Here is a 456,955-nt window from a genome sequence, read left to right on the forward strand (position 1 = left end):
TCATCGCGAGTCGGCGTCCATGGGTCCCGAGATGTTCCGTCGCCTCCACGAGGCTCGGGAGAGCTTCTACGGCGTATTGCTGCATTGGGACCATTGATTTCGATCATTGATGTCAAGTTGATCTGAAAATCGGATAGGGAACGTCATGGCTATCAAGATTGGCCAAATCGGAACGCAACATGTTCATGCGAACGGCAAAGCGAAGGCGCTGATCCGCGATGATGCGGTGGATTTCGTAGGGGTTTTCGAACCCAACCAGGAGCTGTTGGCCAAGGCGAAGGCGGATGCAGCCTGGGCGGGGGTCACGTGGCTCGAGTCGGCGGACGATCTGCTCAAGGATCCGAACATTCGAGCCGTTTTCGTCGAAACCCATCCTCTGCAGAATCAGTTCTGGGTCCGCCAAGCGCTCACCGCCGGCAAGCACATCCATTGCGATAAGGCGCCGGGAACGTCCCTGGCCGAGTTTCGAAACTTGGTGGCCCTTGCGAAGGAACGGGGCCTCGTGCTCCAGCAGGGCTACCAATTTCGCTACAACAAGGGCCTGAGGTTCGCGGTCCAGGCGGCAAAAGACGGCCTCCTGGGCCGTCCCTTCCACATGCGCGCCAGAATATCCGTCGACCTTGTTGATTATGAGCGGCTGCGGAGCGAGATCGAACCGTGTCCGGGCGGCATGTTCTACTATCTCGGCTCGCATATGGTAGACCTGATGACGTCCGTTTTCGGTCGGCCCATTCGGGTAACTCCGACTCTGCGGGCAGATGGCGATGCGCACCTTCCCTATGTCGACAATACGATTGTGGTCTTCGAGTTTCCGCGTGCAACCGCGGTCATCGAATCCGCAACGATCGAGGTGAAAGCCTTTGAGCATCGCCGGTTCGAGATCTATGGAACCAAGGGATCGGTGATTGTCGAGCCGTTCGAGAATCCGGCCCCGAAGGTGCTCATGGCGCTCGACGAAGAACGGGATGGCTATAAGGCAGGCTGGCAGCCGGTAGAGGTCGGTAACGAGGCTCGATACGTCGAAGACATCGCCGAGTTGCTGGCACTGATTGCGGGCACGCGAACCCCGATTGTCTCTTCGGAGCACGATATCATCACGCACGAGACCTTGTTGCGGGCGTGCGGCGTGTTGGGCGGCTGAGGCGCGCAACAAAAAAAGCTGGCAAGCCCATTGGTCATTCAAAAAGTGGAGAGAGAGCGTGTCGACAATGCAGTCGGTGAATCCTGCCACTGAAGAGATTCTGAGCACGTTCCAGAAGATGGACCGCCAGGAGGTGGATAGCATCCTGGCGGAATCCGTGAACGCGTTCAGGTCGTGGCGGAGCGGGCCGCTCGCGCAACGCGTCGCCTGTGCACGGGAGCTCGCAAATGTTCTGCGGCAGAATGCGGATCGTTTCGCAAGCACGATCAGCAGCGAGATGGGGAAAACACTGAACGAAGCAAAAGGCGAGGTAAATAAATGCGCCGGCCATTGTGAGTATTTCGCCGAAAAGGCGGGTGCATTTTTGGCACCGGAGTCCATATCCGATGCGCTTCGCCCGACCTATGTGTCGTATGAGCCGCTTGGCGTGATCCTGGCGATCATGCCGTGGAATTTCCCGTTCTGGCAGGTTCTTCGTTTTGCTGTTCCCGCGATGCTTGCGGGAAATACCGTGATTTTGAAGCACGCCAGCAACGTGACGGGATCGGCGCTCGCCATCGAATCTGCCTTCCGCGATGCCGGCTTTCCTTCCGGGACCTTTCGCACGCTTGTTATTCCAAGCGCGGATGTCGGGAGCCTGATCGCGGATGACCGCATCGCGGCCGTTACGCTTACGGGAAGCGAGGTTGCGGGAAGGGAAGTGGCCGCCGCCGCGGGGCGGGCGCTCAAGAAGGTCGTGCTTGAACTTGGTGGGTCCGATCCCTTCATTGTCCTGGAAGATGCAGATATTTCCGGCGCCGCCGAATATGCTGCGCGCTCCCGTTTTCAGAATGCGGGTCAGAGCTGCATCGCGGCGAAAAGATTCATCGTCCTCGAAAGCATTGCCGATCAGTTTGAGCAGGCATTCGTGGAGCGCGCGAATGCAATCGTAGTCGGCGACCCGGACTCGGCAGGAACGCAAATGGGCCCGCTGGCCCGTGCCGATCTGCGCACCATTCTGGAGCGACAGCTTGCGGAATCGGTGAAAGAGGGGGCGAAGATCCTGACCGGTGGACGCGCTCTGGCGCGGAAAGGGTACTTCTTCGAGCCGACCGTTGTCGGCGATGTGTCGCGAAAGATGTCGATCTTCCGTGAAGAGACGTTCGGGCCGGTGGCTGCGGTCGTTCGGGTGAAGACCATCGACGAAGCGATCGATACCGCGAACGACTGCATCTATGGGCTGAGTTCCAATATTTGGACCCGCGATATTTCAGCGGCAAAGGCATTGGCCAAGCGCATTGAGGCGGGCGGTGTCTTCATCAACGGCATGACGGCATCCGCGCCCCAGGTTCCGTTCGGTGGAATCAAGAAAAGCGGGTTCGGTCGCGAGCTGTCGGTTCAGGGCATTCGGGAGTTCACCAATCTCCAGACCGTTTGGATCGAGCGGGAATAGCGCTCCTTGAAACCTGAGCGTGACCGCAAACAAGAGAGGCTGCGACGAGGCCGCAGGTTTGTTCGTCACGCGCTGCAATGTTCTTGCCGGTTGAAGGGGCGAAAAATGTCCGCTGAAGCGATTACCAAGAAAGCCGTTGCACCCCAGGAGCGCTCCATGTGCAGCGGGGAGAGCCGCGACCCGCTCCTGGAAGTCAGGAATCTCAAGACCCAATTCTTCACCCAGGCTGGCGTGGTGAAGGCGGTCGAAGACGTGTCCTTCCACGTGATGCCGGGGGAAACGCTGGGGGTGGTGGGAGAATCGGGCTCCGGCAAGAGCATCACGGGCCTCTCGATCATGCGGCTGATACCAGATCCGCCCGGCAAGGTCGTGAATGGAGAAGTGATTTTCGAGGGGCAAGACCTTCTGAAGCTCAATGATGACCAGATTCGCCGGATCCGCGGTCACCAGATTGCGATGATCTTCCAAGATCCGATGACGTCTCTCAACCCCGTGCTTTCGATCAATCAGCAGATCAGCGAAGCGCTGCAATTGCATATGGGCATGTCCAAAGCCCAGGCGAAGACGCGGGCGATCGAGTTGCTGCGGATGGTCGGTATTCCAAATGCGGAAAAACGGATCGACCAGTATCCGCACCAATTCTCGGGCGGCATGCGCCAGCGCGTGATGATCGCGATGGCGCTCTCCTGTAACCCCAAGCTCATCATCGCCGACGAGCCGACCACCGCGCTGGACGTCACCATTCAGGCGCAGATCCTCGACCTCATGCGCTCGCTCCAGGCCGAGCGCGGCACCGGGGTGATCATGATCACCCACTCGATGGGGGTTGTGGCCGGGATGGCTGATCGCGTGCAGGTGATGTACGCCGGCTCGATCGTGGAAACGGCGAGTACCGAGAAGATTTTCGCCAATCCGCGGCATCCCTATACGGTGGGGCTCATGAAATCGATTCCGCGGCTCGATGCGCGCCAGCGCGAGCGGCTGGAACCGATTCGTGGTCTGCCGCCCCACCTGGTCGATTTGCCGGATATCTGCCCGTTTGCGCCGCGCTGCGACTATGCACGGGAGAAATGCGAGCAGAAGCGGCCCCCGCTGATCGAGATTAGCCCCGGCCACAAGAGCGCCTGTTGGTTCTGGGAGGAAGTCACGAAGGACGGCGTTTCGAGCAAGGGAGGCGTCTGATGTCTGTCACAACCGCAACGGCGAGCGCCGTCTCCGGCGCGGAGCAACCGCCTCTGCTCGAAGTCCGCGACCTCGTCATGCACTTCGGTCCGGTTCAAGCCGTGGGGGGCGTCTCCTTGTCGGTGAAGAGCGGCGAGACGCTGGGCCTGGTCGGGGAGTCGGGATGTGGGAAGTCGACCACCGGCCGTGCAATTCTTCAACTCTGCAAACCCACCGCGGGCGAGGTGCTGTTCGACGGGTGTGATCTGACCCAACTCGGCGGGTCCGAGATGCGCAAGAAGCGGCGCCATCTCCAGATGATCTTTCAGGATCCCTACGCTTCCCTCAATCCGCGAATGACGGTCGAAAGCATCGTCTCCGAGCCGATGCAGATTCATGATCTGGTCCCCAAGAATCAGAGAACCCAGCGTGTCCAGGAACTCTTGCGGACGGTGGGGCTGAATCCGCATTTCGCCAATCGGTATCCGCATGAGTTTTCCGGCGGCCAACGCCAGCGCATCGGCATTGCGCGCGCGCTCGCAGCAAATCCCGACTTCATCGTTTGCGACGAGCCGGTGTCGGCGCTCGACGTCTCGATTCAGGCGCAGATCGTGAACCTGCTCGAAGACCTCCAGGACGAGTTCGGCCTGACATATTTGTTCATCGCGCACGATCTCTCGGTCGTTCGGCACATTTCCGACCGCATCGCGGTCATGTATCTCGGCAAGATCGTCGAGCTGGCGGATCGCAACGCTCTGTACGACGATCCCTTGCATCCCTATACGAAGGCGCTTCTCTCGGCCGTGCCGATTCCGGATCCGGTCATCGAGAGGAAGCGGGAGCGGATCATCCTCACCGGGGACGTGCCGAGCCCCATCAGTCCGCCGAGCGGATGTCATTTCCATACCCGGTGTCCGTATGCGATGGACGTCTGCAAGCAGATTGTCCCGACCTTGGCCGACCAGGGCGATCATCATTTCGTCGCGTGCCATCTCTACCCGGGCTCCGGCGCATAGCGGACCTTCCGCTCGTTTCGCGCCGCGCGCCTTGGCGCCAACGCGGCGTTGTCCCGTGCGCGTTCTGATCAGCATTCGATGATCTCGCGAGAACATCGTGCAGATCGCGTGTCGAGCGCGCCAGGCGATCAAGCCGAACGACCAGACGCGCGTTTCCGGCTTGCGAGGCGGCGAGGTATTCTCGCAACTGCCGCCGTTTTGTTCGCACCTGCGGTGTTTGTTGATTGATAAAGCTTCCCACACCCTGTGGATTGAGGTGTTCGATCTGCCGATCTAAGGCCTGCCCATCAAGTTATGCGCATGCGAAGCCAATAAATATTTATCAGAAATGAGACTATATTACACTCAATACCACGTATTGATTGCTGGTCGGCGCTTTTCCCGCCTCATATATCATGGATTATGAGGCGCATGGTTAAATTTCAGCCAAGCGATGCCGATAGGATAATTGGTTGCTATCGCGCGCTTTCAGTTGGAGGAGGACCCTCCATATTGATGCGTCGCGGCATAGCCTGAAGTGGCAGAGCATCCGATCTGGGACGACTGACAGCTGGCCGGCTCGAACCGCGGGCTCAATTTCCGACCAGTGACTCGACCAAAGCCATGACGGGCGAACAGGGAGACGAATATGCTGTGGGGTGTTCTCGGGCCGGGCAGTCTGCATGTGGAGCGGCGGACGCGCGGACTCGGTCTGGGCGGGGCGGTTCGCTATTTCAACGAGGTTGCGGTTCCCGGGATGGGAGGGGTGTGGTTTGCCAAACCGCTTTTCCTGTCTTTGCTGGGCATTCGGATTGCGGAAGACAAAGACAGCGGCGTGCCCAAGATCACGGCGGCCAATGCCGTGGAGGCGCTCGCATGCTGTCTCGCGTTTGAACGCAATGGGTGGAAACGGGATGACCATCTTGTTGGCCGCCGCAAACTCGCGGGTGTCGACGCGTTAACCTTCAAGGTACTGGGGAGGGTTGGCACCTATGTGCCGCAGCCGATGCGCATGGCGACAACGTCTGCACTTCCGGCGCTCGGCTTGGTCGAACCGGGGGCAAGTCGCTTCAATACGATGTGCCTGAGCGATGTGGGTCACCTCTTCCTCCAGGCGGCATCAAAAAACCATCGGCCATACAACACGGAACTCATCAATTACTTGTGTGACTGGCAGAAAGGGAGGAGCAAGCCCCCGGAAAACAGTGACAAGCTCGCGGATGTCCTGTCCCCTCTGCTGCCTCTTCCGCGTGAAGCCCTGGACATTCTCAGCCATCAAGTGTTCGGATTTGATACGGATGTTTCACGCAGAAATGTGTCTCGTAGATGTGCCGTGCGCGACTGGCTCTCCGCCGGCGCCGGTGAAGAATGGACTTCTCGTCCCGCCTGCATCAGTCCTGAACACTGGCTGGAGCTTGAAGCGGGAGCGCGCTTTTTTGCCTTGCGTGAAACGTGTCTCGCTTTGCTTGATGGGATAGAGGATCAGATCGGATCGCGAAACGGGCATTTCGATCCGGCGGCCGCGCTGCCGGAGCCCATTGAAACGCAGATCCACGAAGTGAAGCGGCGCGCCAAAGCCTTTTTGGACATCCAGCTGCCGGGCGCCGATTCCGGTGTCAGTTCAGCCCGTGAGCTTGCCGATGTCCTCAACGGCGACCCAGAGACGAGCCTCGTGGCGCTCGTGGAACGTGACGGACGCACCCTCACGACGGATGGCCGGCTGATCCGGCCGGGACCGGTGTTCCGCGGGAACGCAACTGGCCGTGATGAAATGCCCCAAAGCGAAGAACCAGGAGAAATGGTTGAAGAGGAAGGCGATAGCGTGCCGCATAACGCGGCGGAACTGCCGCCGCTCCCCGCGCACATCTCTCCGCGTATTGGTAACTTCTTCAATATGATCAACGACCTCAAGTCCCAGGGGAAAAATGCGCATGGATAGGCCGCATCTGCCCTCATTGGTGGATCACTTCAATCCGCCGAGGGACCATACGGGGTGCTTCGGCTGGATTGTCGGCTATTCCGCCGATGCGCATTTCCTCAATGCCGCAGCCGAACGCTTCGTCGGCGAGACGAAGGGCCAGCGGCGATCCATGGGGCAAATCCGCCTTGCCGTGATGCTCGATCCCGGCATGCCCCAGATCACGCCCGTTGAGACGCCGGGGGTCCTGCATCTGCTCTACACCAAGCCTCCTCACGGCCGCGAGCTCGCTGATCATGCGCGGCGTGACCGCGCCGAGCAGGGGAGCACCCTCCTTGTCGAAGGCGCCGCGCGCGAGACTCGCGATGAGCTTGGCGTCCTTCGCCGGGTTCAGTGTCACGCAGCGATGGCCGAGGCCCTCGGCAACAGCGCGCGCCTTTTCAGCGGCCTCGCCTTCGAACTTTGCGGCCTGGGACGGCGTCGAATTGAAGAGCACGAGAATGTCGTGCGAGGCGGACTGAGATTTGACAGTCATGATGCGATCTTTCGTGAGGCTGGCGGCAGTCTCCGCCTCTCTATTGTATCATAATACCGTCATTTAGTCAAGCAACTCGTGCTGCGGCGGCATTTTTTGCTTCAAGCCGAACCTCAAATCGCGCTTGAGTATTTGCCCCTCAGCGGTTCAAGGCGGCGATGTATCTGATCTGCCCGCGAGAGCGGCTTTGGGCAGGCATGACGCCCGATAAAGTCGAGATTGCTGCTCAACGCGGAGGCGCAGACCGTGTTCATCGACTCGAGATGATCGCCTCGCGCGCACGCGAGAGCAGCACGCTCAAAATGTGGGGCACAATGTGGGGAGAGGCATCGATCGAGAGAGATAAATCTTTATTTTCAACGACTTATCGCAATGAGTGGCGGAGAGAGAGGGATTCGAACCCTCGATACGGTTGCCCGTATACACGCGTTCCAGGCGTGCGCCTTCAACCACTCGGCCACCTCTCCACGGCGCGGCCCGAGGGCGCGCGCGGAACTCTTATGCAGGCAACGATGCGGGGTCGAAGGCCTCGGGGCATGTCGCGCCCGCTGCGTCCTCAGATCCTGCCGTCCTTTGTGCACCGTCCGGTCGTGCCCGTTGTCACGGACAGTGCAGGCGCGGTGCACTGCATACCCGCCGAAGCTGTCGTGAAACATGTGGCGCCGGTTGAAGCGCCACGCTCTGGCAAGGCGGCGGAATATAGCGGCTCGCGCGCGCGAGACAAGCCGGTCGGCGAAACTTTCTGCCCGGCTCAACACAAGTCTTGGCACACCCCCCGGCAATCGCCTGTGGGCGGCCCGCGCAGGCCAGAGCACGAACGAATGCGGGGCCGGAGCCCGCGCGATTGCGAGCAAAGGGGAGCGTCTGTGGCCTTGAAATTCCGAACCGCAGATGCCCTCGCAAGGTCCGCGAAACGGCACGCGCGGAATTCTCCCGCCGGCCGCCCGCCACCCGGAGGGGCGGGCGGCGGCGCGGCGAGTTGCCGGATCGGGCAGAGCCCGATCAGTCGCGCAGCAGGTCGTTGATGGAGGTCTTGGCGCGGGTCTTCTCGTCCACGCGCTTCACGATCACCGCGCAATAGAGCGAGGGACCGGGCCGGCCATCGGGCAGCGGCTTGCCGGGCAGAGACCCGGGCACCACCACGGAATAGGGCGGAACCTCGCCCACGAAGACTTCGCCGGTGTCGCGGTCGATGATCTTGGTGGAGGCGGAGATGAACACGCCCATCGAGAGCACGGAGCCGCGCCGCACCACCACGCCCTCCACCACTTCCGAGCGGGCACCGATGAAGCAGTCGTCCTCGATGATCACCGGGCCGGCCTGGAGCGGCTCCAGCACGCCGCCGATGCCGACGCCGCCGGAAAGATGCACATGCTTGCCGATCTGCGCGCAGGACCCCACCGTCACCCAGGTATCCACCATGGAGCCTTCGCCCACATGGGCGCCCAGGTTCACGAACGAGGGCATCAGCACCACGTTCGGCGCGATGAAGGCCGAGCGGCGCACGATGGCGCCGGGCACGGCCCGGAATCCGGCGGCGCGGAACTCGTCCTCGTCCCAGTCCTCGAACTTGGAGGGCACCTTGTCCCACCAATGGGCGCCGCCGGGGCCGCCGGGAATGGTTTCCATGTCGTTCAGGCGGAACGAGAGCAGGACCGCCTTCTTCAGCCATTGGTTGACGTGCCAGCTGCCGTCGGCGAGCGGCTCGGCGACGCGGACCTTGCCGGCATCGAGCAGGGCGAGCGCCTCGTTCACGGCCTCGCGCACGGCGCCGGTGGTGGCGAAGCCGATGTCGGCCCGGGCCTCGAAGGCCGCGTCGATGATCAGCTCAAGGTCGGGATTGGCGACGGCAACGTTCGGCATGGTTTCCTCTTGAGGCTGCGGCGCCTTTCTGGCGTGCCGCGTATTGGATGGGGCAGGCGGCGAGCGGCTCAGCCGCGCTCTTTCACCGAGACGAATTTCAGCTTGGGCCATTCCTCGATGGCGCGGTCCAGCACCCATTGGCTGCGGGCGAGATAGACCGGCGCCTCGTCGCGGTCGCGGGCGATGGAGGAGCGGCTGGTTTCGATGAAGCGGTCGATCTCGGCCCGGTCGCCGATGATCCAGCGGGCGGTTACGAAGGAGACGCTCTCATAGCGGATGGGAACGCCATATTCCTTTTCCAGCCGCGAGGAGAGCACGTCCAATTGCAGCGTGCCCACGACGCCGACGATGGGGGCGGGGTCGGAGATGGGCCGCAGCACCTGCACCACGCCTTCCTCCGCCATGTCCTGGAGCGCCTTGGACAACTGCTTGGCTTTCATGGGATCGGCCAGCAGCACCCGGCGCAGGATTTCGGGGGCGAAGTCGGGAATACCCTCGAAGCGGATCACCTCGCCCTCGGACAAGGTATCGCCGACCCGCAGCATGCCGTGGTTGGGAATGCCGATGATGTCGCCGGCCACCGCCTCGTCCACGGTCTCACGCTCCTGGGCGAAGAAGAAGATGGGGTTGGCGATCGCCATGTGGCGCTTCTCGCGGGCGTTATAGAGCTTCATGCCGCGCTTGAAGGTGCCCGAGCACAGGCGCACGAAGGCGACGCGGTCGCGGTGGTTCGGGTCCATATTGGCCTGAACCTTGAAGACGAAGCCGGAAACATTGTCTTCTTCCGGCTGCACGATGCGCCCGTTGGCGCTGCGGGGCAGGGGGCTCGGGCCGAAGGTGCCGAGCCCGGCGAGCAACTCGCCCACGCCCGCCTCCTTGATGGCGCTGCCGAAATACACCGGCGAGAGATGGCCCTCGCGGAAGCTCTCCAGATCGAACGCAGGCAGCACGCCGAGCGCGAGGGTGAGCCCCTCCACCGACTCGGCAATGATGCGCGGGTCGATGCCCTCGACCTCCAGCAGGTCCTCGGGTTGTTCGAAAGGCACCAGCCGCGTCAGCAGGCCGCCGCGCTCCTCGGCGAAGCGGGCGCATTTGTTGGGCACGTCGATGAGGCCGCGGAAATCCGTGCCCATGCCCACCGGCCAGGTGAAGGGCGTGAGATCCAGCGCCAGGGTGGCGGCGACGTCGTCCATCAGGCCGAGCGGCTCGAGGCCCTCGCGATCCACCTTGTTGATGAAGGTGAAGATGGGGATATCGCGCAGGCGGCACACTTCGAACAGCTTGCGGGTCTGGCTCTCGATGCCCTTGGCGGCGTCGATCACCATCACCGCCGCGTCCACGGCGGAGAGGGTACGGTAGGTGTCTTCCGAAAAGTCCGAGTGGCCCGGCGTGTCGAGCAGATTGTAGACGATGCCGTCGCGCTCGAAGGTCATCACCGAGGAGGTGACGGAAATGCCGCGCTGCTGCTCGATTTCCATCCAGTCGGACCGGGTGCGGCGGCGGTCGCCGCGCGCGCGCACCTGGCCCGCCATGCGGATGGCGCCGGAGGCAAGCAGCAGCTTTTCCGTCAGCGTGGTCTTGCCCGCGTCGGGATGGGAGATGATGGCGAAGGTGCGCCGGTGCGCAAAATCGGGGGCTTCGGCGGAAGGCGCCGTGACATGGGCGGTGGGATCGAGCATGGGCGCCTTATAATCCGAAAAGCCGGCGCGAGAAACGGTCTCGCACGTCCCGCGTTTCCAAAGCGGGCCGGTGCAGCCGGAGGGGGTCGGCGCCGGGCGTGGGCTGTCCCTCCTCCCGTTTGCGGGGAGGCCGGAGAGGGGAATATGTCAGAGGCAATCGGCAATCCGAGCGCCGTTTTATGCGGCCCCTTATCCTGCACCGGCTATCATGCGTCATGCGGTGGTCGCTCGGGGCGGCCAGGATGAGGGCAGCGCCAGGAGCGGGCCGCGCAAACGGGGAAACGGAGCATGGCGGGCGAGGCAGGCAAGCGGCTCGGGCGCATGCGCTTTTCCGCGGCGGGTACCGCCACCGGGCTCGCGGCGGCCATTCTGCTGGGCTTCACTTTTGCCGCCCAGGCGCTGCTGGCGCCGCAATATTATGAGCAGGCGCGGCGCGAGGCGGCGAGCGTCATCGTGATCGCCGTCAGCGCGGTGCAGCCGCCCGAGGCGGGGTTCGGCATCTGCCGGGTCACGGGCCAGGTGCGGGCGGTGGAGCGAGGGGCGGCCTATGCGGCGGGGCAGGTCGTCACTCTCGCTGTTCCCTGCCGCAAGGCCGGCGCGCAGCCGCCCTTGGGCGGCACGATCTATCAGGAAGTGGACGTGCTGAGCGCGATGCCGTTCGGCCGCGCCTATCTCGATGCGCAGGGCGCGCTCGCCCTGTCGCAATACGAAATGCTGAAAGCCTGGCCCTGAGCCGCGCCGGGACGCTTCACGAAGCTGCGTTCGCGCGAAAACCGCTCAGTCGCCCTGGCCGGGCTCGGGGGAGAACAGTTCTTCCTTGCCGGGCTTGCCGTCCCATTCCTTCGCGTCCGGCGGAGCGTCGCGCTTCAGGGTGATGTTGGGCCAGCTCTTGGCGTAATCGGCATTCAGCGACAGCCATTTCTCAAGGCCCGGCTCGGTATCGGGCTTGATCGCCTCGGCCGGGCATTCCGGCTCGCACACCCCGCAATCGATGCATTCATCGGGGTGGATCACGAGCATGTTCTCGCCCTCGTAGAAACAGTCCACCGGGCACACGGAGACGCAATCCATGTACTTACAGCGGATGCAGTTCTCGGTGACGACATAGGTCATGGCTAATCCCTTTCGCGCGCCGGACTACTCCAGGCCGGCGCAGCGTGCAAGCGAGGCGAACGCCGCACACACGCTTTTTACTGTGTCAGGATGTTATTTCGTCAAATAGCTCGCTCGCGGATGTAGCATCCCCGCGCCGTTCGATAAAGGCGCGGACGCGCAGCACGCGCACGCCGTGGTCGAGGGCGACCGTCACCACCTGTCCCTCGCGGACCGAATAGCCCGCGCTCAGCACGCGGGCGCTGTCCACGCGGACATGGCCGGAGCGGATGAGGCCGGCCGCGTCGCTGCGCGCGCGCACCACCCTTGCGTTCCACAGCCAGCGGTCCAGACGCTGGCGCTGGGGCGCGCCGGCGTCGGGAAATTCCCCGCGCGGCGCGACCTCGTCGTGATCGTCGTCCTTGGCCACTCAGCCGCCTTTCTTGTCCGCCTCCATGCGCGCCTTCAAGGCGGCAAGCGCGGCGAATGGGCTGTCGGGATCGGCGGGCTTTTCGCGGCGGCGGTCCGAATGAACCTCCACGCGCTCGGGCCGCGGGCCGCGCGGCGTCTCGCCCTGGCGCGGCGGGCCGCGGAACGGACGGTCATTGCGCGGCGGGCGCTGGCCCTGACGCTCGCCCTGACGCTCGCCCTGGCGTTCGCTATGGGGCTCGCCGGCGGTGCCCTCGGTGCCGGGCGCGGTGGCGGTCACATCGGGGCCGCCCTCGCGCGGACGATCGAAGCGGCGATTCGGCGGGCGGCCTTCGCGACGCTCGCCTTCACGACGCTCGCCTTCGCGGCGTTCGCCGCCGGACCGCTGTCCTTCGCGCTGGCCCGACCCCTCACGCTGGCCGTGGCCTTCGCGCTGGCCGTGCGCGGGGCGCTCGCGGCGCGGCGCACCCGGCGGACGGCCGGGCCGCCACACTTCGATCAGCGCCGGTTCGCCGGTGACCTCGGCAACTGCCGCTTCCACGGCTTCTCCGGTGATCTCGGCAGTGGCCTCGGCGCCGGTCGCCGCATCCTCGGCAACCGGCAGTTCGCTGGTGGCGAGCGCGTCGACGAGCGGCGTCGCGGTTTCGGCGCTCGCCTCGATCTCGGTGGCCTCTTCGGAAGGCGCGTCGACGGCCTCGGCCTCGGCTTCGCCCGTCTCGGCCTCGCCGGTCTCGGCGGGTGCCTCGAGCGGAGCCTCGGCCGGCGTTTCGGCCTCGGGGGCGGCGGCGCCGTCGTCGGGGCCGAACAGAAGGTCGGCCTCGATGGCGCCTTCGGGCGGCGGCGCCAGCTCAAGGGCGGGAGCGGGAGCGGCGGGCGCCTCGGCCTCGGCCGGCGGGGCTTCGCGCTTCTCCATGCGATAGCCGAGCGAACGCAGGATGGAGGCGAAATCCTCCCCCGAGCAGCCGGCCAGCGAGGTCATGCCGACGGTGACGGTGAAACCGCGCCCGTCGACGGCGCCGGGCGGCTTGGGCCCGGGCGAATTCGGCCGCCAGGCGAGCGCGGGGCGAATCAGGTCGGCGAGGCGCTCGAGAATGTCCACGCGCACGGCGCGCTCGCCGCACACGCGGAAGCCGACGGCGCGATACAGGCTCTTGTGGATCTCGTGGTCCACGGGAATGGAGGTGCGGCCGCTGGCGGCGAGATGGGGCAGCTCGTCGAGCCCCTTCTGGGCAAGGCCGCCGTGCTTAAGGGCGAACAATTCCGCCGCGAGCGCGCGCGGCGCCGGCTTCAGCAGGCCGGGCAGATAGATGTGATGGGCGCCGAACCGCACGCCATAGCCGCGCAGCGTGGCGCGGGCGGCCTGGTCGAGGGTCTTCATCTCCTCGGCGACGCGGCTGCGCTCCAGCACGCCGAGCGCCTCGACGATCTGGAAGGCGATGCCGCGCGCGATGCCGGTGATGTCCTCGGCTTCGCCCATCTTCAGCAGCGGCCCGAGCAGCTTTTCCACATGGGCCTTCAGCCACAGGGTGAGGCGGGCTTCCACCTGCTCGCGGGCGGGGCCGGTGAGATGCTCGTCGGCGATGATCTTGAAGCGCGGCTTGAGCACCTCGTCGCCGGGGATCAGCTTGGCGATCGGTTCGCCGGTCCAGCGGATGGTGCCGTCGGCGGTCAGCACGAAGGCTTCGTCCACCGCCTGACCGACCCGCGTGGCGCGCGCTTCGATTTCACCCGCGAGCGCTTTCTGGGCGGCGGCGCGCAAGGCCTTCGCTTCCTCTCCCCCGGCGGCGGGGTCGGGCGCGAACTGGAATCCCTGGAGGTGGCCGATCACATGGCCCTCCACCTTAACATCGCCGGTCTTGCTGATCTCAGTCTCGAGCATCGTATTCTCTCGCAGGCGTCGCATGAGCACGCTGGTCCGCCGATCCACGAACCGCTGAGCCAGCCGTTCGTGCAGTGCGTCGGAAAGCTTGTCTTCGACCCCTCTTGTGACGCCTTGCCAGTGCTCCGGATCCGTGAGCCAGTCGGGGCGGTTGGCGACGAAGGTGAGTGTCCGCACCTGGGCGATCCGTCTCGACAGCGTGTCGATGTCTCCTTCCGCGCGATCGGTCAAGGCGATTTGACGCGCGAACCACTCATCAGGGAGTCGTCCCCCGTTTCCGACATGGCCGAAAATGGTCGAAACCAGCTCCGCATGGGCGCCCGGGGAGATCTTGCGATAGTCCGGCACCTGGCATGCGTCCCAGAGCCGCGCGATGGCGGCAGCATTGGTTGCGCGTGCCGCTACGTCCGCGTCGCGGCTCATGATTTCGAGCACCTGCACATCGTCCGCCGTCGGCGCGCGGGTCAATCCCTCCTCGCGTGGCGGTACCGAAAGGCTCTCCATCAAGGATTTGAGAGAGGTGAAATCCGGCACCGCGTTGCGCCATTGCAACACTTTTGCCGTGTCAAAAACATGACTTTCCAGCCGTTCCACCAATTCCGGCTCGAAAGGTTCGCACCGCCCCGTGGTGCCGAAGGTGCCGTCGCGGGTGGCGCGGCCGGCGCGACCGGCGATCTGCGCCATCTCCGCCGGGTTGAGGCGGCGGAACTGCCAGCCGTCGAACTTGCGGTCGGAGGCGAAGGCGACGTGGTCCACGTCGAGATTGAGGCCCATGCCGATGGCGTCGGTCGCCACCAGATAATCCACGTCGGCGCTCTGGTAGAGCTCCACCTGGGCGTTGCGGGTGCGCGGAGAGAGCGCACCCATCACCACCGCCGCACCGCCGCGCTGGCGGCGGATCAGTTCGGCGATGGCATAGACCTCCTCGGCCGAGAAGGCGACGATGGCCGAGCGCGGCGGCAGGCGGGTGATCTTCTTTTCGCCGGCAAAGGAGAGCGTCGAGAGCCGCGGGCGCACGGACACCGTGACGCCCGGCAGCAGCTTTTCCACCAGCGGCCGCATGGTGGCCGAGCCGAGCAGCAGGGTTTCGAACCGTCCGCGCCGGTTGAGAATGCGGTTGGTGAAAACATGCCCGCGATCGAGGTCGCAGGCGATCTGGATTTCGTCGATGGCGACGAACGCCACGTCGAGATCGCGCGGCATGGCCTCGATGGTGGCCACCCAATAGCGCGGATGGGGCGGCTTGATCTTTTCCTCGCCGGTGACGAGGGCGACCTGTTCCGGCCCGACCCGTTCGACGATGCGCTGGTAGACCTCGCGCGCCAGCAGGCGCAGCGGCAGGCCGATGAGCCCGCTTTCATGGCCGAGCATGCGCTCGATGGCCAGATGGGTCTTTCCGGTATTGGTCGGCCCGAGCACCGCGGTCACGCCCCGGGCCCGGATCGAGCGCGGCAAGACGGCCAGCTTTGTCACATCGTCCATCAGCGCGTGGCGTCCGCAAATCTTGGGAAGGCAATCTTGGAAAGGCCGTCCCGACGACGGCTCTGTATCATATCGGGGCAGGAAGGCCAGGATGCTAGACCGCAGGGGAACATGGGCGGAACAAAGGCCGAGCGAATCGCTGACCGCTCCGCGCGGTCCCGATGTTCTCCTTTCAGCCCCTGTCCCACGCCGGGACAGCGACGCGCGCGGGGGCGGAACGGATGCGGGTGAAACCCGGTCCGAATCGGCAAAAGCCACGCAAGCGCCTTTTGTTCACGGGTAAGTAGGAACCGCCCCGCGACCGCCTGTGTTATGGCTCTGGAGATGCGGCGCGGTCCCCCGTGCCGGGCGTGGGAGGGAAACATGGGTAGGGCTCAATCGAGATTCGCCGTCGTCCTTGCCTTCGGCCTGGCGCTGGCGGGGGGCATCGCCCCGGCCGCCGCGCAGACGACCAATGCCCCGTTCGACGTGCGCCCGGCGCCGCAGGCGACGACACCGGGCGAAACCTCCCCGGGCGCCGCTTATGATTCCACCGGCAGCGTGCGGCCCGCGCCCGCCACCGGCGCCATCGTGCCGCGCGGCGCACCTCCCGGCGTCAGCACCGTGCCGCCCGAGCCAAATCCCTCGCTGAATCCCGGTCGCAATGCGCTCGGCTGCCCGGATATGGATCCGCTCTGCCAGAACGGCCGCTGAGCCGGCGGAACCTTTCTCCGCGCAAGCCTCGGGGTCAGCGGGCCTTCACGCCTGCGTGCGCGCGCTTGACACGGGCATGGGGCCGTCGCTTCTAGGCGAAATGGAAAATCTGGCCGAACCAACGGCTCCGACCACGGAAGCGGAAGACGCCCTCGCCCGGCGCGAAGCCGACCAGCCCCATTCCCCGCTGGTGCGGTTCGGGCCTGACCGCCCGCTGCGCCTGGATGCCGGCGTTGCGCTCGATCATCTGCAGATCGCCTATCAGACCTATGGCGAGCCCAATGCCGCGCGCTCCAATGCCGTGCTGGTGTGCCATGCCCTGACCGGCGACCAGCATGCCGCCAACGCCAATCCCGTCACCGGCAAGCCCGGCTGGTGGGAGACGCTGGTGGGGCCGGGCAAGCCCATCGATACCGAGCGCTTCTATGTCATCTGCGCCAATGTGCTCGGCGGCTGCATGGGCACCACCGGGCCGGCCTCGCTGAATCCGGCGACCGGCCAGCCCTATGGCCTCGACCTGCCGGTGGTGACGATCCGCGACATGGTGAATGCCCAGGCCATGCTGCTCGACCATCTCGGCATCGAGCGCCTGTTCTGCGTGGCCGGCGGCTCCATGGGCGGCATGCAGGTGCTGCAATGGGCGGCGAGCTATCCCGAGCGGGTGTTCGCGGCGCTGCCCATCGCCACCGCCGCGCGCCATTCGGCACAGAACATCGCCTTCCACGAAGTCGGCCGCCAGGCGGTGATGGCCGATCCGGAATGGGCCGGCGGCCATTATCTCAAGCAGGGCCACACGCCCCATCGCGGGCTCGCGGTCGCGCGCATGGCGGCGCACATCACCTATATGTCGGACCAGGCGCTGCATCGTAAATTCGGCCGCCGGCTCCAGAACCGGGCGCTGCCCACCTTCGGCTTCGACGCCGATTTCCAGGTGGAAAGCTATCTGCGCCACCAGGGGGAATCGTTCGTCCAGCGGTTCGATCCCAATTCCTATCTCTATGTCACGCGGGCCATGGATTATTTCGATCTCGCGGCGGACTATGACGGGGTGCTCGCCAATGCGTTCCGGGGCTCAAAGACCCGGTTCTGCGTCGCCTCGTTCACGTCCGACTGGCTGTTTCCCACGGAGGACAGCCGGGCGATCGTGCACGCGCTGAACGCCTCGGGCGCGAGCGTGTCCTTCACCGAGATCGACAGCGACAAGGGCCACGACGCCTTCCTGCTGCACGAGCCGGAATTGTTCGCGATCGCTCACGGCTTTCTCGACAGCGCCGCGAAGGCCGCCGGCCTGCCGGCCGCGCGCAGCCGGTGAGGGCGCCATGGCAGTGAGGGAAACGGCCCCGGACGACGCGATCGTGCGCTTCTCCTCGGTGCGCGTCGATCTGATGGTGATTGCCGACATGGTGGCGCCCCACTCGCGGGTGCTGGATGTCGGTTCCGGCGACGGGGCGCTGCTGGATCTGCTGGCCACCACGCGCGGCTGCGATGCGCGCGGCATCGAGCTGTCCCGCGAGGGGGTGAATGCCGGGGTGGCGCGCGGCCTCTCGGTGGTGCAGGGCGACGCGGATGTGGACCTTGCCCATTATCCCGACGACGCGTTCGACTACGTCATCCTCTCCCAGACGCTCCAGGCCACCCGCCGCCCGCGCTGGGTGATGGAGCAGATGCTGCGCATCGGCCGGCGCGCCATCGTCTCGTTCCCGAATTTCGGCCATTGGCGCTCGCGCTTCGACCTGCTGCTCTACGGGCGCATGCCGATCACCGACAACATGCCCTATTCCTGGTACGACACGCCCAACATCCATTTCTGCACCATCCGCGATTTCGTGGCGCTGGTGGAGGTGCTGGACGCGCGCATGGAAAAGGCGGTGGCGCTGGATTCCTCCGGCCACCCGGTGCGATTCAACATGCCGTGGTGGGTGTGGAACCTGCTGGGCGAGCAGGCGGTGTTCCTGCTGAGCCGGAACGATTGAGGATCGCCCGGCCCGCCGGCACCCCCTGGCCGAACACCGGCTCCAGCACCGGCACCAGCGCGGAACGCTTCACCGGCGTCGGGCGATAGAGCTGCTTCGTCGCCTCGACCACGTGCACGCCCGCGAACGGCAGGGAGAGGCGCCCGCCGGCCCGCTCCCAGGCCACCGCCGTGCGCAGCAGCCAATTGTTCGACACGGGGGGAAAGTACAGCGCCTCGTCCCAGCCCGAGGGGGTGAACAGGGCTTCCCGCAGCAGCCGCACCACCTGTCCGCGGGAGAACGGGCGGCCGTTGCCGAACGGGGTGGTGTCGAGCCGTGCCCACACGCCGCGCCGGTTGGGCACCACCGCCAGCAGCCGTCCGCCCGGCGCCAGCACGCGCCAGACCTCGCGCAGCATTTCGGCGGCGTCGGGCGTCATCTCCAGCAGATGAACCGCGACCACCCGGTCCACCGAGGCATTGGGCAGGGGCAGGGCGGTCTCATCCGCGAGCGCGGCGAGGGTGGGGGCGGCTGAGGGCCAGCGCACCACGCCCTGGGCCGCGGGCATGATGGCGATGCACCGCTCCGCCTCGCCCCGGAAGACCCCGAGATAAGGCGTCGCATAGCCGATGCCGAGTACCGAGAGGCCCTGCACGTTATTGAAGCGGGCGCGCACCGCCCGGCTGACCAGCCGGCGCGTCACGACGCCCAGGGGCTGGGCGTAGAAACTGCGCAGATCCACGACGTCGAGATACATGGCGCCCCTTTCGCGATGCCTCCTTATAGCATGGCCCCGCCGCGCGGAGGTGCTGCGACCATCCGGCCGGCTTGCCCTCGCCGACGGGCGTGATACTCAAAAGCGGACAGGCGTGCGCGGTATCGGCGCGCGCAGGACATTCCCCGCAGGGAGGGCACCACCCGTGTCGGTCGAAATCCGGATCATCCCCTGCCTCAGCGACAATTACGCCGTGCTGCTGCACGATCCCGCCACCGAGGCCACGGCGGTGATCGACGCGCCCGAGGCGACACCGATCCTGGAGGCGCTGGACCGGGAGGGCTGGCACCTCACCCACATCCTCGTCACGCATCACCATGCGGACCATGTGGACGGCGTGCTGGCGCTGAAGGGTCAGTATGGCGCCACCGTCGTCGGCCCCAAGCGCGAGGCCGCCGGCATTCCCGGCATCGACGTGGAAGTGGTGGACGGCGACCCGGTTGCGGTCGGCTCGCTCATCAGCCGGGTGATGGAAACGCCGGGCCATACCGCCGGCCACATCGTCTATCTGTTCGAGGGCGAGCGGCTGCTGTTCGCCGGCGACACGCTGTTCGTGATGGGCTGCGGGCGGCCCATCGAATGCGATCCGCCGGTGCTGTGGCATTCGCTGGTGCGCCTGCGCACCCTGCCGGACGACCTCGCGGTCTATTGCGGGCACGAATACACCGTCGCCAACGGCAAGTTCGCGCTCTCGGTGGACCCTGAGAATGGCGCGCTGCTCGGCCGTGTCGCGGAGGCGGAAGCCGCCCGCAAGCTCGGCCAGCCCACCATTCCCGCGCTGCTGGGCGACGAGAAACTGACCAATCCGTTCCTGCGGGCGGACGATCCCGCCATGGCGGAGCGTCTCGGCCTCGGCGAATCCGATCCCGCCGCGGTGTTCACCGAACTGCGGGCGCGCAAGAACGTCTTCCGGGGATGAGCGCCGGCATGGCCGCGCTTGCGGCGCACGAGGTGATCGCGCTCCTCGGGCTTCAGCCCCATCCCGAGGGCGGACATTTCCGCGAGACGTTCCGGGAGGTCGCCGCCGACGGCGGCCGGGGCGCCTCCACCGCCATCTATTTCCTGCTGGCGCAGGGGGAGCGCTCCCACTGGCATCGGGTGGATGCGAGCGAGGTCTGGCATTGGCACGCCGGTGCGCCGTTGGTGCTCAGCATCGCCCCGCCGGGCGCAGCGGTGCGGCATCTGCGGCTCGGGGCGGACCTTGCCGCCGGCGAGCGGCCGCAGGGCGTGGTGCCGCCCGGCCATTGGCAGGCGGCCGAAAGCCTTGGCGCCTGGACCCTGGTCGGCTGCACGGTGGCGCCGGCGTTCGAGTTCGCGGGCTTCGAACTGGCGCCGCCGGATTTCGCGCCCTGATGGGTCCAACCCGACGCTTCGAGCCTGGGACGGCTGGCGCGGGGCTCAGTCGCGCTCGAAATGGCCGGGCGTGAACACCCAGACCACCAGGCCCTTGATTTCCCATTTTGGCGGCACCCAGCGCGGGTTCAGAGGCGCCGACGCCTCCGCTTGTGCGCCCTGTTGCGCCTGGGCGACCTTCTGCACCTTTGCCTTGGGCGGCGTGGCATCGCTCGTCTGACCGGCCAGGGCCGGGCCTGCGGCGAGGGCGAGCAGCACCGGCGCAACCGCCGGCAGGGTGGTCCAGATCCTGGTCTTCATGATCTCGTCTCCGAGCTTCAGGGTCTCGCGAAGTTCCCTAGCGTAATAGGCGCGCGAACGGCGCGGGCGCGATGCGCCGCAGTCTTCCCTTCGCATCCGGCTTAAGCTGCACCACAAGAAAGTTTTGTAATTTGGAGGCTAGACCCCTCCCATACCTCCCAGACTTTACGCTAGGATGGTGCGCCATTCATCAACTCCGGCCGCAGAACACGGGGAAGTGTGGATGACAACCTTTCCTGTCGCCCGAAGGACGTTTCCGCCGGGCGTGTGCAGCCTACGGGGGACGCACGATGGGTGCTGGCATTGCGCAGAAGATGGAGCGGGCGTTGGCCGTCCTGCGATGGCGCTATCTTCAGTCCAGCGCCTTCCCTTATCACGAGCGCAGTTTTCTCGGCCGGATCGGGAATTGGGACGACAAGGGCATGCGCCCGCTCATCCTGGTCCAGTCGCACCGCCGCTCCGGCACCCATTTCCTGATCGACGAGATCCGCGCGCGATTTCCAGTGGCGCGCGAATGGATGCATCTCGACGGCGATTTCTTCGCTCGCCTCATGCACATGCCGGTGGTCATCAAGAGCCACGACGCCTATTTCGGCGAGAAGCTGAAGGAGCGGCGCCCCTGGCATTCCTACATGCACTGGGTGGCGGCGTCCTCGCTCTACAGCAACGCCAAGCACGTCTATATCGTGCGCAATCCGCGCGACGTGCTGCGGTCGCAATTCTATTTCGATCTGAAGGGGCACGAGCCGGCCTATCGCATCGACCCCGACACCAGTTTCGCCGATTATGTGAAGGCGCCGTCCGCGCGCGATCCGGCGGGCAAGCTCAACCAGATCGGCTATTGGTGCGCCCATGTGAAGGCATGGCACAGCCGGCCGGAAGCCCATTTCCTGCGCTATGAGGACCTGTTGTCCCAGCCCGAGCGGGAGATGGAGCGCCTCGCCGCCTATCTTGGCCTGGATTTGCAGAAGCCGCGCCGGGTGAAAAGCTCGGCCATCGGCCGCAAGACCACGGAGCGCCGCTCCAAGGAAAAGCTGGCGAATTGGGGCGCGGACGAAGAGCGCCTGCTGGAAGTGGAACTGGCGCGCCACGGCCTGCCGGATTTCGGCTATGGCATCGCCGCCCCCGCGCCGTCCGCCCGCGCCGCACCGGCGACGACCGGGCGTCCGGCGCGCGCCTATTCCCCCGAGCTCACGCGCCGCGCCCATTCCTGAACCGCCGGCCAGCCCGGCCGAAGGCCGGCGGGCGAGGGTGCGCAGGCGAAGGCGCAAGGAAGACGGCGGCCCCGGGCCGCCGCCGGCCGTCTCATGTGGCCGCGCACCTCAGGCGCGGACCAGATCCCCCAGCAGGTTGGCCGCCAGCGTGACCTTGGAGAGGCTGAGGCCGGACGCGACGATGTCCTGCACCGTGGCGCGGGTGCGGTCGATCTCCTTGCGGCGGCGCTGGACGAAGGCCTCCACCGCGGCTTCGCCCTCGCCCTCGCCCGCCAGGATGCTCGCGCTCACCTGCCGCACGAAGGCTTCGATCTGGCCGAGCGCCCGGTCGAGGGCGAGGCGATCATAATAATCGGCCGCCGCGATGTTCCGCGCCGCCCCGCCGATCTCGTCCACCGCGAAATAGCGACCCGCGGCGAAGAAGGTGGCGGCGACATCGTCGATCGACCGGCCGGTGGTCTGCGACAGGAGCGCAATGTCGGAGGCGGCGGCCAGCGCGCGCAGCAGGGTGATGCGGCGGGCGAGGTCTTCCGGCACGCGCTTTTCCACCAGAGCCGCCGTCTGGCGTTCGCCGCGCAGGCGCCAGACCTCCGGCAGGCTGGTGTCGAGGGCGGCGGCGACATCGGCGATGGCGCCCCGATAGCGTTCCACCACCGCACCGAGACCGGTGCCGAGGTCCACATTGCGCAGGAACCACACGGTGCGGCCCACGGCGAGGTCCTGCACCTCGGCATAGAGCTGGAGCTGGACCGCGCCGTCGATCTTCGTGTCGAGGGCGTCGATGGCCGCGTTCATCTCGCCGAGGCCGAAGCTGTCGCGCACCGCCGCATAGGCGCGCACGACGCTCGCAGCATCCATGCCAGTATGGTCGCTGATGCGCGCGATGCAGGCCGGCCCGCCCTGGTTGATGATGGCATTGGCGAGGCCGGTGGCGATGATTTCCCGCCGCAGGCGATGGGCGGTGATGGCATTGGGGAAACGATGCTCGATGGCGTCCGGGAAATAGCGCTCCAGTTCGGCCGCGAGATAGGCATCGTCCGGCACGTCGGAGGCGAGCAGCTCGGAATAGAGCGAGATCTTGGCATAGGCGAGGAGCACCGCCAGTTCGGGCCGGGTGAGGGCCTCCCCGCGCGCGCGGCGCTCCTGGATCTCGGCGTCGGAGGGCAGATATTCCACGGAACGATCGAGTTCGCCGCGCAGCTCCAGCATCTGCATCAGGCGCTGCTGGAAGGCGAGATCCTCCACTCCGCGCCGCTCGGCGAGCGAGATGGCGAGGGTCTGGAGATAATTGTTGCGCAGCACCAGCAGGCCGACGTCGCTGGTCATCTCGCCGAGCAGGGCCGCGCGGTCGGGCGGCGAGAGCAGTCCGTCGGCCACCGGGATCGACAGGGCGATTTTGATGTTCACCTCCACGTCGGAGGTGTTCACGCCGGCGGAATTGTCGATGGCGTCGGTGTTGAGCCGCACGCCGTGGCGGCCGGCCTCGATGCGGCCGCGCTGGGTCATGCCGAGATTGGCGCCTTCGCCCACCACCTTCACCCGCAGGTCGCGCGCGGCGATGCGGATCGGGTCGTTGGCGCGGTCGCCCGCCTGGGCGTCGGTTTCGCTGGAGGCGCGCACATAAGTGCCGATGCCGCCGAACCAGAGCAGGTCGGCCTTGGCTTTCAGGATCGCGCTCATCACCTCGGTGGGGGTCGCCTCCAGCTTTTCGAGCCCGAGCACGGCGCGCGCCTGCTCCGACAAGGCGATGCTCTTGGCGGTGCGGGGATAGATGCCGCCGCCCGGGGAGATCAGGGCCGGATCGTAATCCGCCCAGCTGGAGCGCGCGAGATTGAACAGGCGCTGGCGCTCGGCGTGGGAGGTCGCCGGATCGGGATCGGGATCGAGGAAGATGTGGCGATGGTCGAACGCCGCCACCAGCTTCAGCGCGGTGGAGAGCAGCATGCCGTTGCCGAACACGTCGCCCGACATGTCGCCCACGCCCACCACGGTGATCGGGGTGGTCTGGATGTCCACGTTGATCTCGCGGAAGTGGCGCTTCACCGCTTCCCAGGCGCCGCGCGCGGTGATGCCCATGGCCTTGTGATCATAGCCCACCGAGCCGCCGGACGCGAACGCATCGTCCAGCCAGAAGCCGTGGTCCTGCGAAAGGCCGTTGGCGATGTCGGAGAAGGTGGCGGTGCCCTTGTCGGCCGCGACCACGAGATAGGGGTCGTCGCCGTCCACCCGCACGGTCAGCGGCGGATGCACGACCTCGCCGCCCTTGAGATTGTCGGTGATCTCCAGCAGCGCGGTGACGAAGATCTTGTAGGCGGCGATGCCCTCCGCCTGGATCGCATCGCGCGAGCCGCCGGCGGGCAGGTGCTTGGGCACGAAGCCGCCCTTGGCGCCCACCGGCACGATCACCGCATTCTTCACCTGCTGCGCCTTCACGAGGCCAAGCACCTCGGTGCGGAAATCCTGCGGCCGGTCGGACCAGCGCAGGCCACCGCGCGCCACGTGGCCGAACCGCAGGTGCACGCCTTCCACGCGCGGAGAATAGACGAACACCTCGTACATGGGCCGGGGCAGGGGCAACCCTTCCACCTTGGCGCTGTCGTACTTGATGGCGATCGCCCCCTTGGGCCGTCCGTCCGCCGTGAGCTGGTAGAAGGTGGTGCGGATCGCGGCGTCCACGAGATTGACGAAGCGGCGCAGGATGCGGTCCTCGTCGAGCGAGGACACGTCCGCGAGCGCGGTCTCGATTTCCTCGCGCAGCGGCGCGGCACGGGCGGCCCGGGCCTCGGGGCTGGCGTCGAGGCGCGGGTCGAAGGAGGTGTGGAACAGCTGGACGATGCGGGCGGCGACATCCGCGTGATTGACCAGCGTGGTCCACAGATAGTCCTGGGAATAGGGAATGCCGGCCTGCCGCAGATAGCGGGCGAGCGCGCGGGCGAGCGCCACGTCGCGCCAGGCAAGGCCGGTGTCGAGCACGAGGGCGTTGAAGCCGTCGTTCTCCGCTTCCCCGCGCAGCACGGCGGTGAGCAGGTCTTCCAGCCGCGCGGCGGAGCCGGACACCTCGATGGTGCCGCCGTCAACCCGCTCCAGGGTCATTTCATGCAGCCAGGAGCGGCGGGTCTCGGTGTCGGCGCTGCACACCGGCTCGATGTGATAGGTGCGCTCGTTGATCGCCTTCAGGCCCATGTTCTCGAGCATCGGCACGCGCTCGGAGAGCGGCAGCGGGCGGCCGAAGGACAGCAGGCGCAGCGAGATGCGGTTCGCCGGATCGCCGGGGCGGCGGTAGAAATCGAGGGCGATGGGCCGCTCGGGGGAGAGGCGTTCCAGCCGCTCGATATCGGCCACCGCCGTGTCGACGCCATAGGCGGCGATATAGCCGGGATCGAAGGCCTTGCCGTAGCGCTCGAACAGGAGGCCGGCGTCGCCGGCGCTCGGGGTTTCACGCAGGGCCTGGCGCAGGCGGTCGCTCCAGGACAGCACGTCCTCGGCCACCGCGGCTTCCAGCGCCGCGCGGTCCACCTCGGGGGTGCGGCCTTCGCGCCGGCCGATGATGTAATGCACGCGCGTCAGCGGCACGTCGGAGAGGAAGGACGGGAAGGCTGCCGAGACATGGCCGCCGAACGCGGTCGCGAGGCGGGCGCCGATCTTGTCGCGCAGCGCGGCGTCGAAGCGCTCGCGCGGCAGATAGACCAGCACCGACACGAAGCGGTCGAAGGCGTCCACGCGCGGCAGCACCCGCACGCGCGGGCGGTCGTAGAGCGAGAGAATATCGCGGGCGAACACCAGCAGCGTCGCCGGGTCGATCTGGAACAGGTCGTCGCGGGGATAGGTTTCCAGCACCGTGCCGAGCGCCTTGCCGGAATGGCTCTCCCGGTCGAGGCCGGCATCTTCCACGACCATTTCCACCTTGCGGCACAGATAGGGGATCTGGCGCACCGAGTCGGTATAGGCCGTGGAGGTGAACAGGCCGATGATGCGCAATTCGCCGAGCAGGCGGCCGTCGTCGGCATGCAGCTTCACCCCGACATAATCGAGGAAGGCGCGGCGGTGGACGCGCGAGCGCAGCGACGCCTTGGTCACGATGAGCGGCAGGGGCCCCGCCAGGAACTGGCGGATTTCCGGCGTCGTGACCACGGCTTCCTCGCCGAGGCGCAGCTCGTGCACGTCGCGGTCGCGCAGGATGCCGAGGCCCTCCTCGGCGACTTCCAGACCGCCGTCGGCGGCGAGCGCATAGCGCCGCACACCGATGAAGATGAAGTCGTCATTGGCCAGCCAGTCGATGAAATCGGCGGCTTCCTTGCGCTCGTCCTTGGAATAGGGCTGGGACTTGCGGCGGAAGCCCTCGGCCGCCTGCCGCACCTCGGCGCGCATGGCGAGGAAATCGGCATTGGCGGCGCGCACGTCCGCGAGCGTCTTGTCGAGCGCGACCTTCAGCGCGTCTCGCGCCTCGGCGGTTTCCAGCGCCTGGATGTGAATGTGGATCAGGCTCTCGCGGATGGAGCGCTTGCGGCCCTGGGACAGGTCGGTCTCGATGCCGGTCACCTGCCCCGCGCCGTCGCGCTCGACCGCGAAGATGGGATGGGTGACGAACTTGGCCTCATAGCCCTGGTCCGCCAGCTCGCCGGCGATGGAATCGAACAGGAAGGCCATGTCGTCATTGACCGTCTCGACCACCGTGATGGCGGGAGCGCCGGCCCATTGCGGGTTGAACACCCGCACGTCGTGCTGGCCCGGCACCCGGCCGGCGAGATGGGCATGGGCCTCGCGGCACAATTGGGCGAGGGCCTCCGGCAGCAGGGCGGCCACGTCCTCCGGAGCGGCACCGGCGAGCAGGGCGCGGGCGAAGAAGGCGGGCACGGGACCGTCCGCGAGCAGGATCACCGCATCCTCGATGCGAGCCTGGGCGCCAAATCCGAGTTCCGAACCTTGAAATCCTTGGACGTTCATGGCCTCTCCCCCTTGGCGCCCGCGCGCAGCGCGGGGCCCCGCCGTCCTCGATCGGACGTTCTGCACTGTGGGTTTCGCTCAGAGCCGCGACGGAACGATGACGGGGACCTATTCGAAGGGGGATCAAGATGAACGCGCCGAAGAGCCCAGGCAAGCCCAAGAAACTTCAGTCGAAATCTGCTGAAAATACAGGCGGGCCTAAGAAAGGGGCGGTTCAGGCCGCTGTTGAGGCCGTGGCGCGCGTGGCAACGCAGGCCACCGCCAAGGCGACCGGGTCGGTAGGGAAGTCGGCCCCCAAGTCCGCCCCCAAGTCGACGGGGAAGTCGGCGGCGAAGGTCGGCACCGGGACTCCTGCCGCTCCGCCGCCCCGGCCCGCGGACGACACGCCCCGGATCGCCCTCGACCTGCCGCCCGCCCCGCTCGATGAGGCGAACCAGGCCTATTTCGACAAATGCATGGAAAAGCTGGGCTTCGTGCCGAACGTTCTGGCCGCGTACAGCTTCGATCTCGCCAAGTTGAATGCCTTCGCCGGCATGTACAACAATCTCATGCTGGCGCCCTCCGGCTTGTCGAAGCTTGAGCGCGAGATGATCGCGGTCGCGGTGTCCAGCGTGAACCGCTGCTATTATTGCCTCACCGCCCACGGCGCCGCGGTCCGCGCGCTCTCGGGCGATCCCATCCTCGGCGAGCAATTGGTGATGAATTACCGGGCCGCCCGGCTGGAGCCGCGCCAGCGCGCCATGCTGGATTTCGCGGTGAAGCTCACCGAGCGTCCCCACGAGGTGGAAGAGGCGGATCGCGCGGCATTGCGCAAGGTCGGCTTCTCCGAGCAGGACATCTGGGACGTGGCGGCCGTGACCGGTTTCTTCAACCTCTCCAACCGCATCGCCAGCGCCACCGACATGCGGCCGAACCCGGAATATCACCGGCAGGCGCGCTGAAGGCGGAGACCGGGCACGGACCATCGCGCCGAAGTCACGGTCTCACGCTGAAGTCATCGCATCGTGCCGGCCTTCGCGTTATATTTTCACGAATATAATTAGGAAGGCCGGCATGCTGAATTTCCTCCCGCCTGTTTCCCTCCCGGCCCCGGGCGCCGATGCGCGCCGCCGTGCGGCGGTCGGCAGCGTGATGCTTCTCGCATTTCTGCTTGGTGCGCCGGCGGTTCGCGCGGCGGAGGGGCAGGGGTGCTCCGGCGGTGCCTGGCCCCTGGACGCGGCCCGGGCGGCCCTCGATGCGGCGCACACCGAGGTGCCGAGCGGCGCCGGGCTGCCGGCGGCGGAAGGGAGCTTCGTGGTTCAGCTCGTGCCGCTGCCGGATGCCAAGCTGCCCTATCCGCCGGCGCGCCTTCCGGCGGAGACGGCGAATTTTGCCGGCTTTCTTCTTCTGCCGGCACCCGCAACGGCCGGGCGCATCGAGGTGAGCCTGTCGGACGCGGGGTGGATCGATCTCGTGCAGGACGGGAAGAGCCTGCCCGCCGCGGCCTTCACCGGCGTGAAGGGGTGTCCGGGATTGCGCAAGAGCGTTCGCTTCGAGGTGACGCAGCGCCCGCTTGTGCTTCAGGTCACCGGCGTTTCCGTGGACCGCCTGAAGGTGGCCGTCGCGCCGGCGCCGTGACATGTCAGTACCCGCCCAGAGGCCGCCTCTTGCTGCTCAGACTTTAGGCGCAGGCTGACCCTATTGACGGCAGCCAAGTTTACCGTGCTAGGTTGCGGCGCAAGATCAAAAGCATCATCGAAGATGCGGTCTCAGGGGGAGCCGGGCGGGCGCATTGCGTCCCTGGCCGAAACAAGCGAGGGCACAGACCACGATGACGGACACTGTCTCAGACGTGCCCTACATCGTTGAAGCGGAAGGTCTCACGAAAGAGTTCAAGGGTTTCGCGGCGGTCAAGAACGTCAACCTGCGGATTCGACGGCACACGATTCACGCCCTCATCGGGCCGAATGGTGCCGGTAAGACCACGTGCTTCAACCTGATCACGAAATTCCTGGAACCGACCCGTGGCGTCATCCGCCTGAACGGGAAGGAGATCACCCGGACCAAGCCCGCCGACGTGGCGCGGCTGGGCATGGTGCGCTCGTTCCAGATCTCGGCGACCTTCGGGCATCTGACGGTGCTGGAGAACGTGCGCGTCGCCTTGCAGCGCGCGCTCGGCACTTCGTTCCATTTCTGGCGCTCCGAGCATTCGCTCGACGCGCTGAACGACCGCGCCATGCAATTGCTGGAGGAGGTGGACCTCACCTCCTACGCCAAGCATGAGGCGGTGGAACTGCCCTACGGCCGCAAGCGGGCGCTGGAAATCGCCACCACGCTCGCGCTCGAGCCGGAAATGCTGCTGCTCGACGAGCCGACCTCCGGCATGGGCCGCGAAGATATCGCCCGCACGGCGGACCTCATCAAGCGCGTGTCGGTCAACCGCACCGTGCTGATGGTGGAGCACAATCTCTCGGTCGTGGCCGATCTGTCGGACGCCATCACCGTGCTGGCGCGCGGCGAGATCCTCACCGAAGGGCCGTATTCGGAAGTCTCCAAGAACCCGCAAGTGATCGAGGCATACATGGGAACGGGGCATGGCCATGGGTGAGGCGGCCTCCGCCGCGCCGCTGCTCGCGGTGCGCGACCTGCATGGGCATTATGGCGAGAGCCATGTTCTCCATGGCATGAGCTTCGACATCCACAAGGGCGAGGTGGTGACGCTGCTGGGCCGCAACGGCGCCGGCAAGACCACCACCATGCGCGCCATCATGGGCCTGCTGCGCAAGCGCGCCGGCTCGATCCGCTACGACGGCAACGAAACCGTCAAGCTCGCGCCCAACCATATCGCGCGCCTCGGCATCGGCTATTGTCCCGAGGAACGGGGCATCTTCGCGAGCCTGAACGTGCGCGAAAACCTGCTGCTTCCCCCGGTGGTGCTGCCTGGCGGCCTCTCCGTGGACGAGATCCACGACCTGTTCCCCCGCTTGGAGGAACGGCGCAACAGCCAGGGCACCAAGCTGTCCGGCGGTGAGCAGCAGATGCTGGCGATCGCCCGCATCCTGCGCACGGGGGCGAAGCTGCTGCTGCTCGACGAGCCGACCGAAGGGTTGGCGCCGGTGATCGTGCAGCATATCGGCGACATCATCCGTGCGCTGAAGACCAGGGGCTTCACCGTGCTGCTCGTGGAGCAGAACTTCCATTTCGCCTCGACCGTCGCGGACCGCCATTATGTGGTGGAGCACGGCAAGGTGGTGGACATGGTCCCCAACGACAAGATCGCGGAAAACGCGGCGCGTCTCGAAGCCTTTCTCGGCGTCTGAAGCCGGGTTTTCGGAACAACGCAACCGGCAGCACCGCCGGAGGAGGAAACAAGATGCGTCTTGCAACCATGTTCATGGCGGCCGTCAGCGTGTTCGCTGTCGGCGCCGCCCACGCCCAGACCCCGGTCAAGGTCAAGATCGGCGTCCTGACCGACATGTCCAGCCTCTATTCCGACCTCGCGGGCCCCGGCTCCGTGTGGGCGGCGAAGAAGGCGGTGGAAGATTTCAACGCCACGTCCAAGACCCTCCAGGTGGAAGTCATCGCGGCCGACCACCAGAACAAGGCCGACGTGGGCACCTCCATCGCGCGCCAGTGGTATGACGTGGACGGTGTCGACATGATCGTCGATACGCCGAATTCCGGCGTCGCCCTCGCGGTCAACTCGGTCACGCGCGAGAAGAACAAGGTCTTCATCAATTCCGGCGCGGCCTCCTCCGACCTCACCGGCAAGCAGTGCTCGCCCAATACGGTGCACTGGACCTACGACACCTGGGCGCTGGCCAACGGCACCGGCAAGGCCATCACCAAGAACGGCGGCGACACCTGGTTCTTCCTCACCGCCGACTATGCGTTCGGCCATGCGCTGGAGCGTGACACCTCCGAAGTCGTGAAGGCGAACGGCGGCAAGGTGCTCGGCGGCGTGCGCGTGCCGATCAACAATTCCGACTTCTCGTCCTTCCTGTTGCAGGCCCAGGGCTCCAAGGCCAAGGTCATCGGCCTCGCCAATGCCGGCGGCGACACCATCAACTCCATCAAGCAGGCGGCCGAATACGGCATCGTCTCCGGCGGCCAGAAGCTCGCCGGCCTGCTGGTGTTCCTGTCCGACGTGCATTCGCTGGGCCTGAAGACCGCCCAGGGCCTGACCATGACCGAGGCCTGGTACTGGGACATGACGGACGCCAATCGCGCGTTCGCCAAGGAGTTCGCGGCCGGAAACGGCGGCAAGTATCCCACCATGGTGCATGCGGGCGTCTATTCCGGCGTCACGCATTACCTGAAGGCCGTGGCCGCCGCGAAGGAAGCCAAGGACGGCGCCGCGGTCGTGGCCGAGATGAAGAAGATGCCCACCGACGACAAGCTCTTCGGCAAGGGCGAGGTGCGCGCGGACGGACGTCAGATCCATCCCATGTACCTGTTCGAGGTGAAGGCGCCGGCGGATTCCAAGGGTCCGTACGATTATTACATCCTCCGCGCCACGATCCCCGCCAACGAGGCGTTCCGTCCGCTCGACCAGGGCGATTGCCCGCTGGTCAAGAAGACCTGATGGCGTCCGCGGGCCGGCGTCACGCCGGCCCGCTCTCTCCTGTTGCAGAGACCGATCCATGTTCGAGCTAATCGGCATCGCCCCTCAGGCCTTGTTCGGCCAATTGCTGCTGGGCCTGATCAACGGCGCCTTCTATGCCATGCTGAGCCTCGGGCTCGCGGTGATCTTCGGCCTGTTGAACGTCATCAACTTCACCCATGGCGCCCAATATATGATGGGGGCCTTCGGGGCCTGGATGCTGCTGAATTACGCGGGCATCCCGTTCTGGGGCGCGCTGGTGCTCTCCCCCATCGTGGTGGCGGCGATCGGCATGATCATCGAGCGGCTGCTGCTGCGCCGGCTCTATCATCTGGATCACCTTTACGGCCTGCTGCTGACCTTCGGCCTGGCGTTGATCCTCGAAGGGCTGTTCCGTCGCCAATATGGCGCGTCCGGCCTGCCGTATAACAATCCGCTGCCCGGCGGCACCAATCTCGGCTTCATGTTCCTGCCCAATTACCGCGCCTTCGTGGTGGTGGCCTCCCTGGTGGTGTGCCTCGCCACCTGGTTCGTGATCGAGCGCACCAAGCTCGGCTCCTACCTGCGGGCGGCGACCGAGCGGCCGGACCTCGTGCAGGCGTTCGGCATCGACGTGCCGCGCATGATCACGCTGACCTACGGCTTCGGCGTCGGCCTCGCCGCGCTCGCCGGCGTGCTCGCGGCCCCCGCCTATCAGGTCAGCCCCACCATGGGCTCCAACCTCATCATCGTGGTGTTCGCGGTGGTGGTGATCGGCGGCATGGGATCGATCATGGGCGCCATCGTCACCGGCTTTGGGCTCGGCATCGTGGAGGGCCTCACCAAGGTCTTCTATCCCGAGGCCTCGTCCACGGTGATCTTCGTCATCATGGCCCTCGTGCTTCTCGTGAAGCCCGCCGGCCTGTTCGGCACGGTGAAGTGAGGCCATCATGACTTCCGCGTCCTCCCCCGCCGTTTCGCCCGTGCCCGCCGGCGCCAATGCCTTCACCCCCACCCGCATCGTCACCGCGATCGTGGTGCTGGGGCTGCTGCTGGCGGCGCCGTTCGCGGTCTATCCCGTGTTCCTCATGAAGGTGCTGTGCTTCTCGCTGTTCGCCTGCGCCTTCAACCTGATGCTGGGCTACACCGGGCTGCTCTCGTTCGGCCATGCCATGTTCTTCGGTGGCGCCGCCTACATCACCGCCTATCTGGTGAAGGTGAAGGGCTTCCCGCCCGAGTTCGGCATCCTGGTGGGCACGCTGTTCGCGGCGCTGCTGGGCCTGCTCACCGGCCTGCTGGCGATCCGCCGGGTCGGCATCTATTTCGCGATGGTGACGCTGGCGCTGTCGCAGATGTTCTTCTTCTTCTGCCTTCAGGCGCCGTTCACCGGCGGCGAGGACGGTTTGCAGGCGGTGCCCCGCTCGACCATGTTCGGCGTGCTGGACATCTCCAAGGACCTCAACCTCTATTATGTGGTGCTGGGCATCTTCCTGATCGGCTTCGCCATCATCTATCGCACCATCCATTCGCCCTTCGGGCAGGTGCTGAAGGCGATCCGCGAGAATGAGCCGCGCGCCATCTCGCTGGGCTACCGGGTGAACCAGTACAAGACCCTGGCCTTCGTGCTGTCGGCGGCGCTGGCCGGGCTCGCGGGCTCCACCAAGGCGATCGTGTTCCAGCTCGCCTCGCTCACGGACGTCGCCTGGCCCATGTCCGGCGAGGTCATCCTGATGACCCTGGTGGGCGGCATGGGCACCGTGCTCGGCCCGGTGGTGGGGGCGACCATCATCGTCACCATGCAGAATTATCTGGCCAGCTTCGGCGAATGGGTGCTGGTGATCCAGGGCGTGATCTTCGTGATCGTGGTGTCGCTGTTCCGCCGCGGCATCGTCGGCGAAGCGCTGGCGCTGATCCAGGTCATGCGGGATCGGGCCTCGAAATAGCCGACGCGCCGTTCCGCCGCTCGAAAGGGGTCCCGGTCGGGGCCCCTTTTTCGTTGGCGCAGACGAGCCGCGTCGCGTCGGCGCGGGGCTGCTCCGGCGGCGGGCAAACCGGCGGAGCCATGCGTGTTTCCACATTGAAGCGAAAACATCTTTCCTTCATAGAAACATCACGCAAGGCGGGACGCCGCAGGAAAGGGCATCTGGATGAACGTGGCCAGCGAACGCAGTTTCCGCACGGCGCCGACCGAGGCGACGACCTTCTATTCGCGCATCTTCGGGCGCCGCGGCGTGGTCGCCTCGCACCATTATTTCTCCTCCGCCGCCGGCATCGACGCGCTGAAGGCGGGCGGCAATGCCATCGACGCGGCGGTGGCGGCGACCCTGGTGGAGGGCCTGCTGAACCCGAACATGCACACCATCGGCGGCGAATGCCCGATCCTCATCGCGCCGGCGGGATCGGGAGAGGTGATCTGCATCAACGGCAACATGGTGGCGCCGGGCAAGGCGACGCCGCAGGCGTTCCGTGACCGCGGCCATGAGGTGGTGCCGGCCGAGGGGATTCTCGCCGCCGGCGTGCCGGGCGCATTCGGCGCGCTCATCGTCGCGGCCCAGCGCTACGGCCGCATGAGCTTCGCCGATCTCTCCGCGCGCGCGCTGGATCTCGCCCGCACCGGCTTTCCGGTCCATGCCGGGCTGATCCGCCAGCACAAGTTCGGCATCGCCGACAATCGCGAAAAGTTTCTCGCCCAATGGCCCGGCAGCGCTGCGCTCTATCTGCGCGACGGCGCGTTGCCCGCCGAGGGCTCGGCCATGACCAACCCCGCCTTTGCGGGCATGATCGACTATCTGGTGTCCGCCGAAAAGGCGGCCGGCGGCACGCGCGAACGGGGCCTCCAGGCGGTGTTCGACGCCTTCTACAAGGGCGACGTTGCCGCGCAGATGGTGGCGTTCTCGGATGAAAAGGACGGCCTGCTCACGCGTGAGGATTTCGCCGCCTTCGAGGTGCCGGTGGAAGCGCCGGTCTTCCTCGATTATGCCGGCGCGCGCATCCACAAGACCTCGGCCTGGACCCAGGGGCCGGCGCTGCTGCAGACCCTCTCGATCCTGAAATCCTTCGATCTTCCCGCGCTCGGCCACAACAGCGCGGATTATGTGCATCTGGTGGTGGAGGCGATGAAGCTCGCCTTTGCCGACCGCGAGCAATATTACGCCGACACCCGACAGGTCTCCGTGCCGGTGGAGGCGCTCCTGTCGGACGCCTATGGCGCGCTGCGGGCAAGGCTGGTGGACATGGCGAAGGCCAGCGCCGAGATGCGCCCCGGCGATCCGCTGGAACACGGCGCGGTGCTCGCGGCGTCCGAGCGGCGGCCGCTGACGAACTGGGGCGCGGGCACGGTGCATGTGGACACCATGGACGAAGAGGGCAATGCCTGCGCCTTCACGCCGTCCGGTGCCTGGATCAAATCGGCCGAGGTGATGCCGGCGCTGGGCTTCCCGCTCGGCAACCGCCTGTCGAACTTCCACATGGGCCCCTCGAACCACCCCAATGTGGTGGCGCCGGGCAAAAGGCCGCGCACCACCATCAGCCCCACGCTGGTCACGGTGGACGGCCGCCCCACCATCGCCTGCGGCTCCATGGGCGGCGACCAGCAGGACCAGTGGCAGGTGCAATTCCTGCTCAACCGGCTGGTGTTCGGCATGCCGGTGCAGGCGGCCATCGAGGCGCCGAAATTCTCCAGCGAGCATTTCCCCGGCTTCTTCGCCCCGCACGATTTCTTCCCGAGCCGCCTGCGCATCGAGGCCCGCTTCGGGGACGCGGTGTTCGAGAGCCTCGCCGCGCGCGGGCACGAACTCTCCGTGGGGCCGGACTGGACCGAAGGCTTCCTGCTGGCGGCCGAGCGCCATGCCGACGGGATGCTGGAGGCGGGCTGCGACCCGCGCGGCAGCAAGTCCGAGGTATTCCCGGCCTCCGCCGCGGCGTGGTGACGGCGGGCCGTTCCAGGCCCGGCCCCGCCTGCGCGGGTTCGTTCATCAACCTCGCCTGCCCCTTCTTGCGCCTCGTCCGGCCTTCCCCCTCCCTAACCCTCCCCCGTTCCCCCTCCCTAACCCTCCCCCGCAAGCGGGGGAGGGAATTCGGGCGGTTTGGGGTGGGAGTTCATGCGCCTCCGCCCTTCCCTCGCCCCCTCCCTAACCCTCCCCCGCAAGCGGGAGAGGGAATTCGGGCGGTTTGGGGGTGGGAGCAGAGGCGTCCCTCACGCGACGGCGCGCCCCCTCCCCCGCAAGCAGGAGAGGGAATTCGGGTGGTTCGGGGTGGGAGCAGAGGCTCCCTTACGCTACGGCACGCCCCCTCTCCCGTGTGCGGGGGAGGGCTGGGGAGGGGGCCGCCGAAGGCGGAAATGGCGCCGTCCATGAAAAAGGGGCGCCCGCAAGCGGGAGAGGGAATTCGGGTGGTTTGGGGGTGGGAGTTCATGCGCCTCCGCCCTTCCCTTGCCCCCTCCCTAACCCTCCCCCGCAAGCGGGAGAGGGAATTCGGGCGGTTCGGGGTGGGAGCAGAGGCTCCCTTACGCTACGGCACGCCCCCTCTCCCGCGTGCGGGGGAGGGCTGGGGAGGGGGCCGCCGAAGGCGGAAATGGCGCCGTCCATGAAAAAGGGCGCCCGCAAGCGGGAGAGGGAATTCGGGTGGTTTGGGGGTGGGAGTTCATGCGCCTCCGCCCTTCCCCCGCCCCCTCCCTAACCCTCCCCCGCAGGCGGGAGAGGGAATTCGGGCGGTTTGGGGTGGGAGTTCATGCGCCCTCCCTTCCCCCGCCCCCTCCCTAACCCTCCCCCGCAGGCGGGAGAGGGAATTCGGGCGGTTCGGGGTGGGAGTTCATGCGCCCTCCCTTCCCCCGCCCCCTCCCTTCCCCCGCCCCCGCCCCCTCCCTTCCCCCGCCCCCTCCCTAACCCTCCCCCGCAAGCGGGAGAGGGAATTCGGGTGGTTTGGGGTGGGAGTTCATGCGCCCCAGACCGGCGCGCCCCCTCTCCCGCTTGCGGGGGAGGGCTGGGGAGGGGGCCGCCGAAGGCGGAAATGGCGCCGCCCATGAAAAAGGGCGCCCGCAGGCGCCCCTTCGCATTTTTGCGAACCGCCCCGCTCAGGAGAGCGTGGTCAGGTCCTGGAACCAGTGCTGCGCCTGGGTGTAGCTCTTCACCTTGGGCGACAAGGCGTGCGGGTACACGTCGTGGACCACCCACACCTGCACCGCGTCGTCCACCACCTTCTCGTGCACCTTGGCCAGCAGCTTGTCCTGCTCGGAGGGCTCGAAGGTGGCGCTGATCTGGTCGCAGAGCGCGTCCACCTCGGCGTTCTTATAGTGGCTCCAGTTCACGCCCACGGGCGCGATCTGCTTGGAGCTGTAGAAGCGCACGATGGCGTAGAACGGGTCGCTGGTGACATAAGCCACGTTGGAGCCAGTGATGCCGGCAAGGCTCGGGTCGGCCGCGCCCTTGCGCCATGCGGTGTAGGCGACTTCCTGCTCCACCGGCTGGAGTTCCAGCGCGATGCCCGCTTCCGCCCAGCTCTGCTGCACGAATTCGTTCATCGGCATGGAGAGCATCTGCCCGGTGCCGCCGGTGGGCACGATGAACTTCACCTTCAGCGGCTTGTCCTTGGAATAGCCGGCGTCCTTGATGAGCTTGCGGGCTTCGTCCATGTCGTAGCGGATCTTGAAGCTCGGATTGCCGAACCAGGGGCTCGACTGCGCCACCTGACCGACCGCCGGCACGGCGAGGCCGTTCATCAGTTCCACCACCGCGTCGCGGTCGATGGCGAGGTTCGCCGCGCGGCGCAGGCGCACGTCACGCCAGGGCGAGCCTTCCACCATGGAGAGATGATAGTTCCACACGTGCGGCACCACGTTGGTGGAGATGCGCATGCCGGCCTGCTTGAGGCGCGCGACGGAATCCGGCGCGGGGGATTCGATCAGGTCCACCTGGTTGGACAGCAAGGCGCTGGCGCGCGAGAGGTCCTCGGGGATGCAGGTGAGGGTGAGCTTGTCCACCTTGGCGAGGCGCTTCTTGTCCCAGTAATCGGGGTTCTTCAGCAGCTCGACGCGCACGCGCGGCACCAGTTCGCCCATCTTGAACGGGCCGGTGCCCGAGGGCGCCATGGCGAACTTCGCCCAATCGCCGCCCAGCTTCTCGAACTGCGCCGGCGAGGAGATGAGGAACCACATCATCTGATAGGGGAACAGCGCGTCCACGCTCTTGGCGGTGATCTGCACCGTCATGTCGTCGAGCTTCTTGTAGGATGCGAGCGAGGGCAGGCGCGGCTTCACCTGCGCCGCCTGACGCGCGTCGAACTGCGGCGCCTGGGTGTTCATCACCTTTTCCAGGTTCCAGATCACCGCATCGGCGTTGAACGGCGAGCCGTCGTGGAATTTTACGCCCTCGCGCAGCTTGAAGATCCAGTTCTTGCGGTCGGCGGGGTCGGCCTCCCACGAGGTGGCAAGGCCCGGGATCATCTTGCCGGGACGATCGGCGACGTCGAGTTCCCACGCCACCAGCGGGTCGTAGAGGGTGAGGCCGGTGAACTGGTAGGCGCCGGCGCCGCGATCCGGCTGGCCGGTGGTGAGCGGCACGTCCGTCATGGAGATGCCGTAGTTCAGGCTGGAGGCTGCCTGGGCGAACACCGGGCGCGGCAGGCCGCCGAGGGTGGCGGCCGCCGCCGTGACGGCGGTGCCGGTGAGCAGGGTGCGGCGGGTCAAATCGAACGGTGGCATCGAGGACTCCTGGAAGGTTCGTGTGTTCTTGGTTCGTGTGTTCTTGAAATCTTCGGTCGCCGGTGCGTCCTGCCCTGGTTCGCCGGTCTGCGCCGGCTGCTGCATCCCGGAACGGCCCGCCACCGCGCCGCGACAGGCGGGCCCGTGCGGGGCTAGTTCTTCACCTCCATGGCGCCGCGCAGGCCGTCGCTGACCATGTTGAAGCAGATGGAGGTCACGAAGATGCAGATGCCCGGCAGCATGGCGAGCAGCGGCTTGTTGTAGAGCGAGGTGCGCAGCGTATTGAGCATCAGCCCCCATTCCGCTTCCGGCGGCCGGGTGCCGAGCCCGAGGAAGGAGAGGCCGGCGCCGAGGATCATGGCGACGCTGATCAGGCCGGTGGCATAGACGAAGATCGGCCCCATCACGTTCGGCAGAACGTGCACGCGGATGATGGTGAGGGGCGAGGCCCCGGTGGCGCGCGCCGCCTCCACATAATCGAGCGCCCGCACGCCCGCCGTGGTGCTTTCCGAAATGCGGATCAGCGGCGGGATGAACACCAGGGTCAGCGCCAGGATGGCATTGAAGATGCCCGGCCCGAGCGCGCCGCTCACCGCCACCGCCAGCAGCACCGAGGGGAAGGCATAGAACACGTCGGTGGCGCGCATGATCAGCATGTTCAGCCAGCCGCCGGCGAAGCCCGCGACGATGCCGAGCGAGGCGCCGATGCCGAAGGCGATCGCCACCGGCATGATGCCGATGAACCAGGAGAGGCGCCCGCCGTAGAGCAGGCGGGTGAGCATGTCGCGGCCGAGTTCGTCGGTGCCGAGCAGATAGCCCGGCGTGCCCACCGGTTTGAGCCGCCGCGCCATGCTGCCCACATAGGGATCATAGGGCGCGATCAGCGGCGCGAACACGATGGCGAGGAACATGACCAGCAGCACCAGCAGGCACAGCATGGTGGCCTTGTCGCGCAGCACGCGCTTGGCGACGCCCTGCCAATAGCCTTGCGGCCGCTCGATTTTCTCGGGTGCGAGGGTGTCCGTCGCGGGGGTGTCCTTGGCGGCAATCAGGGTCATCACCGTTTGATCCGGGGGTCAAGGAGCGCCTGGCCGAGATCGACCGCAAGATTGAGCGCGACGAACAGCAGCGCCAGCACCAGGATGGTGCCTTGCAGCAGCGGGATGTCGCGCTGGAAGATGGCGCTGTTCAGCAGAAAGCCAGTGCCCGGCCAGGAGAATACGGTCTCCACCAGGATCGAGCCGCCCATGAGATAGCCCAGTTGCAGCCCCATGACCGCGAGCACGCTCGGCGCGGCATTCTTGGCCACGTGCAGCAGGATGCCGCCGCTGCGCAGGCCCTTGCCGCGCAAGGTGGTGATGAACTCCTGGTGCAGGATCTCGATCACCGTGCCGCGCACCGTGCGGGCGACGAGGCCGAGGGGAATGGCGCTCAGCGTCACCATGGGCAGGATGAGGAAGGGCAGGTGCGCGAAATCCCACACGAAGGTGCCGCCCGGCCCGGCGCCCATGGAGGGGGCGAGGGGATAGGTGACGGCGAACACCGCCACCAGCAGCATGCCGAGCCAATAATGCGGCACCGAGACGCCGGCCACCGCGATGGTCATCACCAGACGATCCACCCAGGTGTCGCGGAACGCCGCCGCGAGCCCGCCGAGCAGCAGGCCGAGCGCGAACGCCAGGGTGCAGGCGGCGACCGCCAGCGAAACCGTGTTCTGAAGCGCGACCGAGACCTCGCCCCACACTGAACGGCCGGTGGCGAGGGAATGGCCGAGATCGCCCTGCACCACGCGCCCGAGCCAGATCAGGAACTGCTCGGGCAAGGGCTTGTCGAGCCCGTAGTCGCGGCGCAGCTGGGCGATCATCTCCGCCGGCGCGTCGGGCGGGGCGATGGCGCTGATGGGATCGCCGGGCGAGATATAGACCAGCAGGAAGCACACCAGCCCCACCGACAGGGCGATGGGAATGGAATAAAGCACGCGGCGGACGATGTAGAAGATCATGGGGCGCGCTCCTCGGCCGCGAACGCCAGGGCGGGCGGCGGCGCGGGCCGCATGCCGGCGGGATGGATGCAGCGCACGGTGCGGTCGGGCGCGATGGCGCGCAGGTCCGGTACGGCGGCCCGGCATGCGGGCTCGGCATAGATGCAGCGCGGGGCGAAGGCGCAGCCCGCCGGCAGGGTGCGCAGGTTGGGCGGCGATCCGGGAATGGCGGTGAGCCGCCGCCCGCGCGAGGCGGGGGTGACGGTGGCGCCCAGCAGCCCTTCCACATAGGGATGCTCGGGCGCCTCCAGCAGCGCCTCGGCGGGCGCCTCCTCGATGAAGCGGCCGGCATACATGACGGCGATGCGGTCGGCGATCTCGCCCGCCACCCCGAGATCGTGGGTGACGAAGATGACGCCCATGCCCAGTTCCGCCTGGATGCGCTTCAGCAGCAGCAGCACCTGGATCTGCACCGTGGCGTCGAGCGCGGTGGTGGGCTCGTCCGCCAAAAGAAGCTTGGGCCGCACGGAGAGCGCGACCGCGATCATCGCCCGCTGGCGCAGGCCGCCGGAGAGTTCGTGCGGATAGGCATCGAGCCGCTGGCGCGCGGAGGGGATCTGCACCAGCTCCAGCAGGTCGAGCGCGCGGCGTTGCGCTTCCTGCTGGCTCACGCCTTCGTGCCGGCGGATGGTCTCGGTGATCTGCTTGCCGATGGTGAACACCGGGTCCAGCGCCGTCATGGGCTCCTGGAAGATCATGGAGACGAGGCGCCCGCGGATGGAGGACAGCTCGCGCTCGGAGGCGGCGACGATGTCGGTGCCGTCCACCGCGATGGTGCCGGTGATGCGGGTGCGCTTGGGCGGATGCAGGCGCATGAGCGAGCGCAGCGTGACCGACTTGCCGGAGCCGCTCTCGCCGAGGATGCACAGCGTCTCCTTCGGGGCGAGGTCGAAATCCACCCCGTTCACCGCATGCAGCGTCGCTTCCTTCGAGACGAAGGCGACCTTCAGGTCGCGCACCTTCACCAGAGGCGGGGATTGGGGCTGGGTCTGGAGGGCGCTCATCAGGCGGCCCTCGGCGCACGGCTGTGGCCGCTGCCCGGCTGATTGATGAGGCAGGCGGCCAGATGTTCGGCCTTGCGATCCGCGACGGCGACCGGCAGCAGCGCCGGCCGTGTGGCGGCGCACACCGCTTCGGAAGCCGCGCAGCGCGGATGGAAGGCGCAGCCGGAGGGCGGGTTCACCGGGCTCGGCGGGTCGCCCACCAAGGGCGGCGCCGCGCGGCTGCGGCCGGCCACCGAAGGCCGGCTCGCCAGCAGAGCAGACGTGTAGGGATGGGCGGCGCCGGCGAAGATGGCCTCGGCGTCGCCGAGTTCGACCACGCGGCCGAGATACATGACCAGCACACGGTCCGAAATATATTGGACCACGTTGAGATCGTGGCTGATGAAGATGTAGGTCAGCCCGAATTCGGCTTTCAGGTCCATCAGCAGGTTCAGCACCTGCGCTTCCACGGATTTGTCGAGGGCGGAGACCGGCTCGTCCAGCACCACGAGGCGGGGGCGCAGGGCAAGCGCGCGGGCGATGTTCACCCGCTGGCGCTGGCCGCCGGACAGCTCATGGGGGAAGCGCGTGGCATATTGCGCCGGCTGGAGGCCCACGGCGGCGAGCATGTCGCGGGCGATGCCGATGGCCGCCTTGCGCGCCATGCCATGCACCATGGGGGGAAAGGCGATGGATTCCTCGATGGTCAGCCGCGGGTTGAGGGACGAAAAACTGTCCTGGAACACCATCTGGACCTGGCGGCGATAGCGCCGCAGCCCCGCCGCATCGCGCCCCAGCGCCTCCCCGTCGAACACGATGTCCCCGGCCGTGGGCTCCAGCAGACCCATGATGAGCTTGGATAAGGTGGATTTCCCGCAGCCGGATTCCCCCACGATGCCGAGCGTCTCGCCCTTGCGCACATCGAACGAGACGGCATTCACCGCCTGCACCGCGCCCGCCCGCCCGCCGAACAGCTTGCCGCGCCCGGCAAAGGTCTTGGTGAGGCCGGACACGCTCAGCAGCGCCTGGGCCGGTCCGCCCACATCGGGCAGCGGCTGCAACGGGCTCTCGGCCAGCGGTGCCGGGAAGGGGTCGGTCATCAGGGTCCCAAGCGCATGCTGCCCCGCAGCAATGCGCCGGGGGCTGTTGTGCGGACGCTAACAACCTGACTCCGTGGGAGGAAGAATGTTTTCTAGGCAGTAAATGCGCAAAATATCGGCGTTTCTGAATGCAAAATTAAATATGCACGGAAATGGCGGTCACGCCGTCGCACCCCGCTGCGGGGGAATGCCGCTTTCATGCCGGTTTCCCGCCTCTCCGCCGTGGCGGGCGTCGCCTTATCCGCGCGCGTTATCCATGCACATCACAGGCGCGTGACGTTGCGTCCGCCGGGCAGACGGCGGGGCTTCCCCCCGCAGAAGCCCCGCCTCCACCAGACGTCCCCCGGGCGCGACCGCGAACGGACGGATCCCGTCCGTCGGCGATGCGCCGTCAGCTTGCGGGGACGTCGGCGCCGTGGTCTGGCACGGGGGAGGGAGCGGGGTGTTCCGCGTCCGCCCGCTTGGCGGCGGCGCGGGCGCGCCGCCCCTTCCCCAGCCAGAGTTGAAGCCGGTTCATGTAGAGATAGACCACCGGCGTCGTGTAGAGGGTGAGGATCTGGCTCACCAGAAGCCCGCCGACGATGGCGAAGCCCAGGGGGCGCCGCAGTTCGGAACCGGTGCCGGTGCCGAGCATCAGCGGCAGGCCGCCCAAAAGCGCGGCCATGGTGGTCATCATGATCGGGCGGAACCGGGTGAGGCAGGCCTGATAGATGGACTGCTCGGGCGCCATGCCCTCCTCGCGCTCCTTGGCGAGCGCGAAGTCGATCATCATGATGGCGTTCTTCTTCACGATGCCGATCAGCAGCAGGATGCCGATGAGCGCGATCACGCTCAGGTCGAAGCCCGAGAAATACAGGATCAGCAAGGCCCCGAGCCCGGCGGAGGGCAAGGTGGAGAGGATCGTCAGCGGGTGGATGTAGCTCTCATAGAGCACGCCCAGGATGATGTAGACCGCGATCACGGCGGCGAGGATCAGGTAGGGCTGGGTGCGCAGGGAATCCTGGAACGCCTGCGCCGTGCCCTGGAATGTGCCGATCAGCGTCAGCGGCTTGTTGATCTTCAGCTCCGCCGCCCGGATCGCGTCCACCGCCTGGCCGAGCGCCGTGCCCGGGCTGAGATTGAAGCTCAGCGTCACGGCCGGGAACTGGCCCTGGTGGGAGATCGAGAGCGACGCGCTCTTGGAGGTGTCCACCTTCACGAAGGCCGAGAGCGGGATCTCCTCGCCGGTGCGCGGCGACTTCACATAGAGCTTGTCGAGCGCGCTGGTATCCATCTGGAGCTTGGGGTCGATCTCCAGGATGACGTGATATTGCGAGAGCTGGGTGAAATATTGCGCCACCTGCCGCTGGCCGAACGCGTCATAGAGCGTGTCGTCGATCACCTGCGGCTGGATGCCGAAGCGGGCGGCGGTGTCGCGGTCGATCTTCAGCGAGACGGTGGGGGCGTTGGTCTGCTGGTCGGTGGCGACGTCCTGGAGTTCGGGCAGGCCGCGCAGCATCGCCAGCATTTTCGGCGCCCATTCGTTGAGCTCCGCGAGATTGGCGTCCTGCAAGGTGTATTGATATTGCGTGCGCGAGGGGCGCCCGCCCACATTGATGTCCTGCGAGGCCTGGAGGAACAGGGCGATGCCCTCCACCTTGGCCAGCTGCGGACGCAGCCGCGCGATCACCTGGTCGGCGCTGACGTCGCGCTGGTCGCGCGGCTTCAGGGTGATCCAGACGCGGCCGGTGTTCACGGTCTGCGATCCGCCCGTGGCGCCCACCGATCCGGCGACGGTTTCGACGGCGGGATCGCGGCCGACCACGTCCAGCAGCGCCATCTGCTTCTGCGACATGGCGGAGAAGGAAATGTCCTGCGCGGCCTCCGAGAAGCCCTGGATGAAGCCCGTATCCTGCTGCGGGAAGAAGCCCTTGGGGATCACCACATACAGATAGCCGGTGGCGGCCATGGTGCAGAACAGGGTCATGAGCGTCAGGAACTGATGGCGCAGCACCCATTTCAGGCCGTGGTCATAGGCCGCGAGCAGGCCGTCGAAGAAGGTTTCGAAGGCCATGTACAGGCGGCTGTGCTTCACGCCGTGATCGTTCTTCAGGAACAGCGAGCACATCATGGGGGTGAGCGTGAGCGAGACCACCACCGACACCAGGATGGTGATGGTGACCGTCACCGCGAATTCGCGCAGCAGTCGGCCGACGATGCCGCCCATCAGCAGCACCGGGATGAACACCGCCACCAGCGACAGGCTGATCGAGATGATGGTGAAGCCGATTTCCGCCGAGCCCTTCAGCGCCGCCTCGAACGGCGCCATGCCCTCCTCGATGTGGCGATAGATGTTCTCCAGCATCACGATGGCGTCGTCGACGACGAAGCCGACCGCGATCGTGAGGCCCATCAGCGAGAGATTGTCGATGGAATAGCCGAGCGCATACATCACCGCGAAGGTGCCGATCAGCGCCATGGGCACGGTCACGCTCGGGATGATGGTGGCCCACACGTTGCGCAGAAAGGCGAAGATCACCGCCACCACCAGGCCGATGGTGAGCATCATGGTGAACTGCACGTCGTCCACCGAGGCGCGGATGGTCTGGGTGCGATCGGAGATCACCAGCACGTCGATGCCGGGGGGCAGCGCGGCTTCGAGGCGCGGGATCATGGCGTGCACGCGGTCCACCGTCTCGATGACGTTGGCGCCGGGCTGCTTGAACACGATCAGCTGGATGCCGCGCTTGCCGTTCTGCCAGGAGGCGAGGCGGGCATTCTCCGGCCCGTCCACGGCGCGGCCGATGTCGCGGATGCGCACCGGGGCGCCGTTCTTGTAGGCGAGCACGACATCGTTCCACGGCGAGGACACCAGGAGCTGGTCGTCGGCATAGATGGTGAAGCTCTGGGCCGTGCCGTCGAACGAGCCCTTGGGGGAATCCACCGTGGCGGCAGCGAGGATGGCGCGCACGTCCTCCAGGCTCATGCCGAGCGAGGCGATCTTCGCCGGGTCCACCTGCACCCGCACGGCCGGCTTCTGCTCGCCGGTGATGGCCACCTGGGCGATGCCGGGAATCTGGCTGATCTGCTGGGCGAGGATGGTGTCGGCGTAATCGTCGAGCTTGGTGAGCGGATACAGGTCCGACTGGACCGCGAGGATCAGGATCGGCGCATCCGCCGGGTTCACCTTGCGATAGGTGGGCGGGGTGGGCAGGTTTTTCGGCAATTGGCCGCTGGCGGCGGTGATGGCGGCCTGCACGTCCTGCGCGGCGGCGTCGATGGCGCGGTTGAGGTCGAACTGAATGGTGATGGAGGCGACGCCGAGCGCGCTGGTCGAGGTCATCTGGGTGACGCCGGCGATCTGCGCGAACTGGCGTTCCAGCGGGGTGGAGACCGAGGAGGCCATGGTCTCCGGGCTGGCGCCGGGCAGGCTGGCCGAGACCTGGATGGTGGGAAAGTCCACCTGCGGCAGCGGCGCCACCGGCAGCAGCGGGTAGGCGACGCCACCGATCAGCACCAGCGCCAGCATCAGCAGCGATGTGGCGATGGGGCGCCGGATGAAGGGAGCCGAAATGCTCATGCCCGCTTCTCGGCGCTGGCGGTGGAGAGCGGGGCGGCCTGCGGCTTGGCGCCGGGGGTGACGGTGACCGTGACGTGGGCGCCCGGGGTCAGCTTGTACTGGCCGTCCACCACCACGCGCTCGCCGGCGGTGAGCCCGGTTTCCACCACCATCTGCCCGGCGCGGCTCGGGCCGACGGTGACGGCGCGCTTCTCCACCGTATCGTCGTCGCGGACCACATAGACATAGAAGCCGTCCGGTCCGCGCTGCACCACCTGCGCCGGCACCAGGATGGCGTCCTTGCGGGTATCCACCAGCACCTGCACGTTCACGAACGCGCCCGGCCAGAGCTTGAGATCCTCGTTCGGGAATGTCGCCTTGATGCGGATGGTGCCGGTGCTCTGGTCGATCTGGTTGTCGATCAGCGTCACGGTGCCGGCGCCGAGCTGGGTCACGCCGTCGCGCCGGAAGGCGAGGGCGGGCACCGGGCCGCGCCCCATGGCGGCCACCACGTCGTCGAACCGGTCCTGCGGCAGGGAGATGATCACCGAGATCGGCTTCAGCTGGGTGATCACCACCAGCCCGGTGGTGTCGGACGCGTGGACGATGTTGCCCTCGTCGAGCAGCCGCACGCCGGTGCGGCCGGAAATCGGCGCGCGCACGGTGGTATAGCCGAGCTGCACATTGGCGCTGTCGATGGCCGCGTCGTCGCCCTGGATCGCCGCTTCATATTGGGCGACGAGGGCGTTCTGGGTGTCGAGCTGCTGCTGGGAGACCGCGTTCTTGGTCACCAGCTGCTTGAAGCGGTCCTGGTCCAGCTTGGCATTGGCGAGCTGGGCCTGGTCCTTGGCCTTGGCCGCCTGGGCCTGGGCGAGGGTGGCCTGGAACGGGCGCGGATCGATCTGCGCCAGCACGTCGCCGGCCTTCACGTCCTGCCCCTCGCTGAAGGTGACCTTGTCCAGCTCGCCGTCGACGCGCACCTTCACGGTCACCGAATTGAACGCCTGAACGGTGCCGAGGCCGGTGGCATAGACCGGAAAGCTCTCCTCGCGCACGGTGGTCGCGATCACGGGAATGGCGGGCGGAGCCTTCTTGGCATTGGCCGGGGAGGAGGAGGGCGCGGCAAACCCATAGTGCCAAGCAAGCGCGCCGGCGACCAGAACGGCCGGCGTTACGACCCACACGAGACGCGGCATCAGCCCAATTCCCTTCGTCCGTTACGGCCTTTGAACACGGCATCCGCGCGAACCCTGCGGTGCGGGAGGCCATCTCGCGAAACCGTGAACGGACCGCGCGCGGCGGTGCAGCGCAGGGTTTCAGGCCGCCATGTGTTGAACCTAACGGACCTGCCCGCCCGAAGCGGGGCGCAAGGCCGCAGGGGCCGCCGCTTTTTGGCCGCCGGATTGAGGAGACATGCATCATGGTGGCATGCTGCGGCGAACGGGGGCAGGTTCGAGTACCCGGATGGGCGAAGCGAGCGACGAAGACCTCATGGCGCGCGTCGCCCAAGGGGATGCGGCAGCGTTCCGCACGCTCACCGAGCGCTATGCGGTGCGCGCGGTCGCCCTCGCGCGCCGGTTTCTCGGCAATTCCGCCGATGCCGAGGACATCGTCCAGGATGCCTTTCTGCGGGTCTGGCGGGCGGCGCCGCGCTGGCAGCCGACCGCCGCGTTCGGCACCTGGTTCTACCGGATCGTCGTCAATCTGTGTCTCAATCACCGCCGCCGCCGGGATTTCGCGCCGCTGGAGGATGCGGCGGAGATCGCCGATCCGGCGCCCGACGCCCTCGCCCGCCTCGCCCGCGGGCACGAGGACCGCACGCTCGCCCGCGCCATCGCCGATCTGCCGGAGCGGCAAAGGGCGGCCGTGCTGCTTACCTATTGGGAAGGGCTGTCCAATGCCCGCACCGCGGAAATCCTCGATGCCTCGGTTTCCGGCGTCGAGACCCTGCTGGTCCGTGCCCGGCGCGCGCTGCGCGCCCGTCTCGGGCCGCAGCTTGGGGAGGAATGAAAAATGACCCATGACGAGTTCGAGCATCTGCGCGTCGCGCACGGAGCCGACGTTTCGCTCTGGCCCGAGCCGGCGCGCCGGCGGGCCCTGGACCTGATGGCGCGCGACGCCTCGGTGGCGGACCTGCTGGCGGGACACGCGGCGCTCGACGCGCGCCTCGCGCGGGCGGTGGCGGCCGGCCCGGCGGCGCAGGATCTCGCGGCCGGCCACAGGATCGCCGCGCGCCTCGCGACGCTGCCGCTGCCGCCGCAGGGCGCGCGGGCGCCGGTGCGGTGGCTGCCGTCCTGGCTGCTGGCGCTGGACCTGCGCCCGGCATGGCCGAGCATCGCTGCGCTGGCGGGCATGGCGGCCCTGGGCTTTCTCGCCGGCCTCAACGTGGTCCATCCCAGCCTGTTCGACCCGGCGCTGGCGCCCGGCGCCCATCCGCAGGTTGCGGCCGACCTCAGCACGATCGTGTTCGAGCCCGGCCCGGTCGAGGAAAGCGCATTGTGACCGGCGGCGTCATTCGCATGGGGATGCTCCAGCCGAGGCGGCTGCTCCTGGTGGCGTCGCTCGCCCTGAACCTGTTCTTCGTCGGCCTCGCGGTCGCCGTGGCGTTTCAGGAAACCCGCGAACGCGCGGCGGCGCCCGCGCCCGTGGCGCTGGACCGCAGCCCGGCCGCGCGCATCGACCGGCTCGCGGCGGCGCTGCCGCCGGCGGACGCGCAGGCGCTCCGCGCGCGGTTCCAAGGCACCCTCGGCGCCATCGATGCCGCGCAGGACGCCTCGCGGGTGGCGCAGGACAAGGTGCGCGCGGCGCTGGTGGCGGAGCCGTTCGACGCCGCGGCCGCCGATGCCGCCCTGGCGCAGCTGCGCGAGGCGCGGCGCGGCCTGTGGCGCGCGCTGCACGCCGTGATCATCGGCGCCGCCGGCGAGATGTCGGCGGAGGGCCGCGCGCGGCTCGCGAGCTGGGTTCCGCCCGAGGAGGGCGAGCGCGGCGCCTCGCCCCAACCACAATCACGGTGATGATGCCGGGCGCGAGCGCGCGGCCGTCCCAAGCTATCTGGTGTTCCGATGAATGACCCACGCCCGTTGCGCGATCTGCGCGGCGAACCCATCAGTCTCGCGGCCGAGGCGGCGCCGAAGCGTCGGCGCTGGTTTCCCTGGTCGTTCCTGATCTTCCTGGCCTTGCTGGGGCTGGTGGGGGCGGGCTTCCTGATCCGGCCGCAGGAGACCCCGCAGCCGGGCGGGCGCGGCGGCTTCGCGGGCCTTCCCGTGCCGGTCGCGACCGCGCTGGCGCAGACCGGCAGCATGCCGGTGACGCTCACCGCGCTCGGCACGGTCACGCCGCTCACCACCGTCACCGTGAAGACGCAGATCAGCGGCCGGCTGGTCAATCTGTTCTTCACCGAGGGACAGGAGATCCAGGCCGGCGCGCCCCTCGCCGAGGTGGATCCGCGCCCCTATGAGGCCGCGCTGAAACAGGCCAAGGGCCAGCTCGCCCGCGACCAGGCGCAGTTGAAGAACGCCCAGCTGGACCTCAACCGCTACAGCCAGCTTGTGGCCAAGAATGCCGCCTCGCAGCAGCAGGTCGATACCCAGCAGGCGCTGGTGCAGCAATATCAGGGCACGGTGGAGATGGACGAGGCGCAGGTGCGCACCGCCGAGCTGAACCTCGAATATTGCCACATCACCGCGCCGGTCACCGGCCGGGTCGGCCTGCGGCTGGTGGATCGCGGGAACTACGTCCAGGCGGGCGATTCCACCGGCATCGCCGTGATCGCGCAGATCAAGCCGATCACGGTGCTGTTCTCTTTGCCCGAGGACAAGGTGCCCCAGGTGCTCAAGCGGCTGACGGCCGGCGCCGACCTGCCGGTGGTGGTCTATGACCGCAACCGCCGCGCCGCCCTCGCCACGGGCAAGCTCGTGACCATCGACAACCAGGTGGACGTGACCACCGGCACGGTGAAGCTGAAGGCGCAGTTCGACAATGCGGACGAGGCGCTGTTTCCGAGCCAGTTCGTGAACGTGGACCTGCTGGTGGATACGCTTACCGGCGTGGTGGTCATTCCCTCGGCGGCGGTGCAGCGCGGCGCGCCGGGGACTTATGTCTATCTGGTCCAGCCCGACAATACGGTGAGCGTGCGCAAGATCACGCTCGGTCCGTCCGACGCCAGCCGGATCGTCGTCACCCAGGGGCTGGCCGCGGGCGACAAGGTGGTGGTGGACGGCGCGGACAAATTGCGCGAGGGCGCCAAGATCAGCGAGCCCGACGCGGCGGCCGGCGGCAAGCCGGGACCGGCCGCGGGCGAGGGATCGGAGCGCCGCCAGCGCCGCAACCCGGAAGGACGCGCCCAGGAGGGCCGCGACCAGGGCAGCCGCGACCACGGCACGGGCGATGTGGCGATCCCCGCCACGCCGGGGCCGGACGCCCCTGTCCCGTCCGCACCCGCCGCCCAGCCCCCCGCCGCCCAGACCCCCGCCGCCACGGCCACACCCGCGCCGCCCGCCACCCCGCCCGCCGGCACCGTGCCGGCGGTGGGGCCGAGCATCGTGCCCGATGCCGGGCCGGGTGCGGGAGCGGCGGCCCAGGGCGGCGGCGCGCCGCCGACCCAAGGCGGTGCGAAATGAGGCCGGCGCAGCCCGCGCGTCCGGCGACGGCGGCGGAGAGAGCGGCGTGAATCCCTCCCAGCCTTTCATCGTGCGGCCGGTCGCCACCTTCCTGCTGATGGCGGCGCTGCTGCTGGTCGGCATCGTGGCGTTCCGCTTCCTGCCGCTCTCCGCCCTGCCGGAGGTGGATTATCCCACCATCGCCGTGCGCACCTTCTATCCCGGCGCCAGCCCGGAGGTGATGACCTCCTCGATCACGGCGCCGCTGGAGCGCCAGCTCGGGCAGATGCCGAATCTCAAGCAGATGTCGTCCTCCTCCTCGGCGGGCGCCTCGGTCATCACGCTGCAATTCGGCCTGGAACTCTCCCTCGACGTGGCGGAACAGGAGGTTCAGGCGGCGATCAATGCCGCCGGCAACCTGCTGCCCGCCGATCTTCCGGCGCCGCCGATCTATGCCAAGGTGAACCCCGCCGACGCGCCCATCCTCACCCTGGCGGTGACCTCGAAGACGCTCGCGCCCACCGAGCTTCAGGATCTCGCCGACACGCGGGTGGCACAGAAACTCTCGCAGGTGGCCGGCGTCGGCCTCGTGAGCCTGTCCGGCGGCCAGCGGCCGGCGGTGCGCATCCGCGCCAATCTCTCCGCGCTCGCCGCCTACGGGCTCAATATCGACGACCTGCGCACCAGCATCGCCAATGCCAATGTGAACACGCCCAAGGGCAGTTTCGACGGCCCCATGCGGGCCTATTCGGTGAACGCCAACGACCAGATCCGCGACCCGGCCATCTATAGCGATCTCGTCATCGCCTATCGCAAGGGCGCGCCGGTGCGCCTCTCCCAGGTGGCGGAGGTGATCGCCGGGGCCGAGAACGACAAGCTCGCCGCCTGGATGAACACCACGCCGGCCATCATCCTCAACATCCAGCGCCAGCCGGGCGCGAACGTGATCGCCGTGGTGGACGAGATCAAGGCGCTGCTGCCGGAACTCACCGCCACCCTGCCGTCGAGCGTGGATGTCGCCGTGCTCACCGACCGCACCACCACCATCCGCGCCTCGGTGCGCGACGTGGAGCTGGAACTGGTGCTCGCCTTGGTGCTGGTGGTGCTGGTGATCTTCGTGTTCCTGCGCGATATCCCCGCCACCGTCATTCCCAGCCTCTCGGTGCCGCTCTCCATCGTCGGCACCTTCGCGGTGATGTATCTGGCGGGCTTCTCGCTCAACAATCTCTCGCTCATGGCGCTGACCATCGCCACCGGCTTCGTGGTGGACGATGCCATCGTCATGATCGAGAACATCGCCCGTCATATCGAAATGGGGCTGAAGCCGTTCGACGCGGCGCTGAAGGGCTCGGCGCAGATCGGCTTCACCATCGTCTCGCTGACGGTGTCGCTGATCGCGGTGCTGATCCCCCTGCTGTTCATGGCCGACGTGGTGGGCCGCCTGTTCCGCGAATTCGCCATCACGCTGGCGGTGACGATCCTGATCTCGGCCGTGGTCTCGCTGACCCTCGTGCCGATGCTGTGCGCGCGGCTGCTGAAAGCGCGGCCGGAGGGCGCGGGCGCCCGCAAGCGCACCTGGTTCGACGGCGTGATCTCCACTTATGGCGCCATGCTGCGCGTGGTGCTGCGCCACCAGGGTGCGACCCTGCTGGTGGCTTTGGCGACCCTCGGCCTGACCGTTGCGCTTTACGTGGCGATCCCGAAAGGCTTCTTCCCGGTGCAGGACACGGGGCTGATCTCGGGCGTCTCGGAAGGCCCGCAATCCATCTCCTATGCCGCCATGGCAGAGCGCCAGCAGGCGCTGGCCGCCGCCATCTTGAAGGATCCGGACGTCTCCGCGCTCTCCTCCTTCATCGGCGCGGACGGCACGAACGCCACGCTCAACACCGGCCGCTTCCTCATCGAGCTGAAGCCGAAGGGCGAGCGCACGGCGAGCGTCTCCCAGGTGATCCGCCGCATCACGGCGGACGTGGCGCAGCTGTCCGGCGTCGCGCTCTATCTCCAGCCGGTGCAGGACCTGACGATCGACGCCACCTCGGGCCGCGGGCAATATACCTTCGTGCTCCAGGATACCGATCCGGCGGAGCTGTCGCTGTGGGTGCCGCGCCTGCTGGACCGCCTGTCCCGCAGCCCGGAACTCGCGGACGTCACCAGCAATCTGCAGGACCGGGGGCTTGCCGTGGACATCACGGTGGATCGCGACACCGCCGCCCGGTTCGGCATCACCATGGCGACGGTGGACAATGCGCTCTACGATTCCTTCGGTCAGCGCATCATCTCCACCATCTTCACCCAGACCAGCCAGTATCGCGTGATCCTGGAGGCCGATCCCAAGCTGCAGGCCACGCTGAAATCCCTCGATACGGTCTATCTGCCCGGGGCGAACGGAACGCAGGTGCCGCTGTCGGCCATCGCCACCATCACCGAGCGGCCGGCGCCGTTGCAGATCAGCCATCTCAGCCAGTTCCCGGCGGTGACGGTCTCCTTCAACCTCGCCCCCGGTGCGTCCCTGGACGCGGCGGTGGCGGCGGTGCAGCAGGCGGAGCGCGACATCGCCCTGCCGGCGAGCGTCGTCACCTCGTTCCAGGGCGCCGCGCTGGCGTTTCAGGCGGCGCTCGGCAACGAGCTGCTGCTGATCCTCGCCGCCATCGTCACGGTCTATATCGTGCTGGGCGTGCTCTATGAGAGCTACATCCACCCCATCACCATTCTCTCCACCTTGCCCTCGGCCAGCGTCGGCGCGCTGCTGGGTCTGATGGCCATGGGCGGGGAACTCGACATCATCGGCATCATCGGCATCATCCTGCTGATCGGCATCGTGAAGAAGAATGCGATCATGATGATCGACTTCGCCCTCGATGCGGAACGCAACCAGGGCCTGACTCCCGCGGAGGCGATCTATCAGGCCTGCCTGCTGCGCTTCCGGCCGATCCTGATGACCACGCTCGCGGCGATCCTCGGCGCGCTGCCGCTGATGCTCGGCTCGGGCGACGGGTCGGAGCTGCGCCAGCCGCTCGGCGTCGCCATCGTCGGCGGGCTGGTGGTGAGCCAGGTGCTGACCTTGTTCACCACGCCGGTGATCTACCTCGCGTTCGAGAACCTGGCGCGGCGCCTCTCCGGTCGGCCCCGCATGGCGGTGGAACCGGCGGAATGAACATTTCCGCCCCCTTCATCCGGCGGTCCATCGCGACCACGCTGCTGACGGCGGGGTTCGCGGCGGCGGGGGCGCTCGCCTTCTTCTTCCTGCCGGTCTCCCCGCTGCCGCAGGTGGATCTGCCGACCATCCAGGTCACGGCCTCCATGCCGGGCGCCAGCCCCGAGACCATGGCCTCCACGGTCGCGACGCCGCTGGAGCGCCATCTCGGCCAGATCGCCGACGTGTCGGAGATCACCTCCAACAGCACGCTCGGTTCCACCCGCATCACCCTGCAATTCGGCCTCGACCGCGACATCGACGGCGCGGCGCGCGACGTGCAGGCGGCCATCAATGCGGCGCGGGCGGACCTGCCGGCGGCGCTGCGCAGCAATCCCACCTATCGCAAGGTCAATCCCGCCGACGCGCCGATCATGATCCTGGCGCTGACCTCCAAGACGCTGAGCCGCGGCCAGCTCTATGATTCCGCCGCCACCGTGCTGTCGCAAAAGCTGTCGCAGGTGAAGGGCGTGGGGCTCGTGACCATCGGCGGCTCCTCGCTGCCGGCGGTGCGGGTGGAGATCAATCCCCACGCTTTGTTCCAGTACGGCATCGGGCTGGAGGACATCCGCGCCGCGCTCGCCTCCGCCAATGCCAATGCGCCGAAGGGGGCGATCGAGGAGGGCGACAAGCGCTATCAGATCTACACCAACGACCAGGCGCACGAGGCCGCCGCCTATCGCAACCTCGTCGTCGCCTATCGCAACGGCGCGCCGGTGCACCTCTCCGAGGTGGCGGAGGTGGTGGATTCGGTCGAGAACGTGCGCAACGAGGGCCTGACCAACGGCAGCCCCTCGGTGGTGCTCGTCATCTCGCGCGAGCCGGGCGCCAACATCATCGAGGCGGTGGAGCGCGTGAAGGCGGTGCTGCCGGAACTGCGCGCCTCGATCCCCGCCGATATCGATCTTTCCATCGCCATGGACCGCACCGGATCGATTCGCGCCTCGCTGCACGATGTCGAGCGCAGCCTGGTGCTGGCGGTGATCCTGGTGGTGGCGGTGGTGCTGCTGTTCCTGCACGATCTGCGCACCGCGCTCATTCCGAGCATCGCCGTGCCGGTGTCGCTCATCGGCACGTTCGGCTTCATGTACCTGCTGGGCTACAGCCTCGACAATTTCTCCCTGATGGCGCTGACCATCGCCACCGGTTTCGTGGTGGACGATGCCATCGTGGTGCTGGAGAACGTGACGCGCCATGTGGAAGCGGGCATGACGCGCATGGAAGCGGCGCTGCTCGGGGCGAAGGAAGTGGGCTTCACCGTCCTCTCCATGAGCCTGTCGCTGATCGCGGTGTTCATCCCCATCCTTCTGATGGGCGGGATTGTCGGGCGCTTCTTCCGCGAATTCGCGGTCACGCTCTCCATCACCATCCTGGTGTCGCTGGTGGTGTCGCTGACGCTCACGCCGATGATGTGCGCGCGGCTCATCTCCCCGCCCACGCACACGCCGCCCGGCCGGCTCGGCCGGTTCGGCGCCCGGGCGTTCGGCGCGGTGCTGTCGGGCTATGATGTGACGCTCGGCTGGGCGCTCCGCCACCGCCTGTTCGTGCTGACGATCCTCGCCGCCACCGTGGCGCTCAACGTGCACCTGTTCACCGTGGTGCCGAAGGGCTTCTTTCCCCAGCAGGACATCGGCCAGCTCATCGGCGTCATCCAGGCCGACCAGAGCATTTCGTTCCAGCTCATGCGCGAGAAGCTCGGCCGCTTCGTCGACATCGTGAAATCCGACCCGGCGGTGGACACCGTGGTGGGCTACACCGGCGGGGCGCAGACCAATTCGGGCTATCTGTTCGTCGCGCTGAAGCCGCTGGAGGCGCGCGACGTCAACGCCGACCAGGTGATCGCGCGCCTGCGCCCCAAGCTCGGCAAGGTGCCCGGGGCGACCTTGTTCCTCCAGGCCATGCAGGACGTGCGCGCCGGCGGGCGGCAGAGCAACGCGCAATATCAATACACGCTGCAAAGCGACGATCTGGATCTCCTGCGGCAATGGACGCCGAAGATCCTGGAAGCCCTGCGCGGCGTGCCGGAAATCGCCGACGTGAATACCGACACCCAGGAGAAGGGGCTGGAGGTCGATCTCACCATCGACCGCGACACCGCCGCCCGGCTCGGCCTCTCCATGAGCCAGATCTCGAACACGCTCTATGACGCGTTCGGCCAGCGGCAGGTCTCCACCATCTATGCCCCGCTGAACCAGTATCATGTGGTGATGGAGGTGGCTCCGGCCTATTGGCAGGACCCGCGCACCCTCGACGATATCCGCGTCTCCACCTCGGGCGGGGCGCTGGCGGGCAGCGCGTCGACGGCGGCGCTGGCGGCGGTGTCCACCCAGCTGACCGGCTCGGCCGATGCGCTTTCGGCGGACGCGGTGCGCAACGCCAATACCAACCGCATCGCCAACACCACCAAGTCGGGCGCCTCCACCGGCGCCGCGGTGAGCACCAGGTTCAATCTCTCGGTGCCGCTGTCCGCCTTCGCCACCTTCGGCCCCGGCACCACGCCGCTGGCGGTGAACCACCAGGGCCTGTTCGCGGCGAGCACGCTGTCGTTCAATCTCAAGCCGGGCGTGACGCTCGGCGAGGGGCTGGCGGCGATCAACCGCAAGATGACGCAGCTCGGCGTTCCCGCGAGCATTCACGGCACCTCGCAGGGCACCGCCAAGCTGTTCCAGCAATCGCTCGGCACCCAGCCGCTGCTGATCGTGGTGGCGCTGCTGAGCGTCTATGTGGTGCTCGGCATCCTGTACGAGAGCTTCGTCCACCCCTTGACGATCCTGTCCACCTTGCCGTCGGCGGGGGTGGGGGCGGTGCTGGCGCTCATCGTGTGCAAGAGCGAGTTCAGCCTGATCGCGCTGATCGGCGTGATCCTGCTGATCGGCATCGTGAAGAAGAACGCCATCATGATGGTGGATTTCGCGCTGGACGCTGAACGCACGCGCGGCTTCTCGCCGGAGGCGGCGATCCGCGAAGCCTGCCTCCAGCGCTTCCGGCCGATCCTCATGACCACGCTCGCGGCGATCTTCGGCGCCGTGCCGCTGGCGCTTGCCTCGGGCACGGGGGCGGAACTGCGCCAGCCGCTGGGCATCACCATCATCGGCGGGCTGATGGTGAGCCAGATCCTGACGCTCTACACCACCCCGGTGGTCTATCTGCTGCTGGACCGCCTGCGGCGTCGCCCGGCCGCGGTGCGCCGTGACGCACCCGGACCCGCCGCCCCGCCTCTGGCGCCGGCGGAATAGCATCGCGCGAGGGCGGCCCGCGACCTGCGCGCCATGGCGCCGGGCGTGTTGAGGGGGGCACGTTGAGGGGGCGCGTTGCAGGCGCGCGGGAAAAAGAGGCACGGGAAAAAAGGGGCGGCGCAAGGCCGCGCGCATTTCGGGCTTGACCTTGGCCGGACTTGACCTTCCGTTGCGCGCGGGCCGGCAGGACCGGTTCGCCGTCTTTGAAGGAAAGCCCATGAGAGGATTAGTCCGTCCGCTCGCTTGCGCCCTGTTCCTCGCGGCCGCGCTGCCGGGCGCCGCAGCGGCCGATGCGCTGGGCGATTATGTCGCCGCCCGCGACAAGGCCATCGCCGCATCAGTTGCCGCCGCCAAGGCGGGCAAGAGCGGGGATGCGGGCGTGGTCAAGCGCGAGGAGGCCGCCCTCAAGGATCTCGGCAAGCGCCTGGCCACCGCCCTCGGCCCGCTGAAGTTCAAGGGCCTCGGCGCGCCGCAATACACGCTCTTCACGTTCATCTACGACGAGAGCAGCCCGACCCGGCAGCTCGACGGGCTGGCCTTCGCGACCAAGGACTTCAACACCCGCCTCGTGGTGACCCCGGACAGCGTGTTCCAGCCCTGGCTGGCCGCGCGCGCCAAGGACGACGGGGCGCCCGCGGCGCTCGCCGGCGGCGTGAAATCGGCCATGGCGACGGCTGAATTCTTCCAGAATGCGCTCGCCTTCGACGGCGGCTATTACCAGCCCTATGTGGACCTGCCGGTGACCGCCGCGCCCGGGGAAACCGCCCTCGCGGTGCTCGGCCTCCAGGCCGACGAGCCGCCCGGCAACATCGCCCCCAACCAGATCGCCATCGTCCGGATCGCCGACGGCAAGGCCATGATCGGCCTGACCATGGCGAAGCTGGACATCAAGCCCATCAAAGCCTGCGAGGCGATCTGGTCTCCCTACAAGACCAAGGCCGAGGCGCTGCAGAAGGCGATCGAAAAGGACAATAAGAGCGAGGATCCGCGCTGGGACGAGCTGACCCGCATCAATGACTCGGGTTCGCAGGCCTACCGCGCCTGCTTCGCCAGGGAAGCACCGGCGCAGCCGTTCTTCCCCATGGCGGTGAAGCGCGCCGAAGCCCTGCTGGACATCGCCCGCGGCAAGTGAGCCGCCGGCCCGTGCCGCACGGCGGGAAGGCGGCTCGCGCGCGCCGCCTTCCCGCTTATCCCTTTCCCGCCCCTCGCCGTGGCCAGGCTGCGGTCAGCGGCCGGGCTTCTTCTGGCTGGCGATGGCGCATTGGTTGACGCGCGCCCAGGCCTCGCCGGCGCGCTTGCCCAGGTTGACCTTGCCGGTATCCTCGGTGTCGCCGAGGCTGAACTCGAAGCCGCCGGCCGCGGCGAGGGTTCCGATGGCGCCGAGGTCCAGCGGAAACCACATGCGCGGCCCTGCGGCTTCGGCGGTCACGGTCCATTCCAGGCGCCCCCGGGGCTGGCCGATGACATTGACGAGGGTGCCCTTGAACTTGCCGGTGCGCCCTTCCGACTTCACGCTGAGATAGCCGTCCATGTTCGTGCGCAGGGCCATGATGTCTTCGCGGCCGCCGAGCTTGCGGGTAGCGCGGCAATTGAACAGGTCCGGCTTCTCCTGGGTCACCGTGAAGACCCAGCCGTCGAAGCCCTGGCCGTAGGGTTTCACCGCCTGCGCGGATGCCGCCGCCGTCAGCGCCGCCGTGAACGCTGCCGCAAGAACCCACTGTTTGATCATGCCTTGCCCCCTTCTCCGGTGCGCGCGACATGCGCGCTCACCTGCCTTCCCCGAGGGGGGATAGCGTGTCTGGCTTTTGGCGCCAAGGTCCCGTTTCCAGAGCCGGGTGGGGGATGCCCTAGAGGAATGGATTTTCGGGGCATGTAGACAACAAAAAAGCCCCGCTCACGCGGGGCTTCCTGTCTCAAGCTATGCTCCGGGGCCGGAGTACATCCGTCCGTTCCCCAAGTCGCCGTTTCCGGCGCCACCGCTGAGGACTGGAGGTGTAGAGGCTTATTGCGGCGAGAGGAAGGCGTCGTTGGCGACAGATGCATCCAATATGGAGGAATGGGCGGGAAACTCTTGAGCTGGCTCGAGTCGCGCGCCGTTCCTCGCTGCGGCAGCGCATCGTCCTGCACGGGCGTCCCGGGTATCCACGCTGCGCCGTCGGCCCCGCCCTTCACGGCACGCGCCGGCGGGCCGGGGTGGATGGCGGGGACATGCCGGGCCATCACGAGCCCCCAAGGCGAGGCAATCTCGCGCACCGGCAGCCCCTCGACGATGCGCCACGGCGGCGAATGTCGATCCGCCTTGGGGTCTTGTGCGCGCGACGCCCCGGCCCTGCGTGCGTCCAGCCCCGCGCAAGGTCGCGGGGGCAGGGTCCCGGGCGGAGCGTCCCGCGACGGGCCGGCGCGCGTGCGGCCGGCGGAAGCGGGCACGAACAGGGGCTTCGCATCCATGGGCAGGCAGCAGAGGGCACGGGCGGCGCAGGGCCGTCCGCAGGCGCGGGTGGGCGCGATCGCCGCCGCGCTCGGGCTGATGGTCCGGGCCCGCGCGGCGCGCCAAGCCGGCGATGGCGCGGGCGCGGAAGCCCTGTATCGCCAGGCGCTCGCGCTCGATCCCAAGCAGGCCGACGCCTGGCTCGGCCTTGCCGCCGCCCTGGTGGCAAAGGGGGACCCGCGCGCCGCGCGGGAAACCCTGCTCGCCGCCCTGGCGCGGGGCGTGCTGGTGGCCGAACATCTCGGCCAGCAGGCCATCGCCGCCTATCACGAGGGGCGCGATGGGGACGCCCTCGCCTTGCTGGATGCCGCCTGCGCCGCGAAGCCGGGGCTTGCCGCGCTCCATGCCGACCGGGGCCTCGTTCTGTTCGAGATGCGCCGGCTTGCGGAGGCGGTGGCCGCCTTCAATGCCGCGCTCGCCGCCGATCCCGCCCATGTGGAGGCCTATATCAATCTCGGCAGCATCTGCGCCGAGGGCCGGCAGGTGCAGCAGGCGATCCAGTTCTTCCGCCAGGCGCTGCGGCTGCGGCCGGACGACCCGGTGGCGCTCTACGGCCTTTCGATCCAGCGCCGCCATGCCTGCGAGTGGCGCGGCGGCGCAGCGGAGGAGGCGCAGCTGACGCGCGTGCTGGAACGGACCGGCGCGCGCACCGGCCCCTTCATGCGCCTCGCCGCCCGTGTGCCGGCCGCCGAGCATCTGCGCGCCGCGCGGGTTTGGGCCCAGGGGGTGCGGGTGAAGGCGCAAGACATCCTGCCCCCCGTGCACGAAGTGCGCGCGCCCGGCCGGCGCATCCGCGTCGGCTATCTCTCGCGCGATCTGTTCGCCCATGCCACGGCGTTCCTGGCGGTGGAGGCGTTCGAGCGGCACGACCGCGCCCGGTTCGAGACCTTCGCCTATTCCTACGGCCCGGACGACGGCTCGCCCATGCGGCGCCGGCTGGTGGACGCATTCGACCATTTCGTCGAGGTGGGCGATCTGAGCAACGCAGAAGCGGCGCGCCGCATCCGCGCCGACGGCATCGACATATTGGTGGACCTGAAGGGCTACACCTTCGGCTGCCGCACCGAGATCCTGGCCCTGCGCCCGGCGCCGGTTCAGGTGAATTTTCTCGGCTATCCCGGCACCATGGGCGCGCCGTTCATGGACTATATCGTCGGGGATTCGTTCGTGACGCCGCTTGAGGCGGCGCCGCTCTACGACGAGAAGATCGTCCAATTGCCGGGCACCTATCAGCCCAATGACAGCCGCCGCGCCATCGCCGCGCAGGTGCCCGCGCGCGCCGCCTGCGGCCTGCCGGAGCGCGGCTTCGTCTTCTGCTGCTTCAACAATACTTACAAAATTACGCCCGATATCTTCGCGGTGTGGATGCGCCTGCTCGCGGCGGTGCCCGGATCGGTGCTGTGGCTGTTCGAGGCCAATGATGTGGCGCGGGACAATCTCCACTATGAGGCAGGCGCTCTCGGCGTCGATCCCGGCCGCATCGTGTTCGCGCCGCGCGCCGAACCGGCGGAGCATCTGGCGCGCCACCGCCATGCGGACCTGGTCCTCGATACCTTGCCCTATAATGCCCACACCACGGCCAGCGATGCCCTGTGGGCCGGCGTGCCGCTGGTGACCTGCGCCGGGGAGAGCTTCGCGAGCCGAGTCGCCGGCAGCCTGCTGCATGCGGTGGGCCTGCCGGAGCTCGTCACCCACACGCTGGCGGAGTATGAGACCCTGGCGCTTGCTCTGGCCCGCGATCCCCAGCGCCTGGCCGACCTGCGCGCCCGCCTCGCGGCCAACCGCGCCGACGCGGACCTGTTCGACGCGACCCGCTATGTCCGGGGCCTGGAAGCAGCCTATGAGCGGATGCATGCCCTGCGCTGCGCCGGCAAAGCGCCGCAGGCCATAAGCATCATGCCGCAGGCCATGGACATTGGGCCGGGGGCCATGGACATCGGGCCGGGGGCCGTCAGCATCGTCCCGCAGGCGGGGGCGAGCGCGTCGCGGGCCTGAGGCCCTCGGGCCGAACGGCGAAATTACCGCGTGCCGAAATTCGGCGCGAACATCCACCCGAATAGGGGTTTGTTCCGCCGAGAGGCCGCGGAGATGTGCCACGAAACCCCTGTTCGTCCGCGCTAAGTCATTGTTTCACGTGAAACATTTTGAGCCGGAATCGTGCATCCGCCGGGCCCGGAGGCGCCGCGGGAGGCCGTTCGGCGCGGCACGGATGCGCGTTTTGGCGCGAGAAATTTCGGATCCCAATTCCCCCGGCCCGCCGGCGGCGAGGGGGTCAGCGCTTGGTGGCGTGAATATCCCACCAGCGGGTGCGCGGGGCGAGGCGGGTGCCGGAGCGGTCCCGCACGGTGCGGGCATAGACGGTGTGGATGTCCCGCCGGTTCAGCCATTGGCCGGGCAGCGCGCGGCCGAACGGGCCGGACGAGCCGGGCGGGAACTTGTATCCGATCGCCTCGTCTTCCAGCTCGTGGACCGTGGACTGATCGACGAGCTTGAACCCGTCATATCCCGCGCTCGCCAGCATCTCGATATATTCGAAGCCGAAGCGGCAATCCTCGATGCTGACATAGAGCGGCTTGATGAGCTGGCGCCCCAGCTGGGACAGGATGTCCCGGTCCGCGCCCTCGACGTCGATCTTCAGATAATAGGGAATGCCGAACATGTCGAAGATCTGGCCGAGGGTCAGCGCCTCCACCTCGATGGCATGGCAGGCGCTGTCCTCGCGGCCCGCCCAGCCCTTGTCCATGCTGCTCCAATGATCGTTGTCTTCATTGATGAAGAAGCTGACCCGGCCGGCCTTGCCCGCCACCGCATTGGGCAGGATGGTGACGCGCGTGGCGGCGATCTCGGCGGCCAAACGCACCCGCGCGGCGGCGACCAGGGCCGGGTTGGCTTCCACCGCCACCACGTTGAAACCCTTGGCGAGATAATAGGCGGTGTCGTCGCCATTGTTCATGCCGAGGTCCATGATGAACCGGCTGTCGCTCACGAAGATGCTCATTTGTGCAGGCGTTCCTTGGGCAGGGCATAGATCACGGCGCCGGTGCCGCACCAGGCGTGGGTCCGCATGACCAGCTGATAGTTTTCAAGGTTCTGGGCGAGCCAGCCGGGCGTGCGGGCGAGGCCGTCGGCATTGTGATAGACGGTGAGCGCGAGCGCCGGCCGGTGCTGGCGCAGGGTCTCGCGGGCGCCTTCGAGCGCGGCCAGCTCGCCGCCCTCCAGATGCAGCTTCACATAGGTCGGGTCGAGGCCGAGCGCGTCGATGGGCAGGCTCTCGCGCTGGGATTGGCCGGTGGGGGAGATCTGCGAGGCATAGCCGAGCCCGTCGTGGAAGCGCACGCTCTCGCGCCGCGCGCCGACCACATGGCCGAGCACCTCGACGCGGGCGCGCACCCGCCAGTCGAGGCCGGCCACGAAATCGCGCAGCACGGCGGCATTGGCCGGGTCCGGCTCGATCGCCCATACGGCGGAAATCTGTCCGCGCACCTCCTCCAGCAGGCGCGCCGTGACGCTGCCGTGATGGGCGCCGCCGTCCAGGAAGCGCGTTCCCGCCCGCAGGGTCGCGGCGAGCTCGGGAATGAAGAAGCGCGCGGCGGGAACCACCGGCGCGGCGGGGAAGTCCCACTCCTCCCGCGCCATGTGCCAGGCGGCAAAGCGCAGGTAATGGGCGCGCGAGGCATCGTCGGCGAAGCGCTCCAGGGCCGTGGCCGCGGCGGCGAATCCGGCAAGGTCGAGGGCGCCGCTGAACCAGCCGTTGCTCAGCGGGTGGCTGGCGCGGAAGCCTTCGGCAAGATCGTAGAACGGCACGCAGGCCGTCCAGCCCTGGCGTGCCAGCTCCGCCTGGATCGGCCCGAACGGGTTGTTCGCGATGGAAATCGCCAGCAACGCCTCGCGCCGCACATGGGGCGCAACGTCCTCCGGCGCGAGGATGCTGAGGCCGTGCCAGTCGGGATCGGCGCGGTGGCGCGCGGCGTCCGCATCGACCACGAAGGCGATCGGCCGACCGATGGCATCGAGATGCTGGCGCGCCAGCTTGCCGAGGTTGCCGGCGCCATAGAGCGCCAGCGGCCGGTCGCCGATCTCGACCGGGCGCGGCGCGATGGCGCGCGCGTTGAGGTGCTGCAACAGGGCGATGGCGGCGCGCCGGTCCGGCAGCGCCTCGAAGCTGCGGGTCCGCACGGGGCAGGGCGCCCGCACGCCGCTGCGGCCCATATGGGGAAAGGCGGTCATGCCGAGGCCGCCGGCCGCGCACTCGTCGCGCCGCGCCAAGAATCGCGCGAATGCATCGAAATTCTCATGCTCGCTCCTCCTGCCGGGTGTCTGGCCGGGTGTCTGGCCGTGCGCCTGCGCCTCGGATGTTTGCGCCGGTCCGCGCCATGGAGGAGCCTGCTCCACGATGCTTTCGCCGGGCTTGTGGCTTGGGGCGGCCAATCAGGACAGCTTGGCGCAATGGACCGCTGCTTGAGTGCCTGCGTCCTTCGGCATGGCCGGAACAACAGGCGAAGGCGCGCGCGCCGCGCGGCGCGGAATGTCCGCGCCGGCGGGCAGCCGGGCGCTTCAGGCTCGGGTGGGTGGAGAGATCATGAAGGCACAGGTCAAGCCGCGCATTAATCTGGAGGGCCGCACGGCCCTGGAAACGGTGATTCCCCTGGCCACTCCGTTCGTGGTGTTCGTGGATCCCGCCAGCGCGTGCAATTTCCAATGCACCTTCTGCCCCACCGGCCATCGCGGCCTGATCCGCGAGACCGGCCGCTACCAGGGCGCCATGAAGTTCGAGGTCTTCACCAAGGTGATCGACGATCTCGGCGCCTTCGACGACAAGATCAAGGTGCTGCGCCTGTACAAGGACGGCGAGCCGTTCCTGAACCGGCGCCTCGCCGACATGATCGCCTATGCCAAGGCGAGCGGGCATGTGGACTATATCGACACCACCACCAACGGCACCTTCCTCAGCCCCGAGCGGCTCGCGCCGGTGATCGCGGCGGGCCTCGACAAGATCAACATCTCGGTGGACGGCATGACGGGCGAGCAATATCGGCGCTTCACCGGCTTCGATTTCGATTTCGAGGCCTTCGTCGCCAATGTGAAATGGCTCTATGCCAACAAGGGCCAGTGCGAGGTCGTCATCAAGATCCCCGGCGAGCTGATCACCGAGGCGCAGCGGGCGGAATTCTACGAGACCTTCGGCGATCATTGCGACCGCATCTTCATCGAGAATTTCGCCCCCTGCTGGCCGGATTTCGACGTGGAGGCCCGCAGCGGGGTCAAGATCACCGGCGGCATCTACCAGCAGCCGGTGGGGGAGACTGATACCTGCCCCTATATCTTCTACGGCTATTCCGTGAATGCGGACGGGCAGGTCAGCTCCTGCTTCCTCGACTGGGGCCGCAAGCTGGTCATCGGCGACGTGCGCCACGCCTCCATGAAGGAGATCTGGACCTCGGATACGATGAACGCGCTGCGCCTCCAGCATCTGGAAGGCAAGCGTCGGGAGAATGGCGTGTGCCACGGCTGCGGCCAGCTCAGCCATTGCCTGCCGGACACGATCGATGCCCATCGCCCGCAGATCCTGGCGACCTTCAAGGCGAAGATGAAATTGAACCCCGCCGTCGCCGCGCCCGGTGGTCGTCCCGCGCGCCTGCCGGCGGCGGCGGAGTGAACATCCTCCACATCGCCCCCCACCTGGGCGGCGGCGTGGGGAAGGCGCATGCCGCGCTGGCCGAAGCGGCCCTGGCTCTCGGGCCTCCCGCTTCCCTCCGCCACCGGTTCGCCCTGCTCGAGCCGCCGCGCGATACGCATTTCGTCGAGCGCGTGCGCGCCGCCGGCTGTCCCGTCGCCATCGCGCCCGAGCCGCGGGAACTCGCCCGCCTGGTGGCGGATGCGGACATCGTGCAGGTGGAATGGTGGAACCATCCGCGCCTCTATGCCCTGCTCGCGGCAAATGCCCTGCCGGCCATGCGCCTCGCCTTGTGGGTGCATATTTCCGGCCTCGCCCCGCCTTTGATCCCGGCCTCGCTCGCGGAACTCGCGGACAAGGTGCTGTTCAGCTCGCCCTGTTCGCTGAAGGCGGAAAATCTCGCGGCCGCGCTTGCGGCGCGCCCGCAGGCGTTCGGCGTGGTGAACAGCGGGTTCGGCGTCGATGCTGCGCCGCGCCCGCCCCGTGCCGCGCCCAAGGTCCGGATCGGCTATCTCGGCACGCTGGATTTCATCAAGCTGCATCCCGGCTTCTTCGACATGGTGGATGCCGCGGCGGGCGACGTCCGGGTTTCGCTCTGGGGCACGCTCGATCCCGCCGGCGAGGTGGCGGCGCGGGCGGCGGCGATGCGGCATCCCGAGCGCGTGCGGTTCGAGGGCTATGCCTGCGATCCGCGGGCGGTCCTCGGGGCGCTCGACCTGTTCCTGTATCCGCTCAACCCGCAGCATTACGGCACCGGCGAGAACGCGCTGGTGGAGGCCATGTCGGCCGGCGCGGTGCCGCTGGTGTGGGACAATCCGGCGGAAACGGCCATCGTCTCCCATGATCGCAACGGTTTCGTCGCGAAGAGCATCGAGGACGGGGCGGCGCTGATCGAGCGGGCCGCCTGCAATCCCCAGCGGTTGCTGCGGATGGGCGCGGTGGGCGCGCGCGACATGGCGCGTACGCACGCTCCCGCGGCATCCCTCAGGCGGTTGGCGCGCCATTATGCCGAACTGATGGGAGAGCCCCGCCGCCAGCGGGATTTCGCCAGCGCGCTGGGCGCTGACGGGCGGGCGTGGTTCCTGTCCACCCTGCGCCCGCGTGCGGGTGAGGCGGAGGGCGGCAGCGCCTCCGCGTCGCGCTTCTTCTGCGCCCGTGCCGCCAAGGGCAGCCTCGGGCATTTCCGCGGCTGCCTGCCCGAAGATCCGAGCCTGAATGCCCTCGGGGCCGGCTGAGGCGGCGCCGGCCTCATGGGCCGGAGCCGCCTCAGCCGAGCAGGATGCCGTCCTGCAATTCGCGTTCGCTGACGATGAGCCCTGGCTGATAGCCCTCGTCGAGGAAGCGCTGGCGTGCGTCCTCGGTGCGAATGAAGACGAGGCTGGAGCGCCTGGCCGCCGCATCGAGACCGGGCATGGCGGGGGTCACGAGAATGCGCCGCTCCAGTCCCATCTCCCGCAACAGGCCGGCGACCGACTGGCCGTCCTCGACCCCGTCGAGCTGGATGCGGTCCAGCCCCGCGATGCCGTTGGCGAGCCGCGCCAGGGTCTGGGCGAGGATCAGCAGCGGCAGCTTCTCGATCTGGTCGATCGCGCGGACCCCCTGGGGGTCGAGATAATGGATGCGGCAGATCAGTTCATAGGCCCGCAGGAAATCGCCGCGCCCCAGCCAGAGCCGCAGGGCCACCCGCATGCGGGTTTCGATGAAGATGTCGATCATGTCGCGGAAGGCGCGCTTGTTCTCCAGGCTCAGCGTGGTGCCGGAGCGGCGCAGCAGGGCATAGACGAAATATTCGAGCCCGCCGCGATAGCTGTCCCAATCGCTCATGGCCTGTTCGTGGCCCGCCTGGGTGCGGGCCGCCACCGGGCTCGCCGTGACGGAGCGATAATAATGCTTGCGGCGGAACGCCACCGGGCCCTGCTGCACCACATGGGTCAGATAGCTGAACGCCCAATAGCAAAAGCGCGCCTCGCTGGAGATGTCGCGCACCGCATCCGCCCGGTAAATCACGGTTTCCGGAAAGATGTGGGTATTGATGATGTGCCCGAGCAGATCCAGTTCCTGGCCGGGATGAATGACGAAGTCCTCCGGCAGGTCGAAGAACATCCGTCCCGGCTGCTGGGCGACGTCGTCATAAAGCTCCCACGGCGTATAGCAGGCGCGGATCTCGGGATTGGCGCGCAGATAATCGATCGTTTCCGCGAGCGCCGGCGCGTCGATCAGGTCGTCGTCGGCGAGATACATCACATAGCGCCCGCGCGCCCGCCGGAAGACGGTCATCAGGTTCGGCAGGCCGCCCTTGTTTTCCTCCTGCCGGAAGTAGGACAGAACGAGCCCGCCGTCCCGGTGCCGGGCGACGACCTCCGCGGTGTCGTCGGTGGAGGCATTGTCCGAGACCACCACTTCGAAGGGGAACGCGAAGCTGCATTCGCGGGCCAGGCGGGTCAGCAGATAATCCAGGAACGGCGCGCGGTTATAGGTGGGGATGCACAGGCTGAGGACCGGCTGCTCGCCGGTGTCGGCGCCGTCCTCCGCAGGGCGGGTCGCGGGTGCCGGGGTGATCGGGTGTCCGGTAAAGTTCATAGGCAAAGCTCGCACGCCGTGGCGTCCTTGGAGGAGATGATGCGGGGGGCGGCGGGCCAGGCGATGGCAAAGGCCGGATCGTCCCAGCGGAACGTGCGGGCAAGGCCGGCGTCATAGCTCTGCGATATCTGATAAAAGACCTCGCAGCCCGCCTCCAAGGTCAGGAAGCCGTGCGCGCAGCCTTCGGGAATATAGATCGCATTGCGGCGCGCGGCGTCGAGCTCGATCCCGGTCCAGGCGAGATAGGTGGGCGAGGCCGGGCGCAGGTCCACGGCGACGTCGAACACCCGCCCGCGTGTGACGCGCACCAGCTTGGCTTCCCCCTTGGGTTCCACTTGCAGGTGCAATCCGCGCAAGGTGCCGCAATGCGGATTCCAGGACGTGCTCGCCTGGGGAAAGGAGGTCGCGAGACCGTGGGCGGCGAACGCTTCGGCACAGAAGGTGCGTGCGAACAGGCCGCGCGCATCGGTGTTCGGGCTCACGTGCACATGCATGACGCCGGCCACGGAGGTGGGCGTGATCCTCATGGCAGCACCGCGAGATCCGGCACCGCGACCACGAAGCGGCCGCCCCAGTCGCGCACCAGGGCGTTTGCGGCCATCACCTCGTTCTTGATGTTCCAGGGCAGGATCAGCACGAAATCGGGCTTCGTCTGCGCCAGCTTCTCCGGTGCATGGATGGGCAGGTGGCTGCCCGGCAGCAGATGGCCCTGCTTGTGGGGATTGCGGTCCACCACATAGTCGATCTGGTCCGGCCCGACGCCGCAGAAGTTCAGCAGCGTGTTGCCCTTGGCGGCGGCCCCATAGGCCACGACATGCTTTCCTTCATTGTGGGCTTGATGAAGGAACGCATGGAGCCCGGCGCGGATCGGCGCGATGCGGTCCTGGAAGCTGTCGTAGACCGCGTCCTTGTCGAAGCCGGCGGCGGCTTCGTCCGCGCGCACCTTGGCGACGCCGGGCGTTTCTCCATGGGCGAGGGAGGCGGCCGGAGAGGCGAGCACCCGCAGGCTGCCGCCATGGGTCGGCCATTCCTGGACGTCGAAGACCTTCAGCTTGTGGGCGGCGAAGATCTTCTCCACCGCCAGCAGCGAGAGATAGTAAAAATGCTCGTGATAGATGGTGTCGAACTGCACGCTTTCGATGAGGCGCAGCAAATGGGGAAACTCGACGCTCACCACCCCATCCGCCTTCACCAGGCGGGCCAGGCCGGCGACGAAGTCGTTGATGTCCGGCACATGGGCAAGCACGTTGTTGGCGACGAGCAGGTCGGCGCGATGGCCGCGCGCGGCAAGGCCCACGGCCACGTCCGCGCCGAAGAAGCGGGTCTCCGTGGGCACGCCCGCCGTGCGGGCGGCCTGCGCCACGTTCGCGGCCGGCTCGATGCCGAGGGAGGGGATGCCGGCGGCGATGAAATGGCGCAGCAGGTAGCCGTCATTGCTCGCCACCTCCACCACCTGGGAGGAATGGGTGAGGCCGAAGCGCGTCGTGGCGAACGCGGCGAAGCGCTTGGCATGGGCGACCCAGGTGTCGCTGTAGGAGGAGAAATAGGCGTAGTCGCTGAAGATGTCCTTCGGCTCGACGAACGCGTCCGCCTGGACCAGCCGGCAGGAGGGGCACACGCTGGCGCGCAGCGGATAGCACGCCTCCTTCGCGCCGCGCCGGCTTTCCGGCACGTAGGAATTGGCCAGCGGCATCTCGCCGAGATCGACGAAGCGCTGGCGCAGCGGCGTGTCGCAGAAGCGGCAATGTCCGGGCTTCATGGACGGATGTCCTCATAACAGGCGATCTGCACGGGGCGAGCGGTGGCCTGTTCCACACGGGGGAAGGCGCGGAGGCGTGAGGTGCCGGCAGTGGCGGCGCCGAAACCTGCGGGCGGGGCGGGCGTGGGGGCGCGGAGTCGGCCGGGCTGGCGCTGGTGGGCGATCGCGGCCGCGAGATCCGCGTTGCCGATGCCGGCGCGAGCCGTCAGGGAACAGGGCGCGCCGGCATCGAGAGGCGCGCGCGTCGGCCGGCCGCCGGTCATGCCCGGCCTCGCGCCGCACAAGGTGCGCGCGTGCGGCCTTCGCCCCGGGTCCGGGGATGTGTGGAGATCTCTTGCATATGGGCCTCCGCCAACCGTTCAATCGGATGACGGATGCCAGCTAAGGCCCGATGGCTTGTGCGAGGCTGAAGCAGCGGCTCCGGCGGCTCCCCGCCGTCCCGCCGCGTCCTATGTGATCAGCGCAAGGCGTCAGCGGATCACGCCCTTGGCGGCCAGCGCTTCCAGCTCCGGCGTGCTGTAGCCGAGCCGCTCGGCGAGCAGGGCGGCGCTCGAGGATCCGAGCGCGGGCGGCATGCGGCGCACCGGCACGCGCGCCCCGTCGAGCCGATACGGCGGGGCGAGCACCTGGGCGCTGGTTTCCCCTTCCTCCTCGGTGTGCGGGACCTCCTGCGCCTGGACCACGAGGCCGGCCGCGCGGGCCCGCTCGGACGTCAGCGCCGTATGCAGGCCCAGCACCTCGCCGCAGGGAATGCCGGCCGCTTCCAGCCGCGCCAGCAATTCCGGGCGGTGCCAGCGGGAGAGTTCCTCCTCCACCAGGGGGATGAGGATCGCCCGGTTGCGGGCCCGGTCGAGATTGGTGGCGAAGCGCGGATCCTCGAACAGGTCCATGCGCTGGATCACGCTCTCGCAGAACCGCCGGTATTGGGCATTGTTGCCGACCGTCATCACGATCGGCCCGTCCAGGGTGGGGAACACGCCATAGGGCACGATGGAGGGATGGGCATTGCCCACCGGCGGCAGGTCCGCCTGCCGCGCCAGGGCTTCCAGGCCGTAATAGGAGGTCAGCGCGATGCCGCAATCATAGAGCGCGAGTTCCACCTCGCGGCCCTGCCCGGTGCGCTCGCGGGCATAGAGGGCGGCGAGCACCGCCTGGGCGGCATATTGGCCGGTGAACAGATCCACCGCCGCGACGCCGAACTTCAGCGGCGGGCGGCCGGGTTCGCCATTGAGCGCCATCAGACCGGTTTCGCCTTGTACCACCAGATCATAGCCCGGGCGGGACGCTTCCGGCCCGCGGGAATCATAGCCCGCGATGGAGCAATAGATCAGGCGCGGGTTTTCCGCGCGCAGCTGTTCGTAGCCGAGGCCGAGCTTGGCGGCGCCGCCGGTCTTGAAATTCTGCACCACCACGTCGCTTTCGCGCGCCAGCGCCTTGACGATGGCGAGACCTTCCGGGGTCGAGAGATCGACGCCGATGGACCGCTTGTTGCGGTTCACGCTGTCGAAATAGGAGGTATTGGACCCGGCGGTGCGCACGCCCCAGTCGCGCGTGTCGTCGCCGCGGCCGGGATGCTCTACCTTGATCACGTCGGCGCCGAGATCGCCCAGCACCATGGCGCACCACGGCCCGGCAAGGATGCGCGACAGGTCGAGAACCTTGATGCCCTCAAGCGGCAATGCGCCGTGATCCCCCGCGCTCATCTCGTCCCCTTCCCATCCCGATCGACGCGCCTGAGGCGCCCTGCTTCTTCCACCAGCTTCGGGGGGCGGAGTTCAAGCAGGAATTTTGCCGGTGCGACATCGCGCGACGCCGGCCGCCGTGCCGTGCCGCGCCCAACGGGTGGCGCGGCACGCCGAGGATGGGGTGCGCCTTACGTCTTGTACTTGATCCAGATGGTCTTCAGCCCGGTGTATTTGTCGAGTGCGTGCAAGGAGAGGTCGCGCCCGAAGCCGGACTGGCGGAAGCCGCCGAACGGCGTCATCGGCGTGGTGGCATCCATGGTGTTTACCGAGACCGTGCCCGCCCGCAGCTTGTCGGCGACGCGGTGGGCGCGGGAGAGATTGTCGGTCCACACCGAGGCGGCGAGGCCGTAGATGGTGTCGTTGGCAATGGCGACCGCCTCGGCCTCGCTGTCGAACGGCGTGATGGCGAGCACCGGGCCGAAGATTTCCTCCTGGGCCAGCGGGTCGGTGGGCTTCACGCCGGTGAAGATGGTGGGCGTCACATAGCAGCCGCTGCCGTTGATGGTGACCTGCTCGCCGCCGCGCACCAATTGGGCCGTCGTCTTGCCCGCCTCGATGAAGGAGAGCACGCGGGCGGTCTGCTTGGCATCCACCATCGCGCCCATGGTGGAGGCGGGGTCGAGCGGATCGCCGGGCGCGACGTTCGCGGCGCGCGCGATCATCTTCTCCACGAACGTATCATGGATGGAGCGCTCCACCAGCAGCCGCGAATTGGCCGAGCACACTTCGCCCTGGTTGAAGAAGATGCCGGCGGCGGCCATGTCGGCGGCGGCATCGAGATCCTCGCAATCGGCGAAGATCAGGTTGGGGCTCTTGCCGCCGCATTCCAGCCAGACCTGCTTCATGTTGGACTGGCCGGAATATTCCAGGAAATACTTGCCCACTTCCGTGGAGCCGGTGAACGCCAGCACGTCCACGTCCATGTGCAGGCCGAGGGCGCGGCCGGCGGTCTCGCCATAGCCCGGCACCACGTTCAGCACGCCTTCGGGAAGGCCGGCCTCGATGGCGAGTTCCGCGAGCCGCAGCGCCGAGAAGGCGGATTGCTCGGCCGGCTTGAGCACCACGCTATTGCCCGCCGCCAGCGCGGGGGCGCATTTCCAGGACGCCATGTCGAGGGGGAAATTCCAGGGCACCACCGCGCCCACCACGCCGAGCGGGGCGCGCCGCACCAGGGCGAGGTCGCCGGGGGCGGTGGGGGCCACCTCGTCATAGACCTTGTCGATGGCCTCGCCGTACCATTGGAACACGCCGGAGGCGTTGGTCACGTCGATATTAGCGGCCTCGATCACGAGCTTGCCCATGTCCAGGCTGTCGAGCAGGGCGAGTTCCACCCGGTTGGCGCGCATCAGATCCGCGAGCTTGAGCAGCACCGCCTTGCGTTCGGCCGGGGCGATGCGCGACCACACGCCGGATTCGAACGATTTGCGCGCCGAGGCCACCGCGCGGTCGATATCCGCCGCGCCGCCGCTTGCCACCTGGGCCAGAACCTCGCCGGTCGCCGGATTGACCGCCGCGAAGGTCTCGCCGGAGGCCGCCGGCTGGGTCTTGCCGTCGATGAAGACCTGGGTGCGGAAGCTCAGGGAGGCCGCAGCCGCCTTCCACTGCTCGAAGCTCATATCGCTCATATGCAATCCCCGTTTTTATATTGCGTTGCACTATGCTTTCACATCATGCGTCGCGCGGCACGCCGAAACTTGGGGCAACCGAGGGATTGCGGCCCCTGTCCACATGGGCCTGGAACGGGGGTTCGCAGCGCCGCCGGAGGCCCGCCGACGCGCCGGGAAGTCCGGGATCAGTGGATAATGTTTCACGTGAAACATGGACTTAGCGCAGACGAACAGCGGTTTCGTGGAGCGTCTCGGCGGCTCTTCGGGCGTATAAACCGCGTTTTCGGGCGAACGTTCGCCGCACATGAATCCGGACCGGCGCGATCCATCGCCGGGCCCGCCGACCCGACGATAAACTGGCCGATGATCGTCGACCGGCCCTACCGCGGCGCCGGGGCGCGGCGGGTGAAGATGTCGGCGAGGCGGGCGCCGTCCGCCGCGCGGGTGAGCGTGCACCAGTGCAGCAGGTGGTCGCCTTCCGCCCGCCGGGCCTTGACCGCCACCTGCACCGCGTCGCCGATCTCCACATTGGCGTGGAACACCATGTCCCGCGCCACCGTGAAGAGGCCGGCGGGCGCCGCCATGGCCTCCCATTCCGCCCGGTCCACGAAGGCCTGGAAGGAGGCGAAATAGAGAAAGTCGGCGCCGTTGAAATCCTGCGAGGGGCAGGGGCGCACGGTGAGCGCCGTGCCGCTCTCGCCCTCCGTGTTCGGAAAGCCGAAATGGTGCGCGAACCGCCCGGCGCGGAGGGTCGCGGCGAGCTGCGCCGTCCGCGCGAGGGCGGGCGCGGCGGCCGGCGGGGCGAAGCCGGGAAGGGCGACCCGCGCCAGGGCCCGGTTTCGCCCCGTCTCCTTGCGCTTCACGAACACGGAGGTCATCTCCACGCTGCCCATGGGAACGCCGTCGCGCAGCAGGTCGTGGCGGCTCGCGAACTGGGTGCGCGAGATGCGTTCCAAGCGCGAACGCAGCACGAGGCTGTCATGCTCGCGGAAGGCGCCGAGCGCCGCATCGCTCACCGAAACCGCGATGAAGGCGGCATAGACGGTGGCGCCGTCGACGTCCCGGAAGTCCGGCACCTCGCGCCCGGCGCCCCGGGCCAGCAGCAGCCAGTGGCGATGGCCGAGTTCCTTCAGCAGCCAGGTTTCCGAAAGCCCGCCATAGGCGAGCTGCGGCATGCCGAGGCGGATCGGCTCGCCCAAGGGATCGCCGGGACGAAACCCCGGCAAGGCGAAGCCGGCCGGCAGAAGGCCGCTCGGCAGGGGCAGGCGGAAGGCGAGGCTCATGAGGGTTCTCCGCGCCGTGTCGATCACACCGCAAGGTCGAGTTTCACCGGCCCGCGCCGCCGCACGCCGAGATGCTCGCCGATGCGCGCGGCGAGATAGGCGGCATCGCGCCCGACCCCCACGAACCGGCCGGAGCCCCAGGAATGCAGCCAGGGCAGGCCGAGCACATAGAGCCCGTCCATGCTGGTGACGCCGCGCGTGTGGGTGGGATAGCCCGCACCGTCGAACACCGGCAGGTCCACCCAGGACCAGTCGGAATGAAAGCCGGTGGCCCAGATCACGCTGGTGATGCCGGCGGCGACGGGATCGAGGTCGCGCACCGGCGCATCCGGCTGCCAGAGCGGGCTGTAATGGGTGCCCGCCGGCGCCTCGATCTTGTTCTCGGCGATGTGCTTGTCGATCAGGCCGCAGATGCCGTTATAGACCGCGTCGGCGGAATCGAGATTCTGCTTGAGGTCGTCGCGGAAGTGCAGGCGCCCGCCGCTGATCGCCTCCAGCCGGCCGTAGAGCTGCATGCCTTCCAAAGCGAAGCGGCGCAGATCGATGTCGCGCCCGCCGTCGCGGCCGGTGAGATAATGGTTCGCCTTCTTGCGCACCTTCTCCTTCAGCGGGTGGTTCTCCACTGGCAGGTCGTATTGGCCGAGGTCGGCCAGCCAGTCCACGCTGTCGCGGCCGCGATAGACGCGCGGGCAGCGGGGCGCGCTGCCGGTGATGAGATGCACCTTTCGCCCGGCGAGGTGCAGATCCTCGGCGATCTGGCAGCCCGACTGGCCCGAGCCCACCACCAGCACCTCGCCTTCGGGCAATTGGCCGGGGTGGCGATATTTGGAGGAATGCACCTGCACGATGCTTTCCGGCAGGCGCTCGCCCATGCGCGGCACGTTCGGCACGTGATAGCCGCCGACCGCCAGCACCACCGCCTCGGCGGTCACCGTATCCGCGGCGGTCTCCACCAGGAAGCGCCCGTCCTCCTGCCGGGACAGGCGGTTGACGCCGACGCCCTCGCGCACCGGGGCGGCGATGCGCCGGGCGTAATCCTCCACATAGGCGACGATCTCGTCGCGCTTCATGAAGCCGTCCGGCTCGCTGCCGGGATAATCGTAGCCCGGCAATTTGCACTGCCAGTTGGGCGTGACGAGGCAGAAGCTGTCCCACCTCTGGTCGCGCCAGGCGTGGGCGACGCGGTTCTTCTCGTAGATCACATGGTCGATGCCGCTCTCGCTCAGATAGGCGCTGGCGGAGAGGCCCGCCTGTCCGCCGCCGATGATGACGACGCTGTGGTGGGGAAGGGTCTCGTTTGTCATGGCTAGGCTCCGATCAGTCTTCGAATGCGTCGATGCTGACGCGGGCGTCGGGGTGGTTTGAAAAGGTGCGGCCCGTGGCCTCGATGCGCGCGAGCTGGCCCAGCGCGAGGGAGCAGGGCCTGCCGTATTTCGCCCGCACCCGCTCGCTGGCGGTGGTGAGGGCCGCGCGGCTCTTCGCGAGGAAATCGGCGAGGGCATAGCTCTCGCCGGGGGCGAAATGGTCCTTGATGACGAGGGAGGGCGAATAGCAGGCCTCCTTCGTTCCGTCCGGCCAGCGGATGTGGAAGCGCATTTCAGGCATGGGTCGCCTCCAAGGCGGTGGGCTCCGAAGTGGTGGGCTCCAAAGTGGTGGGCCCCGAGGCGGTGGGCCCCGAGGCTGCCGGCGCCGCTTCGGCGCCCTCCAGAAGCTGGGCGTAGGTGGACAGGTGCGCCTGCGCCGTGCTCGCCCAGTCGTGACGGGCGGCGATGCGCGCCCCGTTGGCGATCAGGCGGGCGCGGGTCGCGGCGTCGAGCGTCGCTTCCAGCGCGGCGGCGATGGAGGCGACGTCCAGCGGGTCGCACCAGGCGACATCCTCGGTGCCGAGATATTCGGTGAAGGGCGCGATATGCGCGGTCGCCACCGGCACGCCGCTCGCCATGGCTTCCAGCACCACGAGGCCGAACCCCTCCTTCAGCGAGGGGAAGGCGAGCGTATCGGCGATGCGGTAGAGCGCGGGCATGTCCTCCTGCGCCAGTGGGCCGGTGCGGATCACCGCGCCGTCCGGCAGGGCGAGGAGCGCCAGGGCGAGGTCGAACGCCTGCTGCACCGTGTGGTGGTCCAGCAGGGAGGCCCCGCCCGCGATCAGCAATTGCGCCGCCGGGTGGCGGGCGTGTACCCGGGCGAAGGCTTCCAGCAGGCGCACGCTGTTCTTGCGCCCCTCGATCCCGCCGACCGCGAGGAAGACGGGTCCCGCGCCAAGGCGGATGCGGGCCCGCAGGGCCTCTTCCCGCCCGTCCGGCAGCGGGGAGAAGCGCGTGGTATCGACGCCGTTGCCGACGATGGCGGCGCGCCGCCCGAGCTTGCCGTGCAGATTGTCCTGCCAGGTGCGGCTCACCACCAGCAGGCGGTCGGCATGCACCATGGCGCGGGTCTGAAGCGCCATCAGCGCGCGATCGGCGAAGGTGTCCACATGGTGCACGGTGCGGGCGAAGGCGCGGATGAGGCCGCGTTCCTTCAGGCTCGCCAGGGCATTGCCGGAAATCCCGTCCTGGGCGTGGAAGACGTCGAAGGCCCGATGCGCCGGCTCCTCGAAATGGCGCACGTAGTCGGCGACGCGGATGCGCACCATGTCCGTCATGTCGGCGCCCACGGGGGAGGCCGGAACGCTCAAGGTGCCGCACAGGGCCGGGCGGAAGAAGCCGGCGCCCTTCGCGTCGGGCGCATGCACCACCACCTGATGGCCGAGGCGCGCCAGCGCATCGCCCAGTTCCAGCGCGTGCACCACGCCGCCGCGCGGATTGGTGGAATGGGCGAGGATCGCGATGCGCAGCGGGCGATTGGGCGGGAGAAGATGCGCGGTCATGGGGCGGTCTCCAGCGGCGCGCAGCCGATGAGGGGGCTGCGCGCGAAATCCCAGATCACTTCGCGCGCGCTGCCATGGGTCAGCGTCACCGCGCCGCCCGGCACCGCCGTGCCGATGGCGGCGGCGGAAATGCCGCGCGCGGCGAAGCGGGAAATCACCTCCGCCACGTCGGTCGGGGCGACGGACAGCAGATAGCCGAAGCTCGGAAAGCTCAGCAGCCAGCGCGTCAGGTCCACGCCCTGCGGGCGGGGGATGGCGGCAAGCTCGATCTCCAGGCCGATGCGCGAGCATTCCGCCAGCATGGCCGCGGTGCCGATCATGCCGGCCTGGCTGATGTCCTTGGCCGCGCGCGACAGCCCGGCCTCGGCGATCTGCGGCAAAAGCTCGATGTCGCCGCGCAGGCGGGCGGGCGGCGCGTCGGTGGCCGCCTCCCAATTGGCGAAGGGTTCGCGATAGCGCCCGCGCAGGTCCACGGCGGCAATCAGCGTGTCGCCCGGCCGCGCGTCGAAGGAGGTGAGCAGCTTTTTCGCCCGCCCGAGGATGGCGACGGAGAGCTGGCCCTGTTCGCTCTTCAGATTGGAATGGCCGCCCACCAGCGGCACGCCGAACGCCTGCGCGGCCGCGCGCAGGCCGTCCAGCACGGGGGCAGCGCCGTCTTCTCCGTTCGCCCACACGGCATCCACGATGGCGAGCGGGCGTCCGCCCATGGCGGCGACATCGGAGATGTTCACCATCGCCCCGCACCAGCCGGCGAACCAGGGATCGCCGGCCACGAACGCATTCATGAAGCCTTCGATGGCGAGCAGCAGGAAGTCCTCGCCGTCCGGGATCGCCGCGCAATCATCGCCCACCGGCACGGCGGAGGCGGACAGGCCAAGCCGCGCCGCCACCGCGCCGATGTCGCGCTTGGCGGCAAGCCCGGCGCCCGCGCGCAGGCGCTCCGCGAGTTCAGCGAAGGCGCGGGTCTCGATCATGACGCGGCCCGCCGGGGCAAGGCGACGAAGCCCGTCGCGCCGCTTGAGATCGGCGGGTAATAGGCAAGGTCCGCCTCCATGCGGTGATGGGCCCGCCCGTGGAGGTCGAATTCCGCCACGCTGCGCCAGCGCATGCGGCGGAACAGCAGCAGGTTCTGCGCCTGGACGTTGGCGAGGAATTTCACGCATCCCTGGGCATGGGCGGTTGAGACCGCGAGGCGGATCAGGGAGGCGCCGAGCGCGCCGACCTTGCGATAGTCCTCCGCCACCGCGAGCCGCGAGCCCCACCACACGCCGGGGGTCTCCTCATGGATGCGCACCGTGCCCACCACCTCGTGCGCCGCGACGCCCAGGAAGGAGACCGCGACGATGGGGGTCGCCACCTCGTCGATGGCGTCGCGGTCGTCGCTGCCGAACAGGCCCTGCTCGGCGCAGAACACAGCGCGGCGCAGGCGGGCGGCGCCCGCGCGCTCCCAGGCTTCGGTCGCGTGCTTCACCTGGAATTCGGATGCGAGGAACGGCTTGAAGGGCTCGAACATCACGCGCAGCCTCCCCGCTCATAGGTGGAGAGGGCCGAGCAGGCGCCGCACTTGCCACAGCCGGCCTTGATGTCCACGGCCTTCAGCCCGCTCTCCACCAGCATGCGGGCGAGCGGCTTCAGGATCGCGTGCATGAAGGCGGGCGGCGGGGTCGGGTGGCTCTCCAGCGGCGTGCCGGAAATCGGCACGAACGGCACCACGAAGGGATAGACCCCCATGCCGACCAGCCTCGCGCACATGGCGAGGATCTCGTCCGCCGTGTCGCCGAGCCCGGCGAGGATATAGGTGGAGACCTGCCCGCGCCCGAACACCGGAACGGCGGCCTCGAAGGCGGAGAAATAGCGCTCCAGCGAAACCTGGGCCTTGCCGGGCATGATGCGTTCGCGCACGCCCTGCGTCACCGCCTCCAGATGCATGCCGAGCGCATCGACGCCGGCCTCCCGCATGCGGGCGAACCAGGCATCGTCGTCCGGCGGCTCGCACTGGGCCTGGATCGGCAGGTCCACCGCCGCCTTCACCGCCGCCGCGCTCTGCGTGAGGATCGCGGCGCCGCGATCCTTGCCCGGCGGGGTGCCGGTGGTCATCACCATGTGTTTGACGCCGTCCAGCTCCACGGCCGCCTTGGCGACCTCCGCGAGCTGGGCGGGCGTCTTGCGCTCGATGGTCCGCCCCGCCGCCAGCGACTGGCCGATGGCGCAGAACTGGCAGGTCTTGGTGCGGCTCGCGAAACGGATGCAGCTTTGCAGCACCGTGGTGGCGAGCACGTCGCGGCCGTGCAGCACGGCGATCTTGGAATAGGGCACGCCGTCCGCCGTCACCCGGTCGTAGAAGCGCGGGCGCACCGGGAAGCTCACTTCGGCGATGGGCACGCCGTCGCGGCTGATGCGGCTGTTGCCGAACGCGTCCGGCTTTTCCACCAGATAGGGGCTTTCGAAGGCGGGCGCGGTGTGCACCGGCACCATCACGGTCATGCCGTCGAGGGTGAGCGCCTTATGGTCGGAGGGACCGGCCCCGCCGCGCCGGCTGTCCGCGCCGGCCTTGGGATCAACGAGCCGCACCCCCAACGATTGCAATTCGTTGATCAGCTGCGCCGTCGGCAGGGGTGCCATGGCGGCGGCGTTGGGCATCGTCTGTTTCATCGCTGGCGCTCCCGAAGGCGGGGAAGGACGAGAAATCGGCGACCGGGTGCATCGGCACGGCGGGCCGGTTGTCGAGGTTGAGGCTGAGCAGTTCGGGGCGGGCGTAATGGCCCACGCTATCCATCATCCGCTTGCGCTTGGTGATCAGCGCGAGGTCGATGTCGGCGATGAGGATGCCCTCGCCCGAGGTGAGCGGGGGCACCACATGGGCGCCCTCCGGCGAGATGATCGCCGTCATGCACCCGCCCGTGAGGCCCTTGCGGAGCTTCTCCTCCGGCGAGATGCGGGCGATCTGCTCCTCGGTGAGCCAGCCCGTGGCGTTCACCACGAAGCAGCCGCTCTCCAGGGCGTGGTGGCGGATGGTGACTTCGATCTGGTCGGCAAAGATCGGCCCCACGAGCGAGCCGGGGAATTGCGCGACATGGATCTCCTCGTGCTGCGCCATCAAGGCGTAGCGGGCGAGGGGGTTGTAATGCTCCCAGCAGGCCAGCGCCCCGACCCGGCCGACAGCGGTGTCGACCACCTTGAGGCCGGCACCGTCGCCCTGGCCCCAGATCATGCGCTCGTGGAAAGTCGGGGTCAGCTTGCGCCGCTTGAGCAGCAGCGCGCCGTCGGCATCGAAGATGAGCTGGGCATTGTAGAGCGAGCCATGGTCGCGCTCGTTGACGCCCAGCACCACGACGATGGCATTCCGCTTCGCTGCGGCGGCCACCGCGTGGGTCACCGGGCCGGGAACGACCACGGCGTTGTCATAGAGGCGAAGATGCTCGGCCCCCGTGAGCACCGGCGGGTGCACGAAGGAGAAATAGGGGTACCAGGGCAGGAAGGTCTCGGGGAAGACCACCAGCCCGGCGCCCTTTTCCGCCGCCTCGGCGATGGCGGCGAGGACGCGGGCGAGCGTTCCCTCCAGGGTGTCGAGGTCGGGCGCGATCTGCACCGCGGCCACGCGAACCTTGGTCTCTTTCGGCATCTTCGCCTCCATCATGCGTGGGTCCAGCCCTCAGAGGGTCCAGCCCTCAGAGCGTCCAGGTGTCGAGGATGAAGGCGTTGTCCCGGCGGTGGAGCAGCACCAGGTCGAGCACGTCCAGCGGGCTGATGGGGGTGATGCCGGGGATCAGCGAGGGCTCGCCATGGCCGTAGAGGGCCTGGAGCGCGAAGCGGCAGGCATAGACCTTGCCGCCCTCTTCCATGAATTTGGTGATCTGGTTGTTGAAGTTCTGGTGGCCGGGGAAGGCCTCGTCGCCGAGCTTGGGGAAGCCGCGCTGCACGCCGAGCGTCACGCCGGGACCGTAGAGCAGGATCGAGGTCTCGAAGCCCTTGCGCTTGAGGCGGGTGGCCTGGAGCAGGTTGACGAAGCCGATGGAGCCTTCGAACGCCACGGTGTGGAAGGTCACGAGCGCCTTCTCGCCGGGGAGGGCTTTGACGTCCTCGAACTTCTTGTCCTCGTAATCGACGAAGAAATCACCCTTCTGGTGGGCGGGGGCGGTCACGACGGGCATGGGAAACTCCTCGTTGGGTGGGCCCCTTGGCGTGCGGGGCTGACGAGGATGTTTGCAATCAATGTGCCAATTTGGCTGTCTTTTTAAACAGTCAATAATATCAGCGATGAACAGTCAATTATGCAGTCAATCACGGGATCGGCGGCCTGCGCCAGATGCTTAAGCGATGGGCGGCCTGCGCAGTTTGCGGGCGCGCCATGCTCAAAAGGCCAGCAACCGCAAGGCCTCGTCGGCGCGTTAAAATCCGCGCTCCCGGAATATCCCGGAGGTGACAAGACCCGGATGCAACACTATACAGTCAATTTCGCCGGACGCAAAATCACCGCGTCGCGACACGAGGGACTGAAGACGCATCGCCATGGTTGACTGGACGCCGGACCTGACGCGCAGCGACAAGCCGCGCTATCTCGCCATCGCCGACATCATCGCCGAGGACATCCGCGCGGGTCGTCTCTCCGCGGGCGATCGCCTGCCGCCCCAACGCAAGCTGGCCGACCGGCTGGCGGTGGATTTCACCACGGTGGCGCGCGGCTATGTGGAGGCGCAGAAGCGCGGCCTCGTGGAATCCCGCGTCGGCCAGGGCACGTTCGTGCGCGCCCCGAGCCGCCCGGCGCCCGCCCCGGCGCGCCACAACCGCCCCGAGCCGGCCGATCTTTCCATGAACCTGCCGCCCGAGCCGGACGATCCGGACCTGATCGCCCGCATGCAGGACGGGGTGGCGCAGGTGAGCCGCGATCTCGTCTCGCTGCTGCGCTATCAGGGCTTCGGCGGCGCGCCCGCCGACAAGGATGCCGCATCCGCCTGGCTCAGCCGCCGCGGGCTGGTGCCGGCGCAGGACCGCATCTTCGTGACGCCGGGCGCCCATTCCGCCCTCATGGGCATTTTCGGCCTGCTGGCGAAGCCGGGCGACACGGTGCTGTGCGAGAGCCTCACCTATCCCGGCACGCGCTCCATTGCGGCCCAGCTTGGCTTGCGCCTCGCCGGCCTGCCGATGGATGGCGAGGGCATCGATCCCGATGCGTTCGCGGACGCCTGCACCAGGCTCGCGCCGAAGGCGCTCTATCTCAATCCCACGCTCCAGAACCCCACCACGCTGACCATTCCCGAGACCCGGCGCGCGGCCATCGCGGCGGTGGCGCGGCGCTTCAGCGTGCCGATCGTCGAGGACGACGCCTACGGCTTCATCCCGGTGCAGCGCATCGCCCCGTTCGCCGCGCTCGCGCCGGACATCACCTGGCATATCGCGGGCCTTGCCAAATGCATCGGCGCGGGCCTGCGGGCGGCCTATGTGCTGGTTCCGGACGTACGCTCCGGTTGGCCGTTCGCCGCCGCCATCCGCGCCGCCAATGTCATGGCCTCGCCGCTCACCGTCGCACTGGCCACCCGCTGGATCGAGGACGGCACGGCCGATTCCATCCTGCGCTTCATCCGCGCCGAGACGGCCGCCCGCCAGACGCTCGCGACCCAGATCCTGCCCGCCGGAACCTTCCGCGCCGATCCGCTGAGCTTCAATCTGTGGGTGGAACTGCCGGAGCCGTGGACCCGCTCGTCCTTCGTCGGCCACATGCGTTCCACCGGCATCGGCATCGTGGCGAGCGACGCCTTCGCCGCCGACGGCAATCCCCCCGAAGCCGCGCGCGTGTGCCTCGGCGGGCCGGTCAGCCGGGAGAAGGTGCGCGGCGCGCTCGAATACATGGCCCATGCGCTGAGCCATTCGCCGGAACACGCCTCCACCGTGCTGTGAGCGCGCTCACCCGCGCCGCTCACCCGCGCCGCTCACCCGCGCCGCTTGCACCCCGCGCCGAGCCGGTAGAGCCGCGCGTCCGGCCGGCGCGCCACCGTGGCCACCTGCGGGCTGCTCAGCGCCCCGGTGATGGCGAACGGATAGCCGAGGTCGTTTTCCTTGCCGTCGAGCGGGCGCGGTTCGGCATAGATGTTGATGGTGTTGCGCGGCAGGTCGATGGTGCCGCGCCCGACCACGCGCACATGGTCGGTCTCGATCACCAGCGCCGGCGTGGTGCGCGCCACCCCGGCGGAGAAGGACAGGGGCACGCTGACGCAGCGCAGCGCCGTGCTGTCGTTGCGCACCGCCTCGTTGAACAGGCCGGCGATGATGCCGAGGCCGGCGAGATCGAGCTTGCCGGTGGCGAGCCGCCCGCCCGTCAGGCCCACCGACACCGTGCCGTCCAGCGTGCGCAGCAGAGCGGCGTCGGAGGAGGGGTCCACGGACATGTCGAACGCCACCTTCAGCCGGCCCTCGGTGGCGAAGCCCACGTTGGAGGCGTTGAGGAAGGTGGAGAGCGGCCAGCCGTCCACCGTGCCCTTGCCCCGCACCAGGGGCGGGCTGGCGGTCAAATCGCTCTGCATCGCCGCCTTGATGCGCCCGCCCATATAGGTGGCGCTGAACGGATCGAGGCGCGCCATGCCCTTGTCCAGGGTCAGCCGGGCCTTGAGGCCGCTCGCGGTGTCGCCGGCGCTGTTCAGCCGCGTGGCGGAAATGTCGAGATCGAGGTCCACGAGGCGGGCCAGGTCGATCTCGGGCGCGGCCCGCGGGTCGCGCTGCGGGTCGGGATGGTCCTGCGTGGCGGCGGTGCTGCGGCGGGCGCGATCCGCCTCCACCGCATCGCGCGAGGCTTCCGCGAGTCCGGCGAGTTCGTCCACATGGACCAGCGGGGAGGCAAGCTTGCCCTCGAACAGGGTGCGGCCCGGGCCGAGCGCGCTGGACAGGACGCCGGTGATGTCGGTGCGGCCGAGGCTGGCCTTTCCCTCCGCCTTCAGGCTCTCCGCGCTCGCCGAGAGCATGCCGGAGAATGTGACGCGGGCATTGGAGGCGGACGAGGCCCCCATCTGCGCCGCGAAGGCGCCGAAATCCGGGATTTCGAAGGTGCTGGCGAGGCGGATCTCGTGGGGCGCGCGCGGGCCGGCGGCATCGTCGCGCACCAGCGAGAGCGTGCCGCTCATCACGCTGCTGTCGGCGATCCGCCCCTCCAGCGCATCGACGCCGATGGTGCCGTCGGTGTCCGACACGTCGAGCGTGCCCACGATCCGTCCGAGCCCGGTGCCCGGCGCCAGCAGCAGATCGGCCACCGGCAGGTCCACCGCGCCGGACAGAACCAGCCCGTCCAGCTCCAGCACGTCGTCCACCGTGCCCTTGAGGCGGAACACCGGGCGATCGCGCGGCCCGGCCTGGAGGGAAATGTCGCGCAGGCGCACCTGGCCCTTGGCCGTGCGCTCCACCGCTCCCACGGAAATCGGCCCCACCTCGCGGATCGACTGCTCGAAGGCATTGGTCTGGATCAGCATGTCGCGCAGCACCAGCTTGTCGAGGTCGCCTTCCAGGAAGCCCGAAAGGCCGGTGACCACGATGTCCCGCAGGCCGTTCGCCACCGGCGGCGCGGTGCCGGGCGCCAGCAGGTCGGAGCGGAAGGAGAGCGACAGGCCGGTGCCCGCCTCCAGGTCCGCCAGGCCGCCCACGAGGGTGAGCGTCTCGCCCGCGGCAAGGGTGGCGGCGAACGACAGGTCCCTGACCGCCAGCGCGCCGGGATCGCCCGCCAGGGTGAAATCGAGCCGCGCCGCGCCGTCCTCCGCGCGCGCCAGCGATATCAGTTGCAGCAGGTCGCCGATGCTGGCGGAGCGCGCCGCCACCTGGAGCGCGATGTTACGGTCGAACGCCGCCGAGGCGGACGATCCGGCAAGGTCGATGCTGAGGCCGTGGGTCACCAGGGCGATCTGCGTGCCGAAGCGACCGTCCGCCGGCTTGGGCTCGCGATCCAGCGTGCCGTTGAGCGTCACCTTCTCCCCATTATAGCTGCCGCTCGCCGAGAGGCGCTGGGCGCCGGCCACCGAATCATAGGTGCTGGAAAGGCGGTCCACCCGCAGGGCGAAATTCCAGCCCTGGGGGTCGTTCGCCTCTTCCAGCAGCAGGTCGCGGATCTCCACCGTGGGCACTGCCGTCAGGACGCCGACGATGCGGGCGCTGACCGGGCGGGACGTGGGATCGTCGCTGTCCAGCGGGGCGTCGGCGGGGGGCAGGGCCGCGCCGGGCCCGGAGACGGTTCCCGCGCCGATGCGCGCGGCCGGCGGCGAGGCCATGGGCAGGAGGACGCGCACCCCCTCCACCTCCACCGCATCCACCGCGAGCCCGCCCAGCCAGCCGGAATAATCCGCGAGGGTGAGCGCGACCGTCTCCAGATGCAGCTCGACACCGGCGCCGGCAAGGTCGAGCACGGTGACATCGCCGAGCCGGACGGTGAAGCGGGGAAGCAGATCCACGCTCACCGCGCCGCGCACCTCCACGTCCGGCCCGACGCTGGCGCGCAGGAAGCGTTCCGCCAGATCCTGCCGCCGCGCCGAGAAGGCCTCCATCTGGGTGAGCGCCACCACGCCGGCCACCGCCAGAAGCAGGGCCGCCGCCGCGACGGCCGCGAGCCTCACCAGCCACCGCATCCCACGCTCCCTGTTCGATGCCGCACCGCGACATCCGCCTGGGCTCCTTTGTGTCACGCTTTTGGGATCGGCGTCACCTTGGCCGCCGCGTGGCGGCAGGTGCGCTTTGCGCGCGCCCGTGGCACCATGGACGACAGCGAAAACGCGCACGGGAGCCGACCATGAGCTGGATGCCCTCCTCCGACCCGGTGCTTGGCGATGCGCCATCCTGCGACGCGCTCGATCTTGTGATCGTGCCGCGCGTGCGCGATCTCGGCGACGGCTTCTCCGTGCGCCGCGCGTTGCCCCACGGCAAGCGGCAGATGGTCGGTCCGTTCATCTTCTTCGACCAGATGGGACCGGTGCAGTTCGTGGCCGGGCAGGGGCTCGACGTGCGGCCCCATCCCCATATCGGCCTTGCCACCGTGACCTATCTGTTCGACGGCAAGATCGTGCATCGCGACAGCGAGGGCAATGCGCTGGAGATTACGCCCGGCGCCATGAACCTCATGACCGCCGGGCGCGGCATCGCCCATTCCGAGCGCTCGCCCCTGGAGGCGCGGGCGGGCAATGCGGCCGGCACTATGTACGGCATCCAGAGCTGGATCGCGCTGCCCGCCGCCCATGAGGAAACCGACCCCTCGTTCCAGCATTTCGCCTCCAGCGACCTGCCGGTGATCGAGGACACCGGCGTATGGGCACGGGTGATCGCCGGCACGGCGTTCGGCCAGCGCTCTCCGGTGGGCATGCTTTCGGACTGGCTCTATGCGGAAGTGGCCCTGCAGCCGGGCGCGAGCGCGCCGCTCGACGCCGACACCGAGGAGCGGGCGATCTATGTGGTGTCCGGCGAGGTGGAGATCGCCGGCGACGTGTTCGAGGGCCCACGCCTTCTCATCTTCCGCCCCGGCGATCGCATCACGGTGCGCGCGCGCACGCCGGCCCGCATGATGTTCCTCGGCGGCACGGCGCTGGAGGGGCCGCGCTATCTGTGGTGGAATTTCGTCTCTTCCCGCAAGGAGCGCATCGAGCAGGCGAAAGAGGACTGGAAAACCGGCCGCTTCGCCGCCGTGCCGGGCGAACACGAGTTCATCCCCCTGCCGGAGTGAGGGGCGCGATCTTGCGGAGGATCTTTTGAAATAAGGCCGCCTGCGGCGGGGTTTTGCGCTCGGTCCCGGCCCTCCTTCCACTGCGCTGCGCTTCGTTTCAGTCGGCTGGCACACGGGTCGGCTCTCGCGTCCCGGACGCATGGAGCGTCAGCGCCATGCGAGCCGGGACCCAGCACAAGGACTCCCGCGCAGCGGCTTCCCCTGATACCTTTGCCGCATGGAAGGCTTTGCCGTCTATATCCTGGCAAGTGCGAGAAACGGCACGCTGTATGTCGGCGTGACGAGCGATCTGCACCGCCGCATGGGCGAGCATCGTTCCGGTGCGGTTCCAGGTTTCACGCGCACCTATGGCGTCTATCGACTGGTGCACGTCCAATTCTTCCAGAGCTTGGACGATGCGCGGACGCAGGAGCGGCGGTTGAAGAGAGGGAATCGCGCCTGGAAACTCGCCCTCATCGAGCGCGACAACCCCGGTTGGCGCGATCTTGCGGAGGATCTTTTGAGATAAGGCCGCCTGCGGCGGGGTTTTGCGCTGGGTCCCGGCTCTCCTTCCACTGCGCTGCGCTTCGTTTCAGTCGGCTGGGACACAAGACGGCTCTCGCGTCCCGGACGCATGGAGCGCAGCGCAATGCGAGCCGGGACCCAGCACAAGGACTCCCGCGCAGCGGTCCGTCGCTTCCTACACTCCCAACCCCTAAAGCCGGTCCCGCAGCGCGTAATAGCTGAGCCCGGCCACCAGCAGGGGATAGCGCAGCAGGGTGCCGCCGATGAAGGGCGGCACGGGCAGGCGTTCCAGCAGATCGAGCCGGCCCACCTGGCCGCGCACCGCCTCCGCCAGGATCTTGCCGAACAAGGGCGCCAGCACCACGCCCTGGCCGGAATAGCCGGCGGAAGCCAGCACATGGGGCGAGAGGCGGCGCACGAAGGGGTTGCGCGTCATGGTAATGCCGAGCGTGCCGCCCCAGCCGTAATCGAGCTTCACGTCGGCGAGCTGGGGGAAGATGCGGGTCATGAAGGGCCGCACGAAGTCCATCACCTGCGGCCGCAGCGAGCGGCGATAGCTTTCCCCGCCGCCGAACAGCAGCCGCCGGTCCGGCGTCATGCGGAAATAATTCACCACGAACCGGCTGTCCGCCACCGCCGCCGGCCCGCGGATGATGCCCTCCGCCCGCTCGCCCAGGGGTTCGGTGACGGCGATGTAATTGTTGATGGGCATGACGTGGTGGTCCACCCGGCGGTCCAGCCCGTCCATCAGCCCGTTGCCGCACAGCAGGAGCAGATCCGCCGTCACCGTTCCGCCGTCGGTTTCCACCGCGACGCCGCCGCCGGCCGCCGCTCCCTCGGCGATGCGCAGGGCGCGGCTGTGCTCGAAGATGCGGGCGCCCGCCGCGCGCGCCGCGCCGGCGAGGCCGAGGGCGAAATTCAGCGGGTGGAGATGGCCGGCCCCATGGTCCAGCAGGCCGCCATAATAGCCGGGGGCGCCGACCAGGGCGTGCAACTGCTCGCGGTCCAGCGGCTCGGTCTTGTCGTAGCCATAGGTGTCGGCGAGATGGCGCCCGTAGGCGTGGCTTTCGGCGACATAATTGGGCTTGTGGTCGGCGAGGATCAGGCCCGGCGTGAGGTCGCAGGCGATGGCGTGGCGCGCGATGAGGTCGGCCGCGAGCGCCTTCGCCTCCTCCGCGAGGTCCCAGAGCTTGCGGGCGTCGGCAAGGCCGAGCGCCTGTTCGAGATAATCCTGGTGGCGCCGCTGGCCGCTGTGGATCTGACCGCCATTGCGGCCCGAGGCGCCCGAGCCCACGCGGCCGCCTTCCAGAACCACCACGTCCACACCGGCTTCCGCAAGATGAAGCGCGGCGGAGAGCCCGGTATAGCCGCCGCCGACGATCGCCACGTCCGCGCGCACGGCACCGGAGAGGCGCGGCAAGTCGGGGAACGGGGTCGCGGTCGCCGCATACCAGGATTGGGGATGGCCGCCGAACGTCATGGGTGTCCCTGTGTGGTGGGCGGGAGGCGTTGCGCCTCCAGCTCTTCCCCCTCCCTAGCCCTCCCCCGCAAGCGGGAGAGGGGACGCGCCGTTTATGCGGATGGGCTTGAGTACGAGCCTGCTCGAACTCCCTCTCCCGCTTGCGGGGGAGGGTTGGGGAGGGGGAATGCGGCTTCCTCGTCGGCACGTTCTCGCCGCGCGCCCCTAAACGTTCAGCAGCAGATATTCCCGCTCCCAGGGCGAGATCACCCGCATGAAGGTCTCGAACTCCGCCTGCTTCACCGCCGCATAGGTCGTGATGAAGCTCTTGCCGAGCACCTCGGCGAGGTCCTCGTTCTCCTCGAAGGCGGCGACCGCCTCCAGCAGGCCGCGCGGCAGGTCGAAGTCCAGGTCCTTGGCGTCGCCCTCCAGCGGCTCGGTGGGGCGCAGGCCCTTCTGGATGCCGATATAGCCGCAGGCCAGCGACGCCGCGATGACCAGATAGGGGTTGGCGTCGGAGGAGGGGACGCGGTTCTCCACCCGGCGCGCGGCCGGCGGGGCCGGAGGCACGCGCAGGCCGGCGGTGCGGTTGTCATAGCCCCATTGCACATTGATGGGGGCCATGGAGTCGCGCGTCAGCCGGCGGTAGGAATTCACATAAGGCGCCAGGATGCACATGACCGAGGGCAGGTATTTCTGATGCCCGGCGAGGAAGGAGAAGAATTCCGGCGTCGGATCGCCGTCATCGTCGGAGAAGATGTTCTTCCCCGTCTCGGCGGAGACCACCGACTGGTGGATGTGCATGGCGCTGCCCGGCTCGTTGGCGATGGGCTTGGCCATGAAGGTGGCGTAGATCTTGTGGGCGAGCGCGGCCTCGCGGATGGTGCGCTTGAACAGGAACACCTGGTCGGCGAGTTCCAGCGGGTCGCCGTGGCGCAAATTGATTTCCATCTGCGCCGCGCCGTCCTCGTGGATCAGCGTGTCGATCTCCAGGCCCTGGGCCTCGGAATAATCGTAGATGTCCTCGAACAGGGCGTCGAACTCGTTCACCGCCTGGATCGAATAGGACTGGCGGCCGATCTCCGGCCGACCCGAGCGGCCGACGGGCGGCTTCAGGGGATAGTCGGGGTCCACATTGGGCTCGACCAGGTAGAATTCGATCTCGGGCGCCACCACCGGCTTCCAGCCGCGCTTGGCATAGAGCGCCAGCACGTTCTTCAGCACCTGACGCGGAGCGAGTTCCACCGGGCGTCCGTCGCGATGATAGGCGTTGTGGATGATCTGGGCGGTCGGGTCCTGCGCCCAGGGCACGGAGCACAGGGTGGAGAAATCGGGCTCCAGCACCAGGTCGGAATCCGCGATCACGGAATCCACCAGCCCCTCATAGGAGGGATATTCGCCGGAAATGGTCTGGAAGAAGACCGAGAGCGGCAGGTTCATCACCGGCGAGGAGAGGAACTTGGAGGCCGGCATGATCTTGCCCCGGGCGACGCCCGCAAGGTCCGGGACGGTGCATTCGATCTCGGTGATGCCGCGAGACACCATCCAGGCTTTCGCCTCCGCCAGGGATTTGACGCCGCGCGGCAGCGCCAGATGTTCCGATTCGCCCGCTTTGCTCCGTTTAGCCATGATGTCCTCTCGCGTGACCGAACGCACGCACGGCCAGGGAACACCTGCCCATGGGGCGAAGTCAACGCGGGCTGCGCTGCAACACGGCAAAAGCGCAAAAGAACGGGAGTGGAACGAATCGCGGTCGAATCGAGAGTCGGGAAAGGTTCGCGTTTTGCCCCGTACTAGGGTTAGTGGGACTCGCCCCGCGGTAACCGATTCCGGTGGCAAACGGTGGCTGCGCTATTGCGGCTTCGGTGCGTTAACCGGAACCGTATTTTCCTTCACCACGGTGTCGAAGGCAGTGGCTTCCAGGATCGCGGTGCCGATCATGGTGGCGATGGAGACCTTGAACGGGGCCAGCAGGCGGGTGCCGGCGACGGGCACCAGCCACACGAACATCTCTTTGTTTTCCTGCATGTATTTGACGGTGTAGCGGGTCGGCCGGTGGCCCGCCACGGGGGTGTAGGCGGCGCGGCACACCACGGCGGGGCCGCTGTAGCCCTTGGCGAGCTTCACCTGTTCCACCCGCAGATAGCTCAGCGAGATGTCGTAGCGCTGGCGCCCGTCGAACACCGGAATGGAGCGGTCGCAGGCGGCGGCGGAGAGCATGTCCACGGTGCCGGGCACATAGACGAAGGCGCCGCTCATGGGATCGATGATGTTGGTCAGATGGGCGTTGGTGATTTCCACGCGATCCGGCAGGGGCTTGATCGGCGGCTCCACCACCAGTTCCTTCACCGTGTTGTTCGCCACCGCGAAGCGCACGCCCTCGGCCTTGCCGTCCGCCTCGGCGGCCACGGCGAACACCTGCGGCACCACCTTGCCGACACCGATGGCGCCGCGCGCCGCGACGCTGCCCTTGCCGGAGGAGACCGCGCGCAGCACGCCGGTGATGCGGCCGGTGGCGGCGATCTCGTAGCTCGTGCCGGTGGCCTCGGCCACCAGGGTGGCGCGGCCGATCTCGACGCCGCCCACGGTGAGGGAATATTTCGCGTCCAGCCGCCCGTCCGCCCGCGCGGCGCCGGTCGCCGCGGGCAGGATGGCGCCCAGGCACAGCGCGGCGGCCGCGCACGGCCCCAGGCGGCGGAGGAGGCGACCCACGGGGGAAGCAACTTTGGTCATCATCGGGTCCTGGAAAGGCGGCGGGTCGGCACCCGGCGGAGCGTCCGGCCCTGCTGCTGTCTCCGGCATGCCGGGGGAAGGCGGCTGAACTGTGGCTCTCGGGCGTGGCAGAACGCGGCGCTTCGGATCGAAAAATGACCCGGACGACCGCTCGAGAGGTGTTGGTTATTGACTTCCCACCTCAGAGTCACGATCTTCTGTGTCCGCTCTTGGTCGGGGGCTTCTGGCTGCGCGCTTTCCTGTGAAGTTGTGCGCCGATTCCCTAAGCCGCGCGCGATCCAATATAATGGCAGAGGAGATTTTCGCCATTCGTCGCCCCATGAGACCCGTCGCGCCGGAGAAGGATGGTCCGCGCGTCAATGAGGAAATCCGCATCCGCGAAGTGCAGCTGATCGATCAGGATGGGCAGAACCGCGGTGTGGTGGCAATCCGCGATGCCCTCCAGCTCGCGCAGGAAGCCGGCCTCGATCTCGTGGAGATCGCGCCCAATTCCGCCCCGCCCGTCTGCAAGATCCTCGATTTCGGCCGGTTCAAGTATCAGAACCAGAAGAAGGCCAGCGAGGCGCGCAAGAAGCAGAAGGTGGTCGAGGTCAAGGAAATCAAGCTGCGCCCCGGCATCGACACGCACGACTACGAAGTGAAGATGCGCTCCATGCAGCGGTTCTTCGAAGAAGGCGACAAGGTGAAGGTCACCCTGCGCTTCCGTGGCCGTGAGATGGCGCACCAGGACATCGGCTACAAGCTGTTGCAGAAGCTGCGCGACGACGTCGCCACCATTGCCAAGGTGGAGGCCGAGCCCATGCTGGAAGGCCGGCAGATGATCATGATCCTGGCGCCGCGCTGAAGGGCGACGGACGACTGGCCAAAACAGAGCCCGGATCTTTCGATCCGGGCTTTTTCTTTGGGCTCATGCATCTCGTGCGGCAGTTGCCGCATCAGGTGCAGGGGTGGCGCAGGCCGTCATAGCCGAGATAGGTGCCGCTCGCGGGGTCGAACGAGCGATAGCGGGAGGCGCAATAGGCCGCCCAATTGCCCGGAGGCGGAGCGGAATTGGCGGCATTGGCCGCGCTCGCCGCCGCCGCGCCCAGCATCATGCCGCCGACCACGCCGGCCGCGACCGCCGCGCCGTTATTGTTGTTGCACCCGCCCCAGCCGCAATTGCGATAGCCGTAGCCGTAGCGCGGGCCGCCCCAGCCCGGCCCATAGCCGGGACCGCCCCAGCCGGGGCCGCGCCATTGCACGTTGGTGACCGGGGCTGCGACCGGGGCTGCGTCCTGGGCGACGCCGATCGGCGCGGGGCGCAGCGGCTGCGCCTGCGCTCCGGAAAAAGCGAGGGCCGCAGTGAGGCCGGCGGCCGCGAACAGGGAAAGAGTCTTACGCATCGGATGCTTCTCCTTTGGGAAGGAAACGCCCCGGAGGCGGAAAAGATCGCCGCCCTCACGCGTGTGTGAAGGCGGCGTGTCGGACCGGGGGAGATGCGCCCGGCACGGGGCCGCTCAGGGGCAGGGATGCCGCCGCCCGTCGTAGCCGAGGAAGGTGCCGCTGCGCGGATCGTAGGAGCGATAGCGCTGGGAGCAATAGGCGACCCAATTGGTGCCCGGAGGCGGCGCCTGGTTGGCGGCGAGGGCCGCCGCGGAGCCGATCACAACGCCGGTGGCGACCGCGCCGCCATAGCCCCAGCCGGGACCCCAGCCCGGACCCCATCCACCGCCCCAGCCCCAGCCGGGCCCGTAGACCGGCGCATAGCCCCAGCCCGGACCCCAGCCGGGACGATTCCATCCCCAGGCGGGACGGCCGGCCCATCCCGGTCCGCCGCCCCATCCGGGCCGACCCCATCCGGGACGTCCCGCCCAGCCGGGCCGCCCGCCCCAGCCGGGACCGCCCCATCCGGGGCGTCCGCCCCATCCGGGCCGACCACCCCAGCCGGGCCGGCCACCCCAGCCGCGCCGATATTGAACCTGTTCGATGGGGAAGGCCGCGGTGCTCGCCGCTTTCGCGCTCAGGGGCTGGGAGGCCCCGAGCCGCAGGACTTGCGCGCCGGCCGGCGCCATACTGAACCCAAGGCCCGCCACCGCGAGGGCGGCGGTGAAGACTGAAACACGCAAAGGCGTCCGCATCGTCATCTCCTGCCCGGATTCCCGCCGGGCGCAAGGCACGAGGCCCCCAGCCTCAATGCGGTAACAAAGCAGAGCGAACGGGCGCAAAAATGGCGGCTTGAGCCTTGGAGGACGCCGACTTGTGTTGCAGCGCACGGTTTTGCAAGGCGAGCCGGCTTGCGTTTCGCGTGACAGTCCTGTAACGAGTGCGGCCTTCGAACCGGCCGGCGACAAGGGCTGCCGTGTTGGTTCTTATCGCTCATATCAACAAAAGGCTGAATGCCCCGTGCGGCAACGTGCGGCGGATGGCGGTCACGGAGAGCAAAATGCCCAAGATGAAGACCAAGTCGGGAGCGAAGAAACGCTTCCGTCTGACGGGTACCGGGAAAGTTATCGCCTCCCAGGCCGGCAAGCGGCACGGGATGATCAAGCGGACCAATGCCCAGATCCGCAACCAGCGCGGCACCACCATCCTTTGCGAGAGCGATGGACGGGTGATCCGCAAGTCGTTCCTGCCGAACGGCTGACGCACTGCGATCTGAAGGAGATCATCCATGGCCCGCGTGAAACGTGGCGTAACTTCCCACGCCAAGCATAAGAAGGTCTTTGAAGCCGCCAAGGGCTTCTATGGCCGTCGTAAGAATACCATCCGCGCTGCGAAGTCGGCCGTCGAACGGTCGATGCAGTATGCCTACCGCGACCGCAAGGTGAAGAAGCGCACGTTCCGCGCGCTCTGGATCCAGCGCATCAACGCCGGCGTGCGCGAACTCGACCTCGGCCTGACCTATGGCGGCTTTATCAACGGTCTCGCGAAGGCGGGGATCGAAGTGGACCGCAAGGTGCTCTCGGATATCGCCATCCACGAGCCCGAGGCGTTCAAGGCCCTGGTGGAGAAGGCCAAGGCCGCCTTGGCCTGAGGCTCATCCCGGCGCGACCCGCCCGACCGAGACTGACAAGCCCCGCGCGGAGATCCGTTCGGGGCTTTTCGCTTTGCGCGCGACGCGTCTATAACCGGCGCCGAATTCATCCCGTCATGGCCGGGCGCGCCCCGTCCATCCAGGCCGCTCCCGCAAGCCCTGCTGTCACGGAGCGATGTGGACCCCCGGGACAAGCCGGGGGATGACGATGCAACGAATGGCTGAATCATGTCCGAGCTCGTTTTGACCGATCATCCCGGCCTTGATGCCCTGGAGCGTGAGGTCTCCGCCGGGATTCTCGCGGCCGGCGACGAAGCCGCGCTGGAAGCGGTGCGCATCGCCGCCCTCGGCAAGAAGGGCAGCGTCTCCGAGCTGCTGAAATCGCTCGGCGCCATGAGCCCGGACGAGCGCAAGACCATGGGGCCGGCCATCAACGGCCTGCGCGACCGTGTGCAGGGCCTGCTCGCCGTCCGCAAGGAGGCGCTGAAATCCGCCGCCCTGGAAGCGCGCCTCGCCACCGAGCGCGTGGATGTGAGCCTGCCGGTGCGCGAGCCGCGCGCCGAGATCGGCCGCGTGCATCCCATCACCCAGGTCACCGAGGAACTCACCGCGATCTTCGCCGACATGGGGTTCTCGGTGGCGGAAGGGCCGGACATCGAGACCGATTTCTATAATTTCACCGCGCTGAACTTCCCCGCCGGCCATCCGGCGCGCGAGATGCACGACACCTTCTTCCTGCCGCCCAATGCCGAGGGCGAGCGCAAGGTGCTGCGCACCCACACCTCCCCGGTGCAGGTGCGCACCATGATGAGCAAGACCCCGCCGATCCGCGTCATCTGCCCCGGCCGCACCTATCGCTGCGACAGCGACCAGACCCATACCCCCATGTTCCACCAGGTGGAGGGGCTGGTGATCGACAAGGGCTCCCACATGGGCCACCTCAAATGGATCCTGCAGGAATTCTGCAAGGCCTTCTTCGAGGTGGAAAATGTGACGATGCGCTTCCGCCCGTCCTTCTTCCCCTTCACCGAGCCGAGCATGGAAGTGGACATCCAGTGCGACCGCTCGCGCCCCGGCGAGATCCGCTTCGGCGAGGGCAATGACTGGCTGGAGATCCTGGGCTGCGGCATGGTGCATCCCAATGTGCTGCGCAATTGCGGCATCGACCCGGACGTCTACCAGGGCTTCGCCTGGGGCATGGGCATCGACCGCATCGCCATGCTGAAATACGGCATGAGCGATTTGCGCGCCTTCTTCGAGGCGGACGTGCGCTGGCTCTCCCACTACGGCTTCCGCCCGCTGGACTTCCCGACCCTGGCCGGCGGGTTGAGCGCGTGAACCCCCTTGAATTCCCCTCCCCCCGTGCGGGGGAGGGCCAGGGTGGGTGGTATGGCGCCCTTCGCCCTGATGCTGGGAGTTACGGCACGGCTGGACCCCCCTCCCCAACCCTCCCCCGCAAGGGGGGAGGGAGCTTAGCCGTCCATGCGGTCGAAAAGCCCTCTCCCGCGTGCGGGGGAGGGTTGGGAGGGGGAATGCAGCGCTTCCGGCAGGAGCCTGGCATGGGAGATGACGAACACAAGCCGCGCTGGCGCACCGGCCGCCTTCTGCGCAGCCGCGCCCGCGATCTGCGCGTAAATTCCACCGACGCCGAGCAGATGCTCTGGTTCGAACTGCGGGCCCACCGCTTGAACGGCCTGCGGTTTCGCCGGCAGCATCCCTTCGCCGGCTATGTCGCCGATTTCGCCTGCCTGTCCGCCCGGCTGATCGTGGAAGTGGACGGCGGCCAGCATTATCAGGATGCCGGGCGAACCCGCGATGCGCGGCGCGATGGCGTCTTTATCGCGAGCGGCTATCGGGTGCTGCGGTTCAGCAATCTGGACGTGCTGCAGAATCTGCCCGGCGTGCTTGAAACCATTGTCGCTGCGGCCTGCGCCACTATGCCCCCTCCCAACCCTCCCCCGCACGCGGGAGAGGGCTTTGCCGACCCTTCGAAAATCATTGATCCACCTTCATCGCAGGCTTCTCCACCCCCTCTCCCGCTTGCGGGGGAGGGTCGGGGAGGGGGAAGCGGAGCATCAGAATGAAATTCACCTTCTCCTGGCTCCAAGAGCATCTCGAACCCACGGCCTCCTTCGAGGAGATCGTCGACCGCCTGTCGCTGATCGGCCTTGAGGTCGAGGGCGTGGAGGACAAGGCGAAGGCGCTGGCGCCGTTCGTGGTGGGCGAGGTGCTGACCGCGCAGAAGCATCCCAATGCCGACAAGCTGAAGGTCTGCACCGTTTCCATCGGCAAGGGCGAGCCGATCCAGGTGGTGTGTGGCGCGCCCAACGCCCGCGCCGGCCTGAAGACCGTGTTCGCGGCGCCGGGCACGATCATTCCCGCCACCGGCACCGAGTTGAAGATCGGCAAGATCCGCGACGTGGAAAGCCGCGGCATGCTGTGCTCGGCCCGCGAGATGGGCCTTTCGGAAGAGCATGACGGCATCATGGAATTGCCGCAGGACGCGCCGGTCGGCGCCCCGTTCGCCCAGGTGCTGGGGCTGAACGATCCGGTGGTGGAAATCGCCGTCACCCCCAATCGCGCCGATTGCCTCGGCGTATCCGGCGTCGCGCGCGATCTTGCCGCCGCCGGGCTCGGCGAGCTGCTCGCCCCCCGCATCGCGCCGGTGGAAGGAAAATTCCCCGCGCCGCTCAATGTGGCGCTCGATTTCGGCGCCACCCCGGCGCTCTGCCCGGCGTTCGCCATCCGTGTGATCCGCGGCGTGAAGAACGGCCCCTCGCCCGAGTGGATGCAGGAGAAGCTGCGCGCCATCGGGCTTCGGCCCATCAACGCGCTGGTGGACGTGACGAATTTCCTCACCTTCGACCGCAACCGGCCGCTGCACGTGTTCGACCTGAACAAGGTGAAGGGCGATCTCGTGGTGCGCCGCGCCAAGGCCGGCGAGACCCTGCTGGCGCTGGACGGGAAAACCTACGCGCTCGACGAGAGCATGTGCGTAATCGCCGACGACAAGGGCGTCGAGAGCCTCGCCGGCGTGATGGGCGGGGAAGAGAGCGGCTGCGACGAGACCACCACAGACGTGGTCATCGAGAGCGCGCTCTGGGACCCCATCAACATCGCCCAGACCGGCCGCAAGCTGGGGCTGAATTCGGATGCGCGTTTCCGCTTCGAGCGCGGCATCGACCCCGCCTTCACCGTGCCCGGGCTGGACCTCGCGACCCATATCATTCTCGACATCTGCGGCGGCGAGCCCTCCGAGATGGTGCTGGCCGGAGCGATCCCGGACACCGCGCGCACCATTGATTTTCCCCTCGCGGAAGTGAAGCGCCTCTCGGGCCTTGAGGCGAGCGAGGACGAAATCCGCGAGGTGCTCACGCGCCTCGGCTTCGCGGTCTCCGGCACGGCGCCGATGGTGCAGGTGGTGCCGCCTTCCTGGCGCGCCGATATCGAGGGCAAGGCGGACCTGGTGGAAGAGGTGGTGCGCATCCTCGGCCTTGCCCGCGTTCCCGCCACCGAATTCCCGCGCGCCGACGACGCCCGTCGCCCGGTTCTGACGCCGCTTCAGCTCCGCGTGCGCAAGGCGCGCCGGGCGCTCGCCGCGCGCGGCATGGTGGAAGCGGTCACCTGGTCGTTCGTCTCCAAGGCGCAGGCCGAGCTGTTCGGCGGCGGCGCGGCGGAACTGGCGCTCTCCAATCCCATCGCCTCGGAACTGTCCGACATGCGGCCGAGCCTGCTGCCGGGCCTCATCCGCTCGGCCCAGGCCAATGCGGACCGGGGCTATGGCGACGTGGCCCTGTTCGAGGTGGGGCAGGTGTTCGCCGGCGACCAGCCGAAGGACCAGCGCATGTCCGCCACCGGCATTCGCCGGGCCACCGCCAAGCCCGAGGGCGCCGGGCGCCATTGGGCGGGGGCGGCGAAGAGCGTGGACGCGTTCGACGCCAAGGCCGACGCCCTGGCGGCGCTCGCCGCCGTGGGCGCGCCGGTTGCGAACCTCCAGGTCACCACAGATGCGCCGGCCTGGTATCATCCCGGCCGTTCGGCGAGCCTGCGCCTCGGCTCCAACGTGCTCGCCACCTTCGGCGAACTGCACCCGCGGGTGCTGGAAGCGCAGGATGTGAGCGGGCCGCTGGTGGCGTTCGAAATCATTCTCGATCGCGTGCCCGAGGCCAAGGCCAAGCCCACCAAGGTGAAGCCGCCGCTCGATCTGTCCGCGTTCCAGCCGGTCAAGCGCGACTTCGCCTTCCTGGTGGATCGGCAGGTGGCGGCCGGCGACATCCTGCGCGCCGCCCAGGGCGTGGACAAGAAGCTGATCACCGACGCCTCGGTGTTCGACGTCTATGAGGGCGTCGGCATCGAGGAGGGGAAGAAGTCGGTCGCCATCGAGATCACGCTTCAGCCGCGCGAGCGCACGCTGACCGATGCGGAGATCGAGGCCGTGGCGGGCAAGATTGTCGCCGACGTGGCGAAGAAGACCGGCGCCAGCCTGCGCGGGTAGGGGCGGAATGGGGCCGCCCTTTTCGCACGCGCTTGCGCGCGCCCCCTCCCCAACCCTCCCCCGCACGCGGGAGAGGGGCGCGAAGGGCGAAGGGGCGCTTTTCGAAGTCGAGAGCAACGGTGCCACATTGCTCCCTCTCCCTCTCCCTCTCCCTCTCCCGCCTGCGGGGGAGGGTTGGGGAGGGGGAAAGGGGAGGATGGGAAGATACCCCTCCTCCATGCCAACCCCCCACCCCTCGGCCGCTCCGAAGAGGAAAATAATCCTACAAGGAATAAATTCCTTGACATTTCGTGCCGCCCGGCTATCCTGACCCCGCCTTGCACCAGGAGGGGCGCGTCCGGAGCGGCCTGATGTGCGGTGCAGGGGCGGTTGTCCGGCGGGTCGGGGCTTAACGCACTCCGCCCGTCAAAGAGGAGGCCCAAAGCGTGCGTCCCGGACCGGAGTTCGTTTGGCCGGTCGTGTTGGGAGAGCGAGAACAACCCACGCAGCGCACGAAGCGAGCCATAAATCACCGTGCGGGAGCGGACGGAGCAACGGCTCCGACGTCACCTGTTGCTTGCCCAAGGCGCGCCTTAGCCGGCGCGCCGTCCGCTCCCGCCGCCCTCCCCCTCGCGCCAGACCGGCGCGGGGATGAAGGCGCTGGAGGGCCTTGCCGTGCCGGCCCGGTGCGCCTTACCCTTGTAGGGATTCTGAGAGAGGGCGGAAAATGCGTACGACCGGAGGCTGTTTGTGCGGCGGCGTGCGCTATGAGATCCACGGCGCGTTGGCTGATCCAACCGCCTGCCATTGTTCCCAATGCGCCCGCACCAGCGGCCATTTCGCCGCCATGGCCTGCTGCAAGAGCGAGGACCTGACTCTCGTCGCATCCGAGACCCTCACTTGGTTTCGCTCCTCCGACGCCGTCGCGCGGGGCTTCTGCGGGCGCTGCGGGGGAAACCTGTTCTGGCGGGCGGACCCCGGCGTCGAGACCTATGTGACCGCGGGAACGCTCGATCGGCCGACCGGCCGGAAGCTGGCCGGGCATATCTTTGTCGGGTCGAAATCGGATTATTACGAACTGGCCGATGGTCTGCCGCGCAAGGACGAATGGTAGCCGGCAGGGCTGAACCCGGCGCCGTCGCCTATGCCGCCGCCTATTGGGACATGCTCGCGGCGCCCATGACGCCCAGCACCCGCAGCGCTTGCGTCGCCGCGCGCTCACCGGACAGCCAGGCGCCGTTGACCGTGCCCCAGAGCGTCTCGTGGGCATGTTCGCCCGCGAACATCAGCCGGCCGTTGACCACCTCCGTGAAGGCGCGGCGCAGGTTGCCGCTGCCCGGCAAAGCGCAGGAGAAGGCGCCGAGCGCCAGCGGCTCCTTGGTCCAGCGGGTCTGGTGCACCTTGCCGACGCGCGCGGCGATATCGGCGCCGAACTCGCGCGTCAGCGCCTCCTTCAGGAAGGCGGCGCCGGAATTGGCCGGCCCGTCGGCCAATTCCTGGGCGAACTTGCCGCCCACGTCCAGCATGTGCAGGCCGCTGCCGCCCATGCGGGCGATGAGCGCGAAAGTGCGCGTGTTGTCCGCTTTCACATGCACCGTCTCGTCGGGCGAGAGGCGCAGCGGATTGCCGGGCAGCTCGAAGGCGATATGGTCGTAGGCGCCGAGCGTGATGCGCTCCACCGCGCTGCGATAGCGCAGCGGCAGGCCCGGATTGACGCGGATCTTCCCCGCCAGCAGCAGGCTGGGCGGCACGGCGAGGATCACCGCCCGGCCGGAGAGCGTGCCCTTGTTGGTGGAAACCTGCACCAGCCGCCCGCCCATGTCGACGCTGGCGGCGGCGGTCTCGAACCGCACCGAGAGGCCCTCGGCCATCTTGGCCACCAGCGCGCCATAGCCCTGGCGGCAGAACAGGTCCTCGCCCCGCTCCTCGGAGCGGGAGAAATCCACGCTCGACACCTGGTCGAGATCCTTGGCGCAGCTGAACGGGCCGGCGACAAAGGCGGCGCTCGGTCCCCATATGCCGAGGTCGGGCAGCACCCGCGAGGCCGCAAGGTCGCGCCCGGCGTCCCCGGCGGCGCCGATGGCGCGCTCGCCCCGCCGCACGGCCGAGACGAAATCCTCGTAATCGTTCTGCGAGGCTTCGCGGCCCTTGATGTAGAGCCGGGCGCCTTCCGGCGCGGCATAAAGATCGAAGCCCGCCTGCGCGCCGAGATCGGCAAGCGGATTGTTGTCGGGGGCGTGCAGCCAGTGGGCGCCGCGGTCGAACGGCACGCCGAACAGGCTGGTGTCGGTGAACGCCCGCCCGCCGACCCGCTTGCTCGCCTCGATCAGCGCATAGCTGCGCCCAGCGGCGGCGATCTTGCGGGCGGCGGAAATGCCGGCCGCCCCGGCGCCGATGATGACCACATCCACCTGCCCGGAGGCCGGCACCTGCCCGAGCGCGCGGGCGGCGCCGAACGGCGCGGCGGCCAAGGCGGAGGCTCCGGCGATGAAAGCCCGGCGGGTCATGGGGGAAGGGGGCGGTCTGCGTGTCACGATGCGGCGGACGCTAGCATGGCCGGGCGTCGCGCGCGACCGGGCCGGGCGGATGCGCCGCCGTCCCGGCGATCACATCTTGCACGCGGGGCGCGCCTGGGCGCGCGTTCCCGGCCGCTCAATTCTTGCGCTCGGCGACAAAGCGCGCCGCCTCCGAAAGGGTCGCGCCGCGCGCGCCGAAGGGGGCGAGGGCGCCTTGCGCCTCGGCCACCAGCTCGGCCAGAAGCGCGCGCGCCGCCTCCACCCCGAGGCTTGCGACCAGGGTCGCCTTGCCGGCGGTCACATCCTTGCCGGCGGTCTTGCCGAGGTCGGCGGTGCTGCCCTCGATGTCGAGAATGTCGTCGGCGATCTGGAATGCCGCCCCGAGCGCCCGGCCATAGGCGGCGAGCGCGCCGCGCTCCGCCTCGCTCGCGCCGCCGAGCAGCGCGCCCGCCTCCACCGAGACCGCGAGCAGCGCGCCGGTCTTCATGGCCTGGAGATCGCGAATCTCTTCCATGGACAGGGCGAGCGGCGTGCCGTCGGCGAACCGGCCCTCGGCGGCGAGGTCGAGCATCTGCCCGCCCACCATTCCGCCCATGCCCGCCGCCCGCGCCAGGGCGGACACAAGCGCGATGCGCACGCCGGCGTCGGGGTGGGCGTCCGCGCCCGCCAGCAGGTCGAAGGCGAGGGTGAGCAGCGCATCGCCGGCGAGGATCGCGGTCGCCTCGTCATAAGCGATGTGGACGGTCGGCCGCCCGCGCCGCAACACGTCATTGTCCATGGCCGGAAGATCGTCATGGACCAGGGAATAGCAGTGCACGCATTCCACCGCCGCCGCCGCCGTCACCGCGGCTTCCGGGGCAAGGCCGAACAGGGCGGCGGTCTCCAGCACCAGGAACGGGCGCAGGCGCTTGCCGCCGTCCAGGCTGCCGTGGCGGATCGCCTGCATCAGGCGCTGCGGGCGCAGCCGCTCCCCCGGCAGCGGAGAATCGGCGAGGGCGCGGTCCAGCCGCGCCTCGGTGAGGGCGGCCGCGGCTTCGAGGCGGGCGGGGAGGGACAGGGACACCGGGCGGGCCTTCGGGCTGGAGCGCGTCGGGGAAGCGCGGTTGACGCGCTCCTCCCGGTGCCCCAACCAGAGCGGGCGGTCAAGCCGCCTGCGGAACCGAAGCTCGACCTTCGCACTTCCCTTACGATCTTCTCTCGCCCGCGGAGCGGCCATGTCCCTGTTCAGGCGGTTCGTGATCCTCGTCCTGGTGCTGGCCCTCGTCCCGCTCGTCCTGTCGGTGCTCTACAATGTGATCAACCCCGTTTCCACGCTGATGCTGGGCCGCTGGCTGACCGGGCAGAGGGTCGAACGCCTCTGGACCCCGATCGCGGACATGGCGCCGATCCTGCCGCGCACCGTGATCGCCTCGGAGGATGCGCGCTTCTGCCGGCACTGGGGCGTGGACATCACGGAGATCCAGGCCGCCATCGCCCGCGCCGACGACGAGATCGAGGAGGCGCGCGGCGCTTCCACCATTCCCATGCAGGTGGCGAAGAACCTGTTCCTGTGGCCCGGCCGCTCGTTCGTGCGCAAGGCGATGGAACTGCCGCTCGCGCTGTGGCTCGACCTTGTGCTGAGCAAAAGGCGGCTGATGGAAATCTATCTCAACATCGCCGAATGGGGGCCGGACGGGGAATTCGGGGTCGAGGCCGGGGCGCGCCGCGCGTTCGGCAAGGGCACCGCCAGTCTGACGTCGGAGCAGGCGGCCTTGCTGGCGGTGATGCTCCCCAATCCCCATCGGCGCGATGCGGGCAAGCCCTCCACCGGCGTGCGGCGGCTCGCGGCGCGCCTGGAGGGGCGGGTCGTCTCGGAAGGTCCGGAAATCGTCTCCTGCCTCGGCCTGCGGGGCTGAGCTAGATGCGAAATCCGCCACCGGCCTTGATTGCGCCGCGCGGGCTCGGCAAAAGGGGGCCGAAAAGAGGATCAGATGACCGAAAGCGCCGCAGCCGAAACCGCCGTTCACCCCAAGATGAAGCCGGGCCTCAAGCTCGCCCTGGAACTCGGTCCGCTGGTGCTGTTCTTCATCGGCAATGCCTATGGCGGCATCTATGTGGCCACCGGCGTGTTCATGGTGGCGACGCTTGCCGCCCTCGCCGCCATGTGGGTGCTGGCGCGCCGCATCGCGGTGATGCCCCTGGTGTCGGCCGTGGTGGTGATGGTGTTCGGCACCCTGACCCTGGTGTTGCAGGATGACCATTTCATCAAGATGAAGCCGACCATGGTGAACGCGCTGTTCGGCGTTCTCCTGCTGGGCGGCCTCCTGCTGCGCAAGCCGCTGCTGCCTTATGTGCTGGACGGCATGGTGCGCCTCACCGACCAGGGCTGGCGCATCCTGACCTTGCGCTGGGGCCTGTTCTTCCTGGTGATGGCGGTGCTGAACGAGGTGGTGTGGCGCAATTTTTCCACCGACACCTGGGTGAATTTCAAAACCTTCGGCTATCTGCCGCTGACCTTCCTGTTCGCCTTCGCCCAGGCGCCGCTGATGGCGCGCTGCGAGGACAAGAGCGAACCGAAGGACTGACCGCCCGGCTCAGTTCGACGTGCCGGAGAGCTTCGCCACCAGCGGCAGCAGGGTGGAGCGCACCGTCTCCTCGCTGAGCGGGCCGACGAATTTGTGGGCGATGGCCCCGTCCGGCCCCACCAGGAAGGTTTCGGGGACGCCGTACACCCCCCATTCGATGGCCACACGCCCGTTGGGATCGACCCCGACCGCCGCGAACGGCAGGCCATACTGGCCGAGAAAGCGCCGGGCGTTGTCGGGCGCATCCTTGTAATTGATGCCGATCACGCGCAGGCGCGCGTCCTTGGCGAGGCCCATCAGGAGCGGATGCTCCTCCCGGCAGGGCGCGCACCAGGATGCCCACACATTCACCAGCGTGACCTTCCCCTTGAACTGGGTGCCATCGATCCCCGGGACCGGGACGCCATCGGCCACCAGGCCCGGCAGCGGCGGCAAAGCGAGGGTGGGGGCCGGTCGGCCCACCAGGGCGGAGGGGATCTGCGAGGGATCGCCGGCGAACAGGCGCACCAGGAACAAGGCGGCGAGCAGGCCGAATGCCACCACCGGCAGCAGCACCAGCAGCGGCCGCCGGCGCTTCGCGGCCGGGGCGGCTTCCGGCGTCGGGACAGGCGTTTCGCTCATGGCCGGTTCCGTTCCGAACGGCGCCGCACGCCGCGCGCCTCGAGGTCCGCCAGGGCCCTGGCCTGGGCGCGATAATCGAGCACCAGCCACAGCGTCAGCACGCCGAGGCCGAGCCCGGCGGCGCCATAAGAGGCATAGATGAATAAGGCGTGCTGCATCAGGCGGTGGCCTCCGCCGCCGCGCGGGCTTCCAGCACCTGGACGCGCCGGCGCAGGATCTCGGTGCGCATGGCGATCATGTGCAGGGTCAGGAACAGCAGGGTGAAGCCGAGGGCACAGGTGAGCAGCGGCCAGAGCAGGCTGCCGTCGATGGTGGAGCCGCCCATGCGGAACACCGAGGCCGGTTGGTGCAGCGTGTTCCACCAATCCACGGAGAATTTGACGATCGGCACGTTGATGAAGCCGACCAGGGTGAGCACCGCCGCCGCCCGTCCGGCGCGGTTGGGCTCGTCGATGGCGGCGCGCAGGGCCATCAGGCCGAGATAGAGCAGGAACAGCACCAGCACCGAGGTGAGGCGGGCGTCCCACACCCAATAGGTGCCCCACATGGGCCGCCCCCACAGGGCGCCGGTGAGCAGGCAGAGGAAGGTGAAGGTGGCGCCGATGGGCGCCGCGGCCTTGTGCGCCACGTCCGCCAGCGGATGGCGCCAGACCAATATGCCGAGGGAGGAGGCCGCCAGCATGGAATAGCCGAACATGGAGAGCCATGCGAACGGCACGTGGATATACATGATCCGCACCGTCTCGCCCTGCTGGTAGTCCGGCGGGGCGAGGAAGGCGAGGGTGAAGCCGAGCGCCAGGGCGAGCGCCGCCGCCCCCGCCGTCCAGGGAATGAGCCGGGCGGAGAGGGAGAGGAAGCGGGTCGGATTGGCGAAGTCGAGAAGCGCCATGGCTGGCGTTCTAGACCATCTCGCGACGGCAGGGGAGCGCCCCCGATGCGCGATTGTGTGAAACGGGGTGCGGCGGAATGAGCACGCCCGGCCGTCCCGGCTTTCCGATGCGGCGCGTCAGGCGCCGTCCGGCACCGGCACGTCGAAGCCGTTGAGAATGACCGAGACCAGGCAATAGAGCCCGACCAGATAGATCAGTTCGGCGGCGGCATAGTCGCCGAACGTGTCCACCGCCTGGCGGTACACTAGCTCCGGCAGGGTGCTCCCGCGCACCAGGGCGGAGGCGACGTCATAGGTCACGGCCTCCTCGCGGGTGAGGTCCACCGGGCGCTGGCCGGCGACGATGGTGGCGATCTTCTCGTCCGGCAGGCCGCGCGCCTCGGCCACCAGGATATGGGCGTAAAGCTCGTACGCCGAATGGAAATGCGCGCCCGTGACCAGGATCGCCACCTCGCGCACCGGCTTCGGCAAGGTGGGGCTGGAGGACATGGCCTTGGTCAGCTCCCACACCGGGCCGCCGAACTTGGGATAGCGCAGCCATGGGTTCCACGGGCCGATCAGCGCGCCATCGTCGGCGATCGCCTTGAAGCCCTTGAAGCTGGTCTCGATGCCGGCGCGCATGTCGTCATAGAGCGGGCGCTGCTCTTGGGAGAGGTCTGCCGGGGCGGTGAGGGGCACGCGCATGATTGAGGTCCCTTCGATGCTGGGGTTGCCGGAGTAACGCAACCGGCCGTCGCTGCGCCGCATCACGATCCCTTCAGCGCATGACGCTGTCGTGTCGCCCGGCGGCCGGTTCACCCGCGCGCGGTGCGCAGGGCCGCCGCCGCCGCGACCGGGCCGAGCACCAGCGCGAACAAGGCGAGCCCGAGCAGGATGCGGAACGGCGTGCCGAACGGCACCGGCCCGGTCACAGCGGCCCCGGTCGCCGAGACCGCGAAGATCAGCACCGGGATCGCCAGAGGCAGCACCAGGACCGCGATCAAGAGCCCGCCCCGGCGGAACGCGCCCGCGAACGCCGCGCCGATCAGGCCGAGAGAGGTCACGGCCGGCGTTCCCACCAGCAGGGTCAGGGCCACCGCGCCGATGGCGGTCGGCTCCAGATTGAGCATGAGCGCCAGCACCGGCGCCGCCACCACCAGCGGCAGGCCGGTGGCGATCCAATGGGCGAGGCCCTTGGCGGCCGCGACCAGTTCCAGCGGCAAGGCGGAATGGGTGAGGGCGTCCAGCGAGCCATCCTCCACGTCCGCCGCGAACAGGCGCTCCAGGCCGATGAGGCTGGCCAGCAGCGCGCCGATCCACAGGATCGCCGGGCCGATCCGCGCCAGCAGCACCATGTCCGGCCCGACCGCGAACGGCACGATGGTCACGACGGAGAGGAAGAACACGACGCCAAGCCCGGCCCCGCCGCCGGAGCGCAGGGCTAGCGTCATGTCGCGGCGCACCAGCGCGAAGAAGGCCGCCATCATGTCGCGGCGCCCAATCGCAGCGTGCCGACGCGCGGCCCGAGGTCCAGCGGCGCATGGGTGGCGGCGAGAATCAGGCCGCCCGAATCGAGATGATCGCGGCCGAGGGCGGCGAAGCGCGCCTGCGCGGCCGCGTCGAGCGCCGTGGTCGGCTCGTCGAGAATCCACAGGCGGCGGCGCGAGACCAGCAGGCGCGCGATGGCGAGGCGGCGCTTCTGCCCGGCGGAGAGGACGGCGGCGGGCAGGCGGCCGAGCCCCCCGAGCCCCACTTCCTCAAGCGCATCCGCCACCGGCAGGCCGGTCGCGCCGAGCATGGTGCGCCAGAAGGAAAGATTGTCGGCAACGCTCAAGGCGGCCTTCAGCGCATCGTCATGGCCCAGATAGTGCATCTCTTCCGTGTAAGGCCGCTCCGCTGCGCCCTCGGTCAAGGTGACGCGGCCGGATGTCGCGGCCAGGAGGCCGGCGACGATGCGCAGAAGGGAGGATTTGCCGGCGCCATTGCGCCCCACTACCACCAGGGCATGCCCCGCCCTTAGCTCAAAGTCGAGCTTGTCGAACAGCAGCCGCACGCCTCTTTGGCAGGCGAGGCCCCGGGCCTTCAGGACCGCGGCGGGGGTTTCCCCAGCGTGCGGGGCGGGACCCTGCGGGTGAATTTCAGATGCATCGCACATTGAACGTTCTTATCGCATGACCGCCGTTTGAAATCGCTCTATAAAGCGGCTGAACCGCACCCCTAGGTGGCCCGGCACCTCCTTAGCCCGGTCATCCGGGCGTGTCGCGTCGGTCGATCATCGAACCGGAGAAAACGCGCCGTGACTTCTTCTTCCCTCGACAGCTTCCAGTGCCGCACCACCTTGACGGTGGATGACAAGGAATACACCTACTACAGCCTTGAAGCGGCCGAGAAGAACGGGCTCCCCGGCATCTCCCGCCTGCCTTTCTCCATGAAGGTGCTGCTGGAAAACCTGCTGCGCTACGAAGACGGCCGCTCGGTCACGAAGGAAGACGTGATCTCGATCGCCGACTGGCTGACCTCGCGCGGCAAGGCCGAGAAGGAAATCGCCTATCGCCCCGCGCGCGTGCTGATGCAGGATTTCACCGGCGTGCCCGCCGTGGTGGATCTCGCCGCCATGCGCGACGCCATGGTGACGCTGGGCGGCGACCCGGCCAAGATCAACCCGCTGGTTCCCGTGGACCTCGTCATCGACCATTCGGTGATCGTCAATTTCTTCGGCACCGACAATGCGCTGAAGAAGAACGTGGATGAGGAATACAAGCAGAACCAGGAGCGCTACCGCTTCCTGAAATGGGGCCAGAGCGCGTTCGACAATTTCCGCGTCGTTCCCCCCGGCACCGGCATCTGCCACCAGGTGAACCTGGAATATCTCGCCCAGACCGTGTGGACCCGCAAGGAAGAGCTGAACGGCAAGACCGTCACGGTCGCCTATCCCGACACGCTGGTGGGCACCGACAGCCATACCACCATGGTCAACGGCCTCGGCGTGCTGGGCTGGGGCGTGGGCGGCATCGAGGCGGAAGCCGCCATGCTCGGCCAGCCCATCTCCATGCTGATCCCCGAAGTGATCGGCTTCAAGCTGGACGGCAAGCTGAAGGAAGGCATCACCGCCACCGACCTCGTGCTGACCGTCACCCAGATGCTCCGCAAGAAGGGCGTCGTGGGCAAGTTCGTGGAATTCTTCGGCCCCGGCCTGGAGCATCTCTCCCTCGCCGACCGCGCCACCATCGCCAACATGGCGCCGGAATATGGCGCCACCTGCGGCTTCTTCCCGGTGGACCGCGAGACCATCGATTATCTGGAAGAGACCGGCCGCAAGGAAAGCCGCGTGGAACTGGTGGAAGCCTATTCCAAGGCCCAGGGCATGTGGCGCAACAAGAACACGCTGGATCCCGTGTTCACCGACACGCTGGAACTCGATCTCGACACCGTGCTGCCCTCCATCGCCGGCCCCAAGCGCCCGCAGGACCGCGTGCTGCTGAGCGATGCCAAGGCCGGCTTCCTCACCGCCCTTGAGGGCGAGTTCAAGAAGCCCGGCGAAGCCGCCAAGCGCGTGGACGTGGAAGGCGCCAACTTCACCGTCGGCCATGGCGACGTGGTGATCGCCGCCATCACCTCCTGCACCAATACCTCCAACCCGAGCGTGCTGATCGGCGCCGGCCTGCTGGCCCGCAACGCGGTGAAGAAGGGCCTGAAGTCGAAGCCCTGGGTGAAGACCTCGCTGGCGCCGGGCTCGCAGGTGGTCGCCGAGTATCTCGACAAGAGCGGCCTCCAGGAAGACCTGGACAAGCTCGGCTTCAATCTGGTCGGCTTCGGCTGCACCACCTGCATCGGCAATTCCGGTCCGCTGCCGGAGGCGATTTCCGCCGCCATCAACAGCGCCGATCTGGTCGCCGCCGCCGTGCTCTCGGGCAATCGTAACTTTGAAGGCCGCGTGAACCCGGACGTGAAGGCGAACTATCTCGCCTCGCCCCCGCTGGTGGTGGCCTATGCCCTCGCGGGCTCGCTCCAGGTGGATCTCGACACCGAGCCGCTGGGCGAGGACAAGGACGGCAAGCCGGTCTATCTCAAGGACATCTGGCCCTCCAACAAGGAGATCGCCCAGTACATCCGCGAGAACGTGACCAAGAAGATGTTCAAGGAAAAATATTCCGACGTCTTCAAGGGCGACGCCCACTGGCAGAAGATCGCCATTCCCACCGGCCAGACCTATGCCTGGGAAGACGGTTCCACCTATGTGCAGAACCCGCCCTATTTCGTCGGCATCACCCCGACCCCCGAGCCGGTGAAGGACATCGTGGATGCCCGCATCCTCGGCCTGTTCCTGGACAGCATCACCACCGACCACATCTCCCCGGCCGGCTCCATCAAGGTGTCCAGCCCGGCGGGCGTGTATCTGGTGGAACACCAGGTGCGCCCGGTGGACTTCAACCAGTACGGCACCCGCCGCGGCAACCACGAAGTGATGATGCGCGGCACCTTCGCCAACATCCGCATCAAGAACCAGATGGTGCCCGGCGTGGAAGGCGGCGTGACCCTGCACCAGCCGGACGGCGCCCAGCTGCCAATCTATGACGCGGCCATGCTCTACAAGGCCGAGGGCGTTCCGCTGGTGGTGTTCGCCGGCAAGGAATACGGCACCGGCTCTTCGCGCGACTGGGCGGCCAAGGGCACCAAGCTGCTCGGCATCCGCGCCGTGATCGCCCAGTCCTTCGAGCGCATCCACCGCTCGAACCTGGTGGGCATGGGCATCGTGCCGCTGGTGTTCGAAGAGGGCACCTCCTGGCAGACGCTGGGCCTGAAGGGCGACGAGCTGATCACCCTGCGCGGCCTGGAAGGGGATCTGAAGCCCCGCCAGAAGATGACCCTCACCATCGCCTATGCCGACGGCCGCGTCGCCGATGTGGAACTGATCTGCCGCATCGATACGCTGGACGAGCTGGATTATTTCCGCTCCGGCGGCATCCTGCCCTACGTGCTGCGCCACCTCGCGGCCTGAGGGCGCGCGGTCGCGGACGCTGGAGCCCAGGCTTCGGCGAGCCGCGGCGCCCGGCAGGATCGGGACGGAGGATCGGGACAGCGAAGACAGCCGCCCGCGCACCCGCGCGGGCGGCTTTCGTTTGCCGGGCCGGGCTTACGCACGGAGCTTGTGGTCGGGCCTTGTCTTGCGGCCTTGTGGTCCGGCCCTGTCCTGGGGGCTTGCGACGGGGGGCGCGGGCGGACGGCCGGCCCCGCCGCTCTCACCGCGAATTGACTGGCATCAAGGACGGGGCGCGCCTAAGCGTGTGCCATCAAGACTTCGCCATTAGCAGGTGCCGGTGCATTGACGAGCCGCTTTTCGCTCCGCCTCTCCCTCTTCGGCATGATCGCGCTGGCCTGCGCGCTCACGGCGGGAGACGCGGGTGCGCAGCAGACCCCGGCCGCCGCCGCCGCGCCCAAGGCGGTGCTCGAATTGTTCACCAGCCAGGGCTGCGCCTCCTGCCCGCCGGCCGATGCGCTGCTCTCGGAGCTCGCCGCCGATCCCCAGGTGATCGCCCTGACGCTCGCGGTGGATTATTGGGATTATGTCGGCTGGAAGGACACCCTCGCCAAGCACGGCCATTCGGTGCGCCAGCGGGCCTATGCCGAACAGCGCGGCGACCGGATGATCTATACCCCGCAGATGGTGGTGGACGGGGTCGCCCCCGCCAAGGGCAGCGACAAGGCGGCGGTCGAGAAGGCGGTTCTGCGCGCCCATGATGCGGGCTCCACCCTGTTGGTGCCGGTGGCCCTGCGGCGTTCCGGCGAGAATCTGGTGGTGGACGTGGCCGAGGGGACGGACCCGGCCAATCCCGGCCATGTGCCGAATGCCGCCGAAGTCTGGCTCTGCCCCATCCTCAGCTCCCATACGGTCGCCATCGGCCGGGGCGAGAACCAGGGCAAGAACGTCACTTATACGAACGTGGTGCGCGCCTGGGTGAAGCTGGGCAATTGGACCGGCGGGCCGACGCACTTTTCGGTGCCGCTCAGCGAATTCTGGAACGAGGGCGTGGATGGCGCGGCCGTGCTGGTGCAGCGCGGCACGTTCCAGGCCCCGGGCCCGATCCTCGGCGCCGCGAAGATCGACCTTAAATAACCTGAGCTTACGCAACTGACGCTGCGCGTGCGAACGTCGCGGCTCAATCTGCGTTGCCCGGCGTCCTGCGTGCGGGCAATAAAAAAGGCCGCTTGCGCGGCCCTTGAAAGTTAGAAACTTGAAGGATGCGTAGCAGTGGCCGGTTCGCCTGTCACCCCGGGGGGCTGGGGGGCTGGGATAGACCGGAGCAACTGCGAACCGGCCCTGCTACGTTTGTGAATTTGCTCCCCCCGCTTGTCGAGGGCAGGGCCGAATTCCGGCGAGACTGTGATGGACGTTGACGACCCCGTGATCGTGTTTCCGCCCCTCCAGCCGGCTATTCAATCCCCTTGAACCGAGCGGCGATGACGGCGATCATGGGCCGTTCGCACCTTGGAGGTCCGATGGGAATCGTTGAACCCATACGCCCCGCCCGCGCGCCTGCGCCGACGCCCCTCGTCCCTCCCGCCCGCGTCACCTTCGACCGGCGGGAACTGGACCGCATCCTCGATCTCTACGGCCGCATGGTCGCCGCCGGCGAATGGCGCGACTATGCAATCGACTTTCTGAAGGACAAGGCGGTGTTCTCGGTCTTCCGCCGCTCGCTCGACGTGCCGCTGTACCGCATCGAGAAGGACCCCAAGCTCGCGCGCAAGCAGGGCGCCTATTGCGTGGTGTCGCAGACCGGGCTGATCCTGAAGCGCGGGCACGAATTGCCGCGCGTGCTCGCCGTGCTGGAAAAGCCGCTCGCGGCGATCTGACTCCGCTGGCCGATGCGGCCGCCGGAGGGGCCGGGAGGGTTGTCGAGGGAGAGGCGCTCGGGCATCGTGCGCGCCTTGCCATTGGATGCCCGGATGTCACACGCTCCCAGCCCGCTCAAACCCGGCGATCACGTCTTCCTGGTGGATGGATCGTCCTTCGTCTTCCGGGCCTATTTCCAGTCGATCAACCAGGACCGGAAGTATAATTTCCGCTCCGACCGGCTGCCGACGGGGGCGGTGCGTCTGTTCTGCACCAAGCTGTTCCAATTCATCCGCGAGGGCGCCATGGGCATCAAGCCCACGCACCTCGCCATCATCTTCGACAAGAGCGAAGACTCGTTCCGGCGCGAGATCTATCCCGCCTACAAGGCCAACCGCTCCGAGCCGCCACCGGAACTGATTCCCCAGTTCCCGCTGATGCGCGAGGCGGTGCGCGCGTTCGGCCTGATTCCGGTGGAGATGGCGCGCTTCGAGGCGGACGATCTGATCGCCACCTATGCCAGGCAGGCCGCCGCCGCCGGCGCCGATGTGCTGATCGTCTCCGCCGACAAGGACCTGATGCAGGTGGTGGGCGATCGGATCGGCATGTACGACCCGGCCTCGGGCGAAGCGGGCGGGCGCGGCGCCCGGCCAGAGCGGCGCATCGGCCTCGGCGAGGTGATCGAATATTTCGGCGTGCCGCCGGAGAAGGTGACCGACGTCCAGGCGCTGGCGGGCGATTCCACCGATAATGTCCCCGGCGTGCCCGGCATCGGCATCAAGACCGCCGCGACCCTGATCCAGGAATATGGCGACCTCGAAAGCCTGCTGGCGCGGGCCGGCGAGATCAAGCAGGTGAAGCGCCGGGAATCGCTGCTGAACCCGGAGAATGTGGAGAAGGCCCGCATCTCCAAGCAATTGGTGACGCTGGATTGCGCCGTGCCGGTGGAGGTGCCGCTGTCCGACCTGGTGCTGGAGCAGCCGGACGGCAAGCGCCTCATCGCCTTCCTGAAGGCCATGGAATTCACCACCATCACGCGCCGCGCCGCCGAGGCGTTCGGCGTCGACGCGGGCGCGATCGAGGCCGATCCGGCCTTGGCGCCGAGCACCACGGGCGGGCTGTTCGGCGCGGAGGAGGACGGCGCCGCGACCCCCGTCCTCGCGCCCGCGCCGGCCTCCGCGGCCTCCGCCGCCGCGAACGGCGCCACCAACGGCCGGCCGAGCGTGCTCAACCCGGCCGACCTGGTGGCGGCGCGGGTGCAGGAGGCGCGCTCCACCAAGGTGGATCGCAGCCGCTATCGCATGCTCACGGATCTGGCCGAACTCCAGGCGTGGTGTGCCCGCGCCATCGATCTGGGCTTCGTCGCCTTCGATACCGAGACCACCTCGGTGGACCCGCAGGCGGCCGACCTCGTGGGCGTGTCGCTGGCGCTGTCGCCCAACGAGGCCTGCTATATTCCGCTGGCCCATCGCGGGGCGGGCGACGGCCTGTTCGAGGAAGGATTGCTGCCGGGCCAGATCCCGTTCCAGGAGGCGCTCGCCGCCCTGAAGGGGATGCTGGAAGACCGCGGCACGCTGAAGATCGCGCACAATGCCAAATATGACGTCGCCGTGCTGGCCCGCCATGGCATCGCCGTCGCGCCGTTCGACTGCACCATGTGCATGTCCTATGCGCTGGATGCCGGCAAGGGCAACCACGGCATGGACGATCTCTCGGTGCGCCACCTCGGCCACACCCCCATCGCGTTCGCCGAGGTCGCCGGCAAGGGCAAGGGGCAGGTGACGTTCGACCGGGTCGCGCTGGAGCCGGCCACCTTCTATGCGGCGGAAGACGCCGACGTGACCCTGCGCCTGTGGCGCGTGTTCAAGCCGCGCCTCGTGGCCGATGGTATGAGCACGGTCTACGAGACACTGGAGCGGCCACTGATCCCCGTGCTGGTGCGCATGGAAGGGCGCGGCATCGCCATCGACCGGCCGATCCTTGGCCGCCTGTCCAGCGAGTTCGCCCAGGGCGCGGCGCGGATCGAGGACGAGATCGCGGAGATTCTCGGCGGCGAGCGGCTGAACATCGGCTCGCCCAAGCAGATCGGCGACGTCTTGTTCGGCCGCCTCGGCCTGCCCGGCGCCACCAAGACGCCGACCGGGGCGTGGTCCACCAAGGCCAATGTGCTGGAGGAACTGGCGGAGGCCGGCCACACCCTGCCGCAGAAGATCCTGGACTGGCGCCAGCTTGCCAAGCTGCGCTCCACCTATACCGACGCCTTGCCCAATTATGTGAATGCGCGCACGAAGCGCGTCCACACCTCCTATGCGCTCGCGGCCACCACCACCGGGCGGCTCTCCTCCTCCGAGCCGAACCTGCAGAACATCCCGATCCGCACCGAGGAAGGCCGCCGCATCCGCCGCGCCTTCGTGGCCGAGCCGGGCCGGCTGCTGGTTTCCGCCGATTATTCGCAGATCGAACTGCGGCTGCTGGCCGAGATCGCGGATATCCCGCGCCTGCGCGAGGCGTTCCAGGAGGGGCTGGACATCCATGCCATGACGGCGTCGGAAATGTTCGGCGTGCCGGTGGAGGGCATGCCCGCCGAGGTGCGGCGTCGCGCCAAGGCGATCAATTTCGGCATCATCTACGGCATCTCGGCGTTCGGCCTCGCCAACCAGCTCGGCATCGGGCGCGAGGAAGCGGGGCTCTATATCCGCCGCTATTTCGAGCGCTTTCCCGGCATCCGCGCCTATATGGACGAGACGAAAGCCTTCTGCCGCGAGCACGGCTATGTGGAGACTTTGTTCGGCCGGCGCTGCCATTATCCCGATATCGCGGCGTCCAACCCCTCGATCCGCGCCTTCAACGAGCGCGCCGCCATCAATGCCCGCCTCCAGGGGACGGCGGCGGACATCATCCGCCGCGCCATGGTGCGCATGGAGCCGGCGCTGAAGCAGGCGGGCCTTTCCGCGCAGATGCTGCTTCAGGTGCACGACGAACTGGTGTTCGAGGTGCCGGAAGCGGAGGCGCAGGCGACGCTGCCCGTGGTCAAGCACGTGATGGAGCAGGCGTCGCTGCCGGCGGTCGCGCTTGCCGTGCCGCTGAAGGTGGAGGCCCATGCCGCCGCCAATTGGGAAGAGGCGCACTGATTTTCAACGCTATTTGAATGTTGAAATGATAAAACCACATTCTTTGCGTTGAATGCGGTCCGGGCTTGGTTCATAACGCACCCAGGCGCCGCGCTTGGCAAAACCGGGCGATGGGCACAGACTGGCAGACCGAACGGCCGCAGCCCGCAGGTTCAGCGCCGCAGGTTTCCAACCCGACGGAGTTCCAAACCCATGGCCTCTGGGCCTGCCGACAAGCCATCCCTCTCCGGCCGCGCGCCCCGCGAGCGCGGCGGTGCCCGCATGGACAAGCTGGCGCGGCTGCCGGTGTTCTTCGCCCTCGCCGGCAAGCGCGTCGTGGTGGCGGGCGGCACCGAGCCCGCGGTGTGGAAGGCCGAGCTGCTCTCCGCCGCCGGGGCCCATGTGGAAGTGATCGCCGCGGCGCCTTCCGAGGAGATGCGCGCGCTCGCCCAATCCGCGCCCGATGGCCCGATCATCCTGGTGGAGCGCCCCTGGACCGAGGCGGATCTTGCCGGCGCGGCCCTCGCCATTGCCGACGCCGAGGATGAGGCGGAGGCGGAACGCTTCGCCGCCGCTGCGCGTGCCGCCGGCGTGCCGGTGAACGTCGTGGACAAGCCGGCCTTCTGCGATTTCGCCTTCGGCGCCATCGTCAATCGCTCGCCCCTGGTTGTGGGAATCTCCACCGACGGCGCCGCGCCCGTGTTCGGGCAGGCGGTGCGGGCCAAGATCGAGGCGCTCTTGCCGCCGGGTTTCAAGGCCTGGGCGCAGGCGGCGCAATCCTGGCGCGGGACGGTTTCCGCCCTCGGCCTCAGCTTTCACGGCCGTCGCCGGTTCTGGGAGCAGTTTTCCGCCCGCGCTTTGTTCGCGCCCGACCAGCCGCCGGGCGAGCAGGATCGTGCGGCCCTGCTGGCCGACGCCGAAAGCGCGCGCGCCGCGCCCGACACGGGATCGGTGGTGCTTGTGGGCGCGGGGCCGGGCGATCCCGAACTGCTGACCTTGAAGGCGGTGCGGGTGCTGCAATCCGCGGAAGTGGTGCTCTATGACGACCTGGTCTCGCCGCAGGTGCTGGATTTCGCGCGGCGCGAGGCCAAGAAGATGCTGGTGGGCAAGACCGGCTATCGCCCCTCCTGCAAGCAGGACGACATCAATGCGCTGATGGTGTCGCTGGCGAAGGAAGGCCGCCGCGTGGTGCGCCTGAAGGGCGGCGACCCCATGATCTTCGGCCGCGCGGGCGAGGAAATCACCGCCTGCCGCCTCGCCGGCATTCCGGTGGAAGTGGTGCCCGGCATCTCCTCCGCGCAGGGCGTTGCGAGCCGGCTGACCACTTCGCTCACCCATCGCGACCATGCGCGGCGCCTGCAATTCGTCACCGCCCATGCGCGCGACGGCAAGCTGCCGAAGGATCTCGATTTCAAGGCTCTCTCCGACGCCGCCGCGACCACCGTGGTCTACATGCCGCGCCGGACCTTGCCGGAACTGGTGGAAAAGCTTGCCGGCGCCGGCACGGATCTCGCCGTTCCCGCCCTCGCGGTGTTTTCCGCGACCCGGCCAGACGAACGGGTGGTGCACGCGTCGCTCGGCGGGCTTTCGGCGGCCGTGGATGCCGCCATCGAGGCCGGCGCCCAGGGACCGTGCCTCGTGCTCTATGGCTATGCGCTCAGCGAAGGCCTCGCGGCCGCCGAAACGCCGCGGGCGGCCTCGGCGCGCTGAACGGGGCCGGCCCGCACTGGGCATGCGCGCCCGATCTCCTATCTATGGATGAGGCCGGCGGGACGAGGGACAGGTGAATGGCGTTTTCCACGGACGAGATCGAGCGCTACGCCCGCCACATCGTGCTGCACGACGTGGGCGGGCCGGGCCAGCAGAAGCTGAAGGCCGCGCGGGTTCTGGTGGTGGGCGCGGGCGGGCTCGGCGCGCCGGTGCTGCTGTATCTGGCGGCGGCGGGCGTGGGCACGCTGGTGCTGGTGGACGACGACGAGGTCTCGCTCTCCAACCTTCAGCGACAGGTGATCCACCGCACGCAGGATATCGGCCGCCCCAAGGTGGAGAGCGCGCGCGATGCGGTGGCCGCTCTCAACCCCCATGTGGAAATGGTGCTGCATCAGGGGCGGCTCGACGCCGGCAACGCGCTCGATCTGATTCGCGACGTGGACGTGGTGGTGGACGGCTCGGACAATTTCGCCACCCGCTATCTGGTCTCGGACGCCTGCGTCTTGGCGGGCAAGCCGCTGGTGACGGCGGCGCTCGGCACTTTCGATGCGACGCTCACGACCCTCCGCGCCCATGAGACCGGGCCGGACGGCACGCCGAACCCGACCTATCGCTGCCTGTTCCCCGAGCCGCCGCCGCCCGGCACGGTCGCGCCCTGCGCGGAAGCCGGCGTGCTCGGCGCCCTGGCCGGGCTGGCCGGTTCGCTCGCGGCCCTGGAGGTGATCCGCGCCATCGTCGGCTTCGGCGAGGGGCTGGTGGGCAAGCTGCTGATGATCGACGCCCGCTCCATGCGCTTCGAGACTCTGAGCTATGCCTATGACCCGGAAAACCCGCTCACCGGCACGGGAACGCGCATCACCGATCTGTCGGAGCACGTGAAGGCGGCGTGAGGGGGCGGTTATTCCGGAATCCGGTCCGTCTTGATCTTGCCGCCACGAAATCCCTCTCCTCAACCTCCCCCGCAAGCGGGAGAGAGAGATCGCGGCTCTGACCGGATCGGGCAGGGGATAAGCGGCGCCATCATCAAGGACCCGCCAGGCGTCAACTCAACGCGTGGCCATGCCATCTGCTCCCTCTCCCGCTTGCGGGGGAGGGCTGGGGAGGGGGAAGTCCAAGCGATAACGAGCGGGCCAAAAGCGCCGCGCGCAGCCACTCCTCACAGCATGGAGGGCAGCACGCGGTCCGGCGGGCGGTGGCCGTCCATGAAGGTCTTGATGTTGACGATGACCTTCTCGCCCATGTCGATGCGGCCTTCCAGGGTCGCCGAACCCATGTGCGGCAGCAGCACCACCTTGCCCTGGCGGGCGAGCTTGACGAGCTTGGGGTTCACCGCCGGCTCATGCTCGAACACGTCGAGGCCCGCGCCGGCGATTTCGCCGGCTTCCAGCATGCGGGTCAAGGCGTTTTCGTCGATCACCTCGCCGCGCGCCGTGTTCACCACATAGGCGTCGGGCTTCAGCAGCTTGAGGCGGCGGGCCGAGAGCAGGTGATAGGTGGCCGGCGTGTGCGGGCAATTGACCGAGACGATGTCCATGCGGGCCAGCATCTGGTCCAGGCTGTCCCAATAGGTCGCTTCCAGCGCCTCTTCCGTGGCGGCGGGCAGGTGGCGGCGGTTGTGATAATGAATCTGCAAGCCGAACGCCTTGGCGCGGCGCGCCACAGCCTGGCCAATGCGGCCCATGCCGACGATGCCGAGGCGCTTGCCCCAGATCCGCCGGCCGAGCATCCAGGTGGGCGCCCAGCCGTTCCATTCCTCGGGGTCCGAGGTGATGATCTGCGCGCCCTCGGCCAGCCGGCGCGGCACGGCGAGAATGAGCGCCATGGTCATGTCGGCGGTGTCCTCGGTGAGGACGCCGGGGGTGTTGGTGACGGTGATGCCCCGCGCCAGGGCGCTTGCCACATCGATGTGATCGACGCCGTTGGAGAAGCTGGCGATGAGGCGGAGATTCTCGCCCGCCTGCGACATCACGGCCGAATCGATCTTGTCGGTCACGGTGGGCACGAGCACGTCCGCGGTGCGCACGGCCTCCACCAGAGCGGCATGATCCATGGGCACGTCATCGACGTTCAGACGCGCGTCAAACAGTTCGCGCATCCGCGTCTCGACCGTGTCAGGCAGCTTCCGCGTGACGACAACGAGGGGTTTGCGACGCGCCATAATCTTCCCCGTTCCCGGTTTTTTAACCCTTCTCGTCCCGTCTAGCAGACAGACGAGGAAACACAAAGGGTATGCGCGCGGCGACCCTTGACGATGTGCGGGTGCAGGCGCACTTCAGGCACGCGATTTCACTGAGCGGAGAGGATCAGCGGATCATGCAGGCGAGCAAACGTCAGTCTCTTCCGGCACGCGCGATGGCTCTCCTGCTGGTGTTGGCGGCCACCTCCTTCCTCGGCGGTGCGGCCCATGCGGCGGACGATGCCGGAAGCGGCCTGCCGGTGCCGCGTTTTGTCTCGCTGAAGGCCGACAAGGTGAATGTGCGCACCGGGCCGAACAAGGATCAGGACGTGTCCTGGATCTTCTCGCGCGCCGGCCTGCCGGTGGAAATCACCGCCGAATTCGAGACCTGGCGCCGCATCCGCGACGTGGATGGCTCGGAGGGCTGGGTCTATCACTCCATGCTCTCGGGTCGCCGCACGGCCCTGGTGTCGCCCTGGCTGAAGAGCGGCACGGCGGTGCTGCGCGCGAGCGCGGACGCCAATGCGCGGGCGACCGCGCAGCTGGAGCCGCGAGTCCTCGCCACCGTGAAATCCTGCGACGGGAAATGGTGCCGCATCACGGGCCCCGGCTTCGACGGCTTCATCGAGCAGGGCAATCTGTGGGGCGTCTATCCGGACGAAAAGGTGGAGTGAGCCCGCCTGCGGCCGGCTCCCGTCCGCCGAGGCGCCCGTCTCGCACGAAAAAGCCCCCGCGCGGGCGGGGGCTATGATTTCAAGCCGGGTTTCATCAGGCGGGATACCGGAACGCTCGGCCCGGGGCACGCGACCCCTCGGGTTCACCCCTTGGGCTCACATCACCCTTGGCGCTTGGGCCGGAGCGCTCAGCTCTTGCCGAGGGCCTTGCGGCGCAGGCGCACGACCACGTCCACGCGGGCAACCTCGAAGCCTTCCGGCGGCTCGGGCAGGCGGTCGACGCCCACATGGGCCGTGGGAATATCCACCAGCTCGTTATGGCCTTCCACATAGAAGTGGTAATGGTCCGAGGCATTGGTGTCGAAATAGGTCTTGGAGCCGTCCACCGCCACCTCGCGCAGCAGGTCCACTTCGGTGAACTGGTGCAAGGTGTTGTAGACGGTGGCGAGGGAAACCGGGAAGCGGGCGCGGATGGCTTCTTCGTGCAGCATTTCCGCCGTCACGTGGCGGTCGCCCTTGGCGAACAGCAGCCAGCCGAGGGCGAGGCGCTGCCGGGTCGGCCGCAGGCCCACCTCGCGCAGCATCTCGCGCACGTCATGGAACGGGCATCCGGTGCGACGCGTGGATGAGATATCCCGCAACTGGGCCACCGGCAGCACCGCGTCACCGTCCTCCACCGCGCCGCGAGGGGCGACGGCAGGGCTCATGAGGCTGGCTCTGAAGCGGGACATGTCGGACATCTGCGGTTCTGCACTCTTCAATGAAACATGTGGCCTTAACGACAGCGGTACAAGGCTCCGGAAGGCGCTGATCAATCTCAATAGCGGATCGCGCCGCGAATTGCCACCATTATAGATTGTAGCTGTACTAATGTAAGTCAACGACACCAATGCCTTGCTTGTGACTTGCGCCGCCGGCGCGCGCCGTTGCAAGGCTTCGCGCCGGCGGTCTTCGCGACCGCCCGCAGACATGAGGACCACGCATTTGATCGATCTGCGCGCGCCGATCACGGCCTGCCTGGTGGTATCCGCCGGCGCGGCGGCGGCCCTGGCCGCGGCCTGGTATTTCCAGCTGGTGGTGGGACTTGCCCCGTGTCCCCTGTGCCTCGACCAGCGCCTGCCCTATTACGCAGCGATACCCATCGGCCTGCTGTCGGCCTATGCCGCGCATCGCGGATGCGCCGGGCTCGCGCGGGCCGGGCTTGCGGTGCTGGCGCTGCTGATGCTGGTGGACGCGGGAATCGCCATCTTTCACGCCGGGGTGGAATGGCGCTTCTGGCAGGGGCCGACCGCCTGCACCTCGGGCACCCCCCTGGTGGTCAGCGACATTATGTCCGCCCTCAAGACCGCCCATGTGCCCCGCTGCGACGAGGCGGCCTGGCGCCTGATGGGCATCTCCATGGCCGGATGGAACGCGCTGATCGCCCTCGGGCTTGCCGGCGTCGCGCTGATCGGCCTGCGCGGCAGGGGCCCGGCGCGGCGCGCCATCGCGGCCTGAGGCCGGAGCCTACGGCTCCAGTTCGGTGTCCCAATAGAGATAGTCGAGCCAGCTCTCGTGCAGATAATTGGGCGGGAAGTGGCGGCCGTTCTGGTGCAGGTCGTGCACCGTGGGTTGGAACGGCACCTGATGGGGCCACATGCCCGAATGCGCCGGCATGTCGCTGCCCTTGCGCAGATTACACGGCGAGCACGCCGTCACCACATTGTCCCAGGTCGTCTGGCCGCCACGGGAGCGCGGAATGAGGTGATCGAAGGTGAGATCGTCGCGCGAGCCGCAATATTGGCAGGTGAAGCGGTCGCGCAGGAAAACGTTGAAGCGGGTGAAAGCCGGGTGCCGGGCGGGCTTTACGAAGGTGCGTAACGACAGCACGCTCGGAAGCCGGATCTCTATGCCCGGACTTCGCACCGCCTTGTCGTAATATTCGACGATGTTCACGCGGTCGAGGAACACCGCCTTGATGGCATCCTGCCAGCACCAGACAGACAGGGGATAGTAGCTCAGCGGACGGTAGTCCGCATTGAGCACCAGTGCCGGCCAAGCCCCAGATGGTAACGCAGCGGTCAAGGATCGAACTCCTCGCCCTCCATGGCACCGAATCAAACCAAGCCTGCCCGGTGCGCCGCGATACTCTATATTCTCCGTGTCATTCTTGTGAAGCCGTCCGGTGCATCGTCTCAGCCGGCGGCGAGCCGCTGGGCGAGGAACAGTCCGCCCTGGGCAAGGCCGCTGTCGTCGATCCCATGGCCAAGGCCATGGCTGAGATGCCACTCGACCGGAATGCCCGCGCCCGCGAGCCCGTAGGCCGATTGGAACAGGGCCTGGGCGGGAATCAATGTGTCGTCGGTGCCGTGCAGCAGCAGGATCGGCGGCGCGATGCCGCCGGCGGCTGCATCGGGCGCGCCAACCCACAGGCCGGAATAGCCCACCACGGCGGCGGGCGGCTGCGGCATGGCGAGGGCCACCGAGAGCGCCATCATGCAGCCCTGGCTGAAGCCCACCAGCGCGAGCCGGCTCGCGGGCAGGCGGGCGCGCTGCAATTCGCTTTGGATCAGGCGATGCAGGCCCGGGGCGGCATGCGCCACGCCGCGCACCATGTCGTGCGGGTCCATGTCGCCGAGCGGAAACCATTGCCGGCCCATGGGCGCGCCCTCGCAGGGGTCGGGCGCGTGGGGCGAGACGAAGGCGGTGTCCGGCAGCAGCTCCGCCCAGGCGCTGCCGAGGTCGATCAGGTCCCGCCCGTCGGCGCCGTAGCCGTGCAGCAGGATGACCAGCGAATCGGGCGCGCCGCCCGAACGGGGCGGCAGGCGGGGGCTGTCCAGGACGGGCATGGGCGGGGAGCCTCGGGTGGGACGTCCCGGGTGGGAAGCCTAGGGTGGAAAGTCTCAGGTGGGCACGCCGGCGCGGGCGCGCTTGGCGCCATAATAGGCCCAGAGCACCTGCGCCGCCACGCCGCGATAGGGCCGCCAATCCTCGGCGATCGCCCATAGACCCAGGGCCGAGGCGCGGCCGGGCAAGTCGAAGGCTTCGCCCGCGGCCACCTGCAGGGCGAGGTCGCCGTGCGGGAACGCATCGGCGCGCCCGAGGCAGAACAGGAGATAGATGTCCGCGCTCCACAGGCCGATGCCGGGCAGCTTGGTGAGATAGGCGGCTGCCGCGTCCGCCTCCATATGCGCCACCGCATGGAGATCCACCGCGCCGGACACGAGGTCGCGGGCGATGCCGGTGAGGGTGCGGATCTTCGGCGCGGAAAGCCCGGCGGCCCGCAGCTGCTCGGGCGTTGCCGCGAGCAGCGCGTCGGGGGTTGCCGGCCCGCCGAACAGGAGATCGAGGCGTGCCGAGATGGAGCGGGCGGCGGCGACCGACAATTGCTGCGCCACCACGATCGCCATCATCCCCGCGAACCCCGGGGCGCGCCGGCGCAGGGCCGGGCGGCCGGCGAAATCCACCAATGGGGCAAGGCGCGGGTCCAGGGCCAGAAGCCGGTCGAGGGCCTGGTCGAAATCCGCCTGCCGCTCAAGGCGCGGCTCCAGGGGCGATGCCGCGAGGGGGGCGGGGGAGCGGTCTGTCATGGCGCCTTGGTCCTCAAGCCATCCGCCTGCCGCGGGGCGGGCGGGATGAAATCATCGCCCTGCCCGTTTGGCCAGCGCGGGCGCCGGGCATCGCCGGCCCGTGTTCATGGGACGCGACAGGACCGCAGTCCTGCGGCATATATCCTTTCCTGGATGTCCTGCCGCTCCCCTGCGCTTCGCCTCTTCCCTGCGGTTCGCTTCTTCCATGCGGTTTACCTGCCGTTTCGCCCCCAGTCCCAATGGCCGCCTGCATCTCGGCCATGCCCTGTCCGCCTTCCTCAATGCCGAGGCGGCGGCGGAAGCGGGCGGCGATTTCCTGTTGCGCATCGAGGACATCGACGCCACCCGATCCCGCCCGGCCTTCGAGCGGGCGATCCGCGCGGATCTGGACTGGCTCGGCATTCTCCCGGCCGCCCCGCCCCGCCGGCAATCGGAGCATCTCGCCTTCTATGCCGAGGCGCTCGACCGGCTGGAGCGCGACGGGCTGCTCTATCCCACGTTCGAAAGCCGGGCCCAGATCGCCCAGGCGGTGGCGCAGAAGGAAGCCGAAGGCCCCTGGCCGCGCGATCCGGATGGGGCGCCGCTCTATCCCTTCGCGCGCGATTCCATGACTGCCGCCGCGCGTGCGCGCCTGCGCGCCGAGGGGGCCCCGTTCGTGCTGCGGCTGGACATGGCCGCCGCCCTGGCGCGGATCGGCGCGCCGCTGGCCTGGAGCGAGGCCCGCGAAACGCCGCGCGACCCGCCGGTTCTTCAGGCGGCGGACCCGGCCGCCTGGGGCGATGTGGTGGTGGCGCGCAAGGATGTGCCGGCGAGCTATCACCTCGCCGTGGTGCTGGACGATGCGGCGCAGGCCATCACCCATGTGATCCGCGGGCGCGACCTGTTCGCGGCGACCGCGGTGCACCGGGTGTTGCAGGAATTATTGGGGCTGCCGGCGCCGGTCTATCATCACCATCGCCTGGTGCTGGGGGCGGACGGCCGCAAGCTCTCGAAAAGCGAGGGGGCGGCGAGCCTGGATCATCTGCGGCAGGCGGGCGAGGGGCCGGTCGACATCCGGCGGCGGCTCGGCCTTTCTGCCTAGCCGAAACGTGCAGGAAAAACCGCGCCCATGCCCGCGTTTCCTAAAAATGTTTCACGTGAAACAATGGCTTGGCGTAGACGAACTGCGGTTTGGTGGCCCGCCTCCGCGCCTGTTTCGTGGACCAAGCCGCGATTTCGGGCGAAGCTCCTCGCATGAATTTCGGCGAGGCGGCCGGGCGGCCGATACCGCCCCCGAAACCCAAGCCTGAACCCCAAGCCCGCGCTCGCGCCGGCGCCGCTCTCGCTACACCGCGCCGCCTTCAGCCGACGCCGAGCACATAGAGCCACAGGGCGATGGTGAACAGGCCGAGCACGGTGGACAGCGAGACCGCGCTCGCGCTGGTATGCACCCCGATCCCATAGCGCTGGGCCAGCAGATAGGCGTTGATGCCGCACGGCATCGCCGCGAACAGCACCGCCACCCCCGCCCAGACCGGCGGCATGGGCAGCACCAGGGTGAGCAGATAGACCAGCAGGGGATGGATGATCAGCTTCATGAAGGAGATGAAGGTGCTCGGCCCGAGATCCCCGGAGATGCCGTAGCGGTTCAGCGCCAGCCCGAGCGAGATCAAGGCGCAGGGCGAGGCGGAGGCGGCCACGAGATCGAGGATCTGCTTGATGACGCCGGTGGTCTGGATGCCCAGCACCCGGCCGAGCCCGCCGGCATAGATGCCGATCAGGATGGGATTGAAGGCGAGCGTGCGCACGAGCCGCTTGCCCGTCGCCCAGGAGAGGCCGGAGCCGCCTTCCACCAGCACGGTCGCCGCCACCAGCATGATCGGCAGGTGGATCGCGATCAGCAGGAACAGCGGCACCGCGCCTTCCTCGCCATAGGCCTTGAGGATCAGCGGCACGCCGAGAAAGACCGTATTGGCCTGGCCGGCGGAAAATCCGTGGATCACCGCCTCCGTATGGCTGCGGTGGAACACGTAGCGCGCCACCAGCATGGCGATGCCGAACGCGACGAAGGCGCCGGTGAAATAGGCGATCCAATAGCCCCACGGCTGAGCATCCGGCATCTTGGATTCGCTCAGCGTCTTGAAGATCAGGATCGGCACCGACAGGCCGAACACATATTCGGCCAGGCCGTCGGAGGCCTTGTCCGATATCAGCCGGGTCTTCGCGGCGGCAAATCCCATCGCCACGATGCCGAACACCGGCAGGATGACGACGGCGATATCGGCGATGATGCTGCCCATGCCCGGTCCGTCAGGCCGCGACGCCGGCGGCGCGCCGCTGGGCGAGGGGCACGGCGCGTTCGCACAGGGCGTCGCGCACGCCGACCATGGCCTGCATGCGGGCCTCCAGCCGTTCGGCCACGGCCTCCGGCGCGCGGAACAGCAGTTCCACGCTGATGCCGTCCTCCAGCCGCGCCACGTCGAGATGATCGGGCAGCACGTTGTGGATCACGAAGGGTTCGAGGAGGCGCAGGAGCACGTTGGACTCGGGTTCGGCCTCGAGCACGAGGCGATAGGTCGCGTCGCCGGCCGGCGCGCAGCAGGGGGAGGTCATGGAAGTCGGTTCCGAAGAAGGAAGAAGAAGCAGGATGCGCGTTATCGTGCCCGGCCGATGAGATCGACCGGGCGGAGAATTCGCAGCATCGCCGCACCGGCACGCCGGTTCTTGCTCTCCGAAAAAGACATGCCGCCAAACTAGGCGGGCCGGTCCGGTGCGTCAACGGTGCGACCGGGCGGGGCCGCGCCGGCGGGCGCACACACAAACCTTTGACATTGCTCGCCTTGGCGCGGGGCCGTCTGCGCTGTAGGCTTATCTGGCTCCGGCAGCCATGCCGGGACAGGGACGGTTTTGCCATGACGGGGATGCGCGAGGGAGCAAGCGGCACCGACTGGGCGGCAGCAGCGCCGGGATACGCGCCTGCGCCGGCCGCTTCGGCATTCGCCGGGCAATCGCTGGCGCTCGCGGCCATGGCGATGGTCGCGGCGGCCCTGCTCGCCGGGGCGGGCCTGCTCTGGGTCGTGCACGGGCCGGCGGTTTTCCTCGATATGCTCACCAACGGCTTCGGCACCTGCCTGTGAGGGCGCCCCGGCCGCGCACCGGCGCGCAGGGCGGTGTTCGGCGCGCAAAGCGGGTTCCGTGCCCAGCGCCATCGGGCCCGTATCCGCCGCGCGGGGCGGTCCTGCGCCCATCGGTCCGATGGACCGTGTTTGCGGGCGCGTCTAATCACGGCGGGCGCCATCTCGCCGCGCCTTATCCTTTCCGCCCGTGCGCACCGGCCTTGCCCGCGCGCGCCCGCCGGGCCTGAAACGAGGTCGTCATGTCCCCCCGCACCAAGATCTTCGTCCTGTTCGCGAGCTTCCTCGCGGGCGCAGCGATCCTGGTGGCCGTGACCACCGCCCTGCTGCCGGCGCAGCAGCAAAATCCGGTGGCGGCCGTCGCCACCATCGGCGGGCCGTTCCAGCTCGTGGACCAGACCGGCGCGGCGGTGACGCAGGACGCGCTGAAGGGCAAGCCCTCGCTGATCTTCTTCGGCTTCACCCATTGCCCGGACGTGTGCCCGACCGCCTTGTTCGAGATGTCCGAGGTGTTCGCCGCGCTGGGGCCGGATGGGGACAAGCTCCAGGCCTATTTCATCACGGTGGACCCGGAACGGGATTCGCCGGAGGTGATGAAATCCTATCTGTCCAGCTTCTCCCCCCAGCTCAAGGGCCTCACCGGCACGCCCGAGCAGGTGGATGCGGTGAAGCGCGGCTATCGCGTCTATTCCAAGAAGGTGCCGCTCGAGGGCGGCGACTACACCATGGACCATACCGCCGTGGTCTATCTGATGGACAAGACCGGGGCGTTCGTCGCCCCGTTCAATCTCAAGCGGTCGCCGGCCGAGGCGGCGGCCGATCTGCGGCGCTTCCTTTGATCTGAGGCGCGCGGGGGCCGGCCGGCGCGGGCCGCGCGGGCGGGCGGGTGGAAAGGCCGTGCTCGGTCTTGTTCCATTGGTGCGGCGCGCGGATCAGCTCCGCCAGCGCCAGCAGAGTGGCGAGGGACAGCATCAGCCAATAGAGCGGCAGCAGGGGCAGAACCCAGAGGCTGCGCAACAGGCCGCGCCGCCGCGCCCCGCAGAGCGCCAGCACCGCCGCCCCGCCATAGCCGAACGCGAGATTGGTGTAGCTGAGGGCGGAGATCAGCAGGTCCGACAGGCCGGACACCGTGCCGCCGAGGGCACCGCGCGCGAGATCCCAGCCCAGCACCGCCACGCACAAGGGGTGCAGCAGCGCCGCGACGAAGGGAAAGGCGAGCAGAAGGCTCGCCCCCGCCGTCTGGCCCGCACCCAGCTCGCGCAGCAGGCGGCGCGGATCGCGCCCGTGCACCAGCAGCGTCTGCGCCCACCCTTTCATCCAGCGCGTGCGCTGCCGCAGCCAGGTGCGCACATGCGCCGGCGCCTCCTCAAGGGTGGTGGAGGCGATCACCTCGGTGCGCCAGCCCTTGCGCGCGAGGCGCAGGCCGAGATCGGCATCTTCCGTCACGTTGAACGGGTCCCACGCCCCGACCCCTTCGAGCACGCTGCGGCGAAAATGGTTCGAGGTGCCGCCGAGCGGCAGGGGCAGGCCGAACGCCGCGACGGCGGGCAGGATGACATCGAACTGCGCGGCATATTCCAGCGCGAACTGCCGGCTGATCCAGCTGTCCCCGCCATTGTCGATGGCGAGGCGCGCCTGGACGCAGGCGAGGCGCGGCCCGCCCTTCTGGAACGCGGCCAACGCGGCGCGCAATTGCCCCGGCTCGGGAATGTCCTCGGCATCATAGACCACCAGGAATTGCCCGCGCGCGAACGGCAGGGCGGCGTTCAGCGCCTTGGGCTTGGTGCGCGGGCCGATGGCGGGCACCGGGATGATTTCGAACCGCGCCGGCAGCGCCAGGCGGTGCAGCGCTTCGCGCGTCTGCCGGTCGTCCTCCTCCACCACCAGCTTGATGTCCAGCTTCTCGGGCGGATACTCCAGCGCCGTCAGGGCGGCAACGAGCCGCGGCAGCACCGCCGCTTCGCGATAGAGCGGCACCATCACGGTATAGATCGGCAGATGGTGGTCGCCGAGCCGGCACGGGCCGTCCGGCTCGGGCGTGATGAAGCAGGCGGCGAGGCGCAGGGCGATCGCGCCGAGGAACAGCAGGGAAAGCACCGCCTGCACGACCAGCAGCGTCGCCTGCGGCGTGGCGAGAAGGCCGGTTCCGAACAGCGCGGCCAGGAGCAGCAGCGGCCCCGCGAGGATGCGCATCGGTGAGATCAGGGCAGCGGAAAAGCGCGGCATGCGCCGGCGCAGGTCGAAGGCGGCCTGCCGGGTCAGCGCCGGCCCCGCGTGCCGGGCGAGATAGGCGCGCAGGCGCTCGGGCGCGAGAACCGATGTGCGTGCGGCAAGGCCGGGGTCCTGCGCCACCGCGCGCGCCAGCCGACGGGCGCCATGCCCGCGCGGGCACAAGGTGAAGAGGGTGCCCCGCAGGGGGTCCTGCTGCGCCAGCATGCCGGTGCGCAGCGCCCCGCGTGCGCCGTCCGCATCGAGCGGCAGGCGGCGCGGCAGCACCGCGCGCGGCAGGCCGAGATGGGCGGCAAGGGCCGCGCTGGCAGCCTCGGGATCGATCAGGCCGGCGGCGATCAGCACCTCGTCCCCGCCGACGCCGAGATGGCGGGCGCGCGCCAGCGCGGCGGCGAGCGTCGCCTCGGGCAGCAGGCCGCGCAATGCGGCGAGTTCGGCTGGCAGGCGGGCCTCGCCGGGGGCCTCGACCCTGCGCCCGTGGGGGGCGGGAGGTGCCGCGCGGGGAGGCGCGGGCGCGTCCGGCGCTTGCTCCGCCGGCTCCGGACCTGCCGCCCGATCCATCGGGCGGTGATGCGCCCCCTCTTGCGTCCGCGGCCATCCCGGCGCAAATCCGTCACGCGCATGCGTATCATGCGCACGGGCCATGTGGCGTCGCGCGTCCTTGCCCACCCAGAGTTCCCCCCGCAGCCCCCTGCAACTGGCAGAACGGTACGATGAAACAGAAGCAAGGGCCAGCCGCTGCAACCTGTGATATTTTGGGCGTCGTGTTCCTGCTGGCAGCGCTGCTGTGGCCCGCCGCGCCGGTGCGCGCGCAGACCGCGCCCCCTCCTGCGGCCCCCTCGGCGCCCCCTTCGGCGTCCCCTTCCGTGGTCCCCTCGGCGCGGGCGGGCGCGCTGGTGCCCAGCTTCTGGAATCCCGAGCGGCGGGTGGAGCGCCCCGATGCCTCGCGCCTGCCGGGCAACCTGCGCTTCCTGACCACGGACGATTATCCGCCCTTCAATTTCCTGTCCTCCGACGGGGCCTTGATGGGATTCCACGTGGATCTCGCGCGCGCCATCTGCGCGGAACTCGCCATTTCCTGCACCATCCAGGCGGTGCCGTTCGACACGCTGCTGGATGGCCTCGACCAGAATAAAGCGGATGCCGCCATCGCCGGGCTCGCCGCGACCGCCGCGAGCCGCCAGCGCGCGGATTTCACCGAGCGCTATCTCGGCACGCCGGCCCGCTTCGTCGCGCGCAAGGGGCAGGGCCTCGCCGAGGCGACGCCGGAGCAGGTGGCCAACAAGAGCGTGGCCGTCGTCGCCGGCACGGCGCACGAAGCCTATCTGCGGGCGTTCTTCAACGAGGCGGCGATCCGCCCCTATCCCGATGCCCAGGCGGCCCGCGAGGCGTTGCGCACCGGCAAGGTGGACCTGCTGTTCGGCGACGCCATCAGCCTCGCGCTGTGGCTGAACGGCTCCTCCTCGCAGGGCTGCTGCGCCTTCACCGGCGGGCCGTTCACCGAGAGCCGCTATTTCGGCGACGGGCTGGCGGTGGCGGTGAAGCCCGGCAACGACCAGGTGCGCCGCGCCATCGACTATGCGCTCCAGCGGCTCTGGGAGAAGGGTATCTATACCGATCTCTATCTGCGCTGGTTCCCGGTGGGACTTTACTAGCCGCTGCGGCGAGGGTCGGCCGATCCTAGGCCGAGAGGCGCCGGAGCAGGGGCGGCACGCCCGGCAGGCGGCGCACGACGGCATCGAGCGAGAGCGGGCCGCCGCCGGTGAGCACGAAGCTGGCGCAGACGAACGCCCAGAAGGCCGCGAACTCCCACCCGCCGCCGGCATTCACCCACAGGAAGCCGTTCTGGAAATGGCCGCCCAGGGCGAGCGCGATGATCAGATAGAGCGCGGTGCCGAGCCCGGCGAGGCGGGTCCAGAAGCCGAAGGTCAGGCCGAAGAAGGCGGCGAGCTCGCACAGGCCGGCCAGGAGCACCATGACCGCCGGCGCCGGCACGCCCATGTGCTGGAAGGCGGCGATGTCCTCGCCGCGCGGGCCGGGACCCTCGAACAGCTTCTCGGAAAAATGCGGGATGAAATCGAGGCCCACATAGACCCGGATCAGGAACAATTGGATCTCGCTCCAGCTCAGCCCGAACATGAGTTTTCCTCCCCCGTCACGCTCTGAAAGCGGACGGTCCTGCGCGCCGCCGCGCGCGTCAAGCCCGCGCCTTCGGCAAACCGGCCTGCGCCTTCCCCAAGGGGCGTTGACGCGAGCGTGTAATGCATCCGGCGCGGAACGGGCTTCACATGCGCCGCATGTTTCATGGGTCATGGAGATCTTCATGTTCCGACGCCTTCAGGGTCGCATGCCCGGCCTTCCCATCCTGCCCGCCGTCTCCCTCGTGCTCGCGCTGCTCGCCGTTCCGGCGGCGGCCCAGCAGCCGCCGCTGTCGATCGTACGCGGCTCGATCCTCGCCGTGGAGGGCCGCGACCTGACGCTCGACACCAAGGACGGCGCGACCAAGCTGACCCTCGCCGAGGCCACCGTATTCACCGGGGTCAACAAGATCACGCTCGCGGACATCAAGCCCGACGCCTATGTGGGGGTGGTCTCGGTGCCCGCGCCCGACGGCGTGGATCGCGCGGTCTCGATCCATGTCTTCCCGCCGGAACAGCGCGGCGTGGGGGAGGGCTCGCGCCCCTGGGACCGGCCCGGCACCACCATGACCAATGCCGCCGTGACCCAGCAGGTGACCTCCAAGGACGGCGACACGCTGACCCTTAAATACGGCTCCGCGGAAAAGAAGGTGCTGGTGACGCCGGAGACCTCGCTGGTCCGCTTCGAGCCCGGCGCCACCGCATCCGAGCTGAAGCCGGGCGTGAAGGTGATGGCCTTCACCACGCCGCCGGGCGAGGGGGAGCGGATGGTGCGCCGCCTGCTCATCGTGCGGGGGGATTTCATTCCGGCCCTGTGATCCCGGGCGGTCCTCGGGCAACATCCGTGCTTCCCTCCGGCGGCGTCGCGCACTAGTGTCCGCGCCTTCCCGCACTGCGCGCCCACCGGAGACACGTCATGAGCCTGGCGCCCGCCCCGACCGATACCCTTGCCGCCGAACTGCATGCGTTCGCCGAGACCGCGACCGCCTGGCCGTTCGAGGAAGCGCGCAAGATCGTCGCGCGGCTGAAACGCCGGCCCAAGGACGAGGTGCTGTTCGAGACCGGCTACGGCCCCTCGGGGCTGCCGCACATCGGCACCTTCGGCGAAGTGGCGCGCACCACCATGGTGCGCCACGCCTTCCGCGTGCTCACCGAGGACAAGATCAAGACCCGCCTCTTGTGCTTCTCCGACGACATGGACGGCATGCGCAAGATTCCGGAAAACGTGCCGGACCGCGCCGCGCTGGAGCCCTATCTCCAGATGCCGCTGACCTCCGTGCCCAATCCGTTCGGCGGGGATTATGCGAGCTTCGGCGACCACAACAACACCATGCTGCGGCGCTTCCTCGACACGTTCGGCTTCGATTACGAATTCGCCAGCGCCACCGACTATTACAAGTCCGGCAAGCTGGACGCGGTGCTGCTGCGCGCGGCGGAGAAGTACGACGCCATCATGGCGGTGATGCTGCCGACGCTCGGCGAGGAGCGGCAGGCCACCTACAGCCCGTTCCTGCCGATTTCGCCCACCAGCGGGCGGGTGCTCTATGTGCCGCTCAAGGCCGTGGACGCCAAGGCCGGCACCATCACCTTCACCGACGAGGACGGGGTGGACAAGACCGTTCCGGTCACCGGCGGCCATGTGAAATTGCAGTGGAAGCCGGATTTCGGCGCGCGCTGGGCCGCGCTTGGCGTCGATTTCGAGATGTTCGGCAAGGACCACCAGACCAATGCGCCGGTCTATGACAAGATCTGCGAAATCCTCGGCGGCACGGCGCCCGAGCATTATGTCTACGAGCTGTTCCTCGACGAGAACGGCCAGAAGATCTCCAAGTCCAAGGGCAACGGCCTCACCATCGACGAATGGCTGACCTATGCCAGCCCGGAGAGCCTCGCGCTCTACATGTTCCAGTCGCCGCGCTCGGCGAAGAAGCTGCATTTCGACGTGATCCCGAAGGCGGTGGACGAATATTTCAGCTTCCTCGGCCGTTATCCCACCCAGGATTGGAAGAACCGGCTGGGCAATCCGGTGTGGCATATCCATTCGGGCGAGCCGCCGCTTCTGGACATGCCGGTGTCCTTCACCATGCTGCTGAACCTCGCCTCGGCCTCCAATACCGAGGATGCGGCGGTGTTGTGGGGCTTCCTGAACCGCCACGTTCCCGGCGTCTCGGCACAGACCCACCCCAAGCTCGACGAGCTGGTGGGCTATGCGGTGAAGTATTTCCACAGCTTCGTGAAGCCGAACAAGGTCTATCGCGCGCCGGACGCGGTGGAGCGCGAAGCGCTCGGCACCCTGGACGCCGCGCTCGCCGCGCTGCCCGCGGGCGCCACCGCCGACGACATCCAGACCGCGCTCTACGATGTCGCGCGCCCCATTGCGCGCTATCAGGACCTGAAAGCCAAGGGCGCGACGCCCGAGCGGCCGGGGGTCTCGGTGCAATGGTTCAACACGCTCTATCAGGTGCTGCTGGGGCTGGAGAAGGGGCCGCGCTTCGGTTCGTTCGTGGAGATCTACGGCATTCCCGAGACCCGCGCGCTGATCCGCAAGGCCCTGGCGGGGGACATGGCGGCGGCCGAATAGGCCGCTCGGGCGACACGGAGCGTTCATCCGGGAGGCCCGCCGCGTTGGAGAGGAACATGGCCGGCGTCGAACTGGTTTCGGTTCATGTCCCGAAATGCGCGGGCACGTCGCTGCGGCTCGCCCTTCAACGCACCTATGGCGAGGCGGCGGTGTTCGCGGATTATGCCGACGGCGTCGCAAACCCCGCCTCCGCCATGAATATCGACCCGGATCGCTTTTTCGCCCGCTGGGCGGCGGCGGATTGGACGCGCTTTCCCTACCGGATCGTCCACGGCCATTTCCACCCCAACAAATACCGCACCTTGCCGGCGCGCATGCGGGCGACGTTCCTGCGCGACCCGCTGACCCGCCTCATCTCCCATTATCATTTCTGGCGGCGCGATGGCGGGCAGGGGCAGAATCCGGTGCGCGACTACGTGTACGAACAAGATCTCTCCCTGGAAGATTTCGCGCATTTGCCGAGCATTCGCTCTTTCTACACCGGCCTTTTCTTCCGCGACGTGGACATGGCGTCTTTTGATTTCATCGGCTTTTACGAAACGGCCGCGCAGGACATGGCCCGCCTCGAAAAAGCGCTCGGCGTGACCTTGCACCTGGGCCGTGAAAACACCAATACGACCCCGGACTATGCGCGCGCCGTGGAAGACCTGCGGTGCGACCCGGCGCTGACCGGGCGCCTGCGCGCGCTGCTGAGCGACGACATCGCCTTCTACGAAACGCTGCGCGAACGCGCCGCAGGCTGAAAGGCTCGGGCGTCTTCACATCTCTCCTAATGTAAGCGTACAATAAATATAATAACGTTGTTTATTTGTAAATTAGGAGAGCCGTGATGTCGCTTCGCTTGGGGGACGTGGTTCCCGATTTCACCGCCCAGACCACGGAAGGCCCGGTGCGCTTCCATGAATGGCTTGGGGATTCGTGGGGCATCCTGTTTTCCCATCCCAAGAATTTCACGCCGGTCTGCACCACCGAGCTCGGGCAGGTGGCGCACCTCAAGGGCGAATTCGACAGGCGCAACGTGAAGGTCATCGGCCTGTCCGTCGACACGCTGGAAAATCACCCGCAATGGGTGAGCGACATCGCCGACGCCACCGGCGCGCAGCTCAATTTTCCGCTGATCGCCGACAGCGACAAGACCGTCTCCGGCCTCTACGACCTGATCCACCCCAATGCCAGCGACACCGCCACCGTGCGCGCGGTGTTCATCATCGGGCCGGACAAGAAGCTGAAGCTGACCCTCACCTATCCCGCCTCCACCGGCCGCAATTTCCAGGAAATCCTGCGGGTGCTGGATTCGCTCCAGCTCACCGCGAAGCATTCCGTCGCCACCCCGGTGGATTGGAAGCAGGGCGAGGACGTCATCATCGTCCCCTCGGTCTCGGATGCGGCGGCGAAGGAGAAATTCCCCGAGGGCTGGACCACCGTGAAGCCCTATCTGCGGGTCGTGCGCCAGCCCGGCGCCTGAACGCGCCCGTGTCGCGGCCCGGGGCGGGAACAGGTTCCCGCCCCTCGGCACAGCGCGGGAACAGGTTCCCGCGGTTCGGCGGCGCGTGCTAAATGGGCGCCTGTGCCGACCCGGGAGCGCGCCATGGCCGAGGGAAACAACCAGCTGACCCGCTTCTTCGGCGGCTCGCCCGCTTTGGTGCTGGTGCGGCTGATCGTGCTGTCGGTGGTGGTGGGGGTGATTCTCGCAGCCCTCGGGCTCGATCCGCGCAACCTGCTCTCCAGCCTGCGGCATCTGGTGGAGAATCTCTTCACCTTCGGCTTCGATGCCTTCGAGCGCCTGTGGCGCTATTTCTTGCTGGGCGCGGTGATCGTTTTCCCGCTGTGGCTGATCCTGCGCCTCGTGCGCGGCAGCCGGTGAGCCCGGCGCGGGGAAAGCGCGATCATGACATCCGTTGAAATCCAGGCACCGCCGCGCGCCGCCGCGCCCCGGTCCGAGGAGGCGCCGCGCCCGGTGGACGTCTCGCACCGCCGCGTGCTGGCGATCGCCTTGCCCATGACCATCGCCCATCTCACCACGCCGCTGCTGGGCGTGGTGGACACGGCGGTGGTGGGCCGGCTCGGCGATGCCGCGCTCATGGGCGGGGTGGCGCTGGGCGCGGTGATCTTCGATTTCCTGTTCTGGGGCTTCGGGTTTTTGCGCATGGGCACGGTGGGCCTCGCCGCCCAGGCGCTGGGGCAGGGCGATGCCGTGGAGACCCGCGCGGTCGCCGCGCGGGCGCTGGGGCTGGCGCTGGCCTGCGGGCTCGCCCTCATCCTGCTGCAATGGCCCATCGGCTTCGGCGCACGGGCGCTGGCGGGGGCGAGCCCGGCGGTGGATGCGGCGGTGGCGGCCTATTTCCATATCCGCATCTGGGCGGCGCCGTTCTCGCTCGCCAATTATGCGCTCGTCGGCTGGCTCACCGGCATCGGCCGCACCGGGCACGCGCTGGCGATCCAGGTGGGCATCAGCCTGGTGAACATGGCGGCGACGGTGATCCTGGTGCTCGGGCTCGGCTGGGGCGTCGCGGGCTCGGCGGCGGGAACGCTTCTCGCGGAAACCCTTGGTGCGCTCGCGGGACTCTTGCTCTGTGCCCGCCTGCTGAAGTTCCGCCTCGCGGTGCCGCAGGCGATCCTGTTCGACCGCGCGCGGCTGACGGCGACCTTCGTGCTGAACCGCGACATCATGATCCGCACCGCCGCGCTGCTGGCCGGCTTCAGCTTCTTCGCGGCCCAGGGCGCGCGGGCGGGCGACGTGGTGCTTGCCGCCAATGCCCTGCTGAACAACATGATTCTGCTGGCGGCCTATTTTCTCGATGGGTTCGCCACCGCCGCCGAGCAGATTTGCGGGCAGGCGGTGGGCGCGCGCAACCGGCCCGCCTTCGGGCGCGCGGTGCGCCTCGTGCTGATGTGGGGCTTCGGCTTTGCCCTGGTGGCCTGCGCGCTCTATCTCGTGGCCGGGCCGGCGATCGTCGATCTCATGACCACCAATCCGCAAGTGCGGGGGATGGCGCGGGAATTCCTGATCTTCGCCGCCATTCTGCCGGTCGTGGGGGTGGCGGCCTATGCGTTCGACGGCATCTATATCGGCGCGCTCTGGTCGCGCGACATGCGCAATCTGATGCTGCTGTCGCTGGCGCTGTATCTCGGGTCGTTCTTTGTGCTGCGGCCACTCGGAAACGAAGGGCTGTGGCTCGCCTTCCTGGTGTTCCTCGGGGCGCGCGGGGGCCTCCAGGCCCTGCGCCTGCCGGCTTTGCTGAACCGCACGTTTTCCGCTTAAGGCGCGGACATCTCAACGGGGAATATATGCGCCCCGTCGGCGCCGAGCGGCAGGGGGCGGATCCAGGCGACGGCGGCGAGGGGGAGCGCGGCATAAAGGTGGGGAAACAGCGCGCCGCCGCGCGAGACCTCCCACTTCAGCGCCTCCCCGAGCGCCGCGGCCTCGACCGCGACCAGGAGCAAATTTTCCTGTCCCGCGAAGTGCTTGGCGGCGGTTTCGCGGGCCTGGGCGGCGGTGGAGAAATGGATGTAGCCGTCGGCATGGTCCACCGGGGCGCCGTCAAAACGGCCGGCGGCTTCCGCAACTGTCCACAAGGGGGTTGAACAGATCTTGAAGATCAGGCGGTCACGTTGGATCATGCTGCCATGTAGCGCGCGGACCGCCGGCGCGCCAGCCAAGATCTCACCCGGTTCCGTTGATGAATCGGACTTAATTCCTGGACTTTCGGGCTTTCTGAACTTATTTTCCTAGGATTCGGGCGTTTTCGGTCACAGTTTGGTTTCGAAAGTGTTCCGGCAGGTCGGGTCAGGATGACGCGGAAGGAAATACCTCCGGCCGCGTCGGATACGGATCGTTTTGCGTCCACGGGATGCGCATGCTCACTCATGGTCAAGTCTGGGGCGCCCTCGACCGCCTCGCCGCGCAGCATGGCCTTTCCGCTTCGGCGCTCGCCAAGCGGGCGGGCCTGGATTCGACCGCTTTCAACCGGTCGAAACGCATTACGCCGGACGGGCGGCCGCGCTGGCCTTCCACCGAGAGCCTCGCCAAGGTGCTCGCCGCCACCGGCTCCAGCATCGATGATTTCACCGCCTTGCTCGACGGCAATGGCGAGGGCATCCACCGCCACGTCGGTCTGGCCGAGGACCCGGTGCCGCCGCCGCGCCTCGCCCGCACCATTCCGCGCATCGGCTTCGCCCAAGCTGGGAAGGGCGGCTTCTTCGACGATGCCGGCTTCCCGGTGGGCGGGGGATGGGACGAGCTGCTGTTTCCCGAGGTGGGCGACGAGCATGCCTATGCCCTGGAGATTTCCGGCGATTCCATGCAGCCGCTCTATCGCGAGGGCGACATCGTCATCGTGTCCCCCGCCGCCACGCCGCGCCGGGGCGACCGGGTGGTGGTGAAGACCCGCGACGGCGAGGTGCTCGCCAAGGAGCTGGTGCGCATGACCCCGCGCACGGTGGACCTGCGCTCGCTCAATCGCGAATATGAGGATCGCCAGATCCCCGCCGCCGACGTGCTGTGGGTCGCCCGCATCATCTGGGCGACGCAATAGGGCGTTGGCGCCGGCTCACCCCTCCGCCCCCAGCAGCTTCTCCAGCGTCTCCAGCCGGTCGGCCTCGCGCGGCGGCTTGTCCCAGCGCAGGCGGGCGATGCGGGGAAAGCGCATGGCGATGCCCGAGCGGTGGCGGGTGGAGCGGGCGAGCCCCTCGAAGGCGATCTCCAGCACCAGCCCGGCGTCCGGCTCGTGCAGCACCTCGCGCACCGGGCCGAAGCGGTTGACGGTCGCTTCCCGCACGAATTTGTCGATCGCCAGCAATTCCTCGTCGGTGAAGCCGAAATAGGCCTTGCCCACGGGCACCAGGGTTTCGCCGCCCTCGCCCTGCGTCCACACGCCGAACGTGTAGTCGGAATAATAGGACGAGCGCTTGCCGTGGCCGCGCTGGGCATACATGAGCACCGCATCCACCGTGTGGGGGTCGCGCTTCCACTTCCACCAGGGGCCCTTCGGCCGGCCGGGCAGATAGAGGCTGTCGGCGCGCTTCAGCATCACCCCTTCCACCGCCTCCGCATCCACCCCCGCGCCGGCGGAGGCGGGATCGGCGCGGGCGGCGGCGAGCTGCTCCCAGCTCGCGAACGGCACCAGGGGAGAGAGGTCGAGCCGGGACGCGGCGGTGCGCGCGATCAGGGCGGAGAGCCGCGCCCGCCGCTCGGCGAACGGGCGCTCGCGCAGGTCCTCGCCCGCTTCCACCAGCAGGTCGTAGGCGCGCAGATGGGCGGGATAGTCGCGCAGCATCTTCGCGGTGACGGTTTTGCGGTTCAGCCGCTGCTGGAGCACGTTGAAGGATTGCACCCGCCCGTCCCGCACCACCAGCAGCTCGCCATCTATCGCCCCCACGAAATCGAGCGCCTCCACGAGGTCGGGGAAGGCGGGCGAGATGTCCTCGCCGGTGCGGGAATAGAGGCGCACGATCCTTTCGCCCTCGGGCGAGCGGCCGGCCACCGCCTGGATGCGGATGCCGTCCCATTTCCATTCGGCGGTGAAGGCGGCGGGATCGAGGGTGAGGAAATCGCCCTCTTCGATGGCGTGGGAGAGCATCACCGGGCGGAACGGCGCGGGATCGAGGTTTTCCGGGCGCGGCGCGCGGCCTTCCACCCAGGCGAACAGGTCGAGATAGGGCGGGGCGAGGCCCGGCCACACCAGTTCCACCTCGTCCGGCGCGATGCCGCCGAGCGAGGCCACGGCGGTCTTGGCGAGGCGCGCCGAGGCGCCCACCCGCAGCGCGCCGGTGATCAGCTTCAGCAGCGCCCAGCGGCCGGTGTCGTCGAGCCCGTCCAGCCAGTCGGCGAGCTGGCCCGGCAAAGCGCGCTTCGGCAGTGTTTCCAGGCCATGGACGATCTCGGACAGAAGCGGCGCATGGTCCGGCGGCGCCGCGCCTTCCGGCAGCGGCCACATGAGGGCGACGGTTTCCGAGAGGTCGCCCACATAATCATAGGACATGGCGAACAGAACCGGGTCCGCCCGCTCCTGGATCAGCGCGCGCACGAGGCCCGGCTTGGCATTGGCGAAGGACAGCGCGCCGGTGAGCGCGGCGAGCGCGATGCCGCGCTCCGGGTCCGGGGTGGTGGCGAAATAATCCGCCATCAGGCGGATCTTGGCGTTGCGCCCGCTTTCGTAGGACAGGCGATCGAGCAAGGCGGCGAAGCGGTTCATTCTCCCGCCTCCGGCGCGGGCGCCGCTGGGGCAGCCTCGTTCTCCTCCTCGCCATAGCCCACCATGTGGAGCGGGCGGGCGCGCAATTGCCGGGTCATGGCCCAATGCACCAGCGCGTCCTCGGCGCCGTGGGTCACCCACACTTCCTCGCAGCCGGTGGCGGAGATGGCGGCGGTCAGCCCGTCCCAGTCCGCATGGTCGGAAATCACCAGCGGCAATTCGATGCCGCGCTGGCGGGCGCGGGCGCGGACCCGCATCCAGCCGGAGGCAAAGGCGGTGACCGGATCGGGAAAATTGCGCGACCAGATGTCGGTGATGGCGGTGGGCGGGGCGATCACCACCGCGCCGGCGAAATCGGCCTTCCTGGTCCCCTTCGCCAGCCGGATGTCGCCGAGCGGAATGCCGCGCGCCTGGTAATAGGCGGTGATCTTCTCCAGCGCGCCGTGGATGTAGATCGGGGCCGAATGCCCCGCCGCGCGCAGCAGCGCCATGACGCGCTGCGCCTTGCCCAGCGAATAGGCGCCGACGATGTGCGCCCGCTCGGGAAACACATGCAGCGAATTCATCAGCTTGGCGGTCTCGGCTTCGGCATCGGGATGGCGAAACACCGGAAGGCCGAAGGTCGCCTCCGAAATGAACACATGGCAGCGCACGGGCTCGAAGGTCGCGCAGGTGGGGTCGCGCGCATCCTTGTAATCGCCCGAGGCGACGATGGTGCAGCCGCGCCAGGAGAGCGCGAACTGGGCCGAGCCCAGCACATGACCCGCGGGGTGGGCGGTGACGGTGACGCCGCCGATCTCCACGCTCTCCCCATAGGCGATGGCCTGGGTCGCGCCGGCGAAATTCGCGCCGTAGCGGATCGCCATCAGGTCCAGCGTCTCGCGGGTGGCGAGCACATGGCCGTGGCCCGCGCGGGCGTGATCGCTATGCCCGTGGGTGATGAGCGCGCGCGGCACGGCGCGCGTCGGATCGATGAAGAAATCCCCCTTGGGACAATAAAGTCCACCCGGGGCGGGGTGCAGAAGTTCGTCCGGACGCATGGTTGTGCGTTATATGGGGCCGAACGGCGCAGGCGCGAGGGTTTGGCGCTGGGTTTCCGGCACATCGCTTTCAGGGGAGCGGGTTTCAAGGTGTCCATCGTTCCGATTCCCACCTCCGGCGATCCCGTGCTGCACCGCCGGCTCGATTGGGCGCGCGCCTATCTCGACGACGGGGAGGCGCAGGTGGCGGGCGACATGCTGGCGGATCTCGTCGCCGAGGCGCCGCACTTTCTCGCCGCCTGGTTCCTGCTGGGCGAGGCGCGCGCGGCGGGCGGGGATGTGGCGGGCGCCATCGTCGCCTATGAGGCGGCGCTGGCGCGCGACGGGGCGGACGTGCTCGGCGCCGGCCTGCGGCTGGCGCGGCTCGGCGCGCGCGGGGCGCAGGGCGCCATGTCGCCGGCCTTCGTGCGCACCCTGTTCGACCAATATGCCGCGCGTTTCGATACCGCCCTGCGCGAGGGCCTCGCCTATCGCGGGCCGGAGGTGCTGGATGCCGCGTTGCGCAGCGCCTGCGCGGCCGCCGGCGTGCCGCCAAGGTTTGGCCGGGCGCTGGATCTCGGCTGCGGCACCGGGCTCGCCGCGCCGCTGTTCGCCCCCATGGCCGAGGCGCTGCTGGGCGTGGATCTCTCCCCCGCCATGATCGAGAAGGCGCGCACTCTCGGCCTGTATGCGGCCCTTGAGGCGGGCGAGATGGTGACTTTCCTCCAGGACCAGCCGCCGGGCGCGGCGGACCTCGTGCTGGCGGCGGACGCGCTGTGCTATCTCGCCGATCTCGATGGCGTGTTCCGTGCGGCGGCACGCGCGCTCGCCCCCTCCGGCTGGCTCGCCTTTACCCTCGAGACCCACGACGGGGCGGGGATGCTGCTGCGCGAGACCCTGCGCTATGCCCATGCGCCGGCCTATGTGGCCGAGCGGCTCGCGGCGGCGGGCTTTACGACGCACCTGCTGGAACCGGTTTCCACCCGTACCGAGAAGGGCGCTCCGGTGCCCGGGCTGGTGGGCGTGGCGCGGCTGGGCTGAGCCGCGTCCCCCTCACCGCGCGCGCGTCCCCTCACTGTGCGCGTCCCCCTCACCCTAACCCTCTCCCCCGTGGGGAGAGGGGATTCTGTGGGGCGGATTGGCGGAAGTTTGCTCTTCCCAACCACACCGGTTCCACCCGTGCCGGGCATGCCCCCTCTCCCCGGTGGGGAGAGGGTTGGGGTGAGGGGGATGGCAGGGAGGGTGTTCGGATAAGGGGCCGCCGGGCCGGGAAACCAACCTCAGTCCAGCGCCAGCTCGAACGGCTCGCCGGCCATGCAGTCGCGGCCCCGCCCGATGGCGGAAACCGCCCGGATCATGCGGCCGTTGCGGTTGAGCGCGGCATCCCCCAGCGACACGATCTTGGCATTGGGCGTGGCGGTGGGGGAGGCGGCGCGCAGGCGCACCGCCAGTTCGAATTCGTCGCGATGGGGCAGCAGCGCGCACAGCGTCACATAGGCCGCGGCGGTGGAGCGCGAGACCCCCGCATAGCAATGGATCACCAGCGGCGTGGTGCGCGGCCAGGCGCGCACGAAATCCAGCAGGTCGCGCATATGCGCCTCGCCCGGCGTCACCATGCCTTCCACTTCGCTGACGATGTCGTTGATGGAGAGGAACAGATGGTTCGCGGCGTCCACATTGTTCGGGCGCGTCAAAAGGGTCTCGCGGCCCACCAGCGTGATGACGTGGCGCGCGCCGGTCGCCTCCACCGTCTCGTGCAGCTTTGCGAGAGAGCAGACATGGATCATGGCGTTAGCTCCGCGAACCGGGCGAGGAACCGCTCTTTGGCGGTTTCAGCCGGCCAAGGGGTCAGATAATCCTTCTCCGCCTCCACGTCGAGGCGGATCGGGCGGCCGAAGAAGGCGCGCGCCTCCTGCGGCGCGAAGCCGGCAAGATGGGTCGCCTCCAGAAAAGCGGAGGCACGGTCGGCGGTCTTGACGATCCGCGTCAGGGCCTGCGGCCAGTCAACGGGCAGGCCGAAGCGCAGGCTGATGGCCGCCAGCAGGCGCGCTTCCACCGCCTTGTAATCCCCGCCGATCATGGCCTTGAAGGGCGAGATCATGTCGCCGATCACATATTCCGGCGCATCGTGCAGCAGCACCGCGCGCCGCCAGCGCACATCGATGTCGCCGACCGCGCGGCGGGCGAGCTTCTCGGTGAGCAGGGAATGCTGGGCGACGGAAAAGATGTTCGCGCCGCGCGTCTGCCCGTTCCAGCGCGCCACGCGGGCGAGGCCGTGGGCGATGTCCTCGATCTCGATGTCGAGGGGCGAGGGGTTCAGCAGGTCCAGCCGCCGGCCGGACAGCATGCGCTGCCACGCGCGCGGCGTGGGTTTCGCCTTGGGTGGGGGGCCGGCTGCGGGTCCGGTGGAAATCGCCGCCATGACGAATCGCGTGCTCCTTTGAATCCAAGAAGGTAAGCTTCCGCCATCGTGGAACAACCCGTTGGTTTCCCTCATGGCCGATGCCGTCCGCCCGACCCTCGCCGCCAGCGCCGCCGTGTTTCGCGGTCCCCTGGTCCTGCTCGCCCAGCGCGGCTATGCCCCCGGCAAGGGCCTGTGGAGCCTGCCCGGAGGCCGCGTCGAGCCGGGCGAGACCCTGGCGCAGGCGGCGGCGCGCGAGGTGATGGAGGAAGTGGCGGTGGAGGCCGAGATCGTCGGCCTCGCGGCGGCGCTCGATTTCATCTCGCGCGCCGAGGACGGCACGCTGAAGAGCCATTTCGTGGTGGCCGCCCATGCCGCGCTCTGGCGCGCCGGGGAGCCGGTGCTGAGCGACGAGGCGGTGGCCGTGGGCTGGTTCCATCCCGACGAGGTGGCGGGCCTTGCCACCACCCACGGCCTTGCCGACGTGGTGCGGCGCGCGGCGCGGCTGCTGGCTGCCGAACCCGCGCCCGACAACGGGTCGCAGGCCCTGGCGGACGCGGCCTCGTGAGCGCGGCCATCTTGACCGCGCGGGCGCCGCGCGGCACGAGTGGCGCCATGCGGCCCTTTTCCCTCTCGCCTTTTTCCTTGCCCCGCTTCCTCATCGCCCTGCCGCTGGCCGTCGTGCTCGCACTTTCGGGCGGACCCGCGCGGGCGGCGGACGGCTCGACCCCGCCTTATGAGAGCGACATGCTCAAGCTCGCGGAGCTTCTGGGCGGGCTGCATTATCTGCGCCCCCTGTGCGGCATGACGGCGGAAAGCCAGAGCTGGCGCATGCAGATGCAGGATCTGCTGGAGGCCGAGCAGCCCTCGGACGAGCGCAAGGCCAAGCTGATCGCGGCCTTCAACCAGGGCTATTCCAGCTATGCCCAGGTCTATCGCGCCTGCACCCCGGCGGCTGCGACGGCGGTGCAGCGCCAATTGGCCGAAGGGGCCAAGCTCGCCCACGAGATCGCGGTTCGCTTCGGCGGAAATTGACCGGGGGACAGGCTCCCCGCGGCGGTGCGGCGGTTAACCTTTCGTTTAGAAGTTCCGCGACGGCGCCCCGGAACGTGGTAGGTATTTGTGCCGCCCCGGCCATGGGGCGCGGCGCGGAGGCCTCTCTTGTCCAGCACGACCCTTCCTCATCAGGACATCGCCGAACTGGGCTCGGACGAGCGCCACGTCGCCTTCAGCTATCTGGACGATGCCTGGACCGAGGCCCTGCGCGACGGGCTGGATGAGGATTGCCTGGTGCAGGCGGCCCTGTTCACCGCCCTGCGCACGCTGGTGGCGGTCTATGGCGAGGAAGCCTGCGCCACCTATGTGGAGGGACTTGCCGGCCGCATCCGCCAGGGCGAATACACCATCATCGGCCAGCGCCAGTAGGCGGGCAGCGGGGCGCGCGCCAAGTCCGCAGCGCTTGTCCGGCTAGCCTCCCCATCGCTCTCCCGCCCCCGCCCCAACCCTCCCCCGCAAGCGGGAGAGGGGGCGATCTGGCGGGGCAGGGAGGCGCACTCCATCCGCAAGCGCGGGGCGAATGGGCGCGGGGACGGGCGCGCGCCCAAGTCCGCAGCGCTTTCCCGGCTAACCTCCCAACCCTCCCCCGCCCCCTCCCCAACCCTCCCCCGCAAGCGGGAGAGGGAGTGATCTGGCGGGGCATGGAGGCGCGCTCCATTCGCACGCGCGGCGCGAATAGGCGCGGGGACGGGCGCGCGCCCAAGTCCGCAGCGCTTGCCCGGCTAGCGTCCCCAACCCTCCCCCGCCCCCTCCCCAACCCTCCCCCGCAAGCGGGAGAGGGAGTGATCTGGCGGCGCAGGGAGGCGCGCTCCATCCGAAAACGGGGCGAATAGGCGCGGGGATGGGCGCGCGCCCAAGTCCGCAGCGCTTTGCCCGGCTAGCGTCCCCATCGCTCTCCCGCCCCCTCCCCAACCCTCCCCCGCAAGCGGGAGAGGGAGCGATCTGGCGGCGGCAGGGAGGCGCGCTTCATCCGCACGCGCGGGGCGAACCCTCTCCCGCTTGCGGGGGAGGGCAGGGAGGGGGCCGCGGCGCAGGGCGCGCGGCGTGGCGCGATCTCACCCGCCGGGCTGAAGGGTCTCCAGAAAGCGCACCGGCGCGCCCGCCGAGGGGGCGATCAATTCGCCTTCCCACATCACCTTGTTGCCGCGCACGAAGGTGCCGACCGGCCAGCCGGTGACCTCCTTGCCGTCATACGGCGTCCATTGGGCGCGCGAGGCGATCCAGCCATTGGTGATGGTGGCGCGGCGCTTGAGGTCCACCACCGTGAAGTCGGCGTCATAGCCCACTACGATGCGGCCCTTGCAGGCGATGTTGAACAGCCGCGCCGGGCCGGCGCTGGAGAGGTCGACGAAGCGCTGCAACGAGAGCTTGCCGTTCGCCACATGGTCCAGCATCAGCGGCACCAGGGTCTGCACGCCGGTCATGCCCGAGGGGCTTTCGGGATAGGTCTTGGCCTTTTCCTCCAGCGTGTGGGGCGCATGGTCGGAGCCGAGCACGTCCACCACGCCGTCGGCGATCGCCGCCCAGAGGGCATCGCGATGGCGCGCGCCGCGCACCGGCGGGTTCATCTGCGCCAGCGTGCCGAGCCGCTCGTAGCACTCGGGCGCGGCCAGGGTGAGGTGATGGGGCGTGACCTCCACCGAGGCGACGTCGCGCGCGCCGGCGAGATAGTCCATCTCCTGCGCGGTCGTGACATGCAGCACATGCACCCGCGCACCCACCTCCCGCGCCAGGGTCACGAGGCGCTGGGTGGCGATGAGGGCGGCGACGTCGTCGCGCCAGATCGGGTGCGAGGCCGGATTGCCCACCATGCGCATGGAGCGGCGCTCCGTGAGGCGCGGCTCGTCCTCGCAATGGAAGGCGGCGCGGCGGCGGATCACTTTCAGGATCTCGCGCACGCCCGGATCGTCCGCCACCAGCAGCGAGCCGGTGGAAGAGCCGATGAACACCTTCACCCCGGCCGCGCCCGGCAGGCGCTCCAGCTCCGGCAGGTCGCGCACATTCTCGTGGGTGCCGCCCACGTAGAAGGCGAAATCGCAGTGCATGCGGTTGCGCGCGCGGGCGATCTTGTCCTCCAGCGCGGCTGCGTCCGTGGTCTGGGGATTGGTGTTCGGCATCTCGAACACGGCGGTCACGCCGCCCATCACCGCCGCGCGCGAGCCGGTCTCCAGGTCTTCCTTCTGCTCCAGGCCCGGCTCGCGGAAATGCACCTGCGTGTCGATGACGCCGGGCAGAATGTGCAGGCCGGTGCAGTCGATGGTTTCGCCCGCCGCGCGCGGCGAGAGGCGGCCGAGGGCGGCGATGCGGCCGGCGCTGACGCCGACGTCCAGCATCGCTTCGCCCGCCGGGGTCACGACGCTGCCGCCCTTGAGGATGAAGTCGAAGGTGTCCGTCATGTGGGGGCTCGCTCTAATCTGGAGGGGCCGGCTCTAATGTACCGGGCCGACCCTTGAGGGGGCTGCTGCGCGGCTTTAAGTATGTCTGTAACATCTGACAAGGACATGGCCATGCCGATTGCCCCTCTCGCCGACCGGTCGGTGATCCACGTCGGCGGTCCGGACGCCCGGAAGTTCCTCCACAATCTCATCACCTGCAACGTGGCGGGGCTGGAGGCCGGCGGCGCGCGCTTCGGCGCATTGCTGATGCCGCAAGGCAAGATCATCGCCGATTTCTTCCTCTATGCGCCGGCCGGGGAGCCGGAAGCCTTCCTGCTGGACGTCCCCCGCGCGCTGAAGGACGACCTGCTGAAGCGCCTGAAACTGTATCTGCTGCGGGCGAAGGTGGAGTTCACGCTGGACGAGGATCTCGCGGTGGCCGCGCGCTTCGGCGCCGATGCGCCCGCCGCGCCCGCGTCCGCGCAGGCGTTCGCCGATCCCCGCCTTCCGGCCATGGGCGAGCGCCTGGTGCTGCCGCGCGCCGAGGCCGAGGCGCTGGCGGGCGATTCCAGCGCCTATCACGCCCACCGCATCGCCCTCGGCATTCCACAGGGCGGCCTCGACTTCGCCTATGGCGATGCCTTCCCCCACGAGGCGGACATGGACCAGCTCGGCGGGGTGGATTTCAAGAAGGGCTGCTATGTGGGCCAGGAAGTGGTGAGCCGCATGCAGCATCGCGGCACCGCCCGCACCCGCTCCGTTCAGGCCCTGTTCGAGTTCGCGCCGGAGGAGGGCTCGGAAATCCGCGCCGGGGAGAAGACCGTGGGCCACATCGGCTCCTCCGCGCGCGGCCACGGCATCGCCTTGGTGCGGCTCGACCGGGCGGCCGATGCCAGCGCCGCCGGCCTGCCTCTGGTGGCGGGCGGGGTCGAGATCACCTTGCGCCGGCCGGATTGGGCGACCTTCCCGATGGGGGACGCGTGAGCCTCCTGACCCCGCACGCCGACGGCAGGTGCCGCTGCCCCTGGTGCGGCACCGACCCGCTCTATGTGGCCTATCACGACACCGAATGGGGCGTGCCCGAGCGCGACGACCGGGCCCTGTTCGAAAAGCTGCTGCTGGACGGCTTCCAGGCCGGGCTCGCCTGGATCACCATCCTGCGCAAGCGCGACAATTTCCGCCGCGCCTTCGACGGCTTCGAACCGGAAAAGATCGCGCGCTACGATCCCGCCAAGGTCGAAGCGCTGATGAATGACGCCGGCATCGTGCGCAACCGGGCCAAGATCGAGGGCGCGGTTCTTTCCGCCCGCGCCTATCTCGACTGGCAGGCGCGCGGGCGCTCCTTTTCCGACCTCATGTGGAGCGCGGTGGACGGCAAGGTGCAGCTGAACCGGCCGCAGACGCTCGCCGACATTCCGGCGCAGACCCCGGCCTCCGTGAAGCTCTCCAAGGAATTGAAGGCGCTCGGCTTCAAGTTCGTCGGCCCCACCATCGTCTATGCCGCCATGCAGGCGTGCGGGCTGGTGAACGACCATCTGGCGGAATGCCATAGGGCGGCTCCGCGCGCATAGGCGGGCGCGGGCCGTCTCGGGGCGGATCTTCGGGGCCGCGCCTTCATCCGGGCGACGTGGGCGCTCGGGTATACTCACCGGTGAGTTCATCCCATCGGGAGGTCCCGTGTCCGCCACCGAAAGTCCGACGCGCAGCCGCATCCTGGACGCCGCCTATGCGCAATTCTACACCTACGGCTTCAAGCGCACGGGCATGGAAGCGATCGCCGCCGCGGCGGGGCTGACCAAGCGCACGCTCTATCAGAATTTCGACAGCAAGGACGCGCTGCTGACGGCGGTGGTGGAACATGCCGCCGCCCTGTCCATGCCGCGCATCTCGCGCTGGATCGCGGCACTGGAGGCCGACCCGCTGGGCGGCATCGACACGGTGTTCGCCGATCTCGCCGCCTGGACCGGCGCGCCGGGCTGGATGGGGTCCGGCTTCACCCGCATCCTCATCGAGATGGCCGATCTGCCGGACCACCCGGCCCACCGCATCGCCCGCGCCCATAAGGAAGCGATCGAAGGGCGGCTGGCGCAGGCGCTCGGCTCGGCGGCGCTGGCCTCGGAGATCATGATCGTGCTCGAAGGCACGCTGATCCTGTTTCTGATCCAGCGCGACCCGGCCCTGATCGCCGCCGGCGCGCGCGCCGCGCGCACCTTGGTCAAGGCCGCCCGGCGCTCCGGCACGCCCTTGTCCTTACCGCTGCTCCGGCCCCGGCAGCACCCATTTGCCGTTTCGTAGCGGCAGGAAGCTGCCGTCGTCCGTGCCTACTTCCTCGGCGATCCGGGCGTTCAGCTTGGCGTTCATCGCCAGGACGAGGTCGCGGTTCGCGCCCTGGTGGGCGAGGTTGCGCTTCTCCTCCGGGTCCTCGTGCAGGTCGTAGAGTTCGAGGTCGTTGAGGGCGAGCAGGTCCTCGTAGGTGGCCGGGGTATTGAAGGAGAGCGGGGAGAAATAGCGCGAGAAGCGGTAGCGCCCGTCGAACAGGCTGCGGATGGCGCAGCGCTGGGCGAAGTCCGGCTCGTATTGCTCCAGCCACGCGCGCTTCTGCGCCACCGTGGCATTGGGCGAACGGGTGATCGCCTCCATCCGCGTGATCCACTTCGCATCCTGGAACAGCAGCATGTCGTAGCAGAACAGGGCGCCCGGCCGCAGCGCCGCGGCGTCGGCCTTCGCGGGGGCCTTCAGGAGAGGCGAGAAATCCCGCCCCGCCAGTCCCTCGCCCGCCGCCTTCAACTGGTCCGTCGGAAGGCCGGTGAGCGCGAGCAGGGTCGGCGTGAGGTCCACCTGGGAGGTCACAGCCCGGCAGGTGGCGCCGCCGGGATAGGCGGGATGCACCACGATGAGGGGAAGGTGGTTCTGCTCGCGATAGGTGGAATTGCCCTTGCCGCGCATCTGGTGCGCGCCGCCCAGTTCGCCATGGTCGGCGGTGAAGACGATGATGGTGTTCTCGTCCATGCCGGTCTGGCGCAAGGCGGCGAGCACCGCGTCCACCTGCCGGTCGCAGTCGCGGATGCAGTTGAAATAATAATCCCGCAGCACCCGCCAGCGCCGGTCCTCGTCCGGCCACGCGCCCACCAGCGTGTCCTGCACGTCCTGATAGATCAGATGCGCCGGCGGGCGGCCCGGCGCGTCGAAGGGCTGGCTGCGGGTGGACGGCAGCGGTGCATCCCATCTGGCGGCATAGAGGTCGTCGGCGGGCGGCCGGGCGATGGCCATGGCGGATTTCTTGCCCTGCACGGTTTCCCCCGGCAGGTCGGAATTCACGTACATGACGTCGTGCGGATTGACGAAATTCACCGCCAGGTACCAGGGGGTCCCGGCTTCCTTCAGCTTGAGCCCCTTGGTGCGCATCCAGCGCTCCACGAAGGCGGCGGTGGTGGCGTCGTAATCATAGCCGCCGAGCGTGGTGTCGGTGACGTCGCCGAACCCGAAGAAATCCTGGAAGCCGTAGCTTTCCATGGTCTTGCGATATTCGGCCATGGGCGCCTCGTCGGCGTGCTTGGCCTTGTCGAGATTATAGGAGAGGTGCCACTTGCCCTGGTAGGCGGCGTGATAGCCGAGCTGGGCGAGGCGATGGCCGATGGTCTTGACGCTGGTCGCCATGTCCGCCTGCCAGGGGGAATTGGCATTGTCGAACACGCCGGTATGGGGAATGTGCAGGCCGGTATAGATGGTCGAGCGCGCCGGCGAGCACACGCAGGAGGCCGCCTGATGGTTCGCGAACGAAATGCCGTTCGCCTTCAGCCATTCGCGCGCCGGTACCGGGAACGGCCATTTCTCGAAATAATGCTCCTGGTCCACCAGGATGAAGAGAATGTTGTAGCCCGCCGGCGGGCGATCAGGCGCCACCGTCACCGCTGGGCGGGACGCCGCCTTGGCCGGCTGGGCGGCCGCGAGATCGGGCAGGAGATGGGCGCCGAGCAAGGCCGCGCCGCTGCCCACCAGCAGGCGGCGGGCGGGATTGCGCGGGCGGCTCTCGTCGCCCGAAGCCTGCGATGGGGATGAAGCCTGCGATGGGGATGTCGGATCCGACGTCTTATCCTCGGCCACGTGCGCCTCCCGGCTTGCGCCTCGGTTGTGCCGGGCGGAGCATGCCGCACCTTGAGCCGGGCGGGAAGGGACGGCGGCCGCCTATTTCCCGTCGAGCCGCTTGGTGAAGATGATGCGCGGCTCCTCGATAAACCCGCTGGCGGCGTAGAAGGCGCGCACCTGCTCGTTTTCCGGCCGCACCAGCAGCATCAGCTTGGGCACGCCGCGCGCCTTCAGCCAGTCCTCCGCGGTGTGCGCGAGCGCCCGGCCGAGGCCCTGCCGGGTCAAGGCCGGGTCGACCGCGAGATAATAGATCCAGCCGCGGTGGCCGTCGTGGCCCACCATCACGGAACCCACCACCTTTTCGCCGTCGCGCGCCACGAGAATGGTGGAATGGGGGCCGCGCCGGGCAAGCGCGATGTCGGCGCGCGGATCGTTCCAGGGACGGGTGAGGCCGGCGCGCTCCCACAGCGAGACCAGGGCGTCCACCTCCTCCTCGCGCATATGGCCGATGGGCAGAGCGTGGGGCGGCACGGGGCGCCTCTCGGCGGTCGCGGCCATGTCGGCGGTATCGGCCATGTCAGTCGTCCTCGAAGGAGAGCGGGCGCGGGGCGGCGGCGCGGCCGAGCCGGTCGGCGATGGCTTCCCCGAGACCCTCGCGCGGCAGGGGTACCACGGCGATGCCTTCGGCGCGAAGGCTGTCGAGCTGGCGCAGCGCGCCGTAAAGCCGCGCGGCGGCCTCCACCAGGTCGCCTGCGGGGCTGAGATCGAAAATCGCGACGGCCGCGTGCGAACCCGGCGGGCGGGCGCCGGCGAAGGTAAGCAGCGCCTCGCCCGGCTTCACCTCCCGCGCGTCGAGCCGCACCGCGGCGTGCGGCGCGTAATGGGAGGCGAGGCGGCCCGGCGCCGAGGGGCGTTCGGCATCATCGCCCGCCGCGTCCGGCAAAGCGACGCCGAGCACCGCCGCGATGGCGCCGCGCGAGAGGCCGCCGGGCCGCAGCAAAGCGGGATGGGCGCCGGTGCAATCGACGATGGTGGATTCGACGCCGACACGGGTCGGTCCGGCATCCAGGATCGCATCGATGCGCCCGTCGAGATCGGCCTGCACATGGGCGGCGTCGGTGGGCGAGACATGGCCGGAGAGATTGGCGCTCGGCCCCACCACCGGCACGCCCGCCGCGCGCAGCATGGCCAGGCTCGCCGGATGGGCCGGCACCCGCAGCGCGATGGTGGGCAGGCCTGCGCGCGCGAGATCGCACACCGCGCCCGCGTCGCGATAGGGCACCACCAGCGTCAGCGGCCCCGGCCAGAAGGCGGCGGCGAGCGCCTGCGCGGCCGGGGAGAACACGCCCAGCCGCTCCGCCGCCGCGCTGTCAGGCACGTGGGAGATGAGGGGATTGAAGGCGGGGCGGCCCTTGGCGGCATAGACCTGCGCCACCGCCTGGGCATTGCCGGCATCGGCGCCGAGGCCGTAGACGGTCTCGGTGGGGAAGGCGACCACGCCGCCCGCTCGCAGCAGACGCGCTGCCTCCGCCGCCGCCTCGCCCGGTCCCTTAGCCTTGCCCGGTCCCCTGGCGTCGAGCAAACGGGTGGATTTCGGGGCGGGGCCGGGGACGGTCATGACAGCTGCTCCACGGCCGCCTACGACGAAAGCGGGTGCGGCCGGGTCTTGACGAAGGATCGTCCAGGCGCCGAATTGGTGCCCAACGTTCGCCGCACGGCTTAAGGCCGCATTGCGCGGATGGTCAAGGCGCATGTCGCGCCGCAACAGGTTTCGGAGGTGATGATGCCCTATCGTGCGCCCGTGGAGGATATCTCCTTCTTCCTCAAGCACTGCACCTCGCTTCCGCATCTCATCGCGCAGGGCGAGGTGGACCTGTCCTTCGACCTCATCGACAGCGTGCTGGAGGAAGCCGGCAAGTTCGCCGCGGCGGTCATCGAGCCGCTGGACCGGGTGGGCGACACCAAGGGCAATGTGCTGAAGGACGGCGTGGTCACCACCGCCCCCGGCTGGCGCGAGGCTTATGCCGCCTGGACGCAGGCCGGCTGGAATGCGGTGGCGGCCGAAGAAAAATTCGGCGGCCAGCACCTGCCGAGCGTCGTCACCTCGGCGCTCAACGAATTCTGGAACAGCGCCTCGCCCGCCTTCGGCATCGGCCCGGTGCTCACCATGGGCGCCATCGAGGCGCTCACCGCCCACGGTTCGGCGGCCTTGCAGGGGCTCTTTCTGGAGAAGCTGGTCTCCGGCGCCTGGACCGGCACCATGAACCTTACCGAGCCGCAGGCGGGTTCCGACCTTGCGGCGCTGCGCGCGCGGGCCGAGCGGGCCGGCGACGGCAGCTATCGCCTCTTCGGCACCAAGATCTTCATCTCTTACGGCGAGCACGACATCGCCGAGAACATCGTCCATCTGGTGCTGGCGCGCCTGCCCGACGCGCCCGCCGGCACGCGCGGCATTTCCCTGTTCGTGGTGCCGAAAGTCCTGGTGAATGCGGACGGCACGCTCGGCGCGCGCAACGATGTGAAATGCGTCGGCCTGGAACACAAGCTGGGCCTCCACGGCTCGCCCACCTGCACCATGGTGTTCGGCGACACCGGCGAAGGCGCGGTCGGCTATCTCGTGGGCGAGGAAAATCGCGGCCTCGCCTGCATGTTCACGATGATGAACAATGCCCGCCTCGCGGTGGGCATCCAGGGCGTGGCGGTGGCCGAGCGCGCCACCCAGCGCGCCATTGCGTTTGCCCAGGAGCGCCGGCAGGGCAAGGCGCAGGGCTGGTCCGGCGAGGGCATGGCGCCGATCATCGCCCATCCGGACGTGAAGCGCATGCTGCTCACCATGCGGGCGGAGACCGACGCGGCGCGCGCCATCTGCCTGATGACGGCGGACGCGCTCGACCGGGCGCGGCGCACCGACGACCCCACCGCCAAGGCGGCGGCGACGGCGGAAGCGAGCCTGCTCACCCCGGTGGCCAAGGCCTTTTCCACCGACATGGGCATCGAGGTCGCCTCCACCGGCGTGCAGGTGCACGGCGGCATGGGCTATATTGAGGAGACGGGCGCGGCCCAGCATCTGCGCGATGCCCGCATCTTCGCCATCTATGAGGGCACCAACGGCATCCAGGCCATCGACCTCGTCACCCGCAAGCTGCCCCAGGAGGGCGGCGACGTGGTGGCGAAGCTGATCGGCGATTATCGCACCGTGGCGGAAGCGGTGGCGGCGCTGAACGCGCCGGAATTCGGTCGCGCCGGGGAACAGCTCGCCGCCGCCGTGGATGCCCTCGGCCGCGCCACGCGGGTGATGCTGGATTGGCTCTCCGACGAGCAATCCGCCAATGTGCTGGCGGGGGCGACGCCTTATCTGCGCCTGTTCGCCCGCGCCGCCGGCGGGGCCTATCTGGCGCGCACCGCGCTCGCCGCCCATGCGGCCATCGCCGCCGGCGAGAGCGACCCGCGCCACGCCCGCCGCGTGCTGGTGGCCCGCTTCTTCGCCGAGGATTTGTGCCCGCAGGCGCAGGGCCTGGAGGCGGCGGTGGTCTCCGGCGGCGCGGCGGTGCTCCAGAGCGAGGCCGCGCTGGTGCTGTGAGCCCCGCGGCTTCTGCGCTCAGCGCCCCGGCAGCACGAGCACGGTGGGCTTGGCCGGCAAGGTCTCGCGCGACAGGGTCACGCTCGGCGAGGCCTGGCGGGTGATCACATAGTCGCTGCCGAGGCGGGAGAGGAAATTGTCCAGTCCCCGTGCGCTGAAATAGTGCATGGGGATCACCAGCGGCGCGTTGATGGCCTTCAGCGTTTCCTTCATGCCCTCGATATCGAGCGTGTAGGAGCCGTCCACCGGCGCCAGCACCACGTCGATGCGCCCGAGCGCCTCGATATGGTCTTGCGTCAGCACGTGGTGCAGATGGCCGAGATGGGCGATGCACAGGCCCGCCACCTCGAACACGAACATGGAATTGGCGTCGTAATCGGTGCCGGCGCCGTGGCGGATATTGGTCGGCACGTTGCGGATCCAAACGTCCTCGACGGTGAGGTCGTAATGCGCCGGCTGGCCGTTCTCGCCCCAGCCGCGCAACACATAGGCAATGCCCGGGTCGGGATGGTTCGTGTAATGGGTGTCGTGCGCCCGGTTCATGGTGGCGATCATCGGCACGACGGCGGGGCGGACATAATCATTATAGTCGGTGGCGATGGTGACGCCCGCCGGGCTCTCGATCAGGAAGGTGGAATGGCCGACGAAGGTGAGCTGCACCTCGCGGCTCGCCTCGGCCCGCCGTTCGTCCGCAATCTGCCGGAAGGCGGCGGACCATACCCGCGGCATGGCCCGCAAGGGCTGATCCTGCGCCACCATGCGGGGGCATTTTTCCGGCGGCTCGGCGGCGCGCGCCGGGCTGACCATGGGGAATATTCCCAAAGGGAAGACGAAGAGCAGCATCGCCCCGACCAGCGCCGCCATCTGCCGCATGGATCCGCCTCCCCCGTGCCGGTTGACCCCTGATGACGGCACACAAGGGCACGCTCCGCAATCCGCACGCCTTCACACCGGCGTGACGCGATGCCGGCTGGTTGCTGCGATGCGAAAGCAGGGGTGGAACAAGGCGCGCCGTTCTGGTCTTTCTAGCGCGAGCGCAGCCGATGCGGCGGCGCCTGAACAAGGTGGCGAAAATGACCCTGAGTATCGTTGCTCTCCAGCCGATCGTCGCCCTGGTGGCCGGCATCCTGATTCTGCTGTTTCCCCGCCTGCTCAACATGGTCGTGGCGATCTATCTGATCGCAATCGGAATTCTCGGATTGATGCCGCACTGAAAGGCAAAATGATCGGCTGCGCCTAAGGGTGCAGTTGATGGCGGGAGCTGAGCGGGCTAAAGCATCCGCGCTCTTTGAAATGCGCGTCACCCTAAGGGATCTCCAGATGACGAAATGGGTCTACTCCTTCGGCGATGGTAAGGCCGAGGGGAAAGCCGAGATGCGGAACCTCCTTGGCGGCAAGGGTGCGAACCTTGCCGAAATGGCCAATCTGGGCCTGCCCGTTCCTCCCGGCTTCACCATTCCGACCGAGGTCTGCACTTATTATTACGCGCATGGCGAGACCTATCCCCCGGAGCTGAAGGCCGACGTGGATGCCGCCCTGGACCAGGTGGGCGCGCTCACCGGCCGCAAGTTCGGCGATCCCGAGAACCCGCTGCTGGTCTCCGTGCGCTCCGGCGCCCGCGCCTCCATGCCCGGCATGATGGACACGGTGCTGAACCTCGGCCTCAATGACGAGACCGTGGAAGCCGTCGCCAAGTCGTCCGGCGACCGGCGCTTCGCCTATGACAGCTACCGCCGCTTCATCACCATGTATTCCGACGTGGTGCTGGGCGTGGACCACCACCATTTCGAAGACCTGCTGGAATCCTACAAGCTCAAGCACGGCCATACGCTCGACACCGACCTGTCGGCGGACGACTGGGCGGCGCTGGTGGTGCAGTACAAGGCCAAGGTCCAGGAAGAGCTGGGCTCGCCGTTCCCGCAGGATCCCCATGCCCAGCTGTGGGGCGCCATCGGCGCGGTGTTCGGCTCCTGGATGAACCAGCGCGCCATCACCTACCGCCGCCTGCACTCCATTCCCGAAGCCTGGGGCACGGCCGTGAACGTGCAGGCCATGGTGTTCGGCAATATGGGCGAGACCTCGGCCACCGGCGTCGCCTTCACGCGCAATCCCTCCACCGGCGAACATGCGCTCTATGGCGAGTTCCTGGTGAATGCGCAGGGCGAGGACGTGGTGGCGGGCATCCGCACCCCGCAGGACCTGACCGAGAAGGCGCGCAAGGAAGCCGGCTCCGACAAGCCCTCCATGGAACTGGCGCTGCCCGAGGCGTTCAAGGAATTCGAGCGCATCTCCAAGGTGCTGGAAACCCATTACCGGGACATGCAGGACCTGGAATTCACCGTCGAGAAGGGCAAGCTCTGGATGCTCCAGACGCGCTCCGGCAAGCGCACCGCCAAGGCGGCGCTGCGCATCGCGGTGGAACTCGCCGCCGAAGGGCTGATCACCCAGGAAGAGGCGGTCGCCCGCGTCGATCCCGCCTCCCTCGACCAGCTCCTGCACCCGGCCATCGACCCGAAGGCCGACCGCAAGGTGGTGGCGAGCGGCCTGCCGGCCTCGCCCGGCGCGGCCTCCGGCGCCATCGTGTTCTCCGCCGACGAGGCGGAAGCCATGAAGGAGCAGGGCCGCAAGGTCATCCTGGTGCGCGTGGAAACCTCGCCGGAAGACATCCACGGCATGCACGCCGCCCAGGGCATCCTCACCTCGCGGGGCGGCATGACCTCGCACGCGGCGGTGGTCGCGCGCGGCATGGGCAAGCCCTGCGTCTCCGGCGCGGGCGCGCTGCGCATCGATTATGCCGCGCAGACCCTCACCGTCTCCGGCCAGACCTTCAAGAAGGGCGACATCCTCACCATCGACGGCTCCACCGGCCAGGTGCTGGCGGGCGAGGTGGCGATGCTCCAGCCCGAACTGTCGGGCGAGTTCGCGACCCTCATGGGCTGGGCCGACAAGGTGCGCCGCCTGAAGATCCGCGCCAATGCGGAAACCCCGGCCGACGCCCGCATGGCCCGCTCGTTCGGCGCCGAGGGCATCGGCCTCTCGCGCACCGAGCACATGTTCTTCGACGCCGGCCGCATTCTCGCCGTGCGCGAGATGATCCTCGCGGACGACGAGGCCGGCCGCCGCTCGGCGCTGGCCAAGCTGCTGCCCATGCAGCGGGCGGATTTCGTCGAGCTGTTCGAGATCATGAAGGGCCTGCCCGTCACGATCCGCCTGCTCGACCCGCCGCTGCACGAGTTCCTGCCCCACACCGACGCGGAAGTGGCGGAAGTCGCGAAAAGCCTCAATGTGGACGTGGAGCGCATCCAGCGTCGCCAGAAGGAGCTGCACGAGGTCAATCCCATGCTCGGCTTCCGCGGCTGCCGCATCGCCATCGCCTTCCCCGAGATCGCGGAAATGCAGGCGCGCGCCATCTTCGAGGCGGCGGTGATCGCCGCCAAGACCACGGGCGAAGCCGTGGTGCCGGAGGTCATGGTGCCGCTGATCGCCACCAAGGCCGAGTTCGACATCGTCAATGCCGTGATCCAGAAGACCGCCAAGGCGGTGGAGGAAGAGACCGGCGCGACCCTCACCTTCCAGGTAGGCACCATGATCGAATTGCCGCGCGCCGCCCTGCGCGCCGAGGAGATCGCCGAGACGGCGGAATTCTTCTCCTTCGGCACCAACGACCTCACCCAGACCTGCTACGGCGTTTCGCGCGACGACGCGGGCACCTTCCTTGGGCCCTATGTGCAGAAGGGCATCATCGAGGTGGACCCCTTCGTCTCGATCGACGTGGAAGGCGTGGGCGAACTGGTGAAGATCGGCGTCGAGCGCGGCCGCAAGTCGCGTCCGAACATCAAGCTCGGCATCTGCGGCGAGCATGGCGGCGATCCGGCTTCGGTCGCCTTCTGCGACGAGGTGGGGCTGGACTATGTGTCCTGCTCGCCGTTCCGCGTCCCCATCGCCCGCCTCGCGGCGGCGCAGGCGGCGCTGGGCAAGAAGGCCGCCAGCCAGGCGTGAGGCTGAAGTCCCCCGCTCACCGCAGAATCCCTCTCCCGCTTGCGGGGGAGGGCCAGGGAGGGGGAAAGCGGCGATGACGCCGGACCTGCAACGCCGCCCTGCTTGAGGTGCCCCCACCCCAACCCTCCCCCGCAAGCGGGAGAGGGAGCCGGGTGGGAGAGGGGGCTTCGCCCGGCGTCCTCAGGCCAGCATCTCGCGCACCATCGGCATCACCTTGGTGCCGTACAGCTCGATGCAGCGCATGAGGCGGCCGTGGGGGATGGGGCCGGCGGAATATTTCAGATCGAACCGGTCGAGGCCGAGCGCCTTCGCGGTCGCGGCGATCTTGCGGGCGACGGTCTCGGGCGCGCCGACATAAAGCGAGCCGTGCGCGATCTCGTGCTCGAATTCGTCCCGCCCCATGGGCGACCAGCCGCGCTCCGCCCCGATGCGGTCGCGCATTTCCTTGTAATCGGAGAATAATTCCTCGCGCGCCTGCTCGTCCGTGTCGGCGACATAGCCGGGCGAATGGGCGCCGATGGGCAGCGTCGGCTTGCCGAGCTGGCCGAGCGCGCGGTGATAGAGATCCACATAGGGCCGGAACCGCTTGGGATCGCCGCCGATGATGGCGAGCATGAGCGGCAGGCCGTAGCGCGCCGCCCGCACCACGGATTCCGGCGTGCCGCCGACCCCGATCCAGGTCTTCAGCGTGCCGCGCTCGATCGGCGGGACCACGCTCTGGTCCTTGAGCGGTGGGCGGTGCGTGCCCTCCCAGGTCACCGGCGCGTTCGCCAGCAGGGCGGCGAACAGGTCCAGCTTTTCCGAGAACAGGGTCTCGTATTGCGCCATGGGAAAGCCGAACAGCGGGAAGCTCTCGGTGAAGGAGCCGCGCCCCAGGATCACCTCGGCGCGCCCGTTGGAGACGGCATCGAGGGTCGAGAAGCGCTGGAACACACGGATCGGGTCGTCGGAGGAAAGCACGGTGACCGCCGAGCCGAGGCGGATGCGGGCGGTCTGGCCGGCGATCGCGGCCAGCACCACGTCCGGGGCGGAAATGGCGAAGTCCGCCCGGTGATGTTCGCCGAGGCCGATGAAATCCACGCCGACCTGATCGGCCAGCACGGCCTGGGCGACCACTTCGCGGAGCACGTGGGCATGGGGCGTCAGGGTGCCGTCGGGCGCACGGGTCACATCGCCGAACGTGTCGAGGCCGAGTTCAAGATGGGGCACGGGAGAAGGCTCCGATAAGACTTTGCAGCTTCATATCAGAGTTCGCGGGCGGCCTGCGTTGCCCCGGTGCAAGGTGCATTTGCACCCCTGCACCGCTCCACCTGCGAGGCGGGGCCGGGCATATCCGCCGCGATGATGGGCAGGCCGGCGCTCAGGCGCTCAGTTCGCTTCGCATCTGGGCGAACGCCTCGCGCAGATGGTCCACCATGGGCCGCTGCCCGCCGCTCGCGCTCCACGCCTCGGCCGCGAGACGCAGCGCGCCGATGCTCACCATGGCCACCATGCGCAAGGCGCCGGCACGCGCGGGATCCGGCCAGCGGGCCATGAGCGCCGCATGGAGCGCGCGTTCCTGGCGCTCATATTTCCCCTGCTTGCGCGCGCGCAGCGCCTCGGTGGAGCGCAGCAGCCTGTCGATGGCGATGGCCTGGTCGCTCTCATAGCGGGAGATCACTGCCTCCAGCGCGAGGCGAACGGTTTCAAGCGGGGTCTCCGCCTCCGGCTGGGCGGCGAAGGCGACGAGGAACAGGTCGTCGATGCCCGCCTCCCACGCCAGGAGGAGGGCTTCCTTGCTGTCGAAATAATGAAAGAAGGTGCGGCGCGAGATGCCGGCGGCGTCGGCGATGGCGTCGAGCGTGGTGGCCTCGAAGCCCTGCGCCAGGAACAGGCGAAGCCCCGCCTCCGCGATGCGGGCGAGGGTTTCGCGGCGTTTGCGCGCGCGCAGGCCCCCGGCGGGCGCGCTTTCGGCGGATTCGCCCTCGGGAAAAGTCTCAGGCGCCGAAACAGGCGGCACGGTGGGAAGCGGATCGCTCATCCTTTGCTCATCGCATATTGGGCGGCGCGCCTCATTCAATAAATTTACCCCCTTTGCAAATTTGCACTCAGTGCATATTATTCGGATATCGAACCAACAGCGAGCGTTTCATCGTGTCGAACTGGTCAATCAAGAATATCCCACCCCAGGCCGGCCGCCTTGCGATCGTCACCGGGACCGGCGGGCTCGGTTACGAGACCGCGCTGGCGCTGGCGGGCAAGGGAGGCGAGGTGATCCTCGCGGGACGCAACGCGCAGAAGGGGGCCGCGTCGGTGGGGCAGATCCGGGCGGCCGCTCCCGGGGCCGCGATCCGCTTCGAGATGCTGGATCTGGCCGATCTCGCCTCGATCGCCGCCTTCGGCGCCCGGATGCTCGCCGCCGGCCGGCCGCTCGACATTCTGGTGAACAATGCCGCCGTCATGTCCCCGCCCGACCGGCGGGAAACCGCGGACGGGTTCGAGCTGCAGTTCGGCACCAATTATCTCGGCCATTTCGCCTTGACCGCGCATCTGCTGCCGCTGCTGCGGCAGGCGCCGGCGCCGCGCGTGGTCAATCTTTCCAGCCTCGCCCATCGCGGCGGGCAGATCGATTTCGCCGATCTGCAAGGCGCGCACCCCTACAAGCCGTGGAAGGCCTATTCCCAGTCCAAGCTCGCCATGCTCATGTTCGCGCTGGAATTGCAGCGCCGCAGCGATGCCGCCGGTTGGGGCCTGATGAGCAATGCCGCGCATCCGGGCTACGCCCGCACCGATCTCATTCCCAATGGCCCCGGAACGGATCGTTTCCTGTGGCAGATCAACAAGATCCTCCAGCCCTATGTGAGTCATTCCGCCGCCGCCGGCGCCCTGCCCACCCTGTTCGCCGCCACCGCCCCGGAGGCCGTGGGCGGCGGCTATTACGGGCCCGACTGGTTCTACGAGCTGAAGGGGCCGCCGAAGGCGGCGCGCATCATGCCCCAGGCGCAGGATCGCGCCGTCGCGGCCCGCCTGTGGGACGTGTCGCAGGAGCTGACCGGCATTTCCTTCCCCGCGTGAGGACGAGGCCGCCGCCTCACTGCGCCTTGTCGTGCTCGCCCATCCCCACCGCCTTGTAGTCGTAGGTGGGGTAGAATTCCGTGCGGTAGGCGCCCCAGGCGGTGTCTTCCAGCACGCGGTTCACTTCGCGGATGCGCGAGGCCGGCAGGCGCAGGGTGATGACCTGGCCGATGCCCATGGCCACATACCAGCTCACGACCTCCATCCCCGCCGGCGGAAAGGCCTTGTAGAAGCCCTGCCGCGCGAGCTGGGCGTTGAGTTCGCTCAAGGGGCGGGACTGGTCGTGCTTCAGGAACACGGTCAGCAGGATGGCATTGTCCGCCGTCGCTGTGGCCGAGCCCGCCTGCGGGGCGGCGGTGGTGGCCGGCGCGGCGGGGGATTGGGCGTGCGCCCCGGCGGCGAAGGAGAGCGCGCCCGTCGCCGCCAGGACGGCGGCGAGCAGGCGGGGCAGGGGAGAGGAGGGGGCGATGAGTCGGGCAATGGACATTGGGCGCCTCTGGCCTTGAAAGCACGCGGAGTATGGGTCCCCGCGCGCCGTGGTCAAAGCCTCCCACCGCCGTCCCGAGGTGACGAATCCGCGAGCTTGCCGGCTCAGGATCAATCGGCATCAGCGCGGCGGGAGCATCCGAAAGCCGGTGCGCGCCGTTCTTCCTGCGTCTTTCGTTCATCGCCCGTCATGCGTCATGGCCGGGACGAGCCGGTGCATGACGATGTCTTCCACTGGAGCCCGCCGCCCTCACGCGATGCCGGGCGCCCGGGCCTTCCGCCGTCGCTTGCGATCCGCCCGGGCATCGCCGCCCGCGCGGCTCAGTGCGCCCCGGCCGCCGCCCCGCCGCCCGAGCCCTTGCCGGTGAGGATCACCGCCCCCGCCGCCACCAGCAGCACCACGCCGATGATGGCGAAGGTGTCGCTGTAGCTCATCACCAGCGCCTGCCGCTTGACGATGTTGCCGAGATAGATGATCGCCTGGTGGTGCGCCGCGTCCATGTCCGGGATGCCGTGCTGCATGAAATAGGTCTGCATCACCGCCAGCCGGTCGCGCACCGCGCCGCCGAATTCCGTCACCGACTGGCCGATGAGGTTGGAGTGGAACTGCTCGCGCTTGGTCACGATGGTGGCGAGCACCGCAGTGCCCACCGCCCCGCCGAGGTTGCGCAGCATGTTGAAGATGCCCGAGGCCGCCGCGCTGTCCGCCCGCGCGATATTGCGCATGGCGATGCCGCTCAGCGGCGCCAGGATCACCGCCTGGCCGACGGCGCGCACGATATTGGGCCAGAACAATTGGTCGCCGGCATAATCGACGCTCATATGGGTGTTCATGAAGCAGCTGATGGCGAAGATCACCAGCCCCGCGAACACCACGAAGCGCGCATCCACCCGCTTCAGCAGCATGGGCACGAGCGGGATCAGGACCAGCTGCGGCAGGCCGACCCAGGCCATCACCGAGCCGATCTGCTCGGAATTATAGCCCTGCACCTGCCCGAGATATTGCGGCAGGACGAACACCGAGCCGTAGAGGGCAAATCCCACCATCACGTTGGCGACCGTTCCGAGGGCGAAATTGCGGTCCGCGAGCACGCGCAGGTTCACCGCGGGCTTCTTCACGCGGAACTCGATGATCAGGAACAAGGTGAGGAACACCGCCGCCACCAGGGCCATGCGGGTGATGAAGGGCGAGCCGAACCAGTCGTTCTTATTGCCTTCCTCCAGCACGGTTTGCAGCGCCGCGAGCCCGATTGCCATGGTGCCGATGCCGAACCAGTCGCCCTCCTTCAACAGGGGGAGATTCATGGGCTCGCGGTCGAGCGTGAAGAACAGCGCGGTGAGCATGGCGGCGCCGGGCACGAGATTGATGAAGAAGATGTACTGCCAGCCGTAATTCTCGGTCAGATAGCCGCCGATGGTCGGGCCGATGGCGGGGGCGAAGGTCGCGGTGAGCGCGAACATGGCCATGCCCACCGGCTGCTGCGGCTTCGGCAGCTTGGTGAGGGTATAGGTGAAGGCCATGGGAATCATGACGCCGCCGCAGAAGCCCTGGAAGCCGCGCAGCACGATCATCTGGCTGAGGTTCTGCGCGAAGGCGCAGGCCGCCGAGAAGGTGAGGAACAGCGCCGCGTTCACCATCAGGAACAGGCGGAAGGAAAACACCCGGCTGAGATAATCGGTGAGGGGGATGACGATGATCTCGCCGATGAGATAGGCGGTGGAGATCCAGGCGCCATTGTCCGCGCCCGTGCCGATGCCGCCCTCGATATTGGCGAGGGAGGAATTGGTGATCTGGATGTTCAGCACCGCCATGAAGGCGCCGAGCATGGTGCCCATCACCGCGATCCAGACGCGGGCGGGGGCCTTTGCCGGCATCGGCGCGGGGGCGGAGGTTGCGGTCTGGGACATGATCGAAAGTCCGGTGGCGCGGCGGGCGCGCCTTCATTCAAATGCACGCGATCCCGCGCGCGGGTCGTCATCGACGCGGCGCGCCGGAACGGGCGCCGAACCGTCGGCCGGCGCCTCAAGAGGCGTCGGCGGTCGCCTGCGGCACCGGCTTCACTGTCACGGTGGGCACCACCGACATGCCGGGCCGCAGCCGGCCGGCCAGCGGGCTCTGCGGGTCGATGGTGATCTTCACCGGGATGCGTTGCACGATCTTGGTGAAATTGCCGGTGGCATTGTCCGGCGGCAGCAGGGCGAACACCTGCCCGCTGGCGGGCGCGACGCTATCCACATGGCCGGTGACTTCCGCCCCCGGGAAGGTGTCCACCTCTATCGCCACCGTCTGGCCCTTGCGCACGTCGGTGAGCTGGGTTTCCTTGAAATTGGCGATGATATAGGCCCCCTGCAGGGGCACGAGCGCCATCAGCTGGGTGCCGGCCTGGACGAACTGGCCGACGCGCAGGCTGCGGTTGCCCACCACCCCGTCCTCGGGGGCGACGATCTGCGTATAGCTGAGGTTCAGCTGCGCCTGCTGAAGCACCGCCTCGGTGTGGGCGAGGGTGGCCTTGGCCTTGTCGAGCTGGGCATTGAGCGTGTTCACCTGCTTCTGGGCGGCCACCAGCGCGGCCTCGTCCTTCTGCACGGTGGCTTTCGCGGCGGCGATCTTGGCGGTCGCCTGCTGGGCGTTCTGCAAGCTGCCGAAGCCGCTCTTGGCCAGGGTGTTGTAGCGGGTGCTGTCCTGCTCGGCGAAGGTCTCGTTGGCCTTGTCGGTGTCGAGCGTGGCGCGCGCGCCGTCGATCACGGCCTTCTGCTGGTCGAGCAGGGCCTCGATATTGGCGACGTCGGCCTTGGCGCCGGCGAGGTCTGCGTTCGCCTGGGCGAGGGCGACCTGATAGTCGCGGTCGTCGATGCGGGCGAGCACCTGGCCCTGGTGCACCGCTTCGTTGTCGCTCACCAGGACGGCGCCGATATAGCCGCCCACCTTGGGCGCCACGGTCACGACATCCGCCTGCACATAGGCATCGTCGGTGGATTCCTGGAAGCGGCCCACGGTCCAGTAATGCCAGCCGAAATAGCCGCCGCCCGCCAGCAAGGCGAGGAGGGCGGCCCCGGCGAGCAGGCGCTTGCGGGAGCTGCGCGGCGGGGTGGTGCCGGTGTCGGGATCGTCCTGCGCGGCGGGCTGCGCCGGGGCCGGAGCCGGGGCCGCCGGCTGCGGGACGGCTTCGTCTTGCGGAACCGGGCGCTCGGCCTTCAGCTCCGCGGGATTGGTCGGGCGGGTCATTGGGGTTTGCTCCTCACCATGCCGCGGTGATCCGGCGGCTCGGCGGTGTAACGCTTTACGAAACGAATTCGTTTCCTATATATGCCCAAAGTAATCTGGGCTTCAAGCCGCGAGGAGATGAATCTTTGTCCAAACCCACTGCCGCGCGGGCCGGGGGCGCCGAGCAGCCGCGCGCCACGCCGCCGGTCGCCTGTCCCGGCGAGGCCGCGGCGTGCCGTCCGCGCGGCCGGCCCCAGGTGCGGCCCGACGCGGAAACCGCCCGCCTGGTGCTTCTGGCGGCGGAGCAAGCCTTCGCCGAGCGCGGCTATGCCGACACCACCATCGATGAGGTGGCCAAGGCCGCCGGGGTGGCGAAGAAGACCGTGTATCGCCTGTTCGGCGGCAAGGCCGACCTGCTGGGCGGCATCATTCGCGCCCGCGCCGACACCTTCACCATGAGCATCAAGGCCGAGACCGACGACGTGCCGATCGCGCAGGCCCTGTTCGAGATTCTGGAGGAATTCACCCGCCTGGTGCTCTCGCCCGAGGCGATCGCGCAGAATCGGCTGAGCGTGGCGGAGGCCCAGCGCTTTCCCGAGGTCGCCGCCGCCTTCTACGAACATGGCCGCCTGCACACCACGAAGGCCCTGGCGGAATGGCTGGCGCACCAATGCGCGCGCGGGCTGATCACCCTCGACGATCCCTTCACCGCCGCCAGCATTCTCCTGAGCATGGCGGCCGACGAGCCGCTGCGGCGCACCACCCTCGGGATCTCGGTGCCGGTCTTCGATGCCAAGAGCCGCAAGCGCATCGCCACCTGCGTGTCCCTGTTCCTCGACGGCTGCCGCACGGCGGGCTGAAGCGGCGGCGCGCATTGCGCTGGACGCCGGCGCCGGCTTGGCGGAACATTCGCTCCGCCTGCCGGCCGCGTGCCGGCGCGCGCGGAGCCTGGGGGCGGGCGACATGGATTTCTCGGTTCTGCGAGCCTTCGCCATGGTGCTGCGCACCTGGCCGTTCCTGCTGCTGCGGCTCGCCCTCTCGGCGATGGTCATGGTGTCCTACGCCTTCGGCATCGGCGCCGGCGCGGGTCTCGGCTGGGGCATCGGCGCCCTGTGGCCGCCGGACGGGGAGGCCATGGGCGCGCTGATCGGCGCGTTAGCCGGCTTCTGCTCCATCGCGGTCGTGTGGGTGTGGCTGCGGGCCTATCTGGTCTATCTGCTGAAGGGCGGGCATGTGGCGGCGCTGGTTGCGGCGCTGGACGGTGCGCCGCTGCCGCACGGCTTCGGGCAGATCGGCTTCGCGCTGGAGGTGGTGCGGGCGCGGTTCCTGGAGATCAATGCCCTGTTCGTGCTGGACCAGCTGATCAAGGGGGCGGTGGGGGCGGTCACCGCCCTGGTGAGCGTCGTCACGGGCGTCTCGGGCCTGCCGGGCCTTGGCCCCCTCGCGAACTTCCTCAATGCGGTGATCCGCATGTCCACCCTGTTCGTGGACGAATTGATCCTCGCCTATAATCTGCGCACCGCCTCCACGGATCCCTGGTCAACCGCCCAGGACGCGGTGGTGCTCTATGCGCAGAATGCCTGGACGGTGCTGCGCAATGCGCTCGTGCTGACGCTGCTGATGGGGCTGTTCGCGCTCGGCCTTTTCGTGCTGCTGCTGGCGCCGGCCGGCGCGCTGGTGCTGATGGTGCCGGGCGCGGTCTCGACCGGCAGCGCGGTGGTGGCGCTCGTGGGCGCGCTCGCCTTCACCCATGCGGTGTGGGAACCGTTCTGCATCGCCTGCCTGATGCAGGTCTATTTCGGCGCCATCGCCGGCCAGCGGCCGGACCCGGAGTGGCGCGCCCGGCTCGACGGCGCCTCCGCAAAATTCGCCGCGCTCGGGCGCCGGGCCGTCGGCGCGGCTGCATGAAGCGCAATTACAACCTTTGAGCCGTCTCAAAATGATTCCGTGGTTCGTTGGATATGGTATGGCAGGGAAGAAACAATCCTGGACCTGACGCCAAATGTCCACGCTGCTCATCACGCATCCCGCCGGCCTCGACCATGTGACGCCCCCCGGCCATCCCGAACGCGTGGACCGCCTGAAGGTTCTGGACCGCATTTTTGAGCAGGAGAAATTCGCCACTCTGCTGCGCGAGCTTGCGCCGCGCGGGGAACGCGAGGACATCATCCGCGTCCACCCCGAGGATTTCGTGGACGGTCTCGCCGCCGCTTCGCCCGAGAGCGGGCTGGTGCGCCTCGATTCCGATACCGTCATGGCGCCGGGCAGCTGGGAAGCGGTGCTGCGCGCCGTCGGCGGCGCCTGCTATGCGGTGGACGAGGTGATGGATCGCAAGGTGGACAACGCCTTCGTCGCCATGCGCCCGCCCGGCCACCATTGCGAGACCCGCCGGCCCATGGGGTTCTGCCTGCTGAACCAGGTGGCCATCGCCGCACGTCATGCCCAGGCCAAATACGACCTGAAGCGGGTCGCGATCGTCGATTTCGACGTCCACCACGGCAATGGCTCGCAGGAGATCTTCTGGGCCGACGACAGCGTGATGTATTGCTCCACCCACGAGATGCCGCTCTATCCCGGCTCCGGCGCGGTGGGCGAGACCGGGGCGGCCAACACCATCGTCAACGCGCCGCTGCGCTCGGGCGACGACGGCGCGAAGTTCAAGGAAGCGATGGAGACGCGCATCCTGCCGCGGCTCAACAATTTCGCCCCCGAGCTGATCTTGATCTCCGCCGGCTTCGACGCCCATGTGCGCGACCCTTTGGCCTCGCTGCGCCTCGTGGATACGGATTTCGCCTGGATCACCAAGCGCCTCATGGAGATCGCCGACAAGCGCTCGGGCGGCCGGCTGGTCTCGGTGCTGGAGGGCGGCTACGACCTGGAAGGCCTCGCCACCTCCGCCGCCGCCCATGTCACGGCGCTGATGCACGGTTGAGGGGAGCGGCGCAATACGGCGCGCCGCCGGGATTCACCGCCGCTCGCCGCTCGGCAGGTATGGCTGGAGCACGTGCGCGAGCTTGGAGGGGGTGAGCGATTGCAGCCACACCTTTCCCGGCCCCGTCAGCTCGGCCAGGAACAGGCCGTCGCCGCCGAACAGCATGTTGCGCACCCCCCGGATCGTGGTGATCTCGAAGCCCACGCCTTCCTCGAACATGCCCACATGGCCGGGATGCACCAGCAATTGCTGGCCCGCCTCCAGCGTGTAGGCGACGATCTCCCCGCCCAGTTCCACGAACGCCGTGCCTTGGCCGGTAAGCCGTTGCAGGATGAAGCCGTCGCCGCCGAAGATGCCGGCGCCGAGCGATTGCTGGAACCCCATGGCGAGTTCCAGCCCCTGCGCGCCCGCCAGGAAGCCGTGGCGATGGATGAGATAGCCGCGCCCCGGCGCGACCGGGATCTCGACGATGCTTCCCGGCACGGTGGCGGCGAAGGCCACCAGCGCGTCGCCGCCCTGGGCGGTGAATTCGGTCATGAACAGGCCGCCGCCGGAGATCGCCCGCCCGATGGCGCCGAACAGGCCCGACGCGCCGCCGGTGGCGGTGGTGGTGTGCAGGGCGACGTTGGACGTCATCCAGGACAGGCGGTCGGTTTCGGCGATCAGGGTTTCGCCCGCGGAAAGGGTGACCTGGAGAACGGGAAGGGTCGAGCCGGTGATTTCCGTCCGCATCAGTCTGCTCCGAAGCCGGTGCTTGATCGTGCCCGCAGGAAGGGGCAAGTCTGCGTCCGAGGCAAGCGCCCGCGTCTGGAAAATTGTCTTCTTTCAGCCGCCTGGACGTCGCCGCGCGGGCGGTCCGGCCGGTACGGCGGGCCAGAGGAATGCCAGGGAGCTTCGCCGATGGGGTGCCGGTCTTCTGTTTCGTTCCCGTGCCCGCCGCGTGCGCGGGGGAGGCGTCGCCTCGGGGTGCTGGCGCTGATCGCCGCGCTGGGCGCGCCGGCCGGGGCGCGCGCCGCCGAAGCGCCCGACCTTGCCGCCTATACGCGCGGGACCTTCCTGCCCTATCTCGACGCGCCGCTTTCCGGGGCGCCGATGACGCGTCCGCCCTCCCTCGGCCTCTCGTTCGGCGGGCGGACGGTGCGGGCGGTCATGGACACCGGGTCCACCGGCATCGTGGTGGCGGCCGCCGCGATTCCCGATCTCGCCAGCCTGCCCAGCCTCGGACCGGGGCAGCTGACCTATACCAGCTCGGGCCGCATCATGAGCGGCATATGGGTGGTCACGCCGGTGCGGATCTCCGGCACAACGGGGGCGCAGGTGACGACCCGCCCCATGCCCGTGCTCGCGGTGACGCGCGTGGAATGCCTGAAGAACGCGCGCAATTGCCGTCCGCGTCAGGATCCGCGCGGCATCGCCATGCTCGGCGTGGGCTTCGCCCGGCAGGGCGACCATCAGGCGCAGAGCACGCCGGATCGAAACCCGTTTCTCGCCGTCGAGGGCATGGGCGATGCGGAAAAGCCCGGCGCGGTGCGGCGCGGCTATGTGGTGACCAAGCGCGGCGTGCAGGTGGGCCTGACGGGGGAGGCGGCCGCCGGCTTCGCCTTCACCAAGCTTGCCCGCAGCACCGAGTTCGCCGATTGGGCGGCGGCGCCGGCCTGCCTGTCGCTGAACGGGCGCCTGCCGCAGGCGTGCGGCACGGCGCTGGTGGATACCGGCGTTTCCACCATGTACGTCACCTTGCCGCCGGCCCAGCAGCAGGGGCAGGTGACGCGTGACGCGCGCGGCAGGCCCGGCCTGCCGGCGGGCGCCACGCTTTCGGTGAAGCTTGGCGCCGATGGCACGGGGGCGGCCTATAGCTTCGCGGTGGGTGATGTGGCGAACCCCCTCGCGCCGCTGGGCGTGGTGCTGGTGCAGCGGGGCGAGCGCACGTTCGTCAATACCAGCCTGCGCTTCCTCAACGGCTTCGATTATCTCTACGACGCCGACGGCGGCTTCGTCGGCTATCGGGCGCGCCAGGGCCGGTGAGGGGTGCCGTTCAGGCGGCCGCGCCGGGCTCCGTGCCGCGCCGGTCGAACGCGGCCTGGGCGCTGGCGATCTCGTCCATGTGGGCGGTGGCCCAGCGGGCGAGCGGCGCGAGGGTTTCCGCCAGCGACGCGCCGAGCGGGGTGATGGCATATTCCACGGTCACCGGCACGGTGGCGAAGGCGCGGCGGGTGACGAGGCCGTCGCGCTCCAGGCCCTTCAGGGTCTGCGACAGCACCTTCTGCGAAAGCCCTTCCACCTGTCGGCGCAAGGCGTTGAAGCGGGTCGGCCGCGCCGCCACGATGCTGAGGATGAGCACCGTCCATTTGTCGGCGATGCGGTCGAGAATGCGGCGCGTGGGGCAGTCGGCCTGGAACGGATTTCCCTCGACATGGTCGTGCAGCATGGATGCCTCGCGCGGGGTTTCATCGGGGAAACCAGATGACCGGAAAGTGCCTTCTTTCGCCTTTGATGCATTTATAGCATCTAGTTTCCATTGGATACCTGGTTTAGCCGGGCAATGGAGACTTGAAGATGAAAATCGCTCTGGTGGGCGCCTCGGGCGCCGTGGGTTCACGCATCCTCCACGAACTGGCCGCGCGCGGCCATCAGGTCACGGCCATCGCGCGGGACCCCTCCCGCATTCCCGCCGCGCCGGGCGTCACCGCCGTGGCGGGCGATGCCGGCCGGGTCGAAACGCTGGCGCCGCTGCTCAAGGGGCACGATGCGGTGGTCAGTTCGATCCATTTCACCGATGTGGACGCGGGCGCCCTGATCGCGGCGGTGAAGGCCGCCGGGGTGCGGCGCTATCTGGTGGTGGGTGGCGCCGGCAGCCTGGAGGTCGCGCCGGGCGTCGCGCTCTACGATATCCCGGAGTTTCCCGCGATCTATCTCGCCGAGGCCAAGGCCGGCGGCGCGTTCCTGGATTTGCTGAAGGGCGAGGATGCGCTGGAATGGACCTTCCTCTCCCCGTCTGCGGAATTCGTGCCGGGTGAGCGCACCGGTGTCTTCCGCCTGGGGACGGACACGCTTTTGACCTCGGCCTCCGGCCGCAGCTTCATCAGCTACGAGGATTTCGCCGTGGCGCTGGTGGACGAGATTGAGCATCCGCGCCATGTGCGGGCGCGCTTTACGGTGGGCTATTGAGCGGGCGTTCCGGCGTTCGCTCTCAGCCCGGCTTTAAGCTTCCCCCTCCCCAGCCCTCCCCCGCAAGCGGGAGAGGGGGTGCACCGCGCTTTGTGGCTCGGCTTTTCGCATGAACCACCAATCCCTCTCCCGCTCGCGGGTCAGGTGAGAGCCTCTCATCCCCTCTCCCGCTTTGCGGTCAGGCAGAGCGTCCAATCCCCTCTCCCGCTTTGCGGGCGGGCAGAGCGTCCATTCCCCTCTCCCGCTTGCGGGGGAGGGTTAGGTGTCGAAGCTATGAAGGTTGTTCATCCGGAGCTTGGCTGAGAAGCTGGGGTTGCGAGCCAACCAACCCTGAGCCGGAGCTTCCCGGATGAACGTTCATAAGAATGCCCGGCTGACACCGTCGGGTCGAGCCCTGCTTGTGGATCGGATAGAGACGGGCTGGCGCGTACGGTCGGCGGCGGCCGCTGCTGGTGTATCGGTGCGAACGGCCTACAAGTGGCTGGGCCGGCATCGGCGAGGGGGCGCGGGCCGGCATTGTGACCGCAGCTCGGCGCCCCGCCGATGTCCCCGTGCCACGCCGGCAGGGCGGGTGGCCGAGATCGAGCGGCTCCGGCGCCAGCGCATGAGCGGCCCCCAGATCGCAGCCTTGCTCGGCATGGCGCGCTCCACGGTTGGGGCGGTCCTGCGGCGCTTGGGACTGGGCCGGCTCTCGGCGCTGGACCCCAAACCTGTGGTCGTCCGCTACGAGAAGGCGGCGCCCGGCGAACTTATCCACATGGACATCAAGAGCCTGGGCCGGATCGATGGGATCGGCCACCGCATCACCGGCCAGCATGCGGGCCATCACCGGGCCCGGGGGATCGGTTACGAACACCTGCACGTCGCCGTCGATGACGCCTCGCGCCTGGCCTATGTCGAGCTGCTGCCGAGCCTGGGGCGCGAGGATGCCACCGGCTTCCTGCGGCGGGCCCTGGCCTGGTATGCCCGCCACGGCATCACCGTCCAGCGGGTGATGACCGACAACGGCTCGGCCTATCGCTCCAGGCTATTCGCCGATGCCTTGCGGGACGCCGGCGCCCGTCACGTCCGCACCCGCCCCTACACCCCGCGCACTAACGGCAAGGCCGAGCGCTTCATCCAGACATCCCTGCGCGAGTGGGCCTACGCCAGGCCCTATTGCTCCTCAAGGGAACGGGCGGCCGCCGCCCACACCTGGGCAGACACCTACAATCTCTCCAGACCCCACACCGCTCTCGGCGGACTGCCACCTTGGAAAAGGCTGAACAACCTTCTTGGAAACGACAGTTAGGGAGGGGGAAGGTTCGGAGAGGTCAGGAGGAGCTGACGGGGCGTGCGGGCACGCTTTACGGTGGGCTATTGAGCGGCGCGGGGCGCTTGCGTCGCTCTCCTCAACCCCTCCGGCTATTCCCCCTCCCCAGCCCTCCCCCGCAAGCGGGAGAGGGGGTGCGCCGCGCTTTCACGCTGAGGCCGTTCCCCTAAACCCCGGATCCGCCCCCCGCGCCTCTGCCTGCTCCCCAGTTCCCTCTCCCGCTTGCGGGGGAGGGTTAGGGAGGGGGAAGGTTCGGAGAGGTCAGGGAGGGGGCAGCTGGCATCAGCGCCAAGCGCCCGACGCGCTCTCCAAAGAAAAAGGGCGCGGCTTGCGCCACGCCCTTTCCCCTTAAACCCTTGGTCGGCTGGACTTCCTCAGAAGTCCATGCCGCCCGGAAGCCGGCGTTGCCGGCTTCCCACCTCAACGTTTTGGTCGGCTGGACGTCCTCAGAAGTCCATGCCGCCCATGCCACCCATGCCGCCGCCGGGCATGGCGGGCATGCCGCTGTCCTTCTTGGGCAGCTCGGCGATGAGGGCTTCGGTGGTGACGATCAGGGCGGCGATGGAGGCCGCATCCTGGAGCGCGGTGCGCACGACCTTGGCCGGATCGACGATACCGGCCTGGATCATGTCCACATATTCTTCGCTCTGGGCGTTGAAGCCGAAGTTGGCGTCGTTGGATTCCAGCACCTTGCCGACCACGATCGAGCCTTCCACGCCGGAATTCTCGGCGATCTGGCGGATCGGGGCTTCAAGCGCGCGCAGCACGATCTTGATGCCGGCGGTGATGTCGGAATTGTCGGAGGTCAGCGCCTCGACGGCCTTCTTGGCGCGCAGGAGGGCGATGCCGCCGCCGGGCACGATGCCTTCTTCCACCGCGGCGCGGGTGGCGTTCAGGGCGTCGTCGACGCGGTCCTTCTTTTCCTTCACTTCCACTTCGGTCGAACCGCCGACGCGGATCACGGCAACGCCGCCCGCGAGCTTGGCCAGACGCTCCTGGAGCTTCTCACGGTCGTAGTCCGAGGTGGTTTCCTCGATCTGCGCCTTGATCTGGTTCACGCGGGCTTCGATCTCGGCCTTCTCGCCGACGCCGTCCACGATCGTGGTCTTTTCCTTTTCCAGGATGACCTTCTTGGCGCGGCCGAGCTGGGCCAGCGTCACGTTCTCAAGCTTGATGCCGAGGTCTTCCGAGATCACCTGGCCGCCGGTGAGGATGGCGATATCCTCCAGCATGGCCTTGCGGCGATCGCCGAAGCCGGGGGCCTTCACGGCCGCGACCTTGAGGCCGCCGCGCAGCTTGTTCACCACCAGGGTGGCGAGCGCCTCGCCTTCCACGTCCTCGGCCACGATCACCAGCGGCTTGCCGGACTGAACGACGGCTTCGAGCACGGGCAGGATCGGCTGCAGGCCGGAGAGCTTCTTCTCGAAGATCAGGATGTAGGGATCTTCGAGGTCGGCGATCATCTTCTCCGCATTGGTGACGAAATAGGGAGAGAGATAGCCGCGGTCGAACTGCATGCCTTCGACGACTTCGAGCTCGGTCTCGGCGGTCTTGGCTTCCTCGACCGTGATGACGCCTTCATTGCCCACGCGCTGCATGGCGCCGGCGATCATCTCGCCGATGGACGAATCGCCGTTGGCGGAAATCGTGCCGACCTGCGCCACTTCGGCGGAGGACGACACCTTCTTGGCGCGGCCCTTGATGTCGGCGATGGCGGCGGCGACGGCGAGGTCGATGCCGCGCTTGAGATCCATCGGGTTCATGCCGGCGGCGACCGACTTGGCGCCTTCCTTCACGATCGCCTGGGCGAGCACCGTGGCGGTGGTGGTGCCGTCGCCGGCGAGGTCATTGGTCTTGGAGGCGACTTCGCGCACCAGCTGGGCGCCGAGGTTCTCGAACTTGTCTTCCAGCTCGATTTCCTTGGCGACGGTCACGCCGTCCTTGGTGATGCGGGGGGCGCCGAAGCTCTTCTCGATCACGACGTTGCGGCCCTTGGGGCCGAGCGTCACCTTCACCGCATTGGCGAGGATATCAACGCCGCGCAGCATCTTCTCGCGGGCATCGCCGGAAAATTTTACGTCCTTGGCAGCCATGTGCCGTCTCCTGAATAATTAATGCGAGGGAAGCGAAAGGGCGAACCTTCAGGCGATGACGCCGAGGATGTCGCTTTCCTTCATGATGAGCAGGTCCTGGCCGTCCACCTTCACTTCGGTGCCGGACCATTTGCCGAACAGAACGCGGTCACCCGCCTTCACGTCGAGCGCGACCACCTTGCCGCTTTCATCGCGGGCGCCGGGGCCCACGGCCACGACCTCGCCCTCCTGGGGCTTTTCCTTGGCGGTGTCGGGGATGATGATTCCGCCGGCGGTCTTCTGCTCGGCTTCGATGCGCTTCACGACCACGCGGTCATGCAAAGGGCGGAAGGACATGGGCATGATCCTCTTGGTATTGGAGCGGGCCGGAGGCCCGCGGTCTTTGGCACTCGCGCGATGGGAGTGCCAATCCCGGCCGGAGATAAGGAGCCGCCGCCCGCGCGTCAAGGCAGGTGGACTTACCAATGTGTAAGAGATGGCCGCATAAAGTGACATCCAGAGCATGCCGGGGCGGCGGCGACGCGAATTTGTGTGCAGGGCCAAGCATCGACGCCGCGACGAACAGGCTTTATGGTTGCGCCTCGCCCTGTTTCCCCGACGGGCGCGGTGCCGCATGCGGGTTGCCGTATTCGAGTAAGCTCTCGCCTCGGAGTTTGTGAATGTCTCAGTCCGCAGTTCGGTCCGTCGCCGGGGATGCCTGCGACACCGGCCCTGTTCGCCGTTCCGCCATCTCCTTCTATCGCCTCGGCATGGTCGCCGCCGTCATCGGCGGCCTCGGGCTCGGCGCCTGCGCCACCGGCCCGAGCGAGCCGCCCCCGCCGGCGGCGCCGCAATATACCAGCCCGATTCCCGCCGCCAGCCTGGTCGGCCGCTACGGCCTCGCCGCGTTCCACCGCCCCGAGGACGCCGCCCGCACCGAGACCCAGGCGCGCGCGCAATGCAGCAATCCCTATGTCATCACCGCCGGTCCCAATGGCGGCGTGATGATGTATCTCGCCGACGACAACAAGCTCACCGAGCTGGTCTCCAAGGCGGCCGGCGGCCCCACCTTCATCGGGCCGCCCGAGGATCCCGCCGGCGGCGAGCGCGACCGCCAGGTGCTGCGCTGGGATGGCCAGGTGCTGGTGCTCAAATGGGTGGACCCGGAAGTCTCCAAGCGCTACGGCACCATGGTCTACGTGCGGTGCAGCTGACCCGGCGCCCTCAGGCGGCGGCGATGGTCCGCCGCCCCACGGGCGACGTTTGAACTGTCGCGGCGCACGGCGGGGACCGGTGCGCGCGCGGCGTCCTTGAGGGCCGGATGGATCGTTCAGAAAAGCTGCTTTACGGCATCGACAAGAGCATGCGCGTGCTCGAGATCGGGCCGCTGTTTCGTCCCGTATGCAGCCGGGAAGAGGGATGGAACGTCTATTCCATCGATCACGCCAGCGAACAGGAATTGCGGGAGAAATACCGCAACCATGTGGACGTGGACGTCTCGCGCATCGAGCGCGTGGACTTCGTGTGGCGCGGCGGCCCGATGGTGGACGCCATCCCCAAGGTCTATCACGGCGCGTTCGATGCCTGCATCGCCAGCCATGTGCTCGAACATATCCCGGACCCCATCGCGTTCCTGCGCTCGCTGGCGATCCTGCTGAAGCCGGGCGCGGTGATCGCGCTCGCTGTGCCCGACAAGCGCTGGTGCTTCGATTTCTTCCGCCCGCTCAGCACCACGGCGGGCTGGCTCGAAGCCAATCGCCTGGGCCTCACCAAGCACAGCCGCGCCACCCGGTTCGAATACGAGACCTCGGTGGTCAATAGCGACGGCCGCGTGGCCTGGGCGCCCGGTCCACTCGGGACGCCGAGCTTCTCGGGATGCCCGATCTGGCAATCCTACGGGGTGTTCCGGGAGCAGAGCGACCCGGAGAACGAAGACTATGTGGACTGCCACGCCTGGTGCTTCACGCCCAGCAGCTTCGTGCTGATCATCGAGGAACTGCACGCCCTCGGCGCCGTGGACTTCCGCATCAAGCACACGTTCCCGACCGTCGAGCACGAGTTTTTCGTCATTCTCGAACAGAGCCGGGCGCGCGAAACCGACGTCGCGCGCATGCAGAAGCGGCGCATGCGGCTGATGATGGCGACCGCGCGGGAAGTGCGGGAGCAATTGGAGATGCTGCCGGTTCACCTGGACCTGGATTAGGCCCCATCGACATTCGGCGGCGGGGGGCGGCGGGGCGCATCGTCGAGGCGCCTCACGGCACGCGCGCGCGCTTTTCTTTCTTCTGAAGGCCGGCTTCTGAAGGCCGGCGTCTTTGCGCGTCATGGCCGGGACGAGCCCGTGGATGACGATGCTCTTCCGCACGGGCGCCAGCCATGAAAGGCGACGGCCTTGGAGCCGGACCTGGAACCGGACCTGGAACCGGACCAGAGGTCGTCCATGCCCGAGGCTGCGAAATCCCGCAATACGGCGGATGCCCGCTTCCCTCGATGGGAAACGCGCTTTAGATGGAGCGGACTCCGCAAAGCCTCAGGTGCCGCGGTCCAATCCTCCGCGCCGGCCTTCGAACGGGCCGGCTGCGCCAGCGCCGTTGAGTGACCCGATGGAATCCGCCGCGACCACCTATGATCCCTTGACGCCCGTGCCCGCCCATCGGCGGGTCTTCTCCGGCTCGGATGCCTTCGCCCTCTGGTTCAGCCTCGGCATCGGCCTGCTGGTGCTCCAGGCCGGCGCGCTGCTGGTTCCCGCGCTGAGCCTCGGCACGGCGTTTCTCGCAATCATCGCCGGCACCGTGCTCGGGGTGATCCTGCTCGCCGCCGTCGGGGTGATCGGCTCCGATTCCGGGCTCTCCGCCATGGCGAGCCTGCGCCCCGCGCTCGGGTTGCGCGGCGCGATCCTGCCGACGCTCATCAACATGGTGCAATTGGTGGGCTGGGGCGCGTTCGAGATCATCATCATGGGCGAGGCGGCGGAAGCCTTGTCCAAGCAGGCGTTCGGCTTCTCGCTGCCGGGCGTGTGGACCTTGCTGTTCGGCGTGCTCGCCACCGCCATCGCGGTGATGGGGCCGGTGTCGTTCGTGCGGCGGTTTTTGCGTGCCTGGGGCCTCTATCTGCTGCTCGGCGCGGCGGTGTGGCTGACCTGGCGGCTGATGGCGAATTACGATCTCGCCGCGCTGTTCGCCAAGGCCGGCACCGGCGAGATGAGCTTCGGCGGCGCCATCGACCTGGTGGTGGCCATGCCGCTGTCCTGGCTGCCGCTGATTTCCGATTATACCCGCTTCGGCAAGTCCTCCGGCAGCATGTTCCGGGGCGGCGCGCTCGGCTATCTGGTGGCCAACATCTGGTTCTACGGGCTCGGCGCCGCCTATGCCCTGGCCTCGGGTGGGGAGGGCACCATCGTGGTGGCGCTGGCGAGCGCCGGCGGCGGCTTCGCGCTGCTGCTGATCCTGCTGGACGAAACCGACAACGCCTTCGCCGACATCCATTCGGCGGCCGTCTCCACCGGCACCTTGGTGCCGCTGGCGGTGCCGCATCTCGCGCTCGGCTTCGGCGCCCTGTGCACGCTGATCGCCTTGCTGGTGCCGCTGGCCCAGTATGAAGGCTTCCTGCTGCTGATCGGCTCGGTGTTCGCGCCGCTGTTCGGCGTGGTGCTGGCGGACCATTTCATCGTGCGCAAGCGCCGCGTCGCGGTGGACGAGATCACCCGCGTGCGCGGCGCCTATTGGTTTTCCGGCGGGTGGAACATCGCCGGCATCCTGTCCTGGGGCATCGGCATCGTCACCTTCCATGCGGTGACGGCCTTTCTCCCCGACCTCGGCGCGACCTTGCCCTCGCTGGTGACGGCGGGCGTGCTGTTCGTGCTGGCGCGCCGCCTGATGCCGTGAGGGACGGCGGGCCGATGCGCCCGCCGCTCTCGTTTCAGACCTGTCGGCTTTAGACCTGTCGGCTTTAGACCGATCCGCGTCAGACCACGGTGCCGAAGAGCGCGCCGATGCCGGCGGTGGCGGCCATGGCGATCGCGCCCCAGAAGGTGACGCGCGCGGTGGCGCGCACCACTTCGGCGCCGCCGGCCTTGGCGGCGACGGCGCCCAGCACGGCAAGGAACACCAGCGAGGCGCCCGCCACCACCGGCACCTGGAGCCCGGCGGGGGTCACCACGGCCATCAGCAACGGCAGGATGGCGCCGACCGCGAACGAGGCGGCGGAGGTGAGCGCGGCCTGGATCGGCCGGGCGGTGGTGAATTCGGAAATGCCCAGCTCGTCGCGCGCATGGGCTTCGAGCGGGTCGCGCGCCATCAATTGCTCGGCCACCTGGTGGGCCAAAGCCGGCTCCAGCCCGCGATTGATATAGATGGCGGCGAGTTCGCGCCGCTCGGCGATGGGATCGGCCTTGAGTTCGGCGGTCTCGCGCGCGAGGTCGGCCTTCTCCGTGTCGGACTGGGAGCTGACCGACACATATTCGCCCGCCGCCATGGACATGGCGCCCGCGACGAGGCCCGCGACGCCGGCCACCAGGATGTCGGAATGGGTGGCGGAGGCGGAGGCGACGCCGACGATCAGGCTGGCGGTGGAGACGATGCCGTCATTGGCGCCGAGCACGGCGGCGCGCAGCCAGCCGATCCGTTCGATCAGGTGTCCTTCGGTGTGCGGACCGGCCATGGAAAACCTCGAACGTGAGGGAGCGCCGACGACGGCGGGCCGGCGGACGCTCCAGGCTGTGACTTGGGTGTTGCCCGCCGGGCGGACGCGGGGACGCACAGGACCTGCCCCCGTGCGCACAGGCACGGGCGCCCCCCTCCCGAGCATCCCCGACGGCCGGCCCCCCCGGGCGACCTGCCGCACGTAGCATCCCGGCATGACAAACGTGCGTCCGGCGCAACATATTGTTTCCGGGCGCGTTTTCCCGTTCAGGTGGCGCGGGTGCGCAGGGCCGACCGGGCCGTGTGGCTCAGGAGGCGACGGTCGTGTCGTCCACCTTCGCGCCCGGCACATTCTTCTTGATGGAATCGATGGCGGCCAGCGCCGAGGCCTTCGCCTTATAGCCCTCGGACGCGAACATGACCTCGCCGTTGGAGGCCTTGTAGCGGAAGCGGAATTCGCCCGCTTTGTCCTTGTAGACTTCGAACGTCGCCATGGCATCCTCCTGTCGCCGGGCTGATCCCGGCGCGGAACGGTGCCTTATTTCCGCACCTCAGGCAAAGCCGCCGTCGGCGGGTGCCTCAATCGTCCATCTTGAGCGCGGCGATGAAGGCTTCCTGGGGAATCTCGACGCGCCCGAACTGGCGCATCTTCTTCTTGCCTTCCTTCTGCTTGTCCAACAGCTTGCGCTTTCTGGAAATGTCGCCGCCATAGCATTTGGCGGTCACGTCCTTGCGCAGGGCCTTGATGGTCTCGCGGGCGATCACCTTGGCGCCGATGGCGGCCTGGATCGGAATGTTGAACAGATGCTGGGGAATCAGATCCTTCAGCTTCTCGCACATGGCGCGGCCGCGATGGTCGGCGCGGGTGCGGTGCACCAGCATGGAGAGCGCGTCCACCGGCTCGCCATTGACCAGGATCGACATCTTCACAAGGTCGCCCTCGCGATAGTCGGTGATGTTGTAGTCGAACGAGGCATAGCCCTTGGAGATCGACTTCAGCCGGTCGTAGAAATCGAACACCACTTCGTTCAGCGGCAGATCATAGGTGACCATGGCGCGCGCGCCCACATAGGTCAGCTCGATCTGATTGCCGCGCCGGTCCTGGCAGAGCTTGAGCACGCTGCCGAGATAATCGTCCGGGGTGAGGATGGTGGCGCGGATCCAGGGCTCGCGGATTTCCTTGATCTTCACCACGTCCGGCATGTCGGCGGGATTGTGCAGGTCGATGGTGGTGCCGTCGCTCATCTCCATCTCGTAGATGACGGAGGGCGCGGTCGCGATCAGGTCGAGGTTGAATTCGCGCTCCAGCCGCTCCTGGATGATCTCCAGGTGCAGCAGGCCGAGAAACCCGCAGCGGAAGCCGAAGCCCAGCGCCGCCGAGGTCTCCATCTCGAAGGAGAAGCTGGCGTCGTTGAGGCGCAGCTTGCCCATGGCGGCGCGCAGATCCTCGAAATCCGCCGCATCCACCGGAAACAGGCCGCAGAACACCACCGGCTGGGCCGGCTTGAAGCCCGGCAGGGGTTCCGCGCACGGCCGCTTCTCTTCCGTGATGGTGTCGCCGACGCGGGTTTCCGCCACTTCCTTGATGGAGCCGGTGAGAAAGCCGATCTCGCCGGGGCCGAGGCTCTCCATGGCCACCATCTTCGGGGTGAACACGCCGACGCGGTCCATGTCATAGGCGGCGCCGGTGCGCATCATCTTGATGCGCTGGCCCTTCTTCACCACGCCGTCGACCACGCGCACCAGCACCACGACGCCGAGATAGGTGTCGTACCAGGAGTCCACCAGCAGCGCCTTCAGCGGCGCGTCGCGGTCGCCCACCGGGGGCGGCAGGCGGGTGACGATGGCTTCCAGCACCTGGTCGATGTTGAGGCCGGTCTTCGCCGAGATGCCGATGGCGCCGGAGGCGTCGATGCCGATCACGTCCTCGATCTGCGCCTTCACCTTTTCCGGTTCGGCGGCGGGCAGATCGATCTTGTTGAGCACCGGGACGATGTCGTGATTGTTGTCGATGGCCTGATAGACATTGGCCAGCGTCTGCGCCTCGACGCCCTGGGAGGCGTCTACCACCAGGAGCGAACCCTCGACGGCGGCGAGCGAGCGGTTCACCTCATAGGCGAAGTCCACATGGCCGGGGGTGTCGATGAGGTTGAGGATATAGGTCTCCCCATCCTTGGCCTTGTAGGACAGGCGCACGGTCTGCGCCTTGATGGTGATGCCGCGCTCGCGCTCGATATCCATATTGTCGAGCACCTGCTCGGTCATCTCGCGTTCGCTCAAGCCGCCGGTGAGCTGGATCAGCCGGTCGGCGAGCGTGGACTTGCCATGGTCGATATGGGCGACGATGGAAAAATTGCGGATATGGGTCTGCGGCGTTGCGGTCATCCGCGCCGCATAGCACCGGCATTCGGCAGCCACAAGGCGCGCGCGGCTTTTGTCCCTGCCGCGACGGGGATCGTGCGTGGCCGGCGGGGCGGCTCCGGGGGTCGGTGGGCTTCCCTTGGGCGCGCCGGCGCGAGCGCGGCGGGTCCGTTCTCGGCCCCCCTCACCCCGACCCTCTCCCCCACGGGGAGAGGGGGCTTATGGTTTTTTCGGCGCGTGAGGTGCCCATCCGTCGCATCGCCGCCCCCTCTCCCCCACGGGGAGAGGGGCCTTATGGCGTTTTCGGCGCGTGGGGCCCCCACCCGTCGCTGTGTCACCCCCTCTCCCCCACGGGGAGAGGGTTGGGGTGAGGGGGGAGAATGCACAAAATCAAAACCCTCAGACCGCGCGCGGCGGCTCGCGTTCGAAACCATCGAACAGCGCCAGCAGAGCCTCCAGCCCGTCGGTCAGCGCCGCCGGGCCGGGTTGCAGGATGAGGCTCGACTTGATCTCGTGCAGCCGCCCCGCGCGCACGGCGGGCAGCGCGTCGAAGCCCGGACGGTCGGCGAAGCGGGCGGGATTGAACTTCTTGCCGCACCAGGAGCCGATGACCATGTCGGGCACCCGCGCGATCACCTCCGCCTCGCTGACGAAGCGATCGCGGGCCGCGCGGCCATGGGCGCGGTCGGCGAAGATGTCGATGCCGCCGGCGATTTCCACCAATTGCGACACCCAGCCGATGCCGCAGATCATCGGCGCGTCCCATTCCTCGAAATAGACGCGGGGGCGCACGGCGCGTGCGGCGGCGCGGACCTTGGCCGCCTCCAGCCGCGCGTCCAGATCGGCGATGAGCGCGGCCCCTTTTTCGGCCGCGCCCACAAGGGCGGCGAGGGTCGCGATCATGGCGAAGATGCCGTCGATGGAGCGCTGGTTGAAGACATGCACCTCCAGCCCCGCGCGGGCGAGATCGGCGACGATATCCGCCTGGAGATCGGAAAAGGCCAGCACCAGGTCCGGTTCAAGCGCCAGGATCTTCGGCAGGTCCGCCGAGACGAAGGCGGAGACGCGGGGCTTTTCCTTGCGCACGCGGGGCGGGCGCACCGCATAGCCGGATACGCCGGCGATGCGGTGGTCCTCGCCAAGCAGATAAAGCGTCTCCACCGTCTCCTCGGTGAGGCAGACGATGCGGCGGGGATAAGGATCGCGTCCCACCCCCGCCTGCTCACACGCCGGCGGGGCGGGAGCGGGGGGCGAGCGCCTCGTCGTCGTCAAGCTCCGGGCCGGGATCGTCCGGCAGCGGCGGCAGGGCGGTGAGAGGCGGCGCCTTGGACGGCTCCGTCTTCGCCCCTTCGCTCCGGGCTGGCTCGGCCGCACGGGCGGGCGCGTGGGTGCCGTTGGGCGCGGCCTCGCTCCCCGCGCCATTGCTTTCGGGCGGCGGTCCCTCGCTCACGGGCGCGGCCACGGGCTTTGCCGGAATGGCGGCGATGGCGGCGCGCACGCGCTCGGCCTCATGTTCCAGGATCGGGGTCGCGGCAACGCCCGGCGGCACGGCCCAGACATAGGCGTCGAGCTTGCCGGTGACCGGCGAGAGCGGCGCCCATTGCTCGGAGACCACGCCATCGGCGATCCAGGCGGGATCGCGCGGCGCGCGCACGGCGCGGGCGGCCCACTCGCGCGCCTTGCCGATATCGCCGTGTTCGCTCGCTTCCAGCTCCGCCATCAGCAGGCAGATGCGCTGGGTCGGCTCCGCCGCCAGCGGCTGGAGCACGGCGCGCGCCTCGCCGAATTCCAGCGCGTCGATGCAGGCATGGGCGAGCGCGATCGCGCTCTCCGGATGGGCCGGCGCCTTGGCGGCGAGCAGGCGGATGCGCTTCAGCCGGTCGAGCGCGGCATCGCCCGGCCGCAGATGGGCGGCGACTTCCGCCAGTTCGGGATGGGGCGTCGTGGCATAGGCGGCCTCGACGATCTTGAGCGCCTTCTTCAATTCCCCGGCCGCGCCGAGCAGGCGCCCGGCGACGGCGGCGGCGGGCACCAAAGTCGGGGCGAGGCGCACGGCTTCGAGCGCGCGTTCCTTGGCCACCGGCGGGTCGGAGATTTCCACCGCCATGGCCTGGGCGGCCAGCAGGATGGCGCGGCGGCGGCGGTGCTGCACCTTGTCGATGCCCTTCGCCGCCATCTGCTTTTCCAGCACCGCGCGGGCGCCGGGATAATCGCCCTCGGCGCAGCGCGCCTCGATCACCGCATCGGCCGCCCAGGCCAGCGACGGAGCCTGCTCGGCCGCCTGTTCCGCCAGCAGGCGCGCGGCGGAAAGATCGCCGGCGCGGCGCGCTTCCATATGCAGGCCGCGCAGGGCCAGCAGGCGCGTGTCGGGGGATTCCAGCATCAGGCGGAAGCTCGCCCGCGCCAGTTCGGGATCGCCCTCGAACTGGGCGGTCTGGGCCGCGAGCAGATGGGTCAGCGGCTCGTGCGGCAGCAGGCGGGCGGCGTCCTGGCTGGCTTTCTTGGCTTCCGTGCCATTGCCCGCGCCGATGGCGAGCAGGCCGCGCGAGACGGCGGCCCAGCCCTTTTCCCGGCGCCGGCGGCGCGATAAGCGGGCGATGAGGCGCGGCGAGGAGAGCAGCAGCGAGAGCAGCCGCCACACCAGCAGTAGCACGCCGCTGAACAGGGCCAGGGCGGCGAGCGCCACCGGCACGCTGGTTTCCAGGCGCCAGCCCTGCCAGACCAGGGTGATCTCGCCCGGCCGGTCGGCGAGCCAGGAGGCACCGAACGCGACGGCGGCGAGCAGTACGAGGAGGATGACGAGACGGATCACGGCACTTTCCCGGAAATGGCGGCGAGGGCCTGGAGATAGAGCACGCCGACCGCATTGGCTGCGTTGCGGCGTTGCTGGATCTCGGCGATCAGGGACGTGAGCTTGTCCTTCATGCCCTGGGGCAGCATGTCGAGCCGCGCAAGCGTGGCCTCGAAATCTCCGGCGCGCAAAGCGGTGAGGGCCTGGTCGAGCGTCGCCTGCACCTCGGGCGTGGGCGCGGTGTCGGCGGGGCGCACCTTGACCAGGCTCTCGGCGCTGGAGAGCAGGCGATTGACCACGCTGCCGGCCGGGGAGGTCGCCTCCGCCGGGCTCGCGCCCGATCCGATGTCCGCCGCTGCCTGCTGCAAGCGGCTCGCGAGCTTCGCGGGCGGAGAAAAGCCGACCCCCGCCACCGCCGCGAAGGGATCGAGCGTGCCCGCCGTGGTGCCGAGCACGACGCGCGCGGCGTCCAGCTCCGCCGCGAACGGACGGCCGGACACGATGGCATCGTTCAGCACCGCCAGCACCGCGATGGCGGCAGCCGCGCGGCTCGCGGAGGTGGATGCGGCCACCGACTGGTCGACCCGGGCGCTGAGAGCGGTCATTTGCTGGCTGGCGCCGGCGGCGGCGGTCGCCGCGTCCTTGACCGCGCCCTGAAGGCTCTGCTGGCCCTGGCGCAGCGTGGCGATATCCGCCTGGGCCTGGGCGAAAAGGGCGCGCTCCTGCTCCGGCGAGGGCTGCTGCGCGGCGGCGGCCTCGATCTTGTCCACCCGCTGGGTCAAAGCCGCCACGGCGCGTGGATCCGCCGCGCCCCGTGCTTCCAGCGCCGCGACACGGGCCGCCACGGGTTGAAGCTCGTCGCTCACGCTGACCGCTCCGAGGCGCGAGGACAGCCCATAGACCACCAGCGCCGATACCACCGCGCCGCCCAGCGTGCCGAGCAGCAGCGCGAGCCAGGGCGAGGCGCCGTGCGCCGCCGGGGCGGGCGGAGCGATGAGCATGGGCTGGGCGGTGTCGAATGCCGCCTCGTCGGCCGCCTTTGCCGCATCGGGCGGGGTTTCGCCGCTCGGCGCGGGCGGCGGCGCGGGGGGCAGGGGATCGTCCATGGTGCCGTCGGGCGCGGCCCGGTGCGCGGCCGCATCGGCGGGCGCGAGGTCCGCGGAGGGCGCGGGCGCACCGACCTGCGCGGCGTCCGGGGGCTCGTGCGTGGCGGCGGAGGGGCCCACGTGCCCCGCCTCGCTCGGCGCGGCGGCCCCTTCGGCCGGGCCTGTCGCGGGAGAGCCGGTGGCCGGGTCCGCCTTCGGACGGGCCGTATCCTCGCGGGTCGGATCGTCGTGCGCCATGGGCCTCCTCGTATTCTTGGTTCCCGGCGGGCCGGTGACAAATGTTCGGGCCGCGATCGGCCGGCCGCTCGCCTCTGCCTTACAGCAAAGTCAGCAGCGCGTCCTCTTCGGCCGCCTTGGCGATCTCCACCGTGCAGCCGGCGGCGGCCAGCGGCGCGGCGATGGCCGGCGACAAGCACAAGTGCCGCAAAGCCCGTAACAGTTCCTTAACGCCGTTCGCAGCGACGCAATGAAGCAGGGTTTGCGCGCTGCGGGTGGAATAATGCAAGGCGGTGTCGATCTGGCCCTGGACCAGCGCCTCGCGCGTTTCAGGCGCAAGGCTTTGCGCGGGAACCATGGCATAGAGCACGCACAGCGCGACCGGCAGATGGTGGCGTCCGAGCAGCGCCGCAAGGTCGCCCGCGCGATCGGCGCCGGCGGCGTGCAGGATGCGGGCGCCCGGCGCGAGGCGGGCGGCCAGGAGGGCGGCGAGCGCCTCGACGTTCCCGTCCGCCTCGATCACATGGGAAAAGCCCGCGCGCCGCGCCTGGGCGCCGGTGCGCGCGCCCACGACGAACACCGGCAGGCCGCGCAGCGCGCTCGCCTGCGGCCGGGCGGCGAGCGCCCGCACGCCATGGGCGCTGGTGAAGGCGAGGGCGGAAAACGGACCGCGCGGCAGCGGCGCCCCGGTTTCGCTGAAGCGCAGCATGGGATCGCTCACCACCCTATGCCCGAGCGCCTCCAGCCGCGCCCGCGTGCGCGCCGCGCCGGGTTCCGGGCGGGTCAGCAGGATGCGCTGGGGGCGGACGGCGAGGGGCATGGCGAGACCTGGGTTTCGTGCCCACGATAGCGGGATCGGGGGTAAAGGGTCCATGCGGGATGTCGCGTCCCCCGGCGGGCGCCTTTCCCGCCCCGCCCCGCCCCGCCCCGGGCCGCCCTGGCGGTGCCGCGCACGCGCCGCCGCGGAGCCTAAAGCCCGAGCGCCCGCGCCGGCGCGCTGGTGCGCAAGCCGGCACCCATGTCGGCACCGAGCCGCGCAGCATCGGCTGCGGGGGCGCTGGAATCGGCCTCGGCGGCGTCGCGCCCGTCCGGAGAGAGCACCAGGCCGCGCAGGCGCACGCGCTCCCCATCCAGGGTCGCGAGCGCGGCGATGGGGGTGCGGCAGGAGCCGTCCAGCGCCGCGAGGAAGGCGCGCTCGGCGGCGAGCGCGATGCCGGTGGCGCGGCAGGTGACGGCGGCGATGGCCGCGTTGGTGGCTTCATCGGCGATCCGGCACTCGATGGCGACCGCGCCCTGGCCCACGGCGGGCAGGAAATCGGCGGTGTCGAGGATCGCGCTCGCCTCGTGGGCCAGCCCGAGCCGGGTGAGGCCGGCGAGCGCCAGCAAGGTGCCGTCGAACGTGCCGGAGCGCACCTTGGCGAGGCGGGTCTGCACATTGCCGCGCAGCAATTGCACCTGGAGGTCCGGCCGCTTGCGCCGCAACTGCGCCTCGCGCCGCAGCGAGGCGGTGCCGATGAGGGCGCCGGGCTTGAGGTCGGAGAGGCTCGCCCCCCCGCGCAGGATCAGCGCGTCGCGCACGTCGGCGCGGGGGAGATAGCCGGCCAGATGCAGGCCGTCGGGCAGAAAGGTCGCCACATCCTTGGCCGAATGGACGGCGAGATCGATGCGCCCGTCGAGCAGGGCTTCCTCGATCTCCTTGGTGAACAGCCCCTTGCCGCCGGCTTCGGAGAGCGCGCGATCCTGGATCGCATCGCCCGAGGTGCGGATGATCTCGATGGCGATGCTCTCCGCCGGGCGGGCGAGGGCCGCGGCCAAGGCGTCGCGCACGGCATGGGCCTGCCACAGGGCGAGCGCGCTGCCGCGGGTGCCGATCGCAAGGCGGGGCGAACGGACGGGGGAGGAAGACGCATCGGAAGAGGACATGGGGGAGGGGTTCGTCTCTTGTGTCATTGGCGCGTACAATGATAGCCGGAATCGCAATGGCATAGAGCGGCGTGGCGGCGCAGGCCGCAGGGCCCCCGGCGCAAGGGCCGGTCTGGAGGATAAAGTGGCGGATCTGCTAGTGCTCGGCATCGAGACCACATGCGACGAAACCTCGGCGGCGGTGGTCGCGCGCGCGCCCTCCGGGGCCGGGCATGTGCTCGCGAACGTGATCCGCACCCAGGTGGAGGAGCATTCCCCCTATGGCGGCGTGGTGCCCGAAATCGCCGCCCGCGCCCATGTGGAAGTGCTCGACATCGTCATCGCCGAGGCCATGCGGGCGGCCGGCCTGAACTTCGCCAATCTCGCCGCCGTGGCCGCCGCCGCCGGGCCGGGGCTGATCGGCGGGGTGATCGTCGGCCTCACCACCGCCAAGGCCATCGCCCTGTCCACGCGCCGCCCCCTGGTGGCGGTGAACCATCTGGAGGCGCATGCGCTCACCGCACGGCTCACGGATGGCGTCGCCTTTCCCTATCTGCTGCTGCTGGTCTCCGGCGGGCATACCCAATTGCTGGCGGTGGAGGATATCGGCCGCTATCGCCGCCTCGGCACCACGCTCGACGATGCCGTGGGCGAGGCCTTCGACAAGGTGGCGAAGATGCTGAGCCTGCCCTATCCCGGCGGGCCGCAGGTGGAGCAGATGGCGCGGCGCGGCGATGCCCATCGCTTTGCCTTCCCCCGTCCCATGCTGGGGCGGCGCGAGCCGGACTTCTCGCTCTCCGGCCTCAAGACCGCCGTGCGGCTGGAGGCGGATCGCCTCGCCCCGCTGTCGGACCAGGACGTGTACGATCTGTGCGCCTCGTTCCAGGCGGCGGTGGTGGATCTGATCGCCGACCGGGTGCGCGCCGGGGCGCGGGCGTTCCGCGATCTCGTCGGATGCGGGCCGACCGCGCTGGTGGTGGCCGGTGGGGTCGGCGCGAATGCCGCGATCCGCGAGGCGCTTCAGCGCACGGCGGTGGATCTCGGCACGCGCATGGCCGTGCCGCCGCCGGAATTGTGCACCGACAACGGCGCCATGATCGCCTGGGCGGGGGCCGAGCGGCTCTCGCGCGGGCTCACCGATCCCCTGAGCATCAGCCCGCGCGCCCGCTGGCCGCTCGATCCCGCGTCCACCGGCGCCAAGGCCTGAGAGAAAGGCCTGAGAGACATGGCGCAGGCCGCATCTGATTTTTCCCGCATCGGCGTGGTGGGCGCCGGGGCCTGGGGCACGGCGCTCGCCAATGTGGCGGCCCGCGCCGGGCGGAGCGTGACGCTCCATGCGCGCAATGCGGAACAGGCGGCGGACATGGAGGCGCGGCGCGAGAATGTGCGCGGCCTGCCGGGCATTGCGCTCGAACCCGGCGTGCGCGTGACCGCGCGGCGCGACGATCTCATCCCCTGCGATGCGCTGCTGCTGGTGGTGCCGGCGCAGGCCCTGCGGGAGGTGCTGGCGGACCTCGGCCCGGGCGTCGCCCCTGGAACCCCGCTGGTCTCCTGCGCCAAGGGCATCGAGCGGAGCACCGGCGCCTTCATGAGCGAGGTGATCGCCACAGCCCTGCCGCACGGCCGCGCGGCGGTGCTCTCCGGCCCGAGCTTCGCCCATGATGTCGCCGCCGGCCTGCCCACCGCCGTGACGCTCGCCGCCGCCGATTCGGGGCTCGCGCAGGCGCTGGCGGATGCGCTGGGCGGGCCGACCTTCCGCCTCTATCATTCCACCGATGTGCGGGGTGTCGAGATCGGCGGGGCGGCGAAAAACGTGCTCGCCATCGCCGCCGGCATCGTCGCGGGGCGCAGGCTCGGCGCGAGCGCGGGCGCGGCACTCACGGCGCGGGGCTTTGCCGAGCTGCTGCGCTTCGGCCGGGCGTTCGGCGCGCAGGCGGAAACGCTCACGGGGCTCGCGGGCTTGGGCGATCTCATTCTCACCGCCTCGGGCCCGCAATCGCGCAATTTCGCCCTCGGCCTGGCGCTGGGCGAGGGCCGGGCCGGCGAAGGCAAGCTCGCGGAAGGCGCCCATACCGCCGCCGTGCTGGTGGACATGGCGCGCGCGCGCGGCGTGGACATGCCCATCTGCGCGGCGGTCGATGCGGTGCTGGCGGGCCGGCTCACCATCGCCGGGGCGATCGATGCGCTGATGGCCCGCCCGCAACGCTCCGAGACCGGCGGGGGGTAGGCTGGATCAAACGTCTTCAGGGGACAGTCTTCAGGTGACCGATGGTCGTGCGCGGGCTTGACCCGCGCATCCACGCGGACCCGCTGGCGCCGGATTTTCAAGGATCGCGCAATCGGCGCGCCGTGGATGGCCGGGACCCGCCCGGCCATGACGCATTCTTCACGCGAACCGGTGGCGACTTCGCTCGAAACGGATCAGAAGCCCTTCACCACCGTGTGGCGATGCTCCATCTGCGGGGCGGCCGCGAAATACGGGCTCACCAGCGCGCGCCATTCCTTGAAGGCGGGCGATTCGCGGAAATGGATCATGTGGTCGTCCACGCTGTCCCATTCCACCACCAGCGTATAATGGGTCGGCGTCTCCACCGAGCGGTCGAGGCGCATGGCGCGGCAGCCGCGGGCGTTCTGGAACAAGGCGACGGCCTTGGTCGCGCCGGCTTCGAAATCGGCTTCCTGGCCGGGCGTCACCTGGATGAGAACGGATTCGTAGACCATTTATTCCTCCCAAAAGGGAGGCGACGGTATCAGGCGACAAGCCGGGCACAACCGTCCCGCGCGGAAAAAATGCCGCCCGCCACACGCAGCGCGGGCGCGGCCTTCGGCCGGCTTGCCAATCGCCCCGCCCGCTCGCTAGAGCAGACGCTTGCGCATTCAGGCGTCTGGAGTTTCGCGATGGCCCACTGGCTCTACAAATCCGAGCCGTTCAAATGGTCGTGGGAGATGCAGGTGAAAGCCGGCGCCAAGGGCACCCATTGGGACGGCGTGCGCAATCATTCCGCCAAGCTGAACCTGCTCGCCATGACGCCGGGCGACCAGGGCTTCTTCTATCATTCCAACGAGGGCAAGGAGATCGTCGGCATCGTCGAGGTGATCCGCGCGGCCTATCCCGACCCTTCCGACCCTACGGGCAAGTTCGTGATGGTGGACCTGAAGGCGGTGAAGCCGCTGAAGAACCCGGTCTCGCTCGCCACCATCAAGGCCGATCCCCGCCTCCAGGACATGGCGCTGATCAAATTCTCCCGCCTGTCCGTGCAGCCGGTGACGGACGAGGAATGGGACATGGTGCTGGCGCTCGCCGAGGGGTGAGGCGCGGCGCTCACTCCGCCGCTTCCAGCCGCGAGGTGGCGACGATCTGCGCCAGCACCTCGGCGCGCCGGGCGGGTGAACGGCAGCCCTTCAGGGTGGCGGAAAAGCGCTCCAGGACGCCGTCCTCGAAGGCGGTGACGATGGTGCCGTGAACATAGCTCTTGCGGCAGACGGTCGGCGTGTTCGCGAGCGCCTCGGCGGCGTCGCGCACCGCTTCCAGAACCTGGGAACGGCGCGCGCGGGCGCTGCCGGCGGGCGCGGCGCGCGCGAGTGTCTCAAGCACGCTGGCGGATGCGATCAGCGTGCGGAAATCCTTCAGCGAAATGGGCGCCCCCGACATCGCCTTCAGCGCCTGGTTCACGTCGGGCGCGCGCACCGGGCGAACCGTGCCCTCGGCGTCGCGATACTGGAACAGGCGGCGGCCCGGCAGGCGCTGCAGGCGGCCGACGGCGGCCGCGAAGCGTTCCACGCACACCTCCTTTTCCACCTTCTGCCCGCCCTTGGCCTTGAAGCGGATGACGACCTTGTCGCCGTCCCGCGCGACATTCGACTTCAGCAAGGTCGTGGCGCCGCGCGTGCCGCGTGCGCGGGCATAGGCTTCCCCGCCGGCGCGGATGGCGGTGAGGGCGACCAGCTCGATCACCGCGGCGAGGGCGAAGTCCTTGGTGGGGTCCTGGTCGGCGTCCGCCTCCGCGAGCGCCCGGCCGAGCGCGCGCCGCAGCGTCGGCAGGGCATCCGCGAGCTTCGCCAGCCGCCGGGCCTTGAGCACTTCGCGCACCTTCTCCCAATCCGGATGGTAGCGATATTGCAGCCGTCCCGCCGCGTCGCGGCCGATGGCCTGGAGATGGGCGCGCGGATCGGGCGCATAGCGCACGTCCCGATAGGCGGGCGGCACCGCCTGGGCGGCGAGGCGGGCCACGATCCCGGCATCGCGGATCGGCGCGCCGGTTTCGTCGCGATAGGAGAAGCCGGTCCCGGCCTTGCGGCGCGACCAGACGAGAGCATCGGGGCTGACAAGCACGAGGCCGGCCTTGTGGGCAAGGCGGGTCATCTGGGAAGAACGACGGGGCATGGCGGGGTCCAGCATCCGGCGGCGCCGGTTTCCCATTGAAAATGCAGGGGATGGGGCGAAGTTCCCTGAGGCGGGACATCGGTTTTCCTTGTGGCGTGCCCCGCGGGCGGCCAAGGTCGCGGCGTGAGCGCACCGACATCCCCACCCCGCCCCCATCCGACCGCCGGCGATGCCACGGCCTTCGTGCGCGCCGAGACGCGCCTGCGCCCCGTGCCGCTGGTGCCGGAACTCTCCCTCCATGTGGCCGACGAGGCGGTGCCGCTCTGGCAGCGCACCGAGGAAGAGCTTGGCGCCATGGGCCTGCCGCCGCCGTTCTGGGCCTTTGCCTGGGCGGGCGGGCAGGCGCTGGCGCGCCATGTGCTCGACCATCCCGAACTGGTCGCGGGACGGCGGGTGCTGGATTTCGCCTCCGGCTCCGGGCTCGTGGGCCTCGCCGCCGCGCGGGCGGGCGCGGCGCACGTGGTCTGCGCCGACATCGATGCCTATGCGCTCGCCGCCATCGCGCTGAACGCGCAGGCCAACGGCGTCGCGGTGGCGGTCCACGGCACCGACCTGGTCGGAACGGACGAGGGGTGGGACACGGTGCTCGCCGGCGACATCTGCTATGAGCGCGACCTGGCGGAGCGCGTGTTCGCCTGGCTGGTCACGCTCTCCCGGCGCGGCGCGCTGGTGCTGATCGGCGATCCCGGCCGATCCTATCTTCCCAAGGCGGAGCTGGAGCAACTGGCGGACTATTCCGTGCCCGTCACGCGCGACCTGGAGGATATGGAGATCAAGCGCACCTGCGTCTGGCGGCCGCGCTGAGGACGCCGCGACGCATCTGCCGGGGGAACCCCCGGCCGCCCCTATTCGTTGGCCCTGGAGCCCTCAAGAGGAGATGCACCATGGACAGCCACGAGCTTTGGGAAGAAATGGCCGATCGCCATTCCTGCATGCTGATCGACCGCGACGGTTCCCGCCTGCGCGCCCGCCCCATGGCGCCTGTGGCGCGGGAGGAGGACCATGCCATCTGGTTCGTCACCGATGGCCGCGCCGCGAAGGACGAGGAGATCCGCGCCGATCCGCAGGTCTGCGTCGCGTTCGCCGACCCGGGCGATCATTTCTACCTGTCCGTTTCCGGGACGGCCGAAATCGTCCGCGATCCGGCCAAGCTGAAGCAGATCTGGAACAATGCCATGGAGGCGTATTTTCCCGGAGGGCCGCAGGATCCCAATGCCGTGCTGCTGCGCGTGCGGCCGGAACAGGCGGAATATTGGCAGGGCGATTCCACCCTCATGACCGGGGTCAAGATGGCCGCCGCCATCATCGGCGAGAAACGCGCCGATCTCGGCGAGAATGCCAAGCTGCGGCTCTGAGCTTCCGCGCGTCGCCCCCAAAGCTGAGGCGCGCGCCTCAGCGCTTGGTCCAGGAGGCCCGCGCCCCGCCGATGGCGAACACCAGCCAGCCGGCGATCATCAGCGTGCCGCCGGTGGGCGCGGTGCCCCAGAGCAATTTGACATCCATCAAGGCTCTGAGCGCGAGATCGCCAGAAAATAATAATGTGCCGAGGCCGATGGCCGAAGCGCCAACGAGAATGGACGTGCGTCCGCGCTCAAGGTTCGCGCAGAGCGCCGAAGCGCACGCAAGCGTGAGGGCGCCCAGCAGCAGGAACTGAGCGGCGGTGGCCAGCGAGGTTCCGCCCGCCAGATGGGCCGCCACCGCCGAGGCCCCGACACCGGCGGCGCCATAAAGGCCGGCGACACAAAGCAGGGAGCGAAGCCACAGGTTCATCGTTGCCATCCGCGTATCATGGGACCGGTTTATAGCGAGCCGTCGCGCGCCCGGCACTGCGCGCGGCGCCGCAGGGACATGCCCTGATGCCTGATGCGCGCGGTGATATCCTCGTCTAGAACCAAAGTATTCTTGGTCCAAAGTCTGCCCCGGCCCCGCCTTGTGAAGGGCCAAGCCGCTCACCATAATCGCTTCAAGCAATCACAAATCCGGCGCAGCGCGGCTCTGATGTGGCGCGCAAGACGCCAACGCACGAAGGGGAGGTCAGCACCATGTCCGACAGCATTTATCAGGTCCCGGCCGAATGGCAGGGCCGCGCCTTCGTGGACGCCGCCGAATATGCGGCCATGTACAAGGCCTCCGTTTCCGATCCCGATACCTTCTGGGCCGAGCACGGCAAGCGCATCCATTGGTTCGAGCCCTTCACCACGGTGAAGAACACCTCGTTCGAACCCGGCGCGGTCTCCATCAAATGGTTCGAGGACGGCATCACCAATGTCGCCTACAATTGCGTGGACCGGCACCTCGCCGAGCGCGGCGATCAGGTGGCGATCATCTGGGAGGGCGACGACCCCTCGGAATCCCGCAACATCACCTATCGCGAACTCTCCGAGCAGGTGAACCGCTTCGCCAACGTCCTGCGCAACCGCGACGTGAAGAAGGGCGACCGCGTCACCATCTACATGCCCATGATCCCCGAGGCCGCCTATGCCATGCTGGCGTGCGCGCGGCTCGGCGCGATCCATTCGGTGGTGTTCGGCGGCTTTTCGCCCGACAGCCTCGCGGGCCGCATCTCGGACTGTGAATCGCGCTGCGTCATCACCGCCGACGAGGGCCTGCGCGGCGGCCGCAAGGTGCCGCTGAAGGCCAATGTGGATGCCGCCATCGCCCGCGTCGAGGGCGGGGTGGATCACGTCATCGTCGTCAAGCGCACCGGCGGCAAGGTGGACATGGAGCCGGGCCGCGACGTCTGGTATCACGAGGCCGCCGACATGGTGACCGACGAATGCCCGATTGAGCATGTGAACGCGGAAGACCCGCTGTTCATCCTCTATACCTCGGGCTCCACGGGCAAGCCCAAGGGCGTGCTGCATACCACCGGCGGCTATCTCGTCTATGCCTCCATGACGCACCAATATGTCTTCGATTATCACGAGGGCGACATCTATTGGTGCACCGCCGACGTCGGCTGGGTGACCGGCCATTCCTATATCGTCTATGGCCCGCTGGCGAACGGCGCGACCACCCTGATGTTCGAGGGCGTGCCCAATTATCCCAGCAACTCCCGCTTCTGGGAGGTGATCGACAAGCACAAGGTCAATATCTTCTACACCGCCCCCACCGCCATCCGCGCCTTGATGCAGAGCGGCGAGGAGCCGGTGAAGAAGACCTCGCGCGCCTCCCTGCGCCTGCTCGGCTCGGTGGGCGAGCCGATCAATCCGGAAGCCTGGGAATGGTATCACCGCGTGGTGGGCGAGAACCGCTGCCCGATCGTCGACACCTGGTGGCAGACCGAGACCGGCGGCATCCTCATCACCCCGCTGCCGGGCGCGACCGCGCTGAAGCCGGGCTCGGCCACCAACCCCTTCTTCGGCGTCCAGCCCCAGGTGGTGGATGCGGAAGGCAAGGTGCTGGAGGGCGCCTGCGAGGGCAATCTCGTGATCGCCGACAGCTGGCCGGGCCAGATGCGCACCGTCTATGGCGACCATGAGCGCTTCGAGCAGACCTATTTCTCCACCTATCCCGGCAAGTATTTCACCGGCGACGGCTGCCGCCGCGATGCCGACGGCTATTATTGGATCACCGGCCGCGTGGACGACGTGATCAACGTGTCCGGCCACCGCATGGGCACGGCGGAAGTGGAAAGCGCGCTGGTCGCCCATCCCAAGGTGTCCGAGGCGGCGGTGGTGGGCTTCCCGCACGACATCAAGGGCCAGGGCATCTATGCCTATGTGACCTTGATGGACGGCGAGGTGCCGAGCGAGGAGTTGCGCAAGGAGCTGGTGAACTGGGTGCGCCGGGAGATCGGCCCCATCGCCTCCCCCGACCTGATCCAGTTCGCCCCGGGCCTGCCGAAGACCCGCTCGGGCAAGATCATGCGCCGCATCCTGCGCAAGATCGCGGAAGACCAGTTCGAGAGCCTCGGCGACACCTCGACCCTCGCCGATCCCACGGTGGTGGACGATCTGGTGCACAATCGCCAGAACAAGCGCAGCGCGGCGTAATCCGCGCACGCGAGGCCGCTTTGACAGGGCCCGCGATGGCCCTGTCAAAAAGCTGCATCCCGTAACGTCAGGGGCAATAAGGCATTTGTCGGCTCGGGCCGTTTGTGCTGAACACTTCTCCACCGGCGAGATGCACATTGTGCCGGCGGAGGACCGCGATGATTACCCGAAGAGCGCTCGTTACGGGCATGGCCGGCGTCGCGGCCTCCCCCGCGCTGCCCGCCGTTCGGTCGGCACAGGCTGCCGAAAGCCCGCCGCCGGGCAGCGGAGCATCGCAGCTTGCCGCGGCGGTCTCGGAACGGCTGTTCGGCGACGACGGCCTGGCCCGTCCGGTTCCGGACACGCCCGTGGCTTGCGATCTCGCGCGCGATCTGGACCGCACCCTGGTGCTCGGCGGGGGCGGGGAATATTACGTGGCCTGGTACTGCGGTTTCTTCCACGGGCTGCTCGAGCGCGGCCTCGATCCGAGCGTTGCGGAAATGGTGGTGGGAACGTCGGCCGGGTCCTATCTGGGCTCGTCCCTGCTGTCCGGCCGCTTCCAGCAAATGCGGACGGAGTTCGAGTTCTTCAGCCATTTTCCCGGGCTGTTTGCCAAGCTTGCGCCGGTGACGGCGCCGAACGCGAGCCAGAAGCGGGCGCAGGAGATCAATTTCGGCGTGAAGGACGGCAGCCCGGACTCGATCCGGGCGATCGGGCACGCCGCGCTCGCTTCGGACAATCATCTCAACGGGAATGGCGTCGATCGCCTGGCCTGGCTTCTCACGGGAGACAGCCGGACCGGCTGGCCGGCGGCGAAGATGTTCACCACCGCCAACGATTGCTATAGCGGCGAGCGGATTGTCGTGCACCAGGACGTGGCGCGAAAGAACGGCATTCCGCTCGCCCACGCGGCCGCGGCCAGTTCCTCCCTGCCCGGTGTGATCGGTCCGACCTTGCTCGGCCAGCGCTTCTGCATGGATGGGGGAATCTCCAGGACATGGGCGCACACCGATCTGGTGGCCGGTTCCAAGCGGGCGCTCGTCGTCACGCTGACCAATGGCTACGAGGGCAGCCTGCTCAGCGGGATTCCGCACAACATTCATACCGAGATCAGTGCGCTGGAGGCGACCGGCACGAAGACGATGCTGATCATTGCTGGAACGCCCCCCGGCGTGAACCTGCTCGACCCCAGGCAGATCGAGCCGGCCCTGCGGGCCGGATACGAGCGCGCCAAGATCGAGGCCCCCAAGATCCAGGCATTCTGGCATTAGGGGAGGCTCCGTTTGAATCCCGGCCTGACGCGTGGTAAGACGGCTCCGTGAAATAACACAAATTACGTCATTAAAACGTAATTAGGAGAGCCCGATGCTGACCCGCCGCGCCTTCACGACCCTGAGCCTTGCCGCCCTGCTGGCGCCGGGCGTCGCCTCCGCCCAGCAGGCGCAGCCGGGGCCGAATTCCATCCTCAACGTCTCCTACGACATCAGCCGTGAGCTCTTCACTGCGGAGAATGTCGAGTTCGTGCCGTTCTGGAAGCAGAAGACCGGGCAGGAGCTGACCGTCAACCAGAGCCACGCCGGCTCCTCGCGCCAGGCCCGCGCCATCCTGGAGGGCCTGGAAGCGGACGTGGTGACCTTCAACCAGGTGCTGGACGTGGACGTGCTCGCCAAGGCGGGCTACGTGGCCAAGGACTGGCAGAAGAAATTCCCCAACAACGCCTCGCCCTATTATTCCTTCCCCGCCTTCCTGGTGCGCGACGGCAACCCCAAGAACATCAAGGATTGGAACGACCTCGTCCGCGACGACGTGAAGGTCATCTTCCCCAATCCCAAGACCTCGGGCAATGCGCGCTACACCTATCTCGCGGCCTATGCCTATGCGCTGGAGCAGAACAAGGGCGACACCGCCAAGGCCGACGCCTTCGTGAAGAAGCTGCTCGCCAACGTTCCGGTGTTCGACACCGGCGGACGCGGCGCCACCACCACCTTCGTGGAGCGCGAGACCGGCGACGTGCTGGTGAGCTTCGAGGCGGAAACCCGCGCCATCGAGGGGCTCTACAAGGACAAGAAGCTCAAGACCATCGTGCCCTCCGTGAGCCTGCTGGCGGAATTCCCGGTGGCCGTGGTGGACAAGGTGGTGGACAAGCGCGGCTCGCGCCCCGCCGCCACCGCCTATCTCGAATTCCTCTATTCGCCCGCCGGCCAGACCGTGGCGGCGAAGGCCTTCCATCGCGTCGTGGATCCCAAGGTGGAAGCCGAGTTCAAGGACCAGTTCCCGCCGGTGCGCCTCGTGAAGGTGGAAGACGTGTTCGGCGGCTGGGACAAGGTCAACGCCGAGCAGTTCGCTTCCGGCGGCAAGCTGGACCAGGTGTTCGGCGCCCGCTGATCCGCTTGAGCCTCATGAACGCGAAGGGCCGTCCCGACCGGGGCGGCCCTTTTGCGTGGTGCTTGGGTTTGGAGACGCGACACGCCCTGTCGGATTCGCGCCGCAGGTGGCGCGCGCGTGTCGCACTCCTGCGGTCACGTGCCGGCCTGCAGCACCGGATCGCCCGCAAGCCGTTGCGCATGAACGCATTTCAAAGTTGGTGCCGGCGGCACGCTCCTTGAAAGGAGCACGGGACATCCGCACAGGGGTCCCAGCAGCGCCATGACCGACACCACGATTGCGCCCACCGAAACGCTTTCCGCGAGCGACGTGCCGCAGGTCTATCGCCACCATGTCTTCGCCTGTTTCCAGCAGCGCCCGCCGGGACATCCGCGCGGCAGCTGCGCCAATTCCGGCGCCAAGCCGTTGTGGGATCGCCTGGGCCAGAAGATCGAGGCGACGGGCCAGCGCGATATCGCCATGACCGCGTCCGGCTGCCTGAGCTTCTGCGCGGCGGGGCCGCTGATGGTGGTCTATCCCGAAGGCATCTGGTACGCGCCCAAGAGCGTCGAGGATGTGGACGAGATCGTCGAGACCCATCTCGTGGGCGGCACGCTGGTGGAGCGGCTCATCATCGTGCCGCGCGTCTGAACCTGCGCGCGCGCATGAAAAAGCCGGGCCACTTGGCCCGGCTTGAAAATGGCGGGGAGCCGCAGGCGCCCCGTCGCGGAACCGCTCAGGCGGTCGCCTTGTCCAGCTCGGCGAGGACCGCGTCGCCCATCTCCTCGGTGCCGATGATGGCGGCGCCGGGGGTGCGGATGTCGCTGGTGCGCTTGCCGGAGGCCAGGACCCCCGCGATCGCCGCCTCGATGCGGTCGGCCACCGGGCCGAGGCCGAACGAATAGCGCAGCGCCATGGCGAGCGAGCCGATCATGGCGATGGGATTGGCGATGCCGCGCCCGGCGATGTCCGGGGCCGAGCCGTGCACGGGCTCATAGAGCGCGGCGCGCTTGCCGGTCACCGGGTCCGCCGCGCCGAGCGAGGCAGACGGCAGCATGCCGAGCGAACCGGTGAGCATGGCGGCGATATCGGAAAGCACGTCGCCGAACAAATTGTCGGTCACGATCACGTCGAATTGCTTGGGCCAGCGCACCAGCTGCATGGCGAGCGAATCCGCCAGCTGGTGTTCCAGCTCCACGTCCGCGTAATCCTTGGCGTGCAAAGCGGTGATGGTCTCCTTCCAGAGCACGCCGGAGCGCATCACATTGTGCTTCTCGCAGGAGGTCACCTTGTTGCGGCGGGTGCGCGCCAGCTCGAACGCCACGCGGCCGATGCGGTCGATCTCATAGGTGTCGTACACCTGGGTATCGATGGCGCGGCGCTGGCCGTTGCCAAGGTCGAGAATGGTCTTCGGCTCGCCGAAATAGACGCCGCCGGTCAATTCCCGCACGATCAGGATGTCGAGCCCTTCCACCACTTCGCGCTTCAGCGAGGAGGCGTCCGCCAGCGCGGGATAGCACAGGGCGGGACGCAGGTTCGCGAACAGGGCGAGATCCTTGCGCAGGCGCAGCAGGCCGGCTTCCGGGCGCGCCTCATAGGGCACGTTGGCCCATTTCGGGCCGCCGACCGCGCCGAGCAGGATGGCGTCCGCCGCCTTGGCCTTCTCCATGGCTCCGTCGGAAATGGCGACGCCGTGCGCGTCATAGGCGCTGCCGCCCACCAGATCCTCTTCCACCGCGAAGGACACGAGGCCCTGGGCGTCGAGCCAGGAGATCAGGCGCTTCACCTGCGCCATGACTTCAGGGCCGATGCCGTCGCCGGGGAGAAGAAGAAGCTTGTGCGTGGCCATGAGACGTTCCTGTTGACGTTCCTGTTATTGAAGAACCCCGGCTCCTTGAGCATGGGTGAGGCGGGTCTGGCTGGCGCGGAGTGCTAAAGCCTTCCGCGGTTCAAGACAAGCGTGGCGTCAGTCCGTGGCATATTGTCGACCGGCCCGCGTGGCAATCCACGCCCCGCCCACGATCAGCAGGCAGGCCAGCGCCAGGGGCCAGCGCGCGGGCGCAAAGCCAGTCGCCACCAGCAACAGCGTGGAGAGCACCGGCGCGGCATAGGAGGCGACGCCGAGGAAGCCCACGTCGCCGCGCTTCATGCCGATGTCCCAGGCATAGAAGGCGAGACCCACCGGGCCGATGCCGAGGGCGATCACCGCCGCCCATTGGGTGACCCCCGCCGGCCAGAGCGTCTCTTCCCAGGCGAGGTGGCAGAGGCCCGCCAGCACGGCGGTGGCGAGGCAGAAGCCGGAGACGGCCTGCGTCGGCACGTCGGCGAACCGCACCGCCGTCACCGAATAGATCGCCCAGATGAAGGCGCAGGCAAGTGCCGCCAGATAGCCCGGCACGAAGCGCGCCTCGAAGCCGGAAAAGCCGCCCTTTCCCGCCAGCAGCACGAGGGTGCCGGCAAGGCCGAGCAGGGCGCCGAGCACATGCGCCCGTTTCAGGCCGGCGCCCGGCAGCATGGCGGAGAGCAGGACGATCAGCAGCGGCCAGAGATAGGCGATCAGCCCGGCTTCGGCGGGCGGCGCGAGCTTGAGGGCGGAGAAATAGGCGAAATGATAGCCGAACAGTCCGCCCACCCCATGCAGCCACGCCGCCGGACGCTGGCGCAGGACCGTCAGGCCCGGTCCGCGCAGGGCGGCGATCAGGCCCACCAGCCCGCCGATGGCGAAGGTGAGCGCGGTGAGCAGGAACGGCGGCACTTTGCCCGTGGCGGCGGTGGAGAGCGCCAGCGTCGACCAGAGCGCGATGGCGAGGAGGCCGATGCGGGTGGCACGGCGGGACGGCGGGGGAGAGGAAAGGGGCGATGCGGGGCGCGATAGCGGCGGCGCGGAATTCATCGCGCCGAACTTCGCCCGAAATTTCGGCGTCATCCGCGCTCAAGCCGCGGAGAAGCGGCCTTAAACCGATGTTCGTCTACGCTAAACCATTGTTTCACGTGAAACATTTTCGGAAGAACGCGGCTTGGGGAAGCTTCTGCGGGCCACCAGGAGCGGCCCGCAAAAGGAGGATTGAGCGGCGAAAAGCCGAAGGCGGCACGTGAAGTCCGCACCTCAGCAGATATATTGCGCGCCGTTGGCGGTCAGTGTCGAGCCGGTGATGAAGCCGGCCTCGTCGGCGGCCAGGAACACCACGCAGCGGGCGATATCCTCCGGCTCGCCCAGGCGGCCGACCGGGATGGTGGCGACGATCTTCTCCAGCGCGTCAGCCGGCACCGCCCGCACCATTTCGGTGGCGATATAGCCGGGCGCGATGGCGTTGACCGTGACGCCGACCTTCGCGCCTTCCTGCGCCAGCGCCTTCACGAAGCCGATCTCGCCGGCCTTGGCGGCGGAATAATTGGTCTGGCCGAACTGACCCTTCTGCCCGTTGATGGACGAGATGCAGACGACGCGGCCGAACTTGCGCGCGCGCATGCCCTCGATCACCTGCCGGGTCATGTTGAAGAGGCTGTTGAGATTGGTATTGATGACCGCCTGCCATTGCTCCAGCGACATGCGGTGCAACTGCCCGTCGCGGGTGATGCCGGCATTGTTCACCAGCACGTCCACCGGCCCGAGGGCCGCCTCGACCTTGGCGACGCCGGCCTTGCAGGCTTCGAAATCGGAGACGTCCCATTTGAAGGCGGGGATGCCGGTCTTGGCGGTGAACGCCTCGGCGGCGGCATCGTTGCCGGCATAATTGGCGGCCACCTGATAGCCCGCCGCCTTGAGGGCGATGGAGATCGCTTCGCCGATCCCGCGGGTTCCCCCAGTCACCAGTGCGACACGCGCCATGTTCGTCTCCCTCTTCGTTCGTCTTCTGCCGAGGCCGCGTTGGTGCGGCCTTTCTATAGCTGGCCGCGCCCCGGCTAAGCCGCGCGCCGACCGTTCGCACACTGCCCCGCTTCGTTCGAGCCTTTCCGGCGCGTCTTGCTGCCGCGCCCGGACGGGGGATCGAATCGGTGCAACCTTTCCTTACGCCGACAACCGTGACGGATGAAAGCAAGAGGAGCCATACCCTTAGCGGGGATCGTTTCCGCTGGGTTTGATTCATCCCAAGGGAATTCGCTTCAGCGGGAAAAAAGCGGGCCTGCAACGGGGCTGGCGGGATCATGGTAACGAGAACGCCCGGACGTGGGTCCGGGCGTCTTCATAAGTCTCGGGTGGGGCCGGGGGGTGTCGCCGGCCGCGCCATGCCGGTACTCAGTCGCGGGCGATGCACATGGCGATGCCCATGCCGCCGCCGATGCACAGGGTGGCGAGGCCCTTCTTGGCGTCGCGCTTTTCCATCTCGTGCAGCAGGGTCACGAGGATGCGGGTGCCCGAGGCGCCGATGGGGTGGCCGATGGCGATGGCGCCGCCGTTCACGTTCACCTTGCTGGTATCCCAGCCGAGTTCCTTGTTCACCGCAATGGCCTGGGCGGCGAACGCCTCGTTGGCCTCGATCAGGTCGAGGTCGTCGACGGTCCAGCCGGCCTTTTCGAGCGCGGCCTTGGAGGCGGGGATGGGACCCGTGCCCATCACCTTGGGATCGACGCCGGCCTGGGCCCAGGAGACGATGCGGGCGAGCGGCTTCTTGCCCTCGGCGGCCGCCCGGGCGGCGCTCATGAGCACCACGGCGGCGGCGCCGTCATTGATGCCCGAGGCATTGCCGGCGGTGACCGTGCCGTCCTTCTCAAACGCCGGCTTCAGCTTCGTCATGGCGTCGAGGGTGGCGCCGTGGCGGGGATATTCGTCGGTATCCACCACGATGTCGCCCTTGCGGGTGGAGATGGTGACCGGGACGATCTCCTCCTTGAAGCGGCCGGCCTTCTGGGCGGCTTCCGCCTTGTTCTGGGAGGCGACGGCGAAGGTGTCCTGGTCGGCGCGGGTGATCTGGTACTGGCGCGCCACGTTCTCGGCGGTATTGCCCATGTGGTAGCCGTTGAAGGCATCCCACAGGCCGTCCTTGATCATGGTGTCGATGAAGCCGAGGTCGCCCATGCGGGTGCCGTTGCGCACATGCGCGGCATGGGTGGACAGGCTCATGGATTCCTGGCCGCCCGCGACCACGACGTCGCTGTCGCCGGTCTGGATCGCCTGGAAGCCGAGGGCCACCGAGCGCAGGCCCGAGCCGCAGACCTGGTTGATTTCCCAGGCCGGGCTTTCGATCGGGACGCCGGCCGCGATGGAGGCCTGGCGCGCCGGGTTCTGCCCCTGCGCCGCGGTCAGCACCTGGCCGAGAATCACTTCGCTGACCTGGGCGGAGGGCACGCCCGCGCGTTCCAGCGCCGCCTTGATGGCGATCGCGCCCAATTGATGGGCGGGCAGGGTGCTGAGCGCACCGTTGAACGAGCCGACCGGGGTGCGGGCGGCTCCGACGATGACGACGTCGTCTGGCATGATGGTCTCCTGCGGGCGGGCGGCTTTTGCGCCGCACTCGGATGCCGCGCATCGTGGTTTCGCGCGCCCGCCCGTGTCAATGACCCATGTCGTCGTACGGCACTGCGCAAAGACGAAACAGGCCCAAATGTTGCGCACTATTTGCGCAGCAAATTCGGCGCCCGCGCTGCACAAAAGGGTGGCACAACCCTCGGAAACGACTTAACCTCATAGCAGTTGAGGAAACGGATGACCGGACAATGGCCAAGACGCAAGAGCCAGTCACCATCAAGAAATACGCCAATCGCCGTTTGTATAATACGGGCACCAGCACGTATGTGACGCTCGAAGACCTCGCCACCATGGTGAAGGAAGGCGAGGATTTCGTCGTATACGACGCGAAGAATGGGGACGACATTACCCATTCGGTGCTGACGCAGATCATCTTCGAGCAGGAAAACAAGGGGCAGAATCTTTTGCCCATCGCGTTCCTGCGCCAGATCATCCGCTTCTACGGCGACAGTATGCAGATGATGGTGCCTCGTTACCTGGAGATGTCGATCGACAGCTTCACGAAGGAACAGGGCAAGTTTCGCGATCAGTACGCGAAGACGCTGACCAATTCGCCGCTCACCGGCTCGCCGCTTCCGGGCACGCCGTTCGGCGGGTTTGATGAGCATGTGCGGCGGAACATGGAAATGTTCGAGCGCGCCTTCAACATCTTCCTGCCCTTCCCGAAGGGGGAGGCCGGCGAGCCCCCGGCGCCCGCCGCACCGGCCGCGCCAGAGCACGCCGCCGACGATCTGGAAGCCTTGAAGCGGCAGATGCTGGACATGCAGCAGAAGCTGGAAAAGCTGGTTTCAAAGCCGGATACGTCCGGCAATTCCTGAACCAAGAGACGGCATGGCCGCGGGCCGTGCCGTCCAGGCCGTCGGGGGGATCGCGCCTGGAACGGGGCGATCCCCGCTTGAGCGCTTGCTCCACAGGCCACGCGGGCGCGTCATCGGCAGGCGCGTTGCCGCTTCTTTCATTCTGACGTTTCGTCTGACTTTCCGGCGACGCACGGGAGCTTCCGGCGGGATGCGGTGGGCAGGCGACGCCCGTTCGCCTGCGAACGAGCCCGCGCTTGCCTGGCGCTGATTTCTCCACGCCGCACCGTCTCGCCAGACGCCGCCTCGCCGCAGGGACGATCACCAGAAGGCGGAACCGCTCATCGGTTTTGCGAGGCCCGTCAGCGCGCCCTGGATGAGATCGCAGCCGGCAGCGGTGAGCATTTCCGCCGTATCCTCGTCCTGAACCCATTCCGCGACCGTGGTGATGCCGAGCTGGCGTGCGAGCTGGATGAGGGCCTCTACGAACGCCCGGTCGTCCGCGGATTGCGCCATGTGCATGATGAAGCTGCCGTCGATCTTCACCATGTCGACGCCGAGGCTGCGCAGGTTGCGGAACGAGGTGGAGCCGGCGCCGAAATCGTCGATGGCGACCTTTGCCCCGGTCGAGCGGGCGAGCTCCACGAAGGTACGGGCCGCGTTGAGATCGTGCACCGCGACGGATTCGGTCAGCTCCAGCACCAGCCGGGCGCCGATGGCAGGCGTCACCTCGGCTGCGAACAGGCGCATCCATTCCCGATCGGCGATGGAGGAGGGCGAGACATTCACCGACAGGTGGAGATCCGGGTCTTCCCGCATCGCGGCGGCGACCAGCCGAAGCACGCGCCGGTCCAGCACGCCCATCAGGCCCAGCGCCTCGGCGGTGGCGATGATGCTGCCGGTTTCGTGCGGATTGTCGTCCGGGCCGGGCGAGATGCGCGCCAGGGCCTCATAGAAGACCACCGCGCGCGAATGGGCGTCGGCCACCGGCTGGAGGGCGATGGTCACGCGCTTCTCGTTCAGCGCCTTGACGATGTCCTCGGCGATCTTGAGATTGGTGCGGCGGCGGCCGTCGCGGACGGCGTCGCGCTCATAGATGTGGACGGAGCCGCGCTCGCGCTTCTTGGCGCGCTCGTGCGCCTCCTGGGCCCGCGCCACCATATGCGCGCCGGTTATGGCGCGCAGCGGCGCCACGGCGGCGCCGATGGTGACGCTGACCGGGATCGGCCCCGCGCTGGTGTCGATGGGCGTATCGCGCACATGGGCGATCAAGGCTTCGCAAAGATCCATGAGCGTCTGCGGATCGATGCCGCGCGCGAGCAGGGCGAACTTGTTGCCGGAGAAGCGCGAGAGCACGTCCGATCCGCGCACCCGGGTGCGCAGCCGCGCGGCCACCTGGCCGATGGTCTGGTCGGCGATCTCGAAGCCGAAGCTGTCGTTCATGCGGCCGAGATAATCGATGCCGATCAGGATCAGCGCCCAATTGGTGTGGGTGGTCTCCACCGCCTTGATATGATCCGACAGGATGTCCATCAGGCGGCTGCGGGTCACGAGCCCCGTCAGCGGGTCGATATGTCCGCCGTGCAGGGCATGCGTGCTCTTGGGCACCTCGCCGATGACATGGAGCGTGCCCAGCGCGTGGCTCGGTCGTCCGTCCGGCCCGCCGAACCAGCGGCCGTTGTCGACCACCCAGATCAGGCGCCCCTCCGGACCGGAGCCGAGCTGGAGCTGATAGGAGGAATCATAGGGCGCGCCGTCCCCGACCTCGCGGAAGGGCGCGTGCAGCAGGGACTTCCGGCCGGTCGCGGCGCCCGCGGCGGCGCGGCAGTATTCGTCGAACGCACGGCCGGTGGAGAACAGTCGAACCGCCTCGCTTCCAAGCACCTTGGTTGCGTTTTTGCTCCAGAGTATCTCGTCAGTTGTAATGTCCCAACGATAGCCAACGCATTCGAGGGCGCTCATGAAATTGATGATATCGGTGGGAGCAGGTCCTAAGCCGGTGGAACCATTCTCCCCGTTGCAGGACATCCCGGCGTCGTCGTTTTGCCCTGCCACGGTTGCCCACCTCTGCCTGGCCGCACCCTCAGGGGTTGCTCTGCTCAGGTCAACCCCGCGATCACCTAGCCGTGTCCGGTGACTATCACACGACATTTTTTAGTTTGCGCGCGGCTCGACGCTGAAATCGCGCTGCGCGACGCGCACCGAAACGGAAAATCCAGCCGCAACATCCAGCAGCATGATGCACAGCAGGAGCGCGAAAACCGAAGTTCCTGCCTGCGGCACCAGGAGAAATTCCACCACGCCGCCGATAAACACCAGCATCGAGAGCATGTGGTCCACCAGGGAGCGCGACGAGACTCGGGTGGACTTGAGGATCTCGAAAAACAGGATGAACAGGCTGAAGGCGATGAAGGCGTCCGAAATGTCGATCTGCCAGACCGCGCCCGACATCATGGCGAACGAACCCAGGGTGGCGTGCCAGTCGAGGCCGGGGGTCAGGAAGCAGAAGATGTTGTAGATGGCGAGGGGGACAATCAGCAGCGGAATCGGCGTCAGCATTGCTTGTTCCTCCACCCGGCTTCACCGGGCGTGAAAAATGCGCTGGCCCGGCTGTCGTGGGATGGGTCGCATATTCCCACGCAAATGTCACCGTCCTCGCCCTGAGGCGAAAGCGACTTATGTGCCCGATCAAAGACTTGGCTAAGAATAACTTGAGATCGTCTCGCCACGGGCGCGCCTGCCGGCGGGCGGATCGCCGCGGCCGGGTCCCGGGAGGGCCGCGCGGGGGCTCGCGCCACCAAATGCCGCATCGCGGGCCTGGGGCTGTCCAGATGGGGGCGCGCGAATAGTTCAGGCTGCCCAAGTCCGGCGGCCCGCTGGCTGCGGCGCCATGCGGACAGGGTGCCATGCGGAGGGGCGCTATTCAGGGACGGCGCCGTACGGAGCGGACACCATCCGAGCCGTTGACCCGGCCCTGGACGCCGGGCGTACCTTGAATCCCGTGGGGCGGCGCCCGCGCGGTTCGCGCGCGCCAGCCCGCTGAACGCTCAGGCTTCGGCCTTGGGCTTCAGGATCTGCCGGCCGCGATACATGCCGGTCTTCGGGTCGAGGTGGTGCGGGCGGCGCAGCTCGCCGGAATCCTTGTCCTCGACATAGGTCGGCTGCTTCAGGGCATCGGCCGAGCGGCGCATGCCGCGACGGGACGGCGAGGTTTTTCTCTTAGGGACGGCCATGTCCAAACTCCGGGAAAACGACCAAACTCATTGCGCCTGCGGCGAAGGTCCGCGCAGGCTAGCGAAACCAAAATCTCGATTGGAGGCGCGCCTTATACAGGTTTGCGCGACGGAGCGAAAGGCCCCCGCCGCCAAATTCTGGTGCGCGAAAATTCCGCGCGATCGGCACGCGCGTGCCGCACGAATGCCCACTTGCCACGCGAAGGGACCTGGGCGAGGGTGCGCGCCGCTTCGGCCACCCGCAAGATTTTAAGGACTTCGGACATGATGCGTTCCGCTCCTACCGCCGCAATGGCGCTCGCGCTGTCGGCCTTCGCCTTCGGCGGTGCGGCTTCGGCCCAGACGCCGGCTCCCGCCCCGGCGCCTGCCGCCGCTGCGGCCCCCGCCGCGGCGACGCCCGCCGGCGACGCGATCGTGGCGACCGTCAACGGCACGCCCATCCGCGCCAGCGAAGTGGCCATCGCCGAGGAAGACATCGGCCCCGGCCTGCCCCAGGTGCAGGGCGAGGCGCGGCGCGAATATGTGCTGTCCTTCCTGACCGACATGACCCTGCTCGCCAAGGCCGCCGAGGCGCAGAAGCTGGACCAGACCGCCGATTTCAAGATGCGCATGGATTATTCGCGCACCAAGGCCCTGATGGAAGCGCTGATGAGCGCCGAGGCCAAGAAGGCGGTGACGGAAGAGGCCAAGAAGGCGACCTACGAGGAGTTCGTGAAGGCCACCAAGCCGGAAACCGAGGTGCGCGCGCGCCATATCCTGGTGGATACCGAGGCCAAGGCCAAGGAAATCGCCGCCAAGGCCAAGGCCGGCGAGGACTTCGCCAAGCTCGCCAAGGAAAACTCCAAGGACAGCGCCGAGGACGGTGGGGACCTCGGCTATTTCACCAAGGAACAGATGGTGCCGGAATTCGCCGAGGCCGCGTTCAAGCTCGAAAAGGGCCAGATCTCCGACCCCGTGAAGAGCCAGTTCGGCTGGCACGTCATCAAGCTGGAAGACAAGCGCACCAAGCCCGTGCCGACCTATGAGCAGGTCTCCGACCAGATCGACCAGTATCTGATCCGCAAGGCCCAGGGCGATCTCGTCACCAAGCTGCGGGCCGAGGCGAAGATCGAGCGTACGACGCCGCCCGCAGGCGCCGCGCCGGCCGCGCCCGCGACGCCCGCTCCCGCGGCCCCCGCCGCCAAGTGAGGGATGGCCGGGCTCGCCCGGCCAGGCTGCTGAACGCGAATGGCACGCCGCCCGGACGGACCGGACGGCGTTTTCTGTCTTGGCGCCGGTTTGAAGGGGCCGCCCGCCTCAGGCCGGCAGGCCGAGCGCCTTGCGCAGGGCGAGGCTGCGCGCCGCGCGCTCGGCCGCGGCGAGGGGCGTGCGGGTGCCCTGGCCGAACACCGGGCCGGGCCAGGCGGCATCCCCCGGGTTGCGGCCCACCACATGCACATGCAGCTGCGGCACCACATTGCCCAGCGCCGCCACATTCAGCTTCGCGCAGCCGCTGATGGCCTTGAGCGCTGCGCTGGCGGCGGAAATCTCGTCCATCAGGGCGCGCCGATCCTCCGGCGGCAGGTCGATGATCTCGCTCGCGCCCGCGCGGCGGGGCACCAGAACGATCCAGGGAAAGCGGGAATCATCGACCAGCCGGACATGGCACAGCGGGAGATCCCCAAGGGCGGGGCCGTCGGAAACGAGCCGGGGATCGACATGGAAATTGGATCTGGACATGACCACACTTGAACTTGCGTCCTTGCGAAGGGCAAGCGATCAGGAGATGTGCACGAAAAGGTGAACGGGCCCCGCCACCGGCCGGGCGCGCGGGCGTTGCCGGCGGTCATCCGCAAGAAAGAGAGCCGGCACGCTTGCCAAGCGGCGCGCGGCCGACGATATAGGGGCCGGGAGGTTGGCGGTGGACGAGCCACTCGCCAACCGGGTCAGGTCCGGAAGGAAGCAGCCCCAACGAGCCCGTCTCGGGTTGCCGGTCAGCCTCCCACCTTTTCTTTGCATTCTTCTTCTTTGCATGCGTCGCATCGCCCGACGGCCTACAGTGCCCGCAACCGCCTCGCTCGGGGCCGCTGGACGGACCCGTCGGTGCGTGGCGAAAACGCCCGGAGGCGAACATGTGGGCCATCACGGTCATCCTGCTGAGCGCCTTGTCCGGCCCCGAGGCCCATGTGGTCACCAAGGCCGGCCTGTTCACGACCGAGGAGAGCTGCAAGGCGGGGCTGGCCGCCGGCGTGCCGGCGCGGCTGGAGGGCGAGGCGGTCCAGCAATTCAAGGACGGCTATCGCCGGTTCGTCTGCGTCCGGGTGGGCGGGGCGGACCTGTTTCAGCGGGCGAAATGATTTTTGGCCGCCCCCGGGCGGTCGAAACGCCTGTCCGGAGGGTGGAAAACCCTGCATTTTCCGCAAAATGTTTCACGTGAAACAATGGCTTAGCGTAGACGAACAGGGGATTCGTGGGTGTGTTCCGCGGGTCCTCGCCCGATCAAACCGCCCTTTCGGACGAGGTTTCGCCCACCAATGTTCGCCGACGCCCCGGCTGGGGGCGAACCGCCCGCGCGCGCCAAAAATCGCTGCGCCGGCCGCCCGGAATGCTATGAAGAGGCATGAGCGCGGATCTTCCTGACGACACCCCCGGCTTCGACCTCGGCGCCCCTTCTGTGGCGGCCGCCGCGACGCCCTATCGCGTGCTGGCGCGCAAATACCGGCCGCAGAATTTCTCGGACCTGATCGGCCAGGAGGCCATGGTCCGCACGCTCTCCAACGCCTTCGCCTCGGGCCGCATCGCCCAGGCCTATATCCTCACCGGCGTGCGGGGCGTGGGCAAGACCACCACCGCCCGCATTCTCGCCCGCGCGCTCAATTACGAGCCCATGGAGGGCGGCGGCGGGCCGAGCCTCGACCTCTCGGTGATGGGCAAGCATTGCCGCGACATCATCGAATCGCGCCATGTGGACGTGATGGAGATGGACGCGGCCTCCAACACCTCCATCAACGACATTCGCGAGATCATCGAGGGCTCGCGCTACCGCCCGGCCATGGCGCGGTACAAGGTCTATATCATCGACGAAGTGCACATGCTCTCCACGGCGGCCTTCAACGGCCTGCTGAAGACGCTGGAGGAGCCGCCGGAGCATGTGAAGTTCATCTTCGCCACCACGGAAATCCGCAAGGTGCCGGTGACCGTGCTGTCGCGCTGCCAGCGCTTCGACCTGCGGCGGGTGGAAGCGGGCGTGCTCGCGGCCCATATCGCCGGCATCTGCGCGAAGGAAAACGTGACGGTGGAGGCGGAGGCGCTTTCCACCATCGCCCGCGCTGCCGAAGGCTCGGTGCGCGATGCGCTGTCCCTGCTGGACCAGGCGATCGCCCATGGCGGCGGCAGCGTGGGCGCGGACGAGGTGCGCCGCCTGCTGGGCCTCGCCGACCGGGCGCGGGTGATCGACCTGTTCGAGGCGCTGATGAAGGGCGATGTGGCCCGTGCCCTCGCCGAGTTCCGCGATCAGTACGACGGCGGCGCGGACGCGGCCGTCATCCTCACCGATCTGGCCGAGTTCACCCATCTCGTCACGCGCCTGAAGATCGTGCCCGAGAGCGCGGAGGACGCCGCGCTGGTGGAAGCCGAGCGCGTGCGCGGCATCGAGATGGGCAAGGCCCTCTCCATGCGGGTTCTGTCGCGCACCTGGCAGATGCTCTCGAAGGGCATCGCCGAGGTGCAGCAGGCGGCCAAGCCCGCCCAGGCGGCCGAAATGGTGCTCGTGCGCCTCGGCTATGCCGCCGATCTGCCGACGCCGGACGAGGCGCTGCGCCGGCTGAAGGACATGCCGGCTGCGGACGGCGCCGCGCCGGCGCTTTCGGGCGGCGGCAATGGCGGCGGCGGGGGCGGTGGTTCGCGCCTCGCGCTCGCCCCGCGCGCCGATTCCATGGCCGAGCCGGCGCCCGCCCGCGCCGCGTCCCAGCCCCAGTCCCAGCCCCAGCCCCAGCCCCAGCGCCAGGAGGGGCCGGTCCTGGCGTCGCTCCAGGATGTGGTGGCCCTGGCGAGCGCGCGGCGCGACCTGCTGCTGAAGCATGCGGTGGAAACCCAGGTGCGCCTGGTGCATCTCGAAGAGGGGCGCATCGAATTCGCCTTGGTGCCGGACGGCAATCCGAACCTGGTGCAGGACCTCTCGCGCAAGCTCACCGAATGGACCGGCCGGCGCTGGCTGGTGTCGCTCACCTCCCGCGCGCCCGGCGCGCCGACCCTGGCGGAGGCCGCCCATGCGGTGCGCCAGGAGCGCGAGGAGGGCATCCGGGCCGATCCGCTGGTCTCGGCCGTACTGTCGCGCTTTCCCGGCGCGCAGATCGTCGACGTGCGCACCCGCGAGGACATCGCCGAGATCGGCCTCGCGCCGGCGGACGAGGATGCTTATATGGGCGCCGGGTTCGACGACGAGAACGAGCCCTGATCCCCGACCCCGGCACGGAGAGACCTGATGCGCGACCTCATGGGCATGATGAAGCAGGCGAAAGAGCTTCAGGAGCGCATGCAGCAGATGCAGCAGGAGATGGAGAGCACCGAGGTGGAGGGTGCCTCCGGCGGCGGCCTCGTCACGGTGCGCATGACCGTGAAGGGCGACACCAAGGCGGTGCGGATCGATCCCAGCCTGCTGAAGGCCGACGAAGGCGAGATCCTGGAGGATCTCCTGGTCGCCGCGCTCGCCGATGCCCGCCACAAGGCGGAACGAATCATGCAGGAGAAGATGAAGTCCATGACCGGCGGGCTCGCCTTGCCGCCCGGCCTCAACCTGTTCTGAACGCAGCCGCCTTCTGAATGCAGCGCCCTGTGGGCGCGGCGTCTCCCGGTGCGGGCCTTCCGCCGGGGGCGGCGAGGGACGGGGGGAAGGCGTGACGGCCGCGGTTCAGGCGCCAGGGCCGCTCATTGCCGGCCGGCGGGTGGCGCGCTCCAGAATGCGGCGGCCTCCGGCGGAAGCCTGTCCAGTACGGCCGTGAAGGCGGCGGGGTCCGTGGCGCGGCGCAGCGCGGCGGCGACATCGGCGATGCAGGTGTCCGGCGCGAAATTATGATGCTGGCGCAGGCCCTGAACCTCGCAGGCCCTGGACTTCGCGGGACAGGCGCGCGCGGTCGCAGAACGGCACGGGCGCAAGCTCCAGGTCCCCGTCGGGCACGAAGATCGCCCGCGGCACCGGCGGCAGCACCTGGGCGAAGCGGATCGCCTGGGACGGGGAGAGGCGCGCACGGAAGGTCCGCAGCCCCCCTTCCATCCTGGTCTAGGTCTGGTTTCGGGTGGTGAGGCCGGACGTGTTCCCGCGCATCGGCGAGAAACCGCTCGAAATCCGCGCTGGCGTGCTGGATGGCCATCGGGATGGGCAGGCGGGCCCGCCCGTCAGCGCCGCCGCACCGGGGGGCGGAACGGTGGCTCCAGCTTCTCCCGGCGCAAGGTGTCGAGCGCGCCCAGCGTCGCCTCCAGCCGGCCGGCGAACACCGCGCGCAGATGCACGGCAGCTTCCGGGAAGCCCTCCAGCACCCGCAGGAAGGTGGCGCGGGGAATGCGCAGCAGCGTGGAAGCTTCCAGCGCCCGCGCCGTGGCCGGGCGCGGCAGGGCGATGACCAGGGCGCTCTCGCCCACCAGGGCGCCCACCAGCACCTCGCACAGCACGCGGGGGCGCGCCGCCTTCTCCTCCACCATCTCCAGCCGCCCGGAGGTCAGCACATAGCCGGCGTCCGCCAGATCCCCCTGGCGGAACAGGATGTCGCCGGCGGCGAGGCGCAGCTGGTCGGCGCTGATGGCGAGCGTGCGCAGGGCGTCCGGCGTGAGCATGTCGAAGGTGGGGACGTCCTGAAGCAGGGCGACGTCCTGTTCGAGGCTCACGGGCGGTCCCCTGCGTCGATCATGCTCAGGGCACCAGCTTGTAGCCGCCGGCCTGCGTCGCCAGCAGCGTGGGGGCGGAGGGATCGGGCTCGATCTTCTGCCGCAGGCGATAGATGTGGGTTTCCAGCGTGTGGGTGGTGACGCCGGAATTATAGCCCCACACTTCCTGCAACAGGGTCTCGCGCGCGACCGGCGCTTTTCCCGCGCGGTAGAGATAGCGCAGGATCGCGGTTTCCTTCTCCGTCAGGCGGATCTTGGAGCCGCGGTCGGTCACCAGCATCTTCGCGCCGGGGCGGAAGCTGTAGGGGCCGATGGCGAACACCGCGTCCTCGCTCGCCTCGTGGCTGCGCATCTGGGCGCGCAGGCGGGCCAGCAGCACCGCGAAGCGGAACGGCTTGGCGATATAGTCGTTGGCGCCGGCTTCCAGCCCGAGAATGGTGTCGCTGTCCGTATCGTGCCCGGTGAGCATGATGACGGGCGCCTTGAACCCATTCTTGCGCATCTGCCGCACGGCGTCGCGCCCGTCCATGTCGGGCAGGCCCACGTCCATGATGACGAGATCGACCGCGCCGTTCCGGGCCGCCTCGATGGCGCCCTGGGCGGTTTCCGCCGGCACGGGTTCGAACTCGTCCTGAAGCGCGAGCTGCTCGATCAGGGCTTCGCGCAGCTCCGGGTCGTCCTCGACCACCAGGATTTTCCACGCATTGGCCATTCAAAACCTCCGTTACCCTTGCGGGAACGCGAATCGCGCAAGTACATCATGCTGCGGCGATCCTGCAAATTTGCCCGCGAAAGAATGTTGAAAACTGGTATCCGAGTGAGGTGTATCCGTGCAAGTTCCTGTGGGGATCGGGAAAATCACCGTGCGTCACCTGCCCGGCGCCCCGCATCGGGGCATCCTGCATGCGGCCGGGCGGGCGATTCCCGTGGCCCTGGGACGCGGGGGAATCGGCTTTAACAAGCGCGAGGGCGACGGGCGGACCCCGGCGGGCCGCTGGCGCATCGAACGCGTGCTGTACCGCCCGGACCGCGGCCCGCGCCCGCTCACCCGCCTGCCCGCCAAGCCCATCGCCGCAACCGACGGCTGGTGTGACGATCCGCAGGACCGCCGCTACAATCGCCCCGTGCACCTCCCGATTCCCGTCTCGCACGAACGCATGGCGCGCGCGGATGCGCTCTATGACCTTGTGCTGGTGCTGGACCACAATACACGTCCGCGTGTGAAGGGGCGGGGATCGGCGGTTTTCATCCATGCGGCGCGCCCCGGCTTCACGCCGACCGAGGGCTGCGTCGCGCTTGCGCCGGGCGATCTGCGCCGGCTGGTCGCGCGGCTGAGGCCGGGGGCGCGGCTGATCGTGCGCTGAGGAACAGGCGGGAGAGACGCTCGCATGCTTGAGGAAATCCCGGCGCCCGAGGGCGCCGCCGACCGCGCGGCGATCGAGGCGGTGTTGCGCGCCCATGGCGCGCCGGTGCGCTTCGCCGGCTGGATCCTCGCCGGCGCGGACCTGCGCGGGCTCGACCTTGGCGGGTGCGAATTCGTCCGCTGCCGGGGCGGGCGCGCCGATTTCTCCGCCGCCGACCTTACCGAGGCGCGCTTTGCCGGCTGCGATCTCAACAATGCCGTGTGCCGGGGCACCACCTTGTCGGCCACGCTGTTCGCCGATTGCAAGATGACCGGGGTGCAGATCCACGGCGCGCGCACGCTGGGCCTCGCGTTCGAGCGCTGCCTTCTGGTGAGCGCGGCGCTGCACGGCCTCTCGTTCCGCCGCTCGCGGCTCGACCAGCTGGATTTCGCGGGCGCGGACCTCGCCGAGGCGGATTTTCGCGAGGCCATCTTCCAGGGCTGCAGTCTGCGCGACGCAAACCTGACCGACGCCCGCTTCGAGGGGGCGGACCTGCGCGGCGCCGATCTCGGCGCCCTGCGTCTCGGCGACGCGACGCGCTTCAAGGGCGCGATCATCTCCCGCCAGCAGGCGGCGGCGCTGCTGAGCGGGCTCGGGCTGAAGGTCGCCTGACGCGCCCGCGCTCCGCCCGCCGGTGCGGCCGGGCCCGGGCGAAACGCGCGGCGCTCGCGCCGGCCGCGGCGCAGGGTGTGGAGGCGCCGTTTGCCGCGCCCCGGTTGTGCTGCTTTCGTTTGAAGACATTCCAGTGTTATGACAAAGCGGCGCGAGCGGTTTCGCCGCGGCGGTCGAAGCAAGTATCGGTCCCCATCCTTGGTCCCTCATGCGTGACGTCCGTGCCCGCCGTTCGCGGATGCGGGGCACGCCACCTGGAATGATCTCAGGGCAAATGACTGCATCTTCTCAGAAGCGCCCCGTCTCGGTCGGGCTGTTCGCCACCTGCCTCGTGGATACGATCCGCCCGTCCGTGGGGTTTGCCGCCGCGCATCTGATCGAACAGGCCGGCTGCGAGGTCAGCGTGCCGCGCCAGACCTGCTGCGGCCAGCCGGCGTTCAATTCCGGCGACCGCGCCACCACCCGCGCCCTGGCCGAGCAGATGATCGCCGCGTTCGAGACCTTCGATTATGTGGTCGTGCCCTCCGGCTCGTGCGCCGGCATGATCAAGACCCATTATCCCGAGCTGTTCGTCGGCGAGCCGGACTGGATGCCGCGCATCGCGCGCTTCTGCGACAAGGTCTACGAGCTGGTCTCGTTCCTGGTGGACGTGCGCGGCATGACCCGCGTCGCCGCCGCCTATGACGGCACCGTCACCTATCACGACAGCTGCTCGGGCCTGCGGGAGCTGGGCGTCCAGGCCCAGCCGCGCACGCTTCTCGCCTCCGTGGAGGGGCTGGAACTGGCCGAAATGGCCGACAGCGATGTGTGCTGCGGCTTTGGCGGCACTTTCTGCGTGAAATATCCTGACGTTTCCAATGCGATCGTGGAGAAGAAGGCCGCCAACATCATCGCCAGCCATGCCGACACCCTGCTGGCGGGGGATCTCGGGTGCCTCATGAACATGGCCGGCAAGCTCCAGCGCATGGGCCGCGACATCAAGGTGCGCCACGTGGCGGAAGTGCTGGCGGGGCAGGGCGGCGATCCCGCCATCGGCGAGCCCGCCACAGCCAAGCAAGGGGCGGGAGCATGAGCGTCCAGATCACCTCGCCCCAGTTCAAGGCCAATGCCCGCGCGGCGCTCGCCGACGCGCCCTTGCAGCAGGCGCTGGCCAAGGTGGGGCCGAGCTTCATCGGCCGGCGGTCCGCCGCCGCCGCCAAGCTGCCGGAGTTCGAGGCGCTGCGCGACAGCGCGCGCGACATCAAGAACCACACGCTGGCCCATCTCGATCTCTATCTGGAGCGCTACGAGCAGCAGGTGATCGCCGCCGGCGGGCAGGTGCATTTCGCGGTGGATGCCGCCGAGGCGCGGGACATCGTGACCCGCATCTGCCGCGATGCCGGCGCGCGGACGGTCACCAAGGGCAAGAGCATGATCTCCGAGGAGATCGGCCTCAACGACCATCTGGAGGCCGCCGGCATCCTGCCGGTGGAAACGGATCTCGGCGAATATCTGATCCAGATCCGCGGCGAGGCGCCCTCCCACATCATCGCCCCGGCGATTCACCTCAACAAGGATCAGATCGAGGCCGACTTCCGCCGGGTCCACACCGAGCTGCCGCCCGAGCGCAACCTCTCCGAGCCCACCTCGCTGCTGGCCGAGGCGCGCACCGCGCTGCGGGCGAAGTTCCTGGCGGCGGACGTGGGCATCACCGGCGCCAATTTCCTGGTGGCGGAGACCGGCACCTCGATCATCGTCACCAACGAGGGCAATGGCGATCTCACCCAGACCCTGCCGAAGACCCACATCGTGCTCGCCTCGCTGGAAAAGCTGGTGCCGACCCTGGAGGACGTGAGCCAGCTGCTGCGGGTGCTCGCGCGCTCGGCAACCGGGCAGGAGATGAGCGTCTACACCACCTTCTCCACCGGCCCGCGCCGCCCCGGCGACCTGGACGGGCCGCAGGCCTATCACGTGGTGATTCTCGACAACGGCCGCTCGGGCATGCTGGCGGGGCAGTTTCGCGAGATGCTGCGCTGCATCCGCTGCGGCGCCTGCATGAATCATTGCCCGGTCTACCAGACCGTCGGCGGCCATGCCTACGGCTGGGTCTATCCCGGCCCCATGGGCGCGGTGCTCACCCCCTCGCTGGTGGGCATCGAGAAGGGCGCCAATCTGCCCAATGCCTCCACCTTCTGCGGGCGCTGCGAGCAGGTGTGCCCGGTGCGCATTCCCCTGCCGAAGCTGATGCGCAACTGGCGCGAGAAGGAGTTCGAGCGCCACCTGACGCCGGCGCCGCAGCGCTATGGGCTGGCGTTCTGGGCCTTCTTCGCCCGGCGCGGCTGGCTGTATCGGCCCGCGACGCGGCTCGCCATGTGGGGGCTCTCGCTGCTCGGCAAGGCCAAGGGGCGGTTTGCCGCGCTGCCGCTCGCCGGCGGCTGGACCAAATATCGCGATTTCCCCACCCCCCAGGGGGATACGTTCCAGGCGCAATGGCAGGCGCGCCGGGAGGCCCAAACCCAGGCCCAGGCGCAGGCCCAGCGCGGAGGCGGCCGCTGATGACATCCTCGCGCGACACCGTCTTCGCCTCCGTGCGGCGCGCCCTCGGCGCCACCGGCCAGGAAGCGCCCCGCCGGCTGGAAGTGGCCGATCGCATCGCCGGCCATCCGCGCGGCGTGATCCCCGCCCGCGCCGACCTGCCCCCGGCGCAGATGATCGAGCTGTTCAAGCAGATGGTCCGGGCCGCCGACGGGACGCTCGACCATCTGGCGAGCGCCGCCGACGTTCCGGTGGCGGTGGCAAGCTATCTGCGCGACCGCAACCTGCCGCCGACCATCCTGCGCGGCGGCGATCCGCGGCTCGCGAACCTGCCCTGGGGCACCGCGCCCAATCTCGACGTCTGGATCGGCCCCTCCGACGGGCGCCAGCTCGCCGGCCTCTCCCACGCCTTCGCCGGGATCGCCGAATCGGGCACGGTGGTGATGCTGTCCGGGCCGGACAATCCAAGCACGCTGAACCTGCTGCCGGACCATCACCTGGTGGTGGTCGATGCCGGCGACGTGGCGGGCGATTACGAGAGCGTGTGGACGCGCATCCGCGCCGCCTACGGAGCCGGCGTCATGCCGCGCACGGTCAATTGGATCACCGGCCCCTCGCGCTCGGCGGACATCGAGCAGACCTTGCTGCTGGGCGCCCACGGGCCGCGCAGCCTGCACGTGCTGCTGGTGGGCGCGGCGCTTTGACATTGCCATCCGCGCGGGTGCAAATCTGGCGCGTCGGGATGATGGCGAAGGCACGACGCGGGAAGAGTGCGACCAATGCAAGGGCTTGACGCAACGGACGATTACCCCGAAGGCCCGCGCTGGTGGCTGGCGCTGGCCGCCTGCGTGCTCGTCATCATGGGCGCCAAGCTGACGCTGATCCTGTTCCAGGGGTCGGCGGTGCCGTTCTGGGACCAGTGGGACGCGGAAGGCGGGCGGCTCTACCGGCCCTATCTCCAGGGCTTCGTGCCCCTGTCCACCTTCATCGAACCCCATAACGAGCACCGCATCCTGATCTCGCGGCTGCTGGTGCTGGGCGAGCTGGAATTCGCCGGGCGCTGGGACCCGATTCTGCAAATGTGCATCAACGCGATGCTGCACACCGCCTGCGTGGTGACGCTGATGGTGCTGCTGCGCCGCATGGTCAGCGCCACCGCCGCCATCGCGCTGGCGGCCTTCGTGACGATGCTGGTCGCAATCCCGTTCGGCTGGGAGAACGTGCTGGCGGGCTTTCAATCCCAATTCTCGACCGTCCTCCTGTTCTCGATCGTGAGCCTCGCGCTGCTGGCCGTCGCCCCCGCCTTCGATGCCCGCTGGGGGATCGGATTCGTGCTGGCGGTGCTGGGATATTTCTCGCTCAGCGCGGGCGGCGGCACGCTGCTGATCGCCGGCGTCATCGCGGCGGCCCAGGTTGTGATCGGCCGGCGCCGGGGCCGGCGCGAGTGGGCCGGCATCGCGGCCCTCGTGGCCTCGGGCGCGCTGCTGCTCGCCCTGGTGCCGCAGCCGCCCTATCACGCATCGCTCAAGGCACAATCGATCGGGCAGTATTTCCAGGCGCTTAAGAGCATCGCCAGCTGGCCTCTGCCGCCGATGTCGCTGGCGCCCTTCCTGATTTACGCGCCCCTGGCCTGGCTGACGGTGCGCGTGCTGCGGGAGCGCCGCCCGCTGAGCGATCCGGCGTGGCTGTGCATCGGCATCGGCGGCTGGGTGGGCCTGCAGGAAATCCTGCTGGCCTACGGCCGCGCACCGGACACGCGCGCCTCGCGCTATCTCGACATGATCGTGGTCCTGATCGTGGTCAATTTCATCGCCATGGCCGCCTTGCTGAAAGACGCTGCGATCACCCGCGGGCAGCGGTCTGCCGGCTTCGTCCTGGCCGCCGTCTGGCTGGTGATCATCACCTCGGGCGTCGGTTACAGCGCCATGAACGGAGTGGCACGGGACGTGATCTATCGCGGCCAGACCGGCAAGATGCAGGTGGAGAACGTGCGCCAGTATCTCGCCACGGGCGACATGGCCTATCTCAAGGACAAGCCGCTGCTCCAGGTGCCTTATCCCAACGCCGAGCGGCTCGCGGGCTTCCTCAACATGCCGGAGATCCGCGGCATCCTCCCGCCGGAACTGCTGGACGACCCGGCGGCGCGCGCGGCCATGCAGGCGCGGCTGGCATCCGGCGGCCTGTTCGCGCCGCTGGCCTGGAAGCTGCGCACCTGGCTGCCCGCCGCCGGGCCCTATATCGGATTTGCCGGCGTCGCCCTCTTTTTCCTCGCCGGCCTGGTCAGCGGTTTTCTCGCAACGAGGTCGCAACGGGCCGCGAGGGCCGCCGCGGACACGGACGAAACGGCGCCCGCCGCCGCGCCGAACCCAGCGTAAGGTGGTGCCCGCCGCCCGCCACACTGATGCAATCGCGCAACGCCACCGGGGAAACCGCTTCGATCGTGACGAAATTGTGCAACCCGGCGGCGTCTGCTCCGTTGCTCGAGTCGGGAATGTTGGGCAGAACACGAGAGAAAATTGACGGTGACCCCATGACGTCTCGCCCGCGGTTTGTCCTGTCTCTCCTCGCCGCGTTCTGCGTGCTGATTTCCACCGCCCTCGTGCCGGCCCATGCCCAGAGCGAAAACGTGCGCGTCTATCTGATGCGCGGGCTCGCCAACGTCTTCTCCTACGGCATGGACGATCTGGCCGGAAAGCTCCAGGCCAAGGGCATTTCGGCGGGGGTGTACGAATATGGCCAGTGGCCCCAGCTCGCCGAGGATGCGGTGGCCTGGTCGAAAGCCCATCACAGGGGGCCGGTGGTGGTGATCGGCCATTCGCTCGGCGCCGATGCCGCGATCGAGATGGCGGAGCGCATGACCGCGCTCGGCGTGCCGCCGCGCCTCGTGGTCACCTTCGATCCGGTGGGCGTGACGGCGGTGGCCAACACCGGCGGGCGGTTCGTGAATTATTTCCAGACCAACAACGGCTTCGGCAAGAGCCTGGCGATCGGCGCCGGCTTCAAGGGCTCGCTCGCCAACCGCAACCTGGACAATGCCGCGACGCTGGACCATTTCAACATCGAGAAGTCGCCGACCCTGCATGCCGAGGTGATCAAGATGATCCAGGCGCTGGCGGTGCGGCCCAAGCCCAAGCCCGTCGCGCCGCCGAACCAGCCGGCGCCGAGCGTCGCGCCTTCGCCCTCGCTGGCCGCTCCGGCGACCTCGGACCGGGCCGAATCGGCCGTGGCGACCGCGCCCCAGCAGACGCACTGACGCCCGGCGCGTCGCGGCCGGGCCTGAATTTGCGCCGCGCGGCGTGGCACTCCCGTCGCGGCCGGCGCATTCACCGCGCCCTTGCCCGGGAATTTCGCCACGCCGGCAGTTTGGGGCGCGGCTAGACGCCGAAATGGCGCAGAGCCGCTCCGACCAGTACGGCGGCGAGCACCGCGAAGAAATCGCTGCGGGTCAGCCTGGTGACCACGAAGGCGACGGCGAGGCCGGCCACCATGGCCGCGTCGCCATGCACCGCCGCCGGGGCGACGATGGCCACCAGCACCGCGCCCGGCAGCGAATCGAGGACCTTGCGCACGCGCGGCGTCACCGGCACCAGCCGCATCAGGAAGAAGCCGGCGGTGCGGTTGAACATGGTGGCTCCCGCCATCACGCAGATGGCGAGCACGGTGCCGGGGTCGAGCGCGCTACTCATCGGCAAAGCCGCCCGCGACCGCGCCGGCCACCGCGCCGATGACGATGAACCACCAGCCGGGCACCAGATAGGAGGCGGCCACCGAGACGAGGGCCGCCACCCCCCAGCTCACCGCCTCGCGCCGCCCCTTCCAGTTCGGCACCAGCATGGCGATGAAGAAGGCGGGGACCACGAGGTCGATGGCGAATGCCTTGGGATCGGGAATGCCGCCGCCGATCACCTGGCCCGCCACCGTCGAGAGCAGCCACACCACCCAGGTGATCAGCCCCGAACCGACGAAATAGCCCGCGTCATTGCCGCCGTGGGCGTGATAGCGCATGGCGGCGGCCCAATTGTTGTCCGCCAGGAACAGCAGCGAGCCATAGGCCTGCCAGCCGGGCAGCTGGCCCAGCCACGGGCGCATGGAAGCCGCCATGAGGAAATGGCGCATGTTCACCGTGAAGGTGAGCATCGCCAGCGCCAGCAGGCTCGCCGGGGTCCAGCTGTGGGTCCAGCCCTCCAGCGCCACCATCTGGGCAAGGCCGGCGAAGACGAGGCCGCTGGAAAGCGCGGTCTCGGCGGCGGAAAATCCCTTCTGCGCCGCCGCCGCGCCGAACGCGGCGCCGAACACCGCGATGCCCGGCATGAGCGGCCACATGGCATGGATGCCCATGCGCACGCCGGCTGAAGTGATGCGGACCGGGGAGGGGCGGGGCTCAGTCATGAATCGCGGCGGCGTGGGGCATGAAACTCTTATGCCGAACGCCAGGGAACGCACCAACCCGATTTCGGCATGCACGCTGCGGCAGCTATGCGTGGACTTTGCGGGCCGCCGGCGGCCCGCGCCGGGGGCGACCGGCAGGTCTTAGGCCGACAAGTCTTGGGCCGGCAGCGGCGCGCCGTGCTTCACCCGCACCGGAATGGTGAGATAATGCACGCCATTGGCCGAGGCGGGCGGGAAGCGGCCGGCGCGCATGTTCACCTGGATCGAGGGCAGCAGCAGCACCGGGGCGGCAAGCGTTGCGTCGCGCGCGGTGCGCAGGGCCACGAAGGCGTCCTCGCTCACCCCGCCGCCGACATGCACATTGTGCGCGCGCTGGTCGGCGACGGTGGTTTCCCACGCATAGGCCGCGCGGCCGGGCGCCTTGTAATCGTGGCACATGAAGAGGCGGGTTTGCGGCGGCAGCGCCAGCAGGCGATGGATCGAGCGATAGAGCTGGCGCGCATCGCCGCCGGGGAAATCGGCCCGCGCGGTGCCGTAGTCGGGCATGAACAGCGTGTCGCCCACGAACACCGCATCGTCGATCCTGTAGGACACATCCGCCGGCGTGTGGCCGGGCGTGTAAAGCACCTCGACGTCGAGCGTGCCGATGGCGAAATGCTCGCCCTCCGCGAACAGATGATCGAAATCGCTGCCGTCGGCGGCAAGATCAGTGGCATTGAACACCGGGCGGAAGATGCGCTGCACCTGGACGATCTGCGCCCCGATGCCGATGCGCGCGCCGGTGCGCGCCTTGATGAAGGGCGAGCCGGAGAGATGGTCCGCATGGACATGGGTTTCCAGCGTCCAGACGATCCGGTAGCCCTGCCGCGCCGCCGCTTCCAGAACCGCCTCCACCGAGCGCGTGTCCACGGTTCCGGACCTGTGGTCATAGTCGAGGACGGGATCGATGACCGCAGCCTCGCCCGTGGCGGGATCGGCGAGGAGATAGGTCACGGTGTGGGTCGGCTCGTCGAAAAACGCCTGGATGAGGGGTGGGTTCGGCATTGCGTCCGTCCTTTCGCGGCGGCGGCCGCCGGTTCTTTAACGATTTCAGGTGTGGACTCATCGCGGGCGCGGCGCGGCGCCCCGGGTCGGCGGAATCTTTGGCGGGTCGCGCCCTCGCCAAATTGCCGGCATAAGGGTAATTCTGAAATTCGCGCCAACACCCGGCGCCCGCAGGAGAAACGAGTGACGCACCGCGCGCCTTCCCCGCCCCCTGTGCCCTCCGCCGTTCCCGAGGCGACGCGCCGGGAGGCTCTGATCCGGGGGCTGCGTCTCGGCGGCGGGCTCGCGTCCGCGGCGGCGCTGGCGGCGTGCGCGGGCGACATGGGCGGCAAGGCGGTGGATCTCGGCCCGCAGCCGGGCCCCGCCAATGTGCCGCCGCCGGTCGCGAACGGCCCGGCGGTGGCGCTCATCCTGCCGCTCGGCGCGCAGGGCAATGCCGGCCTCGTCGGCCAGTCCATGCGCAATGCGGCCGAACTTGCCATCGCCGAGGGCGGGGCGCCGGTGTTCCAATTGATCGTGAAGGACGACGCCGGCAACAGCCAGGGGGCGCGCGCGGCGGCGGAAGCGGCGGTCAATGAAGGCGCGCGCATCATCCTCGGCCCCCTGTTCGCCCATTCGGTGGGCGCGGTCTCCCAGGTGGCGCGGGCGCGCGGCGTCCCGGTGATCGCCTTTTCCACCGATACCAATGTCGCCGCCCCCGGCGTCTATCTGCTGAGCTTCCTGCCGCAGAGCGATGTGGACCGGATCGTGCGCTATTCCGTGTCCCAGGGCCGGCGCTCGTTCCTGGCCATGATTCCCGAGAATGCCTATGGCTCGGTGACCGAAGGGGCGCTCCAGCAGGCGGCGGCCGACACCGGCGGGCGCGTCATGAGCATCGAGCGCTACACGCCGGCCAAGCTCGCGGATGCGGCGCGCCGCATCGCCGCCGTGGCGCCCCAGGCGGACGCGGTATTCATTCCCGACGCCGCCGACCAGGTGGCGAACGTGGTGCAGCAGCTTGCCGCCGCCGGGGTCGATTTGAAGAAGGTGCGCCCGCTCGGCACTGGCCTGTGGGACAATGCCGCCCTGATTGCCGATCCGCGCATGGACGGCGGCCAGTTCGCGGCGCCGGACAGTTCCGGCTGGCGCAATTTTTCCCAGCGCTACCGCCAGAGGTTCGGCAACGACCCGGTGCGCACGGCCACCCTGTCCTATGATGCGGTCTCGCTGGTGTCGGCGATCCTGCGCACCCAGGGGCCGGAAGGCCTCAGCGCGGCGACGCTCACCAATCCCTCGGGCTTCAACGGCGTGGACGGGCCGTTCCGCTTCCGCGCCGACGGCACCAACGAGCGCAGCCTCGCGGTGATGGAGATCCGGGGCGGCGCGGCCCAGGTGGTGAGCCCGCCGCCCCGCACCTTCGGAAGCTGAGGCGGGCCATCGCGCGCCGACGTCTCCCCACGGCACGGTTTTCTCGCCGCCATTTTGCGCTATAGCTGCGCGCGCGTCCGCTGGGCGCGGCCAACGGGCACTAGGAAGGACGAACGGGCCATGAAAGTGATTGCACCTTTGGCGGGCCTTATTCTCGCCGTTTCGGGTTTCGCGGCTCTGGCCCAGACGCCGGCGCCCGCACCGGCGGCGCCCGCAGCCACCGCCCCCGCGCCCGCAGCGGCCGGCGACAAGGGACCCGGCACGACCCAGGCCGGCACGCCGCGCCGGCCGGAGGTGCAGATCTCCCGTCCCATCGAGATGGTGCTGACCCAGCAGGCGGTGGGCATGACCTACGACGGCAAGTCGCTGGTGCTCACCGGCGTCGCGCCGCTCACCACCTTCGCGGTGGACCGTCCCGAGCGCATCGGCGGCACCATGAGCACCGAGCAGTTCGCAAAGCTGTGGAACGTCACCGCCGACATCTTCAAGAACGACCCGCCCAACGCCGCGCTGACCATCTATGGCGCGACCCCGACGCAGGTGGTGGTGGAACTCTCCCATGTGACGCAGTCCGGCTCCACGCTCACCTTCGAGGTCGGCCTGCTGGACGGCGATCTGCCCGCCACCGGCGGCCCGGTGACCCTGGTGATGGCGCCGACGGTCTATCGTCCGCTCGATCATGCCGGCCCGTTCCTGAAGTGCTGGTGGAGCCCCTACTGGGTGCAGCGCGTGTGCCGCGCCGCCTGGTGAGCCGGCGCGATCCGGAGTGAAACGGCGCCTTCGGGCGCCGTTTTCGTCAGGCGGCGAGGCGCGCGCGCAGGGCGCCGTCGTGCCATTGCTCCATTTCCAGATGCGCGCCGTCGTCGCTGATCACCCGCCACGCGCCGTTGGGATGCGGCAGGCCGTGGAGGGCCACCGGCAAGGCGCGGCTTTTCAGCCGGATCACCGGGGCGGCATGGGCATAGCCCGCATGGGGCAGGCCCAGGAGATCGTGCGCGATCGCCTCGGCCTGTTTGGCGATCGGCTCGATGAAGCGGCAGGGGGCGCCGGCGATGCTGATGCAATCCCCAAGCGCCGAAATGCCCTCGACGCTGGTGCGCAGGCTGACCGGATCCACGGCGATGCCGTGCTGGAACGCGAGCCCGGCCGAGCGCGCGAGCCGGCTCGCCGTGGCAAGCCCGGTGGCGGCCACCAGAATGTCGGCGCCGAGCACCACGCGTTCGCCGGCGGCGTTCTTCGTAAAGAGGATGGCGCTGCCGTGATTGCCCCGCTCGGCGCGCTCCACCGTAATGCCGCCGAGAAACCGCACGCCGAGGCTCTCCAGCCGCAGGCGCAGCCGTTCCGCCGCCAGCTGAGGCAGCAGCCCGGCGAGCGGCGCGTCCTCCTTGTCCAGCAGCGTCACCTTGTGCCCGGCGCGGGAGAAATCCTCCGCGAGTTCGCAGCCCACAAGGCCCGCGCCGACGATGAGGATCGCGCGCGGCGCGCCGTCGAGATGGGCCGCAAGGCCGCGCCAGGCATCGAGATCGTTCACCCGCCAGCACAGGTCCGCCGGCAGGGCGGGCGGCAGCGCGGGCCGCGCGCCCTGGGCGAGCACGAGATGGTCATAGGGCAGGGGCCCGGCCGTGGTGCGCAGCCGCCTGCGGACCGGGTCGATGCCGATGGCGAAGGCCCCGGCGCGCAGATGCACGCCAAGCCGGGCCGCCATATGGGCGCCGCTCTCCTTGCGCAGCTTCTCAACGGTCAGTCCGCGCTGGAGCGCGATGGAGAGTTCGGGCTTGTGGTAGACATCGCCGGCGCAGGACGTGACCAGGGTGATGGGTACGTGGGAATCCAGGCCGCGCAAGGCTTCCGCTACCGCGCGGCCGGCAATGCCGGCGCCGACGATGACCACGCCGGGCGTGCGGGATCGATGCACCACGGGGGCCGCAGGCGCCGTGGCGGGCGCGGCATGCACATAGGGCTCGAAATCGGATTTGCGCACGCCGCAGATCGGGCATTCCCATTCCTCGGGAATGTCTTCGAACCGGGTGCCGGGGGCGATGCCGCTGTCGGGGTCGCCGTCCTTCTCGTCATAGATCATGCCGCAAGCGCGGCAGATATATTGGCGCCAGACGATCTCGGAAGTGTCGGTCGCGCTCATGCGGGCATCTCCTCGCGGGAGAGGCGGGCCATTTCCCAGCGCAGATGCTTGATGGCGGGCGTCACGATGGCGATGAAATGCGCCTCCCGGATGCGCCGCTGGGGCGCCGAGGACATCAGATAGCCGCGCGCGCCCTGGTGCAGCAGCGCCGATTGCGTGGCGCGCAGGGCGAGTTCCGCGCCCTGGGCGCGCGTGTCCAGCACATCGAGGAAATAGTCCGGGTCCTGCTCGAAGGGGGTTTGCGCCAGCAGCAGGGCACGGGCGGTGAGTTCGTCCAGCTCGGCCTGGATCTCGTCCGGCCGGTCGGTGAGGTGGCGGTTCACATGGCCGAGCGCCGGCTCCACCTCGCGCATGGAATCGACGGCGCCCTGAATCACGCCCACCGCCATGCCGGCCTGCAACAGGATGAACGCCCCGCGAATGCGCTTGATGAAGGGCCGCGCGGGATCGGCCACCAGATCCTGCTCGGCGACGAAATAATCGTCGAGCCGGATGCCGAAGGTGGAGGTGCCCTCCATGCCGGAGAATTGCGGGCATGGGCGCAGCTCCACCGGCGGGTCGCAGCGCAGGATGAACATGATCTCATGGGAGGCCGTGCCGTCGTCCCGCTGCACCCGCGCGATGGCGCCGCAATACTGGCCGGGCGCGATATGGCTGACCCACGGCAAGGTGCCGCTGACCAGATAGCCGCCCGCGGTCTTGCGGGCCCGCAGCAGCATGGGCTCGATTTCGGCGAGCGCCTTCATGGGGTTGGACAGGGCCGTGCCGCCGAAGGTGCGCCCCGCCGCATGGTCCTCCAGCCTCCGCCCCGTGAGCGCGGGATTGCCGGACTGTTCCATATAGAGCCCGCACACATCGTGCGCCCACATGAGGAAGCCGGTGGCCCCGCACGCCCGGCTGGCCGTGCCCATGGCGGCGATCGCCGTGCCGAACCCGCCGCCGTTGCGCGCCAGATGCGCGCCGAGGGCGCCCGCCGCGCCGAACTCGGCCAGGATCTCCAGCGGATAATGGCCGTGGTCGATGCGGTTCGCCGCCGCCCGCAGCGGACCGTCGGCGATCGAGGTGGCGCGGGACAGGATGTCATCCCCATCGCCCGCTGTTGGCCCGGCAGGGGCAATCGACTGGGCAAGCGTCATCGTGGCCTCCGGCGCAGGGGCGGTTTCGGTCGGATTGTGGGGGAGGGGGAGGAGGGTCGGACGAAGAAGAAAGGTCGGCGCGAGGCGGGCCAGGGCAGGAGCCTCGCGCCGACCCCCCCTTCAGTCAGCGAGGCCGATGCTGAAGGGGATCGGATTGCGCATGGTGTTGGCGACGGGCGAGAAATAATTCGCGCGCTTGACGATTTCGTCCAGTTCTTCGCGGCTTGCGTCGCCCTCGATGGTGACGGTCACGCGGATTTCCTGGAACCCCATCTGGGAGGGGTCGCGATCCGCGCCGCCGGCACCCCAGGCGGCGGTGTTGCCGATGTCGCCTTCCACCCGCAGCTCCAGCTTGGAGAGCCTGACCTGCTTCCAGGTGGCGACGGCGGTGATGCCGACCGCGAGGCAGCCGCCGAGGGCGGACAGGACGATTTCGCCGGGGGCCGGGGCGGTGTTCTCGCCGAACAGGTGCAGCGGCTCGTCCACCACCACCGGCTTGTGGTCGCCCACATAGTTCAGGGTGCGATACTGCCCCTCGACCACGGTGTGCACCACATTGGTGCCGCGCCGGTCGGGGTTCTCGCGGCCCTTCGCGGCGAAGCCCAGCAGGCCCTCGCGATCGATGGGACGCAGATAGGTCGTCACGGTCTTCACGGCATTGGTCGTGTCGGTCACTGAGAGCTTCCTTTTGAAGTGGGGTCTTGAGGCCCGTGCCGCGAACGGCTTTCGCTAAAGGATAACAGCAAGCCCTGTGCCACTTTCCTGCGCACAGGAAAAATGGGTCAGAACACCACGTGCCGCAACAGATTTTATGGGAAAATGGTGCTCTATAACCACTTATTTCAAAGGGTTTAGCGATTTACATTGTCGACAATGTTGACATTGTAAATGTTACTTTGCGTCGTACACGCCCTCTTCGCGCTCCCCTTCCGCCTTCTCCCAGCGATAGGCGAACTGGCGCGCCGTGAGGCCGAGGCTCTGGGCGGCACGCGATTTGTTGCCGCCGCTCTGCGCCAGCGCCCGGCGCAGGTCCTCGGCGGAATGCGATCCGGCCCGCAGATAGGGCCGGTAGGCCGGCGCGGCGCGTCCCGGGGCGGGACCGCGCAGGGCCGCTTCCTCCTGGGCCGTCTGGCTGGAGACATGCGCCATCGCCGAGAGGAACGGCGCGAGGTCTCCGGCATCGAGGGCGGGCTTGTCGGCCAGCAGCACCAGGCGCTCGATGAAATTGGACAATTGCCGGATATTGCCCGGCCAGGGGTGCTCGCGCAGCCGCGCCATGGCTGCGGCGGTCAGATTGACGTTGCGCTGGTTCGCCTCGTTGAAGCGGCTGACGAAATGCATCGCCAGGGCGGGGATGTCGTCGCGCCGCTCGGCCAGCGTCGGCAGGCGGATCGGAATCACGTTGATGCGGTAATAGAGATCCTCGCGGAACCGGCCGGCGGCCACCTCGCGCTCCAGGTTGCGATTGGTGGCCGCCACGAGGCGGACGTCCACCTTGATCTCCTTCTTGCCGCCGAGCCGCGTGACGGTGCCTTCCTGCAAGGTGCGCAGCAATTTGGTCTGCATGGCGAGCGGCAATTCGCCGATCTCGTCCAGCAGGATGGTGCCGCTGCCCGCCTGCTCGAACCAGCCGGCGCGCGCCTCGCTCGCCCCGGTGAAGGCGCCGCGCTCGTAGCCGAACAGCTCGGATTCGAACAGGCTTTCGGGAATGGCGGCGCAATTCACCTTGATGAACGGCCGGTCGCGGCGCGGGCTCGCCAGGTGCAATGCGCGGGCGAACACCTCCTTGCCGGTTCCGGATTCTCCGAGCAGCAGCACGTTGGCATTGGCGGAGGCGACCAGCTCCAGCTCCGCCAGCGCCTTCAGCAGGGCCGGCGCGGTGCCGATGATGCCATAGCGCGCGCTGTGGGTTTCGAGCGCGCGGGCGAGCATCTGGTTGTGCTCCTCCAGCGCCCGGGTCTTGCGGTCGAGGATCTCGTTCAGCTCCAGCACCTGGCCGGCGAGCGTGGAGCAGATGCGCAGGATCGTGATGTCGTCGGAAAACGGCCGGCTGCGATTGCGGATGCGGTGGCAGCCGAGCACGCCCACCGTGCGCCGCTCCATGCGGATGGGGATCACCAGGAACGCCACCGGCTCCTGGGGCAAGGTGGCGCGATCCACCGCGCGGAACAGGAAGTCCGGCTCCTGGTCGATGTCCTGCACGATGATCAATTGCTCATGCGCGAGCGCCCGCCCGGTGATGCCCTCGCCGGGCTGGTAGAGGCCGCGCGCCTTCTCCCGCGCGGTGAGGCCATAGGAATATTGGATCTTGTAAAGCCCGGTCTCTGCGTCGCGCAGCACGATCCGGCCGCGATTGAGCCCGAGCATCTCGGACAGCAGATGGAGCATCTCGTGCAGGATGTTCTCCACCTGGAGCCCCTTGCCGATCAGCCCGATGATCTGCTGGATCAGCAGCATTTCCTGCGCCCGCCAATAGGCGGGGGGCTCGTCCTCGTGCACCGCTGCGGGTGCGGGGGCGCCCGCCTGGGCGGGGCCGCTGGCCATGCCCGGCAGCGCGCGCGCCCTCGGCTTTCCGCCCGTGTTCCTGCCGTCGTTCATAGCCCTTCGCCTCGCGCGCAAGCCCTCATCCTATCAGGGCGCAGGCGGGGATTTCCACGGAAACGGGCGCCACCCCTCGCAATCGAGGGCTTGCAATGCCATTTTGTTCTCATGAGAGAATCAGAAGGCGCCGCACGGGCGGTGCCGCGAGAGCGAGCGCGTGTCCATTCCAGTCGAGCATAAGGGCCTGCGTCCCGCAGGCGAAGGCGTCGAGGCGCCGGCGTTGCGACCCGGCGGCATCGCCGCGCGCGCCCGGGCCGGCGGCGGCGCGCCGGCACCGGCGCCCAATTATCTCAACGGCCTCAATCCCGAGCAGCGCGCCGCGGTGGAAACCCTCGACGGGCCGCTGCTGGTGCTGGCCGGCGCGGGCACCGGCAAGACCCGCGTGCTCACCACCCGCATCGCCCATATCCTCAATCTCGGCCGCGCCTTCCCCTCCCAGATCCTCGCCGTGACCTTCACCAACAAGGCCGCCCGCGAGATGAAGGAGCGCATCCACACCATGGTGGGGGATGCGGTGGAAGGCATGCCGTGGCTCGGCACCTTCCATTCCATTGGCGTGCGCATCCTGCGCCGCCATGCCGAGCTGGTGGGGCTGAAGAACGGCTTCACCATCCTCGACACCGACGACCAGATCCGCCTGTTGAAGCAATTGCTGGCGGCGGAGAATATCGACGACAAGCGCTGGCCGGCGCGGCTTCTGGCCTCGACCATCGACGGATGGAAGAATCGCGGCCTCTCGCCGGCGAACGTGCCGCCGGGCGAAGGCTCGGCGTTCGCCAACGGCAAGGGTCAGATGCTCTATGCCGCCTATCAGGCGCGGCTGAAGGCGCTGAACGCGGTGGATTTCGGCGATCTGCTGCTGGAAGGCATCCGCCTGTTCCGCGAGCATCCCGACGTGCTGGCGGATTATCACCGCCGCTTCAAATATATCCTGGTGGACGAATATCAGGACACCAACGTCGCCCAGTATCTGTGGCTGCGCCTGCTGGCGCAGGGCTCCAGGAACGTGTGCTGCGTCGGCGACGACGACCAGTCCATCTATGGCTGGCGCGGCGCGGAGGTGGACAACATCCTGCGCTTCGAGAGCGATTTTCCCGGCGCAACCGTGATCCGCCTGGAACGCAATTACCGCTCCACCGGCCATATCCTGGCGGCGGCCTCCCATGTCATCGCCTTCAACCAGGGGCGCCTCGGCAAGACCTTGTTCTCAGAAGGCGAGATGGGGGAGAAGGTCTCCGTCACCGGCTCGTGGGACAGCGGCGAGGAAGCCCGCGCCATCGGCGACGAGATCGAGACCCTGCACCGCGCCGGCCATCCGCTCTCGCAGATCGCCATATTGGTGCGCGCCTCGTTCCAGATGCGCGAGTTCGAGGACCGGTTCGTCACCTTGGGCACCCCTTATCGTGTCATTGGGGGCCCGCGCTTCTATGAGCGCGCGGAGATCCGCGACGCGCTGGCCTATCTGCGCTGTGTGCTCTCCCCCGCCGACGACCTCGCCTTCGAGCGCATCGTGAACGTGCCCAAGCGCGGCATCGGCGATGCCACCTTGAAGCAGATCCACGATGTCGCCCGCGCCGCCGGCGTGCCGCTGCAGGAAGCGACGCGCGCGCTCACCGAAAGCGAAGAATTGAAGCCCAAGGTGCGCGCCACCTTGCGCGGCCTGCTGGAGGCGTTCGAGCGCTGGCGCCGGCAATCCGGCGAGATGCCGCATACGGAACTCGCCGAAATCGTCCTCGACGAGAGCGGCTATACCGAGATGTGGCAGAAGGACCGCTCCGCCGAGGCGGCCGGGCGGCTGGAAAACCTCAAGGAGCTGGTGCGCTCCATGGAGGGGTTCGAGAATCTGTCCGGCTTCCTGGAGCACATCTCTTTGGTCATGGACGCCGACAAGGGCGCCGGCGAGGATGCGGTTCAGATCATGACCCTGCATTCGGCCAAGGGGCTGGAGTTCGATACGGTCTATCTGCCCGGCTGGGAAGAAGGATTGTTCCCCCACCAGCGCGCCCTCGACGAGCAGGGCAAGGCGGGCCTGGAGGAGGAGCGGCGCCTCGCTTACGTGGGCATCACCCGCGCACGGCTTTCGGCGCGGATCTATTTCGCCTCCAACCGGCGCATCCACGGCATGTGGAATTCCACCGTGCCGAGCCGCTTCCTGGACGAACTGCCCGACGCCCATGTGGAGGTGCAGGAATCCAAGGGCGGCTTCGGCTGGGGCGGCTCCAGCTATGGCGGCGGCTCCTATGGGGAAAGCCGGTTCGACCGCGCGGCCAAGGTGGAGCCCTTCTCCTCCACCTATTCCACGCCCGGCTGGCAGCGGGCGCAGAACGCCCGCGCGGCGGGGAATTCCGGGTCCGGCGGCGGCTTTTCCGAGCGCGGCAGCGGCGCGTTCGGCGCGGGGCGGGGCGGGCGCGGGGCGGTGATCGAGGGCACCTTGCTGGCGTCGTCCACCGGGGCGCCCTCCAGCTTCAAGCGCGGCGAGCGGGTGTTCCACATCAAGTTCGGCTACGGCGAGATTTCCGGTATCGACGGCAACAAGCTCACCGTCCAGTTCGACAAGGCGGGCGAGAAGCGGGTGCTGGAGAGCTTCGTCGAGAAGGTGTGAGCGCGGCACTTCGGGTGCGCGGGACGATGAATGCGCGGAAAAAGCGCGCAAGCGGCTTCACAGCCTCCCCTGCGGCGGTATGGTGAGGCTCGATCGCGTCTTGATGCCGGCGCCCCCACCGGCCCGCCCTCACCAGCCGAGCCATGCCGATTACCAATATTGTCCTGCTGCTGGTGGAAATGGCTGTCTATGGCAGCCTGATGCTGGGCCTGTTCCGCGCCCGCTTCCTGATCGGCATCGGCCCGTTTTTCTGTGCCCTCGGGGCGATTCACGTGTTCGCCGTCTATCTGGCGATGTGCGTGTTCCTCGTGCTGCCGTTCGGCCTCTCGGCCTCTCCGGGATCGGTGGTGTTCTACGCCGGCACGCTGAGCCTGCTGCTGATGACGCATATGGTCGAGGGGCAGGACGTGGCGCGCCAGCCCGTGCTCGGGCTGCTGCTCGGCACCGTGGCGGTGGTGATCGCGGTCGCCTTTCTCGCGCTGGAGCAGGGGCGCGCCGGCCCCGCGCGCGCGACCGACCTCGCCGTGCTCAACCAGATGGGCATGCTCATGCTGTGGAGCACGCTGCTGCTGTTCCTGGAAAGCCTGGTCATGTTCCGCTTGTACGACCGGCTGCTGGAGGCGCTGGGGCGGCGCAGCTTCGCCGCGTCCTGGCTGACCCTGGCGCTGGTCAACACCTTCGACCAGGTCTTCTTCTTCGGCGCGATCTATCTGGTGCAGGATGTTCCGCTCTCCGCCGGCGTCGGCGGCTGGATCGGCAAGCTTGTCGCCTCGGGCTTCTATTCGGCGCTGATCTGGCATTATCGCCGCCGCCTGGACGGGCCGGGGCAGGTGCCGGCGCTTCGGCGCACCGGCGCGGCCCAGGCGCGGCTTCGGCACGATCTCGCCACAGGGGCCTTCCATCGCGGCCGGCTGGAGACGCTGCTGGCCGACCTGCTGAGCATCACCCGCGCCACCGGCCGGCCGGTGAGCGTGATGCTGGTGGCGGTGGAGGGCCTGGCGGCGCGGCGCGAGCGGCAGGCCGGGCAAGGGGTCGACCGCGACCTGCGCCGCGTCGCCGATACGCTTGCCGAGGGCCTGCGCAGCGGGGATTATGTGGTGCGGCACGACGGCGACGCCTTCGTCGTCCTCGCCCCCGGCCTGCCGCACATGGCGGCGGCCCAGGTTGCGGCGGCGCTGCGCCAGCGCGTGGCCGCCCTCCAGATGCCGCCGGGCCTGGAGATTTCGCTGACGATCGGCTTCGCCACGGCGCCCATGGACGGGGAAAGTGTTGCCAAGCTCTTGTCGGTGGTCGATGAGCGGGTCTATGCCGCACGGCAACTGGGTCGCGATCGCGTCATTGGCGCGTACGGGGCCTGAACCCAAAGCGCCTCCCCCGGAAAGTTCGCGATGTTCGAAGGTCTCCTCCCCAGCGACGCCACCCATTTCATGCGGGTCTCCGCCCCCGAGATGCAGGCGCGCCGCATCGCGGACCTGCTGGCGGAAAGTTTTGATCCCGCCGAGGTGGCGGTCGCCAATTTCGAGCAGCCCGACGGCAGCTGGGCGGTGGAGGTCTATGCCGGCGAGGCGTTCGATCCCGAGCGCCTGCGGGAACTGGTGAGCGTGGCGGCCGGCGCCGACCTCGCGGCGCAGGTCACGTTCGGGGAATTGCAGGAGAAGGATTGGGTGGCCGCGAGCCTGGAAGGGCTGGCGCCGGTGCGGGTGGGGCCGTTCCATGTGCACGGGTCGCACGACCGCGCGCGGGTGCCGCCCAATGGCATCGGCATCGAGATCGAGGCGGCCCTCGCCTTCGGCACCGGCCACCACGGCACCACGCAAGGGTGCCTCGCGGCGATCGTGGATGCGGCGCGGATCGGCCGTCCGGGCAAGGTTCTGGATGTGGGCACCGGCACGGGCGTGCTGGCCATCGGCGCGGCGCGGCTGTTCCGCGTGCCGGTCGTGGCGAGCGACCTCGACGAGGTGGCGGTGCGCACCGCCCGCGAAAACGCCCGCGCGAATCTCGCCGGGCCCCATATCCGCATGGTGCTGGCCGCCGGCGCGGGGGCGGCGGCGGTGCGCCGGCCCGGTCCCTATGACCTGATCCTGGCGAATATCCTGCTGCCGCCGCTGAAGCGCCTCGCGCGGCCGCTGCGTCCGCTGCTCGCGGCTGGCGGAACGCTGGTTCTGTCGGGCTTGCTGCCCTCGCACGCCCATGCGGCGCTGGCGGCCTATCGGGCCCAGGGCCTGCAATTGGTGCGCCGGCGCGATATCGACGGCTGGACCACGCTGACGCTCTCGGCATCCGGCGCGAAGCCGAAGCGCGTATGGGCGGCATAGAGAGGCGAGAGAAGAAGGCGGACGAAGGGGGCAGATGATCGCGCCGGCGGCCTTGGCGGCCTGCACGACGTGTCGCAGCGCGCTGGTCGCGCGGCCGCTCCGGCCCGACTGGGGATGCGTCAAAACTCGGGTACGGGAGGATTTCCCCGCTTTCGCGAACGGAGAAAGGCTCCACTTGGCCGTCATCGGGGGGAGATGACCGGCCTTGTCGTGCGTCCCGCGGCTTCTGGCGAGCCGCGTTCCCGCGCCCGGTGCGACATCAGCCGAGCGCGAGACCGATCCTGTTCAGATCACTTGCGCGGGTCAGATCACCTGCGCAGTTCAGATCACTTGCGCGGGTCGAAACCGGTGCGCTGCATGTAGGCGAGGAAGTCGCGCTCGGCCTGGGCGGCGCGGGCCGCGACGATGGCATCGAAAATGCGCGCGAAAACGCCCTTGCGGGCCTCGGCCGGCTTGGCGGCAGCAGCTTCCGTCGCCTTGGGGGTCGAGAAGGAATCGGTCGAGAAAGTAACGGCGCCCATGACAGGCCTCCAACGCTTGGCCGCAACCGCGCGGCCCTTGATGCGATGCAATATGGGCTTTGTTGCATCGCACTAGAAGCGTTGTGTCAGCATGGCTGACCTGCATCGCATGCAGCGTCGGAAATAAGCTTCCTGCAAGGAAATCGTGCAATCGGCGCCCCGCCGGCCGCCAGAAGCCGCCGGCCGGATGCGCCCGCGGGGCGCTCAGCAGCGGGCGTCGAGGCCGATGCTGCGGCCGATGCCGTCGGGCTGGGGCAGGGCGGAATGAACCGACCGCATGCCCGCGACCCGCTCCAGCACATCGTCCGCGAACGGGGCGGCGCGATGGGAGGCGCGATCGATCTGCAAGGTCATCTGCTCGCACGTGGCCGCGACCCAGCCCTCGGTGCCATGGTGGAGCGAAAGGAAGAGGTGCAGGCGCTTCGCATCATAATCGATCAGGCGCATGGTCACCCGCACGTCGCTCTCGGCCGGCACGGTGCGCAGATAGCGCATGTGAGCTTCGGCGGTGAAAAAAGAGAAGCCGCGGGCGCGAGCATAGTTCGGCCCGAGTCCAAGAAGCGCGAGGGCCTCGGCAAAGGCGCGGTCGAACAGGACATTGTAATAAGACATGGACAGATGACCCTCGTCATCGATCCATTCCGGTTCGATCTTCATCGCGGAAGATACAAACGGAGCAAAGAATACCGGTTCGAAGTCGATCCTGTCCCACATGGCGCTCTCCCTGATCGAGAGGGGCACGGAATTCAAAGAATTGCCTGCTTGCTGCGCAGTGTGCCGCGAGTTTTGACATTGGTCACTGTCGAAATGGCATAAAATTGGCGCCCATGCGGAGACATCGTGCAGCCATGCCGCACGGCGCTACCGGCCGGCCCCCCTTGCCGAATACGCGCAGGCCGCTAATCTGCTTGCCCCGCCCCGGCCATGCGGCTTGATATTAAAGGATTCTTAAATGTTTGGTGCCCACGCCACGGTCGCGCGCGAATCGATGCCGGGCCTGCCGGCGGCACTCGACGCATTGCAAGCCGCACTCGGTAACAAAGTCGTTACTTCCCATGCTGTTCGCGAGCAGCACGCAAATATCACGACTTATCTGCCTAACGAGCCGGCAGATGCGGTGGTTTTCGCCCAGAGCACACAAGATGTGCAGACCGTTGTCGGCATCTGCGCGGCCCATCGAATACCGATCATCCCCTGGGGAACCGGCACCTCGCTGGAAGGCCACGTCAACGCCCCGCAAGGTGGAATCTGTATCGACTTGTCGGGGATGAATCGAATTCTGGCCATTCACGCCGAGGATCTCGATTGCGTCATCGAGCCCGGCGTGACGCGCAAGCGGCTGAACGAGGATCTGCGTGACCAGGGCCTGTTCTTCCCCATCGATCCGGGCGCGGATGCCTCGCTCGGCGGCATGGCCTCCACCCGCGCCTCCGGCACCAATGCGGTGCGCTACGGCACCATGAAGGACAATGTCCTCGCCCTCAAAGCCGTGCTGCCCAACGGCGAAATCATCACCACCGCCCGCCGGGCCAAGAAATCCTCCGCCGGATACGATCTCACCCGCCTGTTCGTGGGCGCGGAAGGCACGCTCGGCATCATCACCGAGCTGACGCTGCGCCTCCAGGGCATTCCCGAGACCATCACCGCGGGGGTCTGCCCGTTCGCCAGCATCGAGGAGGCCTGCAACGCCGTCATCGCCACCATCCAATCGGGCATTCCGGTGGCGCGCATCGAATTGCTGGACGAGGAGCAGGTGAAGGCCTCCAACGCCTATGCCAAGCTCGACCTGCCGGAAACGCCGCATCTGTTCGTGGAATTCCACGGCACCGAGGCCGGCGCCCATGAGCAGGCGGACCGCTTCGGCGAGATCGCGGCGGAGTTCAACGGCGGCCCGTTCGTGTTCGCCGCCAAGGCCGAGGACCGCAGCCGCCTGTGGCAGGCAAGGCACGATGCCTATTGGTCGGTGCTGCCCATGCGTCCCGGCGCGAAAGCGGTGGCGACCGATGTGTGCGTGCCGCTCTCGCGCCTCGCCGAATGCGTCATGGAAACCAAGCGCGACATCGTCGAGATGGGGCTGGTCGCGCCCATCGTCGGCCATGTGGGCGACGGCAATTTCCACACCACCCTGATGGTGGACGTGGAGGACCCCGCCGACCTCGCCAAGGCGAAGACCTTCATGTCGCGCCTGGTGGACCGGGCGCTCGCCATGGAGGGCACCTGCACCGGCGAGCACGGGGTGGGGCAGGGGAAGATGAAATATCTCTCCGCCGAGCATGGCGAAGCGACCCTCGACGCCATGCGCGCGATCAAGCGGGCGTTCGATCCGCAGAACATCATGAACCCGGGCAAGATCCTCAAGCTCTGAGCGCGCACGGCCGCAACGTCACCATCGGATCGCCACCATCCCAACGTTACCATTCCGCGCTACACTTCCCCAACGCGTCGCGTGCGGCGCGCCCCCTTGAAGCGAGGACCGGCTGGTGCAGGGCGTCCTGATCACGATTGCCTCGGCGGTGATCCTTGCCATCGTGGCGGCCTTCGCGGCGCCGTTCGTGGTGGACTGGACGGCCTGGCGCGGCGCGTTTGAAAGCCAGGCCAGCCGCACCCTCGGCGTGCCGGTGGTGATCCGCGGCAATATCTACGCCGATATCCTGCCCACGCCCCGCGTCATCCTGCGCAACGTCTCCATCGGCGCGGACGCCGTCTCCACCGGCGCGGTGGCGGACGAGGTGCGCGCCGATCTCTCCCTCGGCGCCCTGGTGCGCGGCGGCGTGGAAGCGAAATCCCTCACCCTGGTGCATCCGCGCATGCGCCTGGTGCTGGACAGCGCGGGCCGGGTGGCGCTGCCCACGGGCGCCGCCGCGCCGGGCGGCCTCTCCATTTCCACCCTCGCGATCGAAGGCGGCACGCTGGACATTCTCGATCGCGGCGCCGACCGGACCCTGGCGTTCACCGGGCTCGACCTGAAGGGCGAGGCACGCACGCTGACCGGCCCGTTCCGCCTGGAGGGCGAGGTCGCGATCGCCGGCCGGCGCTACGGGACGCGCCTCAGCCTCGGTGCGTTCGGCGCCGATGGCAGCCGCATGCGCCTGATCGCCGAGGAGCGGGCGCGGCCGCTGACCCTGGATCTCGACGGCACCCTGCGGCTGGACGGCGGGGCGCCGCGCTTCGAGGGGCGCGGCAGCCTGGCCCGCCGCCCGGACGGCGCGGCGGGCGGCTCGGCTCCCGCCGTCGCCGGCGCCTCGCCGGGCGCGGGACAGCCGGCGGCAGGGCAGGAGTCCTGGCGCCTGTCCGGCGCGCTGCGCGCCAGCCCGCAGGCGGTGGTGGCGGAAACGCTGGACCTGTCGCTCGCCGATACCGCGCGCCCGGTGCAGCTCGCCGGCTCCGCGCGCCTCGCCCTCGGCCGGGCGCCCGGTCTCGATGTGGTGCTGAACGCCCGCGCCCTCGATGCCGACGGGCTGCGCACGCCGGGCGGCGCGGCCCCGCAGAGCGCGGCGGAATCCCTTGTGGCCATGATGGCGGCCTTCGATGCCCTGCCGGCGCCCGAGGTGCCCGCACGCATCGGCGTGGCGGTGGAGCAGCTCACCTATGGCGGGACGCTGCTGCGGGATGCGCGGCTGGACCTTTCGGGCACGGAAGGCGGCTGGCGGATCGATGCGGCCGAGGCGAAGCTTCCCGGCCAGTCGGCATTGCGCCTTTCGGGCGCGCCGGGCGGCGCGGCGGGGGCGGGTTTTACCGGCACCCTCGCCTTTTCCAGCGACGATCCGGCCGCGTTCCTGCGCTGGGCCGCGCCGCGCGCCGCTGCCGACGTGGCGGCGGCGGTCTCCGGACCGGTGAAGCTCGTCGGGCGCATCACGGCCGGGGCGGGGCGCTATGGCGTGCAGAATCTCGATGCCAGCTTCGGCACCGCCACGGTTTCGGGATCGGGGCAATTCACCGACGGCGACCGGGCGCGCCTCGATCTGTCGCTGGCGGTGGACGGGCTCGACCTCGATCCCCTGCTGGAGGCGGCGCGCCAGGGGCTGGCGCTGGCCGGCGGCGCGGTGGATGGCGGCATCGCGCTGGAGGGGCGGCATCTGAAGGCCGGGGGCCTCCCGCTCGGCGCCCTGTCGCTCGCCGCCGAGGGGGCGGGGGGCGCCTGGACGCTCTCGCGCCTGACGCTGGACGATCTCGCGGGCCTGCACCTGGAGGGCAAGGGCAGCCTCACCCGCCTCGCGGCGCCGCTCCAGGGGCGGTTGGATTTCTCGGTCGCCGGCGCCAAGGCGGACGGCCTCGTGCCGCTGGCGCGGCTGCTTTCGGGCGAACGGGCGGGCGAGATCATGACCCGCCTCGGGCCGGTCGCGGCCCCGGTGAACCTCACCGGCTCCGCCAGCTGGGGCGATGGCGGCGCGGGCGCGGTGCGCCTGGACGGCACCCTCGGCCTGCTCGCCGGCCGTGCCGCCTTCGCGCCCGATGCCACGGGCGGCGTGCCGCGCGTCGATCTCACGCTGTCCGCCACCGACGGGGCCCGCGCGCTCGAGGCGGCCGGCCTCTCGGGCCTGCGGCCCGGCCTCGGCGCGGGACAATTGAACCTGACCCTCGCGCCATCCGGCACGGACGGCGCCGATCTCGACGGCCGTCTCGCCCTGGCCGATACGGTGGCGAGCGCCAAGGGACCGGTGAAGATCGCGGCCGACGGGACGCTTCAGCCGCGCCTCGCCCTGCGGCTCGACGGCGCGGACGTGGCGAAGCTGTTCCTCGCCGCGGCGCCCGCGGCCGAGGGCGGACCGGTGCCGGCCGCGCTGAGCTTCACGCTGTCGCGCGGCGGCGGCGCCTGGCAATTGGAGGATCTGAAGGGCCAGCTCGGCGGCGCGCCGCTTTCCGGCGCCCTGGCGATCGAGGGCGGGGACGTGCCCCGCATCACCGGCCGGCTCGATCTCGACACGCTCTCGCTGCCCCGCCTGATCGGCCTGTGGGGCGCGCGCAGCATCGGCCCCGAGGTCGGCAACGGCCCCTGGTCCGCCGCCCGCTTTGCCCCCGCGCCGCCCTCGCCGGTGGCGCTGACGCTCGATTTTTCCACCCGGCGCCTCGATCTCAACGGCACTTATGGCTTGCAGGAGGCCAAGGGGCGCCTGCAGGCGCGCGACGCGACGCTGGAACTGCGCGATCTGGCCGGCGGTATCGGGGGCGGCGCGCTCAACGGCAATCTCACCTTGCGCCGCCGGCCCGACATGGTGGCGGCCGAGGGTCATCTCGGTCTTGATGGCGTGGATCTCGCGGCCCTGGTGCAGCCGCTCGCGCCGCGCGCCCCGCCCACGGGCCGCCTGTCGCTCTCGGTCGACATGGGCGGCATCGGCCGGGCGCCGCTGGCGCTGGTGCAGAGCCTGTCGGGGCAAGGCACGCTGGGCATCCAGGGCCTCGATCTCCCCGCCGCCGATCCCCACGCCATCGAAAGCGTATTGGCGGAGACCGCCGTCGGCGCCCCGCCCGACGAGCGGCGGGTGGTGCAGATGTTCGACCGCGCCCTGGCGCGCGGCCCGCTGAAGCTCGCCGCCCTGGACAGCACGGTGAGCCTCGTGAACGGCGTGGCGCGCCTTTCCACCGCCCGCGCCCAGGCGGACGGCGCGCGCGCCACCTTCTCCGGCACGCTGGACCTGACGCGCTTGTATCTGGACGGGACGCTGGATCTCGAAGCCGCCGAGGCGGGCGGGGCCGTGCCCGGCGGCACCATTTCCTGGCGCGGACCCATCGCCGCTCCGGAACGGCGCGTCAGCGCGCCCGCGCTGGTGGCCGCCATCTCCATGCGCGCCATCGAGCGGGAAACCCGGCGCCTGGAGGAGCGGCAGGGCCTCGTGCCCGCCCCCTCGGCCGGCAGCGGCACGTCAATGCCGGCATCGGCCCCCGCCGCGCCCCCGGCGGCACCCATCTCCGCGCCCCCGTCGGCGCCTGTCCCGGTCGCGCCCCCGGCTCCGCCGCAAGCGCCGGCCCCATCCGCGCAGCAGCCGGCCCCACCCACCCCGGCCCAATCCACTCCAGCCCAGTCGCCGGCCGCGCCACCTGCCGCCGCCGCGCGCGAAACCTCCGAGCCGGCCAGCGGCGAGGAAACGCGCACCCGCGCCCCGGCGCGTGCCAGCGCGCCCCGGCAGGCGAGCGAGCGCCGCACGGCCGCCCCGCCTTTGGCGCCGCCCATCGAGATCGGGCCCGCGGGCCGCACCCACCCGGCGCGTCCCTCGCTGCCGCCGGAGGGCGGGAGCTTCGCGGCGCCGACGCCGGGCTTCGGCAATCTGACGCGCCCGCCGGCCCTGGTGCCCGGCGAGTGAGGTCCGCACCGCCCCGCAGCGGCCGGGTCAGGCCCGTGCGAGGGTGATGTAGGAGAAGGGGAAATCGTCCTTCGGCCCCTGCATCGGGCCGTCGCGCTCCACCTCGCGCCACTCCGCCGGATCATAAGGCGGCAGCAGCACGTCGCCGGCGGGAGACGCGTGCACGCGGGTGAGGTGGATGGTGCTCGCCAGCGGCAGGGTCTCGGCGAACACGCGGCGTCCACCGATCACCATGATGTCCTCGGCCCCAAGCTCCATCGCCGCCGCTTCCGCGAGGGTCAGCGCCTCTCCGAGATCGCGTCCGACCCGCACGCCCGCCTCGGCGGAGAAGGTCGGATCGCCGGTGAGCACGATCGAGATCCGCCCCGGCAGCGGCCGGCCGATGGACAGAAAGGTGTGGCGCCCCATCAGCAGCGGCCGCCCCCAGGTGAGGGCGCGGAAGCGCTTGAGATCGGACGACAGATGCCAGGGCAGGGTCTGGTTTCTGCCGATCACCCCGTTCTCGGCCACGGCCACGATCTGGGCGAGGGGAAGCATCAGGCGGCGCCTTTCAACAGGGCGATCGCGGACCGCGCCGCGGCCTGGCCGGAGAGATGGGCGCCGTGGCAGGTGGAAAAGGCATGCGCCGACACGGCTTCCCCGGCAAACAGGATGCGCTCCGCCAGCGGCGCGAACAGGCGCCCGCGCACGTGCGCCTTGCCGGGCAGCGCGCAGGAATAGCCGCCGCCGATATGGGGATCGCGCGCCCAGGAGGTGGCGCGCCACGCGGTGACGCGGGCGCGGATATCGGCGCCGAACACGTCCGTCAGTCCCGCCAGGGCGAAATCGGCCATCGCCTGCGGGCCGGCGCCCACCAGCGCCCGCCCGTTCGCGCCGCCGAGATGGGCGATGGCGAGCGGCCGTGCGCCGGGGATGATCTGGAAATTCACCGGGGCCCGGTCGGGCCGCGCGAGATCGATGGTGTTGATGCCCGCCCGGTCGGAAAAGCCGAACACATCGCTGTCGAAGCCGAAGGCGACCTTTTCCGAGACCCCGAGGGGCAGGGCCTCCATGGCTTCGGCGAGATCCGGCGGCAGGGCGGGCGCGAAGCGCAGATGCCCCTTGGCCATGACGTCGGTCGACACGGCGATGATCACGGCCCGCGCCGCCACGTCGCCCCGGTGCGTTGCGAGCCGCACGCCGGAGCCGGACCAATCCACCGTCTGGACCGGGCAGTTCAGCGTCACCTTCAGCCCGGAGGCCTGCGCCGCCACCAGCGCGCCGTAGCCCTCCACCACCGGCCAGTTCTCGCCGCCGTCGTGATAATTGGCGAAATCGAGGGTCGACACGTCCTGCGGGGTCGCCGCCGTCATCAGCGCGATCCAGTGGCGCACCAGGCGGTTCCAGGGGCCGGCATCGCCGATCACCTCGGACGCGGCGACATCGCGCCCCGCCCTTCCCGCCGCCGTGATGGCCTCGAACGCGCCCTCGACGGCGCGGGCCGCCGCCTCGCGCTCGTCGTCGCTGGCCCAGCGGGTGCCGAGATGCAGCTTGCGGATATAATGCTGGGTCGAGCGGCGATAGGAGAAGCCGAGCCGGTCGGCGATCGCGACAAAGGGATTGTCGAGCGCCGAATGCATCCAGTGGCAGCCGAGATCCCAGGGCTGCGCGAAGCTGGCGGTATCGGTAAAGGCGCGGCCGCCGATCCGGCCGGCGGCTTCGAGAACCGTGACGGAAAGGCCGCTGCCCTCCAGCGCGCGCGCGGCCGCAAGACCGGCGGCGCCGGCGCCGATCACGGCGACATCAACCATGCTCATGGGTGGATCCGCGCGCGAATGAGAACAGGCCGGGGGCGAAGGCGGGCGCGGCGCGGAGGCGCCGCTTCACTTCTTGCGGAAGACGTCGAGCCGGACCACTTCGGCGCCGCCGGCCGGGCGGTCGTCCTTGGCCGCATCCTTGGCGGTGTCCTTCGCAGCCTCCTTGCCGCCCTTGCCGGCATCCTCGGCGCCGCCCTTGGCCGCATCCGGGGACGTGTCCTGGGCGGAGACCTTGCTGGTGGCGCTGGCGATCTCGGGGGCGATGGACTTCATGGCGAGCACGCCGTCGCCCTGCTCCCCTTCGCCCTTGGCGCCGCCGATCTTGGCGCTGGCGAGCGCGGGCTCGGACCCCGCGCCGCGCAGCGGACGCACCGAGGCGCCGGCGCCGGGCAGGCGGGTGGGCGCTTCGGCCGGGGCATGCTCGCCCGCCGCCTCGATCTCCTCGCCACCGGCCAGCTCGAACTGGAGGCCGAAGCTCACCGAGGGGTCGAAGAAGCCCTTGAGGGCCGAGAACGGAACCAGCAGCCGCTCGGGAATGCCGCCGAACGAGAGGCCCACCTCGAAGGCGTGCTCGCTCACGTTCAGGTCCCAGAACTGGTGCTGGAGCACGATGGTCATCTCCTCGGGATATTTCTCGCGCATGCGCTGCGAGAGCCGCACGCCGGGGGCGCGGGGATCGAAGGAGACGTAGAAATGATGGTCGCCCGGCAATCCGTCGCGGGCGACGTCGGAAAGCACGCGGCGCACGACGCCACGCAGGGCTTCCTGCGCCAGAAGATCGTACCGGATATGATCGACCGAAGACATGGGGTGCGGTGCTCGCGGCCGGTGCCCGTTGCAGACGAGGCTTAAGCGCCGCGGAAGGCATGCCGCCCGTCCGTCGCGCCCATGAGACCCATCCCCTTCCCCGAAGGTCCGGCCGGCCCTGAGGAGAAGTGGAGGCTTCTGTTGCCAGGTGCCTCCGAACCCCGCCTAGCCAGTGCTACCCGGTAGGACTTTTATTTCGGTACCTTTACCGCTCACGCGGCAACGGCAACCGGAGCATAGTTGTCATTCGCAACTATAGGTCGGCCCGATATCGGCGGAACCATGCCGAGCGAAAGAAAGCCCTTTACACCCTCGTCGATCCTATTTCGCCCCCGCCGCAACCCGCAAAGCCTTGCGAAATCACGGGTTCTGGTGGAGGCGCCGGGTACTGCCCCCGGGTCCGAAAGGCTTATTCCGACAACCATTTATCGCCATATCTGGCTTGCGCCAGCGCGTTGAATATAGGCGCCGGCCCGGCATGATGAAAGGGGCAAGCGGGGGTTTTCCCGCCACGGCGGCACAATGCCCCGCGTCCCGGACGGATCGACATTCAGCGGCGGGGTCTAGGGTCGAGGCGCCTGGCGGCAGATGGGCACATTGTCTTTCTTTCACCGGCCGTCATGCCCGGACAAGCCCGTGCCGGGCGCAGCGCTGCTGCCATGGCGTCAGGCCCTGAATGTCGATGGGTCCTAGCCTTCGGAGAGCGGGTGCAGGTCGCGCACCATCTGCTTCAGCCGCTCGTCCAGCACATGGGTGTAGATCTGGGTGGTGGAGATGTCCGCATGGCCGAGCAGGGTCTGGACGATCCGCAGGTCCGCCCCGTGGGCCAGCAGATGGCTCGCGAAGGCGTGCCGCAGCACGTGGGGCGAGAGCTTGGCCGGGTCGAGGCCGGCCGCGATCGCGAGGTCCTTCAGCTCGCGCGCGGCCTGCTGGCGGGTGACGTGGCCGGATTTCGCAGCCGTGGGAAACAGCCATTTGGAGGCATCCAGCCCGGCGGCGCGGCGCGCGTCCAGATAGGCCGCCATGATCGCCTTCGCCGGTCCGCTCAGCGGCACGAGCCGGTCCTTGCCGCCCTTGCCGGTGACGACGATGGCATCCGTGCGGCTGCGCGCGGCCGTGGCGGGAAGGGCGGTGAGTTCCGAGATGCGCAGGCCGGTGGCGTACAGAAGCTCGATGCAGCAGGCGACCCGCAGCCGGCGCAGCGATTCGCCCTCGCCCTCGGCGGCGGCGACGCGGGCATGGGCGGTGTCGATCAGCCGGCCCACCTCCTCCACGCTCAGCACCTTGGGCAAGGGACGCGCCCGCTTGGGCCCTTCCAGGACGGCGGCGGGATCGCCGCTGCGATGGCCCTCCGCATAGAGGAAGCGGTAGAGCTGGCGGATCGCGGAGAGCCGGCGGGCCACCGTGGTGGTCTTGAAGCCGCGTGCGGAAAGATCGGCGAGATAGGCGCGCAGCACCGGGGTGGCGGCGGCCGCGACGGTTTCGCCGCGCGCGGCGAGGAAGGCGGAAAAATCCTCGAGGTCGCGGCGGTAGGCATCGAGCGTATTGGCGCTGGCGCCCCGCTCCACCGCCTGCATGTCGAGAAACAGGGCCAGCGGCCCGCTGCCGGAAAGGCCGGTGCGGGGGATGCCGGCCCGGGTCATCGCCCGGGTCTCATTTCTGGAAACGGTCGTTGGGGACGGTGATGGTCACATCCCGCGTTGCCGGTTCGACCTTGTTGGCGAGCCAATAGGCACCGCCATAAACCAGGGCCACGAGGATGGCGATCGCCGCCAGGAGGCGGATCAGACTGGGCACGGTGCGATTTACCTGCGTTCTGCCTTGCCTGGGTTCGACGCGAATCGCCGGCCGGCGCTGCGCTCTGCACAGGTGACATGCGCGCGCCTCTCTTTCAACCGCCATTGCCCCCCCGCCACGGCAATGCTAGTGCGCTTTTTTCGCGCTTCGCGCCCATTTTGAAGCCACGCGTGCGGACGGAGGTATCTTTGAGCAGCGAGAGCGAGCGAGAGCCGGGGGCGATGCCGGAACCGGCGCCGAACGGTGCCCTCGTGGGCTTGCTCGGGCGCCGTTCCATCGTGCTGGTGGGGATGCCGGGCGCGGGGAAATCCTCCGTCGGCCGTCGCCTCGCCAAGCGCCTCGCCTTGCCGTTCGTGGATGCGGACGAGGAAATCGTCCGCGCCGCCGGCATGAGCATTCCGGAAATCTTCGCCAAGCGCGGCGAGGCCGAGTTTCGCGAGGGCGAGCAGCGGGTTGTGGCCCGCCTTCTGCAATCCGGCCCCATGGTGATCGCCACCGGCGGCGGCGCCTTCATGAGCGCGGACACCCGCGCCGCCATCTCCCTGGCCGGCGTCTCGGTGTGGCTGGAGGCGGACCTTCACACCCTGCTGCGCCGGGTGAAGAAGCGCAACGACCGGCCGCTGCTCGCCCAAGGCGATGCGGAAGCCAAGCTCGCCGCCTTGCTGGCCGCGCGCGGGCACATCTATGCTTTGGCCGACGTGCGAGTGGAATCCCGCGACGTCGTTCATGAAACTGTGGTGGAAGACGTGATCGCCGCCGTGACGCGCCATCTTGCGCCGATCCAGGACCAGACCCCATGACCAGCCATTCCGCCGCTTCCCTCCCCATCGACCGCGCGGAGGCGGCGCGCGTCGTGCGGGTCGATCTCGCCGGCCGGCCCTATGACATCGCCATCGGCCCGGGCCTGCTCGCCGGGATCGGCGCCCGCATCGCCGCCCTGCGGCCGGGGGCGCGCGTGGCCGTCGTCACCGACGAGAATGTGGCCGAACGGCATCTCGGCACCGTCGAGGCGGCGCTCGACGAGGCCGGAATCGCCCATTCCGCCGTGATCGTGGCGCCGGGCGAGAAGTCCAAGAGCTACAAGGGGCTGGAGCAGGTCGCCGAGGGGCTGATCGCGGCCCGCATCGAGCGGCGCGACCTGGTTCTGGCGCTCGGCGGCGGGGTGGTGGGCGATCTCGCGGGCTTCGCCGCCGCCGTGGTGCGGCGCGGGGTGGATATCGTCCAGGCGCCGACGACCTTGTTGTCGCAGGTGGATTCCTCGGTGGGCGGCAAGACCGGCATCAATTCCCCCCAGGGCAAGAATCTGGTGGGTGCGTTCCATCAGCCGGTGCTGGTGGTGGCGGACACCGCCGCGCTCGACACGCTGCCGCCCCGCGAGGTGCGCGCGGGCTATGCGGAAGTCGCCAAATACGGCCTTCTGGGCGATGCGCCCTTCTTCGGCTGGCTGGAGGCGCACGGCGCCGAGGTGCTGGCCGGGGGCGACGCGCGGGTGGAGGCGGTGGCGGCCAGCTGCGTCGCCAAGGCCGCCATCGTCGCCCGCGATGAGAAGGAAACCGGCGACCGGGCCCTGCTCAATCTCGGCCACACCTTCGGCCATGCCCTGGAGGCGGGGGCCGGCTTCTCGAACCGCCTGCTGCACGGCGAGGCGGTCTCGATCGGCATGGCGCTGGCGTTCGCCTTCTCGGCGCGGCTCGGCCTGTGCAACGGACAGGATGTGGTGCGCGCCACGCGCCATCTGGAAGCCCTCGGCCTGCCGACCCGCATCGCCGACGTGCCGGGCGACCTGCCGGACACCGACGGGCTGATGATGCTGATCGCCCAGGACAAGAAGGTGAGCCGCGGCGCGCTGACCTTCATCCTGGTGCGCGGCATCGGCGAGGCGTTCATCGCCAAGGATGTGGACGGCGCGGAGGTGCGCGCGTTCCTGGAGCAGATGCGCAAGGCATAGAGAACCCAGAGAGGCACGGCGCCGAGAGGCGGGCAACGCCGCAGTTGCCCGAAGCGTGCGGGAGCGCTATGGAGGCGGCCACTTTCGAGAACCCGTGTCGTTCAACCGGGCGCGGGGAGGATTAGGGAATGTGCCAGACGGCCGCCATCATCTGTGTTCCACACCGCGCCCCGTGGCGAGGCCTGGGCAAATGCGCGCGAAAATGATGCGCGCCTGAACGCGAGCGCGGCACCCCGCTTTCGCCGATGACGGCCCCCGGCGGTTTGGATGCCGGCTGAACCCCGATCCCACAGCCCCTGTTTAGAGAGAACGCGAGCCATGGCTCGGCTTGTCATGAAGTTCGGCGGCACGTCCGTCGCCACGATCGAACGCATCCAGAATGTCGCGCGCCATGTGAAGCGCGAGGTGGAGGCCGGCTACAGCGTGGTGGTGGTGGTGTCCGCCATGTCCGGCAAGACCAATGAACTGGTCGCCTGGTGCCGCGAGGCCTCCACCCTGCACGATCCGCGCGAATATGATGCCGTCGTGGCGTCCGGCGAGCAGGTGACGTCGGGCCTCCTCGCCATCGCGCTTCAGGCCAGGGGGCTGAGCGCCCGGTCCTGGCAGGGCTGGCAGGTGCCGATTTCCACCGACGACGCCCACGGCTCCGCCCGCATCCTGGAGATCGATGGCACGGCGCTGGGCGCGGCGCTCGACGCGGGCGAGGTGGCGGTGGTGGCCGGCTTCCAGGGCGTGCACCTGCCCTCGGGGCGCATCACGACGCTCGGGCGCGGCGGCTCGGACACCAGCGCGGTGGCGCTCGCCGCGGCCATCGGCGCGGAGCGCTGCGACATCTATACCGACGTGGACGGCGTCTATACAACCGATCCGCGCGTCGTGCAGCGCGCCAAGCGCATGAAGAGCATCGCGTTCGAGGAAATGCTGGAAATGGCGTCGCTGGGCGCCAAGGTGTTGCAGGTCCGCTCGGTGGAGCTGGCCATGGTGCACAAGGTGCGTACCTTCGTGCGCTCCAGCTTCGAGGATCCCGACGCCCCCCACATGAGCACGGTCGAGGCGGCGGGCACGCTGATCTGCGACGAGGAGGAAATCGTGGCAAACCAGATGGAATCGCAGGTGGTGACCGGCATCGCCTTCGCCAAGGACGAGGCGCAGGTGTCCATTCGCCGCGTGGCCGACAAGCCGGGCATCGCCGCCGCCGTGTTCGGCCCGCTGGCCGAGGCCCATATCAATGTGGACATGATCGTGCAGAACGTGTCCGCCGACGGCTATACGGACATCACCTTCACGGTGCCCGCCGCAGACTATGACCGGGCCCTGGCGGCTCTTGAAAAGGCCCGCGATTCCATCGGTTTCGAGGTCGTGGAAGGGGCAACCGACGTGACCAAGGTGTCGGTCATCGGCATCGGCATGCGCTCCCATGCGGGCGTCGCGGCGCAGGCGTTCCAGGCGCTGGCGGGCAAGGGAATCAACATCCGCGCCATCACCACGTCGGAGATCAAGATTTCGATCCTGATCGACGCCGCCTATACCGAACTTGCGGTGCGGACTCTCCATTCGCTATACGGTCTCGATAGCTGATAATCGAGACTGCGGGGGCGGGTTCATCGGCGGTCATACGAGGTGAGAACGCCTCGCAACTCTTGAAGGATGCGGCCGATGCGTGGCGCGCTCGGCGGGCCTCGGGTGCTGTTAAGACGTCTCCGCGAGGTCATGGCGGAGCCGGTCAGCGCCCAGGACCGCCTGGATAAGATCGTTGTCCTGATCGCCGCCAACATGGTGGCGGAGGTGTGCTCGGTCTATGTGCTGCGCGTGGACCAGACGCTTGAGCTGTACGCCACCGAAGGTCTGAACCGCGATGCGGTTCACTTGACCGTCATGCGGGTGGACGAGGGCCTCGTCGGCCATGTGGCGCGCGAGGCGGAATCCCTCGCCTTGTCCGACGCCCAGCATCACCCGGAATATTCCTATCGCCCGGAAACCGGCGAAGAAATCTACAATTCCTTCCTCGGCGTGCCGATCCTGCGGGCCGGCAACACGCTGGGCGTGCTGGTGGTGCAGAACCGCGCCCGCCGCACCTATGCGGAAGAGGAGATCGAGGCGCTCCAGACCACCGCCATGGTGCTGGCGGAGATGATTGCCTCGGGCGAGCTGACCGCGCTCGCCAAGCCGGGCGCGGAACCGGCGGTGCGCCGGCCGCTGCATCTCACCGGCATCGCGCTCGCGGACGGCCTCGGCCTCGGCCATGTGGTGCTGCACGAGCCGCGCATCGTCGTCACCAATGTGATCGCCGACGACGTGCAGAAGGAAGTGGTGCGGCTCGACGGCGCCATCGGCAAGCTGCGCGCCTCCATCGACCTGCTGCTGGAGGATGACGGCCTCTCCAAGGCCGGCGAGCATCGCGAGATCCTCGAAGCCTATCGCATGTTCGCCCACGATCGGGGCTGGATGCACCGCATGCGCGAGGCGGTGCTGTCCGGCCTCACGGCGGAGGGGGCGGTGGAGCGCGTGCAATCGGACACGCGCGCCCGCATCATGCGCGCCTCCGACCCCTATCTGCGCGAGCGCCTGCACGATCTCGACGATCTCGCCAATCGCCTGCTGCGCGAACTGACCGGGCGCGGCCGCAGCGCAGATCGGACGGACCTGCCGGAAAACGCGGTGCTGGTGGCGCGCAACATGAGCCCGGCCGCGCTGCTGGACTATGATCGCACCCGCATCCGCGGCCTGATCCTGGAAGAAGGCGGCACCACCAGCCACGTCACCATCGTCGCCCGGGCCCTCGGGATCGCGGCGGTCGGGCAGGTGGAGAATGCCGCCGGCCTTGCCGATCCCGGCGATCCGGTGATCGTGGACGGCCAGGCCGGCGAAGTGCACCTGCGCCCGCCCGGCGATGTCGAGGCGGCCTATGCCGAGAAGGCGCGCTTCCGCGCCCGCCGGCAGGCGCAATATGCCGCGCTGCGCGATCTGCCCTCGGTGACCCGCGACGGGGTGCAGGTGGACCTGCATCTGAACGCCGGCCTGCTGGTGGACCTGCCGCATATCGCGGAGACCGGCGCCTCCGGCATCGGCCTGTTTCGCACCGAACTCCAGTTCATGATCGCCTCCACCTTCCCGCGCATCTCGGAACAGCTGAACCTGTACCGCGCGGTGCTGGACGCCGCCGCCGGGCGGCCGGTCACCTTCCGCACGCTGGATATCGGCGGCGACAAGGTGCTGCCCTACATGCGCACCGTGGAGGAGGAGAATCCGGCGCTCGGCTGGCGCGCGATCCGCCTCGGCCTGGATCGGCCCGGCCTGCTGCGCAGCCAGTTGCGGGCGCTGCTGCGCGCCGGCGCGGGGCGCGAGCTGCGCATCATGTTCCCCATGATCGCGACCGCGGGCGAGTTCGACCAGGCGAAGGCGATCCTGGAGCGCGAATTGACCCATCTGCGCAAGCACGGCCATGTGCTGCCGGAGCGGGTGTTTGTCGGCGCCATGGTCGAGGTGCCCTCGCTCCTGTTCGAGCTGGACGAAATCCTCTCGCGGGTGGATTTCCTTTCCGTCGGTTCCAACGACCTGGTGCAGTTCCTGTTCGCCGCGGACCGGGCCAACGTGCGGGTCGCGGAACGGTTCGATCCGCTCTCGCCGGCGGCGCTGCGCGCCTTCCGCATGGTGGCTGAGGCCGGCGCGCGCCACGGCAAGCCGGTGACGCTGTGCGGCGAGCTGGCCTCGCGGCCGCTGGAATCCATCGCCCTCGCCGCCCTCGGCTATCGGGCGCTGTCCCTGTCCCCGGCCGCCATCGGCCCGGTGAAGTCCACCTTGCTGCGGCTCGACGTGGAGGCCGCCCGCGCCATCCTGCTGCCGTTGCTGGCGGACACGACCGGCACGGTGGATGTGCGCGCGGCGCTGCGGACCTTCGCCGAACAGAGCGGACTTTTCCTTTGAACGCCTCCTCCTGCGTGTGCATCGCCTCAGCCGATGAGTGATCTGCCCCTCGCCAAGCTCGAACAATTGGTCGCCCGCCATCGCGAGGTGGAGGCGCTGCTTTCCGCCGGCGCGGAGGGCGACGAATATGTGCGGCTCGGGCGCGAATTTTCCGATCTCACCCCGGTGGTCGAGCAGGTGCAGGCGCTGAAGGCCGCCGAGCGCGGCCTTGCCGAAGCGCGCGACCTCGCGGCGGAAGCGGGCGGCGACCCGGAAATGCGCGCGCTTGCCGAAAGCGAGCAGGAACGGCTGACCGGCGAGATCGAGCGGCTGGAGAAGGCGGTCCGCCTCGCCCTGCTGCCCAAGGATGCCATGGACGAGCGCGGCATCATTCTGGAAGTGCGCGGCGGCACCGGCGGCGACGAGGCCGCGCTGTTCGCCGGCGACCTGTTCCGCATGTATTCCCGCTATGCCGCCGAAAAGGGCTGGACCGTGGAAATCCTCTCGGAAAGCGAGGGCACCATGGGCGGCTATAAGGAAGTGATCGCTGCCATCCACGGGCGCGGCGCCTTCGCCCGGCTGAAATTCGAATCCGGCGTGCATCGCGTGCAGCGGGTGCCGGCGACCGAGACCTCCGGCCGCATCCACACCTCCGCCGCCACCGTCGCGGTGCTGCCGGAGGCGGAGGAAGTGGACGTGGAGCTGAACGAAAGCGATCTGCGCATCGACGTCTATCGCGCCCAGGGCGCCGGCGGCCAGCATGTGAACAAGACCGAAAGCGCGGTGCGCCTCACCCATCTGCCCACCGGCCTCGTGGTGGCGGTGCAGGACGAGCGCTCCCAGCATCGCAACAAGGCGCGCGCCATGGCGCTGCTGCGCTCGCGCCTGCTGGACGGCGAGCGCCAGCGCCAGGAGGCCGGCCGCGCGGCGGATCGGCGCGGACAGGTGGGCTCGGGCGATCGCTCCGAGCGCATCCGCACCTATAATTTCCCGCAGGGGCGCGTGACCGACCATCGCATCAACCTCACCCTCTACAAGCTGGAGGAAGTGATCGCGGGCACCGCCTTGGACGAGATCATCGATGCGCTCGTCACCGAGCATCAGGCCGAGCTGATGGCCTCGGCGGACGCCAATTGAGCATGGCCGGGGCCGGCGCCCCGACCCGCGCGGCGGCGCGTCGCGCGCTCGCGGCCCGGCTGCTGGCCGCCGGGGTCGAGAACGCCGACCTCGACGCCCGCCTGCTGCTCGCGCACGCGCTTCAGGTGGCGACCGCCGATCTGGTTCTGGAAGCCGACGCGCCGGTTGACGCCGCCGCGCTTGCCGCCGCCGAGGCGTGCGTGGACCGGCGGCTTGCCGGCGAGCCGGTGGCGCGCATCCTCGGCGAGAAGGAATTCTGGAGCCTGCCGTTCCGCCTTTCGGACGAGACGCTGGTGCCGCGGCCCGATACCGAGACCCTGGTGGAAGCGGCCCTGGCCGCATTGGGCGGGCGGCGCGCGGAGCGCCTGCGGCTGCTGGACCTCGGCATCGGCAGCGGGGCCATTCTCGCGGCGCTGCTGAGCGAGCTGCCGCAGGCGTTCGGCGTGGGCGTGGACCGCTCCGCCGGGGCCGCCCGCACCGCCCGCGACAATCTGGCGCGACTGGGGTTCGCCCCCCGCAGCGTGGTGCGGATCGGCGACTGGGCGCAGGATCTGGAGGGCCCGTTCGACCTCGTGGTGTCCAACCCGCCTTATATTCCGAGCGGCGACCTGCCGGCGCTGGCGCCCGAGGTCCGCCTGTTCGATCCCGCGCCGGCGCTGGATGGCGGCGCCGACGGGCTCGATGCCTATCGCGCGATTCTTGCTGCACTGCCACGCTTGCTGGCGCCGCGGGGCATCGCCGTGCTCGAACTGGGCATCGGCCAGGAGCGCGACGTCGCGGCCTTGGCCCGCGATCGGGGCCTGATCGCGGGGGCCCCCGCGCGGCCGGACCTGGGCGGAATTCCCCGCGCCCTGGTGCTGCGGGCGCCCTGAACCGGGCCGCCGGACGCGGACGACCGGCCGGGCGCCAGCGGGGATTTGAGGCGTCGCCGCGAAAAAACCGCTTGGAAGGGCTAAGCGAACTGGCTAGTGTCCTTGGCAGGAATCGTACCGGGGCTTCGGTCCGCATGGTTGAGGCCCGCGCCTGAAACTGGAACCTTGTTTCGGGGGTGTGGCAGGCGAAAGTTGATGGTGCACCGATGTTGCGCCACGGCATTCCTTCACGGGACGATCGAATACCCACTGTCTCGCACGCTCACCGCGAACGGGTGTACCGCCCACGGTAGCGTAGGGAAATGGCTTGGCTGGCCGCGCGTTTGGCGCGGAACGGGGCTCATGGTCGAACAGATCCGAACTAATACCAAGTGTGGAGCTGGAACGAACGCGGGCGCAGCCTGCGGTCGTGGTTGACGACACCCCGACGGATTTGAACCCGGCCGCGGCGGGCGCCTTTCCGGCACCCGTCCGAGCGGACCGGACGCAGAACGGCGATTGAGCGCCGAGCGAGTAGAGAACGATTCAGATGAGAAATGGTCAGCAGAAGCGTCCGCGCGGCCGTAACAACAATAACAATAACAACAACAATAATAACAATAACAACAATCGCCGCGGCTCCAACCCCTTGACGCGGGTCTATGAGTCCAACGGCCCGGACATGAAGGTGCGCGGCACCGCCCATCACATTGCCGAGAAATATCTCCAGCTGGCCCGCGATGCCCAATCCTCGGGCGATCATGTGGCCGCGGAAAACTATTTCCAGCACGCTGAACATTACATGCGCCTGATCGCCTCCCTGCAGGGCCAGTTCGCGCCCCAGCCGCAGCCCGGCTTCGGCAATGAGGACCAGGAGGACGAGGACAGCGAGGAGAATGCGGCCGGCGAGGGCCAGCAGCCCCAGCCGCAGCAGCAGCCCTATGCGCGCGAGGCGCAGTTCCAGCCCCGCCCGCCGCGCGACGACCGCTTCCCCCGCGAGGATCGCCAGCCGCGGGACGATCGCCAGCCGCGCGAGGATCGCCAGCCCCGGGACAATCGCCAGGGCGGCTATCAGCGTCGCGGCGAAGAAGGGGGCGAAGGCTATCAGCAGCAGCCGCGCGAATATCGCCCCCGGTCCGACGAACAGGGTTATGCGCCCCGTCCCCCCCGCGCCCCGCGCGGCGAGGAGGAAGGGCAGGGCTATGCCCCCCGTCCGCCGCGCGCGCCCCGCGCCGAGGACGATCAGGGTTATGCCGCCCGTCCCCCCCGCGCCCCGCGCGGCGAGGAGGAAGGGCAGGGCTATGCCCCGCGTCCGCCGCGCGCGCCCCGCGCCGAGGATGAGCAGGGTTATGCGCCCCGTCCGCCCCGCGCCCCGCGTGGCGAGGAGGAAGGGCAGGGCTATGCACCGCGTCCGCCGCGCGCGCCTCGCGCCGAGGATGAGCAGGGTTATGCCGCCCGTCCGCCCCGGGCGCCCCGCGAGGAGCGTCCCGACCCGGTGGATCTCGGCTTGCCGTCCTTCATCACCGGCGGCCTGCCGCTGAAGGAGGCGCGCGAACGCCCCGCCCGCGCGGAACGCGCCCCGCGTCCGGTGGAGGAGGCCGCGCCCGCCGCTCTGGAGCGTCCCGCCGCCGAACTGCCGTTCGAGGAGGTGCCCGCGGCGCCCAAGCCGGCGCCGGTCGCGGCCGCCGTGCCCGCACCCGATGCGCCCCCGCCCGCCGCCCCTGTCGCGGAGCCCGCTCCCGCACCGGTTGCGCGCGCCGCCGCCGAGCCGGCCGAGGCCTCCGCTTCACCGGCCGCATCCGAGGCCGCCGCAGCCGAGGCGCCCGCCGGTACGGACGAGGAAGCCGCCCCCTTCCGTCGCCGCCGCCGCTATCGCACCCGCGCCGAGCGCGCCGAAGAGGCGGCCGCCCAGGCGCCCAGCGACGTGGAGCCGAGCCTCGGCGAGTGAGCGGCCCGCAACACCGAAACGAGAAAGGCCCGGCATTGCCGGGCCTTTTTGTTTGGCGGATGTGACGCTCTCACTCGGCGGGCGTGCCGGCGAGCACCGGCCCCTTGCCCGGCAGCGTGAGGGACAGGGCCGGGATCGGCTGCCGCACCAGGATCCAATAGATAATGGCCGCCGCGAGCGCGACCATCGAGCCGGTGATCAGCGCCGGGGTGAAGGTGCCGGTGGCCTGGACGATGAAGCCCGTGACCGTGGGCGCCAGCGCGCCCCCGATATAGCCGCCGAAATTCTGCACCGAGCCGATGGAGGCGGTGCAATTGGCGGGCGCGGCCACCGAGGCCATGGCCCAGGCGGACGAGGAGCAGGAATAGACCAGGAACAGCGAGGCGGAGATGCAGGCGATGGCCAGAACATCGCTGGGCGCCTCGGCGGCGATCAGCGTGAACACGGCGGTGAGCACCAGCGCGCCGGCCATGGGATATTTGCGCGCCATCATGGGATCGACGCCGCGCCGCGCCAGCACATCGACGATGCGCCCGCCCGAGACCGCGCCGAGCACGCCGAAGGCGAACGGGATGGTGGCGACCCAGCCGGTCTTCGAAATGGTGAAGTGCCGCTCGATCTCCAGATAGCCGGGCAGCCAGGCGGTGTAGAGCCAGGTCACATAGATGCAGCCGAAATAGCCGGCGATCATGCCCCAGGTGGTCTTGAAGGCGAACAAGCGCTTCCAGTCCCCCCAGGTGACGCGCGCGGGGGCGTCCAGCGGATCGCCTTCCTTCAGGAAGGCCTTTTCCTCGGCCGTCAGGTTCGCCTGTTCGGGATTGCGGAAGACGAGGAAATAGACCAGCGCCAGCGCAAGGCCGGCGACGCCCATGGCGACGAACATCCAGCGCCAACCGAACGAGAGCATCAGCAAGGTGAGCAGCGGCACCGCTATCGCCGTGCCGAGCGAGGAGGCGCTGTTCCAGATGCCGGTCGCCGTTCCGCGCTGGCGGATGTTGAACCAGTCGCGCGAGATGCGGGCGCAGGTGGGGAAGTGCGGCGCCTCGCCCATGCCGAGGATGAAGCGCGCGCCGGCGAATTGCCAGAAATTCTGCACCAGGCCGCCCAGCATCTGCCCGAGCGACCAGCAGGTGAGCCCGACCGTCAGCGACAGGCGCGGCCCGAAGCGGTCGATCAGCGCGCCGGCGGGCAGCTGGGAGAAGGCATAGGCCCACAGGAAGGCCGAGAGCAGCAGCCCCATTTCGCTGATGGAGAAGTGCAGTTCCTCGCGGATCAGCGGGTTGGCGACCGCGAGCGTGGCGCGGTCCACGTAATTCACCACCCCGGCGGTGACGAGCAGAACCAGGGTGAGGGTCTGGGTGCGCCGCAGGCGCGCGGTGCCCTTGGACTCGAGCATAGAGGTCCTCCCAACTTGATTTTTTTTTCGATGCTAGGGCGGATCGGGACCGTGTAAATGCCGCGCTGCGGCATGCCGCTGGGTGAGGCGGAGGGTGGTTCGGGAGCCGGCTTGGCGCCTGGAAAATATGACGTAGGGGGAGGGGCGGAGGGCGGCGCCGACGTTTCTTTTGAAACGATTGAATTTTGCCTCGGACAGGCGCCCTTGTGCGTCGCACCAGAGGGCGCGGGCGAATTCCCGTCACCTTTTCGTGAATTTACCCTGGGGTAAGCAGGTAGCGAGGGTTGCTCCCGGGCGTTTCGACAGCCGTGTGCCCGATCCCGATCCCGATCCCGATCCCGATCCCGATCCCGATCCCGACACCGCGCGCCCGGCCTCAGAGCTTGCGCAGGCTGACCTCGGCGATCTCATGGTCGCCCGCCTTGCGCAGGATGAGGTCGGCGCGCTGGCGGGTGGGCAGGATGTTTTCCTGGAGATTCGGCAGGTTGATGCGCTGCCAGATGGAGAGGGCGGTCGCCTTCGCCTCCTCCTCCGTCAGCTTGGAATAGCGATGGAAATAGGACATGGGGTCCATGAACGCCGTGGAGCGCAGGCGCATGAAGCGTTCCACATACCATTGCTGGAGAATGTCCTCGTCCGCGTCGATATAGACCGAGAAGTCGAAGAAGTCCGAGACGAAGGGGATCTCCTTGCCGTCGCGCGGCAGGCGCCCGGTCTGGAGCACGTTCAGCCCCTCGACGATCAGGATGTCCGGGCGGTCCACTTCCACCCGCTGGTCGGGCATCACGTCATAGAAGAAATGGCTGTAGAGCGGCGCGCGCACCGGCCGGCGGCCGGCCTTGATGTCGGTAAGGAAGCGCAGCAACAGCGGCAGGTCGTAGCTTTCCGGAAAGCCCTTCTTCTCCATCAGCCCTTCGCGCTCCAGCACCGCATTGGGCAGCAGGAAGCCGTCGGTGGTGACGAGGTCCACCTTCGGGGTGTTGGGCCAGCGGGCAAGCAGGGCCTGGAGCACGCGGGCGGTGGTGGATTTGCCCACCGCCACGGACCCGGCGACGCCGATGATGTACGGCATCTTGCCGTCGCCATTGTTCCCGTGGTCCAGGAAGTGGCTCATGGCGCGGAACAGCTTCTGCGTCGCGCCCACATAGAGCGAGAGCAGGCGCGAGAGCGGAAGATAGATTTCCTCCACCTCGCTGATGGAGAGCCGGTCGTTCAAGCCCTGGAGGCGGACGATCTCCTCCTGCCGCAGCGGCATGGGCGTGTCCTGGCGCAGCACCGCCCATTCCTCGCGGGAGAAGGTGCGATAGGGCGAAAGGCCGGGATCGACCTGCTGGTCCATCTGGCGTCTCCTTGCCGTCGAAGCGTCAGCCGCGGGGTCGCGCGGCCTTTTCGTCGTGACCGGATCGTGCGGTGCGTCGGGCGAGTTCGGCGTGGACGTCATCGAGCGGAACGCCCCGTGCATGGAGAAGGACGGCGAGATGGTAAAGCAGATCGGCGGTTTCCGCGACGAGCGCGGCCGGGGGCTCGGAAAGCGCGGCGATCACCGTTTCCACCGCTTCCTCGCCCAGCTTCTGGGCGCATTTGGAAACCCCCTTGTCGAGCAGGGAGCGGGTATAGGACGCCTCCGCCGTCGCGGCGGCGCGGGCGGCCACGATCTGCTCCAAATCGGCGAGGGTTACGCGCGCGTCAGTCATTGTCGTGTCCAATGGAACGCCGGCGCCTCAGGTATCGAGGCGCACCGGCAGGCCGGCCTGCGCCAGATGGGCCTTGGCCTCGCCCACGCTGAAGGTGCCGAAATGGAAGATGGAGGCGGCGAGCACGGCCGCGGCGCCGCCGTCGCGCACGCCTTCTACCAGATGATCGAGCGCGCCGACGCCGCCCGAGGCGATCACCGGCACATGCACCGCGTCCGAGACCGCGCGGGTCAGCGCCACATCGAAGCCGATGCCGGTGCCGTCGCGATCCATGGAGGTCAGCAGGATTTCTCCCGCGCCGAGGTCCACCACCTCGCGGGCATATTGGATGGCGTCGAGCCCGGTGGGCTTGCGCCCGCCATGGGTGAAGATCTCCCAGCGGTTGGCTTCGCCGGGCGCGCTCACCTTCTTGGCGTCGATGGCCACCACGATGCACTGCTCGCCGAACTTCTCGGCCGCCTCGCCCACGAAGGCGCGGCGGTTCACGGCGGCGGTATTGATGGAGACCTTGTCGGCGCCCGCATGCAGCAGCGTGCGCACATCCTCCACCGTGCGCACGCCGCCACCCACGGTGAGCGGCATGAAGCATTGCTCCGCGGTGCGGCGCACCACGTCGAGAATGGTGCCGCGATCCTCGTGGCTGGCGGTGATGTCGAGGAAGGTCAATTCGTCCGCGCCGGCGGCGTCATAGGCGCGCGCGGCTTCCACCGGATCGCCGGCATCGCGCAGATCGACGAACTGAACGCCTTTGACGACGCGGCCGTCCTTCACGTCCAGGCAAGGTATGACGCGGACTTTGAGCATGGTGGAACAACTCGAGCGTGCGGCGCAAACCTATGGCCGAATTCAAAACCGATGTCATCTTTCGCGGGCAAAATGGTGCGTTGCGCCCGCAATTTTCCGGCTACCGTAGCGGCATGAATGCGGCTCACCGTCCCGCCATGAGCTGGAGCGCCTCGCGCGCATCAAGCCGCCCGTCATAGAGCGCGCGCCCGGAGATCGCCCCCGCGAGCTTTTTCGCCCGCGGCTCCAGCAGCGCTTCCACATCGCTCAGCGAGCCGAGGCCGCCGGAGGCGATGACGGGAATGTCCACCACGTCCGCGAGCGCGATGGTGGCGTCGAGGTTGAGCCCCTTCATCAGCCCGTCGCGGGCGATGTCGGTGAAGATGATGGCGGCGACCCCGGCATCCTCGAACCGGCGGGCGATGTCCTCCACCGAGACGTCGGAGCTTTCCGCCCAGCCCTGCACGGCGACGCGGCCGTCGCGCGCGTCGAGCCCCACGGCCACCCGGCCGGGATGGGCCTTCGCCGCTTCCTTCACCAGGTCCGGATCGCGCACCGCGGCGGTGCCGAGGATGACGCGGGTGACGCCCTTTTCCAGCCACGCCTCGATGGTGGCATGGTCGCGGATGCCGCCGCCGAGCTGCACCGGGATGGAGACCGTCTCCAGGATGCGATCCACTGCCGCCGCGTTCACCGGATGGCCGGCGAAGGCGCCGTTGAGATCCACCAGATGCAGATAGCGGAAGCCCAGGGTCTCGAACTCGGCCGCCTGGGACGCGGGATCGCGGCTGAACACGGTCGCGCGGTCCATGTCGCCTTGTTCGAGGCGCACGGCGAGGCCGTCCTTCAGGTCGATGGCAGGAAACAGGATCACGGGCGCCACTTCAGGAAATTGGCGAGCAGGGCGAGACCGAGGGTCTGGCTCTTTTCGGGGTGGAACTGGGTTCCCGCCACATTGTCCTTCGCCACCGCCGCCGTGATCGTGCCGCCGTAATCGGTGGTGGCGACGAGGTCTGCGGGGTCCGCGAGAACGAACTGGTAGGAATGGACGAAATAAGCGTGCAGCCCTTTTTCGCCGGTGCGAATGCCCTCGAACAGGGGGTGCGGGCGGGCCAGGGTCAGGGTGTTCCAGCCCATGTGCGGGATCTTCAGCGCCGGGTCGGACGGGGCGATGCGGTCCACCTCGCCCTTGATCCAGCCGAGGCCGGCGGTGACGCCGTGTTCCAGCCCGCGCTCGGCCAGCAATTGCAGGCCGACGCAGATGCCGAGGAACGGCCGGCCGCGGCCGTGCACCGCCTCTTCCAGCGCCGCCACCATGCCGTCCACCGCGTCGAGCCCGCGCCGGCAATCGGCGAAGGCGCCGACGCCCGGCAGCACCACCCGATCAGCGGTGCGTACGATTTCGGGGTCGCTGGTGACGATCACGGTGGCGCCGAGGCCGTTGGCGGCGCGCTCCAGCGCCTTGGCGGCCGAGTGCAGATTGCCCGAGCCGTAATCCACGATGGCCACATTCATGATGCGCGCGGCTCCGGGAATGAACCGATGATGGGCGCGCCGAAGCCCGGCGCGGCATGAGCGGGCTGCGGGCGGATCGCCGGGCCCTGGAGCTGCGGCGCGCGCGGCGGGGTCCAATATTTGAAGAAGCGCCGCTCCGCCTCGTCGATGTCGCGGGCGACCGTGGTGCCGGCCTCCAGATAGCCGATGCGGCGCAGCTTCCAGATCCGCAGGTCGGCGAGCTGGAACGCCACCAGCACGTTCAGGCCGACGCCCAGCACGAAGCTCACATCCTCCGGCAGGCGCAGCAGCACTTCGGCAAGGCCGATCGCCAGCGAGGCGAGGACATAGGCCCCGAACGCGAGCCACAGCCGGTGGGCGAGCAGCACGAAGGGGGCGAACAGCAGCGCCATCCAGGAGAATTTCTCCCGCACGAACACCACCCGGTCGGCGGCCGCGAGCGCGGTATCGCCGGCCGTTTCCTTGGTCAGGACGGTCCAGATGGCCATGTTGCGTGCTCCGTCGCCCGCCTCAGGTGCCCAGGGCACCCTTGGTGGAAGGAATTTCACCGGCCGCCGCGGGGTCGATGGCCACCGCCGCGCGCAGCGCGCGGGCCAGCCCCTTGAAGCAGCTCTCCGCTATATGGTGATTGTTGTCGCCATACAGAGTCTCCACATGCAGCGTCACGCCGGCATTGGAGGCGAACGCCTGGAAAAATTCGCGCACCAGCTCGGTGTCGAATTCCCCGATCTTCGGCGCCGAAAAGGCGGTGCGAAACACCAGGAACGGCCGGCCGGAAATGTCGAGCGCGACGCGGGTCAGCGTCTCGTCCATGGGCAGGTGAAGGTCGGCATAGCGATTGATGCCGCGCATGTCGCCCAGCGCGCGCTTCACCGCCTGGCCAAGCACGATGCCCACATCCTCGGTGGTGTGGTGGAAATCCACGTGCAGGTCGCCGTCGGCCTTGATGTCGAGGTCGAAGCGGGCGTGGCGCGCGAGCAGGTCCAGCATGTGGTCCAGGAACCCGATGCCGGTTGCAATGGCGGCCTTGCCCGTTCCGTCTAGATCGACGGAAAGGCGCACCTTCGTTTCCTTCGTTTCGCGAACGATCTCGGCCTGACGCATGGAACTCCTCCAAGGCCGCGCCTTCTAGCAGGTAAGGTGCTGCAATGCCATATGGCGAAGGTGTGACGGCGCGCGGGGCGCGCCGCGCCTCGCTTTTCCGTCCTTCCGCGTCCCGCGCGCCGCAGGCGCGGGACAAATCGCGCCGTGCCGGGGCGCCCGTCGTGATTTTGTGCCGCACCTCCGGCTATAAGGTGGGCCGTCACCCCTCTACCGCCGCGTGCGGGTTCATCAAACATGGCGGAGAGGCCCATGGTCGCGGACCACGACCCGCAGCTTTATTTCCATGTGCGCATCGTCATGGGGATGATCCTCGGGCTCAGCGTCACCCGCCTGCTGGGCGGGTTCGCGAAATTCGTCCAGCACCCCGCGCTGAACGAGATCGCGCCGCTGCATCTGGGCTGGGCGGTGACGGTGCTGCTCAACGCGCTGATGTTCTGGTGGTGGGAATTCCGCCTCATCAACGTCCCGCGCTGGACGTTCGAGCTGTACCTGTTCCTGCTGACCTATTGCAGCGTGTTCTATTTCATGTGCGTGCTGCTGTTTCCCGACACTCTCGGGGATTACCCCAGCTATCGCGCCTATTTTGCCGCCAAGCGCAAATGGTTCTTCGGCTTTTTCGCGCTCTCGCAAGTGCTCGACCAGATCGACAGCTGGATCAAGGGGACGGATTATTTCCTCACGCTCGGCTGGCCCTACAGCGTCACCACCGGGTTTCTGATCCTGATGAGCATCGTCGCGATGTTCTCCAGCAACGGGCGATTCCAGGCCGTGTTCCTGGCGCTCGGTCTCATCAATGAGGTGGGCTGGATCGTCTGGCTGCTGCACACGGTAAATTAGCCGCTGCGCCGCCGCCCTTCGGCCGCTTGACGCCGCGCGCGGCGCGGTTTCCATTCGCCGTCTTCCCGTTCTCCCGCCGACAGGCACGCCATGACCCGCTTCGCCGCCCGTGAGGGGCTCTCGCTCGCCTATGACGTTGCGGGGGAAGGGTCGCCGCTGCTGATCATCGGCGGGCTTTCCGCCGACCGGGTGTTCTGGGACCTGTCGCGCCCGCTGCTCGGCGGCATGCGCACGCTGGCGTTCGACAATCGCGACATCGGCGAAAGTGCGCGCGCGAGCGGACCCTATGGCGCCGCCGACATGGCGCGCGACGCGCTGGCCGTGATGGATGCGGCGGGCTTTGAACGGGCCCATGTGCTCGGCCATTCGCTCGGCGGGGTGATCGCGCAGGAACTGGCGCTGCTCGCCCCCGAGCGGGTGGACCGGCTGGTGCTGGCCAACAGCTTCGCCCGCAACACGCCCTACACCCGCGAGGTGATGTGGCTGCTGAAGCGCCTGCGGACCGAGATCGCCGATCCCGTCACCTATGTTGCGGCGCTCGCCACCTTCACCCTCGGCCGCGCCACCATCGATGCAGTGCCGCTGGAGGCGATCGCGCGCCAGGCGCTGGCCGCTGGCCCGCTTCAGGAGGCGGACGCCTTCGCCCGCCAGGCGGATGCGGCGGCGAGCGCCGGTACATTGGAGCGGCTCGGCGCGATCCGCGCGCCGACCCTGGTGCTGTTCGGCGCCGACGACCGCATCTTCGCGCCGCCCCTGTCGCAGGAGATCGCGCAAGCGATCCCCGCAAGCGTGCTGGAGGAACTTCCCGCGGTCGGGCATTGTCCCATGGTGGAGGCCCCCGGCGCGTTTGCGGCGGCGGTGCTGCGCTTCCTCCTCTAACCCTTCAGCCGGGCCGCCTGCCGCGACACTTCTGCCGCGCGGCGCGCGTCTCGTCCCGCCCCAGGGCTTCGGCCCGGTCACAAGGACGCCGCATGCAGATCGCCCTGTTCCGCAGCCACGGTGCACTGTTCCTCGCCGTGTTCCTGGATATCTTCTCGTTCGGGCTGATGTATCCGCTCATCGTCGGCCTGTTCGACGGGCCGGGCTTCGGCGGGCAGGTGACCCTCGCCAATCGCGACCTGATGATGTCGCTGGCCTTCGCCCTGTTTCCCATCGGCGCCTTCTTCGGCTGTGCGCTGCTCGGCGATCTCTCCGATGCGCTCGGTCGCCGGCGCACATTGGTGGTGTGCATGGCGGGGCTGGCGGCCGGCTATGGGCTGATGTGGCTGTCGCTGGAACTGGCGCATGTGTGGCTGTTCTTCGCCGGCCGCATGGTCGCCGGGCTCATGTCCGGCACCGCCCCCATCGCCCAGGCCAGCATGGTGGACGCGGTCGCGCCCGAGGCGCGCGGCGATGCCATGGCGCAGGTGACCGTGGTGAATACCGTGGGCCTGATGGCGGGGCCGGCCATCGGCGGCGTGCTCGGCCATTATGATTTCCGCCTGCCGCTCGGCCTGGCCCTGGCGCTGTGCGCCTTCAATGCGGTGATGCTCGCCCGCGCGCGCTTCGGCGAGGAGACGCGGCGGCGCGCCTTTCATTTCGACTGGCGCCAGCCCTTCCTCCTGTTCGCGCGCCTGAAGGACCGCCCGCGGGCGATCGCGCCGCTTGCTTCCTTCTTCCTGTTCCAGCTGGGGTTCCTCACCTATTACACGTTCATCCTGGTGGTGATGCAGCGCGACCATGGCTTCAGCACCGCGCAGATCGGCCTGTTCTCGGTGGGCATGGGCGTCGGCTTCATGCTCGGCTCGGCCCTGTGCTACGCGCCGGTGTCGAAATGGCTGAAGGAGGAGCGCCGCATCGCGATCTTCGGGGAAGCCACCTGCGGCGGCCTGCTGCTGCTCACCGCTCTGCCCGTCGGCGCGGCGGGACAGGTGGTGCTCGCGGTGCTGATCTGCATCGCCAACGTGTTTTCCTACGTCTCGTTGCTGTCCGCCATGTCGGGGGCGGTGGACGAGACCGAGCGGGGCTGGGTGATGGGGCTGTCCAGCGCCAGCGTCGCGCTGTGCGTGTTCATCGCCGGCCTGCTTACGAGCCTGCTCGCCGCGCTGCCGGCGGCGGTGTTCCTGGGCGCGGGCGGGGTTCTGGTGCTGCTGGGCATCGGCCCGGCGCTGCGCATCGCGGCGCCGGAGGCGCCGGTTCAAGCGTGAGAGTTGCGCTCGCGCTGGAACATCATAAGTAAGGCTGCGTCACCGGAGCCCCCCATGCATTCCCCAGATACCATTTACGGCACCACCATCGTCTCCGTCCGCAAGGGCAACAAGGTCGCCATCGCCGGAGACGGACAGGTGACGCTCGGCCAGACGGTGCTGAAATCCAATGCCCGCAAGGTGCGTCGGCTCGGCAAGGGGGATGTGATCGGCGGCTTCGCCGGCGCCACGGCGGACGCCTTCACCCTGTTCGAGCGCCTGGAAGCCAAGCTGGAGCAATATCCCGGCCAGCTCCAGCGCGCCGCCGTGGAACTCGCCAAGGACTGGCGCACGGATCGCTATTTGCGCCGGCTGGAAGCCATGATGATCGTCGCCGATGCGCAGATTTCCCTCGTCCTCACGGGCACCGGCGACGTGCTGGAGCCGGAAGCCGGGGTCGCGGGCATCGGCTCGGGCGGCTCGTTCGCGCTCGCCGCCGCCCGTGCGCTGCTGGACCGGGAGGAGGATCCCGAAGTGATCGTGCGCCGCGCCATCGAGATCGCCGCCGACATCTGCGTCTATACCAATCACAACATCGTCGTTGAGACCGTCGGCGCCTGACGTCGGCCGCGCCGAACACCAAGAGACCTCCAAGATCATGAGCGATTTTTCTCCCCGCGAGATCGTGTCCGAGCTGGACCGCCACATCGTCGGCCAGACCAAGGCCAAGCGCGCGGTCGCCATCGCGCTGCGCAATCGCTGGCGGCGCCAGCAGCTGGAAGGGCACATGCGCGAGGAGGTGCTGCCGAAGAACATCCTCATGATCGGCCCCACCGGCGTCGGTAAGACCGAGATTTCCCGCCGCCTCGCGCGGCTTGCCGGCGCGCCGTTCCTCAAGGTGGAGGCAACCAAGTTCACCGAGGTCGGCTATGTGGGCCGCGATGTGGAGCAGATCATCCGCGACCTGGTGGAAGTCGGCATCGGCCTGGTGCGCGACGTGAAGCGCAAGGATGTGCAGGCGCGCGCCCATCTCGCGGCCGAGGAACGGGTGCTGGATGCGCTGGTGGGGCAGGGCTCCTCCGCCGCCACCCGCGAGAGCTTCCGCAAGAAGCTGCGCGGCGGCGAGCTGGACGAGAAGGAAGTGGAGATCGAGGTCCAGGCCGGCGCCCCGGGCCTCTCCATGTTCGAGATTCCCGGCATGCCCGGCGCGCAGATGGGCTCGGTCTCGCTCGGCGACATGCTGGGCAAGGCGCTCGGCGGCGGGCGCACGCGCACCCGCCGCGTGCTGGTCAAGGACGCCCATCCCCTGCTGGTCACCGAGGAGGCCGACAAGCTGATCGACCAGGAGGCGATCACGGTGGAAGCCATCTATGCGGTGGAGAACAACGGCATCGTGTTCCTGGACGAGATCGACAAGATCGCCGGCAAGGAAGGCCGCTCCGGCGCCGACGTCTCGCGCGAAGGCGTGCAGCGCGATCTGCTGCCGCTGATCGAGGGCACCACGGTTTCCACCAAGCACGGGCCGGTGAAGACCGACCACATCCTGTTCATCGCCTCCGGCGCGTTCCACGTCTCCAAGCCCTCCGACCTGCTGCCGGAACTCCAGGGCCGCCTGCCGATCCGGGTGGAGCTGGAGGCGCTGACGCGGGCGGATTTCGTGCGCATCCTCACCGAGACCGAGGCGAGCCTCGTCAAGCAGTCGGTGGCGCTCATGGGCACCGAGGGCGTGACGCTGGACATCACGCTCGATGCCGTGGAGGCGATCGCCGACGTGGCGGTGGAGGTGAATTCGACGGTCGAGAACATCGGCGCCCGCCGCCTCCAGACGGTGATCGAGCGGGTGCTGGACGACCTCTCCTTCACCGCCCCCGACCGCTCCGGCGAGACGATCGTGATCGACGCGGCCTATGTGCGGGCGCGGGTGGAGGATCTGGCGAAGAACGCCGATCTGAGCCGCTATATTCTTTGAGCGCCCGGCTTCAGGGCTTGGGTTTCCCCCTCCCAACCCTCCCCCGCACGCGGGAGAGGGCTTTGCAGCCTGGTCGCACCGACCGTCTGCGCTCCTCACCGTTGCCCCCTCTCCCGCGTGCGGGGGAGGGCTGGGGAGGGGGAGTTCGAGGAGGGGAAAGTCCGAGAGCGGGACGCCCGCCAAGGCGCCCGGCCGGTTCAGCCGCGCGTGGCGTCGGCGAATTGGGGCAGGCCGGCGGCTTCCAGCGCGCCCATGACGCGGCCATAGGATTCGGCGATCGGCAGCAGATGATGCACCAGGCGCGAGACGCCGGCCGGGCCGCCGGGCGTATCGCGCGCCAGCAGCGCCACGACGCCGCGCTCCTCCTCCTGCCGGCCCAGCGCGTGCAGTGTCAGCGCCAGCGCGATGCGGCCCTGTGCCGAGGGGTGCGCCTGCAAGGTCGGCAGCAGGCCGGTGGCGGCGATTTCATCCTCGCGCATGAAGGCGGCGATGGCGAGATAGACGTCCTGGATCGGTGTGCGGGCGGCGCCATGGCCGCGTGCGAAGGTCAGCACCGCCTCTCCCTGCTCGGGCTTGCCGAGGCCGATCATGATGGTGCCGACGGTGGCGGCGACGTCATAGTCGAGCGGATTGAGCGCCAGCGCGCGGTCCGCGGCGGCCAAGGCGGCATCGCGCTCGCCCCGGAAGAATTCGACGCTTGCCAGCACCTTCGCCGAATAGGCGCTGTTCGGCGAAAGGTCGGTGGCAAGCTCGGCCTCGCGCTGCATTTCGTCGAGCACCGCGGGGTCCAGTGGCCGGTCGGAGGAGCGCTGCGCCTCGTCCAGCAGCAGCATGGCCCGCACCGCGTGCAAGGTGCCGAAGCCGTTGTCGCGCGTCACCCATTGGTCGAGGCAGCTGCGCGCCTGGCCGGCGGTGGTGCTGTCCTCGTTGCGGATGACGGCGAAGCTCTGGGCGATGCAGCCGAAGCCGGAGCCCGGCGCATCGGCGCGCGCCTGGGCGCGGGCGCGGGTGGGCAGAACGCCGTAGGATTGCATCACCGCCGAGGCGATGTCGCGCACCACGCGGTATTCGGAGGCGGGAAGCTCCGCCCCGCGCCGCAGGTCCTCGAAGGCGGTGGACCAGATGATGGTGCCGCCGCACCGGTCGGTCAGGCGCACCAGCAGGGAGAAGGTGCCGCCCTGGTGCGCTTCGGCAAGGCCGGTGAGCGAGAACACCGAGCGTGGCGGATTGCCGCGGCACTGGCGGGCCGAGCCGTCCTCCCCCGCCGACATGACATCCACGAAATCGAACCGGGCCATGGCGTCGCGCAACCGCACCTCGAAGGCGTGCACCTCGCTCGCGCCGAAGCCTGCGGGGCCGGCCGCGCCGGCGATCTCGAACGGGCGCACCTCCAGTTGCGGCATGCCCATGCGGTCGGCGATCTCGCTCGCCGAATTGGCGCTTTCCAGGCCGAGCAGGGCGGCGATGGGGCTGGAACGGTTGGAATCGGTCAGTTGCACCGTGCCCCACACCAGGGCGGCGGCGGCGACGAGAGCGGCGGCGATCCAGGTGAGGCGCACCCGCGTACGGGCGGCCGGCGGGGGCGCGTGGACGCCGGGCGCGAAAGCGCTCGGGGGATCGCCGTCGCCGGTTGCGGACGGGCCGGCGGCATCGCCCGCGCCGCGCGGCACGAAGCGCGGCACATAGACGCCCTTGGGGATGACGATTTCCAGCGTCTCCTCGGGGCCGGCCGACGTGTAATAGCGCTCCAGCGCGCGACGCAGGCGGGTCGCCTCCACGCGCACGATGGGGTCGGTCTGGGGGTCGAAGGTGGTCGGGCGGCCGAGGGCCTCGACCGCGATGGTATAGCCCTTGATGGCGTCGGCCCGCCCGCCGAGCGTCGCCTCCACCACGAAGCGCAGGAAATCCGCGAGGCGGGGCGAGGAGACGAACTCATCGGAGGCGAGCACGCGCGCGAGCGCGGCGCGGGCCTTGTCCGCCTGCACGTCCTGCGCGGTCGGCAGGGCGGCAAGCTCGGCCGGATCCTGGACATCATCGCCCGGCAGGACGGTTTCGTCCGGGATCGGGTCGGCATCGGGCCTCGGGTCGGTCGCGGACGCGGTCACGGGCGCGCGCCGGCACGGGCGGTCGCCTGAAGCGCCGGTCCGGTCCCCGTTTCAGCCATGCCGCAGCCGCGGCGCGGAGGCCGCGCGTCCGCGTCCCTGTCCGGTGCCATGCCGTTGCGGCGTGCCGTCGGCGGGCTGGATAGAAAATGACCCATCGTCATGGCCCTCTTTTGTGCCAGTCGGGCGCATGGCGCAAGAGGCAGGGTTGCGACCTCTACGGTTCCCTCCCCGCGTGGCCGCTGATAGCTTCCCCGCACAGGCGGCAAATGTGAGGCCGTCGCGCGCCGGTCGGGCGATGAGGAGAGGGATGATGGCACTGGACGAGATCGCGGTTCGAGCAACGGGCGACGCGGCGCCGAATGATCTGGACGCATTCTGGATGCCCTTCACCGCGAACCGCTCTTTCAAGAAGCGCCCGCGTCTGATCGCCCGCGCCAAGGACATGCACTATTACACCCCCGAAGGCCGGGCGATCCTCGACGGTGTCGCAGGCCTGTGGTGCACCAACCCTGGCCATAACCGGGCGCCGGTGGTGGAGGCAATCCGCAATTCCGCGACCGAACTCGATTTCGCCCCCACCTTCCAATACGGCCACCCCAATGCCTTCAAGGTGGCAAGCCGCATCGCGGCCCTCGCGCCCGGCGATCTCGATCACGTGTTCTTTTGCAATTCCGGCTCGGAAGCTGTGGATACCGCGCTGAAAATCGCGCTGGCTTACCAAAATGTGATCGGCCAGGGCGCCCGCACGCGCCTCATCGGCCGCGAGCGCGGCTATCACGGGGTCGGGTTCGGCGGCATCAGCGTCGGCGGCATCGTGCCCAACCGCAAGGCCTTCGGCACCCTGCTCACCGGGGTCGACCATCTGCCGACCACCTATGACCGCAAGAACCAGGCCTTCACGAAGGGCGAGCCCGAATATGGCGCGCATTTCGCCGACGAGCTGGAGCGCCTGGTGGGCCTGCACGATGCTTCGACCATCGCGGCGGTGATCGTGGAGCCCATGGCCGGCTCCACCGGCGTGATCCCGGCCCCCAAGGGCTATCTCAAGCGCCTGCGCGAGATCTGCGATAAATACGGCATCCTGCTGATCTTCGACGAGGTCATCACCGGCTTCGGCCGCCTCGGCTATGCCTTTGCCGCCGAGCGCTATGGCGTCATCCCGGATCTGATCACCTTTGCGAAGGGCGTGACCGCCGGGGCGGTGCCCATGGGCGGCGTGCTGGCGCGCGCCGGCATCCATGATGCCTTCATGCGTGGGCCCGAGCATGTGATCGAATTGTTCCACGGCTATACCTATTCGGCCCACCCGCTCGCCTGCGCCGCCGCGCTGGCGACCCTGGACCTCTATGCCGAGGAAGACACCTTCGCGCGCGCCCGCAAGCTGGAGCCCCTGTGGGCGGATGCGGTGATGAGCCTGCGCGACAAGCCGGGCGTGCTGGACATCCGCACGGTGGGCATCACCGCCGGCATCGACCTTGCGCCGCGCGACGGCCAGCCCGGCCTGCGGGGCTATTCCACGCTCGACGGGGCGTTCCATGACCTTGGCATCATGGTGCGCGCGAGCGGCGATACGATCGCGCTCACCCCGCCGCTGATCATTTCCGAAGACCAGATCGGCGAGCTGATCGAAAAGGTGGGAAAAGCGATCGAACTCTACGCGTAAAACGCCGAAACCGCGCCGTCATGGCGCGGTCATCGACGCTCATCGTCGACGGCGGCACCCGGACGGGTGCCGCCGTTGGCCTGTCCGGGGTCAGATTCGCCCTGTGAGCGCCAGAACAACGACGATAACGAGGAGAACACCCACGATTCCGCCGGGGCCATATCCCCAGCTGCGGCTATATCCCCAAGTCGGCAGCGCGCCGACGAGAAGCAAAATCAAGATAACGAGCAGAATTGTGGACATGGCGTTGCGGTCTCCCGGCCTCTGACTGCCATGACAACGCCTGATTCCGCGAAATGGTTCCCGTTTTGGCGCAAGCGACGACTATAAGGCCGGGGTCGCGTCCTGGGAGAGGGGCGATGTGGCCCGCAGCAGCCACGCGCAGGTTTCCGCCTCCAGCAGCGGCCCCACCCGGACGGCCACCTCCGCATGGTAGGAATTGATCCACTCGATTTCGGTTTTCGTCAGCAGATCCAAGGCGATAAGCCGCTTTTCAAAGGGTGCGAGGGTGAGCGTCTCGAAGCCCAGGCTCGGCCGGTCCCCACCTTCGGGATGGCGCGGCTCCACCAGGATGAGATTCTCCAGCCGGATGCCGTAGGCATTTGATTTATAATAGCCGGGCTCATTCGAGAGGATCATGCCCGCCTTCAGCGGCACATGGCCGAGCTTGGAGATGCGCGCCGGCCCCTCGTGCACCGACAGCCCCGCGCCGACCCCGTGTCCGGTGCCATGATCGAAGTCAAGCCCTTGAGACCAAAGAAATTGTCGCGCCAGCGGGTCGAGCTGCGCGCCGCTCACGCCCACCGGGAAGACGGCGCGGGCGAGGGCGATATGACCTTTCAGGACCAAGGTGAAATGCCGGCGCATCTGCGCCGTCGGCTCTCCCACCACGAGGGTGCGGGTGACGTCCGTCGTGCCGTCGGGATATTGCGCGCCGGAATCCAGGAGAAATAATTCTCCTTTGTTTATCAATCTGTTGGTTTCCCTGGTGACGCGATAATGCACGATCGCGCCGTTCGGCCCGGCGCCGGAAATGGTGGGAAAGGACACATCGTTCAGCGGCCCGCTGCGCCGGCGGAAGGTCTCCAGCGCCTCCACCGCGCGGATCTCGCTCACCGTGCCGGTGGGGGCAACCTCTTCGAACCAATGGAGAAAGCGCGCCAGGGCAACGCCGTCGCGCAGATGCGCCGCGCGCATGCCCTCGATCTCCGCCGCATTCTTCACCGCCTTCAGCAGGGTGATGGGGTCCGCCCCTTTCGAGACGGTTCCTCCCGCCTGCTCAATGGCTTGCGCCAAGGCCACCGGCGCGGTCGCCTGGTCCACGCGGATCGTGCGCCCGGCCGCGAAGGTGGCGAGCCGGCTTGCCAGGGCGTCTTCATCGGCAATATCGGCCACATCCTCCAGCTGCGCGCGTACCGCATTGGAGAGCTTTTCCGGCGCGACGAACAGTTCCGGCCGCCCCTCCGCCGGCACCAGCGACCAGGCGAGCACCAGCGGCGTATGGCTCACGTCGGCGCCGCGCAGATTGAACAGCCAAGCCGTGGCGTGGGGATCGGAAATCAAGGCGCCGTCGACCTTTTCCGCCGCCAGCGCCCCCTGGACGCGGGCCAGTTTCTCCTGCGCGCTGGCGCCGGCGCGGGCGTCGTCCAGGAGGCGCGCGGGGGCGCGCGGCGGAGCCGGGCGGTCGGTCCAGAGCGCCGCGATGGGGTCGTTCGCCACCGCGACCAGGATGCCGCCGGCCTTCGCGACCGCCTGGGAGAGCTTGTCCTTCATGTCCAGGGTGGAACGCCAGGGGTCGAACCCCAGCGAGGCGCCCTTGGGCAGATGCGCGGCGATCCAGCGTTCCGGGGTGATGTCGGCCAGGGGCTCCACGGTGAAGGCGGTGCCATCCACCTGCGCCGGCGCCTGGAGGGTGTAGCGGCCGTCGACGAACAGGGCCGCCTCGTCCTTCAGCACCACGCACAGGCCGGCCGAGCCGGTGAAGCCGGTGAGCCAGGCCAGGCGCTCCTCGCCCGGCGCCACATATTCGTTCTGGTGCGCATCGGCGCGCGGGATCACATAGCCGTCGAGCCCGCGGGCGGTGAGTTCGGCGCGCAGGGCGGCGAGGCGCGCCGGGCCCAGCCGGCCGTCGGCCGTATCCTCAAACGTTTGGTAGAGCGCTGAAAAATCAGCGGGATCGGAATCGGCGGCGGCGGGCAGGATGTGTGACATGCGGTATTTTAGGAGCGAAGCGCCGCGCCTGCAATTCGTCCCGTCCCCGGCGCGGGCTTATTGGGTCTGCCCGGCGGCGAAACAGCGGTTACGCCCCGCCTTCTTGGCGGCATAGAGCGCGACATCGGCCCGCGCGAGCAATTTGCGCAGCGGCTCGGGCGGGCGATATTGCGCGATGCCGAAACTGGCGGTCACCACCCGCGTGTCCGGCACGGAATCGAAGCGGGTGCTCTCCAGCAGCGCGCGCACGCGCTCGGCAAACTGGCGCGCCCCTTCCACATCCGCCCCGGTGAGCAGGATGGCGAACTCCTCGCCCCCGATGCGGCCGATCACGTCTTCCGCCCGCATGGTGTTGAGCAGCAGCGCGCCGAACTCCTTCAGCACGGCGTCGCCCGCCCCGTGGCCATAGGTGTCGTTCAGCGATTTGAAATGATCGATATCGCAGGAAATCAGGCTGACCTGCCGCCCCGCCGCCTGCGCCATGTGCGCGCCGGCGATGCGCTCGAAACCGCGCCGGTTCAGCAGGCGGGTGAGCAGATCGGTGTCGCGGTCGCGTTCCATGTCGCCGAGCATGTCGGCGACCGTGGCCGCGAGCAGCGTCAGCGCCATGATCGCACCGAAGATGGCGAGGCTCACCTGGAGCGCGAGCCAGAACGTCGAGCGCCCGAAGGTGCCGGGCACGCTGCCGAGTTCGGGATCGATGGTGGCCGTGGTGCGGATGAAAAAATGGAAGGCGAACGCCACCAGCACCCAATACAGGAAACGATCGATGAACGGACCCGAGGCTAAACCCACGAGGCGCATGCAGACATACAGGAAAACGAATCCATACCCGAAGTTCAGAATATAAATGCGGGCGATCAGGCTGGGTTCTATATAGAAAAAATACCAGATCGGCACCATGATCGCCGTGAAGATGACAATCATGGCGACAGCGCTCATGCGCTGCCCGGCCCGCTGAAGGACACCGTTGCTGATGATGACCACGCTGGTCGTGTAAAGCAGGGCGGAGAGAATGGCGTTCTGGCCGAAATCTGCAGGCCACAAGGCGATTTGGACGATCGCCGCCAAGCTGTAGATGAAGCATCCGGCCGAGAACAGCAGGATATAATTGCGAGAGCCGCCGAAAGCCCACAATCCCAGAAAACAGAAGGAAAACAGCGCCAATATTGCCGGCCCGATCAGCGCTAATGCAAAATAGGTATCGGGGGCGGGAGACATCTGTGTGTAAGGCTCTGCCTGTTCGCTGGGCGTGCCTTATTCTTGTACCGGGTTCGCGCGGGCGGGGGAAGTGGGCCTCGTGTATCCGTTTGACCCTACAACCCGCGTGCGGAGCGGGCCCGGCGGCGGGTCCGCCGGGCGAAGGCACGCCGCATCCGGGCGCGGTCAGTACGACACGAACGCTCCGGCGAAGAGACCCTCGCCGCGGCTGTCGCCGGCCAGCTTGAAGCGGTATTGGGCCGTCAGATCCACGTAGGACATGGGGGCGGTGTATTTGTCCTCGCGGAACCACCAGCGCAGGTTGACGCCGGGGCCGGCGCCGAGCGTGCCCGGTGTGTTGAGCACCGAATCATAGGCTCCGCCCACCGCCAGGAACGGGGTGACGATGAGATTGTCGTTCACCGGCTTCACCCGGAAGGAATGGCCCCAGCGGAATTCGAAGCTGCTGACCGATTCGGGAAGCTCGACGTAATAATTGGTGTCGGCGTAGAACTGCCAGTAGTTCCAGTCGTTCACGTCCACCCGCAGGTCGCTGCCCTCGCCGTTGGAATAGGCGGCGCGCAGCAGCCAGTCGTTGCGGGAATAAGTGCCGATCGGGAACAGGCGGCTCGCCTCCAGCACCAGGTTCTGGTCCTTCAGCGGCTTCCAGCGCACGCCGACGCTGCCCTGCATGGTATCGACGCCGGTGGGGCCTCCGCTCTGGTCGTAGAGCGTCGTGAACACGCGGCCGAACACCTCCACCAGCGCGCCGTCGCGATACCCGATGCCGGGCGGGCGCCAATAGACTTCCGCCCCCGACTGGATCGTGTGGCCGCCACCGCCCGGCGGCGGCGCGAGCGGCGACCCGGGCATGACGCCCACCGCGCCGTAGCTCACCGAGGCATAGGCGCCCCAGGTGCGTTCCAGCTCGCCCACCTCGCGCCGCAGGCCGAACACGGTCTGCGCCGGCAGGGGAAGGGCGCCGTCCGCATGGGCGTCGATGGCCCGCTTGAACAGGGCCGCCGATTCCTCATTGTGATATTCGTGCTTGGCGGCATAGGCGGCATCCACCAGCACCATGCCGCGCCGCAGCCCGGTGGTGGAATCCACCTGGTGGAAATATTTGTACGCGGTCGCCGTATCGCCGGACTGGTTGGCGAGATAGGCGATGTCGAGCGGCTGCATGGCGCGCAGCTCGCCGGTGGCCAGCGCCTGCTGGAACCGCGCCTTGGCCTCGTCCTTGCGGCCGAGCGCCACCAGTTCGCCGATCACGGCGCTGGCGATATTGGCCCGGTCGGTGGGGGTGCGGGCGAGGCGATAGGCGAACTCGAAGGTTTCCAGCGCTTCCTCGTGGCGGCCGAGCGCCTGCAGGGCGAAGCCGCGGCGGGCGACCACGTCATAGCTGCGCTCGCGGCCGAGGGGGGCGAGGGCGTCGAGAGCCGCCTGCGGGTCCTTGGCGCCCATATAGGCGTCCACCAGCGCGAGCCGCACGCCGCGCACGTCCGCCGCCGGCAGGCGCCCGCTGCGCAAAGCGGCGGAGAAATCGGCTGCCGCGCCGCCATAGCGGCTCAGCCGCTGGCGGATATAGCCGCGCTGCACCACCAGCGTGACCTCGCCGGGGAAGGCCGCGATGGCCTGGGTGGCCGCCGTCTCCGCCTCTCCGGTCCGCCCGGCGGTGGAGAGCGCGTTGATCAGGAACTGGCGATAGGTGATGTTGCGCGGCGAGAGTTCCACCGCGCGGCGCGCCTCGCTGATGGCGAGGGAATAATTGCGGGCTTTCAGCGCGCGGATCGAGGCGTCGGCGGCTTCATAGCCGGGATCGCTCGGGACTCCGGTGCCGGCGTTCGTGCCGCCCGCAAACACCGAGCAGATGATGCCGTAATTGGTGGACTGGCACAGCGGCACCGGCGCCGCCAGGGCGGGGCGCTGGCGGTTCGGGTTGGCCAGCATCGCCTCGGCGGTCTTGCGGAAGCTTTCCACATCCGCATTCTTCACGTCGTCGAGGGCTTTGAGGATCTTGATGGCGTCGTCCGGCTTGCCGGCCGCGAGCGCGGCATTGGCGGCGATCAGGCTGTAGTTGAGGATTTCCTGGTCGGTGAGGACGTTGGAGGCCAGCACCTTGTCGAAATCCTGCACCGCGCCGGCCCGGTTGCCGGTGGCCTGGAGCAGATAGGCGCGCAGGATGCGCGGCAGGACGTCGTTCTCGTCCTCCTCCACCGCGCTCGCGGCGGCGGCGGCGGCTTCCTTGGTCTGGCCGGCGGCCATCAGCGCCTGGATCAGCACGATGCGGAACACCATGGCGTGCGGCGCCTGCTGCACCGCCTTCTTGGCCGATTCGACGGCGGCCTTGGGGTTCTTCTCCGCCATCTGCTTCAGCGCCAGCACGGCGGAAGGTTCGCCGAGGCGCGTCTGCGCCATGCCGCGCAGGCCGAGCAGGGCCGGATCATCCTCGCCCGCCGCGATCGCCTCGCCGATGGCGGCATCGAGGGCGGCGAACTGGTTGGAGCGCTCCAGCGTATCGATCAGCAGGCGCCGCCAGGCGGCGTTGGAGGGGCTGACCGCCAGCGCCTCGCGAATGCGCTTTTCCGCCAACGCGTAATTGCCGTCCGCATAGGCCTTATAGGCTTCGTCGGCGGCCTTGAATCCGGGATTGGCGACCCCGCCCGCGCCCGGCGGCGTGGTGGCGGGCACCAGCGTGCAGGCCGGCCCATAGGGCGTGTCGCGGCATTTCTGATAGGGCACCGGCAGCGTCTTGAAGGCATCCTTCGGCACGATGCTCGGGGTTGCGTCCTGCGCGCTCGCAGCGTCGCGGCGCGCCTTCACCGCCGGGTCCTGGGTATCGCCCAGCGGATCGAGGATCTTCAGGGCGCGGCGCGGATTTCCCGCAGCGATGGCGGCGTCGGCGATCACCAGGCGCACGTCGCGCGCGTCGGGGCCGGTCAGCACCTCGTCGGTCAGCGCGGTGTCGAAATCCTGGTTCGCCTCGTTGATGCGGCCGAGGCGCTCGCGCAAATAGCCGCGCAGCACCTGCGGCAGGAAGGATTTGGGATCGACCGCAATGGCCGCGGTCGCGGCCTGCTCCGCGGCCTCGATCTGGTCGTCGGCGATCAGGGCATAGATCAGCAGCACCCGGTAGCTGAGATCATCGGGCACCAGGGCGATGGCCTTGCGAATCTCGGCGAGCGCCGCCTTCGGGTTGCGCGCTTCCAAGGCTTTGTTGGCGGCGAGCGAGGGCGCCTGGGCGAGCACCTTGCTCTGGCTGCGCAGGCGCGCCGTGATGGTGGGGTCCTGGACCCCGGCGGCGATGGCGTCCTTCGCGGCGGCGACGGAATCCGCGACATTGCCCTGGGCGTCGAGCGCATCCATCAGCAGGAGCCAGAGCCGGGCGACATCCGGCCGCAAGCGCAGCGCCTCGCGCGCCTGGGTGGCGGCGGTGGCATAGTCCTTGGCCTGATAGGCCGCATAGGCCTTGTCGGCGGCGGTCCATGCCGGCCCGACGAGGGCCGGTTCCTGGGCGAGCGCGGGCGTGTGTGCGACCAACGCTATGCCGCTGACCGTCATCGCCAGCATGGCGGCGGCGGTAACCCTGCGCACGCGCCCCATCGCCTGGAGGCGCATGGGGCGGCTGATCTCGGAGAGATGAATCGCGGTAGTCATGAGCCTACCGTCGATTATTAAGGTTAAATCGCAGTTAAGGTTGTTTTTTAAGCGCGATCTGCCGTGCTTCGCTTTCTGTTAACTTTTATCAACGCCTAAATACTTTTTAAGCGACAGTGTTTAGGAAATTGAAAGGTCTTGTTTACGTTCTGTAAACGAGTGTTTACGAATGATGAACAAGGGAGGTCCTGCCCTTACTTGGCGACTGCCGCCGTCATGCGGTCCCGCCAGGTCTGCGGGGCGATGATGGAGGGGGCATCCCATTGTCCGGTCGCGTCCGGGCCGCTGTGGAACTGCCCCTCGTTGAACTGCCACACGATCACCTGCGGCGGCTGCTTGGCGAAGCCGGGGGAGCCGACATATTGCAGGAACGTGAACCACGGCCCGATATTGCCGACGTTCCAGGTCAGCGACACCGGCCGGTCGAGCGCGTTGGAGAGCTTCTGCGGGAAGCCGAGATAGGGCTGGACGAAGCTGTTGCCCACCACGTGCACGGGCGCGGGCGCGGCATCGAGAAGGCCCTTCTTGTCCTCCGGCGGAACCCGCACGGTGTACAGGTCCGGCCCCACGGCCTTCTGCTGCTCGGGCGAGAGGAAGCGCTGGGCGAGATCGCCGAGATTGCGCTGCGTGACCCATTCGCCCAGCTTGTCGCCGGTCCCGGCGGCGCCGGAGAGCTTGACGCTGGCCTTGATCACCTGGGCGACGACGCCGGCGGCGGCTTCCGCCGACCAGGCGGTCCAGTGATAGTCCGCGCGGAAGAAGGTGGTCTGCTTGCCGGTCTCCACCGATTTCAGCGCCGGACGCAGGTCGATGGCCTCAAGCCCGCTCTGCTTCAGCTGGGCCAGGATGAAATCATAGCGCGCCTTCACGTCGGCGGAGACCGCCGTGCCGTCCGGCAGCTTGTCGGGATAGAAATTGGCCTTCAGCGGCACCACCAGCGGCACCAGCACGATGTTGCGCGCCGCGAGGCGGTCCTTGGTGTCCTTGATCAGCTGGACCACCTTCTGGATGCCGGCGGTGTCCGAGGTGGTGAGGCTTTCCCAGCCGGGAAACAGCCAGCCGCCCTTGCCCATGATGATGATCGGCCCGTCGGCGGCCCTGGCCGGCAGGCCGGGCACGGCCGCGCCCGCGAGCAGGGCGGCTGCGGCGAGAAGGGCGCGGCGGCGCGTCACAAGCATCATGGAAGGTCCCTTTCGAGATAGCGTCGTTCGGCATCGGTGAGCGGCTGGGTCAGGGCGCGAACCGGCCATTCCCATACAACAAGCTTGGTGCGCTGGAGCAGGTCCGCATGCGTGTCCAGAAGATCCAGGATGGCGCCGGCAAAGCCGCCGCCCGCGAGGCTGCGCTGGACCACTTCGCGGGCGAGCGCCGCCTGAAGCGATTCCAGGAACCCCGAGTTCAGCGAATAGGATGAGCCCGCCAGGATTATGGCGGGCACGGGCGCATCGTCGAGCAGGCCGCCGGCGCGCTTCCACGAGGCCGTGATATCGCGGGTTTCGTCGGGAGCCGGGCCGAAAATGTCGGCGGTGCGCACGAGGTTTGCGAGCCGCATGAGATCGCCGGGGCGCGGATGCACCGGCCCCTCGGCGAGCGTCACCGGATTTGTCCCGGCGCCGAGCATGGCATTGACCACGGCCGCCGTCCGCTTCGCGGCGAAGCGGGCCCCCATGGCGTTCCAATGGGTGTCGGTGCGCAGGAAGCCGGGCAGGGGCCAGTCCGGCGTCAGGGTCACCTGGCGCAGGCCGCCGCCGTTGGAATAGGCGCGCCAGGCGGCGAGCCGGTTGCGCGCCTGCTCCGCCACCGGCAGGCCGCAGGTCTGCGCGCGCGCCAGATCCACCTTGTCCGGCACCGGCACCAGCACCAGCGCCACGCCGCGCTTGGTAAGGTCGGCGGCGATCTTGCGCGCCAGCCGCACGCGGGCGGAGAGGAAGGTATCGCCGCCGCGGACTTCCAGCATTTCCTCGGCGAGGAACAGCCAGTTGGCGCAGCCCGCGCGCACCTGCGGGCCGGCATCGCCGATCGAAGCATAGAGCGCGCCCGCCACCGCGCCGTCCAGCGCTTCGCTGCGCGGGACGCCGGTCGCGAACGTGCGGTCGAAGGTGGCGGTGAAATGGCCGTTGAGCAGCGTGGATGCGGAGAGCGGCGCATAGGCGGCGCGCGCCTGTTCGCTCCACAGATGGGGCACGCTTGCCGCCATGCCGCCGAAGCAGACCAGCAGGAAGGCCGCGGCGTAGACGAGGTGGAGTTTCGCGCGCATCGCCGTCTCCCCCGCTCAGAACTGGAAATACAGGAAGGGCACGACGGTGCGCCCCTGCAGCACCCACACCGCCACCAGCCACAGCGGCAGCGCCGACCACAGGCGCACCACGGCGCCGAAGCGCGCCGCCGGCGCGCTGAACCGGCCGACCAGCGGCACATAGACCATGACGATGCCCAGCAGCAGCGTCGCGACGATGGTGGGATGCAGGGTGGCCAGGAACTCCTGCGACGGCGCCATCCCGTTCGCCCCCATCAGGCCGTTGAGGGCGATGGAGAATTCGTCCCAGGTCTGGGCGCGGAACAGCAGCCATCCGAACATCACGAACGCCAGCGTCGTCACATGGCCGATCACCGCCGGCGCCTTCGGGAGGCCGGCGGCGGCGGCGAGGCGCAGCATCATGAGGCCGAGCCCGTGCCACAGGCCCCACACCAGGAAGGTCCAGCTCGCCCCGTGCCACAGCCCGCCGAGGCCCATGGTGATCATCAGGTTGACGCACAGCCGCCACAGCCCGCCGCGATTGCCGCCGAGCGGGATGTAGAGATAGTCGCGCAGCCAGGTGGACAGCGAGATGTGCCACCGGCGCCAGAATTCCGCGAGCGTGACGGAGAGATAGGGATTGTCGAAATTCTCGTGGAATTTCAGCCCCACCATCAGGCCGAGCCCGATCGCCATGGAGCTGTAGCCGGCGAAATCGAAATAGAGCTGCAAAGTATAGCCGAGCACCGCCAGGGCCACGTCCGCCGCGCTCGGATGGGCGAGCGCATAGCCGGCGTCCACCATCGGCGCGAGGGTGTCGGCGATCAGCACCTTCTGGGCGAAGCCGAGCATGAAGCGCTCCACGCCGATGGCGAATTCCGCCCGGTCGAAGGCGCGCGCGTGCAGGCGGTCCGCCACCCATTGATAGCGCACCACCGGACCCGCCACGAGGTGCCCGAACATGGATTGATAGGTGGCGTAATTGATGAAGCTGCGCTCCGCCGCCACGGTGCCGCGATACACGTCCACCGAATAGGAGATGGCGCCGAAGACGAAGAAGGACAGGCCGATGGGCAGCACGATGGCCTGCCAGCCGGTGAGCGGCGCGCCGAGCGCGATCGCGGTTCCGGCGAACAGATTGGCGTATTTGAACCAGATCAGCGCCGCGAGCGGACCGGCGATGGCGACGAACAGCGGCCAGCCGCGCTCATGCTCCGCCCGCCGGGCGATCCACAGGCCCGTGACCCACGACCAGACCGCGATGCCGACGATGAGGGGGAGAAAATCCACCCGCCACCAGGCATAGAACAGCCAGGAAAAGCCGAGCAGCGTCAGGTTGCGCCAGCGCGCCGGCGTCAGGCCGTAGGCGACCAGGAACACCGGCAGGAAGAGGAAGATGAAGCTGTCGCTGGCGAAGACCATTGCGGACCGATAGCCCTTTCGCGCTCAGTTGGCGGGGCCGCGATAGGGTTCGGTCTCATCGTTCTGGCCGGCAAGCACGGGGGCCTGCGCGGTGCCCACGAGGAACAGGCTGTAATGGTCCCCGGCCTTGAGCTGCGGCAGTTTCAGCGGCGCGGAGACCGCATCCCCGCAGCGCCCGACGAGGCTCGCTTCCACCGGATTGATCGCCCGCTGGCGGCTCGCCATGGCGGGCACCGCGTCGAACACGGTCGGCCCGTCGGCCACCGCGAGCGTGGCGGTGCAGCCGGGCGCGAGCGCGTAGAAGCGCAGCATGGCTTTCAGATCGTCCCGGCCCTCGGTGGAATCCGCCAGCGCTTCCAGGCGGAAGCCGGCGCCTTCGGGCAGCAGGACCAGGGTTGAGAATCCGTCGGCGGCGGGGCTCGCGGCGCCGGAGACCGGCTTGCCGTCCGCCGTGACGGAAACCGGCCTGCCGCCCGGCACGACGCGATAGACGCTGGCGCGGGGGCCGCCCGGACCGAGGGTCGCCTTCGCCCCTTCGCCCAGCCCCACCACCAGCGGCGCGTCGGTGGGATTGAGCACGCGCACGAAGGCCGAGCCCGCCGGGGGCTTGGCCGCATAGAGGCGCGTGAGCGGCGTCGCCTGGGCGAAAGCGTCGCCGGCCACCAGGCTCAGCAGGGCGGCGAGAACGGTGGTGCTCGGAACATGGGTCATCGAACGACATCCCATCTGGAGGGGCCGGTCATACGGCGGCCAATTGCTCGAACCGCCGCCGCTGCTCCGCCTGCGCGGTCTCGACGGCCTCGCGGGTGACGACGCCCCGCGCGACCAGATGGTCGCCGATGCGGCCGTCGCGCTCGGGACGATAATCCTCCATGGCGGCGTCGAACGCGGCCCGCTGCAGCAGGCCCTGCTCGATCAGCAGGTCCCCGAGCAGGGGCACGCTGCCCTTTTCGGTCGTCTCGAAGGTGTCGCCCTGTTCCGTCAGCAGCCGCAGGGCGGCCGCGATCTCGCTTTCGCGGGCGATCATCTGTTCGGGCGCGCCGCCGAGGACCGGCGTGAGCAGGGTGAGGACCTCCGGCTTCAGCGGACCGCCCACGGCGATGCGCGGCGTGCCGTCGTCGGCGCCGAGGAAGATGAACCGATGGCGCACGCACAGGGCAAGATCGACCAGCCGGCCGTACCGTGCGACGGTCGCCGCATCGAGATGGGCCCGCGGCAGGTCCGCCTGGGCGGAAATCGCTTCCGCCAGGGTTTCGTCGTCGAGCCAGCCCTGGAAGATCAGCAGCCGGCCGAGGGGAATGTCGCGCTCGGCTTGGAGCGTCAGGGCGTGTTCGAGGCGGGCTTCGTCCAGCACCTGCCAGGACATCAGGAGATCGCCCAGCCGGCGGCGGCGCAGCAGCAATTCGTCGGCGGTCGGGAAGGCGTGCATGGTCTTGTCCCATGTCACGGGCTGCCCGAACAGCGAGGTCCGGATGAAGATGCGCCAGGCGCGCAGGGTCGCCATGAAGTTCACGGCATTGCACACCACGAGGCGCGGCACCGAGAGCACCGCCTGTTGCCAGCCGTACAGGCGCCAGACGAAATAGCCCCGCTGGCCGATGCGCAGCAGCAGGGCGAAGGTGTTGAACCACAGGATGTAGAGAATCCAGCTGTTCTCGGTGAACAGCGGCGGGTAGCGCAGGGTCCAGGCGCCCAGCTCGGCGGCGATGTAGAAGCCGACGAAATTCAGCACCAGGAAATAGGCCAGCGTGCTGACGATGGAGGTGATGATCGACTTGCGGTCGCGCACCAGCAGGTATTTCGTCGCGAGCGAGCCCGGCCAGCCCTGCTGGCGCCAGCTCTGCAAAGCGATGCCCAGCGTCCAGCGGGCGCGCTGGCGATAGGCGGCGCGGAACGTGTCGGGGAAGTATTCCCGCACGCACAGCGGCATGTCGAGCGTGGTGGTGTGCACGCCGCTGCCCAGCCAGGAATAGCGCTTCACCTGGTACTTCACGGGGAAGCGCACGAAGATGGACCGCATGCCGAGGCGCGACAGGCGCATGCCGATGTCATAATCCTCGGTCACGCTTTCGGTGTTGAACGGCCGGTTGTTGTTGGTGTCGCAGAGCGCCAGCAGGGCGCGGCGCGAGAAGCCGGTGCCCACCCCCGCCGAGGGCACCATGCCGGAGATGCTCTCGCGCACCGGCAGGTCCTTGGCGTGCCATTCGGCGAACTCGTCCATATAGGTGCCGGCGACCAGCTCGAACCATTCGCGTTCCAGCGAGATCACCGGCAGCTGGATGAGGTCCTTGCGCGGGATCAGATAGTTGAACAGGCGCATTTCCAGCGGGTGTGTCACGTCCTCGCTGTCGTGCAGGATCACCCCGGTGAATTCCATGCCCTTTTCCTGCTCGTACAGGAAAATGGCCTGGACCACCCAGTTGAGGCAGTCGGCCTTGGAGGTGGGGCCGGGATGGGGCACCTCCACGCGTTGCAATTGCTTGATGCGCCGGCGCATGCGCTCGACTTCGACGATGGTGGCGGCGTCGTTGGGATAGGTGCCGACGAAGATCGTGTACTCGCGATAATCGAGCGTATCGACCAGCGTCTCCAGCATGCCGGCGATCACGTCCGCTTCCAGCCAGGCGGGGATCATGATCGCGAACGGCTGCTCGGGCCGCTCCAGCAATTGCTCGACGGTGAGCGGGCGATAGACGCGCTTGATGGTGAGCGCGCGATAGGTTTCGCGCACCCAGAAATAGACGTCGATGAACAGGTCATCCAGACTCGAAATCAGGATGATGATCGCGACCACGGCCGCGACCCATTCCAGGGCGGCGTAATAATCCGCCGCGCCGTAGGTGAGAAGATATGCCATCACGCAACGCCGCCTTCGTCAGGCATCACGGTTCCTCTCGCGTGCGCCGGCGTGCCCGCTGGGCGAGGACCACGAACAGCAGGAACAGCAGGATCGCCACGCCCACGGCCGCCGGTCCCCAGGCGGGACCGCGCTTGAGGAAGCTGCTGAACGCATCGCTCTCCCCGGCCGTGTCCCGCGTGAGTGTGGCCGAATTGGTGTCGAGAGTCACCGCCGGTCCCGTGGAGGCGAGCAGGCTGATGTCGCCGGCGGTCAGCAGGAACGGCTTTTTCCAGTCCGGGGCGTTGGCGCCGATGGTGCGGTAGACGAGGCCGATCTGCCGGCCCGACATCACCGCCTCGATCACGCCGAGATTGTTGAGCGAGCCCACGTCCAGCATGGTCTGCTCGTTGCTGCCGTTGATCGCGAGGCGGCTGCCTTCCACCTTCACCTTGCTCGCCACATTGCCGATCCGTGTGTCGATCGCCAGGAAGGCGCCGTCCGGGGTGATCTCGGCGCCGTCGCCGGCCACGGTGAGGATGGCGCGCTCGGGCGTCACGCCCGAGGCCACGGCGAGCGAAATCACCCGGCGCAGGGTCGCGGGGTCGCGCAGATAGGCTTGCGGGACGATGACGTTCGCGCGGGTGGCGAGGCGCGGCATGGCGCCGAAGAAATCGATGGTGGAGGGGGCATCCACCAGCACCGCGCGGCTGGACGGCAGCACCGCCACCGGGAACGCCTGGGGCGTCTCGCGGCAGCGGTCGCTCATGGGCTGGCGCTGGAACGAGATCTTCAGCACGTTGCGGGCCGCGAGCGCATAGCGCGGCACCTGGACCGGGATGCGCTCGGTGATGCCGTTGGCGGAGAGCCGCCGGGCCCCGAGCAGATAGTCGTTCAGCATGATCGAGGCGATGGGCGCGGAATCGCCCGCGCTCGGGGCGGCCGAGACGTCCACCAGGAATTCGGACGGCACGCGCCCGCCGCCCAGCAGGGTGCCGAGATCGAAGGTGGCGCTCCAGTCGCCGCGGGCGAGCACGTCGAAGGTGCCGGTGCGGCCGCCGAGGCGCGAGAGATCGATGGAGGTGACGCCGGAGAAATCGGGCGTCGTGGCGACGCGCACGTTGGCGGCGGGCACCACCAGCATCTGGCGCCACAGGTCGGATAGGACGCCCGAGGCCTGCGCCGCCGCCTGGGCGGAAATGGCGATGACCGGCTTGCCGGCGATGGTCACGAGGCGGACATTGTCGTCGCCCTGGGCAGCATTCGCCATGAGCTGGGCGCGCAGGGGCGCGAACGCGCTGGCATTGTCGGCCGAGCCGGAGCGCAGATCGTCTTCCAGGGCGCGCACGGCCTGGTCCATCTGATCGCGGATGCTCGGGTCCTCGATGACGAAATCGGCCGAGAAGCCGCCTTGCCGGGCGAGCGCGATATAGGCGCCGAGTTCGGCCCGGCTGGCGATGCGGTGGCGGCCGCCGCCGGAGAAGGCGGCGAAGGCCGGCAGCGCGGCGAGGCCGGGCGACAGCACGATGCCGGAGGTGTCCACCTCCTGCCCGACGCCGGGCATGACGGCGATGCGCGGCAGCTTGCCGGCCTGCTGGAGCACGGTGCCGATGCGCCATGCGGCGTCATAGGTCGCCTTGGAGAGTTCGCCCGGCGGGATCAGGATCACCGGGCGGGGCGGCAGCGCGCTCCAGGCGGTGGCGAGGTCGCGGATGTCCGAGGCGTTATAGGTATAAGTGAACCGTGTGGCCGGATTGAATTCCAGGATATTGCCGATGGAGCGCTCGTCGCCGCACAATTCCTGGGAGATGACCGACGACCAGGCGAGGTTCAGATTGACGAAGCCGGTCGGGCGGATGTCGCCGGAAATCGGCAGGATTTCCGAGACGATGCCCTTGTCGCCCTCCACCGGACGCGAGAATTGCGGGGTGCCGTCCACCGAGACCACATAGGTGGTATGGCCGCCGTCGCCGCGCAGATAGCGTCCGTCGAGCTTGATCTGGGCATCACGGATGCGCACGCCGGCGGGCACGGGCAGGAAGATCTCACGCCGCGCGTCCATGCCCCACAGGGAGATGGGCCGGTCGATGCCGAGGTCTTCCAGGTTCAAGCTGACGGTGATCGCGCGGTCGCTGGCGAGGCGGGCGAGCGCCGCCGTCGGGGTTTCCGGAGCCGGCGCGGCCTGGGGTGCGGGACCGGCGACCGGCTGGGCTTGCGGCGATTGCGCCTGTCCCGCGGGGGGCTGCCCGGTCTGGGCCTGCGCCGTCTGGGCTTGTCCCGTCTGGGCCTGGGCCGTCTGGACCTGGGCCGTCTGGGCCGGGGATGGGACACTGCGGGCCGGCAGGGGCTGGCTCTGGGCGCGCGCACCCGTCGCGGCATAGGCCGGAGCCATCGCCGCGATGGCAAGCAGGACCCGCAAATGACCCGTATGCTTAATCATCGTCGTGTCTCGAAAAGGAATTGTGCGGGGCGTCTTCTCGTATCGGCTCGGCTGCACTGGAAGATGGGTGTTTGAAATCCCCCACCGACAACCCCGGACGCCGCGTTCTGCTTTTAGGACTATGGACAGGAAAGTGTTGGATATCCTGTGGATAGCTAGAGCGCAAGGAGAATCAAACTTACCAGAATACCGGTGGCGGAGATTATTCCCTTGCGGCGCGGCGAATCGACCTGCGAGGGCCGTTTCGGCGTGCGTATCAGACCCCGGCCGATCGGTTTCCCGTGGTCCCATCCCTGCAATGGTGGACCTCATCTCCACGTCCCCCCGGCAGTTGCAGGTGCCGATGCCTCAGGCATCCGACCCGCAGCTGAGTTTCCGTCCGATATCCTGCCCGTGCGGCGGTCGATGTCGACCGGCCAAACGGACCTCCCGCTCCTTCTATTGCATCCCTTGGTTAAATTTTCTCCGCGCCTGCACGCATTCCGCCCGGCTTCCGCGCACCGATGCCGGGGGATGGACAGGGACGGGCGGCCTTTGCTAAAGGATGAAGCCCGCGCCGCGCTTCGCGATCGGGGTCGGCGCTGTTTTTCTCAGGCCTATTTCCTCAAGGACCCGGTTGATCCTTGCGGCGTTGCGGGCGTAGTTCAGTGGTAGAACGACAGCTTCCCAAGCTGTATGTCGTGGGTTCGATTCCCATCGCCCGCTCCATTCGATTCCCAGGTCTTTCTCAGGAATCCGGAGCGCTCACCCAGCTCTCGGCGCGTGCTGAGGCCCGCAGGCGAACCGGCACGCTCCAACAAGCGTCATGAGCCCGCCGCCCGGGCAAGCCCCGTGTCCAGCCCCCGTGTCCAGATACGCCCGCCCCGCAGGGCAAGGGCCGATCGACACCCAGCGGCCCGGTTTATCGTCGAGGCGCCAGGCAGCAGGTGCGTGCTTTTGTCGTTCTTTCACCGGTCGTCATGGCCGGGCCTGTGCCGGCCCTCCACGCCGGGCCACTCGCGCGGACCTTGAAACGCCGATGCCATCGGATCCGCGTGGATCACGGGCCAAGCCCGTGCATGACGATAGCGCTTGCAAGGGCGCCAATGCTCTTGAAAGGGCGCCGGGCTAGGAATGTCGATCCGACCTAGGCGGCCAGGACGACCACCTTCGTCTTGACCGGCGTGCGGTCGTACAGATCGATCATGTCCTGGCTGAGCAGGCCCACGCAGCCGCTCGTCACGCCCGAGCCGATCGACTCGGGATCGCTGGAGGCATAGATCGTGTAAAGCGTGTAGACGCCGTTCTGGTAGAGATGCAGCGTGCGCGCGCCGAGCGGATTGTCGAGGCCGCCCGGCATGCCGTTGGCCCATTTGGCCGCCTCGGGCTGGCGCTTGATCATCTCCTTGGGCGGCGTCCAGGTCGCCCATTCGCTCTTGCGCCCGACATAGGCGTCGCCGCTCCACAGGAACCCGGCGCGGCCGACATTCGCCCCATAGCGGGTGGCCTTGCCCTCGTCCTCGATGCGGTAGACATAGTAATTGCTGGGATCGACGATGATCGTGCCGACCGCTTCCTTGGTCTCGTAGGGAACGGTCTTGCGGAAATATTTCGGATTGACCTTGCTGACATCCACCGCCGGGATCGGGAATTTCTCCGTCGGCACCGGCCCGTAGACCTTCTGCGCCTCGGCGAGGCTCATATAGTCGGAAGAGGCGCAACCGGCGAGGGCCAGCGCGCCGAACGTCGCGGCCGAGCCCGCCAGAAACGAGCGGCGGTTGAGATGTCCCGCCCGAGGCGCGATCAGGGCGGCCTCGTTCGTCTTGCCGGCACCGGCATTCCGATCGTGCATGATCATGATTTCGTCGTGTCCCATGTCCGTGTGCCGGGCAGAAATTCCCGTCTGCCCGGCGAAATTCCCATCCGCCCGGCGAAATACTCCGGCACGCCCCCGCCGGGCGTCTTGCGGTGCGGAGATTGCCGACACTCGGCGCCCCTGGCAAGCTCTGGCTTTCGCCGCCGCGCGCGGCCCCCTCTCGGGAGGGGGCGTCGCCCTGCCGCCCCCATGCCCCGGCCGCGCGTTTCCTCGCGGGGCTGGACCGTTCCTCCATGGCGTGAAACAGCTGAAGCGAAAGCCCTCACGAGGATCAGACGATGGCACTCAGAGATATTCTTCCCGGCAAGCTGGGCTTTGGCGCCGCTCCGCTGGGCAACATGTTCCGCGACATTCCCGAGCAGGAGGCGCTGGCGACGGTGGAGGCCGCCTGGACCGACGGCATCCGCTATTTCGACAATGCGCCCTTCTACGGCGCGGGCCTTGCGGAGATCCGCATGGGCGAGGCGCTCGCCGGCAAGCCGCGCGACGAATACGTCATCAGCACCAAGGTCGGCCGCATCATCCTAGACGAGGTCGAGGACGTCAGCGCCCGCGATCTCGGCGAGAAGGGCGACGTCTTCAAGCACGGTCGCCCGAATACGATCGTGAACGATTATTCGGAGGACGCGACGCTGCGCTCCATCGCGGACAGCCTGAAGCGCCTCAAGACCGATCGCATCGAAATCGCCTTTGTCCACGACGTGGCGCAGGATTTCTTTGGCGACACGTGGCTCGCCATGTTCGAGAGCGCGCGCAAGGGCGCGTTCAAGGTCCTGGATCGCCTGCGGGACGAAGGCGTCATCAAGGCCTGGGGCCTCGGCGTCAACCGCGTCGAGCCGATCGAGCTTCTGCTGGCCCTGGATGAACCCCGGCCGGACGGCTTCCTGCTCGCCGGGCGCTACACGCTGCTCGACCATGACCGCGCCCTCCAGCGGGTGATGCCGATGGTCGCCGAGCGGGGGCTCGGCATCGTGGTCGGCGGTCCCTACAGCTCGGGTGCGCTGGTGGGCGGGCCGAACTTCGAATATGCGCCCGCACCGCCGGCCATCCTCGCCAAGGTTGAGCGCATCAAGGCCATCGCCGACCGCTATGGCATCAGCATGAAGGCGGCCGGGCTCCAGTTCTCGCTGGCCAATCCGGCGGTCGCGGCCGTGATCCCGGGCGCCAGCCGGCCAAGCCGGATCGCCGAGGATCGCGCGGCGCTCCAGGAAGTGATCCCCGGCGCCTTCTGGCGCGAGCTGCGGGACGCGAACCTCGTGAGCCGGGACGCGCCGCTGCCCCTCGCCGATTGATCGTCCGCAGCGCGGCCGGATGCTTGCCGTCCGGCCGGACGGCGTGGAGAGGGGGCGGTGTCTCACCCCCACCCCCACCCCCGCGCCCCGGCTCAGGCCCCGCCGCCCAGCAGCCGCTCCAGGATGCGCCCTTCCAGCTCGGCCAGTTCCGGCGCGCCGCGGCGGCGCGGGCGCGCGATCGCCACTTCCACGTCGAGGGCGATCCGCCCCTCCTCGATGAGCACCACCCGGTCCGCCAGGGCCACCGCCTCCGACACATCGTGCGTGACCAGCACGGCGGTGAAGCCCTGCTGGCGCCAGATGCGCTCAAGCAGGAACTGCATTTCGATGCGGGTGAGCGCGTCGAGCGCGCCGAGCGGTTCATCCAGCGCGAGAATGCCCGGCCGGCTCGCCAGGGCACGGGCGAGCGCGACGCGCTGGCGCTGGCCGCCGGAGAGCACCGCCGGCCATTCGCCGGCCCGGTCCGCAAGGCCCACGTCGGAGAGCAAGGCGAGGGCGCTCGCGCGCCGCGCGGCCTTGTCCCTGAGGTGGGAGAGCCCCACTTCCACGTTCGCCGCCACGCGGGCCCAGGGCAGAAGGCGCGGCTCCTGGAACATGACGCGGGTGAGGCGCGCGCCGGTCCGCGGCACGCCGTCGCCGAAGGTGATGGTCCCGGCGGTGGGCGCGTCGAGGCCGGTCAGGAGCCGCAGCAGCGTGCTCTTGCCGCAGCCGCTCTTGCCGATCACCGCCACGAACTCGCCCGCCTTCACGCTGAGGTCGATGTCCTGGAGCACCGGCTTGGAGCCGAAGGCCTTATTCACGCCCTTCAAGGTGAAGGCCGCCCCGCCCTGGGCGGCGACCTGCGGGGCCGTGGCGCCCCGCGCGTCCGCGCTCGCATCCGGAAGGAAGGGATTGGGGAAGGGGGCGCCTTCGAAGCGGACGCCGGGCCTGAGTGCCGCATCGGCGTTTCGTACGGCCATGGTCATGGGGGGTGCCTCACTGGAGTTGGAATGCGGGGTGCCACTGAAGGAACACGCGCTCCAGGAGGCGGGCGGCGCTGTCCGCCAGCTTCCCGAGCAGCGCGTAGATCAGGATCGACAGCACCACCACGTCGATCAGGAGGAATTCGCGGGCCTGCATGGCCATGTAGCCGAGGCCGGACGAAGCCGAGATGGTCTCCGCCACGATCAGCGTGAGCCACATGATGCCGAGCGCATAGCGCACGCCGACAAAGATGGAGGGCAGCGCCCCGGGCAGGATCACCCGCGTGAACAGCTCGCCCCGCGACATGCCGTAGATGCGCCCCATCTCGATCAGCTGCGGGTCCACCGTGCGGATGCCGTGCAGCGTGTTGATGTAGATGGGAAAGAACACGCCCAGCGCGACCAGGAAGAGCTTGGCTTCCTCGTCGATGCCGAACCACAGGATCACCAGCGGGATGAGCGCCAGATGGGGAATGTTGCGCACCATCTGCAGCGTCGTGTCCGAGAACGCCCGGCTCGCGCCGGACAGGCCGTTGGCGAGCCCCAGCGCGAAGCCGATGGCTCCGCCGAGGGCAAAGCCCGTCAGGGCCCGCCACGCGGACACATAGATGTGCCGGAAGATCTCGCCCGAGGCGGTGAGCTTCCAGAGCGCGGCGCCCACGTCCGACGGGGCCGGCAGCACGTTCTTCGGGATCTCCCCGAGCCGCGCCGCCACCTCCCAGCCCACCAGGAGGAGGACCGGGAGGAGCCACCCGACCCCCTGCCGGGAGAAGCGTTTCAGGGCGCTCATGACGCCACTTTCAGGCGCGAGCCGCCGTGCGCGCCCACCGCGAACTCGTTCGCCACATTGCGGTTGAAGGCGGCGGACCGGCCGAGCCCGAGCGCGGGGAACAGCAGCTCCGCCACGCGATAGGCCTCCTCCAGATGCGGGTAGCCGGAGCCGATGACCGTATCGATGCCGAGGTCCTGATATTCGGCGAGGCGCGCGGCCACCTGCTCGGGCGTTCCGACCAGCGCCGTGCCGGCGCCGGAGCGCACGAGGCCGACGCCCGCCCACAGGTTCGGCGAGACCACGAGCCGGTCGCGCCGCCCGCCGTGGAGCGCGGCCATGCGGCGCTGGCCCACCGAATCCATCTCGGTCTCGAAGCGCTGCTGGGCGCGGGCGATCTGCTCGTCCGAGATCCGGCTGATGAGCCTGTCGGCGGCGGCCCACGCCTCGTCCTCGGTCTCGCGCACGATGAAATGCAGGCGGATGCCGAAGCGCACGGCGCGTCCGGCGGCCGCGGCCTTCTTGCGCACCTGGGCGATCTTCTCCTTCACGCCGGCGGGCGGCTCGCCCCAGGTGAGATAGAGGTCGGTCTGGTTCACCGCCAGGTCCTGGCCAGCCTCGGAGGAGCCGCCGAAATAAAGCGGCGGGCGGGGCCGCTGCACCGTCGCGAAATCGAGCCGCCCGTTCTCGATGCGGTAGTAGCGGCCGTCGAATGTCACCGTCTCGCCGGACACCAGCCGTTCCCAGATCTCGAGGAATTCGGCCGCCTGGGCATATCGCTCGTCATGGCCGAGGAAGAGGCCGTCGCCCGCCAGTTCGGTGGGGTTGCCGCCCACCACCACATTGAGCAGGAGCCGCCCGTTGCTCGCCCGGTCGAGGGCGGCGGTCTGGCGCGCGGCGAAGGCGGGGGTGGTCACGCCCGGCCGCAGGGCGACCAGGAACTTCAGCCGCTCGGTCACCGCGGCAAGGCCCGCGGCGGTGATCCAGCTGTCCTCGCAGCTCTGGCCGGTGGGCAGCAGCACGCCCGGAAAGCCGAGCCGGTCCACCGCCTGGGCGATCTGCTTGAAATAGCCGAAGTCCGGCGGGCGCTGGCGGGTCTCGGAGCCGAGATAGGCGCCGTCGCCGTGGGTGGGGATGAACCAGAAGAAATTGAGCGGATCATGGGCCATGGCGGCCTCCTTCAATGGGATCGAGGGTGGGCTCAGCTCTGCGGGCGCACCCACACCGCGTCCTTGACGACGATGGCGCGGGGGATGAGGCCGAGCTTGAAGAAGCGGTCCGCGGTCTGCTGCTGTCCGGCGATCACCGCGTCGGTGAGCGGATAGACGCCGAACACCTGGCGGTCGGCGGCGCGGGTCTGGGCGGCGATATCGACGCCGGTCACCTCGGCGAGCACCTTGGCCACCTCGGGGCGATGGGCATCGGCCCATTGGGCGCTCTGCTTCAGGGCCTCTTCCGCCTTGAGGACGAGGGAGGGATGGGCGGCGGCGAAGCTCTTGTTGGCGAGGAAATAGGTATTGACCTGCAACTCGTCCTTCGTCGTGGTCAGCACGCGCGGGGCGTGGCGCTGTTCCGCGATGGCGAAGAACGGATCCCAGATCGACCAGGCGTCGATCTTGCCGCTGGCGAAGGCGGCGGCGGCATCGGCCGGGCTGAGATAGACCGGCGTGATGTCGGAATAGGCGACGCCGGCCCGCTCGAGCGCGGCCACAAGCAGGTTCTGTGCGCTGGAGCCCTTGGTGACGCCCACCTTCTTGCCCTTCAGCTCGGCCACCGCGCGCACCGGGCTGTCGGCCGGAACGAGGATCGCCTCCCCGGCGCCGTTGGAGGGGAGCGCCGCCACATAGACGAGGTTGGCGCCGGCCGCCTGGGCGAAGATGGGTGGGGCATCGCCGGTCCAGCCCACGTCCACGGCGCCCGCATTCAGGGCCTCCAGGAGCGGCGGGCCGGAGGGAAATTCCACCCAGCGCACGCTGACCCCCTCGGGGGCCAGGGCTTTCTCGATCAGTTGCTGCTGGCGGGTGATGACCGGCAGGCCGGCCTTCTGGAAGCCGACGCGGAATTCCTTCGGCGCGGTCTCCTCGGCCTGGACCGGCGAGAAGCCGGCGACGGTGAGCGCCAGCGCCAGAGCGCCTGCGAGGCGGGAAATCGGGATCATGACACTATCCTCGTGGAATGGCTCAGGAGCGTGCGGCCGACCAGACGATGTCGGACACGGCGATTTGCCTGGGGATCAGGCCAAGGGCGAAGAAGGTGTCCGCGATCTCCTGCTGCTGGCGCACGATCTTCTCGCTGATCGTGTTGAGCTGGATGGGATAGCGGGCGGTGGCGATCTTCTGCACCTCCAGTTCGACACCGGTGACCTGGGCGGTCAGCGCGGCGAGCTCGTCGCGATGCGCGGCGGCCCAGGCGGTCACCTGCCGCAATTCGTCGAGGGCGGCCTGGAGCACGGCGGGGTACACATTCGCGGTGGTGCGGTTGGCGAGATAGAAGGTGTGGCTGGCGAGCCCGTCGTCGGTGGTGACGATGGCGCGCGCCCCGTGGCGGGTCTCGGCGATGGCGTAATAGGGATCCCACACGCTCCAGGCATCCACCCGACCCGAGGAGAAGGCGGCGACCGCATCCGCCGGCGGCAGATAGACTGGCTCGATATCGGCGAACGAGAGGCCGACCCGCTTCAGCGCCTGCACGGTGAAATTGTGCGCCGAGGAGCCCTTGGCGATGGCGACCTTCTTGCCCTTCAGCTGCGCCACGGAGGTGATGGGCGAGGTCTTCGGCACCAGGGTCGCGGACTGGGTGGCGGGCGCGCTTGCCACATAGACCAGGTTCGCTCCCGCGGCCTGGGCGAAGATCGGCGGCGTGTCGCCCACCGTGCCGATGTCCACCGCGCCGGCGCTGAGCGCCTCCAGCAGCGGCGGGCCGAACTGGAATTCGACCCAGCGCACGTTCTCGACCCCGAGCGCCTTCAGGCGCTTTTCCAACGTCTGCTGCTGGCGGGCGGCCACGAGGATGCCGCTCGACTTCTGGTAGCCGACGCTGAACTCCTTCGGCGGGCTTGCCGATTGAGCGCAGGCGCCGCGGAGGCCAAGGGCGAGCGCGGCTGCGCCTGCCGAGCCGGCGAGGAATTGGCGTTTGCTGATCATGGACGGGCTCCGGTCAAGCGGATCGGGCGATTTGCGGGATAGACGGGGACGCTGCGCCGGGCCGCGGCCGCCTCCTTCGGGATGCGGATGGGCGAGGGCCGGCGGGCAGGGCCGGGAAAGCCGGGGCTGCTTTGGCTCATGCGTCTGCGCCGCGGCGGACGGGCACAAGGATGGCGACAGGCATAAGGATGCGTTCGTCGGCAGGGCCGACGCCTTCCTGGAAGCGATGGGGGAGAAAGGGGCGAGCGGCAGCGGACAGCGGGCGGCTCACAGCCGCGCGCTGCCCTTCGTACACAGGCGGATGGGCGGATGGATCAACGTCATCTGCGCCTCGCGTGGGCCGGTCGCTTCAGAGCGCGGCTGGCCAGAGCGAAATCATCTGGCCAGTGCGGGCTCCAGGGGACGGAAGGGGGCGGTGACGCCGCGCCTTCCGGGTACGCCTGGAACACTGTCCGAAGGAAAAGCAGCGGTCAACCTATTTGCTACTAAATTTATCAATTTAATTTACATGGACCGGATGCGGCCGTCGTCTCTCAACGGGCTGCGACCGGACCGGGCTGCTTGCAAACGCTGCGCGGTGTCCGTGCGAAGGCAAAACGCGGCGATGCCCCGCAGATCGGAGACGAAAGGCGCCTGTTTGCGCGGTCGGTCGGCGCTATTCTGTGCGGCGAGAGCATGTTTGAAGATTTTACTGCGCAAAATGCTTTTCTAGTTTTGGAAGGATGAGATGTGTGTGTTTTGAGGATGACGGAATAATCGGGAGGTATAAGTATAATATTTTGAAACCACTTAATTTGTTCGGGTGGTTTCCAGTTTTCGGACGACGAAATCAGCATATATAAAAGCGCCCGGATTTTTGGTATGCGTCCCCACCGTGACCGGGACCGCGGGTGCGCGACCGGCGACACGTCCTCCACCGGTTTGGCCAATGACCACCAGAACGCCCCGCCGCCGTCCCTCCCCACCCCTGAAAGGCGCCCTCGTTCGGACGAGATAAGCGCTTCATCATCCGTCCGGCGACGCGCATCGCCCCTGCATCCGGTGGGGCAGGGAGGGGGCGCGAGACCGCAAAAACCGCGCGAGACCGCCGCACATGCCGAAGCTCATCATGCGGATCGACTTCCCCCCCGAGGATCGTCTGGGGCGTGGCAAGATCGAATTGCTGGAACAGATTCGCGCCGAAGGCTCGATCACCAGTGCCGGGCGGGCCATGGGCCTGTCCTATCGCCGGGCCTGGATGCTGGTGGCGGCGATGAACCGCATGTTCGCGACGCCCGTGGTGGAATCCAAGCGCGGGGGCGGTGGGGGCGGTGGCGCCGCGCTCACCGCATTCGGAGAAGAGCTGATCGTCCGGTTCCGCGGCATGGAGGCGAAGGCGCGCGACGCGATGGCCGAGGATATCTCCTGGCTCGAAGCGCGCTATGTGCCGCCGGCCGAGGAGGCGGGGAGCTCCGAGGATGGGGCGGGCGCGGACGGGGCGGGCGCGGATGGGGCGGGCGAGGACGCGCCTTGCCCTAACGCTCCGCCAGCGCCACGGACTTGACCACGGCGAACACCCCCATGCCCGGCTGAAGGCCGAGCATCTCGCGCGAGAAGGTGGTCAGCCGCGCCAGCAGGGATTGCCCGCCGCACACCAGGCGGATGTCGACCATGCCGTCGGCCGGCTGGCCGATTTCCGCGATTTTTCCTTCGAGCACGTTCAGCGCGCTGAGCCCTTGGGGCGGCGTGAGCGCGATCATCACGTCGCGGGCGGGAATGCGCACCCGCACGCTGGCGCCGGGAGGCTGGTCGCAGAGCGGCACCCGCATCTGCCCGCTGCCGGTGTCCAGCACCGTCATCCGGTGCACGGGATCGTGGGCGGCGATCCTGGCCTCGATCACCGCCCCGCTCTCCGCCCGCCCGGTGGCCGCCACGAGATCCGGCTGGGTCAGCACCTGGTCGGCCGAGCCGATGGCCACCGCGCGCCCCTCCACCAGCACCACGATGGTGGAGGCGAGGCGCGAGACCTCGGCCAGGGAATGGCTGACATAGACGATGGGAATGTGGGTCTCGTCCCGCAGCCGCTCCAGATAGGGCAGGATCTCGGCCTTGCGCGCCTCGTCGAGCGCGGCGAGCGGTTCGTCCATCAGCAGCAGGCGCGGTTCGGACAGCAGCGCCCGGCCGATGGCCACGCGCTGCTTCTCGCCGCCGGACAGGGCGTCGGGCCGCCGGTCCAGCAGGTGGCCGATGCCGAGCAGGTCCACCACCTGCGTGAGGTTGCCCTGGCGCAGGGCGGCCGGCGCGAACCAGCGGCCGAACAGCAGGTTGCGCCGCACCGAGAGATGCGGGAACAGCCGCGCTTCCTGGAACACATAGCCGAAGCGCCGCTTGTGCTTCGGCACATAGATGCCGCGTTCGGTATCGACCAGCACCACGTCGTCGAACACCACCCGTCCGGCATCGGGCCGGATCAGCCCGCCGATGATGTTGACGAGGGTGGATTTGCCCGAGCCCGACGGCCCGAACAGAGCGGTGACCCCGGCATGGGAGGCAAAGCGCGCGTCGAGGGTGAAGTCGCCCAGCTTCAGCTTGGCTTCGACCAGCAGCGTCATCGCAGGTCCGCCTTCTGGCCGGCCAGGCGGGCGAGGATTTCCGAGGCGATCAGCGCCGCCATGGAGATGGCCACGGAAATCAGCGTCAGGCGCAGCGCCCCGGCATCGCCGCCCGGCACCTGGGTGAAGCTGTAGATGGCGGCCGAAAGGGTCTGCGTCTCGCCGGGAATGTTCGAGACGAAGGTGATGGTGGCGCCGAACTCGCCCATGGCTTTGGCGAACGAGAGGATCATGCCGGCGATCACGCCCGGCAGGATCAGCGGCAGCGTCACGGTCAGGAACACCCAGACGGGGCTCGCGCCGAGCGTGCCGGCGGCGTCCTCCAGCTTGCGGTCCACGGCCTCGATGGAGAGGCGGATGGTGCGCACCATGAGGGGAAAGCCCATCACCGCGCAGGCCAGCGCCGCCCCGGTCCAGCGGAACGAGAAGACGATGCCGAAATGCGCATCGAGAAAGGCGCCGATCGGGCCGCGCCGGCCGAACAGCAGCAGCAGGATGAAGCCGGTCACCACCGGCGGCAGCACCAGGGGCAGGTGGACGATACCGTTCAGCACCGATTTGCCCCAGAAGCGGCCGCGCGCGAGCGCGAGCGCCATCAATATGCCGAAGGGCAGGCTGGCCAGCATCGCCACGGTGGCGATGCGCAAGGTGAGAACGACCGCGGTCCATTCATCGGCGCTGAGAGGCAGGAAATCCACGCAGGTCTTCCGTAAAGGCGGAGGTGGGACGGCGCGCGCGCCATTCCCCTCACTTTAGGATGGTGAAGCCCTGCTTCTCAAATGCCGGCTGTTCCTTGGCCGAGCGCATGAAGGCGAGAAAGGCGGCCGCGTCCGGGTTCTTCGAGCCCGCGACCAGCGCCGCCGGATAGATGATCCGCGGGTGGCTGTCTTCCGGGAAGGTGCCGACGATGGCGACGCTCGGGTCGGCGGCGGCGTCGGTCTGGTAGACGATGCCGTAGGGCGCTTCGCCGCGCGAGACCAGCAGCATGGCGGCCCGCACGCTTTCCGCGCCCGCGACCTTGCTCTCCACGGAGGGCCACACATCGAGATAGGTCAGCGCCGCCTTGCCGTATTTGCCGGCGGGCACGCTGTCCACCGACCCCATGGCGAGGCGCCCGCCCTTCAGCAGGCCGGCGAGGTCGAAGCCCTTCTTGATCTCGACCGGCTTGGCATTGTCCTTGGGGGCGATCAGCACCAGGCGATTGCCGAGAAAGTTGAACCGGCTTCCGTCCTGGATCAGCTTGCGGCTGGCCGCATAGTCCATCCAGTCGAGATCGGCGGAGATGAAGATATCCGCCGGCGCGCCGGCCTCGATCTGCTTGGCGAGCCCGGAGGAGGCGGCATAGGAGATGCGCGTGGTCTTGCCGGTTTCCTTCTGCCAGTCGGCGGCCACCGCATCGAGGGCGTTCTTCAGGCTGGCGGCGGCGAAGATGGTGACCGGCTCGGACTGGGCGTGGGCGATTCCGGCCAGGGGAACGGTGCCGAGCCAGGCGCCGCTCAGGGCGACGCATGCGATCTTCAGCCAGGTGCGGCGGGCCAGATTCATTTTCCCTCTCCGAATGCGGTGCCTTGGTGCAGCGCGATATATTTTGAAATATAACGCCGCGACGATTTTCGCTAGCGATATATTTTCTAAACTATGTCGATGTGAGGCGTGGCGGGCTGGAACCCACCGGGCTCCGCGCCATCTTTGGAGGGTGATCATGAAGATCAGTGCGCGGAATGTCTTGAAGGGCAAGATCCTGGAAATCACCAAGGGCGCGACCACGTCCCACGTGCGCCTCGACCTCGGCGGCGGCGCGACCGTGACCGCCTCCATCACCAATGAGGCGGTGGACGAGCTGAAGCTCGAAGTCGGCCAGGATGCCGCCGCCATCATCAAGGCGTCGGATGTGATGATCGCCGTCCATTGATCGGTGACGGGAGCCGCCGCGGGCGGCTCCCGTTCCCTCCGGCCGCGCCCTTGGCGGGGGCGTTCGTGCGGGGGCGGGCGGCGGCTTCATCGCACCCACGGCCGGCCCGCGTTGGAAGAGGGTTTTCCCGATGTTCGTCCGTCAGCTGCATTATCTCCTGGCGGTTGCCCGCGAGCGGCATTTCGGCCGGGCGGCGGAAGCCTGCAACGTGTCCCAGCCCACCTTGTCGGCCGGCCTGCGCAAGCTGGAGGAGGAACTGGGCCAGCCGCTGGTGGTGCGCGGCCACAGGTTCCTGGGGCTCACCGCCGAGGGCGAGCGCATCCTCGTGTGGGCGCAGCGGATCGTCGCCGATTATGACGGGCTGAGGCAGGAATTGTCCGGCCGCGGCGCCGGCCTCGCGGGGCAATTGCGCATCGGCGCCGTGCCCGCCACCTTGCCGGCGATCCCGCCCCTCGTGAACGCGTTCTGCGCGCGGCATCCGGACGTGCGGGTGCAGATCCACTCGCTGAGCTCGGTGGCGATCCAGCGCGGGCTGGACGATCTCGACCTCGATGTGGGCGTGACCTATCTCGACACCGAGCCGTTGAGCCGGGTGAGCGGGTTCGCGCTCTATGAGGAAGCCTATGTCTTCGTCACCGCGCAGCCCGGCGGCTTTGCCGGCCGCGATACGATCAGCTGGCGCGAGGCGGCGCAAAGCCCGCTCTGCCTGCTGACGCCCGACATGCAGAACCGCCGCATCATCGACCGCGTGCTGGCGGAAGCCGGCGTCGCCTCGCGCGCCCGCATCGAGGCCAATTCCTTCTTCGGCATCTGGTCGCAGGTCGCCTCCGGGGCGTGGGCGAGCATCGTGCCGCAGACCCATGTGTCCAGCTTCGGGCGCATCGAGGGCGTGCGCGCGCTGCCCTTGGTGGATCCGGTCCGCACCGAGGCCGTGGGCCTCGTCGCCACCGGCCGCGACCCCAAGCCGCCGGTGGCCGATGCCTTCCTGCGGATTGCGCGCGGCTTCGTCCAAGGCGCGGTCCGCACGCTCTGAGGCGCGCACGGCGCGCCGGCAGGGGGCGGTTGCTGGAATTGCTCCATCATTGCCTTCGCCTATGAATTCTTGCGCCCAATCGATTGGACGCGCGCGGTCCACCGGTTTTCACTGAACAGGTCGGAGCGGCTTCGCGCGCCAAAGCGCGCCGCCCCGGACGCGGAGCAGGCCGCATGGCCTCAGGCGTGCGGCTGCTCCGCCCCCAGCCAAAGATCCGGCATGCCGAACGCCTTCGCGGCGAACGCTCCGGCCTGCCTTCAGGAGGAAACCATGGCCAAAATTGTCTGCGTTCTCTACGACGATCCCGTCGACGGCTATCCCAAGAGCTATGCCCGCGACGATCTTCCCAAGATCGACCATTATCCCGGCGGCCAGACCCTGCCGACCCCGAAGGCCGTCGATTTCCAGCCCGGCACCATGCTGGGCAGCGTCTCGGGCGAGCTCGGCCTGCGCAAATATCTGGAATCCCTCGGCCACACCCTGGTCGTGACCTCCTCCAAGGACGGCCCCGACAGCGTGCTGGAACGCGAGCTGCACGACGCCGAGGTGGTGATCTCCCAGCCCTTCTGGCCGGCCTATCTCACCAAAGAGCGCATCGCCAAGGCGCCCAAGCTGAAGCTGGCTCTCACCGCCGGCATCGGCTCCGACCATGTGGACCTGCAAGCCGCCATCGACGCCAAGGTCACGGTCGCCGAGGTCACCTATTGCAATTCCATCAGCGTCGCCGAGCACGTGGTGATGATGATCCTCGGCCTCGTGCGCAATTATCTCCCCTCCCACGACTGGGTGCGCAAGGGCGGCTGGAACATCGCCGATTGCGTCGCGCGCTCCTATGACGTGGAAGGCATGCATGTGGGCACGGTGGCCGCCGGCCGCATCGGCCTTGCGGTGCTGCGGCGCCTCAAGCCGTTCGACATGCACCTGCATTATACCGACCGCCACCGCCTGCCGGCCGAGGTGGAGGCCGAGCTGAACCTCACCTGGCATGCCAGCCGCGAGAAGATGTACGGCGTGTGCGACGTGGTCACGCTGAACTGCCCGCTGCATCCCGAGACCGAGCACATGATCAATGAGGAGACGCTGAAGCTGTTCAAGCGCGGCGCCTATCTGGTCAACACGGCGCGCGGAAAACTGTGCGACCGCGACGCCATCGTGCGCGCGCTCGAAGGCGGCCAGCTCGCCGGCTATGCGGGCGACGTGTGGTTCCCGCAGCCGGCGCCGCAGGACCACCCCTGGCGGACCATGCCGCACCACGGCATGACGCCCCACATCTCCGGCACCTCGCTCTCCGCCCAGACGCGCTATGCGGCGGGCACGCGCGAGATCCTGGAATGCTATTTCGAGGGCCGGCCGATCCGCGACGAATATCTGATCGTGGACGGCGGCAAGCTCGCCGGCGTGGGGGCTCATTCCTACAGCGCCGGCAATGCCACCGGCGGTTCGGAAGAGGCGGCCAAGTTCAAGAAGGCCGGCTGATGCGAGGACCCGATCCGATCAGGCCGAAATAGTCCGGCGGCGCCGGGTTTGCGGCGCCGCCGGCCCTTGGGTGTTCTTTTTCCTCTTTCCTCCCCGCCTTGCCGGGGCGCGCGGCATGTCATTGCGCCGCGCGGGAGGGACCGCGTGGCGCGTGTCGCTCGCGGGCCTTCCCGCCCGGTGTGCCGCCCGCTCCGGCATCTTTCCCCATCGCGGCGCGTCAGGCGTCGGGCGCCTCGTCCAAAGGCTGGCCCAGGGTGCGCAGGGTCCAGCGCCGTCCGTCGGTGCGCAGGTCGGTCAGGCTCAGCGGGGCGATGTCGATCTGCCAGAAGGCCGCTGCCGGGGCATCGAGCAGGCGCACCAGCACGGCGCGGATCGGTGCGGCGTGGGTGCACGCGATCAGATGGCCATGGCCCCCGCGCTGGGCGTCGAGCCATTCTCCCATGCGGGCCAGCAGGGCCTCGAGCGATTCGCCGCCATGGGGAGCGGCCCCCGGCGCGCCGCGCCACAGGGCGAGCGCGCCGGGATAGGCGGAGTCCACCTCGGCGAAGGTGAGGCCGGCCCAATGCCCACACTCCCAGTCCCGCAGATCCCCATCGGCCTCGGCCTCCCAGCCCAGGGCCTGCGCGGTCTCGCGGGCGCGCAGGGCCGGCGAGGCGAGCACGCGATCCGGCCGCCGCAGCCGGCCGCGCCAGCTTTGTGTGCGCGCGAGGGCCCGCGGCTCCAGCGGTTCGTCGCGCGCAAAGGCGCCGGCCCGCATGGCGGCGGTCGCACCGTGGCAGATCAGCGTCAGGCGATTGGCCATGGCGACGGGGCAACCTCGCGGCATCGGGCGGGGACAGGGAACGGCGGCCGGCGCGCCGGAAGGTCCCGGTTTGCCACATTGTTTGTTTGACATAACCGGCCGCACGCCAATAGTGTCGATGCTTCGCTGCGGGTGAGGAAGTCGGTGAGAATCCGACACGGTCGCGCCACTGTAAGCGGCAAGCCATTCCGGCTCTGCCGCAAGTCAGACCCGGCCCGCAGGGTTTCGTTCGATTTCGGGACGCGCAATCCCAGGAGACAGATGATGGCCGAGGCCCTTCTTTCCGGTTCCGCCCACGGCGCCCAAGGCGCCACCCAAGCCGGTGCGCAGACGATTTCCGTCAGCGAGCTGCTCCCCTGGGCGGTGTTCGGCGGCTTGCTGATGCTGCTGGCGCTCTATTTCGTCGGCGCCGAGCAGGGCGCGACCTCTCTCATTCCCGGCATGTACGTGCACGAATACCTGCACGACGCCCGCCACCTTCTCGGCTTCCCCTGCCACTGAGGGGGCTTGCACATGGTTGGGTCTCTCCTGCTTCGCGGGATGCTTGTCGGCGTCCTCGCGGGCCTGCTCTCCTTTGGATTCGCGCGCGTCTTCGGTGAACCGGCGGTCGCTCGCGCCATCGCCTTCGAGGAAGCGCATGCGGAAGGGCCGGCGCCCGCCGCCGCTCCCGCATCCCCGGCGGCGACGCCGCATGTCCATGCCGACGGCAGCACGCATATGCATGCCGCCGCCCCGGAACCCGCCGCGGCCGGCCATTCCCACGGCGGCGAGGAAGAACTCGTCAGCCGGTCCACCCAGGCCGGCCTCGGCCTGATGACGGGGATGGTGGTCTATGGCGCCGCCATGGGTGGCATCTTCGCCCTCGTGTTCGCGTTTGCGCTCGGGCGGGTGGGTCCGCTGTCCCCGCGCGCCACGGCGGTGCTGCTGGCGCTGGGCGGATTCCTGGCCATCGTGCTGGTTCCGGCGCTGAAATATCCCGCCAATCCGCCGGCGGTGGGCGATGGGGCGACCATCGGCTTCCGCACCCAGATGTTCTTCCTGATGCTGGCGGCTTCGCTGGTGGCGCTCGCGGGCGCCGTGCTGCTCGCCCGCCGGCTGGCCGCGCGCTATGGCGCCTGGAACGGCACCGTCGCTGCGGGCCTCGCCTATGTGGTGGCGATCGCTTTGGTGCAGGCGGTGCTGCCGACCATCAACGAAGTGCCGGCGGAGTTTTCGGCCGCGCTGCTGTGGGAGTTCCGGATCGCCAATCTGGGCATCCAGGCGGTTCTGTGGGCCACCCTCGGACTGGCCTTCGGCCCGCTCGCCGAGCGCAGCCTGCGCGCCCGCCGCGGCGTCCGCCTCGCTCCGGCAAGTGCGCTGCGCTGAGGCTGGGGCGCTGCGCTGGGGGGGGGGGGGCGAGAGGTAGCCGGCGCCGGGCGCGCGGGCGAAACCCTCTTTGCCGAACTTCGCCGAAACGTTCCGAAATGCCGGTTTCATCGGGCGGAAAGGCGCGGTGAAGGGCCACGAAACCCCTGTTCGTCTACGCCAAGCCATTGTTTCACGTGAAACATTTTCTGGACGTCGGACGCGTCCAGGGCTTTCGCGGGCAGCAATCCGGGCCCGTTTGCCCGTCCTCGCGCCGTACGAATCCATATATGGCGCGGCCGCCTGCCAGGGCGCGGCGGGTTGATCGGTCCTAGAGGCTCGCGGCGGCCCGTGCCGCCTGGTCATAATGGCCGGAGAGGGTACGCAGCAGGGCCGCGACCTCCGAGAGTTTTTCCGGCGAGATGCCTGTCGCGGCAACGGTTTGCGTCAGCAGCGCCTCGCGCACCTCGCGGTAGCGCTGGCACGCCTGCCGGCCTTTCTCCGTCGCCGCCAAGGTCTTCTCCTTGCCGCGCCGGCCCCCGGAGACGAGCCCCAAGGCCTGGAGCTTCTTCGCCGCATAGGTGACGAGGTGGGTGTCTTCCACATCCAGCACCAGGCACAGATCGGCGATGGTCTTCGCCCGGTCGCGATGGGCCACATGGTGCAGCACCAGCACATCCAGCGACGACAGGTCCGGCAAGCCGGCCGCCGCCATGCAGCGGACCATCCAGCGCTGATAGCCGTGGGTGATCATGTTGAGGCCGAATTCCAGCTCCGACAAGGCCGGCAGGGCGCCGTCGGCGAGATGCGCCGAGGAGACGATGGAGCCGACCGGGCCGGAAGAGATGGTGCGATCGGCTTCGCCGGCCGGTGCGGAGGAGGCGGGGCGTCGGGTCATGCGGCTTGGCGTCCGGCTGGTCTTGCGAGCGGAAACGCCCCGGCGCGACAAGCCGGGGCGGAGTTTTGGGGCGCGGGGGCAAGGCGCGGCCGCGCCTGCGATTCGGCCGGCCCACCGAGGCCGGCCGGTCGCATCATGCTACGCCGCCGCGCTCATTTCTTGAAGGCGGCGAGGGCGGCTTCCCCGTCCGGGCCGGCCTTCTTGATCCAGTCCGCGGTGAGCTGGGCGCCGATCTTCTCGAACCCGGCCCGCAGCTCGGCGGAGGGCGGCTCCACCTTCATGCCCTTGGCCTGAAGCTGGTCGACATACCATTTGCTCTTCTCGATGGAGCTCTTCCAGCCGCGTTCCTCGGCGGCGGCGGCGGCCTTCAGGACCGCCTCCTGGGTCGGCTTGTCGAGCGCCTCGAACGCGGCCTTGTTCACGAACACCATATTCTTCGGCAGCCAGGCCTGGACGTCGTAGAAATAGGGGATGCTTTCCCAGATCTTCACGTCATAGCCGGTGGCGGCGGAGGTGATGAGGGCGGTGACGACGCCGGTGGCGAGTGCCTGCGCCAATTCGGCCTGCTGCACGGTGACGGACTGGGCGCCGATCATGTCGCCGATGCGCGAGGTGCCGACATTATAGGCGCGCCATTTGGCCCCCTTCAGATCCTCGACCTTGGTCACCGGATTCTTGGAGAAGATGCCCTGCGGCGGCCAGGGCACCGCGTAAAGCACCATAAGGCCCTGCGCTTCCATCTTTTTCTCGACGAACGGGCGCGAGGCCGCCCAGAGCTTCTTCGAGCTTTCGTAGGAGGTCGCGAGGAACGGCACCACGTCGATGCCGAAGATCGGATCCTCGTTCTCGTGGATCGACATGATGACCTCGCCCGCCTGGGCCTGGCCGGTCGCCACCGCGCGCTTGATCTCCGGCGCCTTGAACAGGACGGCGTTGGGATGCAGCGTGATCAGCAGCTTGCCGCCGGACAGGGTTTCCACGTCCTTGGCGAACTGGGCGATGTTCTCGGTGTGGAAATTGTCCGACGGATAGGCGGACGGGAGGTTCCACTTGGTCTGGGCGAGCGCGGGCGCCGCCGAGAGCGTGGCGATGCCGGCGGCGACGAGCGCCGGTGCGAGGAAACGCAAGCGTGCCATTTTGTATCCCTCTTCTGGTTGGCTTTGACGGCGATGGATCATCCGGGAAACGCCCAGTGCGGGAGCACCAGGACGATCTCGGGGAAGGTCGTGATGATGATGACCGCGACGTTGAGCAGAATGAAGAATGGAAAAGCAGCCTTGGCCACCGAGAGCGTGTCGCGCCCGCTCATGTTCTGGAGCACGAACAGGTTGAAGCCCACGGGTGGCGTAATCTGCGCCATCTCGACGTGGATGACGAGGTAGACGCCGAACCAGACGAGGTCGAAACCCGCCTGCTTCACCATCGGCAGCACGATCACCGCCGTCAGCACGATCATGGAGATGCCGTCCACCAGGCAGCCCAGGATGATGTACATGACGGTCAGGGCCAGGGCGAGCTTGCCCGGGGTGAGGTTCAGCCCCTGCACCCATTCCGCCAGCGCCACCGGGATGCCGGTATAGGCCATGGCGGCGGTGGTGAAGGCCGCGCCGGCTATGATCAGCATGATCATGCAGGACAATCGGGTGGCGCTCATGACGCTCTGGATGAATGCCGACCAGGTGAGCGTGCGGCTCCAGGCGGCGAGGGCAAGCGCGCCCATCACGCCCCAGGCCGCGCATTCGGTTGCCGTGGCGAGCCCGAGGATGAGCGAGAGGAACACCCCCGCGATCAGCAGCAGGCACGGCACCAGGCGCGCCGACTGGCGCATCTTCTCGCGGAACGGCAGCGGGGGGTCGCGCGGCGGCGACTTGGACGGGTTCAGCAGCGACCAGATGACGATGTAGCCGCTGTAGAGCGCCATCACCAGCAGGCCCGGCAGGAAGCCGCCCAGGAACACCTGGAGCACCGAGACATTGGCCGTAACCGCATAGACCACCATCGGAATCGACGGGGGGATGAGCAGGCCGAGCGTGCCCGAGCCGGCCAGCGTGCCGATGCTCATGCCCTTGTCATACCCGCGCTTGTCCAGTTCCGGCAAAGCGATCTTGCCGATGGTGGCGCAGGTGGCGGCGGACGAGCCCGAGACGGCGGCGAAGATGCCGCAGCCGAGCACGTTCACATGCAGCAGGCGGCCGGGAAGCCATTGCAGCCACGGCGCAAGGCCGCGGAACATCTCTTCCGACAAGCGTGTTCGGAACAGGATCTCGCCCATCCAGATGAACAGCGGCAGGGCGGCGAGCGTCCAGGAGGCGGTGGCGCTCCACACGGTGGTGGCGAGCACCTGGCCGATGGGCACATTGGTGGTGAGGACCATCGCGGCGAGCCCGACGATGCCGAGCCCGAAGGCGATCCAGACGCCGCTGGCGAGGATCGCGACGAGAAGCAGCAGCAGCACGATGGAGAGCTGCGCCAGATCGAGGTGCATCATGGCTCAGACGCCTCCGCCGGCGGCGATGCGCTCGACCAGTTCATCGGGCGAGGTGGCGGGTTCCTTCTCGTAGCGGGGCCGGTTGCCGCCGGCCACATGGACGAACTCGTCCAGCATGGCGATCAGCAGGATCACCAGCCCGGCCGCGTAACCGCTCTGGGGAATCCACAGCGGCACGGCGATCACGCCCTGCGACATGTCCTTGAAGAGCATGGATTCATAGGCGAGCTGCACGGCGTTCTTCGCGAAATAGGCGAGAAAGGCGATGCCGATCGTGAGGGCCAGCAGTTCCGCCGCCTGGCGTGAGCGGCCGTGGAGCCGTTCGAGCAGCAGGCCGACGCGGATCATGTCGCCGGCCTTGAAGGTGTGGGCAAGGCCGAGAAAGGCCATGGCCGCCATACACCAGGCGGTGAAATCGTCACCGGCGGGAACGTTGAGGCCGAATTCGCGGCCGGCGGAAAGGGCGATCATCAGGCCGAAGATCGCGAGCAGGAAAAGCCCGGCCAGGATGCCGGAGAGAAGATAGAGCCCATCGAGCGCCTTGCGGATCATGCGCGCCCTCCGTAGCCCGGCTGGTGGCGGCGAGCGGCTATGTCCGGAACCTTCGCGGCGCTGCGCGCACGCGTCTCCTGCCGCCGTCGATGGCGGAATTCTTCGCTGATCATCTGAACCCCTCAAAGGTCTGTGCGGCCCCCTTCGGGCGATGCCCTGGGTGCTCTCGAAAGATATGCTGGCCCGACATCATCATTTCGTCAACAAAATGTTGACGTTTTTTATCCTCCGTGACTTCATTCATTCCGCGGCCCGCCACCGCGAGGCGTCGAGCTTATGCGCGGTGCGGCAGAGTGGGCCAGAAGGATCGAGAATAGGAAATTCTAATTTTCAGCTCATTCATGCCGAAATCGGTATCAATTTCCGATGGGGTGCGAGGGGCCGGATTCAGCAGCGCGGACGGCTTCGGCCGTGCAGAAAACGGGCCAGCCGGAATCGGCGCGATGCCGCGACGATCAGAGGATGCAGGGGACAGACATGGTGATGACGGCGGACGCGGAGCTTGCCTCGGGCAAGCGCGGCACTTGGGAGTTCTGGATCGACCGTGGCGGCACCTTTACGGACATTATCGGTCGCCGTCCGGACGGTTCGCTGGTGGCGCACAAGGTGCTTTCTGAGAATCCCGGCGCCTATCGCGACGCCGCCGTGCACGGAATTCGCGAACTGCTGGGCCTCGCGGCGGACGCGCCGATTCCCGCGGGCCTCGTTTCTGCCGTCAAAATGGGCACCACGGTGGCGACAAACGCGCTTCTGGAGCGCAAGGGAGACCGCACGCTGCTGGTGACGACCCGCGGCTTCAAGGATGCCCTGAGGATCGGCTACCAGGCCCGGCCGAAGATCTTCGCCAAGAAGATCGTGCTGCCGCAAATGCTGTACGAGCGTGTGCTGGAGGTGGAGGAGCGCGTGCGCGCCGATGGCACCGTGGAGGCCGCCCCCGACCTCGAGGCGGTGCGCGCGAGCCTTGAGGAGGCACGCGAGGCCGGCATCGTGGCGGTGGCGATCGCCTTCATGCACGCCTATCGCTTCCCCGAGCACGAGCGGCAGGTGGCCGCGCTGGCGCGGGAGATCGGTTTTCCGCAAGTGTCCGTGTCACACGAGGTGTCCCCGCTCATCAAGCTGGTGGGGCGAGGCGACACCACGGTGGTGGATGCCTATCTTTCGCCGATCCTGCGTCGCTACGTGGGGCAGGTTGCGCAGGAGCTGGCAGGCTCCTCGGCAAAGGCCTCCCCCCTTGCGGGGCAGGGTTCGGAGGGGGGTATCTCCCCGCTCGCTCCGGCTCTGGGTGCATCGAGCGCCGCCCTACCCCCCTCCCTCCCCCACAAGGAGGGAGGGGGTGGCGAAGCTGAATCCGACCCCGATCCGATCCGCCTCATGTTCATGATGTCCTCGGGCGGCCTCACCGCCGCCGACCTGTTCCAGGGCAAGGATGCGCTGCTGTCCGGCCCGGCAGGTGGCGTGGTCGGCGCGGCGGAAACCGGCGGCATCGCCGGGCTTGAACGCATCATCGGCTTCGACATGGGCGGCACCTCCACGGACGTGTGCCATTTCGACGGCGAGCTGGAGCGCGCCTTCGATACGGAGGTTGCCGGCGTGCGCATCCGCGCCCCCATGATGCGTATCCATACGGTGGCCGCGGGCGGCGGCTCGATCCTGCATTATGACGGCGCGCGCTTCCGCGTCGGCCCGGACAGCGCCGGCGCCAATCCGGGCCCTGCCTGCTACCGGCGCGGCGGGCCGCTCGCGGTGACCGACGCCAATGTGATGCTCGGCAAGCTCATTCCCGATTTCTTTCCGAAGATTTTCGGACCAAACCAGGACCAGGCGCTCGACGCGGATGCGGTGCGCGAAAAGTTCGCGGCGCTGGCGGCCGAGATTGGCGACGGCCGCACCGCCGAGGCGGCCGCCGACGGCTTCATCACCATCGCCGTCGAGAACATGGCCAATGCCATCAAGAAGATCTCGGTGGAGCGCGGATACGACGTGACGCGCTATGCGCTGACCTGTTTCGGCGGCGCGGGCGGCCAGCATGCCTGCCTGGTGGCCGACGCGCTCGGCATGATGACCGTGCATATTCACCCCTTCTCCGGCCTGCTCTCGGCCTATGGCATGGGGCTCGCCGCCATCCGCGCGCACCGCACCAAGGCGGTGGGCGTGCGCCTCGCGCCCGAGGCGCTGTCCGCGCTCGGGGAAACCCGCGACGCGCTCGCGGGTGAGACGGCGGCGGAACTCGTCGGCCAGGGCATCGCCGCGGCCGACGTGGAGACGCAGGCGAAACTGCACCTGCGCTATGAAGGCACCGACACGCCGCTGTCCGTGACGCTCGCCGACGTGCCCGCCATGCTGCGCGAGTTCGAGGCCAAGCATAAGGCCCAGTTCGGCTTCGTCTCGCCCGAGAAGCCGGTGGTGGTGGAGGCCATCGAGGTGCAGTCCTCGGGCGGGGGCGCCGGCATCGCCGAGGCCGACCACCCGCTGAGTGAAGGCGCGCCGAAGGCCGATCGGACTTCGCGCTTCTATTCGCGCGGCGCATGGCACGAGGCGCCGGTGGTGCTGCGCGCGGCGTTCCGGCCCGGCATGGTGCTGGAAGGCCCCGCCATCATCATCGAGCCCAACCAGACGGTGATCGTCGAGGCCGGCTGGCGGGCACAAGTCACCATCAAGGATCACCTGCTGCTCACCCGCGCCGTCGCCCTGAAGCGCGCCGAGGCGGTGGGCACCCATGCCGATCCGGTGATGCTCGAAGTGTTCAACAACCTCTTCATGTCCATCGCCGAGCAGATGGGCGTGACGCTGCAGAACACCGCCTATTCGGTGAACATCAAGGAGCGGCTGGACTTCTCCTGCGCCGTCTTCTCCGGCACCGGCGAACTGGTGGCGAATGCCCCGCACATGCCGGTGCATCTCGGTTCCATGGATCGCTCGGTGGAGACGGTGATCCGCGAGAACGAGGGTGCGATCCGCCCCGGCGACGTGTTCGCGCTCAATGCCCCCTATAACGGCGGCACGCACCTGCCGGATATCACCGTGTGCTCGCCGGTCTTCGACGATGCGGGCACCGAACTGTTGTTCTGGGTCGCCTCGCGCGGCCATCATGCGGACGTGGGCGGCGTCGCCCCAGGTTCCATGAGCCCGCGCGCCACCATCATCGAGGAAGAAGGCGTCTATATCGACAATTTCAAGCTGGTGGACCAGGGCCGCTTCCGCGAGGCGGAGCTCTTAGACCTGCTCTCGGGCGCGAAATATCCCGCCCGCAATCCGGTGCAGAACGTGGCCGACCTCAAGGCGCAGATCGCCGCCAACGAGAAGGGCATCCAGGAACTGCGCAAGATGATCGCGACCTTCGGGCTCGATGTTGTCACCGCCTATATGGGCCACGTGCAGGACAATGCGGAAGAGAGCGTGCGCCGCGTGCTCGATCGTCTCAATGACTGCGCATACAGCTATGAGATGGACCAGGGCACGGTGATCAAGGTGAAGATCACCGTGGACAAGGCTGCGCGGCGCGCCACGGTGGATTTCACCGGCTCCTCGCCGCAGCAGCAGACCAATTTCAACGCCCCGGCCCCGGTGACGCGCGCCGCCGTGCTCTATGTATTCCGCGTCATGGTGGAGGACGAGATCCCCATGAACGCCGGCTGCCTGCGGCCCATCGATATCGTGGTGCCGCAGGGCTCCATGCTCTCGCCGGTCTATCCCGCCGCGGTGGTGGCGGGGAATGTGGAGACCTCCCAGGCGGTCACCAATTGCCTGTTCGGCGCGCTCAAAGCCATGGGCGCGTCCCAGGGCACCATGAACAATCTCACCTTCGGCAACGAGAAGATCCAATATTACGAGACCATCTGCTCGGGTTCGCCGGCGGGCCCCGGTTTCGACGGCACGGATGCGGTGCATGTGCACATGACCAATTCGCGCCTGACCGACCCGGAAATCCTGGAAACCCGATTCCCCGTGCTGCTGGAGGATTTCCACGTTCGGCCCGGCTCGGGCGGGCGGGGACAATGGAACGCCGGCGCCGGCACCTACCGCCGGATCCGCTTTCTGGAGACGATGGATTGCGCCCTGCTGTCCTCGCACCGCCGGGTGCGGCCGTTCGGCGTGGACGGCGGCGAGTTCGGCGCAGTGGGGGAAGGCTTCGTGCGCCGCAACGACGGGTCCTACGTCGTGCTCGAAGGCTGCGACCAGACCGTGCTGGAAGCCGGCGAGGCGGTGATCGTCATCACACCGACGGGCGGCGGCTTCGGGGACCCGGCGCTGCGCAAGGGATGAGGACGCAAGGGGTCGCGAAAGGTCGGGAGGGTATCGCCCGCGCATTTCGTGCGCGGGCGATGGTGTCATCGCCTTTTGATCCCGATCAATAGCGATACCTCCACGGGGACTAGACTGCATCGCCAGACTTTGGCGCGCGTTTACGATCCGCGGAGAAATCCCATGGTTTCGAAATGGACAGCTCGTTCCCTGTTCGCCGCCGCCGTTGTCGGCGGGCTCGCCTTCATGCCTTTTGCCGCCTTTACGCAGGTAAACGCGCCGTCCCAGAAGCATGACTCCTATATTCCCCATCTCGGCGATATCATGGAGACCATGCAGCTTCGGCACTTCAAGCTGTGGTTCGCGGGGCGCCTTGGAAACTGGGAACTCGCGGACTATGAACTCGGCCAGATGCGGGCGAGCTTCCAGGATGCGCTGACCCTCTATCCGGGCATCCCGGTCGCCGACATGAGTTCGATGACCGAGCCCGCCCGGCTCATCGGCGAGGCGATCCAGCAGAAGAACGGGCCGAAGTTCGCCACCGCGTTCAACGATATGACCAACGCCTGCAATGCCTGCCATCAGTCCATCGGACGCGGGTTCATCGTGGTGCAGGTGCCGACGTCCTCGCCCTTCAGCAACCAGTCCTTCGCGCCTCCGGCCAAATAGGCGCCGCGCCTCAGACCGAGAGCAAGGCGTCGCGGCGCGCGGGGTCGGCTTCCAGGGCCGCGAAGCTGCCCTCGAACATGATGCGGCCGCGCGCCATCACCAGGGCGCGGTCGCAGATGTGCCGCGCGAAGTGCAGGTTCTGTTCGCAGAGCAGGATCGAAAGCCCTTCGGCCTTCAAGGCCATGACCGCCAGCGCGATGTGCTCGACGATGCGGGGCGCCAAGCCCTCGGAGGGTTCATCCAGCAGGAGCAGCAGCGGATTGCCCATCAGCGTGCGGGCGAGGGTGAGCATCTGCTGTTCGCCGCCGCTCATCTGCCCGCCGCGGCGCCCGCGCATTTCCGCAAGATTCGGGAAGAGCGCGAACAGGCGCTCGACGGTCCAGGGCGCATGGCCGGGGCGGGCCGGGCGGCGGCCCACCTCAAGGTTTTCCATCACGGTCAGGTCGGTGAAGATGCGGCGGTCCTCCGGCACATAGCCGATGCCCGCCTGCACCAGTTCGTGCGTCTGAAGGCGCGCGACATCGCTACCCAGAAAGCGGATCAAGCCGGTGCGGCGCGGCCCCTGCGCCATGACGGCGCGCAGCGTGGTGGATTTTCCCGCCCCGTTGCGGCCGAGCAGGGCCAGCGCTTCGCCGGTGCCGACGCGCAATGCCACCTCATGCAGGATCTGCGCGCGGCCGTAGAAGGCGTCGAGGCGGGCGATGTCAAGCATCCGCAGTCCCCGCGAAGGTCAGGCCGGTGCCGAGATAAATGGCGCGCACCTGTTCGTCGGCCCGGATCGCGTCGGGCGAGCCCTGTGCGATCAGCGAGCCGCGATCCAGCACCAGCACGCGGTCGGCATGTTCGAAGACGACATCCATGTCGTGCTCGGTGAACAGGATGCCCATGTTCCGCTCGCGGGCGAGCCGCGCCACGAGGCGCATGAGCGCGATCCGCTCGCCGCTGGCCATGCCGGCGGTCGGCTCGTCCATCAGCAGCACGCGGGGCGCATTGGCGAGGGCAAGCGCGAGTTCCAGGCGCTTGATATCGCCATAGGCCAGTTCCCCGCTCGCGCGCCCGGCCTGGTCCGCGAGGCCCACAAGGTCCAGCAGGGTGTCGGATTCCGCATGATGGCGATCGCCCGCAAGCCCGAAGGGGCGGGCGAGCGCGCGATGGTGCGACAATAGGGCCACCGTCACGTTCTCCCGCACACTCATGGAGGCGAAGGTGGCGGCGATCTGGAACGTGCGCCCGACCCCGAGGCGGAACAGCCGGCGCGGCGGCGCGCCCGTGATGTCCCGCCCGGCGAGGCGCACCGTACCGGCATCGGGCTTCGCCTGCCCGCCCAGCAGGCCGAAGCAGGTACTTTTCCCCGCGCCATTGGGGCCGATGAGGGCGAGGATCTCGCCGGCCGCGAGGGAGAAGGAGACCCCGCGGACCGCCGCGACGCCGCCGTAGCTCTTCGCCAGGCCATCGGCTTCCAGCAGTGGCGGGCTCATGCGGCGGCTCCGCCGAGGCGGTCCCGCAGGCGCGTGAACGCGCCGCCGATTCCAGAGGGAAAGGCCACCGTCAGCGTCACGATCACCGCGCCCAGCACCAGCTTCGAATATTCGGTCTCGCTCATCAGCCAGACGGACAGCAGCTTATAGGCGATGGCGCCGATCACCCCGCCGGAGATCGTCTCCACCCCGCCCAACAGCACCATGGCGAGCGCGTCGACCGAGAGGGGAATGCCCAGCGTATCGGGAAAGACGCTGCCTTTCAGAAAGGCGAACAAGGCTCCGGCGACAGCCGCAAACAGGCCGGCCAGGGCGAACGCCGCCCATTGGATGCGGTGGCGGTCGATGCCCAGCGCCTCGGCCCGCGCGGCATTGTCGCGCGCCGCCCGAAGGGCGTAGCCGAAAGGCGAGAAGATGAGGGTACGCAGGGCCAGCACACCCAGCGTGGCCAGGGCGAGGGCAAGCCAATAGAAGCCGGCGGGGGTGGACGCGAACCCCTGCGGCCAGATGCCCAGCAGGCCGTTGTCGCCGCCGGTCACCTCCCCCCATTGGAAAGCGACCGCCCAGGCTATTTGCGCGAATGCCAGGGTCAGCATGGCGGAATAGACGCCCGACAGGCGCACGCAAAACCAGCCGAACATCACCGCTCCGGCAAGGCCCAGCAGCGGGCCGAGCAGGATCGCCCCCGCCATGGAAAGTCCGGCGAGCTTCAGGGCGAATGCCGCGCCATAGGCGCCGAGGCCGAAATAGGCGGCATGCCCGAAGGAGGGCAGACCGCCGGCGCCCATCAGAAAATGCAGGCTCGCGGCGAACAGGACGAAGATCGCGATCTCGGCGGCGACGCTGAGCATATAGGCGCCGGCGCCGAGCGGCAGCAGGGCGGCGAACAGCACGAGGCCGGCCGCCGCCGCGCGCTCGCGAGCGGTGAGCACCCGCCATGGGATCATGAAGGTTCCGATGGCGGGCCGCGCGGCGCCCTCGGCCCGGCCGAGCAGGCCATAGGGCCGCACCACCAGCACCAGCGCCATCACCGCGAACACCAGCACCAGCGACACCTGGGGCAGGATGAGGATGCCGAAGGCATTCAGCTCGCACACCAGGACGGCGGCGAGGAACGCCCCCGTCACGCTGCCCAGCCCGCCGATCACCACCACCACGAACACCTCGACGATGACCTTCAGGTCCATGGAATGGTTCACCGCCTCGCGCGGCAATTGCAGCGCACCGCCCAACGCCGCGAGAAACACGCCCAGGGCGAACACCGAGGTGAACAGCCATTTCTGGTTCACGCCGAGCGCGGCGACCATGTCGCGGTCCTGGGTCGCCGCACGGACCAGAATGCCCCAGCGGGTGGTGTGGAAGGCCAGCCAGATCGCGCCGAGCACCAAGGGGCCGAGCACCACGAGGAACAGATCGTAGGCCGGGATCGCCTGGCCGAGGATATCGACCGCGCCCTTCAGGCCCGGCGCACGCGGGCCGAGCAGGTCTTCCGGCCCGAAGATCAGCACCACCAGATCCTGCACCATCAGCGTCACGCCGAAGGTGGCGAGCAATTGAAACAGCTCCGGCGCGCGGTAGATGCGCCGCAGGAGAAGGATTTCCATCGCCACGCCGAGCAAGGCCACGACGGCGGCGGCGCACATCAGGGCCGCCCAGAAGCCCAGCGCCCCGGAAAACCGCTCCGTGAGGCTGTAGGCCACATAGGCGCCCAGCATGTAAAAGGCGCCGTGGGCGAAATTCACGATGCGCGTAACGCCGAAGATGATCGAAAGCCCGCTCGCCACCAGGAACAGCGAGGAAGCGCTGGCGAGGCCGGTCAGGAACTGGGCGACGATGAAATCCAAAAGCCTCGTCTCCACGCCTTGGTTCAACAGGATCGTCCGTCATCTTTCCCCGAGGGGAAAGCTCGGCCGCTTGACGGGTGGGTGAGGGGCGCCACGCCGCGTCCGAGAGCTGCCCCCGCTCCCCAACCTTTTCCTTCTCGGGAGAGGAGGCGGGCAGGCGCGTAAGACTTGGCGCGTAAGACTTGGCGCGTAAGACTTGGCGCGTAAGACCTATTGCGCCGGCCGCAGCTTTGCGGCCTCCTCCTCGCTCGGCAGATAGGCGGCGCCGTCGCGATAGACGAAGTCCACCATCCGCCCCTGGCCGTCCTGAATCCGGGTCTTGCCCACGAAGGCGCCGAGGGTCGACTGGTGATCCCCCTTGCGGAACACGATCGGCCCGAACGGGCTGACGAGGGAGATGCCCTCGGCGGCGGCGATCAGCTTGTCGGTGTCCGTGGAGCCGGCCTTTGCGATGATGGCGGCGGCGGCCTTGATGGTGGAATAGCCCACCACCGAGCCGAGGCGGGGATAATCGTTGAACTTCGCCCGGTAGGCCTTCAAGAAGGCGTCATGCGCGGGGCTCTGGATCGCGTACCAGGGATAGCCGGTGACGATCCAGCCTTCCGGCGCCTCGTCCTTGAGCGGATCGAGATATTCCGGCTCGCCGGTGAGAAAGCTCACCACGGTGCGATCCTTGAACAGGCCGCGGGTATTGCCCTCGCGGACCAGCTTGGCGAGATCCGGGCCGAAGGTGACGTTCAGGATCGCGTCCGGCTTGGCGGCGGCGATGGCTTGCACCACCGGGCCGGCGTCGATCTTGCCCTGGGGCGGCCATTGCTCGGCCACCCATTCCACGTCCGGCCGCTTGGCCGACAGCAGCTTCTTGAACACCGCGACGGCGGACTGGCCGTATTCATAGTTCGGCGCGATGGTGGCCCAGCGCTTGGCCGGCAGCTTGGCCGCCTCTTCCGCCAGCATGGCCGCCTGCATGTAGTTGGAGGGGCGCAGGCGGAAGGTATAAGCGTTGCCCTTGTCCCAGGTGATGGCGTCGGTGAGCGGCTCGGCGGCGAGGAAAAACACCTTCTTCTGCTTGGCGTAATCGGCGACCGCAAGGCCGATGTGGGAAAAGAAGGTGCCGGCCAGCATCGCCACTTGGTCGGAGGAGACCAGCTCGTTGGCGGCGGTGACCGCGTCGGCGGGCTTGCCGGCATCGTCCTTCGAGATCACCACCAGCTTCTTGCCGAGCAGGCCGCCGCTCGCATTTACCTCCTCGACCGCCAGCTGCCAGCCCTTGCGGTAGGGCTCGGTGAAGGCGGGCAAGGTGGAATAGGAATTGATCTCGCCGATCCTGATCTCGCCCTGCTGGGCGCGGGCCGCCGTGGCGAACAGGGTGGCGCCGACGGCGAGGGCCGCAACGGAAGCGGACAGCGTGCGCATCCTCAACCTCTCCTTCGCAGAGCCGGCGCGCCGAGGGAAACCCCGTTCGGGGAAGGCGGCGCCGACCCGTTGCGGATACGCGAGGCAGGCTCGGAAGTCGAGCGCGTCAGGTCGTCCGGCTCTGGCGGGAGATCGTGGCCCGCTACGGGGCGCGCTTCGCTTGCGCTGCGGCAAGCGCGGTGCGGCACCCTTCGCTGACCTGGTCCGGCTGTTTTTGCAGGCATTGCACGATGCGCCCGCCGCCCGGCTGGACACCGGCGCACAGCTTCTGCACGTCCGCGCGACAGGCCTTCTGCGCCGCCTTGACGGATGCGGGCGCGGCAGCTTGCGCCAATGCCGGCGGTGCGGCGAGAACGCATTGGATCAGCAGGGAGAGCGTGAGCTGCGACAAGCTGCGGCGGGAAAATGCGATGGCGGGCACGCGAAGGCTCCGGTCGGCGCGGCGCCACCCGGTCGCCGCTTCACCGTCGGCACCATGGCGGCCGGCGGTTGCCCGCCGATGTCCGCGTGTTTCCGGGCCGTTTTCATATGTGAAGTTTCGTAACAATCACGGTCGCGGGAGACCTCAAGCCGGCACCCGCCTGCGGGCCCGAGCTCCGCCCGCGCCGTTCAGCGGCGCAAGCGGTTCAGGACGTCCGCGTTGGGATAGCCGTCCGGCACCATGCCGCTCTTGATCTGGAAATCCTGCACGGCAACGCGGGTCTTGTTGCCGAGAATCCCGTCGGGATTGCCGATGTCGTAGCCGCGCTGGAGCAGCAGGGATTGCATCTCGACGCGCTCGGCGCGGGTCAGCGTGCGCTCCCCCGCCGGCCAGGAGGCCACGAACGGCCCGCCGCCGCGCAGCCGGTCCGACAGATGGCCGATGGCGAGGGCATAGGCATCCGCCGGATTGTACCTCAGGATCGAGCTGAAGTTCGGCAGCATCAGGAAGGCCGGCCCCTTGGCCCCGGTGGGCAGCAGCAGAAAGGCGGTGTCGGTGGCGCGGGGAAACGCCTTGCCACCCGGCCGCGTGATGCCGAGCGAGGCCCATTGGGTGAGGCTGTAGCGCTTGGAGCGGTCCACATAGCGATAATCGAAGTTCGCCGGCAGGACGACTTCATAGCCCCAGGTCTTGCCGAACTGCCAGCCGTCGAGCTTGAGGTTGTTGGCGGTCGAAGCGATCACGTCCGGGATGGAATCCACCACGTTGCGATGGCCGTCGCCGTCGAAATCCACCGCGAAGCGCTGGAAGCTGGTGGGCATGAACTGGGTCGGCCCGAAGGCCCCCGCCCACGACCCCTTCAGATGGTCCGCCGGGACATCGCCTTTGTCGAGGATCTGCAAGGTGGCGATGAATTCGTCGCGGAAATATTCCTGCCGACGGCCGATGCAGGCGAGCGTCGCAGTGGAGCGCAGGACCGAGCGCGAGCCCATGCCGTTCGGATTGCCGTAGTCGCTTTCGATGCCCCAGATGGCGGCGACCGCATAACGATCGACCTTATAGGCCTTCTCCACGGCGTCGAAGATCGGCTTGTATTTCGCCAGGATCTCCTTGCCCTTGGCGATGCGTTTCTCGCTCACCAGCATGTTCACATAATCACCCAGCGCGCGGGAGAATTCCGGCTGGCTGTCGAGATAGTCCATGATCTTCATGTCGGGCTCGAGGCCCGTGGTGAAGCGCTCGAAGCCGCGCTGCGACACGCCCTTGGCTTGGGCGAGCGGCCACATGCCGGCGATGCAATTGGGAAAATTGGCCTGCGCCTGGGCGATCGCCTCGGGCGTCATGAGGGGATGGCTGGCGGGGCGGGTGGCCTCCGGCGTCGGATTGGCGGGAAATCCGAAGATCGAGCCCGTCACCTGTGCCTGAGCCCCGGCGGGGGCGAGCCCCGCAAGGGAAAGGCCGAAAGCGATGGCGAGCGCTCCGCCGGTTGTCTTCAGCGCCATGACTGCCCTCTTCGCTGCGGCGGCGCGCAAATGTCGCCCCACGGATTCCATGACCGCTAATGGGCGGTGCATATGGTTGCTCTGTGGTTAACGTAGGGCAAGTTTATCCGTGCGGCCGGGCGAAGCGGGACTAAATATTTTGCCGCTGGGCGAGGCTGCGCTCCCAGTCGAGCGCGTGGGCGACGATGGTGGGCAGGTCGTCGAGCTTCGGCGTCCATCCCAATTGTGCCTGGATGCGATCCGACGCGGCGACGATGGCGGCGGGATCGCCCGCCCGGCGCGGCGAATAGGTGACGGGGAAATCCACCCCGGACACCGCCTTCACCGTCTCCACCACCTCCAGGACCGAATAGCCCCGGCCGTAGCCGCAGTTGAAGATGCCGCTCTCGCCGCCGGCCCGCAAATGGGCGAGCGCGTCGAGATGGGCCGCGGCGAGATCGCTCACATGGATATAGTCCCGCAGGCAGGTGCCGTCGGGGGTCTCGTAATCCGTGCCGAACACGTGCAGGCCCGCGCGCTTGCCGAGCGCCGCCTCGCAGGCGACCTTGATGAGATGGGTCGCGCCGGCGGTCGATTGGCCCGAGCGCCCTTCGGGATCGGCACCCGCCACGTTGAAATATCGCAGCGCGACATAATGCAGCGGGAAGGCGGCGCCGGCGTCGCGCATCATCCATTCGCTCATCAGCTTCGAGCGGCCATAGGGCGAAATCGGATTGAGCGTCGCATCCTCGTCCACCGGCTCGGTGCCCACCATTCCGTAGACGGCAGCGGTGGAGGAGAAAATGAAATGCGGCACGCCCGCCGCCACCACCGCGTCAAGCAGCGCGCGGGTCTTCACGGTATTGGCAAGATAATAACCGAGTGGATCGGCGACGGAATCCGGCACCACGATGCGCGCGGCGAAGTGAATGACGGCATCGATGCCGTATTGCTCCACGATTTGCTTCACCAATGCGCCGTCGCAGACATCCCCTTGAACGAAGACAGCCGCATCGGGCACGGCCCAGCGAAATCCGGTGGAAAGATCATCCAGCACCACGACCGTCTCGCCCGCGTCCAGCAGTGCCAGCACCATGTGACTGCCGATGTAGCCCGCCCCGCCCGTCACCAGAATCGCCATATCCCCACCCTTCTGCCCGCGATGGCCCCCCACGGCCGCCGTCGAAATTCGCCCCTATTGTGCAGTGCAATGGTTGCCCAGGTCCACATGGCACGAACCATTTCTGTGGGGATGCGTTACCCCCATGGGCGCAGGACGGTCAAAGGCAAACGTGCGATGCGGCAGAACCGAGGCGAGACGACCGAGGGCGACCTCGCGGGACGACGATTGGGTGCTTTGCCGGGGGCCGGACCTGCGTGTTAAATGCCATTCTCTCCCGAACCCTCCCGAAACTGAACGGTGCCCATTCCATGCCGAAGCCTCTGCGGAAAGCCATCCTGCCGGTTGCCGGCCTTGGTACGCGCTTCCTGCCCGCCACGAAGGCGGTACCGAAGGAAATGCTGACCGTCGTCGACCGGCCGGTCGTCCAGCACGTCGTGGACGAGGCGCGTGCCGCCGGCATCGAGCACATCGTGTTCGTCACGGGGCGCAACAAGGCCGTTATCGAGGATCATTTCGACCGCCAGTTCGAGCTGGAGAAGACGCTGGTGGATCGCGGCAAGACGGCGGAGCTGGAACAGCTCGACCGCGATACGCCGAAGGCCGGCACCACGTCGTTCACCCGCCAGCAATTGCCGCTCGGCCTCGGCCACGCGGTGTGGTGTGCGCGCGACCTGATCGGCGACGAGCCGTTCGCGCTGCTGCTGCCCGACATGCTGCACCTGCCCAAGAACGGCAAGGGCTGCCTCGCCAAGATGGTCGAGGCCTACGAGCATACCGGCGGAAACGTCATTTCCGTCTATGAAGTGCCGGACGACCAGACCCATCAATACGGCATCGTCGGGACATCGTCCGCAGCCGGTTTCGTGCCCGAGATTACGCAGATGGTGGAAAAGCCGGCGCGGGGAACGGCACCGACGAACCTGGCCATCTCCGGCCGATATATTTTGCAGCCGACGATTTTTGACCTGTTGGCCAAGCAGGGGCAGGGCGCAGGCGGAGAAATCCAGCTCACCGACTCCATGTTGAAGCTGATGGAACGGGAGCGATTCTTCGCCGTGACCTTCGACGGCGCGGTCTATGATTGCGGCTCCAAGATCGGATTCTTGATGGCCAATGTCGCTTACGCCCTGATGCGTCCCGATATCGAGCCGGAATTCCGCGCGGAACTGACGTCCTTCCTCAGTCTGTGACGTTACGGAGGCAAGGCGCGATGCTATCAGGGTACCGGTCCGCCCGTCGCGCCTTGCCTTGACCGGAACTCTTTTCCCGTCTAATCGCGGTGCCTGACGACTGATCTGGTCCAGGCGCGGAGCCCGCGAATGCTGCAATCCCAAAACCATGGCGGCGAATTGCGCAAGCCCCGCATGAATGACGAACTGCGGTTCCTTCAGTCCTGGTTCCAGAATCCCTTGAAGACCGGCGCGGTTTCGCCCTCCGGCAAGGCCCTTGCCCGGATGATGGCTGGGTATCTGGATCCGGCGGTTCCCGGCCCGGTGATCGAGCTTGGACCCGGCACGGGGCCGGTCACACGGGCCCTTCTGGCACGGGGATTCGCGCCCGAACGTCTGTTTCTCATCGAGTATAATCCGGAATTCTGCGCTCTTCTGCGCCGTCGTTATCCGGGCGTCACGGTGATTCAGGGTGACGCCTACGAAATGCGCAAGACGCTGAACGGGGTCCTGCCGGGCCCCGCGGTCGGCACCATTTCCTCGCTGCCCCTCTTCACCCGCTCGCCCGAGGATCGCGACCGCATGGTGAACGAGGCGTTCGACCTGTGCGTGGGTGGGGCGCCGTTCATCCAGTTCACCTATGCCGTGGTCTCGCCCGTGCCGCTCAAGAACGGGCGCATCAGTGGCGAGCGCTCGCCGCGGGTTTGGCTGAATCTGCCCCCGGCGCGGGTGTGGGCCTATCGGCGGCCGTGACGCCTTTTCTCTATGTCAGCCATCCCCAGGTGAGGGTGGATGCGAACCTCCCGGTTCCGCAATGGGGGCTGTCTGACATCGGGGTCGCGCGCACCCACGCCTTTGTCCACGATCCGGCGCTGCTGGCGTTCGGCCGCATAGTCTCCAGCGACGAAGTGAAGGCCAAGGAGACCGCTGCCCTTCTGGCGCAGGCGCTTCGCCTGCCAGTCGAGGTTCGCCCGGCCATGCATGAGAACGACCGCTCCTCCACCGGCTATCTTGCGGAAGCCGAATTCCAGGCGGTCGCCAACCAGTTCTTCGCCCAGCCGCACGAGAGCGTGCGCGGCTGGGAGCGGGCCCTCGACGCCCAAGCGCGGATCGTGCGCGAAGTCGAAGCCGCGCTGGCCGAGGCGCCGCAGACCCCGCCGATCTTCGTCGGCCATGGCGGGGTCGGCACATTGCTTCTGTGCCATCTCGCGGGCTATGCGATCTCCCGGGCGCATGACCAGCCGCCGGTGGGCGGGGGCTGCTGGTTCCACTCCGCGCCGGATCGCAGGCCCGACCGCTGGCGCGCCATGGAAGAGGCCATCACCCCATGACATCTGGATCGACACCCGAGACCGCAGCGGTGCGCGAAAAGCTCATCGTCGCCCTGGACTTCCCCAATGTGGCGGCGGCGGAAGCGCTGGTGTGGCAATTGGGCGATACGGTGGGATTCTACAAGATCGGCCTTGAACTCACCATCGCCGGCGGACTCGATCTCGCGAGCGACCTGATCAGCGCCGGCAAGAAGGTGTTCCTGGATCTCAAGCTGCACGACATCGACCACACGGTGGAGCGAGCCACCGCCGCCGCCGCCGCGCGCGGCGTCACGCTGCTCACCGTGCACGCCTATCCCCAGACGCTGGCCGCCGCCGCTCGAGGCGCCGCTGGCAGCGCCCTCAAGGTGCTCGGGGTGACCGTGCTGACATCCTATGACGATGCGGATCTTGCCGCCGCCGGCTACGGCGCCGGCGTAAGCCAGACCGTGCGGCTGCGCGCGCTCCAGGCCCGCGAGGCCGGCATCGCCGGGGTCATCTGCGCGCCCACCGATGCCGCGACGGTGCGCAGCATCCTGGGGCCGGACGGTCTCGTCGTGACGCCCGGCGTGCGCCCGAGCGGGGCGGACGTGGGCGACCAGAAGCGCATCGCGACCCCTGCCGCCGCCATTGCTGCGGGTGCGAACAAGATCGTGGTGGGCCGCCCGATCATCGCCGCACCGGATCCGGTTGCGGCCGCGCAGGCCATTTTGCAGGAAATCGCCGGCGCCTGATCCCTCGACGAGATGGGCGGTGCCGTGGGATGGTCGCGGGCGGGCAGGCGCCTCAGCGGGCTGGGATGGAAGGGACGCACGAAATGGCCAAGGGCTATTGGATCGCACGGGTCGATGTGGTCAATCCGGTCGGGTACGCGGAATATGCCAAGGCGAATGCCGAGCCGTTCGCGGCCCACAAGGCGCACTTCCTGGTGCGGGGCGGCGAGATCCACCCGAAGGAAGGCATTTCGCGCGGCCGCAACGTGGTGATCGAATTCGAGAGCTTCGAAGCCGCCCGCGCCTGCTATTTCTCGCCCGAGTATCAGGCGGCGCTCGCGCTGCGCCAGCCCTATTCCATCGCCGACGTGATGATCGTGGAGGGCGTCGAGCCCCCGGTGGAGGCGCCGTCCTCGGTCGAAACGCCCGCCGGCTATTGGATCATGGGCCTCGATATCCTCAATCAGGACGCATACCGCGCCTATGCGGCGGCAGGCGGCACGGCTGCGTTCAAGCCGCGCTTCCTGGCGCGTGGCGGGCGGCAGGAATTGCTGGAGGGCATCGGCCGCCAGCGCACGGTTCTGCTGGCCTTCGGCGATGTGCCGACCGCGCTCGCCTGCTACGAATCGGACGATTACCAGAAGGCGGTGCGGTTGCGGGAAGGCGCCGCGGACGTGGACCTCATCGTCGCGCCCGGCTATAGCGGCCCGCAGCCCACATAAGACAATAAGGCCCGGATCGCCGGGGGGAGCCAAGCCAAGTGTCGGATCTGCGTGTCGTCATCACCGGGGCCAGCGGCCGCATGGGGCGTTCGCTCCTGCGCGCGGTGCTTGAAACCGAGGGATTTGCTCTGGTCGGCGCGCTGGAGCACGCCGACAGCCCCCATCTCGGAGAAGATGCCGGCCTGCTGGCCGGCATCGGCGTCTCCGGAATCACGGTGCGCAACGATGTGTCGCGGGTGCTGAACGGGGCCGACGTGGTGATCGATTTCACCACGCCGTCGGCGTCCGTGCGGCTCGCCGAGACGCTGGCGGAAGCCGGCATCGCCCATGTCATCGGCACCACCGGCTTTTCCTCCTCCGATCTTTCCACCATCGCGGCGGCCGCGCGGCGCACGGTGATCGTGCGCTCCGGCAATATGAGCCTTGGCGTGACGCTGCTGGCGGCGCTGACCAAGCGCGTGGCAGCGACGCTGGGGCAGGAATTCGACATCGAGATCGTCGAGATGCACCACGCCCGCAAGGTGGATGCTCCTTCCGGCACCGCGCTGCTGCTGGGCGAGGCGGCCGCGGCCGGCCGCAAGGTGGATCTGGAGGATTACGGCGTGCGCGGCCGCGACGGCGTCACCGGTCCGCGCCGGGCCGGCGCCATCGGCTTCGCCAGCCTGCGCGGCGGTTCGGTGATCGGCGAGCATCAGGTGATCTTCGCCGGCCCGGCGGAGCGCATCGAACTGGTGCACAAGGCCGAGGACCGCTCCATCTTCTCCCACGGCGCGCTCACCGCCGCCCGCTGGACCAAGGGCCGCGAGCCCGGCCTCTACAGCATGGCAGATGTGCTTGGATTGGCGGATTTCTGATCGCGCCACAGCACCATGACTTTTGAGTTTGCCGGCGCGGACGTGCTATCAGTCGCGCCGACAAATCAATCGGCCATACGGCGACCCTCTCGAAGGTCAGGCCGGGGGCTCTTCGTTCAAGGAATGCGTGCATGGAACGGCTTCTCGTCCTCGTCCGTCACGGACAGAGCGAGTGGAACCTCAAGAACCTCTTCACCGGTTGGCGCGATCCGGGCCTGACCGAGAAGGGCGTCGCGGAGGCTCGGCGCGCCGGCAGCCTCCTCGCCGCCGACGGATTGAGCTTCGACCTGGCTTATACGTCCGCCCTCGGGCGGGCCCAGCGCACGTGCTCGCTGGTGCTGGAGGAGATGGGGATCGGCGGCATCGAGACCATCGCCGACCAGGCTTTGAACGAGCGGGATTACGGCGACCTCTCGGGCCTCAACAAGGATGAGGCGCGCCAGCGCTGGGGCGAGGAGCAGGTGCACATCTGGCGCCGCTCCTATGACGTTCCCCCGCCGGGCGGCGAAAGCCTGCGCGACACGGTGGCGCGGACGCTGCCCTATTATGTGCAGGAAATCCTGCCGAGCGTGCTGCGCGGCCGGCGCACCCTGGTGGCGGCCCACGGCAATTCGCTGCGGGCGCTGGTGATGGTGCTGGAGCGGCATACGCCCGAGAGCATCATGAAGCGCGAACTCGCCACCGGCGCGCCCATCGTCTATCGCCTCGCGCCCGATGCCACCGTGGAAGAGTATCGCGACCTGATCGTGTGATCGGACCCGGCCCGTCCTTCGGGCCGGCTGAGCCGGAAGGGTGTCCCGGATCAGCGCATGGCGGGCGCGGGATCTGCGGGCGCGCCCGTGCCGGGCTTCGCCGGGCGCGGCGCCTGGGCAAGGCCGGCGGCAAGGCGCACCGCCACCGCCTGCGCGAAGCATTTATAGCTCCAGTCCGTCAGGTGCAGGCCGTCGAGGATGATCATCTGCGACAGGGGCACGCCGTCGCGCTCCTTCCAGGCCTTCATCATGGCGTAGCGGGCGATCACCGGGACAGTCTCCTGCTGCCCGACCTCGGCGATCAGCTTCAGCATCGGCCCCGTGTCGGCGTCGATATTCACCCAGGGCGAATATTGCAGATCGATCAGCACCGGATCGGCGCCGTACGCGCGGATGCCGGCGATGCCGGTGCGCAGCTGGGCGCCGAAATTGCCCAGGCCGAAGCTGCGCAGCACATAATTTGTGCCCACCTGCCAGAGCACCACATCCGGCTTCAGCGCGCCGACGTCGCGGTCGAAGCGGGCGAGATTCTCCGGCACGTCCTCGGCATTGCCGCCCTTGTTGATCACCTTGATCTGGGTGCCGGGGAAGCGCGCCTGCAATTCCGCCTCCAGCACCGCGGGATAGGTGCGGGAGGGATCGGAGGCGCCGACCCCGGTGGTGGAGGAGGAGCCGATCGCCACGATGGTGATCGCCTTGGTGCGCGCGAACGTGGCCGCCGCGCGCGGCACGCTGAGAGCCGCCTGGGGCGGCTGGGCGGGACAGGCGGTCGTCTGCGCCAGGGTGGGCGTGGCGAACAGGCCCAGCAGCGCGACGCCGCAGGCGCGTCGCGCAAGGCCGGAAAACAACGCGGCCATGCCGCTCTCCTTATGTGGCGTCCTAGAGCGCCTTCTGGCGCAGAGCGACCCCGAACAGGACGGTGGTGACGCCGTTCACGATCAGGTCGATACCCAGGAACAGGCCCAGCAGGAATACCGAATTCACCGGCCAGCCGGCAATGATGATCACGCCCAAAAGGAAGGTGATCACGCCCGAGAGGGCGAGAAATCCCCAGCCGGCCGCCGGGCGCGCGCCGATCGCGGCGAAGATGCGGAACCCGCCGCCGACCACCAGCGACACGCCGATCATCAAGGTGATGATGCCCGCCGCGAGCAGCGGCTGATACATGATGAGGCCGCCGGCGATCACATAGAGCACGCCGCCCAGCATCCAGAACAGGAAGCGCCCCCAGCTCTGCACGCGGAAGGCGTGGAGAATCTCCACGATGCCCGCGACCAGCACCAGCGCGCCCACATAAAGCGCGGTCACCAGGGTGGACGTGAGCAGGTGCGCGAGCGCGATGAAGCCGAGCACCACGAAGGCGATGCCGAGGGCGACGAACCAGCCCCAGCTGGCCCGGATCTCCGTGATGTGAAGCTTGGCGGTGGGGGAGGGAAGGCTCGTGGGCATGATGGGTGCTCCGGCAGCGGAAAGCCGTCCGCAGGCGATCATATCCGCCCCCGTGGTGCAATGCTAAGACGCAATGGGATGGCGTCGGGGGGAGCATAATTTATCGGCGCGATTCGCCGCAGCTCGGAAACCCGATGATGACACAGACCAAAGGTTCAAGCCGGGCCGCCAGGGAACGGATGGAAGCGGAGCGCACGGCGGCGGAGATCGCGGGGCTCTGGGTGGGCCATCGCGTGGTGCGGCTGCATGTGCGTCTGTTCATCGCGTTCGGGCTCGGCATCCTCACCTTCGCCATCCTGACCGAGACCGGCGTCGCGGAGGGCGTGATGGGCGCGCTGATCTCCTGGGATATCGCCGTTCTCGCGTGGCTCTGCCTCGTCGGCGTCCTGGTGGTGCGCACGGATGCGACGATGCTGAGCATTCATGCCGGCATCGACGACGAGGGGGCCCCGGTCATCCTGATCGTCTCGCTGCTGTGCGCGGGCATCAGCCTGGTGGCGGTCATCATGGCGAGCGGCCACCACGGGACCGAGGGCAGTTCCTCGCCGGAGCGGGTGGACCTGGCGGTGGGCACCTTGCTGCTCTCCTGGCTGTTTCTTCACACCATCTATGCCCTGCATTATTCGCGGGAATATTATTCCTCCCGCCCCGATGCCTCGCCCATGCTCATATTTCCCGGCGATGCGCAGCCCGATTATTGGGATCTGCTCTATTTTTCGTTCAATATCGGGACCGCCTCGCAAACCGCGGACATCACCATTCCCTCGCCCCGCCTGCGGCGGCTGGTGCTCGGGCACCAGATCGCCTCCTACATCTTCAATGCGGCGGTGATTGCGCTGGGCGTGAACGTGGCGGCGAGCCTCGTATAGGAAGCGCTTCCCCATTCGGCGGTGCAATGCGAAGGTTGCGCCGGACAAGCGGATGCACTGCTTGATATGTCAAATGCAGCCGCAGATACTCCCGCGCGGCGCGGCGCCTTCTGTCGTCCGGGAACGATGCAGGCGGCCGGCGGGCCGGTCATGCGCCTGTGCGCGCACGGTGGAGGTGCGGGTGTCTCAGATCGTTTCGGCTTTCGTGTGCGGCGTTCAAAAAGGCGGAACCACGAGTCTTTTTGAGTATTTGCGCGCGCATCCCGATCTGGCCGCCCCGAACCGAAAAGAACTTCATTTTTTCGACAACGAGACGATCGACTGGCGCCAGCCCGATTACGGCCTTCTGGACTCTGCATTTCCCCCCGCGGACGCGCGTCTGCGGTTCGAGGCGACGCCGATCTCCATATTCTGGCCGCCGGCGATGGCACGCATCCGGGCCTATAATCCGAAGGCGCAGCTGATCGTCCTGTTTCGCGATCCGTACGAGCGCGCCTGGTCCCATTGGTGCATGAACTATGCGGGCGGCCGGGAACACATGATGTTTGCCGAATCCATCCGGGAGGGGCGCGCCCGCTTGCCGGCGGATGCGCCGCTGGCGCGGGCATGGCGCGAGTTCAGCTATGTGGAGCGGGGCTATTATGCGTCCCAGGTGCGACGGGCGCTGGCGCATTTTCCCGCCGAGCAGCTGTTGTTCCTCCGCTCCCAGGACTTGGCCGAAGATCAAGACGCCACGCTGGCGCGCGTCGCCTCCTTTCTCGGCCTGAACGGGTTTCCGCCGATGGCCGCGAAGCGCGCCTGCGAGCGGCCGAAGATGACATGGCCCTGCCATCCCTCGGAGGCGGACCATGCGCTGATATCGGGCCTGCTGGCTCAGGAGCTGGAGGCGTTTGCGGACCTCACCGGGATCGACGTGTCGGGCTGGCCGGCGATGAAGCCCGCTTCCTCCGCCGCATCCGCGATCGGCGCCCTGGCCGGCGCGTGCGCCCCGCAGGCGCGGTGGCGATCTCAGGACAGCGGCAGGCAATAACGCACGAACGAATCCGCCGACGTGAACGAATCATAGAGGCGACGCGCCGTGGAATTGTTCGCCATGGTTTGCCAGTAAAGCTCGGTCCAGCCCTCGGCCCGTCCGCGCGTAACGAGATCCTGGATCAAGGCCCGGCCGACGCCCCCGCCGCGGACCGCCGGATCGACGAACAGATCTTCCAGATAGCAGCGCGGCCCGTGGCCCCAGGTGCCGGGATGCAGCACGCTGATGGCGAATCCCACCACTTCGCCCTCGCGCTCGGCGAGGCGGCAGGAGATGGGCGAGGCGGGATCGAGGATGCGCGCCCAGGTGTGCGCGGTGACATCCGGCGGCACGTCGGTTTCGTAGAAGGCCGTATAGCCCGCCCACAGATCGCGCCAGCGCGCTTCGTCGCCAGGAGCGGCATCGCGCAGGGTGATGGCGATCGGGGGGGAAGGCGGCTGCGTCAGGTCGTCGGTGTCGGCCATGCCCATTCCCCGTTCAGTGAAGCGCGCGGCCGGCGCGGGGCTCGGCCGGCAGGCTTGAGGTGTTACGGCGCACACAAAAGAAAAGCGCGCCGGAGGGGCGCGCTCTTCAGATCATTCAAGGCGACCGAGAGACTCAGTGGCTCTGCGAGTTGGACCCGGCATTGGCCTGCGCGCCGCCGGTCTTGGGCATGATGACCACCTTGGTGCCCACCTTCACCCGATCGAACAGATCTTCCACGTCCGCATTCAGCATGCGGAAGCAGCCGGAAGACACGAACTTGCCGATGGTTTGCGGCTCGTTGGTGCCGTGGATGCGATAGACGGTGCCGCCAAGATACAGCGTGCGTGCGCCGAGCGGATTGCCCGGGCCGCCGGCCATGAAGCGCGGCAGATACGGCTGACGGGTGATCATTTCCGCCGGCGGGCGCCAATCGGCCCATTCCGCCTTGCGGGTGATCTTCTCGGTGCCGGCCCAGGTGAAGCCGTCGCGGCCCACGCCGATGCCGTAGCGGATCGCCTTGCCGCCGCCCAGCACCAGATAGAGGTAGGTGTTCGGGGTATCGATCACCACCGTGCCGGCCGGCTGGGTGGTGACGTAATCGACGGTCTGGCGACGGAAGCGATCCGGCACCGGCTCGGTCGGATCCACGTTCTCGATGCGCGGGCCGGACGGGGCTTCCTGCGTGCCGGGAACAACGGCGGCGTTGGCGCCATAGACGCCGGACGGCGGGGCGCCGGCCGGAACCTGGCCGGGGGCGCCGTAAGACGCGGTCTGCGGCTGCACGTAGCCCTGCTGGGGCTGGACGTAGCCCTGCTGCGGCTGCGCATAACCCTGCTGAGGCTGCACATAGCCCTGCTGAAGCGCCTGCGCGCGCAACGCGTCCTGCTGCGCGGAGGTCGGCGGCTCGGCGGAAGCCTGGGGCTGCACGTAGCCTTGCGGCTGCTGGGCATAGCCGGGCTGCGGCTGCGCATAGCCCTGCGGCACGGACGAACCGTGCGCGCCCTGCGTGGCATAGCTGCCCTGGGGCGCAATCGAAATGGGCTGGTTGCTGGGCGCAGCGGCCTGAACGGGCGCGCCCTGCGAATAACCCTGCTGGTAACCTTGCTGCGGCGCGGGCTGGGCATAGCCGGGCGCGGAATAGGACGGGGCCTGGACACTGCCCGGCGGCGGCGCGATGGGCGCGCTCTGCACCGCGTCGCTGCGCGTCGCGGGACGGGCATAGGGGTCATTATAGCCGGGCACGCTTCCCGAAGGCTCGGGAGCAATGGCGCCCGTGGCGTCGTCTTCGTCCACCGCTGCCGCCGCGGGGACATAGTACTGGCTCTGAACGGGCTGAGCCTGTGCTGAGACAGCCAGGACGGAGATCCCAAGGGCGGAGAGGAGTGTGTTGCGCAGCGTCATGGGATTCGTTGTTAATCCTGAAACGTGACGAAATTGGAAACGGACGGAATTTTTTCACGTCATCGTCTTGCGAAGCTTGCACGCCGGGGCGCCAAGCGCCCATGCGATGAATCAAGCCCACTCGACCATGGCCCCCGCCGCTTCCATAACCACCTGAAGGCACCGAGTGTTCCCTTGATCTCGTAACGCTCGCCCGAGGGCGGTGCAACGCAAAGACGCGTCGGTCACCTAATCGTGGTGCAATCCTGATCTGCGTTGCAGAAGGGTAACGGTCGAGCCGCTTGAAAACGGCTTCGGATCAATATAAAGATATCTTTATGTCTTTAGTTGGCCACGATCTCACGGCGAAGCCGCTGCCTTACGCCGTCCTTCTCGAAGGGCTGAAGGCGGCCGGGGAGGACACGCGCCTGCGCCTGCTCGCCGTGCTCGGCGAGGCGGAATTGACCGTGTCCGACCTCACCGAGATTCTCGGCCAGTCCCAGCCGCGCATTTCGCGCCATCTCAAGCTGCTGGCGGATGCCGGGCTGGTGGAGCGGCACCGCGAGGCCAGCTGGATGTTCTATCGCCGCGCCGCGGAAGGGCCGGGGGCGCATCTCGCCGGCATCCTGCTCCAGTTGCTCGACCCGCAGGACGATGTGGCGCGGCGCGATCTCGAACGCCTCGCCGAGGTGCGGGCCGCCCGCGCCCAGGCGGCACAGACCTATTTCGCCGCCCACGCCGCCCAATGGGATGCCATCCGCAGCCTTCATGTGCCCGAGACGGCGGTGGAGGCGGCGGTGCGCGAGGCCTTGTCCGGCCGCCCGATCGACGCGCTGCTGGATCTCGGCACCGGCACCGGCCGCATGCTGGAGCTGTTTGCGCCCGAGATCGGTCGCGGCGTGGGCGTCGATCTCTCTCCCGACATGTTGGGCATCGCGCGCGCCCATCTGGAGCAGGCGGGCATCCGCAATTGCTCGGTCCGCCAGGGGGACATCTACAATCTCGCCATGCCGCGCGAGAGCTTCGATGCCATCATCATCCACCAGGTGCTGCACTTCCTGGACGATGCCGGCCGCGCGGTGCGCGAGGCCGCGCGCCTGCTGCGGCCCGGCGGGCGCCTGCTGGTGATCGATTTTGCGCCGCACGACCTGGAATTCCTGCGCGAGGCCCATGCCCACCGTCGCCTCGGCTTCTCCGCCGAGGCGGTGGAGAATTGGCTGGCCCAGGCCGGGCTGGTTCCGACCCTGCATCGCCTGCTCGCCCCCGAGCGGAGCGGCGGCGATGCGCTGACGGTATCCTTATGGCTTGCCCGCGACCCGCGCGTCGCCGAAGCCCAAGAACAGAGGGAGGTTGCGTGATGGCCGGGCCGATCCGTGCGAGCCGGGAAATTGGCAAGGCGCCGGTGGGCGTCTCGTTCGAATTCTTCCCGCCGAAGAGCGAGGAGATGGAGCGCAACCTGTGGGCCAGCGTGGCGCGCCTTGCGCCGCTCGCGCCGCGCTTCGTCTCCGTGACCTATGGGGCCGGCGGCTCCACGCGGGAGCGGACCCATGCCACCGTCGAGCGCCTCGTGCGCGAGACCGACCTGTCCCCCGCCGCCCATCTCACCTGCGTCGCCGCTTCCCGCGCGGAGATCGACGATGTGATCCGCTCCTATGCCAAGGCCGGCGTGAAGCACATCGTCGCCCTGCGCGGCGATCCCACGAGCGGCGTCGGGACGACGTACGAGCCCCATCCCGACGGCTACGCCCATGCCTGCGACCTCGTGGCGGGGATCCGCAGGCTCGGGGATTTCGAGGTTTCGGTCTCGGCCTATCCCGAGAAGCATCCCGAGAGCCCGAACATCGATGCCGACATCGATTATCTGAAGGAAAAGGTGGACAATGGGGCGACCCGCGCCATCACCCAGTTCTTCTTCGATAACGACGTCTATTTCCGCTATCTGGACAAGGTACGCGCGCGCGGCATCGATATTCCGATCCTGCCCGGCATCCTGCCGGTGACCAATTTCAAGCAGGCCGCCAACTTCGCCGCGCGCACCGGCGCCAGCGTGCCGGACTGGCTCGCCAAGCGCTTCGAGGGCCTCGACAACGATCCCGAGACGCGCAAGCTGATCGCGGCGGCCGTGGCGGCCGAGCAGGCGACCGATCTGGTTGATCGCGGCGCCGGCGATATCCATTTCTACACCTTGAACCGCGCCGATCTGGTCTATGCCATCTGCCACCTGCTCGGCGTGCGGGCGAAGGAGACCGAGGCGGCGCCTGCGCAGGCCGTCGCGGTCTGAGATTTCCTCTCTAAGTCGGCGGCGGTGCCGCCTTCGCGGTCCGGGCCGCCGACCCCGGTAGACGATCAACGCCCCTCAGACGGGATCAGTGGTGCACCATGACCGACACCCGAAACGAAACCACCGCCGCCCTCCATGCCGCCGCGCGCGAGCGCATCCTGGTGCTGGACGGGGCCATGGGCACCATGATCCAGGGCCTGAAGCTGGACGAGGCCGGCTATCGCGGCGCGCGCTTCGCCGCCTGGCCGCGGGACGTGAAGGGCAATAACGACCTGCTGAACCTCACCCGGCAGGACGACGTGCGCGCCATCCACCTGAAGTATTTCATGGCCGGCGCCGACATCGTCGAAACCAACACCTTCTCCTCCACCACCATCGCCCAGGCCGATTACGGCATGGAGGAGATCGCCTACGAACTGAACGTGGAGGGCGCGCGCCTCGCCAAGGAAGCGGCAAAGCAGGCGCAGGAACTGGACGGCCGCCGCCGCTTCGTCGCCGGCGCCATCGGGCCCACCAACCGCACCGCCTCCATCTCGCCGGACGTGAACGATCCCGGCTTCCGGGCCACCTCGTTCGACGAACTCGCCGTCGCTTACGGCGAGCAGGCGCGCGGCCTGCTGGACGGCGGCGCCGACCTGCTGCTGATCGAGACCATCTTCGACACGCTGAACGCCAAGGCCGCGATCTTCGCCATCGAGGGGCTGTTCGACGAACTGGGGTATCGCGTGCCGGTGATGATCTCCGGCACCATCACGGACCTCTCCGGGCGCACGCTCTCCGGCCAGACGCCAGCCGCCTTCTGGTATTCGCTGCGCCACGCCCAGCCGTTCTCCATCGGCCTCAATTGCGCCCTTGGTGCCAAGGAGATGCGCGGCCATATCGCCGAGATCGGCAAGGTGGCGGACACGCTGGTATGCGCCTATCCCAATGCCGGCCTGCCGAACGAATTCGGCATGTATGACGAGAGCCCCGAGGCCATGGCGGCCCTGGTGGGCGAGTTCGCCGCCTCGGGCCTCGTCAATATCGTCGGCGGCTGCTGCGGCACCACGCCGGACCATATCGCCGCCGTGGCGAAGGCGGTCTCCGTCCACAAGCCGCGCGCGGTGCCGGAATTGCCGCCCATGCTGCGGCTTTCGGGCCTGGAGCCGTTCGAGCTGACGCCGCAGATCCCATTCGTGAACGTGGGCGAACGCACCAATGTCACGGGCTCGGCCCGCTTCCGCAAGCTGATCACCAACGGCGATTTCCCCGCCGCGCTCGATGTCGCGCGCGACCAGGTGGAAAACGGCGCGCAGGTGATCGACATCAACATGGACGAGGGCCTGCTGGACAGCCAGAAGGCCATGGTCACCTTCCTCAACCTCGTTGCCGCCGAGCCCGACATCTCCCGCGTGCCGGTGATGGTGGACAGCTCGAAGTGGGCGATCATCGAGGCCGGGCTGAAGTGCATCCAGGGCAAGGGAATCGTGAACTCCATCTCCATGAAGGAGGGGGAGGACGCCTTCCGCGCCCAGGCGCGCCTCGTGCGCCGCTACGGCGCCGCCGTGGTGGTGATGGCGTTCGACGAGCAGGGGCAGGCCGATACGTTCGAGCGCAAGACGCAGATCTGCGCCCGCGCCTACAAGATCCTCACCGAGGAACTGGGCTTCCCGCCCGAGGACATCATCTTCGATCCCAACATCTTCGCGGTCGCCACCGGCATCGAGGAGCACGCGCCCTATGGCGTGTATTTCATCGAGGCCACGCGCTGGATCCGCGAGCACCTGCCCCACGCCCATATTTCGGGCGGCGTCTCGAACCTGTCCTTCTCGTTCCGCGGCAACGAGCCGGTGCGCGAGGCCATGCACGCCGTGTTCCTCTACCACGCCATCAAGGCGGGCATGGACATGGGCATCGTCAATGCCGGCCAGCTCGCGGTCTATGACGAAATCCCCGCCGAGCTGCGCGAAGCGTGCGAGGACGTGGTTCTGAACCGCGATGCCGATGCCACCGAGCGCCTGCTGACCCTCGCCGAAGGCTTCAAGGGCGGCGCCGGCAAGGAAAAGAAGGAAGCCGATCTCGCCTGGCGCACCTGGCCGGTGGACAAGCGCCTCGCCCATGCGCTGATCAACGGCATCACCGAATTCGTCGACGCCGACACCGAGGAAGCGCGCCAGCAGGTGGCGCGTCCGCTGCATGTCATCGAGGGCCCGCTGATGGCTGGCATGAACGTGGTCGGCGACCTGTTCGGCGCCGGCAAGATGTTCCTGCCCCAGGTGGTGAAGTCCGCCCGCGTGATGAAGCAGGCGGTGGCCTATCTCATGCCCTTCATGGAGCAGGAGAAGCTGGACAACGGCACCACCGAATCCTCCTCCGCCGGCAAGATCCTGATGGCGACGGTGAAGGGCGACGTGCACGACATCGGCAAGAACATCGTCGGCGTCGTACTGCAGTGCAACAATTTCGAGGTCATCGACCTCGGCGTCATGGTGCCCACCGCCAAGATCCTGGAAACCGCCAAGCGCGAGAATGTGGACGTCATCGGCCTGTCCGGCCTCATCACCCCGTCGCTGGACGAGATGGTCTCCGTCGCCTCCGAGATGGAGCGCGAGGGCTTCGTGGTGCCGCTGCTGATCGGCGGCGCCACCACCTCGCGCGTCCATACGGCGGTGAAGATCGCCCCGCAATATGAGCGCGGGCAGGCGGTCTATGTCACCGATGCGAGCCGCGCCGTCGGCGTGGTGGCGAACCTGCTCAACCCCGAGACGCGCGCCTCCTACATGGCCGACGTGAAGGCGGAATATGTGAAGCTGGCGGATGCCCACGCCCGCGCGGATGCCGCCAAGCAGCGCGTCCCGCTGGCAAAGGCGCGGGACAACGGGCTGAAGCTCGATTTCTCGACCTATCTGCCGCCAAAGCCCACCTTCCTCGGCACCCGCGTGTTCGAAGACCACGACCTCGCCGACCTCGTTCCGTTCATCGACTGGACGCCGTTCTTTCAATCCTGGGAATTGTCCGGCCGCTATCCGGCGATCCTGGAAGATCCCGTGATCGGCGAGCCGGCGCGCAACCTGTTCAAGGATGCGCAGGCCATGCTGGCCCAGATGGTGGAAGAAAAGTGGGTGACGGCGAAGGCGGTGGTGGGCTTCTGGCCCGCCAACAGCATCGGCGACGACATCGTGCTGTTCCGCGACGACACCCGCAAAACCCCGCTCGCCACCTTGCACACCCTGCGCCAGCAATTGGCCCGGCGCGAGGGCCGCTTCAATCTGGCGCTCTCGGATTTCGTCGCACCGCTGGAAACCGGCGTGCCGGATTATGTGGGCGGCTTTGCCGTCACCACCGGCTTCGGCGAGCAGGCGCGTTCCGATGCCTTCAAGCACGCCAACGACGATTATTCCGCCATCCTGGTGAAGGCCCTGGCGGACCGGCTGGCGGAGGCCTTCGCCGAGCGGATGCACCATCTGGTGCGCACCCAGTTCTGGGCCTATGCTCCGGAGGAGGGGCTCTCCACGGATGACATCATCCTGGAGAAATACCGCGGCATCCGTCCCGCGCCGGGCTATCCCGCCCAGCCCGACCACACCGAGAAGGGAACGCTGTTCTCCATCCTCGACGCGGAAAGCCGCATCGGCCTGGAATTGACCGAGAGCTACGCCATGTGGCCGGGGGCCGCGGTCTCGGGGCTGTATTTCTCCCATCCCGAGAGCGCCTATTTCGGCGTCGGCCGGATCGAGCGCGACCAGGTGGAGGATTATGCCGCCCGCAAGGGCTGGAGCGTGGAGGAGGGCGAGCGCTGGCTCGCGCCGATCCTCAATTACGATCCGGCCCGGCGCGAAGCGGCGGAATAGAGGCGGCGCGCGGATTAAGGCACGGGCAGCCGTCCGCGCCTTCAGCCCGCGCAATCGCGCAACAAAAAAAAGCCGAGGCATGCAGCCTCGGCTTTTTTCGATCCGCAAGCCTGATCGCTGACGCGGCGGGTCCGTCCGCGCGAGCGCTGGTCCCTCAGATCCCGCTCATGGGATAGTTCGGGCTCTCGCGGGTGATGGTCACGTCGTGGACGTGGCTTTCGCGCAGGCCGGCGGAGGAGATGCGCACGAAGCGCGCCTTCTCGCGGAATTCGGCCAGGTCCGCGCCGCCCACATAGCCCATGGCCGCCCGCAGGCCGCCGGAGAGCTGGTGCAGCACGGCCGAAACCGGGCCCTTGTAGGCGACCTGGCCCTCGATGCCTTCCGGAACCAGCTTCAGCGTGTCGCGCACTTCCGCCTGGAAATAGCGATCCGCCGAGCCGCGCGACATGGCGCCCACCGAGCCCATGCCGCGGTAGGATTTGTACGAGCGGCCCTGGAACAGGAACACTTCGCCCGGGCTCTCGTCCGTGCCGGCGAGCAGCGAGCCGATCATGGCGCAGGAGGCGCCGGCGGCGAGCGCCTTGGCGAGGTCGCCGGAATATTTGATGCCGCCGTCGGCGATCACCGGGGTGTTGGTGGCCTGGGCGGCCTCCACCGCGTCCATCACGGCGGTAAGCTGGGGCACGCCCACGCCGGCGACGATGCGGGTGGTGCAGATGGAGCCCGGGCCGATGCCCACCTTGATGGCATCCGCGCCGGCGTCGATCAGCGCCTTGGCGCCGTCGGCGGTGGCGATGTTGCCGGCCAGGATCTGGGTCTTGTTGGACAGGCGCTTGATGCGCTCCACCTGGTCCAGCACCTTGCGGGAATGGCCGTGGGCGGTATCCACCACCACGAGATCCACGCCGGCGTCGATCAGGCGCTCGGTGCGCTCGTAGCCGTCCTCGCCCACCGTGGTGGCGGCGGCGACGCGCAGGCGGCCCTGCTCGTCCTTGGCGGCATTGGGATTGGCGACCGCCTTTTCGATGTCCTTCACCGTGATCAGGCCGACGCAGCGATACTCATTGTCCACCACCAGCAGCTTCTCGATGCGGTGGTGATGCAGCAGGCGCTTGGCTTCGCTCTGGTCGACGCTCTCATCCACGGTGATGAGCTTGTCCTTGGTCATCAGCTCGGCGACCCGCTGGGTGGGGTCGGTGGCGAATCGCACATCGCGGTTGGTGAGGATGCCGACCAGCTTGCCGCCGCGCCCGTTGGAGCCGCGTTCCACCACCGGGATGCCGGAGATGGAATAGCGCTTCATCAGGGCCAGGGCGTCGGCGAGCGTATCGTCCGGGTGGATGGTGACGGGGTTCACCACCATGCCCGATTCGAACTTCTTCACCTGCCGCACATGCTCGGCCTGGATTTCCGGCGTGAGGTTGCGGTGAATGACGCCGATGCCGCCGGCCTGGGCCATGGCGATGGCGAGGCGCGATTCGGTCACCGTATCCATCGCGGCGGAGAGGATCGGGATGTTGAGGGTGATGGTGGAGGTGAGGCGGCTGATCAGCTTCACATCGCCGGGCATGACTTCCGACGGGCCGGGCAGCAGCAGCACGTCGTCGAAGGTCAGCGCTTCGCGAAAGGGCGAACCGGAAATGGGGTGGATCGAGCGGGGCACGCTGGGCGACGACATGGCCAACTCCTTGATATGAGCGCGGCCGAAGGTCGGCCGGGAAGAAGGAAACGCGGCGGAAGAGCTCGTCCCGGCTGCGTTATCGAGTTGGCGGTGGCGCATACCATGGCCGGGCGACGAATCAAAGACCCGCCGACACGCTTCCCCCATGCGTCCGGCGCAGGGGCGCCCTGCGAAGTGCCGTCGCTGGTGGCCCGCGCCGCGCGCCGGCTCGGCCCGGATGCGAAACATTTAAAATATACATAGCAATATCAATATCTTATATGTATAAGCTGCGACCAATTCCTGATCGACATTTCCTCGCCATGCTCTAATGTCGCCTCGCCCCGCGCAAAGGCACGTCCGTGTGAGCGGCCGTGCCCTGCGGTGGAGCGAGGGTGTCGGGCAAGGAAATGCGCGCATGTACATGATGCTGTTCGGGCTCGTCCTGTTGCTGGGCGTCCATGTGCTGATCAGCTTGAGGGGCGCGCGGGCGCATCTGATCGCCCGCCTCGGCGAGGGGCAGTACAAGGGCTTCTTCTCGCTCGTGGCGGTGAGCGGCCTGCTGCTCACGGCCTATGGATTTGCCCTGTGGCGGGCGGCCGGCTCGGCGCCGGTGTGGGATCCCCCGGCGTTCATGCGCCATATCACCATGCTTTTGATGCTGTTCGCCGCCATCGCCGGGGTCGCGGCCTATGTGCCGAGCCACATCAAGGCGAAGCTCAAGCATCCGCTGCTGGTGGCGGTGAAGATCTGGGCGCTGGCCCACCTGCTGGCCAATGGCGATATCGCCTCGATCGTCCTGTTCGGCTCCGTGCTCGCCTGGGCGGTCTATGACCGCATCTCGCTGAAGCGCCGGGGCGATCCGCTCCCGGTGGCGCCGCAAGGCTATCGCGGAGACGTGCTGGCGGTGGCCGGCGGGCTGGTCGCCTATCTCCTGCTGGCCTTCCTCTTCCATCCCTATGTCGTCGGCGTGCCCGTCATGGGCTGACTTTTCGGACGGAGCCATGCGCCGGGTTCCCGTCCAACCAGACTTCAAGCAAAAACATACCGAGGAACGCGTCATGTCCATCCAAGCCGACGCCAAGCGCGTCACCGCGCCGGAAATCTTCGCGCGCAAGGGCGGGGACCCCATCGTCAGCCTGACGTCCTATCACGCCCATACCGCCCAGCTGCTGGATCGCCATGTGGATGTGATCCTCGTCGGCGACAGCCTGGGCATGGTGATGCACGGGCTGGAAACCACCGTTCCCGTGACGGTGGAGATGATGATCGTGCATGGCCGTGCCGTGGTGCGCGGCACCAAGCGGGCGCTGATCGTCGTGGACCTGCCGTTCGGCAGCTATGAGGCGAGCCCGGTGGAGGCGTTCCATACCGCCGCCCGCGTGCTCAAGGAGACCGGCGCCGGGGCGGTGAAGCTGGAAGGCGGCGTGCGCATGGCGGAGACCGTGCGTTTCCTGGTGGATCGCGGCGTGCCGGTGATGGGCCATGTGGGCCTGACCCCCCAGGCGATCAACACGCTCGGCTCGTTCAAGGCCCGCGGCCGCGACGATGCGGAGGCCGCCGCCATCGTGGAGGACGCCCGCGCGGTATCGGAGGCCGGCGCTTTCGCCATCGTGCTGGAGGCCATGGCCGAGCCGGTGGCCCGCCGCATCACGCAGGAGATCGCGACGCCGACCATCGGCATCGGCGGCAGCCCGGCGTGCGACGGCCAGATCCTGGTGCTGGAAGACATGCTCGGCCTTGGGCAGCGGGTGCCGAAGTTCGTGAAGAAATATGCCGAGCTGGGCCCCGCCATCGAGCAGGCGGTGGCCAGTTATGCCGACGAGGTCAGGGCGCGCACCTTCCCCGGGCCCGAGCACACCTATGCGCCCAGGGTGCCGAAGGCGTGAGCCGGCCAGCGGACGGTATCGCAGCCTTCCTTATTGAAAACCCTGCGCGCGGCCTGTTCCGTGCGTGGGGGCGGCGCGCGCTGGCCATGCTCGGCCTGTTTCTGGTCGCGGCGCTGGCGCTCGCCCGTCCCGCCGCGGCGGCGGAGGATTGCCTTCTCGTTACCGAGCTGAAAACCGCCCAGGTGGTGGCGAAGCAGGGGCTGTGCGCAAGCCGGCATTCTCCCGCCTCCACCTTCAAGATCGCCCTGGCGCTGATGGGCTATGACAGCGGCATCCTGAAGAGCGCGACGGCGCCGGTGTTCACCACCGAGCCGGGGCTCGCGGAGGGCGAGGGGGCGCAGAAGGAGACCTGGGCCGGCCCGCAGACGCCGCAGAGCTGGATGAAGAATTCCGTCGTCTGGTATTCCCAGGTGCTGACCCGCAATCTCGGGGCGGAAAGATTCGCCGGCTATGTGAAGGCGTTCGCCTACGGCAATGAGAATCTCTCCGGCGATCCGGGCAAGGACAACGGCCTGATTCGCGCATGGCTGTCCTCCTCGCTCCAGATCTCGCCCCGCGAGCAGGTCGATTTCCTGCGCAAGATGCTGAAGGGCGAGCTGCCCGTCAGCGCCGATGCGGTGGACAAGACCGTCGCCCTGCTGAAGCTGCCCGAGGAGCCGGCCGGCTATTTGCTCTACGGCAAGACGGGGTCGGGATTCCTTCAGCTCAATGACGGGTCGCTCGACCGCACGCGCCCGCTCGGCTGGTTTGTCGGCTGGGCGGAGAAGGGCGGACGGACCTTCGTCTTCGTGCGCTTCATGTCGCTCGATTTCGCGGTGGACGAGCCGCTCGGGCTGCGGGCGCGGCGACAGGCGCTGATGGCGCTGGAGCCCGTCCTTCGGGCTCAGGATCGCTGAGGCCGCCGTGGACGCGCCCGCTCAAACCCAGCCGCACGGGCAAGGCGAAGGACCGGTGCTTCGCCTGTCGGTGGTGATCGCCGCGCTCGTGGCGGCGCTGGTGGGGTTCGGCGGCACGGTGCCGCTGGTTCTTTCGGCGGCGGCGGTGCTGGGGGCGACCTCCGCGCAGACCGCCTCCTGGGTTGCCGCCGTGTGCCTTGGGGCGGCGGGAAGCACGCTCTATCTCAGCCTGCGGCACCGCATGCCCATCGTCACCGCCTGGTCGACGCCGGGAGCCGCGCTGATCGCCGGCTTTGGGGCCGGCATCGGCATGCAGGCGGCGGTGGGCGCCTTTCTGCTGGCGGCGGTGCTGGTGATGCTGTGCGCCGCCATCCGTCCGCTCGGGCGCCTCGTCGCGCGGATCCCCGTGAGCGTGGCGGCGGCGATGCTGGCCGGCGTGCTGGCGCGTTTCGTCATGGCGGTGGCCGATCATGCGGCGGCGAGCCCGGCCCTGGTGCTGCCGCTGCTGGCGCTGTTCTTCCTGGTGCGGCTGTTCTCGCCGAGCTGGGCGGTGCTGGCGGTGCTCGTAGCCGGCGGCGCAGGCGTGTTCGCCTTCGGCCTCAATACGCCGCTCACCGGCGGCTGGGAAATGCCGCAGCTCACCCTCGTCTGGCCGGTGTTCGACCCCGCCGTGATGCTGGGGCTCGGCGTGCCCCTGTTCCTCGTCAGCATGGCGGCGCAGAACCTGCCCGGCTTCGCGGTGCTGCGGGCCTCGGGCTATCAGCCGCCGACCGGCTCGATCCTCGCGGCGACGGGCCTCGCCTCGCTGATCCTGGCGCCGGTCGGCTCCCATTCGGTGACACTGTCCGCCATCACGGCGGCGATCTGTACCGGCAAGGACGCCCATCCCGATCCCGCGAAGCGCTTCCTCACCGGGCCGTTCTACGCGCTGTTCTATTTTCTCCTGGCCGGGTTCGGCGCCACCATGGTGGCGGTGTTCGCGGCCCTGCCGCCGGCCTTGATCGCGACCATCGCGGGGCTTGCGCTCCTGTCCCCTCTTACCGGCGCGCTCACGGCCGCGCTCGCGGAGGAAAAGGGGCGGATCGCGGCGGTCGCGACCTTCACCACCACCGTGTCGGGGGTCTCGGCCTTCGGTCTCGGGGCGCCGGTCTGGGGGCTCCTGGCGGGGCTGCTCCTGCTGCTTCTGGATCATCTGCGGGCAAAACTTTAGCCGCACCGGGGTCCCGCCGCCCGGAAGGGTTTGCCACGATGCAGCCGCATGGCTAGTTTACGCGCCCTTGGCCTGGGCTTTGTCCGGGCCGTTTCGGCGCGTGCCTGTTGCGGACCATTCATGACCGACATTTTCCACGAGATCGAAGAAGACCTGCGGCGCGACCGGCTGCGCCGGCTCTGGGACCGCTTCGGCATTTATTTCATCCTTCTGGTGGTCGCGATCATCGCCGCCGCCGGCGCCTATAGCGCCTATCGCTATTACAGCCTCCAGAAGGCGCAGGCCGCCGGCGCCCGTTACGAGGCGGCCAGCACCCTCGCCGACGATGGCAAGGCCGCCGAGGCACAAGCCGCCTTCGAGGCGCTGGCCAAGGACGGGCCGGCCGGTTATCGCACCCTGGCGCGGTTCCGCGCGGCGGGCGAACTCGGCGCCAAGGACAAGGCGGCCGGGGTCGCCGCCTTCATGGCGCTCGCCAATGACGGCACCCTGTCGCCGGTGCTGCGCGACCTTGCGAGCGTGCGCGCCTCCCTTCTGCTGGTGGACACGGCCCCGCTGGCCGAGATCAAGGCGCAGCTCCAGCCGCTCGCCGACGGCACGGGCGGGCTGCGCCATTCGGCGCGCGAACTGCTCGCTTTGGCGCAGTTCAAGGCCGGCAATCTGGCCGACGCCAACAAGACCGCCCAGCAGGCCATCGACGATCCGGAAGTGCCGCTCGGCGTGCGCAACCGCATGGAGTTGATCCGCACCCTCACCGCTGCTGCCGCCCAGCCGGCGCCGGCTTCGGAAGCCGCGGCCGCGGCAGCCGAGGCGAAGGCCAAGGAGGCTCCGGCCGCCGTTCCGGCTCTGGCCGCGCCGGCATCTCCCGCCCCGTCCGCATCGGCGCCCGCCGCACCTTCCGCCGCCGGTCCCGGCCCGGCGGAAAGCGGCGGCCCCACGAAATGAGGAGCTTTCCCATGAACCGGATGCTGCGCCTGCTTCTCGCCGGCTCTGCCCTGCTCGCCCTCACCGGCTGCGAGAGCTTTGATTTCGACAAGATCAACCCGTTCCAGGAGCGCAAGACCCCGCTTTCGGGCACGCGCCAGCCGGTGTTTCCCAACGGCGTGCCGGGCGTCAGCGCCACCGCGCCGCTGGACCAGCCTTCCAACGCCAACGTGTCGCTTGACGCGATCTCGGCCGCCAAGCCAAATGCTCCTGCGGCCGCGCCGGGCACCAACTGACTCTAGGGCGCGCGTGCGCCGAGCTTAAAAAACATGTCCTTTACCCTCGCCATCGTCGGCCGGCCCAATGTGGGCAAGTCGACCCTGTTCAATCGTCTCGTGGGCAAGAAGCTCGCGCTGGTGGACGACCGCCCCGGCGTGACCCGCGATCGCCGCGAGGGCGATGCGCGCCTGGGCGACCTCTCGTTCCGCATCGTCGATACGGCGGGGCTGGAGGAAGCCGACCCTGCGAGCCTTGAAGGGCGCATGCGGGCGCAGACCGAGGCCGCCATTGGCGATGCCGACGCGCTCCTGTTCATGGTGGATGCGCGCTCCGGCCTCACGCCCACGGATCGCGCCTTCGCGGCCCTGGCGCGCAAATCCGGCAAGCCGACCATTCTTGTCGCCAACAAGAGCGAGGGGAAGGCCGGAGAAGCCGGCTCCATGGAAGCCTATGCGCTTGGCCTCGGCACGCCGATCCCGCTATCGGCCGAGCATGGCGAGGGCCTGTCTGATCTGTATGACGCGATCTGCGACGCGCTTCCCGCCCATACGATGAAGCCCGAAGACGCCGACGACGAGCGCGAGGAAACCGACGAGGAGCGCGCCAAGCGCCCCATCAAGGTCGCGGTTCTGGGCCGGCCCAATGCCGGCAAGTCCACCCTCATCAACCGCCTGCTGGGCGAAGACCGGCTGCTGACCGGGCCGGAAGCGGGCATCACCCGCGATTCCATCTCGGTGGAAGTGGAATGGCGGGGCCGCCGGCTCGACGTGTTCGACACCGCCGGCCTGCGCAAGCGCGCGCGCATCGACGACAAGCTGGAGAAGCTCTCCGCCGCCGATGCCCTGCGCGCCATGAAGTTCGCCGAGGTGGTGGTGGTGCTCATCGACGCCACCCGCCCGTTCGAGGAACAGGACCTGCGCATCGCCGACCTGGTGGAGCGCGAGGGCCGGGCGATCGTGATCGGCTTCAACAAGTCCGACCTCGTCCCCGATAGCGGCCTCATGAGCCGGCTGCGGGAAGAGGCCGACCACCTGCTGCCGCAGATCAAGGGCGTGCCGATCATCCCCATTTCCGGGCTCACGGGACGCGGGCTGGACCGGCTGGTGGAGGCGATCGCCGAAACCTACCGCGTGTGGAACATCCGCATTCCCACCAATCCGCTCAACCGCTTCCTGCAACAGGCAACCGACACCCATCCGCCGCCGGCGGTCTCCGGCAAGCGGCTGAAGATCCGCTACATGACGCAGGCGAAGGCCCGCCCGCCGAGCTTCGTCATCTTCTGCTCGCGCACCGACGCCGTGCCGGACAGCTATCTGCGCTATCTCTCGAACAGCCTGCGCGAGGCGTTCGACCTGCCGGGCGTGCCGATCCGCATGACGTTGCGCGAAAAGGCCAATCCCTACGCCTCCTGAGGCAGCGGCAGCAGGATTGTGTCCTGCGGTTGCAAGGTCTTTCCCGCGGCGTCCCGCACTTCGAGCGGGGCGATGGGCATGCCGCAGGCGGCATCCACCAGCGGCGGAAAGCTCTCGCCGCTGGCGAAGCCGTGTTTCTCGCCCCATTGGCGCAGGGCGATGACGACCGGGAACAGGTCGCGACCCTTCTGCGTCAGCACATAATCGTTGAACGCACTGCCGTCCGAGGCGGGAACGCTGGCAAGAATTCCATCCGCCACCAGCGCTTTCAGCCGGGCCGAGAGGATGTTCTTGGCCACCCCCAGCCCCTTCTGAAATTCCCCGAACCGGCGCTTTCCCAGGAAGGCGTCGCGCACGATCAGCAGCGACCACCAATCGCCCACGACGTCCAGTGTCCGGGCGATGGGGCAGGTGGCTTCGTCCAGTCGCGTGCGTTTCATGGCTCTCCTCTCCGCCGGGCTTGTTCAATGATGGCCATCATCAAACAGGTTGCATCATAAAACCAAAAGCGCTACACGTCCATCAGGTTTCAATATGCAACCAAATGATGGAGTTTACGATGCGTCTCTCAGGCAAGCGGGCCCTCATCACCGGCGGCAACAGCGGAATCGGCTTGGCCACCGCCCGTCTCTTCATCTCGGAAGGGGCGAAAGTCGCGATCACCGGGCGGAACCGGGAGACCCTGGACGCGGCGGCCGCCGAGCTTGGCCCGAACCTCCTGGCACTCCCGGCCGACGTGGGGGATTTCGAGGCCACGGCCCTCGCCGTGAAGCAGGCGGCCGAAGCGTTCGGCGGGCTGGATATCGTATTCGCCAATGCCGGCATCGGTGGCGCCACGCCGCTCGGCCAGACGAGCAAGGAGACGTTCGAGACCATCATCCGTACCAACCTGACCGGCGTGTTCTTCACGGTTCAGGCCGCCGAGCCGTTCCTGGAAAAAGGCGGGTCGGTGGTGCTCAACGGCTCGGTGTTGGCGGTGCTTGGCGCGCCCAATTGGGCGGCCTATGCGGCCAGCAAGGCCGGCGTGCGGGCGATGTCGCGGGTTCTTGCTTCCGAGCTTGCGCCGCGCGGCATCCGGGTGAACGTCGTGGTGCCGGGAGCGGCGCGCACGCCCATCTGGTCGGCCTACGCGCCCACCGAGCAAGCGCGCGCGGCGCTCGATGCAGGCCTTGCCCGCTCGATTCCCCTCGGCCGCGTGGGCGAAGCGGAGGAAGTGGCGAAGACCGTGTTGTTCCTGGCATCCGACGATGCCTCCAACATTACCGCTGCCGAGATCGTGGTGGACGGCGGCACCACGGGTGCCCCTTCCGGCGCGCCGATTTATCGCGGCTGAGCCCGTACCGGCGCAGGAACGCGCTTAACGAACGGTGAACTTGCCTCGCTTACGTTCTTGCGCAAACCGGCCAGACGGGATGGGTGCGATGGGTGCGGGGATGATCTTCAGCCGGAGGGCGGCGCTGCGCGCCCTCTGCGGCGCGGGCGTGGGCCTCCTGTCCACGCCCCTGTTTGTGGTGCGGGCAGCCGACGATCCCGACGAGGTCGCCATCCGCGACCTGAAGCCGGGGACCTTTATCTGGTACCCCGAACGGGCGCCCGAAGGGCTGGTCGCCATCGTGGTGTCGCTGCCGCAGCAGCGCTGCTTCGTCTATCGCAACGGCGTGCGCATCGGCGTTTCCACCGTTTCGACCGGGCGCGAGGGCCATGACACGCCAACCGGGGTGTTCACCATCCTGAACAAGGACGTGGATCACCATTCCTCGGTCTATAATGATGCCGCCATGCCCTATTCGGAGCGGCTCACCTGGTCTGGCGTGGCGCTCCATGCGGGCGGGTTGCCGGGCTATCCTTCCTCGCACGGCTGCGTTCACCTGCCGCTCGCCTTCGCCAAGCTGCTGTTCTCCATCACCCAGGTTGGGACGCCGGTGATCATCGCCGACAGCCATAGCGGGCCGACCGATGTGCTGGATCCGGGCCTGATCCTGCCGGCGGACGTGGACAAGATGTTCGATGCCGACGCCAAGCCGACCCTGGTCGCGGCGGCCGGCGATCCGGTTTCCCTGGTCGCCAGCGGCGCCGACCGAAAGCTGATCGTGTTGCGCGGCGGGGCGGTGGTGCTGGAAGGCGCGATTACCGTTCAGGACCCGGCAAAGCCGCTCGGCAATGTGGTGTATCTGCTGGCCGCCGATGGCGTCGGGCGCACGCCGCGCTGGATGGCGGTGAGCTACGAGGGCAACGGCGCGCAGCCTGGCCTTGCTCAGGAGGCGCTCTCGCGTATCGTGGTGGATCCCGCGATCAACCGGGATTTGAGTGCCATGCTGAGCCCCGGCGCCACCTTGCTGATCACCGACCTGCCGGCCCATCCGGGAACGCGCACCGACAAGGATTTCGTCATTCTCACCCGCAAGGGCACGGTATGATCGCACGCCGGACCTCGATCGCGCTGCGGCGACTCTGGAATCTTGCGGCCGCGCTCGTTGCCGCCGTGGCGCTCGTGGCGGCGGAACCGGTGCGCGCGCAGAGCCCCGCACCCGGCGGGGCGGCCGCTGTGCCGGCGCGCGAGTTGTTCGGTGCGGTCAACGCTCCCGCCCCGCTCGCGGCGCGGGCAGTGGGGTTTTATTCCAAGGGCTGCCTTGCCGGCGGCGCGGCCCTGCCGGTCACCGGCGCCACATGGCAGGTGATGCGGCTGTCGCGCAATCGCAATTGGGGTCACCCCGACCTCATTGATTTTCTTGAGCGTTTCGCGGCGGTCGTGCCCACGGTCTCGAACTGGCGCGGCATCCTCGTGGGCGACATGGCGCAGCCGCGCGGCGGCCCCATGCGCACCGGCCACGCGTCCCATCAGGTCGGCCTTGATGCCGACATCTGGCTGACCCCGAGCCCAGGGCACGAACTGTCGCGCGCGGAACGCGAGAGCCTCTCGGCCACCATGGTGGTGCGCCCCGATCGGCTGGACGTTGATCCCAAGGTCTGGACGCCGGACCATATCGCCGTCATCCGCGCGGCCGCCCTCGATCCGCGCGTCGAGCGCATCTTCGTGAATGCCGCGATCAAGAAAGCGCTGTGCCGCGATGCGCGCGGCGACCGGGGCTGGATGACCAAGGTGCGTCCCTATTGGGGGCACGATTATCACATGCACGTGCGCTTGAGCTGCCCGGCCGACAGTCCCGATTGCCGGCCCCAGGAACCGCCGCCCCAGGGGGATGGGTGCGGTGCGGACCTTGCCTGGTGGTTCACGGACGAGGTGCTGCATCCCAAGCCCCCCAAGGTCCCGCCGAAGCCGACGCCGCCCCTGATTCTCGCGGACCTTCCGCCGGCCTGCGCCGCCGTGCTCGGCGCACATTAAGCTTAACCCTGGCGGGCGGGGGCTATCCCGGTGCCCCCGGCGTGCCGCATTTGCACCGCACCGTGGAAGCCGCTATCCAGGAGCGGTTCCAAGGTGAAGCGTGACGGGGCGGCGATCACGCGTCTGACGAGGATGTATGGGCCGTCTCGATCGTTACATTTTTCAGACCGCGGCGGTCGCCTTCCTGGGCGTGACCATCGTTCTGACGGCAATGATCTGGTCGACCCAGGCGCTTCGCCAGCTCGACCTCGTGACCAGCCAAGGCCAGACCATCCTGGCCTTCTTCGCAATCACATCCCTGTCCGTGCCGACCCTGATCCTGGTGATCGCGCCCGCGGCCCTGTTCATCGCCACGGCCTATACCTTGCTGAAGCTGAACGGCGATTCCGAAATCGTGGTGATGGCCGCGGCCGGCATGAGCCACTGGCGCGTGCTGCGCTCGATGATTCTTCTCGCCACCCTGGTCTCGCTGTTCTGCGCCGCGCTCTCGATCGATCTGGTGCCTGGGAGCCTGCGCATGTTTCGCGATCAGGTGTCGCGGGTTCGCGCGGACGTTGTGTCGTTCGTGGCGCAGCCGGGCCGTTTCGTGAACCTGGCGCAGGGCCTGGTGTTCCACGTGCGCGAGCGCTCCGCCAATGGCGTGATGCACGGCGTTTTCATCAATGACGCGCGGGAAAAGGAAATCTCCACCTATCTCGCGGATCGTGGGCAGATCGTCGAAACTCCCAACGGCATTTTCCTGGTGCTCGAAGACGGCTCCATTCACCGGCGGACCTCCGGGTCCAACAGCAACGGCTCGGTCGTGGCGTTCCAGCGCTACGCGTTCGGGTTGTCCGAGCTCGCCCCGGGCTCGCAGGCGGTCGATATCCGCCCGAACGAGCGGCCGTTCGAATATGTGCTGAACCCGCCCGCAAACGACATGTACCGCATCATGGGGCAGGGGGGACGCTTCCGCGAGGAGGTCCACAAGCGCCTCTCTTCCGGTCTCTACCCGTTCGCGTTCTTCGCGGTGGCGGCGGCCGCCCTGGCCCGTCCGCGCACCACGCGCCAGGGCCGGGCGCTGGCGTTGACGGCGATCATCCCCATCATGGTGACGCTCCAGATCGCGAATTTCGTCGTGACCGGCCAGTTGCGGACCTCGGCGGCGGCAGTGCCCATCGCCTATCTGCTGCCGATCACCTCAATCGTGCTGTGCGCGCTCGCCCTCGACGGACGGGTCAAGATCGCCGTGCCCGGATTCCTCACCCGCATCATCGACGCGATCGCCTTGCGCGTTTCCCGGCTCTCGGCGACCTGAGCCATGATCGGAAAAACCCTCGGCTTCTATTTCGCGCGACGCTTCTTTTCGTCCGTGGCGATGATCTTTTTTTCCTGCGTCGCCCTGATCATGCTGGTGGATTTCCTCGAGATGACCCGCCGCACGGCGGACCGCGACGAGGTGACCTCGCTGGTCGTGGGCCTGCTGACGGTCTACCGGACGCCCGCCTTCACCGAGCAATTATTGCCGTTCGCGGTGCTCTTCGGCGCCATCGCCACCTTCGTGACGCTCTCGCGCAAGCTTGAGCTGGTGGTTGCAAGGGCGATCGGGCTTTCGGCGTGGCAGTTCATTTTTCCGGCTGTGCTCGTCGCCTTCCTGATCGGCGTCGCCTCCACCACCCTGTTCAACCCCGTCTCCGCGGAATTCAAGGAACGGGCGAATCGGATGGAGGGGGAGATCTTCAACACCACCGCCGGGCTGATGGCCCAGGGGAAGGCGGGCTTCTGGGTGCGCCAGCAGAGCATCGACGGCCAAGCCATCATCCAGGCCGGCTCCTCCCAGCAGGGCGGGCGCGAGCTGGTGGGCGTGACCATGTTCGAGTTCGATCGCAAGGATCGCCTGGTGCAGCGCATCGAGGCGCGTTCTGCGGTACTGGAGGACGGTTTCTGGCGTTTGCAGGATGTCCGCGTGCTGGTGCCGGGGTTCGAGCAGCAGACCTATTCCGTTTACCTTGTTGCGACGAATCTGGACCCCTCGCAGGTCCAGGAGAGCCTGATCTCGCCCGATACCGTGTCTTTTTGGCAACTTCCGTCGGCGATCGAGAGTGCAGAGCAGCAGGGCTTCGGCGCGAGCCGCTACCGGCTTCAGCTTCAAAGCCTTTTGGCGCGGCCATTTTTGCTCGTGGCCATGGTACTTATCGCCGCGGTGGTCGGCCTGCGCGTGTTCCGCTTCGGGGGGGTCGGTCAGACGATTCTCGGTGGCGTCGTGGCGGGCTTTCTGCTTTATCTGGGAACCAAGCTCGCCGAGGATTTAGGTGAGGCGGGCGTGGTGCATCCCGTTGCTGCTGCATGGTTTCCAGCGGTGGCGGGGATATTCCTGGGGATTCTCGTATTGTTGCACCGGGAGGACGGATGACGGTCGGGTTTCCCCCCGCCGAAGGCCATGGAGCTGCAACCGGCCGGCGCGCCTTGCGCCGCAGCGGGGGCGGCTGGGCTTTTGTCGTCGGCCTCCTGTGCGCTGCTCTGGCCTTTGCTGTGCTGCAACCCGGCACGGCGGCCGCGCAGACGGCGAGCTTTGCCAACACCAAGATGCCCAAGGCGGACCCCAACAAGAAGATGCTCGTGACCGCCGACGAGCTGGTCTACGACTACGAGCACGACAAGATCTCGGCGGTCGGCAACGTTCAGATTTATTATGACGGCTCCACCCTGGAGGCGAAGCGCGTGACCTTCGACCGCAAGGCGAACACGCTGCGCGCCGAGGGCGACGTGCTGCTGAAGCAGCCCGACGGCAAGATCCTGACCGCCAACACCATGCAGCTGACCGAGGACTTCCGGGACGGGTTCCTGGAGTCACTGCGCGTGGACACGCCGGACAAGACCCATTTCGCGGCAACACGCGCCGACCGCACGGACGGCAACATCACGGTGTTCCAGAATGGCGTCTACACCGCCTGCGAACCCTGCAAGGACCATCCGGAAAAGCCGGTGCTCTGGCAGATCAAGGCGGCGCGCATCATTCACAATCAGAATGAGCAGATGATCTATTACAAGGACGCCACGCTCGAGTTTTTCGGGCTGCCGTTCGCGTATTTCCCTTACTTCTCCTCGCCCGACCCCACGGTGAAGCGCAAGACCGGCTTCCTGATGCCGGAATTCTACAACAACAGCATGCTGGGCATCGGTGCCGGCGTGCCGTTCTTCTGGAACATCGCGCCCGACCGCGACCTCACCTTCGATCCGCTCTATTTCTCCAAGCAGGGCCTGCTGGCCAAGGGAGAATGGCGCCAGCGGCTGATCGACGGGTCCTATAACATCCGCGCCGCCGGCATCCAGCAGCAGGATATCGAGCAGTTCGCCGGCCTGCCGGGCTATCGCGAAAACCGCGGCATGGTGCAGAGCTCGGGCAATTTCGTCATCAACAGCCAGTGGCAATGGGGCTGGGACGGCACGCTGACCTCCGACCGCACCTTCCTGCGGGATTATGGGCTGATCGGCGCCGCCGAAACGGAGAAGATCTCGCAGGCCTATTTGACCGGCCAGGGCGATCGCAGCTTCTTCGACGTGCGGGGCATGTACTTCCTCGGCCTGTCGGTCACCGACAACCAGGACCTCATCCCGGTGGTCGGAACGTTCAACTACAACTATGTCTTCGGCAATCCGATCTTCGGCGGCGAAGCGGGCGTGAAGGTGAACTTCAACTCCGTGTCGCGCACCGAGGCCGACTTTGTCGGCACTTCGGCGGCCACCTCCTGGGTGGGCGGCGCAACCGGCATTCCGCCCGGCTCCTGCCTGCTGAGCAATCCGAACCCCACCCAATGCCTGCTGCGCGGCGCGCCGGGCGACTACCAGCGGCTCAGCGGCGAGTTCTATTGGAAGAAGACGCTGACCGACGCCGCCGGGCAGATGTGGACGCCGTTCGCCAGCGCCCGCGTGGACGTGGCGCACGCCAATATCAGCGCCTTGCCCACCAATTACACCGACGGGCCCACGCTGGCGGGACAGAATGTGCTTCAGTCCGGCAATGACGACCTGATCCGCGCCATGCCGGTGATCGGCCTCGATTACCGCTATCCCTTCATCTCCGTGGAGAATTGGGGCACGCAGACGATCGAGCCGCGCGCCCAGCTGATCATCCGCCCCAACGAGACCAGCATCGGCAAATTCCCGAACGAGGATGCGCAGAGCCTCGTGTTCGACGATGCCAATCTGTTCTCGGTCAGCAAATATTCCGGTTGGGACCGGGTCGAAGGTGGCAGCCGCCTCAATGTGGGTGTCACCTATACCGCCGCGCTCAATGGCGCCGGCGTCATCTCGGCGGTGGTCGGCCAGTCCTACAGCCTGTTCGGCAAGAACTCTTTCGCCTATGGCGACATGGCGAACACGGGCCTGGAATCGGGCCTGGAGACGAGCACCTCGGACTATGTCGCCCGGTTCAGCTATTCGCCGACCAACAATCTCGAATTCATCTCCCGCTTCCGCTTCGACGAGGAAAACTACACGTTGCAGCGGCTGGAACTTGAGGGGCGCACGAGCATCGACCGCCTCTCCCTGTCCGCAACCTATGGCCGCTATGAGCCCCAGCCCCTGCTCGGCTATTACCAGGAGCGCGAGGGCGTCCTGACGACCGCCAGCTACAAGCTGACGGACGTGTGGTCGGTCAGCGGCGGTATCCGCTACAACATCGCCCAGGCGAGCATCGACATGACCACGGCGGCCATCACCTATGCCGACGATTGCTTCACCCTGGCTCTGACCTATCTCTCCGATTATTCGATCAACGGGCCGAACAACGGCCCGAACAATACGGTCATGCTCACCATCGGATTGCGCACCCTGGGTGAAACCAAGGTCAAGTCGGCGATCGGCAGCTCGACGCAGTGACGCCCGCGCGCGGGCTTCGCGGCGCGCGCGGCCCAAATGCCGCCACAGGAGGCGGCAACAAGCATTTACAAGCCGAAGGGCGCGGGTTAAGCGCGCAGGGAGGCCTTCGTCTCCCGCCCCTCGCCGAGCCAATCCGGGTTGACCGATGCAGTCGTGCCGCCGCTTCCTCTTCCTCCTTAGCCTTGCCGTTGCAGCCCTTTCCAGCGGAGGGGCCAGCGCGCAGCAGATTCTCGCCATGGTGAATGGGGCGCCCATCACCAGTTTCGACGTCGCCCAGCGGCAGCGAATGCACACGCTGCTGGAGCGCAAGAACGTCGGCGCGAAGGAAGCGCTCGAAGAAGTGATCGACGATCGCCTCAAGATCTCCCAAGGGGCGAAGCTGGGCATCGATCTCGATCAGAAGGAGATCGACGATCTGTTCGCCAACGTCGCATCGCGCTCGGGGCGCACGGCGGACCAACTCGCCGACGGGCTGAAGCAGGGCGGCATCGAGCCGAACGCCTTCAAGCAGAAGCTGCGTGCCGACAACATCTGGCAGCAATATGTGCGCGCCCGCGCGCCCAGCGTCTCGGTGCGCGACCAGGACGTGCTCGCGGCCATCAACCAGAGCGGCAACGCCTCGATGGTGGCGACGGAATACACGCTGACACCGATCGTTCTCGTCGTGCCCCGCGGCAGCAATGCCTATGCGGCGCGCCTCGCCGAGGCCAACGCGCTCCGCACGCGCTTCAACGGATGCGAGAGCGGCCTCGCGATGGTCAAGACCATGAAGGAGACGGTGGTGCGGTCGCCGGTCCTGCGCCTGTCGTCCGAAATGCCGGCGGCGCTGCGCCAATTGCTCGACAAGACCGAAGTCGGCCGGCTTGCGCCCGCGGAAGTGACGCAGTCCGGCGTCGAGGTGTTCGCCGTCTGCGCCAAGCGCGAGGTGCGCGGCGAGGCGGCGAATAAGCGCGACGTGAAGGACCAGCTGGCAACCGCGCAGTTCCAGGCGGAATCCAAGCGGCTCCTGACCGAACTGCGCAAGAGCGCCCTGATCGTCTACCGCTGATGCCCGCGGCGCTCGCGCTCACCCTTGGTGAGCCCGCCGGCATCGGGCCGGACCTGACCCTCGCCGCATGGGCTCATCGCGCCCGGAATGGTTGCCCGCCTTTCTTCGCGGTCGGCGATCCCGTCTTGCTGGAAGCGCGCGCCCGGCTGCTCGGCTTGCCGGTGCCGGTCTGCACGGTCGCCCCGCAGGATGCGATGGATGCCTTTGCAACCGCCCTTCCGGTGGTCGCCGCCGGCCCGCGCGCCACGGCGGGGCCCGGTGTGCCCGATGCGACCAGCGCCGCGGCGGTGGTTCAGAGCCTCGACCGCGCCGTGGATCTGGTGATGTCCGGCGCCGCCCGGGCCCTGGTGACGGCACCGCTTGCGAAATCCGTGGTCTATGCGGCCGGCTTTCCCTTTCCAGGCCACACCGAATATCTCGCGGCCCGCTGCGCGGCGGCCGATGGCACCATCCCCCATCCGGTCATGATGATCTGGTCGCCCTTGCTCGCCGTGGTGCCGGCCACGATCCATATTCCCCTGGCCCAGGTTCCGGCGCAGGTGACGCAGGCCCTGCTTGTTGAGACCGGGCGCATCGTCGATCGCGACATGCGCGCGCGCTTCGGCATCGCCGCGCCGCGCCTCGCCTTCGCCGGGCTCAATCCCCATGCGGGCGAGGACGGCACGCTCGGCCGCGAGGACGAGGATGTGGTTCGCCCCGCCATCGCCGCCCTGCGCGCGGAAGGGATCGACGCGCAGGGGCCACGTCCCGCCGACACGCTGTTTCACGCGGAGGCGCGCGCGGGATACGACGTCGTGATCGGCATGTATCACGACCAGGTGCTGATTCCCGCCAAGACGCTCGCGTTTCACGACGGGGTGAATGTGACGCTCGGCCTGCCCTTCGTGCGCACCTCGCCGGACCATGGTACCGCGTTCGACCTGGCAGGCACGGGGCGGGCCAATCCCACCAGCCTGCTGGCGGCCCTGGGCCTCGCCTGGCGCCTGACCGAGCCGGGCCGGGGAGCATGAGCGCCATCGACGAACTGCCGCCCCTCCGCGACGTGATCCGCCGCCACGGGCTTTCGGCGCAGAAGTCGCTGGGGCAGAACTTTCTTCTGGATCTCAATCTCACGTCGCGCATCGCGCGGGGGTCGGGCGCCCTGGAAGGCGCGAACGTGCTGGAGGTCGGGCCCGGCCCCGGCGGGCTCACGCGGGCGCTCCTGGCCCTCGGGGCGGCGCGCGTGGTGGCGGTGGAGCGCGACCATCGCTGCATCGAGGCGCTCGCGGAAGTCGCCGAAGCCTATCCCGGTCGCCTCCAGGTGATCGAGGGCGACGCGCTGAAGATCGATGCCGCCCCCTTGTTCGGTGGCGAGCCGGCGCGGGTGGTGGCAAACCTGCCCTATAATATCGCGACCGTTCTGCTGGTGGGCTGGCTCTCGTGTGAGCCCTGGCCGCCCTGGTTTTCCTCCCTCACCCTGATGTTCCAGCGGGAAGTTGCAGAGCGCATCGTCGCCGAGCCGGGCTCGAAGGCCTATGGACGTCTTGCGGTGCTGGCCGGCTGGCGGACCGAGGCCCGCATCCTGTTTGACGTTGCCCCGTCCGCCTTCGTGCCGCCGCCGAAGGTCACGTCCTCCGTGGTGCATCTGGTGCCGCGCGCGCACCCGCTGCCATGCCGCCTCGCGGTGCTGGAGAAGGTGACGGAGGCGGCGTTCGGCCAGCGCCGCAAGATGCTGCGGCAAAGCCTGAAGTCCCTGGGCGTCGATGCCCAGGCCCTGCTTGCCGCCGCCGAGGTGGAGGAAACCCAGCGCGCCGAGGAAATCGACGTCGCCGGTTTCGTGCGCCTCGCCAATTGCTGGGAAAAGCTGCGCCAACCTGCGTGAGGCAGGTCCAGAGGGGGCGCGCAAAAATGCGCGCGATCTCAGAGGCTGCCGATCAGGCTGCTGACGAAATGGGAAAGGCCGGTCAGCCGCTGGCGCCGCAGCCGCTCGGCCTGAAGAATGGCTTTGAGCTTGGCGAGGCACGCTTCCACATCCTCATTGATGAGGATGTAGTCATATTCGCTGTAGTGGCTGATTTCGGCCGCGGCCTTCGCCATGCGCTCGTGCACCACTTCGTCGCTGTCCTGGCCACGCCCCCGCAGGCGTTCCTCCAGCGCGGCGGCGGAGGGCGGCAGGATGAAGACCTTCACGAGGTCGCGCTTGGCCGACTCGCTCTCCTCAAGCTGCTGGGTGCCCTGCCAGTCGATGTCGAACAGCACGTCGCGTCCATGGGCGAGCGCGTCTTCGACGGGCTTTCGCGGCGTGCCGTAGAGATTGCCGAATACCGTGGCATGCTCCAGCAGCGCGCCCGTGTCGCGCATGTGCCGGAAGCCGGCCTCGTCGGTGAAATAATAGTCGGTGCCCTCCACCTCGCCGGGCCGCGGCTTGCGGGTGGTCAGCGAGACCGACATGGTGATGCGGCTGTCCTGTGCCAGCAGCAGCCGCGAGAGCGTGGTCTTTCCGGCGCCGGAGGGCGAGGAGAGCACCAGCATCAGGCCCCGTCGGGCTAGCCCCGAGCGGCCGGACGGCGGGGCGGAAGGGGCGCTCGCAGCGTCCATGGTCGGGGCGGCCTCACTCGATGTTCGCGATCTGCTCGCGGAACTGATCCACAAGCAGCTTCAGGTCAAGCCCGATCTGGGTGAGGGCGACCGCATTGGACTTCGAGCAGAGCGTATTGCTCTCGCGGTTGAACTCCTGGGACAGGAAGTCCAGCCGCCGCCCCACGGGGCCGCCTTGAATGAGCAGGTCCCGCGCGGCGGCAAGATGGGCCGTCAGCCGATCCAGCTCCTCGCGGATGTCGGCCTTGGTGGCGAGCAGGGCGGCCTCCTGATGCAGGCGCTCGGGATCGAGCGGCGTGCCCGTCTCCAGCAGCGCGCGCACCTGGTCGCGCAAACGGGCCTTGATGGCCTCGGCGCCGCGCTCAGGCCGGGCTTCGGCCTGGGCCACCAGGGCCGCGATGGCGTCCAGCCGCTCCAGCAGCACGGTTCTCAGCGCGGCGCCCTCGACATGGCGCATCGCGATCAGCGCATCGAGGGCGGCCTCGAAGCCGGCGAGGGCGGCGGCGGAGACCACCTCCAGGTCCTGCGCGGTCAGCTCGGCCTCAACCACTTCCACGATGCCCTTCACCGCCAGCAGCGCATCGAGGGTCGGCGGAGCGATGCCAAAGCGCGCGGCGGCGGCGCGAGCGGCGACGATCAGCGCTTCAAGGGCCGGCTGGTTGACGGCCACGGCGATGCTCTCGCCCTCGCGGGCAAGGGTCAGGGTGGCGGAGACCGAGCCGCGCGCCAGGACGCGGGAGGCCGCAGCGCGGGCGGCCGCATCGAGGGCCTCGAACCCGGCGGGAACGCGCAGCCGCAGGTCGAGCCCCTTCGCATTCACCGAGCGTACCTCCCAGGCCCAGCGCCAGTCGGCCGTTGAGCCCTGGATGCGGGCAAAGCCGGTCATGCTCGCCAGGGCCGAGCGCGCGGAAGGGGTGGAACCCGCAGGGGACATCAAGAGCCTCGCAAGGCCGGCACCCGCCGGCCCGTTCAGTTGGAAGGGGCGCGCGGGGCGGCGGGCGCGGCGGGAGCGGGATCGCCGGTGCCGACGCCGGTATTGCTGGTGGGAACGTTGCTCTGTGCCTTGGTGCGGGCTTCGGCCTCGATCTCGCGCCAGCGGGCGACATTGCGATTGTGCTGGTCGAGCGTCTCGGCGAAGACGTGGCCGCCCGTGCCGTCGGCGACGAAATAGAGATCCTTGGTCTTGGCGGGATTCGCGACGGCGGCCAGCGAATCGCGTCCCGGATTGCCGATCGGGCCGGGCGGTAGGCCGTCGATGGCATAGGTGTTGTAGGGCGTCGCGTTCACGATATCGGCGCGCGAGATCGGCCGCCCCAAGGCGCCCTTGCCGCCGGCGATGCCGTAGATGATGGTCGGATCGGATTGCAGCCGCATCTTGCGGGCGAGGCGGTTGATGAAGACCGCAGCGACCTTCGGCCGCTCGTCGGGCTTGCCGGTTTCCTTCTCGACGATCGAGGCCAGCACGACCATTTCCTGGGGCGTCTTCAGCGGCAGATCGGGGGCGCGCTTGGCCCACAGGTCGCGGACCAGCTTCTGCTGGTCGCTCGCCATGCGCTTGAGCACCTCGTCGCGGCTGGTGCCGCGGACGATGTTGTAGGTTTCGGGAAGCAGCGTGCCTTCCTGCGGCATGCGCGGTGTGCCGGTGAGCAAATCGCTGTCCATCAGGCGGGCGACGATCTGCTGGGTGGTGAGGCCCTCCGGGATGGTGATCTGATGCTGGATCACGCGCCCGTCGGCGAGCGCGTCGAGCACCTTTTCCAGGGAGACGCCGGGCTTGAAGATATATTCGCCCGCCTGAAGCGGCTGGCCGCGATGGGCCAGCTGCTGCGCCACCATGAACAGCAGCCAATTGTCGATGACCCCCTGGCGCTCCAGCAGATCGGCGATGTCGCGCGAGCCTTGGCCACGGGGAATGAAGACGTTCTTCTCCGCCGGCAGCGGCCCCGGCGCGGCATATTTCAATTGCCCGTACCAGGCCACGAGCCCGCCGCCGACCGTGAGGAACAGCAGGATCGTAAAAATGGCGCTGCCGATCACCACGGCCGGGTGGCGGGCTCCGTGGGACGGGCGCTTCTTCTCGGCCGCCTTTGCCGCGGCGCGTGGGTCGCGGGCGAGCCGTTCCGCGCGCTTGCGAGCCTTGGCCTGGCCCCGGGTCTCGCGAGGGGGCTTGGCGGGCTTTGCTTTCGGCGATTCCATCGTCTCGGGCACGGCCGTCACGGGATCGCCAGTCTCGGGCGCTGCGGACGCGGCCGGAGCCGGCGCTGCAACCGGAGTGGCCTCTTCGATCATGCGGCTGTCCGGCGCCTTAACGTCCGGAGCCGCAGATCTCGGGCCCGCCGTGGAGTCCGGATCGATTCTCGGCTCCGGCGCCGGGGCGGCGGCATCGCCCGGCGCAACGGGGCTGACCACGGGCGCGGCGCGGGTCTCGCCCGGCGCAGCCGACGGCGTGCCCAGCACCGGTTCCTGGCGGGAGCCGGGGTTGGGGCGGCCTTCGTGCGCCGGAGGCTCGGACGTCGCCATTCAGGGGTCTCCCATCGCGTTCGCTGCGCCCAAGGAATTCCGCGCACCGCACGGCCCGGACTGGAAAGCCGGCCCGCGCGCAGGTTCATGCGAAGAGGTGCATGATACCTATCGCGCGGCAAAGGCCAATGGCGCGCAGGCTAACGTCAAATATGGCGATAAGGCGTATCGCCGCCGGCAACCGGCGGCATTCGCGGCCCGCAAGGTGAACGGGCCGCAAAAATCGCGTGCTCAGGCCTCGGCGCGGCGGAACACCACCGAGGCATTGGTGCCGCCGAATCCGAAGGAATTGGACAGGACGGTGTTGATTTCCCGCGGCCGCGCCGTGTGGGGCACGAGATCGATGGGAGTGTCCACCGAGGGATTGTCGAGATTGAGCGTCGCCGGAGCGATCTGGTCGCGAATGGCCAGCACGGAGAAGATGGCTTCCACCGCCCCCGCCGCGCCGAGCAGGTGCCCGATGGAGGATTTGGTGGAGGACATGGAGGTCTTCGCCGCCGCATTGCCCAGCAGCCGCTGCACCGCGCCCAGCTCGATTTCGTCCGCCATGGTCGAAGTGCCGTGGGCGTTGATATAATCCAGCTCGGAGGCCGGGATGCCCGCACGCTTCAGGGCGGCGGTCATGCAGCGGAAGGCGCCGTCGCCGTCCGGCGAGGGGGCGGTGATGTGATAGGCATCGCCGGAGAGGCCATAGCCGATGAGCTCGGCATAGATCTTCGCGCCGCGCGCCTTGGCGTGTTCGTATTCTTCCAGCACCACGATGCCGGCGCCCTCGCCCATGACGAAGCCGTCGCGGTCGCGGTCGTAAGGCCGGGATCCCTTTTCCGGGGCGTCGTTGAAGCTGGTGCACAGCGCCTTGCAGGCGGCGAAGCCGGCGAGCGAGAGGCGGTTCACGGTCGATTCGGTGCCGCCGGCCACCATCACGTCGGCATCACCGAGGGCGATCAGCCGTCCGGCATCGCCGATGGCGTGAGCGCCGGTCGAGCAGGCAGTGACGACCGCGTGGTTCGGTCCCTTCAGCCCGTGGGCGATGGAGACGTAGCCGCCAGCGAGATTGATGAGGCGCCCCGGAATGAAGAAGGGCGAGATCCGCCGCGGGCCGCGTTCCTTGAGGATGTGCGCGGCTTCTGAAATCCCCTCGATGCCGCCGATGCCGGAGCCGATGAGCACGCCGGTCGTCACCTGGTCCTCGTAGGAGGTCGGGTGCCAGTCGGCATCGTCCAGCGCCTGCTTGGCCGCGGCCATGGCGAAGACGATGAACTCGTCCACCTTGCGCTGCTCCTTGGGCTCCATCCAATCGTCGGGATTGAAGGTGCCGTCGGTGCCGTCCCCGCGGGGGATCATGCACGCGATCTTGCAGGCAAGGTCCGATACGTCGAAGCGCTCGACGAACTTTGCGCCGCTCTGGCCCGCAATCAGTCGCCGCCAGCTTGGCTCGACGCCGCAGCCGAGCGGCGTCACCATGCCGAGGCCGGTGACGACAACACGTCTCATGAGGGGAACTCCGGAACTAGAAATGCGACGGCCGCCATCCGGGACTTCATCATGACGGATGCGACCGTCGCCGTCGCTGACACGGCTCAGGCCGCGTTCTTCTCCAGGAACTTGATCGCGTCGCCCACCGTCAGGATGGTCTCAGCCGCGTCGTCCGGGATCTCGGTGTTGAAAGCTTCCTCGAAGGCCATGACGAGCTCGACGGTGTCGAGGCTGTCGGCGCCGAGGTCGTCGATGAAGCTGGCGTTTTCCGTGACCTTCTCGGGCTCCACGCCCAGATGCTCCGCGACGATCTTCTTCACCCGCTCGGCGATGTCACTCATCGATGCACCCTCATTATCTGAAAAATTGTCTCTATGCCGTACGGCGGCTGTGAGAGGGCATAATGCCTTTCTTCCGCCGTGCCCAGCCCCCATGCTCATTCCGGCGGGTCCTGAACCCAAAGACGCACCGGATGCGCGTTTTTATCCCGGTCCGGAGCTGGATTTCCAAGGCCGGGACAGGACGGTGCGGGTCGGTATCATACTTCCTGCGCCTATGCCAGCAAAGCCCGCTGCGCCGGTTGGATCCCGCACCCTCGTCAGATCATCGCCATGCCGCCGTTCACGTGCAGCGTCTGACCCGTGACATAGCCGGCTTCGTCCGAAGCCAGATAAACGCACGCGCTGGCGATATCTTCCGGCGAACCGAGCCGGGCCGCCGGCACCGCCTTGAGAATGCCCTCGCGCTGCTTCTCGTTCAGCACGTCGGTCATGGCGGTGGCGATGAAGCCCGGGGCGACGCAATTCACCGTCACGCCGCGGCTGGCGACTTCCTGCGCCAGCGATTTGGACATGCCGATCATGCCCGCCTTCGCTGCGGCATAATTGCCCTGGCCGGCATTTCCGGTCACGCCCACCACCGAGGTGATGGAGATGATGCGGCCCGAACGGCGGCGCATCATGGAGCGCACCGCCGCGCGCGACAGGCGGAAGGTGGCGGTGAGATTCACCGCGATCACCTGATCCCAGTCCTCATCCTTCAGGCGCATGAAGATATTGTCGCGGGTGATGCCGGCATTGTTCACGAGGATGTCGAGCTGGCCGAGCGCCGCCTCGGCGTCGGGAATCAACTTCTCCACGTCCTCTGTGACGCCGAGATTGCAGGGCAGCACATGGACGCGCTCTCCCAGCTCGGCGGCAAAGGTGTCCAGGACCTCGCGGCGGGTGCCGGAAATCGCGACGGTCGCGCCCTGGGCGTGGAGCGCCTTGGCGATGGCGCCGCCAATGCCGCCCGTGGCGCCGGTGACGAGGGCGGTCTTGCCGCTGAGATCGAACATGGAGGCTCCTGAAGGGAAAGAAGAGGGGAGAAGGGCGCGGCTCAGGCCGCCGGTGTCCGGCGGGCGGCGATGAAGGCGGCCACGTCTTCCGGCGTGCCGACGGCGGACACGGAAATTTCCTTGGCGATGCGGCGGGACAGGCCGGACAGAACCTTGCCGGCTCCCACCTCGACCGTCGCCGTGACGCCGGCGCCCGCCATGAACAGCACGCTTTCGCGCCAGCGGACCGTGCCCGTCACCTGTTGCACCAGCAAGGCGACGATTTCCGCCGGGTCGCTGACCGGGGCGGCCCGCACGTTGGACACGACAGGCACCACCGGCGCCTTCACCGCGCTGGCGGCGAGCGCGGCCCGCATGGCGTCGGCCGCCGGCTGCATGAGGCGGCAATGGAAGGGGGCGGACACGGGCAGGAGGATCGCCCGGGAGGCGCCCTTCGCCTTGGCGATCTCCATGGCCCGCTCGACCGCCGCCGTGGAGCCGGACAGAACCACCTGGCCGTTGGCATTGTCGTTGGCCGCTTCGCACACGTCGGCGCCGGCCGCCTCTTCAGCGACGGCGCTGGCCTGCGCGAAATCGAGACCGAGAATCGCCGCCATGGCGCCCTGGCCCACCGGCACGGCGTCCTGCATGGCGCGTCCGCGAATGCGCAGCAGGCGCGCGGCGTCAGTGATGGAGAGCGCGCCTGCCGCGGCAAGCGCCGAATATTCGCCCAGAGAATGGCCGGCGACGAAGGACGCATCGCGGGAAAGATCGAGGCCGGCTTCCGTCTCCAGCACGCGCATGGCGGCGAGCGACACCGCCATCAAGGCCGGCTGGGCGTTGGCGGTGAGGGTGAGGTCCTCGATCGGGCCATCCCACATGGTGCGGGAGAGCGCTTCGCCGAGCGCGCCGTCCACCTCGTCGAACACGGCCTTTGCGACCGCGAAATTCTCCGCGAGCGCCTTGCCCATGCCGACGGCTTGGCTGCCCTGGCCGGGGAAAATAAAGGCTGTGGTCAAGGGGTATCCCTCCGCTTAATTTTGGGGAGGGCAGAGACACCGGGACGCAAGGGGAGTCAAGCAGGGCGGGGGGTGTCCATTCTTGCCATCGGCGAAAAATCTGCTATACGCACCGCTTCCGTTGCCCCGGCCGGGGGCTGAACGGACGGCCATCTGTTGCTTCAGCGCGAGTTGAAACCCGGGTGGCAGGGCCACAAGGTCCGTCGTCCCGTGTCCCCGCCTTCCGAGCAAACGAGCCTTTCCAAAGGTTCGAAAGGGCTTGGCGCCGGGCGATGGAGCAACAGGAAAGGCATTAGGACACATGGCGCTCTATGAGCATGTGTTCCTCGCGCGCCAAGACGTTACGGCGCAACAGGTCGAGGAACTCGCCGCCCGATTTAAGGGCGTGATCGAAGCGAACGGCGGCCAGGTCACCAAGACCGAGGCCTGGGGCGTGAAGACGCTCACCTATCGCATCAACAAGAACCGCAAGGCGCACTTCACCCTCATGAACATCGACGCCACCCCGGCGGCGGTTCAGGAGATGGAGCGCCAGATGCGCATCGATGAGGACGTCCTGCGCTTCCTCACCCTGCGTGTGGAAGAGCACGAGGAAGGCCCCTCGGCCATGCTCCAGAAGCGCGACCGCGACGATCGTGATCGTGGCGAGCGTGGCTTCGGCGGCGATCGCGGCTTCGGTGGTGGCGGCGGCTTCGGCGGTCGTGACCGCGAGGACCGTCCGCGCCGTCCGCGCGACCGTGAAGAGACCGCTGGCGAGGAGGCAATCTGATGGCATTCGCTCAAGCTGGTGGCGCCGGCGGCGGTCAGCGCCGTCCGTTCTTCCGTCGTCGCAAGACCTGCCCGTTCTCCGGCCCCAACGCGCCGAAGATCGACTACAAGGACGTGCGTCTCCTCCAGCGCTACATTTCCGAGCGCGGGAAGATCGTGCCGAGCCGCATCACTGCGGTGTCCGCCAAGAAGCAGCGCGAGCTGTCGGCCGCCATCAAGCGTTCGCGCTTCCTCGGCCTGCTGCCGTTCGTGATCCGCTGATCGATCGAGGCGCCCGCTCGAAGGAGCGGGCGCCTCTCCTTTGAAGATGAGTACCGGGGCTTCGGCCTCCGGGTTTGGCTGGGGTGGGCGATGACCTGCCTCTAACCGCTTTTCGCGGGACAGCGCGCTGATGGCACAGTTTCTGATGATCGGCCTCGCCGCGGGAGCGGCGTCGGCGCTTCTCGTAGCGGGTATCGCGACCGGGGGCATCTGGGCCGTTCCGTTCTTCTACCTGGCACCCTTGCCCATCATGATCGCGGGGCTCGCCTTCTCGCACGTGTCGGCGCTTGCCGGCGTGGCTGCCGCGAGCATCGTCCTCGGACTTTATTTCAATTCCTCCTTTCTCATCGCCTATCTCGTCGGCATCGGCGGTCCGGCCTGGGCGCTGTCCTATGGTGCGCTGATGGCGCGCAGCGATGCGGTCAATCCCACCAAGCTGATCTGGTTTTCAATCGGCGGACTGGTGCTGACCAGCGCCGCGCTCTCCAGCTTCAGCGTCATCACCGCCGTCCTGTCGGTGACCGGCGATTTCGAGACCTATCGCACGGCGGTGGCGGCGGCATTCGAGACCTTCATCCAGGTGCAGGGGCAGACCGGCCCGGCGAGCGCGGAAACCGCGCGCATGGGCGAATTGATCGCGAACATCCTGCCGCCCATGGCGGGGGCGCTCGCCATGGTCACCCAGCTCTGCTGCCTGTATCTCGCCGGGCGGGCGGCGCTGGTGTCGGGCCGGCTCGCGCGCCCCTGGCCCGATCTGGCGGCGACCCGCCTGCCGGCTTCCACCTCGCTTGTGCTCGCGCTGATCATTGCCGCTTCCGTGGTGCCGGGCATGGTGGGCCTGTCGGCCTCCGTGGTCGCGGCGACGTTGGTGACGGCCTATGCGGTCGCCGGCTTTGCGGTGCTGCATTTCCTCACGCGCGGGCGCGGCTCGCGAATTCTCATCCTCACTGCCGTCTGGCTGGGCACCCTGGCGTTGGGCTGGCCGGTTCTGGTGGTGGCTCTGCTTGGCGTGGTGGACGCCATGTTCGATCTGCGGGCGCGATCGGCTCCCGGCGGGAGACCGCCGGCCGCCAACGACCGCTGACAGAAATTCCCCGATCCCCGAAACATCGAAACAGGAGACACAAAAATGGAAGTCATTCTTTTGGAGCGCGTGGCCAAGCTCGGCCAGATGGGCGAAGTGGTGAAGGTGCGTGACGGCTACGGCCGCAACTTCCTGCTGCCCAACAACAAGGCCCTGCGCGCCACCAAGGCGAACAAGGCCAAGTTCGAACAGATGAAGGTTCAGCTGGAAACCCGCAATCTGGAGCTCCGCAAGGAGGCCGAGGGCGTCGCCGAGAAGCTGAACGGCCAGAGCGTCGTGATCCTGCGCCAGGCGGGCGAGAGCGGCCAGCTCTACGGCTCGGTCTCCACGCGCGACCTCGCCGAGGCCCTGGTGAAGGCCGGCTTCACCGTCGATCGTCAGCAGATCGAACTGAACCATCCCATCAAGACCATCGGCATGCACACGATCCCCGTGCGCCTGCACCCCGAGGTCGAGGTCTCCGTGACCGCGAACATCGCGCGCAGCGTCGAGGAAGCCGAGCGCGTGGCGCGCGGCGAGGATGTCCGCACCCGCCGCGACGAGGATGAAGAAGCCGAGGCGGAAGCCGCCGCCGAGCGCGACGCCACCCTCGCCGAGGCCGAAGCCGAAGAAGCGGCGGCGGAACTCGACGACGCCGAGTGAGTTGAATCTCTTCTATTTGTCTCGCGCTTTGGAAACGCCCGGCCCCTGGCCGGGCGTTTTCTTGTTTTTGGCCAATTTTGGTATTGCCGTAACGGTCCGGTGGTGTTCAGATTTACACGGCGTCTGTCGGCCGAAAGAGCCTGCAAGGACAGCATGACTGCGGATCGGGCCGAATCCCGCTTCCGTTAAGTCATGCGCCGGCGCCCCGCACTATCGCGTCACATGTGTGTGCCTTGGTGGCGGGGGGCAGAAACCAAGAGGAGGGGCAACCCAGGCGGTCATCTTAGGATGGAGGCGGCCCAGTGGATCGGTTGCTTGAATCTGTTCTGCGTCGTGTCGTGAAGCACGGCGGTCTGCAAGTCACGACGGCGTCCGGCCGAACCTTTACGGCGGGACCGGACACGCCCGCTATTCATGTGCGCTTTGCCAGCAGGCGGGCACAGGTCATGCTGTTGCTCGACCCGGAAATGCAGCTCGGTGAAATCTACACCAACGGCGATCTGGTCATCGAGCGGGGATCGATCGCCGATCTGCTGGAACTGGTGATGTCGCAGGACGTGCTCCAGCCGACGCTCACCTCGCGCCTGCTTTATGTGGCGCGGCGCGTGCTCCGGCGATTGGACCAGTTCAATCCGCGCGGCCGTGCGCGGCGCAACGTGGCCCATCACTATGATCTCGACGGGCGGCTCTATTCCTTGTTCCTCGACGCGGACAAGCAATATTCCTGCGCCTATTTCGAGCATCCCGGCGAGCGGCTCGACGATGCCCAGCTGGCCAAGAAGCGGCATATTGCGGCCAAGCTGGTGCTCGACGCGCCAAATCTCAGCGTTCTGGATATCGGCAGCGGATGGGGTGGTCTCGGCCTCTATCTGGCGGAAATCGCCAAGGCGCGGGTGAGCGGTGTCACGCTCTCCACGGAGCAATTGGGCGTCGCCCAGTCCCGCGCACGGGAAAAGGGGCTGGAGAATCAGGTCTCGTTCGCGCTCCAGGATTATCGCGACGTGCCCGGCCCGTTCGACCGGATCGTCTCGGTCGGCATGTTCGAGCATGTGGGCGTCGATCATTACGGCGAATTTTTCCGCAAGGTGCGCCAATTGCTGGCGCCGGACGGGGTGATGCTGCTGCACGCCATCGGCCGGTTCGATCCTCCGGGTTTCACCAATCCCTGGATTGCCAAATACATCTTCCCGGGCGGCTACATGCCCTCGCTCTCGGAGGTGACCCCCCATATCGAGCGGGCGGGACTGGTGGTCACCGACATCGAGATCCTGCGCCTGCATTATGCCGACACGCTGAAGGCATGGCGCGCGCGTTTCCTCGCCCGGCGGGAGGAGGTGCTGCGCCTCACCGACGAGCGATTCCTGCGCATGTGGGAATTCTACCTCGCCGGGTCGGAAATGGCGTTTCGCCACCAGGGCCTGATGGTGTTCCAGATCCAGCTCGCCCGCAGGCAGGAGGCGGTGCCGCTGACGCGCGATTATATCGCGGAGGCGGAACGCAAATTGCGGACGATGGAGCAACGCAGCGCTCCGCCGTTGCGCCTCGCCGGCGAGTAGGCACAGCCTCGGGGCCGCGCGTGTCGTCTCTCCTCCCGGCGGGATTCGCAGGCCCGCCGGGACGAGAGCTTCGGCCGGGTTATCCCCAGAATGCCCAGGAGTCATGCACAGGGAAAATTCCTCGCCGGCGAAGAATGCAAGGGTGTCCGCTGGGGCCGCGGGTTCTGCTAAATAAGAGCCCGTTCCCGCAAGCTGGACCCGCATCATGCTCGACCTGTCCGACCAGAAGGGGGATCTCGACCCCTCCTATCGCCAGGCGCCCCACAATGTGGAGGCCGAGCAATCCCTTCTGGGCGCCATCCTGGTCAATAACGACGCCTTCTACCGGGTGTCGGACTTCCTCAAGCCCGAGCATTTCTTCGAGCCCATCCACGGCCGCATCTTCGAGCTTGCGGGCGCCCTGGTGCGCGCCGGCAAGGTGGCGACGCCGGTGACGCTCAAGACCTTCCTGCCCGCCGACCTCGATGTCGCGGGCCTGTCCGGCCCGCATTATCTCGCCCGTCTCGCCGCCGAGGCGACCACGGTCATCAATGCCGAGGATTACGGCCGCGCCATCTATGACCTGTCGGTGCGGCGCGAGCTGATCCGCATCGGCGAGGAAATCGTCAACGACGCCTATGACGCGCCGGTGGAGGCGACCCCGCAGGACCAGATCGAGGAGGCGGAAAAGCGCCTCTACGCCATCGCCGAGAGCGGGCGCTATGACGGCGGCTTCCAGCGCTTCGGCGAGGCGCTGCGGGAAGCTGTGGACATGGCGAGCCGCGCGTTCCAGCGCGAGGGCCATCTCTCCGGCATCGCCTCGGGGCTCGACGACCTCGACCAGCAGATGGGCGGGCTCCAGCCCTCGGACCTCGTGATTCTCGCCGGCCGACCCGCCATGGGCAAGACCGCGCTCGCGACCAATATCGCCTTCAACATCGCCGCCGCCTATCGCGGCGAGCAACGGGCCGACGGCTCCATCGAGACCCAGAGCGGCGGCATCGTCGGCTTCTTCTCGCTGGAAATGTCGGCCGAGCAATTGGCGACCCGTATCCTCGCCGAGCAGGCGGAGATCGCCTCCTACAAGATCCGCCGCGGCGACATTTCCGAGAGCGAGTTTTCCAAGCTCGCCGCCGCCGCCCAGACCATGCAGGTGGTGCCGCTCTATATCGACGATACCGGCGGCATCTCGATCGCCCAGCTGGTGGCCCGGGCACGGCGCCTGAAGCGCCAGCGGGGGCTGGACTTCATGGTGGTGGATTATCTGCAATTGCTGTCCGGCTCGTCGAAAAGCTCGTCGCAGAACCGCGTGCAGGAAGTCACCGAGATCACCACCGGACTGAAGGCCCTGGCGAAGGAACTGCAAGTGCCGATCATGGCGCTCTCGCAGCTCTCCCGCCAGGTGGAAGCGCGCGACGACAAGCGCCCGCAACTCGCGGACCTGCGTGAATCCGGCTCCATCGAGCAGGACGCCGACGTGGTGATGTTCGTCTATCGCGAGGAATATTATCTCAAGAGCCGCGAGCCCAAGCCCGGAACCGAGGAATGGTTCAAGTGGGAAGCGGACATGAAGGCGGCCGAGGGGGTGGCGGAAGTCATCATCGGCAAGCAGCGTCACGGCCCCACGGGCACGGTGAAGGTGCATTTCGAGCCGCAATTCACGCGCTTCTCGAACCTTGCCCGCGAAGATCGCCTGCCGGATCGCCATTGATCGGGGAAGGTTGGCGTGCCGCGCGGATCTGCCCCGCGCCCGACGCTGCCGGGGCGTCACGGGTAAGGTATAGACAGGACAGCGAATCCCGCCGCTTCCAGGGAAAGCGTTTCGATGCAGCCCGCGCCCGCCCCGTCGTCCCCCTTGTCCCGCGCCGTCCTCACCGTCGATCTGCGCGCCCTGGCCGATAATTGGCGCACCCTCGCTGCGCGCGTGGCGCCGGCGGAATGTGCGGCGGTGGTGAAGGCGGATGCTTATGGCCTCGGCCTCGCGCAGGTGGCGGCGGCGCTGTGGAGGGCAGGCGCGCGCATCTTCTTCGTCGCCCTGGTGCAGGAAGGCGAGGCGCTGCGGGCGCTGCTCCCCGAGGCCACCATCTATGTGCTGGGCGGCCTGCTGCCCGATACGGCGCATGCCTATGCTGCCGCTGATCTGCGCCCGGTCCTGGGCAGCCGGCAGGAAATCGCCGAATGGTCCATTCACAGCCGGGCCATGGGGGTGAGCCAGCCGGCTGCCCTACATGTGGATACCGGCATGAATCGGCTCGGTCTCAGCACCGAGGAAGCCCTGACCATCGCCAACGAGGGTGGCCCTTCCTTTCGCCCGTCCCTGATCATGACGCATCTTGCCTGCGCGGACACGGCGCATCATCCGCTGACACAGGCGCAGCACCATTTGTTCGCGAAAGTGGCGGCGGCATTTCCCGGCATTCCGGCCTCGCTCGCCAATTCCGCCGGCACGCTGGGCGGGCCGGACATGTATTTCGACATGGTGCGGCCCGGCATCGCGCTCTATGGCGGCGCGCCGATTTCCGGCGGGGCGCCGCTGCGCAGCGTGGTGCGGCTGGAAGTGCCGATCATTCAGGTGCGCGAGGCGCCCGCCGGCACGACGGTGGGCTATGGCGCGGCCCAGCGCCTGCAACGCGACAGCCGGATTGCCATTCTCTCGCTCGGTTATGCCGACGGCTTCTTGCGTGCGTTCGGCGGCAGCGATGCACGGCGGGGCGCGGATGCCATCGTCGGCGGCCTGCGGTGTCCGCTGGTCGGCCGCATTTCCATGGATCTCACGGCGGTGGACGTCACCGACGTGCCCCACGAGAAGGCCCGGCGTGGCGATCCCGCGGTGCTGCTCGGCGACGGCATCGGCATCGATGAACTCGCCGCCCATGGCGGCACCATCGGCTATGAGGTGCTCACCGCGCTCGGGCCGCGCTATCACCGCGTCTATGTGGGCGGCTAGACTGCACGGGTGAGTCGCGCCTTGCGCGCGTCCGGAGCCTCCCCGACCCATGGCCAAGAACAGCCCCACCTTCGTCTGCCAGTCCTGCGGGGCGGTCTATAACCGCTGGCAGGGCAAGTGCGAGGCCTGCGGGGCGTGGAACACCATTTCCGAAGAGGCGAACGTCGTCGCCTCCGTCCCTGCGGCCCAGCGGTCCGGGCGCAAGGGGCGGGCGGTGGCGCTGGAAAGTCTCCAGGGCCAGGGCAAGGCGGCACCGCGCCTGATCTCGGGCATCGGCGAACTGGACCGGGTGGCCGGCGGCGGCTTCGTGCCTGGCTCCATCGTGCTCCTGGGGGGTGATCCCGGCATCGGCAAGTCCACCCTGCTGATCCAGGCCTCCGCGGCCCTCGGGCGGGCGGGGCATCGCATCGTCTATGTCTCGGGCGAGGAGGCTGTCGACCAGGTGCGCATGCGCGCGGGACGGCTCGATCTGGCGGATGCGCCTGTGGGACTCGCCGCGGAGACGAACGCGGAAAATATCATCGCGACCCTCTCCGCCGGGCCGCCGGTGCAGTTCGTGGTGATCGATTCGATCCAGACCATGTGGAGCGATTCGGTGGAATCGGCGCCGGGCACCGTCACCCAGGTGCGCACCTCGGCCCAATTGATGGTGCGCTACGCCAAGCAGACCGGCGCGGCGGTGATTCTGGTGGGCCATGTCACCAAGGACGGGCAGATCGCCGGCCCGCGGGTGGTGGAGCACATGGTGGATGCGGTGTTCTCCTTCGAGGGCGACGGCGGCCACCAGTTCCGCATCCTGCGGGCGCAGAAGAATCGCTTCGGCCCCACCGACGAGATCGGCGTGTTCGAGATGACCGGCAAGGGATTGTCGGAGGTCGCCAACCCCTCCGAGCTGTTCCTGTCGCATCGCGATGCCGGGGCGCCGGGCACGGCGGTGTTCGCCGGCATGGAGGGCACGCGGCCGGTGCTGGTGGAAATCCAGGCGCTGGTGGCGCCCTCCACCCTCGGCACGCCGCGCCGGGCGGTGGTCGGCTGGGATTCCAATCGCCTCGCCATGGTGCTGGCGGTGCTGGACGCGCGCTGCGGCGTGCGGCTGGGCGGCCATGACGTATATTTGAACGTGGCGGGCGGCCTGCGCATCGGCGAGCCTGCGGCAGATCTGGCGGTGGCGGGGGCGCTCGTCTCCTCGCTCACCGGGGCGCCGCTGCCGGCGGACGCGGTCTATTTCGGCGAAGTGAGCCTGACCGGGGCCGTGCGCCCGGTCTCCCAGGCGGCGGCGCGGCTGAAGGAGGCGGCAAAACTCGGCTTTGCGCGGGCCGTCATGCCGAGCGGAGCGGCCGAAGGCATGGACGGCGCCATCTCCATTGAGGGGGTCGCTTCCCTTGCGTCCCTCGTGGCGGGGATCGCGGCCCGCGCGCCACGCAGGGCAGCGTTACCGAAAGAGGGGTGATGACGCGGCGGGCACTTGAAGCTATACGTCCGAGCCACGCTGCGGATTTATGACACGCAGTGTTCCGCAGCACGCCTTCGGGCGCCGCACGAAGGACCCGCCGCGCCCATGCCCGTGACGCTGCTCGATCTCATCGTTATTTCGGTGATGCTGCTTTCCGGCCTTCTGGCCATGGTTCGCGGTTTTCTGCGCGAAGTCTTCAGCATCGTGTCTTGGCTGGCTGCGGCCGGCGTGACGTTGTTTTTCTATCCTCAATTGCTTCCGATCACCAAGCAATACGTGTCGCAGGACACGGTGGCGCTGGCCGTGACCGTCGGAATCCTGTTCCTCGGAACACTGCTGATCGTTTCCATTATCAGCGCCCGCATTTCCGATGCTGTCCTGGACAGCCGGATCGGCGCGCTGGACCGCACCTTGGGCTTCGCCTTCGGCCTTGCCCGCGGCCTGCTGGTGATGGTTGTGGCGTTTCTGTTCTTCAACTGGCTGGTTCCGGACAAGAGCCAGCCGCCGTGGGTTTTGAACGCAAAATCCCGTCCGGTGCTGCAAAACACCGGGGATTGGCTTATGTCCCTGTTGCCGGACGATCCGGAGAATACCATTCTTAAGAGACTGAAGCGGTCTCCGGCGACAGATGAGGGCGATGCGCCCGCAATCCCGCCCGGCCCGCGTACGGAACGTGGGGGCACCACGATGACAGTTGCGACGGTCGCCGGAGCGGCGGCTGGCGAAACCGGATACCGCCGCGGCGAGCGGCAAGGGTTCGAGCAACTGCTTGAGAGCGCGCGCGGCACCGGCCAGTGAGCCGCGTCGAGCGGAGGTAAAGATGGACATGGAGAGCGAGGAGTCCCACGCTCCCGACGCCCCTTGGGCGCGGGATGGCTTTGCGCATGGTGGGGTCGCACGGGAGACGGGCCAGATGAACCTGGACGAAGATCTGAACGGCGACCGCCTGCGCGAGGAGTGCGGGGTTTTCGGCGTCTTCAATCATCCGGACGCCGCCGCCATCACGGCCATCGGCCTCCATGCGCTCCAGCATCGCGGGCAGGAAGCCGCCGGCATCGTCACCTATGACGGCCGCCGCTTCCATTCCGAGCGCCGCCTCGGCCTCGTCGGCGATACCTTTTCCGATGCCCGCGTGATCGAGCGCCTGCCGGGCCATATCGCAGTCGGCCACGTGCGCTATTCCACCACCGGCGAAACCCTGCTGCGCAACGTGCAGCCGCTGTTCGCCGAGCTGGACGCCGGCGGCTTCGCCGTCGGCCACAACGGCAATCTCACCAACGGGCTTACGCTGCGCAAGCAATTGGTGCGGGACGGGGCCATCACCCAGTCCACCACCGATACCGAAGTGATCCTGCATCTGGTGGCGCGCTCGAAGAAGGCGCGCTTCGTCGATCGCTTCATCGACGCGCTGCACTTCCTGGAAGGCGCCTATTCGCTGGTCGCCGTCACCAACAAGAAGCTGATCGGCGCGCGCGACCCCCTCGGCATCCGCCCGCTGGTTCTGGGCATGCTGGACAATTCGCCCATCCTCGCCTCCGAGACTTGCGCCCTCGACATCATCGGCGCGCGCTATGTGCGCGACATCGAGAATGGCGAAGTGGTGGTGATCGACGAGGACGGCATCACCTCGTTCAAGCCGTTCCCTTCCATGCCGGCGCGGCCCTGCATCTTCGAGTACATCTATTTCGCCCGGCCGGATTCGGTGGTGGGCGGGCGCTCGGTCTACCAGGTGCGCAAGACCATGGGCCAGGTCCTGGCGCAGGAAAGCCATTTGCCCGCCGACGTGATCGTGCCGGTGCCGGATTCCGGCGTGCCGGCGGCCATCGGCTATTCCCAGGTGTCCGGCGTGCCGTATGAGCTCGGCATCATCCGCAATCATTATGTGGGCCGCACCTTCATCCAGCCCACCCAGACCGTGCGCGACCAGGGCGTGCGCATGAAGCATTCGGCGAACCGCTCGGTGGTCGCGGGCAAGCGAATCGTGCTGGTGGACGACAGCCTCGTGCGCGGCACCACCTCCGTGAAGATCGTGCAGATGATGCGCGATGCCGGCGCCAGCGAGGTGCATTTCCGCATCGCCTCGCCCCCCATCACCCATCCTGATTATTACGGCATCGATACCCCGGACCGCGACAAGCTGCTCGCCGCCACCCACGACCTGGAAGGCATGCGGCGCTATATCGGCGCGGATTCGCTGGCCTTCCTGTCGGTGGACGGCGTCTATCGCGCCATGGGCTATGACGGCCGCGACCCGGTGCGTCCGCAATTCACCGATCATTGCTTCACCGGCGATTACCCGACCTTGCTCACGGACAAGTCCGGCGCCGTCGGCGCACAGCAATTGTCGCTGCTCGCGGAAGCCAGCTGAGCCATCTCTCCGCCGCGCCCGGACGGGGGCGGCGGAGGTGCGGGGCCGTCCCTGGCCTGCGGATCGCCGCGCCTGCGGTGGATGATTTCCCGAAGATCGCGCCTCCCGCCCTTGCGCTTTTGCCCGCATGGCGGGATTGTCGCGCCCCTTCTTCCGCTCTGACAGAGACCCTGCCATGACCGACCGGCCGCTTGCCGACAGGATCGCCCTCGTCACCGGCGCCACGCGCGGCATCGGCGCGGCCACCGCGCTCGCCCTGGCGAAGGCGGGAGCCCATGTGATCGCCGTCGGCCGCACCGAGGGCGCGCTCGAGGAAGTGGACGACACCATCAAGGCCGCGGGCGGTTCTGCCACCCTGGTGCCCATGGACGTCACCGATTACGACGCCATCGACCGCCTGGGCGGCGCCATCTACCAGCGCTGGGGCCATCTCGACGTATTCGTCGGCAATGCCGGCATTCTCGGCCCGGTGACGCCGCTCGGCCACGTGGATCCGAAGGATTGGGATCAGGCGCTGAGCGTGAACCTCACCGCCAACTACCGTTTCGTGCGCTCGCTCGATCCCCTGCTGAAGCTCTCCACCGCCGGCCGCGCGGTGCTGGTGTCTTCCGGGGCCGCCCATAAGGCGCGGGCCTATTGGGGTCCCTATGCGGTGACCAAGGCGGCGCTGGACGTGCTCGGCCGCACCTGGGCCGCGGAAAGCGTCAGCGGCAATCTCAAGGTCAATCTCTTCAATCCCGGCCCGATTCGCACCCGCATGCGGGCGAAGGCGTTCCCCGGCGAGGACCCGCAGACCCTTCCGGCGCCCGAGGAGGCGGCCGAGGCGCTGCTCTCCCTGTGCCTGCCGAGCTGCGAGGAGACGGGGAAATATTACGATTTCCCCACGCGCAAACTGCTGGCCTTCCAGCATCCGGCCTGATCCGCAGCGCTCGGCGCCTTCTGTGGCGCGCTGAGCCTGGCGATGACCGCTGGGGCGCAAGCTGCGCGCTGCGCCCAAGGGGGGCGCGGTGACCGGGACATCCGCGTGCGCCCGGCGTGACCGGTGACCTGCGCCTGCGGCATTTGTCGCCGGTGCACGATGGGGCTAGAGAGATGTGAATAGCTCATCGCCCGTTGCGCCCACGCAGGCTGTACCTCCCGGAGTATCCATGGCCGAGCCCGTCACCATCCGTTTCGCCAAGCATGGCGCCGCCCCGAAAGGTGTCCTCATCGTCCTGACCGACGACACGCTCACGTTCGGACGCGAAGCGCAGAAGCAGCTCAAGTCCGGTCTCGACGGAGTGAAGCGGGCGATCAGCGCGGATCAATTCAAGGGCCGCCTCTCGTCCGCGCTGGACCTGATCGCGCCCGCGAACCTCGATGCGCCGCGCCTTGTGATCCTGGGCGTCGGCAAGGGCGCGGATCTGAAGGCGGCCGATTTTCTCAAGCTCGGCGGCGTGGCGTTCGGCAAGATTCCCGGCGGCGCGCGCGAGGCGACGATCCTCGTCGACCTGCCCGGCCTGAAGGTGAGCCCGGCCTTTGTGGCGGAGATGGCGCTGGGCGCACGGCTGCGCAGCTATGTGTTCGACCGCTACAAGACCAAGCGCAAGGAAGGCGAGGCCGAACCGGTCGCGCTGACATTGACCTTCCTGGTGGCCGACGAGGCGGGCACGCGCCGCGCCTGGGCCGCTGGCGAAGCGCTGGCCGATGGCGTGGTCCTGGCGCGCAACCTCGTCAACGAGCCGTCCAACGTGCTCGATCCCCCGGAATTTGCCCGCCGCGCGCAGGAGCTGACCTCGGTCGGCGTGGATGTGGAGGTGCTGGGCGACGCGGAACTCGCGCAGTTGGGCATGGGCGCGCTGCTCGGCGTCGGCCAGGGGTCCATCAAGGAAAGCCGCGTCGTGGTGATGCGCTGGAACGGCGGGGACGCGAACACCCAGCCGGTGGCCTTCATCGGCAAGGGCGTGACCTTCGACACCGGCGGCATCTCCATCAAGCCCGCCGCCGGCATGGAGGACATGAAGGGCGACATGGGAGGCGCCGCCTGCGTCACCGGGCTCATGTATGCGCTGGCGGCCCGCAAGGCCAAGGTGAATGCGGTCGGCGTCATCGGCTGCGTCGAGAACATGCCCGATGGCGCGGCCCAGCGCCCCGGCGACATCGTCACCTCCATGTCCGGGCAGACCATCGAGATCATCAATACCGATGCCGAGGGCCGGCTCGTCCTGGCCGATGTGCTCTGGTACACGAAGGAGCGCTTCAAGCCGCGCTTCATGGTGGACCTCGCCACCCTCACCGGCGCCATCCTGGTGGCGCTCGGGCAGGAATATGCCGGCCTGTTCTCCAATGACGACGAACTGGCCCAGCGCCTTTCGGCCGCCGGAATGGAGACCGGCGAGCGCGTGTGGCGCATGCCCCTCGGCCCGGAATACGACAAGCAGATCGACAGCCGCTTCGCCGACATGAAGAATACCGGCGGCCGCAACGGCGGCTCGATCACGGCGGCGCAATTCCTCAAGCGCTATGTGGACAAGACCCCTTGGGCGCATCTGGATGTCGCCGGCACGGCCATGTCCTCGCCGGCCAGCGACATCAACAAGAGCTGGGCTTCGGGCTGGGGCGTGCGGCTGCTGAACCAGCTCGTCGCCGACCATTACGAGGGCTGAACGGAGACCGGTGTGAGGCCGGGTGCCGACTCACACCACCTTGCGCTCCACCAGGGGCGCGTTGCGGGTGATGCGCTCATAGCCGAGCGGTGACAGGTCCAGCGTCACATAACGCGCATGCACGATCAGTTCGCTCAATCCCCGGCCGACCGCCGGGGATTGTTGCAGGCCGTGGCCGCTGAAGCCATTGGCCAGCAGCAGGTTGGCGCAGCCCGGCGCCGCCCCGAGAATCGCATTCTGGTCGAACAGGTTCATGTCGTAATGCCCGGCCCAGGCGCGGCCGGGACGCAGCCGCTCAAAGGCGGGAACGCGCCGCGCCAGCGCCGGCCAGATCACATCCTCGAACAGCGCGTGGTCCACCTCGAAATCTTCGCTGTCGGGATCATCCTGCGGCGCCGGAGCGGTGCCGCAGAGGAAGCCCTGTCCCTCGGGGCGCACATAAACCCCGCTCGGGTCGATCAGCAGCGGGCAATCCGGCACCGCATCCGGGCAGGTGAAGGTGAAGATCATGCGCTTCTTGTTCGCCACCGGGAGATCGATGCCGGCGCTGCGCGCGAGATCGGCGCCGCCCGCACCCGCCGCGTTCACCGCCCATCCGCAGGCGATGCGCGTGCCGTCCGCCAGCATAACCGCGGCGATCCGGTCGCCGATGCGCTCCAGGCGGGCCGCTTTGGCCGCGCGATATTCCACCCCGAGGCTGCGCGCCTTGCGGCGGAAGGCCTGCATCAGGCCGTAGCCATCGAACCAGCCTTCGCCCGAAAGCCCCAGGCTGCCGCGCGCGATCCCCTCGATATTCAGCCAGGGAAAGCGTGCGGCCAGATCGTCCGGCGAAAGGAGCGCGACGTTGGCGCCAAGGCCGGTTTGCATTGCATGGGCGCCTGCCAGATCGTCGGCGCCGGCCTCGCTGGCGAGGAAGAGATAGCCGCCCTCGCGCAATGCGATGTCGGGGACATCCCCATCGACAGCGAGCCGGGTTCCGATCTGGCGCAGGAAGGCGATGCCATAGAGCGAGATCGCGACATTGATGGCGGAGGAATATTGCTGGCGGATCGAGGCGGCCGAGCGCGCCGAGGCGCAGGCCTGGTAGCTCGGATCCTGTTCCAGCACGAGCACGCGGCCGGTAAAATCCGGGTTCGCCGCCACGTGATAGGCGATGGAGCTGCCGTTGGCCGCGCCGCCCACGATCACCACGTCGAAATAGTCGTCCGCCATCTGGGAACCGGCTCGCTCTGGTGCTGTGCCCGCCCCGGCATCGCCGCGCCGGGCGCGTAACGGGCAGGGCAGGTTTGGTGGCATGCTGGGAGGCACGCGGCGCGCGGCAGTTTCAAGGGGTCGCGTGCCTGCGGAAACATCCCGGTTGCGGTTTCATCGCATTTTCTTCACGTGAACCGGTACCCGCTTTGCTCAAAAAAAATGCCCCGGAGCCGATTCGCATGCCCAAGGTCTTCAGCGCCGCGCAGATCCACGCAGCCCTCGATTATCCCTCGCTCATCGAAGCCCTGCGCGCCGCCTTCGCAGTCCAGAAGGTGGAGGCACCGGTGCGCCAGGCGTTCGAGGTCGGCACCGAGGAGGCGAGTGCCCATCTGCTCACCATGCCGGCCTGGGAACGCGGCGTCGCCATGGGCGTGAAGATGGTGACGGTCGTGCCCGGCAACAGCGCACGCGGCCTCGGCGCGGTGAATTCGATCTATACGTTGTTCGACGGGGAAACCGGTGCGCCGCGCGCGATCCTGGATGGTGACGCGCTCACCAACCGCCGGACAGCGGCGGCTTCCGCCCTCGCATCCTCCTTCCTGTCGCGGCGAGACAGCCGCACGCTTCTGCTGGTGGGCACCGGCCATCTCGCGGGCTATCTCGCCGCCGCCCATGCGGCGGTGCGGCCCATCGAGCGCATCCTGGTGTGGGGGCGCGCGCCGGAGAAGGCGCGCTGCGTCGCCGACCGCCTGAAAGGGCAGGGGCTGGACGCGCACACGGTCTCCGACCTGAAGGGCGCGCTGGCGCAGGCGGACATCGTCTCCTGCGCCACGACTTCCACGCAAGCGATCGTGCGCGGGGCGGATGTGCGGCTTGGCACCCATGTGGATCTGGTCGGCGCCTTCACGCCCGCCATGCGCGAAAGCGACGATGCCCTGATCGCGGCGAGTGCGGTTTATGTGGATACGCGCGCCGGAGCGCTGGCCGAGGCGGGCGACCTGCGCTTCCCCATGGCTTCGGGCGCCTGGTCCGCGGAACTGCTGAAGGGCGATTTGTTCGACCTGTGCGCCGGCCGCGCGCCCGGCCGCGTGCAGGACGACGACATCACGGTGTTCAAGTCGGTGGGTGCCGCGCTTGAGGACCTCATCGCCGCACTGCAGGTGGTGAAGGCCGTGGGCTGAACGCCTCAACCCAGGGCCAGGAGCGTCGCATTGCCGCCGGCCGCCGCCGTATTGGTGCTGGTGGTGCGCTCGTGCAGCAGCCATTCCACGGGATAGGTGGCCCCCGCGGCGAGCGCGCCGGGGGAGAGGCCGTGCACGGCGACGAGGGGGCCTTCGCGCTGCGCCATCTCCTGTTCCAGCGCGAGAAGGCGGTCGCTTTCTCCCTCGAACAGAACCGCGTCGAACAGCGCCGTGGCGCGATCGTCGACCAACCGGACGCGTGCCTTTACGTCACGCGGCAGATCGGCGAGACCGGCCTTGAGCGCGGCCGGGGCATCGACCAGCGCGCGGTTTCCGGCGGCAAGCGCGGTCGCCATCTGCACCGAAAGGCCAAGAGCGGTGGCCGGCACCAGCAGCACCGTCCCGCGCGGGTGCCAGGAATAGAGATTGCGCTCGCCGACCGGCCCCGCCATTTCGCATTCCGCTCCGGCGAACCCCTGGTTCGCAAGGCCGGCGCAGCGCGCAGCGTGGGCGTCGAGCCCGCGCGCCGTAAGATGCGCGATCCAGGCACGCGCGGCCGCGTCCGCAGGTGCCGGGGCAAGGGGCTCCAGCGGCGGACATTGCCCCAGCAGGCGCCGCAGATACAGCGGGCCGCCAGCCTTCGGCCCGGTGCCCGAGAGACCGTGCCCGCCGAACGGCTGCACGCCCACCACCGCGCCGATGAGATTGCGGTTGATGTAGAGGTTGCCGGCGGAAATCCGCGCGTCCACCTGCGCGATGGTCTCGTCGATCCGGGTGTGCAGGCCGAAGGTGAGGCCGTAGCCGGTGGCATTGATGGCGTCGATCAGGGCGTCGCGCTCGTCCCGCTGATAGCGCAGCACATGCAATACAGGACCAAACACCTCGCGGGCGAGGTCGCCCACCTCGCCAATCTCGATCAGCGTCGGCGGCAGGAAGATGCCATGCCGGCAGGCATCGGGCAGTGGCGCCTGCTCGATCTTGAAGCCCCGCCCCCGCATGGCCTCGACATGCGCGGCGATGCCGCTGCGCGCCTCGGCAGAGATGAGCGGACCCATGTCCGTGGACAGCAAGGCCGGGTCGCCGACACGCCATTCCGCCAGTGCGCCGCGCAGCATGGCGAGCACGCGGTCGGCGGTTTCCTCCTGGAGGCACAACAGGCGAAGCGCGGAGCACCGCTGGCCGGCGGAATCGAAGGCCGAAACGAGCGCGTCCGCCACCACCTGTTCCGGCAGAGCGGAGGAATCCACCACCAGCGCATTCTGTCCGCCGGTTTCCGCGACCAGCGGCACCGGCCAGCCATCCGGGCCGAGGCGGGCGGCAAGCTGCGCGCGGATCTGGCGCGCCACTTCGGTGGAGCCGGTGAACAGAACGCCGCACGTGCGAGCATCCGCCACGAGCGCTGCGCCGACGCGCCCGTCGCCGGGCAACAGCAATAGCGCAGCGGGCGGAACGCCGGCCTCGTGAAGGATTTTCACCGCCTCGGCGGCGATCAGCGGGGTTTCCTCGGCGGGCTTGGCGATCACGGGATTGCCGGCGGCGAGCGCGGCGGCAACTTGGCCGGTGAAGATCGCGAGCGGGAAGTTCCACGGGCTGATGCACACCACCGGCCCCAGCGGGCGGTGGCTGTCGGCGTCGAAATGCGCCGCCTCGCTGGCGTAATAGCGCAGGAAATCCACCGCCTCGCGCACCTCGCCAATCGCGTTGGGCAGAGACTTTCCCGCCTCCCGCACGATCAGGCCGAGCAGGGCCGGCATGCGCGCCTCGAGAAGATCGGCGGCCGCGCGCAGGCAGCGGGCCCGATCCGCCGCCGGGGTTGCGGACCAGACCACGCCCAGCGTCGTCGCCTGATTCAGGGCGCGGGCGGCGAGAGCGGGGTCGGCGTCCACCACCTCGCCCACCGTCTCGCGCAGGTCGGCGGGATTGCGCACCGTACGTGCGGGCTGCTCGCCGCGGCCGCTTTCTTCCCCCGCCATCAGGGGCACGGCGCGCGGCATTGCCTGCTGGCCTTGGAGCAAGGCGGCGGCGAGCGAGCCGAGGCGCTGCTCGTTTGTGAGATCCAGGCCCGCCGCATTCCGCCGCGTGCTCCCGAACAGCTCCCGCGGCGCGGCGATGCGCGGGTTGGGCGCGCCGTGCGGCGCGATCGCGGCGGCTTCGGCCACCGGGTCCGCGACGAGCGCCTCCACCGGAAAGCTTTCGTCCGCGATGCGATGGACGAAGGAGGAATTGGCGCCGTTCTCCAGCAAGCGCCGCACCAGATAGGCCAGCAGGGTTTCGTGCGGCCCGACGGGGGCATAGATGCGGCAGGGGCGATTGAGCTTGTGCGGCCCCACCACCTCTTCATAGAGCGGCTCGCCCATGCCGTGCAGGCATTGGAATTCATATTGGCCGGCGTAAAAATTCTCTCCCGCCAGCGCCATCACTGCCGAAAGCGTCTGCGCATTGTGGGTGGCGAATTGCGGAAACACCGAATCCGGCGCTCCGAGCAGGCGGCGAGCGCAGGCGAGATAGGACACATCCGTGTGCACCTTGCGGGTGAACACGGGAAAGCCCTCGAGCCCGTCCACTTGCGCGCGCTTGATCTCGGCGTCCCAATAGGCCCCCTTGACCAGCCGCACCATGATGCGGCGGGCGCTGCGGCGGCCGAGATCGATGATGAAATCCAGCACCGCCATGGCGCGCTTCTGATAGGCCTGGACCACGAAGCCGATGCCGTTCCAGCCGGCGAGGTCGGGATCGAGGCACAGGGCTTCCAGCACATCGAGGGAGAGGTCCAGCCGATCGGCCTCCTCGGCATCGATATTGAGGCCGATGTCGTAGCTGCGGGCGAGCCGCGCGAGTTCGTGCACGCGCGGCAGCATCTCTTCCATCACCCGTTCGCGCTGGGCGCGGGAATAGCGCGGGTGCAGGGCCGAGAGCTTGATGGAGATGCCCGGCCCCTCATGGATGCCGCGCCGGCCCGCCGCCTTTCCGATGGCATGGATCGCCTGGACGTAAGCGGCCTGGTAGCGGGCGGCATCCGCGGCCGTCATGGCCGCCTCGCCCAGCATGTCGTAGGAATGGCGAAAGCCCTTCGCTTCCATCGCACGGCTGTTGGCAAGCGCCTGGGCGATGGTTTCGCCGATCACGAACTGCTCGCCCATCATGCGCATGGTCAGGTCGACGGCGGCGCGGATCAAAGGTTCTCCGCCCCGCGCCACCAGCCGGGTGAGCGCGGAGGCCAAGCCCGCCTCGCTGCTGGTGCCGGTGAGCCGGCCGGTGACGAGAAGCCCCCAGGTGGCGGCGTTCACGAACAGAGAGCGGCTGTGGCCGAGATGGGCCAACCAGTCGCCCCGGCCGATCTTGTCGCGGATCAGGGCGTCGCGGGTCGGCCGGTCGGGAATGCGCAGCAAGGCTTCCGCGAGGCAGAGCAAGGCGACGCCCTCCTGGCTGGAGAGGTCGTATTCATGAATCAGCGCTTCGACGGCGCCCTTGCCGGCCTTGGCGCGCAAGGCGAGAACGAGCTGCTTTGCCTGTTCGGCCACCGCATTCGCCTGCGCGGGCGACAAGGTGGCATCCGCGATCAGCCGGGGCAGGCACTCTTCCTCCGGGGCGCGATAGGCGGCGGTGATGCGGGCGCGCAATATGCCTTCGGGCCGCACGGCCTGCGCGAAGGGGAGAAAGGGCCGGCTATCCTGCGCGCATCCGATGATCTCGGACAGGGTCAAATCCGCGCCGGCGGGGAGGTCGCCGGGGGTCGCGTCCAGTGTGTCGAGCATGGTGACGAGCGCCTGCTTGACCAGCCAGTGCGGGGTGCGGCCATGGCGCGCAGCGGCCGCCCGCAGCCGGGCGCGCAGTGCATCGTCAACCTTAATTCCAATGGTCGTTCCCATATCGAGGCTCCAGGTTGCACCCAGTTAGCCATAAGAGGTGCAACCTGAAAAGGGGTGGAGTGGCACCGGAGGGTCGCACCGCCGCACCGCCGCGGCGACTTGGAGGCCCGCGCGGAACCTTCGCCGCCGCAGGGCATTGGGTCGGGGGCGCCGACTGTTCTTATTTCCTACTGCTTGAGCGGTGCCTTCCATCCCGATTCCATGCTATCGGCAGCCGACCAATCAGAGCCGTTGCGGAGAAGCTCTTCATGTTTCCGACGCCGAAGCCCGCATTGACGCCCAATACATATGCCTATGAATCCGAGCCCATGGTGAAGCCCACGGGCTTCCGGGAATATGACGCCCGCTGGTTGTTCCAGAAGGAAATCAACCTGATGGGCATTCAGGCGCTGGGCATGGGGCTCGGCACTTTGATGCACCAGATGGGCGTGAAGCCCGAAATCGTCACGGGCCATGATTTCCGTGGTTATTCCTCGTCCATCAAATACGCCATGGTTTCCGGCCTCATGGCCGCCGGCGTGAAGGTGCACGACATCGGCCTCGCCATGTCGCCCATGGCCTATTTCGCCCAGTTCGCGCTCGATGTGCCGGCGGTGGCGATGGTGACCGCTTCCCATAACGACAATGGCTGGACCGGCGTGAAGATGGGCGTCAACCGCCCGCTCACCTTCGGCCCCGATGAGATGACGCGCCTGAAGGAGATCGTGCTCTCCGCGGCCTTCGACCTGCGCGGCGGCGGCGCCTACCATTTCGTGGAGAACTTCCCCGAGGTCTATATCAAGGACCTCACCGACCGCCCCAAGCTGAAGCATCCCATCAAGGCGGTGGTGGCCTGCGGCAACGGCACGGCCGGCGCGTTCGCTCCGCGCATCCTGGAGGCGCTGGGCGTGGAAGTGGTGCCGCTCGACACCGAGCTGGACCATTCCTTCCCCAAGTACAATCCGAACCCGGAAGACATGGAGATGCTCCATGCCATGCGCGACGCGGTGCTGGAGCACAAGGCCGACGTGGCGCTCGGCTTCGACGGCGATGGCGACCGCTGCGGCGTGGTGGACGATGAGGGAGAGGAGATCTTTGCCGACAAGATGGGCGTGATGCTGGCGCGCGACCTGGCCAAGATCTATCCCGGCTCCACCTTCGTGGTGGACGTGAAATCCACCGGCCTGTTCGCCACCGATCCCGAACTGATCAAGCTCGGCGTCAAGGCGGATTATTGGAAGACCGGCCATTCCTACATGAAGCGCCGCGTCAACGAGACGGGCGCGCTCGTGGGCTTCGAGAAGTCCGGCCATTATTTCTTCAACAAGCCCATCGGCCGCGGCTATGACGACGGACTCGTCTCCGCCATCGCGGTCCTGGACATGCTGGACCGCAACCCGGGCAAGAAGCTCTCCGAACTGCGCCTGGCTTTGCCGAAGACCTGGTCCTCGCCCACCATGTCGCCGCACTGCGCGGACGAGGCCAAGTACGGCATCGTCACCGAAGTGGTGAAGCATTTCGAGAAGCTCCAGGCCGAGGGCGGCAGCGTCACCGGCCAGCCGATCCGCGATCTCGTGACCGTCAACGGCGTGCGTGTCACGACAGAAGATGGCACCTGGGGCCTGGTGCGCGCCTCCTCCAACAAGCCGGAGCTGGTGGTGGTGGTGGAAAGCCCGGTTTCCGAACAGCGCATGCGCGACATGTTCAAGGAAATCGACGGCGTGCTGCGCACCCATCCGGAAGTCGGCGCCTACAACCAGACCATCTGACCCTGACCGCGGGCGCCTCGTGCGTCTTCTGGTTGTGGATTTGAGCCTTTAACCTAAACTGCGGCCCATGCGCGACCCGCGCGTGGGCCGCATGCGTATGGGCGTGCCTTGGGGGATGGTGATGCGGCTGCTGTCGGTCCTACGTTTGTCGATCCTCTCCCTCGCCGGCCTGCCGCTCGGCTTCGCCCTGTCGGCGATGGGGCAGGACGTCCTGCCCGCTGCCCGCGTGGAGGTCCCGACGCTGCCGCCGCTGCCGCTCGGGCGGGTCGATATTCCCCATGGAAAGACGCTCAATCTGAACGTGGGGCTGGGGTCCGGCCTGTTCCGCGCGGCGTCGGACCCGGAAGGCGTGATCTGGGCGATCACCGACCGTGGGCCGAACATTGATTGCAAGAAGCCGAAGGACATCACTGGCCTCGGCACCCAAGCGATCTGCCGAGGCGACAAGAAGGGAAAAATCTTCCCCCTGCCGGCCTTCACACCCACCATCTACAAGCTTCGGATCGGCACGGACGGGAAGGTCGAGGTGCTGGAGACGCTGCCGCTGAAGGGGCGCTCCGGCAAGGCCATCACCGGCCTGCCCAATGATCTGAAATCCACCGAGGCGGCCTTCAGCATCACCGGCGAGGAGCTCGGCAAGGATCCCTCCGGCCTCGACACCGAGGCGCTGGTTCGCTTGCCGGACGGCAGCTTCTGGGTGAGCGAGGAATATGCCCCTTCGCTGGTGGAAATCGCCCCCGACGGTACGATCCGCCGCCGGCTGGTGCCGGAAGGGCTCGCGGACCGATTGAAGGGCGCGGATTATGAGGTTGTGCCGGCGCTGCCCGGGATCCTGGCCTTGCGCGATCTCAATCACGGCATCGAAAGCCTCGCGCTGTCGCCCGATGGGGCCTTTCTCTACGCTTTGATGCAAGGCGCGCTGGCCAATCCCGACACGGCGGCCGCCGACAGCTCGCCGCTGGCGCGCCTGATCAAGCTGGATCGCAAGACCGGGGCGGTGGTCGGCTCCTATGCCTATGGCGCCAGCGCGCCGGGCGACTTCAAGGCCGATGCGACGGGAAAGACGCAGGACCAGTCGGACGTGAAGATGAGCGAGATGGTGGCGGTTGGCCCGGACCGTCTGCTGGTGCTGGAGCGCATCGACAAGACGACCAAGCTGTTCCTGGTCGATCTCGCGGGCGCCACGCCCCTTCCGGCCGACTTCACCACCGGCGCCGCTCACCCCACCCTGGAGCAATTGGCGCAGGGTGATTTCCCGCGCGCCGGGGTCGTGCCGCTCGCCAAGACTTTGATCCTCGACAGCGACCGTCTGAAAGGACTGCCCGCCAAGATCGAGGGCGTCGCTGTGCTGAATGAGCGTGAACTGATTCTCGTCAGCGACAGCGACTTCGGCATCAAGGGCGACACCACACAGATGCGGCGGGTGCGGTTCGAGGCCCCGATCCTGAAATGAGGGCGTAGGTCTGGGGCGAGAGCGCTCCGCCAGGTGCCCAGCGGCTTCGCCTCATCTGGCGGAGCTCACGCGGCCGCCGCCGCCGCCGGCCTGTGACCGCGTGCTTTCTCCAGTCGTACCGCCCAGAATGCGGTGGCCATCGCGCCGAGCGGTACCAGCGCCGCCACCCAAGGGATCGCGCCGAGGCCCGGCCCATGGTCGATCACCAGCCCGCCCAGCCACGCGCCGATGGCATTGCCCAGGTTGAAGGCGGCGATGTTGAAGCTGGAGGCAAGGCTCTGCCCCGCGCCCTGCGCCTTTTCCAGCACCCACATCTGCAAGGGCGCGACCGTGGCGAACGCCACAGCACCCAGCAAGCCGACAAAGGCGACGGCGGCGATCTGGCTGTGCAGCGCGAAGCTCAACAGCAGGAGAATGATCGAGAGCGCCAGCAAGGTCGCGAACACCGTGGGGACGAGCCGCCAGTCGGCGAGCCGGCCGCCGAGAAGATTGCCCACCACCAGGCCGGCGCCGAACACCAGCAGGATGGGTGAGACCGCCCCTTCCGAGAACCCGGTGATCTGCGTCAGCATGGGGGCGATATAGGTGAAGGCGGCAAACACGCCGACCCAGCTGAGCACGGTGGTGGCGAGGCCGAGCAGCAGCGGCGCGCGGGTGAGGACCGCGATGTCATTCCTCAGGCTGGAGGCTTCCTCCTGCCCCTTGGTATTGGGCACGAGCAGCGCAATTACCGCGAATGCCAGCACGCCCACCGCCGTCACCGCCCAGAAGGTGGAGCGCCAGCCGTAGTGCTGGCCGAGCCAGGTGCCGAACGGCACGCCGAGAATGTTCGCGACGGTGAGGCCGGTGAACATGATTGCGATGGCAGAGGCTTTCTTGTTGGGCGCCACGAGGCCGGTCGCCACCACCGAGCCAACGCCGAAGAAGGTGGCATGGGCGAAGGCTGTGAGCACCCGCGCCGCCATCAATGTGGCATAATCGGGCGCCAGCGCGCAGGCGGCATTGCCGAGGGTGAACACCCCCATGAGGCCGAGCAGCACGGCTTTGCGCGGCCAGCGGGCGGTGAGCACGGTGAGCACCGGAGCGCCCACCACGACGCCGAGCGCATAGCCGGAGATCAGCAGACCGGCGGAAGAGAGCGTCACCCCAAGGTCTGCGCTGACATCCAGCAGCAGGCCCATGATGACGAATTCGGTGACGCCGATGCCGAAGGCACCGGCGGTCAGGGCATAAAGGGCAAGGGGCATGGCACGTCCACATGCGAGGGTTTTGCGTTGCAGCAAAAATGGACGTTTCCGCGCGCATGATCTAGCTTGCCGTAAAGCAAATCATCTATGAATTGAATTCATATGGCACGGCTGGACGTCAATCGCTCGGGCGAGATGGAAGTGTTCGTGCGCGTGGTGGAGCAGGGCGGCTTCTCCGCGGCGGGCCGCGTGTGCCAGATGACCCCTTCGGCGGTGAGCAAGCTGATGGCGCGGCTGGAAGCGCGCCTCGGCGCAAGGCTGATCAACCGTTCCACCCGCCAATTGCAACTCACCTCCGAGGGCGTGGATTTCTACGAGCGGGCCGTGCGCATCCTCGCTGATCTGGAGGAGGCGGAGCGCAGCGCCTCCACCAGCGAGATCGCCAGCGGCCGCCTGCGGGTGAATGCCAATGTGCCGTTCGGCACCCATTATCTCATCCCGGCCTTGCCGGAGTTCCTGGACCGTCACCCCGCCGTCTCGCTCGATATCGTGCTCACCGACAAGGTGGTGGACCTGCTGGAGGAGCGGATGGACGTTGCGGTGCGCGCTGGTCCGCTGAAAAGCTCGCTGCTGATGGCGCGCAAGCTCGGTGAGTCGCGCATGGTGATCGTCGGATCGCCCGCATATCTTGCCCGGAAGGGCACGCCGCAGGTGCCGGCGGATCTGGAATGGCACAATCGCAGCGGCTTCTGCTATCTGCGCCAGATCGAGGGCTGGCCGCTGAAGAGCGGGGCCGGGGAAATGCGTCTTGCACCCGTGGGCAACGCCCTGGTGAGCGACGGCGAGACCCTGCGCCATCTCACCCTGGCAGGTGTGGGGCTTGCCCGCCTCTCCATGTTTCATGTGGCGCACGATATCGCCGCCGGGCGCCTGGTGCCGGTGCTGGAGGATTTCAATCCCGGCGACACCGACCCGACCCACGCGGTCTATGTGGGGCAGGGCGGCCATTTGCCGGCGCGGGTGCGGGCCTATCTGGATTTCCTGGTGGAGGTGGTGGCGCCGCGTTTCGCGAAGACCGCCATGGCGGATCCGCGGGAGCTGGCGCGCGGCATTTCCTGACGCGCCATCTGTTTCGGGGCTCGGCGCGGCTGGCCGGGCAAGGGAGCCCGACCAGCCGCGCACGGCCGCCAGCCGGTGCGGGGGGAGCGCGGCTGGGGCGTTGCGCGGATCTCCGGATCTGTCCGGAGATGGCCATGTCAGACGAAGGACGGGTGCCGGGCGGACGATGCAGCCGGGTCAGGCTGTGCGCTTCACGGCGTCCGAACGGGCGATGAGATCGGCCAGCGAGGGTTTTGCCTCCGGCGCGCCGGTGGGGCTGATGAGACCGCGCGCACCGTCCAGGGCACCGGGCCGAAGCTCCAGCGCCAGCAGCCGCTTGCGATCATAGCGGCCGGGCATCCAGAGTCCGCCGGTCATGCGCGCGGAAAAGCCGAAGCGCTGGTAATACGGCGCATCACCGACCAGCAGCACCGCGCCATGGCCGCGCGCCTCGGCTTCCGCCAGCGCGGCACGCATCATGTCGCCGCCGAGGCCGCGCGCCCGGAACCAGGGATGCACCGCCAGCGGACCGAGCAGCAGCGCCGGCTTGCCGGGGCCGGCCGTGATGTGCCACAGGCGCACGGTCGCAGCGAGGCGCCCGTCCGGCCCGTGGGCGACAAGCGACAATCCCTCGGCCGGCAGGCGGCCTTCCCGCAGCCGTTCCGAGGATTTCTCGAACCGGGCGGGGCCCATGCACAGGTCCAGGAGCGCCTCGCGTGCGGCGACCTCTTCCCATTTTTCAGCAACGATCTCAGTCATCAGCACCTCCCGTGCCAAAACCGAACAGCCGAAAGACGCCGACCCGCGCGCAATCGCGTCCCCCTCGGCGGGGCGCGGCACGGCACAGGCCGCCCTCTCACGCGAGGGCAGCGGGTCGGTATGGAAGCGTGACGATCAGATCACGTAGGACTTCAGCGGGGGGAAACCGTTGAAGGACACCGCCGAATAGGTGGTGGTGTAGGCGCCGCAAGCCTCGATGAGGATCTTGTCGCCGATGGCGAGGGACACCGGCAGGTGCACCGGGGTCTTCTCATACATCACGTCGGCCGAATCACAGGTCGGCCCGGCCAGCACGCAGGCGGCGGTGTCGTCGCCGTCGCGCGGGGTGCGCAGCGGGTAGCGGATCGCCTCGTCCATGGTCTCGGCGAGCCCGCCGAACTTGCCGATGTCGAGATAGACCCAGCGCATGGTGTCGCTCTCGGCCTTCTTGGAGATCAGCACCACCTCGGTCTCGATCAGGCCGGCATTGCCGACCATGCCGCGGCCCGGCTCCATGATGGTCTGCGGGATTTCGTTGCCGAAATGCTTGCGCAGCGCGGAGAAGATCGCTTCGCCATAGGCCGCTGCGGCCGGCACGTCCTGAAGATATTTGGTGGGGAAGCCGCCACCGAGATTGACCATGGCCAGCGAGATGCCGCGCACGGCGCATTCGCGGAAGATGCCGGCGGCGGAGGCGAGCGCCTGGTCCCAGGCGTTCACGTTTTTCTGCTGCGAGCCCACGTGGAAGGAAACGCCATAGGCGGTGAGGCCGAGGCGATGGGCGTGCTCCAGCACGTCGGCGGCCATGTCCGGTTCGCAGCCGAACTTGCGCGACAGCGGCCATTCGGCGCCCGCCCCGTCGCACAGGATGCGGCAGAACACCTTGGCGCCGGGGGCGACGCGGGCGATCTTCTCGACCTCTTCGTAGGAATCCACCGCGAACAGGCGCACGCCCAGCTTGTGGGCGCGCTCGACGTCGCGTTCCTTCTTGATGGTGTTGCCGAAGGAGATGCGCTCGGCGCCCGCTCCGGCGGCCAGCACCATGTCGATCTCGCCGGTGGAGGCGCAATCGAAGCAGGAGCCGAGTCCGGCCAGCGCCGCGAGGATGGCGGCGTCGGGATTCGCCTTCACGGCATAGAAGACGCGGGTGTCCGGCAGCGCACGGTTGAACGCCGCATAGTTCGCGCGCACGACATCGAGATCGACAACGACGCAGGGTCCGTCCTCGCGTCGGGTCTTGAGAAATTCGCGGATGCGATCGGTCATGGTGTCCTCCGTGACCTGAAGCCTCGTGAAGCGCGGTTGCCCGCGCGACGACAGGACGGGAAGGCCTTTCTGCGGCGCCATCGCCGCGAGTCGGGGCCTGCCCGGGGCACGCACACGCGGGACAAGGGCGGTTTGGACGCGCCATTCTCCCAACGGGCCGTACCCGCTTCGCCGGTCACAAACCGGCCGCATCATCGAACCGAACGGCATCTCCTTCCCGGCCACGGCGCGAGCCGCGACAAGGGTGCGTTTAGAAATGCGCGCGCTTGGAGAGGGAAGTCCCACTCCGTACGGCCGGCAAGATGTAGTGCCTCTTTAGTAACGCCGACCTTTGGAGGGCCGACCGAGACCAAAAAAGCCCTTACGTCGTTGCTTCAAGTCACGTCCCCTGCTGAGAGCAGGGTGGGCCGGTTCCCTCCGGCTACCGATCGTCCTGGCGGCTTTCCGGCCTCTTGTCCGGACTTCCGCCGATCGGCACGCAACCACAGGCACGTGCGAAATTGGGCAGGGGTGGATTTATGAGAATTCGCCCGCCTTCGCAAGCGGCAATTTGATGAAATTTGATCCAAATTGAGCCGCATTTCTTAGGCGACTGAACGTTTGCGCGCCAAGGGTTTGCACCGCTTGCACCCGCGAGGCGTGTGTTCACGGGATCGCGAGCGAAAACTGCCAAAATGAATGCATAAAATGCGTTGGATCGCCGCGCGTCAGGCACACCCCTTGATCGAGGTCAAGGGAGGGAGCAATGTGCCCATCTAAGATTAGAAGAATTCGCGTTCGCCGGTGAGCTTCGCCTTGTGTTGCACCCCTTGACTGGGTTTTCCATGGACTACGATCAATTCTTTAGCGTCGCTGTCGACGCCCTGCGTCGCGAGCGCCGCTATCGGACCTTCGCCGAGATCGAGCGCAAGGCGGAGCGTTTCCCGCGTGCCATCTGGCATTCCGCCGGCGGCCCGCGCGAAATCGTGGTGTGGTGCTCCAACGATTATCTCGGCATGGGCTGCCACCCCGTGGTCATCGAGGCGATGCGCGAATCGGTGTCGAAGCGCGGCGCCGGGGCCGGCGGCACGCGCAACATCTCCGGCAACAGCCACGAAATCGTCCAGCTTGAGCGCGAACTCGCCGATCTGCACGGCAAGGATGCCGGCCTCGTGTTCACGTCCGGCTATGTCTCGAACGAGACGGGCATCTCCACCATCGTCAAGCTGATCCCCGATTGCGTGGTCATCTCCGACGAGCTGAACCACAATTCCATGATCGAGGGCGTGCGGCGCGGCGGGCGGCAGAAGGCCATCTTCCGCCATAACGACCTTGCCCATCTCGAAGAGCTGCTCCAGGCGGCGGGTGATCGGCCCAAGCTGATCGTGTTCGAGAGCGTCTATTCCATGGACGGCGACATCGCCCCCATCGCTGCCATCTGCGATCTCGCTGAGCGCTATGGCGCCATGACCTATCTCGACGAAGTGCATGCGGTTGGCATGTATGGCCCGCGCGGCGGCGGCGTTGCCGAGCGCGACGGCGTCATGCACCGGGTGGACGTGATCGAGGGCACGCTCGGCAAGGCGTTCGGCGTGATCGGCGGCTATCTCACCGGCAAGCGCGTGGTGATGGACGCGGTGCGTTCCTATGCGCCGGGCTTCATTTTCACCACCGCCCTGCCGCCGGCGGTCGCCGCCGCCGCCACGGCCTCCGTGCGGCACCTGAAGAATTCGCAGGCGGAACGCGACGGCCAGCGCGCCCAGGTGGCGAAGGTGAAGGCCGCGCTCGCGGCTGCCGGCCTGCCGCAGATGGAAACGCCCACCCACATCATCCCGCTGATGGTCGGCGATGCGAAGGCGTGCAAGGCGGCGAGCGACGTGCTCCTGGCCGAACACGGTATCTATATTCAGCCCATCAATTATCCGACCGTTCCGCGCGGCACGGAGCGCCTGCGCATCACCGCGACCCCCCATCACGACGACAAGCTGATCGCCCAACTGGCGGAAGCCCTGAACGACGTGTGGTCGCGGCTCGATCTGCCGCGGGTCAATACCGCCGTCACCGAGCGCCCCCTGCGGGCCATGGCCGGCGCCGCGCCGATCCCGCTGCCCATCGCCGGCGGCTGATCGCCTCATCTTCCGCGAAAACGCGTTCCATCGGCCGGGCTTGTCCCGGCCGATCTGTTTTGATGGCCCCCTCACCCGCCCCCTCGTCCCGACCCAGGGGGCCCCTCACCTCTCCCCCACGGGGAGAGGTCGGCCGCGCAGCGGACGGGTGAGGGCGCGCATCGCAGAATAAGACTTTCTCCGGCCCCTCACCCCAACCGTCTCCCCCGCGGGGAGAGGGGGTACGGTGGTTTGTGCGGCGCCTTAGGCTTTCGTGAGCGCACCCGGCCGCAGCCTCAGGCGGGGATGGCGCGGCGCGGCGGCTCTTCCTCGTCGAACGAGCCTTCGAACACCGTGATCAGCGCGCGCCGGATCGCCGACTGGCGCGCCGCACCGGTGATCTTCGCGCCCATCAGGTCGGTGACATAGAACACGTCCACCGCCCGCTCGCCGAACGTCGCCACATGGGCCGAGGCGATGTTCAGGTTGAGCCGCGACAAGGTGTTGGTCAGTTCGAACAGCAGGCCGGGCCGGTCGAGGCCGGACACCTCCACCACCGTGTGCCGGTTCGACCAGGCATTGTTGACCGTCACTTCCGGTTCCACCGAGAAGGTGCGCCGCGCCTTGGGCAGCTTGCGGGCCATCACTTCCGGCAGGCGCACTTCCCCGGTCAGCGCCTTCTCGATGGAGACGCGGATGCGCTGGGCGCGGCGTTCCTCGTCCTCGTTGCGGTCGAAGGCGCGGCGGATGGCGATGGTGTCCAGCGCCAGCCCGTCGGTGGTGGTGGAGATCTGCGCATCCACAATGTTCGCCCCCGCCGCCGCGCAGGCGCCGGCGATCACCGACAGAAGCTTGGGATGGTCGGGGGCGAGCACCGTCAGTTCGGTGATGCCGCGTGCCGGCTCGACATCGGCATGGGTGGTGAGCGTCTGCCCGGCGGCTTCCATCTCGGTGATGAAGCGCGCGTGGCGCACCTTGGTGTCGAGATCGGTGCGCAGCCAATAGGAGGGGTAATGACGCGCCGAATAGGCACTTACATCCTCCTCGCTCCAGTCGCTCAAGGCATGGCGCAGCTGGGCCTGGGCGACCTTGACGCGCTTGCCGCGATCCACCTCCGAGAAGCCGCCGGTCAGCATGGGCTCGGTTTCATAATAGAGCGTACGCAGGAGCTGCGCCTTCCAGCCGTTCCAGGTGCCCGGCCCCACCGCGCGGATGTCCGCCGTGGTGAGGATGGTCAGCAGCTTCATGCGGTCGAGATTCTGCACCACGGCGGCGAAATTCTCGATGGTTCGGCGGTCCGAGAGATCGCGCGACTGAGCGACCGTGGACATGACGAGATGCTGTTCCACCAGCCACGCCACGGTCTCCGTCTCGGCCGCGCTGAGGCCGAGGCGCGGGCACACGCGCCGCGCCACCCGGGCACCGGCGATGGAATGATCCTCGGGCCGGCCCTTGGCGATGTCGTGCAGCAGCAGCGCCACATAGAGCAGGTGGCGCTGGGGCTTCAGCGTCGCCATCAGCTCGTTGGCGAGCGCGTTTTCGGGATTGGTGTTGCGCTCGATCTCCGAGAGGATGCCGATGCAGCGCAGCAAATGCTCGTCCACCGTATAATGGTGGTACATGTTGAACTGCATCATGGCGACCACCTTGCCGAACTCCGGCAGGAAGCGGCCCAGCACACCCACTTCGTTCATCCGCCGCAGCACGGTTTCCGGCGTGTTCTTGGAGCAGATGATCTCCAGGAACAGGCGGTTCGCCTCCGGATTTTCGCGCAGCTTCTGGTCGATCAGGGAAAGCGAGCTTGCGGCCAGGCGCATGGCATCGGGATGCAGCGCGAGGTTGCGCTTGTCGGCGATGTGGAACATGCGCAGGAAATTCACCCCGTCGCGCACGAACACCTGATCGTCGGCGACGTTGAGGCGCTCGGTGTCGATGACGAAGTCAGCGCTCTCCTTCAGCTTGGTGCGCTTGGTGCCGCTGCGCAGGCGGTCCACCATGCCCTTGAGGCCGGGCACCGGCTTCTCGTGGCGCGCCTCAAGCCCGGCGGAAAGGATGGCGGTGAGATCGCCCACGTCCTTCGCCACCAGGAAATAATGCTTCATGAAGCGCTCGACGTCGCGCTGGCCGGGATGCTCGGTATAGCCGAGGCGCTGCGCCATTTCGCGCTGCAGGTCGAAGGAGAGGCGCTCCTCCGGCCGTCCGGTCAGGAAATGCAGGTGGCAGCGCACCGACCAGAGAAAATCCTCGCAGCGGGTGAACAGCCGGGCTTCATCGCGGGTGAACACGCCCTTGGAGACCAGTTCGCCGGTGGAGCGCACGCGGTAGACGTATTTGGCGATCCAGAACAGCGTATGCAGGTCGCGCAGGCCGCCCTTGCCGTCCTTCACATTGGGCTCGACCAGATAGCGCGACTGGCCCGCCTTGCGCAGGCGCTCCTCGCGCTCGGCCATCTTGGCGGTGACGAATTCGGTGGCGGTGCCTTCCACCACTTCCTTGTCGAAGCGGGTTTCCAGATCCTCGAACAGGGCCTTGTCGCCCACCAGGAAGCGCGCCTCCAGGATCGAGGTGCGGATGGTGATGTCGGCGCGCGCCTGGCGCAGGCATTCCTCCACCGAGCGGGTGGCGTGGCCCACCTTCAGGCCGAGGTCCCACAGCATGTAGAGCATGGCCTCGGCGACGCTCTCGCCCCAGGCGGTCTGCTTGTAGGGCAGCACGAACAGAATGTCGGTATCCGACCCCGGCGCCAGCATGCCGCGCCCATAGCCGCCCACCGCCACCACCGCCATGCGCTCGGCGCGGGAGGGATTGTCGATGGGGTAGAGCACCGTGGTCGCCACTTCGTGAACGGCGGCGATGATCGCATCCTGGAGCGAGGAGAGGCGCACCGAGCAGCAGCGCCCGCAGCCGTCCTCCATCAGCAGGCGCTCTGCCTCCACATTCCCATCGCAGAGGGCTTGTTTCAGGCGGGCCACCACCGCGCGTCGAAGATCCACCTCGCGTCCCGCATGGGCCTTGGCGATGTCGAGGACCTCGGCCTTCATGAGGCGGCCCAGAAACGGCTCGCCGATGGTGCGATGACCCTTGGGAATGCGGAGCGTGCTCATGCCAGATACCGGGCGGCCTGAATTCTTGCGGCCCAAAAGCGAGCCGAGCTTTCCGCTTTATCCCAATCGCGCGGCGCCGTCACGGCGCGCTGCGGGGATAAGCGAGGAGGTTTTTCACCCCCGCCATTAACCGCCCCTTAAATGGCCGCAATCGAAGGTCGTTTAGGTCTGCGCAGCGAGCGGCGGACGGAACATTCATGGCGTGGAGAGGCAAAGGCGAGGGGGAACGGCGGGAGCCTCTGTTGGAGCGCCCCGAGAGCCTGTTCGACATTCGCCTCGACGCGACCGACCGGCCCGGCGGCGTCCCTTATGAGGAAAAGCCGCGCGGTGCTCCGGGAAATGTGAAGACCCGCCGGCGGGCCGAACCTGGCTTTGCCCGTGGCGAGGAGCCTGAGGAGGACAGCGCCGTCACCCCTCGCCCGTCCCGAGCCACCGCAATGCGCGGCGAGAGCCGTCACGAACGCGCCGCCGAGCCCGCGCGCCGGGCCGAGCCGCGCGGCAAGTCGCGCAAGCGCCGGCGCGGCTTCTTCTCGCTGTTTGGCCTTATCAAATGGGGCCTGATTCTCGGCCTGTGGGCGTTGCTCGCGGTGGCCGGCGTGGTGGCCTACGAGGCGTCCAAGCTGCCGTCGATGCAGACGCTCATGGTGCCGAAGCGTCCGCCCACCGTCATGATCCAGGCGGCGGACGGCAAGCCGCTGGCCACCCGCGGCGACATGGGCGGCGCCGCCGTGCCCTTGAAGGAACTGCCCGCGTATCTGCCCAATGCGTTCATCGCCATCGAGGATCGGCGCTTCTATGACCATTGGGGCATCGATACGGTGGGCCTTGCCCGTGCCGTCTTCACCAATCTCACCTCCGGCCGGGTGCGCCAGGGCGGCTCGACGCTGACCCAGCAACTCGCCAAGAACCTGTTCCTGACCCAGGAGCGCACGTTTGCGCGCAAGATCCAGGAAGTGGTGCTGGCGCTGTGGCTGGAGAAGAAATTCTCCAAGTCCGAGATCCTCGATCTCTACATGAACCGGGTTTATTTCGGCTCCGGCGCCTATGGCGTGGAAGCGGCGGCTCAGCGCTATTTCGGCAAGTCGGCGCGCAATGTGACGCTCTCGGAAGCGGCCATGCTGGCCGGCATTGTCAACGCCCCGTCGCGCCTTGCGCCCACGCGCAACCTCAAGGCCGCACAGGACCGCGCCGCGCTGGTGCTCGCTTCCATGCGCGAGCAGGGGCTGATCAGCCCCGACATGGCCAAGACCGCGCTCGCGCGCCCCGCCACGGTGGCCAAGCCGACCGGCCCCGAATCCATCGGCTATGTGGCCGATTGGGTGATGGAGCAGCTGGATTCCTACGTGGGCGAATTGTCTGGCGATGTGACGGTGCGCACCACCGTCGATGCGAACCTGCAATCGGTCGCCCAGGCGGCTGTGAGCGATACGCTCGCCAAGTCGGGCGCGAAATACGGCGTCGGCCAAGGTGCGCTGGTCTCGCTCGATACAGACGGCGCCGTGAAGGCGTTGGTGGGCGGGCGCTCGTATGAAGACAGCCAGTACAACCGCGCCGTGACCGCGCGTCGCCAGCCGGGCTCCTCCTTCAAGCCCTTCGTCTATCTCACGGCGCTGGAGCGCGGCCTCACCCCCGATACGGTGCGCGAGGATGCGCCGATCCAGCTCAAGGGCTGGCGGCCGGAGAATGCCAGCCATGAATATCGCGGGCCGGTGACGCTCCAGACCGCGCTCGCCTTGTCGCTCAATACGGTGTCGGTGCGGCTCGCACTGGAAGTGGGGCCGAAGGCCATCGTCGCCACCGCCAAGCGTCTCGGCATCGCCTCCCCGCTCGATCCCAATCCCTCGATCGCGCTCGGCACGTCGGAAGTCTCGGTGCTGGAACTGGCGGCGGCCTATACGCCGTTCGCCAATGGCGGCATCGGCGTCATCCCGTATGTGATCGATAGCGTGAAGGGCGCCGACGGCAAGGTGCTCTATGCCCGCACCACGTCCGGGCCGGGCCGGGTGATCGCGCCGGAATACGTCTCCATGATGAACCACATGATGGAGGAGACGCTGATCTCCGGAACTGGCCGGCGTGCCGAGCTTCCCGGCTGGGACGCGGCCGGCAAGACCGGCACCTCGCAGGATTATCGCGACGCTTGGTTCGTCGGCTACACCGCCCGCTTCGTCACCGCGGTATGGCTGGGGAACGATGATTCCTCGCCCACCAAGAAGGCATCGGGCGCCAATCTGCCGGCCGAGATCTGGAGCCGCTACATGAAGGTGGCGCACCAGGGCGTGCCCATGACGGAACTGCCGGGCGGGGCGCGTTCGCCCGGCTTCGGCCTGCCGCTGCCCCCCGGCGTTGTGCCGGACGAGGCGCCGCCCGCCGTCGTCGGCCAGATCCCGCAACAGGCCCCGCCCCCCCCGCAGCAGGACGAGCCCATGACGCTCGACCGCTGGTTCGTGGACACGTTCCTGGGGGGGAGACGGTGAGGGTCGGTGCGTTCGCTACCTGAGGCCGACCTTGTCCGGCGGCGTCTTGTCGGGTCCAAACATCAGCCCGGCCTCGCGGAAGCCGCCATCGACGTTCAGCGTATGGCCGTGCACGTAGCGGCTTTCATCGGATGAGAGGAACACCGCCGCGTCCGCGATCTCCTCGGGCGTTCCGTACCGATTCATGGGGATCAGATAAGTGTAGGCGGCGCGGGTGGCGGCGTCGTGGGCATATTTCGCCATCTCCGTCTCGATGGCGCCCGGGGCAATGTTGTTCACATTGATGCGGTGCTGGGCAAGTTCCACGGCCATCACCTTGGTGAGCAGTTCAAGCCCCGCCTTGGCGGCGCCATAGGCCGCCCGGCCGTCACGCGGATGTCGTTGCGGGCGAGCTTCATGGGCTTGCCGGTATCGGCCGCCTCGATTTCCGCCAATTCCTCCAGATGATCGAGGATGAGGAGGCCGAGCTTGCTCAGCAGCCGTCCCCGCTCCAAAGCCGCCATTGCGCCCCACACGGTCTGGAAGGCGTTGCGGGCGGCGTTCACCGCCAGATCGATATCGGCTTCCCCGCCGCGCGCGATATGCCCGATGGTCGCCCCGGTGCTGGGATCGAGCACCGGCAGCACGTCTCCTGACGCAGGGGCGATCCACCGGCCGTCGATGAAGACCTGATCCTGGCCCATACGCTTCCTCCTGAATTCTCATTCTTGCGTTTTGTGAATGCTCCTACGCCGGTCGTGCATTCGACAATGCGGAAAAATGAGAACGACCATTCGGAAAAACTTAACGGGCAGCCTTCGCTGGCGGCTCGCCGATCCCCGGCGGTTCCTGCGCCGCGATTCCTGGGGTCGGGGCGGCCAAGCGCCGAAACCTCGGAAAAATCGCTCATCGAGAGGGCGGGCAGGGTCCCAGCCCACCCTCCGCGCGTGCACGGACCGCTCGGTGCTGCCGGCCGATCATTGCCCCTGAAAGCGCGGCGGGCGCTTTTCCGCGAAGGCGGCCATGCCCTCCTTCTGATCTTGCGTGGTGAAGGCGTGGCGGATCGCCCGGCGCTCCACCTGCAACCCGGCCGCGAGCGGCGTGTCGTAGGCGGCGAGAACGGCTTCCTTCACAAGACGCGCGGCGATCGGCGGCTTGGTCGCGATGATGCGCGCAAGTTCGCTTGCGCGCTCAAGCGCCTGGCCCGGGGGAACCACTTCCGCCACGAGGCCCGCCGCGAGCGCTGTCGCTGCGTCAATGGGTTCGCCCGTCAGCATCATCTTCATGGCGAGCGACTTGCCGGCGACGCGCGTGATGCGCTGGGTCGCGCCGTCGCCGGGCAGGATGCCGATGTTGATCTCCGGCTGGCCGAAGCGGGCAGTCTGCGAGGCGATGATCAGGTCCGTCAGCATCGCGAGTTCATGCCCGCCGCCGAAGCAGATCCCCTCGACGGCCGCGATCAGGGGCTTGGGGAAGGCCGCGATCGCATCCCATGCCGCCTGGCGACCGGTGTGTTCCAGCGCCGAGAAGCCCCAGGAGAGCATTTCGGTGATGTCCGCACCGGCGCAGAAGAAGGCCGGTCCGCCGGTCAGCACCACGCAGCGGACCTGCGGGTCGGCCGCAGCATCCGCGCAGAGGCCCGCCAGTTCGATCAGCAGTGCGCGGCTGAGGGCGTTGCGTTTCTGCGGGCGGTTGAGCGTGAGGACGACCACCCCGTCACGGGCAGGCTCGGCGTGCACCAGCGGTTCGGAGGCGAGGGACGGGCGGGCAAGCGACTGCGGCATGGACAGGCTCCGGAATCGATTTCATGAAAACGTTTTCTGAAACTCGATATAGCAGAAGATGCCGGCGCCGGTACAGCCTCGTCACACCCGGGCGAGGCGCCTTGAACTGGTGGTGCGGGCCTTGGCGGTCGTGCCGCGGATCACGATCCGAAACGGCAGGTCGGTGACCGAAGGTATGGGCAGGCCGGCGATGGCGTTGATAAGGTGATCGGCCGCGCCCCGGCCGATTTCGGCGGCGGGAATGCTCACCGTCGTCAGCGGCGGCTCGAGCTGGGACGAGAGTTCGATATCGTCGAAGCCGGTGATGGACAGGGCCGCGGGAACCTGGATGCCCATGGCCCGCGCCTCGGTCATCGCGCCCACGGCGAGGGTGTCGGTGGTGCAGATGATGGCGGTGATCTGCGGATGCGATTTCATTAATTGCTGCAAGCCCATACGGCCCTGCACGAGGGAGTGTTCGGCTTTGATCAGGCGGCTCTTCGGCAGCGCGATGCCCGCTTCCTCCAATGTCTTCAGAACGCCGGCGAGCCGGGCGCGGGAGCGGTCGTTCGCGGCGGGCACGTTGGCGATGACGCCCACCTCGCGATGGCCGAGGCCGATGAGATAGCGTGTCATCTCCCGCGTCGCCGCCTCGTTGTCGATGCCGATGGCCGGGGTGCCGCGCTTCGAATGGGCGACATAGGTAATGACAACCGGGATGCCGTGTTTCTTGATGAGGGCATGGACCTCGTTTGAAGAGGAATCGCCAACCAGAACAATGGCGTCTACGCCGCGCTCGATCAGCGCGCGCACCTCTTGCAGCTCCTTCTTCAGATCGTACTGCGAATTGGCAAGAAGCAAAGTATAGCCGTGTTCGCTGAGGCGATTTTGCAAGGCTTCGACACCCTCGGCGAAGATGCTGATGCCAAGCGTGGGCACGACCGCGCCGATGGTATGGGTGCGGCCGGACTTGAGGGCCCGCGCGGCGGCATCGCGCGTATAGGAAAGGCTTGCCACCGCTTGGGAAACCTTATCGCGCAGTTCGGGGCGGACGATGTCGGGGTGGTTCAGCACGCGCGAGACGGTAGCAAGCGAAACTCCGGCGAGCTTTGCGACATCTTCCAGCTTCGTCTTGTGTTTGATCAAGGAATACGCCCCTTAAAACCGGAGTTTCCGCCGAACTTTCAAAACCTTTCGACATTCGAGTATGCCGGAACCTTCCCCTCGAGGTCCATAAGGGTTGACAGCCCCTCAACCCATTTCTATCCTGAAATCGTTTTCAGAAACAGCCCGCCGCACGGGCTTTAAAAAAATCAAATGGGAGCGAGGCGTTGGACCACCTCAAAGGCATTCGAATCCTCAGCTTCAACCATTTCCTGATGGGCCCCGTGGGCATCCAGCAGCTGGCCGACCTCGGCGCCGACGTGATCGCCGTGGAATCCACCGAGGGCGCGTTCCAGCGCAAATGGGGCGGCGCCAACAAGGACGTGGGCGGCCAGACCATGCTGCTGCTCGCCGGCAACCGCAACAAGCGCAGCCTCGCCCTGAACCTGAAGGACAAGCGCGGCCTCGCCATCGCCCGCGAGCTGATCGCAACCGCCGATGTGGTGGCGGAGAATTTTCGCCCCGGCGTCATGGACAAGCTGGGCCTCGGCTATGAGGCGGCCAAGCAGATCAAGCCCGACATCATCTATGCTTCCGCCTCCGGCTATGGCGCGGACGGGCCTTACGTGAACAAGCCGGGGCAGGACCTCATCATCCAGGCCATGTCGGGCCTTGCCACCATCACCGGCACCCGCGAGCACGGGCCGCGCGCGGTCGGCGTCTCGGCGGTGGATCATCACGGCGCGGCCCTGTTCGCCAGCGGAATCATGGCGGCGCTGCTGGGTCGCATGCGCACCGGCAAGGGCTGCAAGGTGGATGTCAGCCTGCTCTCCGCCGCCATCGATCTCCAGCTGGAATCCTTCACCTGCTATCTCAACGGCGCACGGCCGGACGATGTCCGCCAGCCCGGCAATATCTCGGGCTGGTACTACGGGGCGCCCTACGGGATTTATCCGGCGCAAGATGGGCATATCGCCATCTCGCTCGGCTCGCTCGAAGCCCTCAGCGCGGCGCTGGACATTCCGGCAGATCAGCGGGTCGCCGATGCCCAATGCTACACGCATCGTGACGAGGCGACGCCCGCGATCGCCGCGGCGGTCGCCGCCCGCACTCTCGCCGAACTTGTGGCGGCCTTCGATGCCGCCGGCATCTGGCATGCGCCGGTGAACGATTATCCGGCGGTGGTGGAGGACCCCCAGGTGCGCCACAACCAGAGCTTCCAGACTATTACCGGCGCGACCGGCGATCCCATCACCCTGGTCACGCATCCGATCCGCTATGACGGGCAGGCACCGCAGATCAAGCTTCCGCCGCAGCCGCTCGGCGCGCAGACCGCCGATATCCTGGCGGAGATCGGCTACGACGCCGCGGCGATCGACGAGATGCTCGCGCAAGGCATCGTCGGCGCGCCGGCGAAGGCCGAGGCGGCGGAGCCCGTCTGCGCCTGAACCGCCGCGCATGGTTTCAGAACAACGGCGTCACACGACCGGGAATCCGGCGAGACACTTTGGCTTCGGGGAGGAGCAAACATGAGTAAAGACAAATCGTTGCGCCTATTGGCCGGACTGGGGCTGGCGGCGGGCCTTTCGGCCCTCGCGCCCAGCGCGGCCTCGGCCGCGACGGATCTGACCATCTGCTACATGAACCATCCGGTTCAGACGGCCAACCTGGCGATCCTGGAAAAGTGGGCCAAGAAGCAGGATATCAACCTGACCAAGACGCCCATGTCTTATTCCATCTATCTGCCCAAGATCACGCAGATGCTGGCCAATAATTCGACAGGGCAGTGCGACATCATCTGGCACAATGACGATTGGGGCCAGGACTGGGCGCAATACCTCGTCTCCACCGACGATATTCCCGAGATCAAGAACGTCGCCGAGGGTCAGCTCGAACCCTTCTTCAACGAGAAGGGCCAGCCGACCACGGTGCCGCTGGCGACCACCGCCGGCATCTTCTTCTACCGCACCGATCTCGTCTCCGAAGCGGAAGTGCCCAAGACTTGGGACGATCTGGTGAAGGTTTCGCAGAAGCTCCAGAAAGAGGGCAAGGTGAAGTGGGGCTATGTGGGCGGCATGACGTTCACGAACACCTTCTTCAGCTTCTGGTGGTCGCTGTGGAACAACAATTGCGACGTCTACGCCCCCGCCTATGAGCGCGACAACGCCGTGCTCTCCAAGAACGGCTGGAAGCCCATGACGGCCGACGCCTGCCAGGTGCAGACCGCCGAATTCTGGTGGGATGCCCTGCACAAGAACAATATCAGCCCGCCCGGCATGTCCACCTATTCGCGTGATGAGGCGAACGCCATCTTCCAGGCCGGCGACGCCGCCTTCACGGTGGCGGATTCCACCTTGCTCGGCACCTATAACGACCCGAAGAAATCCAAGGCCGCCGGCCATGTGGGCATGGCCCGCTTCCCGCAGGGTCCCATGTCGAAGGAGCACCGCTCCTGGATCGACATCTGGGGCTGGTCGATCCCCAAGAGCGTGACGCCGGAGAAGCAGAAGGCCGCGAAAGCCCTGCTCGGCGCCATGATGACCGATTACGAGGGCCAGATCGCCCAGTGGGAGCAGACCGGCGGCCCGCCGCCCAACAGCAAGGTGTGGGCCATGCTCGACAAGTCCGACCCGGTGTGGCGGCAGGTCAAGGGCATCCTGTTCGACTCCGCCCATGTGCATGACGCTTATTACTTCCGCAACTGGGCGGTGGTGCATAAAACCTATTCGGATATCCTGATCAAGGCCGTCACCGGCGCGCGGGAAGACATTCCCAAGGTGCTCACGGAAGGCGCGCCGGCGATCCAGCAAGGGGCCATGCGATGAGCATGGCGCCGGTGCGCGCGGCCCACCGGCCGCGCCTGCTCGGGGAGAAGGAGCGCTTCATGCTCCTTCTCATCGCGCCTGCCGCCCTCGTGCTGCTGTCGTTCGAGGTGGTGCCGATCCTCATCGGCATGAACGCCTCGTTCCGCGACTGGTCGCTGGTCAATCCGCAAAAGACCTGGGTGGGGCTGCGCCATTATGTCGAGGTCTTCACCGACCCCGTGTTCCTGAAGATCGTGTTGCCGAACACCTTCATCCTCATGGTGTCGTCGGTCACCCTGTCGCTGGTGTTCGGGCTCGCGCTCGCGCACCTGCTGAAGCGGCAGTTCTTCGGCCGCATCCTGATCCAGACCGTGGTGCTGCTGCCGCTGACCATCGCGCCGGTGATCACGGCGACCATGATGCGCTGGTCGTTCAACGATCAGTTCGGCATCCTCACCAATCTGCTGGCGGTGATCGGCGTGCCGCAGGTGGGCTGGCTCTCCGAGCGCTGGCCGAGCTTCATCATCATCATCCTCACCGACGTGTGGATCTGGACTCCGTGGTTCACCATCATCCTGCTGGCGGCGCTCCAGGGCCTGCCCAAGGAGCCCTATGAGGCGGCGCAGATCGATGCCGCCAGCAAATGGGGCATCTTCACCCACGTCACCTTGCCGCTGCTGCGCCCCGTGATCGCCGTGTGCGTGCTGATCCGCGCCATCGATGCGTTCCGCACCTTCGATCAGGTCTGGGTGCTCACCGGCGGCGGGCCCGCGCGCAGCACGGAGGTGTTCTCCGTCTATGCCTATGTGGAGGCGTTCGTGAATCTCGATCTCGGCCGCGGCGCCGCGGCCGCTGGCGCAGGCGCCATCATCATGCTGGCAGTGGGCCTCGGCCTCTATGCCATCGTCAACCGCGCCATGGAGGTCTCCCGATGAGCCTGTCGCTCGCCGTCTCCTCCACCGGTCCCCGCGCCCAGGCGGGTGGGTTTCTGGGCCTGCTCGGCGTCGCCGGCCGGCGGGTCTTCTTCGCGCTGGTGGTGGTCGCGATCCTGATGATTTTCATCGGGCCGGTGGCGATCCTGCTGCTCACCTCCGTGCGTCCGCCCTCGGGGGTCTATTACATCTGGCGCGGCTGGGAATTCACGCTCGACAATTTCGCCGAGGTGCTGGCGCAGCCGGTGGTGCTGCATTCCATGTGGAACAGCTTCGTCCTGTCCTCCATCGCCACCGTCGCCTCGCTCGGCGTCACGGTGGGCAGCGGCTATATGCTCTCGCGCTTCACCGGGCCCATTCAACGCAGCTGGTTCGGCATCATCTATGTCTTCCGCACCGTGCCCTACATCTCGTGGGTGCTGCCGCTGTACCTGGTGACGACCAATCTCGGCATCTACGACACCTATCTCGGCCTGCTGCTGCCCCACGTGGCGGTGCACGTGTGCTTCTTCTCCTGGATCATGAAGGGCTTCTTCGACAGCATCAGCCCGTCCATGGAGCATGCGGCGCTGATCGACGGCTGCACCCGCTGGGGCGCGTTCTGCCGGGTGGCGCTGCCGTCCGCGATGCCGGGCATCGCCGCGCTCGCCATCCTGTCCTGGCTGTGGACCTGGAACGAGTTCCTGTTCGGCCTCATCCTCACGGCGCAGCGCACGCCGGTGATCACCGTCACCATGGCCCAGTTCGTCACCGAAACCGGCACCGAATGGCACCTGATGAGCGCGACCGCCGTGCTCGCCATGCTGCCGGCGCTGCTCATCACGATCTTCGGGCAGAAATACGTCGTCCGCGGCCTGCGCATGTAGGCGAACGGACGCATCAGGGAGGGTTTTTCCAAATGGCCGAAGTCATTCTGCAAGATCTCTGCAAGACCTACGGTGCGCTGCATGTGGTGAAGGACGTGAACCTGCATATCCAGGATCGCGAATTCCTGGTGCTGGTGGGGCCGTCCGGCTGCGGCAAGTCCACCACCCTGCGCATGGTGGCAGGCCTGGAGGGCATCAGCACCGGCACGATCCAGATCGGCAGCACGGTGGTGAACGACCTGCCGCCGAAGGACCGGGACATCGCCATGGTGTTCCAGAATTATGCGCTCTACCAGCACATGACGGTCTACGACAATCTCGCCTTCGGCCTGCGCAACCGCAAGGTTTCCGAAGACAAGATCAAGCAGGAGGTGATGCGCGCCACCGAGATCCTCGGCCTCGGCCCGCTGCTGGCGCGCAAGCCGCAGCAATTGTCCGGCGGCCAGCAGCAGCGCGTGGCGCTGGGGCGCTGCATTGTGCGCCACCCGCAGGTGTTCCTGTTCGACGAGCCGCTGTCCAACCTCGACGCCAAGCTGCGGGCGCAGATGCGCGTGGAACTGAAGCGCCTGCGCGAGCGGGTGGAGACCACCTCCATCTATGTCACCCACGACCAGGTGGAGGCCATGACGCTCGGCGACCGGGTGGTGGTGATGAAGGACGGCTGCATCCAGCAGGTGGGCACGCCGCTCGACATCTACAACCGGCCGAAGAACCGCTTCGTCGCGAGCTTCATCGGCGCGCCGGCCATGAACTTCCTGCCGGTGGACATCGTCCAGAAGGGGGATTTCTTCCACGCCGAGGCGCAGGACTTCTCGATCCGCCTGCCGCCGCAGCGCGCCGAGGTGTTCGCCCGCACCGCGCGGCGTCCGGTCACGCTCGGGGTGCGGCCGGAGCAGGTGTGCTTCGGCCCGTGCCCGGCCGGGCATGAGACCGCCTTCTCCGCTCCCGTGGAAGTCACCGAGCAGCTGGGCGCGGAAATGGTGATCGGCGTGCGCGCCGGCGACACGCTGATGATGGCCTCGCGCATCGCGCCGGAGGCGCCCATCGCCGTGCACGACCATGTGCCGCTCTGGCTCGATCCGCGCGGCCTGCATTTCTTCGATCGCGACAGCGAGGAAGCCATCAACTGACGGGCGGTTTTGAGCGACCGCGTCCCGCCGAATTTCTTCTGACCGAGGACCAAGACATGACTGTGATGCACGCCAAGGTGGGCGACAAGGTGAAGTTCTCAAAGACCGTCGGCGAAAGCGACGTCTATCTGTTCGCCGGGATCACCGGGGATCTCTCCGGAAACCACGTGGACGACGAGTTCATGAAGAACTCCATGTTCGGCCAGCGCATCGCCCATGGCGCGTTGCTGGTGGGCTACATGTCCACCGCTTCCACGCGCATGATCGAGAAGAGCCTGGAGCAGGGCATCGATTCCACCCCGGTCTCGCTCGGCTATGACGGCATCCGCTTCGTGAAGCCGGTGTTCTTCGGCGATACGATCCACGTCACCTACACCATCGCCGAAGTGGATGCCGAGCGCCGGCGCACGCTCGCCCAGGTGGATGTCACCAACCAGCGCGGTGAGACCGTCGCTGTCGGCAAGCACCACATGAAATGGACGCAGAACGCGCAGACCGCAGAGCGGGCCGCGTGATGGCCGAGGGTCAACAGGCAAGGCCGCTGGAGGGCCGGGCCGCCATCATCACCGGCGCCGGCGCCGGCATCGGCCGCGCCATCGCGCTGCGCCTCGCCGCCGACGGGGCACGCGTCGGCGTGATCGACCTCGATCCGAAGGCGGCGGTGCAGACTCGGGATCTGATCCTCGGCGCCGGCGGCGAGGCTGCCTCCGCGCGCGCCGATGTCGCCGATGCGCCGGACATAAGCGATGCCATCCATGCCCTGCGCGATAGCCTTGGGGGGCTGGACGTGCTGGTGAACAATGCCGGCATCATGCGGCTCGGCGCCATCGCGGACCTGCCCAAGGCCGAATGGGAGGCGATGTTCCGCATCAATGTGGACGGCATCTTCCACGCCTGCCAGGCGGCGGTGCCGCTGCTGGCGCAGGACGGCGCGGGCCGCATCATCAACATGTCGTCCTGGCTCGGAAAATCCGGCAAGGCGTTCTACGGCGGCTATTGCGCCACGAAGTTCGCGATCCTCGGCCTCACCGAGAGCCTGGCGCTGGAACTGGCGCCCCGCCGCATCACCGTCAACGCCATCTGCCCCGGCATCATCACCGACACCGCCATGCGGGCGCGTGGCGAGGAAGACGCGCTCCAGCTTGGTCTTGAGGGCTCCGACAAGCGCGTGGCGGCGATCCCGCTCGGCCGGCTTGGCGTGCCCGAGGACGTGGCGGGCGTCGCCGCGTTCCTGGCCTCCGACGCGGCCGCTTATATGACCGGGCAAGCCCTGACCGTCGCCGGCGGCCTCTGGCGCCACTGAACCCCGCTCGAACCTCCACAGGAGTGCTGAACATGCCCCGTTTCAAGGATTACGTGCCCGCCGGCGTCATTCCCGCCACGCTTCTGGCGCTGAACGAGGATTTTTCCATCAACGAGGGTGAGACCCGCCGGCACCTGCGCGATGTCGCCGCCGTGGAGGGCCTGTCGGCGATCACGGTGAACGGCCATGCTTCCGAGGTGCATGCCTGCACCTTCGAGGAGCAGAAGCGCATCCTCGCCGTCTCGCTGGACGAGATCGGCGCGCGCCTGCCGCTGATTTCCGGCGTCTATGCGGACGGCACGGCGGAAGCGGCGCGTCTTGCCCGCATGGCGGCGCAGGAAGGCGCCTCCGCTTTGCTCGTCTTCCCGCCTAACACGCTCTCCATGGGCGGCCACCTGCGGCCGGAAATGGCGATCGCGCATTACAGCGCCATCGCGGAAGCTGCGCCCGACCTGCCGATCATCTGCTTCGCCTATCCGGAAGCCTCCGGGGTGCACTACCCGTTCGACACGCTGCTGAAGCTGTTCGAAAAAGTGCCGAGCATCCGCGCCATCAAGGATTGGTCCAACAATCCCATGCTCCACGAGCGCCACATCCGCACCTTCCAGGCGCTGGGGAAGCCGGTGAACGTGCTGACCACGCACTCCTCCTGGCTGATGGCCTCGCTGACCATGGGCTGCAACGGCCTGCTTTCGGGCGCCGGCAGCGTGATCCCGGATCTTCAGGTGGCCTTGTGGCGGGCGGTGCAGGCCGATGATCTGGCGCTCGCGCAGGAGATCAACGACCGCATCTATCCGCTCGCCCAGGCCTTCTACGCGCCGCCGTTCCTCGACATGCACAACCGCATGAAGGAATGCCTCGTGATGCTCGGCCGCCAGGAGCGCGCGGTGGTGCGCGCGCCGCTGATGAAGCTGCCGCAAGCCGAACTCGATCGCCTGCGCCGGGCGCTCACCGAGGCGGGTGTCACCCGCGAAGGTGCCCTTGACAGAGCTGCGTGAGCGCATGCGACCTTGCCGGCCGGGGCGCTCCCCCCGCGCCTTGGCCGGCAAGATTTTTCAGGCGAGGAAGCCATGGGTCGGTTAAGCAACAAGGTGGCCGTCATCACCGGCGGCGGGTCCGGCATCGGGGCGCGGGCGTGCCTGCTGTTCGCACATGAAGGCGCCCATGTGACGGTGGTGGATCGCGACGAAGAGGCGGCCTTCACCATCGCGACGCGGATCGTGCAGGAAGGCGGCGCGGCCCATGCGGTGCGGGCCGATGTCTCGAACGCCGACGACATGCGCGCCGCCATAGACGGCATCGCGGCCGCGCGGGGGCGCATCGACATCCTCGTGAACAATGCCGGCTACGGCATTCCCGGCAGCGTGGTCGAGACCGAGGTGGAGGATTTCGACGCGCTGATGGCTGTGAACGTGCGCGGCGTGTTCCTCGGCTGCAAATACGCCATTCCCCACATGGTGCGGCAGGGCGCCGGCGTGATCGTGAATACCGCCTCCGCGGTTTCGACGGTGGGCATCCGCGACCGGGCGGCCTATGTCACCTCGAAGGGGGCCGTGGCTGCCATGACCCGCGCCATGGCGCTCGATCATGTGGACCAGGGCCTGCGCATCAATGCGGTCGCCCCGGGCACGATCGAATCCCCGTTCTTCGACGAGATGTTCCGCACCAGCCCCGACGCCGCCGCGCTGCGGGCGGGCCTTGAGGGGCGCCAGGCCATGAAGCGCCTTGGGCGACCGGACGAGATCGCCAACGCGATGCTGTTCCTCGCCAGCGACGAATCCAGCTTCTGCACCGGCACGTTGCTTGCCGTCGATGGCGGCTGGACCGCCCAATAAAGGGCGGCGTCGCCCTCCTTTCGGACCCGCTCCGTCGGACGAAAGGCGATCACCTCTGTGTGATTGACCGGGCGGCGTGCTCGCCCGCGCCGCGCCGGCCGAAGCCGCGGGGGCTTGTCGCCACAAGGGCGGTGGCGGGCCGGGCCGGCATTCAGAACCCAGGGCGGGTCCGCCCGCGCAAGCCATGCAAAATTGTGCCTTGTGCGCAACGGGACCCGGGGCTCTTTTGCCGCTGACGCAGGCTCCATGCCGGCGCGAGCCGCCAAAAGCCTTTGAATTAAAGCGCCGTTCCCGCGTTCGATGGTCGCGTCCGAGCTGCGTGCCGGCGACATCTCCCCTGTTGAACCGGGTCCGGGTGCCCTGATTTCGCGAGCCCGACCGCCGATGTCCGTCGAAGTTCCCCAGAGCCACCGCGTCTATCTCGTCGCGTCCATCCTGCTGAGCACGTTCATGGTGGCCGTTGAATCGACCATCATCGCCACCGCCATGCCCAGCATCGTCGGGCAGTTCGGCGGGTTCGGCCATTACAGCTGGGTGTTCTCGGCCTTCCTGCTGGCGCAGACCACGACGACGGTGATTTACGGGAAGCTTGCCGACATCTTCGGCCGCAAACCGGTGCTGATCGGCGGCACGCTGCTGTTTCTCGTCGGTTCGCTGTTGTGCGGGTTTGCCTGGTCCATGTTCTCGCTGGTTGTGTTCCGCCTGCTGCAAGGCATCGGCGCGGGGGCGATCCAGCCGCTCACGATCACCCTGGTCGGCGATCTCTATCGCCTGGAAGAGCGGGGCCGCGTGCAGGGCATGCTGGCGAGCGTGTGGGCCGGCTCGGCAGTGGTCGGCCCGCTGGTCGGCGGCCTGCTGGTGGATTACGTCTCCTGGGCCTGGATCTTCTGGATGAACCTGCCCATCGGCCTTCTCTCGGTGGCGGGCTTCGCCTTCTTCCTGCACGAGAAGGTCGAGGCGCGGACGGCGCGGATCGATTATCTCGGCGCCGGCCTGTTCAGCGTGTCCATCGCCTCGCTGCTGATCGTCCTGAGCGAGACCGACGGCACGCTCTCGGTGCTCGCGGGGTTCGCGGCGCTGTTCGTGGTGTTCGGCCTGCTGTTCCTGAGGCAGGAACGCCGGGCGGCCGAGCCGATCATCTCCTTCGATCTGTGGCGGCGGCGGCTGATCGCGACCTGCAACGTCACGGCGCTGCTGGTCGGCATCCTGCTGATCGGCCTCACCACCATCCTGCCGCTCTATGTCCAGGGCGTGCTCGGCTATTCGCCGGTGACGGCGGGGCTGGCGCTGACCATGCTGATTCTCGGCTGGCCGCTGGCGGTGAGCCAGTCGATGCGGCTTTACCGCGTGTTCGGCCTGCGCCGGGCGCTGCGGGGCGTGAGCCTGATGTTGCCCGCCGGCTGCGCCATCCTGCTGTTCCTCACCCCAACCAGCCATCCGGTGCTGGCGGGCATCGGCTCGTTTGTGGTCGGCATCGGCATGGGCACCACCAGCTTCACCTGCATCGTGCTGATCCAGGAGAGCGTGGAATGGTCCATGCGCGGCAGCGCCACCGCCTCGAACATCTTCGCGCGCAGCCTCGGCAGCGTGCTCGGCGCCACCGTGGTGGGCGCCATGCTCAATCTCGGCCTGCTGCATTTCTCGGGCGCCGCCCTGGCGCAGCGGGTCCACGAGGTGCTCGGCCAGACGACCGGCCTTTTGGCGGTGCACGACGATGCCGCCGTCATGGCGGTGTTCGAGCGGGCCCTGCACGTGACCTTCTGGGGGGTCTTCCTGGTCGCGCTGCTCACGGCGGCGGTGACCTGGCTCATACCGGTCCACGTGGCGGTGGGGGATGCGCCCGAGCCGCATGCCGCCGCCGCCTCCCTCGGCGACATGGCGGGCGAGTGAGCGGACGGCCACGGCGCGTTTCGCCGTGGCCTGTTTGCGATGGGCGGATCAGTGGATGACCATCGCGGTGAAGGGCCACACATAGGCCTGTAGCATGATCAGCCCGCCCACCAGTGCCGCCAGCACGATGGAATGCCAGAACACGAAGCGCAGGATCTTGCCCTCGTTGCCGGAATAATTGGTGGCTGTGGCCGCCACCACGATAGATTGCGCGTCGATCATCTTGCCCATGACACCGCCGGAGGTGTTGGCCGCGCCCATGAGGATCGGCGAGAGGCCGAGTTGCTGGGCGGCGATCTTCTGCAAGCCCCCGAACAGCACGTTCGATGCGGTGTCCGATCCCGTCAGTGCGACACCGAGCCAGCCGAGCAGGGTGCCGAAGAAGGGGTAGAAAACGCCGCTGCCGGCGAAGGCGAGGCCGAGCGTTGCGTCCACGCCGCAATATTTGGTCAGCGTGCCGAGCGCCAGCATGGCCGCCACTGTGATGAGCGAATAGCGCAGCACCCAGAGCGTTTCGCCATAGGCTGAAACCAGCCGGCGCGGCGCATAGCGCATCATGAGGCCCGCCACCAGCGCCGCGAGGAAGATGCCGGTGCCGGTCATGGTGAGGATGTTGAAGCTGAAGACCGCGCCTTCCAGGCCTGCCTTGGGCACCACGGGCGGCACCTTCTGGATCAGGTTGTGCAGCCCGTCGATTGGCCATTTCGGAGCGAACAGCGGGTTGACCAGATCCTTGAAGGTCTGCGTGCCCCACAGGAATACGAAGACGCACAGGATGATCCACGGCATCCAGGAGCGCAGCACCGCGCCGGGGGGCGTGCGCGAGAACCCGCCCGCCGGGGTGGCTGCGGCCCCGAGGGCGACCGGGGCGGCGACCCGCGCGGGCTCGTCGCCGGGCCGGTTGCGCAGACTTGGGCTTTCCCAGATCTGCCGGGGGCGCCACACCTTCAGGAACCCGACGAGGCACGCCATCGAGACCAGCGCCCCCACCACGTCCACCAGCCAGGGCCCGTGGAAGTTCGAGACCAGGAATTGCATGCCGGCGAAGGAGGCGCCGCACACCAGGATCGCGGGCCAGATCTGCATCATTCCGCGGAAGCCGGCGAAGGTCCAGATGAGCCAGAACGGGACGAGGAGCGAGAAGAAGGGCAATTGCCGCCCCACCATGGCGCCGAGCAGGAAGGCGTCGTGCTCATTATTTCCGGTCAGCTGCATCACCGAGGCGAGGGTGATGATGGGCGTGCCCAGCGCGCCGAAGGCCACCGGCGCCGTATTGGCGATGAGCGCAAGCCCCGAAGCGGCCAAGGGCGAGAAGCCAAGGCCGATGAGGATCGCCCCCGTCACCGCCACCGGCGTGCCGAAACCGGCGGCACCCTCGAAGAAGGCGCCGAAACAGAAGGCGATCAGCAGCAACTGCAGGCGTCGGTCGGGGACGATGCCGGCGATGGATTCCTGCAAGGTCTTGAACGACCCGTTCTCCACCGTCAGCCGGTAGAGGAAGATCACGTTGACGATGATCCAGCCGATCGGAAACAGGCCGTTGAGCATGCCGAGAAATGCCGCTTTGCCGGCCATGGCCGGGGGCATGGTGAAACCGAAGACGCAGACCGCGAATGCGGCGGCAAGTGCGATCAGCGCTGCCACATGGGCCTGCACATGGCCGAAGGCGATGAGCCCTAGCAGCAGGACGACCGGAATGGCCGCAATCAGCGTCGACAGCAGGGCGCTGCCGAACGGGTCATACACCTGTGTCCAGATTTCCATCGGGAAGGCTTCCTTTTTATGAACAATGGGTTGTGGCGCCGCACGGGCAATGGCGGCGCGGCGCAAGCGTGCGCTCGCGGCATCGGAAATCCGCGGGACGTCAGGCATGGAAAAGGTGTTCGCAGCCAAAGGCGGCGGGGGCACTTCTGGCGAGAATCGAGCCCTGCCGGCTGGGGGCGGCCCGGCGGCGTCAGCCCGTGATGGCGGACAGCACGGATGGCCCGGGCCGCCCCTTGCGCCGTTCGGGAGGTCGCAGGGCGCGGACGTGACTTGACGTCCAGGTAAAAGGAACTTTCAGTCGCATGTGCATGATCTGTCCCCGCGGATTCAAATCCGTCTGGTTAGGTCATTCATCCTGCGGCCGACGCGCGCCGTTGTGTATTGTCGCCCACGCGCCACTTAATTGCGCTCAGACTAATAGAGGCGCGTATGGAGATTCGCCAATTCCGTTACTTCGTCGCCGTGGCGGAGCATCTCCATTTCAGCCGGGCGGCCGAGCAACTCGGCATCAGCCCGCCCTCCATGACCAAGCAGATCCAGGAAATCGAGCGCGAGCTCGGTGTGCGCTTGTTCCAACGCACCAAGCGTTCGGTGCACCTCACGACGGCGGGCGAGATCTTCCTCGACGACGCGCGCCGGGTCATCCAGCAGGCGGAGCGGGCGGAGGAAACGGCTCGGCGCGCCGGGCGCGGAGAACTCGGCCGCATCGAACTCGGGTATGTGGCCTCAACCGCCTATGCCGGGGTCTTGCAGCAGCAGGTGGCGACCTTCCGCGCCGCCCATCCGAGCGTGGAGGTGAATTGCCGCGAGGTGGCTATGGACCTGCTGCCGGAAATGCTCGACGATGGCCGCATCGACGTGGCGTTCCTGCGCCCGCCGATGGCCTATCCGCCGGGGATCCTCTCGGTGACGCTTCTGCGGGACCCGTTCGTGGTCGCGATTCCCGACGGGAACGCGCTGGCCGCCCACGACGAGATCGCGCCGCAGGCCTTGCGGGCGGAGACCTTCATCCTGCCGGAACAGGATGCCGGGACGCTGGAGGTGGCGCGGCGGGGCGGCTTCGAACCGAAGCTCGGCCCCCGGCCCGGAAGCCTCACCGCCGTGGTGGTGCTGGTGTCGCTTGAGGTCGGTGTTGCGGTTATTCCCAATTCACTGCTGCGCGCGGTGACCATCGAGCGCGTCACCTATCGCCCGCTGGCGGGGCCGCAGATCCTCTCGGAAATCGCGGTCGCCTTCCGGCGCAGCGAATGGGCGCCGGCCACCCAGGCCTTCATCGCGCAGATCCGCGGCGTGGCGCGCAGCCTTCCCGCCGAGGGGCGGACGATTTAAATTAGCCTCAAGGCAATTATTTCGCGCATCATTTTCAATTCACAGTAAAAAATCGCGATGGGATAGTTCCTTTCAAGGTTCGTCGAGCGGATCGCAAACAGGCCAAACGGCCGGCGACAGGCGTGCCGCGGCGCTCGACGCGCGAATGGAGGAACCATGCTCACTCTCGATTTCCATCCCTCGGGCCGCCATTTCCTTCAGATTCCCGGTCCGAGCCCGGTGCCGGATCGCCTGCTGCGGGCCATGAGCTATCCTACCATCGACCATCGCGGGCCGGAATTCGGCGCGCTGGGGCTCAAGATCCTCGAGGGACTGAAGCGCATCTTCAAGACCGCGCATCCGGTCATCGTCTATGGCGCATCGGGCACCGGCGCCTGGGAAGCGGCGCTGGTAAACACGCTCAGCCCCGGCGACACGGTGCTGATGTACGAGACCGGGCATTTCGCCACCCTCTGGCACGAAATGGCGCTGAACCTCGGGGTGAAGCCCGAATTCATCGGCCTTCCCGGCATCGAGGGATGGCGGCGCGGCGTGCAGGCGGCGATGATCGGCGAACGCCTGCGGGCCGATCGCGAGCATCGCATCAAGGCGGTCTGCGTTGTGCACAATGAGACCTCCACGGGCGTCACCTCCGACATCGCGGCGGTGCGCCGGGCGATCGACGCGGAAGGCCATCCCGCGCTGCTGATGGTGGACACCATCTCCGGCCTTGCCTCCGCCGATTATCGGCACGACGAATGGGGCGCGGACGTCACCATTTCCGGCTCCCAGAAGGGCCTCATGCTGCCGCCGGGCATCGGTTTCAATGCGCTGTCGCCGAAGGCGCTCGCAGCCAATGCTTCGGCGACCTTGCCGCGTGCCTATTGGGACTGGGCCCCGATCCTTGCGGCCAATGCCACCGGCTATTGGCCTTATACCCCCAACACCAACCTGCTCTACGCTCTCAGCGAAGCCATCGAGATGATCGAGGCCGAGGGGCTGGACACTGTGTTCGCGCGCCACCAACGGCTGGCGGAGGCGTGCCGCGCGGCCGTCCGGGCCTGGGGGCTTGAGATCCAGTGCGCGGACCCGAGCGTCTATTCGCCCGTGCTCACCGGTGTGATCACGCCGCCAGACGTCGATGCCAATGCGGTGCGCCAGGTGATCTACGAGGCGTTCGATCTTTCGCTGGGCACCGGCCTCGGCAAGATGCGAGGCCGCATGTTCCGGATCGGCCATCTCGGCGACTGCAACGACCTCTCGCTCCTGGCCGCCCTCGGCGGCTGCGAGATGGGGCTGAAGCTCTCCGGCGTGTCTCTGGCCGGCAGCGGCGTGGTGGCCGCGATGGATCGCCTCGCGCGTCCCGTGCCGCGCCCCGCCGCCAAGGTCGCCTGATGCCGTGACCCCGGGTCCGGCTCCCCATCGCCGGGTCCTCCTTCCCTCGCGGGCGGCGGTTGAACGTCGACCGCGAGGGCTTTTCAGATCGTCGCGGCACCCGCCGCCGCCCGGCCTCGCGGGCGGCTGCGACCGCGCCCCAGCCCCGACAGAGCGCGAACATGACACAGGTTTTCCCCGCGCCCGCAAAAACGGCCTCCGCTGTCTCGGCGATACGCGCCGACGCAGATGCGCTTTCCCCCTTCGTCCGGGACCTCGCCGCCGAGGTGCGCGGCGATGTGATGTTCGACCCTGCGAGCCGCGGGCGCTATTCCACCGACGCGTCCATCTATCAGATCATGCCGCTCGGCGTGGTGGTGCCGAAGGATCAGGACGACCTGCGGCGCGCGCTCGACATCGCCCGCGACCACGGCGCGCCGGTGCTGGCGCGCGGAGCGGGCTCCAGCCAGTGTGGCCAGACCATCGGCGAGGCGCTGATCGTCGACACCACCAAATGGTTGAACAAGATCATCGATTTCGATGCCGTCCGGCATACAGTGACGGTGGAGCCGGGCATTGTGCTCGATCATCTCAATGCGTTCCTGAAGCCGCACGGCCTCTGGTATCCGGTGGATGTCTCCACGAGCGCCCAGGCCACCATCGGCGGCATGGCGGGCAATAATTCCTGCGGCTCGCGCTCGCTGCGCTACGGCAACATGGTCCACAACGTGGAGGCCATCGACGCGGTGCTGCCGGACGGGCGACAGCTCCGGTTCGGCCCGCTGTCGCAGATGGAGGCGGATGCGCAGACCCGGCATCTCGTCGGTGAGATCCAGAACATCGCCCGGCGCGCGGATGCCGAGCTGATCGAGCGCACGCCCAAGGTTCTGCGGCGCGTCGCGGGCTATAATCTCGATCTCTTCAACTGCCAGAATCCCAAACCCTATTCGCCCGGCGGAGAACCCAATCTCTCCCATCTTCTCGTGGGTTCGGAAGGCACGCTGGCCTTCACCCGGCAGATCATCTTGCGGCTCTCGCCGCTGCCCACGCACAAGGTGCTGGGCGTGGTCAATTTTCCCACCTTCTACCAGGCCATGGAACTGACGCAGCACATCGTGCGGCTCGATCCCATGGCGGTGGAACTGGTGGATCGCACCATGATCGACCTCGCGCTCGCCAATCCCGCCTTCCGCAAGGTGGTCGAGACAGCGCTGGTGGGCGCGCCGGAAGCGCTGCTGCTGGTTGAGTTTTCCGGCGAGAACCTGGAAGCGGAGAAACGCAATCTGCGCCGCCTCGTGGCGCTCATGGGCGATCTCGGTCTGCCGGGCGCCGTGGTGGAACTGGTCGACCCTGCCCAGCAGAAGGCGCTGTGGGACGTGCGCAAGGCCGGCCTCAACATCATGATGAGCATGAAGGGCGACGGGAAGCCCGTTTCCTTTATCGAGGATTGCGCGGTGCCGCTGGAGCATCTTGCCGAATATACGCAGACCCTCACCGAGACCTTCCGCAAATACGGCACCGAGGGCACGTGGTACGCGCACGCCGGGGTGGGATTGCTGCATGTGCGGCCGATCCTCGACATGCGCCGCGACGGGGCGAAGAAGATGCGCGCGCTCGCGGAGGAGGCTTCCGCCTGGGTGCGGCACTTCAAGGGCTCCTATTCCGGCGAGCACGGCGACGGGCTGTGCCGCGGCGAATGGGTGGCCTGGCAATACGGGCCAAAGGTCAACAAGGCCTTCCAGGAGATCAAGGCCCTGTTCGATCCCGGCAATCGCTTCAGCCCGGATCGCATCGTCAATCCGCCGAAGATGGATGACGCAAGCCTGTTCCGCTTCGCTCCGGGCTACAAGGAACGCTCGCTTTCGCCCAAGCTGGACTGGTCGGCGTGGAACGTCTCCCGCGATCCGCTGACCGGGGCGGAGACCGCGCCCGGCACCGGCGGGGACCTGTCCGGCGGCTTGGCCAAGGCCGTGGAGATGTGCAACAACAACGGCCATTGCCGCAAATTCGATGCGGGCACGATGTGCCCCTCCTATCGCGTGACGAAGGACGAGCGCCACGTCACGCGCGGCCGCGCCAACACGCTGCGTCTCGCGCTTTCCGGGCAGATCGGCCGCGGCGGCCTCGCCAGCGCGGAGGTGAAGGAGGTGCTGGACCTGTGCGTCTCCTGCAAGGGCTGCAAGCGCGATTGCCCCACCGGCGTTGACATGGCCAAGGTCAAGGTTGAGGCGCGTGCCGCCTGGGTCGCTGAGAACGGGCTGCGGCTGCGCGAGCGCATGGTCGCCTACATGCCGCATTATGCGCCCATCGCCAGCCGGGTCTCCTGGCTGCTGGCCCTCGGGGACAGGCTTCCGGTCGTCGCGCCGTGGCTGAAGCGGCGCCTCGGGTTTGCGCCCGCGCGCTCCTTTCCCCGCTTCCGCCGCTCCTTTCTTGACCGTCAGTCAGGCGCGCCACACGACGTCGCGGAAAAGGAGGTGTTCCTGTTCGTGGACACCTTCAACAATCACATGGAACCGGAGAATGCCGCCGCCGCCCGCGACGTGCTGATGGCCGCCGGCTATCGCGTGCATCTGCGTGCGGGTGGAGGTGGGCGTCCCTTGTGCTGCGGCCGAACCTTGCTCGCCGCGGGTCTTGTGGATGCGGCCAAGGCGGAAGCGCGCCGGCTCCTCGACGCCGTCCTGCCGTTCGTGGAGCGCGGTGTTTCCATCGTCGGCCTAGAGCCTTCGTGCCTGCTGAGCCTGAGGGACGAATTCCTAGCCTATGGCTATGGCGAGGAGGCACGCAAACTCGCCGGGGCCGCGTTCCTGTTCGAGGAATTCCTGGTGCGCGAGCATGCCGCCGGGCGTTTCACGCTGCGCTTCCATCCGCTCGGCACATCCAAGGCGCTGCTACACGGCCATTGCCACCAGAAGGCGTTCGATGCCGTGCGCCCCATCCACACGGTTCTTTCCTGGATTCCGGACCTGAATGTCACCGAGGTGGAAGGCTCGTGCTGCGGTATGGCCGGCAGCTTCGGCTATGAGGCGGAGCATTACGAAGCCTCCCTGGCCATGGCGGAACTCACCTTGCTGCCGGCGGTGCGCAAGGCAAGTCCGGAGGCGCTGGTGATCGCGGACGGGACGAGCTGCCGCCACCAGATTTTCGACGGCGCGAAGGTGGATGCCGTCCATGTCGCCCGTGTGCTGGCGGGGGCCTTGCGGCCTGCCGGCGTCTGAACCGCCATTTCAGAGGATATTCAAAAGATGCCCAAGAGCATGTCCACCTCAGCCCCGCGCATCGTTCGCGTCACGGCCCGCGCCGTGAATGCGCCCCTCTCGCGCCCGTTGCGCACGGCGAGCGGGACCATGGAAAGTGCGCCCCTGGTGCTGGTCGATCTCGAGACCGACGCCGGCCTCACCGGCCACGCCTATGCATTCGCCTATACGCCGGTGCTTCTGGGAGCTCTGACACAGGCGACGCGGGACGTCGGGCGGCTGCTGGAAGGGCGGGAAGTGCTGCCCCAGGTGCTGACCGAGGCTCTGCGGGCGCGCTTTCGTCTCGCCGGCACGCCGGGCTTGCTGGATATGGCGCTCGCGTCGCTCGATATCGCTGCCTGGGACGCCCATGCCAAAAGCGCCGGTCTGCCGTTGGTAAGACTGCTGGGGGGGCGGGCCACCGATCTCCCGGCCTATGCCAGCTTCGGCATGGACGGCGCAGACGATCTCTCCCGCGCCTGCGCCGCGGCCGCGCAGCAGGGGTTCGGCGCGGTGAAGATCAAGATCGGCTATCCCACCTTCGCGGAAGATCTCGCAGTGGTTCGGGCGGTAAAGCGGGCGATCGGGGCGGAGGTCGCGCTCCTGATCGACTATAACCAGAGCCTCGCCGTGCCGGATGCGGTCCATCGCTGCGGCCTGCTGGATGCCGAGGGGCTCGGTTGGATCGAGGAGCCGACGCGCTACGACAACACGGCCGGCCACGCCAGGATCGCGGCCGAGACCAAGACCGCCCTCCAGCTCGGGGAAAACCTCTGGGGTCCTGGAGCAATTGCGGAAAGCATCGCCGCCGGCGCCTCCGACCTCATGATGCCGGACCTGATCAAAGTGGGCGGCGTCAGCGGCTGGCTCGCGGCCTCGGCGATCTGCCAGGCGGCGCGCATGCCGGTGAGCAATCATTTCTTCCAGGAGGCCAGCGCCCACCTCATGGCGGTGACGCCCACCGCCCATTTCGTCGAATATTTCGACCTCGCCGGGCCGGTGCTGCGCACGCCCCTGCTGCCGAAGGACGGCACCGTGCGCGCCAGCGACGAGCCGGGCCTCGGCATCGCCTGGAACGAAGAGGCGGTCGCCCGCTACGCGGTCTGAGACCCGCACGTTTTCTCGCAGAGACGCCCAAAGAGACGCCATCCAGAAAGGACCCTCGATGAAAACCTATCCGCGTTTCAAAGCCGCCGCGTGCCATGCCGCGCCGGTCTATTTCGACACTGAGGCGACGCTCGACAAGGCCTGCGCCTGGATCGAAGAGGCGGCCCGCAACGGCGCCGAGCTGATCGCCTTCCCGGAAGCCTTCATTGCTTCCTTTCCGGTGTGGTCCGGCGTGTGGGCGCCGGTGGACACCCATGAATTCTTCAAGGGCCTCGTCGGCTCGGCGGTCGAGATCGACGGTCCGGAAATGGCGCGCCTGCGAGGCGTCGCCAAGCGCCTCGGCGTATTCGTCTCCATGGGCATCAACGAAGCCTCGCCCATCTCCGACGGATGCGTGTGGGACACCAACGTCCTCATCGGCGACGACGGCACGCTGCTGAACGTGCACCGCAAGCTGGTGCCCACCTATTGGGAAAAGCTCACCTGGGCCAATGGCGACGGCAGCGGCCTGCGGGTGGCGAACACCCGCATCGGCCGCATCGGCGCCCTGGTCTGCGGCGAGAACACCAATGGCCTTGCCCGTTTCACTCTGCTGGCGCAGGGCGAGAACGTGCACATCTCGTCCTTCTCGCCGCGCTGGCCGACCCATCCGCCGGGCGAGGCGGCCTATGATCTGGAAGCCGCCATCCGCCTGCGCGCCGGAGCCCATGCCTTCGAGGGCAAGCTGTTCAACATCGTCGCCTCCGGCTTCCTGCCGCCCGAGGCCATCGACCTGATCAGCCGCGACAATGCCCGTGCGCGCCAGCTTCTGGAGGAGGCCTCCAAGAGCGTATCCATGATCATCGGCCCGGATGGCCAGCCCATGGGGGCGACGCTCAAGGAGGAAGAGGGGATCGTCTATGGCGAGATCGATCTGGAGCGCTGTGTGGTGCCCAAGCAGTTCCAGGACGTGGTGGGCTATTACAATCGCTTCGACGTGTTCCAGCTCACGGTGAACCGCCGCGCCCTGACACCGGTGGAGTTCACCCAGGTCGCCGCTCCGGCCGCCGAAGCCCAGGGCGATATCGTGCTGCCGCTGCACCCGGCGGACGAACGTCTGCAATAAGCCTTCGCCCGCAGTCGGACGTCGGGACGAAACGGTCCGGGGCTCCTCCTTGGGAGCGGCCCCGGACGAGAGTGCATTTCAGGGGCCGCCGCCGCGTCCTCAATCCGCCTGCGGCCGCGTCATGAGGGCGGGATTCACCAGGCGGTCGTAATCCTCGCCCGTCAGATGGCCGAGGGCGATGGCCGCTTCGCGCGGCGTCAGGCCCGCATCCAGCGCCTTGGTGGTGATCTGGGCGACCTTGTCGTAGCCGATCACCGGATTGAGCGCGGTGACCACCAGCAAGGCGTTCGCCACATTTTCCGCCAGCCGCGCGCGGTCCACGTCGAGATCGGCGATCAGGCGGGAGGCGAAGATGTGCGCGCTGTCGGCCAGGATCCGGATCGACTGGAGGACATTGTAGATCAGCACCGGCTTGGCGACGTTCAGCTCGAAATTACCGGAGGCCCCGGCGGCGCTGACCGTGGCGTGGTTTCCCATCACCTGGAACGCCGCCTGCACCACCACTTCACCGATGGTCGGGTTGCGCTTGCCGGGCATGATGGAGGAGGTCAGCCCGTCGTTGGGGATGATGAGTTCGCCGAGCCCGCAGCGCGGGCCCGAGCCCAGCAGGCGGATGTCGTTGGCGATCTTCATCAGGGAGACCGCGACCACGTTCAACGCGCCCGAGGCTTCCACCAGCGCGTCATGGGCCGCCATGCCCTCGAACTTGCTGGGGTTGGGCGAGAAGGTCACGCCGGCGAGGGCGCTCGCTTCCTCGCAGAAAGCGGCATCGAAGCCGACGGGCGCATTCAGCCCGGTGCCCACCGCCGTGCCCCCCTGGGGCAGGATGCACAGGCGGGGCAGGGTGCCTTCGATACGCGCCATGCCGTTGGCGATCTGCCGCGCGAACGCATCGAACGCCTGGCCCATGGTCATGGGCACGGCATCCATCAGATGGGTGCGGCCGATCTTCAGCACGTCGGCGAACGCCGCCGCCTTCATCGCCAGCTGGCCGTGCAATTCGGCGAGCGCGGGCAGCAGGCGCGCGCGCAGTTCCTGCGCCGTGGCGATGTGCATCACGGTCGGAAAGCTGTCGTTGGAGGATTGCGAACGGTTCACGTGGTCGTTCGGGTGCACCGGCGCCTTGGTGCCGAGCGGCTGGCCGAGCAGCTCGTTGGCGCGGTTGGCGATCACCTCGTTGGCGTTCATGTTGGTCTGCGTGCCGGAGCCGGTCTGCCAGATGCGCAGCGGGAAATGGTCGTCGAAGCGGCCCGCCAGCACTTCGCTCGCCGCCGCCTCGATGGCGTCCGCGAGCGCGAGGTCCAGCACGCCGAGGCGGCGATTGGCGCGCGCGGCGGCGATTTTCTGCAGGCCGAAGGCGTGGATAAGGCCGGCGGGGAAATGCTCTTCGCCCACGTCGAACACGGCGAGCGCACGCTGGGTCTGCGCGCCCCAATAGCGGCCGGCGGGAATTTCCACCGGGCCGAAGGCGTCATTCTCGATGCGGGGAGGCTGGGACATGGGGCAACGGTTCCGGAAGGGGCGGGGAGGCGCGCGGCCTCCCCGATCGTGAGGGTTCAGAGGGCGGCGTCCGCCGTATCGAGGCGGCTGCGCGCCGTTTCGTCGAACTCGCCCGCGAGCTTGGCCACCACCACGGTCGCCACCGCATTGCCGATGACGTTGCAGGTGGAAAGCGCGATGGAGAGGAAGCGGTAGACGCCGAAGATCAGCGCCAGGCCGTCCACCGGCAGGATGCCGGTCGCCGTGACGGTTGCCGCGAACACCACGAACGAGCCGCCGGAGACGGTCGCCGCCCCCTTGGAGGTGAGGAGCATGATGGCGAGGATGCCCAGCTCCTGCTCCCAGCTCAGCGGCACGTTATAGGCATTTGCGAGGAACACGATGCCCATGGACATGAACAGCGAGGTGCCGTCGAGATTGAAGGCATAGCCCGTCGGCATCACGAGCCCGACCGTCTGCTTGGACGCGCCGTAGAGGGGCAGCTTTTCCAGCAGGCGCGGCAGCACGCTTTCCGAAGAGGCCGTGCCGAGCATGATGATGATCTCGTCGCGGATGAAGCGCAGCAGGTGGAACAAATTGATGCGGAACAGAGCGCACACCGCGCCGAACACGATGATGATGAAGCCGATAATCAGGACGTAGAAGGCGGCCACGAAATAGGCCAGCGAGATCAGCACCGCCGTGCCGTTCGCTCCCACCGCATAGGCCACCGCGCCGAACGTGCCGATGGGGGCGAGGCGCATGATGACGTGGATGAACTCGAAGAAGGCGGTGGAGATGGTGTTCAGCCCCGCCTCGATGGGCGCGCGCTTCTCCGGCTTCAGCGCCATCAGGCCGAAGCCGAAGATGAGCGCGATCACCAGCACCTGGAGCAATTCGCCCCGGGCGAAGGCGCCGATGAAATTGTCGGGAAAGATGTTCAGCATGAACTGGTCGAAGGTGGTATGCGAGCCTTCGGCCGCCTTCGCCGCCGCCGCCGCGCCCTTGGCCGCCGCGGCGGGCGCCGTGATGTGGCCGAGGTTTTTCCCGACGCCGGAAAGATTGCCGAAGATCAGCCCGACTGCCAGGGCGATGGTGGAGACGATCTCGAAATAGATCATCGCCAGCAATCCCACCTTGCCGACCCGCTTGATGTCGCCGGCGGCGACGATGCCGACCACCACGGTGAGGAACACCAGCGGGGCGACGGCGGTCTTGATGAGGCGCAGGAAGATGTCGCCCAGCACCTTCAGCGAGGCGCCGAATTCCGGCCAGATCAGGCCGACGCCGATGCCGAGCACCATCGAGACGGCGACCTGGAAGCCGAGGTTGCCCCAAAGGGATTTCTTCTTTTTCGCCGCGGTTTCCGGGGGCGGCGAAACCGTGCCGTCGGTGGTTGCCAGCGTGGCCATTGGCGTCTCCCTGAAGATCTGAATTTTGCTGGGCGGAGTGTTCTTGCGATGGCGTTCTTGCGATGCCGTTCTTGCGATGCCTTGGCGAAGGGCGCGTGTCCGCTCAGGCGTCGCGCTTTGCCGGGGCGGGGGTGGCGAGAACCCGGTCCACCATGGCGCCCGACAGGCCGAGATAATTGGCCGGGTCGCAATGCGCCCGGATGGCGTCCACGCCGCCCAGCGCCTCGACGATCTCGGGCACCTGCGCCAGCAGATCGGCGAGGTCCTGGCCGCCCTCGATGGCCGTGCGGCAGGCGTCATACACCACGTCGTGGGCGTGCTGGCGGCCGAGCTTGGGCGCCGCCGCCATCATCACCGCCTCGGCGACGATGAGGCCGTGGGTCAGGCCGAGATTGTGCCGCATGCGGTCTTCATGCACCACGAGGCCCGCGAGCATGAATTTCGCGTTCGACAGCGCGGAGGCGGTGAGCAGGAAGCTTTCCGGCAGCGACACCCATTCCAGGTGCCAGGGGCCGGTGGCGCGCTCGAAATCGTGAATCATGCCGTCGAGCATGGTCGCCACGTGCTGGCGCACCGCCTTGGCGGCGGCGAGCATCAGCTCGCTGGAGATGGGGTTGCGCTTCTGCGGCATGGTGGAGGAGGCGCCGCGCCCCGGCACGAAGGGTTCGGAGAGCTCGCCGAACTCGGTCGCCGCCATCAGCATGACGTCGGTGGCGATCTTGCCCAGCGTCCCGGTGATGAGGCCGAGCAGGCTCACCGCCTCGGCGATGCCGTCGCGCGCCACGTGCCAGGTGATGGCAGGCTGGGCGAGACCCAGTTCCTCGCAATACAGGCGCTGCATCTCCAGCCCGCCTTCGCCGATGGAGGCGAGCGTGCCGGCGGCACCGGAGAATTCGCCCAGCAGGATGCGCGGGCGCGCCTGGGCGACGCGCTCGATGTGCCGGTCGATGGAGGAGAGCCACACCGCCGCCTTGTAGCCGAACGTCACCGGCAGGGCCTGCTGGAGATGGGTGCGGCCGGCCATGGGCGTGTCGCGGTATTTTCTCGCCATGTTCGCCAGGATGTCGCGCACCGCCCGCAGGTCGCGATCGACGATGTCGAGCGCGGCCCGGATCTGGAGCACGTTGGCCGTGTCCATGATGTCCTGGGTGGTGGCGCCCCAATGGACGAAACCGCCGGCCGCGCCCGCCGCCGCCGCGAGCTGGTGCACCAGCGGCAGGATGGGATAGCCGACGATCTCGGTCTCTTCGCGCAGCTTTTCGAAGTCGATCCGGATGCTGCGGCAGGCCTCATCGATGGCTGCTGCGGCGTCCTTGGGAATGGTCCCGGTGCGCGCCTGGGCGCGAGCGAGGGCAGCTTCCGCCTCCAGATACCGGCCCACCAGGGCCTCATCGGTGAAGACCACCCGCATTTCGGCGGTGCCGAACATGTCGCGGAACAAGGCGGAATCGAAGACCGTGCTGGCCAAGGGGGATCCTCCGGCAGAATTATGTTCGTACATAATTTATTGTACTGACATAGGGCGCCTGTCAATCGTCTGGCTTGACGAGGGCAGCGCCCGTCGGGCTTTCATGACATTGCCGAGCCAGAAGGAGATTCCCCGCCTTGGAGACGCGATACGCCTACGTCGCCCGTGCCCTGACGGAAGCGATATCCAGCGGTCGCCACCCCGTGGGGTCGTTCCTGCCGAACGAATTCGAGCTGGCGGACCAGTTCTCGGTCAGCCGTTCCACCGTGCGCGCGGCCCTGCGCGAACTGGAGGCCTCCGGCCTCGTCAGCCGCCGCAAGAGCGCCGGCACGCGTGTCGAGGCGGCGGTGCCGGTCAGCCGCGGCGGCGGGTTCGTGCAGACCCTCGCGACGGTCGAGGCGGTGCAGCAGTTCGGCGTGGAGACGGAGCGCCACACCCAGGACGTGGCGGACGTGGTGGCGGACGCGGAGCTGGCCCAGAAGCTCGGCTGCAAGCCGGGCCAGCGCTGGCTGCGCATCTCCAGCCTGCGCATCGTGCCGGGAGACGTGCTGCCGATCTGCTGGACCGACGTCTATATCGACGGGATGTTTTCCGCCGAGGTCCGGGAGAAGATGGCCGGCCATGCCGGCATCTACAGCACGCTGGTGGAAGAGATTTCCGGCCGGCGGATGCGCGAAATCCGGCAGGACATCAAGGCCGGGGGCATTCCCGAGCGGGTCGCCGGCCCCCTCAAGGCGCAAGCCGGCGCCCATGCGCTGGAGATCCGCCGGCAATATATCCTGAGCCCGCAGGACATGGTGGAAATCTCCATCAGCGTTCATCCCGCCGACCGCTACAGCTATTCCACCCGCCTCACGCGGCAGGAGGCGGCGCCGGCCTGACGGCTTTGTGTTCGGGGCGTCGCACGAAGCGGGCTACAAGTCCGCGCATCAGTCCCCACACGATCAGGCATTCGCCATGACAGCATTGTCCATGTACCAAGCCTCGGTTCCGGTTTTCCTGCGCGGGCTCAACGCCCTGGTGGTCGAGCTGGAGAAGGGCGCGGCGTTCGCCGAGGAGCGCGGCTTCAAGCCCGAGGCCTTGCCGGCCACCCGCCTTTATCCCGATATGCTCACCCTCGCGGGTCAGGTCCAGCGCGCGAGCGACACCTCGAAGGCCTCCGGCGAGCGGCTCTCCGGCACGCCCGCGCCGAAGTTCGACGATACGGAAACCACCATCCCGGAGCTGCTGGAGCGCACCCGCAACACCATCGCCTATCTGGAAAGTCTCGATCCCGCCGCCTTCGACGGCAGCGAGGCGAAGGCGATCACGGTGCGCACCACCACGTTTGCCGGCGGCGACCGCTATCTGCTGGATTTCGCCTTGCCGAACTTCTTCTTCCACCTCGCCACGACTCACGCATTGCTGCGGCACGTGGGCGTGAACGTGGGCAAGCTGGATTATCTCGGCCCCATTCCGGCCTGAGACGACGCGAGCTGGGCGCCGCTCCGGCGGCGCTCAGAGCCTGTAGGCGGTGCGGAATCCGCCCCAATGGCGCCCCGCCACATGGATCGGCACGTCCACTTCCCGCATCACCACCACCGCGTGGCCGAGGTCGCGGGCATAGACCTGGATCAGCTGCGGCTCGGTGTTGCGGGCCGCGAGCAGGCCGGCACGATCGTCGAAGATGCGGCGGTTTCGGGCGTGCGCCATGTTCCAGGCGCGATCGCCGCGGCGCTGCGGCTGGGCATATTGGGCGTTGTGGACCGGCAGATAGCCGTTGATATCGACCGCCGCCGCGAAGGTGAGGCTCGCCTCCTCCTTCAGGATGGGCTCCTGAATCGCCGGCAGCGTCTGGTCGAGCACCCGCAGCGCGCGCACCTCATATTGGACCGGATCGGTGCCTTCGATCACGCGGTAGTCGGTGTCGAACAGCTCCTCCAGGGTGACCCGCCCGGTCTTCACGCAGTCTTCCAGGGCGGCCGCAATGGCCGCGGCGCCGCGCCGGGCGCGGGCGATGATGGTTTCGTAGGATTTCGCCACCAGGGCGAGCTGGGCCGTGACGGTGGGCGCGCCCACCTCGTCGAACGCCAGATGGCAGCCGAGCGGGCTCAGCCCGGCCACCCGGCAGGGCAGGGGCGAGAGCCCGGTTAGTTCCAGCACGCACGCCTGTCCCGGCCGCAAGCTGCCGTCCTGCAACGCCACCAGCGCCCCGCCGAGGGAAAGATCCACACTCTTCACGCGCACCTGCGCGGCGCCGGCGACGATGCGGCCGGGGATCTCCACCGGCCAGCGCGGATGGCGGCGGCGGTTGCCCATGGGGGTCTGGCGCAGCACCGTCAGCAGGTGGCGCGACATCTCCTCGGCGCCGTGGCCCATGGCGTCGCTGGCGGCCTCGATGGTGGCGCCCGTGGCGGCCGCTTCGATGGTGGCAGTGCGGATGGATCGGGCGCCGGCATCGACATCGTCGGCGAACGTGCGCGCCAGGGCGGCGGCGCGGCCGATATCGGCAATGCTGTCCGCCTGCCCGGCGACCGCATCCGCGACGGCGGAGGCAACGGGGCGAATTTCTCCCACCGCCTCAATGACCTGGCTCACCGCGCCGGTGCTGGTTTCGGCGGCCCGCATGAGCCGGTCGATCTTGGCGCCGATTTCGCCGGTGGCGCGATGGGTGGCGGAGGCGAGGCCCTTGACCTCGCTCGCCACAACGGCGAAGCCCGCGCCGGCCGCACCCGCCCGGGCGGCCTCGATGGAGGCGTTCAGGGCCAGCAGGTTGGTCTGGCCGGCGATGTCGGCGATCAGCGACACCACGGCCTTGATCTCAGCGATCGCCGAGCGCAATTCGACAATGGCGCCAGAGGCTTGAGATGCGGCCTCGCCGGCGCGGGTGGCGAGCGCGTCCGAGGTGTGCGCCTGTCGGCCGATCTCGTCATTGGTCGCGGCAAGGGCGGAGAGCGCGCCGGTGAGTTCCGCCGCGCTGGTCCTGGCCTGCTCGGTCTTGCCGGCGAGATGATCGCTGTCGTGGCGGATGGCCTCGGTGCCGCGCACGCCATCGGCGCAGGCGCCGGCCATCTGCGCGGCGGTCTCGGCGAGCTGCGCCCGGACGCGGCGAATATCGGCCTCGATCAAGGAGATTGTCAGATCGGGCGTGGGGCCCGCTGCGGCGTCATGGGGAGCGGCGACAGGTGGGGGAGGCGCGGTTTCGAGCGGACCAGCGGGCGGGCCCGCATCCGGTGAAAGCTTGCGGAGCATGGCTCCAAACATAGCGTGCCCTTTCGCGCCAGGAAACGCCGGCGCCGGGAGCGGGCGGGCTCTCGGGGATGGCCGACGATGATCGCCGGGATTATTCCGGCGCCGGCTTGCCTGGACATTGCACGAGGGCGGCTTCGCGCCGCCGGGCGAAACCCGGCCTGTCAGATCGGCTCTAACCCCTTGAAAAACGCGAGATGTGAGGCAGCCTGCCCGGCGCCTTCGCCGGGAGACCCTAGCCGAAGCGGCCGGTGATGTAGCGGCGGGTGCGCTCGTCCACCGGGTTTGTGAAGATCTGACGCGCCGGGCCAAACTCGATGATCTCACCGAGATACATGAAGGCCACGTATTCCGACACGCGCGCCGCCTGCTGCATGTTATGGGTGACGATGACGATCGTATAGTCCGCCTTGAGTTCGTCGATCGTCTCCTCGATCTTCGCGGTCGTCAACGGGTCGAGCGCGGAACACGGCTCGTCCAGGAGAATGACTTCCGGCTTTACCGCGATGGTCCGGGCGATGCACAGGCGTTGCTGCTGGCCGCCGGAGAGGCTGAGCCCGCTCTGGGGGAGGATATCCTTCACCTCTTCCCACAGCGCGGCCCGCCGCAGGGCGTGTTCGACACGGCCATCCAATTGAGATGGCGAGAGTTCTTCGTTGAGCCGCAGGCCCAGGGCGACGTTGTCATAGATCGACATGGGAAACGGCGTCGGCTTCTGGAACACCATGCCGATCTTCGCCCGCAGCGCAATGGCATCGACCGAATGGGACAAGATATCCTGCCCATCCATGAAGACGGAGCCGGTCACATGCTGGTCCGGATAAAGATCATACATGCGGTTGAGGATGCGCAGCAGCGTGGACTTTCCGCAACCCGAGGGGCCGATGAACGCCGTACCCTTGTGCTTGTAGATGGGAATATTGATATCCTTCAGGGCCAATTCATTTCCATAGCGGAAATTGACATGGCTGATCTGAAGCTTTGTCTCCAGTTCCGGGGCTTGGCCCGGCGCCGGGGGCATCGACGTCACCATCGCGTCGAGCGAGGACAGGGGTCCGGGGACCGCTGTCGGGAAAACCGGGGGACGGGCGTGTGAGGACATGATTTCGATACCATCGCGGGTTCTGTAACAAGAAATACCGCGCGACCCGCACCGATGTCTTTGCGCCATGTCACGTCATAAAAATGCAACATAATGACGTTGCTTGACCGCTTCTCACTTGAATTTCCGATGCATGAAGCCTCTTCACCGTGCGATTTCGCCCAATATTCGGCGTGCGACATTTCGGCGAGCCGAAGAGTGCGGAAATCCGCGGTCATGTGGCCGATTTCGGCGCGAGGCAGGCAATCGCCGCGTCCCAGGCCGCGAGCCGGGCGGCGCGGGCCGCTTCGCTCATCTGCGGGGTGAAGCGCCGGTCCAGCCGCCAGCGCGCGGCGAACGCCTCCGGGTCGGGGAAGAGGCCGCAGCCGAGGCCGGCGAGATAGGCCGCGCCCAACGCCGTGGTCTCCTGAACCACCGGCCGGTCCACCGGCGCGCCCAGCAGATCGGCGAGCCGCTGCATGGTGTAGTCGGAGGCGCTCATGCCGCCGTCCACCCGCAACACCGTCGCCTCCCCGTGCCCGGTCCAGTCGGCGCGCATGGCGTTCAGCAGGTCCACGGTCTGGAAGCACACGCTCTCCAGCGCCGCGCGGGCGAGCTCCTTCGGCCCGGTGGCGCGGGTGAGGCCGAACACGGCGCCGCGCACGTCCGGCCGCCAGTGGGGGGCGCCGAGGCCGACAAAGGCCGGCACCAGGATCACGTCCTGCTCGGGATCGGCGGCGGCGGCGAGCGCGCCGGTCTCGTGGGCATGGGCGATCACCCCGAGCCCATCGCGCAGCCATTGCACCGCCGCGCCGGCGACGAAGATGGCGCCCTCCAGCGCATAGGTGCGCCGCCCCTCCAGCTGATAGGCGATGGTGGTCAGCAGGCGGTTGCGCGAGGCGACCGGCGTTTCCCCGGTATTGAGCAACGCGAAACAGCCGGTGCCATAGGTGGATTTCACCATGCCCGGCGCGAAGCAGGCCTGCCCCACCATGGCCGCCTGCTGGTCTCCCGCCATGCCGCAGATGGGAATGGCGCCGCCGAACAGGGCCGCGTCCGTGGTGCCGAACAGGCCGGAACTGTCGCGCACCTGCGGCAGCAAGGCGGCGGGCACGCCGAACAGGGCGAGGAGGTCCGCATCCCAGGCGCCGGTATGGATGTCGAACAGAAGGGTGCGGGCGGCATTGGTGGCGTCTGTGGCGTGCACGCGGCCGCCTGTGAGGCGATGGAGCAGGAAGGCGTCGACCGTGCCGAAGGCCAGTTCTCCGCGCTCCGCCCGCGCCCGCGCGCCGGGCACCTGGTCCAGCATCCAGGCGATCTTGGTGGCGGAGAAATAGGGGTCGATCAGCAGGCCGGTCTTCGCGCTCACCCTGGGGCCGTGGCCCTCGGCCTCCAGGCGGGCGCACAGGGGCGCGGTGCGACGGTCCTGCCAGACGATGGCACGGTGGATGGCCTCCCCGGTGGCGCGATCCCAGACCAGGGTGGTCTCGCGCTGGTTGGTGATGCCGATGGCGGCGATGTCGCCCGCCCCGGCGCCGGCTTGCACGAGGGCCGCACGGCACACCTTGAGCGTGGTGCGCCAGATGTCCTCGGCCTCCTGCTCCACCCAGCCGGAGGCGGGATAATGCTGCGGCACTTCCTCCTGCGCCATGGCGGCGATGGAGGTGTCGGGACGGAACAGGATCGCCCGCGAGGAGCTGGTGCCCTGGTCGATGGCGAGGATGTAGGTGGCCATGTGCGCTCCCCCCGAAGTCTTCTGGTTCTCGCGAACCTAGGCGACTCGGGGCGATGGAGCCACCGCCCGACCGGCTCGCGAGATGCGCTCTCCCTCCCCCTTTGTGGGGGAGGGGCGGGGAGGGGGGTCTGCTGCCGCGAACATCAACTTCGCCGGTTGGGCGGCGCGATACCCCCCTCCCTGACCCTCCCCCGCAAGGGGGGAGGGGACGCGGCGGCGAGGGGAAGTTCAAGGGCAAGGGTTGGCGGGACGCGGCGAGGGCGTTGCACCGCTGCCGTACCGCCGTTGCATGTGGATGGGAGCGCGAAGGGCATTCTCCCTCCCCCCTTGTGGGGGAGGGGTGGGGAGGGGGGTCTGATGCCGCGAACACCAACTTCGCCCGGACGGGCGGCGCGATACCCCCCACCCTAACCCTCCCCCGCAAGGGGGGAGGGGACGCAGCGGCAAGGGGTGAGCTCAGGGGCAAGGTGAGAGGGGCGCGGCGAGGGCGTTGCGCCGCCGCCGCACCGCCGTTGCATGTGGTCGGAACGCGAAGGGTCTTCTCCCTCCCCCCTTGCGGGGGAGGGGTGGGGAGGGGGGTCTGATGCCGCGAACACCAACTTCGCCCGGTTGGGGCGGCGGGATACCCCCCTCCCTGACCCTCCCCCGCAAGGGGGGAGGGGACGCTGCGGCAAGGGGTGAGCTCAGGGGCAAGGTGGCAGGACGCGGCAAGGGGCAGCTCAAGGGCAAGCGTTGGATGTCTTCAGCGGGAGGGGCGCTGCCTTCCCGTGCACCGGGACCTCACGCCCCCCGTCGCGCGACCATATAATCCTCCAAGGCCGCCGCCTGCTCGGCCGAGACCCGCAGGCCGAGCTTGGAGCGGCGCCAGAGGATGTCGGCGGCGCCGCGCGCCCATTCCGCGTCCATGAGATAATCCACCTCGCGGGCATGAAGGTTCGCGCCGAAGCAGCGGCCGAGGTCCGCCGGCGTGGCGACGCCCGCCAGCAGGCGGCGGGCGCGGGTGCCATAGGCGCGCGCGAGGCGGCGCAGCAGGGCCGGGTCGAGGGCGGGATAGTGCCGCGCGAGGTCCGCCGCCAGGGCATCGAAGGCGGTCTTCTCGAAATCGCCGCCGGACAGGGGCGCGGTCGCGGTCCAGGGCCGCGCGTCGCGCACGGGGGCCGGCAGATGGGCGTGCAGCTTGTCCAGCGCGCTTTCCGCGAGCCTTCGATAGGTGGTGATCTTGCCGCCGAACACGCTCAGCAGCGGCGCCGCGCCGTGCGGGGCATCGAGCACCAGCACATAGTCGCGGGTGGTCTCCTGCGCCTTGCTCGCGCCGTCGTCATAGAGCGGGCGCACGCCGCTATAGCTCCACACCACGTCGGGGGGCGAAACGGCCTTGGCGAAATATTCGCTCGCCGCCGCGCACAGATAGGCGATCTCCGCCTCGCTCGCGTGCACATCCTCCGGCGCGCCGGCATAATCCTGGTCGGTGGTGCCGATCAGGGTGAAATCGCCTTCGTAGGGAATGGCGAAGATGATGCGGCCGTCGGCATTCTGGAAGATGTAGCAGCGCTCGTGATTGAACAGGCGCGGCACCACGATGTGGCTGCCCTGCACCAGCCGCACATGGGCGCGCTCGTGCAGGTTCAGCGTGTCGAGCACATGGGACACCCAGGGGCCGGCGGCATTCACCAGGGCGCGCGCCCGCACGCTCTCCCGCACGCCGTCGCGCTCGGTCTCGATGGTCCAGAGCCCGTCCCCCCGCGCCGCGCCCACCACCCGCGTGCCGGGGCGGATGTCGGCGCCGCGCTCCCGCGCATCGAGGGCGTTCAGCACCACGAGGCGGGAATCTTCCACCCAGCAGTCGGAATATTCGAACGCGCGGGTGAGGTCGGATCGCAGCGGCGCGCCGGCCGGGTCGCGGGCGAGGTTCAGCATGCGCGAGGGCGGCAGCAGCTTGCGGCCGCCGAGATGATCATAGAGGAACAGGCCGAGCCGCAGCATCCAGGCCGGGCGCAGGCCGGGCAGAACGGGCAGCACGAAGCGCAGCGGCCAGATGATGTGCGGCGCGAGGCCCCACAGGATCTCGCGCTCCATCAGCGCCTCGCGCACCAGGCGGAATTCGTAATGCTCGAGGTAGCGCAGCCCGCCATGGATCAGCTTGGTGGAGGCGCAGGAGGTGCCGCAGGCGAAATCGCCCTGTTCGAACAGCACCACGGATGCGCCGCGCCCCGCCGCGTCGCGCGCGATGCCGCAGCCATTGACCCCGCCGCCGATGACGGCGAGGTCGAAGGGGGAGGCGGCCGTTTCCATGGCCGGGCGGCGCTCAGCGCGCGACGTCGATGACGATGCGTCCGCGCACCTGTCCGGCCAGGATCTCCTGCGCCAGCTCGGGCAGGCGCGACATGGGCTCCACCCGCGTCATGGCGGCGAGCTTGTCCCGGTCGAGGTCGCGGGCGAGGCGCGCCCAGGCGCTCGCGCGCCGGGCGGCGGGGGCCATGACGCTGTCGACGCCCAGCAGCGCGACGCTGCGCAGGATGTGGGGCAGCACCGTGCCCGGCAGGTCGGCGCCGCCGGCGAGGCCGCAGGCCGCCACCGCCCCGCCATAGACGGTCTGCGCGATCACGTTCACAAGGGTCGTGGAGCCGACCGAATCCACCGCGCCCGCCCAGCGCTCCTTCTGCAACGGCGCGCCCTTCTCGGCGAGGCTCGCCCGGTCGATGAAGGCGCTGGCGCCGAGGCCGGCGAGATAGTCATGGGTGTCGGGCCGGCCGGTGGAGGCGGTGACGTTGTAGCCCGCCTTCGCCAGCAGCGAGATGGCGGTGGAACCGACGCCGCCGGCGGCCCCGGTCACCAGAACTTCCTTGCCGCCGGGCTGGATGGCGCCCCAGGCCGCGAGCGAATCCACGCACAGCGCGGCCGTATAGCCGGCGGTGCCGATGGCCATCGCATCCTGGAGGCTGAAGGCGTCCGGCAGGCGGACCAGCCATTGGCTCTTCACGCGCTGGAACCGCGAATAGCCGCCCCATTCGGTTTCCGAGAGGCCCCAGCCGTTCACCACCACCTTGTCGCCGGTGCGCCATTCGGGCGAGCGCGATTCCACCACCGTGCCGGCAAGGTCGATGCCGCCCACCAGCGGCGGCTTGCGGGCGATGCGGCTCTTGCCGGAGACCGCGAGACCGTCCTTGTAGTTCAGCGTGGAGAAGGCGATTTCCACCAGCACATCGTGATCCGGCAGGTCGGAAAAGGTGAGCTGCTTAAAGCTGGCCTTGGGCTTTCCCGCCTCATCCTCGATCACAAGGGCGGTGAAGGTGTCGGTCATGACGGTCTCCCGGCTTCTTCTGGGTTGGTGGATTTATGGGCGGGCGGCGCCTGGGATGCCATCCCTTTTATGGGCCGCCGGCCCGTTCACTTCCGGGTTGCGGCGTCAGGCCGCTGCCCGTGTGCCGGCGAGGGCGGGTCTTCCGATCCGGGCGTCGCGCGCACCGGGACGGTTCTCTTGCCCGCCGCGCCGGCATAGACTTTGCGAAGGGCCGGTCGGCCCCGGGCGGCGGGCCGGCGGACAGGTGGGGCATGAGCGAAACAGGTGCCAAGCGGAGTTCCACGGCCAAGGCGCCCAGCCCGGCACCGGAGCAGGAGGCCGCCGCGACGCAGGCGTGCATCCGCGATCTCGACGCGCGGCCCGGCTTCCTGATCCGCCGCCTGCACCAGATCCATATCGCCCTGTTCGCCGAGGAATGCGGCGCCGAGGGCATCACCCCCGTGCAATACAGCGTGCTCACGGCGCTGAAGCAGATGGGGCCGGCCGAGCAGATCGCCCTGTCGCGCGCGGTGGGGCTCGACCGCACCAATATCGCCGATGTCATCGTGCGGCTGGAACAGCGCGCCCTGGTGACGCGCAGCGTTTCCCCCACGGACAAGCGCATGCGCCTCGCCGGCCTCACCGAGGCGGGGCTGGCGTTGCTGAAGCGGGTGGAGCAGGGCGCCGCGCGGGCGCACGAGCGCACCATCGAGGCCTTGCCGCCCCAGGCGCGCGCGCGCTTCCTCAAGGACCTGCGGGCGCTGGTCGCGGCGAAGAACGAGGTCAGCCGTTCGCCGGTGGGCACCATATAAGGCCCATCCTCCGGTATCGCGGCCGTGGGTGCGCGCCTGCCTGCGAGATGGGCACAGCGTCGCGATCTGATGCTTCCCGCGCCATTCCGAACCTGCCCCGAGGGAGGCTTCGGGCCGGAAAAATCCGCAAATCCCCACCCGTCCGCCTCCTCTCGCCTCCGTCCCGCGGTGGCACGGAACATGCTTGGAAATGAGAGGCATACTGACGAATTAATTCGGGCCGCGCCAGTGGTCCCTGCATGAGGCAGCCATGGCTCCAGGAAATGACGAGCGGGGGTTCGACGTCATCGTGTGCGGCGGCGGCACGTCCGGCTGTGCGGTGGCGGGGCGGCTCGCGGCCGATCCCGATCTCAGGGTGCTGCTGCTGGAAGCCGGCGGCGAGGATACCCATCCCGATGTGCGCGACCCCAAGGTGTGGATGCGCAACATCGGTTCCGAGCGCGACTGGAGCTTCCGTTCCGAGCCCTGCGCCGGGCTCAATGGCCGCCGCGCGCCCTTGCCCATGGGGCGGGTGCTGGGCGGCGGCGGCAGCATCAACGGCCTGGTCTGGGCGCGCGGCCACAAGAGCGCTTTCGACCTTTGGGAAGCGGAAAGCGGCGACGCCGGATGGGGCTATGCGGCGGCGGTCGAGATCTACAAGAGGATCGAGGACTGGGACGGCCCCGCCTCGCCCCTGCGCGGCACAGGCGGGCCGTTGCGCATCACCTTGCCGCAGGACCCCATTCCCGTCACCGAGGGCCTGCTTGAGGCGGCCTCAGCCCATGGCATTCCACGGGTGGAGGACCACAACGCGGAGGCCATGGCGGGGGAGGGCTGCTGCGCCATCACCAATGTGAACATCGCCCGCGACGGCACGCGCATGTCCACCGCCACCGCTTATGTGGCCCCGCGCCGGGCGCAGGCGAATTTCACCGTTCTCACCGGCACCAAGGTGCGCCGCCTGCTGATCGAGAATGCGCGTGCGGTCGGCGTCGAATACGAGCGCGACGGGGCGGTGCATGTGGCGCGGGCGCGCCACGAGGTGGTGCTCTCGCTCGGGGCCATCAACACGCCCAAGGTTCTTATGCTCTCCGGCATCGGCGATGCGGCGGCGCTGGCGCGGCTGTCCATTCCCCTGGTGCAGCATCTGCCGGGGGTGGGGCGGAATTTCCAGGACCATATCCTCGTCGCCGGCTGCGTGTTCGAATACAAGACGCCCGAGCGGCCGCGCAACAATTCGGCCGAGTTCACCTTCTTCTGCAAGAGCGATCCGAGCCTTGCGGCGCCGGACCTCCAGCCGATGCTGGAGGAGTGCGCCTTCGGCTCGGAGATCACCGGCCCGGCCTTCAGGCTGCCGGTGGACCCCTCCCTCGCCTTCACGCTCGCGCCCGGCCTCATCCGCCCGCAGAGCCGCGGCCATCTGGAGCTGACCGGCGCCGGGCCGGACGATCCGGTGAAGGTGCACGCCAATTTTCTCGGCGAACCGGCCGACGTGACGGCGTTGCTGCGGGCCATCGAGATCTGCCGCGAGCTCGGCCATTCCGAGGCCCTGCGCCCGTTCGTGAAGCGCGAGCTCATGCCCGGGCCGCTGGCGGGCGAGGAGATGGTGCAGTTCCTGCGCAACGCCGCCGGCACCTATTTTCACGAGACCTGCACCGCCAAGATGGGGCGCGACGCGCTCTCCGTCGTCGACGGGTCCCTGAAGGTCTACGGCGTCGCCGGCCTGCGAGTGGCGGACGGCTCCATCATGCCGGCGGTGGCCGGCGGGAACACCATGGCGCCGTGCGTCTTGATCGGCGTGCGCGCGGCCGACCTCATCGCCGGCGATCTTCGTTCGGTGTCCCCTCTCGCTGCGGACATCCCTGTTTCCGCGCCCGGTTGCCAAGGAGCCTCCGCATGAACCCCGCATCCTATGACGTCGTCGACGGCGTGCGCACCTACAAGCTGTTCATCGATGGCGCGTTCGTGAAATCCTCGCGCAACATCGTCGCCGACAGCTATAATCCGGCCGACGGCACGCTGTTCGCCCGCACCGAGCAGGCGGGCGCGCAGGAGGTGGTGGCGGCCATCGCGGCCGCGCACCGCGCTTTCGCCAGTTGGGGCGCGAGCCTCGCCAGCACGCGCGAGAAAATGCTGCTGAAGACCTGCGAAGTGATCGAGCGGCGCACCGACGAAATCCGCGACATGCTGATCGACGAATGCGGCTCGGTGTTCGGCAAGGCGCTGTGGGAAATCGAATATGTCACCGACTGCCTGCGCAGCGCCGCGGGCGACGTGCGCCATGTGATGGGCGAGACCATGCCGGTGACGCAGCCGGGGCAGATCTCCCTGTCCGTCCGCCGTCCGCTCGGCGTGGTGGCGGGCATCGCGCCGTTCAATTCGCCGTTCCTGCTCTCCATGAAGAAGATCGCGTTCGCGCTCGCCGCCGGCAATACGTTCGTGCTCAAGCCCTCGGAGGAGACGCCGATCTCCGGCGCGCTGATCGCCGACATCTTCGCCGAGGCCGGCCTTCCCGCGGGGGTGCTGAACGTGCTGCCCGGGGTGCCGGCGGAGGTGGGCGAATTGCTGATCTCCGATCCGCGCGTGCGGCTCGTCACCTTCACCGGCTCGACCCGCACCGGGCGCCATCTCGCGGTGGAGGCGGCCAAGCACCTGAAGAAATTCACCCTGGAGATGGGCGGCAAGAGCCCGCTGATCATCCTGAAGGATGCCGACCTCGACTATGCGGTGGATGCCGCCGCCTTCGGCGTGTTCCTGCACCAGGGGCAGGTGTGCATGGCCAATTCCAAGGTGATGGTGGAGGCGCCGATCTTCGATGCCTTCGCCGAGCGCTTCGTCGCCAAGGCGAAGGGCATCCCGGTCGGCCCTCCGCGCGATCCGGGCAGCGTGATCGGCCCGCTGATCCGCGAGAGCCAGTGCGCCTTCATCGACGGCCAGATCGCCGAAGCGAAGGAAAAGGGCGCGCAAGTGCTCACCGGCGGCACCCACGAGGGCCGCTATTTCCAGCCCACGGTGCTCGCCGGCGTGACGCGGGAGATGCGCATCTATCATGAGGAGAGCTTCGGCCCGGTGGTGTCGCTGATCCGCGTCGAGGACGCCGAGGAGGCGCTGGAGATCGCCAACGACACCCAGTACGGGCTGTCCGCCGCGCTCATCACCAACGATCTTCAGAAGGCGTTCGACCTCTCGCTGCGGCTCGAATCCGGCATGGTGCACGTGAACGACTGCACCATTTCCGATGAACCTCACGTGCCGTTCGGCGGGGTGAAGAATTCCGGCTTCGGCCGCGAGGGCGGGCGCTCCTCCTGGGAGGAACTGACCGAGCAGAAATGGATCACCATCCAGATGGGCAAGCGCGACTTCCCGTTCTGAGAATGGGCGCAAACGAAAGCGCCTCCGGCAGCGCGCGCGGCCGGAGGCGAAGGGGATGCGGCGGTCTCGATCAGGGCAGAACGGCGCCCGCCGCGCCGGGCGCGGTCAGCGGCGATCGATCTTCTTGCGCTCCACCTCCGGGAACACCCACATGGCCACCACCATGAAGATGCCCAGGAACGCGACCGCGTATTTCGGCGTGGTCTGCCCGAGATGGGCCTGCAAGGCATAGCCCGCAGCCGCCACAAGCAGCACGATGATCGAGAGGCCGAACTTGATGGGAAAGGGCATGGCCTTGGTCCTCCGAAAGATGGTCTTGGGTGTGCGGCGGGCGCATCGGCCCGTCAGACCAGCGGGCCGACCAGCTGTGCGCCGGCCTGGCTGACCGCGAGCCACACCGCGAGCCCCGCGGCCTGAACCGCCAGCAAAGCGGCGAGCCCGCGCCGCCCGTCACGCCAGAGCGGCGGCATGGCCTCGAACGGGGCGGGCGCGAACAGCATGACGAGGCCGCCCACCACGATCAGCGTCGTGATGCGCAATTCGCCATAGCCGAACGCCAGCGTGCCGGCGGCGAGCGCCAGCCACAGGGCGCTGTTGACGACGATGAGGGCGAGCGCCCCCGACTTGCGGGCGGCCGGCGGGCGCGTGTGCATGGGATACATGCCGCACAGGATCAGGAAGCCGAGGCAGGTGGTGGTCCACAGCAAGGCGAACCACACGAGCGCGGCGCCATTGGGCTCGATGGCGCTCATTCGGCGGCCACCGAGCGGGCGGTGGCCTGCGGGCGCGGGGTGCGCGCGGTGCGGCGCATGTTGGTCTTCACGCGGCTGGTGTCATAGCCGTTGAAGATGTGGCCGATCAGGCCGCGGTCGAGGTCGGACGTGCCGAACAGCCAGTCCATGATGGGGAAGGTGAGGTTCATGTTGCGCTCCATCATGATCGACTGGTCGTGATGGGCGGTGTGGTGGCGGCGGATCGTGTTCACGAACGGCATGTTGCGCACGAACCAGCTTTCTTCCACGTGGCAGCAGAAGTGCATGAATTCATAGACCAGATAAACCGAAGTGGTGGTGGTGATGAACAGCCAGCCGACGTTCGGCGAGACCAGCCACGACAGGATCACCGCGCCGGGAATCGACATGAGGGTGAATGTGACGAGGGCATAGGGCGGGAAGAAGGTGACGCGCCAGTCGTGATGATCGGCGAAGCGCATCTCCTCCTCGGTGAAGAATTGGTGATGCATCAGCGTGTGGCGATTATAGACCGCGCGAAACAACGGGATGCGCGAGGGCCGGTGCATGATGTAGCGATGTAGCGCCCATTCGAAGAAATTGCAGAACAGGAACACCACCGGAACGGTGAACCATTCCCACCATTTCACGGCATGAATATTCGCCGCGTACACATAAAGCGCGGTGAAGCCGATGGTGTAGATGATCAGCATGTGGAGCCAGCCATTGTACCAGCCGGTGACCCGCTCGCGATAGGTCGCGCGATATTTGCGCTGCCGGTCCGACATCACGCTTTGCGTCAGTTCCATCGCAATCTTCCTTCTCTCGGTGCGGGATCATCCCTGGCGGGGCCGCCGCATCTGGGCTGTTCGGTAAACTAATATATGACTAACATATCAGACGCAAGAGGCGTATCCAGCCCCTGACGCGCCTCGTTTTCCCGCAAGGCGGCGGACGGTGCGCGTCAGGCCGCGACCGCCATCAACGCGGCGTCCATGTCGGCGGAGGTCATCTCCCATTCATTGGCGAAATTGGCCACCACCTCGCGCATGAAGGCGCGGTGCAGGGCGAGCGCGCGCTTGGGGTCGCCCAGATGGTCGGCCAGCAGCGCCAGCGCGAGCTGGGAGGGCGCTTCGCCTTCATAGCTCCATTCGAAGCCGTCGCGGCTGAGCACGGCGATGTCCTCGCGCACTGGCAGGGGAGCATCGTCCACGGTAACATGCACGCCGTCGATGGTGCGATCTCCCCGATATGTTTTCATTGGTGAATCCCCCTGGATGCAATTGATATCGAACTGATATGTTATAGACTCATCAGGGCGCCCGCAAGGTGCGGACCCCTTGTCCAACCACAGCAAAGGCGCACTTGCGCACGGGGCAGGCCGGCATGTTCGCGGTGATATTCGAGGTCCGGCCCCGGCCCGACCAATGGGAGGCCTATCTCGCCCTGGCGCAGGAGCTGCGGCCGCGCCTCATCGAGATGGACGGCTTCCTCTCGGTGGAGCGGTTCAACGCGCGCCGCACCCCCGGCCTGCTGCTCTCCTTCTCCCTGTGGCGGGATGAAAAGGCGCTGGTGCGCTGGCGCACCGAGGGGCGTCACCACGCGGTGCAGGAATTGGGGCGCACCAAGACCTTCGCGGATTATCACCTGCGCATCGGGGAGGCGGTGAGCGACAGCGCGCGCGACACGGCGCCGACGCAGCAGCGCTTCGACGTCACCCAGGTGGGCAGCGCCAAGGGCGTCGGCCTCCTGGAAGTGGCGCGCACCGCCTCCGCCGGCGCGTTCCTGGCGGACGAGGAATTGTCGGCTCTCCTCGTCGGCTCTGGGATCGGCCTTGCCGACTGCGAGATCTACGACAGCATCTACGCACCCGGAAAAAGCCTGCTGCTGTTCCCGCTGGAAGAGGCCGCGCCGCTTCCCGCCTGGGCGCCGACGCAGGGCGAGGAGCGTCGCGCCCTGCGGGTGCGCATCATCCGCGATTACGGCATGTTCGACCGCCGCGAGGCGCCGCAATATTACCCCGACGCGCCCTCCGCCGGCTGAAGACCATTTCCCGGCCCAGCGACGGCGTGCCGGAGCGCCGAGGCGGGATCCAGGGGAAAGGGCGGCGCAGCCGGCGAACGCGCCGCGCGCTTTTCGGTAAAGCGCCGCGCATCCGGATTGAAGCGGTTATTGAAGCGCCTTCGGCGGGTTTTTGCGCTGGGTCCCGGCTCGCGCTCCGCGCCTGTGGCGCTGCGCTTGGCCGGGACGCGGGAGGGGACGCCGGCCATTATTCCCGCCCTCCGCCGGCTGAAGACCATGTCCCGGCCCAGCGACGGCGTGCCGGAGCGCCGAGCCGGGATCCAGGAAAACGGCGGCGCAGCCGGCGAACGCGCCGCGCGCCTTCCGGGTGAAGCGCCGCGCATCCGGATTGAAGCGGTTATTGAAGCGCCTGCGGCGGGCTTTTGCGCTGGGTCCCGGCTCGCGCTCCGCGCCTGCGGCGCTGCGCTTGGCCGGGACGCGGGACGGGCGCCCGTCGCAATTTGATGCTGCCCGCCCTCCGCCGGCTGAAGAGCGTTTCCCGGCCCAGCGACGGCGTGCCGGAGCGCCGAGCCGGGATCCAGGGGAAAACGGCGGCGCAGCCGGCGAACGCGCCGCGCGCCATTCGAGTGAAGCACGCCGCATCCGGATTGAAGCGGTTATTGAAGCGCCTGCGGCGGTTTTTTGCGCTGGGTCCCGGCGCGCGCTCCGCGCCTGCGGCGCTGTGCTTGGCCGGGACGCGGAGGGCGGCGCCGGACATTATTCCCGCCGTCCGCCGGCTGAAGAGCGTTTCCCGGCCCAGCGACGGCGTGCCGGAGCGCCGAGCCGGGATCCAGGGAAAGAGCGGCGGAGCCGGCGAACGCGCCCCGCGCCTTTCTTGTGAAGCGCCGCGCGTTTGGATTGAAGCGGGTATTGAAGCGCCTGCGGCGGTTTTTGCGCTGGGTCCCGGCGCGCGCTCCGCGCCTGCGGCGCTGCACTTGGCCGGGACGCGGGAGGGGGCGCCGGCCATTATTCCCGCCCTCCGCCGGCTGAAGGCCATTTCCCGGCCCAGCGACGGCGTGCCGGAGCGCCGAGCCGGGATCCAGGGGAACACGGCGGCGCAGCCGGCGAACGCGCCGCGCGCTTTTCGGTAAAGCGCCGCGCGTCTGGATTGAAGCGGTTATTGAAGCGCCTGCGGCGGGTTTTTGCGCTGGGTCCCGGCTCGCGCTCCGCGCCTGCGGCGCTGCGCTTGGCCGGGACGCGGGAGGGGGCGCCCGTCGCAATATTACCCAGACGCGCCCTCCGCCGGCTGAAGACCATGTCCCGGCCCAGCGATTTCCCGGCCCAGCGACGGCGTGCCGGAGTGCCGAGCCGGGATCCAGGGGAAAAAGCGGCGCAGCCGGCGAACGCGCCGCGCGCCATTCGAGTGAAGCACGCCGCATCCGGATTGAAGCGGTTATTGAAGCGCCTGCGGCGGCTTTTTGCGCTGGGTCCCGGCGCGCGCTCCGCGCCTGCGGCGCTGCACTTGGCCGAGACGCGGGAGGGGAACCGCAAATGCCCGCTACATCTGGATCACGCTGCGGATGGTCTCGCCGCGCTTCAAGGCGGCGAAGCCTTCGTTGATGTCGGCGAGCGTGATGCGGCGCGAGATCAGGCCCTTCAGATCCAGCCGCCCCTCCAGCGCCGCGCGGGCAAGGAAGGGGAAATCGCTGTGCGGGCGCGCGCCGCCATAGGAGGAGCGGCGGATGCGCTTTTCCCCCATGAGCGACCCCCAGCGGAACGATACGTCGTGCGCCACATCGACCTTGCCGAGCCAGATCACCTCGCCCCCCAGCCGCACCGCCTCCAGCGTGGTGCGAAAGGCGATGGGCGCACCGGCGGATTCCAGCACCACGTCGGCGCCGCGCCCGGACGTGAGCATGCGCGCGGCCTCCACCACGTCGCCGGTGCGCGCGTTCACCGTGTGGGTCGCGCCCATGCTCTTGGCGAGCGCCAGCTTCTCCTCGCTGAGATCGGCGGCGAGGATCTGCGCGGCCCCGGCGAGCCGCGCGCCCTGCACGGCGGCGAGCCCCACCGCCCCGCAGCCGAGCACCAGCACCGTGTCGCGCGGGTGGATGCGGGCGACGTTCAGCGCCGCGCCCACCCCGGTCATCACCCCGCAGCCGATGAGGCACGCTTCATCGAACGGCAGGTCGCGCGGCACGGGAATCGCCTGCTGGTCGCTCACGATGCAATAGTCGCCGAACGCGCCGAGGAACATGAGCGCGCCCAGCTCCCGCCCGTCGGCGAGATGGGCTTTCGCGCTGCCGTCCAGGGCGCGCGCCTTCGGCCCTTCCGCCAGATAGCCCTCGCACAGGATGGGCAGCGACCGGTCGCAATAAAAGCAGGTGCCGCAATGGGGATTCCAGGAGAGCACCACATGGTCGCCCACCTTCACCCCCTGCGCGGCCTCGCCGACAGCCTCCACGATGCCCGCCGCCTCATGGCCCAGCACCAAAGGCGGGGGATAGCGCAGGCCGCCTTCGATCACTTCCAGGTCGGTGTGGCACAGGCCGGCGGCCTTCACCCGCACCAGCACGTCGCGCGGCGCGAGGGCGCGCGCTTCCACGGTTTCGATGGACAAAGGCGCATGGGGCGCGTGGAGCACCGCCGCGCGATAGCGCAGCGGGAACGAGGGAGACGCGGTCATCAGGCGGGATCCAGCTCCACTTCGCCGGCGATCACGCGCATCACGTCCTTGTCGCGATGGGCGGCCGCCACCGAGCCCGAGAAGATCAATTCGCCGCGCTCGATCACATAGAGGCGGTCCACATCTTCCGGCAGATGATGGACGTTGGATTCCGCCATCAGCACCGCTTGCCCCATGGCGCGGATGGCGGCGATGCCGGCGCCGATGACCGGGATGATGGCGGGCGAGAGCCCCTCGAACGGTTCGTCCAGCAGCAGCAATTGCGGATCGAGCGCCAGCGCGCGGGCGACCGACACCATCTTGCGCTCGCCGCCCGAGAGCTGCATGCCGCCGCGGTGCAGATATTGCCGCAGCTTGGGGAAGACGGTCAGCGCCCGCTCGATGCGCGCTTCGCTCCCCGCGCCGCCGGGGCGCGTCCAGGTGGGCAGCGCGATATTCTCGGCCACCGTGAGGTCACCGAACACTTCGGATTCCTCGGGCGAGAAGCCGATGCCCAGCTGGGCGATCCGATGCGTGGGCAGGCGGGTCAATTCCTCCCCCAGGAAGGCGATGGAGCCCGCCACGGGCTTGCGATAGCCCATGATCGCGCGCAGCGTCGTGGTCTTGCCCGCGCCGTTGCGGCCGATAAGGCACACCAGCTCGCCCGGCGCCACGGTGAGGTCGATGCCGTTGAGGATGCGGCTGCCGCCGATATCCACCTTCAGCCCGGACAGGGTCAGCATGGGCGGGCCTCCGCTGCGGATTTGTGAGGAACGGTGGGCGGTCGCGTGCCGACCACGGCGGCGATCAGCGCGGGGTCGCGGAAGAAGGTGGCCGGCGGCTCGTTCGCCAGCACCGCCCCGCCCTGAAGGGCAATGATGCGGTCGGAATAGCGCGCCACAAGGTCCATGTCGTGTTCCACCTGGATGATGCCGCGCACCCCGGCCTTGCGCGCCGCCGCGACAAGCAATTCCATGATGGAATGCTTGTCGCCGGTGGAGACGCCGGAGGTGGGCTCGTCGATCAGGATCAGCTGCGGCTTCAGGGCGAAGGCGCTGGCCACATCCAGCAGTTTCTTCTCGCCCTGGGAGAGGGCGGAGGCCGGCTGATCGAGCCGGTGGCGCAGGTTGAAGATGTCCGCCACCTCCTCCACGTCGGCGCGCACCTCCCGGTCGCGGGTGAGCGAGCGGAACGGGTTGGCGATGCGTTTCAGGCGCGAGGCGGCGGCCACCGCCAGGGTCTCGCGCACCGTGAGGGCGGGGAAGATGTTCACCAGCTGGAAGCCGCGCGCCATGCCGCGCCGCGCCAGCTCCACGGGGCCGATGCCGGCGATATCGGCGCCGTGGAAATGCACATGGCCGGCGGTGGGCTTCAACAAGCCGGTGAGCACATGCACCAGCGTGCTCTTGCCGGCGCCGTTCGGCCCGACGATGGAGATGAACTCCCCGTCCGAGATGGAGAGGGACACATCGCGCAGCGCCTGGAACGCGCCATAGCTCTTGGAGACGCCGTGGGCGGCGAGAAGGGCGGCCATGGATCAGGATCCCTTCTTGAAGCGGGCGACGACGTCGCCGGCGATGCCCGCGATGCCGCGCGGAAAGAAGATCACCAGCAGCACCAGGATCGCGCCCATGACGAAGCGCCAATATTGGGTCGCCGCCATCACGCTGTCCTGGAGCAGGACGAAGGCGAGACCGCCGATCACCGGGCCGACGAACGAGCCGGAGCCGCCCAGCACCGCCATGAAGACGAGGTTGCCGGATTGGGTCCAATAGACCATCTCCGGGTCCGCAAGGCCGATGGACACCGCCAGGATCGCCCCGCCCACCGCGCCATAGATGGCCGAGATGACGAACGCCGCAAGGCGCGTGCGCGAAACCTGCACCCCGAGATAGGACGCCTTCTGCGCATTCTCGCGGATCGCCTGGAGATGCAGCCCGAACGGCGAGCGCACGATGCGCCACATGACGAAGCCGAGCACCGCAAGAAGGCCGAGCGCGTAATAATAGAACGGCCCGGTGAGATAGGCGGTCTTCCCGCCCTCGAACTCCAGGCCGAACAGCAGCGGCCGCACCACCCGCATGCCCTGGTCGCCGCCGGTGAGGCCGTAGAATTTGAACAGCACGGAATGGAAGAGCATGCCGAACGCCAGCGTCAGCATGCCGAAGAAGATGCGCGTGTAGCGCACGCATAGATAGCCCACCGGCAGGGCGATGAGCGCCGACACCGCAATCGCGGTGAGCAGGATCAGCTCGAACGCGCGCACGCCGAGCTTGCTGGTGAGCACCGCGGTGGCATAGGCCCCGATCCCGAGGAACATGGCGTGGCCGAACGACAGCAGCCCGGTGTAGCCGAACAGCAAATTGAAGCCGAGCAAAGCGATGGCGAAGCCGAAGAACGGCACCATCAAGGTGAGGGTATAGGTGGAGGCGATCAGCGGCAGCGCCGCCATGGCCACCACGATCACCAGCAGCGCCCACAATCCCTTGGGGCGGGAGATGGGCGGAGCGGCGGGGGCGGCCACCGCGCGAACCGAAGTTTCAATCCTCACGCGACCGCCCTCCCGAAAAGCCCGGCCGGACGCAGGATCAGCACCGCGATCACGACCACATAGATGGACAGGATTTCCGCCTCCGGCAGCACCATGATGGCCGCCGCGCGGATCAGCCCGACGATGAGCGCGCCGGCGAGCGCGCCGCGCATGGAGCCGAGCCCGCCGATGACCACCACGGCGAACGCCTCCACCACCAGTTCCACCGCCATGTCGAGCGAGGAGGCGGAGGCCGGCACGACGAGTGCCCCGCCCACCGTGCCGAGCATGCAGCCCACCGTGAAGACGGCGGCGAAGATGCGGTTGGAATCCACCCCCATGGCTTCCGTCATGTTCCGGTTTTCCGCCGTGGCGCGGATGATGCGGCCCATGCGGGTGCGCTGGAGGAACAGGCCGAGGGCGAGCGCGATGGCGATGCTCGCGGCGATCACCAGCAGATTATAGGTCGGTACCTGCACGCCCAGGAATTCGGCGGTGCCATAGACCAGATAGGCATTATCCAGCGTGCGCGGCGTCGCGCCCCAGAAGAAGCGAAAGACATCCTGGAACATCAGCAGGAAGCCGAAGGTGATCAGGAGCTGGTAACTTTCGTCCCGATTGTAGATCGTGCGCAGCACCCGTTCCACCGGCAGGCCGACCAGGCCGATGGCGAGGCCGGCGAGGATCAGCACCGGCAGCACCAATAAGCTCGGCAAGCCGAGCTGGGCCGCGAAGCCGACGGCCGTGATGCCGAAATAGGCCCCGAGCGCATAGAAGGATCCGCAGGCGAGATTGACGATTTTCTGGACGCCGAAGACCAGTTGAAGGCCGGCGGCCACGAGGAAGAGGATGGCGGCGTGAAACACGCCGCCGAGCAGCACGTCGAGGAAGACGGTCATGTCGCGCCCGCTCCTCAGACCGGCAGCTTGGAGGTCTTGATCCAGTCCCAGAAATCCACGCCCGGCGGCTTCTGGAGCTGGTCGGCCGTGAAGCTGTCGACGGTGGAGAGGGTGGGGAAGTCGTAAGTATTCTTATTTGTGGAGAGGCCCTGGTAGAAGGTCTGCTCGGCGATCTTGTCCTTGCGGAACTGGCCCGGCCCGCCGAGGCTCTGCACCTTCTGCTCGGGAATGGCGGCGATGATCTCGTCGAGCTTGGGCCAGCGGCCGGTGGCCTTGCTGGCGGCTTCCACGCCCGCCTTATAGGCGGCGAGGGCGAAATAGGCCCGGTCCGCCTCCCAATGGGGGGCTTCCTTGTAGCGGCCCATGTAATCGTCCACGAACGCCTTCTGGAGCGGCGAGGCGGTGGGCAGGGCGAAATACAGCGTGTTGTGCCCGAAGATCACATTCTCGGGCATGAATTCCTTCTTCAACTGGTTGATCTGCCAGCCGGCGGCGGGAAGCGCGATGTTGACGCCCTCGAACAGGCCGGCGGCCGAGCCCTGCTTCATGAACACCGGCAGATCGGCGAACAGCATGGAGGAGAAGATGAAATCCGGCTTCGCCGCCTTCAGCGCCGCGACATGGGAGGTGAGGTCCATGGTGCCGACCTTGGGCCATTGCTCGGCCACCACCTCCACCTCGATGCCCGCGCGGGCCAGGATCTGGCGGAATGCCTCCCAATTGTTGCGGCCGTAGGAATAGTCCGGGTTGATGCCGGCGATCCGCTTGATCTTGCCCTTGAAATACTTGATCGACAGCAGCGAGGCCATCACCGCTTCGCACTCATTGTCGGTGGAGCGGAAGACATAGTTGGATTTCGGCATGGCCTCCTTCACGCCGTCCTGGGTGGTGCCGTCCCACATGATGAGGAGCGCCTGTTCCTCTTCGGCGGCGGGGGCGACGCCGAGGCTGACGCCGGTGGAAATCAGGCCCTGCACGCAATCCACCTTTTCCTGAAGCACCAGGCGGCGGAAGCGCTCGATCGTGTCCTTGGGCGAGGTTTCCTCCTCGATCACCAGTTCGATTGGCCGGCCGGCGATGCCGCCGTCCTTGTTCATGCGCTCGGCGGCCCACTGGACGGCGCGGATGCCGCATTCGCCGACCGTGCCCATGGCTCCGGAGCGGGGCGCGAGGATGCCGATCCGCACGGGCTTCGCCTGAGCGATGGCGGGCGCGAAAATGCCGGGAGCGGTGGCGGCAAGGCCAGCGGCCCCGATCCCGCGCATGAGCGCGCGGCGGGTGATGTTCATTTGGCGTTTCTCCCCTGCAGGCTATGCCCGTCTTTCATTCTGACATATCATAAATATATGATTTGAATGTCTGCAAGAGGCAAATTCCATATTGCGAAAGGAGGGCTTGCCTTGACCATCGACGGCGTCCGTGATGACACAGGGCACGCGCATCACGGAGTTGAGTCCATGGCGAAAAAGGCGACGCATCGCACGCCCCTCCCATCGCAGGATGAGCCCGTGGGCACGCCGGCCCGTGCGGTCGCGCGGCGCGCCAAGGCGGCGGCGGTTCCCGAGCCGGAGGCGCCGGTCGCGTCCGTCGCGCCGGCCCCGGCCGATGGTGAGGCGGGGGACGATACCAGCCTGACCGACCGCGCCTATCGCATGCTGGAGGAATTGATCTCCACGCTTCAGCTCCCGCCCGGCTCGGCGCTGTCGGAGCTGGCGCTGTCGCAGCGGCTCGGCATCGGCCGCACGCCGATTCGCGAGGCCTTGCAGCGCCTGGTGCGCGACGGGCTGGTGGTGGTGCTGCCGCGGCGCGGCGTGCTGGTTTCGGAAATCAATCTGCGCACCCAATTGCGCCTGCTGGAAGTGCGCCGGGTGCTGGAAAAGCTGATGGCGGGCCTCGCCGCCGAGCGCGCCACCGAGGGCGAGCGGCGCGAATTCGCGCAGATCGCCGCCGCCATGCGCCAGGCCGGCGACGAGGAGGACGATATCGCCTTCATGCGCCTGGACGGCACCTTCAACCAATTGATCGCCCAGGCCGCGCGCAATGAATTCGCCATGCGCTCCATGGGCCTGATGCACGGGCTCTCGCGCCGGTTCTGGTATCTGCACTACAAGCAGGTGGCGGACCTGCCGCTGGCGGCGCGCCTGCATGCGGACGTTGCCGACGCCATCGCCCGGCGCGACGGCGCGGCGGCGGAAACCGCGGCCGCGCGCCTCGTGGACTATATCGAGAGCTTCGCCCGCAAGACGCTGGACGCGTGAGGGCCGGCGCTCAGAACTCCAGCAGCGTCTGGAAGCCGCCGTAGATCATGCGCTTGCCGTCGAACGGCAGGCCTTCCATGCCCTGCTTGATGCGCGGGTCGGCCATGACCTTCGCATTCACCGCGTCGCGCTGCGCCCGGGACTCATAGACGATCCAGGAGAACACCACGATCTCGCCCTCCTTCGCCTGCACGGCACGGGGAAAGGAGGTGAGTTCGCCATAGGGAACGTCATCGCCGACGCATTCCACATAAGCGAGCGCGCCATATTCCTTCCATACCGTGCCGGCGATCGAAGCCAGTTCCTTGTAGGCCGCCATGTTTTCTTTCGGCACGGCCAGCACGAAGCCATCCACGTAACTCATCTGCGTCTCCCTCGATGCGAATCTTCCGCAATGCTTCACCTTCCCTAAGGACGTGCGAGCCGGCCGGGATCCGACATGGGGGCGAACAAATTTTCAAGCGGCGAGGGGGCGTCGACGCAATTCCGCATCGCGACCGGCAACGATCCCTGTTCCGCTTCGCGAGCGCTCTTGCGCTTCCCCGGCACCGACCTGCGGCCCCTGAATGCGGACGCCTTTCACCGCAGCTGGGCGAAGCCGCGCTGCGAGGCCGGCGATATTCGTGGAGGTCATGACGGAAGCGTCGGGACGAGCAAGATCGCATGCCCGCGCGCACCGGCGACGCTCGGCCGGTTTCGGCCCGGGTCTTCGCGCTATCCAGGGCCTATGCCGGCAGAACCATGAGAACGCGGATGATGCGGAGGGCATCGACGCCGTCCTGGAAAGGCGCAAGCCGGTATTCCGCGGCATCTGAACCGCGTTCGGCCGCCGGATCGGCATCGATCCGGCGGTTCTCGAAGCGTGGGCCGTCGTCCACCTTCGGGGGGCGGCGTTCCGGAAGCCGGCCGCCGACCTCCCCCGCGTCACACCATGTCGCGCGAGGCTTCCCGCACCTGCCGCGCGGCGCTGTCGACGCGCTTGGTGGAATTGGCGATGGCGAGCATGTTGTTCATCACGCCCTGCACGTTGCCCGCCGCGACCTGCATGTTCTGCGACATCTCCCGCGTCACCGAGGATTGCTCTTCCACCGCGGTCGCGATGTGGGCCGAGATGTCGTTGATCTGCGAGATCGTCGCGGACGTGAGGTTGATCGCGCTCGCGGCCTCCTGCGTCGCCGCCTGGACGGCGGAGATCTGGACGCTGATTTCGTCGGTCGCCTTGGATGTCTGCGAAGCGAGGCTCTTCACCTCCGTGGCCACCACGGAGAAGCCGCGTCCCGATTCGCCCGCCCGTGCCGCCTCGATCGTGGCATTCAGCGCGAGCAGATTGGTCTGCTCGGCGATGGTGGTGATGATGCGCGTCACCTCGCCGATCTTCTGGACCGCGCCCACGAGGCCGGAGACGATTCCCGTGGTGGTCTCGCTGTGCTGGACCGCCTGGGCCGACATGCGATGGGCCTCGGCGACGCGCGAGCCGATGTCCCGCACGGAAGCCGCAAGCTGTTCCGCGCCGGTGGCGACCGCCTGCACATTGTTGGAGGTCTGCGTGGAGGCGGCCGCGGCGATCGTCGCCTGGTCGTTGGTTTCGGAGATCGCCGTGGAGATGCTCTCGAGGTCCGCGTCGATGCGGGAGCGAAGGCCCTCGCGGCGCAGCCGCTCATCGACCTGAGCCGTCACGTCGGTGGCGAATTTCACCACCTTGAAGGGCCGTCCGCTGGCATCGAGGATGGGATTGTAGGACGCCTGGATCCAGACGATTTTTCCGTTCTTGCCGATGCGCCGGTACTCGGCGCTCCGAAACTCGCCGCGGGCGAGCGAGGCCCATAATGCAGCGTATTCCGGCGTCGCGCGGTCGGCGGGCTCCACGAACATGGAATGGTGCTTGCCGACGATTTCCTCGAGCCGGTAGCCCATGGCCTCCAGGAAGTTCTGGTTTGCCGTGAGGATGGTGCCGTCGAGCGCGAACTGTACGATGGCCTGCGATTTGGAGATCGCCTCGATCTGCCCGCGGTAATCGGCGTTCTGGATCGTTTCCGCGGTGATGTCGGTTGCCACCTTCACGACCTTGATGGGGCGGCCCGAATTATCGAAGATCGGGTTGTAGGACGCCTGAAGCCAGACTTCCCGTCCCCCCTTCGCGATGCGCTTGAATTCGGTGGATTGAAATTCGCCGCGGCCAAGAGCGGCCCAGAATTCGCGATACTGCGCCGTTGCCGCATAGGCCGGATCGACGAAAAGGGAGTGATGTTTCCCGACGATCTCGTCTTCGGAATAGCCGATGACTTTGAGAAAGTTCGCATTGGCGCGGAGAATTTTGCCGTCCAGCGAAAATTCTATGATCGCCTGCGATTTATCGATGCCGTCCAGTATATTTTGCGCATTGCTGCCGCGCATGACCGCAAACATAGGGCGTGCTCCGCCTCGAAAGCCAAGGAGGACGCACCGTGAGGCGCAGCGCTTGTGCGAGGCTTGCGGCAGCGTCCGGCCAGGGCGCCGTCGGAGCCTGTCCGGCCAACGATCTGCCCGAAACGCAATATCACGGGCCTGTCCGTCGCGTCGAAGCCGTCCGCAGGTCCAATGTTTTCAATGAGTTGAGATGGTGCTGCGAGAGAGGATTGAAAACGTCGATCCAGGCGCAGAATCGTTGCAAATAAAGGAATCGTGAGGCCGCAGGTGCATGGTTTGTGTACCAGTGCTGCGGCTGAGGGGCAAGCTTCCTTGGGGAGGCGGATGAAGCCTAGTAAGCCCGGATGTCGGTGATGGCCTGTGCGGTTGGGATGCCTCCGGCCCCCAGGAATGCCTTCAAACTCTCATATGCCGTGCGGTACCTCTCGGCGCGCACTACCTTTGGGCTGAACAAGAAGCCCAGCTCAGGCACAGGGGCCTCCGGCGCGATGCGCCAGAATAGCGGGGAGAGGAGGCCCAACAGGGCGTTCGCGGACGGCAGTTGCCCAGTTCGGCCGCGTGTGTGTGCGTTAACCGCGAAGCGGAGAGAGCCAAGAGCCACGTCCACGATGCTCGGGAAGTGCGACTGGCCAATGGCGGAGTAATGGAAGCCGACAATGTTGGGTAGTCGCATCTCCGCACTGTAGGGCAGCCCGGTTAGGCCGATTGTGAACTTGTCCCGGAGGTGCGCATCAACCGCGTTGCCTGCATCGTTGAAGCGGTCGATGAGCACAAGGCCCGTTCCCCCGAGGCGGTTGAGTATGCAATGAAAATGGTAGCAGACGGTGTTTATGCCGTTGCGCCGAGCGTCATCCGGGTTTGTCGCTATGTCGTGCAGGATGACGTAAACTACGAGGCGCGCATTGAACCGCGCGGCCAGTTCGAGGACCTCCTGTTTCAGGGCTATAAACTGGGAATGCGTGAAACCCTCTGGGCCGGGGTTGAATTTGAGGTGGTAGTTCCGGGGGACGCCATGGCGTGTCCGTAGGTCATCCATCGCGGCGGAGAAGTCCTTAGCCGTCGCGCCATCAATTACCAACCCGCCATAGATCAGGAAATCCCCCGCCCGCTCCTCAAGGTTCGTCTCGTCACAGTAGAACAAGTGCAATGTCACACCCCACTCCCCGGCAACAATTACCTGAGTTTGAGTTTAGCTCTGACCTTTGGGGACTTCCACCCCGGCAATAGCCGGTCGCAGGCGACTAAGGAATAGGCAAATAAACAGATCCGGCAGATGGATGCGAGGAACATAGCTAGCTCCTCACACCTCCTTCGGAGCCTCTCCGCCTCCAACTACTCGCTGCACGGCTGACACGCCCACCCCCAGCGTCTTGGCCACCTTCACGATGCCCATGCCCTGCGCCCGAAGTGCCCGAATGCGGGTCTCCATATCGGTGCCGATGGTCGGACGGCCCAGCTTGCGGCCCTCTGCCTTTGCACGGGCAAGGCCGGCCTTCACCCGCTCCTGGATCATGGCCCGCTCGAACTCGGCAAACACGCCCATCATCTGGAACATGGCCCGGCCCGAGGGCGTGGTGGTGTCCATGGCCTGCTGGTGCAAATAGAGGTCGGCACCGTGGGCGTGAAGCTCCGACAGGAACGCCACGAGGTCCGGCATGGACCGGCCAAGGCGATCCACGGACCATGCGGCCACCATGTCCACCTCGCGCCGGGTGATCGCCTTCAACATGGCGTCATAGCCGGGGCGCTGTTGCCGCCCCTTGGCACCGGAAATGCCGGCGTCCTCGAACGTGGCCACCACATCCCACCCCGCCTTGTCCGCCACGGCCTGTAGCTCGCGCCGCTGGTTCTCGGTGGTCTGATCGTGGGTGGAGACGCGGAAATAGAAGGCGACGCGCCGATGGGCCTTGGCGGGCATGGGTGGGTTCCGGGATGTCGTGAGATTCATACCGAATACAACTGTTTACGGTATGGCGTCAACGACCTTCGCGGGGCATTGGAAATGCTGGGGCCGAAGCGGTGGTTTTCAGAGGGGCTTTCGGTATGGGGCGAGCCGTGCCGCACGGCAGCTCTCCTCTGCCTCCCGCCGGATGTGCGAAGGCCGCCGGAGAGGGACTCAGGGAAGACGCCCACGGCGATGGCGGCGGGCCGCACACCGATTGGCG

The 456,955-nt window shown here is 68.1% G+C and carries 397 protein-coding genes, 2 tRNA genes, 2 other RNA genes, 3 pseudogenes and 1 riboswitch (1 of these 405 only partly in view); of the genes and pseudogenes, 203 read left to right on the forward strand and 201 right to left on the reverse strand.

Translation table 11 applies throughout. The features are described from left to right. The 5 genes from V5F84_RS04730 to V5F84_RS04750 all read left to right on the forward strand — a co-directional run. On the forward strand, positions 1-97 hold the final stretch of the coding sequence (locus tag V5F84_RS04730; RefSeq protein ID WP_394043581.1) for a zinc-dependent alcohol dehydrogenase. It extends 920 nt beyond the left edge of the window; the window shows 97 of its 1,017 coding nt (coding positions 921-1,017); its start codon lies off the left edge, out of view; it ends in the stop codon at positions 95-97. A 48-nt stretch (positions 98-145) separates the two neighbouring features. Further along, complete coding sequence (locus V5F84_RS04735) at positions 146-1,141, forward strand: Gfo/Idh/MocA family protein (RefSeq protein WP_394043582.1); 996 nt, start codon at positions 146-148, stop codon at positions 1,139-1,141. 67 nt (positions 1,142-1,208) lie between these two features. Then, on the forward strand, positions 1,209-2,573 hold the full coding sequence (locus V5F84_RS04740) for an aldehyde dehydrogenase family protein (RefSeq protein ID WP_509277199.1): 1,365 nt from the start codon (positions 1,209-1,211) through the stop codon (positions 2,571-2,573). Positions 2,574-2,729: 156 nt separating this feature from the next. Next, on the forward strand, positions 2,730-3,755 hold the full coding sequence (locus V5F84_RS04745; RefSeq protein WP_394043721.1) for an ABC transporter ATP-binding protein: 1,026 nt from the start codon (positions 2,730-2,732) through the stop codon (positions 3,753-3,755). After that, positions 3,755-4,750 (forward strand): ABC transporter ATP-binding protein, encoded by a 996-nt coding sequence (locus tag V5F84_RS04750; protein ID WP_394043584.1) that lies wholly within the window; start codon positions 3,755-3,757, stop codon positions 4,748-4,750. The genes V5F84_RS04745 and V5F84_RS04750 overlap by 1 nt, the downstream gene beginning before the upstream one ends. A 139-nt stretch (positions 4,751-4,889) precedes the next feature. Here the strand turns inward: V5F84_RS04750 and V5F84_RS04755 are convergent. Continuing rightward, positions 4,890-4,991: pseudogene (locus tag V5F84_RS04755) on the reverse strand (hypothetical protein); the annotation flags it as partial. 387 nt (positions 4,992-5,378) lie between these two features. Here V5F84_RS04755 and V5F84_RS04760 point away from each other — a divergent pair. Continuing rightward, the gene (locus tag V5F84_RS04760) at positions 5,379-6,668 is read left to right on the forward strand and encodes a hypothetical protein (RefSeq protein WP_394043585.1); all 1,290 of its coding nucleotides are present in this window, start codon (positions 5,379-5,381) and stop codon (positions 6,666-6,668) included. Positions 6,669-6,681: 13 nt separating this feature from the next. On the opposite strand, the gene V5F84_RS04765 is transcribed toward V5F84_RS04760, so the two are convergent. From V5F84_RS04765 to V5F84_RS04780, 4 genes are all read right to left on the reverse strand, one after another. Further along, entirely contained in the window at positions 6,682-7,182 is a 501-nt protein-coding gene (locus V5F84_RS04765) for a hypothetical protein (protein ID WP_394043586.1), read from the reverse strand. Positions 7,183-7,559: 377 nt separating this feature from the next. Further along, positions 7,560-7,649, reverse strand: a tRNA-Ser gene (locus V5F84_RS04770). Positions 7,650-8,184: 535 nt separating this feature from the next. Next, positions 8,185-9,045 (reverse strand): 2,3,4,5-tetrahydropyridine-2,6-dicarboxylate N-succinyltransferase, encoded by an 861-nt coding sequence (gene dapD, locus V5F84_RS04775; RefSeq protein WP_394043587.1) that lies wholly within the window; start codon positions 9,043-9,045, stop codon positions 8,185-8,187. Positions 9,046-9,113: 68 nt separating this feature from the next. Further along, a complete protein-coding gene (locus tag V5F84_RS04780) occupies positions 9,114-10,724 on the reverse strand; it encodes a peptide chain release factor 3 (RefSeq protein ID WP_394043588.1) in 1,611 nt (536 codons plus the stop codon). 288 nt (positions 10,725-11,012) lie between these two features. On the opposite strand from V5F84_RS04780, the gene V5F84_RS04785 reads away from it, so the two are divergent. Next, positions 11,013-11,456, forward strand: coding sequence for a hypothetical protein (locus V5F84_RS04785; protein WP_394043589.1), 444 nt, complete (start codon positions 11,013-11,015; stop codon positions 11,454-11,456). 45 nt (positions 11,457-11,501) lie between these two features. On the opposite strand, the gene fdxA is transcribed toward V5F84_RS04785, so the two are convergent. The 3 genes from fdxA to V5F84_RS04800 all read right to left on the reverse strand — a co-directional run bounded on the left by fdxA (position 11,502) and on the right by V5F84_RS04800 (position 15,606). Beyond that, a complete protein-coding gene (fdxA, locus tag V5F84_RS04790) occupies positions 11,502-11,837 on the reverse strand; it encodes a ferredoxin FdxA (protein WP_394015662.1) in 336 nt (111 codons plus the stop codon). Positions 11,838-11,922: 85 nt separating this feature from the next. Beyond that, on the reverse strand, positions 11,923-12,168 hold the full coding sequence (locus tag V5F84_RS04795; RefSeq protein ID WP_394043722.1) for a S4 domain-containing protein: 246 nt from the start codon (positions 12,166-12,168) through the stop codon (positions 11,923-11,925). A 78-nt stretch (positions 12,169-12,246) separates the two neighbouring features. Next, positions 12,247-15,606, reverse strand: a complete 3,360-nt coding sequence (locus tag V5F84_RS04800; RefSeq protein WP_394043590.1) for a helicase-related protein — start codon at positions 15,604-15,606, stop codon at positions 12,247-12,249. 363 nt (positions 15,607-15,969) lie between these two features. On the opposite strand from V5F84_RS04800, the gene V5F84_RS04805 reads away from it, so the two are divergent. The 3 genes from V5F84_RS04805 (at position 15,970) to metW (ending at position 18,272) form a co-directional block, all read left to right on the forward strand. Further along, on the forward strand, positions 15,970-16,299 hold the full coding sequence (locus V5F84_RS04805) for a hypothetical protein (protein WP_394043591.1): 330 nt from the start codon (positions 15,970-15,972) through the stop codon (positions 16,297-16,299). A gap of 100 nt (positions 16,300-16,399) precedes the next feature. Further along, positions 16,400-17,611, forward strand: a complete 1,212-nt coding sequence (gene metX, locus V5F84_RS04810) for a homoserine O-acetyltransferase MetX (RefSeq protein WP_394043592.1) — start codon at positions 16,400-16,402, stop codon at positions 17,609-17,611. 7 nt (positions 17,612-17,618) lie between these two features. After that, positions 17,619-18,272, forward strand: coding sequence for a methionine biosynthesis protein MetW (gene metW / locus V5F84_RS04815; RefSeq protein ID WP_394043593.1), 654 nt, complete (start codon positions 17,619-17,621; stop codon positions 18,270-18,272). On the opposite strand, the gene V5F84_RS04820 is transcribed toward metW, so the two are convergent. Continuing rightward, complete coding sequence (locus V5F84_RS04820) at positions 18,202-19,008, reverse strand: class I SAM-dependent methyltransferase (protein WP_394043594.1); 807 nt, start codon at positions 19,006-19,008, stop codon at positions 18,202-18,204. The two genes, metW and V5F84_RS04820, sit on opposite strands and share 71 nt — an antisense overlap. Positions 19,009-19,171: 163 nt before the next feature. On the opposite strand from V5F84_RS04820, the gene gloB reads away from it, so the two are divergent. Both gloB and V5F84_RS04830 read left to right on the forward strand, forming a co-directional pair. Further along, complete coding sequence (gene gloB / locus V5F84_RS04825; RefSeq protein ID WP_394043595.1) at positions 19,172-19,945, forward strand: hydroxyacylglutathione hydrolase; 774 nt, start codon at positions 19,172-19,174, stop codon at positions 19,943-19,945. A gap of 8 nt (positions 19,946-19,953) precedes the next feature. Continuing rightward, on the forward strand, positions 19,954-20,379 hold the full coding sequence (locus V5F84_RS04830) for a cupin domain-containing protein (protein WP_394043596.1): 426 nt from the start codon (positions 19,954-19,956) through the stop codon (positions 20,377-20,379). Positions 20,380-20,424: 45 nt separating this feature from the next. On the opposite strand, the gene V5F84_RS04835 is transcribed toward V5F84_RS04830, so the two are convergent. After that, on the reverse strand, positions 20,425-20,679 hold the full coding sequence (locus V5F84_RS04835) for a hypothetical protein (RefSeq protein WP_394043597.1): 255 nt from the start codon (positions 20,677-20,679) through the stop codon (positions 20,425-20,427). A 290-nt stretch (positions 20,680-20,969) separates the two neighbouring features. On the opposite strand from V5F84_RS04835, the gene V5F84_RS04840 reads away from it, so the two are divergent. After that, positions 20,970-21,893, forward strand: coding sequence for a sulfotransferase domain-containing protein (locus tag V5F84_RS04840; protein WP_394043598.1), 924 nt, complete (start codon positions 20,970-20,972; stop codon positions 21,891-21,893). A gap of 108 nt (positions 21,894-22,001) precedes the next feature. Here the strand turns inward: V5F84_RS04840 and V5F84_RS04845 are convergent, their stop codons facing one another. Continuing rightward, positions 22,002-26,837 (reverse strand): NAD-glutamate dehydrogenase, encoded by a 4,836-nt coding sequence (locus tag V5F84_RS04845; protein WP_394043599.1) that lies wholly within the window; start codon positions 26,835-26,837, stop codon positions 22,002-22,004. A 392-nt stretch (positions 26,838-27,229) separates the two neighbouring features. Here V5F84_RS04845 and V5F84_RS04850 point away from each other — a divergent pair, with 392 nt between their 5' ends. The 8 genes from V5F84_RS04850 (at position 27,230) to V5F84_RS04885 (ending at position 35,327) form a co-directional block, all read left to right on the forward strand. Then, the gene (locus V5F84_RS04850) at positions 27,230-27,778 is read left to right on the forward strand and encodes a peroxidase-related enzyme (protein ID WP_394043723.1); all 549 of its coding nucleotides are present in this window, start codon (positions 27,230-27,232) and stop codon (positions 27,776-27,778) included. Between the two features lie 112 nt (positions 27,779-27,890). After that, positions 27,891-28,454 carry a hypothetical protein gene (locus V5F84_RS04855; RefSeq protein WP_394043600.1) on the forward strand — a complete coding sequence of 188 codons (564 nt, stop codon included), beginning with the start codon at positions 27,891-27,893 and terminating at the stop codon, positions 28,452-28,454. Positions 28,455-28,647: 193 nt separating this feature from the next. Continuing rightward, positions 28,648-29,424: an ABC transporter ATP-binding protein gene (locus V5F84_RS04860; protein WP_394043601.1), complete on the forward strand. Its 777-nt coding sequence runs from the start codon at positions 28,648-28,650 to the stop codon at positions 29,422-29,424. Continuing rightward, positions 29,411-30,136: an ABC transporter ATP-binding protein gene (locus tag V5F84_RS04865; protein WP_394043602.1), complete on the forward strand. Its 726-nt coding sequence runs from the start codon at positions 29,411-29,413 to the stop codon at positions 30,134-30,136. The genes V5F84_RS04860 and V5F84_RS04865 overlap by 14 nt, the downstream gene beginning before the upstream one ends. 53 nt (positions 30,137-30,189) lie before the next feature. Beyond that, positions 30,190-31,401, forward strand: a complete 1,212-nt coding sequence (locus V5F84_RS04870; protein WP_394043603.1) for an ABC transporter substrate-binding protein — start codon at positions 30,190-30,192, stop codon at positions 31,399-31,401. A gap of 58 nt (positions 31,402-31,459) precedes the next feature. Continuing rightward, on the forward strand, positions 31,460-32,341 hold the full coding sequence (locus V5F84_RS04875; RefSeq protein ID WP_394043604.1) for a branched-chain amino acid ABC transporter permease: 882 nt from the start codon (positions 31,460-31,462) through the stop codon (positions 32,339-32,341). Between the two features lie 7 nt (positions 32,342-32,348). Beyond that, positions 32,349-33,341: a branched-chain amino acid ABC transporter permease gene (locus V5F84_RS04880; protein WP_394043605.1), complete on the forward strand. Its 993-nt coding sequence runs from the start codon at positions 32,349-32,351 to the stop codon at positions 33,339-33,341. A gap of 204 nt (positions 33,342-33,545) precedes the next feature. After that, positions 33,546-35,327 (forward strand): gamma-glutamyltransferase family protein, encoded by a 1,782-nt coding sequence (locus tag V5F84_RS04885; RefSeq protein ID WP_394043606.1) that lies wholly within the window; start codon positions 33,546-33,548, stop codon positions 35,325-35,327. 1,142 nt (positions 35,328-36,469) lie between these two features. Here V5F84_RS04885 and V5F84_RS04890 read toward each other — a convergent pair. The 7 genes from V5F84_RS04890 to V5F84_RS04920 all read right to left on the reverse strand — a co-directional run bounded on the left by V5F84_RS04890 (position 36,470) and on the right by V5F84_RS04920 (position 46,953). Further along, on the reverse strand, positions 36,470-38,095 hold the full coding sequence (locus tag V5F84_RS04890) for an ABC transporter substrate-binding protein (RefSeq protein ID WP_394043607.1): 1,626 nt from the start codon (positions 38,093-38,095) through the stop codon (positions 36,470-36,472). Positions 38,096-38,247: 152 nt separating this feature from the next. Next, on the reverse strand, positions 38,248-39,153 hold the full coding sequence (locus V5F84_RS04895; protein WP_394043608.1) for an ABC transporter permease: 906 nt from the start codon (positions 39,151-39,153) through the stop codon (positions 38,248-38,250). Then, entirely contained in the window at positions 39,153-40,097 is a 945-nt protein-coding gene (locus V5F84_RS04900; RefSeq protein ID WP_394043609.1) for an ABC transporter permease, read from the reverse strand. The genes V5F84_RS04895 and V5F84_RS04900 overlap by 1 nt, the downstream gene beginning before the upstream one ends. Continuing rightward, a complete protein-coding gene (locus V5F84_RS04905) occupies positions 40,094-41,140 on the reverse strand; it encodes an ABC transporter ATP-binding protein (RefSeq protein ID WP_394043610.1) in 1,047 nt (348 codons plus the stop codon). Before V5F84_RS04905 ends, V5F84_RS04900 begins: the two co-directional genes overlap by 4 nt. Next, positions 41,140-42,219, reverse strand: coding sequence for an ABC transporter ATP-binding protein (locus V5F84_RS04910; RefSeq protein WP_394043611.1), 1,080 nt, complete (start codon positions 42,217-42,219; stop codon positions 41,140-41,142). Before V5F84_RS04910 ends, V5F84_RS04905 begins: the two co-directional genes overlap by 1 nt. A 391-nt stretch (positions 42,220-42,610) precedes the next feature. Next, positions 42,611-45,778, reverse strand: coding sequence for a multidrug efflux RND transporter permease subunit (locus tag V5F84_RS04915; protein ID WP_394043612.1), 3,168 nt, complete (start codon positions 45,776-45,778; stop codon positions 42,611-42,613). Beyond that, positions 45,775-46,953 (reverse strand): efflux RND transporter periplasmic adaptor subunit, encoded by a 1,179-nt coding sequence (locus V5F84_RS04920; protein ID WP_394043613.1) that lies wholly within the window; start codon positions 46,951-46,953, stop codon positions 45,775-45,777. The genes V5F84_RS04915 and V5F84_RS04920 overlap by 4 nt, the downstream gene beginning before the upstream one ends. 268 nt (positions 46,954-47,221) lie before the next feature. On the opposite strand from V5F84_RS04920, the gene V5F84_RS04925 reads away from it, so the two are divergent. The 7 genes from V5F84_RS04925 (at position 47,222) to V5F84_RS04955 (ending at position 57,916) form a co-directional block, all read left to right on the forward strand. Next, positions 47,222-47,767: a sigma-70 family RNA polymerase sigma factor gene (locus V5F84_RS04925; protein ID WP_509277161.1), complete on the forward strand. Its 546-nt coding sequence runs from the start codon at positions 47,222-47,224 to the stop codon at positions 47,765-47,767. A 3-nt stretch (positions 47,768-47,770) separates the two neighbouring features. Continuing rightward, positions 47,771-48,259: a hypothetical protein gene (locus V5F84_RS04930; RefSeq protein ID WP_394043614.1), complete on the forward strand. Its 489-nt coding sequence runs from the start codon at positions 47,771-47,773 to the stop codon at positions 48,257-48,259. Next, a complete protein-coding gene (locus V5F84_RS04935; protein WP_394043615.1) occupies positions 48,256-48,771 on the forward strand; it encodes a periplasmic heavy metal sensor in 516 nt (171 codons plus the stop codon). Before V5F84_RS04930 ends, V5F84_RS04935 begins: the two co-directional genes overlap by 4 nt. 48 nt (positions 48,772-48,819) lie before the next feature. Continuing rightward, the gene (locus tag V5F84_RS04940) at positions 48,820-50,376 is read left to right on the forward strand and encodes an MdtA/MuxA family multidrug efflux RND transporter periplasmic adaptor subunit (RefSeq protein WP_394043616.1); all 1,557 of its coding nucleotides are present in this window, start codon (positions 48,820-48,822) and stop codon (positions 50,374-50,376) included. Positions 50,377-50,422: 46 nt separating this feature from the next. Further along, on the forward strand, positions 50,423-53,509 hold the full coding sequence (locus V5F84_RS04945) for an MdtB/MuxB family multidrug efflux RND transporter permease subunit (RefSeq protein ID WP_394043617.1): 3,087 nt from the start codon (positions 50,423-50,425) through the stop codon (positions 53,507-53,509). Further along, a complete protein-coding gene (locus V5F84_RS04950) occupies positions 53,506-56,784 on the forward strand; it encodes an efflux RND transporter permease subunit (RefSeq protein WP_394043618.1) in 3,279 nt (1,092 codons plus the stop codon). The genes V5F84_RS04945 and V5F84_RS04950 overlap by 4 nt, the downstream gene beginning before the upstream one ends. A gap of 217 nt (positions 56,785-57,001) precedes the next feature. Beyond that, entirely contained in the window at positions 57,002-57,916 is a 915-nt protein-coding gene (locus V5F84_RS04955; RefSeq protein WP_394043619.1) for a hypothetical protein, read from the forward strand. 93 nt (positions 57,917-58,009) lie between these two features. Here V5F84_RS04955 and V5F84_RS04960 read toward each other — a convergent pair whose 3' ends face one another. After that, on the reverse strand, positions 58,010-58,513 hold the full coding sequence (locus V5F84_RS04960; protein ID WP_394043620.1) for a hypothetical protein: 504 nt from the start codon (positions 58,511-58,513) through the stop codon (positions 58,010-58,012). Positions 58,514-59,230: 717 nt separating this feature from the next. Between V5F84_RS04960 and V5F84_RS04965 the strand changes: the two genes are divergently transcribed. Continuing rightward, positions 59,231-61,267: an O-linked N-acetylglucosamine transferase, SPINDLY family protein gene (locus tag V5F84_RS04965; RefSeq protein WP_394043621.1), complete on the forward strand. Its 2,037-nt coding sequence runs from the start codon at positions 59,231-59,233 to the stop codon at positions 61,265-61,267. A gap of 277 nt (positions 61,268-61,544) precedes the next feature. On the opposite strand, the gene V5F84_RS04970 is transcribed toward V5F84_RS04965, so the two are convergent. Next, the gene (locus tag V5F84_RS04970; protein WP_394043622.1) at positions 61,545-62,270 is read right to left on the reverse strand and encodes an FkbM family methyltransferase; all 726 of its coding nucleotides are present in this window, start codon (positions 62,268-62,270) and stop codon (positions 61,545-61,547) included. Next, the gene (locus tag V5F84_RS04975; protein WP_394043623.1) at positions 62,267-63,499 is read right to left on the reverse strand and encodes an FkbM family methyltransferase; all 1,233 of its coding nucleotides are present in this window, start codon (positions 63,497-63,499) and stop codon (positions 62,267-62,269) included. Before V5F84_RS04975 ends, V5F84_RS04970 begins: the two co-directional genes overlap by 4 nt. 352 nt (positions 63,500-63,851) lie before the next feature. Between V5F84_RS04975 and V5F84_RS04980 the strand changes: the two genes are divergently transcribed. Continuing rightward, the gene (locus V5F84_RS04980; protein WP_394043624.1) at positions 63,852-64,928 is read left to right on the forward strand and encodes a radical SAM/SPASM domain-containing protein; all 1,077 of its coding nucleotides are present in this window, start codon (positions 63,852-63,854) and stop codon (positions 64,926-64,928) included. Beyond that, entirely contained in the window at positions 64,925-66,181 is a 1,257-nt protein-coding gene (locus tag V5F84_RS04985) for a glycosyltransferase (protein ID WP_394043625.1), read from the forward strand. Before V5F84_RS04980 ends, V5F84_RS04985 begins: the two co-directional genes overlap by 4 nt. A gap of 31 nt (positions 66,182-66,212) precedes the next feature. Here V5F84_RS04985 and V5F84_RS04990 read toward each other — a convergent pair whose 3' ends face one another. From V5F84_RS04990 to V5F84_RS05055, 14 genes are all read right to left on the reverse strand, one after another. Continuing rightward, positions 66,213-67,526, reverse strand: coding sequence for a glycosyltransferase family 2 protein (locus V5F84_RS04990; protein WP_394043626.1), 1,314 nt, complete (start codon positions 67,524-67,526; stop codon positions 66,213-66,215). Next, positions 67,523-68,053 carry a dTDP-4-dehydrorhamnose 3,5-epimerase family protein gene (locus tag V5F84_RS04995; protein ID WP_394043627.1) on the reverse strand — a complete coding sequence of 177 codons (531 nt, stop codon included), beginning with the start codon at positions 68,051-68,053 and terminating at the stop codon, positions 67,523-67,525. The genes V5F84_RS04990 and V5F84_RS04995 overlap by 4 nt, the downstream gene beginning before the upstream one ends. Then, entirely contained in the window at positions 68,050-69,285 is a 1,236-nt protein-coding gene (locus tag V5F84_RS05000; protein ID WP_394043628.1) for a methyltransferase domain-containing protein, read from the reverse strand. Before V5F84_RS05000 ends, V5F84_RS04995 begins: the two co-directional genes overlap by 4 nt. A 470-nt stretch (positions 69,286-69,755) precedes the next feature. Further along, positions 69,756-70,988, reverse strand: coding sequence for a CaiB/BaiF CoA transferase family protein (locus tag V5F84_RS05005; RefSeq protein WP_394043629.1), 1,233 nt, complete (start codon positions 70,986-70,988; stop codon positions 69,756-69,758). A 170-nt stretch (positions 70,989-71,158) separates the two neighbouring features. Continuing rightward, a complete protein-coding gene (locus V5F84_RS05010; protein WP_394043630.1) occupies positions 71,159-72,655 on the reverse strand; it encodes an aldehyde dehydrogenase in 1,497 nt (498 codons plus the stop codon). 362 nt (positions 72,656-73,017) lie between these two features. Next, the gene (locus tag V5F84_RS05015; protein WP_394043631.1) at positions 73,018-73,920 is read right to left on the reverse strand and encodes a Pnap_2097 family protein; all 903 of its coding nucleotides are present in this window, start codon (positions 73,918-73,920) and stop codon (positions 73,018-73,020) included. 23 nt (positions 73,921-73,943) lie between these two features. Further along, a complete protein-coding gene (locus tag V5F84_RS05020; RefSeq protein WP_394043632.1) occupies positions 73,944-75,224 on the reverse strand; it encodes an MSMEG_0569 family flavin-dependent oxidoreductase in 1,281 nt (426 codons plus the stop codon). Positions 75,225-75,237: 13 nt separating this feature from the next. After that, positions 75,238-75,525, reverse strand: a complete 288-nt coding sequence (locus tag V5F84_RS05025) for an MSMEG_0570 family nitrogen starvation response protein (RefSeq protein ID WP_394043633.1) — start codon at positions 75,523-75,525, stop codon at positions 75,238-75,240. After that, a complete protein-coding gene (locus tag V5F84_RS05030; RefSeq protein WP_394043634.1) occupies positions 75,518-76,786 on the reverse strand; it encodes an MSMEG_0565 family glycosyltransferase in 1,269 nt (422 codons plus the stop codon). Before V5F84_RS05030 ends, V5F84_RS05025 begins: the two co-directional genes overlap by 8 nt. Next, on the reverse strand, positions 76,783-77,760 hold the full coding sequence (locus V5F84_RS05035) for a sll0787 family AIR synthase-like protein (RefSeq protein ID WP_394043635.1): 978 nt from the start codon (positions 77,758-77,760) through the stop codon (positions 76,783-76,785). Before V5F84_RS05035 ends, V5F84_RS05030 begins: the two co-directional genes overlap by 4 nt. Then, positions 77,757-78,302: an MSMEG_0567/Sll0786 family nitrogen starvation N-acetyltransferase gene (locus V5F84_RS05040; protein WP_394043636.1), complete on the reverse strand. Its 546-nt coding sequence runs from the start codon at positions 78,300-78,302 to the stop codon at positions 77,757-77,759. Before V5F84_RS05040 ends, V5F84_RS05035 begins: the two co-directional genes overlap by 4 nt. After that, on the reverse strand, positions 78,299-79,438 hold the full coding sequence (locus V5F84_RS05045) for an MSMEG_0568 family radical SAM protein (protein ID WP_394043637.1): 1,140 nt from the start codon (positions 79,436-79,438) through the stop codon (positions 78,299-78,301). Before V5F84_RS05045 ends, V5F84_RS05040 begins: the two co-directional genes overlap by 4 nt. Continuing rightward, a complete protein-coding gene (locus V5F84_RS05050; RefSeq protein ID WP_394043638.1) occupies positions 79,344-80,408 on the reverse strand; it encodes a Nit6803 family nitrilase in 1,065 nt (354 codons plus the stop codon). The genes V5F84_RS05045 and V5F84_RS05050 overlap by 95 nt, the downstream gene beginning before the upstream one ends. A 46-nt stretch (positions 80,409-80,454) precedes the next feature. Beyond that, the gene (locus V5F84_RS05055) at positions 80,455-80,937 is read right to left on the reverse strand and encodes an MSMEG_0572/Sll0783 family nitrogen starvation response protein (RefSeq protein WP_348843976.1); all 483 of its coding nucleotides are present in this window, start codon (positions 80,935-80,937) and stop codon (positions 80,455-80,457) included. A gap of 358 nt (positions 80,938-81,295) precedes the next feature. On the opposite strand from V5F84_RS05055, the gene V5F84_RS05060 reads away from it, so the two are divergent. After that, entirely contained in the window at positions 81,296-82,681 is a 1,386-nt protein-coding gene (locus V5F84_RS05060) for an aminotransferase-like domain-containing protein (RefSeq protein WP_394043639.1), read from the forward strand. Between the two features lie 32 nt (positions 82,682-82,713). On the opposite strand, the gene V5F84_RS05065 is transcribed toward V5F84_RS05060, so the two are convergent. Then, a complete protein-coding gene (locus V5F84_RS05065) occupies positions 82,714-85,383 on the reverse strand; it encodes an AsmA family protein (protein WP_394043640.1) in 2,670 nt (889 codons plus the stop codon). A 161-nt stretch (positions 85,384-85,544) separates the two neighbouring features. Between V5F84_RS05065 and V5F84_RS05070 the strand changes: the two genes are divergently transcribed. Both V5F84_RS05070 and V5F84_RS05075 read left to right on the forward strand, forming a co-directional pair. Continuing rightward, on the forward strand, positions 85,545-86,468 hold the full coding sequence (locus V5F84_RS05070) for a pirin family protein (protein ID WP_394043641.1): 924 nt from the start codon (positions 85,545-85,547) through the stop codon (positions 86,466-86,468). A gap of 217 nt (positions 86,469-86,685) precedes the next feature. Next, a complete protein-coding gene (locus tag V5F84_RS05075; RefSeq protein ID WP_394043642.1) occupies positions 86,686-86,976 on the forward strand; it encodes a GIY-YIG nuclease family protein in 291 nt (96 codons plus the stop codon). Positions 86,977-87,162: 186 nt separating this feature from the next. Here the strand turns inward: V5F84_RS05075 and V5F84_RS05080 are convergent, their stop codons facing one another. The 3 genes from V5F84_RS05080 to V5F84_RS05090 form a co-directional block, all read right to left on the reverse strand. Beyond that, the gene (locus V5F84_RS05080) at positions 87,163-88,452 is read right to left on the reverse strand and encodes an NAD(P)/FAD-dependent oxidoreductase (protein ID WP_394043643.1); all 1,290 of its coding nucleotides are present in this window, start codon (positions 88,450-88,452) and stop codon (positions 87,163-87,165) included. Between the two features lie 204 nt (positions 88,453-88,656). Next, positions 88,657-90,060 (reverse strand): glutamine synthetase family protein, encoded by a 1,404-nt coding sequence (locus V5F84_RS05085; protein ID WP_394043644.1) that lies wholly within the window; start codon positions 90,058-90,060, stop codon positions 88,657-88,659. Positions 90,061-90,282: 222 nt separating this feature from the next. Next, on the reverse strand, positions 90,283-91,164 hold the full coding sequence (locus V5F84_RS05090) for a DUF3108 domain-containing protein (protein WP_394043645.1): 882 nt from the start codon (positions 91,162-91,164) through the stop codon (positions 90,283-90,285). Between the two features lie 319 nt (positions 91,165-91,483). On the opposite strand from V5F84_RS05090, the gene infC reads away from it, so the two are divergent. Continuing rightward, positions 91,484-92,008 carry a translation initiation factor IF-3 gene (gene infC / locus V5F84_RS05095; RefSeq protein ID WP_348844567.1) on the forward strand — a complete coding sequence of 175 codons (525 nt, stop codon included), beginning with the start codon at positions 91,484-91,486 and terminating at the stop codon, positions 92,006-92,008. A gap of 91 nt (positions 92,009-92,099) precedes the next feature. On the opposite strand, the gene V5F84_RS05100 is transcribed toward infC, so the two are convergent. Together V5F84_RS05100 and V5F84_RS05105 are read right to left on the reverse strand one after the other, a co-directional pair. Beyond that, positions 92,100-92,546 (reverse strand): BA14K family protein, encoded by a 447-nt coding sequence (locus tag V5F84_RS05100; RefSeq protein WP_394043646.1) that lies wholly within the window; start codon positions 92,544-92,546, stop codon positions 92,100-92,102. Positions 92,547-92,660: 114 nt separating this feature from the next. Further along, on the reverse strand, positions 92,661-93,281 hold the full coding sequence (locus V5F84_RS05105) for a BA14K family protein (RefSeq protein WP_394043647.1): 621 nt from the start codon (positions 93,279-93,281) through the stop codon (positions 92,661-92,663). A gap of 305 nt (positions 93,282-93,586) precedes the next feature. Between V5F84_RS05105 and rpmI the strand changes: the two genes are divergently transcribed. From rpmI to V5F84_RS05135, 6 genes are all read left to right on the forward strand, one after another. Continuing rightward, entirely contained in the window at positions 93,587-93,787 is a 201-nt protein-coding gene (rpmI, locus tag V5F84_RS05110; protein ID WP_348844568.1) for a 50S ribosomal protein L35, read from the forward strand. Positions 93,788-93,814: 27 nt separating this feature from the next. After that, positions 93,815-94,177 carry a 50S ribosomal protein L20 gene (gene rplT, locus V5F84_RS05115; RefSeq protein ID WP_348843985.1) on the forward strand — a complete coding sequence of 121 codons (363 nt, stop codon included), beginning with the start codon at positions 93,815-93,817 and terminating at the stop codon, positions 94,175-94,177. A gap of 228 nt (positions 94,178-94,405) precedes the next feature. After that, positions 94,406-95,515, forward strand: coding sequence for a phenylalanine--tRNA ligase subunit alpha (gene pheS / locus V5F84_RS05120; protein WP_394043648.1), 1,110 nt, complete (start codon positions 94,406-94,408; stop codon positions 95,513-95,515). Positions 95,516-95,709: 194 nt separating this feature from the next. Further along, on the forward strand, positions 95,710-96,261 hold the full coding sequence (locus V5F84_RS05125; RefSeq protein ID WP_394043649.1) for an endonuclease domain-containing protein: 552 nt from the start codon (positions 95,710-95,712) through the stop codon (positions 96,259-96,261). Beyond that, positions 96,258-98,672, forward strand: a complete 2,415-nt coding sequence (gene pheT / locus V5F84_RS05130) for a phenylalanine--tRNA ligase subunit beta (RefSeq protein WP_394043650.1) — start codon at positions 96,258-96,260, stop codon at positions 98,670-98,672. Before V5F84_RS05125 ends, pheT begins: the two co-directional genes overlap by 4 nt. Positions 98,673-99,378: 706 nt before the next feature. Continuing rightward, positions 99,379-99,765 carry a GFA family protein gene (locus V5F84_RS05135; RefSeq protein ID WP_394043651.1) on the forward strand — a complete coding sequence of 129 codons (387 nt, stop codon included), beginning with the start codon at positions 99,379-99,381 and terminating at the stop codon, positions 99,763-99,765. Positions 99,766-99,805: 40 nt separating this feature from the next. On the opposite strand, the gene V5F84_RS05140 is transcribed toward V5F84_RS05135, so the two are convergent. Both V5F84_RS05140 and V5F84_RS05145 read right to left on the reverse strand, forming a co-directional pair. Next, on the reverse strand, positions 99,806-101,158 hold the full coding sequence (locus V5F84_RS05140) for a flavin monoamine oxidase family protein (RefSeq protein ID WP_394043652.1): 1,353 nt from the start codon (positions 101,156-101,158) through the stop codon (positions 99,806-99,808). A 145-nt stretch (positions 101,159-101,303) separates the two neighbouring features. Further along, positions 101,304-102,230, reverse strand: a complete 927-nt coding sequence (locus tag V5F84_RS05145; RefSeq protein ID WP_394043653.1) for a polyprenyl synthetase family protein — start codon at positions 102,228-102,230, stop codon at positions 101,304-101,306. Positions 102,231-102,381: 151 nt separating this feature from the next. Between V5F84_RS05145 and mtgA the strand changes: the two genes are divergently transcribed. Together mtgA and V5F84_RS05155 are read left to right on the forward strand one after the other, a co-directional pair. Beyond that, positions 102,382-103,062, forward strand: a complete 681-nt coding sequence (gene mtgA / locus V5F84_RS05150) for a monofunctional biosynthetic peptidoglycan transglycosylase (RefSeq protein ID WP_394043654.1) — start codon at positions 102,382-102,384, stop codon at positions 103,060-103,062. A 75-nt stretch (positions 103,063-103,137) separates the two neighbouring features. Then, positions 103,138-103,731: a septation protein A gene (locus V5F84_RS05155; protein WP_394043655.1), complete on the forward strand. Its 594-nt coding sequence runs from the start codon at positions 103,138-103,140 to the stop codon at positions 103,729-103,731. Between the two features lie 9 nt (positions 103,732-103,740). Here V5F84_RS05155 and V5F84_RS05160 read toward each other — a convergent pair whose 3' ends face one another. From V5F84_RS05160 to ccmA, 6 genes are all read right to left on the reverse strand, one after another. Beyond that, positions 103,741-104,352 (reverse strand): DsbE family thiol:disulfide interchange protein, encoded by a 612-nt coding sequence (locus V5F84_RS05160; RefSeq protein ID WP_394043656.1) that lies wholly within the window; start codon positions 104,350-104,352, stop codon positions 103,741-103,743. Beyond that, positions 104,349-104,510 (reverse strand): heme exporter protein CcmD, encoded by a 162-nt coding sequence (gene ccmD / locus V5F84_RS05165; RefSeq protein WP_394043657.1) that lies wholly within the window; start codon positions 104,508-104,510, stop codon positions 104,349-104,351. Before ccmD ends, V5F84_RS05160 begins: the two co-directional genes overlap by 4 nt. Beyond that, a complete protein-coding gene (locus V5F84_RS05170) occupies positions 104,510-105,241 on the reverse strand; it encodes a heme ABC transporter permease (protein ID WP_394043658.1) in 732 nt (243 codons plus the stop codon). Before V5F84_RS05170 ends, ccmD begins: the two co-directional genes overlap by 1 nt. Before the next feature lie 117 nt (positions 105,242-105,358). After that, on the reverse strand, positions 105,359-105,925 hold the full coding sequence (locus tag V5F84_RS05175) for a carboxymuconolactone decarboxylase family protein (RefSeq protein WP_394043659.1): 567 nt from the start codon (positions 105,923-105,925) through the stop codon (positions 105,359-105,361). A gap of 110 nt (positions 105,926-106,035) precedes the next feature. Further along, entirely contained in the window at positions 106,036-106,704 is a 669-nt protein-coding gene (gene ccmB, locus V5F84_RS05180; protein WP_394043725.1) for a heme exporter protein CcmB, read from the reverse strand. Continuing rightward, positions 106,704-107,375 carry a heme ABC exporter ATP-binding protein CcmA gene (ccmA, locus tag V5F84_RS05185; protein ID WP_394043660.1) on the reverse strand — a complete coding sequence of 224 codons (672 nt, stop codon included), beginning with the start codon at positions 107,373-107,375 and terminating at the stop codon, positions 106,704-106,706. The genes ccmB and ccmA overlap by 1 nt, the downstream gene beginning before the upstream one ends. Before the next feature lie 141 nt (positions 107,376-107,516). Between ccmA and acnA the strand changes: the two genes are divergently transcribed. The 6 genes from acnA to V5F84_RS05215 all read left to right on the forward strand — a co-directional run bounded on the left by acnA (position 107,517) and on the right by V5F84_RS05215 (position 117,765). Continuing rightward, entirely contained in the window at positions 107,517-110,219 is a 2,703-nt protein-coding gene (acnA, locus tag V5F84_RS05190) for an aconitate hydratase AcnA (RefSeq protein WP_394043661.1), read from the forward strand. A gap of 324 nt (positions 110,220-110,543) precedes the next feature. Beyond that, on the forward strand, positions 110,544-111,335 hold the full coding sequence (locus V5F84_RS05195) for a DUF1223 domain-containing protein (RefSeq protein ID WP_394043662.1): 792 nt from the start codon (positions 110,544-110,546) through the stop codon (positions 111,333-111,335). 383 nt (positions 111,336-111,718) lie between these two features. After that, complete coding sequence (locus V5F84_RS05200; RefSeq protein WP_394043663.1) at positions 111,719-112,075, forward strand: DUF2794 domain-containing protein; 357 nt, start codon at positions 111,719-111,721, stop codon at positions 112,073-112,075. Between the two features lie 93 nt (positions 112,076-112,168). After that, entirely contained in the window at positions 112,169-115,186 is a 3,018-nt protein-coding gene (gene polA, locus V5F84_RS05205; RefSeq protein WP_394043664.1) for a DNA polymerase I, read from the forward strand. A 192-nt stretch (positions 115,187-115,378) separates the two neighbouring features. Further along, a complete protein-coding gene (cysG, locus tag V5F84_RS05210; RefSeq protein ID WP_394043665.1) occupies positions 115,379-116,875 on the forward strand; it encodes a siroheme synthase CysG in 1,497 nt (498 codons plus the stop codon). A 77-nt stretch (positions 116,876-116,952) separates the two neighbouring features. Continuing rightward, positions 116,953-117,765 (forward strand): HesA/MoeB/ThiF family protein, encoded by an 813-nt coding sequence (locus tag V5F84_RS05215; RefSeq protein WP_394043666.1) that lies wholly within the window; start codon positions 116,953-116,955, stop codon positions 117,763-117,765. Between the two features lie 266 nt (positions 117,766-118,031). Here the strand turns inward: V5F84_RS05215 and V5F84_RS05220 are convergent, their stop codons facing one another. Then, positions 118,032-119,033, reverse strand: a complete 1,002-nt coding sequence (locus tag V5F84_RS05220; protein WP_394043667.1) for a 2-hydroxyacid dehydrogenase — start codon at positions 119,031-119,033, stop codon at positions 118,032-118,034. A gap of 155 nt (positions 119,034-119,188) precedes the next feature. On the opposite strand from V5F84_RS05220, the gene V5F84_RS05225 reads away from it, so the two are divergent. Beyond that, positions 119,189-119,725 carry an SH3 domain-containing protein gene (locus V5F84_RS05225; RefSeq protein WP_394043668.1) on the forward strand — a complete coding sequence of 179 codons (537 nt, stop codon included), beginning with the start codon at positions 119,189-119,191 and terminating at the stop codon, positions 119,723-119,725. Between the two features lie 188 nt (positions 119,726-119,913). Here the strand turns inward: V5F84_RS05225 and irrA are convergent, their stop codons facing one another. After that, on the reverse strand, positions 119,914-120,432 hold the full coding sequence (gene irrA / locus V5F84_RS05230) for an iron response transcriptional regulator IrrA (RefSeq protein ID WP_394043726.1): 519 nt from the start codon (positions 120,430-120,432) through the stop codon (positions 119,914-119,916). 277 nt (positions 120,433-120,709) lie between these two features. Here irrA and V5F84_RS05235 point away from each other — a divergent pair, with 277 nt between their 5' ends. After that, a complete protein-coding gene (locus V5F84_RS05235) occupies positions 120,710-121,222 on the forward strand; it encodes a disulfide bond formation protein B (RefSeq protein WP_394043669.1) in 513 nt (170 codons plus the stop codon). A 9-nt stretch (positions 121,223-121,231) separates the two neighbouring features. Here V5F84_RS05235 and V5F84_RS05240 read toward each other — a convergent pair whose 3' ends face one another. From V5F84_RS05240 to V5F84_RS05250, 3 genes are all read right to left on the reverse strand, one after another. Then, on the reverse strand, positions 121,232-121,789 hold the full coding sequence (locus V5F84_RS05240; RefSeq protein ID WP_348844008.1) for an HNH endonuclease: 558 nt from the start codon (positions 121,787-121,789) through the stop codon (positions 121,232-121,234). A gap of 110 nt (positions 121,790-121,899) precedes the next feature. After that, complete coding sequence (locus V5F84_RS05245; protein ID WP_394043670.1) at positions 121,900-122,553, reverse strand: alpha/beta hydrolase; 654 nt, start codon at positions 122,551-122,553, stop codon at positions 121,900-121,902. Between the two features lie 54 nt (positions 122,554-122,607). After that, positions 122,608-123,294, reverse strand: coding sequence for a DNA-3-methyladenine glycosylase family protein (locus V5F84_RS05250; protein WP_394043671.1), 687 nt, complete (start codon positions 123,292-123,294; stop codon positions 122,608-122,610). Between the two features lie 205 nt (positions 123,295-123,499). On the opposite strand from V5F84_RS05250, the gene gluQRS reads away from it, so the two are divergent. Continuing rightward, positions 123,500-124,375 carry a tRNA glutamyl-Q(34) synthetase GluQRS gene (gene gluQRS, locus V5F84_RS05255; protein ID WP_394043672.1) on the forward strand — a complete coding sequence of 292 codons (876 nt, stop codon included), beginning with the start codon at positions 123,500-123,502 and terminating at the stop codon, positions 124,373-124,375. Between the two features lie 259 nt (positions 124,376-124,634). Here the strand turns inward: gluQRS and V5F84_RS05260 are convergent, their stop codons facing one another. Further along, positions 124,635-125,573 carry an AEC family transporter gene (locus tag V5F84_RS05260; RefSeq protein WP_394043673.1) on the reverse strand — a complete coding sequence of 313 codons (939 nt, stop codon included), beginning with the start codon at positions 125,571-125,573 and terminating at the stop codon, positions 124,635-124,637. 10 nt (positions 125,574-125,583) lie between these two features. Further along, on the reverse strand, positions 125,584-125,886 hold the full coding sequence (locus tag V5F84_RS05265; RefSeq protein WP_394043674.1) for a hypothetical protein: 303 nt from the start codon (positions 125,884-125,886) through the stop codon (positions 125,584-125,586). Positions 125,887-126,185: 299 nt separating this feature from the next. On the opposite strand from V5F84_RS05265, the gene V5F84_RS05270 reads away from it, so the two are divergent. Both V5F84_RS05270 and V5F84_RS05275 read left to right on the forward strand, forming a co-directional pair. Next, positions 126,186-126,410: a hypothetical protein gene (locus V5F84_RS05270; protein WP_394043675.1), complete on the forward strand. Its 225-nt coding sequence runs from the start codon at positions 126,186-126,188 to the stop codon at positions 126,408-126,410. 239 nt (positions 126,411-126,649) lie between these two features. Next, positions 126,650-127,246 carry an SCO family protein gene (locus tag V5F84_RS05275; protein WP_394043676.1) on the forward strand — a complete coding sequence of 199 codons (597 nt, stop codon included), beginning with the start codon at positions 126,650-126,652 and terminating at the stop codon, positions 127,244-127,246. On the opposite strand, the gene V5F84_RS05280 is transcribed toward V5F84_RS05275, so the two are convergent. Further along, positions 127,197-129,197 carry a glycosyltransferase gene (locus V5F84_RS05280; protein ID WP_394043677.1) on the reverse strand — a complete coding sequence of 667 codons (2,001 nt, stop codon included), beginning with the start codon at positions 129,195-129,197 and terminating at the stop codon, positions 127,197-127,199. The genes V5F84_RS05275 and V5F84_RS05280 overlap by 50 nt on opposite strands. Before the next feature lie 152 nt (positions 129,198-129,349). Between V5F84_RS05280 and V5F84_RS05285 the strand changes: the two genes are divergently transcribed. Further along, complete coding sequence (locus tag V5F84_RS05285; protein ID WP_394043678.1) at positions 129,350-130,291, forward strand: transporter substrate-binding domain-containing protein; 942 nt, start codon at positions 129,350-129,352, stop codon at positions 130,289-130,291. Positions 130,292-130,316: 25 nt separating this feature from the next. On the opposite strand, the gene V5F84_RS05290 is transcribed toward V5F84_RS05285, so the two are convergent. Continuing rightward, complete coding sequence (locus tag V5F84_RS05290) at positions 130,317-130,775, reverse strand: DoxX family protein (RefSeq protein WP_394043679.1); 459 nt, start codon at positions 130,773-130,775, stop codon at positions 130,317-130,319. Between the two features lie 184 nt (positions 130,776-130,959). Between V5F84_RS05290 and V5F84_RS05295 the strand changes: the two genes are divergently transcribed. The 6 genes from V5F84_RS05295 to V5F84_RS05320 all read left to right on the forward strand — a co-directional run bounded on the left by V5F84_RS05295 (position 130,960) and on the right by V5F84_RS05320 (position 136,617). After that, a complete protein-coding gene (locus tag V5F84_RS05295; RefSeq protein WP_394043680.1) occupies positions 130,960-131,592 on the forward strand; it encodes a hypothetical protein in 633 nt (210 codons plus the stop codon). Between the two features lie 98 nt (positions 131,593-131,690). Then, positions 131,691-133,355, forward strand: coding sequence for a lysine--tRNA ligase (locus V5F84_RS05300; RefSeq protein WP_394043681.1), 1,665 nt, complete (start codon positions 131,691-131,693; stop codon positions 133,353-133,355). 56 nt (positions 133,356-133,411) lie between these two features. Continuing rightward, entirely contained in the window at positions 133,412-134,098 is a 687-nt protein-coding gene (locus tag V5F84_RS05305) for a sulfotransferase family 2 domain-containing protein (RefSeq protein ID WP_394043682.1), read from the forward strand. A gap of 86 nt (positions 134,099-134,184) precedes the next feature. Then, positions 134,185-134,820, forward strand: coding sequence for a peroxiredoxin (locus V5F84_RS05310; RefSeq protein ID WP_394043683.1), 636 nt, complete (start codon positions 134,185-134,187; stop codon positions 134,818-134,820). A 123-nt stretch (positions 134,821-134,943) separates the two neighbouring features. Then, the gene (locus V5F84_RS05315; RefSeq protein ID WP_394043684.1) at positions 134,944-135,219 is read left to right on the forward strand and encodes a DUF6460 domain-containing protein; all 276 of its coding nucleotides are present in this window, start codon (positions 134,944-134,946) and stop codon (positions 135,217-135,219) included. Positions 135,220-135,243: 24 nt separating this feature from the next. Further along, the gene (locus V5F84_RS05320) at positions 135,244-136,617 is read left to right on the forward strand and encodes an MATE family efflux transporter (RefSeq protein WP_394043685.1); all 1,374 of its coding nucleotides are present in this window, start codon (positions 135,244-135,246) and stop codon (positions 136,615-136,617) included. On the opposite strand, the gene V5F84_RS05325 is transcribed toward V5F84_RS05320, so the two are convergent. Beyond that, on the reverse strand, positions 136,614-136,976 hold the full coding sequence (locus tag V5F84_RS05325; RefSeq protein WP_394043686.1) for a DUF952 domain-containing protein: 363 nt from the start codon (positions 136,974-136,976) through the stop codon (positions 136,614-136,616). The genes V5F84_RS05320 and V5F84_RS05325 overlap by 4 nt on opposite strands. A 236-nt stretch (positions 136,977-137,212) precedes the next feature. Here V5F84_RS05325 and V5F84_RS05330 point away from each other — a divergent pair, with 236 nt between their 5' ends. Then, complete coding sequence (locus tag V5F84_RS05330) at positions 137,213-137,890, forward strand: S24 family peptidase (RefSeq protein WP_394043687.1); 678 nt, start codon at positions 137,213-137,215, stop codon at positions 137,888-137,890. Between the two features lie 15 nt (positions 137,891-137,905). On the opposite strand, the gene V5F84_RS05335 is transcribed toward V5F84_RS05330, so the two are convergent. Both V5F84_RS05335 and V5F84_RS05340 read right to left on the reverse strand, forming a co-directional pair. Next, positions 137,906-139,549 (reverse strand): cisplatin damage response ATP-dependent DNA ligase, encoded by a 1,644-nt coding sequence (locus V5F84_RS05335; protein WP_394043688.1) that lies wholly within the window; start codon positions 139,547-139,549, stop codon positions 137,906-137,908. Then, a complete protein-coding gene (locus tag V5F84_RS05340; protein WP_394043689.1) occupies positions 139,546-140,589 on the reverse strand; it encodes a ligase-associated DNA damage response exonuclease in 1,044 nt (347 codons plus the stop codon). The genes V5F84_RS05335 and V5F84_RS05340 overlap by 4 nt, the downstream gene beginning before the upstream one ends. 90 nt (positions 140,590-140,679) lie before the next feature. Here V5F84_RS05340 and V5F84_RS05345 point away from each other — a divergent pair, with 90 nt between their 5' ends. After that, positions 140,680-141,609 carry a methyltransferase domain-containing protein gene (locus tag V5F84_RS05345; protein ID WP_394043690.1) on the forward strand — a complete coding sequence of 310 codons (930 nt, stop codon included), beginning with the start codon at positions 140,680-140,682 and terminating at the stop codon, positions 141,607-141,609. A 239-nt stretch (positions 141,610-141,848) separates the two neighbouring features. On the opposite strand, the gene V5F84_RS05350 is transcribed toward V5F84_RS05345, so the two are convergent. Together V5F84_RS05350 and V5F84_RS05355 are read right to left on the reverse strand one after the other, a co-directional pair. Then, positions 141,849-142,355 carry a tyrosine phosphatase family protein gene (locus V5F84_RS05350; protein ID WP_394043691.1) on the reverse strand — a complete coding sequence of 169 codons (507 nt, stop codon included), beginning with the start codon at positions 142,353-142,355 and terminating at the stop codon, positions 141,849-141,851. Beyond that, entirely contained in the window at positions 142,352-142,990 is a 639-nt protein-coding gene (locus tag V5F84_RS05355; RefSeq protein ID WP_394043692.1) for an HD domain-containing protein, read from the reverse strand. The genes V5F84_RS05350 and V5F84_RS05355 overlap by 4 nt, the downstream gene beginning before the upstream one ends. 73 nt (positions 142,991-143,063) lie before the next feature. On the opposite strand from V5F84_RS05355, the gene V5F84_RS05360 reads away from it, so the two are divergent. The 3 genes from V5F84_RS05360 to V5F84_RS05370 all read left to right on the forward strand — a co-directional run bounded on the left by V5F84_RS05360 (position 143,064) and on the right by V5F84_RS05370 (position 144,394). Beyond that, positions 143,064-143,537: an NUDIX hydrolase gene (locus V5F84_RS05360; protein ID WP_394043693.1), complete on the forward strand. Its 474-nt coding sequence runs from the start codon at positions 143,064-143,066 to the stop codon at positions 143,535-143,537. A 47-nt stretch (positions 143,538-143,584) separates the two neighbouring features. Then, entirely contained in the window at positions 143,585-144,004 is a 420-nt protein-coding gene (locus tag V5F84_RS05365; RefSeq protein ID WP_394043694.1) for a TIGR02301 family protein, read from the forward strand. Between the two features lie 126 nt (positions 144,005-144,130). Then, positions 144,131-144,394: a hypothetical protein gene (locus V5F84_RS05370; RefSeq protein WP_348844033.1), complete on the forward strand. Its 264-nt coding sequence runs from the start codon at positions 144,131-144,133 to the stop codon at positions 144,392-144,394. Positions 144,395-145,080: 686 nt separating this feature from the next. On the opposite strand, the gene V5F84_RS05375 is transcribed toward V5F84_RS05370, so the two are convergent. Beyond that, positions 145,081-146,421, reverse strand: coding sequence for a dihydroorotase (locus V5F84_RS05375; protein WP_394043695.1), 1,341 nt, complete (start codon positions 146,419-146,421; stop codon positions 145,081-145,083). A gap of 111 nt (positions 146,422-146,532) precedes the next feature. Between V5F84_RS05375 and ygfZ the strand changes: the two genes are divergently transcribed. From ygfZ to V5F84_RS05390, 3 genes are all read left to right on the forward strand, one after another. After that, positions 146,533-147,384 (forward strand): CAF17-like 4Fe-4S cluster assembly/insertion protein YgfZ, encoded by an 852-nt coding sequence (gene ygfZ, locus V5F84_RS05380; protein WP_394043696.1) that lies wholly within the window; start codon positions 146,533-146,535, stop codon positions 147,382-147,384. Beyond that, complete coding sequence (locus V5F84_RS05385) at positions 147,381-147,971, forward strand: DNA-3-methyladenine glycosylase I (RefSeq protein WP_394043697.1); 591 nt, start codon at positions 147,381-147,383, stop codon at positions 147,969-147,971. Before ygfZ ends, V5F84_RS05385 begins: the two co-directional genes overlap by 4 nt. A 106-nt stretch (positions 147,972-148,077) precedes the next feature. Continuing rightward, a complete protein-coding gene (locus V5F84_RS05390; RefSeq protein WP_394043698.1) occupies positions 148,078-148,695 on the forward strand; it encodes a TetR/AcrR family transcriptional regulator in 618 nt (205 codons plus the stop codon). Here V5F84_RS05390 and V5F84_RS05395 read toward each other — a convergent pair. The 3 genes from V5F84_RS05395 to V5F84_RS05405 all read right to left on the reverse strand — a co-directional run bounded on the left by V5F84_RS05395 (position 148,651) and on the right by V5F84_RS05405 (position 152,104). Further along, a complete protein-coding gene (locus tag V5F84_RS05395; protein ID WP_394043699.1) occupies positions 148,651-150,504 on the reverse strand; it encodes a sulfatase family protein in 1,854 nt (617 codons plus the stop codon). The genes V5F84_RS05390 and V5F84_RS05395 overlap by 45 nt on opposite strands. An 81-nt stretch (positions 150,505-150,585) precedes the next feature. Beyond that, on the reverse strand, positions 150,586-151,062 hold the full coding sequence (locus tag V5F84_RS05400; RefSeq protein WP_394043700.1) for a GNAT family acetyltransferase: 477 nt from the start codon (positions 151,060-151,062) through the stop codon (positions 150,586-150,588). A gap of 1 nt (position 151,063) precedes the next feature. Next, entirely contained in the window at positions 151,064-152,104 is a 1,041-nt protein-coding gene (locus V5F84_RS05405; RefSeq protein WP_394043701.1) for an L-threonylcarbamoyladenylate synthase, read from the reverse strand. Between the two features lie 165 nt (positions 152,105-152,269). On the opposite strand from V5F84_RS05405, the gene V5F84_RS05410 reads away from it, so the two are divergent. Beyond that, a complete protein-coding gene (locus tag V5F84_RS05410) occupies positions 152,270-154,066 on the forward strand; it encodes an acyl-CoA dehydrogenase family protein (protein WP_394043702.1) in 1,797 nt (598 codons plus the stop codon). Positions 154,067-154,084: 18 nt separating this feature from the next. Here V5F84_RS05410 and V5F84_RS05415 read toward each other — a convergent pair whose 3' ends face one another. After that, a complete protein-coding gene (locus V5F84_RS05415) occupies positions 154,085-154,939 on the reverse strand; it encodes an MBL fold metallo-hydrolase (protein ID WP_394043703.1) in 855 nt (284 codons plus the stop codon). A 200-nt stretch (positions 154,940-155,139) separates the two neighbouring features. Between V5F84_RS05415 and V5F84_RS05420 the strand changes: the two genes are divergently transcribed. Both V5F84_RS05420 and ppdK read left to right on the forward strand, forming a co-directional pair. Further along, positions 155,140-155,280, forward strand: a complete 141-nt coding sequence (locus V5F84_RS05420) for a DUF3096 domain-containing protein (protein ID WP_394043704.1) — start codon at positions 155,140-155,142, stop codon at positions 155,278-155,280. A gap of 106 nt (positions 155,281-155,386) precedes the next feature. Further along, on the forward strand, positions 155,387-158,065 hold the full coding sequence (gene ppdK, locus V5F84_RS05425; RefSeq protein WP_394043705.1) for a pyruvate, phosphate dikinase: 2,679 nt from the start codon (positions 155,387-155,389) through the stop codon (positions 158,063-158,065). A 180-nt stretch (positions 158,066-158,245) separates the two neighbouring features. Here ppdK and V5F84_RS05430 read toward each other — a convergent pair whose 3' ends face one another. Both V5F84_RS05430 and V5F84_RS05435 read right to left on the reverse strand, forming a co-directional pair. After that, positions 158,246-159,274 (reverse strand): LLM class flavin-dependent oxidoreductase, encoded by a 1,029-nt coding sequence (locus V5F84_RS05430; RefSeq protein WP_394043706.1) that lies wholly within the window; start codon positions 159,272-159,274, stop codon positions 158,246-158,248. 151 nt (positions 159,275-159,425) lie between these two features. Beyond that, on the reverse strand, positions 159,426-160,085 hold the full coding sequence (locus V5F84_RS05435; protein ID WP_394043707.1) for a TetR/AcrR family transcriptional regulator: 660 nt from the start codon (positions 160,083-160,085) through the stop codon (positions 159,426-159,428). A gap of 113 nt (positions 160,086-160,198) precedes the next feature. On the opposite strand from V5F84_RS05435, the gene V5F84_RS05440 reads away from it, so the two are divergent. Then, positions 160,199-161,119, forward strand: coding sequence for an SDR family oxidoreductase (locus V5F84_RS05440; protein ID WP_394043708.1), 921 nt, complete (start codon positions 160,199-160,201; stop codon positions 161,117-161,119). 16 nt (positions 161,120-161,135) lie between these two features. Here the strand turns inward: V5F84_RS05440 and V5F84_RS05445 are convergent, their stop codons facing one another. The 3 genes from V5F84_RS05445 to V5F84_RS05455 form a co-directional block, all read right to left on the reverse strand. Next, complete coding sequence (locus V5F84_RS05445) at positions 161,136-161,606, reverse strand: hypothetical protein (RefSeq protein ID WP_394043709.1); 471 nt, start codon at positions 161,604-161,606, stop codon at positions 161,136-161,138. Between the two features lie 320 nt (positions 161,607-161,926). Beyond that, the gene (locus V5F84_RS05450) at positions 161,927-163,513 is read right to left on the reverse strand and encodes an MDR family MFS transporter (protein ID WP_394043710.1); all 1,587 of its coding nucleotides are present in this window, start codon (positions 163,511-163,513) and stop codon (positions 161,927-161,929) included. 115 nt (positions 163,514-163,628) lie between these two features. After that, a complete protein-coding gene (locus V5F84_RS05455) occupies positions 163,629-164,831 on the reverse strand; it encodes an HlyD family secretion protein (RefSeq protein ID WP_394043711.1) in 1,203 nt (400 codons plus the stop codon). A 125-nt stretch (positions 164,832-164,956) separates the two neighbouring features. Between V5F84_RS05455 and V5F84_RS05460 the strand changes: the two genes are divergently transcribed. From V5F84_RS05460 to V5F84_RS05470, 3 genes are all read left to right on the forward strand, one after another. After that, positions 164,957-165,670, forward strand: a complete 714-nt coding sequence (locus tag V5F84_RS05460; RefSeq protein WP_394043712.1) for a TetR/AcrR family transcriptional regulator — start codon at positions 164,957-164,959, stop codon at positions 165,668-165,670. A gap of 103 nt (positions 165,671-165,773) precedes the next feature. Beyond that, the gene (locus tag V5F84_RS05465) at positions 165,774-166,718 is read left to right on the forward strand and encodes a hypothetical protein (RefSeq protein WP_394043713.1); all 945 of its coding nucleotides are present in this window, start codon (positions 165,774-165,776) and stop codon (positions 166,716-166,718) included. Positions 166,719-166,812: 94 nt separating this feature from the next. Then, entirely contained in the window at positions 166,813-167,742 is a 930-nt protein-coding gene (locus V5F84_RS05470) for a histone deacetylase family protein (protein WP_394043714.1), read from the forward strand. Positions 167,743-167,775: 33 nt separating this feature from the next. Here V5F84_RS05470 and V5F84_RS05475 read toward each other — a convergent pair whose 3' ends face one another. Further along, a complete protein-coding gene (locus V5F84_RS05475) occupies positions 167,776-168,474 on the reverse strand; it encodes a TIGR00266 family protein (RefSeq protein WP_394043715.1) in 699 nt (232 codons plus the stop codon). A 234-nt stretch (positions 168,475-168,708) separates the two neighbouring features. On the opposite strand from V5F84_RS05475, the gene V5F84_RS05480 reads away from it, so the two are divergent. Beyond that, positions 168,709-169,767, forward strand: a complete 1,059-nt coding sequence (locus V5F84_RS05480; RefSeq protein ID WP_394043716.1) for a hypothetical protein — start codon at positions 168,709-168,711, stop codon at positions 169,765-169,767. Between the two features lie 10 nt (positions 169,768-169,777). On the opposite strand, the gene V5F84_RS05485 is transcribed toward V5F84_RS05480, so the two are convergent. After that, positions 169,778-170,170, reverse strand: coding sequence for a winged helix-turn-helix transcriptional regulator (locus V5F84_RS05485; RefSeq protein WP_394043717.1), 393 nt, complete (start codon positions 170,168-170,170; stop codon positions 169,778-169,780). Between the two features lie 128 nt (positions 170,171-170,298). Here V5F84_RS05485 and V5F84_RS05490 point away from each other — a divergent pair, with 128 nt between their 5' ends. Beyond that, entirely contained in the window at positions 170,299-170,910 is a 612-nt protein-coding gene (locus V5F84_RS05490) for an NAD(P)-dependent oxidoreductase (protein WP_394043718.1), read from the forward strand. A gap of 349 nt (positions 170,911-171,259) precedes the next feature. Beyond that, a complete protein-coding gene (locus tag V5F84_RS05495; protein WP_509277113.1) occupies positions 171,260-172,201 on the forward strand; it encodes an IS481 family transposase in 942 nt (313 codons plus the stop codon). Positions 172,202-172,668: 467 nt separating this feature from the next. On the opposite strand, the gene groL is transcribed toward V5F84_RS05495, so the two are convergent. Together groL and groES are read right to left on the reverse strand one after the other, a co-directional pair. Then, the gene (groL, locus tag V5F84_RS05500; protein ID WP_394042443.1) at positions 172,669-174,315 is read right to left on the reverse strand and encodes a chaperonin GroEL; all 1,647 of its coding nucleotides are present in this window, start codon (positions 174,313-174,315) and stop codon (positions 172,669-172,671) included. A gap of 48 nt (positions 174,316-174,363) precedes the next feature. After that, on the reverse strand, positions 174,364-174,651 hold the full coding sequence (gene groES, locus V5F84_RS05505) for a co-chaperone GroES (protein WP_348844055.1): 288 nt from the start codon (positions 174,649-174,651) through the stop codon (positions 174,364-174,366). A gap of 323 nt (positions 174,652-174,974) precedes the next feature. Here groES and V5F84_RS05510 point away from each other — a divergent pair, with 323 nt between their 5' ends. The 3 genes from V5F84_RS05510 to cytX all read left to right on the forward strand — a co-directional run bounded on the left by V5F84_RS05510 (position 174,975) and on the right by cytX (position 178,178). After that, complete coding sequence (locus V5F84_RS05510; protein WP_394042442.1) at positions 174,975-175,508, forward strand: hypothetical protein; 534 nt, start codon at positions 174,975-174,977, stop codon at positions 175,506-175,508. A 107-nt stretch (positions 175,509-175,615) separates the two neighbouring features. Further along, a complete protein-coding gene (locus V5F84_RS05515) occupies positions 175,616-176,497 on the forward strand; it encodes a class I SAM-dependent methyltransferase (RefSeq protein ID WP_394042441.1) in 882 nt (293 codons plus the stop codon). A gap of 400 nt (positions 176,498-176,897) precedes the next feature. After that, entirely contained in the window at positions 176,898-178,178 is a 1,281-nt protein-coding gene (gene cytX / locus V5F84_RS05520; RefSeq protein WP_394042440.1) for a putative hydroxymethylpyrimidine transporter CytX, read from the forward strand. A 79-nt stretch (positions 178,179-178,257) separates the two neighbouring features. Here the strand turns inward: cytX and V5F84_RS05525 are convergent, their stop codons facing one another. The 8 genes from V5F84_RS05525 to hemC all read right to left on the reverse strand — a co-directional run bounded on the left by V5F84_RS05525 (position 178,258) and on the right by hemC (position 187,331). After that, on the reverse strand, positions 178,258-178,953 hold the full coding sequence (locus tag V5F84_RS05525) for a VIT1/CCC1 transporter family protein (protein ID WP_394042439.1): 696 nt from the start codon (positions 178,951-178,953) through the stop codon (positions 178,258-178,260). Between the two features lie 289 nt (positions 178,954-179,242). Continuing rightward, positions 179,243-179,428: a YegP family protein gene (locus tag V5F84_RS05530; protein WP_394042438.1), complete on the reverse strand. Its 186-nt coding sequence runs from the start codon at positions 179,426-179,428 to the stop codon at positions 179,243-179,245. Positions 179,429-179,513: 85 nt separating this feature from the next. Then, positions 179,514-181,319 (reverse strand): translation elongation factor 4, encoded by a 1,806-nt coding sequence (gene lepA, locus V5F84_RS05535; RefSeq protein WP_394042437.1) that lies wholly within the window; start codon positions 181,317-181,319, stop codon positions 179,514-179,516. 375 nt (positions 181,320-181,694) lie between these two features. Continuing rightward, positions 181,695-182,507 carry a cobalamin-binding protein gene (locus V5F84_RS05540; protein ID WP_394042436.1) on the reverse strand — a complete coding sequence of 271 codons (813 nt, stop codon included), beginning with the start codon at positions 182,505-182,507 and terminating at the stop codon, positions 181,695-181,697. A gap of 10 nt (positions 182,508-182,517) precedes the next feature. Beyond that, on the reverse strand, positions 182,518-184,107 hold the full coding sequence (locus V5F84_RS05545) for a heme biosynthesis protein HemY (protein WP_394042435.1): 1,590 nt from the start codon (positions 184,105-184,107) through the stop codon (positions 182,518-182,520). Continuing rightward, positions 184,104-185,429 (reverse strand): COG4223 family protein, encoded by a 1,326-nt coding sequence (locus V5F84_RS05550; protein ID WP_394042434.1) that lies wholly within the window; start codon positions 185,427-185,429, stop codon positions 184,104-184,106. Before V5F84_RS05550 ends, V5F84_RS05545 begins: the two co-directional genes overlap by 4 nt. Before the next feature lie 79 nt (positions 185,430-185,508). Beyond that, positions 185,509-186,228 (reverse strand): uroporphyrinogen-III synthase, encoded by a 720-nt coding sequence (locus tag V5F84_RS05555; RefSeq protein WP_394042433.1) that lies wholly within the window; start codon positions 186,226-186,228, stop codon positions 185,509-185,511. A gap of 149 nt (positions 186,229-186,377) precedes the next feature. Continuing rightward, positions 186,378-187,331 (reverse strand): hydroxymethylbilane synthase, encoded by a 954-nt coding sequence (gene hemC, locus V5F84_RS05560; protein ID WP_394042432.1) that lies wholly within the window; start codon positions 187,329-187,331, stop codon positions 186,378-186,380. Between the two features lie 133 nt (positions 187,332-187,464). On the opposite strand from hemC, the gene tsaD reads away from it, so the two are divergent. Together tsaD and V5F84_RS05570 are read left to right on the forward strand one after the other, a co-directional pair. Beyond that, a complete protein-coding gene (gene tsaD / locus V5F84_RS05565; protein WP_394042453.1) occupies positions 187,465-188,517 on the forward strand; it encodes a tRNA (adenosine(37)-N6)-threonylcarbamoyltransferase complex transferase subunit TsaD in 1,053 nt (350 codons plus the stop codon). 18 nt (positions 188,518-188,535) lie between these two features. Then, positions 188,536-189,537: an NAD(P)H-dependent glycerol-3-phosphate dehydrogenase gene (locus tag V5F84_RS05570; RefSeq protein WP_394042431.1), complete on the forward strand. Its 1,002-nt coding sequence runs from the start codon at positions 188,536-188,538 to the stop codon at positions 189,535-189,537. 194 nt (positions 189,538-189,731) lie between these two features. On the opposite strand, the gene V5F84_RS05575 is transcribed toward V5F84_RS05570, so the two are convergent. After that, the gene (locus V5F84_RS05575; protein WP_394042430.1) at positions 189,732-190,031 is read right to left on the reverse strand and encodes an antibiotic biosynthesis monooxygenase family protein; all 300 of its coding nucleotides are present in this window, start codon (positions 190,029-190,031) and stop codon (positions 189,732-189,734) included. A 177-nt stretch (positions 190,032-190,208) separates the two neighbouring features. Between V5F84_RS05575 and V5F84_RS05580 the strand changes: the two genes are divergently transcribed. Continuing rightward, the gene (locus V5F84_RS05580) at positions 190,209-190,622 is read left to right on the forward strand and encodes an EVE domain-containing protein (protein WP_394042429.1); all 414 of its coding nucleotides are present in this window, start codon (positions 190,209-190,211) and stop codon (positions 190,620-190,622) included. 10 nt (positions 190,623-190,632) lie between these two features. Here the strand turns inward: V5F84_RS05580 and V5F84_RS05585 are convergent, their stop codons facing one another. Next, positions 190,633-191,694 carry a DNA topoisomerase IB gene (locus V5F84_RS05585; RefSeq protein ID WP_394042428.1) on the reverse strand — a complete coding sequence of 354 codons (1,062 nt, stop codon included), beginning with the start codon at positions 191,692-191,694 and terminating at the stop codon, positions 190,633-190,635. A 123-nt stretch (positions 191,695-191,817) separates the two neighbouring features. Here V5F84_RS05585 and V5F84_RS05590 point away from each other — a divergent pair, with 123 nt between their 5' ends. Beyond that, the gene (locus V5F84_RS05590; protein WP_394042427.1) at positions 191,818-192,498 is read left to right on the forward strand and encodes a class I SAM-dependent methyltransferase; all 681 of its coding nucleotides are present in this window, start codon (positions 191,818-191,820) and stop codon (positions 192,496-192,498) included. An 80-nt stretch (positions 192,499-192,578) separates the two neighbouring features. Continuing rightward, complete coding sequence (locus V5F84_RS05595) at positions 192,579-193,049, forward strand: pyridoxamine 5'-phosphate oxidase family protein (protein WP_394042426.1); 471 nt, start codon at positions 192,579-192,581, stop codon at positions 193,047-193,049. Positions 193,050-193,086: 37 nt separating this feature from the next. On the opposite strand, the gene V5F84_RS05600 is transcribed toward V5F84_RS05595, so the two are convergent. Beyond that, on the reverse strand, positions 193,087-193,464 hold the full coding sequence (locus V5F84_RS05600; RefSeq protein WP_394042424.1) for a DUF423 domain-containing protein: 378 nt from the start codon (positions 193,462-193,464) through the stop codon (positions 193,087-193,089). Between the two features lie 272 nt (positions 193,465-193,736). On the opposite strand from V5F84_RS05600, the gene acs reads away from it, so the two are divergent. The 4 genes from acs (at position 193,737) to V5F84_RS05620 (ending at position 198,683) form a co-directional block, all read left to right on the forward strand. Beyond that, positions 193,737-195,689, forward strand: a complete 1,953-nt coding sequence (gene acs / locus V5F84_RS05605; protein ID WP_394042423.1) for an acetate--CoA ligase — start codon at positions 193,737-193,739, stop codon at positions 195,687-195,689. A 188-nt stretch (positions 195,690-195,877) separates the two neighbouring features. Continuing rightward, positions 195,878-196,939, forward strand: a complete 1,062-nt coding sequence (locus V5F84_RS05610) for a patatin-like phospholipase family protein (protein ID WP_394042422.1) — start codon at positions 195,878-195,880, stop codon at positions 196,937-196,939. A gap of 94 nt (positions 196,940-197,033) precedes the next feature. Then, entirely contained in the window at positions 197,034-198,053 is a 1,020-nt protein-coding gene (locus V5F84_RS05615; protein WP_394042420.1) for a sulfate ABC transporter substrate-binding protein, read from the forward strand. A gap of 261 nt (positions 198,054-198,314) precedes the next feature. Then, the gene (locus V5F84_RS05620; RefSeq protein WP_394042419.1) at positions 198,315-198,683 is read left to right on the forward strand and encodes a (2Fe-2S) ferredoxin domain-containing protein; all 369 of its coding nucleotides are present in this window, start codon (positions 198,315-198,317) and stop codon (positions 198,681-198,683) included. 85 nt (positions 198,684-198,768) lie between these two features. On the opposite strand, the gene leuB is transcribed toward V5F84_RS05620, so the two are convergent. The 4 genes from leuB to V5F84_RS05640 all read right to left on the reverse strand — a co-directional run bounded on the left by leuB (position 198,769) and on the right by V5F84_RS05640 (position 203,448). Beyond that, positions 198,769-199,881 (reverse strand): 3-isopropylmalate dehydrogenase, encoded by a 1,113-nt coding sequence (gene leuB / locus V5F84_RS05625; RefSeq protein WP_394042418.1) that lies wholly within the window; start codon positions 199,879-199,881, stop codon positions 198,769-198,771. A 117-nt stretch (positions 199,882-199,998) separates the two neighbouring features. Then, positions 199,999-200,925, reverse strand: coding sequence for an aromatic amino acid exporter YddG (gene yddG / locus V5F84_RS05630; protein WP_394042452.1), 927 nt, complete (start codon positions 200,923-200,925; stop codon positions 199,999-200,001). 213 nt (positions 200,926-201,138) lie between these two features. Then, positions 201,139-201,861, reverse strand: a complete 723-nt coding sequence (phbB, locus tag V5F84_RS05635; RefSeq protein ID WP_394042417.1) for an acetoacetyl-CoA reductase — start codon at positions 201,859-201,861, stop codon at positions 201,139-201,141. Positions 201,862-202,269: 408 nt separating this feature from the next. Beyond that, the gene (locus V5F84_RS05640) at positions 202,270-203,448 is read right to left on the reverse strand and encodes an acetyl-CoA C-acetyltransferase (protein ID WP_394042416.1); all 1,179 of its coding nucleotides are present in this window, start codon (positions 203,446-203,448) and stop codon (positions 202,270-202,272) included. 239 nt (positions 203,449-203,687) lie between these two features. On the opposite strand from V5F84_RS05640, the gene phaR reads away from it, so the two are divergent. Then, complete coding sequence (gene phaR / locus V5F84_RS05645; RefSeq protein ID WP_394042415.1) at positions 203,688-204,317, forward strand: polyhydroxyalkanoate synthesis repressor PhaR; 630 nt, start codon at positions 203,688-203,690, stop codon at positions 204,315-204,317. 300 nt (positions 204,318-204,617) lie between these two features. On the opposite strand, the gene V5F84_RS05650 is transcribed toward phaR, so the two are convergent. The 3 genes from V5F84_RS05650 to rpmF all read right to left on the reverse strand — a co-directional run bounded on the left by V5F84_RS05650 (position 204,618) and on the right by rpmF (position 207,529). Continuing rightward, the gene (locus tag V5F84_RS05650; RefSeq protein WP_509277169.1) at positions 204,618-206,180 is read right to left on the reverse strand and encodes an EAL domain-containing protein; all 1,563 of its coding nucleotides are present in this window, start codon (positions 206,178-206,180) and stop codon (positions 204,618-204,620) included. 270 nt (positions 206,181-206,450) lie between these two features. Beyond that, entirely contained in the window at positions 206,451-206,855 is a 405-nt protein-coding gene (locus V5F84_RS05655) for a hypothetical protein (RefSeq protein ID WP_394042412.1), read from the reverse strand. 488 nt (positions 206,856-207,343) lie between these two features. Continuing rightward, the gene (gene rpmF, locus V5F84_RS05660; protein ID WP_348844083.1) at positions 207,344-207,529 is read right to left on the reverse strand and encodes a 50S ribosomal protein L32; all 186 of its coding nucleotides are present in this window, start codon (positions 207,527-207,529) and stop codon (positions 207,344-207,346) included. A 264-nt stretch (positions 207,530-207,793) separates the two neighbouring features. On the opposite strand from rpmF, the gene V5F84_RS05665 reads away from it, so the two are divergent. Next, positions 207,794-208,717, forward strand: coding sequence for a peptidylprolyl isomerase (locus tag V5F84_RS05665; RefSeq protein WP_394042410.1), 924 nt, complete (start codon positions 207,794-207,796; stop codon positions 208,715-208,717). Between the two features lie 108 nt (positions 208,718-208,825). Here V5F84_RS05665 and V5F84_RS05670 read toward each other — a convergent pair whose 3' ends face one another. Further along, positions 208,826-209,248 carry an HIT family protein gene (locus V5F84_RS05670; RefSeq protein WP_394042409.1) on the reverse strand — a complete coding sequence of 141 codons (423 nt, stop codon included), beginning with the start codon at positions 209,246-209,248 and terminating at the stop codon, positions 208,826-208,828. 169 nt (positions 209,249-209,417) lie between these two features. Here V5F84_RS05670 and ffs point away from each other — a divergent pair. The 4 genes from ffs (at position 209,418) to V5F84_RS05690 (ending at position 212,312) form a co-directional block, all read left to right on the forward strand. Continuing rightward, positions 209,418-209,515: signal recognition particle sRNA small type (gene ffs / locus V5F84_RS05675), an RNA gene on the forward strand. Positions 209,516-209,640: 125 nt separating this feature from the next. After that, positions 209,641-209,865 (forward strand): hypothetical protein, encoded by a 225-nt coding sequence (locus V5F84_RS05680; protein ID WP_394042408.1) that lies wholly within the window; start codon positions 209,641-209,643, stop codon positions 209,863-209,865. A 263-nt stretch (positions 209,866-210,128) separates the two neighbouring features. Then, complete coding sequence (locus tag V5F84_RS05685; protein WP_394042407.1) at positions 210,129-211,964, forward strand: DNA polymerase III subunit gamma/tau; 1,836 nt, start codon at positions 210,129-210,131, stop codon at positions 211,962-211,964. Between the two features lie 27 nt (positions 211,965-211,991). Beyond that, complete coding sequence (locus V5F84_RS05690) at positions 211,992-212,312, forward strand: YbaB/EbfC family nucleoid-associated protein (RefSeq protein ID WP_348844088.1); 321 nt, start codon at positions 211,992-211,994, stop codon at positions 212,310-212,312. Positions 212,313-212,434: 122 nt separating this feature from the next. On the opposite strand, the pseudogene V5F84_RS05695 reads toward V5F84_RS05690, so the two are convergent. From V5F84_RS05695 to V5F84_RS05705, 3 genes and pseudogenes are all read right to left on the reverse strand, one after another. Continuing rightward, positions 212,435-212,877 (reverse strand): annotated as a pseudogene (locus V5F84_RS05695) (DUF2267 domain-containing protein). A 25-nt stretch (positions 212,878-212,902) separates the two neighbouring features. After that, complete coding sequence (locus tag V5F84_RS05700; protein ID WP_394042406.1) at positions 212,903-213,388, reverse strand: cyclic nucleotide-binding domain-containing protein; 486 nt, start codon at positions 213,386-213,388, stop codon at positions 212,903-212,905. A gap of 25 nt (positions 213,389-213,413) precedes the next feature. After that, on the reverse strand, positions 213,414-214,100 hold the full coding sequence (locus tag V5F84_RS05705) for a response regulator transcription factor (protein ID WP_394042405.1): 687 nt from the start codon (positions 214,098-214,100) through the stop codon (positions 213,414-213,416). Positions 214,101-214,251: 151 nt separating this feature from the next. Here V5F84_RS05705 and V5F84_RS05710 point away from each other — a divergent pair, with 151 nt between their 5' ends. From V5F84_RS05710 to V5F84_RS05740, 7 genes are all read left to right on the forward strand, one after another. Then, positions 214,252-214,752: a L,D-transpeptidase family protein gene (locus V5F84_RS05710; RefSeq protein ID WP_394042404.1), complete on the forward strand. Its 501-nt coding sequence runs from the start codon at positions 214,252-214,254 to the stop codon at positions 214,750-214,752. Between the two features lie 24 nt (positions 214,753-214,776). Beyond that, positions 214,777-215,403: a pentapeptide repeat-containing protein gene (locus V5F84_RS05715; protein ID WP_394042403.1), complete on the forward strand. Its 627-nt coding sequence runs from the start codon at positions 214,777-214,779 to the stop codon at positions 215,401-215,403. Between the two features lie 274 nt (positions 215,404-215,677). Continuing rightward, entirely contained in the window at positions 215,678-216,475 is a 798-nt protein-coding gene (locus tag V5F84_RS05720; protein ID WP_394042402.1) for a (Fe-S)-binding protein, read from the forward strand. After that, positions 216,472-217,938, forward strand: a complete 1,467-nt coding sequence (locus V5F84_RS05725; protein WP_394042401.1) for a LutB/LldF family L-lactate oxidation iron-sulfur protein — start codon at positions 216,472-216,474, stop codon at positions 217,936-217,938. The genes V5F84_RS05720 and V5F84_RS05725 overlap by 4 nt, the downstream gene beginning before the upstream one ends. Then, entirely contained in the window at positions 217,938-218,621 is a 684-nt protein-coding gene (locus V5F84_RS05730) for a LutC/YkgG family protein (RefSeq protein WP_394042400.1), read from the forward strand. Before V5F84_RS05725 ends, V5F84_RS05730 begins: the two co-directional genes overlap by 1 nt. A gap of 75 nt (positions 218,622-218,696) precedes the next feature. Then, positions 218,697-220,292 (forward strand): hypothetical protein, encoded by a 1,596-nt coding sequence (locus tag V5F84_RS05735; RefSeq protein ID WP_394042399.1) that lies wholly within the window; start codon positions 218,697-218,699, stop codon positions 220,290-220,292. Between the two features lie 155 nt (positions 220,293-220,447). Then, positions 220,448-221,170 carry a thioesterase domain-containing protein gene (locus V5F84_RS05740; RefSeq protein ID WP_394042398.1) on the forward strand — a complete coding sequence of 241 codons (723 nt, stop codon included), beginning with the start codon at positions 220,448-220,450 and terminating at the stop codon, positions 221,168-221,170. Between the two features lie 121 nt (positions 221,171-221,291). Here the strand turns inward: V5F84_RS05740 and V5F84_RS05745 are convergent, their stop codons facing one another. The 3 genes from V5F84_RS05745 to V5F84_RS05755 form a co-directional block, all read right to left on the reverse strand. Then, positions 221,292-221,603 (reverse strand): branched-chain amino acid transport AzlD family protein, encoded by a 312-nt coding sequence (locus V5F84_RS05745; protein WP_394042397.1) that lies wholly within the window; start codon positions 221,601-221,603, stop codon positions 221,292-221,294. Beyond that, complete coding sequence (locus V5F84_RS05750; RefSeq protein WP_394042396.1) at positions 221,596-222,306, reverse strand: AzlC family ABC transporter permease; 711 nt, start codon at positions 222,304-222,306, stop codon at positions 221,596-221,598. Before V5F84_RS05750 ends, V5F84_RS05745 begins: the two co-directional genes overlap by 8 nt. Before the next feature lie 141 nt (positions 222,307-222,447). Next, on the reverse strand, positions 222,448-223,350 hold the full coding sequence (locus V5F84_RS05755; protein ID WP_394042395.1) for an MBL fold metallo-hydrolase: 903 nt from the start codon (positions 223,348-223,350) through the stop codon (positions 222,448-222,450). Between the two features lie 183 nt (positions 223,351-223,533). On the opposite strand from V5F84_RS05755, the gene V5F84_RS05760 reads away from it, so the two are divergent. Both V5F84_RS05760 and V5F84_RS05765 read left to right on the forward strand, forming a co-directional pair. Further along, positions 223,534-224,757, forward strand: a complete 1,224-nt coding sequence (locus tag V5F84_RS05760) for a penicillin-binding protein activator (RefSeq protein ID WP_394042394.1) — start codon at positions 223,534-223,536, stop codon at positions 224,755-224,757. Positions 224,758-224,877: 120 nt separating this feature from the next. Next, positions 224,878-225,507 carry a hypothetical protein gene (locus V5F84_RS05765; protein WP_394042393.1) on the forward strand — a complete coding sequence of 210 codons (630 nt, stop codon included), beginning with the start codon at positions 224,878-224,880 and terminating at the stop codon, positions 225,505-225,507. 46 nt (positions 225,508-225,553) lie between these two features. On the opposite strand, the gene V5F84_RS05770 is transcribed toward V5F84_RS05765, so the two are convergent. From V5F84_RS05770 to V5F84_RS05785, 4 genes are all read right to left on the reverse strand, one after another. After that, positions 225,554-226,897 carry an FAD-dependent oxidoreductase gene (locus tag V5F84_RS05770; RefSeq protein ID WP_394042392.1) on the reverse strand — a complete coding sequence of 448 codons (1,344 nt, stop codon included), beginning with the start codon at positions 226,895-226,897 and terminating at the stop codon, positions 225,554-225,556. Beyond that, positions 226,894-228,033 (reverse strand): acyl-CoA dehydrogenase family protein, encoded by a 1,140-nt coding sequence (locus V5F84_RS05775; protein WP_394042391.1) that lies wholly within the window; start codon positions 228,031-228,033, stop codon positions 226,894-226,896. The genes V5F84_RS05770 and V5F84_RS05775 overlap by 4 nt, the downstream gene beginning before the upstream one ends. A gap of 120 nt (positions 228,034-228,153) precedes the next feature. Continuing rightward, positions 228,154-228,708, reverse strand: a complete 555-nt coding sequence (locus V5F84_RS05780; RefSeq protein ID WP_394042390.1) for an OsmC family protein — start codon at positions 228,706-228,708, stop codon at positions 228,154-228,156. Between the two features lie 216 nt (positions 228,709-228,924). Beyond that, positions 228,925-230,490 (reverse strand): sigma-54-dependent Fis family transcriptional regulator, encoded by a 1,566-nt coding sequence (locus V5F84_RS05785; protein WP_394042451.1) that lies wholly within the window; start codon positions 230,488-230,490, stop codon positions 228,925-228,927. A gap of 328 nt (positions 230,491-230,818) precedes the next feature. Between V5F84_RS05785 and V5F84_RS05790 the strand changes: the two genes are divergently transcribed. The 3 genes from V5F84_RS05790 to V5F84_RS05800 all read left to right on the forward strand — a co-directional run bounded on the left by V5F84_RS05790 (position 230,819) and on the right by V5F84_RS05800 (position 235,551). Next, positions 230,819-233,236 carry an ATP-dependent helicase gene (locus V5F84_RS05790; protein WP_445322294.1) on the forward strand — a complete coding sequence of 806 codons (2,418 nt, stop codon included), beginning with the start codon at positions 230,819-230,821 and terminating at the stop codon, positions 233,234-233,236. A gap of 143 nt (positions 233,237-233,379) precedes the next feature. After that, entirely contained in the window at positions 233,380-234,594 is a 1,215-nt protein-coding gene (locus V5F84_RS05795) for a GGDEF domain-containing protein (RefSeq protein WP_394042389.1), read from the forward strand. 30 nt (positions 234,595-234,624) lie between these two features. Further along, positions 234,625-235,551 carry a 50S ribosomal protein L11 methyltransferase gene (locus tag V5F84_RS05800; RefSeq protein ID WP_394042388.1) on the forward strand — a complete coding sequence of 309 codons (927 nt, stop codon included), beginning with the start codon at positions 234,625-234,627 and terminating at the stop codon, positions 235,549-235,551. Positions 235,552-235,877: 326 nt separating this feature from the next. On the opposite strand, the gene V5F84_RS05805 is transcribed toward V5F84_RS05800, so the two are convergent. Next, positions 235,878-236,072, reverse strand: a complete 195-nt coding sequence (locus tag V5F84_RS05805) for a hypothetical protein (protein WP_394042387.1) — start codon at positions 236,070-236,072, stop codon at positions 235,878-235,880. Between the two features lie 204 nt (positions 236,073-236,276). Then, positions 236,277-236,786, reverse strand: coding sequence for a thioesterase family protein (locus tag V5F84_RS05810; RefSeq protein WP_394042386.1), 510 nt, complete (start codon positions 236,784-236,786; stop codon positions 236,277-236,279). A 274-nt stretch (positions 236,787-237,060) separates the two neighbouring features. On the opposite strand from V5F84_RS05810, the gene V5F84_RS05815 reads away from it, so the two are divergent. Together V5F84_RS05815 and V5F84_RS05820 are read left to right on the forward strand one after the other, a co-directional pair. Further along, positions 237,061-238,437: an FAD-linked oxidase C-terminal domain-containing protein gene (locus tag V5F84_RS05815; protein ID WP_394042449.1), complete on the forward strand. Its 1,377-nt coding sequence runs from the start codon at positions 237,061-237,063 to the stop codon at positions 238,435-238,437. 115 nt (positions 238,438-238,552) lie between these two features. Then, positions 238,553-242,371: an AsmA family protein gene (locus tag V5F84_RS05820; RefSeq protein ID WP_394042385.1), complete on the forward strand. Its 3,819-nt coding sequence runs from the start codon at positions 238,553-238,555 to the stop codon at positions 242,369-242,371. 27 nt (positions 242,372-242,398) lie between these two features. Here V5F84_RS05820 and V5F84_RS05825 read toward each other — a convergent pair whose 3' ends face one another. The 6 genes from V5F84_RS05825 to V5F84_RS05850 all read right to left on the reverse strand — a co-directional run bounded on the left by V5F84_RS05825 (position 242,399) and on the right by V5F84_RS05850 (position 246,771). Next, entirely contained in the window at positions 242,399-242,908 is a 510-nt protein-coding gene (locus tag V5F84_RS05825; RefSeq protein ID WP_394042384.1) for a dihydrofolate reductase, read from the reverse strand. Continuing rightward, positions 242,908-244,167 carry a flavin monoamine oxidase family protein gene (locus tag V5F84_RS05830; RefSeq protein WP_394042383.1) on the reverse strand — a complete coding sequence of 420 codons (1,260 nt, stop codon included), beginning with the start codon at positions 244,165-244,167 and terminating at the stop codon, positions 242,908-242,910. The genes V5F84_RS05825 and V5F84_RS05830 overlap by 1 nt, the downstream gene beginning before the upstream one ends. Before the next feature lie 66 nt (positions 244,168-244,233). Continuing rightward, on the reverse strand, positions 244,234-244,974 hold the full coding sequence (locus tag V5F84_RS05835) for an SspB family protein (RefSeq protein ID WP_394042381.1): 741 nt from the start codon (positions 244,972-244,974) through the stop codon (positions 244,234-244,236). Between the two features lie 127 nt (positions 244,975-245,101). Then, positions 245,102-245,465, reverse strand: a transfer-messenger RNA (tmRNA) gene (ssrA, locus tag V5F84_RS05840). A 198-nt stretch (positions 245,466-245,663) separates the two neighbouring features. Further along, positions 245,664-246,617 (reverse strand): site-specific tyrosine recombinase XerD, encoded by a 954-nt coding sequence (locus V5F84_RS05845; RefSeq protein WP_394042380.1) that lies wholly within the window; start codon positions 246,615-246,617, stop codon positions 245,664-245,666. A gap of 10 nt (positions 246,618-246,627) precedes the next feature. Next, on the reverse strand, positions 246,628-246,771 hold the full coding sequence (locus V5F84_RS05850) for a histidine kinase (RefSeq protein WP_394042379.1): 144 nt from the start codon (positions 246,769-246,771) through the stop codon (positions 246,628-246,630). 188 nt (positions 246,772-246,959) lie between these two features. On the opposite strand from V5F84_RS05850, the gene V5F84_RS05855 reads away from it, so the two are divergent. From V5F84_RS05855 to V5F84_RS05885, 7 genes are all read left to right on the forward strand, one after another. After that, on the forward strand, positions 246,960-247,571 hold the full coding sequence (locus tag V5F84_RS05855) for a shikimate kinase (protein WP_394042378.1): 612 nt from the start codon (positions 246,960-246,962) through the stop codon (positions 247,569-247,571). Next, positions 247,568-248,719 (forward strand): 3-dehydroquinate synthase, encoded by a 1,152-nt coding sequence (gene aroB, locus V5F84_RS05860; RefSeq protein WP_394042377.1) that lies wholly within the window; start codon positions 247,568-247,570, stop codon positions 248,717-248,719. Before V5F84_RS05855 ends, aroB begins: the two co-directional genes overlap by 4 nt. 318 nt (positions 248,720-249,037) lie before the next feature. Beyond that, the gene (locus tag V5F84_RS05865) at positions 249,038-250,297 is read left to right on the forward strand and encodes an aspartate kinase (protein ID WP_394042376.1); all 1,260 of its coding nucleotides are present in this window, start codon (positions 249,038-249,040) and stop codon (positions 250,295-250,297) included. Positions 250,298-250,375: 78 nt separating this feature from the next. Continuing rightward, on the forward strand, positions 250,376-252,643 hold the full coding sequence (gene ptsP, locus V5F84_RS05870; protein WP_394042375.1) for a phosphoenolpyruvate--protein phosphotransferase: 2,268 nt from the start codon (positions 250,376-250,378) through the stop codon (positions 252,641-252,643). Between the two features lie 33 nt (positions 252,644-252,676). Beyond that, positions 252,677-253,759: a peptide chain release factor 1 gene (gene prfA / locus V5F84_RS05875; protein WP_394042374.1), complete on the forward strand. Its 1,083-nt coding sequence runs from the start codon at positions 252,677-252,679 to the stop codon at positions 253,757-253,759. Positions 253,760-253,761: 2 nt separating this feature from the next. Continuing rightward, the gene (prmC, locus tag V5F84_RS05880; protein WP_394042373.1) at positions 253,762-254,631 is read left to right on the forward strand and encodes a peptide chain release factor N(5)-glutamine methyltransferase; all 870 of its coding nucleotides are present in this window, start codon (positions 253,762-253,764) and stop codon (positions 254,629-254,631) included. Between the two features lie 529 nt (positions 254,632-255,160). Further along, complete coding sequence (locus V5F84_RS05885; protein ID WP_394042372.1) at positions 255,161-256,558, forward strand: DUF4167 domain-containing protein; 1,398 nt, start codon at positions 255,161-255,163, stop codon at positions 256,556-256,558. Positions 256,559-256,628: 70 nt separating this feature from the next. Here V5F84_RS05885 and V5F84_RS05890 read toward each other — a convergent pair whose 3' ends face one another. The 8 genes from V5F84_RS05890 to hisB all read right to left on the reverse strand — a co-directional run bounded on the left by V5F84_RS05890 (position 256,629) and on the right by hisB (position 263,050). Further along, positions 256,629-257,954 (reverse strand): MFS transporter, encoded by a 1,326-nt coding sequence (locus V5F84_RS05890; RefSeq protein ID WP_394042371.1) that lies wholly within the window; start codon positions 257,952-257,954, stop codon positions 256,629-256,631. A 376-nt stretch (positions 257,955-258,330) separates the two neighbouring features. Continuing rightward, the gene (coaA, locus tag V5F84_RS05895) at positions 258,331-259,293 is read right to left on the reverse strand and encodes a type I pantothenate kinase (RefSeq protein ID WP_394042370.1); all 963 of its coding nucleotides are present in this window, start codon (positions 259,291-259,293) and stop codon (positions 258,331-258,333) included. 25 nt (positions 259,294-259,318) lie between these two features. After that, positions 259,319-259,648: a phosphoribosyl-ATP diphosphatase gene (locus tag V5F84_RS05900; protein WP_394042369.1), complete on the reverse strand. Its 330-nt coding sequence runs from the start codon at positions 259,646-259,648 to the stop codon at positions 259,319-259,321. Between the two features lie 27 nt (positions 259,649-259,675). Continuing rightward, complete coding sequence (gene hisF, locus V5F84_RS05905) at positions 259,676-260,452, reverse strand: imidazole glycerol phosphate synthase subunit HisF (protein ID WP_394042368.1); 777 nt, start codon at positions 260,450-260,452, stop codon at positions 259,676-259,678. A 124-nt stretch (positions 260,453-260,576) separates the two neighbouring features. After that, positions 260,577-261,305, reverse strand: a complete 729-nt coding sequence (gene hisA, locus V5F84_RS05910; RefSeq protein ID WP_394042367.1) for a 1-(5-phosphoribosyl)-5-[(5-phosphoribosylamino)methylideneamino]imidazole-4-carboxamide isomerase — start codon at positions 261,303-261,305, stop codon at positions 260,577-260,579. Then, entirely contained in the window at positions 261,302-261,946 is a 645-nt protein-coding gene (hisH, locus tag V5F84_RS05915; RefSeq protein ID WP_394042366.1) for an imidazole glycerol phosphate synthase subunit HisH, read from the reverse strand. Before hisH ends, hisA begins: the two co-directional genes overlap by 4 nt. After that, the gene (locus V5F84_RS05920) at positions 261,943-262,434 is read right to left on the reverse strand and encodes a DUF2628 domain-containing protein (protein ID WP_394042364.1); all 492 of its coding nucleotides are present in this window, start codon (positions 262,432-262,434) and stop codon (positions 261,943-261,945) included. The genes hisH and V5F84_RS05920 overlap by 4 nt, the downstream gene beginning before the upstream one ends. Positions 262,435-262,456: 22 nt before the next feature. Then, positions 262,457-263,050, reverse strand: a complete 594-nt coding sequence (gene hisB / locus V5F84_RS05925; protein WP_394042362.1) for an imidazoleglycerol-phosphate dehydratase HisB — start codon at positions 263,048-263,050, stop codon at positions 262,457-262,459. Between the two features lie 249 nt (positions 263,051-263,299). Between hisB and V5F84_RS05930 the strand changes: the two genes are divergently transcribed. The 5 genes from V5F84_RS05930 to hslU all read left to right on the forward strand — a co-directional run bounded on the left by V5F84_RS05930 (position 263,300) and on the right by hslU (position 268,021). Beyond that, a complete protein-coding gene (locus V5F84_RS05930; RefSeq protein ID WP_394042361.1) occupies positions 263,300-263,887 on the forward strand; it encodes a hypothetical protein in 588 nt (195 codons plus the stop codon). Positions 263,888-263,977: 90 nt separating this feature from the next. After that, positions 263,978-264,766, forward strand: a complete 789-nt coding sequence (locus tag V5F84_RS05935) for an alpha/beta fold hydrolase (protein WP_394042360.1) — start codon at positions 263,978-263,980, stop codon at positions 264,764-264,766. Between the two features lie 92 nt (positions 264,767-264,858). Next, positions 264,859-266,073 (forward strand): MFS transporter, encoded by a 1,215-nt coding sequence (locus V5F84_RS05940; protein ID WP_394042359.1) that lies wholly within the window; start codon positions 264,859-264,861, stop codon positions 266,071-266,073. A 54-nt stretch (positions 266,074-266,127) separates the two neighbouring features. Further along, positions 266,128-266,673 carry an ATP-dependent protease subunit HslV gene (gene hslV / locus V5F84_RS05945; RefSeq protein WP_394042358.1) on the forward strand — a complete coding sequence of 182 codons (546 nt, stop codon included), beginning with the start codon at positions 266,128-266,130 and terminating at the stop codon, positions 266,671-266,673. A 37-nt stretch (positions 266,674-266,710) separates the two neighbouring features. Next, positions 266,711-268,021: an ATP-dependent protease ATPase subunit HslU gene (gene hslU / locus V5F84_RS05950; protein WP_394042357.1), complete on the forward strand. Its 1,311-nt coding sequence runs from the start codon at positions 266,711-266,713 to the stop codon at positions 268,019-268,021. A 197-nt stretch (positions 268,022-268,218) separates the two neighbouring features. Here hslU and V5F84_RS05955 read toward each other — a convergent pair whose 3' ends face one another. Next, positions 268,219-270,126 carry a hypothetical protein gene (locus V5F84_RS05955; protein ID WP_394042356.1) on the reverse strand — a complete coding sequence of 636 codons (1,908 nt, stop codon included), beginning with the start codon at positions 270,124-270,126 and terminating at the stop codon, positions 268,219-268,221. A 310-nt stretch (positions 270,127-270,436) separates the two neighbouring features. Here V5F84_RS05955 and aptA point away from each other — a divergent pair, with 310 nt between their 5' ends. Then, positions 270,437-271,789 carry an omega-aminotransferase AptA gene (gene aptA, locus V5F84_RS05960; RefSeq protein WP_394042355.1) on the forward strand — a complete coding sequence of 451 codons (1,353 nt, stop codon included), beginning with the start codon at positions 270,437-270,439 and terminating at the stop codon, positions 271,787-271,789. A 90-nt stretch (positions 271,790-271,879) separates the two neighbouring features. Here the strand turns inward: aptA and V5F84_RS05965 are convergent, their stop codons facing one another. The 10 genes from V5F84_RS05965 to V5F84_RS06010 all read right to left on the reverse strand — a co-directional run bounded on the left by V5F84_RS05965 (position 271,880) and on the right by V5F84_RS06010 (position 287,791). Further along, positions 271,880-272,032 carry a DUF3309 family protein gene (locus V5F84_RS05965; RefSeq protein WP_394042354.1) on the reverse strand — a complete coding sequence of 51 codons (153 nt, stop codon included), beginning with the start codon at positions 272,030-272,032 and terminating at the stop codon, positions 271,880-271,882. 81 nt (positions 272,033-272,113) lie between these two features. Continuing rightward, on the reverse strand, positions 272,114-274,000 hold the full coding sequence (locus V5F84_RS05970) for an aminopeptidase P family protein (protein WP_394042353.1): 1,887 nt from the start codon (positions 273,998-274,000) through the stop codon (positions 272,114-272,116). 57 nt (positions 274,001-274,057) lie between these two features. Then, positions 274,058-275,221 carry a GGDEF domain-containing protein gene (locus V5F84_RS05975; RefSeq protein ID WP_394042352.1) on the reverse strand — a complete coding sequence of 388 codons (1,164 nt, stop codon included), beginning with the start codon at positions 275,219-275,221 and terminating at the stop codon, positions 274,058-274,060. A gap of 165 nt (positions 275,222-275,386) precedes the next feature. Further along, positions 275,387-278,857 (reverse strand): NfrA family protein, encoded by a 3,471-nt coding sequence (locus V5F84_RS05980; RefSeq protein ID WP_394042351.1) that lies wholly within the window; start codon positions 278,855-278,857, stop codon positions 275,387-275,389. Positions 278,858-279,051: 194 nt separating this feature from the next. Next, positions 279,052-280,038, reverse strand: coding sequence for an alginate O-acetyltransferase AlgX-related protein (locus V5F84_RS05985; protein WP_394042350.1), 987 nt, complete (start codon positions 280,036-280,038; stop codon positions 279,052-279,054). Next, positions 280,035-281,114, reverse strand: coding sequence for an alginate O-acetyltransferase AlgX-related protein (locus V5F84_RS05990; RefSeq protein ID WP_394042349.1), 1,080 nt, complete (start codon positions 281,112-281,114; stop codon positions 280,035-280,037). Before V5F84_RS05990 ends, V5F84_RS05985 begins: the two co-directional genes overlap by 4 nt. A 15-nt stretch (positions 281,115-281,129) precedes the next feature. Further along, complete coding sequence (locus tag V5F84_RS05995) at positions 281,130-282,515, reverse strand: MBOAT family O-acyltransferase (protein WP_394042348.1); 1,386 nt, start codon at positions 282,513-282,515, stop codon at positions 281,130-281,132. Positions 282,516-282,539: 24 nt separating this feature from the next. Then, positions 282,540-283,226, reverse strand: coding sequence for an alginate O-acetyltransferase AlgF (locus V5F84_RS06000; protein ID WP_394042347.1), 687 nt, complete (start codon positions 283,224-283,226; stop codon positions 282,540-282,542). A 28-nt stretch (positions 283,227-283,254) separates the two neighbouring features. Next, positions 283,255-285,372, reverse strand: a complete 2,118-nt coding sequence (locus V5F84_RS06005) for a glycosyl transferase family protein (RefSeq protein WP_394042346.1) — start codon at positions 285,370-285,372, stop codon at positions 283,255-283,257. Between the two features lie 25 nt (positions 285,373-285,397). Then, positions 285,398-287,791, reverse strand: coding sequence for a hypothetical protein (locus V5F84_RS06010; protein WP_394042345.1), 2,394 nt, complete (start codon positions 287,789-287,791; stop codon positions 285,398-285,400). A 633-nt stretch (positions 287,792-288,424) separates the two neighbouring features. Here V5F84_RS06010 and V5F84_RS06015 point away from each other — a divergent pair. Further along, positions 288,425-288,499, forward strand: a tRNA-Gly gene (locus V5F84_RS06015). A gap of 418 nt (positions 288,500-288,917) precedes the next feature. Here the strand turns inward: V5F84_RS06015 and V5F84_RS06020 are convergent. Further along, complete coding sequence (locus V5F84_RS06020) at positions 288,918-289,628, reverse strand: L,D-transpeptidase family protein (RefSeq protein ID WP_394042448.1); 711 nt, start codon at positions 289,626-289,628, stop codon at positions 288,918-288,920. Between the two features lie 296 nt (positions 289,629-289,924). Between V5F84_RS06020 and V5F84_RS06025 the strand changes: the two genes are divergently transcribed. Continuing rightward, positions 289,925-290,938, forward strand: coding sequence for an aldo/keto reductase (locus V5F84_RS06025; protein WP_394042344.1), 1,014 nt, complete (start codon positions 289,925-289,927; stop codon positions 290,936-290,938). A 92-nt stretch (positions 290,939-291,030) separates the two neighbouring features. On the opposite strand, the gene V5F84_RS06030 is transcribed toward V5F84_RS06025, so the two are convergent. The 5 genes from V5F84_RS06030 to V5F84_RS06050 are packed head-to-tail and all read right to left on the reverse strand — an operon-like array spanning position 291,031 to position 295,812. Continuing rightward, positions 291,031-291,897, reverse strand: coding sequence for an ATP-binding cassette domain-containing protein (locus tag V5F84_RS06030; RefSeq protein ID WP_394042447.1), 867 nt, complete (start codon positions 291,895-291,897; stop codon positions 291,031-291,033). A 16-nt stretch (positions 291,898-291,913) separates the two neighbouring features. Next, a complete protein-coding gene (ssuC, locus tag V5F84_RS06035; RefSeq protein WP_394042343.1) occupies positions 291,914-292,690 on the reverse strand; it encodes an aliphatic sulfonate ABC transporter permease SsuC in 777 nt (258 codons plus the stop codon). Next, on the reverse strand, positions 292,687-293,838 hold the full coding sequence (ssuD, locus tag V5F84_RS06040) for an FMNH2-dependent alkanesulfonate monooxygenase (RefSeq protein ID WP_394042341.1): 1,152 nt from the start codon (positions 293,836-293,838) through the stop codon (positions 292,687-292,689). The genes ssuC and ssuD overlap by 4 nt, the downstream gene beginning before the upstream one ends. A 32-nt stretch (positions 293,839-293,870) precedes the next feature. Beyond that, positions 293,871-294,827, reverse strand: coding sequence for a sulfonate ABC transporter substrate-binding protein (locus tag V5F84_RS06045; protein WP_394042340.1), 957 nt, complete (start codon positions 294,825-294,827; stop codon positions 293,871-293,873). A gap of 22 nt (positions 294,828-294,849) precedes the next feature. Further along, positions 294,850-295,812: an aliphatic sulfonate ABC transporter substrate-binding protein gene (locus V5F84_RS06050; RefSeq protein ID WP_394042339.1), complete on the reverse strand. Its 963-nt coding sequence runs from the start codon at positions 295,810-295,812 to the stop codon at positions 294,850-294,852. 1,093 nt (positions 295,813-296,905) lie between these two features. Between V5F84_RS06050 and V5F84_RS06055 the strand changes: the two are divergent. Continuing rightward, positions 296,906-297,250: pseudogene (locus V5F84_RS06055) on the forward strand (winged helix-turn-helix domain-containing protein); the annotation flags it as partial. Between the two features lie 76 nt (positions 297,251-297,326). Here the strand turns inward: V5F84_RS06055 and modC are convergent. From modC to modA, 3 genes are read right to left on the reverse strand one after another with little or no spacing between them, the layout of a single operon-like run. Further along, a complete protein-coding gene (gene modC / locus V5F84_RS06060; protein WP_394042338.1) occupies positions 297,327-298,403 on the reverse strand; it encodes a molybdenum ABC transporter ATP-binding protein in 1,077 nt (358 codons plus the stop codon). Beyond that, positions 298,400-299,101, reverse strand: coding sequence for a molybdate ABC transporter permease subunit (gene modB, locus V5F84_RS06065; protein ID WP_394042337.1), 702 nt, complete (start codon positions 299,099-299,101; stop codon positions 298,400-298,402). Before modB ends, modC begins: the two co-directional genes overlap by 4 nt. Positions 299,102-299,150: 49 nt before the next feature. After that, positions 299,151-299,948 (reverse strand): molybdate ABC transporter substrate-binding protein, encoded by a 798-nt coding sequence (modA, locus tag V5F84_RS06070; protein ID WP_394042336.1) that lies wholly within the window; start codon positions 299,946-299,948, stop codon positions 299,151-299,153. A 157-nt stretch (positions 299,949-300,105) separates the two neighbouring features. On the opposite strand from modA, the gene V5F84_RS06075 reads away from it, so the two are divergent. The 3 genes from V5F84_RS06075 (at position 300,106) to V5F84_RS06085 (ending at position 302,824) form a co-directional block, all read left to right on the forward strand. Further along, positions 300,106-300,315 carry a TOBE domain-containing protein gene (locus V5F84_RS06075; RefSeq protein ID WP_394042335.1) on the forward strand — a complete coding sequence of 70 codons (210 nt, stop codon included), beginning with the start codon at positions 300,106-300,108 and terminating at the stop codon, positions 300,313-300,315. Positions 300,316-300,445: 130 nt separating this feature from the next. Beyond that, positions 300,446-301,348, forward strand: coding sequence for a LysR family transcriptional regulator (locus V5F84_RS06080; RefSeq protein ID WP_394042334.1), 903 nt, complete (start codon positions 300,446-300,448; stop codon positions 301,346-301,348). 270 nt (positions 301,349-301,618) lie between these two features. Next, the gene (locus V5F84_RS06085; RefSeq protein WP_394042333.1) at positions 301,619-302,824 is read left to right on the forward strand and encodes an NAD-dependent formate dehydrogenase; all 1,206 of its coding nucleotides are present in this window, start codon (positions 301,619-301,621) and stop codon (positions 302,822-302,824) included. A 217-nt stretch (positions 302,825-303,041) separates the two neighbouring features. Here the strand turns inward: V5F84_RS06085 and V5F84_RS06090 are convergent, their stop codons facing one another. Continuing rightward, positions 303,042-303,626: a histidine phosphatase family protein gene (locus tag V5F84_RS06090; RefSeq protein ID WP_394042332.1), complete on the reverse strand. Its 585-nt coding sequence runs from the start codon at positions 303,624-303,626 to the stop codon at positions 303,042-303,044. Between the two features lie 110 nt (positions 303,627-303,736). After that, a riboswitch (adenosylcobalamin (AdoCbl) riboswitch) is annotated at positions 303,737-303,890 on the forward strand. Between V5F84_RS06090 and V5F84_RS06095 the strand changes: the two genes are divergently transcribed. Beyond that, positions 303,891-304,127, forward strand: coding sequence for a CbtB domain-containing protein (locus V5F84_RS06095; RefSeq protein ID WP_394042331.1), 237 nt, complete (start codon positions 303,891-303,893; stop codon positions 304,125-304,127). It begins immediately after the preceding riboswitch. 12 nt (positions 304,128-304,139) lie between these two features. After that, on the forward strand, positions 304,140-304,991 hold the full coding sequence (locus V5F84_RS06100) for a CbtA family protein (protein ID WP_394042330.1): 852 nt from the start codon (positions 304,140-304,142) through the stop codon (positions 304,989-304,991). Positions 304,992-305,301: 310 nt separating this feature from the next. Here V5F84_RS06100 and V5F84_RS06105 read toward each other — a convergent pair whose 3' ends face one another. From V5F84_RS06105 to V5F84_RS06120, 4 genes are all read right to left on the reverse strand, one after another. Continuing rightward, positions 305,302-305,868 carry a winged helix DNA-binding protein gene (locus V5F84_RS06105; RefSeq protein ID WP_394042329.1) on the reverse strand — a complete coding sequence of 189 codons (567 nt, stop codon included), beginning with the start codon at positions 305,866-305,868 and terminating at the stop codon, positions 305,302-305,304. 152 nt (positions 305,869-306,020) lie between these two features. Further along, positions 306,021-307,004 (reverse strand): TRAP transporter substrate-binding protein, encoded by a 984-nt coding sequence (locus V5F84_RS06110; RefSeq protein ID WP_394042328.1) that lies wholly within the window; start codon positions 307,002-307,004, stop codon positions 306,021-306,023. Positions 307,005-307,042: 38 nt separating this feature from the next. Continuing rightward, positions 307,043-308,356: a TRAP transporter large permease gene (locus tag V5F84_RS06115; RefSeq protein WP_394042327.1), complete on the reverse strand. Its 1,314-nt coding sequence runs from the start codon at positions 308,354-308,356 to the stop codon at positions 307,043-307,045. A gap of 3 nt (positions 308,357-308,359) precedes the next feature. Beyond that, the gene (locus tag V5F84_RS06120) at positions 308,360-308,908 is read right to left on the reverse strand and encodes a TRAP transporter small permease (protein ID WP_394042326.1); all 549 of its coding nucleotides are present in this window, start codon (positions 308,906-308,908) and stop codon (positions 308,360-308,362) included. Between the two features lie 477 nt (positions 308,909-309,385). Here V5F84_RS06120 and V5F84_RS06125 point away from each other — a divergent pair, with 477 nt between their 5' ends. Then, positions 309,386-313,171, forward strand: a complete 3,786-nt coding sequence (locus V5F84_RS06125; protein ID WP_394042325.1) for a hydantoinase B/oxoprolinase family protein — start codon at positions 309,386-309,388, stop codon at positions 313,169-313,171. A gap of 162 nt (positions 313,172-313,333) precedes the next feature. Further along, positions 313,334-313,819: a hypothetical protein gene (locus V5F84_RS06130; RefSeq protein ID WP_394042324.1), complete on the forward strand. Its 486-nt coding sequence runs from the start codon at positions 313,334-313,336 to the stop codon at positions 313,817-313,819. Positions 313,820-313,829: 10 nt separating this feature from the next. Here the strand turns inward: V5F84_RS06130 and V5F84_RS06135 are convergent, their stop codons facing one another. The 7 genes from V5F84_RS06135 to galE form a co-directional block, all read right to left on the reverse strand. After that, entirely contained in the window at positions 313,830-314,531 is a 702-nt protein-coding gene (locus tag V5F84_RS06135) for an ABC transporter ATP-binding protein (RefSeq protein ID WP_394042323.1), read from the reverse strand. Next, complete coding sequence (locus V5F84_RS06140; protein ID WP_394042322.1) at positions 314,524-315,297, reverse strand: ABC transporter ATP-binding protein; 774 nt, start codon at positions 315,295-315,297, stop codon at positions 314,524-314,526. Before V5F84_RS06140 ends, V5F84_RS06135 begins: the two co-directional genes overlap by 8 nt. Continuing rightward, positions 315,294-317,141, reverse strand: coding sequence for an ABC transporter permease (locus V5F84_RS06145; protein ID WP_394042321.1), 1,848 nt, complete (start codon positions 317,139-317,141; stop codon positions 315,294-315,296). The genes V5F84_RS06140 and V5F84_RS06145 overlap by 4 nt, the downstream gene beginning before the upstream one ends. A gap of 210 nt (positions 317,142-317,351) precedes the next feature. Beyond that, entirely contained in the window at positions 317,352-318,557 is a 1,206-nt protein-coding gene (locus tag V5F84_RS06150) for an ABC transporter substrate-binding protein (RefSeq protein ID WP_394042320.1), read from the reverse strand. 142 nt (positions 318,558-318,699) lie between these two features. After that, complete coding sequence (locus tag V5F84_RS06155; RefSeq protein WP_394042319.1) at positions 318,700-318,978, reverse strand: cysteine rich repeat-containing protein; 279 nt, start codon at positions 318,976-318,978, stop codon at positions 318,700-318,702. Positions 318,979-319,166: 188 nt separating this feature from the next. Beyond that, on the reverse strand, positions 319,167-320,480 hold the full coding sequence (locus V5F84_RS06160) for a lytic murein transglycosylase (protein WP_394042317.1): 1,314 nt from the start codon (positions 320,478-320,480) through the stop codon (positions 319,167-319,169). Positions 320,481-320,610: 130 nt separating this feature from the next. Then, a complete protein-coding gene (gene galE / locus V5F84_RS06165) occupies positions 320,611-321,600 on the reverse strand; it encodes a UDP-glucose 4-epimerase GalE (RefSeq protein WP_394042316.1) in 990 nt (329 codons plus the stop codon). A 290-nt stretch (positions 321,601-321,890) separates the two neighbouring features. Here galE and galU point away from each other — a divergent pair, with 290 nt between their 5' ends. From galU to V5F84_RS06200, 7 genes are all read left to right on the forward strand, one after another. After that, positions 321,891-322,772: a UTP--glucose-1-phosphate uridylyltransferase GalU gene (galU, locus tag V5F84_RS06170; RefSeq protein WP_394042315.1), complete on the forward strand. Its 882-nt coding sequence runs from the start codon at positions 321,891-321,893 to the stop codon at positions 322,770-322,772. Positions 322,773-322,901: 129 nt separating this feature from the next. Further along, complete coding sequence (locus V5F84_RS06175; protein WP_394042314.1) at positions 322,902-323,504, forward strand: class I SAM-dependent methyltransferase; 603 nt, start codon at positions 322,902-322,904, stop codon at positions 323,502-323,504. Next, a complete protein-coding gene (locus tag V5F84_RS06180) occupies positions 323,501-324,082 on the forward strand; it encodes a histidine phosphatase family protein (protein ID WP_394042313.1) in 582 nt (193 codons plus the stop codon). The genes V5F84_RS06175 and V5F84_RS06180 overlap by 4 nt, the downstream gene beginning before the upstream one ends. After that, entirely contained in the window at positions 324,079-324,795 is a 717-nt protein-coding gene (gene pyrF / locus V5F84_RS06185) for an orotidine-5'-phosphate decarboxylase (RefSeq protein ID WP_394042312.1), read from the forward strand. The genes V5F84_RS06180 and pyrF overlap by 4 nt, the downstream gene beginning before the upstream one ends. A gap of 83 nt (positions 324,796-324,878) precedes the next feature. After that, positions 324,879-325,496 (forward strand): DUF1330 domain-containing protein, encoded by a 618-nt coding sequence (locus tag V5F84_RS06190; RefSeq protein WP_394042311.1) that lies wholly within the window; start codon positions 324,879-324,881, stop codon positions 325,494-325,496. A 38-nt stretch (positions 325,497-325,534) separates the two neighbouring features. After that, positions 325,535-326,350, forward strand: coding sequence for a 4-hydroxy-tetrahydrodipicolinate reductase (gene dapB / locus V5F84_RS06195; protein WP_394042310.1), 816 nt, complete (start codon positions 325,535-325,537; stop codon positions 326,348-326,350). Between the two features lie 131 nt (positions 326,351-326,481). Further along, positions 326,482-327,102 (forward strand): 2,3-bisphosphoglycerate-dependent phosphoglycerate mutase, encoded by a 621-nt coding sequence (locus V5F84_RS06200; RefSeq protein WP_394042309.1) that lies wholly within the window; start codon positions 326,482-326,484, stop codon positions 327,100-327,102. A 50-nt stretch (positions 327,103-327,152) separates the two neighbouring features. Here V5F84_RS06200 and V5F84_RS06205 read toward each other — a convergent pair whose 3' ends face one another. Beyond that, positions 327,153-327,959, reverse strand: a complete 807-nt coding sequence (locus V5F84_RS06205) for an SGNH/GDSL hydrolase family protein (protein ID WP_394042307.1) — start codon at positions 327,957-327,959, stop codon at positions 327,153-327,155. A gap of 22 nt (positions 327,960-327,981) precedes the next feature. Next, positions 327,982-328,551 (reverse strand): HdeD family acid-resistance protein, encoded by a 570-nt coding sequence (locus tag V5F84_RS06210; protein WP_394042306.1) that lies wholly within the window; start codon positions 328,549-328,551, stop codon positions 327,982-327,984. A 137-nt stretch (positions 328,552-328,688) separates the two neighbouring features. Between V5F84_RS06210 and V5F84_RS06215 the strand changes: the two genes are divergently transcribed. Both V5F84_RS06215 and V5F84_RS06220 read left to right on the forward strand, forming a co-directional pair. Next, entirely contained in the window at positions 328,689-329,420 is a 732-nt protein-coding gene (locus tag V5F84_RS06215; RefSeq protein ID WP_394042305.1) for a DUF1345 domain-containing protein, read from the forward strand. Positions 329,421-329,472: 52 nt separating this feature from the next. Next, complete coding sequence (locus V5F84_RS06220) at positions 329,473-330,450, forward strand: sulfotransferase domain-containing protein (RefSeq protein ID WP_509277170.1); 978 nt, start codon at positions 329,473-329,475, stop codon at positions 330,448-330,450. Here V5F84_RS06220 and V5F84_RS06225 read toward each other — a convergent pair. Together V5F84_RS06225 and V5F84_RS06230 are read right to left on the reverse strand one after the other, a co-directional pair. Then, positions 330,429-330,917, reverse strand: coding sequence for a GNAT family N-acetyltransferase (locus tag V5F84_RS06225; protein ID WP_394042302.1), 489 nt, complete (start codon positions 330,915-330,917; stop codon positions 330,429-330,431). The two genes, V5F84_RS06220 and V5F84_RS06225, sit on opposite strands and share 22 nt — an antisense overlap. A 133-nt stretch (positions 330,918-331,050) precedes the next feature. Next, a complete protein-coding gene (locus V5F84_RS06230) occupies positions 331,051-332,211 on the reverse strand; it encodes a L,D-transpeptidase (protein WP_394042300.1) in 1,161 nt (386 codons plus the stop codon). Between the two features lie 425 nt (positions 332,212-332,636). On the opposite strand from V5F84_RS06230, the gene V5F84_RS06235 reads away from it, so the two are divergent. From V5F84_RS06235 to metH, 3 genes are all read left to right on the forward strand, one after another. Beyond that, a complete protein-coding gene (locus V5F84_RS06235) occupies positions 332,637-333,656 on the forward strand; it encodes an ArsR/SmtB family transcription factor (protein WP_394042298.1) in 1,020 nt (339 codons plus the stop codon). Next, positions 333,656-334,579: a methylenetetrahydrofolate reductase [NAD(P)H] gene (gene metF / locus V5F84_RS06240; protein WP_394042296.1), complete on the forward strand. Its 924-nt coding sequence runs from the start codon at positions 333,656-333,658 to the stop codon at positions 334,577-334,579. Before V5F84_RS06235 ends, metF begins: the two co-directional genes overlap by 1 nt. Before the next feature lie 98 nt (positions 334,580-334,677). Further along, positions 334,678-338,409, forward strand: coding sequence for a methionine synthase (metH, locus tag V5F84_RS06245; RefSeq protein WP_394042294.1), 3,732 nt, complete (start codon positions 334,678-334,680; stop codon positions 338,407-338,409). A gap of 154 nt (positions 338,410-338,563) precedes the next feature. Here metH and guaB read toward each other — a convergent pair whose 3' ends face one another. After that, a complete protein-coding gene (guaB, locus tag V5F84_RS06250) occupies positions 338,564-340,087 on the reverse strand; it encodes an IMP dehydrogenase (RefSeq protein WP_394042293.1) in 1,524 nt (507 codons plus the stop codon). 400 nt (positions 340,088-340,487) lie between these two features. Between guaB and V5F84_RS06255 the strand changes: the two genes are divergently transcribed. From V5F84_RS06255 to der, 7 genes are all read left to right on the forward strand, one after another. Then, positions 340,488-341,057, forward strand: a complete 570-nt coding sequence (locus V5F84_RS06255; protein WP_394042292.1) for an NnrU family protein — start codon at positions 340,488-340,490, stop codon at positions 341,055-341,057. A gap of 73 nt (positions 341,058-341,130) precedes the next feature. After that, positions 341,131-341,958: a 3-methyl-2-oxobutanoate hydroxymethyltransferase gene (gene panB, locus V5F84_RS06260; protein ID WP_394042291.1), complete on the forward strand. Its 828-nt coding sequence runs from the start codon at positions 341,131-341,133 to the stop codon at positions 341,956-341,958. After that, the gene (blaOXA, locus tag V5F84_RS06265; RefSeq protein ID WP_394042290.1) at positions 341,955-342,854 is read left to right on the forward strand and encodes a class D beta-lactamase; all 900 of its coding nucleotides are present in this window, start codon (positions 341,955-341,957) and stop codon (positions 342,852-342,854) included. Before panB ends, blaOXA begins: the two co-directional genes overlap by 4 nt. Positions 342,855-342,861: 7 nt before the next feature. Continuing rightward, a complete protein-coding gene (locus V5F84_RS06270) occupies positions 342,862-344,064 on the forward strand; it encodes a benzoate/H(+) symporter BenE family transporter (RefSeq protein ID WP_394042289.1) in 1,203 nt (400 codons plus the stop codon). A 120-nt stretch (positions 344,065-344,184) separates the two neighbouring features. Further along, on the forward strand, positions 344,185-345,006 hold the full coding sequence (locus V5F84_RS06275; RefSeq protein WP_394042288.1) for a tetratricopeptide repeat protein: 822 nt from the start codon (positions 344,185-344,187) through the stop codon (positions 345,004-345,006). An 11-nt stretch (positions 345,007-345,017) separates the two neighbouring features. Continuing rightward, positions 345,018-345,281 carry a hypothetical protein gene (locus V5F84_RS06280; RefSeq protein ID WP_394042287.1) on the forward strand — a complete coding sequence of 88 codons (264 nt, stop codon included), beginning with the start codon at positions 345,018-345,020 and terminating at the stop codon, positions 345,279-345,281. A gap of 33 nt (positions 345,282-345,314) precedes the next feature. After that, the gene (gene der, locus V5F84_RS06285; protein WP_394042286.1) at positions 345,315-346,676 is read left to right on the forward strand and encodes a ribosome biogenesis GTPase Der; all 1,362 of its coding nucleotides are present in this window, start codon (positions 345,315-345,317) and stop codon (positions 346,674-346,676) included. Here the strand turns inward: der and V5F84_RS06290 are convergent. Then, positions 346,664-347,116 (reverse strand): winged helix-turn-helix transcriptional regulator, encoded by a 453-nt coding sequence (locus V5F84_RS06290; RefSeq protein ID WP_394042285.1) that lies wholly within the window; start codon positions 347,114-347,116, stop codon positions 346,664-346,666. The genes der and V5F84_RS06290 overlap by 13 nt on opposite strands. Before the next feature lie 119 nt (positions 347,117-347,235). Here V5F84_RS06290 and V5F84_RS06295 point away from each other — a divergent pair, with 119 nt between their 5' ends. The 9 genes from V5F84_RS06295 to rsmA all read left to right on the forward strand — a co-directional run bounded on the left by V5F84_RS06295 (position 347,236) and on the right by rsmA (position 357,788). Next, entirely contained in the window at positions 347,236-348,009 is a 774-nt protein-coding gene (locus V5F84_RS06295; protein WP_394042284.1) for an SDR family oxidoreductase, read from the forward strand. 88 nt (positions 348,010-348,097) lie between these two features. Beyond that, complete coding sequence (locus V5F84_RS06300) at positions 348,098-349,093, forward strand: L,D-transpeptidase (RefSeq protein ID WP_394042283.1); 996 nt, start codon at positions 348,098-348,100, stop codon at positions 349,091-349,093. Beyond that, on the forward strand, positions 349,090-350,019 hold the full coding sequence (mepA, locus tag V5F84_RS06305; protein ID WP_394042282.1) for a penicillin-insensitive murein endopeptidase: 930 nt from the start codon (positions 349,090-349,092) through the stop codon (positions 350,017-350,019). Before V5F84_RS06300 ends, mepA begins: the two co-directional genes overlap by 4 nt. A 136-nt stretch (positions 350,020-350,155) precedes the next feature. Further along, positions 350,156-351,316, forward strand: a complete 1,161-nt coding sequence (gene lptF, locus V5F84_RS06310; RefSeq protein ID WP_394042281.1) for an LPS export ABC transporter permease LptF — start codon at positions 350,156-350,158, stop codon at positions 351,314-351,316. A 3-nt stretch (positions 351,317-351,319) separates the two neighbouring features. Next, positions 351,320-352,411, forward strand: a complete 1,092-nt coding sequence (gene lptG, locus V5F84_RS06315) for an LPS export ABC transporter permease LptG (RefSeq protein ID WP_394042280.1) — start codon at positions 351,320-351,322, stop codon at positions 352,409-352,411. Then, entirely contained in the window at positions 352,408-354,879 is a 2,472-nt protein-coding gene (locus V5F84_RS06320; RefSeq protein ID WP_394042279.1) for an LPS-assembly protein LptD, read from the forward strand. Before lptG ends, V5F84_RS06320 begins: the two co-directional genes overlap by 4 nt. A gap of 235 nt (positions 354,880-355,114) precedes the next feature. Then, positions 355,115-355,927: a peptidylprolyl isomerase family protein gene (locus V5F84_RS06325; protein ID WP_394042278.1), complete on the forward strand. Its 813-nt coding sequence runs from the start codon at positions 355,115-355,117 to the stop codon at positions 355,925-355,927. Then, positions 355,927-356,937: a 4-hydroxythreonine-4-phosphate dehydrogenase PdxA gene (gene pdxA / locus V5F84_RS06330; protein WP_394042277.1), complete on the forward strand. Its 1,011-nt coding sequence runs from the start codon at positions 355,927-355,929 to the stop codon at positions 356,935-356,937. The genes V5F84_RS06325 and pdxA overlap by 1 nt, the downstream gene beginning before the upstream one ends. After that, positions 356,934-357,788: a 16S rRNA (adenine(1518)-N(6)/adenine(1519)-N(6))-dimethyltransferase RsmA gene (gene rsmA / locus V5F84_RS06335; RefSeq protein WP_394042276.1), complete on the forward strand. Its 855-nt coding sequence runs from the start codon at positions 356,934-356,936 to the stop codon at positions 357,786-357,788. Before pdxA ends, rsmA begins: the two co-directional genes overlap by 4 nt. A gap of 38 nt (positions 357,789-357,826) precedes the next feature. Here rsmA and gmk read toward each other — a convergent pair whose 3' ends face one another. The 7 genes from gmk to fabD form a co-directional block, all read right to left on the reverse strand. Then, positions 357,827-358,504, reverse strand: coding sequence for a guanylate kinase (gene gmk, locus V5F84_RS06340; RefSeq protein ID WP_394042275.1), 678 nt, complete (start codon positions 358,502-358,504; stop codon positions 357,827-357,829). Between the two features lie 13 nt (positions 358,505-358,517). After that, positions 358,518-359,438, reverse strand: a complete 921-nt coding sequence (locus V5F84_RS06345; protein WP_394042274.1) for a YicC/YloC family endoribonuclease — start codon at positions 359,436-359,438, stop codon at positions 358,518-358,520. Between the two features lie 35 nt (positions 359,439-359,473). Further along, a complete protein-coding gene (gene mltG / locus V5F84_RS06350) occupies positions 359,474-361,024 on the reverse strand; it encodes an endolytic transglycosylase MltG (RefSeq protein WP_394042273.1) in 1,551 nt (516 codons plus the stop codon). Between the two features lie 231 nt (positions 361,025-361,255). Further along, positions 361,256-362,518 (reverse strand): beta-ketoacyl-ACP synthase II, encoded by a 1,263-nt coding sequence (gene fabF / locus V5F84_RS06355; protein ID WP_394042272.1) that lies wholly within the window; start codon positions 362,516-362,518, stop codon positions 361,256-361,258. Between the two features lie 86 nt (positions 362,519-362,604). Continuing rightward, the gene (locus V5F84_RS06360; RefSeq protein ID WP_029003376.1) at positions 362,605-362,841 is read right to left on the reverse strand and encodes an acyl carrier protein; all 237 of its coding nucleotides are present in this window, start codon (positions 362,839-362,841) and stop codon (positions 362,605-362,607) included. Between the two features lie 257 nt (positions 362,842-363,098). Continuing rightward, positions 363,099-363,836: a 3-oxoacyl-[acyl-carrier-protein] reductase gene (fabG, locus tag V5F84_RS06365; protein WP_394042271.1), complete on the reverse strand. Its 738-nt coding sequence runs from the start codon at positions 363,834-363,836 to the stop codon at positions 363,099-363,101. Positions 363,837-363,877: 41 nt separating this feature from the next. After that, positions 363,878-364,834 (reverse strand): ACP S-malonyltransferase, encoded by a 957-nt coding sequence (gene fabD, locus V5F84_RS06370; RefSeq protein WP_394042270.1) that lies wholly within the window; start codon positions 364,832-364,834, stop codon positions 363,878-363,880. Between the two features lie 301 nt (positions 364,835-365,135). On the opposite strand from fabD, the gene rpsF reads away from it, so the two are divergent. The 12 genes from rpsF (at position 365,136) to V5F84_RS06430 (ending at position 378,537) form a co-directional block, all read left to right on the forward strand. Then, positions 365,136-365,603, forward strand: coding sequence for a 30S ribosomal protein S6 (gene rpsF, locus V5F84_RS06375; RefSeq protein ID WP_348844280.1), 468 nt, complete (start codon positions 365,136-365,138; stop codon positions 365,601-365,603). Further along, positions 365,603-365,863: a 30S ribosomal protein S18 gene (rpsR, locus tag V5F84_RS06380; RefSeq protein ID WP_348844281.1), complete on the forward strand. Its 261-nt coding sequence runs from the start codon at positions 365,603-365,605 to the stop codon at positions 365,861-365,863. Before rpsF ends, rpsR begins: the two co-directional genes overlap by 1 nt. Before the next feature lie 130 nt (positions 365,864-365,993). Then, positions 365,994-366,947 carry a DUF2232 domain-containing protein gene (locus V5F84_RS06385; RefSeq protein ID WP_394042269.1) on the forward strand — a complete coding sequence of 318 codons (954 nt, stop codon included), beginning with the start codon at positions 365,994-365,996 and terminating at the stop codon, positions 366,945-366,947. 45 nt (positions 366,948-366,992) lie between these two features. Continuing rightward, entirely contained in the window at positions 366,993-367,589 is a 597-nt protein-coding gene (rplI, locus tag V5F84_RS06390; protein WP_394042268.1) for a 50S ribosomal protein L9, read from the forward strand. Positions 367,590-367,891: 302 nt separating this feature from the next. Next, positions 367,892-369,145, forward strand: a complete 1,254-nt coding sequence (locus V5F84_RS06395) for a cyclopropane fatty acid synthase (protein WP_394042267.1) — start codon at positions 367,892-367,894, stop codon at positions 369,143-369,145. Between the two features lie 205 nt (positions 369,146-369,350). Further along, positions 369,351-370,835, forward strand: coding sequence for a replicative DNA helicase (locus V5F84_RS06400; protein ID WP_394014171.1), 1,485 nt, complete (start codon positions 369,351-369,353; stop codon positions 370,833-370,835). Between the two features lie 114 nt (positions 370,836-370,949). Beyond that, positions 370,950-372,071 (forward strand): alanine racemase, encoded by a 1,122-nt coding sequence (gene alr, locus V5F84_RS06405; protein WP_394042266.1) that lies wholly within the window; start codon positions 370,950-370,952, stop codon positions 372,069-372,071. A 49-nt stretch (positions 372,072-372,120) separates the two neighbouring features. Further along, positions 372,121-373,521 (forward strand): DNA repair protein RadA, encoded by a 1,401-nt coding sequence (gene radA, locus V5F84_RS06410; RefSeq protein WP_394042265.1) that lies wholly within the window; start codon positions 372,121-372,123, stop codon positions 373,519-373,521. Positions 373,522-373,629: 108 nt separating this feature from the next. After that, complete coding sequence (locus V5F84_RS06415) at positions 373,630-374,322, forward strand: CvpA family protein (RefSeq protein ID WP_394042264.1); 693 nt, start codon at positions 373,630-373,632, stop codon at positions 374,320-374,322. 115 nt (positions 374,323-374,437) lie between these two features. Then, complete coding sequence (purF, locus tag V5F84_RS06420) at positions 374,438-375,892, forward strand: amidophosphoribosyltransferase (protein WP_394042263.1); 1,455 nt, start codon at positions 374,438-374,440, stop codon at positions 375,890-375,892. A gap of 175 nt (positions 375,893-376,067) precedes the next feature. Further along, positions 376,068-376,811 carry an SDR family NAD(P)-dependent oxidoreductase gene (locus V5F84_RS06425; protein ID WP_394042262.1) on the forward strand — a complete coding sequence of 248 codons (744 nt, stop codon included), beginning with the start codon at positions 376,068-376,070 and terminating at the stop codon, positions 376,809-376,811. Positions 376,812-377,040: 229 nt separating this feature from the next. Further along, positions 377,041-378,537 (forward strand): leucyl aminopeptidase, encoded by a 1,497-nt coding sequence (locus V5F84_RS06430; protein ID WP_394042261.1) that lies wholly within the window; start codon positions 377,041-377,043, stop codon positions 378,535-378,537. A gap of 30 nt (positions 378,538-378,567) precedes the next feature. Here V5F84_RS06430 and V5F84_RS06435 read toward each other — a convergent pair whose 3' ends face one another. Beyond that, the gene (locus V5F84_RS06435) at positions 378,568-379,749 is read right to left on the reverse strand and encodes an NAD(P)/FAD-dependent oxidoreductase (RefSeq protein WP_394042260.1); all 1,182 of its coding nucleotides are present in this window, start codon (positions 379,747-379,749) and stop codon (positions 378,568-378,570) included. A gap of 221 nt (positions 379,750-379,970) precedes the next feature. Between V5F84_RS06435 and lhpI the strand changes: the two genes are divergently transcribed. Further along, complete coding sequence (gene lhpI / locus V5F84_RS06440) at positions 379,971-380,912, forward strand: bifunctional Delta(1)-pyrroline-2-carboxylate/Delta(1)-piperideine-2-carboxylate reductase (protein ID WP_394042259.1); 942 nt, start codon at positions 379,971-379,973, stop codon at positions 380,910-380,912. Between the two features lie 5 nt (positions 380,913-380,917). Here the strand turns inward: lhpI and putA are convergent, their stop codons facing one another. Then, positions 380,918-384,781, reverse strand: a complete 3,864-nt coding sequence (gene putA / locus V5F84_RS06445) for a trifunctional transcriptional regulator/proline dehydrogenase/L-glutamate gamma-semialdehyde dehydrogenase (RefSeq protein ID WP_394042258.1) — start codon at positions 384,779-384,781, stop codon at positions 380,918-380,920. A 248-nt stretch (positions 384,782-385,029) separates the two neighbouring features. Between putA and V5F84_RS06450 the strand changes: the two genes are divergently transcribed. Both V5F84_RS06450 and V5F84_RS06455 read left to right on the forward strand, forming a co-directional pair. Next, positions 385,030-386,529, forward strand: coding sequence for a phosphomannomutase/phosphoglucomutase (locus V5F84_RS06450; protein WP_394042257.1), 1,500 nt, complete (start codon positions 385,030-385,032; stop codon positions 386,527-386,529). A 121-nt stretch (positions 386,530-386,650) separates the two neighbouring features. After that, positions 386,651-387,982 carry an esterase-like activity of phytase family protein gene (locus V5F84_RS06455; protein WP_394042256.1) on the forward strand — a complete coding sequence of 444 codons (1,332 nt, stop codon included), beginning with the start codon at positions 386,651-386,653 and terminating at the stop codon, positions 387,980-387,982. 65 nt (positions 387,983-388,047) lie between these two features. Here the strand turns inward: V5F84_RS06455 and V5F84_RS06460 are convergent, their stop codons facing one another. Continuing rightward, complete coding sequence (locus tag V5F84_RS06460; RefSeq protein WP_394042255.1) at positions 388,048-389,229, reverse strand: MFS transporter; 1,182 nt, start codon at positions 389,227-389,229, stop codon at positions 388,048-388,050. Positions 389,230-389,331: 102 nt separating this feature from the next. Here V5F84_RS06460 and V5F84_RS06465 point away from each other — a divergent pair, with 102 nt between their 5' ends. Continuing rightward, entirely contained in the window at positions 389,332-390,288 is a 957-nt protein-coding gene (locus V5F84_RS06465; RefSeq protein ID WP_394042254.1) for a LysR family transcriptional regulator, read from the forward strand. Positions 390,289-390,465: 177 nt separating this feature from the next. On the opposite strand, the gene V5F84_RS06470 is transcribed toward V5F84_RS06465, so the two are convergent. Both V5F84_RS06470 and V5F84_RS06475 read right to left on the reverse strand, forming a co-directional pair. Beyond that, on the reverse strand, positions 390,466-391,026 hold the full coding sequence (locus V5F84_RS06470) for a GNAT family N-acetyltransferase (protein ID WP_394042253.1): 561 nt from the start codon (positions 391,024-391,026) through the stop codon (positions 390,466-390,468). A gap of 135 nt (positions 391,027-391,161) precedes the next feature. After that, positions 391,162-392,292 (reverse strand): type III PLP-dependent enzyme, encoded by a 1,131-nt coding sequence (locus V5F84_RS06475; protein ID WP_394042252.1) that lies wholly within the window; start codon positions 392,290-392,292, stop codon positions 391,162-391,164. A gap of 824 nt (positions 392,293-393,116) precedes the next feature. Between V5F84_RS06475 and hemA the strand changes: the two genes are divergently transcribed. Next, entirely contained in the window at positions 393,117-394,397 is a 1,281-nt protein-coding gene (hemA, locus tag V5F84_RS06480; RefSeq protein WP_394042251.1) for a 5-aminolevulinate synthase, read from the forward strand. A 275-nt stretch (positions 394,398-394,672) separates the two neighbouring features. Here the strand turns inward: hemA and V5F84_RS06485 are convergent, their stop codons facing one another. Then, positions 394,673-397,480, reverse strand: coding sequence for a [protein-PII] uridylyltransferase (locus V5F84_RS06485; protein WP_394042250.1), 2,808 nt, complete (start codon positions 397,478-397,480; stop codon positions 394,673-394,675). 197 nt (positions 397,481-397,677) lie between these two features. On the opposite strand from V5F84_RS06485, the gene V5F84_RS06490 reads away from it, so the two are divergent. Next, positions 397,678-399,957, forward strand: coding sequence for a transglycosylase domain-containing protein (locus V5F84_RS06490; RefSeq protein ID WP_394042248.1), 2,280 nt, complete (start codon positions 397,678-397,680; stop codon positions 399,955-399,957). A 15-nt stretch (positions 399,958-399,972) separates the two neighbouring features. Here V5F84_RS06490 and V5F84_RS06495 read toward each other — a convergent pair whose 3' ends face one another. The 4 genes from V5F84_RS06495 to V5F84_RS06510 form a co-directional block, all read right to left on the reverse strand. Beyond that, positions 399,973-400,272, reverse strand: coding sequence for an SDR family NAD(P)-dependent oxidoreductase (locus V5F84_RS06495; RefSeq protein WP_394042247.1), 300 nt, complete (start codon positions 400,270-400,272; stop codon positions 399,973-399,975). Then, a complete protein-coding gene (locus V5F84_RS06500) occupies positions 400,269-400,640 on the reverse strand; it encodes an aldehyde dehydrogenase family protein (protein ID WP_394042246.1) in 372 nt (123 codons plus the stop codon). The genes V5F84_RS06495 and V5F84_RS06500 overlap by 4 nt, the downstream gene beginning before the upstream one ends. Positions 400,641-400,913: 273 nt before the next feature. Then, positions 400,914-401,720 carry an enoyl-CoA hydratase-related protein gene (locus V5F84_RS06505; protein WP_394042245.1) on the reverse strand — a complete coding sequence of 269 codons (807 nt, stop codon included), beginning with the start codon at positions 401,718-401,720 and terminating at the stop codon, positions 400,914-400,916. 81 nt (positions 401,721-401,801) lie between these two features. Next, complete coding sequence (locus V5F84_RS06510) at positions 401,802-402,845, reverse strand: LacI family DNA-binding transcriptional regulator (RefSeq protein WP_394042244.1); 1,044 nt, start codon at positions 402,843-402,845, stop codon at positions 401,802-401,804. A gap of 185 nt (positions 402,846-403,030) precedes the next feature. On the opposite strand from V5F84_RS06510, the gene V5F84_RS06515 reads away from it, so the two are divergent. The 10 genes from V5F84_RS06515 (at position 403,031) to V5F84_RS06560 (ending at position 413,563) form a co-directional block, all read left to right on the forward strand. After that, the gene (locus tag V5F84_RS06515; protein WP_394042243.1) at positions 403,031-404,251 is read left to right on the forward strand and encodes a CaiB/BaiF CoA transferase family protein; all 1,221 of its coding nucleotides are present in this window, start codon (positions 403,031-403,033) and stop codon (positions 404,249-404,251) included. An 81-nt stretch (positions 404,252-404,332) separates the two neighbouring features. Further along, on the forward strand, positions 404,333-405,628 hold the full coding sequence (locus V5F84_RS06520) for an extracellular solute-binding protein (protein ID WP_394042241.1): 1,296 nt from the start codon (positions 404,333-404,335) through the stop codon (positions 405,626-405,628). After that, complete coding sequence (locus V5F84_RS06525; protein WP_394042240.1) at positions 405,625-406,542, forward strand: carbohydrate ABC transporter permease; 918 nt, start codon at positions 405,625-405,627, stop codon at positions 406,540-406,542. Before V5F84_RS06520 ends, V5F84_RS06525 begins: the two co-directional genes overlap by 4 nt. Then, positions 406,539-407,405 (forward strand): carbohydrate ABC transporter permease, encoded by an 867-nt coding sequence (locus V5F84_RS06530; protein WP_394042238.1) that lies wholly within the window; start codon positions 406,539-406,541, stop codon positions 407,403-407,405. Before V5F84_RS06525 ends, V5F84_RS06530 begins: the two co-directional genes overlap by 4 nt. Positions 407,406-407,437: 32 nt before the next feature. After that, entirely contained in the window at positions 407,438-408,535 is a 1,098-nt protein-coding gene (locus V5F84_RS06535; protein ID WP_394042237.1) for an ABC transporter ATP-binding protein, read from the forward strand. A gap of 56 nt (positions 408,536-408,591) precedes the next feature. Continuing rightward, positions 408,592-409,050 carry a MaoC family dehydratase gene (locus V5F84_RS06540; protein WP_394042236.1) on the forward strand — a complete coding sequence of 153 codons (459 nt, stop codon included), beginning with the start codon at positions 408,592-408,594 and terminating at the stop codon, positions 409,048-409,050. After that, a complete protein-coding gene (locus tag V5F84_RS06545; RefSeq protein WP_394042235.1) occupies positions 409,050-409,838 on the forward strand; it encodes an SDR family NAD(P)-dependent oxidoreductase in 789 nt (262 codons plus the stop codon). Before V5F84_RS06540 ends, V5F84_RS06545 begins: the two co-directional genes overlap by 1 nt. Positions 409,839-409,870: 32 nt before the next feature. Next, the gene (locus V5F84_RS06550; protein ID WP_394042234.1) at positions 409,871-410,836 is read left to right on the forward strand and encodes a dihydrodipicolinate synthase family protein; all 966 of its coding nucleotides are present in this window, start codon (positions 409,871-409,873) and stop codon (positions 410,834-410,836) included. 72 nt (positions 410,837-410,908) lie between these two features. Next, positions 410,909-411,673 carry an SDR family oxidoreductase gene (locus tag V5F84_RS06555; RefSeq protein ID WP_394042233.1) on the forward strand — a complete coding sequence of 255 codons (765 nt, stop codon included), beginning with the start codon at positions 410,909-410,911 and terminating at the stop codon, positions 411,671-411,673. Between the two features lie 384 nt (positions 411,674-412,057). Further along, positions 412,058-413,563, forward strand: coding sequence for an MFS transporter (locus tag V5F84_RS06560; RefSeq protein WP_394042232.1), 1,506 nt, complete (start codon positions 412,058-412,060; stop codon positions 413,561-413,563). Between the two features lie 48 nt (positions 413,564-413,611). On the opposite strand, the gene V5F84_RS06565 is transcribed toward V5F84_RS06560, so the two are convergent. Further along, on the reverse strand, positions 413,612-415,327 hold the full coding sequence (locus V5F84_RS06565) for an L-lactate permease (protein ID WP_394042231.1): 1,716 nt from the start codon (positions 415,325-415,327) through the stop codon (positions 413,612-413,614). 429 nt (positions 415,328-415,756) lie between these two features. On the opposite strand from V5F84_RS06565, the gene V5F84_RS06570 reads away from it, so the two are divergent. The 5 genes from V5F84_RS06570 (at position 415,757) to V5F84_RS06590 (ending at position 423,454) form a co-directional block, all read left to right on the forward strand. Beyond that, the gene (locus V5F84_RS06570; protein ID WP_394042230.1) at positions 415,757-416,656 is read left to right on the forward strand and encodes a LysR family transcriptional regulator; all 900 of its coding nucleotides are present in this window, start codon (positions 415,757-415,759) and stop codon (positions 416,654-416,656) included. Positions 416,657-416,812: 156 nt separating this feature from the next. Then, entirely contained in the window at positions 416,813-418,030 is a 1,218-nt protein-coding gene (locus V5F84_RS06575; RefSeq protein ID WP_394042229.1) for a pyridoxal-phosphate-dependent aminotransferase family protein, read from the forward strand. Positions 418,031-418,191: 161 nt separating this feature from the next. Then, on the forward strand, positions 418,192-421,224 hold the full coding sequence (locus tag V5F84_RS06580) for an FAD-binding and (Fe-S)-binding domain-containing protein (RefSeq protein WP_394042228.1): 3,033 nt from the start codon (positions 418,192-418,194) through the stop codon (positions 421,222-421,224). Between the two features lie 27 nt (positions 421,225-421,251). Next, positions 421,252-422,349 carry an enolase C-terminal domain-like protein gene (locus V5F84_RS06585; protein WP_394042227.1) on the forward strand — a complete coding sequence of 366 codons (1,098 nt, stop codon included), beginning with the start codon at positions 421,252-421,254 and terminating at the stop codon, positions 422,347-422,349. Between the two features lie 58 nt (positions 422,350-422,407). Then, positions 422,408-423,454: a carbon-nitrogen hydrolase family protein gene (locus tag V5F84_RS06590; protein WP_394042226.1), complete on the forward strand. Its 1,047-nt coding sequence runs from the start codon at positions 422,408-422,410 to the stop codon at positions 423,452-423,454. 99 nt (positions 423,455-423,553) lie between these two features. On the opposite strand, the gene V5F84_RS06595 is transcribed toward V5F84_RS06590, so the two are convergent. From V5F84_RS06595 to V5F84_RS06605, 3 genes are all read right to left on the reverse strand, one after another. Continuing rightward, positions 423,554-424,954: a class II fumarate hydratase gene (locus tag V5F84_RS06595; protein WP_394042225.1), complete on the reverse strand. Its 1,401-nt coding sequence runs from the start codon at positions 424,952-424,954 to the stop codon at positions 423,554-423,556. A 56-nt stretch (positions 424,955-425,010) separates the two neighbouring features. Continuing rightward, on the reverse strand, positions 425,011-426,345 hold the full coding sequence (locus V5F84_RS06600) for a cation:dicarboxylate symporter family transporter (RefSeq protein ID WP_394042224.1): 1,335 nt from the start codon (positions 426,343-426,345) through the stop codon (positions 425,011-425,013). A 103-nt stretch (positions 426,346-426,448) separates the two neighbouring features. Continuing rightward, the gene (locus V5F84_RS06605; protein ID WP_394042223.1) at positions 426,449-427,846 is read right to left on the reverse strand and encodes a class-II fumarase/aspartase family protein; all 1,398 of its coding nucleotides are present in this window, start codon (positions 427,844-427,846) and stop codon (positions 426,449-426,451) included. Positions 427,847-427,950: 104 nt separating this feature from the next. Here V5F84_RS06605 and V5F84_RS06610 point away from each other — a divergent pair, with 104 nt between their 5' ends. Both V5F84_RS06610 and V5F84_RS06615 read left to right on the forward strand, forming a co-directional pair. Further along, positions 427,951-428,694: a GntR family transcriptional regulator gene (locus tag V5F84_RS06610; RefSeq protein WP_394042222.1), complete on the forward strand. Its 744-nt coding sequence runs from the start codon at positions 427,951-427,953 to the stop codon at positions 428,692-428,694. Between the two features lie 76 nt (positions 428,695-428,770). Further along, positions 428,771-429,277 (forward strand): DUF1993 domain-containing protein, encoded by a 507-nt coding sequence (locus V5F84_RS06615; RefSeq protein WP_394042221.1) that lies wholly within the window; start codon positions 428,771-428,773, stop codon positions 429,275-429,277. 33 nt (positions 429,278-429,310) lie between these two features. Here V5F84_RS06615 and V5F84_RS06620 read toward each other — a convergent pair whose 3' ends face one another. The 5 genes from V5F84_RS06620 to V5F84_RS06640 form a co-directional block, all read right to left on the reverse strand. Then, a complete protein-coding gene (locus V5F84_RS06620) occupies positions 429,311-430,921 on the reverse strand; it encodes a methyl-accepting chemotaxis protein (protein WP_394042220.1) in 1,611 nt (536 codons plus the stop codon). A gap of 355 nt (positions 430,922-431,276) precedes the next feature. Continuing rightward, complete coding sequence (gene pstB / locus V5F84_RS06625; protein WP_394042219.1) at positions 431,277-432,062, reverse strand: phosphate ABC transporter ATP-binding protein PstB; 786 nt, start codon at positions 432,060-432,062, stop codon at positions 431,277-431,279. Positions 432,063-432,357: 295 nt separating this feature from the next. After that, positions 432,358-433,857, reverse strand: a complete 1,500-nt coding sequence (gene glpK / locus V5F84_RS06630) for a glycerol kinase GlpK (protein ID WP_394042218.1) — start codon at positions 433,855-433,857, stop codon at positions 432,358-432,360. 780 nt (positions 433,858-434,637) lie between these two features. Next, a complete protein-coding gene (glpD, locus tag V5F84_RS06635) occupies positions 434,638-436,149 on the reverse strand; it encodes a glycerol-3-phosphate dehydrogenase (protein WP_394042217.1) in 1,512 nt (503 codons plus the stop codon). 13 nt (positions 436,150-436,162) lie between these two features. Beyond that, complete coding sequence (locus tag V5F84_RS06640) at positions 436,163-437,158, reverse strand: MDR family oxidoreductase (protein WP_394042216.1); 996 nt, start codon at positions 437,156-437,158, stop codon at positions 436,163-436,165. A gap of 251 nt (positions 437,159-437,409) precedes the next feature. On the opposite strand from V5F84_RS06640, the gene V5F84_RS06645 reads away from it, so the two are divergent. The 3 genes from V5F84_RS06645 (at position 437,410) to V5F84_RS06655 (ending at position 441,300) form a co-directional block, all read left to right on the forward strand. Continuing rightward, positions 437,410-437,949 carry a MarR family winged helix-turn-helix transcriptional regulator gene (locus V5F84_RS06645; RefSeq protein ID WP_394042214.1) on the forward strand — a complete coding sequence of 180 codons (540 nt, stop codon included), beginning with the start codon at positions 437,410-437,412 and terminating at the stop codon, positions 437,947-437,949. A gap of 250 nt (positions 437,950-438,199) precedes the next feature. Further along, positions 438,200-439,828: a GMC family oxidoreductase gene (locus tag V5F84_RS06650; protein WP_394042213.1), complete on the forward strand. Its 1,629-nt coding sequence runs from the start codon at positions 438,200-438,202 to the stop codon at positions 439,826-439,828. Further along, positions 439,825-441,300, forward strand: coding sequence for an aldehyde dehydrogenase family protein (locus V5F84_RS06655; RefSeq protein ID WP_394042212.1), 1,476 nt, complete (start codon positions 439,825-439,827; stop codon positions 441,298-441,300). Before V5F84_RS06650 ends, V5F84_RS06655 begins: the two co-directional genes overlap by 4 nt. Positions 441,301-441,405: 105 nt before the next feature. Here V5F84_RS06655 and V5F84_RS06660 read toward each other — a convergent pair whose 3' ends face one another. From V5F84_RS06660 to V5F84_RS06675, 4 genes are all read right to left on the reverse strand, one after another. Further along, on the reverse strand, positions 441,406-441,591 hold the full coding sequence (locus tag V5F84_RS06660) for a hypothetical protein (protein ID WP_394042211.1): 186 nt from the start codon (positions 441,589-441,591) through the stop codon (positions 441,406-441,408). A gap of 53 nt (positions 441,592-441,644) precedes the next feature. Beyond that, positions 441,645-442,052: a hypothetical protein gene (locus V5F84_RS06665; protein ID WP_394042210.1), complete on the reverse strand. Its 408-nt coding sequence runs from the start codon at positions 442,050-442,052 to the stop codon at positions 441,645-441,647. Continuing rightward, entirely contained in the window at positions 442,049-442,840 is a 792-nt protein-coding gene (locus V5F84_RS06670; protein ID WP_394042209.1) for a sterol desaturase family protein, read from the reverse strand. Before V5F84_RS06670 ends, V5F84_RS06665 begins: the two co-directional genes overlap by 4 nt. 155 nt (positions 442,841-442,995) lie before the next feature. Further along, positions 442,996-443,292: a DUF6166 domain-containing protein gene (locus V5F84_RS06675; protein ID WP_394042208.1), complete on the reverse strand. Its 297-nt coding sequence runs from the start codon at positions 443,290-443,292 to the stop codon at positions 442,996-442,998. A 125-nt stretch (positions 443,293-443,417) separates the two neighbouring features. Here V5F84_RS06675 and V5F84_RS06680 point away from each other — a divergent pair, with 125 nt between their 5' ends. Next, the gene (locus V5F84_RS06680; protein WP_394042207.1) at positions 443,418-444,074 is read left to right on the forward strand and encodes an antibiotic biosynthesis monooxygenase family protein; all 657 of its coding nucleotides are present in this window, start codon (positions 443,418-443,420) and stop codon (positions 444,072-444,074) included. Between the two features lie 482 nt (positions 444,075-444,556). Further along, a complete protein-coding gene (locus tag V5F84_RS06685) occupies positions 444,557-445,183 on the forward strand; it encodes a hypothetical protein (RefSeq protein WP_394042206.1) in 627 nt (208 codons plus the stop codon). Between the two features lie 407 nt (positions 445,184-445,590). Here V5F84_RS06685 and V5F84_RS06690 read toward each other — a convergent pair whose 3' ends face one another. The 6 genes from V5F84_RS06690 to V5F84_RS06715 are packed head-to-tail and all read right to left on the reverse strand — an operon-like array spanning position 445,591 to position 451,415. Next, positions 445,591-446,718: a Zn-dependent alcohol dehydrogenase gene (locus V5F84_RS06690; protein WP_394042205.1), complete on the reverse strand. Its 1,128-nt coding sequence runs from the start codon at positions 446,716-446,718 to the stop codon at positions 445,591-445,593. Then, positions 446,718-447,440, reverse strand: coding sequence for an ABC transporter ATP-binding protein (locus V5F84_RS06695; protein ID WP_394042204.1), 723 nt, complete (start codon positions 447,438-447,440; stop codon positions 446,718-446,720). The genes V5F84_RS06690 and V5F84_RS06695 overlap by 1 nt, the downstream gene beginning before the upstream one ends. Next, positions 447,434-448,231 (reverse strand): ABC transporter ATP-binding protein, encoded by a 798-nt coding sequence (locus V5F84_RS06700; protein ID WP_394042203.1) that lies wholly within the window; start codon positions 448,229-448,231, stop codon positions 447,434-447,436. The genes V5F84_RS06695 and V5F84_RS06700 overlap by 7 nt, the downstream gene beginning before the upstream one ends. Before the next feature lie 3 nt (positions 448,232-448,234). Then, entirely contained in the window at positions 448,235-449,248 is a 1,014-nt protein-coding gene (locus tag V5F84_RS06705; RefSeq protein WP_394042202.1) for a branched-chain amino acid ABC transporter permease, read from the reverse strand. Then, the gene (locus V5F84_RS06710; protein ID WP_394042201.1) at positions 449,245-450,126 is read right to left on the reverse strand and encodes a branched-chain amino acid ABC transporter permease; all 882 of its coding nucleotides are present in this window, start codon (positions 450,124-450,126) and stop codon (positions 449,245-449,247) included. Before V5F84_RS06710 ends, V5F84_RS06705 begins: the two co-directional genes overlap by 4 nt. Before the next feature lie 14 nt (positions 450,127-450,140). Further along, positions 450,141-451,415, reverse strand: a complete 1,275-nt coding sequence (locus tag V5F84_RS06715; protein WP_394042200.1) for an ABC transporter substrate-binding protein — start codon at positions 451,413-451,415, stop codon at positions 450,141-450,143. Positions 451,416-451,583: 168 nt separating this feature from the next. Here V5F84_RS06715 and V5F84_RS06720 point away from each other — a divergent pair, with 168 nt between their 5' ends. Next, the gene (locus V5F84_RS06720) at positions 451,584-452,384 is read left to right on the forward strand and encodes a GntR family transcriptional regulator (RefSeq protein ID WP_394042199.1); all 801 of its coding nucleotides are present in this window, start codon (positions 451,584-451,586) and stop codon (positions 452,382-452,384) included. Positions 452,385-452,394: 10 nt separating this feature from the next. On the opposite strand, the gene V5F84_RS06725 is transcribed toward V5F84_RS06720, so the two are convergent. The 5 genes from V5F84_RS06725 to V5F84_RS06745 all read right to left on the reverse strand — a co-directional run bounded on the left by V5F84_RS06725 (position 452,395) and on the right by V5F84_RS06745 (position 456,708). After that, entirely contained in the window at positions 452,395-452,748 is a 354-nt protein-coding gene (locus tag V5F84_RS06725; protein WP_394042198.1) for a DUF1428 domain-containing protein, read from the reverse strand. Between the two features lie 361 nt (positions 452,749-453,109). Continuing rightward, the gene (locus V5F84_RS06730) at positions 453,110-453,262 is read right to left on the reverse strand and encodes a hypothetical protein (RefSeq protein WP_394042197.1); all 153 of its coding nucleotides are present in this window, start codon (positions 453,260-453,262) and stop codon (positions 453,110-453,112) included. Positions 453,263-453,308: 46 nt separating this feature from the next. After that, complete coding sequence (locus tag V5F84_RS06735) at positions 453,309-454,790, reverse strand: methyl-accepting chemotaxis protein (protein ID WP_394042196.1); 1,482 nt, start codon at positions 454,788-454,790, stop codon at positions 453,309-453,311. Between the two features lie 331 nt (positions 454,791-455,121). Further along, positions 455,122-455,943 (reverse strand): hypothetical protein, encoded by an 822-nt coding sequence (locus V5F84_RS06740; protein ID WP_394042195.1) that lies wholly within the window; start codon positions 455,941-455,943, stop codon positions 455,122-455,124. A gap of 147 nt (positions 455,944-456,090) precedes the next feature. Continuing rightward, entirely contained in the window at positions 456,091-456,708 is a 618-nt protein-coding gene (locus tag V5F84_RS06745; RefSeq protein WP_394042193.1) for a recombinase family protein, read from the reverse strand. Between the last annotated feature and the right edge of the window lie 247 nt (positions 456,709-456,955).

Origin of the sequence: Roseixanthobacter liquoris (assembly GCF_043195135.2) — a bacterium.
GTDB lineage: Bacteria > Pseudomonadota > Alphaproteobacteria > Rhizobiales > Xanthobacteraceae > NCEH01.

Coding starts and splice junctions, on each gene's coding strand:
- V5F84_RS05000 (WP_394043628.1), bottom strand. CDS start 69,285: ATGAAGCCCGGACATTGCCGCTTCTGCGACACGCCGCTGCGCCAGCGC.
- V5F84_RS05725 (WP_394042401.1), top strand. CDS start 216,472: ATGAGCGTCCAGATCACCTCGCCCCAGTTCAAGGCCAATGCCCGCGCG.
- V5F84_RS05305 (WP_394043682.1), top strand. CDS start 133,412: ATGGCCGGCGTCGAACTGGTTTCGGTTCATGTCCCGAAATGCGCGGGC.
- V5F84_RS05485 (WP_394043717.1), bottom strand. CDS start 170,170: ATGCTGCACGACCATGTCGAGGGAAATCCGTTCCAGGCCGACTGCCCC.
- V5F84_RS06450 (WP_394042257.1), top strand. CDS start 385,030: ATGTTTCCGACGCCGAAGCCCGCATTGACGCCCAATACATATGCCTAT.
- V5F84_RS05745 (WP_394042397.1), bottom strand. CDS start 221,603: ATGAGTAGCGCGCTCGACCCCGGCACCGTGCTCGCCATCTGCGTGATG.
- metF (WP_394042296.1), top strand. CDS start 333,656: ATGGCCGGGCCGATCCGTGCGAGCCGGGAAATTGGCAAGGCGCCGGTG.
- V5F84_RS05740 (WP_394042398.1), top strand. CDS start 220,448: ATGACGTCTCGCCCGCGGTTTGTCCTGTCTCTCCTCGCCGCGTTCTGC.
- V5F84_RS05025 (WP_394043633.1), bottom strand. CDS start 75,525: ATGCCTGAAATGCGCTTCCACATCCGCTGGCCGGACGGAACGAAGGAG.
- V5F84_RS04805 (WP_394043591.1), top strand. CDS start 15,970: ATGGGTAGGGCTCAATCGAGATTCGCCGTCGTCCTTGCCTTCGGCCTG.
- V5F84_RS06695 (WP_394042204.1), bottom strand. CDS start 447,440: ATGCTGACCCTGTCCGGGCTGAAGGTGGATATCGGCGGCAGCCGCATC.
- V5F84_RS06360 (WP_029003376.1), bottom strand. CDS start 362,841: ATGAGTGACATCGCCGAGCGGGTGAAGAAGATCGTCGCGGAGCATCTG.
- V5F84_RS06615 (WP_394042221.1), top strand. CDS start 428,771: ATGACAGCATTGTCCATGTACCAAGCCTCGGTTCCGGTTTTCCTGCGC.
- V5F84_RS05030 (WP_394043634.1), bottom strand. CDS start 76,786: ATGACCGCGCATCTTCTCCCGCCCAATCGCCCGCTGCGCATCGCGATC.
- V5F84_RS05275 (WP_394043676.1), top strand. CDS start 126,650: ATGTCCCCCCGCACCAAGATCTTCGTCCTGTTCGCGAGCTTCCTCGCG.
- V5F84_RS05615 (WP_394042420.1), top strand. CDS start 197,034: ATGCTGACCCGCCGCGCCTTCACGACCCTGAGCCTTGCCGCCCTGCTG.
- V5F84_RS06295 (WP_394042284.1), top strand. CDS start 347,236: ATGCGTCTCTCAGGCAAGCGGGCCCTCATCACCGGCGGCAACAGCGGA.
- V5F84_RS05610 (WP_394042422.1), top strand. CDS start 195,878: ATGGCCGGCGTCGCGGCCTCCCCCGCGCTGCCCGCCGTTCGGTCGGCA.
- V5F84_RS05265 (WP_394043674.1), bottom strand. CDS start 125,886: ATGACCTCCCCCTGCTGCGCGCCGGCCGGCGACGCGACCTATCGCCTC.
- V5F84_RS05795 (WP_394042389.1), top strand. CDS start 233,380: ATGCCGATTACCAATATTGTCCTGCTGCTGGTGGAAATGGCTGTCTAT.
- V5F84_RS05365 (WP_394043694.1), top strand. CDS start 143,585: ATGCGGCCCTTTTCCCTCTCGCCTTTTTCCTTGCCCCGCTTCCTCATC.
- V5F84_RS05410 (WP_394043702.1), top strand. CDS start 152,270: ATGCCCTATCGTGCGCCCGTGGAGGATATCTCCTTCTTCCTCAAGCAC.
- V5F84_RS06725 (WP_394042198.1), bottom strand. CDS start 452,748: ATGAGTTACGTGGATGGCTTCGTGCTGGCCGTGCCGAAAGAAAACATG.
- dapD (WP_394043587.1), bottom strand. CDS start 9,045: ATGCCGAACGTTGCCGTCGCCAATCCCGACCTTGAGCTGATCATCGAC.
- V5F84_RS04980 (WP_394043624.1), top strand. CDS start 63,852: ATGAAGGCACAGGTCAAGCCGCGCATTAATCTGGAGGGCCGCACGGCC.
- V5F84_RS06345 (WP_394042274.1), bottom strand. CDS start 359,438: ATGTCCCCTGCGGGTTCCACCCCTTCCGCGCGCTCGGCCCTGGCGAGC.
- V5F84_RS05575 (WP_394042430.1), bottom strand. CDS start 190,031: ATGGTCTACGAATCCGTTCTCATCCAGGTGACGCCCGGCCAGGAAGCC.
- V5F84_RS05965 (WP_394042354.1), bottom strand. CDS start 272,032: ATGTCCACAATTCTGCTCGTTATCTTGATTTTGCTTCTCGTCGGCGCG.
- V5F84_RS06655 (WP_394042212.1), top strand. CDS start 439,825: ATGAACCCCGCATCCTATGACGTCGTCGACGGCGTGCGCACCTACAAG.
- V5F84_RS04820 (WP_394043594.1), bottom strand. CDS start 19,008: ATGTATCTCGACGTCGTGGATCTGCGCAGTTTCTACGCCCAGCCCCTG.
- V5F84_RS06050 (WP_394042339.1), bottom strand. CDS start 295,812: ATGATCAGCAAACGCCAATTCCTCGCCGGCTCGGCAGGCGCAGCCGCG.
- V5F84_RS05940 (WP_394042359.1), top strand. CDS start 264,859: ATGCAGATCGCCCTGTTCCGCAGCCACGGTGCACTGTTCCTCGCCGTG.
- V5F84_RS05825 (WP_394042384.1), bottom strand. CDS start 242,908: ATGCTTCCCCTCGCCCAGATCGTGGCCGTGGCCGAGAACGGGGTGATC.
- V5F84_RS05325 (WP_394043686.1), bottom strand. CDS start 136,976: ATGATCCAACGTGACCGCCTGATCTTCAAGATCTGTTCAACCCCCTTG.
- V5F84_RS05175 (WP_394043659.1), bottom strand. CDS start 105,925: ATGCGCGTGCCCCTCACCGCCCCGGCAGACCTCTCCCAAGAGCAGCGC.
- V5F84_RS05990 (WP_394042349.1), bottom strand. CDS start 281,114: ATGCGCGCGAAACTCCACCTCGTCTACGCCGCGGCCTTCCTGCTGGTC.
- hisF (WP_394042368.1), bottom strand. CDS start 260,452: ATGCTCAAAGTCCGCGTCATACCTTGCCTGGACGTGAAGGACGGCCGC.
- V5F84_RS05375 (WP_394043695.1), bottom strand. CDS start 146,421: ATGACGGACACCTTCGACTTCATCCTCAAGGGCGGCAGCGTCGTGACC.
- V5F84_RS05080 (WP_394043643.1), bottom strand. CDS start 88,452: ATGACGTTCGGCGGCCATCCCCAATCCTGGTATGCGGCGACCGCGACC.
- V5F84_RS06735 (WP_394042196.1), bottom strand. CDS start 454,790: ATGTTTGCGGTCATGCGCGGCAGCAATGCGCAAAATATACTGGACGGC.
- V5F84_RS05290 (WP_394043679.1), bottom strand. CDS start 130,775: ATGTTCGGGCTGAGCTGGAGCGAGATCCAATTGTTCCTGATCCGGGTC.
- pstB (WP_394042219.1), bottom strand. CDS start 432,062: ATGCCCCCGGCGCCGGGCCAAGCCCCGGAACTGGAGACAAAGCTTCAG.
- V5F84_RS06400 (WP_394014171.1), top strand. CDS start 369,351: ATGCTCGACCTGTCCGACCAGAAGGGGGATCTCGACCCCTCCTATCGC.
- V5F84_RS04735 (WP_394043582.1), top strand. CDS start 146: ATGGCTATCAAGATTGGCCAAATCGGAACGCAACATGTTCATGCGAAC.
- V5F84_RS06135 (WP_394042323.1), bottom strand. CDS start 314,531: ATGCTTGACATCGCCCGCCTCGACGCCTTCTACGGCCGCGCGCAGATC.
- V5F84_RS05470 (WP_394043714.1), top strand. CDS start 166,813: ATGTCCACGCTGCTCATCACGCATCCCGCCGGCCTCGACCATGTGACG.
- V5F84_RS04845 (WP_394043599.1), bottom strand. CDS start 26,837: ATGAACGTCCAAGGATTTCAAGGTTCGGAACTCGGATTTGGCGCCCAG.
- V5F84_RS04745 (WP_394043721.1), top strand. CDS start 2,730: ATGTGCAGCGGGGAGAGCCGCGACCCGCTCCTGGAAGTCAGGAATCTC.
- V5F84_RS06545 (WP_394042235.1), top strand. CDS start 409,050: ATGGCCGAGGGTCAACAGGCAAGGCCGCTGGAGGGCCGGGCCGCCATC.
- V5F84_RS06470 (WP_394042253.1), bottom strand. CDS start 391,026: ATGACTGAGATCGTTGCTGAAAAATGGGAAGAGGTCGCCGCACGCGAG.
- V5F84_RS05405 (WP_394043701.1), bottom strand. CDS start 152,104: ATGACCGTCCCCGGCCCCGCCCCGAAATCCACCCGTTTGCTCGACGCC.
- modC (WP_394042338.1), bottom strand. CDS start 298,403: ATGACGCTGCTGGTCGAAGCCAAGCTGAAGCTGGGCGACTTCACCCTC.
- pdxA (WP_394042277.1), top strand. CDS start 355,927: ATGCCCGCGGCGCTCGCGCTCACCCTTGGTGAGCCCGCCGGCATCGGG.
- V5F84_RS04920 (WP_394043613.1), bottom strand. CDS start 46,953: ATGCCGCGTCTCGTGTGGGTCGTAACGCCGGCCGTTCTGGTCGCCGGC.
- V5F84_RS04970 (WP_394043622.1), bottom strand. CDS start 62,270: ATGAGCATCTTCGTGAGCGACAGCCGGTTCATCATGGACCTCGGCATG.
- V5F84_RS05530 (WP_394042438.1), bottom strand. CDS start 179,428: ATGGCGACGTTCGAAGTCTACAAGGACAAAGCGGGCGAATTCCGCTTC.
- V5F84_RS05890 (WP_394042371.1), bottom strand. CDS start 257,954: ATGCTCGAGTCCAAGGGCACCGCGCGCCTGCGGCGCACCCAGACCCTC.
- gmk (WP_394042275.1), bottom strand. CDS start 358,504: ATGGACGCTGCGAGCGCCCCTTCCGCCCCGCCGTCCGGCCGCTCGGGG.
- V5F84_RS06150 (WP_394042320.1), bottom strand. CDS start 318,557: ATGCGCACGCTGTCCGCTTCCGTTGCGGCCCTCGCCGTCGGCGCCACC.
- V5F84_RS06075 (WP_394042335.1), top strand. CDS start 300,106: ATGAAGATCAGTGCGCGGAATGTCTTGAAGGGCAAGATCCTGGAAATC.
- V5F84_RS05585 (WP_394042428.1), bottom strand. CDS start 191,694: ATGCCCCGTCGTTCTTCCCAGATGACCCGCCTTGCCCACAAGGCCGGC.
- V5F84_RS05215 (WP_394043666.1), top strand. CDS start 116,953: ATGGCGTTTTCCACGGACGAGATCGAGCGCTACGCCCGCCACATCGTG.
- panB (WP_394042291.1), top strand. CDS start 341,131: ATGTCCATCCAAGCCGACGCCAAGCGCGTCACCGCGCCGGAAATCTTC.
- V5F84_RS06200 (WP_394042309.1), top strand. CDS start 326,482: ATGGAACGGCTTCTCGTCCTCGTCCGTCACGGACAGAGCGAGTGGAAC.
- V5F84_RS06570 (WP_394042230.1), top strand. CDS start 415,757: ATGGAGATTCGCCAATTCCGTTACTTCGTCGCCGTGGCGGAGCATCTC.
- V5F84_RS06530 (WP_394042238.1), top strand. CDS start 406,539: ATGAGCCTGTCGCTCGCCGTCTCCTCCACCGGTCCCCGCGCCCAGGCG.
- lepA (WP_394042437.1), bottom strand. CDS start 181,319: ATGACCGCAACGCCGCAGACCCATATCCGCAATTTTTCCATCGTCGCC.
- aroB (WP_394042377.1), top strand. CDS start 247,568: ATGACCAGCCATTCCGCCGCTTCCCTCCCCATCGACCGCGCGGAGGCG.
- aptA (WP_394042355.1), top strand. CDS start 270,437: ATGGCACTGGACGAGATCGCGGTTCGAGCAACGGGCGACGCGGCGCCG.
- V5F84_RS06045 (WP_394042340.1), bottom strand. CDS start 294,827: ATGATCCCGATTTCCCGCCTCGCAGGCGCTCTGGCGCTGGCGCTCACC.
- V5F84_RS04890 (WP_394043607.1), bottom strand. CDS start 38,095: ATGCCACCGTTCGATTTGACCCGCCGCACCCTGCTCACCGGCACCGCC.
- V5F84_RS05690 (WP_348844088.1), top strand. CDS start 211,992: ATGCGCGACCTCATGGGCATGATGAAGCAGGCGAAAGAGCTTCAGGAG.
- V5F84_RS05060 (WP_394043639.1), top strand. CDS start 81,296: ATGGTTGACTGGACGCCGGACCTGACGCGCAGCGACAAGCCGCGCTAT.
- V5F84_RS05225 (WP_394043668.1), top strand. CDS start 119,189: ATGCAGGCGAGCAAACGTCAGTCTCTTCCGGCACGCGCGATGGCTCTC.
- V5F84_RS05070 (WP_394043641.1), top strand. CDS start 85,545: ATGAGCTGGATGCCCTCCTCCGACCCGGTGCTTGGCGATGCGCCATCC.
- V5F84_RS05490 (WP_394043718.1), top strand. CDS start 170,299: ATGAAAATCGCTCTGGTGGGCGCCTCGGGCGCCGTGGGTTCACGCATC.
- V5F84_RS05005 (WP_394043629.1), bottom strand. CDS start 70,988: ATGAGCGCGGGGGATCACGGCGCATTGCCGCTTGAGGGCATCAAGGTT.
- V5F84_RS06595 (WP_394042225.1), bottom strand. CDS start 424,954: ATGTCCCAGCCTCCCCGCATCGAGAATGACGCCTTCGGCCCGGTGGAA.
- putA (WP_394042258.1), bottom strand. CDS start 384,781: ATGGGAACGACCATTGGAATTAAGGTTGACGATGCACTGCGCGCCCGG.
- V5F84_RS05670 (WP_394042409.1), bottom strand. CDS start 209,248: ATGTCCAGATCCAATTTCCATGTCGATCCCCGGCTCGTTTCCGACGGC.
- V5F84_RS05245 (WP_394043670.1), bottom strand. CDS start 122,553: ATGCCCGTCCTGGACAGCCCCCGCCTGCCGCCCCGTTCGGGCGGCGCG.
- V5F84_RS06645 (WP_394042214.1), top strand. CDS start 437,410: ATGAGCGAAACAGGTGCCAAGCGGAGTTCCACGGCCAAGGCGCCCAGC.
- V5F84_RS04765 (WP_394043586.1), bottom strand. CDS start 7,182: ATGACTGTCAAATCTCAGTCCGCCTCGCACGACATTCTCGTGCTCTTC.
- hisH (WP_394042366.1), bottom strand. CDS start 261,946: ATGAATGTGGCCATCGTGGATTACGGCTCGGGCAATCTGCACTCGGCC.
- V5F84_RS04995 (WP_394043627.1), bottom strand. CDS start 68,053: ATGAGGATCACGCCCACCTCCGTGGCCGGCGTCATGCATGTGCACGTG.
- V5F84_RS04855 (WP_394043600.1), top strand. CDS start 27,891: ATGCTGAATTTCCTCCCGCCTGTTTCCCTCCCGGCCCCGGGCGCCGAT.
- V5F84_RS05515 (WP_394042441.1), top strand. CDS start 175,616: ATGGATCGTTCAGAAAAGCTGCTTTACGGCATCGACAAGAGCATGCGC.
- V5F84_RS05200 (WP_394043663.1), top strand. CDS start 111,719: ATGGGAATCGTTGAACCCATACGCCCCGCCCGCGCGCCTGCGCCGACG.
- V5F84_RS05595 (WP_394042426.1), top strand. CDS start 192,579: ATGGACAGCCACGAGCTTTGGGAAGAAATGGCCGATCGCCATTCCTGC.
- hemC (WP_394042432.1), bottom strand. CDS start 187,331: ATGTCCTCTTCCGATGCGTCTTCCTCCCCCGTCCGTTCGCCCCGCCTT.
- mltG (WP_394042273.1), bottom strand. CDS start 361,024: ATGGCGACGTCCGAGCCTCCGGCGCACGAAGGCCGCCCCAACCCCGGC.
- fabF (WP_394042272.1), bottom strand. CDS start 362,518: ATGAGACGTGTTGTCGTCACCGGCCTCGGCATGGTGACGCCGCTCGGC.
- V5F84_RS05805 (WP_394042387.1), bottom strand. CDS start 236,072: ATGGGCGCCGTTACTTTCTCGACCGATTCCTTCTCGACCCCCAAGGCG.
- V5F84_RS05970 (WP_394042353.1), bottom strand. CDS start 274,000: ATGTCACACATCCTGCCCGCCGCCGCCGATTCCGATCCCGCTGATTTT.
- V5F84_RS05300 (WP_394043681.1), top strand. CDS start 131,691: ATGAGCCTGGCGCCCGCCCCGACCGATACCCTTGCCGCCGAACTGCAT.
- V5F84_RS06485 (WP_394042250.1), bottom strand. CDS start 397,480: ATGAGCACGCTCCGCATTCCCAAGGGTCATCGCACCATCGGCGAGCCG.
- V5F84_RS04865 (WP_394043602.1), top strand. CDS start 29,411: ATGGCCATGGGTGAGGCGGCCTCCGCCGCGCCGCTGCTCGCGGTGCGC.
- V5F84_RS05665 (WP_394042410.1), top strand. CDS start 207,794: ATGATGCGTTCCGCTCCTACCGCCGCAATGGCGCTCGCGCTGTCGGCC.
- V5F84_RS05050 (WP_394043638.1), bottom strand. CDS start 80,408: ATGCCGAAAGAGACCAAGGTTCGCGTGGCCGCGGTGCAGATCGCGCCC.
- V5F84_RS05800 (WP_394042388.1), top strand. CDS start 234,625: ATGTTCGAAGGTCTCCTCCCCAGCGACGCCACCCATTTCATGCGGGTC.
- V5F84_RS05810 (WP_394042386.1), bottom strand. CDS start 236,786: ATGTGGGACAGGATCGACTTCGAACCGGTATTCTTTGCTCCGTTTGTA.
- V5F84_RS06030 (WP_394042447.1), bottom strand. CDS start 291,897: ATGGCCGTACGAAACGCCGATGCGGCACTCAGGCCCGGCGTCCGCTTC.
- V5F84_RS05755 (WP_394042395.1), bottom strand. CDS start 223,350: ATGCCGAACCCACCCCTCATCCAGGCGTTTTTCGACGAGCCGACCCAC.
- V5F84_RS06675 (WP_394042208.1), bottom strand. CDS start 443,292: ATGAAAACATATCGGGGAGATCGCACCATCGACGGCGTGCATGTTACC.
- V5F84_RS06290 (WP_394042285.1), bottom strand. CDS start 347,116: ATGAAACGCACGCGACTGGACGAAGCCACCTGCCCCATCGCCCGGACA.
- lptF (WP_394042281.1), top strand. CDS start 350,156: ATGGGCCGTCTCGATCGTTACATTTTTCAGACCGCGGCGGTCGCCTTC.
- V5F84_RS04870 (WP_394043603.1), top strand. CDS start 30,190: ATGCGTCTTGCAACCATGTTCATGGCGGCCGTCAGCGTGTTCGCTGTC.
- V5F84_RS06010 (WP_394042345.1), bottom strand. CDS start 287,791: ATGATTAAGCATACGGGTCATTTGCGGGTCCTGCTTGCCATCGCGGCG.
- V5F84_RS06475 (WP_394042252.1), bottom strand. CDS start 392,292: ATGACCGATCGCATCCGCGAATTTCTCAAGACCCGACGCGAGGACGGA.
- V5F84_RS06110 (WP_394042328.1), bottom strand. CDS start 307,004: ATGGCACGCTTGCGTTTCCTCGCACCGGCGCTCGTCGCCGCCGGCATC.
- V5F84_RS06540 (WP_394042236.1), top strand. CDS start 408,592: ATGACTGTGATGCACGCCAAGGTGGGCGACAAGGTGAAGTTCTCAAAG.
- V5F84_RS05250 (WP_394043671.1), bottom strand. CDS start 123,294: ATGACAGACCGCTCCCCCGCCCCCCTCGCGGCATCGCCCCTGGAGCCG.
- V5F84_RS05310 (WP_394043683.1), top strand. CDS start 134,185: ATGTCGCTTCGCTTGGGGGACGTGGTTCCCGATTTCACCGCCCAGACC.
- ppdK (WP_394043705.1), top strand. CDS start 155,387: ATGACGAAATGGGTCTACTCCTTCGGCGATGGTAAGGCCGAGGGGAAA.
- V5F84_RS05155 (WP_394043655.1), top strand. CDS start 103,138: ATGACCGAAAGCGCCGCAGCCGAAACCGCCGTTCACCCCAAGATGAAG.
- coaA (WP_394042370.1), bottom strand. CDS start 259,293: ATGGACCAGCAGGTCGATCCCGGCCTTTCGCCCTATCGCACCTTCTCC.
- V5F84_RS06710 (WP_394042201.1), bottom strand. CDS start 450,126: ATGACCGTCTTCCTCGACGTGCTGCTCGGCGGCGTGTTTCACGCCGCC.
- cysG (WP_394043665.1), top strand. CDS start 115,379: ATGGCCTCTGGGCCTGCCGACAAGCCATCCCTCTCCGGCCGCGCGCCC.
- metW (WP_394043593.1), top strand. CDS start 17,619: ATGGCAGTGAGGGAAACGGCCCCGGACGACGCGATCGTGCGCTTCTCC.
- V5F84_RS06565 (WP_394042231.1), bottom strand. CDS start 415,327: ATGGAAATCTGGACACAGGTGTATGACCCGTTCGGCAGCGCCCTGCTG.
- V5F84_RS05170 (WP_394043658.1), bottom strand. CDS start 105,241: ATGGCGCTTCTCGACTTCGCCAATCCGACCCGCTTCCTCTCCCTCTCC.
- rplT (WP_348843985.1), top strand. CDS start 93,815: ATGGCCCGCGTGAAACGTGGCGTAACTTCCCACGCCAAGCATAAGAAG.
- V5F84_RS04760 (WP_394043585.1), top strand. CDS start 5,379: ATGCTGTGGGGTGTTCTCGGGCCGGGCAGTCTGCATGTGGAGCGGCGG.
- V5F84_RS06090 (WP_394042332.1), bottom strand. CDS start 303,626: ATGGCCAATCGCCTGACGCTGATCTGCCACGGTGCGACCGCCGCCATG.
- V5F84_RS05845 (WP_394042380.1), bottom strand. CDS start 246,617: ATGACCCGGGCCGGCATCCCCCGCACCGGCCTTTCCGGCAGCGGGCCG.
- V5F84_RS04910 (WP_394043611.1), bottom strand. CDS start 42,219: ATGACCGACCCCTTCCCGGCACCGCTGGCCGAGAGCCCGTTGCAGCCG.
- rpsF (WP_348844280.1), top strand. CDS start 365,136: ATGGCGCTCTATGAGCATGTGTTCCTCGCGCGCCAAGACGTTACGGCG.
- V5F84_RS05600 (WP_394042424.1), bottom strand. CDS start 193,464: ATGAACCTGTGGCTTCGCTCCCTGCTTTGTGTCGCCGGCCTTTATGGC.
- V5F84_RS06130 (WP_394042324.1), top strand. CDS start 313,334: ATGGTTTCGAAATGGACAGCTCGTTCCCTGTTCGCCGCCGCCGTTGTC.
- V5F84_RS06490 (WP_394042248.1), top strand. CDS start 397,678: ATGGCGTGGAGAGGCAAAGGCGAGGGGGAACGGCGGGAGCCTCTGTTG.
- alr (WP_394042266.1), top strand. CDS start 370,950: ATGCAGCCCGCGCCCGCCCCGTCGTCCCCCTTGTCCCGCGCCGTCCTC.
- V5F84_RS06280 (WP_394042287.1), top strand. CDS start 345,018: ATGAACCGGATGCTGCGCCTGCTTCTCGCCGGCTCTGCCCTGCTCGCC.
- V5F84_RS05510 (WP_394042442.1), top strand. CDS start 174,975: ATGTCTCAGTCCGCAGTTCGGTCCGTCGCCGGGGATGCCTGCGACACC.
- pheS (WP_394043648.1), top strand. CDS start 94,406: ATGTCCGAGCTCGTTTTGACCGATCATCCCGGCCTTGATGCCCTGGAG.
- V5F84_RS06585 (WP_394042227.1), top strand. CDS start 421,252: ATGCCCAAGAGCATGTCCACCTCAGCCCCGCGCATCGTTCGCGTCACG.
- V5F84_RS06210 (WP_394042306.1), bottom strand. CDS start 328,551: ATGCCCACGAGCCTTCCCTCCCCCACCGCCAAGCTTCACATCACGGAG.
- V5F84_RS05295 (WP_394043680.1), top strand. CDS start 130,960: ATGTTCCGACGCCTTCAGGGTCGCATGCCCGGCCTTCCCATCCTGCCC.
- V5F84_RS06525 (WP_394042240.1), top strand. CDS start 405,625: ATGAGCATGGCGCCGGTGCGCGCGGCCCACCGGCCGCGCCTGCTCGGG.
- V5F84_RS05135 (WP_394043651.1), top strand. CDS start 99,379: ATGCGTACGACCGGAGGCTGTTTGTGCGGCGGCGTGCGCTATGAGATC.
- V5F84_RS06080 (WP_394042334.1), top strand. CDS start 300,446: ATGTTCGTCCGTCAGCTGCATTATCTCCTGGCGGTTGCCCGCGAGCGG.
- V5F84_RS05980 (WP_394042351.1), bottom strand. CDS start 278,857: ATGACTACCGCGATTCATCTCTCCGAGATCAGCCGCCCCATGCGCCTC.
- hisB (WP_394042362.1), bottom strand. CDS start 263,050: ATGCGTCAGGCCGAGATCGTTCGCGAAACGAAGGAAACGAAGGTGCGC.
- purF (WP_394042263.1), top strand. CDS start 374,438: ATGAACCTGGACGAAGATCTGAACGGCGACCGCCTGCGCGAGGAGTGC.
- V5F84_RS05125 (WP_394043649.1), top strand. CDS start 95,710: ATGCAGCGCTTCCGGCAGGAGCCTGGCATGGGAGATGACGAACACAAG.
- V5F84_RS06435 (WP_394042260.1), bottom strand. CDS start 379,749: ATGGCGGACGACTATTTCGACGTGGTGATCGTGGGCGGCGCGGCCAAC.
- V5F84_RS04990 (WP_394043626.1), bottom strand. CDS start 67,526: ATGAACTTTACCGGACACCCGATCACCCCGGCACCCGCGACCCGCCCT.
- V5F84_RS05495 (WP_509277113.1), top strand. CDS start 171,260: ATGAACGTTCATAAGAATGCCCGGCTGACACCGTCGGGTCGAGCCCTG.
- V5F84_RS05920 (WP_394042364.1), bottom strand. CDS start 262,434: ATGGCCATCTGGACCGTCCTGACCAAGGAAACGGCCGGCGATACCGCG.
- V5F84_RS04840 (WP_394043598.1), top strand. CDS start 20,970: ATGGGTGCTGGCATTGCGCAGAAGATGGAGCGGGCGTTGGCCGTCCTG.
- V5F84_RS05835 (WP_394042381.1), bottom strand. CDS start 244,974: ATGTCTTCGGTCGATCATATCCGGTACGATCTTCTGGCGCAGGAAGCC.
- V5F84_RS05085 (WP_394043644.1), bottom strand. CDS start 90,060: ATGGCTAAACGGAGCAAAGCGGGCGAATCGGAACATCTGGCGCTGCCG.
- lptG (WP_394042280.1), top strand. CDS start 351,320: ATGATCGGAAAAACCCTCGGCTTCTATTTCGCGCGACGCTTCTTTTCG.
- V5F84_RS04875 (WP_394043604.1), top strand. CDS start 31,460: ATGTTCGAGCTAATCGGCATCGCCCCTCAGGCCTTGTTCGGCCAATTG.
- V5F84_RS04965 (WP_394043621.1), top strand. CDS start 59,231: ATGGGCAGGCAGCAGAGGGCACGGGCGGCGCAGGGCCGTCCGCAGGCG.
- hemA (WP_394042251.1), top strand. CDS start 393,117: ATGGACTACGATCAATTCTTTAGCGTCGCTGTCGACGCCCTGCGTCGC.
- V5F84_RS05715 (WP_394042403.1), top strand. CDS start 214,777: ATGCTTGAGGAAATCCCGGCGCCCGAGGGCGCCGCCGACCGCGCGGCG.
- V5F84_RS05090 (WP_394043645.1), bottom strand. CDS start 91,164: ATGACCAAAGTTGCTTCCCCCGTGGGTCGCCTCCTCCGCCGCCTGGGG.
- prmC (WP_394042373.1), top strand. CDS start 253,762: ATGGCCGGGGCCGGCGCCCCGACCCGCGCGGCGGCGCGTCGCGCGCTC.
- V5F84_RS06415 (WP_394042264.1), top strand. CDS start 373,630: ATGCCCGTGACGCTGCTCGATCTCATCGTTATTTCGGTGATGCTGCTT.
- V5F84_RS04975 (WP_394043623.1), bottom strand. CDS start 63,499: ATGACCGCCTTTCCCCATATGGGCCGCAGCGGCGTGCGGGCGCCCTGC.
- V5F84_RS06550 (WP_394042234.1), top strand. CDS start 409,871: ATGCCCCGTTTCAAGGATTACGTGCCCGCCGGCGTCATTCCCGCCACG.
- V5F84_RS06255 (WP_394042292.1), top strand. CDS start 340,488: ATGTACATGATGCTGTTCGGGCTCGTCCTGTTGCTGGGCGTCCATGTG.
- V5F84_RS06235 (WP_394042298.1), top strand. CDS start 332,637: ATGTCTTTAGTTGGCCACGATCTCACGGCGAAGCCGCTGCCTTACGCC.
- V5F84_RS05525 (WP_394042439.1), bottom strand. CDS start 178,953: ATGGCCGGTCCGCACACCGAAGGACACCTGATCGAACGGATCGGCTGG.
- V5F84_RS05900 (WP_394042369.1), bottom strand. CDS start 259,648: ATGACTGACGCGCGCGTAACCCTCGCCGATTTGGAGCAGATCGTGGCC.
- V5F84_RS05445 (WP_394043709.1), bottom strand. CDS start 161,606: ATGTCCATTGCCCGACTCATCGCCCCCTCCTCTCCCCTGCCCCGCCTG.
- V5F84_RS05570 (WP_394042431.1), top strand. CDS start 188,536: ATGGCGCAGGCCGCATCTGATTTTTCCCGCATCGGCGTGGTGGGCGCC.
- V5F84_RS04955 (WP_394043619.1), top strand. CDS start 57,002: ATGAGAGGATTAGTCCGTCCGCTCGCTTGCGCCCTGTTCCTCGCGGCC.
- V5F84_RS05055 (WP_348843976.1), bottom strand. CDS start 80,937: ATGCCCGTCGTGACCGCCCCCGCCCACCAGAAGGGTGATTTCTTCGTC.
- V5F84_RS05555 (WP_394042433.1), bottom strand. CDS start 186,228: ATGCCCCTCGCCGTCCGCCCCCAGCGCATCCTGCTGACCCGCCCGGAA.
- V5F84_RS05350 (WP_394043691.1), bottom strand. CDS start 142,355: ATGATCCATGTCTGCTCTCTCGCAAAGCTGCACGAGACGGTGGAGGCG.
- V5F84_RS05785 (WP_394042451.1), bottom strand. CDS start 230,490: ATGCTGCTGATCCAGCAGATCATCGGGCTGATCGGCAAGGGGCTCCAG.
- V5F84_RS05655 (WP_394042412.1), bottom strand. CDS start 206,855: ATGCTGACGCCGATTCCGCTGCTGATTGTCCCCCTCGCCATCTACAAC.
- V5F84_RS05280 (WP_394043677.1), bottom strand. CDS start 129,197: ATGGATCGGGCGGCAGGTCCGGAGCCGGCGGAGCAAGCGCCGGACGCG.
- V5F84_RS05750 (WP_394042396.1), bottom strand. CDS start 222,306: ATGACTGAGCCCCGCCCCTCCCCGGTCCGCATCACTTCAGCCGGCGTG.
- V5F84_RS06215 (WP_394042305.1), top strand. CDS start 328,689: ATGACACAGACCAAAGGTTCAAGCCGGGCCGCCAGGGAACGGATGGAA.
- metX (WP_394043592.1), top strand. CDS start 16,400: ATGGAAAATCTGGCCGAACCAACGGCTCCGACCACGGAAGCGGAAGAC.
- V5F84_RS06085 (WP_394042333.1), top strand. CDS start 301,619: ATGGCCAAAATTGTCTGCGTTCTCTACGACGATCCCGTCGACGGCTAT.
- V5F84_RS04960 (WP_394043620.1), bottom strand. CDS start 58,513: ATGATCAAACAGTGGGTTCTTGCGGCAGCGTTCACGGCGGCGCTGACG.
- rsmA (WP_394042276.1), top strand. CDS start 356,934: ATGAGCGCCATCGACGAACTGCCGCCCCTCCGCGACGTGATCCGCCGC.
- V5F84_RS06140 (WP_394042322.1), bottom strand. CDS start 315,297: ATGAGCCCGCCACTGCTGGAAGCCGATGGCCTGGCGAAGAGCTACGGC.
- V5F84_RS04930 (WP_394043614.1), top strand. CDS start 47,771: ATGACCCATGACGAGTTCGAGCATCTGCGCGTCGCGCACGGAGCCGAC.
- ssuC (WP_394042343.1), bottom strand. CDS start 292,690: ATGAGCGCCCTGAAACGCTTCTCCCGGCAGGGGGTCGGGTGGCTCCTC.
- ccmA (WP_394043660.1), bottom strand. CDS start 107,375: ATGTGCGATGCATCTGAAATTCACCCGCAGGGTCCCGCCCCGCACGCT.
- V5F84_RS04750 (WP_394043584.1), top strand. CDS start 3,755: ATGTCTGTCACAACCGCAACGGCGAGCGCCGTCTCCGGCGCGGAGCAA.
- V5F84_RS06000 (WP_394042347.1), bottom strand. CDS start 283,226: ATGACCCATGTTCCGAGCACCACCGTTCTCGCCGCCCTGCTGAGCCTG.
- ygfZ (WP_394043696.1), top strand. CDS start 146,533: ATGCCGATTGCCCCTCTCGCCGACCGGTCGGTGATCCACGTCGGCGGT.
- V5F84_RS04880 (WP_394043605.1), top strand. CDS start 32,349: ATGACTTCCGCGTCCTCCCCCGCCGTTTCGCCCGTGCCCGCCGGCGCC.
- V5F84_RS05975 (WP_394042352.1), bottom strand. CDS start 275,221: ATGTCTCCCGCCCCCGATACCTATTTTGCATTAGCGCTGATCGGGCCG.
- V5F84_RS05260 (WP_394043673.1), bottom strand. CDS start 125,573: ATGGGCAGCATCATCGCCGATATCGCCGTCGTCATCCTGCCGGTGTTC.
- V5F84_RS06660 (WP_394042211.1), bottom strand. CDS start 441,591: ATGCCCTTTCCCATCAAGTTCGGCCTCTCGATCATCGTGCTGCTTGTG.
- V5F84_RS05285 (WP_394043678.1), top strand. CDS start 129,350: ATGAAACAGAAGCAAGGGCCAGCCGCTGCAACCTGTGATATTTTGGGC.
- ccmB (WP_394043725.1), bottom strand. CDS start 106,704: ATGGCGGCCTTCTTCGCGCTGGTGCGCCGCGACATGACGCTAGCCCTG.
- V5F84_RS06500 (WP_394042246.1), bottom strand. CDS start 400,640: ATGGGCCAGGATCAGGTCTTCATCGACGGCCGGTGGATCGCCCCTGCG.
- V5F84_RS06680 (WP_394042207.1), top strand. CDS start 443,418: ATGTTCGCGGTGATATTCGAGGTCCGGCCCCGGCCCGACCAATGGGAG.
- V5F84_RS06120 (WP_394042326.1), bottom strand. CDS start 308,908: ATGATCCGCAAGGCGCTCGATGGGCTCTATCTTCTCTCCGGCATCCTG.
- rpsR (WP_348844281.1), top strand. CDS start 365,603: ATGGCATTCGCTCAAGCTGGTGGCGCCGGCGGCGGTCAGCGCCGTCCG.
- V5F84_RS06325 (WP_394042278.1), top strand. CDS start 355,115: ATGGTGAATGGGGCGCCCATCACCAGTTTCGACGTCGCCCAGCGGCAG.
- V5F84_RS05885 (WP_394042372.1), top strand. CDS start 255,161: ATGAGAAATGGTCAGCAGAAGCGTCCGCGCGGCCGTAACAACAATAAC.
- V5F84_RS05680 (WP_394042408.1), top strand. CDS start 209,641: ATGTGGGCCATCACGGTCATCCTGCTGAGCGCCTTGTCCGGCCCCGAG.
- V5F84_RS05550 (WP_394042434.1), bottom strand. CDS start 185,429: ATGGCGCACGACGATCCGACCCGCGAGGATACGGCCCGTCCGAAGGCG.
- V5F84_RS06720 (WP_394042199.1), top strand. CDS start 451,584: ATGGCGAAAAAGGCGACGCATCGCACGCCCCTCCCATCGCAGGATGAG.
- ptsP (WP_394042375.1), top strand. CDS start 250,376: ATGCGTGGCGCGCTCGGCGGGCCTCGGGTGCTGTTAAGACGTCTCCGC.
- V5F84_RS06205 (WP_394042307.1), bottom strand. CDS start 327,959: ATGGCCGCGTTGTTTTCCGGCCTTGCGCGACGCGCCTGCGGCGTCGCG.
- V5F84_RS05335 (WP_394043688.1), bottom strand. CDS start 139,549: ATGAACCGCTTCGCCGCCTTGCTCGATCGCCTGTCCTACGAAAGCGGG.
- V5F84_RS06020 (WP_394042448.1), bottom strand. CDS start 289,628: ATGATCATGCACGATCGGAATGCCGGTGCCGGCAAGACGAACGAGGCC.
- lhpI (WP_394042259.1), top strand. CDS start 379,971: ATGCCCAAGGTCTTCAGCGCCGCGCAGATCCACGCAGCCCTCGATTAT.
- V5F84_RS05270 (WP_394043675.1), top strand. CDS start 126,186: ATGACGGGGATGCGCGAGGGAGCAAGCGGCACCGACTGGGCGGCAGCA.
- V5F84_RS06425 (WP_394042262.1), top strand. CDS start 376,068: ATGACCGACCGGCCGCTTGCCGACAGGATCGCCCTCGTCACCGGCGCC.
- V5F84_RS05330 (WP_394043687.1), top strand. CDS start 137,213: ATGCTCACTCATGGTCAAGTCTGGGGCGCCCTCGACCGCCTCGCCGCG.
- V5F84_RS06600 (WP_394042224.1), bottom strand. CDS start 426,345: ATGGCCACGCTGGCAACCACCGACGGCACGGTTTCGCCGCCCCCGGAA.
- glpK (WP_394042218.1), bottom strand. CDS start 433,857: ATGGCCACCTACATCCTCGCCATCGACCAGGGCACCAGCTCCTCGCGG.
- fabG (WP_394042271.1), bottom strand. CDS start 363,836: ATGTTCGATCTCAGCGGCAAGACCGCCCTCGTCACCGGCGCCACGGGC.
- V5F84_RS06460 (WP_394042255.1), bottom strand. CDS start 389,229: ATGCCCCTTGCCCTTTATGCCCTGACCGCCGGTGCCTTCGGCATCGGC.
- V5F84_RS05420 (WP_394043704.1), top strand. CDS start 155,140: ATGACCCTGAGTATCGTTGCTCTCCAGCCGATCGTCGCCCTGGTGGCC.
- V5F84_RS06590 (WP_394042226.1), top strand. CDS start 422,408: ATGAAAACCTATCCGCGTTTCAAAGCCGCCGCGTGCCATGCCGCGCCG.
- ssuD (WP_394042341.1), bottom strand. CDS start 293,838: ATGGCCCATGATCCGCTCAATTTCTTCTGGTTCATCCCCACCCACGGC.
- V5F84_RS06745 (WP_394042193.1), bottom strand. CDS start 456,708: ATGCCCGCCAAGGCCCATCGGCGCGTCGCCTTCTATTTCCGCGTCTCC.
- V5F84_RS06715 (WP_394042200.1), bottom strand. CDS start 451,415: ATGAACATCACCCGCCGCGCGCTCATGCGCGGGATCGGGGCCGCTGGC.
- V5F84_RS06100 (WP_394042330.1), top strand. CDS start 304,140: ATGGTTGGGTCTCTCCTGCTTCGCGGGATGCTTGTCGGCGTCCTCGCG.
- V5F84_RS06105 (WP_394042329.1), bottom strand. CDS start 305,868: ATGACCCGACGCCCCGCCTCCTCCGCACCGGCCGGCGAAGCCGATCGC.
- V5F84_RS05935 (WP_394042360.1), top strand. CDS start 263,978: ATGACCCGCTTCGCCGCCCGTGAGGGGCTCTCGCTCGCCTATGACGTT.
- V5F84_RS05075 (WP_394043642.1), top strand. CDS start 86,686: ATGGAAGGCTTTGCCGTCTATATCCTGGCAAGTGCGAGAAACGGCACG.
- V5F84_RS06685 (WP_394042206.1), top strand. CDS start 444,557: ATGCTGCCCGCCCTCCGCCGGCTGAAGAGCGTTTCCCGGCCCAGCGAC.
- V5F84_RS06430 (WP_394042261.1), top strand. CDS start 377,041: ATGGCCGAGCCCGTCACCATCCGTTTCGCCAAGCATGGCGCCGCCCCG.
- groL (WP_394042443.1), bottom strand. CDS start 174,315: ATGGCTGCCAAGGACGTAAAATTTTCCGGCGATGCCCGCGAGAAGATG.
- rpmF (WP_348844083.1), bottom strand. CDS start 207,529: ATGGCCGTCCCTAAGAGAAAAACCTCGCCGTCCCGTCGCGGCATGCGC.
- V5F84_RS05735 (WP_394042399.1), top strand. CDS start 218,697: ATGCAAGGGCTTGACGCAACGGACGATTACCCCGAAGGCCCGCGCTGG.
- V5F84_RS06125 (WP_394042325.1), top strand. CDS start 309,386: ATGGTGATGACGGCGGACGCGGAGCTTGCCTCGGGCAAGCGCGGCACT.
- V5F84_RS04780 (WP_394043588.1), bottom strand. CDS start 10,724: ATGCTCGATCCCACCGCCCATGTCACGGCGCCTTCCGCCGAAGCCCCC.
- V5F84_RS05620 (WP_394042419.1), top strand. CDS start 198,315: ATGACCGACACCACGATTGCGCCCACCGAAACGCTTTCCGCGAGCGAC.
- V5F84_RS05830 (WP_394042383.1), bottom strand. CDS start 244,167: ATGAGCATGGTTGATGTCGCCGTGATCGGCGCCGGCGCCGCCGGTCTT.
- leuB (WP_394042418.1), bottom strand. CDS start 199,881: ATGGCCACGCACAAGCTTCTTCTTCTCCCCGGCGACGGCATCGGCCCT.
- V5F84_RS05985 (WP_394042350.1), bottom strand. CDS start 280,038: ATGATGCTTGTGACGCGCCGCCGCGCCCTTCTCGCCGCAGCCGCCCTG.
- mtgA (WP_394043654.1), top strand. CDS start 102,382: ATGTCCCTGTTCAGGCGGTTCGTGATCCTCGTCCTGGTGCTGGCCCTC.
- V5F84_RS05765 (WP_394042393.1), top strand. CDS start 224,878: ATGAAAGTGATTGCACCTTTGGCGGGCCTTATTCTCGCCGTTTCGGGT.
- V5F84_RS04900 (WP_394043609.1), bottom strand. CDS start 40,097: ATGATCTTCTACATCGTCCGCCGCGTGCTTTATTCCATTCCCATCGCC.
- V5F84_RS06580 (WP_394042228.1), top strand. CDS start 418,192: ATGACACAGGTTTTCCCCGCGCCCGCAAAAACGGCCTCCGCTGTCTCG.
- glpD (WP_394042217.1), bottom strand. CDS start 436,149: ATGGAAACGGCCGCCTCCCCCTTCGACCTCGCCGTCATCGGCGGCGGG.
- V5F84_RS06640 (WP_394042216.1), bottom strand. CDS start 437,158: ATGACCGACACCTTCACCGCCCTTGTGATCGAGGATGAGGCGGGAAAG.
- V5F84_RS05685 (WP_394042407.1), top strand. CDS start 210,129: ATGAGCGCGGATCTTCCTGACGACACCCCCGGCTTCGACCTCGGCGCC.
- V5F84_RS06520 (WP_394042241.1), top strand. CDS start 404,333: ATGAGTAAAGACAAATCGTTGCGCCTATTGGCCGGACTGGGGCTGGCG.
- der (WP_394042286.1), top strand. CDS start 345,315: ATGTCCTTTACCCTCGCCATCGTCGGCCGGCCCAATGTGGGCAAGTCG.
- V5F84_RS06385 (WP_394042269.1), top strand. CDS start 365,994: ATGGCACAGTTTCTGATGATCGGCCTCGCCGCGGGAGCGGCGTCGGCG.
- V5F84_RS05320 (WP_394043685.1), top strand. CDS start 135,244: ATGACATCCGTTGAAATCCAGGCACCGCCGCGCGCCGCCGCGCCCCGG.
- V5F84_RS06025 (WP_394042344.1), top strand. CDS start 289,925: ATGGCACTCAGAGATATTCTTCCCGGCAAGCTGGGCTTTGGCGCCGCT.
- V5F84_RS06690 (WP_394042205.1), bottom strand. CDS start 446,718: ATGACCGCGTCTCCCTCGTTCCCGCTGCGCTATCGCGCGGCGGTGCTC.
- V5F84_RS06115 (WP_394042327.1), bottom strand. CDS start 308,356: ATGATGCACCTCGATCTGGCGCAGCTCTCCATCGTGCTGCTGCTGCTT.
- V5F84_RS05065 (WP_394043640.1), bottom strand. CDS start 85,383: ATGCGGTGGCTGGTGAGGCTCGCGGCCGTCGCGGCGGCGGCCCTGCTT.
- V5F84_RS05045 (WP_394043637.1), bottom strand. CDS start 79,438: ATGAAACAGACGATGCCCAACGCCGCCGCCATGGCACCCCTGCCGACG.
- V5F84_RS04925 (WP_509277161.1), top strand. CDS start 47,222: ATGGGCGAAGCGAGCGACGAAGACCTCATGGCGCGCGTCGCCCAAGGG.
- V5F84_RS04740 (WP_509277199.1), top strand. CDS start 1,209: ATGCAGTCGGTGAATCCTGCCACTGAAGAGATTCTGAGCACGTTCCAG.
- V5F84_RS06650 (WP_394042213.1), top strand. CDS start 438,200: ATGGCTCCAGGAAATGACGAGCGGGGGTTCGACGTCATCGTGTGCGGC.
- V5F84_RS05455 (WP_394043711.1), bottom strand. CDS start 164,831: ATGACCCGCCCGACCAATCCCGCGGAGCTGAAGGCCGAGCGCCCGGTT.
- V5F84_RS04785 (WP_394043589.1), top strand. CDS start 11,013: ATGGCGGGCGAGGCAGGCAAGCGGCTCGGGCGCATGCGCTTTTCCGCG.
- V5F84_RS05775 (WP_394042391.1), bottom strand. CDS start 228,033: ATGACGCTTGCCCAGTCGATTGCCCCTGCCGGGCCAACAGCGGGCGAT.
- mepA (WP_394042282.1), top strand. CDS start 349,090: ATGATCGCACGCCGGACCTCGATCGCGCTGCGGCGACTCTGGAATCTT.
- V5F84_RS06605 (WP_394042223.1), bottom strand. CDS start 427,846: ATGTACGAACATAATTCTGCCGGAGGATCCCCCTTGGCCAGCACGGTC.
- V5F84_RS05720 (WP_394042402.1), top strand. CDS start 215,678: ATGACTGCATCTTCTCAGAAGCGCCCCGTCTCGGTCGGGCTGTTCGCC.
- gluQRS (WP_394043672.1), top strand. CDS start 123,500: ATGCGGTTTACCTGCCGTTTCGCCCCCAGTCCCAATGGCCGCCTGCAT.
- V5F84_RS06535 (WP_394042237.1), top strand. CDS start 407,438: ATGGCCGAAGTCATTCTGCAAGATCTCTGCAAGACCTACGGTGCGCTG.
- V5F84_RS05580 (WP_394042429.1), top strand. CDS start 190,209: ATGGCCCACTGGCTCTACAAATCCGAGCCGTTCAAATGGTCGTGGGAG.
- cytX (WP_394042440.1), top strand. CDS start 176,898: ATGGAATCCGCCGCGACCACCTATGATCCCTTGACGCCCGTGCCCGCC.
- acs (WP_394042423.1), top strand. CDS start 193,737: ATGTCCGACAGCATTTATCAGGTCCCGGCCGAATGGCAGGGCCGCGCC.
- V5F84_RS06220 (WP_509277170.1), top strand. CDS start 329,473: ATGCACTGCTTGATATGTCAAATGCAGCCGCAGATACTCCCGCGCGGC.
- V5F84_RS06175 (WP_394042314.1), top strand. CDS start 322,902: ATGCTGCAATCCCAAAACCATGGCGGCGAATTGCGCAAGCCCCGCATG.
- modA (WP_394042336.1), bottom strand. CDS start 299,948: ATGAATCTGGCCCGCCGCACCTGGCTGAAGATCGCATGCGTCGCCCTG.
- V5F84_RS04830 (WP_394043596.1), top strand. CDS start 19,954: ATGGCCGCGCTTGCGGCGCACGAGGTGATCGCGCTCCTCGGGCTTCAG.
- V5F84_RS05220 (WP_394043667.1), bottom strand. CDS start 119,033: ATGGCGCGTCGCAAACCCCTCGTTGTCGTCACGCGGAAGCTGCCTGAC.
- V5F84_RS04905 (WP_394043610.1), bottom strand. CDS start 41,140: ATGAGCGCCCTCCAGACCCAGCCCCAATCCCCGCCTCTGGTGAAGGTG.
- pyrF (WP_394042312.1), top strand. CDS start 324,079: ATGACATCTGGATCGACACCCGAGACCGCAGCGGTGCGCGAAAAGCTC.
- V5F84_RS05355 (WP_394043692.1), bottom strand. CDS start 142,990: ATGGCGGCGATTTCCACCGGACCCGCAGCCGGCCCCCCACCCAAGGCG.
- V5F84_RS04885 (WP_394043606.1), top strand. CDS start 33,546: ATGAACGTGGCCAGCGAACGCAGTTTCCGCACGGCGCCGACCGAGGCG.
- V5F84_RS05640 (WP_394042416.1), bottom strand. CDS start 203,448: ATGCCAGACGACGTCGTCATCGTCGGAGCCGCCCGCACCCCGGTCGGC.
- V5F84_RS04915 (WP_394043612.1), bottom strand. CDS start 45,778: ATGAGCATTTCGGCTCCCTTCATCCGGCGCCCCATCGCCACATCGCTG.
- V5F84_RS06575 (WP_394042229.1), top strand. CDS start 416,813: ATGCTCACTCTCGATTTCCATCCCTCGGGCCGCCATTTCCTTCAGATT.
- galU (WP_394042315.1), top strand. CDS start 321,891: ATGCCGAAGCCTCTGCGGAAAGCCATCCTGCCGGTTGCCGGCCTTGGT.
- phbB (WP_394042417.1), bottom strand. CDS start 201,861: ATGGCGCGTGTCGCACTGGTGACTGGGGGAACCCGCGGGATCGGCGAA.
- V5F84_RS05930 (WP_394042361.1), top strand. CDS start 263,300: ATGGTCGCGGACCACGACCCGCAGCTTTATTTCCATGTGCGCATCGTC.
- metH (WP_394042294.1), top strand. CDS start 334,678: ATGACCGACACCCGAAACGAAACCACCGCCGCCCTCCATGCCGCCGCG.
- V5F84_RS05450 (WP_394043710.1), bottom strand. CDS start 163,513: ATGTCCCAGACCGCAACCTCCGCCCCCGCGCCGATGCCGGCAAAGGCC.
- V5F84_RS05400 (WP_394043700.1), bottom strand. CDS start 151,062: ATGGCCGATACCGCCGACATGGCCGCGACCGCCGAGAGGCGCCCCGTG.
- V5F84_RS05015 (WP_394043631.1), bottom strand. CDS start 73,920: ATGAGCCTCGCCTTCCGCCTGCCCCTGCCGAGCGGCCTTCTGCCGGCC.
- V5F84_RS04950 (WP_394043618.1), top strand. CDS start 53,506: ATGAACATTTCCGCCCCCTTCATCCGGCGGTCCATCGCGACCACGCTG.
- V5F84_RS06670 (WP_394042209.1), bottom strand. CDS start 442,840: ATGGAACTGACGCAAAGCGTGATGTCGGACCGGCAGCGCAAATATCGC.
- V5F84_RS05020 (WP_394043632.1), bottom strand. CDS start 75,224: ATGACAAACGAGACCCTTCCCCACCACAGCGTCGTCATCATCGGCGGC.
- V5F84_RS06160 (WP_394042317.1), bottom strand. CDS start 320,480: ATGGCGCTGAAGACAACCGGCGGAGCGCTCGCCATCGCTTTCGGCCTT.
- phaR (WP_394042415.1), top strand. CDS start 203,688: ATGGCCAAGACGCAAGAGCCAGTCACCATCAAGAAATACGCCAATCGC.
- V5F84_RS05140 (WP_394043652.1), bottom strand. CDS start 101,158: ATGACCCGCCGGGCTTTCATCGCCGGAGCCTCCGCCTTGGCCGCCGCG.
- V5F84_RS06465 (WP_394042254.1), top strand. CDS start 389,332: ATGGCACGGCTGGACGTCAATCGCTCGGGCGAGATGGAAGTGTTCGTG.
- V5F84_RS05705 (WP_394042405.1), bottom strand. CDS start 214,100: ATGGCCAATGCGTGGAAAATCCTGGTGGTCGAGGACGACCCGGAGCTG.
- V5F84_RS06005 (WP_394042346.1), bottom strand. CDS start 285,372: ATGGCATATCTTCTCACCTACGGCGCGGCGGATTATTACGCCGCCCTG.
- fdxA (WP_394015662.1), bottom strand. CDS start 11,837: ATGACCTATGTCGTCACCGAGAACTGCATCCGCTGTAAGTACATGGAT.
- galE (WP_394042316.1), bottom strand. CDS start 321,600: ATGGCGATTCTGGTGACGGGCGGGGCGGGCTACATCGGCAGTCACATG.
- groES (WP_348844055.1), bottom strand. CDS start 174,651: ATGTCCTTCCGCCCTTTGCATGACCGCGTGGTCGTGAAGCGCATCGAA.
- V5F84_RS06555 (WP_394042233.1), top strand. CDS start 410,909: ATGGGTCGGTTAAGCAACAAGGTGGCCGTCATCACCGGCGGCGGGTCC.
- V5F84_RS06275 (WP_394042288.1), top strand. CDS start 344,185: ATGACCGACATTTTCCACGAGATCGAAGAAGACCTGCGGCGCGACCGG.
- polA (WP_394043664.1), top strand. CDS start 112,169: ATGTCACACGCTCCCAGCCCGCTCAAACCCGGCGATCACGTCTTCCTG.
- radA (WP_394042265.1), top strand. CDS start 372,121: ATGGCCAAGAACAGCCCCACCTTCGTCTGCCAGTCCTGCGGGGCGGTC.
- V5F84_RS05105 (WP_394043647.1), bottom strand. CDS start 93,281: ATGCGGACGCCTTTGCGTGTTTCAGTCTTCACCGCCGCCCTCGCGGTG.
- rpmI (WP_348844568.1), top strand. CDS start 93,587: ATGCCCAAGATGAAGACCAAGTCGGGAGCGAAGAAACGCTTCCGTCTG.
- hslU (WP_394042357.1), top strand. CDS start 266,711: ATGAGCGATTTTTCTCCCCGCGAGATCGTGTCCGAGCTGGACCGCCAC.
- V5F84_RS04835 (WP_394043597.1), bottom strand. CDS start 20,679: ATGAAGACCAGGATCTGGACCACCCTGCCGGCGGTTGCGCCGGTGCTG.
- V5F84_RS05010 (WP_394043630.1), bottom strand. CDS start 72,655: ATGAGCGATATGAGCTTCGAGCAGTGGAAGGCGGCTGCGGCCTCCCTG.
- rplI (WP_394042268.1), top strand. CDS start 366,993: ATGGAAGTCATTCTTTTGGAGCGCGTGGCCAAGCTCGGCCAGATGGGC.
- guaB (WP_394042293.1), bottom strand. CDS start 340,087: ATGTCGTCGCCCAGCGTGCCCCGCTCGATCCACCCCATTTCCGGTTCG.
- V5F84_RS04860 (WP_394043601.1), top strand. CDS start 28,648: ATGACGGACACTGTCTCAGACGTGCCCTACATCGTTGAAGCGGAAGGT.
- V5F84_RS06225 (WP_394042302.1), bottom strand. CDS start 330,917: ATGGCCGACACCGACGACCTGACGCAGCCGCCTTCCCCCCCGATCGCC.
- V5F84_RS06505 (WP_394042245.1), bottom strand. CDS start 401,720: ATGCCGCAGTCGCTTGCCCGCCCGTCCCTCGCCTCCGAACCGCTGGTG.
- V5F84_RS05035 (WP_394043635.1), bottom strand. CDS start 77,760: ATGATCGAGACCCGCGCCTTCGCTGAACTCGCGGAGCGCCTGCGCGCG.
- prfA (WP_394042374.1), top strand. CDS start 252,677: ATGAGTGATCTGCCCCTCGCCAAGCTCGAACAATTGGTCGCCCGCCAT.
- V5F84_RS05340 (WP_394043689.1), bottom strand. CDS start 140,589: ATGCGTCCGGACGAACTTCTGCACCCCGCCCCGGGTGGACTTTATTGT.
- V5F84_RS06700 (WP_394042203.1), bottom strand. CDS start 448,231: ATGGCCGCCCTTCTCGCCGCCCACGGCGTCTCCAAGAGCTATGGCGCG.
- V5F84_RS05160 (WP_394043656.1), bottom strand. CDS start 104,352: ATGAGCGAAACGCCTGTCCCGACGCCGGAAGCCGCCCCGGCCGCGAAG.
- V5F84_RS05415 (WP_394043703.1), bottom strand. CDS start 154,939: ATGCGGCAGATGGCGGCGCTGGTCGGGGCGATGCTGCTCTTCGTCTTC.
- V5F84_RS06190 (WP_394042311.1), top strand. CDS start 324,879: ATGGCCAAGGGCTATTGGATCGCACGGGTCGATGTGGTCAATCCGGTC.
- V5F84_RS06300 (WP_394042283.1), top strand. CDS start 348,098: ATGGGTGCGGGGATGATCTTCAGCCGGAGGGCGGCGCTGCGCGCCCTC.
- V5F84_RS04895 (WP_394043608.1), bottom strand. CDS start 39,153: ATGACCCTGATTGCCGCCAAGGACACCCCCGCGACGGACACCCTCGCA.
- V5F84_RS05865 (WP_394042376.1), top strand. CDS start 249,038: ATGGCTCGGCTTGTCATGAAGTTCGGCGGCACGTCCGTCGCCACGATC.
- V5F84_RS04940 (WP_394043616.1), top strand. CDS start 48,820: ATGAATGACCCACGCCCGTTGCGCGATCTGCGCGGCGAACCCATCAGT.
- V5F84_RS05315 (WP_394043684.1), top strand. CDS start 134,944: ATGGCCGAGGGAAACAACCAGCTGACCCGCTTCTTCGGCGGCTCGCCC.
- V5F84_RS06560 (WP_394042232.1), top strand. CDS start 412,058: ATGTCCGTCGAAGTTCCCCAGAGCCACCGCGTCTATCTCGTCGCGTCC.
- V5F84_RS06665 (WP_394042210.1), bottom strand. CDS start 442,052: ATGAGCGCCATCGAGCCCAATGGCGCCGCGCTCGTGTGGTTCGCCTTG.
- V5F84_RS05730 (WP_394042400.1), top strand. CDS start 217,938: ATGACATCCTCGCGCGACACCGTCTTCGCCTCCGTGCGGCGCGCCCTC.
- pheT (WP_394043650.1), top strand. CDS start 96,258: ATGAAATTCACCTTCTCCTGGCTCCAAGAGCATCTCGAACCCACGGCC.
- V5F84_RS05100 (WP_394043646.1), bottom strand. CDS start 92,546: ATGCGTAAGACTCTTTCCCTGTTCGCGGCCGCCGGCCTCACTGCGGCC.
- V5F84_RS05435 (WP_394043707.1), bottom strand. CDS start 160,085: ATGAGCGATCCGCTTCCCACCGTGCCGCCTGTTTCGGCGCCTGAGACT.
- V5F84_RS04800 (WP_394043590.1), bottom strand. CDS start 15,606: ATGGACGATGTGACAAAGCTGGCCGTCTTGCCGCGCTCGATCCGGGCC.
- V5F84_RS05465 (WP_394043713.1), top strand. CDS start 165,774: ATGGATTTCTCGGTTCTGCGAGCCTTCGCCATGGTGCTGCGCACCTGG.
- infC (WP_348844567.1), top strand. CDS start 91,484: ATGAGACCCGTCGCGCCGGAGAAGGATGGTCCGCGCGTCAATGAGGAA.
- ccmD (WP_394043657.1), bottom strand. CDS start 104,510: ATGCAGCACGCCTTATTCATCTATGCCTCTTATGGCGCCGCCGGGCTC.
- V5F84_RS05815 (WP_394042449.1), top strand. CDS start 237,061: ATGCCGGGCCTGCCGGCGGCACTCGACGCATTGCAAGCCGCACTCGGT.
- V5F84_RS06455 (WP_394042256.1), top strand. CDS start 386,651: ATGCGGCTGCTGTCGGTCCTACGTTTGTCGATCCTCTCCCTCGCCGGC.
- V5F84_RS06320 (WP_394042279.1), top strand. CDS start 352,408: ATGACGGTCGGGTTTCCCCCCGCCGAAGGCCATGGAGCTGCAACCGGC.
- V5F84_RS06095 (WP_394042331.1), top strand. CDS start 303,891: ATGGCCGAGGCCCTTCTTTCCGGTTCCGCCCACGGCGCCCAAGGCGCC.
- V5F84_RS05770 (WP_394042392.1), bottom strand. CDS start 226,897: ATGAGCGCGACCGACACTTCCGAGATCGTCTGGCGCCAATATATCTGC.
- yddG (WP_394042452.1), bottom strand. CDS start 200,925: ATGAATTCCGCGCCGCCGCTATCGCGCCCCGCATCGCCCCTTTCCTCT.
- hslV (WP_394042358.1), top strand. CDS start 266,128: ATGCATTCCCCAGATACCATTTACGGCACCACCATCGTCTCCGTCCGC.
- V5F84_RS05995 (WP_394042348.1), bottom strand. CDS start 282,515: ATGGTCTTCGCCAGCGACAGCTTCATCTTCCTCTTCCTGCCGGTGTTC.
- irrA (WP_394043726.1), bottom strand. CDS start 120,432: ATGAGCCCTGCCGTCGCCCCTCGCGGCGCGGTGGAGGACGGTGACGCG.
- V5F84_RS05360 (WP_394043693.1), top strand. CDS start 143,064: ATGGCCGATGCCGTCCGCCCGACCCTCGCCGCCAGCGCCGCCGTGTTT.
- V5F84_RS05475 (WP_394043715.1), bottom strand. CDS start 168,474: ATGCGGACGGAAATCACCGGCTCGACCCTTCCCGTTCTCCAGGTCACC.